General features: G+C 59.2%; 429 protein-coding genes, 6 tRNA genes, 1 pseudogene and 1 riboswitch (2 of these 437 cut by a window edge). Of the genes and pseudogenes, 246 read left to right on the top strand and 190 right to left on the bottom strand.

The window, feature by feature from the left end; all coding sequences use genetic code 11:
* From J7399_RS02430 to J7399_RS02395, 8 genes and pseudogenes are all read left to right on the top strand, one after another.
* Positions 1-2486 carry the 3' portion of a monovalent cation/H+ antiporter subunit A gene (locus J7399_RS02430; RefSeq protein ID WP_209083938.1) on the top strand. The gene continues 394 nt to the left of window position 1, outside the view, so only the last 2486 of its 2880 coding nucleotides appear in the window; its start codon lies off the left edge, out of view; the stop codon is at positions 2484-2486.
* A 1-nt stretch (position 2487) separates the two neighbouring features.
* Positions 2488-2799, top strand: a pseudogene (locus J7399_RS02425) (Na+/H+ antiporter subunit C); the annotation flags it as partial.
* Between the two features lie 125 nt (positions 2800-2924).
* A complete protein-coding gene (locus J7399_RS02420) occupies positions 2925-4469 on the top strand; it encodes a monovalent cation/H+ antiporter subunit D (RefSeq protein ID WP_209083937.1) in 1545 nt (514 codons plus the stop codon).
* On the top strand, positions 4466-4957 hold the full coding sequence (locus J7399_RS02415) for a Na+/H+ antiporter subunit E (RefSeq protein WP_209077888.1): 492 nt from the start codon (positions 4466-4468) through the stop codon (positions 4955-4957). Before J7399_RS02420 ends, J7399_RS02415 begins: the two co-directional genes overlap by 4 nt.
* A complete protein-coding gene (locus tag J7399_RS02410; RefSeq protein WP_209061172.1) occupies positions 4954-5223 on the top strand; it encodes a K+/H+ antiporter subunit F in 270 nt (89 codons plus the stop codon). Before J7399_RS02415 ends, J7399_RS02410 begins: the two co-directional genes overlap by 4 nt.
* Positions 5224-5235: 12 nt before the next feature.
* A complete protein-coding gene (locus J7399_RS02405; protein ID WP_209061170.1) occupies positions 5236-5604 on the top strand; it encodes a Na+/H+ antiporter subunit G in 369 nt (122 codons plus the stop codon).
* A gap of 196 nt (positions 5605-5800) precedes the next feature.
* Positions 5801-6937, top strand: a complete 1137-nt coding sequence (locus J7399_RS02400; RefSeq protein WP_209061168.1) for an efflux RND transporter periplasmic adaptor subunit — start codon at positions 5801-5803, stop codon at positions 6935-6937.
* A gap of 3 nt (positions 6938-6940) precedes the next feature.
* Positions 6941-10078: a multidrug efflux RND transporter permease subunit gene (locus J7399_RS02395; RefSeq protein WP_209083936.1), complete on the top strand. Its 3138-nt coding sequence runs from the start codon at positions 6941-6943 to the stop codon at positions 10076-10078.
* A gap of 75 nt (positions 10079-10153) precedes the next feature.
* On the opposite strand, the gene J7399_RS02390 is transcribed toward J7399_RS02395, so the two are convergent.
* The 9 genes from J7399_RS02390 to fabI all read right to left on the bottom strand — a co-directional run bounded on the left by J7399_RS02390 (position 10154) and on the right by fabI (position 22012).
* Entirely contained in the window at positions 10154-11527 is a 1374-nt protein-coding gene (locus J7399_RS02390) for a multicopper oxidase family protein (RefSeq protein ID WP_209083935.1), read from the bottom strand.
* Positions 11528-11707: 180 nt separating this feature from the next.
* On the bottom strand, positions 11708-13669 hold the full coding sequence (locus tag J7399_RS02385; protein WP_209083934.1) for a bifunctional 2',3'-cyclic-nucleotide 2'-phosphodiesterase/3'-nucleotidase: 1962 nt from the start codon (positions 13667-13669) through the stop codon (positions 11708-11710).
* Between the two features lie 567 nt (positions 13670-14236).
* Positions 14237-15748, bottom strand: coding sequence for an anthranilate synthase component I (gene trpE / locus J7399_RS02380; RefSeq protein WP_209083932.1), 1512 nt, complete (start codon positions 15746-15748; stop codon positions 14237-14239).
* Positions 15749-15762: 14 nt separating this feature from the next.
* Positions 15763-17604: a peptidylprolyl isomerase gene (locus J7399_RS02375; protein WP_209083930.1), complete on the bottom strand. Its 1842-nt coding sequence runs from the start codon at positions 17602-17604 to the stop codon at positions 15763-15765.
* 132 nt (positions 17605-17736) lie between these two features.
* Positions 17737-18912 carry an aminotransferase gene (locus J7399_RS02370; RefSeq protein WP_209083928.1) on the bottom strand — a complete coding sequence of 392 codons (1176 nt, stop codon included), beginning with the start codon at positions 18910-18912 and terminating at the stop codon, positions 17737-17739.
* Between the two features lie 311 nt (positions 18913-19223).
* A complete protein-coding gene (gene gpt / locus J7399_RS02365) occupies positions 19224-19742 on the bottom strand; it encodes a xanthine phosphoribosyltransferase (RefSeq protein WP_209077897.1) in 519 nt (172 codons plus the stop codon).
* A 79-nt stretch (positions 19743-19821) separates the two neighbouring features.
* Positions 19822-20583, bottom strand: coding sequence for a murein L,D-transpeptidase family protein (locus J7399_RS02360; RefSeq protein ID WP_209077898.1), 762 nt, complete (start codon positions 20581-20583; stop codon positions 19822-19824).
* The gene (locus tag J7399_RS02355; protein ID WP_209083926.1) at positions 20583-21197 is read right to left on the bottom strand and encodes a LysE family transporter; all 615 of its coding nucleotides are present in this window, start codon (positions 21195-21197) and stop codon (positions 20583-20585) included. The genes J7399_RS02360 and J7399_RS02355 overlap by 1 nt, the downstream gene beginning before the upstream one ends.
* Positions 21194-22012 (bottom strand): enoyl-ACP reductase FabI, encoded by an 819-nt coding sequence (fabI, locus tag J7399_RS02350; protein WP_209083924.1) that lies wholly within the window; start codon positions 22010-22012, stop codon positions 21194-21196. Before fabI ends, J7399_RS02355 begins: the two co-directional genes overlap by 4 nt.
* A gap of 126 nt (positions 22013-22138) precedes the next feature.
* Between fabI and pdxH the strand changes: the two genes are divergently transcribed.
* The 5 genes from pdxH to J7399_RS02325 all read left to right on the top strand — a co-directional run bounded on the left by pdxH (position 22139) and on the right by J7399_RS02325 (position 24555).
* Positions 22139-22744: a pyridoxamine 5'-phosphate oxidase gene (gene pdxH, locus J7399_RS02345; protein WP_209077900.1), complete on the top strand. Its 606-nt coding sequence runs from the start codon at positions 22139-22141 to the stop codon at positions 22742-22744.
* 97 nt (positions 22745-22841) lie between these two features.
* Positions 22842-23399, top strand: a complete 558-nt coding sequence (locus J7399_RS02340) for a cold shock domain-containing protein (protein ID WP_209062042.1) — start codon at positions 22842-22844, stop codon at positions 23397-23399.
* Between the two features lie 59 nt (positions 23400-23458).
* Positions 23459-23893, top strand: a complete 435-nt coding sequence (locus J7399_RS02335) for a DUF192 domain-containing protein (RefSeq protein ID WP_209084757.1) — start codon at positions 23459-23461, stop codon at positions 23891-23893.
* Positions 23894-23938: 45 nt separating this feature from the next.
* A tRNA-Pro gene (locus J7399_RS02330) sits at positions 23939-24015 on the top strand.
* A 162-nt stretch (positions 24016-24177) separates the two neighbouring features.
* Entirely contained in the window at positions 24178-24555 is a 378-nt protein-coding gene (locus J7399_RS02325) for a hypothetical protein (RefSeq protein ID WP_209083922.1), read from the top strand.
* Positions 24556-24776: 221 nt separating this feature from the next.
* Here J7399_RS02325 and J7399_RS02320 read toward each other — a convergent pair whose 3' ends face one another.
* Together J7399_RS02320 and J7399_RS02315 are read right to left on the bottom strand one after the other, a co-directional pair.
* Positions 24777-25595, bottom strand: coding sequence for a DUF2189 domain-containing protein (locus tag J7399_RS02320; protein WP_209083920.1), 819 nt, complete (start codon positions 25593-25595; stop codon positions 24777-24779).
* Between the two features lie 211 nt (positions 25596-25806).
* Positions 25807-26013 (bottom strand): cold-shock protein, encoded by a 207-nt coding sequence (locus J7399_RS02315; RefSeq protein ID WP_209061130.1) that lies wholly within the window; start codon positions 26011-26013, stop codon positions 25807-25809.
* A gap of 400 nt (positions 26014-26413) precedes the next feature.
* On the opposite strand from J7399_RS02315, the gene J7399_RS02310 reads away from it, so the two are divergent.
* Positions 26414-27736 (top strand): NAD(P)-dependent oxidoreductase, encoded by a 1323-nt coding sequence (locus J7399_RS02310; protein WP_209083918.1) that lies wholly within the window; start codon positions 26414-26416, stop codon positions 27734-27736.
* 17 nt (positions 27737-27753) lie between these two features.
* Positions 27754-29058: an NAD-dependent dihydropyrimidine dehydrogenase subunit PreA gene (gene preA, locus J7399_RS02305; RefSeq protein WP_209083916.1), complete on the top strand. Its 1305-nt coding sequence runs from the start codon at positions 27754-27756 to the stop codon at positions 29056-29058.
* A 94-nt stretch (positions 29059-29152) separates the two neighbouring features.
* Here preA and J7399_RS02300 read toward each other — a convergent pair whose 3' ends face one another.
* Positions 29153-29770, bottom strand: coding sequence for a TetR family transcriptional regulator C-terminal domain-containing protein (locus J7399_RS02300; protein ID WP_209077908.1), 618 nt, complete (start codon positions 29768-29770; stop codon positions 29153-29155).
* Positions 29771-29857: 87 nt separating this feature from the next.
* On the bottom strand, positions 29858-30493 hold the full coding sequence (locus J7399_RS02295; RefSeq protein ID WP_209083914.1) for a TetR/AcrR family transcriptional regulator: 636 nt from the start codon (positions 30491-30493) through the stop codon (positions 29858-29860).
* 155 nt (positions 30494-30648) lie between these two features.
* On the opposite strand from J7399_RS02295, the gene J7399_RS02290 reads away from it, so the two are divergent.
* Both J7399_RS02290 and hydA read left to right on the top strand, forming a co-directional pair.
* Positions 30649-31899: a Zn-dependent hydrolase gene (locus J7399_RS02290; protein WP_209083911.1), complete on the top strand. Its 1251-nt coding sequence runs from the start codon at positions 30649-30651 to the stop codon at positions 31897-31899.
* A 198-nt stretch (positions 31900-32097) separates the two neighbouring features.
* The gene (hydA, locus tag J7399_RS02285; RefSeq protein WP_209083910.1) at positions 32098-33555 is read left to right on the top strand and encodes a dihydropyrimidinase; all 1458 of its coding nucleotides are present in this window, start codon (positions 32098-32100) and stop codon (positions 33553-33555) included.
* Positions 33556-33560: 5 nt separating this feature from the next.
* Here hydA and J7399_RS02280 read toward each other — a convergent pair whose 3' ends face one another.
* Entirely contained in the window at positions 33561-33977 is a 417-nt protein-coding gene (locus J7399_RS02280; RefSeq protein WP_247742699.1) for a cupin domain-containing protein, read from the bottom strand.
* A gap of 32 nt (positions 33978-34009) precedes the next feature.
* Between J7399_RS02280 and J7399_RS02275 the strand changes: the two genes are divergently transcribed.
* From J7399_RS02275 to J7399_RS02255, 5 genes are read left to right on the top strand one after another with little or no spacing between them, the layout of a single operon-like run.
* Positions 34010-34813 carry an ABC transporter ATP-binding protein gene (locus J7399_RS02275; protein WP_247742698.1) on the top strand — a complete coding sequence of 268 codons (804 nt, stop codon included), beginning with the start codon at positions 34010-34012 and terminating at the stop codon, positions 34811-34813.
* Entirely contained in the window at positions 34806-35237 is a 432-nt protein-coding gene (locus J7399_RS02270; RefSeq protein ID WP_209083908.1) for a GNAT family N-acetyltransferase, read from the top strand. The genes J7399_RS02275 and J7399_RS02270 overlap by 8 nt, the downstream gene beginning before the upstream one ends.
* Positions 35234-36166: an ABC transporter permease subunit gene (locus tag J7399_RS02265; RefSeq protein WP_209083906.1), complete on the top strand. Its 933-nt coding sequence runs from the start codon at positions 35234-35236 to the stop codon at positions 36164-36166. Before J7399_RS02270 ends, J7399_RS02265 begins: the two co-directional genes overlap by 4 nt.
* On the top strand, positions 36163-37008 hold the full coding sequence (locus J7399_RS02260) for an ABC transporter permease (protein WP_209077914.1): 846 nt from the start codon (positions 36163-36165) through the stop codon (positions 37006-37008). The genes J7399_RS02265 and J7399_RS02260 overlap by 4 nt, the downstream gene beginning before the upstream one ends.
* Positions 37009-37046: 38 nt before the next feature.
* A complete protein-coding gene (locus J7399_RS02255) occupies positions 37047-38036 on the top strand; it encodes an ABC transporter substrate-binding protein (RefSeq protein WP_209083904.1) in 990 nt (329 codons plus the stop codon).
* A gap of 56 nt (positions 38037-38092) precedes the next feature.
* On the opposite strand, the gene J7399_RS02250 is transcribed toward J7399_RS02255, so the two are convergent.
* Entirely contained in the window at positions 38093-39250 is a 1158-nt protein-coding gene (locus tag J7399_RS02250) for a geranylgeranyl reductase family protein (protein ID WP_209083902.1), read from the bottom strand.
* Positions 39251-39333: 83 nt separating this feature from the next.
* Between J7399_RS02250 and J7399_RS02245 the strand changes: the two genes are divergently transcribed.
* Complete coding sequence (locus J7399_RS02245; protein WP_209077916.1) at positions 39334-39741, top strand: acyl-CoA thioesterase; 408 nt, start codon at positions 39334-39336, stop codon at positions 39739-39741.
* A 121-nt stretch (positions 39742-39862) separates the two neighbouring features.
* Entirely contained in the window at positions 39863-40306 is a 444-nt protein-coding gene (locus J7399_RS02240; protein ID WP_209083900.1) for a BrnA antitoxin family protein, read from the top strand.
* 12 nt (positions 40307-40318) lie between these two features.
* Here J7399_RS02240 and J7399_RS02235 read toward each other — a convergent pair whose 3' ends face one another.
* Positions 40319-40534 (bottom strand): hypothetical protein, encoded by a 216-nt coding sequence (locus tag J7399_RS02235; RefSeq protein ID WP_209061097.1) that lies wholly within the window; start codon positions 40532-40534, stop codon positions 40319-40321.
* 116 nt (positions 40535-40650) lie between these two features.
* Positions 40651-41070 carry a hypothetical protein gene (locus J7399_RS02230; protein WP_209083899.1) on the bottom strand — a complete coding sequence of 140 codons (420 nt, stop codon included), beginning with the start codon at positions 41068-41070 and terminating at the stop codon, positions 40651-40653.
* 189 nt (positions 41071-41259) lie between these two features.
* Between J7399_RS02230 and J7399_RS02225 the strand changes: the two genes are divergently transcribed.
* A complete protein-coding gene (locus tag J7399_RS02225) occupies positions 41260-41739 on the top strand; it encodes a transposase (RefSeq protein WP_209083898.1) in 480 nt (159 codons plus the stop codon).
* 168 nt (positions 41740-41907) lie between these two features.
* Here the strand turns inward: J7399_RS02225 and ettA are convergent, their stop codons facing one another.
* The 3 genes from ettA to J7399_RS02210 form a co-directional block, all read right to left on the bottom strand.
* Positions 41908-43575 (bottom strand): energy-dependent translational throttle protein EttA, encoded by a 1668-nt coding sequence (gene ettA, locus J7399_RS02220; protein WP_209083897.1) that lies wholly within the window; start codon positions 43573-43575, stop codon positions 41908-41910.
* A gap of 73 nt (positions 43576-43648) precedes the next feature.
* A complete protein-coding gene (locus J7399_RS02215) occupies positions 43649-45028 on the bottom strand; it encodes a P-loop NTPase fold protein (protein WP_209083896.1) in 1380 nt (459 codons plus the stop codon).
* A 112-nt stretch (positions 45029-45140) separates the two neighbouring features.
* On the bottom strand, positions 45141-45542 hold the full coding sequence (locus tag J7399_RS02210; RefSeq protein ID WP_209083895.1) for a hypothetical protein: 402 nt from the start codon (positions 45540-45542) through the stop codon (positions 45141-45143).
* A 138-nt stretch (positions 45543-45680) separates the two neighbouring features.
* On the opposite strand from J7399_RS02210, the gene J7399_RS02205 reads away from it, so the two are divergent.
* Positions 45681-46286 (top strand): nicotinate-nucleotide adenylyltransferase, encoded by a 606-nt coding sequence (locus tag J7399_RS02205; RefSeq protein WP_209083894.1) that lies wholly within the window; start codon positions 45681-45683, stop codon positions 46284-46286.
* Positions 46287-46538: 252 nt separating this feature from the next.
* Positions 46539-48317, top strand: a complete 1779-nt coding sequence (locus J7399_RS02200; RefSeq protein WP_209083893.1) for a methyl-accepting chemotaxis protein — start codon at positions 46539-46541, stop codon at positions 48315-48317.
* A gap of 282 nt (positions 48318-48599) precedes the next feature.
* Here J7399_RS02200 and J7399_RS02195 read toward each other — a convergent pair whose 3' ends face one another.
* Together J7399_RS02195 and J7399_RS02190 are read right to left on the bottom strand one after the other, a co-directional pair.
* Positions 48600-49349 carry a family 16 glycosylhydrolase gene (locus tag J7399_RS02195; RefSeq protein WP_209083891.1) on the bottom strand — a complete coding sequence of 250 codons (750 nt, stop codon included), beginning with the start codon at positions 49347-49349 and terminating at the stop codon, positions 48600-48602.
* Between the two features lie 434 nt (positions 49350-49783).
* Positions 49784-50308 carry an OmpA family protein gene (locus J7399_RS02190; RefSeq protein ID WP_209083890.1) on the bottom strand — a complete coding sequence of 175 codons (525 nt, stop codon included), beginning with the start codon at positions 50306-50308 and terminating at the stop codon, positions 49784-49786.
* A 156-nt stretch (positions 50309-50464) separates the two neighbouring features.
* Here J7399_RS02190 and J7399_RS02185 point away from each other — a divergent pair, with 156 nt between their 5' ends.
* From J7399_RS02185 to J7399_RS02165, 5 genes are all read left to right on the top strand, one after another.
* Positions 50465-51604, top strand: a complete 1140-nt coding sequence (locus J7399_RS02185; protein WP_209083889.1) for an acyltransferase — start codon at positions 50465-50467, stop codon at positions 51602-51604.
* Positions 51605-51618: 14 nt separating this feature from the next.
* Positions 51619-53130 (top strand): sugar phosphate nucleotidyltransferase, encoded by a 1512-nt coding sequence (locus tag J7399_RS02180; protein ID WP_209083888.1) that lies wholly within the window; start codon positions 51619-51621, stop codon positions 53128-53130.
* Positions 53130-53942 carry a hypothetical protein gene (locus J7399_RS02175; RefSeq protein ID WP_209083887.1) on the top strand — a complete coding sequence of 271 codons (813 nt, stop codon included), beginning with the start codon at positions 53130-53132 and terminating at the stop codon, positions 53940-53942. Before J7399_RS02180 ends, J7399_RS02175 begins: the two co-directional genes overlap by 1 nt.
* 79 nt (positions 53943-54021) lie before the next feature.
* Entirely contained in the window at positions 54022-55848 is a 1827-nt protein-coding gene (locus J7399_RS02170) for a cellulose synthase catalytic subunit (protein ID WP_209083886.1), read from the top strand.
* The gene (locus J7399_RS02165) at positions 55823-57139 is read left to right on the top strand and encodes a DUF3131 domain-containing protein (RefSeq protein ID WP_209083885.1); all 1317 of its coding nucleotides are present in this window, start codon (positions 55823-55825) and stop codon (positions 57137-57139) included. Before J7399_RS02170 ends, J7399_RS02165 begins: the two co-directional genes overlap by 26 nt.
* 201 nt (positions 57140-57340) lie before the next feature.
* On the opposite strand, the gene J7399_RS02160 is transcribed toward J7399_RS02165, so the two are convergent.
* Both J7399_RS02160 and J7399_RS02155 read right to left on the bottom strand, forming a co-directional pair.
* Positions 57341-58570, bottom strand: coding sequence for a hypothetical protein (locus J7399_RS02160; protein ID WP_209083884.1), 1230 nt, complete (start codon positions 58568-58570; stop codon positions 57341-57343).
* Positions 58551-60533: an ATP-binding cassette domain-containing protein gene (locus J7399_RS02155; protein WP_209083883.1), complete on the bottom strand. Its 1983-nt coding sequence runs from the start codon at positions 60531-60533 to the stop codon at positions 58551-58553. Before J7399_RS02155 ends, J7399_RS02160 begins: the two co-directional genes overlap by 20 nt.
* Before the next feature lie 182 nt (positions 60534-60715).
* Between J7399_RS02155 and J7399_RS02150 the strand changes: the two genes are divergently transcribed.
* Positions 60716-62404: a DUF3131 domain-containing protein gene (locus J7399_RS02150; RefSeq protein WP_209083881.1), complete on the top strand. Its 1689-nt coding sequence runs from the start codon at positions 60716-60718 to the stop codon at positions 62402-62404.
* Complete coding sequence (locus tag J7399_RS02145) at positions 62404-64002, top strand: hypothetical protein (protein WP_209083879.1); 1599 nt, start codon at positions 62404-62406, stop codon at positions 64000-64002. Before J7399_RS02150 ends, J7399_RS02145 begins: the two co-directional genes overlap by 1 nt.
* Here the strand turns inward: J7399_RS02145 and J7399_RS02140 are convergent.
* Entirely contained in the window at positions 63999-65294 is a 1296-nt protein-coding gene (locus J7399_RS02140; protein ID WP_209083877.1) for a flavin-dependent oxidoreductase, read from the bottom strand. The genes J7399_RS02145 and J7399_RS02140 overlap by 4 nt on opposite strands.
* Positions 65295-65420: 126 nt before the next feature.
* Between J7399_RS02140 and modA the strand changes: the two genes are divergently transcribed.
* From modA to modC, 3 genes are read left to right on the top strand one after another with little or no spacing between them, the layout of a single operon-like run.
* Positions 65421-66209, top strand: a complete 789-nt coding sequence (gene modA, locus J7399_RS02135; RefSeq protein WP_209083876.1) for a molybdate ABC transporter substrate-binding protein — start codon at positions 65421-65423, stop codon at positions 66207-66209.
* Positions 66206-66901 carry a molybdate ABC transporter permease subunit gene (gene modB, locus J7399_RS02130; protein WP_209083874.1) on the top strand — a complete coding sequence of 232 codons (696 nt, stop codon included), beginning with the start codon at positions 66206-66208 and terminating at the stop codon, positions 66899-66901. The genes modA and modB overlap by 4 nt, the downstream gene beginning before the upstream one ends.
* Positions 66898-67983, top strand: a complete 1086-nt coding sequence (gene modC / locus J7399_RS02125; RefSeq protein WP_209083872.1) for a molybdenum ABC transporter ATP-binding protein — start codon at positions 66898-66900, stop codon at positions 67981-67983. Before modB ends, modC begins: the two co-directional genes overlap by 4 nt.
* 157 nt (positions 67984-68140) lie before the next feature.
* Here modC and J7399_RS02120 read toward each other — a convergent pair whose 3' ends face one another.
* Positions 68141-68572 carry a DUF1489 domain-containing protein gene (locus tag J7399_RS02120; protein ID WP_209083870.1) on the bottom strand — a complete coding sequence of 144 codons (432 nt, stop codon included), beginning with the start codon at positions 68570-68572 and terminating at the stop codon, positions 68141-68143.
* A 179-nt stretch (positions 68573-68751) separates the two neighbouring features.
* Between J7399_RS02120 and J7399_RS02115 the strand changes: the two genes are divergently transcribed.
* Positions 68752-71034 carry an adenosylcobalamin-dependent ribonucleoside-diphosphate reductase gene (locus J7399_RS02115; protein ID WP_209083867.1) on the top strand — a complete coding sequence of 761 codons (2283 nt, stop codon included), beginning with the start codon at positions 68752-68754 and terminating at the stop codon, positions 71032-71034.
* 117 nt (positions 71035-71151) lie between these two features.
* Here J7399_RS02115 and J7399_RS02110 read toward each other — a convergent pair whose 3' ends face one another.
* The 3 genes from J7399_RS02110 to J7399_RS02100 form a co-directional block, all read right to left on the bottom strand.
* A complete protein-coding gene (locus J7399_RS02110) occupies positions 71152-76941 on the bottom strand; it encodes an Ig-like domain-containing protein (protein ID WP_209083865.1) in 5790 nt (1929 codons plus the stop codon).
* Between the two features lie 400 nt (positions 76942-77341).
* A complete protein-coding gene (locus J7399_RS02105) occupies positions 77342-77710 on the bottom strand; it encodes a hypothetical protein (RefSeq protein WP_209061042.1) in 369 nt (122 codons plus the stop codon).
* A gap of 111 nt (positions 77711-77821) precedes the next feature.
* Entirely contained in the window at positions 77822-78778 is a 957-nt protein-coding gene (locus J7399_RS02100) for an AraC family transcriptional regulator (RefSeq protein ID WP_209083863.1), read from the bottom strand.
* A 138-nt stretch (positions 78779-78916) separates the two neighbouring features.
* Between J7399_RS02100 and J7399_RS02095 the strand changes: the two genes are divergently transcribed.
* Both J7399_RS02095 and J7399_RS02090 read left to right on the top strand, forming a co-directional pair.
* Positions 78917-79441, top strand: a complete 525-nt coding sequence (locus tag J7399_RS02095; RefSeq protein ID WP_209083862.1) for a DUF4142 domain-containing protein — start codon at positions 78917-78919, stop codon at positions 79439-79441.
* Positions 79441-79788 carry a cupredoxin domain-containing protein gene (locus J7399_RS02090; protein WP_209083860.1) on the top strand — a complete coding sequence of 116 codons (348 nt, stop codon included), beginning with the start codon at positions 79441-79443 and terminating at the stop codon, positions 79786-79788. The genes J7399_RS02095 and J7399_RS02090 overlap by 1 nt, the downstream gene beginning before the upstream one ends.
* A 91-nt stretch (positions 79789-79879) precedes the next feature.
* Here the strand turns inward: J7399_RS02090 and J7399_RS02085 are convergent, their stop codons facing one another.
* The 3 genes from J7399_RS02085 to J7399_RS02075 are packed head-to-tail and all read right to left on the bottom strand — an operon-like array spanning position 79880 to position 83410.
* Complete coding sequence (locus J7399_RS02085; protein ID WP_209083859.1) at positions 79880-82066, bottom strand: molybdopterin cofactor-binding domain-containing protein; 2187 nt, start codon at positions 82064-82066, stop codon at positions 79880-79882.
* 4 nt (positions 82067-82070) lie between these two features.
* Positions 82071-82535, bottom strand: a complete 465-nt coding sequence (locus J7399_RS02080; protein WP_209083858.1) for a (2Fe-2S)-binding protein — start codon at positions 82533-82535, stop codon at positions 82071-82073.
* A 29-nt stretch (positions 82536-82564) separates the two neighbouring features.
* Complete coding sequence (locus tag J7399_RS02075) at positions 82565-83410, bottom strand: SDR family NAD(P)-dependent oxidoreductase (protein ID WP_209083857.1); 846 nt, start codon at positions 83408-83410, stop codon at positions 82565-82567.
* A 220-nt stretch (positions 83411-83630) separates the two neighbouring features.
* On the opposite strand from J7399_RS02075, the gene J7399_RS02070 reads away from it, so the two are divergent.
* On the top strand, positions 83631-84521 hold the full coding sequence (locus tag J7399_RS02070; protein WP_209083856.1) for an AraC family transcriptional regulator: 891 nt from the start codon (positions 83631-83633) through the stop codon (positions 84519-84521).
* 128 nt (positions 84522-84649) lie between these two features.
* Complete coding sequence (locus J7399_RS02065) at positions 84650-87085, top strand: FAD-dependent oxidoreductase (RefSeq protein ID WP_209083855.1); 2436 nt, start codon at positions 84650-84652, stop codon at positions 87083-87085.
* A gap of 4 nt (positions 87086-87089) precedes the next feature.
* On the opposite strand, the gene J7399_RS02060 is transcribed toward J7399_RS02065, so the two are convergent.
* The 5 genes from J7399_RS02060 to J7399_RS02040 form a co-directional block, all read right to left on the bottom strand.
* On the bottom strand, positions 87090-88748 hold the full coding sequence (locus J7399_RS02060; protein ID WP_209083854.1) for a S41 family peptidase: 1659 nt from the start codon (positions 88746-88748) through the stop codon (positions 87090-87092).
* The gene (locus J7399_RS02055) at positions 88748-90154 is read right to left on the bottom strand and encodes a SagB family peptide dehydrogenase (protein ID WP_209083853.1); all 1407 of its coding nucleotides are present in this window, start codon (positions 90152-90154) and stop codon (positions 88748-88750) included. Before J7399_RS02055 ends, J7399_RS02060 begins: the two co-directional genes overlap by 1 nt.
* A 14-nt stretch (positions 90155-90168) precedes the next feature.
* Complete coding sequence (locus J7399_RS02050; protein ID WP_209083851.1) at positions 90169-92415, bottom strand: TOMM precursor leader peptide-binding protein; 2247 nt, start codon at positions 92413-92415, stop codon at positions 90169-90171.
* 103 nt (positions 92416-92518) lie between these two features.
* Positions 92519-94432 carry a thiocillin family RiPP gene (locus J7399_RS02045; RefSeq protein WP_209083849.1) on the bottom strand — a complete coding sequence of 638 codons (1914 nt, stop codon included), beginning with the start codon at positions 94430-94432 and terminating at the stop codon, positions 92519-92521.
* Between the two features lie 417 nt (positions 94433-94849).
* On the bottom strand, positions 94850-97192 hold the full coding sequence (locus J7399_RS02040) for an ankyrin repeat domain-containing protein (protein WP_209083847.1): 2343 nt from the start codon (positions 97190-97192) through the stop codon (positions 94850-94852).
* A 1068-nt stretch (positions 97193-98260) separates the two neighbouring features.
* On the opposite strand from J7399_RS02040, the gene J7399_RS02035 reads away from it, so the two are divergent.
* From J7399_RS02035 to J7399_RS02020, 4 genes are all read left to right on the top strand, one after another.
* The gene (locus tag J7399_RS02035) at positions 98261-99712 is read left to right on the top strand and encodes a coniferyl aldehyde dehydrogenase (RefSeq protein WP_209083845.1); all 1452 of its coding nucleotides are present in this window, start codon (positions 98261-98263) and stop codon (positions 99710-99712) included.
* Between the two features lie 167 nt (positions 99713-99879).
* The gene (locus tag J7399_RS02030; RefSeq protein WP_209083843.1) at positions 99880-101091 is read left to right on the top strand and encodes an iron-containing alcohol dehydrogenase; all 1212 of its coding nucleotides are present in this window, start codon (positions 99880-99882) and stop codon (positions 101089-101091) included.
* 31 nt (positions 101092-101122) lie between these two features.
* Positions 101123-101437 (top strand): hypothetical protein, encoded by a 315-nt coding sequence (locus tag J7399_RS02025; RefSeq protein ID WP_209083841.1) that lies wholly within the window; start codon positions 101123-101125, stop codon positions 101435-101437.
* A gap of 113 nt (positions 101438-101550) precedes the next feature.
* On the top strand, positions 101551-101949 hold the full coding sequence (locus J7399_RS02020) for a tautomerase family protein (protein ID WP_209083839.1): 399 nt from the start codon (positions 101551-101553) through the stop codon (positions 101947-101949).
* A 98-nt stretch (positions 101950-102047) separates the two neighbouring features.
* Here the strand turns inward: J7399_RS02020 and J7399_RS02015 are convergent, their stop codons facing one another.
* On the bottom strand, positions 102048-103079 hold the full coding sequence (locus tag J7399_RS02015) for an AraC family transcriptional regulator (protein WP_209083838.1): 1032 nt from the start codon (positions 103077-103079) through the stop codon (positions 102048-102050).
* A 623-nt stretch (positions 103080-103702) separates the two neighbouring features.
* Here J7399_RS02015 and J7399_RS02010 point away from each other — a divergent pair.
* From J7399_RS02010 to J7399_RS02000, 3 genes are all read left to right on the top strand, one after another.
* Positions 103703-105982 (top strand): DUF262 domain-containing protein, encoded by a 2280-nt coding sequence (locus J7399_RS02010; protein WP_209083837.1) that lies wholly within the window; start codon positions 103703-103705, stop codon positions 105980-105982.
* Positions 105983-106014: 32 nt separating this feature from the next.
* The gene (locus J7399_RS02005) at positions 106015-107949 is read left to right on the top strand and encodes a DUF4209 domain-containing protein (protein ID WP_209083836.1); all 1935 of its coding nucleotides are present in this window, start codon (positions 106015-106017) and stop codon (positions 107947-107949) included.
* 271 nt (positions 107950-108220) lie between these two features.
* Complete coding sequence (locus J7399_RS02000) at positions 108221-108829, top strand: recombinase family protein (RefSeq protein WP_209083835.1); 609 nt, start codon at positions 108221-108223, stop codon at positions 108827-108829.
* Positions 108830-108857: 28 nt separating this feature from the next.
* Here J7399_RS02000 and J7399_RS01995 read toward each other — a convergent pair whose 3' ends face one another.
* Both J7399_RS01995 and J7399_RS01990 read right to left on the bottom strand, forming a co-directional pair.
* Positions 108858-109760: a helix-turn-helix transcriptional regulator gene (locus tag J7399_RS01995; RefSeq protein WP_209083834.1), complete on the bottom strand. Its 903-nt coding sequence runs from the start codon at positions 109758-109760 to the stop codon at positions 108858-108860.
* Positions 109761-110303: 543 nt separating this feature from the next.
* Positions 110304-113333, bottom strand: coding sequence for a hypothetical protein (locus tag J7399_RS01990; RefSeq protein WP_209083833.1), 3030 nt, complete (start codon positions 113331-113333; stop codon positions 110304-110306).
* Positions 113334-113474: 141 nt separating this feature from the next.
* Here J7399_RS01990 and J7399_RS01985 point away from each other — a divergent pair, with 141 nt between their 5' ends.
* Entirely contained in the window at positions 113475-113699 is a 225-nt protein-coding gene (locus J7399_RS01985) for a hypothetical protein (RefSeq protein WP_209083832.1), read from the top strand.
* 2 nt (positions 113700-113701) lie between these two features.
* Here J7399_RS01985 and J7399_RS01980 read toward each other — a convergent pair whose 3' ends face one another.
* The gene (locus J7399_RS01980; RefSeq protein ID WP_209083831.1) at positions 113702-114001 is read right to left on the bottom strand and encodes a hypothetical protein; all 300 of its coding nucleotides are present in this window, start codon (positions 113999-114001) and stop codon (positions 113702-113704) included.
* 5 nt (positions 114002-114006) lie between these two features.
* Entirely contained in the window at positions 114007-114303 is a 297-nt protein-coding gene (locus J7399_RS01975; protein WP_209083830.1) for a hypothetical protein, read from the bottom strand.
* 352 nt (positions 114304-114655) lie between these two features.
* Between J7399_RS01975 and J7399_RS01970 the strand changes: the two genes are divergently transcribed.
* From J7399_RS01970 to J7399_RS01940, 7 genes are all read left to right on the top strand, one after another.
* Complete coding sequence (locus tag J7399_RS01970; protein WP_209083829.1) at positions 114656-115072, top strand: helix-turn-helix transcriptional regulator; 417 nt, start codon at positions 114656-114658, stop codon at positions 115070-115072.
* A complete protein-coding gene (locus J7399_RS01965) occupies positions 115069-116577 on the top strand; it encodes a type I restriction-modification system subunit M (RefSeq protein WP_209083828.1) in 1509 nt (502 codons plus the stop codon). Before J7399_RS01970 ends, J7399_RS01965 begins: the two co-directional genes overlap by 4 nt.
* On the top strand, positions 116567-117793 hold the full coding sequence (locus tag J7399_RS01960; RefSeq protein ID WP_209083827.1) for a restriction endonuclease subunit S: 1227 nt from the start codon (positions 116567-116569) through the stop codon (positions 117791-117793). The genes J7399_RS01965 and J7399_RS01960 overlap by 11 nt, the downstream gene beginning before the upstream one ends.
* A gap of 136 nt (positions 117794-117929) precedes the next feature.
* The gene (locus tag J7399_RS01955) at positions 117930-118256 is read left to right on the top strand and encodes a type II toxin-antitoxin system PrlF family antitoxin (RefSeq protein ID WP_209083825.1); all 327 of its coding nucleotides are present in this window, start codon (positions 117930-117932) and stop codon (positions 118254-118256) included.
* Positions 118253-118759, top strand: coding sequence for a type II toxin-antitoxin system YhaV family toxin (locus J7399_RS01950; RefSeq protein WP_209083824.1), 507 nt, complete (start codon positions 118253-118255; stop codon positions 118757-118759). Before J7399_RS01955 ends, J7399_RS01950 begins: the two co-directional genes overlap by 4 nt.
* A gap of 73 nt (positions 118760-118832) precedes the next feature.
* A complete protein-coding gene (locus tag J7399_RS01945) occupies positions 118833-122111 on the top strand; it encodes an HsdR family type I site-specific deoxyribonuclease (RefSeq protein ID WP_209083823.1) in 3279 nt (1092 codons plus the stop codon).
* Positions 122099-122839, top strand: coding sequence for a SprT family zinc-dependent metalloprotease (locus J7399_RS01940; protein WP_348539420.1), 741 nt, complete (start codon positions 122099-122101; stop codon positions 122837-122839). Before J7399_RS01945 ends, J7399_RS01940 begins: the two co-directional genes overlap by 13 nt.
* 198 nt (positions 122840-123037) lie before the next feature.
* Here the strand turns inward: J7399_RS01940 and J7399_RS01935 are convergent, their stop codons facing one another.
* Entirely contained in the window at positions 123038-124441 is a 1404-nt protein-coding gene (locus tag J7399_RS01935; protein ID WP_209083822.1) for a DUF6538 domain-containing protein, read from the bottom strand.
* 110 nt (positions 124442-124551) lie between these two features.
* A tRNA-Gln gene (locus J7399_RS01930) sits at positions 124552-124626 on the bottom strand.
* Between the two features lie 222 nt (positions 124627-124848).
* Here J7399_RS01930 and J7399_RS01925 point away from each other — a divergent pair.
* On the top strand, positions 124849-126078 hold the full coding sequence (locus J7399_RS01925) for an acyl-CoA dehydrogenase family protein (protein WP_209083821.1): 1230 nt from the start codon (positions 124849-124851) through the stop codon (positions 126076-126078).
* A 204-nt stretch (positions 126079-126282) separates the two neighbouring features.
* Here the strand turns inward: J7399_RS01925 and J7399_RS01920 are convergent, their stop codons facing one another.
* The 3 genes from J7399_RS01920 to carB all read right to left on the bottom strand — a co-directional run bounded on the left by J7399_RS01920 (position 126283) and on the right by carB (position 132055).
* Positions 126283-127251, bottom strand: a complete 969-nt coding sequence (locus J7399_RS01920) for a hypothetical protein (RefSeq protein ID WP_209083819.1) — start codon at positions 127249-127251, stop codon at positions 126283-126285.
* 83 nt (positions 127252-127334) lie between these two features.
* A complete protein-coding gene (locus J7399_RS01915) occupies positions 127335-128588 on the bottom strand; it encodes an Hsp70 family protein (protein ID WP_209083817.1) in 1254 nt (417 codons plus the stop codon).
* 125 nt (positions 128589-128713) lie between these two features.
* Positions 128714-132055, bottom strand: coding sequence for a carbamoyl-phosphate synthase large subunit (gene carB / locus J7399_RS01910; RefSeq protein WP_209083815.1), 3342 nt, complete (start codon positions 132053-132055; stop codon positions 128714-128716).
* A 199-nt stretch (positions 132056-132254) separates the two neighbouring features.
* Here carB and J7399_RS01905 point away from each other — a divergent pair, with 199 nt between their 5' ends.
* The 5 genes from J7399_RS01905 (at position 132255) to J7399_RS01885 (ending at position 137542) form a co-directional block, all read left to right on the top strand.
* Positions 132255-133382, top strand: coding sequence for an aminodeoxychorismate synthase component I (locus J7399_RS01905; RefSeq protein ID WP_209060977.1), 1128 nt, complete (start codon positions 132255-132257; stop codon positions 133380-133382).
* Positions 133337-133981, top strand: coding sequence for an aminotransferase class IV family protein (locus tag J7399_RS01900; protein WP_348539419.1), 645 nt, complete (start codon positions 133337-133339; stop codon positions 133979-133981). The genes J7399_RS01905 and J7399_RS01900 overlap by 46 nt, the downstream gene beginning before the upstream one ends.
* Positions 133982-134084: 103 nt before the next feature.
* Positions 134085-134732, top strand: coding sequence for a CPBP family intramembrane glutamic endopeptidase (locus tag J7399_RS01895; protein WP_247742697.1), 648 nt, complete (start codon positions 134085-134087; stop codon positions 134730-134732).
* 92 nt (positions 134733-134824) lie between these two features.
* Entirely contained in the window at positions 134825-136681 is a 1857-nt protein-coding gene (aspS, locus tag J7399_RS01890; protein WP_209060975.1) for an aspartate--tRNA ligase, read from the top strand.
* 144 nt (positions 136682-136825) lie between these two features.
* Positions 136826-137542 (top strand): GNAT family protein, encoded by a 717-nt coding sequence (locus J7399_RS01885; RefSeq protein WP_209083810.1) that lies wholly within the window; start codon positions 136826-136828, stop codon positions 137540-137542.
* Positions 137543-137629: 87 nt separating this feature from the next.
* Here the strand turns inward: J7399_RS01885 and J7399_RS01880 are convergent, their stop codons facing one another.
* Positions 137630-138358, bottom strand: a complete 729-nt coding sequence (locus J7399_RS01880) for a response regulator (protein WP_209083808.1) — start codon at positions 138356-138358, stop codon at positions 137630-137632.
* Between the two features lie 173 nt (positions 138359-138531).
* Here J7399_RS01880 and mce point away from each other — a divergent pair, with 173 nt between their 5' ends.
* Both mce and J7399_RS01870 read left to right on the top strand, forming a co-directional pair.
* Entirely contained in the window at positions 138532-138936 is a 405-nt protein-coding gene (gene mce / locus J7399_RS01875) for a methylmalonyl-CoA epimerase (protein WP_209083807.1), read from the top strand.
* A gap of 65 nt (positions 138937-139001) precedes the next feature.
* Complete coding sequence (locus J7399_RS01870; RefSeq protein ID WP_209060969.1) at positions 139002-139307, top strand: DUF1467 family protein; 306 nt, start codon at positions 139002-139004, stop codon at positions 139305-139307.
* Here the strand turns inward: J7399_RS01870 and J7399_RS01865 are convergent.
* From J7399_RS01865 to J7399_RS01855, 3 genes are read right to left on the bottom strand one after another with little or no spacing between them, the layout of a single operon-like run.
* Entirely contained in the window at positions 139252-139962 is a 711-nt protein-coding gene (locus tag J7399_RS01865) for an EI24 domain-containing protein (protein WP_209084753.1), read from the bottom strand. The genes J7399_RS01870 and J7399_RS01865 overlap by 56 nt on opposite strands.
* On the bottom strand, positions 139959-140537 hold the full coding sequence (locus tag J7399_RS01860) for a nitroreductase (protein ID WP_209083804.1): 579 nt from the start codon (positions 140535-140537) through the stop codon (positions 139959-139961). Before J7399_RS01860 ends, J7399_RS01865 begins: the two co-directional genes overlap by 4 nt.
* A gap of 51 nt (positions 140538-140588) precedes the next feature.
* Entirely contained in the window at positions 140589-141716 is a 1128-nt protein-coding gene (locus J7399_RS01855; protein ID WP_209083802.1) for a class II histone deacetylase, read from the bottom strand.
* A gap of 99 nt (positions 141717-141815) precedes the next feature.
* On the opposite strand from J7399_RS01855, the gene J7399_RS01850 reads away from it, so the two are divergent.
* On the top strand, positions 141816-142067 hold the full coding sequence (locus tag J7399_RS01850) for a DUF167 domain-containing protein (RefSeq protein WP_209083801.1): 252 nt from the start codon (positions 141816-141818) through the stop codon (positions 142065-142067).
* A 1-nt stretch (position 142068) separates the two neighbouring features.
* Here the strand turns inward: J7399_RS01850 and J7399_RS01845 are convergent, their stop codons facing one another.
* Positions 142069-142314 carry a hypothetical protein gene (locus J7399_RS01845; protein ID WP_209060962.1) on the bottom strand — a complete coding sequence of 82 codons (246 nt, stop codon included), beginning with the start codon at positions 142312-142314 and terminating at the stop codon, positions 142069-142071.
* A gap of 133 nt (positions 142315-142447) precedes the next feature.
* On the opposite strand from J7399_RS01845, the gene J7399_RS01840 reads away from it, so the two are divergent.
* The 4 genes from J7399_RS01840 (at position 142448) to J7399_RS01825 (ending at position 144144) form a co-directional block, all read left to right on the top strand.
* On the top strand, positions 142448-143188 hold the full coding sequence (locus tag J7399_RS01840; RefSeq protein WP_247742696.1) for a M48 family metallopeptidase: 741 nt from the start codon (positions 142448-142450) through the stop codon (positions 143186-143188).
* A gap of 3 nt (positions 143189-143191) precedes the next feature.
* Entirely contained in the window at positions 143192-143548 is a 357-nt protein-coding gene (locus tag J7399_RS01835) for a YigZ family protein (RefSeq protein WP_209083800.1), read from the top strand.
* A gap of 72 nt (positions 143549-143620) precedes the next feature.
* Positions 143621-143881, top strand: a complete 261-nt coding sequence (locus J7399_RS01830) for a DUF6455 family protein (RefSeq protein ID WP_209083799.1) — start codon at positions 143621-143623, stop codon at positions 143879-143881.
* Positions 143881-144144 (top strand): DUF6455 family protein, encoded by a 264-nt coding sequence (locus J7399_RS01825; protein WP_209060953.1) that lies wholly within the window; start codon positions 143881-143883, stop codon positions 144142-144144. The genes J7399_RS01830 and J7399_RS01825 overlap by 1 nt, the downstream gene beginning before the upstream one ends.
* Here J7399_RS01825 and J7399_RS01820 read toward each other — a convergent pair.
* A complete protein-coding gene (locus J7399_RS01820; RefSeq protein WP_209083798.1) occupies positions 144141-144509 on the bottom strand; it encodes a DUF393 domain-containing protein in 369 nt (122 codons plus the stop codon). The genes J7399_RS01825 and J7399_RS01820 overlap by 4 nt on opposite strands.
* A 44-nt stretch (positions 144510-144553) precedes the next feature.
* Positions 144554-145942 (bottom strand): 30S ribosomal protein S12 methylthiotransferase RimO, encoded by a 1389-nt coding sequence (gene rimO, locus J7399_RS01815; protein ID WP_209060948.1) that lies wholly within the window; start codon positions 145940-145942, stop codon positions 144554-144556.
* A 238-nt stretch (positions 145943-146180) separates the two neighbouring features.
* On the opposite strand from rimO, the gene J7399_RS01810 reads away from it, so the two are divergent.
* From J7399_RS01810 to J7399_RS01800, 3 genes are all read left to right on the top strand, one after another.
* On the top strand, positions 146181-148115 hold the full coding sequence (locus tag J7399_RS01810) for an AsmA family protein (RefSeq protein WP_209083797.1): 1935 nt from the start codon (positions 146181-146183) through the stop codon (positions 148113-148115).
* 5 nt (positions 148116-148120) lie between these two features.
* On the top strand, positions 148121-149338 hold the full coding sequence (locus tag J7399_RS01805; protein ID WP_348539418.1) for a multidrug effflux MFS transporter: 1218 nt from the start codon (positions 148121-148123) through the stop codon (positions 149336-149338).
* Between the two features lie 194 nt (positions 149339-149532).
* Positions 149533-150354, top strand: a complete 822-nt coding sequence (locus tag J7399_RS01800; RefSeq protein WP_209083796.1) for a prephenate dehydrogenase/arogenate dehydrogenase family protein — start codon at positions 149533-149535, stop codon at positions 150352-150354.
* 191 nt (positions 150355-150545) lie between these two features.
* Here the strand turns inward: J7399_RS01800 and J7399_RS01795 are convergent, their stop codons facing one another.
* Positions 150546-151142 (bottom strand): GcrA family cell cycle regulator, encoded by a 597-nt coding sequence (locus J7399_RS01795; protein WP_209083794.1) that lies wholly within the window; start codon positions 151140-151142, stop codon positions 150546-150548.
* Positions 151143-151311: 169 nt separating this feature from the next.
* Here J7399_RS01795 and J7399_RS01790 point away from each other — a divergent pair, with 169 nt between their 5' ends.
* Positions 151312-152124, top strand: a complete 813-nt coding sequence (locus J7399_RS01790; RefSeq protein WP_247742695.1) for an ABC transporter permease — start codon at positions 151312-151314, stop codon at positions 152122-152124.
* A gap of 83 nt (positions 152125-152207) precedes the next feature.
* On the opposite strand, the gene J7399_RS01785 is transcribed toward J7399_RS01790, so the two are convergent.
* Both J7399_RS01785 and gap read right to left on the bottom strand, forming a co-directional pair.
* Positions 152208-152351: a hypothetical protein gene (locus J7399_RS01785; RefSeq protein ID WP_209060938.1), complete on the bottom strand. Its 144-nt coding sequence runs from the start codon at positions 152349-152351 to the stop codon at positions 152208-152210.
* An 84-nt stretch (positions 152352-152435) separates the two neighbouring features.
* Positions 152436-153434, bottom strand: coding sequence for a type I glyceraldehyde-3-phosphate dehydrogenase (gene gap / locus J7399_RS01780; protein ID WP_209060937.1), 999 nt, complete (start codon positions 153432-153434; stop codon positions 152436-152438).
* A 416-nt stretch (positions 153435-153850) separates the two neighbouring features.
* On the opposite strand from gap, the gene J7399_RS01775 reads away from it, so the two are divergent.
* Positions 153851-154309, top strand: a complete 459-nt coding sequence (locus tag J7399_RS01775; RefSeq protein ID WP_209083792.1) for a (2Fe-2S)-binding protein — start codon at positions 153851-153853, stop codon at positions 154307-154309.
* A gap of 3 nt (positions 154310-154312) precedes the next feature.
* A complete protein-coding gene (locus J7399_RS01770; RefSeq protein ID WP_209083790.1) occupies positions 154313-156556 on the top strand; it encodes a molybdopterin cofactor-binding domain-containing protein in 2244 nt (747 codons plus the stop codon).
* Positions 156557-156612: 56 nt separating this feature from the next.
* On the opposite strand, the gene J7399_RS01765 is transcribed toward J7399_RS01770, so the two are convergent.
* Positions 156613-157377: an enoyl-CoA hydratase-related protein gene (locus J7399_RS01765; protein ID WP_209083788.1), complete on the bottom strand. Its 765-nt coding sequence runs from the start codon at positions 157375-157377 to the stop codon at positions 156613-156615.
* A 196-nt stretch (positions 157378-157573) separates the two neighbouring features.
* Between J7399_RS01765 and J7399_RS01760 the strand changes: the two genes are divergently transcribed.
* Positions 157574-157963, top strand: a complete 390-nt coding sequence (locus tag J7399_RS01760) for a response regulator (protein ID WP_209083787.1) — start codon at positions 157574-157576, stop codon at positions 157961-157963.
* A 9-nt stretch (positions 157964-157972) separates the two neighbouring features.
* Here J7399_RS01760 and J7399_RS01755 read toward each other — a convergent pair whose 3' ends face one another.
* The 3 genes from J7399_RS01755 to J7399_RS01745 all read right to left on the bottom strand — a co-directional run bounded on the left by J7399_RS01755 (position 157973) and on the right by J7399_RS01745 (position 160288).
* Positions 157973-158311 carry an Hpt domain-containing protein gene (locus tag J7399_RS01755; protein ID WP_209060930.1) on the bottom strand — a complete coding sequence of 113 codons (339 nt, stop codon included), beginning with the start codon at positions 158309-158311 and terminating at the stop codon, positions 157973-157975.
* A 10-nt stretch (positions 158312-158321) separates the two neighbouring features.
* Positions 158322-159797, bottom strand: coding sequence for a HAMP domain-containing sensor histidine kinase (locus tag J7399_RS01750; RefSeq protein WP_209083786.1), 1476 nt, complete (start codon positions 159795-159797; stop codon positions 158322-158324).
* Positions 159798-159907: 110 nt separating this feature from the next.
* Positions 159908-160288, bottom strand: a complete 381-nt coding sequence (locus tag J7399_RS01745; RefSeq protein WP_209078004.1) for a hypothetical protein — start codon at positions 160286-160288, stop codon at positions 159908-159910.
* A 561-nt stretch (positions 160289-160849) separates the two neighbouring features.
* Here J7399_RS01745 and J7399_RS01740 point away from each other — a divergent pair.
* A complete protein-coding gene (locus J7399_RS01740; RefSeq protein ID WP_209060927.1) occupies positions 160850-161440 on the top strand; it encodes an acyl-homoserine-lactone synthase in 591 nt (196 codons plus the stop codon).
* 4 nt (positions 161441-161444) lie between these two features.
* Here J7399_RS01740 and J7399_RS01735 read toward each other — a convergent pair whose 3' ends face one another.
* Both J7399_RS01735 and J7399_RS01730 read right to left on the bottom strand, forming a co-directional pair.
* On the bottom strand, positions 161445-162524 hold the full coding sequence (locus J7399_RS01735; RefSeq protein WP_209083785.1) for a response regulator: 1080 nt from the start codon (positions 162522-162524) through the stop codon (positions 161445-161447).
* 269 nt (positions 162525-162793) lie between these two features.
* Positions 162794-163657 carry a MurR/RpiR family transcriptional regulator gene (locus J7399_RS01730; protein WP_247742694.1) on the bottom strand — a complete coding sequence of 288 codons (864 nt, stop codon included), beginning with the start codon at positions 163655-163657 and terminating at the stop codon, positions 162794-162796.
* A 130-nt stretch (positions 163658-163787) separates the two neighbouring features.
* Between J7399_RS01730 and J7399_RS01725 the strand changes: the two genes are divergently transcribed.
* The 7 genes from J7399_RS01725 (at position 163788) to J7399_RS01695 (ending at position 171618) form a co-directional block, all read left to right on the top strand.
* Entirely contained in the window at positions 163788-164552 is a 765-nt protein-coding gene (locus J7399_RS01725; RefSeq protein ID WP_209060917.1) for an N-formylglutamate amidohydrolase, read from the top strand.
* On the top strand, positions 164553-165149 hold the full coding sequence (locus J7399_RS01720; RefSeq protein WP_209083783.1) for a TRAP transporter small permease subunit: 597 nt from the start codon (positions 164553-164555) through the stop codon (positions 165147-165149). It begins immediately after the preceding gene.
* Complete coding sequence (locus tag J7399_RS01715; RefSeq protein ID WP_209060912.1) at positions 165149-166471, top strand: TRAP transporter large permease subunit; 1323 nt, start codon at positions 165149-165151, stop codon at positions 166469-166471. Before J7399_RS01720 ends, J7399_RS01715 begins: the two co-directional genes overlap by 1 nt.
* A 52-nt stretch (positions 166472-166523) precedes the next feature.
* Entirely contained in the window at positions 166524-167558 is a 1035-nt protein-coding gene (locus tag J7399_RS01710) for a TRAP transporter substrate-binding protein (protein WP_209083782.1), read from the top strand.
* Between the two features lie 75 nt (positions 167559-167633).
* On the top strand, positions 167634-168998 hold the full coding sequence (locus J7399_RS01705) for a glutamine synthetase family protein (RefSeq protein WP_209078009.1): 1365 nt from the start codon (positions 167634-167636) through the stop codon (positions 168996-168998).
* A 95-nt stretch (positions 168999-169093) separates the two neighbouring features.
* The gene (locus J7399_RS01700) at positions 169094-170476 is read left to right on the top strand and encodes an aldehyde dehydrogenase family protein (protein ID WP_209083780.1); all 1383 of its coding nucleotides are present in this window, start codon (positions 169094-169096) and stop codon (positions 170474-170476) included.
* Positions 170473-171618 (top strand): iron-containing alcohol dehydrogenase, encoded by a 1146-nt coding sequence (locus J7399_RS01695; RefSeq protein WP_209083779.1) that lies wholly within the window; start codon positions 170473-170475, stop codon positions 171616-171618. Before J7399_RS01700 ends, J7399_RS01695 begins: the two co-directional genes overlap by 4 nt.
* Here J7399_RS01695 and cobF read toward each other — a convergent pair.
* Genes cobF through cbiE form a run of 6 tightly spaced genes read right to left on the bottom strand, consistent with a single transcriptional unit; the run spans position 171615 to position 176753 of the window.
* Positions 171615-172370 (bottom strand): precorrin-6A synthase (deacetylating), encoded by a 756-nt coding sequence (gene cobF, locus J7399_RS01690; RefSeq protein ID WP_209083778.1) that lies wholly within the window; start codon positions 172368-172370, stop codon positions 171615-171617. The two genes, J7399_RS01695 and cobF, sit on opposite strands and share 4 nt — an antisense overlap.
* Positions 172367-173089, bottom strand: a complete 723-nt coding sequence (gene cobA, locus J7399_RS01685) for a uroporphyrinogen-III C-methyltransferase (protein WP_209083777.1) — start codon at positions 173087-173089, stop codon at positions 172367-172369. The genes cobF and cobA overlap by 4 nt, the downstream gene beginning before the upstream one ends.
* Complete coding sequence (locus J7399_RS01680) at positions 173086-174402, bottom strand: cobyrinate a,c-diamide synthase (RefSeq protein WP_209083776.1); 1317 nt, start codon at positions 174400-174402, stop codon at positions 173086-173088. The genes cobA and J7399_RS01680 overlap by 4 nt, the downstream gene beginning before the upstream one ends.
* A 1-nt stretch (position 174403) precedes the next feature.
* Positions 174404-175198 carry a precorrin-4 C(11)-methyltransferase gene (gene cobM / locus J7399_RS01675; protein WP_209083775.1) on the bottom strand — a complete coding sequence of 265 codons (795 nt, stop codon included), beginning with the start codon at positions 175196-175198 and terminating at the stop codon, positions 174404-174406.
* Complete coding sequence (locus tag J7399_RS01670) at positions 175195-175560, bottom strand: cobalamin biosynthesis protein (protein ID WP_209083774.1); 366 nt, start codon at positions 175558-175560, stop codon at positions 175195-175197. The genes cobM and J7399_RS01670 overlap by 4 nt, the downstream gene beginning before the upstream one ends.
* Positions 175557-176753 carry a precorrin-6y C5,15-methyltransferase (decarboxylating) subunit CbiE gene (gene cbiE / locus J7399_RS01665; RefSeq protein ID WP_209083773.1) on the bottom strand — a complete coding sequence of 399 codons (1197 nt, stop codon included), beginning with the start codon at positions 176751-176753 and terminating at the stop codon, positions 175557-175559. The genes J7399_RS01670 and cbiE overlap by 4 nt, the downstream gene beginning before the upstream one ends.
* Between cbiE and J7399_RS01660 the strand changes: the two genes are divergently transcribed.
* Positions 176752-177486, top strand: a complete 735-nt coding sequence (locus J7399_RS01660; protein WP_209083771.1) for a cobalt-precorrin-6A reductase — start codon at positions 176752-176754, stop codon at positions 177484-177486. The two genes, cbiE and J7399_RS01660, sit on opposite strands and share 2 nt — an antisense overlap.
* Positions 177487-177594: 108 nt before the next feature.
* Here the strand turns inward: J7399_RS01660 and cobJ are convergent, their stop codons facing one another.
* Genes cobJ through J7399_RS01625 form a run of 7 tightly spaced genes read right to left on the bottom strand, consistent with a single transcriptional unit; the run spans position 177595 to position 185617 of the window.
* Positions 177595-178359, bottom strand: coding sequence for a precorrin-3B C(17)-methyltransferase (gene cobJ, locus J7399_RS01655; RefSeq protein ID WP_209083769.1), 765 nt, complete (start codon positions 178357-178359; stop codon positions 177595-177597).
* Positions 178356-179087 carry a precorrin-2 C(20)-methyltransferase gene (gene cobI, locus J7399_RS01650; protein WP_209083767.1) on the bottom strand — a complete coding sequence of 244 codons (732 nt, stop codon included), beginning with the start codon at positions 179085-179087 and terminating at the stop codon, positions 178356-178358. Before cobI ends, cobJ begins: the two co-directional genes overlap by 4 nt.
* A complete protein-coding gene (locus tag J7399_RS01645; RefSeq protein ID WP_209083765.1) occupies positions 179084-179713 on the bottom strand; it encodes a precorrin-8X methylmutase in 630 nt (209 codons plus the stop codon). Before J7399_RS01645 ends, cobI begins: the two co-directional genes overlap by 4 nt.
* A complete protein-coding gene (locus J7399_RS01640; protein ID WP_247742693.1) occupies positions 179713-180846 on the bottom strand; it encodes a cobalamin biosynthesis protein CobG in 1134 nt (377 codons plus the stop codon). Before J7399_RS01640 ends, J7399_RS01645 begins: the two co-directional genes overlap by 1 nt.
* On the bottom strand, positions 180843-184133 hold the full coding sequence (gene cobN / locus J7399_RS01635) for a cobaltochelatase subunit CobN (RefSeq protein WP_209083763.1): 3291 nt from the start codon (positions 184131-184133) through the stop codon (positions 180843-180845). The genes J7399_RS01640 and cobN overlap by 4 nt, the downstream gene beginning before the upstream one ends.
* A gap of 6 nt (positions 184134-184139) precedes the next feature.
* Positions 184140-185237, bottom strand: coding sequence for a cobalamin biosynthesis protein CobW (cobW, locus tag J7399_RS01630; RefSeq protein ID WP_209083762.1), 1098 nt, complete (start codon positions 185235-185237; stop codon positions 184140-184142).
* The gene (locus J7399_RS01625; RefSeq protein WP_209060876.1) at positions 185234-185617 is read right to left on the bottom strand and encodes a DUF1636 domain-containing protein; all 384 of its coding nucleotides are present in this window, start codon (positions 185615-185617) and stop codon (positions 185234-185236) included. The genes cobW and J7399_RS01625 overlap by 4 nt, the downstream gene beginning before the upstream one ends.
* 76 nt (positions 185618-185693) lie before the next feature.
* A riboswitch (cobalamin riboswitch) is annotated at positions 185694-185911 on the bottom strand.
* Positions 185912-185952: 41 nt separating this feature from the next.
* Here J7399_RS01625 and cobO point away from each other — a divergent pair.
* The 4 genes from cobO to J7399_RS01605 are packed head-to-tail and all read left to right on the top strand — an operon-like array spanning position 185953 to position 188713.
* Positions 185953-186570, top strand: a complete 618-nt coding sequence (gene cobO, locus J7399_RS01620; protein ID WP_209083760.1) for a cob(I)yrinic acid a,c-diamide adenosyltransferase — start codon at positions 185953-185955, stop codon at positions 186568-186570.
* Positions 186570-186920: a Lin0512 family protein gene (locus J7399_RS01615; RefSeq protein WP_209083758.1), complete on the top strand. Its 351-nt coding sequence runs from the start codon at positions 186570-186572 to the stop codon at positions 186918-186920. Before cobO ends, J7399_RS01615 begins: the two co-directional genes overlap by 1 nt.
* Entirely contained in the window at positions 186917-187261 is a 345-nt protein-coding gene (locus J7399_RS01610) for a Lin0512 family protein (RefSeq protein ID WP_209060871.1), read from the top strand. Before J7399_RS01615 ends, J7399_RS01610 begins: the two co-directional genes overlap by 4 nt.
* 3 nt (positions 187262-187264) lie before the next feature.
* Positions 187265-188713, top strand: coding sequence for a cobyric acid synthase (locus tag J7399_RS01605; protein WP_209083756.1), 1449 nt, complete (start codon positions 187265-187267; stop codon positions 188711-188713).
* Positions 188714-188759: 46 nt separating this feature from the next.
* On the opposite strand, the gene J7399_RS01600 is transcribed toward J7399_RS01605, so the two are convergent.
* Entirely contained in the window at positions 188760-189737 is a 978-nt protein-coding gene (locus tag J7399_RS01600) for a GlxA family transcriptional regulator (RefSeq protein ID WP_209083755.1), read from the bottom strand.
* 74 nt (positions 189738-189811) lie between these two features.
* On the opposite strand from J7399_RS01600, the gene J7399_RS01595 reads away from it, so the two are divergent.
* A complete protein-coding gene (locus tag J7399_RS01595; RefSeq protein WP_209083754.1) occupies positions 189812-190723 on the top strand; it encodes a 3-keto-5-aminohexanoate cleavage protein in 912 nt (303 codons plus the stop codon).
* 220 nt (positions 190724-190943) lie between these two features.
* Here the strand turns inward: J7399_RS01595 and J7399_RS01590 are convergent, their stop codons facing one another.
* Entirely contained in the window at positions 190944-191408 is a 465-nt protein-coding gene (locus J7399_RS01590) for a DUF1203 domain-containing protein (RefSeq protein ID WP_209083753.1), read from the bottom strand.
* A 77-nt stretch (positions 191409-191485) separates the two neighbouring features.
* On the opposite strand from J7399_RS01590, the gene J7399_RS01585 reads away from it, so the two are divergent.
* The 3 genes from J7399_RS01585 to J7399_RS01575 are packed head-to-tail and all read left to right on the top strand — an operon-like array spanning position 191486 to position 193979.
* On the top strand, positions 191486-191704 hold the full coding sequence (locus tag J7399_RS01585; protein ID WP_209083752.1) for a hypothetical protein: 219 nt from the start codon (positions 191486-191488) through the stop codon (positions 191702-191704).
* A 41-nt stretch (positions 191705-191745) separates the two neighbouring features.
* The gene (locus tag J7399_RS01580) at positions 191746-193221 is read left to right on the top strand and encodes a carnitine 3-dehydrogenase (RefSeq protein ID WP_209083751.1); all 1476 of its coding nucleotides are present in this window, start codon (positions 191746-191748) and stop codon (positions 193219-193221) included.
* Entirely contained in the window at positions 193218-193979 is a 762-nt protein-coding gene (locus J7399_RS01575) for an SDR family NAD(P)-dependent oxidoreductase (RefSeq protein WP_209083750.1), read from the top strand. Before J7399_RS01580 ends, J7399_RS01575 begins: the two co-directional genes overlap by 4 nt.
* A 69-nt stretch (positions 193980-194048) precedes the next feature.
* Here the strand turns inward: J7399_RS01575 and J7399_RS01570 are convergent, their stop codons facing one another.
* Positions 194049-194906, bottom strand: coding sequence for a helix-turn-helix transcriptional regulator (locus J7399_RS01570; protein ID WP_209083749.1), 858 nt, complete (start codon positions 194904-194906; stop codon positions 194049-194051).
* Between the two features lie 130 nt (positions 194907-195036).
* Between J7399_RS01570 and J7399_RS01565 the strand changes: the two genes are divergently transcribed.
* The 3 genes from J7399_RS01565 to J7399_RS01555 all read left to right on the top strand — a co-directional run bounded on the left by J7399_RS01565 (position 195037) and on the right by J7399_RS01555 (position 197118).
* Complete coding sequence (locus J7399_RS01565) at positions 195037-195243, top strand: DUF2061 domain-containing protein (protein WP_209083748.1); 207 nt, start codon at positions 195037-195039, stop codon at positions 195241-195243.
* Complete coding sequence (locus tag J7399_RS01560; protein ID WP_348539417.1) at positions 195236-196153, top strand: fatty acid desaturase; 918 nt, start codon at positions 195236-195238, stop codon at positions 196151-196153. Before J7399_RS01565 ends, J7399_RS01560 begins: the two co-directional genes overlap by 8 nt.
* A 62-nt stretch (positions 196154-196215) precedes the next feature.
* Complete coding sequence (locus J7399_RS01555; RefSeq protein ID WP_209083744.1) at positions 196216-197118, top strand: DMT family transporter; 903 nt, start codon at positions 196216-196218, stop codon at positions 197116-197118.
* A gap of 2 nt (positions 197119-197120) precedes the next feature.
* On the opposite strand, the gene J7399_RS01550 is transcribed toward J7399_RS01555, so the two are convergent.
* The gene (locus tag J7399_RS01550) at positions 197121-197816 is read right to left on the bottom strand and encodes an NUDIX domain-containing protein (protein WP_209083742.1); all 696 of its coding nucleotides are present in this window, start codon (positions 197814-197816) and stop codon (positions 197121-197123) included.
* Positions 197817-197859: 43 nt separating this feature from the next.
* Positions 197860-198237 carry a DUF983 domain-containing protein gene (locus J7399_RS01545; RefSeq protein WP_209060847.1) on the bottom strand — a complete coding sequence of 126 codons (378 nt, stop codon included), beginning with the start codon at positions 198235-198237 and terminating at the stop codon, positions 197860-197862.
* A 252-nt stretch (positions 198238-198489) separates the two neighbouring features.
* Between J7399_RS01545 and J7399_RS01540 the strand changes: the two genes are divergently transcribed.
* From J7399_RS01540 to J7399_RS01525, 4 genes are all read left to right on the top strand, one after another.
* Positions 198490-199089 (top strand): EF-hand domain-containing protein, encoded by a 600-nt coding sequence (locus J7399_RS01540; protein WP_209083740.1) that lies wholly within the window; start codon positions 198490-198492, stop codon positions 199087-199089.
* Positions 199090-199223: 134 nt separating this feature from the next.
* Entirely contained in the window at positions 199224-199808 is a 585-nt protein-coding gene (locus tag J7399_RS01535) for an RNA polymerase sigma factor (RefSeq protein WP_209083738.1), read from the top strand.
* Positions 199801-200220 carry a hypothetical protein gene (locus J7399_RS01530; protein WP_209083737.1) on the top strand — a complete coding sequence of 140 codons (420 nt, stop codon included), beginning with the start codon at positions 199801-199803 and terminating at the stop codon, positions 200218-200220. The genes J7399_RS01535 and J7399_RS01530 overlap by 8 nt, the downstream gene beginning before the upstream one ends.
* The gene (locus tag J7399_RS01525) at positions 200217-200765 is read left to right on the top strand and encodes a periplasmic heavy metal sensor (protein ID WP_209083735.1); all 549 of its coding nucleotides are present in this window, start codon (positions 200217-200219) and stop codon (positions 200763-200765) included. The genes J7399_RS01530 and J7399_RS01525 overlap by 4 nt, the downstream gene beginning before the upstream one ends.
* A gap of 121 nt (positions 200766-200886) precedes the next feature.
* On the opposite strand, the gene J7399_RS01520 is transcribed toward J7399_RS01525, so the two are convergent.
* Positions 200887-202320, bottom strand: coding sequence for a diguanylate cyclase (locus J7399_RS01520; RefSeq protein ID WP_209083733.1), 1434 nt, complete (start codon positions 202318-202320; stop codon positions 200887-200889).
* 84 nt (positions 202321-202404) lie between these two features.
* On the opposite strand from J7399_RS01520, the gene J7399_RS01515 reads away from it, so the two are divergent.
* From J7399_RS01515 to J7399_RS01490, 6 genes are all read left to right on the top strand, one after another.
* Positions 202405-202689 (top strand): DUF3572 domain-containing protein, encoded by a 285-nt coding sequence (locus J7399_RS01515; protein WP_209060839.1) that lies wholly within the window; start codon positions 202405-202407, stop codon positions 202687-202689.
* Between the two features lie 91 nt (positions 202690-202780).
* Positions 202781-203470 (top strand): HAD family hydrolase, encoded by a 690-nt coding sequence (locus J7399_RS01510; protein WP_209083732.1) that lies wholly within the window; start codon positions 202781-202783, stop codon positions 203468-203470.
* A 191-nt stretch (positions 203471-203661) separates the two neighbouring features.
* The gene (locus J7399_RS01505; RefSeq protein ID WP_209083731.1) at positions 203662-205224 is read left to right on the top strand and encodes a trimethylamine methyltransferase family protein; all 1563 of its coding nucleotides are present in this window, start codon (positions 203662-203664) and stop codon (positions 205222-205224) included.
* A gap of 129 nt (positions 205225-205353) precedes the next feature.
* Complete coding sequence (locus J7399_RS01500; RefSeq protein WP_209083730.1) at positions 205354-207105, top strand: DUF4153 domain-containing protein; 1752 nt, start codon at positions 205354-205356, stop codon at positions 207103-207105.
* A 68-nt stretch (positions 207106-207173) separates the two neighbouring features.
* Positions 207174-207761, top strand: a complete 588-nt coding sequence (locus J7399_RS01495) for a heme NO-binding domain-containing protein (protein ID WP_209060831.1) — start codon at positions 207174-207176, stop codon at positions 207759-207761.
* The gene (locus J7399_RS01490; protein ID WP_348539416.1) at positions 207758-208774 is read left to right on the top strand and encodes a diguanylate cyclase; all 1017 of its coding nucleotides are present in this window, start codon (positions 207758-207760) and stop codon (positions 208772-208774) included. The genes J7399_RS01495 and J7399_RS01490 overlap by 4 nt, the downstream gene beginning before the upstream one ends.
* A 154-nt stretch (positions 208775-208928) precedes the next feature.
* Here J7399_RS01490 and J7399_RS01485 read toward each other — a convergent pair whose 3' ends face one another.
* Positions 208929-209834, bottom strand: coding sequence for a LysR family transcriptional regulator (locus tag J7399_RS01485; protein ID WP_209060829.1), 906 nt, complete (start codon positions 209832-209834; stop codon positions 208929-208931).
* 165 nt (positions 209835-209999) lie between these two features.
* On the opposite strand from J7399_RS01485, the gene xdhA reads away from it, so the two are divergent.
* Genes xdhA through guaD (J7399_RS01465) form a run of 4 tightly spaced genes read left to right on the top strand, consistent with a single transcriptional unit; the run spans position 210000 to position 215956 of the window.
* Positions 210000-211463, top strand: a complete 1464-nt coding sequence (gene xdhA / locus J7399_RS01480) for a xanthine dehydrogenase small subunit (protein WP_209083729.1) — start codon at positions 210000-210002, stop codon at positions 211461-211463.
* A 10-nt stretch (positions 211464-211473) separates the two neighbouring features.
* Complete coding sequence (xdhB, locus tag J7399_RS01475; protein WP_209083728.1) at positions 211474-213786, top strand: xanthine dehydrogenase molybdopterin binding subunit; 2313 nt, start codon at positions 211474-211476, stop codon at positions 213784-213786.
* Positions 213783-214625, top strand: a complete 843-nt coding sequence (gene xdhC / locus J7399_RS01470; RefSeq protein ID WP_209083727.1) for a xanthine dehydrogenase accessory protein XdhC — start codon at positions 213783-213785, stop codon at positions 214623-214625. The genes xdhB and xdhC overlap by 4 nt, the downstream gene beginning before the upstream one ends.
* A gap of 23 nt (positions 214626-214648) precedes the next feature.
* Positions 214649-215956, top strand: a complete 1308-nt coding sequence (gene guaD, locus J7399_RS01465) for a guanine deaminase (RefSeq protein WP_209083726.1) — start codon at positions 214649-214651, stop codon at positions 215954-215956.
* Here guaD (J7399_RS01465) and J7399_RS01460 read toward each other — a convergent pair.
* Together J7399_RS01460 and J7399_RS01455 are read right to left on the bottom strand one after the other, a co-directional pair.
* Positions 215938-216321 carry a DUF1801 domain-containing protein gene (locus J7399_RS01460; protein ID WP_209083724.1) on the bottom strand — a complete coding sequence of 128 codons (384 nt, stop codon included), beginning with the start codon at positions 216319-216321 and terminating at the stop codon, positions 215938-215940. The genes guaD (J7399_RS01465) and J7399_RS01460 overlap by 19 nt on opposite strands.
* Before the next feature lie 2 nt (positions 216322-216323).
* A complete protein-coding gene (locus J7399_RS01455; protein ID WP_247742692.1) occupies positions 216324-217406 on the bottom strand; it encodes an alcohol dehydrogenase family protein in 1083 nt (360 codons plus the stop codon).
* A 205-nt stretch (positions 217407-217611) separates the two neighbouring features.
* Between J7399_RS01455 and J7399_RS01450 the strand changes: the two genes are divergently transcribed.
* The 16 genes from J7399_RS01450 (at position 217612) to J7399_RS01375 (ending at position 236997) form a co-directional block, all read left to right on the top strand.
* A complete protein-coding gene (locus J7399_RS01450) occupies positions 217612-219906 on the top strand; it encodes a bifunctional salicylyl-CoA 5-hydroxylase/oxidoreductase (RefSeq protein ID WP_209083722.1) in 2295 nt (764 codons plus the stop codon).
* Positions 219903-220661, top strand: a complete 759-nt coding sequence (locus tag J7399_RS01445; protein ID WP_209078054.1) for an SDR family NAD(P)-dependent oxidoreductase — start codon at positions 219903-219905, stop codon at positions 220659-220661. Before J7399_RS01450 ends, J7399_RS01445 begins: the two co-directional genes overlap by 4 nt.
* Entirely contained in the window at positions 220658-221107 is a 450-nt protein-coding gene (locus tag J7399_RS01440) for a MarR family transcriptional regulator (protein WP_209083720.1), read from the top strand. The genes J7399_RS01445 and J7399_RS01440 overlap by 4 nt, the downstream gene beginning before the upstream one ends.
* Positions 221108-221110: 3 nt before the next feature.
* Positions 221111-221911, top strand: a complete 801-nt coding sequence (locus J7399_RS01435) for an enoyl-CoA hydratase family protein (RefSeq protein ID WP_209083718.1) — start codon at positions 221111-221113, stop codon at positions 221909-221911.
* Between the two features lie 110 nt (positions 221912-222021).
* Entirely contained in the window at positions 222022-223182 is a 1161-nt protein-coding gene (locus tag J7399_RS01430) for an acyl-CoA dehydrogenase family protein (protein ID WP_209083716.1), read from the top strand.
* 2 nt (positions 223183-223184) lie between these two features.
* The gene (locus J7399_RS01425; RefSeq protein WP_209083714.1) at positions 223185-224801 is read left to right on the top strand and encodes an AMP-binding protein; all 1617 of its coding nucleotides are present in this window, start codon (positions 223185-223187) and stop codon (positions 224799-224801) included.
* Positions 224798-225637 carry a tryptophan 2,3-dioxygenase gene (gene kynA, locus J7399_RS01420; protein ID WP_209083712.1) on the top strand — a complete coding sequence of 280 codons (840 nt, stop codon included), beginning with the start codon at positions 224798-224800 and terminating at the stop codon, positions 225635-225637. The genes J7399_RS01425 and kynA overlap by 4 nt, the downstream gene beginning before the upstream one ends.
* A complete protein-coding gene (kynU, locus tag J7399_RS01415) occupies positions 225634-226833 on the top strand; it encodes a kynureninase (RefSeq protein WP_209083710.1) in 1200 nt (399 codons plus the stop codon). Before kynA ends, kynU begins: the two co-directional genes overlap by 4 nt.
* Before the next feature lie 9 nt (positions 226834-226842).
* A complete protein-coding gene (locus tag J7399_RS01410; RefSeq protein ID WP_209083708.1) occupies positions 226843-227244 on the top strand; it encodes a RidA family protein in 402 nt (133 codons plus the stop codon).
* 86 nt (positions 227245-227330) lie between these two features.
* A tRNA-Gly gene (locus J7399_RS01405) sits at positions 227331-227404 on the top strand.
* 164 nt (positions 227405-227568) lie between these two features.
* A complete protein-coding gene (locus tag J7399_RS01400) occupies positions 227569-229362 on the top strand; it encodes an ABC transporter transmembrane domain-containing protein (protein WP_209083706.1) in 1794 nt (597 codons plus the stop codon).
* Between the two features lie 226 nt (positions 229363-229588).
* Positions 229589-231484 (top strand): acyl-CoA synthetase, encoded by a 1896-nt coding sequence (locus J7399_RS01395; RefSeq protein WP_209083704.1) that lies wholly within the window; start codon positions 229589-229591, stop codon positions 231482-231484.
* 112 nt (positions 231485-231596) lie between these two features.
* A complete protein-coding gene (gene speB / locus J7399_RS01390; RefSeq protein WP_209083703.1) occupies positions 231597-232556 on the top strand; it encodes an agmatinase in 960 nt (319 codons plus the stop codon).
* Positions 232557-232829: 273 nt separating this feature from the next.
* Positions 232830-235205 carry a PAS domain S-box protein gene (locus tag J7399_RS01385; protein ID WP_209083702.1) on the top strand — a complete coding sequence of 792 codons (2376 nt, stop codon included), beginning with the start codon at positions 232830-232832 and terminating at the stop codon, positions 235203-235205.
* Positions 235206-235379: 174 nt separating this feature from the next.
* Positions 235380-236423: an aldo/keto reductase gene (locus J7399_RS01380; RefSeq protein ID WP_209083701.1), complete on the top strand. Its 1044-nt coding sequence runs from the start codon at positions 235380-235382 to the stop codon at positions 236421-236423.
* Positions 236424-236499: 76 nt separating this feature from the next.
* Complete coding sequence (locus J7399_RS01375) at positions 236500-236997, top strand: hypothetical protein (RefSeq protein ID WP_209083700.1); 498 nt, start codon at positions 236500-236502, stop codon at positions 236995-236997.
* A gap of 39 nt (positions 236998-237036) precedes the next feature.
* Here the strand turns inward: J7399_RS01375 and J7399_RS01370 are convergent, their stop codons facing one another.
* From J7399_RS01370 to J7399_RS01360, 3 genes are read right to left on the bottom strand one after another with little or no spacing between them, the layout of a single operon-like run.
* The gene (locus J7399_RS01370) at positions 237037-237609 is read right to left on the bottom strand and encodes a TadE/TadG family type IV pilus assembly protein (RefSeq protein WP_209078068.1); all 573 of its coding nucleotides are present in this window, start codon (positions 237607-237609) and stop codon (positions 237037-237039) included.
* Between the two features lie 3 nt (positions 237610-237612).
* On the bottom strand, positions 237613-238149 hold the full coding sequence (locus J7399_RS01365) for a TadE/TadG family type IV pilus assembly protein (RefSeq protein ID WP_209060773.1): 537 nt from the start codon (positions 238147-238149) through the stop codon (positions 237613-237615).
* Positions 238146-239993, bottom strand: coding sequence for a pilus assembly protein TadG-related protein (locus J7399_RS01360; RefSeq protein WP_247742691.1), 1848 nt, complete (start codon positions 239991-239993; stop codon positions 238146-238148). Before J7399_RS01360 ends, J7399_RS01365 begins: the two co-directional genes overlap by 4 nt.
* Positions 239994-240320: 327 nt before the next feature.
* On the opposite strand from J7399_RS01360, the gene J7399_RS01355 reads away from it, so the two are divergent.
* The 18 genes from J7399_RS01355 to ribD all read left to right on the top strand — a co-directional run bounded on the left by J7399_RS01355 (position 240321) and on the right by ribD (position 257817).
* Positions 240321-241751, top strand: coding sequence for a Glu/Leu/Phe/Val dehydrogenase (locus tag J7399_RS01355; RefSeq protein WP_209060771.1), 1431 nt, complete (start codon positions 240321-240323; stop codon positions 241749-241751).
* 4 nt (positions 241752-241755) lie between these two features.
* Positions 241756-242352, top strand: a complete 597-nt coding sequence (locus J7399_RS01350; protein ID WP_209083699.1) for a DUF6151 family protein — start codon at positions 241756-241758, stop codon at positions 242350-242352.
* Positions 242353-242507: 155 nt separating this feature from the next.
* Positions 242508-243401, top strand: a complete 894-nt coding sequence (locus J7399_RS01345) for a hypothetical protein (RefSeq protein WP_209083698.1) — start codon at positions 242508-242510, stop codon at positions 243399-243401.
* Between the two features lie 153 nt (positions 243402-243554).
* A complete protein-coding gene (locus J7399_RS01340; RefSeq protein WP_209083696.1) occupies positions 243555-244811 on the top strand; it encodes a sarcosine oxidase subunit beta family protein in 1257 nt (418 codons plus the stop codon).
* Positions 244812-244850: 39 nt separating this feature from the next.
* The gene (locus J7399_RS01335) at positions 244851-245396 is read left to right on the top strand and encodes a hypothetical protein (protein WP_209083694.1); all 546 of its coding nucleotides are present in this window, start codon (positions 244851-244853) and stop codon (positions 245394-245396) included.
* A complete protein-coding gene (locus J7399_RS01330; protein WP_209083692.1) occupies positions 245393-245680 on the top strand; it encodes a sarcosine oxidase subunit delta in 288 nt (95 codons plus the stop codon). Before J7399_RS01335 ends, J7399_RS01330 begins: the two co-directional genes overlap by 4 nt.
* Positions 245677-248604: a sarcosine oxidase subunit alpha family protein gene (locus J7399_RS01325; RefSeq protein ID WP_209083690.1), complete on the top strand. Its 2928-nt coding sequence runs from the start codon at positions 245677-245679 to the stop codon at positions 248602-248604. The genes J7399_RS01330 and J7399_RS01325 overlap by 4 nt, the downstream gene beginning before the upstream one ends.
* Positions 248597-249142 (top strand): sarcosine oxidase subunit gamma, encoded by a 546-nt coding sequence (locus tag J7399_RS01320; protein ID WP_209083688.1) that lies wholly within the window; start codon positions 248597-248599, stop codon positions 249140-249142. Before J7399_RS01325 ends, J7399_RS01320 begins: the two co-directional genes overlap by 8 nt.
* A 35-nt stretch (positions 249143-249177) precedes the next feature.
* The gene (locus J7399_RS01315; protein WP_209083686.1) at positions 249178-249525 is read left to right on the top strand and encodes a hypothetical protein; all 348 of its coding nucleotides are present in this window, start codon (positions 249178-249180) and stop codon (positions 249523-249525) included.
* Between the two features lie 25 nt (positions 249526-249550).
* A complete protein-coding gene (gene dnaG / locus J7399_RS01310) occupies positions 249551-251524 on the top strand; it encodes a DNA primase (RefSeq protein WP_209060746.1) in 1974 nt (657 codons plus the stop codon).
* A 141-nt stretch (positions 251525-251665) separates the two neighbouring features.
* The gene (gene rpoD, locus J7399_RS01305; RefSeq protein ID WP_209078078.1) at positions 251666-253654 is read left to right on the top strand and encodes an RNA polymerase sigma factor RpoD; all 1989 of its coding nucleotides are present in this window, start codon (positions 251666-251668) and stop codon (positions 253652-253654) included.
* A 3-nt stretch (positions 253655-253657) separates the two neighbouring features.
* Positions 253658-253936, top strand: coding sequence for an HlyU family transcriptional regulator (locus J7399_RS01300; protein ID WP_209060742.1), 279 nt, complete (start codon positions 253658-253660; stop codon positions 253934-253936).
* Between the two features lie 154 nt (positions 253937-254090).
* Positions 254091-254510 (top strand): hypothetical protein, encoded by a 420-nt coding sequence (locus J7399_RS01295; RefSeq protein ID WP_209083684.1) that lies wholly within the window; start codon positions 254091-254093, stop codon positions 254508-254510.
* 139 nt (positions 254511-254649) lie between these two features.
* Positions 254650-255060 carry a hypothetical protein gene (locus J7399_RS01290; protein WP_209083683.1) on the top strand — a complete coding sequence of 137 codons (411 nt, stop codon included), beginning with the start codon at positions 254650-254652 and terminating at the stop codon, positions 255058-255060.
* Positions 255061-255109: 49 nt separating this feature from the next.
* Positions 255110-255520: a hypothetical protein gene (locus J7399_RS01285; RefSeq protein WP_209083681.1), complete on the top strand. Its 411-nt coding sequence runs from the start codon at positions 255110-255112 to the stop codon at positions 255518-255520.
* Positions 255521-255571: 51 nt separating this feature from the next.
* The gene (locus tag J7399_RS01280) at positions 255572-256000 is read left to right on the top strand and encodes a secondary thiamine-phosphate synthase enzyme YjbQ (protein WP_209083679.1); all 429 of its coding nucleotides are present in this window, start codon (positions 255572-255574) and stop codon (positions 255998-256000) included.
* Positions 256001-256228: 228 nt separating this feature from the next.
* The gene (nrdR, locus tag J7399_RS01275; RefSeq protein WP_058240424.1) at positions 256229-256696 is read left to right on the top strand and encodes a transcriptional regulator NrdR; all 468 of its coding nucleotides are present in this window, start codon (positions 256229-256231) and stop codon (positions 256694-256696) included.
* Positions 256696-257817, top strand: coding sequence for a bifunctional diaminohydroxyphosphoribosylaminopyrimidine deaminase/5-amino-6-(5-phosphoribosylamino)uracil reductase RibD (ribD, locus tag J7399_RS01270; RefSeq protein WP_348539438.1), 1122 nt, complete (start codon positions 256696-256698; stop codon positions 257815-257817). Before nrdR ends, ribD begins: the two co-directional genes overlap by 1 nt.
* A gap of 13 nt (positions 257818-257830) precedes the next feature.
* On the opposite strand, the gene J7399_RS01265 is transcribed toward ribD, so the two are convergent.
* The 3 genes from J7399_RS01265 to J7399_RS01255 all read right to left on the bottom strand — a co-directional run bounded on the left by J7399_RS01265 (position 257831) and on the right by J7399_RS01255 (position 262377).
* Positions 257831-259843: a capsular polysaccharide biosynthesis protein gene (locus J7399_RS01265; RefSeq protein WP_209083677.1), complete on the bottom strand. Its 2013-nt coding sequence runs from the start codon at positions 259841-259843 to the stop codon at positions 257831-257833.
* Between the two features lie 2 nt (positions 259844-259845).
* The gene (locus J7399_RS01260) at positions 259846-260949 is read right to left on the bottom strand and encodes a polysaccharide biosynthesis/export family protein (protein ID WP_209062011.1); all 1104 of its coding nucleotides are present in this window, start codon (positions 260947-260949) and stop codon (positions 259846-259848) included.
* Between the two features lie 132 nt (positions 260950-261081).
* Positions 261082-262377, bottom strand: a complete 1296-nt coding sequence (locus tag J7399_RS01255; protein ID WP_209083675.1) for a capsular biosynthesis protein — start codon at positions 262375-262377, stop codon at positions 261082-261084.
* A gap of 179 nt (positions 262378-262556) precedes the next feature.
* On the opposite strand from J7399_RS01255, the gene J7399_RS01250 reads away from it, so the two are divergent.
* Positions 262557-263147 carry a riboflavin synthase gene (locus tag J7399_RS01250; RefSeq protein ID WP_209083673.1) on the top strand — a complete coding sequence of 197 codons (591 nt, stop codon included), beginning with the start codon at positions 262557-262559 and terminating at the stop codon, positions 263145-263147.
* A 128-nt stretch (positions 263148-263275) separates the two neighbouring features.
* On the opposite strand, the gene J7399_RS01245 is transcribed toward J7399_RS01250, so the two are convergent.
* Positions 263276-264328 (bottom strand): proline racemase family protein, encoded by a 1053-nt coding sequence (locus tag J7399_RS01245; protein WP_209083671.1) that lies wholly within the window; start codon positions 264326-264328, stop codon positions 263276-263278.
* Between the two features lie 240 nt (positions 264329-264568).
* Here J7399_RS01245 and ribB point away from each other — a divergent pair, with 240 nt between their 5' ends.
* The 4 genes from ribB (at position 264569) to J7399_RS01225 (ending at position 267219) form a co-directional block, all read left to right on the top strand.
* Entirely contained in the window at positions 264569-265690 is a 1122-nt protein-coding gene (ribB, locus tag J7399_RS01240) for a 3,4-dihydroxy-2-butanone-4-phosphate synthase (RefSeq protein ID WP_209060725.1), read from the top strand.
* Positions 265691-265694: 4 nt separating this feature from the next.
* Positions 265695-266246 carry a 6,7-dimethyl-8-ribityllumazine synthase gene (locus J7399_RS01235; protein WP_209060723.1) on the top strand — a complete coding sequence of 184 codons (552 nt, stop codon included), beginning with the start codon at positions 265695-265697 and terminating at the stop codon, positions 266244-266246.
* A complete protein-coding gene (nusB, locus tag J7399_RS01230) occupies positions 266243-266713 on the top strand; it encodes a transcription antitermination factor NusB (protein WP_209060722.1) in 471 nt (156 codons plus the stop codon). The genes J7399_RS01235 and nusB overlap by 4 nt, the downstream gene beginning before the upstream one ends.
* 176 nt (positions 266714-266889) lie before the next feature.
* Positions 266890-267219 carry a hypothetical protein gene (locus J7399_RS01225; RefSeq protein ID WP_209083670.1) on the top strand — a complete coding sequence of 110 codons (330 nt, stop codon included), beginning with the start codon at positions 266890-266892 and terminating at the stop codon, positions 267217-267219.
* Positions 267220-267277: 58 nt separating this feature from the next.
* On the opposite strand, the gene J7399_RS01220 is transcribed toward J7399_RS01225, so the two are convergent.
* Both J7399_RS01220 and J7399_RS01215 read right to left on the bottom strand, forming a co-directional pair.
* A complete protein-coding gene (locus J7399_RS01220) occupies positions 267278-267715 on the bottom strand; it encodes an SRPBCC domain-containing protein (protein WP_209083669.1) in 438 nt (145 codons plus the stop codon).
* Entirely contained in the window at positions 267690-268046 is a 357-nt protein-coding gene (locus tag J7399_RS01215; protein WP_209083668.1) for a metalloregulator ArsR/SmtB family transcription factor, read from the bottom strand. Before J7399_RS01215 ends, J7399_RS01220 begins: the two co-directional genes overlap by 26 nt.
* Positions 268047-268197: 151 nt before the next feature.
* On the opposite strand from J7399_RS01215, the gene J7399_RS01210 reads away from it, so the two are divergent.
* From J7399_RS01210 to J7399_RS01200, 3 genes are all read left to right on the top strand, one after another.
* The gene (locus J7399_RS01210; protein WP_209083667.1) at positions 268198-268986 is read left to right on the top strand and encodes an ATP-grasp domain-containing protein; all 789 of its coding nucleotides are present in this window, start codon (positions 268198-268200) and stop codon (positions 268984-268986) included.
* 271 nt (positions 268987-269257) lie between these two features.
* Complete coding sequence (locus tag J7399_RS01205; protein WP_209083666.1) at positions 269258-269722, top strand: MmcB family DNA repair protein; 465 nt, start codon at positions 269258-269260, stop codon at positions 269720-269722.
* Positions 269723-269763: 41 nt separating this feature from the next.
* Complete coding sequence (locus J7399_RS01200) at positions 269764-269949, top strand: hypothetical protein (protein ID WP_209083665.1); 186 nt, start codon at positions 269764-269766, stop codon at positions 269947-269949.
* Positions 269950-270039: 90 nt separating this feature from the next.
* Here J7399_RS01200 and J7399_RS01195 read toward each other — a convergent pair whose 3' ends face one another.
* Positions 270040-270225, bottom strand: coding sequence for a DUF6324 family protein (locus tag J7399_RS01195; RefSeq protein WP_209083663.1), 186 nt, complete (start codon positions 270223-270225; stop codon positions 270040-270042).
* Positions 270226-270406: 181 nt separating this feature from the next.
* On the opposite strand from J7399_RS01195, the gene J7399_RS01190 reads away from it, so the two are divergent.
* Complete coding sequence (locus tag J7399_RS01190; protein ID WP_348539415.1) at positions 270407-270895, top strand: GNAT family N-acetyltransferase; 489 nt, start codon at positions 270407-270409, stop codon at positions 270893-270895.
* 45 nt (positions 270896-270940) lie between these two features.
* A tRNA-His gene (locus tag J7399_RS01185) sits at positions 270941-271017 on the top strand.
* Positions 271018-271108: 91 nt separating this feature from the next.
* Here the strand turns inward: J7399_RS01185 and J7399_RS01180 are convergent.
* On the bottom strand, positions 271109-271435 hold the full coding sequence (locus J7399_RS01180) for a DUF6476 family protein (RefSeq protein ID WP_209083661.1): 327 nt from the start codon (positions 271433-271435) through the stop codon (positions 271109-271111).
* On the opposite strand from J7399_RS01180, the gene J7399_RS01175 reads away from it, so the two are divergent.
* The 3 genes from J7399_RS01175 to J7399_RS01165 all read left to right on the top strand — a co-directional run bounded on the left by J7399_RS01175 (position 271434) and on the right by J7399_RS01165 (position 274684).
* Positions 271434-272462, top strand: a complete 1029-nt coding sequence (locus J7399_RS01175) for an RluA family pseudouridine synthase (RefSeq protein ID WP_209083660.1) — start codon at positions 271434-271436, stop codon at positions 272460-272462. The two genes, J7399_RS01180 and J7399_RS01175, sit on opposite strands and share 2 nt — an antisense overlap.
* A 190-nt stretch (positions 272463-272652) precedes the next feature.
* A complete protein-coding gene (gene rpoH, locus J7399_RS01170) occupies positions 272653-273549 on the top strand; it encodes an RNA polymerase sigma factor RpoH (RefSeq protein ID WP_209083659.1) in 897 nt (298 codons plus the stop codon).
* A gap of 166 nt (positions 273550-273715) precedes the next feature.
* Positions 273716-274684, top strand: a complete 969-nt coding sequence (locus tag J7399_RS01165; protein ID WP_209083658.1) for a Gfo/Idh/MocA family oxidoreductase — start codon at positions 273716-273718, stop codon at positions 274682-274684.
* Between the two features lie 82 nt (positions 274685-274766).
* Here the strand turns inward: J7399_RS01165 and J7399_RS01160 are convergent, their stop codons facing one another.
* The 3 genes from J7399_RS01160 to prfA all read right to left on the bottom strand — a co-directional run bounded on the left by J7399_RS01160 (position 274767) and on the right by prfA (position 277492).
* The gene (locus J7399_RS01160; protein ID WP_209062007.1) at positions 274767-275387 is read right to left on the bottom strand and encodes a DUF4167 domain-containing protein; all 621 of its coding nucleotides are present in this window, start codon (positions 275385-275387) and stop codon (positions 274767-274769) included.
* A 219-nt stretch (positions 275388-275606) separates the two neighbouring features.
* A complete protein-coding gene (prmC, locus tag J7399_RS01155) occupies positions 275607-276446 on the bottom strand; it encodes a peptide chain release factor N(5)-glutamine methyltransferase (protein WP_348539414.1) in 840 nt (279 codons plus the stop codon).
* Positions 276443-277492 (bottom strand): peptide chain release factor 1, encoded by a 1050-nt coding sequence (gene prfA, locus J7399_RS01150; RefSeq protein WP_209083657.1) that lies wholly within the window; start codon positions 277490-277492, stop codon positions 276443-276445. The genes prmC and prfA overlap by 4 nt, the downstream gene beginning before the upstream one ends.
* Before the next feature lie 83 nt (positions 277493-277575).
* On the opposite strand from prfA, the gene J7399_RS01145 reads away from it, so the two are divergent.
* The gene (locus tag J7399_RS01145) at positions 277576-277866 is read left to right on the top strand and encodes a hypothetical protein (protein ID WP_247742751.1); all 291 of its coding nucleotides are present in this window, start codon (positions 277576-277578) and stop codon (positions 277864-277866) included.
* Here the strand turns inward: J7399_RS01145 and J7399_RS01140 are convergent.
* From J7399_RS01140 to J7399_RS01130, 3 genes are all read right to left on the bottom strand, one after another.
* Positions 277786-278193 (bottom strand): DUF1499 domain-containing protein, encoded by a 408-nt coding sequence (locus tag J7399_RS01140; RefSeq protein WP_209083656.1) that lies wholly within the window; start codon positions 278191-278193, stop codon positions 277786-277788. The two genes, J7399_RS01145 and J7399_RS01140, sit on opposite strands and share 81 nt — an antisense overlap.
* A 115-nt stretch (positions 278194-278308) precedes the next feature.
* Complete coding sequence (speB, locus tag J7399_RS01135; protein ID WP_209083654.1) at positions 278309-279274, bottom strand: agmatinase; 966 nt, start codon at positions 279272-279274, stop codon at positions 278309-278311.
* A 114-nt stretch (positions 279275-279388) separates the two neighbouring features.
* Complete coding sequence (locus J7399_RS01130; protein WP_209083652.1) at positions 279389-280549, bottom strand: M20 aminoacylase family protein; 1161 nt, start codon at positions 280547-280549, stop codon at positions 279389-279391.
* A gap of 63 nt (positions 280550-280612) precedes the next feature.
* Between J7399_RS01130 and mazG the strand changes: the two genes are divergently transcribed.
* Together mazG and J7399_RS01120 are read left to right on the top strand one after the other, a co-directional pair.
* Positions 280613-281443: a nucleoside triphosphate pyrophosphohydrolase gene (gene mazG / locus J7399_RS01125; protein WP_209083650.1), complete on the top strand. Its 831-nt coding sequence runs from the start codon at positions 280613-280615 to the stop codon at positions 281441-281443.
* A gap of 182 nt (positions 281444-281625) precedes the next feature.
* Positions 281626-282639 (top strand): Fe(3+) ABC transporter substrate-binding protein, encoded by a 1014-nt coding sequence (locus J7399_RS01120; protein WP_209060686.1) that lies wholly within the window; start codon positions 281626-281628, stop codon positions 282637-282639.
* 76 nt (positions 282640-282715) lie between these two features.
* Here the strand turns inward: J7399_RS01120 and J7399_RS01115 are convergent, their stop codons facing one another.
* The gene (locus tag J7399_RS01115) at positions 282716-283903 is read right to left on the bottom strand and encodes a membrane dipeptidase (protein WP_209083649.1); all 1188 of its coding nucleotides are present in this window, start codon (positions 283901-283903) and stop codon (positions 282716-282718) included.
* A 138-nt stretch (positions 283904-284041) separates the two neighbouring features.
* On the opposite strand from J7399_RS01115, the gene J7399_RS01110 reads away from it, so the two are divergent.
* The 4 genes from J7399_RS01110 to J7399_RS01095 all read left to right on the top strand — a co-directional run bounded on the left by J7399_RS01110 (position 284042) and on the right by J7399_RS01095 (position 285714).
* On the top strand, positions 284042-284311 hold the full coding sequence (locus tag J7399_RS01110; protein ID WP_209060680.1) for a DksA/TraR family C4-type zinc finger protein: 270 nt from the start codon (positions 284042-284044) through the stop codon (positions 284309-284311).
* A gap of 7 nt (positions 284312-284318) precedes the next feature.
* Positions 284319-284804 (top strand): NAD(P)H-dependent oxidoreductase, encoded by a 486-nt coding sequence (locus J7399_RS01105; protein WP_209084737.1) that lies wholly within the window; start codon positions 284319-284321, stop codon positions 284802-284804.
* 103 nt (positions 284805-284907) lie between these two features.
* A complete protein-coding gene (locus J7399_RS01100; protein ID WP_209083647.1) occupies positions 284908-285369 on the top strand; it encodes a hypothetical protein in 462 nt (153 codons plus the stop codon).
* A gap of 24 nt (positions 285370-285393) precedes the next feature.
* Entirely contained in the window at positions 285394-285714 is a 321-nt protein-coding gene (locus J7399_RS01095) for a hypothetical protein (RefSeq protein WP_209060677.1), read from the top strand.
* A gap of 306 nt (positions 285715-286020) precedes the next feature.
* Here the strand turns inward: J7399_RS01095 and J7399_RS01090 are convergent, their stop codons facing one another.
* The 3 genes from J7399_RS01090 to J7399_RS01080 form a co-directional block, all read right to left on the bottom strand.
* Positions 286021-287838 carry a M3 family oligoendopeptidase gene (locus tag J7399_RS01090; RefSeq protein WP_209083645.1) on the bottom strand — a complete coding sequence of 606 codons (1818 nt, stop codon included), beginning with the start codon at positions 287836-287838 and terminating at the stop codon, positions 286021-286023.
* Positions 287839-288027: 189 nt separating this feature from the next.
* Positions 288028-288978 (bottom strand): alpha/beta hydrolase, encoded by a 951-nt coding sequence (locus J7399_RS01085; protein WP_209083643.1) that lies wholly within the window; start codon positions 288976-288978, stop codon positions 288028-288030.
* Complete coding sequence (locus J7399_RS01080) at positions 288978-289268, bottom strand: SCP2 sterol-binding domain-containing protein (protein WP_209060674.1); 291 nt, start codon at positions 289266-289268, stop codon at positions 288978-288980. The genes J7399_RS01085 and J7399_RS01080 overlap by 1 nt, the downstream gene beginning before the upstream one ends.
* A gap of 124 nt (positions 289269-289392) precedes the next feature.
* Here J7399_RS01080 and J7399_RS01075 point away from each other — a divergent pair, with 124 nt between their 5' ends.
* The 6 genes from J7399_RS01075 to J7399_RS01050 all read left to right on the top strand — a co-directional run bounded on the left by J7399_RS01075 (position 289393) and on the right by J7399_RS01050 (position 295338).
* A complete protein-coding gene (locus J7399_RS01075) occupies positions 289393-289953 on the top strand; it encodes a tetratricopeptide repeat protein (RefSeq protein WP_247738642.1) in 561 nt (186 codons plus the stop codon).
* Positions 289954-289992: 39 nt separating this feature from the next.
* On the top strand, positions 289993-292869 hold the full coding sequence (locus J7399_RS01070) for a helicase-related protein (protein WP_209083642.1): 2877 nt from the start codon (positions 289993-289995) through the stop codon (positions 292867-292869).
* 3 nt (positions 292870-292872) lie between these two features.
* Positions 292873-293250 (top strand): RNA-binding S4 domain-containing protein, encoded by a 378-nt coding sequence (locus J7399_RS01065; RefSeq protein ID WP_209083641.1) that lies wholly within the window; start codon positions 292873-292875, stop codon positions 293248-293250.
* 53 nt (positions 293251-293303) lie between these two features.
* A complete protein-coding gene (gene fdxA / locus J7399_RS01060; RefSeq protein WP_209060666.1) occupies positions 293304-293642 on the top strand; it encodes a ferredoxin FdxA in 339 nt (112 codons plus the stop codon).
* A 299-nt stretch (positions 293643-293941) separates the two neighbouring features.
* Positions 293942-294451 (top strand): CarD family transcriptional regulator, encoded by a 510-nt coding sequence (locus J7399_RS01055; protein ID WP_209060663.1) that lies wholly within the window; start codon positions 293942-293944, stop codon positions 294449-294451.
* A gap of 116 nt (positions 294452-294567) precedes the next feature.
* Positions 294568-295338 (top strand): potassium channel family protein, encoded by a 771-nt coding sequence (locus tag J7399_RS01050; RefSeq protein ID WP_209083640.1) that lies wholly within the window; start codon positions 294568-294570, stop codon positions 295336-295338.
* Positions 295339-295549: 211 nt separating this feature from the next.
* Here the strand turns inward: J7399_RS01050 and cobS are convergent, their stop codons facing one another.
* A complete protein-coding gene (cobS, locus tag J7399_RS01045) occupies positions 295550-296323 on the bottom strand; it encodes an adenosylcobinamide-GDP ribazoletransferase (protein ID WP_209083639.1) in 774 nt (257 codons plus the stop codon).
* A gap of 82 nt (positions 296324-296405) precedes the next feature.
* On the opposite strand from cobS, the gene cobT reads away from it, so the two are divergent.
* Entirely contained in the window at positions 296406-297416 is a 1011-nt protein-coding gene (gene cobT, locus J7399_RS01040; protein ID WP_209083638.1) for a nicotinate-nucleotide--dimethylbenzimidazole phosphoribosyltransferase, read from the top strand.
* Between the two features lie 15 nt (positions 297417-297431).
* Here cobT and J7399_RS01035 read toward each other — a convergent pair whose 3' ends face one another.
* Entirely contained in the window at positions 297432-299315 is a 1884-nt protein-coding gene (locus tag J7399_RS01035) for a cation:proton antiporter (RefSeq protein WP_209078113.1), read from the bottom strand.
* Positions 299316-299343: 28 nt separating this feature from the next.
* On the bottom strand, positions 299344-299799 hold the full coding sequence (locus J7399_RS01030; RefSeq protein WP_209083637.1) for an Lrp/AsnC family transcriptional regulator: 456 nt from the start codon (positions 299797-299799) through the stop codon (positions 299344-299346).
* 158 nt (positions 299800-299957) lie between these two features.
* Here J7399_RS01030 and hppD point away from each other — a divergent pair, with 158 nt between their 5' ends.
* Positions 299958-301055, top strand: a complete 1098-nt coding sequence (hppD, locus tag J7399_RS01025; RefSeq protein WP_209083636.1) for a 4-hydroxyphenylpyruvate dioxygenase — start codon at positions 299958-299960, stop codon at positions 301053-301055.
* Between the two features lie 112 nt (positions 301056-301167).
* Here hppD and J7399_RS01020 read toward each other — a convergent pair whose 3' ends face one another.
* The 4 genes from J7399_RS01020 to J7399_RS01005 form a co-directional block, all read right to left on the bottom strand.
* Positions 301168-303693 carry a hypothetical protein gene (locus tag J7399_RS01020; protein WP_209083634.1) on the bottom strand — a complete coding sequence of 842 codons (2526 nt, stop codon included), beginning with the start codon at positions 303691-303693 and terminating at the stop codon, positions 301168-301170.
* A gap of 213 nt (positions 303694-303906) precedes the next feature.
* Positions 303907-305199, bottom strand: a complete 1293-nt coding sequence (locus tag J7399_RS01015) for an O-acetylhomoserine aminocarboxypropyltransferase/cysteine synthase family protein (protein WP_209060646.1) — start codon at positions 305197-305199, stop codon at positions 303907-303909.
* Between the two features lie 215 nt (positions 305200-305414).
* Positions 305415-306419 carry a hypothetical protein gene (locus J7399_RS01010; RefSeq protein ID WP_209083632.1) on the bottom strand — a complete coding sequence of 335 codons (1005 nt, stop codon included), beginning with the start codon at positions 306417-306419 and terminating at the stop codon, positions 305415-305417.
* 99 nt (positions 306420-306518) lie between these two features.
* The gene (locus J7399_RS01005) at positions 306519-307130 is read right to left on the bottom strand and encodes a TetR/AcrR family transcriptional regulator (protein ID WP_247742690.1); all 612 of its coding nucleotides are present in this window, start codon (positions 307128-307130) and stop codon (positions 306519-306521) included.
* A 120-nt stretch (positions 307131-307250) separates the two neighbouring features.
* Here J7399_RS01005 and J7399_RS01000 point away from each other — a divergent pair, with 120 nt between their 5' ends.
* The 4 genes from J7399_RS01000 to J7399_RS00985 are packed head-to-tail and all read left to right on the top strand — an operon-like array spanning position 307251 to position 311207.
* Complete coding sequence (locus tag J7399_RS01000; RefSeq protein ID WP_209083630.1) at positions 307251-308570, top strand: NAD(P)-binding domain-containing protein; 1320 nt, start codon at positions 307251-307253, stop codon at positions 308568-308570.
* Positions 308567-309475 carry a bile acid:sodium symporter gene (locus J7399_RS00995; protein WP_209083628.1) on the top strand — a complete coding sequence of 303 codons (909 nt, stop codon included), beginning with the start codon at positions 308567-308569 and terminating at the stop codon, positions 309473-309475. Before J7399_RS01000 ends, J7399_RS00995 begins: the two co-directional genes overlap by 4 nt.
* The gene (locus tag J7399_RS00990) at positions 309472-310410 is read left to right on the top strand and encodes an SDR family oxidoreductase (RefSeq protein WP_209083626.1); all 939 of its coding nucleotides are present in this window, start codon (positions 309472-309474) and stop codon (positions 310408-310410) included. Before J7399_RS00995 ends, J7399_RS00990 begins: the two co-directional genes overlap by 4 nt.
* Positions 310407-311207 carry an SDR family NAD(P)-dependent oxidoreductase gene (locus tag J7399_RS00985; protein WP_209083624.1) on the top strand — a complete coding sequence of 267 codons (801 nt, stop codon included), beginning with the start codon at positions 310407-310409 and terminating at the stop codon, positions 311205-311207. The genes J7399_RS00990 and J7399_RS00985 overlap by 4 nt, the downstream gene beginning before the upstream one ends.
* 141 nt (positions 311208-311348) lie before the next feature.
* On the opposite strand, the gene J7399_RS00980 is transcribed toward J7399_RS00985, so the two are convergent.
* A tRNA-Tyr gene (locus tag J7399_RS00980) sits at positions 311349-311432 on the bottom strand.
* Positions 311433-311572: 140 nt separating this feature from the next.
* On the opposite strand from J7399_RS00980, the gene rlmB reads away from it, so the two are divergent.
* The 3 genes from rlmB (at position 311573) to J7399_RS00965 (ending at position 313667) form a co-directional block, all read left to right on the top strand.
* Entirely contained in the window at positions 311573-312364 is a 792-nt protein-coding gene (rlmB, locus tag J7399_RS00975) for a 23S rRNA (guanosine(2251)-2'-O)-methyltransferase RlmB (RefSeq protein WP_209083621.1), read from the top strand.
* Between the two features lie 112 nt (positions 312365-312476).
* Complete coding sequence (locus tag J7399_RS20900) at positions 312477-312818, top strand: hypothetical protein (RefSeq protein WP_348539437.1); 342 nt, start codon at positions 312477-312479, stop codon at positions 312816-312818.
* Between the two features lie 381 nt (positions 312819-313199).
* The gene (locus J7399_RS00965; RefSeq protein WP_209060610.1) at positions 313200-313667 is read left to right on the top strand and encodes a CoA-binding protein; all 468 of its coding nucleotides are present in this window, start codon (positions 313200-313202) and stop codon (positions 313665-313667) included.
* Between the two features lie 21 nt (positions 313668-313688).
* Here J7399_RS00965 and J7399_RS00960 read toward each other — a convergent pair whose 3' ends face one another.
* The 4 genes from J7399_RS00960 to hisF form a co-directional block, all read right to left on the bottom strand.
* Positions 313689-315431, bottom strand: coding sequence for an ATP-binding protein (locus tag J7399_RS00960; RefSeq protein ID WP_209083619.1), 1743 nt, complete (start codon positions 315429-315431; stop codon positions 313689-313691).
* A 98-nt stretch (positions 315432-315529) separates the two neighbouring features.
* The gene (locus tag J7399_RS00955) at positions 315530-316069 is read right to left on the bottom strand and encodes a hypothetical protein (RefSeq protein WP_209083616.1); all 540 of its coding nucleotides are present in this window, start codon (positions 316067-316069) and stop codon (positions 315530-315532) included.
* Between the two features lie 67 nt (positions 316070-316136).
* Positions 316137-316454 carry a phosphoribosyl-ATP diphosphatase gene (locus tag J7399_RS00950; RefSeq protein ID WP_209083613.1) on the bottom strand — a complete coding sequence of 106 codons (318 nt, stop codon included), beginning with the start codon at positions 316452-316454 and terminating at the stop codon, positions 316137-316139.
* Positions 316451-317248, bottom strand: coding sequence for an imidazole glycerol phosphate synthase subunit HisF (gene hisF, locus J7399_RS00945; protein WP_209078136.1), 798 nt, complete (start codon positions 317246-317248; stop codon positions 316451-316453). Before hisF ends, J7399_RS00950 begins: the two co-directional genes overlap by 4 nt.
* Before the next feature lie 143 nt (positions 317249-317391).
* Here hisF and J7399_RS00940 point away from each other — a divergent pair, with 143 nt between their 5' ends.
* The gene (locus tag J7399_RS00940) at positions 317392-317838 is read left to right on the top strand and encodes a DUF302 domain-containing protein (RefSeq protein ID WP_209083611.1); all 447 of its coding nucleotides are present in this window, start codon (positions 317392-317394) and stop codon (positions 317836-317838) included.
* A gap of 21 nt (positions 317839-317859) precedes the next feature.
* On the opposite strand, the gene J7399_RS00935 is transcribed toward J7399_RS00940, so the two are convergent.
* From J7399_RS00935 to hisA, 3 genes are all read right to left on the bottom strand, one after another.
* On the bottom strand, positions 317860-318336 hold the full coding sequence (locus tag J7399_RS00935; protein WP_209083610.1) for a DUF2867 domain-containing protein: 477 nt from the start codon (positions 318334-318336) through the stop codon (positions 317860-317862).
* A gap of 72 nt (positions 318337-318408) precedes the next feature.
* Positions 318409-318711, bottom strand: coding sequence for a hypothetical protein (locus tag J7399_RS00930; RefSeq protein ID WP_209083609.1), 303 nt, complete (start codon positions 318709-318711; stop codon positions 318409-318411).
* Positions 318708-319430, bottom strand: a complete 723-nt coding sequence (gene hisA, locus J7399_RS00925) for a 1-(5-phosphoribosyl)-5-[(5-phosphoribosylamino)methylideneamino]imidazole-4-carboxamide isomerase (protein WP_209083608.1) — start codon at positions 319428-319430, stop codon at positions 318708-318710. Before hisA ends, J7399_RS00930 begins: the two co-directional genes overlap by 4 nt.
* 167 nt (positions 319431-319597) lie before the next feature.
* On the opposite strand from hisA, the gene J7399_RS00920 reads away from it, so the two are divergent.
* Positions 319598-319990: a DUF2147 domain-containing protein gene (locus J7399_RS00920; RefSeq protein ID WP_209078140.1), complete on the top strand. Its 393-nt coding sequence runs from the start codon at positions 319598-319600 to the stop codon at positions 319988-319990.
* Positions 319991-320056: 66 nt separating this feature from the next.
* Here the strand turns inward: J7399_RS00920 and J7399_RS00915 are convergent, their stop codons facing one another.
* Complete coding sequence (locus J7399_RS00915) at positions 320057-320593, bottom strand: peroxiredoxin-like family protein (RefSeq protein WP_209078141.1); 537 nt, start codon at positions 320591-320593, stop codon at positions 320057-320059.
* A gap of 122 nt (positions 320594-320715) precedes the next feature.
* Here J7399_RS00915 and J7399_RS00910 point away from each other — a divergent pair, with 122 nt between their 5' ends.
* A complete protein-coding gene (locus tag J7399_RS00910; RefSeq protein WP_247742689.1) occupies positions 320716-321420 on the top strand; it encodes an AraC family transcriptional regulator in 705 nt (234 codons plus the stop codon).
* Positions 321421-321515: 95 nt separating this feature from the next.
* On the opposite strand, the gene hisH is transcribed toward J7399_RS00910, so the two are convergent.
* Together hisH and hisB are read right to left on the bottom strand one after the other, a co-directional pair.
* Positions 321516-322154, bottom strand: coding sequence for an imidazole glycerol phosphate synthase subunit HisH (hisH, locus tag J7399_RS00905; RefSeq protein ID WP_209083606.1), 639 nt, complete (start codon positions 322152-322154; stop codon positions 321516-321518).
* Positions 322155-322203: 49 nt separating this feature from the next.
* The gene (hisB, locus tag J7399_RS00900; protein ID WP_209083604.1) at positions 322204-322791 is read right to left on the bottom strand and encodes an imidazoleglycerol-phosphate dehydratase HisB; all 588 of its coding nucleotides are present in this window, start codon (positions 322789-322791) and stop codon (positions 322204-322206) included.
* Between the two features lie 135 nt (positions 322792-322926).
* Between hisB and J7399_RS00895 the strand changes: the two genes are divergently transcribed.
* Both J7399_RS00895 and J7399_RS00890 read left to right on the top strand, forming a co-directional pair.
* Entirely contained in the window at positions 322927-323166 is a 240-nt protein-coding gene (locus tag J7399_RS00895; RefSeq protein WP_209060590.1) for an Lrp/AsnC ligand binding domain-containing protein, read from the top strand.
* 95 nt (positions 323167-323261) lie between these two features.
* Positions 323262-323618, top strand: a complete 357-nt coding sequence (locus J7399_RS00890) for a hypothetical protein (RefSeq protein WP_209083603.1) — start codon at positions 323262-323264, stop codon at positions 323616-323618.
* On the opposite strand, the gene guaD (J7399_RS00885) is transcribed toward J7399_RS00890, so the two are convergent.
* Positions 323619-324986, bottom strand: a complete 1368-nt coding sequence (guaD, locus tag J7399_RS00885; RefSeq protein WP_247742688.1) for a guanine deaminase — start codon at positions 324984-324986, stop codon at positions 323619-323621. It lies immediately after the preceding gene.
* A 218-nt stretch (positions 324987-325204) separates the two neighbouring features.
* Here guaD (J7399_RS00885) and mgtE point away from each other — a divergent pair, with 218 nt between their 5' ends.
* Together mgtE and J7399_RS00875 are read left to right on the top strand one after the other, a co-directional pair.
* Positions 325205-326605, top strand: coding sequence for a magnesium transporter (mgtE, locus tag J7399_RS00880; protein WP_209083602.1), 1401 nt, complete (start codon positions 325205-325207; stop codon positions 326603-326605).
* A gap of 22 nt (positions 326606-326627) precedes the next feature.
* Positions 326628-327188, top strand: a complete 561-nt coding sequence (locus J7399_RS00875; RefSeq protein ID WP_209062000.1) for a 5-formyltetrahydrofolate cyclo-ligase — start codon at positions 326628-326630, stop codon at positions 327186-327188.
* A 73-nt stretch (positions 327189-327261) separates the two neighbouring features.
* Here the strand turns inward: J7399_RS00875 and J7399_RS00870 are convergent, their stop codons facing one another.
* The gene (locus J7399_RS00870; protein WP_209083601.1) at positions 327262-327498 is read right to left on the bottom strand and encodes a DUF333 domain-containing protein; all 237 of its coding nucleotides are present in this window, start codon (positions 327496-327498) and stop codon (positions 327262-327264) included.
* Between the two features lie 195 nt (positions 327499-327693).
* On the opposite strand from J7399_RS00870, the gene J7399_RS00865 reads away from it, so the two are divergent.
* The 4 genes from J7399_RS00865 to J7399_RS00850 all read left to right on the top strand — a co-directional run bounded on the left by J7399_RS00865 (position 327694) and on the right by J7399_RS00850 (position 332700).
* Positions 327694-328881 (top strand): hypothetical protein, encoded by a 1188-nt coding sequence (locus J7399_RS00865; RefSeq protein WP_209083600.1) that lies wholly within the window; start codon positions 327694-327696, stop codon positions 328879-328881.
* A 115-nt stretch (positions 328882-328996) separates the two neighbouring features.
* A complete protein-coding gene (locus J7399_RS00860) occupies positions 328997-329815 on the top strand; it encodes a TIGR00282 family metallophosphoesterase (RefSeq protein ID WP_209078147.1) in 819 nt (272 codons plus the stop codon).
* A gap of 15 nt (positions 329816-329830) precedes the next feature.
* Positions 329831-330709 carry a DMT family transporter gene (locus J7399_RS00855; RefSeq protein ID WP_209083599.1) on the top strand — a complete coding sequence of 293 codons (879 nt, stop codon included), beginning with the start codon at positions 329831-329833 and terminating at the stop codon, positions 330707-330709.
* Between the two features lie 212 nt (positions 330710-330921).
* Positions 330922-332700 carry an SLC13 family permease gene (locus tag J7399_RS00850; protein ID WP_209078149.1) on the top strand — a complete coding sequence of 593 codons (1779 nt, stop codon included), beginning with the start codon at positions 330922-330924 and terminating at the stop codon, positions 332698-332700.
* A 229-nt stretch (positions 332701-332929) separates the two neighbouring features.
* On the opposite strand, the gene lpdA is transcribed toward J7399_RS00850, so the two are convergent.
* From lpdA to puuE, 6 genes are all read right to left on the bottom strand, one after another.
* Positions 332930-334660, bottom strand: a complete 1731-nt coding sequence (gene lpdA / locus J7399_RS00845; protein ID WP_209083598.1) for a dihydrolipoyl dehydrogenase — start codon at positions 334658-334660, stop codon at positions 332930-332932.
* Positions 334661-334674: 14 nt separating this feature from the next.
* Entirely contained in the window at positions 334675-335931 is a 1257-nt protein-coding gene (aceF, locus tag J7399_RS00840) for a dihydrolipoyllysine-residue acetyltransferase (protein WP_209083597.1), read from the bottom strand.
* Between the two features lie 24 nt (positions 335932-335955).
* Positions 335956-338610: a pyruvate dehydrogenase (acetyl-transferring), homodimeric type gene (aceE, locus tag J7399_RS00835; RefSeq protein ID WP_209083596.1), complete on the bottom strand. Its 2655-nt coding sequence runs from the start codon at positions 338608-338610 to the stop codon at positions 335956-335958.
* Between the two features lie 195 nt (positions 338611-338805).
* Entirely contained in the window at positions 338806-340146 is a 1341-nt protein-coding gene (locus J7399_RS00830; protein WP_209083595.1) for a nucleobase:cation symporter-2 family protein, read from the bottom strand.
* 66 nt (positions 340147-340212) lie between these two features.
* Complete coding sequence (locus tag J7399_RS00825; protein WP_209083594.1) at positions 340213-340725, bottom strand: ureidoglycolate lyase; 513 nt, start codon at positions 340723-340725, stop codon at positions 340213-340215.
* The gene (gene puuE / locus J7399_RS00820) at positions 340722-342137 is read right to left on the bottom strand and encodes an allantoinase PuuE (RefSeq protein ID WP_209083593.1); all 1416 of its coding nucleotides are present in this window, start codon (positions 342135-342137) and stop codon (positions 340722-340724) included. Before puuE ends, J7399_RS00825 begins: the two co-directional genes overlap by 4 nt.
* 154 nt (positions 342138-342291) lie before the next feature.
* Between puuE and uraH the strand changes: the two genes are divergently transcribed.
* Entirely contained in the window at positions 342292-342648 is a 357-nt protein-coding gene (gene uraH, locus J7399_RS00815) for a hydroxyisourate hydrolase (RefSeq protein WP_209078156.1), read from the top strand.
* On the opposite strand, the gene J7399_RS00810 is transcribed toward uraH, so the two are convergent.
* Complete coding sequence (locus tag J7399_RS00810; RefSeq protein ID WP_209060562.1) at positions 342645-343571, bottom strand: LysR family transcriptional regulator; 927 nt, start codon at positions 343569-343571, stop codon at positions 342645-342647. The genes uraH and J7399_RS00810 overlap by 4 nt on opposite strands.
* Positions 343572-343831: 260 nt before the next feature.
* Between J7399_RS00810 and gph the strand changes: the two genes are divergently transcribed.
* Together gph and J7399_RS21155 are read left to right on the top strand one after the other, a co-directional pair.
* The gene (gene gph / locus J7399_RS00805; RefSeq protein ID WP_209084733.1) at positions 343832-344485 is read left to right on the top strand and encodes a phosphoglycolate phosphatase; all 654 of its coding nucleotides are present in this window, start codon (positions 343832-343834) and stop codon (positions 344483-344485) included.
* Positions 344486-344588: 103 nt separating this feature from the next.
* Positions 344589-345167: a PA14 domain-containing protein gene (locus tag J7399_RS21155; protein WP_209083592.1), complete on the top strand. Its 579-nt coding sequence runs from the start codon at positions 344589-344591 to the stop codon at positions 345165-345167.
* A gap of 130 nt (positions 345168-345297) precedes the next feature.
* Here the strand turns inward: J7399_RS21155 and J7399_RS00795 are convergent, their stop codons facing one another.
* The 5 genes from J7399_RS00795 to parE all read right to left on the bottom strand — a co-directional run bounded on the left by J7399_RS00795 (position 345298) and on the right by parE (position 350403).
* The gene (locus J7399_RS00795) at positions 345298-345972 is read right to left on the bottom strand and encodes a hypothetical protein (RefSeq protein WP_209083591.1); all 675 of its coding nucleotides are present in this window, start codon (positions 345970-345972) and stop codon (positions 345298-345300) included.
* Positions 345973-346029: 57 nt separating this feature from the next.
* Positions 346030-346776 carry a hypothetical protein gene (locus tag J7399_RS00790; protein ID WP_209083590.1) on the bottom strand — a complete coding sequence of 249 codons (747 nt, stop codon included), beginning with the start codon at positions 346774-346776 and terminating at the stop codon, positions 346030-346032.
* Positions 346777-346849: 73 nt separating this feature from the next.
* Positions 346850-347173 carry a hypothetical protein gene (locus tag J7399_RS00785; RefSeq protein ID WP_209083588.1) on the bottom strand — a complete coding sequence of 108 codons (324 nt, stop codon included), beginning with the start codon at positions 347171-347173 and terminating at the stop codon, positions 346850-346852.
* 290 nt (positions 347174-347463) lie between these two features.
* Entirely contained in the window at positions 347464-348435 is a 972-nt protein-coding gene (locus J7399_RS00780) for a DUF3578 domain-containing protein (protein ID WP_209083586.1), read from the bottom strand.
* A 9-nt stretch (positions 348436-348444) separates the two neighbouring features.
* Positions 348445-350403 carry a DNA topoisomerase IV subunit B gene (gene parE, locus J7399_RS00775; protein ID WP_209078165.1) on the bottom strand — a complete coding sequence of 653 codons (1959 nt, stop codon included), beginning with the start codon at positions 350401-350403 and terminating at the stop codon, positions 348445-348447.
* Between the two features lie 178 nt (positions 350404-350581).
* Here parE and J7399_RS00770 point away from each other — a divergent pair, with 178 nt between their 5' ends.
* Positions 350582-351151: a hypothetical protein gene (locus tag J7399_RS00770; protein ID WP_209083584.1), complete on the top strand. Its 570-nt coding sequence runs from the start codon at positions 350582-350584 to the stop codon at positions 351149-351151.
* A gap of 62 nt (positions 351152-351213) precedes the next feature.
* Here the strand turns inward: J7399_RS00770 and J7399_RS00765 are convergent, their stop codons facing one another.
* Positions 351214-351987 carry a transporter substrate-binding domain-containing protein gene (locus J7399_RS00765; protein ID WP_209083582.1) on the bottom strand — a complete coding sequence of 258 codons (774 nt, stop codon included), beginning with the start codon at positions 351985-351987 and terminating at the stop codon, positions 351214-351216.
* A gap of 360 nt (positions 351988-352347) precedes the next feature.
* On the opposite strand from J7399_RS00765, the gene ppk2 reads away from it, so the two are divergent.
* Positions 352348-353367 (top strand): polyphosphate kinase 2, encoded by a 1020-nt coding sequence (gene ppk2 / locus J7399_RS00760; RefSeq protein WP_209078168.1) that lies wholly within the window; start codon positions 352348-352350, stop codon positions 353365-353367.
* Between the two features lie 3 nt (positions 353368-353370).
* On the opposite strand, the gene J7399_RS00755 is transcribed toward ppk2, so the two are convergent.
* Positions 353371-354015, bottom strand: coding sequence for a DUF2461 domain-containing protein (locus J7399_RS00755; RefSeq protein WP_209083581.1), 645 nt, complete (start codon positions 354013-354015; stop codon positions 353371-353373).
* 108 nt (positions 354016-354123) lie between these two features.
* Here J7399_RS00755 and J7399_RS00750 point away from each other — a divergent pair, with 108 nt between their 5' ends.
* The gene (locus J7399_RS00750) at positions 354124-355518 is read left to right on the top strand and encodes an MATE family efflux transporter (RefSeq protein ID WP_209060539.1); all 1395 of its coding nucleotides are present in this window, start codon (positions 354124-354126) and stop codon (positions 355516-355518) included.
* 132 nt (positions 355519-355650) lie between these two features.
* On the opposite strand, the gene J7399_RS00745 is transcribed toward J7399_RS00750, so the two are convergent.
* Together J7399_RS00745 and J7399_RS00740 are read right to left on the bottom strand one after the other, a co-directional pair.
* Positions 355651-356055 (bottom strand): hypothetical protein, encoded by a 405-nt coding sequence (locus J7399_RS00745; protein ID WP_209083580.1) that lies wholly within the window; start codon positions 356053-356055, stop codon positions 355651-355653.
* Between the two features lie 34 nt (positions 356056-356089).
* A complete protein-coding gene (locus tag J7399_RS00740) occupies positions 356090-357292 on the bottom strand; it encodes a pyridoxal phosphate-dependent aminotransferase (protein ID WP_209083579.1) in 1203 nt (400 codons plus the stop codon).
* Positions 357293-357378: 86 nt separating this feature from the next.
* Between J7399_RS00740 and J7399_RS00735 the strand changes: the two genes are divergently transcribed.
* The 3 genes from J7399_RS00735 to J7399_RS00725 all read left to right on the top strand — a co-directional run bounded on the left by J7399_RS00735 (position 357379) and on the right by J7399_RS00725 (position 358680).
* On the top strand, positions 357379-357780 hold the full coding sequence (locus J7399_RS00735) for a helix-turn-helix transcriptional regulator (RefSeq protein ID WP_247742686.1): 402 nt from the start codon (positions 357379-357381) through the stop codon (positions 357778-357780).
* A gap of 15 nt (positions 357781-357795) precedes the next feature.
* Positions 357796-358092: a succinate dehydrogenase assembly factor 2 gene (locus tag J7399_RS00730; protein ID WP_209084728.1), complete on the top strand. Its 297-nt coding sequence runs from the start codon at positions 357796-357798 to the stop codon at positions 358090-358092.
* Between the two features lie 90 nt (positions 358093-358182).
* Positions 358183-358680, top strand: a complete 498-nt coding sequence (locus J7399_RS00725) for a winged helix DNA-binding protein (RefSeq protein ID WP_209060533.1) — start codon at positions 358183-358185, stop codon at positions 358678-358680.
* A 133-nt stretch (positions 358681-358813) separates the two neighbouring features.
* On the opposite strand, the gene J7399_RS00720 is transcribed toward J7399_RS00725, so the two are convergent.
* Positions 358814-359476: a DUF1194 domain-containing protein gene (locus J7399_RS00720; RefSeq protein WP_247742685.1), complete on the bottom strand. Its 663-nt coding sequence runs from the start codon at positions 359474-359476 to the stop codon at positions 358814-358816.
* 71 nt (positions 359477-359547) lie between these two features.
* Positions 359548-359976 (bottom strand): VOC family protein, encoded by a 429-nt coding sequence (locus J7399_RS00715; RefSeq protein ID WP_209083574.1) that lies wholly within the window; start codon positions 359974-359976, stop codon positions 359548-359550.
* A 264-nt stretch (positions 359977-360240) separates the two neighbouring features.
* Here J7399_RS00715 and J7399_RS00710 point away from each other — a divergent pair, with 264 nt between their 5' ends.
* Complete coding sequence (locus J7399_RS00710) at positions 360241-361020, top strand: thymidylate synthase (protein ID WP_209083573.1); 780 nt, start codon at positions 360241-360243, stop codon at positions 361018-361020.
* Between the two features lie 3 nt (positions 361021-361023).
* Positions 361024-361518: a dihydrofolate reductase gene (locus J7399_RS00705; RefSeq protein WP_209083571.1), complete on the top strand. Its 495-nt coding sequence runs from the start codon at positions 361024-361026 to the stop codon at positions 361516-361518.
* 482 nt (positions 361519-362000) lie between these two features.
* On the opposite strand, the gene J7399_RS00700 is transcribed toward J7399_RS00705, so the two are convergent.
* Positions 362001-362207, bottom strand: coding sequence for a cold-shock protein (locus J7399_RS00700; protein WP_058240518.1), 207 nt, complete (start codon positions 362205-362207; stop codon positions 362001-362003).
* 208 nt (positions 362208-362415) lie between these two features.
* Between J7399_RS00700 and J7399_RS00695 the strand changes: the two genes are divergently transcribed.
* Positions 362416-362730: an ArsC/Spx/MgsR family protein gene (locus J7399_RS00695; RefSeq protein WP_209083570.1), complete on the top strand. Its 315-nt coding sequence runs from the start codon at positions 362416-362418 to the stop codon at positions 362728-362730.
* A gap of 147 nt (positions 362731-362877) precedes the next feature.
* Here J7399_RS00695 and J7399_RS00690 read toward each other — a convergent pair whose 3' ends face one another.
* From J7399_RS00690 to thrS, 5 genes are all read right to left on the bottom strand, one after another.
* Positions 362878-363402, bottom strand: a complete 525-nt coding sequence (locus J7399_RS00690; protein WP_209060522.1) for a DoxX family protein — start codon at positions 363400-363402, stop codon at positions 362878-362880.
* A gap of 12 nt (positions 363403-363414) precedes the next feature.
* Positions 363415-364167, bottom strand: coding sequence for a DNA-binding domain-containing protein (locus J7399_RS00685; RefSeq protein WP_209078179.1), 753 nt, complete (start codon positions 364165-364167; stop codon positions 363415-363417).
* Complete coding sequence (locus J7399_RS00680; RefSeq protein WP_209083569.1) at positions 364164-365033, bottom strand: DUF692 domain-containing protein; 870 nt, start codon at positions 365031-365033, stop codon at positions 364164-364166. Before J7399_RS00680 ends, J7399_RS00685 begins: the two co-directional genes overlap by 4 nt.
* 280 nt (positions 365034-365313) lie before the next feature.
* Positions 365314-365619: a DUF2282 domain-containing protein gene (locus J7399_RS00675; protein ID WP_209060517.1), complete on the bottom strand. Its 306-nt coding sequence runs from the start codon at positions 365617-365619 to the stop codon at positions 365314-365316.
* Between the two features lie 443 nt (positions 365620-366062).
* On the bottom strand, positions 366063-368012 hold the full coding sequence (gene thrS / locus J7399_RS00670) for a threonine--tRNA ligase (RefSeq protein WP_209083568.1): 1950 nt from the start codon (positions 368010-368012) through the stop codon (positions 366063-366065).
* 155 nt (positions 368013-368167) lie between these two features.
* Between thrS and J7399_RS00665 the strand changes: the two genes are divergently transcribed.
* From J7399_RS00665 to J7399_RS00650, 4 genes are all read left to right on the top strand, one after another.
* Entirely contained in the window at positions 368168-368926 is a 759-nt protein-coding gene (locus J7399_RS00665) for an alpha/beta hydrolase (RefSeq protein WP_209083567.1), read from the top strand.
* A 218-nt stretch (positions 368927-369144) separates the two neighbouring features.
* Positions 369145-369906: an alpha/beta fold hydrolase gene (locus J7399_RS00660; RefSeq protein ID WP_348539413.1), complete on the top strand. Its 762-nt coding sequence runs from the start codon at positions 369145-369147 to the stop codon at positions 369904-369906.
* 24 nt (positions 369907-369930) lie between these two features.
* Positions 369931-370359 carry a VOC family protein gene (locus J7399_RS00655; protein ID WP_209084727.1) on the top strand — a complete coding sequence of 143 codons (429 nt, stop codon included), beginning with the start codon at positions 369931-369933 and terminating at the stop codon, positions 370357-370359.
* A gap of 65 nt (positions 370360-370424) precedes the next feature.
* Positions 370425-371135: an alpha/beta hydrolase gene (locus tag J7399_RS00650; RefSeq protein ID WP_209083564.1), complete on the top strand. Its 711-nt coding sequence runs from the start codon at positions 370425-370427 to the stop codon at positions 371133-371135.
* Here J7399_RS00650 and J7399_RS00645 read toward each other — a convergent pair whose 3' ends face one another.
* The 12 genes from J7399_RS00645 to J7399_RS00590 form a co-directional block, all read right to left on the bottom strand.
* The gene (locus tag J7399_RS00645) at positions 371136-372134 is read right to left on the bottom strand and encodes an LLM class flavin-dependent oxidoreductase (RefSeq protein ID WP_209083562.1); all 999 of its coding nucleotides are present in this window, start codon (positions 372132-372134) and stop codon (positions 371136-371138) included. It abuts the gene before it with no gap.
* Between the two features lie 135 nt (positions 372135-372269).
* Entirely contained in the window at positions 372270-373487 is a 1218-nt protein-coding gene (locus J7399_RS00640; protein WP_209083560.1) for an aminotransferase class I/II-fold pyridoxal phosphate-dependent enzyme, read from the bottom strand.
* 121 nt (positions 373488-373608) lie between these two features.
* Positions 373609-374919 (bottom strand): FAD-binding oxidoreductase, encoded by a 1311-nt coding sequence (locus J7399_RS00635; RefSeq protein WP_209083559.1) that lies wholly within the window; start codon positions 374917-374919, stop codon positions 373609-373611.
* Positions 374920-374990: 71 nt separating this feature from the next.
* Positions 374991-376349, bottom strand: a complete 1359-nt coding sequence (locus J7399_RS00630; RefSeq protein WP_209060498.1) for a glutamine synthetase family protein — start codon at positions 376347-376349, stop codon at positions 374991-374993.
* Positions 376346-377029, bottom strand: a complete 684-nt coding sequence (locus tag J7399_RS00625) for a type 1 glutamine amidotransferase (RefSeq protein ID WP_209083558.1) — start codon at positions 377027-377029, stop codon at positions 376346-376348. Before J7399_RS00625 ends, J7399_RS00630 begins: the two co-directional genes overlap by 4 nt.
* Positions 377030-377087: 58 nt before the next feature.
* On the bottom strand, positions 377088-378404 hold the full coding sequence (locus J7399_RS00620; protein ID WP_209083557.1) for a glutamine synthetase family protein: 1317 nt from the start codon (positions 378402-378404) through the stop codon (positions 377088-377090).
* 184 nt (positions 378405-378588) lie between these two features.
* Positions 378589-379395: an ABC transporter permease subunit gene (locus tag J7399_RS00615; protein ID WP_209060492.1), complete on the bottom strand. Its 807-nt coding sequence runs from the start codon at positions 379393-379395 to the stop codon at positions 378589-378591.
* Positions 379392-380282, bottom strand: coding sequence for an ABC transporter permease subunit (locus tag J7399_RS00610; RefSeq protein WP_209061992.1), 891 nt, complete (start codon positions 380280-380282; stop codon positions 379392-379394). The genes J7399_RS00615 and J7399_RS00610 overlap by 4 nt, the downstream gene beginning before the upstream one ends.
* A 109-nt stretch (positions 380283-380391) precedes the next feature.
* The gene (locus J7399_RS00605) at positions 380392-381099 is read right to left on the bottom strand and encodes a transporter substrate-binding domain-containing protein (protein ID WP_209060491.1); all 708 of its coding nucleotides are present in this window, start codon (positions 381097-381099) and stop codon (positions 380392-380394) included.
* Between the two features lie 25 nt (positions 381100-381124).
* Entirely contained in the window at positions 381125-381898 is a 774-nt protein-coding gene (locus tag J7399_RS00600) for an ATP-binding cassette domain-containing protein (RefSeq protein WP_209060488.1), read from the bottom strand.
* A 128-nt stretch (positions 381899-382026) separates the two neighbouring features.
* Entirely contained in the window at positions 382027-382773 is a 747-nt protein-coding gene (locus J7399_RS00595; RefSeq protein WP_209083556.1) for a PhnD/SsuA/transferrin family substrate-binding protein, read from the bottom strand.
* Positions 382770-383210, bottom strand: coding sequence for a TerB family tellurite resistance protein (locus J7399_RS00590; RefSeq protein ID WP_209083555.1), 441 nt, complete (start codon positions 383208-383210; stop codon positions 382770-382772). The genes J7399_RS00595 and J7399_RS00590 overlap by 4 nt, the downstream gene beginning before the upstream one ends.
* Positions 383211-383409: 199 nt before the next feature.
* Between J7399_RS00590 and J7399_RS00585 the strand changes: the two genes are divergently transcribed.
* From J7399_RS00585 to J7399_RS00565, 5 genes are all read left to right on the top strand, one after another.
* Complete coding sequence (locus J7399_RS00585; protein ID WP_209083554.1) at positions 383410-385200, top strand: ATP-binding protein; 1791 nt, start codon at positions 383410-383412, stop codon at positions 385198-385200.
* Positions 385201-385213: 13 nt separating this feature from the next.
* A complete protein-coding gene (locus J7399_RS00580; RefSeq protein WP_209083553.1) occupies positions 385214-386554 on the top strand; it encodes a sigma-54 dependent transcriptional regulator in 1341 nt (446 codons plus the stop codon).
* A gap of 230 nt (positions 386555-386784) precedes the next feature.
* The gene (locus J7399_RS00575; protein ID WP_209083552.1) at positions 386785-387801 is read left to right on the top strand and encodes a C4-dicarboxylate TRAP transporter substrate-binding protein; all 1017 of its coding nucleotides are present in this window, start codon (positions 386785-386787) and stop codon (positions 387799-387801) included.
* Between the two features lie 81 nt (positions 387802-387882).
* Positions 387883-388518 carry a TRAP transporter small permease gene (locus tag J7399_RS00570; protein ID WP_209083551.1) on the top strand — a complete coding sequence of 212 codons (636 nt, stop codon included), beginning with the start codon at positions 387883-387885 and terminating at the stop codon, positions 388516-388518.
* Positions 388511-389938, top strand: coding sequence for a TRAP transporter large permease (locus J7399_RS00565; protein ID WP_209083550.1), 1428 nt, complete (start codon positions 388511-388513; stop codon positions 389936-389938). The genes J7399_RS00570 and J7399_RS00565 overlap by 8 nt, the downstream gene beginning before the upstream one ends.
* A gap of 124 nt (positions 389939-390062) precedes the next feature.
* Here the strand turns inward: J7399_RS00565 and J7399_RS00560 are convergent, their stop codons facing one another.
* From J7399_RS00560 to guaA, 8 genes are all read right to left on the bottom strand, one after another.
* Positions 390063-390485 (bottom strand): TerB family tellurite resistance protein, encoded by a 423-nt coding sequence (locus tag J7399_RS00560; protein WP_209060476.1) that lies wholly within the window; start codon positions 390483-390485, stop codon positions 390063-390065.
* Entirely contained in the window at positions 390482-390775 is a 294-nt protein-coding gene (locus J7399_RS00555) for a DUF1330 domain-containing protein (RefSeq protein WP_209060475.1), read from the bottom strand. Before J7399_RS00555 ends, J7399_RS00560 begins: the two co-directional genes overlap by 4 nt.
* Before the next feature lie 75 nt (positions 390776-390850).
* Positions 390851-391777 carry a DMT family transporter gene (locus J7399_RS00550; protein WP_209083549.1) on the bottom strand — a complete coding sequence of 309 codons (927 nt, stop codon included), beginning with the start codon at positions 391775-391777 and terminating at the stop codon, positions 390851-390853.
* A gap of 106 nt (positions 391778-391883) precedes the next feature.
* Entirely contained in the window at positions 391884-393011 is a 1128-nt protein-coding gene (locus J7399_RS00545; protein WP_209078202.1) for an outer membrane protein transport protein, read from the bottom strand.
* A gap of 111 nt (positions 393012-393122) precedes the next feature.
* Entirely contained in the window at positions 393123-393995 is an 873-nt protein-coding gene (locus J7399_RS00540) for a DMT family transporter (protein WP_209083548.1), read from the bottom strand.
* Positions 393992-394282, bottom strand: coding sequence for a putative quinol monooxygenase (locus tag J7399_RS00535; protein ID WP_247742684.1), 291 nt, complete (start codon positions 394280-394282; stop codon positions 393992-393994). The genes J7399_RS00540 and J7399_RS00535 overlap by 4 nt, the downstream gene beginning before the upstream one ends.
* Positions 394283-394289: 7 nt before the next feature.
* Entirely contained in the window at positions 394290-394643 is a 354-nt protein-coding gene (locus J7399_RS00530; RefSeq protein WP_209083546.1) for a hypothetical protein, read from the bottom strand.
* Between the two features lie 129 nt (positions 394644-394772).
* Entirely contained in the window at positions 394773-396332 is a 1560-nt protein-coding gene (gene guaA, locus J7399_RS00525) for a glutamine-hydrolyzing GMP synthase (protein ID WP_209083544.1), read from the bottom strand.
* A gap of 168 nt (positions 396333-396500) precedes the next feature.
* Between guaA and J7399_RS00520 the strand changes: the two genes are divergently transcribed.
* Together J7399_RS00520 and J7399_RS00515 are read left to right on the top strand one after the other, a co-directional pair.
* The gene (locus J7399_RS00520) at positions 396501-397238 is read left to right on the top strand and encodes an MgtC/SapB family protein (protein WP_247742683.1); all 738 of its coding nucleotides are present in this window, start codon (positions 396501-396503) and stop codon (positions 397236-397238) included.
* A gap of 172 nt (positions 397239-397410) precedes the next feature.
* Positions 397411-398961, top strand: a complete 1551-nt coding sequence (locus J7399_RS00515) for a trimethylamine methyltransferase family protein (protein WP_209078207.1) — start codon at positions 397411-397413, stop codon at positions 398959-398961.
* 6 nt (positions 398962-398967) lie between these two features.
* Here J7399_RS00515 and J7399_RS00510 read toward each other — a convergent pair whose 3' ends face one another.
* Positions 398968-399258 carry a DUF6477 family protein gene (locus tag J7399_RS00510; RefSeq protein WP_209083542.1) on the bottom strand — a complete coding sequence of 97 codons (291 nt, stop codon included), beginning with the start codon at positions 399256-399258 and terminating at the stop codon, positions 398968-398970.
* Positions 399259-399499: 241 nt separating this feature from the next.
* On the opposite strand from J7399_RS00510, the gene J7399_RS00505 reads away from it, so the two are divergent.
* Positions 399500-400582 carry a DUF6456 domain-containing protein gene (locus tag J7399_RS00505; RefSeq protein WP_209083541.1) on the top strand — a complete coding sequence of 361 codons (1083 nt, stop codon included), beginning with the start codon at positions 399500-399502 and terminating at the stop codon, positions 400580-400582.
* Between the two features lie 90 nt (positions 400583-400672).
* On the opposite strand, the gene J7399_RS00500 is transcribed toward J7399_RS00505, so the two are convergent.
* Positions 400673-401221: a peroxiredoxin gene (locus J7399_RS00500; RefSeq protein ID WP_209083540.1), complete on the bottom strand. Its 549-nt coding sequence runs from the start codon at positions 401219-401221 to the stop codon at positions 400673-400675.
* A gap of 219 nt (positions 401222-401440) precedes the next feature.
* Here J7399_RS00500 and lipA point away from each other — a divergent pair, with 219 nt between their 5' ends.
* Positions 401441-402391 carry a lipoyl synthase gene (lipA, locus tag J7399_RS00495; RefSeq protein ID WP_209083539.1) on the top strand — a complete coding sequence of 317 codons (951 nt, stop codon included), beginning with the start codon at positions 401441-401443 and terminating at the stop codon, positions 402389-402391.
* Between the two features lie 127 nt (positions 402392-402518).
* Here the strand turns inward: lipA and J7399_RS00490 are convergent, their stop codons facing one another.
* The 3 genes from J7399_RS00490 to soxR all read right to left on the bottom strand — a co-directional run bounded on the left by J7399_RS00490 (position 402519) and on the right by soxR (position 406246).
* Positions 402519-404057 carry a trimethylamine methyltransferase family protein gene (locus tag J7399_RS00490; protein WP_209083538.1) on the bottom strand — a complete coding sequence of 513 codons (1539 nt, stop codon included), beginning with the start codon at positions 404055-404057 and terminating at the stop codon, positions 402519-402521.
* 276 nt (positions 404058-404333) lie between these two features.
* Positions 404334-405521 (bottom strand): aminotransferase class I/II-fold pyridoxal phosphate-dependent enzyme, encoded by a 1188-nt coding sequence (locus J7399_RS00485; protein WP_209083537.1) that lies wholly within the window; start codon positions 405519-405521, stop codon positions 404334-404336.
* 245 nt (positions 405522-405766) lie between these two features.
* Positions 405767-406246, bottom strand: a complete 480-nt coding sequence (gene soxR, locus J7399_RS00480) for a redox-sensitive transcriptional activator SoxR (RefSeq protein ID WP_209083536.1) — start codon at positions 406244-406246, stop codon at positions 405767-405769.
* Between the two features lie 97 nt (positions 406247-406343).
* Between soxR and J7399_RS00475 the strand changes: the two genes are divergently transcribed.
* Together J7399_RS00475 and J7399_RS00470 are read left to right on the top strand one after the other, a co-directional pair.
* On the top strand, positions 406344-406718 hold the full coding sequence (locus tag J7399_RS00475) for a VOC family protein (protein WP_209083534.1): 375 nt from the start codon (positions 406344-406346) through the stop codon (positions 406716-406718).
* Positions 406711-407679 (top strand): DMT family transporter, encoded by a 969-nt coding sequence (locus tag J7399_RS00470; RefSeq protein ID WP_209083532.1) that lies wholly within the window; start codon positions 406711-406713, stop codon positions 407677-407679. Before J7399_RS00475 ends, J7399_RS00470 begins: the two co-directional genes overlap by 8 nt.
* 71 nt (positions 407680-407750) lie before the next feature.
* Here J7399_RS00470 and J7399_RS00465 read toward each other — a convergent pair whose 3' ends face one another.
* A complete protein-coding gene (locus J7399_RS00465; protein ID WP_209083530.1) occupies positions 407751-408098 on the bottom strand; it encodes an MmcQ/YjbR family DNA-binding protein in 348 nt (115 codons plus the stop codon).
* A 224-nt stretch (positions 408099-408322) separates the two neighbouring features.
* On the opposite strand from J7399_RS00465, the gene cysS reads away from it, so the two are divergent.
* The 3 genes from cysS to J7399_RS00450 all read left to right on the top strand — a co-directional run bounded on the left by cysS (position 408323) and on the right by J7399_RS00450 (position 412247).
* Entirely contained in the window at positions 408323-409711 is a 1389-nt protein-coding gene (gene cysS, locus J7399_RS00460) for a cysteine--tRNA ligase (RefSeq protein WP_209083528.1), read from the top strand.
* 81 nt (positions 409712-409792) lie between these two features.
* Positions 409793-411424: a citramalate synthase gene (gene cimA, locus J7399_RS00455; RefSeq protein ID WP_209083526.1), complete on the top strand. Its 1632-nt coding sequence runs from the start codon at positions 409793-409795 to the stop codon at positions 411422-411424.
* Positions 411425-411464: 40 nt separating this feature from the next.
* A complete protein-coding gene (locus J7399_RS00450; RefSeq protein WP_209083524.1) occupies positions 411465-412247 on the top strand; it encodes a squalene/phytoene synthase family protein in 783 nt (260 codons plus the stop codon).
* Between the two features lie 72 nt (positions 412248-412319).
* Here J7399_RS00450 and J7399_RS00445 read toward each other — a convergent pair whose 3' ends face one another.
* Entirely contained in the window at positions 412320-413534 is a 1215-nt protein-coding gene (locus J7399_RS00445; protein WP_209083522.1) for an MFS transporter, read from the bottom strand.
* A 213-nt stretch (positions 413535-413747) separates the two neighbouring features.
* On the opposite strand from J7399_RS00445, the gene J7399_RS00440 reads away from it, so the two are divergent.
* Positions 413748-414380, top strand: a complete 633-nt coding sequence (locus J7399_RS00440) for a DNA-3-methyladenine glycosylase 2 family protein (protein ID WP_209083520.1) — start codon at positions 413748-413750, stop codon at positions 414378-414380.
* Here the strand turns inward: J7399_RS00440 and J7399_RS00435 are convergent.
* The 3 genes from J7399_RS00435 to J7399_RS00425 all read right to left on the bottom strand — a co-directional run bounded on the left by J7399_RS00435 (position 414377) and on the right by J7399_RS00425 (position 416944).
* Complete coding sequence (locus J7399_RS00435; RefSeq protein WP_209083518.1) at positions 414377-415033, bottom strand: RNA methyltransferase; 657 nt, start codon at positions 415031-415033, stop codon at positions 414377-414379. The two genes, J7399_RS00440 and J7399_RS00435, sit on opposite strands and share 4 nt — an antisense overlap.
* A gap of 126 nt (positions 415034-415159) precedes the next feature.
* Positions 415160-416566 carry a type I glutamate--ammonia ligase gene (glnA, locus tag J7399_RS00430; RefSeq protein WP_209060426.1) on the bottom strand — a complete coding sequence of 469 codons (1407 nt, stop codon included), beginning with the start codon at positions 416564-416566 and terminating at the stop codon, positions 415160-415162.
* A 39-nt stretch (positions 416567-416605) separates the two neighbouring features.
* Entirely contained in the window at positions 416606-416944 is a 339-nt protein-coding gene (locus J7399_RS00425) for a P-II family nitrogen regulator (RefSeq protein WP_209078223.1), read from the bottom strand.
* Positions 416945-417119: 175 nt separating this feature from the next.
* On the opposite strand from J7399_RS00425, the gene J7399_RS00420 reads away from it, so the two are divergent.
* The 8 genes from J7399_RS00420 to J7399_RS21065 all read left to right on the top strand — a co-directional run bounded on the left by J7399_RS00420 (position 417120) and on the right by J7399_RS21065 (position 425283).
* Complete coding sequence (locus tag J7399_RS00420) at positions 417120-418799, top strand: NAD(P)H-hydrate dehydratase (protein ID WP_209083516.1); 1680 nt, start codon at positions 417120-417122, stop codon at positions 418797-418799.
* A gap of 104 nt (positions 418800-418903) precedes the next feature.
* Positions 418904-419959 carry a Hint domain-containing protein gene (locus J7399_RS00415; protein WP_209083514.1) on the top strand — a complete coding sequence of 352 codons (1056 nt, stop codon included), beginning with the start codon at positions 418904-418906 and terminating at the stop codon, positions 419957-419959.
* Between the two features lie 72 nt (positions 419960-420031).
* A tRNA-Leu gene (locus tag J7399_RS00410) sits at positions 420032-420116 on the top strand.
* Positions 420117-420222: 106 nt separating this feature from the next.
* Positions 420223-421014, top strand: coding sequence for a hypothetical protein (locus tag J7399_RS00405; RefSeq protein ID WP_209083513.1), 792 nt, complete (start codon positions 420223-420225; stop codon positions 421012-421014).
* A gap of 303 nt (positions 421015-421317) precedes the next feature.
* Positions 421318-422310, top strand: coding sequence for a tRNA dihydrouridine(20/20a) synthase DusA (gene dusA / locus J7399_RS00400; RefSeq protein ID WP_209083512.1), 993 nt, complete (start codon positions 421318-421320; stop codon positions 422308-422310).
* A 129-nt stretch (positions 422311-422439) separates the two neighbouring features.
* Complete coding sequence (locus J7399_RS00395) at positions 422440-423267, top strand: sulfite exporter TauE/SafE family protein (protein WP_209083511.1); 828 nt, start codon at positions 422440-422442, stop codon at positions 423265-423267.
* A complete protein-coding gene (locus J7399_RS00390; RefSeq protein WP_209083510.1) occupies positions 423261-424052 on the top strand; it encodes a hypothetical protein in 792 nt (263 codons plus the stop codon). Before J7399_RS00395 ends, J7399_RS00390 begins: the two co-directional genes overlap by 7 nt.
* Before the next feature lie 166 nt (positions 424053-424218).
* Entirely contained in the window at positions 424219-425283 is a 1065-nt protein-coding gene (locus J7399_RS21065) for a calcium-binding protein (protein ID WP_209083509.1), read from the top strand.
* Positions 425284-425343: 60 nt separating this feature from the next.
* Here J7399_RS21065 and J7399_RS00380 read toward each other — a convergent pair whose 3' ends face one another.
* From J7399_RS00380 to ccmI, 3 genes are read right to left on the bottom strand one after another with little or no spacing between them, the layout of a single operon-like run.
* Entirely contained in the window at positions 425344-425577 is a 234-nt protein-coding gene (locus J7399_RS00380) for a DUF1289 domain-containing protein (RefSeq protein ID WP_209060405.1), read from the bottom strand.
* Positions 425574-426059: a Holliday junction resolvase RuvX gene (gene ruvX, locus J7399_RS00375; RefSeq protein ID WP_209083508.1), complete on the bottom strand. Its 486-nt coding sequence runs from the start codon at positions 426057-426059 to the stop codon at positions 425574-425576. The genes J7399_RS00380 and ruvX overlap by 4 nt, the downstream gene beginning before the upstream one ends.
* Entirely contained in the window at positions 426056-427285 is a 1230-nt protein-coding gene (gene ccmI, locus J7399_RS00370) for a c-type cytochrome biogenesis protein CcmI (RefSeq protein ID WP_209083507.1), read from the bottom strand. The genes ruvX and ccmI overlap by 4 nt, the downstream gene beginning before the upstream one ends.
* Before the next feature lie 178 nt (positions 427286-427463).
* Between ccmI and J7399_RS00365 the strand changes: the two genes are divergently transcribed.
* The 4 genes from J7399_RS00365 (at position 427464) to J7399_RS00350 (ending at position 432697) form a co-directional block, all read left to right on the top strand.
* A complete protein-coding gene (locus tag J7399_RS00365; protein WP_209060402.1) occupies positions 427464-428711 on the top strand; it encodes a sarcosine oxidase subunit beta family protein in 1248 nt (415 codons plus the stop codon).
* A gap of 15 nt (positions 428712-428726) precedes the next feature.
* Positions 428727-429056, top strand: coding sequence for a sarcosine oxidase subunit delta (locus tag J7399_RS00360; protein ID WP_209060400.1), 330 nt, complete (start codon positions 428727-428729; stop codon positions 429054-429056).
* A gap of 67 nt (positions 429057-429123) precedes the next feature.
* Positions 429124-432138 (top strand): sarcosine oxidase subunit alpha family protein, encoded by a 3015-nt coding sequence (locus tag J7399_RS00355; RefSeq protein ID WP_209083506.1) that lies wholly within the window; start codon positions 429124-429126, stop codon positions 432136-432138.
* A complete protein-coding gene (locus tag J7399_RS00350) occupies positions 432131-432697 on the top strand; it encodes a sarcosine oxidase subunit gamma family protein (protein WP_209078249.1) in 567 nt (188 codons plus the stop codon). Before J7399_RS00355 ends, J7399_RS00350 begins: the two co-directional genes overlap by 8 nt.
* A 97-nt stretch (positions 432698-432794) precedes the next feature.
* Here the strand turns inward: J7399_RS00350 and J7399_RS00345 are convergent, their stop codons facing one another.
* Positions 432795-433253: a hypothetical protein gene (locus J7399_RS00345; RefSeq protein ID WP_209083505.1), complete on the bottom strand. Its 459-nt coding sequence runs from the start codon at positions 433251-433253 to the stop codon at positions 432795-432797.
* A gap of 244 nt (positions 433254-433497) precedes the next feature.
* Between J7399_RS00345 and J7399_RS00340 the strand changes: the two genes are divergently transcribed.
* The 4 genes from J7399_RS00340 to J7399_RS00325 all read left to right on the top strand — a co-directional run bounded on the left by J7399_RS00340 (position 433498) and on the right by J7399_RS00325 (position 435874).
* On the top strand, positions 433498-434097 hold the full coding sequence (locus tag J7399_RS00340; RefSeq protein ID WP_209060393.1) for a superoxide dismutase: 600 nt from the start codon (positions 433498-433500) through the stop codon (positions 434095-434097).
* A gap of 4 nt (positions 434098-434101) precedes the next feature.
* Complete coding sequence (locus J7399_RS00335; protein WP_209083504.1) at positions 434102-434809, top strand: metallophosphoesterase; 708 nt, start codon at positions 434102-434104, stop codon at positions 434807-434809.
* Complete coding sequence (locus J7399_RS00330) at positions 434810-434986, top strand: metallophosphoesterase (protein WP_209083503.1); 177 nt, start codon at positions 434810-434812, stop codon at positions 434984-434986.
* Positions 434987-435112: 126 nt separating this feature from the next.
* Positions 435113-435874 (top strand): siderophore-interacting protein, encoded by a 762-nt coding sequence (locus J7399_RS00325; protein WP_209083502.1) that lies wholly within the window; start codon positions 435113-435115, stop codon positions 435872-435874.
* A gap of 3 nt (positions 435875-435877) precedes the next feature.
* Here J7399_RS00325 and J7399_RS00320 read toward each other — a convergent pair whose 3' ends face one another.
* Positions 435878-436429: a TIGR00730 family Rossman fold protein gene (locus tag J7399_RS00320; RefSeq protein WP_209083500.1), complete on the bottom strand. Its 552-nt coding sequence runs from the start codon at positions 436427-436429 to the stop codon at positions 435878-435880.
* A gap of 99 nt (positions 436430-436528) precedes the next feature.
* Between J7399_RS00320 and J7399_RS00315 the strand changes: the two genes are divergently transcribed.
* Together J7399_RS00315 and J7399_RS00310 are read left to right on the top strand one after the other, a co-directional pair.
* Complete coding sequence (locus tag J7399_RS00315) at positions 436529-438301, top strand: LysM peptidoglycan-binding domain-containing protein (protein ID WP_209083499.1); 1773 nt, start codon at positions 436529-436531, stop codon at positions 438299-438301.
* Positions 438302-438385: 84 nt separating this feature from the next.
* Complete coding sequence (locus tag J7399_RS00310) at positions 438386-440206, top strand: ABC transporter ATP-binding protein/permease (protein ID WP_209083497.1); 1821 nt, start codon at positions 438386-438388, stop codon at positions 440204-440206.
* A 54-nt stretch (positions 440207-440260) separates the two neighbouring features.
* On the opposite strand, the gene J7399_RS00305 is transcribed toward J7399_RS00310, so the two are convergent.
* The 3 genes from J7399_RS00305 to J7399_RS00295 form a co-directional block, all read right to left on the bottom strand.
* Entirely contained in the window at positions 440261-440551 is a 291-nt protein-coding gene (locus J7399_RS00305) for a DUF1294 domain-containing protein (RefSeq protein ID WP_209083495.1), read from the bottom strand.
* A gap of 157 nt (positions 440552-440708) precedes the next feature.
* Positions 440709-444569: an efflux RND transporter permease subunit gene (locus J7399_RS00300; protein ID WP_209083494.1), complete on the bottom strand. Its 3861-nt coding sequence runs from the start codon at positions 444567-444569 to the stop codon at positions 440709-440711.
* Positions 444569-445852: an efflux RND transporter periplasmic adaptor subunit gene (locus tag J7399_RS00295; RefSeq protein WP_209083493.1), complete on the bottom strand. Its 1284-nt coding sequence runs from the start codon at positions 445850-445852 to the stop codon at positions 444569-444571. Before J7399_RS00295 ends, J7399_RS00300 begins: the two co-directional genes overlap by 1 nt.
* 225 nt (positions 445853-446077) lie before the next feature.
* On the opposite strand from J7399_RS00295, the gene J7399_RS00290 reads away from it, so the two are divergent.
* The 4 genes from J7399_RS00290 to J7399_RS00275 all read left to right on the top strand — a co-directional run bounded on the left by J7399_RS00290 (position 446078) and on the right by J7399_RS00275 (position 450858).
* On the top strand, positions 446078-446758 hold the full coding sequence (locus J7399_RS00290; protein WP_209083492.1) for a hypothetical protein: 681 nt from the start codon (positions 446078-446080) through the stop codon (positions 446756-446758).
* 40 nt (positions 446759-446798) lie between these two features.
* Positions 446799-448100: a PQQ-binding-like beta-propeller repeat protein gene (locus J7399_RS00285; protein ID WP_348539412.1), complete on the top strand. Its 1302-nt coding sequence runs from the start codon at positions 446799-446801 to the stop codon at positions 448098-448100.
* Between the two features lie 48 nt (positions 448101-448148).
* Entirely contained in the window at positions 448149-449639 is a 1491-nt protein-coding gene (der, locus tag J7399_RS00280) for a ribosome biogenesis GTPase Der (RefSeq protein ID WP_209083491.1), read from the top strand.
* 235 nt (positions 449640-449874) lie between these two features.
* Positions 449875-450858, top strand: coding sequence for a fatty acid desaturase (locus tag J7399_RS00275; RefSeq protein ID WP_209083490.1), 984 nt, complete (start codon positions 449875-449877; stop codon positions 450856-450858).
* A 136-nt stretch (positions 450859-450994) separates the two neighbouring features.
* On the opposite strand, the gene serS is transcribed toward J7399_RS00275, so the two are convergent.
* Entirely contained in the window at positions 450995-452287 is a 1293-nt protein-coding gene (serS, locus tag J7399_RS00270; RefSeq protein ID WP_209083489.1) for a serine--tRNA ligase, read from the bottom strand.
* 77 nt (positions 452288-452364) lie between these two features.
* Positions 452365-453852, bottom strand: coding sequence for a pentapeptide repeat-containing protein (locus J7399_RS00265; RefSeq protein WP_209083487.1), 1488 nt, complete (start codon positions 453850-453852; stop codon positions 452365-452367).
* Between the two features lie 210 nt (positions 453853-454062).
* Between J7399_RS00265 and yajC the strand changes: the two genes are divergently transcribed.
* Both yajC and secD read left to right on the top strand, forming a co-directional pair.
* Positions 454063-454347, top strand: coding sequence for a preprotein translocase subunit YajC (gene yajC, locus J7399_RS00260; RefSeq protein WP_209060364.1), 285 nt, complete (start codon positions 454063-454065; stop codon positions 454345-454347).
* 42 nt (positions 454348-454389) lie between these two features.
* Positions 454390-455006, top strand: partial view of a protein translocase subunit SecD gene (secD, locus tag J7399_RS20875; RefSeq protein WP_247742682.1) — the start only. It continues 1045 nt past the right edge of the window; only the first 617 of its 1662 coding nucleotides appear in the window; the start codon lies at positions 454390-454392; the stop codon falls past the right edge of the window.

Here is a 455006-nt window from a genome sequence, read left to right as displayed (position 1 = left end):
ACATCCTGCTTTTGCTGGTGTTCTGGGAGCTGACGAGCCTCTCTTCCTTCTTGCTCATCGGGTATTGGAAACATCTGCCCGAAGGTCGTCAGGGTGCGCGCATGGCGCTCACCGTGACCGGGGCAGGCGGGCTGGCGATGATTGGCGGCATGCTGATCCTTGGAAATATTGCGGGCAGCTTCAATCTCACCGACATTCTGGCGCAGGGGGATGCGATCAAAGCGAGCGAATGGTATATGCCCGCTCTGATCCTGATCCTGATCGGTGCGTTTACCAAGTCAGCCCAGTTCCCGTTCCACTTCTGGCTGCCACACGCGATGGCCGCGCCAACGCCGGTCTCGGCATATCTGCACAGTGCGACGATGGTGAAGGCCGGTGTGTTCCTGATGGCGCGCATGTGGCCAGTGCTGGCAGGAACCGAGGCCTGGTTCTACATTGTGGCGACAACGGGTTTGATCACCATGGTACTTGGCGCGCTGATCGCACTCTTCAAAGACGATCTGAAGGCGCTTCTGGCGTTTTCAACCGTGAGCCATCTTGGCCTATTGACCATGCTTTTGGGTTTTGGCACCAAAGCTGCCGCGATTGCGGCGGTGTTTCACATCATCAACCATCTGACCTTCAAAGCCGCACTGTTTATGACAGCGGGGATCGTGGACCATGAGGCTCATACCCGCGACATCAAGCGTTTGGGTGGCTTGGCAAAGCTGATGCCGATCACCGCAGTTATTGGCACCATCACCGCACTCTCTATGGCGGGGCTGATCCCTCTGAATGGCTTCATCTCCAAAGAGATGATGCTAGAGGAAGCGGCGCACACGAAGTGGTTTGAGAACCCTTGGCTTGTCCCTGTGCTGGCAACGGTTGGGGCTTGCCTGTCGGTGGTCTATTCCTTCCGATTTGTCTTTCACGTGTTTGGCGGGCCGGTGCGGGATGACTATCCTGCGAAACCACATGATCCGCCTTTCGGGCTTTATGCCTCACCAGCTTTGTTGACGATTTTGGTGGTGGCGCTTGGGCTGATGCCACATCTTGCCGAACCACTGGTGACCGTGGCGGCCAATGCGGTCACGGACTATGAAACCCATCCGCATCTGAAGCTCTGGCACGGCGTGACACCTGCGCTTTATATGTCGGCCATTGCCTTTGTGGTTGGGGCTATCCTGCTCTACCTGCATGGCGGCTTGGAGCGGATCTGGAACGCGATGCCACGGCCTGAGGCGAAGGTGATATTTGACCGGCTGCTGGCGGGCGCTGTCCGGTTTGCCCAAGTGATTGTCTTCAGCATGCACAATGGCGCCATGAGCCGCTATCTGGCGATCATGGTCGTGGTGACCATTGGACTGGGGTACCACGCCTTTGCCACTGGGGGCATGCTACCGCCGACGCGTGACATGCTGCCTGTGCCACCTCTGGTGTTTGTCGCCTGGGCTGGCTTGGTCGTGGCGACCTTCCTCGTGGTCACTCAACACCATAACCGCTTCCGGGCTCTGGTGTTTATCTCGGTCATCGGTCTGTCGATTTCGTCCGGCTTCGTCTACCTCTCCGCACCTGATCTGGCGCTGACGCAGATTTCGGTGGAGACGGTGACCATCCTTCTTTTGTTGCTGGCACTCTACTTCCTGCCCAAGGAGACCCCGCGTGAAAGCAGCGCGGCGCGCAAACTGCGCGACGGTGCCATTGCGATCACCGGCGGTCTGGCAGTCGCCGCGCTTGCGATGGTTTATCTGACCCGCGATTTCAGCTCGATCTCGGCCTATCATCTGGCCAACTCCTATAAGGGAGGCGGCGGCACCAATGTGGTGAACGTGATCCTTGTGGATTTCCGGGGGTATGACACCTATGGCGAGATCATCGTGCTGGGGATCGCCGGTCTGACGATCTACGCGCTGATGGACTCCCTGCTGCGGGGGCCAGCCGCCAAAAAGCTGCGCGACCGCGTGTTTGCACCGGACCGGTCGCGGGATCGTCACCCGCTGATGATGGTGGTGGCCACACGGGCGATGCTGCCGATTGCGATGATGGTCGGGATCTATATCTTCCTGCGGGGACACAACCAGCCTGGTGGCGGCTTTATCGCCGGGCTTGTGATCTCTATTGCGCTTTTAATGCAGTATATGGCCTCAGGCTTTGCCTGGGCGCAAATGCGGCAGCGCACGGAATACCACACATTGATTGGCTGGGGTGTTCTGATTGCCGGTTTGACCGGTGCGGGAGCGTGGCTTGCGGGCAAACCCTTCCTGACAAGCGCATACGGCTATTTGCATTTCCCACCGATTGAGGAATTTGAATGGGCCACCGCCATTGCCTTTGACCTTGGGGTGTTCCTCGCGGTGCTCGGCGCGGTGATGCTGATGCTCTACAGCCTGTCGCGGATTGCGCGCTTTGCCGGTGAGACGGTGAACATCAACCCGATGGACCACGACCCATCCGCAGCACGGGTGGCCGAAAAAGCAGACCAAGAATCCGCAAAGGGAGGGCAGTGACATGGAGATGATCGTGGCCAGCACCATTGGTGTTTTGACCGCAGGCGGGATCTATTTGATTTTGCGCCTTCGCGCCTTTCCCGTGATCCTTGGCATTTCGCTGCTGTCTTACGCGGTGAATATCTTCCTGTTCTCAACGGGCCGCTTGGCAACCAACGCGCCGCCCATCCTCAACAAATACGGGGATGCAACTTATACCGATCCGCTGCCTCAAGCGCTGGTGCTGACCGCCATTGTGATCAGCTTTGGTATGACAGCGGTTTTGGTGATGATTGCCCTTGGAGCTTACTTGGAAGCGGACAGCGACGAAATGGCGCTGATCGACGAGGAGGCCCCGCCGGATGCCGAGTTTGAGGTGGAAGCTGCGGCTGCAGAGGCCGCTGCCAAGTCCAGTGCATTGGACCTGTCTGACGAGGAAGAACTAAAAGGGTTGGGCGTATGAACCACTGGATTATTGCGCCGGTCATCCTCCCTGCGTTGCTGGCCCCGATCATTGCGTTTGTGATGCGGCATGACATCTTGCTGGCGCGTAGTTTTTCCGCTGCCGGTGCGCTGGCGCTGTTGCTGATCTCCATCGGGTTGACGGTGTTGGCCGCTGGCGGCGACACGCATGTCTACTATCTTGGCGATTGGCCCGCGCCATTTGGCATTGTGCTTGTGCTCGATCAACTGTCCGCCCTGATGGTGCTGCTGACCAGCATTCTGGCGGTCTGTGTGCTGGGTCATATGATGGCCACTGGCCGGGATCAGCGCGGTCGGCATTTCCATGCGCTGTTTCAGTTCCAGCTCATGGGCGTGTGTGGCGCTTTTTTGACAGGGGATGCCTTCAACCTCTTTGTGTTCTTTGAGGTTCTATTGATCGCCTCCTATGGGTTGATGATCCACGGCGGCGGGCGCGTGCGTTTGCGTGCGGGGCTGCAGTATGTGGTGATGAACCTTGCTGGCTCAACCCTGTTCCTCTTTGCTTTGGGCGCGCTTTATGCCGCGACTGGCACGCTGAACCTCGCCGACCTTGCGGTCAAAGTGCGCGAAATGCCCATCGAGGAAGCGGCCCTGCTGCGGGTTGCCGCCGTGCTGCTGCTCATGGTTTTTGCCATCAAAGCCGCGCTCTTTCCGGTGCATTTCTGGCTTCCGGGCACCTATTCGAACGCGCCTGCACCCGTGGCGGCGCTGTTTGCGATTATGACCAAAGTGGGCGCCTATGCGATTATCCGCATGTACACGCTGGTGTTCGGCCCTGACGTGGCCGCCACACAAGAGCTGATTACAAACCTGCTGGTGATCGCTGCGACGCTGACACTGGCAGTGGGCGCGATCGGCGCACTGGCGGCCAAGCGCTTCATGCCGATGCTGTCCTTTGCGGTTATCGGCTCCATGGGGACGCTGACCTTTGCCATCGCGGGCATGACCCCGGAGGCCACCACCGCTGCGCTTTACTATCTGGTGCATTCAACCTTTTCCGCAGCTGCGTTGTTCCTATTGGCAGATCTGGTGATCCGACGGCGCGGCAATGATGCGTTGTCGCCGCAGTTCGCCACAGAGCGGCACGGGCTGTTCTCTGCCCTGTTCTTTGCAGGGGCCATCGCGATGACGGGCATGCCGCCGCTCAGCGGGTTCTTCGGGAAACTGCTGGTTCTGGATGCGGTGCGCGAGGCGCCTTGGATGACGGTGGCCTGGGTCGCGATCTTGGCCGGATCGCTGGTGACCATCGTTGGTTTTGCCCGCGCAGGCAGCACGCTATTCTGGAAAGCGCGCCAACCAAAGGAAGGTGATGTGGCCCTTCATATGGCGGTGAGAAGCGACCAGTCTCCGCTCAATGCGCAGAAACTCACCTCGATCTTTGTGATGCTACTGATGATGGGGCTGCTGGTCGCCACCTCTGGACGGGTTGCAACCTATCTGGAGGGCGCGGCATCGCAACTCTATGACGTGAACGGATATGTCGAAGCGGTGCTTCAGCCAAGTGAGGAGGTGCTGAAATGATGCGCAGACTGCTCCCCCACCCATTTTTCAGCCTGACGCTGGCCATCGTTTGGCTGATGCTGGTGAACAAGGTCACGGTGGGCAACTTGATCCTTGGCGGCTTCTTTGGCGTCGTGGTGCCAATCATCACCGCGCCTTATTGGCCGGGGCGCCCGGACATCCGCAAACCGTTCCATGTGACAGCCTATTTCGCCGTGGTGCTGTGGGACATTGTGGTGGCCAACTTTCAGGTGGCCTTCATCATTCTGTTCAAACGCGACAAAGACATTCATTCGCGCTGGGTCTGCGTGCCGCTGGATATGACCTCACCAGAGGCGATCACGGTTCTGGCTGGTACAATCACCATGACCCCGGGCACTGTATCCGCGATGCTGAGCGCGGACAGCAGCAGCCTGCTGGTGCATTGCCTTCACACGGATGATCCAGACGCGGTGCGCGACCACATCAAACACCGCTATGAGCGTCGACTGAAGGAGATTTTCCGATGATCACAGCTGCGCTTTATTTCGCCTTTACCTGCTTTGGTCTGGGGCTGCTGCTTTGCCTCTGGCGCGTTGCACGTGGGCCGTCCGCGGCGGATCGCATCCTCGCGCTGGATACGATGGTGATCAACATGATCGCGGTCCTGATCCTTTACGGCATTCTGCGCGGAACCGCGATCTACTATGAGGCAGCGATGCTTGTGGCAATGGTTGGCTTTGTCTCCACCGTGGCCTACTGTCGCTTCGTGCTGCGCGGCGATATTATTGAGTGAGGAGAGAGCGAGATGTTGGCTGAAATTCTGGTATCCTTTTTCCTCGTTCTGGCAGGCTTCTTTGGTCTGGTGGGCAGCTTCGGTCTGATCAAACTGCGAGACAGCATGCAGCGGCTACATGCGCCCACAAAGGCGACGACATTGGGGGTGGGCGGTGTGCTCGTGGCCTCGATGCTCTACTTCCTTTTGGTGAAAGGGCAGGTGTCCTTTCATGAGCTGTTGATCACGCTCTTCCTGTTCATCACAGCCCCGGTGGCGGCGCATTTTGTGGCGAAAGCCTATATTCAAGCATCCTTGAAACCCGAAGATTTGCCGGATTGCGACGGTGAATATGGTTGGGCGTTGTTTGATGATCCGCCCAGTGCCTTTGATCAGGACTGATATAGGCGCTCAGGCCATTCCCGGATGAAAGCAAGCGTGCAAGCTCTTTTGCACGCTTATTTTTTGCCGAACTCAACGGAACTCTTTTGAAAACCTTGCCCCTCGCGCAGGGGCGTGTTTCTATTGTTCGAATTCTGTTTCGATCAGCGTGCAACTGTAAATAGCGCTGCTCGCAATATCATTTTGGGAATATCACATGACCTTTCTACAGTTTTTGCGCACGGCATCCGTGGCTTTGCCGATGACTCTGGCTGCTTCTGCAACATTTGCGCAGGACGCCCCGGCCCCGAAAGTGGCCGTCGCGGCAGCCTACATTGAAGAGTTGGCAGATCAGGCGATTTTCATCGGCAAAGGGGAAGCGGTCGACAAGGTGGATCTGGTCGCGCGGGTCAGCGGCTTTGTCGACAAGATCCACGTGCGCGACGGCGATGAGGTCGCAGCTGGTGATCTCTTGTTTGAGATCGAGCCGGAGGTCTATCAGGCGGCTTTGACAGCGCGGCAGGCGGATTTGGCGCAAGCTGAAGCGAATTTGCGCCTGTCTGAGGTTGAGCTTGTCCGGAAAACCGAACTGTTTGAGCGCGATGTGGGCACAGAAGCAGATCGTGACGTGGCGCTGGCCAACAATGAGGTGGCCAAAGCGCAGGTAGCGATTGCAAAGGCCGCGATTGAGCAGGCGCAGCTGGATGTGGATTACACCAAGGTTCACGCCCCGTTTGAAGGCCGTGTTGGCCGTGTGGCCGTCAGCGTGGGCGAATTGGTTGGTTCGGGGTCAGTGCCACTGATCAACATTGTGCGCACCGCGCCGATTTATGCGGAATTCTCTTTGACGGAGAAGCAACTGGTCAGCGTGATGGAGCGCCACGACGCTGAGGTCGCTGAGCTGGCGGATGAGGGCAAGGCACCGGATGTGTTTGCCATTCTGCCAAATGGTGACGAGTTGGACGAGGTCGGCCGGATTGTCTTTGCCGACAACCGGATTGACCCAACCACCGGCACCATCACTCTGCGGGCGAAGTTTGAGAACCAGCGCGGGCTGTTGCTTGACGGAGCCTTCCTCAATCTGCGCATTGCCAGCGCGGAACCTTCAAAGGTTCTGATGATCCCGCAAGCCGCTGTGCAGCGTGATCAACGCGGAGATTTTGTGTTGGTTGTTGGCCAACAGAAGACAGTTGAGCAGCGCTATCTCACGTTGGGACGTCAGGTCGAGGCTGCGGTTGTTGTCGAAGACGGAATGCGTGAAGGCGAAACCGTGATTGTCGAAGGTCTGCAGCGCGTGCGCCCCGGTGTCGAGGTCGATGCGGTTCTGGCGGGCCAGCCGACAGAGGAGCAATAAGCCGTGTTTTCAACGATCTTTATTAAGCGCCCCAAAATGGCGTTTGTGATCTCATTGGTCCTCACAATCATGGGGGCCATTGGGTATAGCGCGCTGCCGGTTGAACAGTTTCCCGACATCACTCCGCCGGTTGTGAATGTCTCGGCCAACTACACCGGCGCAAACTCCGAAACTGTGGAAAACACGGTTGCTGCGCCGATTGAGGCGCAGGTGAACGGTGTGGATGACATGATCTACATGTCCTCAGACAGCACCGACACCGGGTCTTACAACCTGGCGATCACCTTTGAGGTGGGCACCGATCCAGACATTGCCTCTGTGAACGTGCAAAACCGCGTGGCGCAGGCCACATCTCAGTTGCCGACCGAAGTGACAGACAGCGGCGTCGTGACCCAGAAATCCTCCACCAACATGCTGTTGATTGTGACGCTGAACTCACCCAACGGCACCTATGACGAGGTGTTTCTGTCCAACTATGCCTCCATCAACATTCGCGACGCGCTGGCCCGTGTGAAAGGTGTTGGCCGTGCAGATGTGATGACCAACTTTGAATATGCGATGCGGATGTGGATGGATCCAGACCGTATGGCAAGCCTTGGCCTGACACCTGCCGATCTGGTAGCGGCCATTCGCGAGCAGAACCTTGAGGTCTCCGCCGGTCAAATCGGCACGCCGCCGATCAGATCCGGGCAGCAGTTTCAATATACTATCAAATCCAAGGGCCGCCTGACCACGGTGAAGGAGTTTGAGGACATTGTGCTGCGCACCGGCGATGCTGGCAGCATCGTGCGCATCAAAGATGTGGCGGAAGTGGAGCTTGGGTCCAGCAACTACAACGCATCGGGCCGTGCAGACGGCAACCCGGCAACCGTTCTGGCGGTCTATCAGGCGCCGGGCGAAAACGCACTGGCGGTGGCAGAGAAGGTGATTTCCGAAATGGATCGCCTGTCACGCGCCTTCCCAGATGATGTGACCTATGAGATCCCCTACGACAGTACGCTGTTTGTGGAACAGTCCCTCAATGATGTGGTCTCCACGCTGATCCTCACCTTCATTCTTGTAATCTCCGTGGTGTTCATCTTCCTTGGCAACTTTCGGGCCACAATGATCCCTGCGATTGCCATCCCGGTGTCGCTGATTGGGGCTTTTGCCTTCCTTCTAGCCTTTGGCATGTCGCTCAACACGATTTCGCTGTTTGCACTGGTGCTGGCAATCGGGATCGTGGTGGACGACGCCATTGTGGTGGTTGAAAACGTCGAACGCCTCATCGCTGAGGAAGGGCTGCCCGCAGCAGAAGCCACCCGCAAAGCCATGGGGCAGATCACCGGGCCGGTGATTGCCACCACGCTGGTGTTGCTGGCGGTGTTTGTGCCGGTGACCTTCATGCCCGGCATCACAGGACGCCTCTACACGCAGTTTGCTGTCACGATCTCTGTGGCCGTGGTGATCTCGTCAATCAACGCGTTGACGCTCTCTCCAGCGCTTTGTGCGCTGATCTTGAAGCCACGCAATCCGGAAGGACCCAAAGGGCTGCTGAAAGTCTTTGAGAGCGGTGTGGACGGCGCGCGCAACGGCTATGTCGGCATCGTGCGGCGGCTGGTGCGTATCCCGCTGATTGCAGTGGCGATCCTTGTGGCACTGGGCCTGAGCTCTGGCACATTGATGAAGTCGTTGCCTGCCGGGTTTATCCCGCTGGAAGACAACGGCACCTTGTTTGTGGATGTTCAGTTGCCGGATGCGGCGTCGCTCGAACGCACAGAGAATGTGGCCTCTCGTCTCAATGAAAAGCTCATGGCGATCCCCGGCGTTGTTGGCTCTGTTCAGGTGAACGGCTTCAGCCTGCTGACCGGTTCTGGCTCCAATGGGGCGATGATCATTCTGAACCTCGCGCCCTGGGATGATCGCCAGACCGACGAGCTGAGTGCGGATGGGATTTTGCAGAAAGTCTACGGCATCGCAAATCAGGAGATCGCGGCAAGCGTGATCGCATTCAACCCACCGCCGATTTCCGGCCTCGGCCTGAGTGCGGGGGTGGAGATGAAGGTGCAGCAGACCGGTGGTGGCACTGCGCAGGATCTGGCCTCTGCGGTTGGCTCTCTGGTCTATGCCGCCAACCAACGCGATGAAATGGCGCAAAGCTATTCAACGTTCCGCGCCAATGTGCCTAAAGTCTATGTCGATCTGGACCGTGAAAAAGCCAAATCGCTGAACGTGGCGATCTCTGATGTGTTCATGACACTGCAGGGCTACATGGGGTCGATTTATGTGAATGACTTCAACCTCTTTGGCCGCGTCTACCGCGTAATGATTCAGGCGGATGGCGACTATCGCTCGCAGGTCGAAGACATCAATTCGCTCTATGTGCGCTCGCAAACCGGAGACATGGTGCCGATGGGCACGCTGGTCACGGTTAGAAACGAGCTCGGGCCGGTGGCGCTGAACCGCTACAACATGTTCCGGGCGGCCACTGTGACGGGCGTGCCAAAGGAAGGTCTGTCGACCGGCGACGCGATCCGTGTGCTGGAAGAAGAGGCCAAGACGGCACTGCCGCCGGGGTATTCCTATGAATGGACCGGTACGGCGCAGCAGCAGCAATCGTCTGGTGGTCTGGTGATCCTGATCCTCATTATGGCGGTGGTGTTTGGGTATCTCTTCCTTGTGGCCCAATACGAGAGCTGGACGATGCCGGTGGGTATTCTGCTCTCGGTCACGGTCGCCCTGTTTGGGGCTTTGGCTGCGGTGGCGGTCTCCGGTGGAGATGTGAACCTCTACACCCAGATCGGGATGATCATGCTGATTGGTATGGCCTCCAAAAACGCGATTCTGATTGTGGAGTTCGCCATGGAGCGGCGTGCCGCAGGGCTGACCATCAGGGAGGCGGCGATTGAAGCGGCCAGCCAGCGTTTCCGTGCGGTGATGATGACGGCACTGTCGTTCTTGCTGGGCGTTGTGCCTCTGCTTGCCGCGAGCGGGGCCGGGGCAGCGAGCCAGAAAGCCATCGGTGTGGCGGTCTTTGGCGGGATGCTGGCGGCCACGGTGATTGGCGTGGTGATCGTGCCGATCCTTTATGTGCTGCTGCAGGGCATGCGCGAATGGATCAAGGGGATTGGCAAGAAAAACGCGCCAAGCGAAACCGCGTAAAATCCTCAGATGGCAAGACCAAAGGGCCGGAGTTTCTCTGGCCCTTTTCTTTGGTTTATGCGGCTTCCGCGCGCTTCAGATGATGTGAAACCAGGTCTTCATGCCCGCGGCCTGATGTGAAAGCATGTGGCAGTGAAACAGCCATTTCCCCGGCGTTTCAGCGACAAAGGCGATTTCGCAAGTTTCACGGGGCTGCACCAGAAGCGTGTCTTTGTGCGGACCAAAGCCGCCGTCGGGCAAGACCTCTTGGAAATGGGTGCCGTGCAGGTGCATCGCGTGGGCAAAGGCGGTTTCGTTCACGATGGGGATGCGTATGAGCTCCCCTTGCCGCAGCTCCGCAAGAGGGGCTGTGGGCATGCCCACAACGCCGTTAAACGCCCAAACCTTGCCTTGCTGCACCAAGTCGCGGGTGGACATCTCCTTACCCTGCCAGGTGGCGCTTTCCATGCGGCCCATTGCACCGCCGGACATGACCAGTGGGATCTCGCGCGCACCTGAGAGATCTGTCAGGTAATGCATTGGATTGGCTGGCAAGGGCTGGATGGGTGGTCTGGGATCTGATCTGCGGCCTGAGAGGGGAATGTCGTGCAGCAGGTATCCTGTGTCACGCTCGACAAAGACAATTTGAAGGGCCTGTGCCTCAGATGAGGTGATGTCCACAATCACGTCTGCGCGCTCTGCGGGGCCAAACACCAGCGTATCCAGATCTTCGGGTGTGTGCAGAGGCATGCCGTCTCTTGCCACCACTTTTCCGACAGCGCCCTTGACCGCGATGCTCATGATCCGGTCGGTGGCGACATTGACAAACCTCAGCCGCACACGCGCGTTTTCCGCCACCGAGGCGGGCGACGGTGTGAGGTGGGCATGCACATAATTTCCCATGCGGCCAGCGTGGGTCCAATCATGCACGGCGCCGAAATCTTCGGTGATCTGCGCGGTTTCGTCGAGCCGCCAGTCGTCCAGAACCACCACGATGTCATGGTCCACATCGAGCGGGATTTGCTCTTCAACAACAATCACGCCGTAGAGGCCGCGCGCGACCTGCACGGTGGAGTGATTGTGGGAGTGATACCAATAGGTTCCGGCGTCTTTCAGCGGGAAGGCGTAGTCATAGGTTTCGCCAGTTTGTACCGCTTGTTGCGTGAAACCCGGCACGCCATCCATGGCATTTGGGAGGCGCAAACCATGCCAGTGAATAGAGGTCGGCTCAGGCAGGCTGTTGCGCAGTGTTTGCTGCAGTGTGTCTCCCTGCTTAAAACGCAGAAGCGGGCCAGGGACAGTGCCGTCAAACCCCCAAACCCGCGTTTCCGGATAGTCACCAAATTCAGCGTCGATCAATTGCACCGCAGCGGCCTTGGCTTCGAGTACATTGAACGAGGCTTGCGCGATGGTAGGAGCGATGTAGAGCGCCGCTGTGGTTTTCAGGAAGTGCCGTCTCGTGAGTGTCATCGTCCGCTCCGCTGTTTGGGTGGGGCCGGTTCAGGCGTGTTTCAATCAGACTACGTGAAAGCGGGCCTTTGGGGCCACAAAAAGGGCTGTGAGCTTGTGAGCGCTGCGGTTGGGGCGATGGCGGGTAAAGAGAAGGGCCGGGGATTTCTCCGGCCCTTCGTGTTGGTATGGGTAATTTGCTTAGAGCTGGATGCGGAAGCGGGCGAAGCCGTCTGGGCCTTCGCCGGCGGGCTCAATAGAGACCCCTTCGACGCTGTCGCTGTACTCGGCAGCTTTCGGCCCTGTGTCAAACAGCACTGAAGTGTCAGGCAGGGGCGCGAAGGTCCAGTTGGCATCGGCGCGGGGGCTGATGGTGCCTTTTTCCACGATGTAGCGCACGATCACGTCGCGGTTGGTGTCTGGGCCTTCAAACACGATGGTGTCGCCCATCGCACCGGGGAATTTGCCGCCACCGCCCGCGCGGTAGTTGTTGGTGGCGATGATGAATTCCGCATTCATATCAACCGGTTTGCCGTCAAACATCAGATTCACGATGCGGTTGGCATCGGCGTTGATCAGCGCGCCTTTGGGATCAAACTTTGAGGGTTGGGACAGGTCGATTTGATAGGTGACGCCGTCCATCACATCAAAGTTGTAGGAGGGGAAATCCGGGTTCAGAAGCACCTGATCGGCTTTGCCCGGCTCAACCTGATTGAAGATCCCTGCAGAGCGTTCGAGCCAATCTTTGACTTCCTGACCAGTCACTTTCACCGCGCGGGCGGTGTTGGGATAGAGGTAGAGGTCGGAGACGTTTTTGATCGCCACATCGCCTTTGGCCACGTCTGTGTAATACTCCGGGCCACCGCGGCCGCCAGCCTTGAAGGGTGCGGCGGCGGAGAGGATGGGAAGGCCCTCATATTCGGTGCCTTTCATCATCTGCTCGATATACCAGAGCTGCGCGATGGAGACGATTTGCACCGAGGGATCATCGGCCACGAGCGCGAAGTAGCTGTGTAGCGGGGCATCGGTTTTGCCAACGGCGCGACGCACATAGGCGAGCGTTTCGTCATGCTCTTTTTGTACGGATTTCAATACGTTCTGCTGACTTTCCACCAGCGCGGTGATGGAGCGATCCTCGTTGCGCTTTGAGATCGGGCGGGCCTCGGTGCTGTGGCTGACGATGCGCCAGGAGCTGCCGTCGCGCTCCAGCATGAGGTCGATCAGGCCGAGGTGGGAGCCCCAGAAACCACCCATGGCGGCTGGCTTGCCCATGAGGGTGCCAGAGGCGACGTCGACGCCTGCCATGCCTTCATAGGCGGAGGAGGGGAAGACGCGGTGGTGGTGGCCGGTGAGCACGGCGTCGATGCCATCAACAGCGGCCAGAGGGACGGAGGCGTTTTCCATGCCGTCAGAATGGTCGGCCGCGCCGATGCCGGAGTGGCTGAGGGCGATGATGATGTCGGCACCTTCTTCTTTCATTTGTGGAACAAAGGCTTGCGCGGTTTCAACGATGTCGCGTGCCTGCACATTGCCCTCAAGATGACGGCGATCCCAGTTCATGACTTGGGGTGGTGTGAAGCCGATGACGCCGACTTTGATCTGGTGTTTTTCTCCTGCGCCATCAGTGAGCTCGCGCTCCAGAATGGCGTAGGGTTTGAAGAGGGTTTTGTCCTCCCGAGGGCTGGCACCTTGCTCCAAGGAGATGTTGGACAGCACGGTTTCAAAACCTGCTCCGGCAATGGATTTCATAAGGAAATCAATGCCGTAATTGAACTCATGGTTGCCGATTGTGGCGGCGTCAAAACCCACGGCGTTCATGGCGGTTATGATGGGGTGGCTGTCGCCTTCTTTCATGCCACGTTCATAGGCGATGTAGTCGCCCATGGGGTTGCCCTGCAGGAAATCGCCGTTGTCGATCAGGAGCGAATTGGTGGCCTCGTCGCGGATCTCTTTGATCAGGGAGGCGGTGCGGGCAAGGCCGACTGTGTCGCGCGGTTTGTCGGCGTAGTAGTCATAAGGGAAGACATGCACATGCAGATCGGTGGTTTCCATGATCCGCAGATGTGCTTGATTTGTTGAGGCTTTTGCCGAGAACGGATGCAGCGCGATGAAGCCTGCGGTGGCACCGAGGAAATGACGGCGGGACAGGGTGAATTGAGACATGGGACCCTCGCTGTTGGAAATGAATGAGGCCCGCCGGTTGGAAGTGAAGGCGGGTTTGGAAGGCAATCAATGGGATGACTGTAACAGCAATTTGACCGGGTGGATAAACTTCTGCGACGGCGGCGGATGTCCGCGCGCTAACACTTAAATTTGCGGCGGATTCCACGTCGGTATCGCGTCGGTAATGCGGCTGTATTGCGGAGGTGCGATTTTCAGGCGACGCGGATTAACGCGGCGTGCGGTGCAACGGGGGCCGCAGGCAACAAAAATGCGCCATGTGGGGAGGAGTTAAAAATGGACTTGTTGCGGGTGCTGAGCGCCGCCAAAGGCTGTCAAAACCCGCGAAATGATCCCCATGGTAGGGCGCGTGTTGGGCGGTGCGTTGTGAGAGAGCGCGGTCCCATGAAACAACAAGGCTTGCCTCCGGTCAAAGAGGCCAGCCCCCGACACTGGGTGGGGGTGAAGCCCCCTCCCTTGGGGAGGGTCGGGGGCTGGTCGGCTTCGCCGTCCGTGCAAGGGTGGCGACCACGTGCTTCTGGTTTTCAGAAGGACGCTTTACAGTCTAGCTCACGTATTGCCGTTGCCGGTGAAGCGCGCGGCGTCTGCGGCGGCGCGGCGGATGGCGTTGGATTTGTGGACGGTCTCCATGTATTCGGCCTCCGGGTCGCTGTCATAAACAACGCCGCCACCGGCCTGAATGTAGAGCTTTTCGTCTTTCACAATCGCGGTGCGCAGGGCGATACAGATGTCCATGTCGCCGCCGGAGCTGAAGTAGCCCACGCCGCCGCCATAGATGCCGCGTTTTTCCGGCTCCAGCTCGTCGATGATTTCCATGGCGCGCACTTTGGGCGCACCGGAAACAGTGCCCGCCGGCATGCCAGCAAAGAAGGCATCCAGCGCGTCTTTGTCGTCCGCCAGTTCACCCACGACGTTGGAGACAATGTGCATCACGTGGCTATACCGCTCGATGATGAATTTCTCGGTGGGGCGCACGGTGCCGACCTTGGCCACGCGGCCGGTGTCGTTGCGGCCCAGATCGAGCAGCATGAGGTGCTCGGCCAGCTCTTTCTTGTCGGCCAGCAGATCTTCCTCGAGCGCCTTGTCCTCTTCGGGCGTTGCGCCACGGGGGCGGGTGCCTGCGATCGGGCGGATGGTGACTTCGTCGCCAAAGACCCGCACGAGGATTTCCGGGCTCGCGCCGACCACCTGAAAACCACCGAAGTTGAAGTAGAACATGAACGGCGAGGGGTTGGTGCGGCGCAGCGAACGGTAGAGCGCGAAGGGGGGCTGTGGGAAATCCTGTGTCCAGCGCTGCGCCGGGACCACCTGAAAGATGTCGCCTGCGCGGATGTAGTCTTTGGCCTTCTCCACGGCGGCCATATAGCCTTCCTTGGTGAAGTTGGAGGTGGGCGGGGCCACCTCGCGGGCTTCGCCCAGATCGCGTGCGGCCTGCGGCATGGCGCGTTCCAGATCGCGCACAGCATCCATCACACGCTCGGCGGCTTGCGCATAGGCGGCTTTGGCGGATTGGCCTTCGCTGGCCCATGCGGGGGAGACCACGGTGACCTCGCCTTTCACACCATCCAGCACGGCGACCACGGAGGGGCGCAGCATGCAGGCGTCGGGCAGGCCAAGCGGATCAGGGTTGATGTTGGGCAGGTGCTCGACCAGCCGGATCATATCGTAGCCGAGATAGCCAAACAGACCGGCGGAGGCCTGTGGCAGGTCTTCGGGCAGGTCGATGCGGCTTTCCTCAATGAGGGCGCGCAGGTTGGTGAGCGGGTCACCCTCCTGCGGGGCAAAGCCATCGGGATCAAACCGCGCGCTGCGGTTGATGCGGCTTTCGGTGCCGTGGCATTGCCAGATCAGATCGGGTTTCATGCCGATGATGGAATAGCGCCCGCGCACTTCGCCGCCCGTGACCGACTCCAGCATAAAGGCGTCTTTATGCGCGCCGGTGAGTTTCAGCATCAGGGACACTGGGGTGTCCAGATCGGCGGCAAGCCGGGTGTAGACAACTTGATTTTTGCCCGCCTCATAGGCGGCGGCAAACTCGTCAAAGCTCGGGGTCAGGTCCACCTTGGCGGCCTTTCTTATTGGAACTGCGCGTGCACTGCGTTGAGTGCCTGCTGATTGATTTCTGCCGGATACATCGCCTGCAGCGCTTCGGCATAGGCCTGGAACATGTCCTGAGACACGCCGCTGGCCAGCTGCTCGGTGATGCGCGCTTTGAGGGTGGCGATTTCCGGATCAGAGGTGTCTGGCATGGTGACGGCGTTCAGGCGCACGAGGATCACGCCGTTGGCGCTTTCCAGCACGCGCAGCTCGCCGGGCTCCATCTCAAAGACATCGTTGAGGAAGGTCGCCGGGGTGCCGGGAATGAAGCCGCCGCGATCCATGCCGGTTTCCTCAACAGCGGTGAAGCCGAAGGAGGCAAATTCGGTGCCTTCAGACAGGCGTGGCATCAGACGCTCCACCAGCGCGTTCAGCGCCTCGGCAGTGCGTTCGGCGACAACCGCAGCAGCGGCTTCGTCTTTCACATCTGCCAGCGGGGCCGGGTGGGCCTCGGTTTCGCCCTCAAGACGCAGGGCGTAGATGCCGCCGTCCTCAAGCACTTCGACCTGTGGGAAGTCGCTGTCGGTCACGGCCGCAGCGGTGGCGCGGAAGCCTTCATAGCCTGCGAGCGGGTGGTCAACAGCGGCGTGCCAGTCAACTGAGCCAAGCTGCATGTCGGTTTCATCGGCCACCTCTTCGAGGGTGGCACCACCGGCCAGCAGGTCGTCGATGTCGCTGATTTGGGCGTCGATCAGGCGGCGGGCGCGGTCGGCGGCGAGCTCATCGCGGAGCACGGCGCTGGCCTCTTCAAAGCTGGTGCTTTGGGCGGGCAGGATGCCGTTGACGCGGAACAAGGCGGGGCCGAGGTCTGACTGCACCGGACCGGCGATGCCGCCTGCCGGGGTCAGGAACACGGCTTCGCCTGCGGCGCTGAGTTCGGCTTTGGTCACGTCGCCCAGATCCACATCGGCAAGCTGAAGGCCGCGGCCTTCGACCAGCGCCTCAAAGGTGGTGGTGCCTGCGGTGATCTCTGCCAGGGCGGCTTCGGCGGCGGCCTGATCGCCAAACGCCAGACGCTCCACCAGACGGCGCTCCGGGCGGTTGAACTCGGCGTCGCGCTCTTCATAGAGCGCCTGCAGCGCGGTTTCGTCGATCTCGACCTGATCGATGATCATGTCCGGGCTGAGCCAAGCATAGGTGATCTGACGGGTGGCCGGGACCATGAAGCTGTCCTGATTGGCGTCATAATAGGCGGCGATGTCGGCGTCTGCGGGTGTTTCGACCGGGCGGGTCAGGTTGTCGCCGGTGAGCTGCGCCCATGTGAAGTCGCGCTCTTCGGCGATGTAGGTGATGACCGCATCGGCGTAGGCGTCAGACATGTTGAGGCCGGAGACAATCGCGCCTTGCAGCAGGCTGCGGGCGGTGTCTTCGCGCACGCTGTCTTCGAATTCGGACTCGCTCATGCCGGCCTGATCGATGGCGAAGGTGTAGGCGTCGCGGTCAAAGGAGCCGTCAAGGCCCTGGAAGGCAGGGATGTTGAGCAGTTCGTCGCGCAGGTTTTCGTCGCCGATGGAGAGGCCGAGGCGGTCGTTTTCCGCATCCAGCGAGCGGGTGGTGGCGAGGCGGGAGAGCACGAGGCGGTCGATGCCGAAGGCCTGCGCCTGCACAAATGGCAGGGACTGGCCGGTCTGGGCCTCAAGCGCGCGCAGCTCTTCCTGCAGGGCGCGGGCGTAGTCATCGACAGAGATGTCTTTGTCGCCCACGGAGCCGACAGAATGTACGGTGCCCGTCAGGCTGGTTGCGCCAAAGCCACCCAAGCCCAGAATGAGCAGGCCCATGAGAATCCAGACCGCTGTTTTAGAGGTTTTGCTCTGCGCCATGTCGGTTGTCCGCCCTGTGATCGTTCAAGTTTCTGAGGGCAAGGTCTACGCGGTTGGGGCAGGGGGGGCAAGCCGCTTTGGCCTGCCCTTTGGCTCTGCCCCACAACGCTGTGAGCGCGCTGTGCGGGCGGCTCAGTAGGACACGGCTGCGAGGCGGTCAAAGAGCACGCCAATTTCGGCGCGGTTCACGTTGGCAAAGGCGATGCGCAGGGTGCGTGCACCGGCGGGATCACCCTCGGGCATGAACATGGTGCCGGGCAGGGTCAGGATGGCGTGATCGCGCACCAGATTTTGCGCCAGTTGATCGCTTGGCATGTCAAACGGATGGGCAAAATGGGCAAAATACGCGCCTGCGCCCTGCAAAACCCAGCCTTTTTTTGTGAGTTTGGGCAGGTTGTCTTCGATCGCGGCGCGGCGGTCGAGGATCTCAAGGCGCTCGCCTGCCAGCCAGTCGGTGAGGTTCTGCATGCCCCAGAGGGCGGCGTGTTGGCCAAGCTGGTTGGGGCAGATGGTGACGGTGTCCAGAAACTTCTCCGCTTCTGCCAAAAGCGCCGCGCTGCTGATCATCGCGCCGACGCGGTGGCCGGTGAGGCGGTAGGCCTTGGAGAAGGAATAGAGGTGGATCAGCGTGTCCGGCCACTCCGGATCGGAAAAGAGATCATGGGGCGCGCCGTCGCGGGAATCAAAATCGCGGTAGGTTTCATCCACGATCAGACGCAGCCCGTGGGCTTTGGCGAGATCATACATGGCGCGCACCAGATCGGCGGAATATTCCACCCCGCCCGGATTGTTGGGGGTCACAAGCGCAATGGCGCGGGTGCGCGGGGTGATCAGGGCGGCGGCGGCCTCTGCTGTGGGCAACAGATCATCGCCGGTATTGAGCGGCACTGCCGTCACGCCCTGCATATCGAGCCACATTTTGTGGTTGAAATACCAGGGGGTTGGCAGGATCACCTCATCCCCTTCACCAGCGATGGCGGCAAGGGCCGCGCTGAAGGCCTGATTGCAGCCTGAGGTGATGGCAACCTGATCTGCCGCTATAGGCGCGCCGTAAGCGCTGCTCCATTGGGAGGCCACTTCGCTGCGCAATTCAGGCAGGCCGAGCACGGGGCCGTAAAGATGCGCCTCCGGCACGTTGATTGCGGTGTCGGCAATGTGGCGGCGCAGAGCCTCAGGTGGCGGGGCCACCGGGGCGGCCTGACTGACATTGATGAGCGGCTTTTCATCCGTGAAGGCCACACCCTCAAGCCAGCGCCGGGCCTCCATCACGGGAGGAGCAAAAGTGGCGGTGGTGCGGGAGACGGTCATGGCGGCATCCTGAGATCAGAGGTGGGGCCAACCAAGGGGCGCAGAGCGCGGAGGTCAGCGGCTTTCCCCGCAGAAAAGCCGCCAATTCAAAGATGTGCAAGCAGATGTTTGCTCGAGTGTCGTATCGGGAAGGGGCCAGCCCCTTCTTGGCTGCGCCAATTCATCCCCGGAGTATTTTTGGCAGAATGAAAGGGGTTTCCTCTTGCCGAAAATATCTCGGGGGTGAACCGCGTCTTGGAATGTGTCCAGTGGACACATTCAGCGGTGAACGGGCGGAGCCCTCAAAAACTCCCCAAGCGCGACAGGCGTGATCAGTCTGTGCCGCGATAAGGCTCGACGTATTGCAGCGCCATATCCCACGGGAAGAAGATCCATGTGTCCTGGCTCACGCCGGTGATGAAGGTGTCGACCTGCGGCTCGCCCTGTGGCTTGGCGTAAACGGTGGCAAAATGCGCCTTGGGGTAGGTCTCGCGCACCAACTCAAGGGTTTTGCCGGAATCCACCAGATCGTCGATGATCAGCACACCTTCGCCGTCGCCCATCAGCTCGGCATCCGGCGCTTTCAGGATCTGCGCTTCGCGGCGCTGATCGGCTTTGCCGCCGCCGGAGTGGTAGGATTTCACGGAAATCGTGTCGACCACGCGGATGTCGAGTTCGCGCGCCACGATCATCGCTGGTGCCATGCCGCCGCGGGTGATCGCGACAATCGCGCGCCATGCGCCGTCATCGGGGCCTTTGCCGTCCAGACGCCATGCCAATGCCCGGCTGTCGCGGTGGATTTGATCCCAGCTGATGTGGAAGCCTTTTTCGTGTGGCAGACGCTCGCTCATGGTGGACTCACCCCTTTGTCGCAGATTTCGGGTCTTCTAGCAGAAGCGCTTTGTTGCGCAAACTGTTTGATGGTGCGGGCTATGGCGTGACGACATAGCCGCCATTTTGCACGGAGATGCGCGGCGGTTGCCCGGTTTGGGCAAAGGCGTGGTAGGCGGGGGCGAGGCTTTGCCAGTAGTCATGCCAGCGGTGATCACTGGCTGCCTGCATACGCGCCTTGGTGGGGCGGAAGGGAAAGGCATGCACCGGCACAAAGGCTTGTCCGCCGTTCAAAGCGGCCTCCACGGTGACGTAGATTTCCTCGATCATCGGATCGGTCATGGCGTAGCAGCCGATGGAAACACAGTCGCCGTGCACCATGAGATAGCTGCCGGTGCGCCCCTGTGCGCGGTCATAGGTGTTGGGGAAGCCGAGGTTGAAGGAGAGGTGAAATCGGCTGTTCGGGTTGAGCGCGGCTTTGCCCACGCGGTAGAACCCTTCCGGCGATTGCCGGTCACCTTCCTTGAGCTTGGGGCCAAGCGCGCCGGAGTGGTTGCAGATCGGGTAGGTTTTAAAGAGCTGATAGGGGCCGCTGTCTGATTGCAGCCAGAGTTCGAGCTCTTGCTCTTCTTTGAAGATGCGAATGTAGCTGGGCGCGCCCAGATGGCTGCCAGCCTCGGCCATGGCTGCAGCGAGGCGCGGCGTCTGGTAGCGGCGGATTTCGGAAATGCCGGAGCGGGGGGAGCGCAGATCCGGTTGACTGCCTGGCACAGGAAGCAGTGAGAGGATCTGGGGTTTGAAGTGTAGGGCAAGCAGCGCAAGCGCGCTGCATGCCACAAAGATTGCAAGCAGGCGGCGCATCAGAGCGCTGCGATTTTCACGCCCAGGGCTGCGAGAAGCCCGCCAAAGATACGGTCGATCCAGTGTTTCAGGCCGACATAGACCTCGCGGGTTTTGCGCAGGGAGAACAGGCGCGCCACCACGGTATTCCAGAGAAATTCGCCAAGGAAGATGCAGATCAGCAGGAGCACCAGAGCCGGGGTGGTGGTGCCCGCAGGCACGGTGCCCACAAAGACCGCGCCAAAGAAGACTGCAGGCTTTGGGTTGGCAAGCTGGGTCCAGATGCCAAGACGGAAGGCTGACCAGAGCGTGGGCAGGGCGGCTGCGTCTTCGGTGTCCTCCAGAGGCACATCTGCAGCACGCCACATCTTGATGGCGGTCCAGATCAGGAAGGCGGCGCCACCGATTTTCAGGGCGGTCAGCAGGAAGGGGGCGTATTCAAACAGAAGTGCCAGACCAAAGAGCGCGGCGCTTGCCCAGAAGAACGCGCCAAGGCCAATGCCTGCGGCCAGCGCGGCACCGGTTTTCAGACCGTCGCGCAGACCGACGCGGGCAGCCATGAGAACAGCGGGGCCGGGGCTGATGGCGGCCATGAGGCAGAGCGAGATGGTCGCGATAAAGGCCGTCAGGCTCATTTGCGGCCCACCACTGCGTCGATGTCAGGGGCATCAACGGCCTTCATGCCAACCACATGATAGCCCGCATCCACGTGCAGGTTTTCACCGGTGACGCCGCTGCCCAGATCTGACAGCAGATAGAGCGCGGAGTTGCCCACATCCTCAATGGAGACATTGCGGCGCAGGGGCGAGTTGAGCTCGTTCCATTTCAGGATATAGCGGAAATCGCCAATGCCGGAGGCCGCGAGGGTTTTGATGGGCCCGGCGGAGATCGCGTTTACGCGGATGCCGTCTTTGCCAAGGTCTTCTGCGAGGTACTTCACCGAGGCTTCCAGTGCGGCTTTGGCCACGCCCATGACGTTGTAGTGCGGCATGACCTGCTCGGCACCGTAATAGGTCAGCGTCAGGGCAGAGCCGCCCTCCTTCATGAGCTTCTCGGCGCGTTGCATCACCGAGGTGAAGGAGTAGACCGAGATGTCCATTGTCATCAGGAAGTTGTCTTTGGAGGTGTCGACATAGCGGCCGCGCAGCTCGTTTTTGTCCGAAAAGCCGATGGCATGCACGATGAAGTCGAGCTTGCCCCAATTGGCCTCGATCTCGGCAAAGGCGGTATCAATGGAGGCCGCATCAGAGACGTCACAATCGATCAGCGTGTCCACGCCCAGCTGTTCCGCCAGAGGGGCCACACGTTTTTTGAACGCGTCCCCCATGTAGGAAAAGGCCAGTTCCGCGCCCGCGTCGGCGCAGGCTTTGGCAATGCCCCAAGCGATGGATTTGTCGTTGGCCAGGCCCATTATCAGGCCACGTTTGCCCGCCATGAGGTGATTTGACATACCGCACTCCCAGTCCCAATTCGTTATTGCTGACCTTTAGGCGATTGCCCATGGTGCATCAAGAGCTTCACAAAGCATCTAATCGGCACCATATGCGGTGTGGCCCAAGGCGAGCGGAGAGGGAATATGACTGATCGTACCGGGATATTTGCGGGGGATGACCCGTTTGAGATTGCGCGGTCCTGGCTGAAAGAGGCCGAGAAGAGCGAGCCCAATGATCCGAATGCGATTGCGCTGTCGACGGTGGACGCCAGCGGGATGCCCAATGCGCGTATGGTGCTGCTCAAAGACATCGAGGATGCGGCTTTTGTGTTTTACACAAATTACGGCAGTGCCAAGGCGCAGGAAATCGACAGCGCGGGGGCGGCGGCCTTTGTGATGCACTGGAAATCCCTGCGCCGTCAGATTCGGGTCCGAGGACACGTATCGCGCGAAGAGGGGCCTCAGGCGGATGCCTACTTTGAGTCGCGCAGTTTGAAGAGCCGGCTGGGGGCCTGGGCCTCAAATCAATCCCAACCGCTCAATTCTCGCGCAGAATTGATGGCAAAAGTGGCAAAAGTGACCGCAACCCATGGTCCAAGCCCCAAGCGCCCTGATTTTTGGGGTGGTTACCGCATCATACCGACCGAAATCGAGTTTTGGGCGGATGGGGCGTTTCGTCTGCATGATCGCTTCCGCTGGACCCGTGAAGCTCCTGAAAAACAGTGGGAAATTGCCCGTCTCAACCCGTGATGAATTTTTGCCGCATCTGGCAAGCGCATGAAATGCAAGATATTTTTGAGCTTGCCGATTTGGTCCTGATGCAGCAATGATGAACCTCATCATGGGGATGATACAAACTAAGGTTGAGGCATTGAGTACTCTAGAGAAAGACACCACACGTATCTTTGGCGTGGTGAAATGGTTCGATCCGGTAAAAGGATTCGGCTTTATCGTATCTGACGATGGTGGTCCGGATATTTTGCTTCATGCGAACGTTCTGCGCAATTTTGGTCAAAGCTCTGTCGCCGACAATTCGGTGATCGAAGTTTCGATTCAGGTCACCAACCGCGGCGCACAGGCCGTTGAGGTGCATAAGATCGAAGCCCCCGAAACCGAAACCCCCGTTGCCCTGGCAGATTTCGAAGGCATGGACCTGAGCGAGATTCGCTCCACGCCTCTGGAGCCGGCACGTGTGAAATGGTTCGACAAGGGCAAGGGCTTTGGGTTCGCCAATGTTTTTGGCAATTCTGAAGACATCTTTCTTCATATCGAGGTGCTGCGCCGCTCCGGCCTGGCAGACCTCCAGCCAGGTGAAGCCTTGGCGTTGCGGGTGATCGACGGTAAACGTGGTCGCATGGCAACCGAGGTATTGGCGTGGGAAAACGCAGCGTTAGAGCTCTCCTAAGACCAACTGGCGCCGGACGTAGGGTCGGCGCCGTTTTGATTGCATTGGCAGTGGCTGGCATGATGCCAGTGCGGGCCGATGCACAAAGTGCCTGTCGAGAAGACACCCTTTGGCTGAAAGGGGACTGGGGACAGGCGCGATTCTCCGTAGAAGTGGCAGATACGTTTGATGAACGTGCGGTGGGGCTGATGAATCGCCGCGCCATGCCTGCGAGTGCGGGCATGATATTCATTTATGAGCAGACCGGCCCGGTGGCGTTCTGGATGAAGAACACGCTGATTCCTCTCGATATGCTGTTTGCGGATGAGACAGGTGTCATTCAGCACATCCATCACGAGGCGATTCCTCTGGATGAGACCCCGATTCCGGGTGGAGAGGCCATTCGTTACGTCTTGGAAATCAATGGCGGAATGGCAAAATCCCTAGGAATTACAAAGGGAAGCGTCATGCGGCACCCAAATTTTTTACAAGAAATCGCAAAGTGGCGTTGTTAGGGGTTTTCATTCCCGAACAGTGGGGGTAAACGGTGCTCCACGGTCCGGGGCGTAGCGCAGTCTGGTAGCGCACCTGTTTTGGGTACAGGGGGTCGCAAGTTCGAATCTTGCCGTCCCGACCATGTTTCCTCTGAGAGGAAAAGAAAAAAGGCGTCACCTTCGGGTGGCGCCTTTTTCTGTTTGAGGCCTGTGGGGACCGTGCCGTCTGTGACCCGCAATCCCGGGCGCGAAGCCTGATTTTGCCGCCCCTTGAACGGCAGGGCGCTTTGCCTAAGCTCCGGCGCATGAGTTTTTTAGAGATTTTGCCCGCGCTTTATTTTGCCGCCTGTCTGGCGGTGATCGGATTTCAATTTGCGCTGCTCTTTGGAGCGCCTTGGGGGCGGATCACACAGGGTGGTCAGCATGAGGGCGCTTTGCCTTTGTCCGGGCGGATTGCGGCGGCGGTCTCTGTGGTGATTCTGCTGGGGATGGCGGTGGCCATCGCCTCCGCTGCGGGTTGGCGGCCTAATTGGCCGATCTGGACAAGCTGGGTCGCACTGGGCGTGCAAGGGCTCTCCTGTCTGGCCAATTGGATCACACCGTCCGCACCAGAGCGGCGATTGTGGGGGCCGATCACCTCGGTGATGCTGGGGATGGCCGCAGTGATTGTGTGGGTGCAGTAAAACCCGCCAGATTTCACCTGTTGAGCATCAGAGCCGCCCCCAATCCCCCGAGGGCAACGGCGCTGAGACGATCCAGAGGCCGCTTGATGGCGCGGTAGCCGTCGCGCACCTTCTGGCGGCTGTGACGCTTAGCGCGCCGTGCTGGCGGTGGACGCGGCGGCGTAAGGAGATCAAGCCGCACAGCGGCTGGCCGATGTTGTGAGCTGCGCGCGCGGCGAGGCTCAGCTGCCCCCAGGTGGCACGGCGCGTTGGTAAAGGTGCCATGTGGTGTGGCCCAAGATCGGCAGGGTGACGATCAGGCCGAGAAAGGCTGGAAGCAGCGATAGCAGCATGGTGACAGAGATGATGGCCGCCCATATGAGCATGACAAGCGGATTTTCCGTGACTGTGCGCACAGACGTGAGCATGGCGGTGACAAAATTGGTCTCACGATCCAGCAGCATGGGCATGGCCACCACGGTGACAGCAAAGAGCGCGGCAGAGAGGCCCGCGCCGACACAGGTGCCCACCGCCAGAAAGGTCCAGCCCTCGGGCGTGAAGAAGACCGTTGTCAAAAAGCCATTGAGGTCTGAAAACGAAGCGTTTTTGAGGATGATCGCCAGCCACAGCCGCACCTGATAGACCCAAACCCAGAAGATGAAGAGGGTGACAAAAGCCATCCATCCCATCTCGCGTTTGCGCTGATGGGCCATGACGGTGAGGATGTCGGACCAGCCGAAGGGTTCACCCTTTTGCCGGCGGCGTGAGATCTCATAGAGGCCCGCGGCTGCGAAAGGCGCGACCAGCGGGAAGCCGACGATGGCGGGGATGATGAGCCAGATCTGGTTGAGCCAGAGCAGGCACCAGACCATCAGCAGGCCAAAGACCACATAAAACAGCCCGAAGAAGCCGCTGAGCGCCGGGTGGGCACAAAAATCGGCGTATCCAGCTTTGAGCGCGGCGGTGATGTCGGCTGCGGTCACCTTGTTGACTTTGAGCACGCTCTGCGGGCGCGGTGCCAGATTGCCCGGCGGGGTGGGGCCTGCGGTTTTGGACGTCATGACACACTCCTCCCAAAGCTTGCCTCTGTGCCGGGTGATCTGGGGGCCGCTCCGGCAGTGGCGCGCTGATCCTCCCCATCGCGCGCCTATAGGAAGAGTGTGCATGAGGGGGGCGTTTGGGGCAAGGGTTGGGGGACCGCACTCTCCCCCATCCCCAAAAACAAAAAAGGCGCTGCGGATGCAGCGCCTTTTTCACCATAAGGTGGCAGCCTTAGAGCAGTGCCAGATCTACGGCGCTTTCGCGGCCGTCGCGGCCTGCGCGCAGCTCGTAGCTGACTTTCTGATTGTCAGCCAAACCGGTCAGCCCGGAACGCTCTACTGCAGAAATGTGCACGAACACATCTTTGCCGCCTTCGTCCGGTGCAATGAAGCCGAAGCCTTTGGTGGTGTTGAACCATTTGACGGTGCCTGTGGCCATCGTCGTCTCTCCTGATCTTATGCTGTCCACGGAATGCAACAGCGCGGCTTGGTCACATGATCGAATGACTGAGCCAGATAGCGGAGCAGAAGGTCGAAGATGAAAACTTAGCACGTCCATCTGAAGGGGGTATCGCCGTATTGCAAGGATTTTCGTGTAACAAGCCAATGAAAACAGGGTCTTTTTAGTGATATTTTGCCGCCTGTCGGCATCTTTGCGCTCAAAAGCAGGAAAATTTCCCTCATTGGTTGTAGGTCTGTATTTTGGGCGGCTGCGTAAAAAATGCACAAGCGCTGGGGAGGTGCTGCATAAATTTGACCGCTCGGTAAAAAATGATTGATTGATAAAAAAGCCTGTGCCAGCCTGATTGCGTAGCCAAATAGGTGTCTGGGGAGGTTTTATGTCCAACACACTGTTCAGCAACGGCATCCAAGCAGGGCGTTTGAACTCTGCGGAATTGGCCGAAAATTTTGGGGATTTGCACCCCCGGTTTGACGATCACGAGGCGCTTGTCGCGGCGGATCGCTGTTATTTCTGTCACGACGCGCCCTGCATGACGGCCTGTCCGACAGACATCGATATTCCACTGTTCATTCGCCAGATTGCCACCGGCACGCCGGAAGCGGCGGCGAAGACGATTTTGGATCAGAACATTCTGGGCGGCATGTGCGCCCGTGTGTGCCCGACCGAGACACTCTGTGAGCAGGTCTGTGTGCGCGAGACAGCGGAAGGCAACCCGGTGGAGATCGGCCGCCTGCAGCGGTATGCGACAGATGTGCTTGTGGATGCAGGTGTGCATCCGTTTGAGCGCGCAGCCTCCACAGGTAAGAAAGTGGCGGTTGTGGGCGCGGGGCCGGCGGGTCTGTCCGCGGCGCACCGTCTCGCGATGCATGGCCATGACGTGACCGTTTATGATGCGCGCAACAAAGCGGGTGGTCTGAACGAGTTTGGCATCGCGGCCTATAAGTCTGTCGACAGCTTTGCGGAGCGCGAAGTGGACTGGCTGCTGAAAATCGGTGGCATCACCGTTGAGACTGGCAAGAAGCTGGGCGAGGGGCTGTCGCTGGAGGGTCTGAAAGCCGAGTTTGACGCGGTGTTCCTTGGCATTGGTCTGGGCGGCGTGAACGCGCTGGGTGTGGATGGCGAAGACAAAGACGGCGTGGATGATGCGGTCGACTTCATCGCGGAGCTGCGTCAGGCCAAAGATCTCACGCAGATGGAGATCGGGCGTGATGTTGTGGTGATCGGCGGCGGGATGACGGCGGTGGATGCCGCTGTGCAGGCCAAGCTGCTGGGTGCGCTGAACGTGAGCCTTGTTTATCGTCGCGGCAAAGACCGTATGAACGCCTCGGAATTTGAGCAGGATCTGGCGGCCTCCAAAGGTGTGCGGATCATCACCAATGCCTCGCCAAAAGCGGTGATCGGCAATGGTGCGGTGCGCGAGATCGAGTTTGAGTATACCGACAATGATCTGAAACCGACCGGGCAGAGCGTGCGTCTGGTGGCGGATCAGGTGTTCAAGGCGATTGGTCAGACACTGGAAGGTGAGGGCCTGCCAGCGCTGGAACGTGGTAAGATCAAGGTAGATGACGCTGGCCGCACATCGGTTGATGGCATCTGGGCGGGTGGTGACTGCGCCACCGGCGGCGATGATCTGACCGTGACCGCCGTTGCCGAAGGCCGTGACGCGGCCGAAGACATTCACGCCGCATTGTCGGCGTAAGGTAGGAGATAAGCGATATGGCCAATCTCGAAAGTGACTTTGTCGGGATCAAATCCCCAAACCCGTTCTGGCTCGCCTCTGCGCCGCCGACGGATAAGGAATACAACGTGCGCCGCGCCTTTGAAGCGGGCTGGGGTGGCGTTGTCTGGAAAACTCTGGGGGCGGAAGGTCCGCCGGTGGTGAACGTGAACGGCCCGCGCTACGGCGCGATCCACGGTGCGGACCGTCGTTTGCTGGGGCTCAACAACATTGAGCTGATCACAGACCGCCCGTTGGAGGTGAACCTGGAGGAAATGACGCGGGTGAAGCGGGACTATCCCGATCACGCGCTGATCGCCTCGGTGATGGTGCCCTGTGAGGAAGATGCGTGGAAGCGCATCCTGCCGATGATCGCGGAAACCGGCTGTGACGGGTTTGAGCTGAACTTCGGCTGTCCGCATGGCATGGCAGAGCGCGGTATGGGCTCCGCTGTGGGGCAGGTGCCGGAGTACATCGAAATGGTGGCGCGCTGGTGTAAAGAAGCCACCGACCTCCCGGTGATTGTGAAGCTGACGCCAAACATCACCAATGTGCTCTATCCTGCGGAAGCGGCGCTGCGCGGCGGGGCGGATGCGGTGAGCCTGATCAACACGATCAACTCCATCACCTCTGTGAACCTTGATGCGATGAGCCCGGAGCCGATGATTGACGGCAAAGGCACCCACGGCGGCTATTGCGGCCCTGCGGTGAAGCCGATTGCGCTCAACATGGTGGCGGAGATTGCGCGAAACCCAGAGACGGCGAAACTGCCGATTTCCGGCATCGGTGGCGTGACCACATGGCGCGATGCAGCAGAGTTCATGGCGCTGGGCGCGGGCAACGTGCAGGTTTGTACGGCGGCGATGACCTATGGCTTCAAGATTGTTCAGGAAATGATCTCTGGTCTGTCCCAGTGGATGGGTGAGAAGGGCTATACTTCCACCGCAGATTTTGTCGGCATGGCGACGCCAAATGTCACCGACTGGCAATATCTGAACCTCAATCACGTGACCAAAGCGGTGATCAATCAGGACGATTGTATCAAATGTGGTCGCTGCTATGCGGCTTGTGAAGACACCAGCCACCAAGCGATCGAGATGTCCGAGGACCGCGTATTCACCGTGAAGGATGATGAATGCGTGGCCTGTAACCTCTGCGTCAACGTGTGTCCGGTGGAGAACTGTATCACCATGCGCACGCTGGAGCCGGGTGAGATGGATGAGCGTACCAATACGCCGGTTGCTGCGGAATATGGCAACTGGACCAGCCATCCGAACAACCCGACTGCGACGGCTGCTGAGTAAGGCGTCACGACCATATTAAAAAGAAGCGCCGCTGCAGGAGATGCAGCGGCGTTTTGCGTTTGGTGTGAAGGATTTGCGCGGGCGGCGTGCGGCCTCAGACCGAGAGGAGTTTGCGAAACATCTGGTCGAGGAAAGCGTCTGCGCCGTCGAGCACATTGGTTTCGCCTTCGGTCAGCACCCGCACCTGCGCGTCAAAATCGGCGTAGTGCTGCGTGGTGGCCCAGATCGAAAACAGCAGATGGCGCGGCTCGACCTGAGCCAGACGGCCCTCTGCCACCCATTTGCGGATCAGGGCGGTTTTGCTGTCAAAAAGCGGTTTCAGACCGGTTTGCAGATGCGGCGCCATGCGCGGCGCGCCTTGCAGGATTTCATTGGCAAAGAGGCGGCTTTCGCGCGGGAACTCGCGGCTCATTTCCAGCTTGCGGTGCACGTAGCTCATGATCTCTTCGAGCGGGTCACCATCGGCGTCCATATCCTCGAGCGGATCGAGCCAGGTTTCCATCAGCTGGTTGAGCAGGGTGACATGAATGTCCTCTTTGCCGCTGAAATAATAGAGAATATTGGGCTTTGACAGACCGGCCTCATCGGCAATCAGATCGAGCGTTGCGCCGCGGTAACCGTGGCTGGAGAACACTTCGAGCGCGGCATCGAGGATGCGTTTGCGATTGCGTTGTTGGATGCGGCTGGGTTTGCGCGTTTGGGCCTCAGGCATTCGTGATGTTCCATTGCTCTTTGCAAGTGAGGCTACTGGAGGGCGCAGGCGCGGTCCAGTAGGGCAAAGGTTTTGCTGTGCGATTGGTCAGGAAATGGTGCCGATACCGCGCAAAATGATGGCTTTTATGGTGTCTTTTGCCTCTTCCCATTGCGCGTCCGAGAGCGGCGCGCCGTGGTTGAGGGTTTCGATCTGATGGCCGAAGTCGGCGTAATGCTGGGTTGTGGCCCAGAGCATATAGAGCAGCTGGCGCGGATCAATCGGCTGCATGCGCCCCTCGGCAATCCAGCGCTCGATCACCTTGATTCTGCCGTTGGTCCAGTCGGTGAGCGTGGTTTCCAGATAATCCTGAATGACCGGCGCGCCGTGCATCACTTCGCTGGCCCAGACCTTGGAGCCGTCCGGGTGGCGTCGCGAGATTTCCATCTTGGCATCAATATAAGCGCCGATGCCGTCTTCGGGCCCTTCGGCGTTGTCAAAGGAATCGGCTGCCTGAAGCCAGATTTCAAAGATGTTCTGAACCACCTGCCGATAGAGTAACTCCTTGGTAGGAAAGTAATAATGCAGGTTTGCCTTGGGCAGACCGGCCACATCGGCAATCAGCTGCATGGTGGCGCCGCCAAAACCCGCCTCGGCAAAGACTTTTTCTGCTGCTGATAAAATCAGCGTTTCCGCCTCTTTGCGACGCAGTTTTTTGCTGTTGGTTGTACGTGTGGAGGTCATGAATGGGGCCTTGAGAAATTTCTTGACCGAATGGTCAGGCTGTGGTGCTCTGAAATTGACCATACGGTCAGGATGGCCGTGAAAGCAAGAGCCCCGCCAGTGAGGGACCGACCCGGAAGGGTCAGGAACCCGGGCCGAAAATAGGGAGTGAAATCATGAGTGCACCCGGTGAAAACCTGAAGGTGAATGGCGACCGTCTTTGGGACAGTCTGATGGAAATGGCCAAGATTGGCCCCGGTGTGGCCGGCGGCAACAACCGCCAGACGCTGACCGATGAGGACGCCGAAGGGCGCGCGCTATTCCAGACATGGTGTGAGGATGTGGGCTGCACCATGGGGCTTGATGCCATGGGCAATATGTTTGCCACATATCCGGGCACGGATCCTGAGGCACTGCCGGTCTATGTGGGCAGCCACCTTGATACCCAGCCCACGGGCGGCAAATATGACGGTGTGCTTGGGGTGCTGGGCGGTCTGGAGCTGCTGCGCACGATGAAGGACCTTGGCATCAAGACCAAACACCCGATTGTTGTGACCAACTGGACCAATGAGGAAGGCACGCGGTTTGCGCCGGCGATGCTGTCCTCTGGTGTGTTTGCGGGCGTTCACACCCAGGATTGGGCTTACGACCGAGAAGATGCGGAAGGCAAGAAATTCGGCGATGAGCTGGCGCGGATTGGCTGGCGTGGCGATGAGGAAGTGGGCGCGCGCAAGATGCACGCGATGTTTGAGCTGCACATCGAGCAGGGGCCTATTCTGGAAGCAGAAGGCAAGGACATCGGGGTTGTCACCCATGGTCAGGGCCTGAGCTGGACCCAGGTGACCATCGAAGGCAAAGACGCGCACACCGGCTCCACCCCGATGCCGATGCGCAAGAACGCGGGCCTAGGCATGGCGCGGATCTTGGACAAGGTGGATGAGATCGCCTTTTCCCACGCACCTCATGCGGTGGGCGCGGCGGGTCATATCGATGTCTACCCGAACTCGCGCAATGTGATCCCCGGCAAGGTGGTCTTTACCGTGGATTTCCGCAGCCCTGAGCTCTCGGTGATCGAGGACATGGAAGCCCGCCTGAAGGTGGAAGGTCAGAAGATTGCCGATGACATGGGCCTCACGATCTCCTTTGAGAAGGTGGGCGGCTTTGATCCGGTGAAGTTTGATGAGGGCTGCGTGACAGCTGTGCGCAATGCGGCGGAGCGGCTGGGCTATAGCCACACCAATATCATTTCCGGCGCGGGCCATGATGCCTGCTGGATCAATCAGGTGGCACCAACAGCCATGGTGATGTGCCCCTGTGTGGATGGTCTGAGCCACAATGAGGCCGAAGAGATTTCCAAAGATTGGGCTGCAGCGGGCGCGGATGTGTTGTTGCATGCGGTGCTCGAGACCGCGGAGATCGTGGAATAAACACGGAAGTGCCGGGGGCGCTGTCTCCGGCCACCAAAAATGTGCGGGGGCACTCTCCGCGCAGTGATTTGAGTGGGGGCCAGTTCCCACACACAGAATAGATGGGGGCCAGCCCCCACGCCCCCGGGATATTTCCCGCAAGAGGAAGCCGGGGGGGAATTGAGCGCATCATGCGCGGGTTATTCAGGGAGTGAAGACATGGCGACGAAAGTCATCAAAAACGGCACCGTTGTGACGGCGGATCTGTCTTATGAGGCGGATGTTCTGATCGAGAACGGCCAGATCATCGAGATTGGCAAAGGCCTCAAAGGCGACGAAGAGCTGGATGCGACCGGCTGTTACGTGATGCCGGGCGGGATTGACCCGCATGTGCATTTGGAAATGCCGTTTATGGGCACCTATTCCAGCGATGATTTTGAGAGCGGCACGCGCGCCGGTCTGGCAGGCGGCACCACCATGGTGGTGGATTTCTGTCTGCCCAATCAGGGCGAGAGCTTGCTGGATGCGATCAAGCGCTGGGACAATAAATCCACCCGCGCGAACTGTGACTACTCTTTCCACATGGCGGTGACCTGGTGGGGCGAGCAGGTCTTCAACGATATGAAGACCGTGATCGAGCAGCGCGGCATCAACACGTTTAAGCACTTCCTCGCCTATAAAGGCGCGTTGATGGTGAATGACGATGAGCTGTTTGCCTCTTTCAACCGCCTCGCGGAGCTTGGCGGGATTGCCATGGTGCATGCCGAAAACGGCGATGTGGTGGCGGAGATGACCGCCAAGCTGCTGGCCGAAGGTAATGTGGGGCCGGAAGGCCATGCCTATTCGCGCCCAACACAGGTTGAAGGCGAAGCCACCAACCGCGCGATCATGATTGCCGATATGGCCGGTGTGCCGCTTTATGTGGTGCACACCTCCTGTGAAGAGGCGCATGAGGCCATCCGGCGCGCGCGGATGCAGGGCAAGCGTGTTTGGGGCGAGCCGCTGATCCAGCACCTGACGCTGGATGAGAGCGAATATTTCAACCCGGATTGGGATCACGCCGCACGCCGGGTGATGTCGCCTCCGTTCCGCAACCAAAAGCATCAGGACAGCCTCTGGGCCGGTCTGCAATCGGGTAGCTTGAGTGTGGTGGCCACCGATCACTGCGCCTTCACCACCGAGCAGAAACGCTATGGCGTTGGCGATTTCTCCAAGATCCCGAACGGCACCGGCGGGCTTGAGGACCGGATGCCGATGCTCTGGACACATGGCGTGGAAACCGGCCGTCTGACGCCCAATGAGTTTGTCGCCGTAACTTCCACCAATATTGCGAAAATCCTGAACTGTTACCCCAAGAAAGGCGCGGTTCTGGTTGGGGCGGATGCGGACCTTGTGGTCTGGGATCCGGCCAAGACCAAGACGATTTCCGCAAGCAGCCAGCAGAGCGCGATCGATTACAACGTGTTTGAAGGGCAAGAGGTCAAAGGCCTGCCGCGCTTCACCCTGACACGGGGCCATGTGGCGGTGCATGACGGCGAGATCCGCACGCAGGAAGGCCATGGCAAGTTTGTGGAGCGTGAAGCGAACACCACGGTCAACAAGGCGCTGAGCACGTGGAAAGAACTGAGCGCGCCGCGCCCGGTGGAGCGCAGCGGCATTCCGGCCACGGGTGTGTGATGCGCTTAAGCGGGCACCAGATTCTCAAGCTCGGGCAGGAGGCGCACGCTTTCCTGTTCGTGCGGGTCGGTGCGCGCGATGATGGCCACAGCTTCCACCGTGCCGGTGTTGATCGGCAGGTGGGGCACGCCCGCAGGGATATAGACCAGATCGCCCGGATCGGTTTCCATATAGTGTTCAAGCTTTTCGCCCCAGTACATCGCGGCAGAGCCTTCCATCACATAGATCGCCGTTTCATGGCTTTCATGCAGATGGGCTTTGGCGCGACCGCCGGGCGGGATGCGCAGGATGTGCATGCAGATGCCCTGAGCACCGGTGGTTTCGCGGGCAATGCCCTCAAAATAGCTGAACCCCTGTTTGCCGGCATAAGTGCCGCCTGGGCGCAGCTTTTGGCATTTGGTGGGCATGGAAGAAGATGTCATGGGGGCGTGCTCCCGAAAAAGGCAATAATGATATGACTATGACAGATGGGGAGAACGGTGTGTCAACCGTGATCAGCGCCAAGAACCTGAGCCTGACCTTTGAGACCAACGATGGTCCGGTGCATGCGCTCAAGGATGTGAACCTTGATATCAAGAAGGGGGACTTTGTCTCCTTCATCGGGCCTTCGGGCTGCGGGAAGACCACGTTTCTGCGCTGTATGGCCGATCTGGAACAGCCCACGGCGGGGGAGATCACCGTCAACGGGGTGAGCCCTGAAGAAGCGCGCAAGAGCCGCGCCTATGGCTATGTGTTCCAGCATGCGGGGCTTTATCCGTGGCGCACCATTGGCGGCAACATTCGCCTGCCGTTGGAGATCATGGGCGTGGACAAGGCCGAGCAGGACAAATCCGTGAAAGAGGTGCTGGAGCTGGTGCATCTGGAGGGCTTTGAGAAGAAGTTCCCCTGGCAGCTCTCCGGCGGGATGCAGCAGCGGGCCAGCATTGCGCGCGCGCTGGCGTTTCACGCCGATATCCTGCTGATGGATGAGCCCTTTGGCGCGTTGGATGAGATTGTGCGTGACCACCTAAATGAGCAGCTTTTGGAGCTGTGGGCGCGCACCAATAAGACCATTGGCTTTGTCACCCACTCCATTCCTGAGGCGGTGTATCTGTCGACCAAGATTGTGGTGATGAGCCCGCGTCCGGGCCGTATTCACGATGTGATCGAGAGCACGCTGCCAAAAGAGCGGCCGCTGGATATTCGCGACAGTCAGGAGTTCATCGACATTTCGCATCGCGTGCGGGATGGCCTGCGGGCGGGGCATGAAAATGACTGAGCTGCACATCAGACGGGCGACGCCTGAGGATGTCGGGGCGATGGCGCAGATTGTCTGTGACTGGGAGGCCGCGACGGAGTGGATGAACTCGCCTTACGGGCCGGAGGAGATTTCCGGGTTTATCCGTGAGGCCATGCCGGAGCGAGAGATGTGGGTCGCGGGGGAACCGATTGAGGGCTATCTCTCCTATGATCCCAAAGCCACCCGCGTCGGTGGTCTCTATTGCCGCAAGAGCGGGCAGGGGCTGGGCAAGGCTCTGATGGACAAGGTTAAAGAAGGGCGGGATTTCCTCTGGCTCACCACCCATGAGCCAAACCTGAAAGCGCAGAAATTCTATAAGCGTGAGGGGTTCGTGGAAGTGAGCCGCCATGATGCGGAGCCGCCAAACACGGTGCGTGAAGTGCGGATGGAGTGGCAGCGATGAGAAATCTACTCCCGATTTTGACCGTACTGGCCGCGATTGTGGGCATCTGGTGGTTGGCGGTGGCGCCGATGAATGTGCGCCCGGCGCTGGATATTGCCGAACGGGGCGGCGCGGTTGTGGTGCCGGAAGGCTCGGTAGAACGCCGTGATGTGTCGGTTTTCAAGCTGATGCTCGACAACCCGTCGCTGGTCGCTGCGGGCTATGATCTGAAACGGCCACGGCTGCCGACACCGGCGCAGGTGGGCGAGGAGCTGTGGAAGACCACTGGCGCGATGGTGGCCAAAGGGCGGACCTGGTCCAAACGCTCGCTGATCTATCATGCCTGGGTGACGCTACAGTCCACCCTGTGGGGGTTCCTGCTGGGCACCACCGTGGGCATTCTGGGCGCTGTGGCGATTGTGTACAGCCGTGTGGTGGATATGAGCGTGATGCCTTGGGCGATCATCAGCCAGACCGTGCCGATTGTGGCGCTGGCCCCGATGATCATCGTGGTCTCCAATCAGGTGGGCATCGAGGGACGCGGCGTACCCAAGGCGATCATCTCGGCTTACCTGTGCTTCTTCCCGGTGCTGGTGTCCATGGTGAAGGGCTTGCGCTCTCCGACAGGCGAGCAGCTGGATCTCTTAAAAACCTATAACACCAGTGGGTTGCAGAGCTTTCTGAAACTGCGTCTTCCGGCAAGTGTGCCTTATCTTTTCACCGCGCTGAAGGTTGGCATCGCCGCCGCCTTGGTGGGTACGATTGTGGGCGAGCTGCCAACAGGGGCGATCAGCGGGCTGGGTGCGCGTATCCTGATCGGCGATCAGTTTGGCACGCCGCTGGCGATCTGGTCGGCGCTGGTCTGTGCCGCTGTGCTGGCCGGTATTCTGGTCACTCTGATTGACGTCACCCAGCGGGTCACGCTGCGCAAGATGGGGTTCAACTCATGATCTGGATTGTTGCAATGCTGGTGTTTTGGGCGGCTGCCTGGCGCACCAATGTTTGGCTCGCAAACTCGGCTTATGCGGATATGACAGCGGTGCGCATCTCGGTGCCGGTGCTGTTTGGGATCACCATTCTGGTGCTCTGGGAATGCCTTGTGCGCGGCTTTGGGGTCAGTCAGGTGATCCTGCCGCCTCCCAGTCAGGTGATGGTGGTGTTTGCCCAATCCACAGACCTGTTGTGGGTGGATTTTGTGCAGACCGTTGTGAAAGGCGCGTTGCGCGGCTTTCTGATGGGGGCGGCGGCGGCCTTTGTTGCGGCGCTGCTGATTGACCGCAGTGCGTTTCTGACCCGCGGGTTGCTGCCGATCGGCAACTTTGTCGCCGCTTTGCCGATTGTTGGCGTGGCACCCATTCTGGTGAACTGGTTCGGGTTTGACTGGCACTCCAAAGCGGCCGTTGTGGTGGTGATGGTGTTCTTCCCCATTCTGGTGAACACGGTGCAGGGGCTGCGCGCCACGGATGCGATGCAGCGCGATCTGATGCGCACCTATGCGGCGGGTTATTTCCAGACGTTGCTGAAGCTGCGTATTCCTGCCGCACTGCCTTTCATTTTCAATGGGTTGAAGATTGCCACAACCCTTGCTTTGATCGGTGCCATTGTTGCGGAGTATTTTGGTTCGCCCACGCGGGGCATGGGGTTTCGTATCTCGACCGGCGTTGGCAGTCTTTCAATAGATTTGGTCTGGGCTGAGATTTTTGTCTCAGCGCTTGTGGGCAGCGCCTTTTACGGGGTTGTCGCATGGATCGAAAAACGGGTGACCTTCTGGCACCCATCACAAAGAGGTTGAACAACAACCCAAATGATATTCAACAAGGAGAAACTTGCATGAAACTCTCAACTTCCTCTCTCACGGCTGCGGCCTTTTCCCTGCTAGGGAGCGCTGCACTGGCGGCAGATGATGTGACCCTTCAGCTGAAATGGGTGACCCAGGCGCAGTTTGCGGGCTACTACGTGGCGCTGGAAAATGGTTTCTATTCTGAAGAAGATCTGAATGTGACCATCAAACCCGGTGGCCCGGATATTGCGCCGACACAGGTGCTGGCCGGTGGCGGCGCGGACGTGACCGTGGAGTGGATGCCTGCGGCGCTGGCGGCCCGTGAAAAAGGCCTGCCGATGGTGAACATCGCGCAGCCGTTCAAATCCTCAGGCATGATGCTGACCTGCCGCAAGGATGCGGGTGTGGCGACCACCGATGACTTTGCCGGCAAGACGCTGGGCGTTTGGTTCTTTGGCAACGAGTTCCCCTTCCTGAGCTGGATGTCGCAGCTGGAACTGAGCACCGATGGCGGCGACGCCGGTGTGGAAGTGCTCAAGCAGGGCTTTAACGTGGATCCGATCCTGAACGGTCAGGCGGCCTGTGTGTCCACCATGACCTACAACGAATACTGGCAGGTGATTGATGCGGGTCTGACCCCGGACGATCTGACCACCTTCAAATACGAAGATCAGGGTGTGGCGACGCTGGAAGACGGGCTTTATGCGCTGGAAGAAAACCTCGCCGATCCGGCCTTTGAGGACAAGATGGTGCGTTTTGTGCGCGCGTCCATGAAGGGCTGGAAGTGGGCCGAGGAGAATCCTGAAGACGCGGCGATGATCGTGCTGGAGTATGACGAAACCGGTGCACAGACCGAAGAGCATCAGGTGCGGATGATGGGCGAGATTGCCAAGCTGACCGCTGGTTCCAACGGCGCACTTGATCCGGCAGATTATGAGCGCACGGTGGCAAGCCTGATGTCCGGTGGCTCTGATCCGGTGATCACTGCGACCCCAGAAGGCGCATGGACCCACTCCATCACCGACAAAGCGCTGAAGTGATTGATTTCAGGGCGTTGTGAATGAGGAAGGCCGGGGAAACCCGGCCTTTTTTGCGTTTAGCGGCTGGGGCGTAGAGCCGTAAGCAGGTATTTCGGCAGACGCAGCAGCAGACGACGGGCGAGCTCGGGGTATTCCACCTGACCGGCCAGCAGCTGCATATACATCATCCGCATGGTGCCGGAGCGGCGGAAGCTGGCCATCAGTGTCTTCTGCCAGCGCGGGCCAAAGATCACATGGCGCAGGGCACGGGCGATGCGCAGGTTGCGGTGCATGTCCTTGAGCGCTTTTTGATAGCGAGCCAGCGCAGTCTCCGGTGCCTGTGCCGCAAGAGCGTCGCAAGCTGCCTGTGCGGCGAGTTGGCCGCTTTTCATGGCGAAAGCGATGCCCTCACCGGTGATCGGATCCACCAGCCCGGCTGCGTCTCCGGCCAGCAGCACAGAGGCGCGCCCGGGGTGGGGGCGGAAATCGCCAAAAGGCAGGTGGTGGCCTTTGACCTTCGCGGCATCAGTCGGCAAGCTCAAGGTGGTGAGATAGGCGGCCATCTGCGCCTTCATATCCGGGTTCTCAGCCCTCAGGCCGCCAATGCCCACGGTGGTGGAACCCTGTTTGGGGAAGGACCAGCCATAGCCCCATTGGGCGGCGGCAAAATCAATGCGCAGGGGCTGGGTTTGCGGGTCTTGCAGCGCCAGCGGAGCCTCGATTTCAAGCCCAAAGCCGATGGTTTTGGTGTCAAATGCTGCGCCAAAGAGGTGTTTGGCGACAATCGAGCTGACCCCATCCGCGCCGATCAGCACGCGGCAGGTGAGCGTGTCGCCATCGCGGAAGGTCACGGAGCTGTCGGTGAGCGTCGCCACAGGACGGCCGGTGAAATCCTCTGCGCCCGCGGCCAGCGCATGGCCAAACATCTGCGCGTCAATGTCCAACCTCATGGTCAGATGCAGGGGCGGGATGTCTTCGAGCTTGGCCAGCTCTGCGCCCTGATACCAAAGCGCGCAGTTGTGGCGGGTGACCGCTTGGGACAGGTCAGGGTCTTGCCCGAAAATCTCGCGGAAATAGCTGCGGCTGCGCTCTGTGAAGAGGCCGCCACAGAGTTTGCTGCGTGGAAAACGCGACTTGTCCACCAAGGCCACCCGCAAGCCTTGTCCGGCAGCCCAAGCGGCCGCCGCACTGCCTGCCGGACCGGCACCAATGATGATGATGTCAAACTCTGTCATGCTTTATCCCTCGGTTTGCTTCTATCAGCTTTTCCCTCCGAGGCCAGACGGATACGGTGGCGCAGCAAGTGAAAGGACCAGCCATGACCGAAGAGAAACAGCCCGCAGGCGAAGCGACATTGCGGGTGCTGGCGATGCCGGCGGATGTGAATGTGAACGGGGACATCTTTGGCGGCTGGGTGTTAAGCCAGATGGACATCGCGAGCGGGATCATCGCGGCGCAGCGCGCCAAGGGCCGTGTGACCACGGTGGCGGTGGATGCGATGAAATTTATCCGGCCGGTCGGGGTGGGGGATATCCTCTGTGTCTGGGCCTGGGTCGAGCGGGTTGGGCGCAGCTCTATGGCGATCAAGATCGAAGCCTGGGCGGTGCGCCACCGGCAGGGGATTTCGGAAAAGGTGACCGAGGCGGTCTTTACCTATGTGGCGATTGACGAGGATGGCAATCCGCGGCCGGTGCCTGAGGAGGAGACGCCTTGGCCGGGTGCCTGAGCGGCGCTTCAGTTTAAGAGATGGGCATTTTCCGCCTGAAGGCGGGTGGCAACGGGCGGCGCGCGGTGGATTGGCCGCGCGTTAAAGGCTTGGCGCTGACATGGGCGCAAAGGAGAGCGCCATGTCAGAAGAGATCCGCCCGCCACATCGGCCCAGCCGCCGCGCCGCCCAGAACGCGGTGATCAAAGGCACCAAGGCACAGCGACAGGCGCGGGCGGCATTGGGGCGGAACCTCTTGATGCTGACCACGGAAAGCTGGGTCACCTCAGCGCTGCGGGAAGCGGTGCCGGAGGCGTGGCATCATCTGGAGCAGGATCTGGAGGTGCAGGAGCGCAAGGAGAAGGTGACGCTGTACCTCGATAAATCCGTGGCGCGGTTCTATCGGGCGATGGGCAAAGGCTATCAGGCGCGCATCAATCGACTTCTGGCGACCTGGGCGCAGATGAAGATCGCCGAAGAGCTGCATATCGATGCGGCGATGGACGAGCAAAGCGGCCGTGCAGAGGCGGCGCAGGGCTTGCTGCTGGGGCCGCAGTCAGGTGAGGCCGAAACGAACGCGCCGTGAGTGGTGGCGAGATCAGGCTTTGTGCAGCGTGATCTCTTCGCGTTCGTCTTCGGAGCGGCGCAGGGCGCAGGCCAGATAGGTCAGGGCAAACACCGCCAGCGGAAAGCCCAGAGAGAAGCCGAAATAGGTGGCGATCCCCGTCCAGACACCGGCTCCCAGCACAAACACCTGGATCAGGCCAATAATGAAACCTGCGATACTTCCGGGGATGAAAACTGCGAGTGCCATGGGGTGTCCTATCACGGTGTGCCTCGTCATTGTGTCGGTTAAATAGGGCGGAAGTAGGGCCTGGCAAGGGCTTTGATTTTTCCGGTCGGCGCAAATTTGCCCAAGTTTTGGGAACGTCAGATTTTCCTTATTTTACGCAATGGGTTGGCGGATGAGCGGATTGTTGCAGCCCAGGTGTCGATCAGAGTGGCGGCGGCTGCGGTCAGGGTTGCGGCGCTAAAAAGGCCGGTGGCGATCCAGCCAAAATGCCAGAGCTGGCCGGCAAGCTGGTCTTCGGCATAAGAGGCCGCAAACTGGAGCTGACCGTATTTTGCCGCCCCAAAGGCAAGCGCTGTGGCGAGCAGGAAAGCGATGGACAGCGGGAGTGTGTTGAGGCGTAGGCCCGCCAGTGTGGCCAGCAAGAGACCAAGGGGCGCGCCGATCAGCAGGGTCTGCTGGCTCCACCACGGATGGGCGCCGAGCGGGCGGGCCACATCGACGAGGATGAGCACGGCCATGAGGAGGGCGGCGGCGAGGGCAGGGATCAGGTGGCGCATGGTGTGTCTCCGATGTTGGATAGGAGATGGGGATGCGCGGGGATGCGGGGAAGGGTTGTTACAGAGGGATGGCGGGGGCGTGATGGGGTGTGTTTGTGGTTGCACGCGGGTGGTGCGCAGCGAGTGCGCACCCTACGGGCGATATTCGTAAGTAGGGTTTGGTTAACCAAGATTGGGCAGACTTATGGGATGTCTTGTTATGTACGGCCCAGGGTTCCGGGCGCGACGATTTTCTTTACGGTGAATATCGCCCAACGTGGTGGCGACCTGTTGGTGCGCCATGTTGAGGCCTTGCGCGACGCGGTGCGGCGCACGCGGTCTGAGCGGCTGTTTTACATTGATGCCTGGGTGGTTTTGCCCGACCACATGCATGCGGTCTGGACTTTGCCGCCGGGGGACAGCGACTACGCAACGCGGTGGCGGGTGATCAAAGCGCGGTTTTCACGACATGTGCCCAAAGGCAGGCTACGCCCAAGCCATATCGCGCGCCGGGAGCGCGGGGTGTGGCAGCGGCGGTTCTGGGAGCATCATGTGCGGGATGAAGAGAGCTATGCCGCTGCGGTGCGCTATTGCCATCTGAACCCGGTGAAACATGGGGTTGTGGCGCGGGCCGAAGAGTGGCCGTTTTCGTCGGTGCATCGAGAGATTGCATGTGGGCGGTGGGGGTAGGGTGCGCGGTCGCCGCGCACCTTTGTTGTGAGGTGTTGGGGGCGCAGAGGACGTTGGGGCGGTGGTGCGCAGAGACTGCACACCCTACGGGGATTGCCCGTGGGGGCGAACGAAAACACCCGCGCGGGGGCGCGGGTGTTTTGATTTTAAAGGAAACGCGAACGCGCGTTAGCGCGTGAATTTCTTGTGCTTCAGGCGCTTGGGTTCCAGGGCGTCTGGACCGAGGCGGCGTTTTTTGTCTTCTTCGTAGTCCTCGAAGTTGCCTTCGAACCATTCCACATGAGCGTCGCCTTCAAAGGCCAAGATGTGGGTACAGATCCGGTCGAGGAAGAAGCGGTCGTGGGAGATGACCACGGCGCAGCCGGCGAAATCCACAAGTGCGTCTTCGAGCGCGCGGAGGGTTTCGACGTCCAGATCGTTGGTGGGTTCGTCGAGCAGCAGCACGTTGCCGCCTTCTTTCAAAAGACGCGCCATGTGCACGCGGTTGCGCTCACCACCGGACAGCAGGTTCAGCGGTTTCTGCTGATCGCCGCCCTTGAAGTTGAACGAGGAGCAATAGGCGCGGGAGTTGACCTGCGCGTCGCCCAGCTCGATGATCTCGGCGCCGCCGGAGATGGCTTCCCAAACGGTGTCTTTGTCGTTCAGATCATCGCGGGACTGGTCCACATAGCTGAGCTTGACGGTGTCGCCATATTCCACGGTGCCCTCGTCAGGCTGTTCCTGACCGGTGAGCATCTTGAAGAGCGTGGATTTACCGGCGCCGTTGGGGCCGATCACGCCAACAATGCCGCCCGGCGGCAGGGAGAATTCGAGGTTTTCAATGAGCTGCTTGTCGCCAAAGTGCTTGGACAGCCCGTTGACCTCGATGACCTTGGAGCCAAGGCGCGGGCCGTTTGGAATGACGATCTGCGCGCGGGTGATTTTCTCGCGCTCAGACTGGCTGGCCAGATCGTTATAGGCGGCGATACGCGCTTTGGATTTGGCCTGACGGGCTTTCTGGCCCTGACGCATCCACTCAAGTTCGCGCTCAAGCGTTTTCTGCTTGGATTTGTCTTCGCGGGCTTCCTGCTCCAGACGTTTGGCTTTCTGCTCCAGCCACGCGGAGTAGTTGCCTTCGTAAGGGATGCCGCGGCCGCGGTCGAGCTCGAGGATCCAGCCGGTGATGTCATCCAGGAAGTAGCGGTCGTGGGTGACGCAGAGGATGGTGCCTTTGTAGTCGATCAGGTGCTGCTGCAGCCAGGCGATGGTTTCCGCATCGAGGTGGTTGGTTGGTTCGTCCAAGAGCAGCATGTCGGGCGCTTCGAGCAGCAGTTTGCAGAGCGCGACACGGCGTTTCTCACCACCGGAGAGGTCGGCGATATTGGCGTCATCGGGCGGGCAGCGCAGGGCCTCCATGGAGATGTCAACCTGGCTGTCCAGATCCCAGAGGTTTTCGCTGTCGATGGCGTCCTGAAGGACGGTCATTTCCTCCATCAGCTCGTCGGTGTAGTTCTCCGCCATTTCGATGGCGATGGCGTTGAACCGATCAACCTTGTCTTTCTTTTCCTTCACACCCAGCATGACGTTTTCACGCACGGTCAGGCTTTCATCCAGCTGCGGCTCCTGTGGCAGATAGCCCACTTTGGCACCCTCGGCGGACCACGCCTCACCGGTGAAGTCTTTGTCGAGACCCGCCATGATCTTCATCAGGGTGGATTTACCGGCGCCGTTGACGCCGACCACACCGATTTTCACGCCCGGAAGGAAGGACAGGTGGATGTTTTCAAAACACTTTTTACCACCGGGGTAGGTCTTGGACACACCCTGCATGTGGTAGACATATTGATAAGATGCCATGGGAGCCGACTCCGTTCGCCAAAATCTCGTTAGAGCGTGTGATAGCGGAGGGCGGGGGCGGGGGCAATGGAGGTTAGAGATCCGGGAGCGAGAAGCCAGAGAGGCAATTTTCAAAGATCTCTGGAAGTAAATTGCGTCGCATGTGTTTGTTGTTGTTATCTAGTGCAAAACTCTGCATGAATATATGCGCTTCACTGTCAATATCTTTGTCTGGGTCTTGCGACAGCTCTATTACCCAAAACACCCAGCTAGCAGGGTCATTCGAAGGCAAAGATCGCCAACTACGGTCATCGTAACCGAATATGCGTTGGACTGCCCTCTTTTCAGCCACCCCCAGAAGGAGTGCATCTTGGAGCTTTGGGTCGATTATTGAAAGCACAATTAGTATTGCAAGGGCCATGTATTGGTGTTCATGCCTCAAGGTGGAGCTATCTATAACACAATTCGCAAGTGCGCCGATGCGTTCTAAGTCTCTAGGAGTGGGCATGCTCTCCGCGGGCATATTCCTGATGAGCAGAACGATGCGGTCGTGTATCCAATCCCGATCCTGCCCAAGTTGACTGACGACTTCCTCATAATATCGCGGCGCGCTGTTTGCGTCTGAAACAGAGGTCAATTTTGGAAGTTGGAGGCGGATAGAATAGAATTTCTGGAGGTATCTCTCGGCATTGTTTTCAGTGCCGTGCCGCGCTTTGACGCTATTCGCGAGTTCCTTCAAGTTGGTCCCCAGCACAAAGTGGACCCCATCCACATTGAAGAAATGCTTGACTGTTTCCAATACCGAGAGTGCGTAGTCGGGGCGACAGCGGTCTAATTCGTCGATGACGATGACCAGCTTTTGAGCTGGCGATCCTTGCTCATCTGGGGCAGTAAGCTGGACAAGCGCGCTCCGGAAAGCTTCCATTGCGGCGCGTTTGCCGTCTTCTTTTTTCCAAAAGTCATCCAGCGATTTGGCGATGTCGCCGCCTTCCTCTGAGAGCTTGTCGCCAATGTCATTGAGAGCGCCATCTTCGTCTCCGGTCAAAGAGATTGCCTTGCCCACAAGTGCAGCGGTGCCGAGCCGGAGCGCGGCTTTGCCTAAAAAGGGCGCGGCGTTCTTTGCGATGCGCCATGCTTTTGCGGATTTGCTTTCTGGGTCACGTTCGATGCGCTCCGAGATTGCGCTGGTCAATGCAATCAGTGGATCGTCCAAATAGTCGTGCTGAAACGCATCGAAGTAGACTGTCTGTGTTTTGTCACCATGATGCTTAAGATGCTCGCCGACCCAGCATTTCAGGAACACCGATTTGCCGGAACCCCACGCACCGTCCAGCGCGATGACCAGCGGGTCGTCTATGCGCTCGACAAGATCGGAAAGTTTTTCTCCGGTTGCTTCGCGGCCAAGCTTATCGTGCCCTTTAAAGCCGTCTTTGTAGAGGTCGATCTTTGGTTCGGGAATGTAGAGGCGCGCCATGGGGAAATCCTTGGGGTAATCGCCTTATACGTGCGTTTGAATTTCCCAATTGTCCAGCGCTATCCGCGTAGGCTGTTCAGGTTTTTAGGGCGACGCTCTGGCACAGCGGCCTCTACTCAAACTCCACCAGCCGTTTGCTCTCGCCACCGCTCACGTAAAAATACTCGGTCAGCGTGCGGCCGTCGGGCAGGCGTTCGTGCTCAACGGAGAGGCGCTCTGTGCCGTCAAAACGGGCGGCGGGGCCTGCGGGGCAGGTGGTGCGGAAGTTTTTCAGGGTAAAGCCGCTCTTGCGGTGGGTCTTGGTGGCCAGCGCAAAGGGGCCGATCTTGCCGCCACAGCTTTTTTGAACAAAGGCGATCACCTGTTTCACGCTGTAGCCCTCATGCAGCATCACGCCGCGCACGTCTGGTGACTGCGTGGTGATCGTGTAGCCCACAAATTTCTTGTCCTGCGCCAGCGCCGGGGGGGCGGCGGCCAGAAGGGTGAGCGCGGCTAGGGCGGCTTTGGGTGTCATGCTGTGCCTCAGTTTTTTCGCCGACGTTAGAGGCTGTGCGCGGCCAGCGCAATACGGGGCGCTTCACGGAGGCGACAGGGGCGCGCGGGTGCGCCGGGCGGGCTTGACAGCCGGGGCGGGAAAAGGTCAGGAGGCGGGGTGCCTTACGGATTGCCATATGTCGCGCGCGGCCAGCGCATTGGCCTGCTGGGGGGATCGTTTGATCCGCCGCATGCGGGGCATGTGCATATCACGCTGGAGGCGATGAAACGCTTTGGGCTGGATCAGGTTTGGTGGCTGGTGAGCCCGGGAAACCCCTTGAAGGCGCGCGGCCCGGCGGGGCTTGGGCGGCGTTTGCTGGCGGCGCGGGCGCTGATGCAGCATCCGCGGGTGCTTGTGAGTGATTTTGAGACGCAGGCGGGCACGCGCTACACAGCTGAAACCATTGCGAGATTGCAGCAGGCCGTGCCGCAGGCGCAGTTTGTCTGGCTGATGGGCGCGGATAATCTGGCGCAGTTTCATCGCTGGAAAGACTGGCAGGAGATCATGGCGCGGGTGCCGGTGGGCGTGCTGGCGCGGCCCGGAGACCGGATTGAAGCGCGCACTGCCAAGGCGGCGCAGGTGTTTCGCAAGGCGCGCCTGAAGCCGCGTGAAAACCGGCTGTTGAGTCGTTCAGCGGCGCCGGCCTGGGGCTTTGCCAATGTGCCGATGCGCGCGATCAGCTCCACTGAACTGCGCAAAAATGGTGCTTGGCCAGAGGCTTAGGCGTTAGTTCAAAACTCATCTTTCTGCCCGAGCGCCTGTAAGCAACTGTTAACGCAACTTTCCTACGGTGAGCGCAACAGGACAGGGCTGTCTTGTGCTCAAAACCGTCTGATCCCTTGGTGCGCAAAAGCGCCGTGGCGCGCAGATGAGTGCGGTCACTCACCCGCCAAAAAGGCACAGATGCCCCCCTGAGACTATGGCAATGACCTCTCTGGCAGAGGCAAACTGGGGGCCGCTTAGCGGATCGAGGCAATGGCCTATTTGGTAAACTTTCTGACGCGTCTGCTCGACCGTTTCTTGGGATTTTCGATCATGGGGCGGCTGCTGCTGCCCATTGTCGGCTGTATCGTGGTTTTCTTCACCAGCTCCACCGTGTGGTGGATGAATTTGCAAACCAGCACCTTGCAGCACGCGTTTGAAAGCGAAGTGGTGATGGCGCAGACCTTTGTTGCGCCACCTGTGGCTGCGGCAGTTTGGGATTTCAACACCGATGGCGCGGAAGGCGCAATCGCGGGCATCGTTGAGATCGAAGATGCGATGTTTGCCAAAGTCTTTGTCGATGGTGAGATCTTTGCGGAGGTCGCCTTGGACGGGGCGGACACTTCCGGCTGGGACGAGGGCGTTGCCGAGGTTCTGGCGCTGGAAGCAGAAAGCGCCCGCCTGTCTGTTGGGGACGTTGAATACATCAAATTCCCGGTGCACCACAGCGATGGCACGCTGGTGGGTGAAATGGTGATGGGCTTTGACCAAAGCCGAGTCGTGGCCGTTGTGAATCAGCTCTACATGCAGTCGCTGGTTGTGGGGCTCGCCATGGTGCTGGTGATGGCCTTTATCGTTTACATCATCGCAGCCAGTGTGACCTTGCCGCTGGGTGGCATCATCGAGCGCATCGACAGCCTGCGGGAAGGCGATACCGAGGGCGAGGTGCCCAGTGATTGGCGCAAAGATGAGCTGGGCCGTTTGGCGCGCGCGGTGGTGGAATTTGTGCAGACCATCAAGGCGAACAAGACCCTGGAAGAGCAATCCCGCAACACCGCACGGGAGCAGACCGAGGTGGTTGGCGAGCTGGCGGATGGTCTGAACCATCTGGCGCAGGGCCTGCTGAGCCACCGGATCACGGCGGAAGTTGGCGAAGATTATGAAATGCTGCGCGCGGATTTCAACAAAACCGCGGAAGCGCTGGATGATGTGATTGGCCGGGTTCTGGCAACGATCTCCCAGATCGAGGAAGAGACCGGCTCGATGGCGGAGGGCACGCACAACCTCTCCAAACGCACGGAGAGCCAGGCGGCGACGCTTGAGGAAACCGCGGCGGCGATCAGTCAGATCACCGAGAGCGTGCAGAATGCCACCAACCAGACCAAATCGGTTGAGGCCACGGTGCATGCCACGAAGGCCGAAGCGCTGCGCGGCGGGGATATTGTGAAACGTGCGGTTGGCGCGATGCAGGACATCGAGGATTCCGCAGGCAAGATCTCTGAAATCAACCGCGTGATCGAAGACATCTCCTTCCAGACCAACCTTCTGGCGTTGAACGCCGGCGTGGAGGCAGCGCGTGCTGGCGACAGCGGCCGTGGCTTTGCGGTTGTGGCCTCCGAGGTGCGCTCATTGGCGCTGCGCTCGGCCACAAGTGCGAATGAAATCAAGGAGCTGATCGACAACTCCACCGACAAGGTGCAGGTTGGCGTGGATCTCGTGGATGCGGCCGGTAAGGCGATTGAAGAGATCATCAAGAAGATCGAGGACGTGAGCAAACTGGCGGTGCAGATTGCCGAAGGCTCGCGCGATCAGTCCACCGCGATCACCGAGATCAACTCCGGTGTGATGGATCTGGATCGGGTGACCCAGCAGAACGCCAGCCTTGTGGAGCGTTCCAGTGCGCAGGGCCGGGCGCTGCAGGCGGCGGCCGGGGAATTGGCCGAGCTGGTTGCGAGCTTCCGCCCGTCGTCGCTTGAGGCGCAGCAGGACGCGTCTGAAACGGACGATTGGGACGAAGATGAGAGCGACCTGAGCTTCCGCCAGTCCGCCTGATCGTCCCAAAAATCAAAGACCGGAACGCGCCCATGTGTTCCGGTCTTTTTTTGCTCATTGCAGACAATTTCAAACAAATTAACCTCTCTGGACGACTCTTATGGTAGCCTGGATTCGCGAGAGTCTTTTGGCCCCAAGGGGATGGGAGCGACGTCATGAGTAAGTCAGTTCAACACTTCTTTGCATTGGTTCTGCTGTCTGTGGTCGTGCTGAGTGCGACCAGTTGGTTGGGGGTTTGACCTCACCCACGTGCTTTACGGAAAAGCGCCCTTTTAAAAGGGTTTAGCGCATGGCTTTGAGGTTGCTGCGGCCTGTGTGAGCGCTGGGCATCTGTGCCAGAGGGATAAACCGGATGCCGGTCACAAAGGCGGACGCCGTGGTGTGCGCCTTCGCCTCACCGGCCCAATCTTTCAGGCTTTTGTCGACAGCCCAGAGATTTGCAAAAAGGTAGCCAGCGACCTGCGGCAGCGGGGCCTCCTCTGCGGTGACCTCCAGCAACAGATGATTCCCCGCGAACCACCGCAACCGGTCTGGATGCCACTCAAAGGCATAGCGCGCTGCGCGCTCCGCCGCATCAAAGCCCAGTGGCACTTTGCGGTCATGGAGTTGGCCGTCCACAAACCACGCGAGATTGATGGTTGTGGTGTCCTTTCCTAGAAATTCGATGTCGATTTCGTCGTGGCGCGCGCCGTAGTAGGGGCCGGTGTAGGTGAAGAAACCGGTCACGACACCGTCGCCCTTGGCTGGCCGGATGGTGGCCTCATAGCGCCCGTAGTGGCTGAGGGTTTTGTGGCGGATGGAGCCGCCGGAAAAGCGGTTTTCGCGGGCTACTTGCGGCGTCAGCATCAGGTGAAGCCCTTTGTCAAAGGCGACATTCGCGCGGGACCAATCGGTGTCAAACATCGGATGTGAAAAGGCATAGTGCGCCACTTGCCAGTCGGGCGGCGCGGCGGCCTCAAAGCGGGCCTGAAACCCTTTGGCTATGACGCCCAGTGGCTCAGCGGCGTTTAGCGAGGTGGAGGCCAGCGACATCAGCAAGGCACTAAGCGAAACAGGCGAGCATCTGGCCCTGCGAGCCTGCAGAGGAGGCGCGAGGTTCGATGAGGCAGCATATGCGCCGCTGAGATGCGGTGCGGCTTTGAACCACTCATACAGTTGCCCCCAGATCTGCACCCCGTCTCCACCGCGCATTAAGGTTAATAATCATTAACCTTAGTATATCCGAGGGGGTGCCGGTGCTCGGCAAGGGGAATTGATAATTATGGTTAATTTGAGGGGTGGCAGATCAAAGACGCGGTCGCGCAGCGTGTGCGATCGCAGCCGAAGGTTTAAGTCCGTGGCTGTGGTTGCCGTGTCAGCTTTCTGGTGGTCAAATTGGGGGTGAGCTACCTCGCGCTGCCTATGGCGACAGCGAGCAAGGGCAGGGGAATATCACGGGTGAAACGTTTGACCCACCTGCATGCGCCCTAGGGGCATGTTTTGGCACGGATTTCCACGCGCCGGTTCAGAGGGGAACTCCCCGGAAGGCTGTCCAGCGGTTGGCTTTCCCCCATTGAAATGACCTCTTTGATCCGGTTGCCATCCGCCATGGAGGCTCTAAGGGACGCGGCCACCACCTCTGCGCGTTTGAGGGCCAAGGTCTGATTGGCGTTTGCGCCGCCGCTGGTGTCAGAATGGCCGATCAGGCGCAGACAGGCGGTTTGCATCGGCGCCGCATTGAGGACCGCGGCCAAGGCGGCCAATTGCAGGCGGGCGTCACCATCCAGCGCGGTGCCACCCTTTGCAAAGAAAATATGGCTCTCAAGAATGTCCGCTGACAGCTCTGTTGTTACAACGCGCTGCGGCTGCGCATCGGGCGCATCGGCGCATTGATCCGCTCGCACACCATATTCCCGCATGATTTGTGCGCAAATCTCTGACTCACTCATCGCCAGAACAGGTGAGCAAAACCCAATCGCCGCCAACAGGCAGACATAACCAAACAACCGCATAACGAGCACTCCTTGAATAAATTGTCCCGCCAAGTCGTTGAATTTTTGTAAATCCTCGAAATAGGTGCCGCGCGCGCTGAAATTACATATGTTTATGTTTTGTTCACGCCTCTTGGGCAGTATGGACCCTGTTGTTTGTTTGTATGGGTGCGCTGCATGGTTGCAGAAGGTCAATTGGCCAACCGGCACACGTGGATTGACGCGATGCGTCTCTTTGCCGGGCTTTCAATGGTTGGATTACATGTCACAGCGGATGCCCATGGGCAGCCGTTTCCGGATGCGACGCCGTCAGAACGGGTGGCGCCGATGTTGATCCGTGCGGTGCTCTATACGGCGCGCACAGAGCTTTTTCTGATGATCTCGATCTTCCTGCTGTTGATGGCGCTTGAGCGCCGTCCGCGCGGCTATGGTGCCACCATAAAGGAACAGGCGCGTAGGTTGCTGGTGCCGTTCGTTTTCTGGACTGTGTTCTTTGCGTTTTTTGGGCTGATCAAAGCTGACGCGCTGGGGTATTTTTCGCCCGAATGGGCGGAGCTTGCGGCCTGGCAAAGCTGGGTTGGTTTTCTGCTGCTCGGCAATGTGAAGTATCACATGCATTTCATCCCAACGCTGTTTGCGCTTTTGCTGTTTTACCCAGCCTACCGCGCGGCCGAGAAAGCACCAATTTTTGGCCTGTTCGCAGTGGTGTTTCTATTGATGAAACAGGTGCTTGACCCGGTGATCTTCAAGATGTTCTGGGGTGCGGACATCCTGCCTTACGTCGTGCGACTGGCCAAAGTGGCGACCTATACCGGCTATGGGCTTGCGGCGGCCGCGATTTTGGGGCTCTGGCGGCGGTCCGAAGCGCCTGAGCGCGAGGGGTGGCTTGGGCCGGTGCTGCTTTTTGCTCCGGGGCTTTTTACGTTCAAACTGGTGGCAATTTCCGATGTGATCGCCACGGGGCAATGGGATTTTGCCTATGCGCCGGGCTTTTGGGCCGACTATCTGATGCCGATTGCGCTGTTGTTTATCTGTATGTGCCTGGGGCACAGGGCTTGGCCAGGCTGGATCTCCAATGTCGCGAAATACACCTTTGGCATCTACCTGTGTCACCCGATCTTTCTCGACATCGCAGAAGTCGCATTGAAAGACAGCCACCTGCCACCCATCGCGTTGATCGGGTTGGAATTCCTGTGGACCTTGCCGATGACTCTTGGGTTTGTCTGGCTGCTTGGCCGCTCCCGATGGCTGGGATGGACCATTGGTCTGGGTCGATTTCCCCAAATCTCGCGTGCTGCGCGCTCACAACCGATTTGATCAAGGAGGCAAACATGCTCACCACAAGCGAAGACCTTGGCATGATTTCCGTGATGAAAGTGGCCACAAGCCGTTTGACCTCGGCCGATTTTGCCGCCCTGCGAAAGGCACAGATGGCGGCGGAAGAGCGCGGGCGTTTTGCCCATCTGGTGGATCTGAGCGGGGTGCGCCGGGCCGCTGTCTCTGGCCTCGCAGCGCTCTTGGAGTTTCAGAGCGCGGCCAAATCCAACGGCAGCATTGCCTTTTTCGGCGCGCAACCCGCGGTGAAAGCCGAGATCAACAAGCTTGGCATTGCGCCACTTCTGAGCCTGTTTGACACGCGCAAGGAGGTCTTGGCCCATCCCGCGTTTCGTGCCTGCCAATTGGCCGGTGTCAAATCGGTGCTGCTTGTTGCGGGCGCTGGCAGCCGGATGGCGCCGATTTCACATGACACGCCAAAACCGCTGGTGGACCTGCTTGGGCAGCCGGTGATTGAACATGTGATGCGGCATTTGGAAAGCTTTGGCCTGCGGGATTTCATACTCAACCCGGGTCATCTGGGGCCGCAGTTTCACACCCGTTTCAAAACCACCGCCCACCGCAGCATCCAGTTTTTTAACGAAGGGCAGTTTGTCAATCAGCGCTGGCAGCCTGCGCCCTTGGGCTCTGCCGGCACGCTTTTGGCGTTGCAGGCGCAATGCGCTGCTTTTGAAGAGGATTTCTTTGTTTTCTGCGGGGATGCGCTCATCAATATTGATCTTGCAGAGATGATGGCGCAGCACCGCGCCAGTGGAGCGGAGGTCACGGTGGCGGCCAAGTTTGTGCCGCATGAAGAGGTGCAGAAATACGGGATCATTGAAGCGGATGGGCGCGGGCGCATCACGCATTTTGTGGAAAAGCCTGCGCCGGAACAAACGCAATCGCGGCTGGCAAGCACTGGCATCTATGTCATGAAACCCAGTGCGCTGCGCCATCTCAGCTCCCGTTTTACCTTACCTGATGCGTCTATGCAGGGGCTTGATATCGCGCAGCATCTTTTGCCGAAAATCTTGAAGTCGGGTACAGCGCTGCAGGTGTATGAGGCCCCATTTGACTGGGTCGATATCGGCTGCCCCAAGGACTATTTCGCCGCGCTTTCCAAAGCGTTGCGCGGCTTGATCGCGGGCGTCTCTCCTGAGGCTCAAGAGGTGCGGCGACATGTCTGGCTGGCGCCGGGGGCGGAGCTCTCTGCGCGCGCCGTGGTGGTGGGGCCTTGTTATATCGGCCCCGGTGCAAAGGTGTCGGCAGGCGCGAAACTTGACGGGCCCACGGTGGTCGGCGCGGGCGCCAGGGTCGCGCCCCGTGCGCTGGTGCAGCGCTCGATCCTGATGCCGAACACAGCCGTCGCTCCGGGGACCTGGCTCAGCGACGTGATTGTTTCGGCGGATTGGGCCATCGACCACCGCTTTGCAGATGGCGGCACAACAAGCGCCGCGCCGATGGAAGGGGTTACCCACGCCGAAGTCGCGCAAGCCCCTGTCGGCTTGCCGCGTGTCGGGAGCTTGTGATGAGACTGTGGTTCGGTTCGATCCTACGCGCCGCAGTGCTCAGCTGTCTCTTGTGGGGCGCATTTGCGCAGCCCGCCAGCGCGCAGACAGGCCTAGGTGCGCCCAATCCCGCGCTTACGCAGGATCGGTTCTGGCTGTTGTGGGAGCGGGTCAAATTTGCCGGACGCCATTGTCCGGACGGTGCGCAATGCGTTGAACTCAAAAGCTATTCCAGCCGCCCCCTGACCACCAACAACACCGGCTTCATTTACCGGTTGTTCGGATTGCAAGGTGGCCTGCACAAAGCTGCCGAGCTGCCAAAAGATCACGCAGAAGCCCCCAACATATGTCGCAAAAATAAGATCGAGGCGGCGCTTGGATTTGATCCCATGGCCTTGCCCAAATCTGAGAAGGGCGAGGTTTTGCGCGGCGTTGACGCGCTGCATCTTGATTTGACCGGGCTGAAAGCCCCCCCCGGGTTTTCGTCAGATTTCGGGCCGTCGCTGCATAAGACGTTTGTGCGCAAGCTGCAGGCCGCGGGGATAGAGGTGGTCGACAAAGACGCGCTTCCTTCGCTGGACGGGCAGCCCACACTGAACCTCTATTTCTCGTTTTCTGATCCGGAGGACCTGTGTGACTACCAATACTCGGTGTTTGCCTCCCTTTCTCAGGATGTTCTGCTGACCCGCGATCCGCGCATCAAGGTGGCGGCTGGCGTCTGGTCCTTTTCCACAGGCTCCTCCGCGCGTGATCACAGCGGCAATGAACGGGATGCCATTTTGCGCGTGGCAGAGGCCTTTGTGCGCGACCATCAGAAGGTCAATGGCCGCTGAGCCCCAAGAGACGATGTGCAAAGCGGTATACAGTCGCTTGTGCCACAAAAAATGATCCAAGTGAAGGTGTAAGGCCCTGATGACGCGCCCGTATTTCACAGCTTATGAGACGCGCAAACCGCCAGTGTTTGCCCCGATGTCCGCCCGCCAGCGCGCGATCTGGCATTTTTTGGCAGGCTGCGCTGTCGCCGCCGGAGCCTATTATCTGCAGTGGCGCTGGAGCGCGTCTTTGAACGCGGATGCGCTGGGGTTCTCAGTGCTGGTGGTCGGGGCCGAAACACTGTTTTTTCTGGGAACCCTTATGTTTTATTTTGATTTTTGGGACGAAGGGGACACGCTCGCTAGGCCCTATGATAGCGCAGCGTTTGAGGCGGCATCAGGTGCTTCCGCGCCGCAAAGCGTCGATATCTTTATCACGACCTATGATGAGGATGTGGCCGTTGTGGCCCCATCGATATCGGATGCAAAGGCGGTTATCGCGCCCGAGGATATGCGCGTGCAGATCTGGTTGCTGGACGATGGGGATCGCGCGGACATGGCGCAATTGGCCAAGCATCACGGCATCGGGCATTTTGCGCGAAGCGAAAACCTGGGTTTCAAAGCTGGCAATCTGCGCAATGGGCTGCTGCGGACGTCGGGCGACTTTGTGGTCATCTGCGATGCGGATACGCGGCTGTTGCCGACCTTTCTTCAAAACACGCTGGGCTATTTTTCTGATCCGCAGATCGCCTGGGTGCAGACGCCCCACTGGTTTTATGATGTGCCGCCGGGGGAGAGCTGGTCTGACTGGATTGTCAGGCACATCGGAGGCACCCCTGCACATCGCTTGGTCAGGCTGGCCGCAGCTGTGCTGACCTGGCTCACCGGGCGCGGCCGGATTGGGGCAGACCCTTTCCTCGCAGATCCCACCGTGTTTTTTGACGTCATTCAACGCCGGCGCAACCGGAACAACGCCGCATTTTGTTGTGGGGCGGCCTCAATCCACCGGCGCGAAGCGGTGTTTGCCGGGGCGATAAAGCGCAAATCGGCTGCGGTGGGGCGGTTGCAAACTCGTTTGACGCAGCCCGTGGCGACCTGCCTGCGCGCGCTGCCATTGCAGCCATACCGGTTTCACGTGTCAGAGGATCTTTATACATCGATCCTGCTGCATGAGGATGCGGCGGCGGGATGGAAAAGCGTTTACCACCCGCAGGTTGAGGCGCGGATGTTGTCGCCCATGAGCTTGACTGCCTGGGCCGCGCAGCGCCTGAAATATGCGGGCGGCACATTTGACATAGCGGCGCATGACAACCCGATTTTTCGGCGTGGCCTGAGCTGGCGTCAGAAGCTGCACTACGGTGCGACCTTTTGGTCCTATCTCAATGTCCTCTGGGCGCCGGTACTCCTGCTTGCACCAGTGGTTTCCCTGACCACAGCTGTGACGCCGGTGAAAGCTTATTCGCTGGACTTTTTTATGCATTTCCTGCCCGCGGTGGTGCTGGGGGAGCTCGCGATGCTGGCGGCCTGCAAAGGGTACCCTGTCGGGCCCGGGCGGGTGCTTGGCGTTGCCGCGCTGCCTGTGCATTGGCATGCGTTTATTTGCGTGCTGCGCGGGCAAAAGCCGCGATTTGCACCTACACCCAAATTGCCGCTTGTTGGCGGCGGGCTGCGGCATGTTTTGCCCCATCTCGTGCTGCTTGCTCTTATGAGCGTGGCCGCTGCTGTTGGTATTGTGCGCACCGCGCTTGGTCACACGGACTTTAGCGCGCCGCTCTTGTGGGTCAACCTGTTTTGGCTTGGGGTCAATATGACGCTGATTGCGCGGCTGGTGCCGATGGCCTGGTGGACCCCGCCAGCGGCGCGCCACACCGAAGAAACGCAGACAGAACCGGAGGCCGCCCATGGCGCATGTCAGCTTGCAACCTGAGAAGACCCGCAATTCCAACCGCATGAGCTGGGCCTTTGTGGTCGGGCTCTTGGCCACGGCGGGGCTTGCGGTTGGGACCGATGGCTGGGGGCAGGTGATGCGTCAAAACACGCTCGCCACACTGTCCGAGGAGCTGCGCCATGTGCCGCAGCCGGCCCGCGGGTTGACCGCACAGGATTGGCAGGATGCTGAAACCGCCTGGCGGTATTTCCAAGCCAATTTCCGTGCAGAAACCGGATTTGTCGATGCGGTTGACGGCCACCCCAATGCGACGATGTGGGATCAGGGGTCCCATTTGCTGGCGTTGATGGCGGCAGAGGGGCTTGGGCTGCTGTCACGGCAGGATTTCCTGACGCGCAGCGAGGCCTTGATGGCGGGGCTTGAGCGATTGCCGCTATTTGAGGGCCGTTTGCCCAACAAGGCGTATGACACGCGCAGCCTGGTGATGGTGGATTACGCCAATACCCCGGTGGCGGAGGGCGTCGGTTGGTCGGCGCTGGATGTGGCGCGCATGTTGATGGCCCTGCGGGTGTTTGAAATCAGCGAGCCGTCCTATGGACCGCGCATTCGGGCGCTGCTGGCGCAATGGGATTTGAGCGCGATGACGGTTGATGGGCGGCTTTGGGGCGCCACCCGCGAAGATGGGGTGACGCAATACACGCAGGAGGGGCGCATCGGTTATGAGCAATATGGCGCGCGCGCCGCGGCGCTTTGGGGGTTGGATGTGCTTGAAGCCAGCACAGCCCGCCCGATCCTGGCCTGGGAAACGGTCAGCGGGGTGGAGGTTGCGGCGGACAGGCGGCGCGCAACCAGCTTTGGCGCGATCACACCGGTTCTGAGTGAACCCTATCTTTTGCAAGCGTTCGAGGTCGGGCTGAACAGTGAATCACGCCTGCTGGCGAGTCGGGTCTATGCCGCTCAGGAAGCGCGCCATGCGCAGACAGGGGCGGCGACGATGGTGTCAGAAGATCACATCGATCAGGAACCACATTTTCTTTATGGCGCGGTTTATGGCAACGGGCAGGATTGGGCCGTGGTTGCAGAAGACGGCAGCCTGCATGACGATCTGCGCACCGTGAGCCTGAAGGCGACCATTGGCTGGGATGCGCTTTATGGCACGGCTTACACGGAGAACCTGCGGGAAGAGTTGTCGGATCTGGCCGGGCCAACGGGCTGGATGGCGGGCCGATATGAGGCTGATGGGCGCGTCAACACTGCTTTGACGCTGAACACCAATGCGGTGGTTCTGGAAGCGCTTCACTATAAGCACAAAGGCCCCCTGCTGCGCTGATGGCAGCGGGTGGGGGGCTATGGTTGGCGTCTAGGCTGACAAAAGGCCCCGACTTGAGGGGGAGCATACCCACATAGCGGGGGGGGCGCAGCTTTGCGCGGCGCAAGATATAGCTGGTGTGAAGGCGGTTGGCACGCAGGCGTGATCTCTCGAGCTGTGCTACGGTGATCAGAGGTTTGCTGTGGCTTTTGCTCCTGCCCGTCAGAAACTCTGAAGGATTGTCTTTGCCGATCCAGACAGAATGTCAGTGAATGAGCGCTCTGGCACTGTCACCTCGATCGCGGCATGGGTGCCAGCGGGCAGATCTTCCAATGTGCTTTGAAGCAAGTGGTCGGTTTCCTGCGGGCGCAGTTCCAGCTCCACCTGTGCCAGCGTTGCGGCGTCTTTCGCGGGCGTGATCTGCTTGATCTGACCTGATATCTGCGCCTGGAGTTTCCCCATGTCCAGCAGACGGACGGGCAGGTGGTCGCCCGCTTTCAACTGAGCAGCCTGTTCTTCCGGGAGCGTGATTGCCGCATGAAACACCTTGTTTTGCGGCTGGTGAATTTGCGCGAGCGTCAGCGCGGTGTCTGAGGCCGTTTCCGGTGACAGCTGTCGCAGACGCAGAAGCTGGCCGGTGCCAGGGGAAATTAGCCAAGGCGCGTCGATAAGGGCGGACAGCGCGGTCAGCTCCGCCTCGATTGTCAGCGCGTCCTGTTCCAGGCGCTGCACCTCATTTAAAACAGTTTTTCTTTGGGTTTCCTGCAGGAGGGCCAGATCAAACTCCAATTCACGAATGGAGGCCTCAAGCGCTTCTTTCTCAATCGCGGCGCGCAGTTTGAGCACGCTCTGTGCCGACGGTTTGGCCAGGGCTGCGCGGGCCAGCAGCTCCTGCACGGCTAAGGCACTTTTGCGGCGCAGGCTATCGCGGCGCTGTTGCAGCTTGTCACGGGTCAGCCGGTTGAGGCGATGGGTGTTGTGACACCGCGCCAAGTTGCTTTCCTTACGCAGATCCAGGGGAAGATCAGCCTCCGCTGAAAGCGCATCGGTGGAATTGGCGGGTGCTTCGGAGGCGGGCGTGCCGGTATTTTCCTGAAGCAAGCACCAGCGGTGCTGCCGGTTCAGGGCCAGTTGATTTGAGAGCTCTATGCTATGCTGGACCATTGCGTCCCGATCATACCGGGCAAGTTTCTGCCCTTTGGAGACGTCATCGCCATCTTGGGCCAGTACGGATTGCAGGACGGCGCCCGCGGGCAGCACCACGGGGAGCGTGCGCGCCTGGCTGACAAAGGTGCCGGAGTAGCGCTGTGTTGGCGTGATGGTGATGTGCTGGGAGAGGGACCAGGCACTGACCCCGAGCAGGGCGCAAGAGGCCGTGGCCCAGCCCAGCCAGACCAGCGGCATCCGGTGAAAACGGCGCGGCGGTTTGAGATCAACGCTGACGGGGCGCATCATGGCTCACCTTGCGAGAGGACAGCAGTCGTGGATCATAGGTTTTGATCGCCACAAGCAGGATGCCGCCGCCATCAGAGGCGCTGCTTTCCACATCAAGCGAGTCGCGCATGATCTTGGCCAGCGGGGACAGGCGCTCCCCGTCCACCGAGGTGTCTGCGGCGGTTTTGGCTTTCTGGATCGCACCAGAAGAAAGCGCGAGGCGGCTGTCGATCATCCGGATCTGGCATTTGCCGACAAAATGCTTGAATTCAAAGGATAAGCTGTCTGCCTCTGTTTGTGTCTCAATCCCGGATTGGCAGGCCAGACTGAGCATTTCATTGGCCACCATACAGACAGCGCGGCGGTTGGCCTCGTCCCCCTCGCGGCGGAAATGGCTGCAGATCCAGCCATCCAGCGCCTCTTCGCTTTCAAGGCTGCGCGGGGTGACAAAGCGGTGCCAACCGGAGGCCTGCCTTTCGCGGATGTCTGAGGTGGCGGCAAATTCGATGATCCGCCCGTTTTGCATCATCAAGAGTTGGTCACATTGTTCCAGCAATTGCCGGTTTTCGGTGATCATCAGCGTGATGTGGCCCAGACGTGCATCAGATTTGAGGCGCTGTCCCAAGGCCACCAACAGGCTTTCGCTGGCGCCGTCTTCGGGGCGGTCGAGTAGATAGAGGCTGGGCCGCAGCGCCAGTGCGCGCGCAAGTGCCAGCGCTTTTTGTTCGGTGCAAGAAAGCTGCGTGACGTCGCTGGCGTTTTGGATGCGATCCACAGTATCGGCGGTGAAGACCAGATTTTGCAGTGCTTTTCGCGCGCGCTGCAACTGCAAATCGCCGATAAAGCAGCTGAGATTGTTGGCGCCGCCGCCAGGCACCGAAAGCGGCATTGGCCCCACCAAGGCAGAGGATAGGGCGCGGGCTTCGGCATGACGCGTCCAAAGCTCTGCGCCCTGCAACGCGACGTGGCCTTCCACCAAAAGCCCATCAAGATCATGGGGGGCATGCAGGGCGCGCAGCAGCAGGGATTTGCCGGAAAAACTGTCCCCAGACAGGCCGATGATCGTGCCCGGCTCTGCGCGGAAAGAGGCATCGGACAAAAGGGGCGTGCCGTCCGGCGTGCGCACAGAGAGATGGCTGACGATCAACGCTGTGTCGTCTCCTTCAGCGTCTGCGGAATACGGCGCAGGCAGTTGGCGCACCTCGGCCGCACGGTGCTGCAACTCCGGATCGGCGCGGGATATCTGGCGGAAGAAGGCGGTGAAAGCGTCGGCTGACCAGCAGGTTACGAGGGCGATGGTGGCGATGGCCGCGACGTTGAGCACATCTTGGGCCACAAGCCAGGAGGCCATGGCAAAGCCACCGATCAGGCCGCACAACGCGAGCGCGCTTTGTGTGGCGTCCAGAAAGGCGCTGTCTCCCCGCGCGGCATTGGCGAGATCAACCGCGCGCTGATCGCGCCCGGACAGAAAGGCGACGGCCTCCTGCGGCAGAAATTCCCACATCGGCTCAGAGCGCATTTTTTGCGCAACGACCCCGCAGAACAGCCAGCTGAGCGCGGCAGTGAGCACAAAAGGCACCGCCAAATAGGGGGAGAATACAGCAAAGATGGCACAGGCAAACAGCCCGACAACCGCCCGCCCGGTCACCGCATGGCGCAGCCGCATATAGCGGTATCCGGCCAAGGCGCGATTGTGGCCCACTTCAAAGATGATCATCCCCAAAAGTGGCACGACAGCCCCCACGGCCAGCAGGGCCGCCAGAAGTGTCTGCCCGTTCAACGCAACCTGCTCATAAAAGAACACCACAAAAATCGCGACCGAGAGCAAACACAGGCCGCTGCCCAGAGAAAACAGGATGGAGATCGCCGTGGCCCACATCGGGGTGGCGCGATCCTGAAAAGGCACCGGCTGCGCATCGGTGGGGCCAGCAGACCGTCTGGACGCTTCCAGAGCGTTTTGAGGGGGAGACATATCGGACATAACCAAGGAAACCTTCACAACACGCCTTTGTTTTAGCGCGCAGAAGTTAACAAAAGCATTGCATGGTAAGGTGTTTTCAATTTTATGTTCTTATTTTGTTCAAATTGGTAATTGGCGGTGTTGGTTGCCAATTGTTAATAGCTTTGTCGTTTCATGGTTGCATTCCGTTTGGAGTGTGTTTGATGAAGAGTGCTGTTGGTTCTGGCAAGCGGTCGCCGCTACGGGGCGTTGTTATATTCTTTGCTGCCGTGCTTGTGCTGAGCGGGGCCGGATATTCGGTTGGCCTATCTGCGCGCAAGGTGTTTCTGGCGCAGGAAGAAGAGATCATTCCGATCATCGCCGGCGGTGAGCTGGATGACATTCCTGCGCTGATGCGGGGGAATTTGCCAAGCGTGACAAGCAGCATGCTCACGGATGTGCCACGTCGCACAAAACCGCCCCGAATGTGTGAAATGCCCGCGGATTATTTTGACACTTTGGAGCGCGGCCTGAGCGTGCCGCATGGTTATGACAAGCACAACGCATATGTGCGTAAGTATCGGGCAAGGCGTGGTTTTCTAAATGAACGGGAGCTGCGGGCGGCGCGCGTTGCCTGGCACTATTTTGAGAAATTCACGCAGGAGTCCACGGGGCTTGCAAATTCGGTGGGCAACTACCCTTCCACCACGCTTTGGGACACGGCCTCTTACATGGCGGGGTTGGTGTCTGCCTATGAGCTGTGCCTGATTGAGAAGCCGGAGTTTGACCGCCGGATCACCCAGCTTCTGACAACGGTGAAGGGGCTCGAGCTGTTTCGTAAAGAACTGCCCAATAAAGTGTATCACACCAAGACCGGCGCGAAGGTGGATTATACGAATAAACCGGGGGAAATCGGGTTTTCCGCTTTGGATATCGGGCGGTTTCTTGTGTGGCTGCGTATTTGCAAGAATCGCTATCCTTATTTGGCAAATACAATTGATTCCGTATTGCTGAAATGGGATTTTCGTAATGCCATTGACTCTGAAGGGTTAATGTTTGGCGCTTATATCGATAAAGAAACCGATGAGACCGTTTATGCCCAAGAAGGGCGCCTTGGCTATGAGGAATATGCGGCCAAGGGATTTGCGCTCTGGGGGTTTCAGCCGCGTCTGGCCCATCGGGCGGAGCCGTTCCTGACAGCCTCGATTTTTGGCATTCAGGTGCCCTATGACGGGCGGGATCCGCGGGTGTTTCATTCCCAAAACTATGTGGTGACGGAATCCTATCTACAGGACGGGCTGGAGCTGGGGTTTGACATGCCCCATGACGACAGCAGCCCGGAATGGGTGCACACGGATGGCTGGCGGGCGGAGTTTGCCGACCGGATTTATCAGGTGCAGGAAAACCGCTGGCGGCAGACCGGGTTTATGACGGCGCGTTCTGAGCACAATGTCAAAGGCCCGCCGTATTTCACCTATGATACCATCTTCTCGGATGGCTACCCATGGAACACGGTGACGCCGCGCGGCGACTATGTGCCGGATCACTCCGCCGTGGCCGCCAAGGCGGCGCTGGGCCTCTGGGCTTTGTGGGAAACCGAATATACCGATGTGCTCTATGAGGCGATCATCGAGCTCTATGATCCGGAAAACGGCATGTATGAAGGGCTTTATGAGCGTGGGCAGGGCCGTGTGGCGATCTATACCGCCAACAACAATGGCATCATTCTCACCTCCCTGCTGCACAAGGTGCAGGGCACCATTCTGACCCCGTACACCGGCGACACCGAGGTCTGGTACACCGCGTTCCGCGATCAGGATATCCGGCTGTTACGAAACTATCCGGATCCTCCACAGAAAGACGACTGGCTCCCGGCGCTGCGTCATTCCGTTCAAGAGAAGGCTGATTACTGATGCGATATTTTGTTCAAACCCTCGCCGCAGCGGCTGGCGCTGCGCTCTTCGCAGCCACATCAGTGGGAGCACAGACGGTTGGCGTGCCCGAGCGTGTAGAGGAGGCCTTTGCCTCGGAAAATGCGATTTTGGACACCTCCATTCCCTTTGCCATTGGCGCGCGGGAGGCGCGGCAGGCTTTGCGCGGGGCGTTCGGCTGGCCAAGCTTTCAGGAAGGCTTGGTGGAGGGGGTCTATTTCCGGTTTGATCCGGATGGCTATGCTCGCTTTGCGCCCACGCCCCGACTGGATGTGGATGTTTTTGAGGTGATTTGCCGCCCGCGCACCTATGCCTGTGCGGCGCGAAAAGAGGGGCTTGAGGCTTTCCTGACGGATCGCGGGCAGCTGCAGGTCAAGCTTGAGAACGCGCTGGCCGGGGACCAGTTCTTTGTTTCAGAAGGGGTGTCTGAAATTCAGGTGCCGGAGCGGATTTTGCAGCCCTTGGATGTCCCGCTTGAGTTGCTTTTGGGATCGGGCGGCGAGCTGATTGTACGCCGCGGGGGATCTGAGGTGTCGCGTGTGTCACTCAAAGGGTTTTCGGCGGTCACCGCCTATCTGCGCTGGATCGCGGCGCGGCAGGATTATTCTGTTTTGCCAAGGGGCTGGCCGGTGCCAAATGCCGACGGGGCAGGGGGCGCGGGATCGATGACACAACCTGCCGCCTGGAACTCGCCCATGCCGCAGCCACAGGTGCTTGCGCCTGAATATGCCAGTGCGCTTGCCGCCGGGATTGCCCCTGCGACCACGGCGAGCCCGGTGACGTTGGCGGCGCCCAACGCCACGGCCCAGCCGCAAGCCGCGTCTGCGCCGATGGCCGACACGGTCAGCGGGCAAGAGCTGCGCACGGAGCTTGAAACGCTCAAACAGATCATTTTGCAGGCGCAGCTTGGGCGGGCAGCAGAGGTGCCTGATACGAGCCCCGCACCGGCATTCCCGTCGCAGGCTGCGATGCCCGTGAGTGGGGCAGGGGGCATGCAAGCAGAGCCCAGTCTGGCGCAACTGCTTGCGGCGGTTGAGGGGTTGCAGATCCAATTGGATGGGCTGCAACAAGAGCCGTCTCCACCGGTCGCTGAGGGGGCTCCTGGTACTGGCGAGCCGGTCTCTTCAGTGCTGAGCGCGCAGCCTGAGGTGATGCCGCAAAGTCCCGCTGCGCAGCCTCAGTCTGACCAGCGGGCGGATACAGTGAAGAAGCTGGATTATCTGATTTCCGACTTGGGACTGGATCCACAAGCCGCGCTGCGGGTGCTGCAGATGGCGGCCAAAGACACAGTCCAAGGCGTGGGAGCGCATCCGACCACTCCGGTTGCTGCAGAAACACTCAGCAGCCCTGCGCCACTTGCGCCGGAGCCTATTGCCAAACCGGTGCTCTACCAGAATGAGCTTGTGGATCAGATACTTGCCGAGCTTGAAACGGATATGATGGCCGCAACAGGTGGTGGCGAACCTGCAGAGCCAACCGTCAGTCAGGTGACTGTAGAGGACTACATTTTGCTTTCGCGCTACTTCAAATCAGCGGTTCTGCCGGAACTTGAAGCCATGGCCGCACAGCAAAACCCCTAGAGGGAGCGCAGTGACGCGGAGCGCGACAGGATGGGCTGTGAGGCATTGAGGGCATCGCGCTCAAATCCGGCGGCTGTTTGATAGGTGCGCATAAAATCGGTGCGTTCTTTGGGAGAGATCACTGCGTCAATGTCATCAAATTGCCCACCGCATAGCTGGGCGATATGTTTGAGGAGGCCAAAGGGGCCGTCTGCGCGGTTGCGCAAAACCAGCTTGGCCACGGGATCACAAAGTTTGTTGTTGTAGTCGGCAAGCGCGGCGGGTGTAACACCCAGATCGCACAGGCTTTTGCCAAGCTCGCGCGCGTCGATGATGGCCTGTGTCGCCCCGTTAGAGCCGGTCGGATACATCGCGTGGGCCGCATCGCCCAAAAGTGCCACGCGATTTTGGTGCCAATACGGCAAAGGATTGCGATCTATCATCGGGTTCTCAAAGGCTGTAGGCGTGGCAGAGATCAGAGCCGGGACATCCAGCCAATCATATTTCCAGTCTGTAAAATGCCCCAAAAATTGCGCCGGGGGCACTGGCGAAAACCAGCTATCCTTGGGCCAGTCCGCATCGCCATCAAGGGTGATTTCAGCGATCCAATTGATCTCGGCCAGCCCGGTTTTCGCATCTGCTGGTGAGATCGGATAGAGCACAACCCGTTTGTCATGCGTCCCCAGCCCGATGAAGGATGCTTTTGTACGTAAGGGCTTTGATAGACTCGTGCCTCGCCACATGAGAACACCGCCCCATTGAACGCCACCGTCGTCGGGGTGCATTTGCGCGCGGACCTTGGAATGGATGCCGTCAGCACCGATCAAAAGCTCAGCTTTGGTTTCGCCCGTAAGGCCGCTGCGGGTCTTCCAATGGGCCGTAACGTCTTCTTCTGATTGGGAATATCCGAGCACTTGGCGATCTGTGATCAAGGCGTCAGGCCCTACCTTGGCCAGAAAGGCGTCGCGCAGCATCATATGAAACCATCCGCGATGCACCGCGTATTGCGGCCAATGGTAACCCGCAGCCTCGCCGCGAGGTTCGCTGTAAATATCTTTGCCGTTCAGACCTACCAAAGCCCATTCGGTGATGGGCAGGCCAATGGCGTCAAGATCGCGCCGTGTAAAGCCGAGCTCAAGCAGTTCGCGCATGGCGTTGGGTTGCAGATTGATGCCAACGCCCAGCGGGCGGATCGTCTCCACCGCTTCGAGAACCACCACCGGCTGGCCGATCTGGTGCAGGGTCAAGGCGGTGACCAGCCCGCCGATGCCGCCGCCGGCGGTGACAATTGGTAGATCAGAGGCTGTTGGCATGGCGCTTCCCGATTGTTTGCGCCACAGTAGCAGCGGGGCGGTGTCTGACAAATCCCAAAGACCTTGCCTTGTGGGGGGCGCATTCGGTATCCCCATGAAAAGACGGTGAATTGTCAATGGAACCCCATGTGGCGTAACGCTCTTCTTTCTGGTGTCAAACACGCTGCCTGCGCGGCGATGCTGGCGCTTGCGCCTGCCGGCGCGCAGGCCGGAGAGGTCTCTGTCTTTGCGGCCGCCAGTTTGGCGGAGGTCTTGAACGACCTGGGGAATGCCTTTGAAGCGGCGAGCGGGCATGAGGTGGTTTTGACGTTGGCGGGGTCTTCGGCGCTGGCGCGGCAGATTGAGTATGGGGCGCCTGCGGATGTGTTTGTCTCCGCCAATGCGGCTTGGGTGACGCATTTGGAGGATCGCTCTGTTTTGATGCAAGGGCAGACAAAAACCTTATTTGGCAATGACTTGGCTTTGGTTGTTGCGGCGGATGATCCGGCCGCGCCTGTAGAGTTCTCTGACGTCGACTTTGACGCTTTGCTGGCGGACGGGCGGTTGGCGATGGCCTTGGTGGAGGCTGTGCCTGCGGGGGTCTATGGGCGACAAGTGCTTGAAAACATGGGGCTTTGGCGGGATGTGGCACCGAAGGTGGCGCAGGTGGATAATGTGCGCTCGGCCCTTGCGCTGGTGGCGCTGGGCGAGGCGCGGGCCGGGGTAGTCTATGTGACGGATGCTTTGGCGGAGGAGCGGGTCCGCGTTTTGTCGGCCTTTCCGTCGGAATTACATGATCCGATTGTGTATCCTGCGACTGTTGTGGCCGGGCAGGATCGTCCTGAAGTGATTGAATTTATGGAGTTTTGGCAAGGCGAAGCTGCGAAGGCCGCCTTTGTCGAGCGGGGCTTTCGGGTGCTGGAGGGCGGTGAGTGACAGAGTGGCTGGGGCCAGAGGAGTGGGCTGCGGTGGCGCTGTCGCTGAAAGTGGCGTTTTGGGCCACGTTGGGCGCGCTGATCCCCGGTGTTTTTGTAGCCTATACGCTGGCGCGCTGGCAGTTTTACGGCAAGCAATTGCTCAATGTTTTTGTACACTTACCGCTTGTCCTCCCGCCTGTTGCGACAGGGTATTTGTTGCTTGTGACCTTTGGCACCCAAGGGGCCTTGGGCGCAGCACTGAAAGAGGTTGGGATCGTCTTTGCCTTCCGTTGGACCGGCGCGGCGCTGGCCGCGGCAGTTATGGCGTTTCCGTTACTGGTGCGTTCGATCCGGCTGTCGATTGAGGCGGTGGACCCGAAATTGGAGCAGGCCGCCGCCACTTTGGGCGCAAGCCGCTTTTGGGTGTTCATAACCGTGACGTTGCCGCTGATTTTACCGGGCATATTGGCCGGGATGGTGCTGGCCTTTGCCAAGGCCATGGGCGAGTTCGGCGCGACCATCACCTTTGTCTCCAATATCCCCGGACAAACCCGCACCGTGCCTTCGGCAATCTATGCGTTCCTGCAGGTGCCGGGCGGGGAAACGGCGGCGATCCGGCTCGTTATTGTGGCCATTGTGGTGGCCATGGGCGCTTTGATCCTGTCGGAAGTTCTGGCGCGGCGGATTGCGCGGAAAGTGGGGCAAGCATGAGCCTATCCGTCGAGATAAAACAGCGCTTTCAAGGGTTTGACCTTGATGTGCAGTTTGAGGCCCCACCGGGTTTGACGGTGCTGTTTGGCAGCTCAGGCTCGGGCAAAACATCGGTGATCAATGCGGTGGCAGGGCTGAGCCGCCCAAGCCATGCGCGCATCATAGCTGCCGGACGCAGGCTGGTGGACAGCGATACAGGCCTGTGGACCCCGCCACACAAACGCGCCGTGGGTTACGTCTTTCAAGAGGGGCGTTTGTTTCCGCATCTGAATGTTCGCAGCAATCTGCTCTACGGGGCGGGCTATGCCAAAGAGCGGGCCGAGGTGGCGGGCTTTGATCAGGTGGTGGAGATCCTTGGGATCGGGTCACTTTTGGAGCGGCGTCCTGCGGCGCTTTCAGGAGGGGAAAAACAGCGGGTGGCGATTGGTCGGGCGCTGTTGGCGCGCCCTGAGATGATCCTCGCTGATGAGCCGCTGGCCGCTTTGGATGAGCCGCGCAAAGCGGAGATCCTGCCGTATTTTGAAAGGCTGCGCGACGAATTTTCGTTGCCAATTCTTTATGTTAGCCACTCAATTGCGGAGGTTGCGCGGCTGGCGACAACGGTGGTTGCGATGGAGCAGGGGCGCGTTGTGCGGGTTGGCCCTGCGGCGGAGGTGCTGTCTGATCCCAGCTTTACGCCGTTGGGTGTGCGGGCCGTGGGGGCGGTGCTGGAAGCGGAGGTTGCGGCCCATCATGCGGACGGGTTGACGGAACTCAGCGCCAATGGGGTGCCATTGATGTTGCCGAAAGTGGCGCATCCGGTGGGGCATTCGGTGCGCGTGCGGGTTGCCGCGCATGATGTGATCCTGTCGCGAGAGGAACCTAAGGGATTGTCCGCGCTCAATATTATCGCGGGAACCGTGCAATCGGTGCGGGCCGGAGGCGGGCCGGGGGCCATTGTCTCGGTAGACACAAAAGCCGGTCGTGTGCTGGCGCGCATCACCCGCCGCTCTGCCGAGGCGCTGGCGTTGCGCGAAGGTGTTGCGTGCTATGCGGTGATCAAGTCGGTCTCGGTCGCGCCACAGGACATTGGCACGCGGTAGCGCAGTTTTTTCGGGTTTTGAGTCGCTTTGTTAACGCGGACCCCCTGACCGAAAAGCGCCTTCGGTATCGCGTCGGTATCCCTACGGTATTGCGTCGGTGTTAAAAGGCGTCACACAGCCAGAGCGAGTGGTTAACGCAGCGTACGGCAACCGCGCCCTAGAGCACGCCGATTTCGGCCAAAGCGCGGTTTAAGTCGTCAGGCAGCACGTCGTCGTTTTCGCGGCCTTCCGGCAGATCGGCGGGGGCGTCTTCGGGCTTCAGGTAGCGCCAGCCCTGAAACGGGCGCTTGAGTGCGGCCTGCGTGAGGTGGACCTGCGGGTCCAGCACAATGGCGCAGCGGCGGATGCCGTCTGATCCAATCACTTCGTCCAGCCGTATGATCTTTTGGCGGCACTGGATCGACCCTTTGATCACCCAATAGATTGAGCCGCCGTTGAGAATTTCAGCCTCCCGTTTAGGCCACATGCGGGTGACGTGACGGGGCAGCCCATCGGGAAAACGACGGGCATTTGCCTCTTGCCAAGCGGCCAGAGTTTCGGGAGTTTCCGACCCGACGGACAGTTTTACAAGATGGACTGATTTATCCACAGCTTTCCCACAGGGTTATGCACGGAGCCTACAGTATATAGTGGGTTCATTAACCTTCAACCCCAAAATCATGTGGCTTTTCTTTGCTTGGGACACTATTTGCCCGTTGCCACCATACACGGGTTTGTTATAGGTTAAGAAACCCTGAACATCATAGCAGAACAGTCGAGGACGCCACGATGAGCCGTTTCGCCGCCCCTATTGCCGAGCAAATCTGGGATATGAAGTATCGTTTCAAAGAGGCGGATGGCACGCCGATTGATTTGTCGGTGGAGGACAGCTGGCGGCGGATCGCGCGCGACCTTGCGCGCGTGGAAAAAGACCCGGCCAAGTGGGAAGACAAATTTTACGCTGCGCTGGAAGACTTTAAGTATCTGCCAGCGGGCCGCATCACCGCAGGTGCAGGCACCGCGCGTCAGGTGACACTGTTCAACTGCTTTGTGATGGGCACGGTTCCTGACAGCATGTCCGGCATCTTTGACATGCTCAAAGAGGCGGCGCTGACCATGCAGCAGGGCGGCGGCATCGGCTATGATTTCTCCACCATTCGTCCGCGCGGCGCGGATGTGAAAGGTGTGGCGGCGGATGCCTCTGGCCCGCTGTCGTTCATGGATGTTTGGGATGCGATGTGCCGCACCATCATGAGCGCGGGCAGCCGCCGTGGCGCGATGATGGCGACCATGCGCTGTGACCACCCTGATATCGAGCATTTCATCACCGCGAAGTCCGATCCGGCGCGTCTGCGGATGTTCAACATGTCCGTGCTGGTGACCGATGCGTTTATGGAAGCGGTGAAGGCGGATGGCCCCTGGGAGCTGGTCTTCAAAGACCGCGTGTATCACACGGTTCAGGCGCGTGATCTGTGGAACAAGATCATGCAGAGCACCTATGATTATGCCGAGCCGGGCGTGATTTTCATTGACCGCATCAACCAGCGTAACAACCTGAGCTATGTGGAAGAGATCGCGGCGACCAACCCGTGTGGGGAGCAGCCGCTGCCGCCTTATGGCGCGTGCCTGCTGGGGTCGATCAACCTCGCGCGTCTGGTGACCGATCCGTTTGAGGCGGCGGCTGAGCTGAATGAGGCGGCGCTGACCGAGCTGGTGGCGACCGCTGTGCGGATGATGGACAATGTGGTGGATGCCTCCAAGTTCCCGCTGGAGCAGCAGGCGCAGGAAGCCCAAGCCAAGCGCCGTATTGGCCTTGGCGTGACCGGTCTGGCCGATGCGCTGTTGATGCTGGGTCTGAAATACGGCACCGAAGAAGCCGCAGCCCAGACCGAAGCCTGGATGAAAGCGATTGCGCGGGCGTCCTATCTGGCCTCTGTGGATCTAGCAAAAGAGAAGGGGGCCTTCCCGCTCTTTGACAAAGAGAAATACCTCGCTGGCGGCATGGTGCAGGATCTGGATGAGGACGTGAAAGCGGCGATTGCAGAGCATGGCATCCGCAACGCACTGCTGACCTCGATTGCGCCGACCGGCACCATCAGCCTTTATGCGGGCAACGTGAGCTCGGGCATCGAGCCGGTGTTTGCCTATGCCTACACACGTAAAGTGCTGCAGAAAGACGGCTCCCGTACCGAGGAAGAAGTTGTTGATTATGCTGTGCAATTGTGGCGCGACAAGTTTGGCGACAAGGAACTGCCGGACTACTTCGTGAACGCGCAAACTCTGGAGCCAGCGGCGCATGTGCGCATGCAGGCGGCGGCGCAGAAGTGGATCGACAGCTCGATTTCCAAGACCATCAACTGCCCCGAAGACATCAGCTTTGATGCGTTCAAAGACGTCTATATGCAGGCCTGGGACACCGGCTGTAAGGGCTGCACCACGTATCGTCCGAACGATGTGACCGGCTCGGTTTTGACCGTGTCAGAAAGCGATGAGAAGGCGCCGGGCGAACAGCCTGCTGATCACGTGGCCGACAGCGGTGAAGTGATCTATATGAGCGAGCCGCTGGAGCGTCCGCAGAGCCTTGAAGGCGCGACCTATAAGCTCAAGTGGCCCGACAGTGAGCACGCGATTTACCTGACCGTGAATGATGTGATCATCAACGGCCACCGCCGCCCGTTTGAGGTGTTCATCAACTCCAAAAACATGGAGCACTACGCCTGGACTCTGGCGCTGACCCGGATGATTTCGGCGGTGTTCCGTCGCGGTGGCGATGTCTCCTTTGTGGTTGAAGAGCTCAAAGCGGTGTTTGACCCACGCGGCGGCGCCTGGATGGAAGGCAAATACATCCCCTCCATTCTCGCAGCCATCGGCGGCGTGCTGGAGCGCCACATGATTGCAATCGGCTTCATCGAAGGCGAAGGCATGGGGCTGAAATCCGACCCGAAGGCCGAGGTTGTGGCGGTGGGCGAAGCCCCACGCGGCAAAGCCTGCCCAAGCTGCGGAGACTTCTCGCTGCAGATGGTGGAAGGCTGCATGACCTGCACCAGCTGCGGCTACAGCAAGTGCGGGTGAGGTCGCTGGGGTAGAGGCTTCATCGCCCCCGTGATCCCAAAGTTTAAGGCGGCGCGTATTGCGCCGCCTTTCTTTTTGCCTATTCGATTTTCCCGTTCAGAGACAGAAGCATGTCAGTTAGACAAAATCAAAATTGTAGATCTCAAAGTTGTCGATTTCCCCATCCAGATAGGATCTGAGAAGTGTGGCGCTGTCATTGGCGCTGCGGACCTGGCTGGCACCCAGAGTGAAGGGTTCGTTGTTGTTCATCAGACCCACCGGATCGTCATTGAGGATCGGCTCCTCGTTGAAACCGAGGAACACAAAGTCATCGCCGTTTCTCTCAAACAGGGTCATGCCGTTCACGTCGCTGACCTGATAGACCAGCGTGAAGGCCTCACCCGCGGTCACGGTTCCGGCAGCCGTTTCAATGAGATAGCTCTCTGTGGCGCTTTGATGCCGGATCAGGATCGAACCGTCGCCATCCACCAGCGCTGTCAGGTGGTCACCGTTGTCAAACCCGCGAGAATCGCGCGAGAAGAGCGCCTGCCAGGAGGCGTCGTTCACATTGGTTCCGCTGTCCGTTCCATCCAGCGCGTCAATCGTAAAGGTGATCTGGATCTGGGCGGTTTTGACCAGATAGGGCGCGATATTGGCAATTTCGACGTAGTCGTTGACGCCGTCCAGTTGCACCGCTCCCATTTCAACCTGCACCCCGCGCTGCAGCAGTGCTGTATTGGCATTGGCAGATCCGTCAAACCCCGGCAGGTTTTCATCGTTAAACAGCCATTGGCCGAGCATGGACGCCGGGGGTGGGGCCTGGGTCACATCGATTGTCACAGTGGCAGTGTCGCTGCCGCCATTGCCGTCTGAGACGCGGTAAACAAAGCTGTCCTGACCAAAGAAGTTGTCATCAGGCACATAGGTGAACCGCCCGTCGGACTGCAGGACAAGAACGCCGTTGCTGACATCGGTTTCAAGGCCGACCGACAGCGGGTCATCCTCCGCGTCACTGTCAGCACCCGCGCCATTGTCCTCAAGCACGTTGCCCTGCACGGATTGGTCTTCCTCTGTTTCAAAGCTGTCGTCTGCAGCCACAGGTGCCGTGTTGAGCGCGGCGAGACCGTCAAATATTTCAAACCGGTCAATGGCGCCTTCAAAGAAGTTCAGCAACGGATCAGCAGTGTTATCGCCACTGATCACTTGGCTAGCGCCTAAGGTCCAGGGCTCTTCATTGCCGATCAGGCCCACCGGATCGCCCCTTGTCACCGGGTCGGTGTTGGTCGCAACCAAGCTTGGGGTCGCGCCGTCGACGCCGACCAGAAGCTGCAAGCCTTCAGTGGGATCAAAGATATAGGCGATGGAAGCGGCGACGCCCGCAGTGATCGTGCCTGCTTCGGTTTGCAGATAATAGCTTTGTGACCCGCTTTGATGGCGGACAAGTAGAGAGCCATCACCGTCCACCAGCGCGGTGATGTGCCCGCCTCCGTCAAATCCGCTGGAGTCGCGGGAAAAGAGCGTCTGATAGCTGGTGTCTTTGATGCGGCGGCCGCTGTCTTCCCCGTCCAATGCGCTGACGGTGAAGTCCATTTCTATCCGGCCGGAAGTGAGGGTTTCATAAGGCAGAATACTCTCGATTTCCACGTAGTCGCCAATACCATCCAACAAAGCCGCGCCAGCAGGGGCGGATACGTCATCGCGCAATTGTGCCGTGTTGTTGTTGACGGTGCTGTCCAGGCCCTCGTTGCTTGGGTCATCAAACAGCCAGCGCCCGATTGATCCCCCGCCAGAAGAGGGTGGCTGGACGGTGACCGTGACGGTTGCGGTGTCTGTGCCGCTGTTGCCGTCGTCGATGGTGTAGGTGAAGCTGTCTGATCCGCTGAAGCCGTCATTGGGGGTGTAGCGGATGGTGCCGTCGCTGTTGATCTCGGTTGTGCCGTTGGGGGCGTCGCCCACCTCGGAGATGGTCAGCGTGTCACCCTCCACATCGCTGTCGTTGTCGAGCACGGCGATGTCGATGGCGGCGGCTGCGCCGGTGCTGGCGCTGTCATCTGCGGCCACAGGCGCATCATTCACGCCGGTCACGGAGATGGTGACGGTGGCGGTGTCTGTGCCGCCATTGCCGTCTGAGACGGTGTAGGAGAAGCTGTCGGTGGTGCTGTCGCCCACGCCAAGGCTTTCAAAGGCGCCGTTTGGATCATAGTCAAAGGTGCCGTCGCCGTTGTTGGTGACCGCGCCGAGAGTGCCTGTGGTGTCAAGCGCGCTCACGGTGAGTGTATCACCATCCACATCGGCGTCATTGCCCAGCACGGAGGCGGTGACAAAGCCCGTGTCCTCATTGGTCTCAAACCCGGCCCCGCTGTCATCATTTGCGGTCGGCTGATCGTTGGCGCCGGTGATGGTGAGGGTTGCGGTGTTGGCGGTGCTGTCGCTGCCGTCGGAGACGTCATAGGCGACGGTGACCTCAAAGCTCTCATCTTGGGCGAGGTCTTCGAACTGGCCGTCATCCAGGGTGAGCTTGCCGCTGTCCGGATCAAGGCTGGTGCCGAGCACGCGGCCGTCTTCGGTGGTGATCAGGACATTCTCCACCGACAGCGGATCACCATTGGGATCGGAAACAAAGGTCGGGTCGAGCAGATCGACCATGCGGCCGGTCTCGTCCTCGCCAAAGCCGGCGGTGATCGCGGCGACCTGCGGCGGCTGCTGGGGATCGGGGGCGACGGTGACCGTGACGGTTGCTGTGTCTGTGCCGCCGTTGCCGTCGTCTATGGTGTAGGTGAAGCTGTCTGATCCGCTAAAGCCGTCATCTGGGGTGTAGCGGATGGTGCCGTCGCTGTTGATCTCGGTTGTGCCGTTGGGGGCGTCGCCCACCTCGGAGATGGTCAGCGTGTCACCCTCCACATCGCTGTCGTTGTCGCGCACGGCGATGTCGATGGCGGCGGCTGCGCCGGTGCTGGCGCTGTCATCTGCGGCCACCGGCGCATCATTCACGCCGGTCACGGAGATGATGACGGTGGCGGTATCTGTGCCGCCATTGCCGTCTGAGACAGTGTAGGCGAAGCTGTCGGTGGTGCTGTCGCCCACGCCAAGGCTTTCAAAGGCGCCGTTTGGATCATAGTCAAAGGTGCCGTCGCCGTTATCGGTGACCGCGCCCTGGGTGCCTGTGGTGTCAAGCCCGCTCACGGTGAGCGTATCACCATCCACATCGGCGTCATTGCCCAGCACGGAGGCGGTGACAAAGCCCGTGTCCTCATTGGTCTCAAACCCGGCCCCGCTGTCATCATTTGCGGTCGGCGCCAGATTCGCATCTCCAAAGACAATGTCGTCCAAGATGATGCCATCCCCGTCGCCGCCCGCATTCAGAACCACGATCCGCGCTATCGGGACGTCAGAGGAGAGGCCGCAGAAAATGCGATTGTTGGCGCCAGAGCCGATGATCCCATCAGACGCCTGTGTAACGGTGTCTTCAAACAGCACTATTCCTGATGCGGACAAAAACTGGATGGTGGTCGGTGTGGTCGGATCGTTGTTGCTTGCGCCCAGATTGCCAATCCAAAGCCCTGCGACTTCGGCAGGTTCGTCAAACACGATTTCGAAATTGTCATCACCGTTGTCAAAGCCGATGGCGCTGGAGGAGGTCTGGAAGATTGAGGCGGAAATGCCGTTGGGCGCTGAGTTGACGTTTATGCTTCCGGTCACCAGTCCGAGAGATGTCGGGTCGATCACGTTGATGTCGCGCGCAACAATGGTCACCCCATCAAACTCGGTTCCGCTCAGGGTGTCCTGCGCATTAAACTCATCAAAGGTGAGCGTCGTTGCGTTGCCGATGTTCATTTGGAATTCGGCAAAGTCGCGGAATGCTTGCTGGTCTCCAACCTCGACGGACACAGTGGCGGTGTCGGTGCCGCCGTTGCCGTCTGACACGGTGTAAGTGAAGCTGTCGGTCCCCGTGAAACCGTCATTGGGAGTATAACGAATGGTGCCGTCTGGAGTGAGTTCGGTGGTGCCATTGCTGGCGTTGCCGACCTCAGAGACGGTCAGTGCGTCACCATCAATGTCTGCGTCATTGCCCAGCACATCAAGTTCGACCGCTGCGCCTGTGCCGGTTTGGGCGGTGTCGTTTGCAGCAAGCGGGTCATCGTTTGCTCCTGTGATGGTGATGGTGGCGGAGTTGCCAACTGAGTCACCGCCATCGGTCACATCGTAAGACACGGAAATGTCAAACGTTTCTCCCTGCGCGAGATCCTCAAACTGCCCGTCGCCCAGCACCAGCAAGCCGGTTTCCGGATTGACGCTGTTGCCGACGGTGCGCCCATCCTCCGTAGTGATCTGAACATTCTCCACGTCCAGATCGTCGCCATTGGGATCAGAGACAAAAGCCGGGTTGAGTAAATCTACCAGACGCCCTGCCTCGTCCTCACCAAAACTCGCGGTGATCGGTGCGGCGACAGGGGGCTCCGGTGGGGGCGGCCCGTTTTCAATGATTGTCGCCGTCCCGACGGTCCCCGCGTTTCCGCTGGCGAGATCAGCGGTTGGCGTGATGTCCAATGTGAAGGTTTCATCCAGTTCGTCGATCAGATCCGCCACAATCGGCACACTCACAAAGGCGCGGGTTTGGCCTTCGGTGAAGGAAATCACGCCGTTTTGTGGGGCGTAGTCCGCATTCGCTGTGGCCGTGTCAGCATTGGTCTGAAACGCGAAGCTCAGATCTTTGTCGGCCGGGCGTGACAAGGAGATATCAAACACCGCAATAGCGCCGCCCGGAAGGTTTTCGATGACCTCAGGAGAAGACACAAACAGCGCGAGGTTGTTGCCGGTGCCGTCGTCATCGAGGATCCAGCCTGTGGTGCGGATCACCGGCGCGTCGCCTGCGAGCGCGGCGCCGCTGGGGTCAAAGAGCTCGAGCACCACGGCTTCATCGGTCTCATCCACCGCATCCGCATCGATGCGGTAGCTGATGGTTTTGGAGGTCTCGCCGGGAGCAAAGGTGAGGGTGTTTTCCAGGGAGCCGTAGGCATCGGTCTGCCCGGTGCTGGAGCCGCTGGAGCCAACCCCGCCGGTGCCCGCCAACAGGCGGAAATCCACGGTGACCTCATCAGCAGAGGGCCCGTCCAGAGAGACAGTCCAGCTCAGGAAGTTGGGGTCCACGCCGGAGGTGGCTTCAAAATTGGAGGCCGCGCTGACGTTGATGGTGGGGGCGCTGCCGCCCGCATCATCGTCAAAGATCTCCGCAGACCCGAGGGAGACATTGGCCACCGGGGCGGGCTTGGTGAAGTCCAGGGTGAAGAGCTCGGATGGCTCGATCTTGGTGTCGCCAAAGACCGGCACGGTGACCGAGGCGGAGGTCTGCCCGGCGGCAAAGGTGAGGGTGCCGGAGGTGGCGGCGTAATCCTCACCGGCCAGGGCGGAGCCGTCGATTGTGGTGTAATCAACGGTGAAGCTTTCCGGCGCCGGGCGCGACAGGGAGATGTCAAAGGAGGCTTGCGTCTGGCCGCTGTCCCCTTCGAGCACCACCGGGCGAGAGACAAACAGCGCGAGGTTGTTGCCGGTGCCGTCGTCATCGAGGATCCAGCCTGTGGTGCGGATCACCGGCGCGTCGCCTGCGAACGCGGCGCCGCTGGGGTCAAAGAGCTCGAGCACCACGGCTTCATCGGTCTCATCCACCGCATCCGCATCGATGCGGTAGCTGATGGTTTTGGAGGTCTCGCCGGGGGCAAATGTGAGGGTGTTTTCCAGGGAGCCGTAGGCATCGGTCTGCCCGGTGCTGGAGCCGCTGGAGCCGACCCCGCCGGTGCCCGCCAGCAGGCGGAAATCCACGGTGACCTCATCAGCAGAGGGCCCGTCCAGGGAGACAGTCCAATTGAGAAAATTAGGATCAACACCAGATGTTTCCTCAAGGTTGGAAACAGCTTCAACCGAAATAAACATTTCGAAATACCCTGAAATACAAATTAACCAAAACTAAGCTGAAGGTTGTGGTCAGGTTGCCGTATCGTCAAGGGGGTGTTTTTTGTTGGGTGGGTAGCTGTTTGATTTTAATGAAATATTAATAAATGACCAAGAGGCCCGACTAATTGAATGGCAGTCAAATGCTGAAAATACAGGCGAATTCGTTGAGCGGCTTTTGATGAATGGCAATAGTTTCAATAGGTAAGGGTGTTTTCTTTTTGAGAATCACATTGCCTGTTTCCATCAAATTGCTCTCTCTCAGTGTTTTCTTTTCTCCAATTCGAAAATTGCAGAATTAACCAATTCGTTAAAGCAAAAAGAGCCGCAGGTTCTCTGCGGCCCTTTGTGTGGACGGTCTGCTTTAACCCGTCTGCAAATCTCAGGCGGTTGCGGTTTGCTCGTCGGATTGATGCAGGCCGACCACCAGCAGCACGGTCAGGCCGAGGACGGTGTAGTACCAGAACTCAAGGCCGGTGAAGCCCAGCAGCATGGGGGCGGCGACAAAGACCACGCCGACAAGGCCGTCGACGGCGAGGTGGACGCTGTAGGGCAGCACGCGGATGAGGCCGAGGTGGTGGTCGGTCAGAACGGTCAGAACAAAGGCGGCGATGCCGGTCAGGACCGAAAGCCAGAAGGCCAGCGGGGCGGTCTCGCCCAAGCCAAACAGAAACGGCATGGCGATCAGGCCGAAGGCCACAGGGTAGTCGAGATATGCATGGATGTTTTTGGTGATGAAGCGTGGAAACATGGGTATGTCTTTCTCTCTTTTTGGCGCTGATCATCAGCGGCGATAGGGAGAGGTTAGATGCAGGTTTCAGCTTCATGAATGCTCGGAAGTTCGTCTGTATGTGCAGATCGTTCAAACATGCGAATGATCTGCTCTTTCCGTCCGGCGGAACTCGGCCGGGGTGACGCCGATCTCTTTTTTGAAGGCGCGGGTGAAGGCTGAGTCCGAGGCATAGCCTGCGCTTTCGGCCGCGTCGGTCAGTGAGGCGTCGCCCTGTTTGAGCACGTTTTTGGCAATTTCCATGCGCCAGCCGGTGACATACTCCATGGGCGGCATCTGCATCTGCTCGCGAAATTGCACGGCAAAGCCGGTGCGGGACATGCCTGCGGCATGGGCGAGTGTCTCGACGGTCCAACTGTCTGCGGGGGCTTTGTGGAAGGCATCCAGCGCCTTGCTCAGATGTTTGTCGGAAAAGCCTCCCAGCGCGGAGTCCTGTGCGGCATCGCTTTCAAGATAGCTGCGCACAGCCTGCGCCAAAATGGCCTCCGACATTTTGAGGGCAATCAGATCGCCGCCCATCTTGTGTCCGCCGGCTTCCTCGCCGATTACCCGCAGGGTGGCCTCCATGAACCGCCCGGCGGTTTCGCCATAGTTGGTGAGGTGAATGTAGGGGGGCAGCCGCTCCATCAGGATGTGGCGGGATTTGGGATCAAAGGCGAAGTGGCCGCAGATCAGCTGGGTCTCGCTTTGCGGCTCCTCGCCGCCGTAGACCAGAACGCCCGATCCATCAAAGCCGGAGCGCTCCAGCACCGTATCGAGCGGCATGACCGTGTGCTCGGGATCGTGCCCGCAGTAGAGATCATGTGATGCGCCATGGGGGATGATGACCAGATCCCCCTGATTGAGGGCGATGGGCTCCGCGACACCGTTGACCCGCACGAGACAGGCGCCGCGATGGGCAAAGTGAAACCGGGCCACGTTTTCATAGCTTGGCACGGCCACGCCCCAGGGCTTGGTGAAGGACGTGCGGAAGTAGAGCGTTCCGCGCATGGAGAGTTTGTTGAGGATGTCACTGAGCAGATCAAGCATGTGTCCACCATAGAGGTGCCAGCGCTTCTGTACAGACAACTGAACGATCTGCATGAAACTTAGGACGTTCAAGCATATATCGCGCAGCTTGCTTCCGATTACTCCTGTTTTATCGCAACACCCTATGGAGTTCTCAAGATGAAGAAACTGATTTCCGCACTCGCCGTGGCTCTGGCCATGACTGGGGTTCAAGCCGCTGCGCAGGACGTTGCCGAGATGAGCGACCTGGAATATGCGCATATTGCCTATACGGCGGACAACATCGACATTCGCTATGCTCATCTGGCGCTGGCGCTGTCGACCAACCCTGAGATCCACGAATTTGCAAACACCATGATCCGCGACCATACGGCGGTGAACGAAGCCGCGCTGGGGCTGCTGGATAAGCTTGGTGCAACGGCGCAGGACAATGCCTTCAGCCAGACATTGAATGCCAATGCCGAAGAGATCATCGCCGGCTTTGTGAAGCTGCGCGGGGCTGAATTTGATGCGGCTTATGCGGCCAATGAGCTTGCCTACCACAAGGCGGTGAACGAGCTGGTGGAGAACACCATGATCCCCAATATCGACAATGCCGAGGTGAAGGCGCTGTTTGAGCAGGGGCTTGAGATTTTCAAGGCGCATGAGGTGCATGCGGAGATGATGGTGAAGGCGCTGCAGTGATGGGACGTGCGTTGTCACGCCGCGCCTTGATGGGAGGAGCGGTCGCGTCAGCGGCCGCTCTGACGTTTCTCCGTGCCAAGACCACGGCGGCCAAACCCATGATCCATGAGGTGCGGATCACCTCCTTTACCTTTGAGCCGGAGCATCTGGAGGTGTCGATGGGCGACATCATCCGCTGGACCAACGAAGATTTGGCACCGCATACGGCAACCGCGCTGGAGTTTGGCTGGGACACCGCCGAAATTGAGAAAGGCGCATCCGCGGAAGTGACCGTGACGGAGGGGATGGAGACCGCCTATTTCTGCGTCTTTCATCCGCATATGACCGGAACGCTTTCAATTTCCTGATCCGCTGCCAAGGCGCTGGTCTGAGGCGCAAAAGAAAACCCGCGCCGAAGGAAGGCTCCGGCGCGGGTTTGTATTTCGTTTCAGACCCCTATCAGGCGAAGTAGACGCCGGATTCTGCCATTGGCAGCTCTGCGATCAGCTGGCTGTCCTCAGTCAGAGCGGCAATCGCGTTGGCCAGCGCCGGTGCGGAGGGCGGGGTGCCCGGCTCACCAATGCCGGTGGGCGCTTCGGCTGAGGCGATGATGTGGGTTTCAATCGCCTTGATGTCGGAAATCCGCAGGGGCTCGTAATCCGGGAAGTTGGATTGCTCCACCGCGCCGCCATCCAGCGTGATCTGGTCGCGCATGGCGTGGCCGATGCCGTAGCCGATGCCGCCTTCGATCTGCGCGCGCACGGTGTCCGGGTTGACGGCGATGCCGCAATCCACGGCGGCGGTGACTTTCTCGATCACGATGCCGTCGTCGTTGTTGCCCGAAATTTCCACCACTTCTGCCACGTAGGAGCCGAAGGATTTGTGCACGGCGATGCCCTGGGTGCGACCGGCAGGAGCATTGCCCCAGCCCGCTTTTTCCGCAGCCAGTTTCAGCACCGCCGCCTTGCGGGCAGCGTCGCCTTCACCGGTCAGATAGGACAGGCGGAAGTCGACCGGATCCTGACCGGCGGCTTTCGCTGCCAGATCCATCATCACTTCCATCACATAGGCCGTGTGGGTGTGGCCCACGGAGCGCCACCACAGAACGCTGGTCGCCTTTTGGGTGTCGGTCAGGCCGACAAACTGGCCGGGGATGGTGTAGGGGCTGTCTGCCACGCCCTCAACCGAGGAGTGGTCGATGCCGTCATGCACCAGCGCCGCTTCAAAGGCGGTGCCTTTGATGACCGACTGACCCGCGATCTGGTGATCCCAGCCCACAATTGTCCCGGCATCGTCCAGACCCACGCGCACCTTGTGGCCGAAGGCCGGACGGTAGTAGCCGCTGCGGATGTCGTCTTCGCGGTCCCAAACCAGTTTCACCGGGCGGGAGCGATCGGTCATCACAAACGACAGGCCTGCTTCGACCTGATAGTCGGCATCAGGGGTTGCGCGACGGCCAAAGGAGCCACCGGCCAGCATGCTGTTGATCTCGATCTGCTCAGGCGGCAGTTGGAAGATCTGCTGATAGGCCATGTGGGTGCCTGTCGGCATCTGTGCGCCGTCATGCAGCACGATCTTGCCCTCAGCCGTCTGCTCGATGGTGCAGTTCAGCGGCTCCATCGGGGCATGGGCCAGAAGCGGGAAGTAGAAGGTTTTCTCTACCACTGTGGCCGCACCATCAACGGCGGCTTGCACCGCAGAGCGTTCGGCTTTGTTGACGTTGTAGGTTGGCTCAGCATTGAGCGCCGCCATGATCTCGTCTTTGATTTCCGCAGAGGAGCGGCTCTCAGCGGCGGAATTGTCCCACTCCACCTCAATGGCGTTGCGGGCCTGCATGGCCGCCCAGGTGTTTTCGGCATAGACCGCGACACCGTGTTTGGTGGGCAGGGCCTGCGCCATGATGAAGCCTTTGACGTCTTTGGCTGCGCTGTCATCAAAGCTTGCCACAACACCGCCTTTTTGCGGGGTGCGTTTGATCATCACAACCATCTGGTTGTCCAGATGCACGTCCATAGCGAATTGGGCCTGACCGTTGACCTTGATCGGGCTGTCCAGACGGCGGGTCGCGTCATTGCCGATGAGCTTCCACTCAGAAGCGTCGCGCAGGCGTGGCTCTGCGGGCACGTCCATTTCGGCAGCAGCGGCGACAAAATCGCCCATGGAGGCGGAGTTGCCACCACCGGTCACCATGCCATCCACGATGTCCAGAGCGGCGGCATCCACACCCCATTCTTTGGCGGCGGCGGAGATCAGCATCTCGCGCGCAGCCGCACCGGCATTGCGGTACTGCATCCAGGAGTTGGCCATGGCGGTGGAGCCGCCGGTGCCCTGGAAGGGGCCGAACAGCAGGTTGTTGTAGACCTGCGGATCAGAGGGCGCGAATTCATAGGTGATCTGATCCATGGTCACGCCAAGCTCTTCGGCGATCAGGGTGGTCAGACCGGTGGCCGGGCCTTGGCCAAATTCGACGTGTTTGATGAGCGCGATTGCGCGGCCATCGGCGCCGATTTTCACAAACGGGTTGAGCGCCGCGTCCGCAGAGCTGGAAGCGGCCATAACGCCTTTTGCATTGGCACCGATGTAAAGTGCTGCGCCTGCGGCGGCGGCGGATTTCAGAAAGCCGCGACGAGAAAGATGAGCAGTCATTGTCTTATGCCTCCAGAATTTCGGCTGCACGCTGCACACCGGCGCGGATGCGCGGGTAGGTGGCACAGCGGCAGGCGTTGCCATACATGTAATCGTCGATCTCTTCGGCGGTGGGCTTGGCGTTTTCGCGCAGAAGGCCCACGGCGTTCATGATCTGGCCGGATTGGCAGTAGCCGCATTGCACAACGTCAAGTTCCAGCCATGCCTGCTGCACAGCCGCGCCAACTTTGTCTTCTTCCATCTTTTCGATGGTGGTGATTTCGGCGTCTTCCACATCTTCGATGTAGGTCTGGCAGGAGCGCACAGGCTCGCCGTTCATGTGCACGGTGCAGGCGCCGCAGGAGGCCACGCCGCAGCCAAATTTGGTGCCGGTCAGTTTCAGCTCATCGCGGATCACCCACAGCAGCGGAGTGCCCGGTTCGGCTTCGACCTCATGGGTCTTGCCGTTCAATTTCAGTGAGATTGCCATAGCTATCAGGTCTCCCTCTGGCTCAGTTATCAGTCTTTTGGTTGTTCAAACTCTGCAAATAGCTCTGCATAGTCCGGGTGCCACCGCGACAGGGCGGGGCGGTTTTCAAGGATGTCCCCCAAGGCCCAGGTCACGCGGCGCATGTCGCGTGCATGGGATACGTCGTTGTCCGGGCAAAGGATGTAAAAATCCCCTACCGTCATGCGCGTTATCAAATGATCTACGGTTTGCTCAGATGTCCAAGCGCCGGCCGGTTTTTCGGGGATATGGCGCGAAATCATGCCGGTGTAGGTGAAGCCGGGCACAAACAGATGGGCAGAAATCGGCGCACCGGCTTCGCGCAGCTCATGGGCGAGGCTTTCGGTGGCAACTTTCACGCCCGCCTTGGAGACGTTGTAGGCAGGGTTGCCCGGTGGTGTGGTGATGCCCTGTTTGGAGCCTGTGTTGATCACAACAGCGGGGCGGTTTGCGGCCACCATGCGGGGCAGGAAGGCCTGCACGCCGTTGATCACCCCAAAGAGGTTGACCTCCAGCGTTTTGCGCCAGGCCTCGGCGTGATCCCAACTGCTGCTTGGCAGGCCGATGCCTGCGTTGTTCATCAAGACAGCCACGTCGCCGAGCGCAAAGGCCGCGTCTGCAAGGGCCTGCACGGCGGTTGCATCGCTCACGTCTGTGGGCAGGGTGGTGACCTCGGCGCCTTCGGCTAGCAGATCGCCGATGGCTTCCGCCGCCTGAGAGAGCGCCTCGCCCGGCAGGTCCGCCAACAGCACGCTCAGGCCATCCCGCGCAAAGCGCTCCGCAGCGGCGAAGCCGACGCCGCTTGCGCCACCGGTGACAACGGCCCAGCCGCCTGCCTGAAGTGCGTCTTGATACATGGTGTCTCTCGTTCCTGCGTCAGAGCTGCGATAAAAGGCGCTGAAGTGGCATGAGTTTCGTGAGCGGGAAAAGTGATGTTCGCGCTCACAAGATAGCACAGGGCGGGGCAAAGAGGTTGCCTGTTTCTCCAAATGATCTGCCTAATCCTCCAGAGCGGCGGCTTTTGTGTATTTTTCTGCAGCGTGACAGCCCTATATTTGTGGGGCAAAGGAGGCCCCGATGATCACAAAAGATTTTGTGCAGGACGTTTTTGACCATGTGGCGGAACAGGGCGCATTGGGCGTTGGCTGTGTCACCGGGGTGGACGGGCTGTTTGCCTTTGCGGACCCGAATGTGAGCGATTGTACGCCGGGATTTTATGAGCCGATCATGTGTCTGGTGTTGCAGGGCACCAAGGAAGCGCAGATTGGCGGGCGGGTGATCCGCTACACCGCGGGGGACACGCTGGTGGTCAGCCATGCGGTGCATGTGGAGTCTGCGGTGATACAGGCCAGTGCCGAGGCGCCTTATGTGGCGCTGGCACTGAAGCTCGATCTGGCGCTGGCGCGCAGTCTTTATGATGAGATTGGCGGGATCGGGGAACCGAGCAAAGAGCTGCATTCGATGAATGTGGACAAGGGCGATGCGGCGCTGGTGGATGCGGTGGTCCGGCTTTATCAGCTGTCGCGTGATCCGGTCGAGGCGCGGGCATTGGCGCCACTGGTGCTGAAAGAAATCCACTTCCGCCTGCTGCGGGCCCGGCATGGCGCGATGCTGCGCCAGCTGTTGCGCCATGAAAGCGCGGCGAGCCGGATTTCCAAGACCATTGCCTATATCCGCGCAAACTTCAAAACCCAGATCCCGGTGGCGGATCTGGCGGCGGAATCCGGCATGAGCGCATCGGCGTTTCATGAGCATTTCAAGGCCGTTACCTCGACCACGCCGCTGCAATACCAAAAAGAGCTGCGCCTGATGGAGGCGCGGCGTCTGCTGTCGATCGGCAGCCTGACAGTGGCGGCGACCGCTTATGACGTGGGCTATGAAAGCCCGACACAGTTTAGCCGCGAATACTCCCGCAAGTTTGGCATCTCCCCAAGTGATCAGCGCAGTTCAGCAGCGGTGGCGGTCTGAGGCGGCTTTCAGCGGCCACAGGTCTTTGAAAAACCTGAAAAACACGCAGTTCGTGTCGGAAAAGCGCTTGCGTTGGCGGTTTTGCTTTCCCACTCTCCACGTAGAGGTTGAGGAGAGGGAACCACAGGATGAAGACGCGGACCAAGGTTGTTGTGATTGGGGGCGGCATTGCGGGCTGCTCGACGCTCTATCACCTCACGCAAGAGGGCTGGAGCGATGTGATGCTTCTGGAGCGCGATGAGCTGACCTCCGGCACCACATGGCACTCTGCCGCGCAGGTCACCAACTTTGGCATGACGCAGACCATGGTCGGCCTGAAGAGCCATTCGATACGGCTTTATCAGGAGCTGGCCAATGATCCTGAGTATCCGATCAACTATCACCATGGTGACGGTGGCATTCGGCTGGCCAACACTGAGGCGCAGATGGAGGGCTATCGTCATTTTGCCTCCATGGCGCGGGGGATGGATGTGGATTTTGAGGTGATTGACGCGGAGGAATGCGCGCGGCGGCATCCGCTGATTTCCACAGACAACCTGCTGGGCGGGCTTTGGGACCCGATGGATGGGGACATCGATCCGGCGCAGCTCTGTCAGGCGCTGGCGCGGCGGGCGCGGCTTGCGGGGGCGGAGGTGCATAGGCACACGCCGGTAACCGCGCTGCGGCAGCTCAAGGATGACACTTGGGAGGTGGAGACCCCCAAAGGCACGATCCACGCCGATATTGTGGTGAACGCCTGCGGCTACCGCGTGAATGAGGTGGGCGCGATGATGGGGGTGCATCATCCGGTGGCCTCTATGGAGCACCAGTATTTCCTGTCCGAGGAGATCCCGGCCATTCGGGATGCGGGGCACCGGATGCCGCTGCTGCGCTGTCCGATCAGCGATTATTATTGCCGTCAGGAAAAGAACGGCCTGTTGCTCGGGTTTTATGAGCAGGACTGCAAGACCTGGGGCATGGATGGGATTGATCCGAATTTCACCAACGCTCTGTGCCCGGATGATCTCGACCGTGTGACGGACGTGTTGGAGGGCGCCTTTGCGCGGATGCCTGCGCTTATGGAGGCGGGGATCCATACGGTGATCAACGGGCCGATCACCTATACGATTGATGGCGCGCCGCTGGTGGGGCCGATCCCGGGCAAGCGCAACGCCTATTGCATCATTGGCCTGCGGGCCGGGCTGGGCGAGGGCGGTGGCCATGGCTGGCTGCTGGCACAGCAGATCGTGCATGGAGAAGCCTGCTATGACACCTGGGTGATTGATCCGCGCCGGTTCACGGGCCATGGCAATGTGGAGCTGACCGCGCTGAAGGCGATTGAGGATTACCAGAACGAGTTCCGCTTTCACTTCCCCCATGAGCATCGCCCGGCGGGACGGCCGATCAAGACCACGCCTTTGACGCCGGTGCTGGCCGCAGAGGGGGCAGAATTTGGCGTGGTGAATGGCTGGGAGCGGATGGACTACATCAAGCCGACGTCGGATTTTGAGGAAAGCCACAGCTTCGGGTTTACCGAGGTTGAGCCGGTTGTGGCCAAGGAGGTGGCGGCTGTGGCGAGCAGCGTCGGCCTGACAGAGGTGAGCGGGTTCAACAGGTTTGAGATCACCGGCACGGATGCGCAGAGCTTTCTGGACCGGATGATCTGTGGCCGCCTGCCGCGCAAAGAGGGGCGTGTCGGGCTGGGCTATCTGCTGAACGAGAAGGGCATGCTGAAGAGTGAGGCAACGGTGGCCAATCTCCCTGCGAGCGCCACGGGGCCTGCGCGGATTTGGTATGGCTCTGCTGCGGCGGCGGAGTATCACGATATGGACTGGTTACGCAGCCATATCGGGGCTGATGAGGATGTGCAGATCCGTTCGCTGACCAATGATTTCACCATCCTTGTGCTGGCAGGGCCCAAGGCGCGGGACGTGCTTGCGGCGGCGGCGCGCGGCGATTGGTCAGCGGAAGGCTTCCCCTGGTTGTCCGTGCGCGAGACATTTGTGGGCATCGCGCGAGCGGTGGTGATGTCTGTGAGCTTTTCCGGGGAGTTGGCCTATGAACTTCATGTGCCCAACAACCAGCTTTATGCGGCCTATCTGGCGTTGCGGAAAGCGGGCGGGGCGCATGGGTTGACCCTGTTTGGCAGTCGCGCGGTGGAGGCGATGCGGCTTGAGAAAGGCTATCTGCATTGGAAGGCGGAGATCCTTACTGAGTTTGATCCTTTTGAGGCCGGTCTGGCGCGGTTTGTGACTTTGGACAAAGGCGCGTTTGTGGGGCGTGACGCCTTGGTGGCGCGACAGGTGGAGGGGCGGCAGCGGCGGCTGGTCACGCTGAAGATCGACACAGATGCGTTGCCTGCCCATGGCGGTGCGTCACTGATGGCCGAAGGCAAAGTTGTTGGCACTGTCACCTCTGGCGCTTGGGGGCACCGCGTGGGGATGAACCTTGCCATGGCCTATGTGCTGCCGGAGCTGGCGAAGGTTGGCACGCGGATGCAGGCGGACCTTTGCGGTGGGCTTTACGACGCCGAAGTGATCACGCCGTCGCCCTATGATCCGGAGCTGACCAAGGTGCGCAGTTGAGGCGTCAGCCGTTGTTTTTGAGCACATCAACGGCGCGCAGCAAAAGATCCTGATTGCCGGAGACAATGTCGCGCCGTGTGGTGAGATGCAGAAAATCAGGGCGTGCGCCGAGGCCTTCAAGCGGTAGGCCGTCATTGTCGCCCACCCGCAGCGCACGGCGCACGGCGATATTGGCCTCCACACCGGCAGCAAGCGGCGGCATTGGTGATGCGCCTGCGGCCTGCGCGAAGCGGTCGATCTGATCAAGTGACCAGACATTGGCCCCGCCCGCGCCTGTGGTGGGGTCAAGGCCGATAATTTTGCCGATCTTGTTGTCCTCAAACCCGGCGGCAAAATAATCGGTGGTGGAGTAGCTGAGTGCGTCGATGATGGCGACAACGGGGCCGGTGTAGCTGCCTTCCAAGCCCTGCCAATGGGCGTCTTCGACGAGCTGGAAGCCCTGCGAAAACATCTGGCCGGTCTCAAGCACCATGTCGAGTGAGCGTTTCCAGCGGTGGAAAAACTCTGCGCCGCCTGAGAGTTTGCGGGTCGCGGGCGTGGCGAGGAAGGTGTTGCGGCTGAAGCTGACAGGTTTGTCGGTGAGCAGGCGCAGGAGCGCTTCGCCTGCTGGGATGGTGCCGCCGGGGTTGGCACGCACATCCACGATCAGACCGGATTGCGGCATTTGCGCCAGGATGTTGGCCATATTCTCCACAAAGGCGCGGATGTTGTTTGTGTGAAACGAAAAAATCCGCAGCACACCGTAGCTCTCCCCGCCGGGCAGGGTGAGGATGGAGGGGCGAATGCCGGGGGCGGCCTGCGTAGCCCCCTGCAGCTCATCCACGCGCAGGCCGGTGTCTGCGGCGGTGAGGCCCAGCACCTGACTGCGGGCGCGCAGCGGGCGGGAGAAGAGCGCCTGAAGCCCCTGGTTGATCACATCGGTGCCTGCGTCGAGCCCGAGCAGGGGCGCGGCACCTTCGGCGGCCTCTTCTGCCACGCCGCCTTGTGCGCCCGTACCCCCAGCAGGCGCGCTTGGGGCGATGACCACTTGCCACTGAAAGGTGGAGTTGCGCTGTGCGCCGGTGCCGTCGATGAATGTGAGCGTGACCCAATCCTCATCAGGCGGTTGGGCATAGGCCATGGGGCGCAGGGTGAGTGCGCGCAGGGCCAGTGCGATGCGCGCCCAAGGGTTGGAGCCATTGGTCTGCCAGGAGAAATTCTCGATGAACGTGCGGATCGGGACGCCGTTCCAATGGGTGATCTCGACCCCGATGTTGAAGTGGGGATCATCCGGCGCATTGATCAACTTGGTGACAATCAGCTTGCGCCGCTGATCCTCATAACAGCTCTCCAGCACAAAGGGCAGGAAGGCGATCATCTGGTTCCAAGGGGCGGGCATGCGCACGGTGGTGTGGCGGTCCCGCAGGCTGGTGAAGATGCTCAGCAGACGGCGGAAGAAAGCGTGGGAAGAGAAATAGGCGTCGGCATCATCGGCGAGCAGTTCGAGCTCGCGCACGGGGTTGATCGCCATGGAGCCGACCTTTTGTGGCAGATGCACGTAGTAGTCGCCCAAAACCTCGCGCAGGCGGTTGGCGATGTCGCGGCGCTCATCGGCGGGGATGGGCGTGTCCTGATTGCGGACGGCCCAGAGGGCAAGGGGCGGATTGTCAGAGGGTTGTGGCATCAGGCGTCTCCCGGACCGGACAGGGCAAACTCGCCGATAGAGCCTTCCACATGAGGATCCTGACCGGTGAGCTGGGCAAAAAGCGCGGCGTTGCCAAGGCCGAGGCCGCAGGGGGAGAGGCCCATGGCGGTGGCGGCGAGGTAGAAGGCCATATAGGCCGCGCCGGTGGTTTTGAGCTGTGTGGCGTAGGCCATGCCGGAATATTTCCACTGCATGCGCTGAAAGCGGCTGCCAAAGGTCAGCACCGCATCGGGGGCAGAGGTCATGGCCATGGCGGTGAGCGCATCATTGGCCAGCGCAGCACAGGAGGCATCCCAGTCGCGCAATAAGAGGAGCTCGTGGCTGGCCGCTGCATAAAAGTAGAACCCGGGGCGCAGGCCCGCGACGTTTTGTGCGGTGATGTAGATTTCAGACTCATAGGCGCCGCCACCGGAAGGATAGGGGCGGGAGGTAAAGCTGCCGAGGTCGGTTTCAAAATGTGAGCGGATGCGGGCGGTGCGGTAGAGAAAGATGCCGAGTTCCATCAGCGTCAGAGCGCGACGCATGCGCGGGCGGCGCGAGCTGCGCAGCTCCATCGCTTGTGTCAGCGGCAGGTCGGTGGCTGAAAGCGCGGCCAGATCCGCTGCCATCAGCGGAACGCGGCCAAGGTTTTCCGGCTCCGGATGTAGGGCAGGCTGGGCGTAGATGTCGTCTTTGAACTGGAAGGTTGCGCCGATGGGATCATGGGTGAACCCCATGCGGGAGCGGGCGTGAAAGGCGAGGTCTTGCGGCTCCCACTGGCGCAGAGTGTCGTTGTGATCCTCCGCCAGTTTGCCGTCCTCCTCCACCGCGCCAATGATGCCCGCGACAGACAGCATGGCGCAGATGGTGTCGCGCTGGCCGGTCGGGATACGCCCCTGAGAGAGGCCTGCGGCGGTTGCGCCTTCTGTGAAGAGGGCGAGGAGTTTGGAGCCGGTGACGGTGTCGGTGCGCAGGCTGGCACGATAACCTGAGAGCGGGCGCTCCAGGATCAGAGTGTCGCCCTCGCGCCGGATGTTTGTGAAACGCGACAGCCGGTAGGGGGCCTCCGGATCCGGTTCCGGCTGCAGCGGTGGAAGCACATATTGCTGGATCGGCCAGATGGTGATGACGGCCTCGTCGCGCTCCTCTGAGCCGTAGCGCAGACATCCCATTGCGCCGAGGGTCAGGAGCGCGCTTTGCAGCACGTCCTCGGCCATGGATTGACCTGCCTCGCGCGCCTCTATGCTGGCCTTGGCGATGGCTGCTGTTGGCGTGCCATCCGGATCTGACAGCAGCGCGCGCAGGGTCTCCACAAAGTCGGGGGCATTCACCGAGTGCGGCGTGAGCGCGGTGTCCAGCAGCGTTGCTACGTCTTGATCCTGAGGGGGATCTATCCAGAGGTGCATGGCGGCCTCCTTTCTCAGAGGAACATCGCAATGGGGTTGAGCTGTTCCTCGGTCAAAGCGCGCTCCATCCGGCCCATTTTGACCGGCACGTCATAAAGACGACCGGGGGCGTAGCGCGCCCAGAAATGGCGCAGGCCGGGGGCGAAGACACGCACCACCGGGAGGCCAATATCGGCGCGGGTTTGGTTGATCACGAGGACCTCATGGCCCGCATTTTCGACACGCGAGATGGCGCCTCGCAGCGTGTCGGTGATGCGGGGGGCGGAGATCTGTGGATAGTCTGCGAGCTTGCGCGCTGTGCCGGTCGGCACGAGGTAGGGCTGGTTTTCATAGGTGGCGGTTTGCCACCAGTTCAGGCTGTCGGGATCGTCAAAGGCATAATGCGTGCGCCCGTCCACGCCGACGCTGAGCACGGCGGGCATGAACTGGTTCATTTCGGTGAGCGCGCGCAGGATGCCGACGCGGGCGTCCAGATGTGCACCAAAGCCCATGACGATGTCCTCTGTCGGCCCGCCGACGCGGCGGTTGATGGCGACAAAGGACGGGATGCCAAGATCGGTGGTGATGTCGAGCACGTGGAACTCGCGCTTGTGCTGGGCGTAAAAAGCGCGGTTCTCAGCCACAAACGCATCATCGAGACCGGTAAGATCGACCTCGGCCATGGGCAGGCGGTTGTACCACCAGATGGCCACGGAATCCCGCTCAACAAGCTCCATCAGCCCTTGCAGAAAGGCGTCCTCGTAGCTGGATCCAGCCGCCGCGCCGTTGCTGTCAGCCCAAGAGGTGAAGCGGTTGTTGGGCGCGGGGTAGGAGTAAAACAGCAGGGAGGTGGGCAGGTATTTCATGCGCTCCTCGGTGACGGACCAGACCGGGGTCCAGTCGACCACCTCATCTGCGGTTTGCTTTTCCGGCACGATCTGGAACTGGCTGCCGCGGGCGTTCCATTCCGCGCGATCCTGATACTGCTTGTCGGAATAAAGCATCAGATCATTGGGGTGCAGCGCACTGTCGCCAAGCATTTCAAGGGAGGCAGGCACGCGCAGTTCCTCCCCGCGATACTTGCCGGAGTAGCGCTCCAGCGCCTCACAGAGCGCGGAGGTGCGGGCCTGCTGATCGGTGCGTCCTTTGCCGGAGGACACCGAGCGCAGGTTCTGTTTGAGACCCCAGAGGCCATTGGGTTTGACCGCCAGATTGTTGCCCGCAGAATAGGTGCGCAGCGGGGTGACGCCATTGTAGGGCGAGGGCGTGAGCTCTTTGATGACGCCGGTGAGCGGGCTGATGTGGATCGCGTATCTTTCAAAGGTCTGCGCGGCACTGGCGGCGCGTTCGCCATTCTCGACCCCATCGGCGGCGTCGCGGTCCTCAAACTGTTGCGGAGCGCCGCCCACCAATCCGAGGCTGGGGGTGCCGCAACAAGCACATTGCGGACGTTTGAGCAGGCGGTGCGGTTTGCGCTCCAGCGTGAGCGGCATAAGCTGGTTGAGCACGCCTGCAACTTCGGGGTTCTGACCGGACACGATGTAGCGCATCAGCTGGGTCGTGGCCGAGGCAAGCGCTTGTGCATAAAAGGCATCTGACTGCACCACAGGGCGCGGAGGCGCGCCTTTGATGGCCATGCGGCCCGCGAGCATCACCTCGACATCGCGGTTTTCCAGAAGGCGGCTTTCAAGACATTCCCAACATCCTGTTGTGCCAGGGATGAAGAGCGGCCCGACAAGCGGCGTCAGCCCCCAGGGGCGCACCAGAAGCCAGGGCTGGCCACTGGCCTGAAGCCGCGCGTTGAGCGGGCGCAGGGTTTCGTCGAGGTAGTCTTCGACCACAACAAGCGTGATGCGTCCGGCCTCCTGATCCACGGAAAGGCCTACGGATTGCGCCCAGGCGATGGCATTGGCCTGCTCGCTGGCATTGGGGGCCACAACCGTGACCGGGAATTGCGCGAGCTGTGCGCGGGCGGCCTGACTGTTCATGCCAAGGGACGACCAGAAAAGCGCTTCCTCGGGGCTGGCTTCAGGGTCGGCTTCGCGCAGATGGCCGGCATGTGTGAGATAATCCAGCGCGGCGTAGACTTCCTCAGGCGTGGCAATGGAGGCGAGCAGGGCGGCAATGTCCTCGCGGCTGTTGTGCCCGTTCAGAAGCGGAAGTAGATGGGAGAGGATATGCCCCTCAAGCGCAAAACTGTCGGAATCTGAGAGCAGTACATGGCCTTCGCCATAGACGGTATAGGCTTGATAATTTTCCTTCAGAATTGGGCGGATGAGCATGAGAGACCTCAAGGATTGTGGGCAAAGCGCTGAAATAAAATGAGAGCGTGGCATCGCCCGCGAAATGCGTGCGGGCGATGCAGAGGACTAAACCGGGGCGGGCTTAGCCGTAGGGGTAGGTGGCCACAGTGGCGCCACAGCCGTAGCTGGCCGCGCCGCCCATTGGTTGCAGCTCCATCGCCGAGCGCAGCGTGGAGACAGTTGCGCGGCTCATGGCGGCGGGGTTGAGCTCCATGGTGAGCGAGTCCCCGGCGCAGCCGTAGCAGGCGGCGCTGCCCACGGTGCCTGCAGTGCCACCAAAGGAGCCAGCGCTGCCGATGGTGCCTGCGCTGCCCCAGCAACCGCCCATCATCGGATCCTGCAGATCCCCCATATCCGCGACACAGCCGCAATAGGTGGCAAAAGACCCCATGGTGGCTCCGGACAGACGGGTTGAGCTGATGTCAGCCATATTGGCCTTGAAGGTCCCTTGAGCGGTGGCCGTGGTCATCGTTGTTGGCTGACATGGGCCAAAGGGGATCATGTTGGCGCGCTCGGTCTGCAGATCGGCGACAATGCCTGCGGACCCATAGGTGCCCACGGTGCCTGCGCTGCCTGCTGTGCCGCCGACGGAGCCAAGGCATCCGACGGTGCCGAAGGTGCCATTGCAGCCGCCTGCCATGGGCTCTGCGGAAAGGGGCGCAGGTTGCGAGACCAGCGAGCCGATGGTTTTCAGCGACGCGGTGGTCTGTTGCGTGGCAACGGTTGGCTTGATTGACGCTTGCGTGAGGCGAGAGGCCACGGTTTGCAGCGTCGCTATGGTTGGTTTGACCGACGCGATGGTGGGCTGTGTCACCATGCTGCCGGTGCAGGGATCCACGGGGGTGAGCTTGGCGCTATCCCCAGCACTGCCGTAGCAGGCTCCCGTGCCGACGGTGCCAGCGGTGCCGCCAAAGGTGCCTGCGCTGCCGATGGTGCCGGCGCTGCCCCAGCAGCCGCCCATCATCGGATCGCCATAGGTGCTGCCGGAGAGGCGGGTGGAGGAAATGGGGGGCGGCTGGCTCACCAGACTGGCCTGTGATTGCAAAGAGGCGATGGTGGGCTTGATCGTCGCGTCGGTTGGCTGCGTCGGGATACAGGGCTGTGTGGGCACGCAGGGCTTTGTCAGGATGCAAGGCGGCTGGCTTGGCAATGTGGGAATGCACGGCTGGGTGGGTTGCGTAGGGACGCAAGGTTGCGTGGGTTGTGTTGGAATGCAGGGCTGTGTTGGTCTCGTGGCGACAGTGGGTTGCGTTGGGACGCAGGGGCGGCTGACCAGCGAGCCAATGGTGGGTTTGATGCTTGCGATGGTTGGCTGGGTTTGAATTGTCGGCTGGGTCGGCTTTGTGAAGGCGGTGGCGGCGGGGCCTTCGGGATCGGGTATCCCGGCTGAGCCATAAGAGCCGACAGTGGCCGCGGAGCCCGCCGTGCCGCCAATGGATCCAAGTGAGCCAGCGGTTCCGAAGGAGCCCACGCAACCGCCCATATAGGTGGCCGTGGTGCCTGATTGATCGGTGTACATTTGGGGTCCTCCTTGAAAATCACTTTGGTCTGAACTGTCTTGAGATGCGTTGCCCTGATCCGGGCTTTCGGCGGTATCGACGGCGGTTTGTTGGCAATGGCTCGCTTGGTCAGCGGGGGCGGTGGCATAGGTGCCGTAGGAATAGCCGTAGGCCACCATGCCCTGCGCCGCCTGTTCCTGCGCTTTGAGATTGAGTGCACCGGTGACCATGCGCTGGGCATCCGGCAGGGCGGGGACAAGATCTTTGTCCATGTCGACGCCGGAGATGTCCTCAATGCCGATGTCTTTGAAGGCGGAAGCCAGATCCGCGAAGGCGCTTTGGGCGTAATTGGCGTCCTGTGAGGCGGTGGAAATGATTTGCGCCCAGGCGAGCTGTATATCGGGCGCAGGTCGGGATGTATCGGGGGGTGGGGTCTCTGCACCCTCGGCGGATTCAGCGGAGTCGCCTTTGGGTGATGAGTCTGGTTTCTTGGCCATCTCAACTCCATCAATTTGAAATTTGAAATTTGCGGCGCCCGTATTGGTGAAATTGAATGGGTATTCAGGCGCGGTATTTTTGGAATGCTCTTTTTATATCACTTTATGGTGATGTGCATAAGTCAGATATCCACGACTTTGCGTGGATTTGAGGTCTGTTAATTTTAACTGATACACGTAATTGGATATTCTTGATTTGGTTTATAATGTTGATTTTATGTATTTATTTTAAGTTTCAATTGCCGATTTTGGTGTGGGTTGTTTTGTCTAAAAACTTTTGAATAAAGTCCGCATCGGCATTAATTTGCGTTGTGTGGGCTTATTTGGGCGATAATTCGCGCAGTATCGGGCGCTTTGGCGTGTCCATAAAAAAGAGCCCCGCCTTTTGCGGAGCTCTTTGTTTTGAATGTGCGATTTTTATTTGGGGGCGTTTTTACCGCGTTTCTTTCTCAGTTGCGCGATTTTTTTGCGTTCCCATTCTGCGCCGTGGCTTTCCACATGTTCTTGCGCAATTTGCAGAGCGCCCAGCCCCTTGCGGTTGCGGAAGAAAAAGTCGATGCCCAATTCGGCAAGCTCTTCCATATGGCGGATCAGAGCGGCTGGTTTGATCTCCTGATCTTCGGCGATCAGATGCGCGACGGTTTCGCCGAGGCCTGTGCGCCAGTTGATGTCGAAGCCTTTTTCCAGCAGCACCTGAATGAGCGCCATGCGGCGGGATTTGCCCATGGAGGCCACATGCAGCGCATTGTGGTTGTCCGCGTTGCGGGCGTCCTTGTTGGCACCAAGATCACAGAGCTCGACCAAGGCCTCTTTCTTCTCGGCTTTGGCTGCGAGGTGCAGGGGCGTGTTGTTGTTTGGATCGGTCACATTCACGCGCGCGCCGAGCTTCACAAGGGCACGGATGTTGGAAGCGTGGCCGGAGGCGGCGGCATAGTGCAGCGGGGTGAGGCCGTTGCTGTCGATCTCATTGACCTCAGCGCCCATGCCCACCAGCGCCTTGATGGCTTTGGTGCCTTCAGAGCGGCTTGAGCCGGCAGCCAGATGCAGCGGGGTGACGCCTTCGCGGTCTTTGGCAACAGGGCTGAGGCCCATGTCGTAAAGCGCGTTGATGCCCGGCATGTTCTTGGCTTCGGCAGCAGAGTGCATAGCGGTGCGTCCGCGATCATCCTCGGCCTCGATTTCCGCACCCAGCAGGCTGAGGATATCCAGCTTTTTCTTGGCCAGCGGAGAGCGCGCGGCGTAGTGGAATGCGCCTTCGCCGATTTCGGAGGTGGCGTTGACGTCCACGCCTTCCTCGATCACCTTCTCAAAGATCTCAAGGTCGGAGCAGCGTGCGGAGGAGTGAATCAGGCCTTCGCCAAACCGGTTCAGGGTCTTGGTGTTTGCGCCAAGCTGGGAGAGGGTGGCAAAGGATTTGCGGCCCAGAGCCTCCATGGTGGAGTTGATAGGGGTTTCTCCCTGCTTGTTCTCCATCTCCAGATCGGCGCCAAACTCATGCAGCTTTTTGATCACCTCGATATGGCCGAATTTGGCCGCGAAGTGCAGCGGGGTTTCTTCGAACTCGTTCTTGCAGTTCACGTTGACGCCGCTTTCCAGCAGGGTCTGCAGAATTTCCATGCGCCCCCAGCGTGCCGCATCATGCAGCAGGCTGGTGCCGTAGCTGCGATGTTTGGAGAGATCCGCGCCCAGTTTTTCAAGCGCGCGGAAGGAGGCGGGGTTTTCGGCGTTGATGGTGAGGAAGATCGGGGTTTCCTGACGGCCGTTGGTGGCCTCAAGATCTGCGCCGAGGCTTTGCAGTTTGCGCATGGCGACAAGCTGGCTGGCGGCAGAAGCCGCGTGCAGTGCGGTGTTGCCCTTGTTGTCGCGGTCCTCAAGGCCAATGCCGAGGCCCACCAGGCGGTCAAACAGGCGCACATCGCCCAGAGCCGCAGCCTTGTGCAGGATGGTGCCGCCATCAAAGCGGCGGGCATCCGCTTTGGCGCCCATTTTGATCAGCGCGTCAAAGATCTGTCCGCCGTCACGCGACGAGACATAAAAGAGCGGGGTTTCACCGCGGTTGTCGGTCACTTCGAGATCGGCACCGGCGGCGATGAGGGCCTCAACTGTGTGGAGCTGACCCGATGTGACGGCCATATGCATTGGTGTCATGCCGCTGTCGCCGGGGGAGGCGAGGTCCAGCCCGAAGGCTGCGAGCTTGGTGATCGCGGCCACGTTGCCTGCGCGGGCGGCCACATGCATGGGGGTCAGTTTCTGCGGGCTTGGCAGGATGAAGTTGAACCCGAAGCCGACGAGACGATCGAGTTTGGCCTCGGGGGCATCAGAGCGCACCGCGCCTTCGAGCGCTTGGAAGAAGATCATGTGGCTGCGATCATCAAAGGCCAGCGCGGCTTTGATCACATGGGTCATGGTGGCAAGGCTGCCGTAGCGGGCCGCCCATGTGACGGCGGAGGCCTCAGCTGTCAGTGCGAGGTCGATGCGCGCGCCACTGTCGATCAGGAAGGCAAACACATCGGGGCGCTGCAGGGTGGCGGCAAAGAGCAGGGGGCTTGTGCCGTAAGCACCCTGAAAGTTTACACCGCTGCCGACACGGGCATTTTCACGCACGGTGGCAAAGTCGTCGGTGGCAATGGAGATCATCAGTTCCGAGATGTCGCCATCGCGCAGAAGATCGGCAACCAGGCCGCTGGGGTCATCTGCCGGAATCGTCTTAATAAGGGCAAAGATGTCTTCGGCTGTTTCAGCCTTCACGCGTTGATCCAATTTTCGGCTCCCATCGGTTGATGGCTTATTCGAGTAGAGGCTAGAAGTTGACGGTTTCTGAAAATCAAACAGAGGTTCTATAAAATGCCGGGTATCTGGCGCGTGGTGACTTTGCGGGACTGGGCTTGAGAGCGGCGTAGCAGTCTTTTGAGGGGCTCCATACGCGCTGTGAAACGGATTTTCGGGGGCGTTTTGGCCGAATTTTCCAGAAAAATAGCGCGGTGCTGGAAAAACTAGGCCAAAATTACACCTTTGATGGCCGAATTTATCAGAGTTTCATAAAAACAAACACTTATGCGGAAAACTGCTTAGAATTTTAGGCGTCAGTTGCGCAGGAAACGCCCTGGCCTAAGGGGTGCTCTTCACATTTTTGAGAGCGCTGGCCGGAACTGTCAGCGAGTTGTCCGGCGCGAACATGTTGGCGTGAAGGTAAGTCACCCATATTGGCCTCACAAGGCGGGCCGCAGGGTTCGTCAAAGCTGAAACACCAAGCCCGAAACCACAGAGCTTTAGGAGGATGCGATGACTGAGTTCACAGTGACCACACCGTCGAATTTGCGCGCTGCCGTTTGCCCGAAGCCTGCGATGTCGAGGTTGGCCAGTTCTCTTGTTTTCCAGTTGCGACGGGACGCCTTACTCTAAGCCGCAACTGAAATCCCCGGTCGTCTGCGTAACCCCCTCTCCCTCCTCCCCCCCCCCCAACGCAGATGATCGGGGCCCCTATTTTCAAAGACCACCACTCACCCAAAACCGCGCCGGTCGCGTGCTGCCTGTCTGGCTGAAATTGCCAATACCACCACTCACACTCTCTCAGACACAGGCAGCCAACGACCGGCGAAAGGCGTGCAGATGATGCGCGCGACAACAGATTTTGCGGGGCAGGTATAATGTATCCGGCGGCCAAGCGGGGACTGATCAGGCCAGACTATCGTCAAAGGTGTGTCCGAAAGTGTCAGGGGGTTGTCCGGCGACGACATTTGGAAAACGCTTGCGATGGTGCATTAAGGTGGGGAGCGAAAGCACTTAGCTTTGCAATACCAATCTACCTCAGCGCCTTAGGAGGATGCGATGAACGCAAAAGACGTTATGGAAACCGACAGCATAGGAACAACCCTGCGTGCGTCTCTGGAAAAAATCCGCGCAGCCTATACCCGCTCTCCGGCACCGACACGGGAAGAGCGCAAGGACCGCCTGAACCGGTTGCACAAAGCTGTCATCGAATACAAAGACCGCCTCGTGGCCGCGGTGGACAAAGACTTTGACGGGCGCGCGCCGGCAGAGACCATGTTGGCGGAAATCCTGCCTGTTCTGGAAGGTATTCACTATAACAAGAAGAACCTTCGCAAGTGGATGCGCCAATCCCGTCGCGATGTGCCATTGACGCTGTTGGGTGCCAAAACCAAGGTGCATTATCAGCCACTGGGCGTTGTGGGCATTGTGGTGCCGTGGAACTTCCCGATTTTCCTTGGTCTCTCTCCATTGGTTGGGGCCCTCGCGGCTGGCAACCGGGCGATGATCAAGACCTCGGAGTTCGCCCCAGAAACAGGCAAAGTTCTCACTGAAATGGTGAATAAGCATTTCTCTGAAGAGGAAGTGGTTGTTGTCGGTGGCGGTGTGGAAGTTGCCACAGAGTTCACAAGACTGCCGTTTGACCACCTTGTTTTCACCGGCTCCACGCAGGTTGGCAAGATCGTGATGCGCGCGGCTGCCGAGAACCTCACCCCGGTGACGTTGGAACTGGGTGGCAAATCGCCTGCGATCATTCACGACAGCTTCCCCGTGGAAGAAGCGGCCAAACGGATCGCGTTTGGCAAAGGTCTGAACGCGGGTCAGATTTGTGTGGCGCCAGACTATATTATGGTGCCGCGCAGCAAGGTGAACGCCTTTGTGGAGGCCTTCAGCGAGGCGATTGCGAAGCACTACCCAACGCTGGCTTCCAACACGGATTATACCTCCATCATCACCGAGCGTCAGCGCGACCGGCTGGTGGACAATATCCGCGACGCCGAAGAAAAAGGCGCGACCATCAAGGTGATCAACCCAAGCAACGACAGCTTTGAAGGCACCCGCAAGTTGCCGATGCATGTGATCACAGACGTGTCTGACGATATGCGTGTGATGCAGGAAGAGATCTTTGGTCCGCTGTTGCCGGTGGTCGCTTACGACACGCTCGATGAGGCCATTGAGTATGTGAACGACCGGGACCGTCCGCTGGCGCTCTATTACTTTGACTGGGACAATGCGCGTGGCGAAAAGATCCTTAACGAGACCCACTCGGGCGGCGTGTGCATCAACGAAGTGGTCACGCATGTAGGGGTGGATGACATGCCCTTTGGTGGGGTCGGCCCATCTGGGATGGGACACTACCACGGCAAAGAGGGATTCCTGAACTTTTCAAAGGCCAAGGGTGTCGTGCGCAAAGGGCGCTTCAACGCCACAGCTTTGGTTGCTGCACCATGGAACAACAAGTTCTTCAACATCATGGTCAAATTCCAGCTGTGGCGCTTCAAAAAGCCCTAAGCTGATCAGGCTCAGGCCTCTGGGATCATCTGAACATTGCGCTTCCTCCCCGCACAGATGATCCCGCATAGACCACACCGAAGCGCGTCGTGCGCGCGCTTCGGCTCTTTACCTCTCCCAGCGCCTTTGAAGACGGCTGGGCCCATGCCTTTCTCCGAGATTGACAGATGATGAGCTCCCCGATCACCTATGCCCTGCGCGCGCTATCCACGTTTTTCCCGCCACAAAAGCCGCTGATTTTCTCAGGGCAGGGGGCTGTGTTGAAGCTGGCGGATTTGATGGTGATCAGCGGGCAGAAACGCCCTTTGCTGGTGACCGATGGTTTCTTGCTGAAGAACGGGATGCTGGATGAGCTGATCGCCTTTCTCGAAGAGGCGGGCTGCACGGTCACGGTGTTTGATGGCATCATCCCTAACCCGACCTTTGCGGTTGTGGAGGCCGGATTGGCCGCAAGCCGCGCGGGGCAATGTGATGCGGTTTTTGCGGTGGGCGGCGGCTCTGCCACTGATGCGGCCAAAGTGATTGCGGCGGCCAGCACCAGCAAGACGACATTGGCGCAGCTGACCGGCATTTTGAAGGTGAAACAGCCACCACTGCCGTTTTATGTGGCGCCCACAACCTCTGGTACCGGCTCTGAGGTGACCAGCGCGGCGGTGATTTCGGACACGGAGACCCACAAGAAGACGTTTTTCGTGGACCCCAAATATATTCCCATCGCAACCGCGTTTGACACGGGCCTGCTGAAATCTCTGCCCGGTCCGATGACGGCTGCGACCGGAATGGATGCGCTGACCCATGCGATTGAGGCCTATACCTCGCGCTACCGCTTTGCTGACACAGACCGGGATGCCGCCATGGCGATCAAGCTGATCGTCAAATTCCTGCCGGTGGCCTATGAGAACGGGGCGGATGAACATGCCCGGGAAATGGTCGCGCTGGGTTCCTTTCTGGCGGGCTATGCCTTCAGCAAGGCGAGCCTTGGCTATGTGCATGCGATTTCCCACCAGATCAGCGCGCATTACAACACGCCGCATGGGCTCGCGAATGCCATCCTGCTGCCGCGGGTGCTGCGGTTCAACAAGACCGCCTCAGCGCAGAGATATGGCAAGCTGGAGCGGATGCTGAGCGGCACTGAGACGGATGCTTTTGCGCCCGAACAGGTGGATCAGTTCATCGCTCGTGTTGATGCGCTGGCGGAGCGTGTGGGCATCCCTGTGAACCTGAAAGATGTGCAGCCTGCGGATTTTGACGCCATTGCAAAAGAGGCGCTGGTGGAAGCGCGCAGCTCTTATGCGGTGCCGCGTGTGATGCGCAAGGCGGATGTGGTTGCGATCCTGAAGTCTGTGGAAAGCGGCGGCCGGTCGGTGCGTTTTGTGTGAAGGTATCTGCCTTCAAATGAGGAATTGATAAATGATTTCAATCATGTGTGTGGTTCAGGAAGGGCAGATCTCAACAGAGGTTCAATACGCCCTAAGAGCAGCCATCAGCGCATTCACGCAGCGCGCCTTTGCTGCGGCAGCAGATATCGACTGGATCGTGGTGCCAAAGGGTAGCGGGTTTACCGCCGCTGCGCCCTCCACTGCGATGGTTGCGTCCATGCACGCAAACCGCAGCCTGAAACGCGGCGAGCGCACGGCGCTGCTGCGGGAGTTGGGAGAGATCTGCATGGAGCGGACCGGGTTGTCGCCCAATGAGGTTGTGACCTCAATTCGCGACCCGCAATAGACCGAGATTTACGCCCCCTTTGGGAGGGGCACATTTTAAACTAGGATAGGGCCGCGCATTGGGGGCCGGAAACACAAGCCCTCTTCGGATCGCGCTTTGGGAAGGAAGATGAAATGCCTCTCTATATGTGCAATGCCGTTCACGGTGTCATTTCAGCACACGCCAAAAAGCGCATCGCAGAAGACATTACGGACATTCACTGCGATGTCACCGGCGCGCCGCGCGAGTTTGTGCATGCGTTCTTTTTTGAGGATGCGCCACAGCTGGCGATTGATGGGAAAGCCGTGTTTCTGTTTGCCAGCATTCGCGAAGGGCATAGTGAGGCGCAGAAGGCCGCGCTTGTGAGCCGGATCACCGCGTCGATCCATGCCCATGTCGGGATCGATATGAACCAGATTGTCATGGACATCACGGATGTGCCGGCAAGCTGGTTCATGGAAGGCGGAGAGATTCTGCCGGAACCGGGAGAGGAAGGCGACTGGATCAAGCGGCGTCATCCGGTTGGGGTCTGATCGCGGCAGGATGGCTTTCTCATAAAAACCAATAAGCCCCGCAGGTGAACGACCAAACGGGGCTTTTTCATATGTCATGAAGTGTGTGTGCGCCTCTGTCAGGCGACGCGCGGCACGTTGGAGCGGCGCACCTCGCCCGGTGTCTGGCCAAACTTCTTGGAGAAGGCGCGGGCAAAGCTTGCAGGCTCAGAATAGCCCACGCGCCAGGCCACGGTCTCCACGTTCAGACCCGCCGTTTGCAGCAGCTCGTGCGCCAGTGCCATGCGCACATCGGCATAAAGTTCGCGGAAGCTGGTGCCTTCTTCGGTGAGGCGGCGGCGCAGGGTGCGCTCTGTCACGGTGAGCCGCTCTGAGATCTCCTCGATCTTATGATCGCTGGAGATATTGTCCATAATCGCGTCGCGCACTTTCTGCGACCAGGGCGGCAGGATGTCTGCCGCGTTCTGGGAGAGGGCTTCGCATTGCTCCAGACAGAAGCGCAGCGAGACCGGATCGGATTTTGCCAGCGGCTGATCCAGCAGGGCTGACGGGAACGACAACGCATAGGCGGGCTGGCCGGTCTGAACCGGCAGATTGCTGATCATGGAGAGATCCAGGCCATAGCTTGCCTCGGGCTCAGGGGTTTCGATCGTAAACCCGACCTGACCCGGCGCCAGCAGGATTTCCTGAATGAAGTTGACCGAAATGGCGCACTGGCGCTCCAGAATGAACCGCTGTGCGGTGTCGGGGATGCCATCCATGTTGATGGTCAGCTGCGCGCGCTCGCCAAATTCCTCAAGCCTGTAGTCGGCAATCGAGGAGGAGAGGTTGATGTAGTCAAGCGAGGTCTCAATGGCAGAGCGCAAGGTGGGACTGGTGAGAATCGCAAAACCCCAAATGCCAAAGGCATGCACATGCATGTCGCGCCCGACAATCCAGCCAAGGCCCACGCTGCGTGGCGCAAGCCGCATGAAGTTCATGATGATCTGCAGCTCTTGCTCGGTGTTGTGCAGGGCTTGCGGATCGGACACCTCGTCCTGGCTGATGCCGGAACCTTCCAGACAGGCATCCACATCGACGCCAAGCTTTTCGGCGTGCTCGCAAATGACCTTCAGAATGGTCGCGGATCGAGTGTTGGCTCTGACTATCATGAGACCGAAAATAGAGGCTTGTCCGAAAAAATCAAACTCCCCTGAGTGTAAAACTCATGTGATGAAATTCACCATGAGGCGTGGGGGATGGGCAGCTTTACAGGCGATGGGGGTAGGGGTGAGCATGGCATGCGTTGTCGTGCGAGAGGCAGGGCGCAGAGGGCGCGAGTCAAATGCAGGCGATATCCAACCTGTGTTGGCTGTGTGCTGTATCATGATCTCAGAGAAAAGTGGCTGGGGTGGTAGGAAACCCACGCCGGGTAACGTTTTCCCTTATATTTATAGCGTTTACCGTGGGGTGCCACACGTCGCAACACCCAATTGTGTGACAATTCCAAGTGACGGGAAGCAGGTTGCTAAAAACGCCGGAATCGGACCCAAGGATTGAGTAAAGCTCGCACGCAGCAGCGGTGCACTTATCAAGCTTGGTTAAAATTGCTGCCACCGCGCGATACACTTACCTAATAGGCGTCTTCTGTCACAGTATCGTTGCGGGGAAAAGCATCTGTCTCCATCAGCAGATGTTTCAAACGGTTGATGCGAAACACTTGTTGGTTCAACTATCCTGATGCACTAGGTTGATGCTGAAAATTTCATTACACAACTTTCAAGGGCGCAGAACTTTGTCGCAAACAACTCAGCGGTTTTCGAGTGAAACCCCGCCAATTCATCATCTGATTCAAGAAATCGACATGGGGGTGTTAGGGCTTCCAGACCTCCAGCGACCTTTTGTGTGGAAGCGATCCCGCATCCGCGATCTTTTTGACTCCCTATATCAGGGTTTTCCCGCCGGATATTTTCTGTTTTGGAACACAAAAAAGCACGTGGACAGTCACTCGATCGGCATCGGCACCACTGACCGTGAAGACCAAAAGATGATAGTGGACGGTCAACAGCGATTGACCAGCCTCTACGCGGTGATGAAAGGCAAACCGATCATCAACGAAAACAACGAAGAGCAACTGATCAGGATCGCGTTCAACCCACTTACCGAAGAGTTCACAGTCGCGAATGCGTCGTCGGACAACAACCCTGCCTTCATATCGAACATCTCAGAAATATGGTCCTCCGGGCGGGGAACCTACGACTTCATCACCGCGTTCATTCAGGCGCTGGAAGGCCACCAGGAGGTAACGTCGGAACAACGCTCGGAAATAGCGTCCAACATTCAGCAACTTGAAAACATCAAGAACTACCAATTTTCGGTGCTGGTGCTGTCGGCTGACCTTGATGTCGATGTCGTCGCTGAGATTTTCCAGAGAATTAACTCCGGCGGCATCCCACTGAATTCAGCAGACTTCATCCTGACCCTTATGTCGGTTTTTTGGGTGGACGGTCGTCACACCCTTGAAGATTTTTCCCGGAAGGCAAAAGTACCCTCCGCCGATCAAAGTGGATCACCCTACAACGTGTTTCTAGCCCCTGCGCCAGATCAACTACTGCGGGTTGCCGTTGGGTTGGGCTTAAAACGTGGGGTGCTCCAGAACGCCTACCAGGACCTTAGGGGGCGGGACCCAAAGGATCGAGTGGTAAAGGAAGACCTGCGAGAAGCACGGTTTAATGACCTCAAACAGGCTCAAGGTAAAGTCCTCGCGTTGTCCGACTGGCATGAGTACATCACCTGCGTAAAAGCCGCCGGGTTCCGCTCCAAGTCGATGCTTACCTCGGCCAACAACTTTCTTTATGGCTATCTTCTCTACCTGATCGGAAAGCACGAGTTCGGCGTCGATCATCGGGCTCTTCGCAATGTGATGAGCCGCTGGTTCTTCATGAGTGCATTAACCGGGCGTTATACCGGGAGTCCGGAAACAGTGCTGGAAGCCGACCTCCGGCGATTGGAACAGACGGAACAAACTCCTGCTGGCTTTGTCGGTCAGTTAGACACTTTGATCACCAACCAGTTGACGGATGACTACTGGAGGGTTTCGCTACCCGAGCAGTTGGACAGTTCCAGCGGATACAGCCCCTATCTCTTCGGCTATCACGCCGCCCTCAACTTACTGGGAGCAACCGCACTGTTTTCCAAGGTTCGAATCAGCGATCTGCTTGACCCAGCCGTATCCGGTTCCAGAGCCCCAGTTGAACGCCATCACTTGTTTCCCAAAGCGTATCTTCGGAAGCTAGGATACACCGGGACCTACCGTTTAAACCAGATCGCCAACTATGCCTTCGTGGAGTGGGCCGATAACATCAAGATATCTGATACCGCCCCGTCGGAGTATTTTCCTCAGTTGTTCGAAGGGTTGACCGATCAGGAAAAATCTAATGCTTCCTACTGGCATGCACTGCCAGACAACTGGCAGGACATGGAATATTGGGACTTCATCGCCCAGCGGCGCAAGCTGATTGCAGCGGTGATCCGCGACGGGTTCCGAGTTCTTACCGGCGACGTGCAACCCTTTACGGGCACAATGTCTGAACCCTCAGTGTCAGAGCTTCTGCACGACATGGAAACACTGAAGATTGAGTTCAAGGCAACGGCCCGGTTGCCAAAGACTTCCGATGTTCCGGAGAAGGTCATCAACGAGGGAATCATCAAGACTGTTGCCGCCTTCATGAACACAACTGGGGGAACCCTCGGGATAGGGATATCCGACGACGGCGACATCCTCGGTATCCAGGCCGACCTTGAGTACAAGCGCCAGGACCTCGACGGATACCAGAATTGGCTGTCTACATTACTTATGACCACAATAGGTCAGGCTCCGGTTGCCAAGCATGTCGGTATCCGCTTCGAGACTGTCGAGGATCACGTGGTGTGCCTGATCGATGTATTGCCATCCACAGCGCCGGTTTTTGCAAACACGGTCAAAGGGAAGGAAGTGTTTTATGTTCGCGTCGGGAACACAACACGGATTCTGACCGGACCGGACATGATGGACTACATAAAGCATCGTTTCTGAACTGTTCGATTAAAAATTCCTGAGGCCATGGAATGAAAAACTCCGAAGATCAAACACAGTCGGAACTGGCAGCGCCCCAGGATGGGGAGCCACAAGTCCCAACCCCGGGCGTGGATTTTGTCGTGGAGCTAGATCGGTTACGTGATATCGACATCAACTCCCGGTTGACGGGCGCGAACAGTGTGGATTGCCACGACATCAACCAGATTTTCTCAGATATGCTCAACAATGCCGAGCCAAAAGACCAACCACCTCTTCAACTGCTAGCAGGACTCACGAACTACCATGTTGATCCTGATCACCGCACAGAACCGTTCAGACCGATGTTCATTTTTGGTGATAGTAGGTCGTTGGTTCCGCGCGACCTGTTACCAGAGCAAATCGATCTTCTTGCCGAAATTGCAACGGAGATTTCCAACGCGGGCTTAAGAGCGCGATTGGCTGATGTAACTTGGTTTGTTCAGCGGAAGCGGCACAACATGGCTGAAGCGGCTATCTCCGCCTATTGCGACGCCGTGGAGCAGGTGCAGAGTGGAGTGTCCGTTTTTGCTTTTGGCGATGTTTCTCCTTGGGGCGTGCATGCCAAAAGTATGTTGGTTCGAGCGGCTCGGATATCTCATGCAACTCGATGGAAGCATCAGGCTTCGAAAAGGTTACAGGAACTGATTAAATCCTTGGTCGGCGCTGCACACAAGGACGGCAAAGTAAGTGATTTCGTACGGATTGCAGATGTCGATATTGATCACGGTATCACACCGGTGGTGGAGATCGCTGCACGAGCCGAGGGATTGGTTTCTGCCGATGAAATACAAGCCAACCCTGACCGCAAAATTGACCTTTGGAAGACAGCCGCCCGATGCCATAAGCGCAATCGGGATGAAGCCAACCACAACAGATGCATGATCGAAGTTGCTGAATGCCATGTTCAGAAGGCCGAGTTGGCCGACTCCCCCATGTTGATCTCCGCCTTTCTGAACGATGCTGTCCAGATTCTCCGCAACTACCCCGGAACAAAAGACCGCCGAGATGAACTCACTAGAAGGCTCCGCGAGGTTCAGCCTTCTATCAAGGATGAAATGGGGTCATTCTCTACTGAGATCGATTTGTCAGAGATTGTTGAGCACTCCGTTGCTTCGGTTCGTGGCCACTCTTGGCCTAGCGCATTTCTTTCGCTAGCACTTTGTGATCATCCTCCCGAACCCGATGCTATCCGCCACGAAGCGTCAAAGCACGCCGAGGAGTTTCCTTTGCAGGGCATCATGCCGATGCAGGTTCATGATTTCCAGGGGAGGGTCGTGTTCCGATCTCCTGGGCTTACCGGTGACGCCGAAGAGGCGGAACAGCACTATCGTTATCTGATGTCCTTTCATCGAGGAAACGCCCGGCAGGTAGTGGTCGCCGGTGCAATCGAACCCATCCGAAGAGTGATTTCAGAAGACCACTTCGTGTCCGCCGACATTGTACAAGAAATGATTAAAGACAGCCCGTTTATTCCTCCCGGGCACGGTTACATCTTCGCACGAGCCATCAGTCAGTTCCTTGGTGGCGAAGATGTGGAAGCCGCATCTCTATTGGTGCCTCAGTTGGAGAACTCACTACGAACCATACTGTCACATCGTGGGATCGACACAACGACTACCGACGAGAATGGAATTCAAACTGAAGCGTCATTGCCCATGCTGCTAAATCCCGCCAATCCGTGGAGGGAGCGGTTGGAAGAAATCCTCCCGGAGCGATACACCCACGAGATCGATCTTCTTTTCAGCTTCCCAGGAGGACCATCTCTACGAAATCAGATTGCACATGGTAAGGTGCATGTCGGAGGGTTCTGGGACCACAACATGGTCTATGCTTGTTGGCTAATTATACACTTGGCAGTTCTACCCTTAGCAAGACGCTGGGGAGATGTTGAAGAAACCTATGTTCGAGTTACCGGTCTCGCTAAACCTGACGACAACGCTTCTTGAAAAAGGTGGTTTCCAAGACCTCACAAGTTTCGAGAGTCTTCCGCGAAACCGACGAGACGTCGTTTTCTTATAGTTCCTTCTCAATAGGTGTCTCGCCGACGAGATTTGTCCGATGGGTTTCGAAATCGTCTAAGTGCGACACAAGTCCCACATGGGACGTCCCCAACAAGACGTGATCCGTTTGTGCCTATCGAGTATCAAAATTGCCGAATCATTAACCTATTGATACAGTATCAGTGGTTCATAAAGTTAGTGATACAGGAGGGATATTATGGAGAAGTGGGGCTACGTGCGGGTGTCTGTGAACCGCGTTGAACAAGCAGCAGGTTGGGATGACCAGATCAAAACACTAAAGGCGCAGGGCTGCACTCGACTGTACTATGAGGAAGCTTCCACCCGTGGTGAACGCCCCGAATTCCAGCGCATGATAAAAGACGCGTGTCAGGCCGCCAAAGGAGGTCATCGGGTGTGTCTCGTTGCGGCTAAGATGGATCGTGCTTTCCGTGATTTGGCTGCTGCGGACGAAGCAATTACTCGCCCCTCCAACTCGGATGTGATTTGGTTGTTGCCTGACCTTTCGCCGCATCCACTAGACCCTCATGATCCTACGCAAATGCTATTGGTGCGAATGATGGGGGCAGTTGCGCAATTCGAACGTGACCGTTTGGCTGAACGCCGAGCATATGGGATTGCCCGTGCAAAGAAGGAAGGAAAGTACCGAGGTCGAAAACCCACCGCTCGCGCCAAGACACCTGAAGTGCTTAAACTCAAAGAGCGGGGCTTCCGTCCTGATGAAATCGCCAAGCAGCTAAATCTTGGGCGGGCGTCCGTGTTTCGTATCTTGAGAGATCACCGTGAGAAGTCCACTTCAGCTTTGTAGCAGTGGAATGCACACTCTGCGCCGCACTCTAGTCAGATGATCCGATGTGTTGAACTTCGCACGCGCCGGACCACCCACGCTGCAACCAGACAGCCGCCAACTGGAATCCAGAAGCAGGCCACTCAACAGGGGTGGGCACGTAAATGATCTTGCGCATTGCGAACCCAGCTTTCCGGATATCCCTTACGCGAGCTTTCGTCGAGAAATGCGTGAGTGGAGCCAGAAAGGCGACATTGTCAGAAACACGCATTGCGTGTTCAAGAAAGGCCCGGAACTTCGACCAAGGCGGGTTCGTAATCACCCAATCGACTTTTTGCTCCCATGCGAAGAAATCGACTCCACATTCGAGTTCACACCAACAAGCGTCAACATGCGCAGGAAACTGATCAAAGAATGCACCATCACCCTTGCTAGGGTCCAGAATGCGTCCGAACAAAGAAAACTGCGATAGAATTTCGGCAGCAAGCTGTCTTGGCGTATAAACCTTGTCAGCTTGGGCGTTATCTTTTGCTGGGATCAGTCGCCTTTTACCGTCGGCTCGTTTGCTGCAAACTTCGTTTCTTACCTGCGTGACATCAAGATACTTTTGCAAAGTATCCATCCGTCCGCTGGTGCGTGCTTCAAGGGAAATCACCTTAGGTTGAGTTACAATAAGACGCTTCGCCAAATGACGTTGGGATACTCTCTGCTGATTACGGTGCGACGCCAACACGTGACCTAGATTTTCAACTAAACGATCATTGGTCCAGAGCGAGGTTTCCAAAGCGTGGAGGACCCTCAACTTAGACTTGACAGAAGCGCGTCCTTTTTCAACGGATCGTACTGCCGGGCGCGAAACGCCAGCGCGTTCTGCCAACCCTGAAACTGTCAGGTTACGGGCCTTCCGAGTTGCCGCAATTTGGTCTGCGACGCGATAAAGCTTTTTTGCCATTTGTGCGGAAAGATTCTTTGATCGTCTTTGGGCCTTTTGTCTCAAAGATGTCAGAGAAATCAATCACGTTGTTTTCAAGCTCTTCGCCTTCCCTCAGCAATGCAGCTGCCTTGAGGCTGATCCGTTCGATGAGCGGCCACGACCGGGGGTTTTCTTTGTTTGACATGTCTTTTTCCTCCACACGTATTTATGAATTTCGGCGAAGGTATGGTCTCAGTTGCAGCGTGCGCATGGCGGTTTTCTGACAGAAGCCAATTGAACTTGCGCTTGCAGCTGCCCGATCAAAGATCGTGGGTTTCTCTTGCTCAACCTGCTGCGCCGCCAGATGGTGGTGAGAGGGGGAGAAAAAGTCGGTTGCTAATAAGAGTTCTATTAGGTCACGACTTTTTACTCTCTGCTTTCAGATATAAGGAATTCTGACGGGACACAGTCCCGTCTGTATTTCTCAGTTTTCAATGACACGTTTCCTCGTGGCCCAAGGGCCACGATCAGACACCAGAAGGCTGGTTCGCTTGCGAACCTGATCTGCTGGGGGCTGCAAAGCTAGTGAACAAGATAGGCTGGATAACGTCCTGATGAAAAGAAATCAGCACCTCCAAGACACTGATACAGTGTCGGAGAAACGACGATCTCATGGTCATATGGCGTGTCGGGGTTGCGCCGCAGCCCTCGGTTACGGCCAACCGCCTGATTCAGCCGGTCGCGGTAGAATTCTCTGTAGACATCCTCGATGCCAAATTTCTGCGCGATCACATTCAGCCTACAATATTCGTCTTTGGCGAAAAAGGTCAGCACGGTACAAATGTTGGCCTCCTGCAGATCATTGCGCCCACGGGCACTGACGTGGGTGCTTACAGATGAACCGTGATCACTTGACATATCAGTGATTACAAAGTCCTTATCGCCACGGAGTCGGTCCCGTACAAGTTCGTCAATATTGGCCTTTGAAGCTCGTCTATCACGGCGCAGACGAATACTGTCCGATGTGGTGAACTCGTCACGATCTAACCTGTGCACACGAATATCCGGGACCCAGTGGGTGCGATCTGACTTGTTGATACGATGTGCGACCTGAGCAACGAGCGCTTCCGTCGTGGTGAACAGAACCCTTGCGCGTTGTGTGGTCCACCAATTTCTTGCTTTGACGTAGTAGGTGCTACCGTTTGTGCTACGGTACATGGCGTCGTCAGAGTTGTTGATCCCGAACGGGTTGGCGTCAAAGTCTACACGAACCTCGTCGTCCAGCGTGAAACCGATATCAATGATGCGACAGAGTTCGTGAAACCCCAGTGCCTTGCTCGCGTCCGATCCGTGCTCTGAGAAAATTTGGTAGCGCTGCGACTGATTCACTTTTGACCAATCCGCACCTGAACGGACTTTGACCAACTGACGGAACTCTTCTGCGGTCGTCACATCCTTCGCGCTTGCGACATCGACCAGATCATTGAGAGACACTTCGTCATGAATGACACGATAGAGCCTGAACTGCAGAGCAAGGTCGCGCCATTGCCCAGAATCTTGGAGTGCAGTGTGATCAAAGTCGGGGTGCAGCCACGCTTTTGAAACGGAAGGTTGGTTGAAGTTCTGGGCCATGTCGTGGCTTGTGAAAAGGATGACACTTGTTGAATATTGAAACCCGCAGATGGTGTTACCGTTTTTACCGGGTACTTTCCAACTTGCGTCCCTCAGCTCAGATAGCGCGTTGAAGACGGCTGATTGCTGTGAAGCGACAGCTTCCACCTGTGAATTGAAGCCCATGCGCAGCGCCTGTGCATGGGAGATTGAGTCGATCTTGTGCTGAGCACAGTGTCGCTTATAATGTTCTGAAAACGAGCGGATCAGCACGGGCGCTGGCAGATCAATGGATGCATGATCCGTTTGCTGACGCCACCATTCAAGGTAAGCTTCATAGTGCTCCTCGGCCTGTTTATAAGAGGAGGCGCAAACGACTTGAAAACCATTGTCGGGGGCTACCAATCCTTTCCCAGAAAAATGATTTGTTAGCATGTCGTCCAGCCTGAACTTCCCTGCGTCGCGAATGGCCGCTGTGGTCTTGCCACCGCCCTCGGCGCTCACAATCATGTTTCGTGGAAAACTCTCAGACGCAGCCCAAGCCAAGATCGACATTGCAGACCGGTAGTGTTTCGGTGCGGTGCTGAGCAGGCAATTCGCAAACAGTTGCGTGGTGGGGGCGAATCGCTTTCTGCCTTGCCGCTGTCTGTTTGCAATCGAATTACCGTTCTTCGCATCGATCTCTGCCTGAAGCTCAATCAGCAGTTCACCCAATGTGAATGAGGTGTCCGGCAAGGGCTTGTGCTTTTCGCCAGCGGGACAGTCTCGTCCTCGCCACAGCATGGATCGATAGTCTTCCTCAATGAAGGAACTTGGGTTTTGATCCGCCGGGCTGTTGTAGAACCAGACAGTCAGGCCATTGGTCTCCTCCGTGATAGTGGCAGGCTTTGGATACTCAGCGCCCCACCCCTCGCGCAGATAGGCTGTCAACGCCGGAAGTAGTTCATCAACATATAGAGGAGCGCAACGTCGGTCTGAGGAGGACTTAGACACCTGTGCAACGGGCATTGCGTTGGCTTCAGTCGCGCTAAGGAAATACCCCTGCGCCCCTTTAGCGGATGTTTTGCGCATCCGTTCTTCAAGCACGACCTGCGGGATCAGATCACCGCCTTTGAAGCCCTGAGCATTCCCAGTTTCCGCGACGCGCAGCCCCCATGGCAATCGTCTTTTCTGGTGGAGATATCGAAGGCTCTGGTCGAACTTGCCCTCGATGCCTGTAGCTTCCCGAATGGTCGATTCCAAATTGTCCCAGCAGGTAGAGTAATAGTCCCAGATCACACTCGGGTCGATATCACCTTGCCAATGGTCACGAAGCTGCGCCTCGGCATTCTTACCGTTCCGTTCGGCTAAAATCTCGGTTACACGGCGGCTCAAATGGCTGCTCGCAAACAGCAGGTGGATATGAAGAGATTTGTTGCCTGACCACACGACAGTGTAGCCTCGGTAGTCGCGATAATGTTGCGCAAGGTGCTGATCGAGCTTGTCCAGCAGTGTTTGACCCGTTGCGTCTTTCAACCAAATCCAATCACATTGATCTTGCAATGGAGTTTCGTCAGCTTCGAACGTAAACACAAAAAATGGGGCCACCGCACAGCGTTCTTTCGGCCTTTGCCAGGTCGCATCATCATACCGAAATGCGGGCTGAAGTATCGGATTGCTGAACAGAGAAAATGCAAGCTGTGCAGGCTCATCTTTGTTCAGTAGATGAACCGCATGTGCGCTACCGTGATGGGAGAAGTTGGAAGTCTTGTCCTCGTGCATGGGGACGTGGAGATTGAGGTCGTCCAGCATCAAATACGGCTCGATCCATTGCTTCCATAGATCAGTGCGCTTCTCCGGCATTGCGCATCGGCTGATGAAACGTTTTTGATACGCTGGCGAAATGCCCAGTTTCACGGCTGGCGATTTCAGAAACTCTGCGTAATCATAAAGCCGTTCTTCGTGATTTTCTGATGCTGTTGATCCGGTTGTGTTGCTGTCTTTAAATTTGTTACTGCTCATTATCTCTTCCTATAAATATTGCTGGCCACTCGTCAGACTTTTGACGGCCAGCTTTCTTATGTAGGAGAAAACCTCCAAAAAACCGCATATTTCTGCAGGTCAATGTTGGGTCCTATCCGCTGGTTCGCATGCGTAGTCAGAATGACTGATATCTTTGCCGCCATTCGTCCGACTGGCCTAAATATCGTTGGGGGACCAACGATGAGAAAGAAGATCACAGTGCGTAACGTTGACGAAGAGGCCATCGACATGTTGGCAGAACTTCGCGAAGAAGAGCGGCGTTTCGCCGGTGCAATCGTGAGCGATGCAATCCGTGAATATTGGGGTGCGACCTTTGAAGAAGCCCTTGATGAGCCAAATAGATGATTTCAGCGATCAATCAAGTGCATGGCTTCATCAAGTTCAGCGCCTAGCCCGAGGAACCCGGATCGCCCACCTCTGGTCCAGATGATCAGCAGTGGGGCTATGCGCCGCTCGACCCACCGGTACTGCTGTTCTGGCAGCATCTGTGACCACCGGTGGCGGAACCAGATCAATTCGGATGTGGGGGGCAGCCGGGAGAATGCGGCATTGATGGCTGTGACCATCGCCATGGCATTAGTGGGTGGCGGTGCCGGTGTGGCGCAGTCCACTAGAAGGTGCGCGGTGCGTTCAAATATGCGCAGCATGTATCTCAGCTTGCAGGTCCCGCAGCAACAGATCGCGCTTTGGCTTCAATCTCTTCCACCAACGCAGGGTTCGCAGCCCTCCAAGCCAGATAAGCCACATATCCCCGCCGGTTTGTCTTCGCCCGCTGTTCTGTAGTCATGGCTGCAAACGCCGCTGCGTCCACGTCGGGCAGGAAGGACAGCTTCGTGTCCACGTACAAAGCCGAGCAAGTTTCGACCTCAGTTCGCGTCAGGACGCGCTCCTCTGCTGCGACAGAACAGACAAAATAGGCAGTGATGAGGGCAAGGGTTTCAGGGGTCATTCGGCGGGTTCACTCCTTGGGTTATTAGTATCGACAACAAGAAGATCACTCAGTCCGACAAGCCCGTCGGTTGCCTCTATAATGGCTAAGATCGTCCGGCGGTGAGGGAGTACTCGCCCTTTGCGGATGCGGTAGACGGTTGCTGGATCAACGCCAATTCGAGCAGCAAACTCGGGGCCGGAAACTGAGCGTGTTTTGAGATAATCATCCAAAGTCATTGCAATATCGAATATTCGGATATTGCATGATTTGCAACAAGTGGACGAGATTTTTATGAACGTACTGATGCAGCTTTCGATATCGTGCATTTTATGCAATGAAGTGAGGACCACTCCATTGACTGAGGCCCAATTTGCTGCACGACCTTCTCAAACAAGCCAGAAAAGACGCCGGACTGACGATGGTTCAGGTGGCAGAGAAGGTGGGGATGTCCCAAAGCACGATCAGCCGGATCGAGTCCGGTGTGGGCAATATCACCGAGGTGCAATTGTCCGATCTGTGCGCGGTGTACGGTGTGTCTCCCAGCCAGCTTCGGGATGATGCAGTGGTGCGTTCCATATCCGAAACTGACCTGAACCGGGTCGGGGCAGTAATCGAATTTGTTGAGGGGGTAATTCACGAGGAAGGAATTCGCCCCTCGCCTCAGGTTGTCCGCGACACCATCCTTGCCATCTTCCGCCAAGAAAACGATCTTGCGTGGGAGACAGGTGCCACATTTGATCCGGGCCGGTACAGCGAACTCGTATCCATTCTGCTGAGAAATAAATGACCCCTATTACCCAGACCGAAATCAACAAGGCCGCTTGGGGGGCTTGTGACACCTTCCGGGGTGTGGTCGATCCGTCGATCTACAAAGACTACGTGCTGACCATGCTGTTCCTGAAGTACGTCAGTGACGTGTGGAAGGACCACAAGGCAGGCTACGAAGCACAGTATCCCGACAAGCCGGAACTGGTCGCCGCGATGATGCAGCAGGAAAGCTTTGTACTGCCCGAACAGGCCAGCTTTGACGCCCTGCATGCCCGTCGTCATGAGGCAGGTAACGGGGAGCGTATCGACAAGGCCCTGCATGCCGTCGAAGAGGCCAACGGGGATAAGCTGCGGGATGTGTTTCAGGACATCAGCTTCAACTCCAACAAGCTGGGTGATGAAGAGCAGAAGAACGACATCCTGCGCCACCTGATGGAAGACTTTGCGAAGTCCGCACTGGACCTGCGTCCATCCGGTGTTGGCAACCTCGACATCATCGGTGGGGCCTATGAATACCTGATCTCCCGTTTCGCCGCGACGGCGGGCAAGAAGGCTGGGGAGTTCTACACTCCGGCGGAAGTCTCCGAACTGATGGCCCGTCTGGTAGAGCCACGGGAAGGCGATGACATCTGCGATCCGACCTGCGGGTCGGCATCATTGTTGATGAAATGTGGCCGCCAAATCCGAGAGGCCACCGGCACCAAACGCTATGCGCTTTATGGGCAAGAAGCCATCGGCTCCACATGGGCGCTGGCCAAGATGAACCTGTTCCTGCATGGCGAGACCAACCACCAGATCGAATGGGGCGACACCATCCGCAACCCGAAACTGCGGACATCTGATGACATGCTGTGCCACTTTGATGTGGTGGTCGCCAATCCACCGTTCAGCTTGGATAAATGGGGTACGGAGGCCGCCGAGGTTGACACCTTCGCCCGGTTCCGCCGGGGTATCCCGCCCAAGACCAAGGGCGACTATGCCTTTATCCTCCACATGATCGAAACGCTGAAACCGCGCACCGGGCGTATGGCGGTGGTGGTGCCGCACGGCGTGCTGTTCCGGGGATCATCCGAGGGCAAAATCCGCCAGAAGCTGATCGAGGAAAATCTGCTCGATGCGGTGATCGGTTTGCCGGAAAAGCTGTTCTTTGGCACCGGCATCCCGGCGGCGATCCTGCTGTTCCGCAAATCCAAAGCGGACGATTCGGTGCTGTTTGTCGATGCATCGCGGGAATTCGAGGCTGGCACCAACCAGAACGCCCTGACACCGGCGCATCTGGACAAGATCGCCGCGACGGTCAGCGCACGGGAGACGGTGGACAAATACGCCTATCGCGCCACACGGGCCGAGATCGAGGAAAACGATTTCAACCTCAACATCCCCCGCTATGTGGACACGTTCGAAGAAGAGGCAGAAATCGACCTGATGGCGGTGCGTAAGCAGCGTCAGGCGCTGAAGACCGAGATGGGTGAGTTGGAAAACCGCATGGAAGCTTACCTGAAGGAGTTGGGCTATGGTGCCTAACGGGTGGAACCGAATTCAGATTGGTGAAGTATGCTCAGCAATCGTTGATTGCGTGAATAAGACCGCGCCAGTGGTTGAAGGCCCGACGCCCTACCGAATGATTAGGACAACCAATGTTCGCAACAACCGTGTTGATACCGAGAATGTTCGGTTTGTGACTGAAGAGACGTTCCGAATTTGGACACGCCGAGGTGAGCTAACCGATGGGGACATAATTCTGACCCGGGAAGCTCCTGTAGGTGAAGTTGGCCAATTGAAGAATGCTTCCGGAGTTTTCCTCGGCCAACGCACGATGGTGTACAGGGCTGACCCTAGCCGAATGGACCAGCAGTTCTTGTTTCAAGCGATGATCAGTCCGGGTTTGAAGCGTCAATATGAAGCTGACAGTGCGGGTGGGACTGTTGCGCATATTCGAGTGCCGGACTGTTCGAAGTTTTTGATAAATGTGCCCCCAATCGCCGAGCAAAAGAAGATCGCCGAAATTCTTTCCACATGGGACCGGGCGATTGAGGTGGCCGAGGCGCAGCTAGACTGCGCCCGCACCCAAAAACGCGCCCTCATGCAACACCTCCTAACAGGCCGCCGCCGGTTTCCTGAGTTCGAAGGGCAGGAGTGGAAAGAGGTGCGGTTGGGCGAGGTTGCGTCGGTGATCGTGTCTAACGTGGACAAGAAGTCGAAAGATGGAGAAACACCGGTTCGCCTTTGCAATTACACGGATGTCTACAAACGCGAGTTTATCGAGCCAAGCCAAGTGTTCATGTCGGCAACTGCATCCGCTGCGCAGATAAAGAAATTTGGGTTGCGAACCGGTGATGTCGTGATCACCAAAGACTCCGAGACTGCCGACGATATCGCAATGCCGACGTATATCGCGGAATCTGCTGCCGATCTCGTCTGCGGTTATCATCTTGCAATAGTTCGACCATGTTCGAAGGTCGACGGTCAGTTCTTGAAGTATTTCTTTGAGTTGCCTCACACTCGCTACTACTTCGGAACAAGGGCAAATGGAGCGATACGCTTTGGCCTGACCATTGACGGTATCAAGGGGGCCAAACTTCGTTTGCCTCCATATGAAGAGCAGGAACGGATTGCGTCGGTTTTGAAATCCAGTGAAGTCGAAATCAGCGCTTTGGTTGATAGCATCACCAAACTCCGCACAGAAAAGAAGGCCCTGATGCAGCAACTGCTGACGGGCAAGCGACGGGTCTCGGTCTGATCTGCGATCCCGCAACTTGGCGGGGGTTTTCGCAATAATATTGATTTGGTAATGCGTTTGCATTACATATTGTGGGGCGCAACAGGTTGCAGGCTGCAGCAGGGGATGCGCGGCCCTATGGTATTGGAGAGTTTTCATGACTGCTTTGGCGCTGGAGCAATCGAAACTGACAGATCGCTATCAAACCACCGTGCCTACCGGGGTGCGGCGGCAATTGAACCTGCAAAAAGGGGATCGCATCGCATACAAGACCGAAGCGTCGGGCCGCGTCTACATCGAAGCCGCACATGAGGTCGAGGATGATCCGGCCTTGGGGTCGTTTCTGGATTTTCTGCAGGCTGATATCGCGGCGCACCCGGAGCGTCTGCAAGCTTTTGACGGCGCATTGCTGGAGCGCATGCGGGCACTGGTGGGCGATGTTGAGGTCGATCTGGATGCCCCTTTGTCACCGGATGATGAATGACTGTTACGCCGATTGCTCCGCTGGTCGTCAACGGCTGGTCGATCTTTGCCCATCCGCTGTTTCTGGATCAGCTAGAGTCTCTGATTTCTGAGGTTGAGGCGCGCAAATCCAAAGACCCGAAGACCTATAGCTCAAAAAACTGCAGCAAACGGCTGGCTGCGATCCTGAAGCTGATCAGCACGGTTGTGCCAGCCGATCCTGCCTCCCCCACGTTCCGGCAGGGCGGAACACTGGGCGATGAGCGCAAACACTGGTTCCGAGCCAAGTTCTTTCAACAGTTCCGCCTGTTCTTTCGTTTCAACATGAAGGACAAAATCATCGTCTTTGCTTGGGTCAATGACGAGGACACCAAGCGTGCCTATGGCAGCAAGACGGATGCTTATGCCACGTTCCGCTCGATGCTGGAGGATGGCAATCCCCCGGATAGCTATGATGATTTGTTGATCGAAGCTCAGACGGCAACGGACCGCTTTCAGAAGGCTTTGGCGGATGCGGAGACATAGGGGCGTATTGCCCTTCCTTGCATTTCACGCATAGGGTGAACGCAATTCAGACAGCACATTTCCGGACTATCCCATGCGTGACATTCCTGATACTCGCGAAGAGGCTGCCGCCAAGCTGCCAGCTCTGCATGTGATGATGGTGATGGGGTGGCAGTATCTGTCCCCTGCCGATGCTCTAGCGCTGCGCGGCTCGGAACGGGCGGTCTTGTTGGTGGATGTGCTGCGGGCACGGCTGGCACGGCACCGGTTTGAGTTCAAAGGCAAACGCCATCCGCTGTCCACCAGTGCGATAGATGCGGTGATCCGCGAAATCTCTGCCACACATCTGGGTGAAGGGCTGATCCCTGCGAACAAAGCGATCTACATCCATCTGACTAAAGGCATCACAGTGACCGAGTTTGTGGAGGGTCAGAAGACATCCGTCACCGTGCCGCTGGTGGACTGGGCCAATGTGGATGCCAATGATTTCCACGTCACCGAAGAGCTATCGGTTGAACGCCCGGCGGGGCTGGGCAAGTACCGTCCGGATATCGTCGGCTATGTAAATGGCATCCCGCTGACCGTGATTGAGGCCAAACGCCCGGTGTCGTCGTCCAAAGACAAGGCCATGGTCGAAGAAGGCATCAGCCAGCACCTGCGCAACCAGAAGGGTGGTGGCATTCAGGACCTCTATGCCTATTCGCAACTTCTGCTGTCGATCTCTGGTTCCGATGCTCGCTATGCTACCACGGCGACACCCAAGAAGTTCTGGTCCATATGGCGGGAGGAAGGTTTCACCGAGGCCGAGATGACCGAGGTGCGCAACACCAGCCTTTCAGAGGCCCAGACAGGCGCTTTGTTTGCCGATAGGTCACAAAGTGATCGTCTGGGCTATGAGGCCCTCCACAGCGCCCCTGTGGCGCTCACAGAACAAGACCGGATGGTCATCGGCCTGCTGTACCCGGACCGACTGCTGGATATGGTGCAACGGTTCATTTTCTTCGATCAGAAGATCGGCAAGATCGTTGCACGGTATCAGCAGGTGCAGGGCACGAAGTCGATTGTAGATCAGGTGTCCAAACGGAAACCGGATGGCAGCCGTGAAGGTGGGGTTATTTGGCATACAACTGGCTCCGGAAAATCCAATTTGATGGTGCTGCTGACCAAAGCCTTGCTGCTTGATCCCGCACTGGCGGATTTTCGGATCATCATCGTGACCGACCGGGTTGATCTGGAGAAGCAACTGGCGGGCACGTTCCTAACCGGCGGTGCCTTTGGTTCGGCTATCGCGACCAAGAAAGAGGGCGAAACGGCCAAAGCGCGATCTGGTGAAGACCTTGCTAAGCGCATCGGACAGGGCAATGATCGGATCATCTTCACCCTGCTGCAAAAGTTCAATTCGGCCACCAAACGGCCCGAATGCCACAACCCATCCGACAAGCTGATCGTGCTGGTGGATGAAGGTCACCGATCCCAAGGCGGCGAAAACCACGAACGTATGCGCAAGGCCCTGCCCAACGCAGCCTTTGTAGCCTTCACTGGTACGCCGCTGCTGAAGGATGACAAGACACGCAACAAGTTCGGTCCGATCCTGCATGCCTACACTATGCAGAATGCGGTTGAGGACGGGGCGGTCACGCCACTGGTATACGAAGAACGCAGGCCGGTGGTTGATATCAACGAAAAGGCCATTGATGCGTGGTTTGACAAGATCACGGCGGCACTGAGTGACAAGCAAAAATCTGACCTGAAACGGAAGTACTCAACCCGAGGGCAAATTTACGGCGCAGCCAACCGGATCGACCTGATCGCTTGGGATATTGCCGAGCATTTTAACACCAACTTCAAGTCTCTGGACTTGGGGTTGAAAGGGCAATTGGCCACCGACAGCAAGTTGTCCGCGATACGGTTCAAGGAAGCCCTCGATGCGACTGGGTTGGTGACCAGCGCCATAGTGATTTCGGCACCGGATACCCGTGAAGGGCATGAGGACACAGATGAGGCCAAACTCCCCGAAGTGCAGGCGTGGTGGAAAGCCAATGTCGGTAAGGATGAAGAGGCTTATCTGACCAAAGTTATCGACGGGTTTGGGACCGATGGCGATCCGGACATCCTGATAGTCGTGGACAAGCTGCTCACTGGATTCGATGAGCCGAAGAATGCGGTTTTGTACATCGACAAACATCTGAAGAGCCACAATCTGCTTCAGGCCATCGCCCGGGTGAACCGGCTCCATGAGGCCAAACAGTTCGGTTATCTGGTCGACTACCGTGGCATCCTTGCGGAACTGGATTCCTCGATCAAAGACTATCAGGACCTCGCCGCACAGACGCAGGCCGGGTATGATATCGATGATTTGGCGGGCACGATTGCCAATGTCTCAACTGAATACAAACGCCTGCCTGTGCTGCATGACGCCCTGTGGGCGATCTTTAAGGATGTGAAGAACAAAGCTGACTTGCACCAGTATCGACAGGTGATGATGCCATCGTTCCGCGAAGATGACAGCGGCATAACCGTGGATGACCATCAGAAAATCCGTGAGGATTTCTATGACGCACTTACCGATTTCGGCATGTGCCTGAAACTGGCCCTATCATCGCGTACATTCTTTGAAGATGCGTCGTTTGATGAGGCGACCATCGCCAAGTACAAACGTGATCTGAAGTTCTTCGCCGATATCCGAGTGCAGGCGAAACAGGACGCGCAGGAAACGGTGGATTTCAGTGTCTACGAAGACCAAATTCGCAGTCTGGTGGACAAGCAGGTGGTGGGCGAAGACATCATCGATCCCGAGGGTGTGGTCCTCGTCGGAGCGCTGGGAAATGACGGCGATCCGGAAGACTGGTCTGAAGAAAAGACCCGGGCCGAAGCGGATGTTATCAAGACGCGGCTGAGAAAAACCATTGAGCAAGACCTGATCGATGATCCCCATGCGCAGAAGGTGTTCTCAAAACTTTTGAAGGAAGCCATCGCCGATGCGGAGGCGCTGTTTGATCATCCGGGCAAGCAGTATGTGCTGTTCAAAGACCTTGAAAAACTTGTCGCCAAACGGGCCACACCGGGTGTTCCAGACCGTTTTGCGGATCGCCCACGTGCACAGGCGTATTACGGCGCTTTCTTGGATCAACTCGGGTCTGCTGCCGGGGATCACACTGAAGATGCTTTTGTGACCGAGGCTGAATGGATCGACGCCACCGTTAACAATGCGGTGGTGACGCATTCGATCAACCCTGCCAATATTGAAGCCGAAATCCGGCAAAAGATGCTGCCCCGGTATTTCGATTTCTTCGGTGGACTGGACAGCGCTAAGGAGATGGCGGAAAGAGTGATCGCAATTATGCGTGCGGGGGCAACAAAGTGGAAAAGCTGATGGGTGAGACCGCCATCATCTATGGCGACCAGCGTATTCCCTATGTGGTCAATGTGGATGACAAGCGAACGACCCGTGTGGCTATCCATGTCGAACCCGATGGCAAAGTCATAGTGGATGCCCCACCGGGATTCAGTTCAACAGACATTCAAAAAGCGGTGCAGAAACGTGCGCGTTGGATCGTGTCGCATGTCGAGGACGCGCGGACCCGTTTTGCCCATGTGCGTCCTCGGGAGTACGTGTCTGGCGAACAGGTTCTCTACCTTGGTCGCCGATATGTACTTAAGGTGCTTCCAACGACAGACAAACCTCGGACGGTCCGGCTGAAGGGCAACCGACTAGAAGTGGAAACCCGTGCGGCCACATCCGAAGACGTGCGTAGCAAGGTGCGTGCATGGCTCCGAGTCAAAGCACGGGATTACTTCGCCAAACGTATCGCTGAAGCATCCCAGCGCTTGCCATGGGTCGATGAAATGCCGCCGTTCCGATTGCTGGAAATGAACAAACAGTGGGGCAGTTGTTCGGCGTATGGTCAGGTCATCTTGAACCCGCATCTCGTGAAGGCCCCTCGGGAGTGTATCGAGTACGTCGTGCTGCACGAACTGGCTCATCTCAAACACCATGACCACGGACCGGAATTCTGGCAGCTTCTGGATGCACATAGCCCACAGTGGCGGCGGTCGAAAGGGGTGCTGGACGCAATGGTGGAGTTATTGGCCAACGACTAACAGGTTCCACGCTGGCGTGAACGAAAAATACTTCCACAAGCTTCGGCGAGAGATGCTCTACACACTCTAATTCTTAGTGGGTGAATGCTCCATCCGGCCTAGCCAGTCGTTGGGCGCGATGTCGGCGGACTATGTATCACTCGACTCGTTTCTACTAATCCATTTTCCCACCTAGGATATTTGAAATCTCGCTACTGTTCATAGAGGCATCTTCCTTAGCCCTTCTTCCCAAAGCCGATCTGCATCAAATCGAACCGTTTTGATGTAAGTCGCAGTGGCAGGATCGGACGTGGCGTGACCACACATTGCATTCAGAATCCCCTCCGAGACTCGCCCGAATCCCGCCGTCTTGAAGCTATGACGCAGGGAGTGAGTGCCTAACTTTTCGGGGTCGGTGATATAAGGTTTCTTTCTCGCCCATCGAAGAAAAGCTTTGCTGATGTGCTTTGCACGTTCTTTCTTACTCGAATGATTTAGGTCCTGAAAAAGCCATGCGTCCTCACCATGCTTCTCTTTGATGGAGTTAACAAAATCTAACAAGCCCAGAGCGATCAACTCAGGATGTAGCGGCATGTGCCGACGTGACGCCTCGCGCTTAACAGACTGCGCTTGTTCTCGATTTGTCACTTTGACAAAGTGGGTGCCTTTGGCGGTAACTTGAATATCTGAGACTCTAATCTGGGCGGTTTCTCCAAGACGGAGACCTGTCCATCGCATGATATGCGCCATCCAGCGGCGTGTTGTTTGTCCCTTCACAAAGTTCTCTTCGAAGTCTCCTTCGGGATCGAACAAACGTCTTATTTCTTCTGCAGTGAATGGCCGTCTGCCATCGTCTTCTTCAGAGTCTTGTTTGACTGTGGGTTTTGCGTCGATGAATCCTTTCACAGGAGAGCGCCATCCCTTCACACCTTCGAAAATTGCTGTCCGATCATGCGCATGATTTAGAATGCTCTGAATCGCGATCAAGTACTTGTTGACGCTTGGCGTGCCGATCCGTTTTGAATCGTTTTCGTCGGCCCATTTGATTTGCTCTTGCACACTCATTTTGAGTACTTTCGGGCGGCGCGTGTACGGCATTTTCACAAGTGCAAATTTGAATTGTTCTATGTCCGAGCGTGTGATTAGGCGCACGTCCTTGTCACCGACCACTTCGACAAAGCGTCTGACACCTACATTGTAGTCTTTGAGCGACGCTTCAGCTAAGCATTTCTCCTGTATAACTCGATCCTTCACCACAGACAGACACTTTGCAAGATCATGGGCAATGGTCTGATCCTGCTGTGCGCTGGGCGTTGGTGCAGGTGGTGCGCCGAACGGATAAACGAACCCGCCAACTGTCATCGCCATTGGCTTAGGCAAATCAGGATCAAGTTTAAGCAGATAACTGCCCTTGGCTGGGCCACCCATGGCGGCGCGTGCTTCAGCTATCATCCGGTCTTTGTCTGCCGCATGCTGTCTGGCTAACTTTATGGCCTCTTGTCGATCCTTGGTCTTGAGCGAATAGCGCCATTGGTCTTTGCCAAGATGTGCGCGAAGGTCATCCGGCACCCGCATGTTGAAATGATACATTTTACCACGCTTCAATAAAAAGTCTGCGGCCATATACACGCCCTCCTAGTCGTGCCACACAAGCGGATGTGTGACAGTTGTGTGTGACAAAACCAACCCTGAGGGCTGACAACCACCTGATTTTCAAGGGAAAACGTGAAGGTTGGCTGGGGTGGTAGGATTCGAACCTACGGTGCGCGGTACCAAAAACCGGTGCCTTACCACTTGGCTACACCCCAACTGTGTGGCGGTATTTACTTAGAGCGGCTGGGAGGTGCAAGACCCGAAATGAGCTTTTTGGCGAAAAATTTGCCACTCGGTACAAAAAATTTTCGCGAAAGAATGCGCACCCAATAAACACTGGGTTTTTGAAGACCTCGCGTCATTTCGCAGCGCCTGTCGTGGACAAAGGGGGAGGCGCGACGACATGGTGGGGCAAAGCGATAGAGAGGAGAGAGCCAATGTTCCTGGGAATGCGGCCGGAGAATGAGGCCCTGTTGGCGCAGGTCAAAGAGATGATCCGTGATGAGGTCATACCTTTGGAGGAGGAGTACCATGCGGAGATCGGCAAAGAGGACCGCTGGGCCTATACCGCGCGGCAGGCGGAGATTCTGGAAGGGTTAAAAGCCAAGGCCAAAGAGCGTGGACTGTGGAATTTCTGGCTGACGGATTCGGACAAGGGATTCGGGCTCTCCACCGTGGAATATGCGTTTTTTGCCGAGGAGATGGGCAAGACGCCGCTGGGGGCGGAGGTGTTCAACTGCTCCGCACCGGATACCGGCAATATGGAAGTGTTTGAGCGCTATGGCACGGAGGCCATGAAAGACAGGTGGCTGAAGCCGCTGCTTAATGGGGAGATTCGCTCTGCTTATTTGATGACAGAGCCGGATGTGGCGAGTTCGGATGCCACCAATGTGTCCATGTCCTGTGTGCGCGATGGCGATGATTATGTGCTCAACGGTGAGAAATACTGGGCTTCTGGTGCCGGAGATCCGCGCTGTAAGGTCTATATCGTGATGGTGAAAACCGGGGGCGAGGAGCTTCCTGTGCATAAGCGGCAGTCGATGATTGTGGTGCCTGCGGGCACCGAGGGCATCGAGATTCTGCGCCCGATGATGGTCTATGGGCAGGATGATGCACCGCACGGGCATATGCACATCAAATTCACCAATGTGCGCGTGCCGGCGGAGAATCTGCTGCTGGGCGAAGGTCGGGGCTTTGAGATCGCGCAGGGGCGGCTTGGGCCTGGGCGCATTCACCACTGCATGCGTGCGATCGGGCAGGCAGAGGTGGCGCTGGAGCGTATGTGTAAACGCGCGCTGAGCCGGGAAGCCTTTGGCAAGCCGCTGGCGCATCTGGGGGCGAACTACGACATCATCGCCGAGTGCCGGATGGAGATCGAGCAGGCGCGGCTGCTGTGTCTGAAAACTGCATGGATGATGGATCAGGGGGATGCCCGGGCTGCTGCGCCCTGGATCAGTCAGATTAAGGTGGTGGCCCCGAATGTGGCGCTGAAGGTGATTGATGAAGCGGTGCAGATGCACGGCGGCACCGGGATTTCACAGGACACCCCGCTGGCGCAGGCCTGGACACATGTGCGCACATTGCGGCTGGCTGACGGGCCGGATGCGGTGCACCGCCGTCAGGTGGCGCGCAAGGAGTTGCGTCAGTACACGCAGGAAAAGGTCTGACACCACGTTTCTGTATCAGACCTGCGGTTGCATGACGGCGGTGTTTGATCGGAGGGAATTTGGAAGGCGCGGCCCGGGAGGCTGCGCCTTTTTCATTGGGTTACGGGTGTTTGGGGAGGGGGCGGTGCTGATTGGGGGCCAGCCCCCAAGCCCCCAGGTTATTTGACGAATGAGAAGCATGCATTGCGATGATCTCGTACCGACTCAGAATGGGGAGGCGTTGGGATCAAAGAGCAGGAGGGCTTCGGCTTCTGTGTGGGGCGCGCGCATTTGGGGCGTTTCCAGATGGGTCATAAAAAGCCGGGTCACCGGGACGTGCTGTGAAAGCAGGGCGCTGTGGGCTTTGGTGGCACCGTCTTTCAAAAAGCGCTGGGCAACCGCGAGGCTGAAGGTGGCAGACACAAAGCCGGTGTTGCGCGGGGCGGTGAGAGGGCTGTCTGAGTAGATGGTGCGGTACAGAAGCACTTGGGACGTGCCGAGATGTGTGAAAGCGGCGCGCAGGTAAGCAAGACGGGCGAGGATGTGGCGCATGCGATGTGGGAGCGCTTTGTCGCCGGAGAGCTCCTCAGTATCGCGCAGGATGCGGCCGTCATAGGGGCAAAGGCCAAGCTCTGCCAGTGCGAGGCGGTGGGCCTTGATGGTTTCGCCCGCGTGGGGATTGCTGACGTATCGGGTGGCGATGTCTTGTTCCAGCGAAAGGACGTTATGATGGCGGAGCCAGTTGCTCAGCGCCTTGGGGTTGGTGAAGGCCGAGAAGTTTTCGGGCGTTGCTGTGGAGTCCGCGAGGTGGCCACTGGCGGACAGCCAGTCGCTGGCTTCTGCGGTGAGGCGTTGCAGCCGGATTTCGGTGGCCGCGCGCCTGGCTGTGTCAATCGGGATGTGCAGCGGCTGATTGAGGCGGGTGCATGCGGCTTCGAGTTCGTTGATCTGAGCCTGCGGCAGCTGGGGGGAGGTTGGCGCGCAGAGGAATTTCTCGGCCTGCCAAAGCGGAAAGGTCCAGCGCGCGCCGGAGTCCTCGAAGGCGCGCACCTCCACCGTGAAGCTTGCGATGTCCGCGCGGACGCTGATGAGCCGAACGGGCGTGCGGCGCGGGTCACGCATCCAGAGGGGCGTGCCGGGGCGGAGCATGGCGAGATGGGCGACCGATGCGTCTGATGGCGGGGCGCTGGGCATATGGCCAGCTTTGGCGCTTTCGCGCTTAGGTCAAGAGCTTACTGGGAGGGGGAGGCTGGCGTGTCGGTTTTGCTAAGCCCTGTTCAGCCGCGCAATTCTGTGGCCCGCGCCAACCCGTCTGCCACGGCGGTGAAGACCTCGGCAAAGGTGTGCTCTGCGTCCGGAAACACGGTCTTCATAGTGCCAGACACCACGGTCAGGAGGCTTGAGCCGCCAACGTAAATCACGCGGTCGATGTCTGCTGGAGTGCAATTCGCCATAGCGAGGGTGTCTTCAGCGGCCACGTGCAGCTGTTTGGCGTGATCGGACAGGAGCGCGGTGAGAATTTCGCCGCTCACCGGCTGCTCAAGACCGCGCTCGATTTCTGAGAGGCTGATCTTGGCATTGGCGTCGCCGTTGTTGGCGGCGATTTTGCCGCGTTCGACATCAAAGGCCAGCTCATGGCCGAGCTCATCGCGCAGCACGGTTTCAAGGCGGGTGAGCTTTTCCGGTTCTTCCGCCTGGCGCAGCATATCCTCCACGGTGCGGCGGGTGCGGGCGTTGTAGAGGAAGGGGATTTTCTCCCAGGTGGCGAGATCGTGGAAGATTGCGTTGGGAGCTGGAAGCGTGCCTTTGCCAAAGGTGTCGCGCAGGGGCGAGCCTTTGCCCAGCAGCGGCATGACATGGTGAAAGCTCAGCGCGCGGTCAAAGTCGGTGCCGCCGATGCGGATGCCGTGGTTGGCGAGGATTTCCACACCGGTGTCGGTGGTGCGGAATACAGAGAAATCCGAGGTGCCGCCGCCGATGTCGACAATCAGGCCGGTTTCACCGCGATGTTCGTGCGCGCCGCAGGCAATTGCTGCGGCTTCGGGTTCAGAGAGGAAAGTGACCTCGGAAAACCCGGCGGCGAGGTAGCAGGCGCGCAGGTCGTCTTCGGCCTGTTGCTCGCGCGGGTCATCGTTGCCGTGAAAGACCACCGGGCGGCCGGAGATGGCGTGGGTGAAGCTGTGGCCGGTCTGGGCTTCGGCCTGATGTTTGATGTGGCGCAGGAAGCGGGCGATGATCTCCACAAAGGTCACGCGCTCGTTCAGGATCTGGCGCTTTTCATGCATGAGCGTGGTGCCGAGCACCCGCTTGAGCGCGCGCATGAAGCGGCCTTCTTCGCCCTCAAGGAGCGCATCATTGGCGGGCTGGCCCAGAAGTGTGGCGCGGCTGTCGTAGTCAAAGAAGAAGGTGGTGGGCAGGGTGGTCTGACCGACCCCAAAGGTGATGAGGTGCGGGGTACCCTCCACCATCAGCCCCGCGGCGGAGTTTGAGGTGCCAAAGTCGATGCCCAAAGTGTGTGGTTTGGTGCTCATGGTCCGGTCTCCGCTCGGCAGGGAAAGGCGCGGGTTTTAGGGAGCGGGCAAGCGCCTGTCAAGGCAAAGAAAAAGGGCAGCCAAATAGCCGCCCTTCTGGAGAATGTTTGAGGTGCAGGCGCTGCTCACCCTTGCAGCGAACGCACTTCCAGGTCGCCTTCTTCGCGGGCTTTCATGGCCCGTGCTGCTGCGTTGGAGGCGGCGGCGGTGGTGAAGTAGGGGATCTTGTCAAACAGCGCCACGGAGCGGATCTCGCGGCTGTCGTTGACGGCTTGTGCGCCTTCGGTGGTGTTCATCACCAGAGAGATGTCGCCGTCTTTGAGGTGGTCCACGATGTTTGGACGGCCCTCATAGACTTTGTTCACCTTGGTGCAATCTACGCCTTGTTCGCTCAGCCATGTGGCGGTGCCTGCGGTGGCCACCACAGAGAAGCCCAGTTCGATCAGGATGTTGGCCGCCTCGACCATGGCGTCGGTCTTGTCATCGTCTTTGACCGAGATGAAGGCCTTGCCGGAGGTGGGCAGCTCCATGCCTGCGCCGAGCTGTGCCTTCAGGAAGGCGCGTGCAAAGCTGCGGTCCCAGCCCATGACTTCGCCGGTGGAGCGCATTTCCGGGCCGAGGATGGTGTCGACGCCCGGGAAGCGGGCAAATGGCAGCACGGCCTCTTTCACGGAGAACCAAGGCATGTTCGGGTCCGCCAGCGTCATTTGATCCGCAATCGGCTGATCCTTGGTGGCGTCGAGTTCCACGTAAGGGGCACGTTTGGGGAAGTCCGCGAGTTTTTCACCTGCCATGATGCGCGCAGCGATGGAAGCAATCGCGCTGTCGGTGGATTTCGCGACAAACGGCACGGTGCGGGAGGCACGTGGGTTCACCTCGATGAGGTAGATTTCGCCGTCTTTCACAGCGAACTGTACGTTCATCAGGCCAACCACGTTGAGGGCCAGCGCAAGGGCGCGGGTCTGACGCTCGATTTCCGCGATGGTCTCTTTGGAGAGCGAGTAGGGCGGCAGCGAGCAGGCGGAGTCGCCGGAGTGAACGCCGGCTTCTTCGATGTGCTGCATGATGCCGGAGATATGCACGTCTTTGCCGTCACAAAGCGCGTCCACGTCCAGCTCGGTTGCGCCGGAGAGGTAGCTGTCGAGCAGAACAGGGCTGTCGCCAGAGACCACAACCGCCTCAGCGATGTAGCGCTCCAGCTGGCCCATATCGCGCACGATTTCCATGGCGCGGCCACCCAGAACGTAGGAGGGGCGGATCACCAGCGGGAAGCCGATTTCATCTGCAATCGCAAGCGCTTCGGCGTCGGTGGAGGCGATGCCGTTCTTCGGCTGTTTCAGCTTCAGCTCATTGACCAGCGCCTGGAACCGCTCGCGGTCTTCGGCAAGGTCGATGGCGTCCGGCGTGGTGCCTAAGATCGGGATGCCTTCTTCTTCGAGCGCGTTTGCCAGCTTCAGCGGGGTCTGGCCGCCGAACTGTACGATCACGCCGTGCAGAGTGCCGTTTTCCTGCTCAACGCGCAGGATTTCCATCACGTGTTCAAAGGTGAGCGGCTCAAAATACAGACGATCAGAGGTGTCATAGTCGGTGGACACGGTCTCTGGGTTGCAATTGATCATGATGGTTTCATAGCCCTGCTCGGTCAGCGCGTAGCAGGCGTGACAGCAGCAGTAGTCAAACTCGATGCCCTGACCGATGCGGTTCGGACCACCACCAAGGATCACAACTTTCTTGCGCTCCGACGGGCGCGCCTCACATTCCACTTCGCCCATCATTGGGGTTTCGTAGGTGGAGTACATGTAAGGGGTCTGTGCCTCAAACTCGGCGGCGCAGGTGTCGATGCGCTTGAACACGGCGGTCACGCCGAGGTTCTGACGGGCGCGGCGCACGTTGTCTTCATCGCGGCCAGAGAGTTTTGCGAGACGTGCGTCGGTGAAGCCGAGCATTTTAAGCACGCGCAGCTCTTTTTCGGTGACCGGTAGGCCGTTTTTGCGCACGTCCTCTTCGGCGTCCACGATTTCGCGGATGCGATCGAGGAACCATGGGTCAAACATGGTGACGCCGTGGATCTCATGGTTGGTCAGACCGTGGCGCATAGCTTGCGCGATGGTGCGCAGGCGATCCGGGGTGGCGACGCTGATCGCTTTGATCACCGCGGCTTTGCCTTCGGCACTGTCATCCGCGCCTTCGATTTCGACCTCATCAAAGCCGGTCAGGCCGCTTTCCATGGAAGCCAGTGCTTTTTGCATGGATTCGTGGATGGTGCGGCCAATGGACATGGTTTCGCCCACGGATTTCATCGCGGTGGTCAGATGCGGCTCGGAGCCCGGGAATTTCTCGAAAGCGAATTTCGGGATCTTGGTGACGACATAGTCGATGGTTGGCTCAAAGGACGCAGGTGTCACTTTGGTGATGTCGTTGTCGAGCTCATCCAGCGTGTAGCCCACCGCCAGCTTCGCTGCGATCTTGGCAATCGGGAAGCCGGTCGCTTTGGAGGCCAGTGCCGAAGAGCGGGACACACGTGGGTTCATTTCGATCACAACCATGCGGCCATCGGCTGGGTTTACCGCCCATTGCACGTTGGAGCCGCCGGTTTCCACGCCGATCTCGCGCAGCACGTTGATCGAGTGGTTGCGCATGATCTGGTATTCTTTGTCCGTCAGCGTGAGCGCAGGGGCCACAGTGATGGAGTCGCCCGTGTGCACGCCCATCGGGTCGACGTTTTCGATGGCGCAGACGATGATGGCGTTGTCCGCTTTGTCGCGCACCACTTCCATCTCGTATTCTTTCCAGCCCAGCAGGCTTTCATCCACGAGGATCTGGTTCACCGGGGAGGCGTCCATGCCGGTGCGGCAGAAGTGGATGTAGTCTTCGCGGTTGTAAGCCACTCCGCCGCCGGTGCCGCCAAGCGTGAAGGCCGGGCGGATGATGGCAGGCAGGCCGATGCTTTCCAGCTCTTCCAGTGCAAGGCGGATGCCTTCGTCCAGATCAGCGGAGCCGTCTTCTTTCTTAGGTGCGGTCACGATGGAGGCACGTGGGTTTTCGATGCCCAGACGGTCCATGGCTTCGCGGAAGAGTTTGCGATCTTCGGCCATTTCGATGGCGTCGCGTTTTGCGCCGATCATCTCGACGCCGAATTTGTCGAGCACACCCATTTCTTCAAGCGCAAGCGAGGTGTTGAGGCCGGTCTGACCGCCCATGGTGGGCAGGAGCGCGTCGGGGCGCTCTTTCTCGATGATCTTGGCGACAACTTCCGGCGTGATCGGCTCGATGTAGGTGGCATCCGCCAGACCGGGGTCGGTCATGATGGTTGCCGGGTTGGAGTTCACCAGAATAACGCGGTAGCCCTCTTCGCGCAGCGCTTTACACGCTTGCGCCCCCGAGTAGTCAAATTCGCAGGCCTGACCAATCACAATGGGGCCGGCCCCGATGATCATGATCGAGGAGATGTCGGTTCTTTTTGGCATGATAAACCTCGGGCTAGAAGGGCGTGGTGGGAGACGCCGAATGCGCAAATTGTCGTGGGTTATACGCATCAGGCGGCAACGTGCAAGAGGGATCACCGGGGGAGCGGGATTTTGTCATGATCTGCCGCTTTCACCACTGTCATTTGCCAAAATGCGCCGTATATGACCAAAAGACAACTTTCGCCGACAGGGGATACAGGTGCAGATTCGCTTTGATCACGGGCCAAACGGGCATGCGACGCTGTTTGATGCGGCGGAGCATGTGATTTCGGTGACGGAGCCACATGAGGTGGATCTGGCCTTTGATGTGCTGAGACAGGCGCAGGCGGCAGGGTTCTGGCTTGCAGGATATGTGAGCTATGAGCTTGGCTATGTGCTGGAGTCACGTCTGCGCCGGATGCTGCCCAAGGCGCGGCGACTGCCTTTGATGCAGTTTGGTGTGTTTCGCGCGCCAACGGCGGCCAAGGCGCTTTCCACAGATGCGCGGTTTGATTTGGGCGCATTTGCGCCGCGCTGGAGTGCGGCCACCTACCGTGCGGCGTTTGACCGGGTGCATGGCTACATCGGTGCTGGCGATATCTATCAGGCGAATCTGACGTTTCCGATGGATGCAGCTGTGTCCGGGGATGCCGAGGCGCTTTATGCCGCGCTCGCGGCGCGTCAGCCGGTTGGGCATGGGGCGCTGATCAAACAGGCGGGTCTGCCGACAATTCTGTCGCGTTCGCCGGAGCTGTTTTTCCGCACCGATGCGGCGGGCCGGATTGAGACACGCCCGATGAAGGGCACGCAGCCCCGCAGTGAAGACGCGGCAGAGGATGCACGTCGTAAGGCGTGGCTGGCGCAGGACGAGAAGAACCGCGCCGAGAACCTGATGATCGTGGATCTTTTGCGCAATGACATCAGCCGTGTGGCGCAGCCGGGCAGCGTGAAGGTGCCGCAGCTTTTTGAGGTGGAGAGCTATGCGACCGTGCATCAGATGACCTCCACCGTTGAGGCGCAGTTGCAGGAAGACGCGCAGCTTGCCGATATTTTGCAGGCGCTGTTCCCTTGCGGATCAATCACCGGCGCACCAAAGCTGCGCTCGATGGAGATTCTGCGTAATCTGGAGCCGTGGCCCCGTGAGATCTACTGTGGTGCAATTGGCTGGGCAGCGCCGGACGGCAGCTCTGAGTTCAGCGTGGCGATCCGCACGATGCTGCTTGAAGGCGGGCAAGCTGTGTTGAACGTGGGCGGCGGTGTTGTCTGGGACAGCAAGGCGCCTGATGAATATGAGGAAGCGCTGTGGAAAGCCCGCTTTGCCAAGACGTTCCAGCCGGAACCCGCCTGATTGAGACCTTTCGCTTTGTGCCGGGGGCGGGCGTGGCGCGGCTGCACCTGCATCTGGCGCGGCTGAAACACTCGGCGCAGGCGCTGGGCTTTGCCTTTTCTGAAACAGATGTTCTGCGCGCGGTTGAGGCTCTGGAGGCGACCACCGATTTGCGCTGCCGTCTGACATTGGGTGCGGCCGGGGATGTGGAGATCACCACCGCAGAGATGCCGGCGGCGGCGACAAAGCCTTGGGTGTGCCGGATACATCCGGACCGTTTGTCCTCCGCGGATCAGCTTTTGCAGCACAAGACCACGCGGCGTGCGTTTTATGATGCAGCGCGGGCGGAGTTGCCTGAGGGTGTGCAGGAGTGGCTGTTTTTCAATGAGCGCGGCGAGCTGTGTGAGGGCACCATCACCAATCTGGTGTTGACCATGGAGGACGGTGTTCGGCTGACGCCGCCGGTTGCGTCGGGTTGTTTGCCGGGCGTGTATCGGCAGAGTTTGATTGAGGCGGGGGCGCTGCGCGAAGCGGTGCTGAGTGAGGCGGATTTGTTCTCGGCGCAAGCGCTGCATCTGACAAATGCGCTGCGCGGGGAAATCCCGGCGGTGGTCAAATAGGCGCGGGCCTGAGGCTTGCGGCGGCGATGCCAGCCCTCATGCTGTCTTGAAATTGAAACATGCGCGCGCAACTCTCCGGACAAAACCAATTGAGGACAGCAGTTTGCCCGTACAAAACACCAACCGGCTTTGGGCCGAGTTTCTGATCCTGTTTGTTCTTGCGCCGGTGCTGATTGCCACGTTGCTGCCGGCCACGGTGATGTTCTCCGCGCTTTTTGCGCTCACCGCGCTTGGGATCCTTCTATTGCATCTGACGCCGGGCTTTCGCTGGCGGGCGCTGCGCGAGGGGATGGCGGAAATCAAGCTGCGGCAGATGCTGATCTATACGGCCCTGATGTTTGCGGCCTGTTTTGCGGTGACGATGCTGTTTGCACCGGAGGCCTTGTTCTTTCTCATGAGGAACGAGCCGCAATTGATGGTGGTGATCCTGATCTTCTATCCTTTTGTGTCCGCACTGCCGCAAGAGCTGGTGTTTCGCCCGCTGTTCTTTCGCCGCTATAAAGCGATCCTGCCAAACGGTTGGGCAGCGATCTGGCTGAATGCGGGGCTCTTTGCGCTGGCGCATCTGATGTATTGGAGCTGGGTCGTGGCCATCATGACCTTTGTGGGCGGGGTGATTTTTGCCCATGCCTACAAAGAGCGTGCCTCTTTTCCTCTGGCGGTGCTGATGCATGCGATTGCGGGCAACATCATCTTTCTCATGGGGCTGGGTGTGTTTTTCTACTCCGGCAACGTTGTGCGGCCGTTTTAGCGCCATTTCGCGCGGCGCGGACCTTGACTTTATGGCCTCAAAAAGGTGTATCGGCGCGAACATTGTTTTTCACCCTGAAAGAGGGGCCGCACATGCACGCCTATCGCAGCCATACCTGCGCCGACCTGAACAAATCCAACGTGGGCGAGACCGTCCGCCTGTCTGGCTGGGTGCACCGCATCCGTGACCACGGCGGTATTCTGTTTGTCGACCTGCGCGATCACTTTGGCATCACGCAGGTGCTTTGCGATCCGGACAGCCCGGTTTTCTCTCAAATGGAGAAGGTGCGCAGCGAGTGGTGTATCCGCATTGATGGCAACGTCAAAGCGCGTGACGCAGACCTGATCAACGACAAGATCCCGACCGGTGAGGTTGAGGTGTTTGTGCGCGATCTGGAGATCCTCGGCGCGGCAGACGAGCTGCCTTTGATGGTGTTTGGCGATCAGGAGTATCCTGAGGAGACCCGCCTGAAATACCGCTTCCTCGACCTGCGTCGTGAGCAGATGCAGCAAAACATGGTGCTGCGCTCTGATGTGGTTTCCTCCATGCGCAAGCGCATGTGGGACAAGGGCTTCCGCGAGTATCAGACCCCGATCATTACAGCGTCTTCGCCAGAAGGTGCGCGCGACTTCCTCGTGCCGTCCCGTCTGCATCCGGGCAAGTTCTACGCGCTGCCGCAGGCGCCACAGCAGTTCAAACAGCTGATGATGGTTGCGGGCTTTGATAAGTATTTCCAGATCGCGCCGTGCTTCCGTGACGAAGACCCGCGCGCTGACCGCTCCCCGACCGACTTCTACCAGCTCGACATGGAGATGTCCTTTGTGGAGCAGCAGGACGTCTTTGACACCATCGCGCCTGTTCTGGCCGGTGTGTTTGAAGAGTTCGGCGGTGGCCGCAAGGTGGACGCGCCAGAGAGCTGGCCGCAGATCCCTTATGCGGAAGCGGCGCTGAAATACGGCTCTGACAAGCCTGACCTGCGCAACCCGATTGAGATGCAGGTGGTATCCGAGCACTTCGCAGGCTCCGGCTTTGCGATCTTTGCCAAACTGCTGGAGCAGGAAGGCACCGAAGTGCGCGCCATTCCGGCGCCAACCGGTGGTGGCCGCAAGTTCTGTGACCGTATGAACAAATTTGCCCAAGGCGAAGGCCTGCCGGGCATGGGCTATATCTTCTGGCGCGACAAGACTGCAGACAGCGTGGCGCAGGAGCTGGGCATTTCGGTGAAAGAGGCGCAAGCCAAGCTGAAATCTGGCGAAGTGGAAGGTGGCATGGAAGCCGCTGGCCCGCTGGCCAAGAACATCGGCCCTGAGCGCACCGAGGCGATCCGCCAGCAGCTGGGTCTGGGCGTGGGCGACGCGGCCTTCTTCCTCGGCGGTAAGCCAAAGGCCTTTGAAAAGATTGCGGGCCGTGCGCGTGACGTGATTGGCAAAGAGCTGGGTCTGATCGACGAAGATCGCTTTGCATTTGCTTGGATCGTGGACTTCCCGATCTATGAAGCAGACGAAGAGACCGGCAAGATCGACTTTGAACACAACCCGTTCTCCATGCCGCAGGGCGGTCTGGATGCGCTGAACGGCGATCCGCTGGCGGTCAAAGGCTATCAGTACGATCTGGCGTGTAACGGCTATGAGCTGGTTTCTGGTGCGATCCGGAACCACCAGCCGGAAATCATGCTGAAGGCGTTTGAGATTGCCGGTTACGGCGAAGAGGAAGTGAAAGAGCGCTTTGGTGCGCTTTACAAAGCCTTCTCCTACGGCGCACCACCCCACGGTGGTTGTGCGGCTGGTGTGGACCGCATCGTGATGTTGCTGGCAGATCAGCAGAACATCCGCGAAGTCATGATGTTCCCGATGAACCAGCGCGCCGAAGATCTGATGATGAACGCGCCCAACGATCCTTCCAGCGATCAGCTTATGGAGCTGGGTCTGCGGGTGATCCCGCAGGAGTGATCCGCGCTATAGACTTGCAAAGGGCCGCTTTCACGAAGGTGAGGGCGGCCTTTTCTTTTGTGGCCTCAGTCGTCTGGCATGTGAACAAAGGCTTGGCCAAGTCTGGGCGCTGTGCCACTACTTCGGGAAACGAAGGAATGCCAAATGACTGAGCCAAGACCTGTTGGATTCGCCGTGCCGGATTGGCAGGCGCCACCCCGCCCAACAGGGGCAGTCTTGGAGGGGCGTTATGTGCGGCTGGAGCCGTTGAATGCGGAGGCGCATGCGGCGTTACTGTATCGGTCCTATCAGTCTGATGACTGGGTTTGGGATTACATGCCGTATGGGCCGTTTCATTCCTCAGCCCAGTATCATCGCTGGGTGCGGGAGACGGTCGCGAACCCCGATCATTTCTTCTATGCGATCTACAGCAAAGCGGATCGGACGTTCACAGGTGTTGCCTCTTATCTGCGGATCGCACCGGAAGCGGGGTCCATTGAGGTGGGCAATATCAACTTCGCACCAATGATGCAGGGCACGCCTGCGGCGACGGAGGCGATGTTTCTGATGATGCAATGGGCCTTTGAGGCCGGATATCGACGGTATGTATGGAAATGTGACGCGCTGAATGCGCCTTCGCGGCGCGCAGCGCAGCGGCTGGGTTTCAGCTATGAAGGCGTGTTTCGTCAGGCGCTGGTCTACAAAGGGCGCAACCGGGACACCGCGTGGTTTGCCGCCATCGATCAGGAATGGCCCGCGCTTAAGGCGACGTTTGATGTCTGGCTCTCTCCGAGCAACTTTGATGCGGCAGGGCAGCAGAAAGAGCGTCTGAGCGATTTGACGCGATTGGTGCGTGCGAGCGGAGATCCGACGCTGGGCTAACCTCCCAGATCGTCTGGGCAGGGCATTGTCGCAGTGACGCTTTCATGCCCCGCTGGCGTTTTGGGTTTAACGCGAGGTGGCGGGAGATCAGATGGTGGCGGTTTGCGCCAGCCGGTCCTGCACCACGCCGGTGAGATGGGCCACATCTGCGGTTGGCATTTGACCCGCCTTGCGGGCACGCTCCACCGCTTGCACGGCGCTCAGCAGGGATGCATCCTCCGAGCTGCGCGCGATGCCGCCCAGGAATTGCGCCACATAGTCCACCACACCGTCCTTGAGAGCCTGTTCGGGCGTTTCCTGAAGGGTGTCAGCCGCGTGCATCAAATCATCGCGCAGCGCGACCGGATCGGGCTGGATGGCCTCATTGTCAGCGATGCGCGCGATGGTGGGGCGGTAGCCTTCGGTCAGTCGAGACAGGATGGCCTGCTGGAAAGAGGACAGGCTGCCGTAAGGTTTGGCGATAAATCCGTCTGCACCTGCAGCCAATGCGCTGTCTTCGGCAAAATCATCGCCCGATGTCCCCAGGATCAGCTCGACCCGTGGGGAGGCATGGTGCAGTTCTTCGATCAGTTCCGCGCCAGAACCGTCCGGCAGGCCCATATCCACGATGATCACCGTGGGCAGATGGATTTGCAGGTGGCGGCGGGCGGAAGTCAGGCAGTCTGCGCGGCGGATGCGGGCGCCGGAGCGGACACACATGAGCCGCAGAGCATCAGAAGCGAAGCGGCTGTCTTCGACCACAAGCACGGTCATACCCAGAAGCGGCCGCGCGGCTGATGGCGAGGTCAATGGGGAGAATGGGGACTGGTCATTCATGGCTGAAATCCTCAACGAAGCAAACTAACTGAAACATTCACATGGACTCAGGCTAGCCAGCACATGACTAACGAAGCGTTAATCGCCACCGCGACGCCCTGCCGCTTGCGCGCGCGCGATGCAAATCCCATAACAGCGGTGAGCGGGACCAAAGCGATCCATGGAGGACAAAAATGATTGGACGACTGAACCACGTGGCGATTGCTGTGCCCGATTTGGAGGCTGCGAGCGCGCAATACCGTGATGCGCTTGGGGCCAAGGTGGGCGCGCCGCAGGACGAACCGGATCACGGGGTGACGGTGGTGTTCATCGAGCTGCCAAACACCAAGATCGAACTGCTTTATCCGCTGGGAGAAGACAGTCCTATCAATGGCTTCCTTGATAAGAACCCGTCAGGCGGCATTCACCACGTTTGCTATGAGGTTGATGATATTCTGGCGGCGCGTGACCATCTGAAAGAGACAGGCGCGCGGGTTCTGGGCAGCGGAGAGCCCAAGATCGGGGCGCATGGCAAGCCGGTGCTGTTTTTGCACCCGAAGGACTTCAACGGCTGCCTTGTCGAGCTTGAACAGGTCTGATCAAACCACATATTTGGGTAGGAAAGCGGGCAGTTTTGCCCGCTGACTTTTTGGAGGAGCACACAATGGGGATCACCTCAGCCATCGTTTTATACGCGGTCATCTGGTTTATGACCTTTCTGATTGTGATCCCGATTCGCCTGCAAACTCAGGGGGATTTGGGCGATGTGGTGCCCGGCACCCACGCGGGAGCACCGGAGCATCATTATCTGAAGGCCAAAGCTAAGATCACCACCCTTGTGTCGGCGGTGATCTGGGCAATTGCGTTCTGGATCATCACATCCGGTATGATCACCGTGCGTGATCTCGATATGTTCAACCGGATGGGGGATGCGCCCGTCTCGGCTCCAGTTGATGGAACAGATGGGTAAACGTCGCAGCCCCCAGGATTGGGATCAGCAGGTTCACCAGCGGGATTGAGAGCGGCATCGCCATCAAGATCCCTGCAAGCCAGATTGTGCCGCCATGTTTGCGGCGCAGTTTCTTCGCTTCCGCCCGGCCCACGCGGCGCATGGCGGTGAGCTGAAAATATTCACGCCCCAGCAGGAAGCCGTTCAAAGCCCAGAAGATAAACAGGGCAAACGGCGTGAAGATCGCATAGACGATCAGCGCCAGCAGGTTCGCGGCGATCAGCACGCCGAGAAAGTTCACCGAATCCTTCAGCCCTTCGCCAAAGGACACCGCAGGCACATCAGGCAGGTGGGGGTAATGGCGATCTTCGACCGCATCTGCCACCTCATCCAGAAACAGGGATGTGATGGCCGAAGCGACCGGCACCATCAGAAAGACCGACAGAAAGATCATCAGGAACAGGGAAGCGGCGGTGAAAAGATCGCCGACCCAGGAAATATTGCCCAGAAGTTCCTGCACCCAAGCGGCAGCGCCCAGCCAGTTCAAAAACATCAGGAACAGCGTGTAAACCGCGATGAGCAGGGCAAATGTCAGGCCAATACCTTTAAAGAGCACCCGGCGAAAACGCGGGTCTCCCAATTGGCCGAGGGTTTTGCCAAAGGATGAGAGGATCAATCCAACAGCCATGTGACCTTTGTCTCCATATTGGGGCGGGGGCGCTCTGGGGGCGCGACTTTTTCGGTGCCGATGTGGATGAAGCCTGCGACCTTTTCATGGGGCGTGAGGCCAAGGCCTTTTTCCACAAAATCACGATCATGGCTGGCCCAGCCGGAAAGCCAGTTGGCGCCCCAACCGGCAGCCAGAGATGCATTCAGAAGTTGCAGACACACGCAGGCGGCGGAGTAAGACTGCTCAATCGCCGGGACTTTCTCGCTCAGCACGGGGGATTCAATCACCGCGACTGCGAGATCTGCCTTGGCGAATTGATCCTGACCCTTGGTGATCTTGTCAGGTTCGATGCCCAATGCAGTGCCGCGTTCGGGGATGAGATCCGCCAATTTTTGCAAGGCTTTGCGTTCCAAAACGATGAGACGCCAAGGCTCCAGTTTGCCGTGATCCGGGCTGCGCAAAGCGGCCTCCAGCAAGGGTTCCAGTTCAGCGCGTGATGGCGCAGGGCCGACCAGCGTTTTGGCGGGGCGTGAGCGGCGGCTGAGCAGAAAATCCAGCGCGGCTTGGTTTGGTTGTGGCATGTCCTCTCCCTTGGGAGTTGAGTAGGTATGTTGGCGTGGTCCGGTCTGTTTTCAACCGGGCGGGCTTGCGAATGTGGCGGCCATCTCATCAATGAGCGTGGCAAAGAAGGCCTCAACCCGGGCGTTGGGCTGGCGGATTTCAAGTGAGGCCGCCATCGGGTCTTCGGCGCGGATGTCAGAGCCGGCAAGCTCTTCGATCACCGCATGGCTGCAGAATGGCACATAGGCCTCAGAATAGCCGCCCTCATGTACCAGCACGAGTTTGCCTTCACACAGCGTTTCGCCGGCGGCCATGACCTGTTTCGTCATCTGGCGGAAAGTGTCCGCGGTGGCGAGCATGCGGGAGAGCGGATCAAAGGCGGCGGCGTCAAAGCCGCAGGCCACGATGATGATGTCGGGATTAAAGCTGTGCAGCGCAGGGACAACGATCTGCTGCATGGCATGAAGGTAGCTGTTGTGGCCCGCGCCGGGCGGCAGGGGCACGTTGATGTTGGTGCCAAGGCCCGCACCTTTGCCGCGATCTGCCACGTCGCCGGTGTCGAGCGGGTAGTTCTTTTCCTGATGCAGCGAGATGGTGAGCACATCGCTGCGCTCATAATAGATGGCCTCGGTGCCATTGCCGTGGTGCACATCCCAGTCGAGCACGGCGACGCGCTGGGCAAGCCCCTGCGCCTGTGCGGCTTCAATGGCGACGGCGATATTTGCGAGCAGGCAGAAACCATTGGGCCAGTCCGGCAAACAGTGGTGACCGGGGGGGCGCGACAGGGCGTAGGCGTTTTGCAGCTCGCCTGCGGCAACGGCGCGGACGGCTTCGCTGGCGAGCCCTGCGGAGAGCGCTGCGATCTCATAGCCGCCCTTGCCAAAAGGCGTGCGCAAACCAATTTCACCACCGCCTGCATCAGAGACCGATTTGAACTTGCCAAGGAAGTCACCGGGATGCACGCGGGCCAGCATTTCTGTGGTAGCCGCGGGAGCGCTGCGCACCTCAAGGTCTGCGGTTAAGCCTGTGACATCCATGAGGTTTTTGAGGCGGCGTTTGGTCTCAGGGCTTTCAGGAAGCCCACCTGCAGCAAGCGGTTGCACAAGATCGCCAACGGGCAGGGTCAGCGCGTAGTTGCCACCTGCATGCCAGAAGCACTTTTCATCAAAAAAGAACCCGGTTTTGTTGCGTGCGGCCATTAAGCTTCCCCCGTTGCATTGCGAGGGCTACCCTATGCGGGGCATTTATGGAATGTAAATCATTGTTCGCCCAACGGTTTTGCATCGGAGATCGAGAGAATGGCAAAGGCCCCTGAGATGTCCCTCACGCCGGGTGCGGAAGTCGCGGTGCGCGTCACACCAAAAGCTTCGCGCAACGCGGTGGTGCAGGATGGCGATGTGTTGCGGGTCTATGTCACGGTTGTGCCGGAGGGTGGCAAAGCCAACGCTGCCGTTGCCAAATTGCTGGCAAAGACCATGGGCGTTGCCAAATCCCGGCTGACCCTTGTGCGCGGGCAGACCTCACGCGAAAAGGTCTTCCGGTTGGACTAGGTCATGTTTTGTCGGGGTCTCGCTTGAGCATGTAAACACCCTCAGGCAAGTCCAGCGCGGCGGTTAGATCCTGCACCTGTGCTGTGGAAAGCGTGATTTTCTGCATGCTGTCGGTGCGCGGATCATATTGTTCGATGGTGACGCATTCTTCAAACATGTGGATCACCACATCTTCGCCCAGAGGGGCGGCGCCTTCATCGACAAGCGTGACAACGGTGGAGTCAAATTCGTGCTCGATGCTGAACATATTGTGAGCCTAGCGCATCGGGGACCGGGTGCAAGCATTTCCCTCTGGTCTCGGCCACAGCGGAGGCGTAAATTCGGGAAGACGACATATTTGTGAGCGCCTTAGACGATTGGGGCGCTGGGAAGGACGACGGATGCAGGGGCTGAAATCTGGACAAAGACCGTGGCGTGCGATGGTGTTGGCCACTGCGGCAGGGGCGGCGTTGACGGCCTGTGAGGTCACAACCACAACAGCGCCGCAACAGCGCAGCGCGCCGCAGCCCAAGGCCCCGAAAATCAGCGTGTCTCAGGCCGAGGCGCGGCTTGCGCCGATCATTGCGCAGATGGAACCTGTGGCTGAGCGGGAGTGCCGTGCAAGAGCGCCACGCGGCACCGATTGCGACTACAAAATCTCTGTCGATCCGCGCACCGATATTCCGGCCAATGCCTTTCAGACCGTTGATAAGAACGGCCGCCCGCTGATCATTTTTACCGCGCCGTTGATCGCGGAGACGCGCAACCAGCATGAGCTCGCCTTTGTGATGGGCCATGAGGCGGCACACCATATTGCGGGGCATTTGACCCGCTCACAGGCGGATGCGCTGACGGGGGCCGCATTGGGCGCCATTCTGGTGGGTCTGGCTGGGGGTAGCGCAAGCTCTGTGGACGCGGCGGCAAACCTCGGTGCCTCTGTTGGCTCACGGTCGTTCTCCAAAGAATATGAGCTGGAAGCGGACAGCCTTGGAACCGTTTTGACCAAGAAAGCGGGATATGATCCGCTGATCGGCGTGGGCTTTTTTGAGCGCACACCGGATCCGGGCAACCAGTTTCTGGGCACGCACCCGCCCAACGCCTCACGTGTGGCGATTGTGAAGCGCACGGCGGCGGGTCTGTAAGCCATGTTGCAACTGACCAATGTGGTCACCGACCGGGGCAGCAAATATGCGGTGTCCGGCGGCGCGGTGACGGATCGCGCGGCGGCGGATCGGTTTCTCAAAGATCTGAAGCGAAACAAGAAATTCGCCAAAGCCACCCACAACACCTGGGCGGCGCTGTTGAGTGACGGCACGCCACTGAAAGGCGATGACGGCGAAAGCGGTGCGGGATTGGTGATTTTGCGAATGCTGGAGCGCGAGGGGATCACGGATCATATCGTGGTTGTCACGCGCTGGTATGGCGGTGTGAAACTGGGCGGAGACCGTTTTCGTCGGGTGCAGGATTGCGTGAACGCCTATCTGGATGCGCAAAAAAGCTGAGATTGATGCACATCAAGGGACCATACGGCGAAGCCTGTTAGCTTGTTTGCAAGCGAAACAGGAGTTTTTCGTATGGATCGGCTGGAAAAGATCAAACGCCACGCGGCTTTGTTTGACGATATGGCGTCCCACGTTGGGGTGGATTTGCAGGAGGCCGCGATCAAAGGTACGTTGAGACCTGATGAGATCTCAGACGCGGTGGTCCGTTGCTCGGGATGCTTGCAACCCGCGCGCTGTGCGCTGCGCATGAAATCGGCTGAGGCTCAGGATGATGGCGCGCCGATCTATTGTCGCAATGCCGAGCTGCTAAAGCGCTTGGAGGCGCAGGTCTGATGGGCGTTGTTGTGCCTTTGGGCGATCCGGCGACGCATTTCTGGCTGACCCGGAGCATGGGCCGCAAGATGGGTGTCTCCCTCAGCGAAATGATGGCTGAGGGGCGTTTGAGTGTGCAGGAGTACACAGGGATGGTCACGCGCTGCCGAACCTGTGCGCATGTGGCTGAGTGTCAATCCTGGTTGGGGGAAGCAGGGCAGCATAAGACACCGCCAGAGTTCTGCTGCCACGCCGCGCTGATGGCGCGTTTGGCACCACATTAAGCCTTCAGGCTGCGCCTGAGATGCTTGCGGTAGAGCCAGGGCGCAAGGATACGTTCATAAATCCCGTTAGACATCTGCCAAATGCCCGGCAGTCGCACAATTTTGGCCATCCAACGGTAGCGCAGCATTTCTGACCAGAGCGCGACAAAGGCGGCGACACCGACGTATAGCTCGCCTGCTTTCACAACGTGCAGACGCCGTGCGGCGGTGTCCGGGTCGATCTTCCAATCTGACAGCGCGTCTGAGTTCAGATCGTCATAGGCCACGTTAAGGCCGCGCGCCTTTGTGTAGGCGCGGTAGTGGCAGATTTCAGCGTTGCAGATCGGGCAGTCCGCGTTGAAAAGGACCCGCGTTTCGTCGCTCATGGGCGCTCCGGTTTTGTGGAGCGCCTGAGAGGACTGCACGATGGTCAGCTTTGCTTCAGGCAACCCCAGAGGTCGTATTCCCCGGCTTCATCCACCTCCACCGTGACAATCTGCCCGACAGAAAGACCTTCGGTGCCTTCGTCAATGAACAGGTTGCCGTCGATTTCCGGGGCGTCGGCTTTGGTGCGGCAGGTGGCGATGCCATCTGCGTCAATGTCATCTACGATCACATCCATCACCTGGCCCACTTTTGCCGCGAGTTTGGCCTCAGAAATCGCCTGGGCCTTCTCCATGAAGCGTTCCCAGCGTTCTTGCTTCAGCTCCGGTGCGACATGATCAGGCAGATCGTTGGAGCGGGCGCCGTCTACATTTTCATATTGGAAGCAGCCGACGCGATCGAGCTGTGCCTCATCCATCCAGTCCAGCAGATGCTGGAACTCTTCTTCGGTTTCGCCGGGGTAGCCGACAATAAAGGTGGAGCGCAGGGTGATGTCCGGGCAGATGTCACGCCATGCGGCGATCTCAGTCAGGGTTTTGGAGGTATGCGCGGGCCGCGCCATGCGTTTGAGCGTGTCCGGGTGGCTGTGTTGGAACGGGATGTCCAAATAGGGCAGGATCAGACCGTCCGCCATCAGCGGGATCAGCTCGCGCACATGCGGGTAGGGGTAGACGTAGTGCAGGCGCACCCAAGCGTCCAATTGGCCCAATTCGCGCGCCAGATCGGTGATATGGCTGCGCACCTCGCGGTCTTTCCACGGGTGGGTCGAATACTTGCGATCAAGGCCGTAGGCGGAGGTGTCCTGAGAAATCACGAGCAGCTCGTTCACGCCATTTTCGACCAGTTTTTCCGCTTCGCGCAGCACTGCGTGCACCGGACGGGAGGCCAGTTTTCCACGCATGTCCGGGATGATGCAGAACTTGCACTTGTGGTTACAACCCTCTGAAATCTTGAGGTAACTGTAGTGGCGCGGCGTCAGGGAGACGTTCTTGGCAGGCAGTAGGTCGATGAACGGATCGGGGCTGGGTGGCACGGCACCATGCACGGCATCAAGCACCTGCTCATATTGGTGGGGACCGGTCACCGCGAGCACTTTGGGGTGCGTGCCGGTGATATACTCCGGCTCAGCGCCAAGACAGCCGGTCACGATGACCTTGCCGTTTTCCTGAATGGCCTCTCCAATCGCCTCAAGGCTCTCGGCCTTTGCGCTGTCCAGAAAACCGCAGGTGTTGACGATCACCGCGTCAGCGCCGGAATAGTCGGGCGAAATGCCGTACCCTTCGGCCCGCAGGCGCGTCAGGATGCGCTCGCTGTCGACCAGCGCTTTGGGGCAGCCAAGCGACACCATCCCGATGGTGGGCTGGCCGGGACGTGCGTCCCCGGTGAGGGTTGCGCGGGCGAGGTCGGGGCGGAGATCGGGCGGATTGCTGGACATGGCGTGCATATAGGGCAGCGCCGCGGGTTTGGCAAAGGGAGATCGGGCGCAGCTCAGCGGCAGAAAGCTCAGGCGATCTTGGGGGATTGGGAACTTGGAAGCGTCCGCGCCTGACATCTGTGTCGCGCTTTTCGCACGCTGGTTTGAAGAAATTTGGGTCTGTCGCGCAGGAAGGGCCGTTGCTTGCCTGTTTTTCGCGCTCTAGGCTGGTTGCAGAGCAGTAGGGAGAGGTCTTCTGATGAAGGTGATCCGAGGGATTTTGGCGGCGGTGGTTCTGTTGGCGGTTGCTGCGGTGGTGCTGGTGGTGGCGTTGCCGGGCGAGAAAATCGCCAAATTGGCGGCAGATCAGGTGAAAGCGCAGACCGGACGGGAGCTGGCGTTTGAGGGCGAGGTTGGCATCAGCTGGTTTCCGGTGCTTGGCGTGCGCACGGAGGCCGTGACATTTGCCAATGCCGATTGGTCTGAGCAAGGGCCGATGTTTCAAGCCGATAGCGCTGTGATCGGCGTGGATGTGATGGCCGCAATTGGCGGGGACATTCGTATCAAGACCGTGGAGCTTGTGGCTCCAGATGTGATTTTGGAAGTGGCGCAAGATGGGCGCGCGAACTGGGAATTGGACGCGGGTAGGGGCGCTGCGAGCGCTGAGCCAACGGAGCCAGTAGCGCAAGCGCCGTCTTCTGAGACCTCAAGCGCGCTCAGCCGGATCACGCTGGAGCGTCTGGTTCTGAGTGAGGCGCGCGTGCGCTATGTGGAAAATGGTGCGTTGGTTCAGGATATTGCCGGGCTGGCCCTTGAGCTGCGTTGGCCTGAGGTGACTGAACCTGCACAGCTTTCTGTGCGCGCGGCACCTTTCGGAGAGGAGATTGCTGCTGAAGCGACGGTGACCGACCCGCTGCGGCTTTTGCAGGGGGGTAACACCCGTGTTTCACTCGCATTGGACGCGGCTGGAGGGCGCGCGGGCTTTGAAGGTCAGTTTGGTCTGGCACCGGAAGCCAGCGGGCGGCTGGAGGTTGAGGCAAGCGACGGGGCTGCCTTTCTGGCGGCTCTGGGAGCGGGGGGCATTGACGGGCCGTTGGCGGCCTCAGGTGATGTGACGCTGACCCGAGAGCGGCTGTTTTCGCTGCGCGGCGGGAGCCTTGAGGCGCTGGGCAATGCGCTGACCCTGCAAGCGGATGCGGACCTGAACGGCGTGCGCCCCAAAGTGGCGGCGCAGGTGGCCACAAGGCGGCTGCAACTGGCCAGCAGCGCGCAACCGGCAGAGACAACCTCTGCTGGCGGGGGCGCAGAGACCGGCGGGTGGTCGAAGGATCCGATTGATGCAAGTGCGCTGAACTTTGTGGATGGCACAATCAGCTTTGCGGCGGAAGAAATGGACCTTGGCGGGATCGCGCTTGGTAAAACTCGTGCGACGGTGGAGATCGAAAACGCGCGTGCGGTGGCAACGATCAACGAAATGGCCGCATTTGGTGGCACGGTGCAGGGTACCTTTGTGGCCAACAACCGCAATGGTCTTTCGGTGCGCGGTGATCTGACGGCGGCCCAGATCGGGCTGAAACCGTTTTTGTCTGCGACTGCGGATATTGACAGGTTCACCGGGTCGGCGGATGCGCGGGGCACGTTTTTGAGCTCTGGCAACACTCTGGACGCGCTGATGAATGCCATGAGCGGGGAGGGAAATCTCTCTGTCGGGCGGGGCACCATCGACGGGATTGATCTGGACCGTCTGCTGCGCGGGGATGTGACCGGCGGCACCACGGTGTTTGACAATATGGCGGCGAGTTGGACGATTGCAGAAGGCGTGCTCAGCAATCAGGACTTGGTCATGGGGCTGCCGCGATTGGCGGCGACAGGGGCAGGCACGGTTGGGCTTGGGCTGCAGACGATTGATTATCTGTTCACCCCACAGGTGCGCGGCCAAGATGGGCCTGCGTTGATGGTGCCGGTGAAAATCCGGGGCAGCTGGCACAATCCAAGCATTGTGCCGGATCTCGAAGCCGCCATCAAAAGCGGGTTTCAAGCGGATTTGGATGCCATTGAGGACAGTGTGAAAGAGGCTGTGCAAGGTGAGCTTGGGCTGCAGGCCGAAGAGGGACAATCCACCGAGGATGCGCTGAAGGACAAGCTGGAGAATGAAGCCAAGAAAGGCCTGCTGAACCTTCTGGGTGGGAACTGACGCGGGTGACGGATGATCCGGGGCGGAGCCCGCCACATCTGAACACACTGGTGCTGCTGACCGCCATGTCGGTGCTGTCGCTCAATATGTTCCTGCCCTCCATGGCGGCCATCGCCGCGGAATTTGACGTGGACTACGCGGTTGCCAACCTCTCGCTCGGGGGATTCCTGGCCATCACCGTGATTCTGCAGGTGGTGATCGGGCCGCTGTCAGATCGCTACGGGCGCCGGCCGGTGATGCTGTGGGGGCTGGCGATCTTTACCTTCGGGTCGGCGGGGTGCCTGTGGGCGGCAAGCATCGAAGGGTTTCTCTTCTGGCGGATGTTGCAGACCGCGGGGGTGGTCGGCATCGCGCTGAGCCGGGCGGTGGTGCGCGATATGCACGGGCCGCAGGAGGCCGCCAGCAAGTTGGGCTATATCTCTATGGCCATGGCCATTGCGCCGATGTTGGGGCCAACGGTCGGCGGACTGCTGCATGAGAGTTTTGGTTGGCGCGCGAGCTTCGTGGTCTATCTGGTCATGGGATTTGGATTGCTCGCGTTGTGCTGGCGTGATCTGGGCGAGACCAACACCGACCGCGCTGCCACCATGGGCGAGCAGTTTGCCACCTATCCCGCGCTGCTGAAATCCCGGCGCTTCTGGGGCTATGCCCTCTGCAGCGGCTTTTCTGTGGGAGCGTTTTACGTGCATATCACCGGCTCCGTTTTGGTCGGGGCCGAGGTGTTTGGTCTTAGTCCTTCTTCTGTTGGAATGTCGGTTGGCGCGATTGCGATCGGGTTTTCCTTTGGCTCATACCTGTCAGGAAAACTGGCGCAGCGTTTGCCATTGTGGATCCTCATTCTCTCCGGTCGGGTGGTTGGTCTGTTTGGTCTGCTGCTGGGGCTAGCGATTGTTCTGGCCGGATTTGTGCATCCGGTAACCTTCACCAGCGCGGTGATATTTGTGGGCATAGGCAATGGCTTAACCCTGCCATCGACCAACAGCGGTGCGATGTCGGTGCGCCCGAAACTGGCGGGCAGCGCTTCTGGGCTGTCTGGCGCCATGAGCGTGGCAATCGGTGCGGTGATGACCAGCGTGACAGGCGCTGTGCTGACCCCGCAGAATGGCGTTTTGTTGCTCTATGGGCTGATGATCGGCTGTGTGGCGATTTCGCTGCTATGCGCGATTTACGTGCGTTGGCTTGATATCAAAGAGCCGCTTGAGGAGACCTCAGAAGCGGCTTGACCGGGCAATTTCCCTGTGGCACGAAGCAGACATGAACACTGAAGGCATCTTTTTTGGCATCTATTATCCCCTGACCACATAGTGGCGGGGTCTTTAGCATTTTCATCCGCCGCGTTTGCCGGGGATGAAGCCAAAAAACCTTCCAACACATGAGACCCCGGACAGGCGTGGCCCGATAGACAAGGGGTCCGGTCATGGGACATGAACTCAAACTTTTAGATGGCGCCAAACTGGGCGCAAAGGCGCAGCTCCGTGTGGGGCTGGTGGGCTTTGGCGGTTTTGGCCGGTTGGTGGCGCGTGAGCTGGCTGGGCAATGTGCGCTGACGATCTGTGATCCGGCGTACAGCCGCGCCGCGCTGCCGGATGGGCGGCGGCTGGCGCTGCAGGGGCTGGCGGAGGTGGCCCAGTGTGATGTGGTGATCCTGGCGGTGCCGGTGGCGCGTATGGCGCATGTGTGCCGGGCGCTGGCCCCGCATCTGAAACCGGGCACGGTGGTGATGGATGTGGGCTCCGTCAAAGTGGCTCCCATGGCGGATATGCAGGCGCATCTGCCGCCGCATGTGGAGATTTTAGGAACCCATCCGCTGTTTGGACCGCAAAGTGCGAAGGAGAGCGTGAAAGGGCGGAAGATCGCGCTGTGTCCGGTGCGTGGCACCCGCTGGCGTCGGATAGCCGCTTTTCTGCGCCAACGGGGTTTGAATGTGATCGTGACCACAGCAGAGGATCATGACCGCGAGCTGGCGATGGTGCAGGGGCTGACGCACCTGATCGGCAAGGTGATGACGGATCTCGGGCCGCTGCCAGAGCGCCTGACCACGGCGAGCTTTGATCTGCTGCGGGAAGCTGTGGGCATGGTGCAGGATGATCCGCCTACGGTTCTGCACGCGATTGAGGTTGCCAATCCCTATGCCAAGGAGGTGCGCGCGGCGTTCTTCCAAAAGGCCGAAGTTCTGCGCGATCAATTTGAACAGGCGACCCTTCTTGTTCAGGGACAGAGCGTGTCACCTGCGGCGTAAACCGCAACAACAGCGACCATGGCGCAAACCCCGATGCGAAAGGTCCGCGCATCCAGAGATTTAAGTTCTTTGGATGCGTTTTGATGCATGGTTCCGGAGGCCGGGCGGCTTTAACGCTAGGGAGCGCTCAAAAAGAAAAGCCCCGGCGATAGGGATCGACGGGGCTGTTACTTGTTTGATTGTGAGGCGCTTTAGCGTTTGCGGTCGCGGCGCGAGCTCATCGGCTGGAAGGCGACGCCAACATGGGCCTCACAGTAAGGTTTACCGGCTTGCACAGGCAGGCCGCAGAACCAGAAATCCTCCGTCGCCGGATCGCCGACAGGCCATTTGCAGGTGCGCTCGGTCAGCTCCATCAGAGAGAGCTTCTTGGCGGTTTTCTCCACCTCATTGACCTTGGCCAGCGCCTCCGGGCTGATTTCATTGGCGGACGGCTGCGGCGGCAGCGGCTGACCTGCGGGGATGATGGCCTTGCGCAGCGGCTGTGGCGGACGCGCGGCAACCGCAGGCTCGGTCTTGGGTTCCGGCTTTGCCTCTTCGGCCTTGGGCTCTGCCTTTGGCTTTGGCGCGGCCTTGGGTTTGGGCGCTGCCTTTGGCTTGGCCTCCGCCTTCGGTTTGCTCTCGGCTTTCGCGGTGCTGCTGGTGGTGCGGTTGGACAGCCCCAGACGATGGACTTTGCCAATCACGGCATTGCGGGTCACGCCGCCGAGCTCCTTGGCAATCTGGCTGGCCGATTGGCCTTCGCCCCACATTTTTTTCAACAGCTCTACGCGCTCGTCGGTCCAGGACATTCGTCACTTCCTCAGCTAAAAAGCGGCCCGCCTAAGGCCGCCTCTGCATTTCTTGGTCAGGGGCCTATTCTAGCCACCCCAGCCCGAGTTACAAGGCGAAGAATCACTTCGCGCCCGGACAATCGCGGACAATGGCGCAGCAGGCACAACTCAGTGAGGGCAGAGAGACATGGCAAAGAGCGATCAACCGTTGCAAATGGGTGTGCGCCGCTTTGGGCGCGTAAATTGGCTGGGGCTGCAGACCCTCGCGCAGCGGGAGATTCTGCGGTTTATGTCCGTCTGGACGCAGACCCTTCTGGCGCCTCTGGTGACCGCGGGTTTGTTCCTGCTGATTTTCTCCATCGCGATCGGACCCAGCCGCAGCGATGTGATGGGCGTGCCGTTTCTGACCTTTCTGATCCCCGGTATCATGATGATGACGGTGATCCAGAATGCGTTTGCCAATACCTCCTCCTCAATCGTGATCTCCAAGGTGCAGGGCAATATTGTTGACACGCTGATGCCGCCGCTGGCTCCGCTGGAAATGGTGCTTGGCTATCTGGCTGGCGCGGTGGCACGCGGTCTGTTTGTGGCGGTAGCCATGAGCGTCGTTGTGGGGCTGGTTCTGGGGCAGGGGGTTGCACACCCGCTTTGGGCGTTGCTGTTTGTTGCGCTTGGCGGCGCGATGATGGGCGCCGTTGGCATCGTGGCTGGCATTTTTGCGCAGAAGTTCGATCAGATGGCGGCGATCACAAACTTCATTGTGACCCCCTTGGCCTTTCTTTCCGGCACATTCTATTCCGTTGAGGCCTTGCCGCCCGTGCTGCAGAGCTTCACCCGCGTGAACCCGATCTTCTATCTGATTGATGGCACTCGTTATGGCGTGATCGGGGTCTCTGATGGCGCGCCGGTGCTGGGGCTGGTGGTTGTGGCAACGGTCACCACGGCGCTCTGCACCATTGCGTGGTGGATGCTCAAAACCGGCTATCGGCTCAAGAGCTGACCGGCGTCAAATAATTGAAATTGCTTGGGGGGCTGTTTTCGCAAACGAGAGCGGCCCTCTCTCTTTGCGCTAAGCGGTTCCGACTAGCGCCAGAAGGCGACCCATTCGATCAGTTCAAAGAACTTCTTGGCCAAAAGCAGTGAAGCGGCGCTGTCGTTAAACAGCATGTCCAAACCCAAACCCGTCAGAAAGAGTAAGACGAGAAAAACAGCGATGGGATTGGTCATGAAGCACTGCGCCCCCGGATGATTTTGGTCAGAGCAGATATGCCTGACCCCATCCGAGGGCGCAAGATTTAGTATGGGTTTGGGTTAGATGCGGCCCATTTTGGCTGCAACATCCGCCATACGTGCGGAGAAGCCCCATTCGTTGTCATACCATGCCAGCACGCGCACAAGACGGCCGCCGAGCACTTTGGTTTGCTCAGCTGCGAAGGTTGCGCTTTCTGTGGTGTGGTTGAAATCAACCGAAACCAGCGGCAATTCGGAGTAACCCAGAACGCCTTTCATTTCACCGGCAGCGGCTTCGGCCATCACGGCGTTCACATCTTCGGCGGTGACGTCTTTGGATGCGGTGAAGGTCAGATCCACGGCAGACACATTCGGGGTTGGCACGCGGATTGCAGACCCATCAAGCTTGCCTTTGAGTTCAGGCAGCACTTCACCCAGCGCTTTGGCGGCACCAGTGGAGGTCGGGATCATGGACATACCAGCGGCACGGGCGCGGTAGAGATCGTTGTGGCGGCGGTCCAGGGTTGGCTGGTCGCCGGTGTAGGCGTGGATCGTGGTCATGATGCCGCTTTCAATGCCGAAAGCGTTGTTCAGGACTTTGGCCACAGGCGCCAGACAGTTGGTGGTGCAGGAGCCGTTGGAGATCATGTTGTCGTTGGCTTCGAGCTGATGATCGTTCACACCAAAGACGATGGTCTTCTGCACGTTTTTCGCTGGGGCAGAGATCAGCACTTTCTTGGCGCCGCGCTCGAGGTGCTTTTTGGCTTTCTCACCGTCGTTGAAGTTGCCGGTGCATTCCAGAACGATGTCCACACCGTCCCAGTCCAGCTCGTCCATGTCATAGGTTGAGTACATGCGCATCGGGCCCATGCCCACATCCATGGTGCCGTTGCCAGCCACAACTTCGTTGCGGAAGCGGCCGTGTACGGAGTCATAACGGATCAGGTGAGCTGCGGTGTCCAGCGGGCCGGTGGCATTCACTTTGACAACGCGCACATCTTCGCGCGCTTCCTCTGCGATGTGCATCAAAGTGCAACGTCCAATACGGCCAAAACCATTGATGCCGACGGTAACAGTCATGAGGCGCTCCTGTAGCTGCGCGGATAAATAGGGATTGGGTATTGCTATAGTCGCCACGCTGTCTTTGCGGAAGTTGAAATACCGTGAATTATGAGTGTGTTAGCGATAAACTGCACCGATGCCGCTATCGGTTGCGGTATCGGTGCCGCTCACGGTATCGCTAACATTCTCGGGCTGTTCGTAAAGAGTTGGTTAACAAGGTGAGGGCTGGCGCAATTCTCCGGTTGTGCCGAATCAGCAAGTTGCAACGGGCGCACGCAGGCCCGTTGGCTACCCGCGAGAAGTCGGTTGGATGAGGGCATCACAGGTGATTGACCCAGCGTCTTTGAGATTTGGCACGATCTGCGAGTGATTTTTTACGAAGCTGCGTTATCTGGAGGCTAACGCGAACGGTTCCAACGAACGGGAGACAGCTTATGCAATTGATCGTGGATGGAAAAAAACACGACGTGGATGTCGAAGACGATATGCCGCTTCTGTGGGTGCTCAGAGATGAGCTGAACATCAAAGGTGTGAAATACGGCTGCGGCGTTGCCGCATGTGGGGCCTGCACTGTGCATATTGATGGGGTTGCGGTGCGCTCCTGCCAGACGCCTGTGGCGGATGTGGATGGCGAAGTGACCACGATCAACGGTCTGGGACAGCCCGGTGCCTTGCATGCGGTGCAAGAAGCCTGGGTGGAGCATCAGGTGGCGCAATGTGGCTACTGCCAGTCGGGGCAGATCATGCAGGCGGCCTCGCTGTTGTCTGATATCCCGAACCCGACGGATGAGGACATTGATGACGCCATGAGCGGCAATCTGTGCCGCTGTGGCACCTATCCGCGTATCCGTGCAGCGGTGAAAACCGCAGCCTCCAAACTGCAGGAGGTGTAAGCCATGGGAACTGTTGGAAAGATCGCCCGCCGTTCGTTTTTGCTTGGCGCCGCCGCTGTTGTCGGCGGGGTGGCCTTTGGCGTCTACCGTGTGAAGACACCCTATGAAAACCCTCTGAAAGAAGGGCTGGCGGACGGGGCCGCGACCTTCAATCCGTGGGTGATCATCGACAGCGAGAAAGTCACGCTGATCGGGCCACACGGGGACAAGGGGCAGGGGATTGCCCATGTGCAAGCGGCGTTGATTGCCGAAGAGCTGGACATCGAGTTGGATCAGGTCGAGACCAGTTTTGGCAAGCCTGACAAGGCTTATTGGAACCGGGCGCTTTCAGCTGATGGCGTGCCGTTTCAATCGGGTGACACAAGTTTTGTCGCAGAAAGTGCGCGGACAGTGATGTCAGGGTTTGCCAAGCTGTTGGGCTTGCAGATCACGGGCGGCTCCAGCGGGGTGCCCGATAGCTATGTGAAGCTGCGCGAAGCGGGGGCGATTGCGCGCGAAACGCTCAAGCTGGCGGCGTCCAACGTCGGCGGGGTGCCTGTAGCGCAGCTGAAGACGGCCAATGGTGCGGTGCAGCTGCCGGACGGGAGTGCGCTGAAATACACCGAGCTGGCCGCTGAGGCGGCAAAGCTTGAGCCGGTGATGGACATCAAGCTGCGTGACCCAAGCGAATGGCGTTTGCTGGGCAAACCCATGCAGCGGCTGGACATTCTGGCGAAGTCTACCGGGACTTTGGAATATGGCATCGATGTTGAGGTCGAAGGCGCTGTGCATGCCACTGTGGTTTGCAACCCGCGCAAGGGCGGTGGCCTGAAGAGCTATGACGCAAGCGCCGCCAAAGAGATGCGCGGCGTTCAGAAGATTGTTGAGGTTACCGGTGGTGTCGCGGTTGTGGCCGACAACACTTGGCGTGCCATTCAGGCCGCGCAAGCCATTGATTTTGATTGGTATGAAGCGCCTTATCCAGCGCGGCAGGATGATCATTGGCATATGGTCGCTGAGTCCTTTAGCGGCGACCGGCTCGACAAGGTTTGGCGTGATGAAGGCGACGTCTATGAGGCCAAGAAAGCGCACGGCAAGGCTTTGGACGTGGAATATCGCGTGCCCTATGTGGCGCATCAGCCGTTGGAGCCGCTGAACGCCACGGTTTTGGTGGAAGATGACAAAGTGACGGTTTGGACCGGGCACCAAGTGCAGATCATGTTGCAACAGCAGGTGGCTGCGATCACCGGGCATGAGCCCGCTCAGGTGGATTTGACCAACTGCTACATGGGCGGCAGCTTTGGCCACAGGTTGGAGCTGGAACATGTCAAAATGGCTGCGGAGATCGCCAATAAAATGCGGGGCACGCCGGTCAAGTTGACCTACAGCCGCGAAGAAGACTTTGCCCATGACTTTACACGCCACATTGGGATGGCACGGGCCTCTGGCGCGGTGAAAAACGGCCAAGTCGTGGCTGCAGATTTGCAGATCGCCATGCCTTCGGTGGTGGCCTCGCAGATGGGGCGGTTGGGCATGAGCATTCCGGGGCCGGACACGCAAATCGCCGCCGGGGCCTGGGATGCACCCTACAGCTTTGACAACTACCGGATGCGGGCCTATCGCGTGCCGGAGTTGGCCCCCACATCGAGCTGGCGTTCGGTTGGGGCCTCCGCAGGTGGCTTCTTCTTTGACTGCATGCTGGATGAATTGATCCATGAAGCGGGGGCTGATCCGCTGAAGGAGCGCATTCGTTTGATCAACAACCCAGTGGCGCGCAAGGTTCTGGAAACCGTTGGTGAGATGTCCAACTGGGGCAGCCCGCTGGCTGAGGGCAAAGGTCGAGGCGTCGCCTTTGTAGAGAGTTTTGGCGTGCCAACCGCCGAGGTGATTGAGGTGACAAACACTGAGGATGGGATCACCATCGACAAAGTTTGGGTGGCCGCGGATGTTGGCCGTGTGCTCGATCCGGTGAACTTTGAAAACCTCGTGCAGGGTGGTGTAGTCTTTGCGCTTGGTCACGCGATCAACAGTGAAATCACCTATGACGACGGGATGGTGGAGCAAGCCAACTATTGGGATGCGGAAGGCATGCGGATGTATCAATGTCCGGAGATCTTTGTGAAAGGTCTTGAGAACGGGGAGAAAATCCGTGGCGTGGGGGAGCCTCCGGTGCCGCCTGCAGCGCCTGCGCTGGCCAATGCGATCTTTGCCGCGACGGGGCAACGCATTCGGGAGCTGCCGCTCTACCATCACATTGATTTTGTGTGATCGGAACGATCTGAAACAAATGAACCCGCCGAAGCGCTCGGCGGGTTTTTCCTTTGTCAGTCGGGGATGAACCGGGGAGGCCGCTTCTCAAAGAAAGCAGCGCGCCCTTCTTTGGCATTGTCGCTGCCGAGCAGGCGTGGCTGCTCATCGCGCTCATAATCGATGGCGCTGTCCAGTCTTCCGGAGCTGAATGCTTTGATCGCACGCAGAGCTTCCGGCCCAAGAGTTTCCACGTGCTGTGCCAGGCTGAGCGCCGCCTTAAGGGTGTCTCTATCCTCCACCATGTCATCTGCCATGCCCCAACTGAGCGCCGTGGGAGCATCAACAGGACGGGCATAGAGCATCACCTGACGCGCGCGCGCCTGGCCGATGCGGGCGGGCAGGGACGCGAGCAGGCCGTAATCCGGCATCAGACCGATCTTTGGGAAGGCCGAGAGGAAACGGGCCGATTTTGCGGCAATCACCGTGTCACACATCATCGCAAGAGACAGGCCAGCGCCAGCGGCCCAGCCTTCGACGGCGGCGATCACCGGAACAGACGCGCCGGTGATTTGATTGGCCAGCCGTTTGACCTGTTCAAAGTTGATCCGCTTCTGCCGCATCGGAGCATCCATCGCTGCGATATCGCCGCCTGAGCAGAAATGGCCACCGGCCCCCGTGAGGATGACCGCGCGGATGCTTGTGTCGGTCTCAATCTCTTCGAGAGCCTCCGACAAAGCAGCGCGCAAAGGCGCCCCGATCGGATTGCGCCGGGCCGGATCATTGAGGGTCAGCACCATTGCGCTGCCGATGCGCTCTTTCAAAATGGGGGGCGTTGCCATGACATCTCCTGTGCGGACGCGAATGCTCACAGGCTGCGGTAAAATTGGGCATCGCTCAAGTCGGGCGCTCATTGGCTACGCCGCGTCATGAATTGGATGCTGTCATCAGGCAAAACTGTGGAGGCTTTTCTCAAAGCGGTTCAGCGGATAGGGTAGCCAGCGTGGTGATGGTAATGGGGTATTGGGGTGGCTGCGGATGACGGAGCTTCGCAAAATTCTACATGTCGAGGATGATCCCGATATTCGGGAGATTACACTTCTCGCGTTGGTGGAACTCGGAGGGTTTGAGGTGCTGCAATGTGCCAGCGGCGAAGATGCGCTTGCACAGGCGGTGGCTTTTGCGCCCGATTTGATGGTGCTTGATGTGATGATGCCGGGCCTGAGTGGTGTGGAAACGCTGGCGGCGATGCGTGCTTTGCCGGAGCTTGCGCAGACCCCAGCGGTGTTCATGACATCAAAAGACATCGCCTCCAAAGATGAAGACGAGATCCGGGAGGACGCGATTGGTGCCATTCAAAAGCCGTTTGACCCGGTAGCGTTGCCAGATCAGCTGCGCCAGCTGATCGCAGCGCAACAGATCCGCTGAGTAGCCTCCTCAGGCGGTTGCAATCACCTCGCCCAGCTCCTCGCTGAGAATGTCCGTGGCGACCAGAATGCTTTCGAGTTCGTGGGGTGTCGGGAGCCTGAGGCGCACGGGCTCAAGCAATTGTTCCACCTCTTCCGCCAGATCGCCGAGTTTTCTGAGGCCGTAGGTGCCGCTGATGCCGGCGAGTTTGTGTGTTGCGAGATAAAGCTCTTCAAGTGTTTTGGGGGACGCGCCGTGTTCCAGCAGTGTGGCGGTGAGATCTTCGATTTCCGCTTCCCGCGCGGGCAGGCCAGAGAGAAAACGACGGCGCAATCCGGCAAACTTCCTTTGATATTTGGACGGAAACATGGTTGTGGTCTCAGGCGTCTTGCTGTGCAGGGGATTGGGGGAGTTCAATGCTGATGTCCTGCTCTGTGTCGCAAAGCGGGAAGATCGCAAAGAAGCGGCTGCCTTCGCCCAATGTGCTTTCAAAGTCGATGGCGGCGCCATGGTCTTCGATGATCTGCTGGGCGATGGAGAGACCAAGCCCGGAGCCGTCAAATTTGCGGCTGTCAGACGTGTCCACCTGTTGGAATTTGTCAAAAATCAGGTGGCTGCTTTCTGGCGGAACCCCGATGCCGTAGTCGCGCACCTCCAGTATGGCGCACCCGCCTTCCAGACGAGCGCCAAGCTCAATATAGCCGCCGGAATGGGAGAACTTCACGGCGTTAGACAACAGGTTGTCGAGCACCTGCATCAGGCGCTCGTTGTCCCCGCGCACGGTGAGAGGCTGAGGCGGCGGCGCTGTGCGCACCACAATTTCAAACTGATCCGCGTAAGGCGTTATGGATTGTGCCGCGTCATGTATCAGCTGGCCCAGATCAACTGGGGCGAAATGGTAGACCATCTTGCGCGCTTCCATTTTCTGGATGTCGAGCAGATCGTTGATCAGCTTGCTGAGGCGCTTGCTGTTCTTATGCGCGATCTCAAGCATGCGGCTGGCGCTGTCTGGATTTTTGGCCAGATCGGTTTCACGCAACAGAGTGAGGGAACCGGTGATGGAGGTCAGAGGGGTGCGCAGCTCGTGGCTGACTACCGAAACAAATTGGGATTTGAGCTCATAGCCTTCGCGTGCCTTGTCCCGCTCTGCGCGCAGCTCATCCATCTGGTCCAGCGTGCGTTGATACATGCGCAGAAAGATCGTGGAGCACTCCAGCACGAAATAGAGCACAAACAGGGCGGTCGCAAAGTGGAGCCAGAGCTTGGAGTCAAAGGACGCACCTTGGGCCAGGATGTCTGACACGGGGATGTAGATAAATATCACACCGTAAGTGATCAGCCGAAGGCCCAGAATTTGCGTCAGCTGGTGATTGTTCACGGCGGCAAAAAGACCGGCGGCGAACAGGAAGAACAGCGACATAAAGTGCTGGCCGGGGCCTTCGAGGCGCGCCAGCAGCAGAATGAAGGTGGCGATTGAGGCGGCGGAAAGCGCGTTTGATAGTGATAAACCACGGAGCAGGCGCTGGCTGTGGCGCAAAGAATGATCCGTGCGGTTGATCACCTTGTAGCAGATCGAGTTGTCAAACAGATCGGTGGCCTGAATGAACAGGTAGCAAAACGCAGCAAGGCTCCAGGAGAAATAGAAGCCACAGAGAAAACCAGCACCGGCGTAGATGCCTTGGCGCTGCCAGAAGAGGGTGATGCCGCCAAGCGCAAAATCGTGAATTTCCTGATGCAGGCGGCGGGTGTCTTCAACCTGATGGGCCGCGATGGGAAACAAACCGCGCAAAGGTTTGCCAAACAGGCGGGTCATTCGTGTGGATCGCGCCGTCTTTTCAGGTTGTTCAATGTGCATTCTGCAACATCCAAGTGAGAGTGACCGACGCGGTGCGTTCAATCTGTTTGGCGCGATGCCCCAAGCATCTGTAGGATGCGCAATCTTGGGGGGGCAGCGGCCACGCGGGTTTAATGAGCAGGGGCGCTGTGATCGGTTTTGAAGACGCGACCGTTGTGTTGAAGCTCCATCTCTGGGCGGGAGATTTCAAAATCGAGCAATTCGAACGTCGTGTCGATATGGCCTCTGTGATGGGGCACGTAGCCGGATTGATCAAAGGTGCCGGTGGCTTCGATCACGTCCCCGGGGGAGACAGTGGTGCGGAACCGCTCGATAAGTGCCTTGTCGCGTACAGTGAAGCTCACGCGGCGCGGGTAGCGAAATCCGGGGGCGTCGGACTCGGTGGCAGTTTGTGCGGAGATGTCGACCATAAGCTTTGGCTCCGGCTCAGAGAGCAGCAGCGTATGCGCGATTTCACCTTTGATGTGAAAATTCAAAAAATAGGTCTGCATGGCATCCTCCGAACTGACGGCCCCTTGGGTGGGGTGTTTGCCGAATCTCACTTTGGAAAGCGGCATTTTGATGGTCTTGCCGGGGAGAATTTACGAAGTCATTTCTGGTCCCCACCTATCCTGTAAATCGGACCAAAAGCTTTACGAATGGTAAATTTAATACATAAAATTGCATTAAAATTAGAAAAACTGTGTTCACATTACAGAAACACTCAACAAACTTCACCTAGTGAACTTTTTCACTAGATGTTTAACTAAATTTGTGCCTCAATCGTGCTATGGGTGTTTGGGAGAGCGCTTTTTCTAGGTGGTAAACTCTGGTGGGTTATGGGTTAAGTCACTATTTTGTATGGATATAGTTCGTTTTTCTGTTCCGAACTTTTTTCTGCCGTACTCTTTGTCTAAGCGCGAACTTTCTACCTATGGGTGATGCGATGATTGGTCGGTTGCGTGTGTTTTGCATCCGAAAATCGGCGTTGTTGTGAGTGAATACAATTTTTTAGGATTTGTCAGTGTACACGGTTGGGAAGGGGCAAAGAGGTATCCGGAGAGAGAATGGATATGCTGACGACGACCCTCTCGTTCGAGAACATGCACAAGCATGGCGAACTGATGGTCAACCTACTAAGGGCTCGCAAACAGTCCTTCATTGTACAGAATAAATGGGACCTGCCAGAAGTGGCGGGTATGGAATACGATCAGTACGACACGCCAGCAAGCAGCTGGATTGCGGTTCATGAAGGTGAGCGTGTGCTTGCCGGGGTGCGTTTGACACCCACCACCGCAAGATGTGGCATGTACTCTTATATGGTGCGGGACGCGCAGAAGGGCATGTTGGAGTCAATCCCCAGCAACCTGCTGTTTGACGAAGCGCCCATTGATCCGAGAGTATTTGACGCAAGCCGGGTTTTTGTGGCGCGGGATGTGCCAGCTGAGCAGCGCATGGAAGTGCAGACGCAGCTGATGCAAAAGCTGATCACCACAGCACGATCCATGGATGCCAAGCATGTTCTGGGTCTGGTGCCCGCAGTTTGGCCGCGTTGGATCAGACGACTTGGTCTGGTGGCAGAAGCGGCAGGGCCGATCATGCTGGTGGACGGGCTTCCGGTGCAGGTTGCGCGTATGGATCTGTCAAACACCCACCGCCACTGAGGCGTTAGCTGAAAGCGGCTGCTGCGGGGCGCGTGTCGATGTCTTCACGCAAAGCGTCTTGGAGCAGATGCTCATAAGCGCGGCGTTCCATTTCGGTCTGGAACCCGCTGCCAGGATGATGGCGCATTGTCTTGCGCAAATATGCAAAGCTGCTGCGCTGGCTTGTGGCCCGTATTTCCGCATTGGCGACAGCACGCTGCAAAGCCAAAACCGCGCCTGCCCGTGTTAGGGTGCGCAGGGTTTGTGGCTCTCCCACCGTTGTTTTACTCATCAAACCATCAATCTGCGTCGACGGAACGTAGCTTAGACGCTCGTTGAGCGCGGCTTCGACGTGCGTGTTTTCAAAGGATCGGGTGCGCGGGGCAACGCAAAGGAAAACGCCATTGCCGCGATAGGTCGCGATTGCGTCATTGTCCGCCACCACCGACATCAGTTCGCTGGAGACATCCGTGAGCATGCGCCGAAAGGCGACAGGCGAGAGCGCGGTATAGGCGCTTTGAATGGTGTCGACCTTAACCGCAAAAGCCATACTGCGCAGCAGCGTGGAGCGGGGCAAGCCCATCAGGTGGTTTTCAAAGGCGACATATCCAACCATCTGCGTCACGCCGGTGAGTTCAATGGGCTCTTTGAGGCTGTGGGTGGTTGTTTCCAGAAGATCCCGCTTCAAGGCCGCCATTTCGCTGGCGGTCTCTGTGATGCGGTGCTGTTCGGAGACAATGCGGTGCGCCAGAGATATACGGCTGAAAAGCTCCAGGAAATCAAAAGGTTTGGTGACAAAATCTGTGGCGCCCGCAGCGAAGGCCGCATCGATGTATTTCTTCTGAGACATTGCGGTCAGCATGATGATGGGCGTGCGTGCATAGCTTTTGGTCTTGCGGATTTTGCCTGCCAGCGTGATGCCATCGATCACGGGCATCTGGATGTCGAGCAGGAAACAGTCAAAGGGCACTTTGGCTTTGGCAATCGCGCGGATGGCCTCGGGGCCCGAAGGCACCGTGACGATGGTGTGATCGGTTTTGGTCGCGACGGCCTCCGCCAGAAGCGCGCAAATGCTCTCGTCGTCATCGACGGCCAATATCTTCATGTCTCAGCCCTTTCTGTGGCTGCCTGTCTGATAAAGCGTGAAACGCAAACCAACAGCGCCGACGCGGCTTCTGCCCACCGGCCTTGATCAGACAGTGCAAAGCAAATGCGTCCAGAAAGGGGCGAAAGCTTGACTTGATTCGAAAAAATTAAGGATTTGTTAGGAAGTCTATCCGTTCAAAATCATAAGCTTAGGCGCATCTGCGGATGTTTGAGGCCCTCGTTTGCCTTAACTTCCACCTTGGGGTGAAGCTGGTGGCAGGCGCTCGCTCAAACAAATTTCCGGAAGATCTTTGTCTGATCGAACATGTCTTCCAGTGTGCGCATGCGTTGTTCGGTCCGGCCCCAGGAGGCTTCCTGCACGGCGGCGATCAAGGTTTCGGATAAGAGCATCATGGCAATTGTGGAGTCCCAGGCCGATGGGGCTTCGATCCGGCAATTCAGCGAAATCTCCGCGTATTGGCTGATCGGGCTTTGCCATTGGTCGGTGATAAGAACCACGCGCGCGCCCTGCGCCTTTGCGATTTCGGCAAGCCGCAAGGTGGAGTTCTCATAGCGCCGGATGTCATAGATCAACACAACATCGCCTTCGGCAATGTCCAGCAGGTCGTGCGGCCATGCGTTTGAGGTGGACCGGATATGGCGCACACGCGCGCGAATGACCTGCATGTGAAGGTGTAGATATTCGCTGAGCGCGTGGGTGATGCGCCCGCCAGTAATATAGAGCGCAGCGCTTTCGTCGGCGAGCAGCGCGGCCAGCGCGTCAAACTGTGCAGGATCAACGCTTGCAAGAGTTTGGCGGATATTGCCGATCACGGCCTCGGTGAAACGGTTGAGAAGGTGCTCTTCGGGTGCGCTTTGCGCCCAGCTTTCATGTTTGGCAATGGGGTTGGAAAAGCGCGCTTCCACTTCCTGCCGCAAAGTGTCCTGAAATTCGGGAAACCCGGAATACCCGAGTTTTTGCACCATACGTGCCACCGTTGGTGTGGAAACCGACGCCTTCTCAGCAAGTCGCGTGATCGAGCCCATGCCGGACATAGGATAGTTTTCCAGAATCACGCCTGCGAGCTGCCGCTCTGCGCGCGTAAGGCTTTCATAAACCTTGTTAATCTTTTCCTGCGCGGTGTCTGCCAAGGGGGTGCCCCATCTCTCTGCTGTTTCTGTAAGCATAGTTTCAGAGTTTTTTCTAAAGAAGAAGAATTTTCAGAATAATTATTGACAGAAGACAAGCTCCTGAAGAAGTTTGTTCACAAAGGGGGCACCAATGACTTTAGAAGATGACGAAGTGGTACATGTTGAAGGGCCGGTCACGCCCGGTGATGTGCTGTTTGTCTGTGAGCACGCTTCCAATCATTTCCCCGATTGCTTTGGCACACTTGGGCTGAGCGATGACGTGCGCGAGAGCCATGTGGCTTGGGATCCGGGGGCGCTAGCGCTGACACGGCTGCTGGCGCAGCGCTTTGGCAGCACCTTGGTGGCCGGTGGCGTGTCGCGCCTGTTGTACGACTGCAATCGCCCGCCCGAAGCGGAGAGCGCGATCCCCCAGCGCAGTGAGGTTTTTGACATTCCCGGCAATGTTGATCTGTCAGCGGATGCGCGGGACGCGCGTGTGCAGCAGATCTATGTACCATTTCGGGCTGGGGTGGAGCAGGTCCTGGTTTTGATGGAACCCAAGGCGTTGGTCACCGTGCATTCGTTTACGCCAGTTTATCACGGCGCACCGCGCGCGGTGGAGATTGGCGTGTTGCACGACCGGGACACACGACTCGCGGATGGAATGCTGGAGGCGCTTTCGGACTCTGAGCATGATGTGCAGCGCAATGCGCCTTATGGGCCGGAAGATGGCGTGACCCACTCTCTGCAGCTTTATGGCCTGAAAAATAAGGTGGCAAATGTGATGCTTGAGGTGCGCAACGATCTTCTGCGCACTGAGGCGCAGATTGCGCATATGGCCGATGTGATCGAAGGCGCGCTGCGTGCAGGCCTTCACACACTCGCTGACAACTCTACGACGGAAGAGGGGCTGTAAATGCCAAAGCTTGTGCGGCTCTACATTCGCGGCATCGACGGATTTAACCGCCGGATCGGGCGGTTCATCATGTACGGGATTTTCGTCATGATGGCGATTTTGCTGTGGTCCTCCTTCTCAAAGACTTTTGCGACGCCTTCGCTCTGGACGCTGGAAATGGCCCAGTTTGCCATGGTGACCTACTACATTCTGGGCGGGCCATATTCGATGCAGCTTGGATCGAACGTGCGGATGGACCTGTTTTACGGGGAATGGACGTTGCGCCAGCGCGCCACGGTGGATGCGATGACCGTGTTCTTCCTGATGTTTTATATCTTGATCCTCATTCATGGGGCGGTGGGGTCCAGCGCCTATTCTCTGGGGCACTTTGGCGTCGAGCCTTATGCGTTTTATCGCGATCTGGTCTGGGCCTATGTCACCGGTGGCAAAGAGGCGGCCAGTGAAATCATCGGCTATATCGAGCGCAGTCCGACTGCGTGGCGGCCGGTTCTCTGGCCAATCAAGCTGATCATGCTTTTTGGCTTTATTCTGATGTTCTTACAGGCGGTTTCTGAACTGTTCAAAGACATCGCGCGGATGCGTGGAGTTGACTACTGATGTCTTATGAAATGATCGCCATTCTGATGTTCTCGACCATGATGCTGATGCTCATGACGGGGCAGAGGGTCTTTGGGGCCATTGGCTTTGTGGGTGTTCTGGCAGCGGTGCTGCTGTGGGGCACGGGGGGCAGTGATATTGGTTTCTCCGCCGCGATGAAGCTGATGAAATGGTATCCGCTGCTGACGTTGCCGATGTTCATTTTCATGGGCTATGTGCTGAGTGAATCCAAGATCGCCGACGATCTCTACAAGATGTTCCATGTCTGGATGGGGCCGGTGCGGGGCGGTCTGGCGATTGGCACGATCCTGCTGATGGTGCTGATCTCGGCGATGAACGGTCTGAGCGTTGCGGGTATGGCGATTGGGGCGACCATTGCGCTGCCGGAGCTGCTCAAACGCGGTTATGACAAACGTATGGTGACCGGGGTTATTCAGGCAGGATCAAGCCTTGGCATTCTGGTGCCGCCTTCTGTGGTGCTCGTACTTTATGCCATGATTGCGCGCCAGCCGGTGGGGCAGCTGTGGTTGGCCGGTGTGTTCCCAGGCCTGATGATGGCGGCGATGTTCATCCTCTACGTGGTGATCCGCTGCCGTATTCAGCCGGAGCTTGGCCCGGCCTTGCCTGAGGCGGATCGTGATATTTCGCGCGCAGAAAAGCTGCGCCTACTGCGGGCCGGTCTGCTGCCAATCGTGATCTTCGCCACCATGATGGTGCCTTTTGTGAACGGTTGGACATCGCTGGTGGAAAGTTCGGCGATTGGTGCGATCACAGCCTTTGTGGCCGCCGTGCTGAAGGGGCGTATGACACGGGAAGTGTTTGAAACCTCTGTGCGCAGCACGCTTGGCATTTCCTGCATGTTCATGTGGATCATTCTCGCCGCACTGGGCTTTGGTGCGGTGTTTGACGGGCTGGGCGCGGTGAAAGCCATCGACAATCTGTTCACCGAGCAACTGGGGCTTGATCCCTGGATGATCCTGATCCTGATGCAGCTGAGCTTCATCCTGATGGGCACATTTCTGGACGACACAGCGATGCTGGTCATCGTGGCGCCGCTTTATGTGCCACTGGTGAAGGCGCTTGGCTTTGATCTGATCTGGTACGGCGTGCTTTATACGATCACCACACAGATCGCCTATATGACACCGCCATTCGGCTATAACCTGTTCCTCATGCGGGCCATGGCACCAAGCGAAGTCACCCTGCGCGACATCTATCGCAGCATCGTGCCCTTCGTGTTTGTCATGGTTCTGGCACTCACATTGGTGATGATCTTCCCACAGATCGCGCTGTGGCTGCCGGAATATGTCTACGGAAAATAAAAAATCTACAGAGCGCCGAAAACGGGGCCAGATTCAACAAGGAGAGTAAGAGATGACGACAAGACGTAAGTTTCTTCAAGCCGCTGGCGCTGGCGCAGTTGCGGCACCGTTGGCGACACCGGCGATTGCGCAAAGCACCATCAAATGGCGCATGCAGACCTATGCCGGCCCCGCGCTGGCAGCACATGTGATCGATCCGGCGATTGAGATGTTCAACAAGATTGCGGGCGACCGTATGCAGATTGAACTCATCTACGCTGACCAACTTGTGCCGACAGGTGAGCTGTTCCGTGCCATGCAGCGCGGCACCATTGATGCGGTGCAGTCTGACGATGACTCCATGGCGTCGCCGACTGAGGTGACCGTGTTTGGCGGCTACTTCCCGTTTGCCTCCCGCTACAGCCTCGATGTGCCTGTGCTGTTCAATCAGTACGGCCTGAACGAGATCTGGGACGAAGAGTATTCCAAAGTGGGTGTGAAGCACATCAGCGCCGGTGCATGGGATCCTTGCCACTTTGCCACCAAAGATCCGATCAACTCCCTGGCTGATCTGAAAGGCAAGCGCATCTTCACCTTCCCAACCGCGGGCCGCTTCCTCAGCCAATTCGGCGTGGTGCCTGTGACCCTGCCTTGGGAAGACATCGAAGTGGCTGTGCAGACCGGCGAGCTTGACGGCATCGCATGGTCGGGCATCACGGAGGACTACACCGTGGGTTGGGCCGATGTGACCAACTATTTCCTGACCAACAACATTTCCGGCGCATGGGCGGGCAGCTTCTTTGCCAACCAAGACCGGTGGAATGAGCTGCCAGAAGATCTGCAGACCTTGTTCCGCGTTTGCTGTGACCAGTCTCACTACTATCGTCAGTGGTGGTATTGGGGCGGCGAGGCCAACCTGCGTGTGAACGGCACCAAGATGCAGCTGACCTCTATTCCGGATGAAGAATGGGCACAGGTGGAAACCGCAGCTGTGAAATTCTGGGATGAGATCGCAGCGGAAAGCCCAACCAAGGCAAAAGTTGTGGAGATCTTCCGCAAGTACAACGCAGACATGCAGGCGGCGGGTCGTCCGTACCGTTACGGCTAAGTCTTTCGGCATTAACATCTTTCGAAGCCCCGTCGGTTGATGGGGCTTCGGCACTCAACAAAGAAGGCGCATTTGATGTCTGGCAATCTGACCCTTGATGAGCTGCGTGGCCTGAGCGCGAGCGGCGAAATTGACACTGTTCTGGCCTGTATCGTGGATATGCAGGGTCGCTTGATGGGCAAGCGGTTTGTGGCGCAGCACTTTGTGGACAGCGCGTGGGAAGAGACCCATTGCTGCAACTACTTGCTGGCGACCGATTTGGAGATGCACACGGTGGAAGGCTATGCCGCAACCAGCTGGGCGGCAGGCTACGGCGACTATCTGATGAAGCCGGACCTGAGCACATTGCGCCGGGCGGCGTGGCTGGACGGCACTGCGCTGGTGATCTGTGACGTGATGGATCACCACGGCCACCACGACATTGCGCATTCCCCGCGTGCGATGCTGAAGAAACAGATCGCACGGCTTGCGGAGATGGGTTTTGAAGCGGTGTCGGCAACCGAACTTGAGTTCTTCATTTTTGAGCAGAGCTTTGAGGAACTGGGCAAGACGGGCTATCGCGACCTGACCCCGATCAGCGCTTATAATGAGGATTATCACATCCTTCAGACAACCAAGGAAGAAGGCGTGATGCGCGCGCTGCGCAATGGGCTTTATGCCTCGGGCATTCCTGTGGAAGGGTCCAAGGGGGAGGCGGAAACCGGGCAGGAAGAGCTCAATATCCGTTACGGCAGCGCCATGGACGCGGCCGAAAACCATACGATTTCAAAACATGCGGCCAAGGAGATTGGCTGGCAGCAGGGCCATGCGGTGTCCTTCCTGCCGAAGTGGCACCATGACAAAGTGGGCAGCGCGAGCCATGTGCACCAGTCGCTTTGGACCAAAGGCGGCGTGCCTGCGTTTTATGATGCGGACAAAGATCTGGGCATGTCCGACCTGGCGCGAAACTATCTGGGCGGCCTGCTGAAATACGCCAATGACATCACCGTTTTCCTTGCGCCTTATGTGAACAGCTACAAGCGCTTCCAGAAGGGCAGTTTCGCGCCGACCGCCAAGGTCTGGTCGGTGGACAACCGCACGGCGGCTTTCCGGTTGTGCGGCGATGGCAGCAAGGCTGTGCGCGTGGAATGCCGGGTGCCGGGGGCGGATATGAACCCCTATCTGGCCATCGCGGCGTTGCTGGCAGCAGGCATCAAGGGCATCGAAGAGAAGCTTGATCCGGGCACGCCTTTGACCGGCGATGCTTATGAGGCGGGCAACAATGTGATCCCGACAAATCTGCGTGATGCAACCGAGGCGCTGCGCGGCTCCGACATGCTGCGTGAGGCTATGGGCAGCGAAGTGGTTGACCATTATGTGCGGATGGCGGAATGGGAGCAGGAAGCCTTTGACGCGGTGGTGACCGATTGGGAAATTGCGCGCGGGTTTGAACGGGCGTAAGCCGGAAGAGGTGAGGGGCCAGCCCCTCACACTCCCCGGGATATTTGACGAATGAGAAAGCGGGGCGATGTGCCCCTTATGGATGGAGTGTTGCCATGAGCGGCATGTTGACATGTATCTCTCCGATCGATGGGTCGGTTTTTGCAGAAAGACCTATGCTGAGTGCTGATGAGGCCTTTGCTGCGGCCAAACGTGCAAAGGACGCCCAGAAAGCCTGGGCCGCGCGGCCTTTGCAGGAGCGGATTGATCTGGTGATGGCGGGTGTTGCCGCTGTGGGCGCGATGAATGATGAGATCGTGCAGGAGATTGCCAAGATGATGGGCCGCCCCGTGCGCTATGGCGGGGAGTTTGGCGGCTTTAACGAGCGCGCAAGCTATATGGCGGACATCGCGGCGGAGTCGCTTGCGGACATTCAGGTGGGCGAAGACGCGACGTTTAAGCGCTACATCAAGCGCCTGCCGCACGGCGTGGTGTTTGTGGTTGCGCCATGGAACTACCCGTACATGACCGCGATCAACACGGTGGCACCTGCGCTGATTGCGGGCAATACCGTCGTGCTGAAACACGCGACGCAAACGCTTCTTGTGGGCGAGCGCATGGCGCAGGCGTTCCACAGCGCGGGTGTGCCGGAAGATGTGTTCCAGAATGTCTTCCTGAGCCATGACGTGACCAATGATCTGATTGCAGGCAATGCGTTTGATTTTGTGAACTTCACAGGCTCTGTCGGCGGTGGTCAGGCGATGGAGCGCGCCGCTGCGGGCACATTTACGGGCGTTGGCACCGAGCTTGGTGGCAAAGATCCGGGCTATGTCATGGAAGACGCGGATCTGGATGCGGCTGTGGACACGCTGATTGACGGGGCAATGTTCAATTCCGGGCAATGCTGCTGTGGCATCGAGCGGATCTATGTGCATGAGAGCCTGTATGATGCCTTTGTGGAAAAGGCCGTGGCGGTTGTGAACGGCTACAAGCTGGGCAACCCGCTGGAGGAAGAGACCACGATTGGCCCGATGGCCAATGTGCGTTTTGCTGATGAGGTGCGTGCGCAGATTGCGGAAGCTCTTGAAGCGGGTGCCACGGCGCATATTGAAACTTTTGCCGAGGATGATGGCGGGGCTTACCTCACGCCGCAGATCCTGACCGATGTGACCCATGAGATGCGCGTGATGCGTGATGAGAGCTTCGGCCCTGTTGTGGGCATCATGAAGGTCTCCTCTGACGAAGAAGCGATTGCCTTGATGAATGACAGCGAGTTTGGTCTGACCGCAAGCCTCTGGACCAAAGACGTCGCGCGCGCAGAGCGTGTGGGCAATGAGATCGAGACCGGCACTGTGTTCATGAACCGGGCGGATTACCTCGATCCGGGCCTGTGCTGGACCGGCTGTAAAAACACTGGACGTGGTGGAGGGCTCTCGGTGATTGGCTTCCAGAACCTCACACGTCCAAAATCCTACCATCTGAAAAAGGTGACATCATGACACTTGTTGGCAACTGGTCTTACCCGACTGCAGTGAAATTTGGCGTTGGTCGCATCAAGGAGCTGGCAGATGCCTGCGCGGCAACCGGCATGAAGAAGCCGCTTCTGGTGACGGACAAAGGTCTCGCGGATCTGCCGATCACCACGGCGACACTGGATCTTTTGGAAGCTGCCGGGCTTGGGCGGGCGATGTTCTCCGAAGTTGATCCGAACCCAAACGAGAAGAACCTTGAGGCGGGTCTTGAGGTCTACCGCGCCGGGGGGCACGACGGGGTGATCGCCTTTGGTGGCGGCTCGGGCCTTGATCTGGGCAAGATGGTGGCCTTTATGTCGGGCCAGACCCGACCGGTTTGGGATTTTGAGGACATTGGCGATTGGTGGACCCGTGCCGATCCTGACGGGATTTCGCCGATCATTGCTGTTCCAACCACAGCAGGTACTGGTTCCGAAGTGGGGCGTGCCAGCGTCATCACCAATTCTGTGAGCCATGAGAAGAAAATCATCTTCCACCCCAAGGTGCTGCCAGCCATCGTGATCTGTGATCCGGAGCTCACCGTGGGCATGCCGCAGTTCATCACCGCAGGCACCGGGCTTGATGCTTTTGCCCATTGTGTGGAGGCCTATTCTAGCCCGCATTATCATCCGATGAGCCAGGGCATCGCGCTGGAAGGCATGAAGCTGGTGATCGAGAACCTGCCGCGCGCTTATGCCGATGGTAAAGATCTGGAAGCGCGCGCGCATATGATGAGCGCGGCGATGATGGGGGCGACGGCATTCCAAAAAGGTCTTGGTGCGATCCACGCCATGAGCCACCCGGTGGGCGCGATGTTTAACACGCACCACGGCACCACAAATGCGGTCTGTATGCCGGCGGTTCTTGAGCTGAATGCGCCGGAGATTGCCGAGCGATTTGATCGCTCTGCCGGCTATCTGGGCGTTGAGGGCGGCTTTGATGGGTTCCGTGCCTTTGTACAGGGCTTCAACGACAGCTTTGCCATTCCGCGCAAGCTGTCTGACCTTGGCGTGAAAGCAGATGCCATCCCTGAGCTGGTCAAAGGCGCGCTGATTGATCCGAGCTGCGGTGGCAACCCGGTGGAACTGACTGAGGCGAACCTCACAGCGCTGTTTGAGGCGACGATTTAAGCCGCTTTGCGCAGCAGATAGATATCCATAATCCAACCAATCTGGGCCCGTGCATCTGCGCGGGCCTTGATGATTTTGGCGGAGACCTCTGCCAGCGGGCCTTCGATCAGGATTTGCTGATCCATGCCCACATAGCCGCCCCACCAGATGTGCAGATCTTCGGGGTCGAGATGCTGGAAAGAGCAGCTGCCGTCCAGCATCACGGCCACCGTGGGCACACATTCGGGCCAGCCGTCCTCGCGCAGCTTGCGCCCCGTGGTGATCTGGACCGGATCTCCCAAAGTGTTGAGCGGAATGGCGTGGGCGGCGGTCAGCATCTGCAGCGAGGTGATGCCGGGCACCACATTCACAGAGAGCGGAATGCCGCGTGCAATCAGGCGATCTGCGATGCGCAGGGTGCTGTCATAAAGCGACGGATCGCCCCAGACCATCAGCGCCACATGGCCGTCAGAGGGAGCATGCGTTGCGATAAGATCCTGCCAGATCGCAGCAAGTGCATCGTGCCAGGTGTTTACCCCGTCGAGATATTTTGGCGTGTCGGCGTCGCGCACCGGATAGTCAAATTCGACGATCGTGGGCGCAGTTGTCAGAAGCTCTGCGGCAATCATGCGGCGCAGATCGGCGAGTTCGGTTTTCTCATCGCCCTTGCGGGGCAGAAGAATGACATCCGCCGCCTCCAGCGTTTTGAGCGCCTGTCGCGTGAGGTGATCCGGGTTGCCTGAGCCAATGCCAACAAGAGACAGCGTGGTCATGCGGGATCTGCCAGTTCGCCAAAGAGGATGATGCCCGGTGCAGACGAAATCTCTTCCGCGAGCTGTTTGGCGAGCTCTTCCATCGTGGTGCGGGTGAGTGTCTGTTCCGGGTGGGACACGCTTTCAGCCAGGAGCGCAGGGCAGTCGCGGCGCAGGCCCGTGGAAAAGAGCTTTTCGGCCAGTTCCGGGAAAGTGCGCTTGGGCATGAACAGCACGGTGGTCGCACCGGGATCCGCCAACGCCTGAAGGTTGAGATCGCCGGGCAGGGCGCCTGCCACATCGTGACCGGTGACAAACTGCACGCGGCGGGCGACCAAACGGCGGGTCAGCGGGATGCCTGCGGCGGCGGCGGCGGCGCTGGCAGAGGTCACGCCGGGGATGATTTCAAAATCAATGCCAGCCTCTTTGAGCGCGGTGATCTCTTCTTCCAAACGGCCAAAAATACCGCTGTCGCCGGATTTTAAGCGCACCACATGGGCGCCGGATTGGGCGTAGTCCACCAAGAGCTGGCTGACGTGGTGTTGCTTGGGCGACGGGCGGCCTGCGCGTTTGCCCACGCCAACAAGATCCGCCTCTTTGTTGGCGTGTTCCAGAATGGGGCCTGCGGAGAGGTCGTCAAATAGTACCGCTTCCGCCTTTTGCAGGCGGTCCACCGCCTTCAGGGTGAGCAATTCGGGATCACCTGGGCCGGAGCTTACGAAACTGACAAAGCCGGTCATGTTGAGGCCTCTGCAATCAGGTGGAAGAAGGTGCCGGTGGTGTTGCCCTTGATGGAGCCGGTTTCCGGCACGGGGTTGCCGTCTGCATCGCCAACTTGGGCGAGCGGGGCATCTGGTTCTTCCAGAATGGTGGAATAGTGGAATTCATGGCCGCGTAGGCGTGCGCCGGTGTCAAAGCCCAGCATGGGGGCCTGCAAAGTTGCTTGGCGGTAGCCGAGGTGGAATTTGCGTTTCTCATAAGAGGTCACAAGCCCCAGAAGGCCGGCCATTTCGTGGCGGTTGCCATCTTTGTCAATCAGGGCTTGGCCCAGTGCCATGTAGCCGCCGCATTCGCCGTGCACCGGTTTGGTTTCAGCGTGTTTGCGCAGGCCTGCAAGGTAGGTCTGATTGGCGGCCAGCGTGCCTGCGTGCAGCTCGGGATAGCCGCCGGGTAGCCAGACCAGTTCGGCGCTGGCATCAGGGGCCTCATCAGCCAAGGGCGAGAAGGGCAGGATCTCTGCACCTGCGTTGCGCCAGCCGGTCAGAAGATGGGGATAGGTGAAGCTGAAGGCAGCATCCCGTGCCAGAGCGATACGTTGTGCCGGAGGTTTGGGCAGCTGTCCGGTGCGCGCGGGGCCTGCCTTGGCCGCTGCTTTGATGGCTTCCAAGTCAACGTGCTCGCGCAGGAAGGCGGCATAGCCGGTGATGGCTTCTTCCAGATCGGGATGTTCAATTGCCTGAATGAGGCCAAGGTGGCGCTCAGGCAGGGTAAGATCGCCACGCCGTGGCAGTACGCCAAGCACGTTGATGCCTGCTTGATCCATGCCCAGCCGCGCGAGACGTTCATGACGGGGGGAGGCGCAGCGGTTGAGGATCACCCCGGCAAAGGGCAGATCCGGGTTGTAGGTTCTGAACCCCAGCGCGGTGGCGGCCGCCGATTGCGCCTGACCACCCACGTCGATCACCAGAACCACAGGCCAGCCCATCATCAGCGCGGTTTCCGCTGAGCTGCCAAAGCCGTTTTCACCACGTGTGGCCACGCCGTCAAACAGGCCCATGGAGCCTTCGGCCACAATGATGTCCGCGCCTTGCGCCTGTTCTGAGATGCCACCGGCCAGAGCAGGGGGCATGGCCCATGTGTCCAGATTGAACGCTGGACGGCGGGCAGCGGCGTGGTGGAACGCCGGGTCGATGTAGTCCGGGCCGGATTTGAAGGGCTGCACGTTTAGGCCATCTTCGGCCAGCGCGCGCAGCAGCCCCAGCATTACGGTGGTTTTGCCGGTGCCAGAGGAGGGGGCGGAAATCAGGATGCCGGGGGGCATGGTGGTGGTCATGTCAGTCGTCTCCATGCTGCCAGCTCGACCACGGGCTGTCTGCGGTCTGCGGGCGATAACGGCGGTCATATTCGGTGGCGTAAAGGCAGCTCTCGTCAAAGCCTTCGCCTGCGAGGGCGGGGCCAACAAGGATCAACGCCGTGCGGGTGATGTTTTCGGTCACATCGGCCTTCAGGGAGGCGAGCGTCGTGCGGATGATCTGCTGGTCGGGCCAGCTTGCGCGGTAGACCACGGCCACCGGGCAACCTGCGCCATAGGCGGGGGTCAGATCAGCGATCACGTGATCGAGGTTGCCGATGGACAGATGGATCGCAAGGGTCGCGCCTGTGGCTGCGAAATTCTTGAGCGTTTCGCCTTCTGGCATGGAGGAGGCGCGCCCGGGGGTGCGGGTCAGCACCACGGATTGTGCCAGACCGGGCAGGGTGAGCTCGGTTTCCAGCGCGGCGGCGGCGGCGGCAAAGCTGGGCACGCCGGGGGTGACAGAGACAGGAATGCCCTCAGCGCGCAGGCGGCGCAGCTGTTCCCCCATGGCGGACCAGACAGAGAGATCGCCAGAGTGCAGACGGGCCACATCCTGACCCTTCTCATGGGCTGCTTTGCATTCGGCCACAATGGCATCCAGATCCAACGGCGCAGTGTTGATGATGCGCGCATCCTCGGGGCAGTGGGACAGGATTTCATCCGGCACAAGAGAGCCCGCATAGAGGCAAACCGGGCAAGAGGCGATCAGATCGCGACCCCGTAAGGTCAAGAGATCGGCCGCACCGGGGCCTGCACCGATAAAGTGAACGGTCATGAGGAGCTTCCTTCAGCAATGGCGCATGTGGCCATACGGTCTTCTGAGATGACGCGGGTTTGCAGCAATTTCGCGGATGCGCCAGCGGCCACCAACGCGCAGGCTTCTGCAACGGAGCCGGTGCCGCGTTTTTCGCGCACTTTTGTAGAATTGGTCACAGTGGTGGCCGCGTGCATATCCTGTGGGTCCACAGAGATCACGGGCAGAGAGAGGGCATCGGCAAAGGCCGCAAACACCTGCGTTTGCGCTTTGTCGTCCGGTGCGGCAATCGCCGACACACCTGCAGGCTGCGCGGCCAACCAGGCGGCCTGCAGGCTCTCAAGCGTGGCGGATTGTCGGAAGCCAAAACCGGCAACTCTCATTTTGTGACGCTCCATTGCACAATGGGATAGGCGGATTTCCAGCCGCGTTTTCGGCCCAAGGGGTTGGCATGTGCAAGCTCGATGCGCAAGAGGTCGCCGCCGTTTTGTGCCTGCCAATTGGCCAAAAGCACCTCGGCCTCCAGCGTTACGGCGTTGGCGACCAAACGCGCGCCTTCGGGCATTTGCTGCCAGACCGTTTGTAGCATTTCTTCGCTGATACCACCGCCAATGAAAATGGCATCCGGGGCATCCAGACCGGCCAGGGCCTCCGGTGCGGCGCCGGTCACGACCTTCAAGCGATCGGCTCCGAGGGAGGCAGCATTGGCTTTGATACGTTCGGCGCGGTCCGCGTTGATCTCCACACTGGTGGCGCGGGTGCGCGGGTGGGCCAACAGCCATTCGATCGCGATGGAGCCGGAGCCGCCGCCGATGTCCCAGAGATGTTCACCGGGCAGAGGGGCCAAGGCCGAAAGGGTCAGGGCGCGCACCGGGCGTTTGGTGATCTGACCGTCATTTTCAAAGAATGTATCCGCGCGGCCTGAGGCTGTGGTGAGAGCGGGGCCGCCCTGTGCCTCAATCGCGACGGACACGGGATGCGTGATGTCAGTGAAGGCCAGCTCCTGGGCGGCGGATTGGCGGATACGTTGGCGGGGGCCGCCGAGGGCTTCGAGTACGTGCAAAGTGCTTGCGCCAAAGCCGATGCCCGTGAGCCAAGCGGCAAAATCGGAAGCGGCGTCACCGTCGCGCAGGGTCACGATGGCGCGGGCGCCATTGGCCAGATGCGGGCGCAGGCGTGCAAAAGGTGCGGCATGCAAGCCCATGGTGATAGTGCTTTCCAGCGGCCAGCCAAGCGTGGCAGCGGCCAGTGACATGGTGGAGGGGGCGGGCAGGCTGCGCCATTCGCCGGGCTCCAGATGTTTGGTGAGGCTGCCGCCCGCGCCGTGCCAAAACGGATCGCCGGAGGCGAGCACAACGGTTTGACGGCCGCGGTTTTTCAGCAAGAGTGTGAGGCCATCCGCGTAAGGCACAGGCCATGTCACGGTCTCAGCGGTGATCTGTGGCAACAAAGACAGGTGGCGCGCCGCGCCCATGACAACTTCGGCATTTTCAAGCGCTTTGCGGCTTGCATGGGGAAGGCCATCTGGGCCATCTTCGCCAAGCCCGACGATGGTGAGCCAAGGATCAACTGACATGACAACCAAACTCCTTATTCTTGGCGGCACAACCGAGGCCAGTGCTTTGGCTCAAGCCGTGGCGCGCGCCGGTTTTGACGCGGTTTTCTCTTATGCGGGGCGTGTCGCCAAGCCCAAAGAGCAACCTTTGCCCACGCGGGTGGGGGGATTTGGCGGTGTTGACGGGCTGGCCACTTATCTGCGGGACAATAGCATCACCCATGTGATTGATGCGACACATCCTTTTGCCGCGCAGATGAGCTGGAATGCTTATCATGCCTGTGCGCAGGAAGGCGTGGCGCTGATCGCTCTGACCCGTCCGGCCTGGCAGGCGCAGGCGGGGGATGACTGGCACCATGTGGCGGATATTGAGGGGGCTGTGGCGGCGCTTGATGGGGCGGAAAAGCGGGTGTTGCTGGCGCTGGGCAAGCTCAATCTGCCTGCCTTTGCCACCCAGCCGCAGCATCATTATATCCTGCGCCTTGTGGATCAGCCGGAGACACCACCCGCCGTGCCACATCACACCGTGATTGTGGCGCGGGGGCCGTTTGATGTGCCCGGGGACCGCGCGCTTATGGAGCAGCATGGCGTCGAGGTGGTGGTTTGCAAAAACGCGGGGGGCATTGGCGCGGAGGCCAAGCTGCACGCGGCAAGGGTGTTGAATATTCCGGTGATCATGATTGACCGGCCTGAACTGCCGCCGAGGCCGGCGGTTGCCGCTTCCGAGGAGGTTTTGGCTTGGGTCAATAACTGAAGTTTGGCCCGGTGTAGACGGGCCGCGCCCGACCCTACCTACGGGAGAGCGCTTTGCTTCCTCCCAGGATCGGTCGCGGCCCTTTTGGCGAGGGGCCATGGCCGGCATTTAGCCAGCCACCGAGCGGGGCGTGTAGACAATCGGCGCGCCGTCGCGCGTGATGATGCGGGTCTGGCTGGAGCCAAGCAGCACCACCGTGCGCATGTCTGCCATATCCGGCGTGGTGTCCTGAAGTGGCACGATCTTGATGGTCTGATCCGGGCGCGACACATTGCGGGCAAAGATCATCGGGCGATTGTCACCACAGGCGTCTTTTAGGGTTTTAAGTGCCTTTTCAAAGCCTTCCGGGCGGGACTTGGAGCGCGGATTGTAGAAAGCCATGGCAAAATCCGCCTCTGCCGCCAGACGCAGGCGTTTGTCGATCAGCTCCCACGGCTTGAGGTTGTCGCTGAGGTTGATGGCGCAGAAGTCATGGCCAAGCGGCGCGCCACAAGCCGCAGAAGCGGCCAGCATTGCGGTGATGCCGGGCAGCACGCGGATGTCGAGATCGCGCCATGCGGCCTCGCCATGTTCCACCGCCTCAAACACCGCTGCGGCCATGGCAAACACACCGGGATCGCCGGAGGAGACCACAACCACACGTTTGCCCTCAGAGGCCATCTCCAGCGCATGGCGGGAGCGGTCGATTTCGACGCGGTTGTCTGACGGGTGCAGGGTCAGGTTCGGGTTGGCCGCCACACGCTCCACATAGGGGATATAGCCCACTGCGTCGGTGGCCTGGGCCAGCGCGGCCTGCACCTGTGGGGTCACCAGCGCTTCATCACCGGGGCCGATGCCGACGATCTGGACCCAGCCTTGTTCTGACGTGCTCATGGGCGGCGCCCCTGACCGTGTACAACGATGATGGAGAAATAGGGCGTCACGTCGTCTGTCATTTCAGAGAGTTTTGTCACCGTCTGTTTGGGCATGGTGGCGTATTGCACGATCCAGGCATCCTCATAGCGGCCTGCGGATTTGAGCGCGGCGATGACCTTCTCAAAATTGGTGCCGATTTTCATTACCACCAGCGAGTCTGTGCGAGAGATATAGTCGGTCAGCGTGTCTTGCGGCAGGGTGCCGGTGAGCACGGTTAATACGTCGTCACCCCATGTGATCGGGGCACCTGTGGCTGTCCATGCGCCGGACATGCCGGTGATGGCGGGGACGACTTTTACGGGCACGACTTTGCGCACACGCTCATAGATGTGCATGAAGGATCCGTAAAAGAACGGGTCGCCCTCACAAAGCACAACAACATCGTCGCCCGCCTGCGCAAGCCGGATCAGATGCTGGGTCACATCCTCGTAAAACTGCGACAGGATTTCATTGTAGCGCGGATCAGACAGTGGGATTTCGGTGGTGACCGGATATTCCATTGGAAATTCGATCACGCCCTCGGGCAGCAGCCCCTCGACAATCTGGCGGGCTTGTCCTTTGCGGCCAGCCTTGCGGAAGAAAGCAACATGTTTGGCACCGGTCAGAAGACGGTGCGCGCGTACGCTCATGAGGTCGGGATCGCCGGGGCCGAGGCCAACGCCGTGGATGGTACCCGTCTGTGTCATTCTTTGCGGCTCGCGATGGCATTGACCGCTGCCACGGTCATGGCGGAGCCGCCAAGGCGGCCTTCGACAATCATGCAGGGCACAGGTTGATCCGCCCAAAGCGCGTCTTTGCTTTCCATCGCGCCGACAAAGCCCACGGGGCAGCCGATGATGGCAGCGGGGCGGGGGCAGTCTGGATCTTCGAGCATGTTCAACAGATGAAACAGCGCGGTGGGGGCGTTGCCGATGGCCACAATGGCCCCACCCAGACGATCACGCCAATGTTCCAGCGCGGCCGCAGAGCGGGTGTTGCCCATCTCTTTGGCCAGATCATGGATGCCCTCGGCGTGCAGGGTGCAGATCACATCATTGTCCGCAGGCAGGCGCGGGCGGGTCACACCTTCGCTGACCATGCGCGCATCACAGAAGATCGGCGCGCCGTCTTCCATGGCTTTGCGGGCCGCAGCCACCATGCCGGGGGTGAATTTCACATGCTGTTCCAGACCAACCATGCCAGCGGCGTGGATCATGCGCACAACAACCTGTTCTTCGTCTGCGTCAAAGCCGTCTAGCGCTGCCTCGCGGCGAATGGTGGCAAAGCTTTCATCATAGATCGCCTGACCATTCTTTTCATATTCGTAAGGCATCAAAATTCTCCCAAGGCGGTGGTCAGCTGGTCCGGCGTGAGGCCGGTTTTTGTGGGCGCATCCCATGGACGGCCGTTTTTGACAAGATCAAATGCGCCGTTGTTGCCCACAAGCGTGGTGGCGCAGGGGCGCGGGCGGGCGCAGCCTTTGGCGCAGCCGGAGACATGCAGTGCGCCGCGCGCCGTGGCGGCCAAGGCGCGGGCAAGCGGGCGGGTCTCAACGGTGGAGGAGGTGCACAATGGCGCGCCGGGGCAGGCATCAATGCTCAGCAGAGGATCACTGAATTCGGTGATGAAATCGGCGGTTTCAACCGGTTCCACCCCTTCGAGCAGGAAAAGCCGCCAAGGGGTCACGCGCATCGCATCCGCCTGTGTTGCCTGCACCAATGCGGCCAGCGCGGAGGCTTCGATCTGGCCAAAGGCTGCGCCAAAGACGGTGCCAAGGGTGGTTGCGCCGGGGCGCAGAGATTGTGCAGGGGCGGTGGGCAAGGCGGCTTGCCAGTTGGCGGGCAGGGCGGTCATGGCCACATGCGCGGCCATGCGGCGGCGGCTTGGGCCATCGGTTTTGACAAACCACTGCGCCATGTCAATCAGCGCGTCCACTGCGGTGGCGGCGGTGACCGGACGTCCACGGGACGCGCCGTCTGCGCGCAGGATCAAAGTGCCCTCAGAGGTGCGCTCCAGACGGAAATCTGCTGAGTTCTGCGTAAACTGTGGTGCGCCGTCGATGTCGATGGCAAAGCCCATTTTGGCGGGCAGCTCGGGGAAATCGCCCAGACGTGCCACCAGCGCGTTTGCGATCTGATCGGTTTCGTCTCCGGCCTGCCAGAGCGGCGGGATCAGGATGTTGCGGCGGCTTTCCAGCTGGGGATCATCGGGCAGCAGGCCGAGATCTGCAAGACGCGCCAGAACGGCCTCGTGATCGGCTTCTGCCACGCCACGGATTTGCAGGTTGGCACGGCTGGTGAGATCAATCAGGCCGGAGCCAAACTCAAGTGCGGTGGCGCAAAGCCCGAACACCTGCGCCTGTGTGAGCCGCGCGAGCATCGGGCGCACGCGCACCACCAGACCGTCACCGGACATCATAGGCTTGTAGGCGCCGGGGCACCAGCCTTTGGCGCTGGGGCGGGTCATGCCAGACGTTCCAGCTCTGCGAGAATGGAGTTGCGGCGGGTGATCCAAAGACCGGCCTCATGCAGCGCGGCAAAGCGATCACGCATCGCGGCCAGCGCCTGTGGATTTTCTTTCTCTAGGAAGCTGACCACTTCCGCGTCGCCCAAAGTGGCGTCGTGGTAGGCATCAAACAGCTGTGGCGGCACCGCGCCTGCGAGGTTGGCAAAAGCGGCCATATGCTCCAGCGTGGCGGCGATTTCAGCCCCGCCCCGGAAGCTGTGGCGCATCATGCCAGCCAGCCACTCCGGGTTGGTGGCGCGGGCATGCACCACGCGTGCGATTTCCTCGGTGAGGCTGCGGGCGCGGGGATTTTCCGGGTTGGTGTTGTCCACATGATAGAGATTGGCGTTGCCGCCGGTGATCTTTTGCGCGGCGGCAAAGCCCGCCTCGTGGGTGGCATAATCGGACGCCAGCAGGAGGTCGGTTTCCGGCATGTCCTGCAAATGCACAAAGCTGTCAGCGGCGCCCACCAGCGCGCGAATGCCATCCGCGTCTTTGGTGATCTTATCGCCGTCAAAGGCATAAGAGGAGGCGTTGAGCCAGGCCTCGCCAGCAGCTTTGCGGCCTTCTTCCGAGTAGTTTTCGATGTCGTGGCCCATGCCAAGGCCGTAGCTGCCGGGCGCGGGGCCGTAGACCCTTGGCGCGGTGATGCGGCCCGCGAAGGGATTCCAATCGGCGGCTTCGTCGCGTTCTGCCAGAGCTTTGACCGCCTGACCAAAGAGGGTGCTCAGCGTTGGGAAGACATCGCGGAACAGGCCGGAGACACGCAGGGTGACGTCAATGCGGGGGCGGTCCAGCAGCGCGATGGGCAGGATTTCAACGCCGGAGACGCGCTCGCTGCCTTCGTCCCAAACAGGTTTTGCGCCCAAAAGGTGCAGCGCCATGGCAAATTCTTCGCCTGCGGTGCGCATGGTGGCGCTGCCCCAGAGATCGACGATCAGGTTTTTGGGATAGTCGCCATCTTCCTGAAGGTGGCGGCGCACCAGCTCCTCGGCCAGTTTCACGCCTTGGGCGTAGGCGGAGCGTGAGGGCACGGAACGCGGATCGGTGGTGAAAAGATTGCGGCCTGTGGGCAGCACGTCTTTGCGCCCTCGATACGGCGATCCGGAGGGGCCTGCCTCGATGCGTTTGCCAGCCAGCGCGCGGGTCAGGGATGCGCGTTCGGCATCAGCCGAGGCGCTGGCGTCAAACGCGCCTGCGATGGTGGGGGCGCGGCCAAACACATGCAGGCCGTCGCCAAATTGGCTTTCCTTGATGTCGCAGACAAAGGTGTCGATGCGGGTGATCGCCTCTGCCAGAGAGGTGGCGTCATCCAGCCCAAGTTCTGATTGCAAACCAAGCGCTTCGGCTTCGTCTTTGATGTCCGATTGCAGCCGGTCCCGCCGTTTGGGATCAAGGCCGTCAGCGTTGGAGAACTCGTCCAGCAGGGTTTCAAGCCGCGCAAACCGCTGTGGTGTGGCGCTGGCTTTCAGCGGGGGCGGCACGTGGCCAAGGGTGAGCGCGTTGATGCGACGCTTGGCCTGCGCCGCCTCGCCGGGGTCGTTCACGATAAACGGGTAGATCACTGGCACGTCGCCAATAAGCGCCTCGGGCCAGCAGGCCTCGGAGAGGGCCACGGATTTGCCGGGCAGCCATTCCAGTGTGCCATGGGCGCCGATGTGCAACAGCGCATCGGTGGCCTGAGTTTGACGGAGCCAGAGGTAGAAGGCCACGTAGGAATGGCGCGGAACGCGGGAGAGATCGTGGTATTCGTCTTCGCGGATCAGATCGGTGCCGCGTTCCGGCTGTAGCGCGATCAGGATATTGCCGCGTTTTGTAGCCTTGAAGGTGAACGCACCATCCGCAACGGTTGGATCATCCTCCGGTGCGCCCCAAGCCTCTGCGAGATCTGCCTGCAGCGTTTCTGGCAGGGAGGTCAGTGCAGTTTTGTAATCGGCCAGCGACCAAGAGATCGTTTCGCCGAGCAGTGCGTCTGCAAGAGGCGCTGCCTCGCCGTTTCCGGTGTCAAAGCCGTCATCGGCAAAATCAGACAGGATCGCCTCAACACTGGCAAGCGGGTCGAGCCCGACGGCGTGCGCCATGTTCCAGTCTTTGCCCGGATAGGTCGACAGCACACAGGCCAGGTGTTTGTCTGCATTGGATTTCTGTGCCAGCCGCACCCAACTTTCGACCTTATCCGCGATAGCGGTGATGCGGTCAGGCAACGGGCGGTGGGCAAAGCGGGAATATTCCAGCGCTGCGTCTTTTTTACCGGGCTCTTTGAAGGAGCTCACACCGGCAAAGAGGCGTCCGTCGACCTCTGGCAACACAACGTGCATGGCGAGATCGGAGGGGGCGAGGCCGCGTTCTGCCTCGGCCCAGGCTTTCTTGCGGGAGGTGGCCAGCGCCACCTGAAAGACTGGTGCCTCGGTGGCGTCCAGAGGCGAGGTGCCATCCGCGCCTTTGCCAGAAAAAGAGGTGGCGTTCACAATCGCGGCGGGTTTGAGATCGCGCAGGGTGTCGGCCAGCCAAGCGGCGGAGGCGGGCACCTTGAGGGAGGGGGCAAACAGGCCCACAACATCAAAGCCACGTCCGCGGAATTCTGCAAAAAGCGCTTCAATCGGCGCGGTGTCAGCGGCGCTGACGTAGGCGCGATAGAAGGTCAGGGCAATCAGCGGCTTTGTAGCGTCGCGCCCGGTGAGCGGGTCAGACAGGCCGGTCTCAGGCGTCCATCCGCCGTGATCCGGCAGCGCTTTGGAGCCCATGACCGGCTTTGCATAGAGCCCCGCGGCCAGTGCCAACTGCGCGAGCGCAGCTTGGGCGGCCACAGCGCCGCCGGTGTCACAGAGATGAGTCAGGCGGTGCAGGGTGGACACCGGCAGGGTAGAGACCTCATCTAGCCGTGCATCCGGCCGCCCATCAGCGGGCAGCACGGCAAGGGCGATGCCTTTTTCCGCAGCCAATGCCTGCACCTGCTGGATACCATATTGCCAGTAGGAAATGCCGCCAATCAGACGGATCAGGATGGCTTTGGCTCCAGACAGCGTCTGTTCGATGTAGGTGTCGACTGACAGCGGGTGTTTCAACGCTGTCAGATTGGCAAGGCGCAGCGTGGGCAGAGCGCCGTTGCTGCGATGCCAGCCTGCCGCGAAAGCCCCCAGATCGCTGTCAGAAAACGACAGCACCACAAGGTCAGCTGGTGACTGACCCAGATCCATTGGGGTTTCGGCCTCATCAAGACCGTGGCTTTCGCGAAAGACTACATGCATGGGCGTTTAGTCTACCAGAGCGGCGCGGATCGCATCCACATTTACGTCATCATGTTCCGCAATCACGACCATGCGGCCCTGACGGCCTTCCTCGGGCTTCCATGGGCGGTCAAACTGATGGCGCACGCGCGCGCCCACAGCCTGCACCAGCAGACGCATGGGTTTGCCTTCAACCGCGGCGTAGCCTTTGACGCGCAGGATGTTGAGATCTTTGGCCATTTTCTCGATCTTGGCAGCAAAAGCTGCGGGATCGGTTTGCTCTGGCACGTCAACAACAATGCTGTTGAACGCCTCATGGTTGTGATCGTGATGGTGGTCATGATGATGATCGTCATCGTGATGATGATCGTTACCATCATGAGCGTGGTGGTGATCTTCGTGGTGGGAGGGACGGGCCTCCAGATCGTCTTCTGCGGCGGCTTCCAGGCCAAGGATCACACGCGGGTCCACATCGCCTTCTGCCACTTCAACCACGGGCAGTGCGCGGGGTGCTTTTGACAGGACGATCTCTTTGGCTTTGGCGACACCTTCCGGGCCAGCCAGGTCAGGCTTTGTCAGCAGCACGATGTCGGCGCAGTTGATCTGATCCAAAAAGACCTCAGACAGAGGGGTTTCGTGATCCAAGCCTTCATCTGCTTCGCGCTGCGCATCCACGGCGGCCACATCGGTGGCAAAGCGGCCATCGGCCACAGCCTCTGCATCCGCCAGCGCGATCACACCATCGACAGTGATCTTGGAGCGGATGTCGGGCCAGTCAAACGCCTTCAACAGCGGCTTTGGCAGGGCCAGGCCGGAGGTTTCAATCAGAATGTGCTCTGGGCGCGGCTCAAGCTGCATAAGGGCTTCGATGGTGGGAATGAAATCATCCGCCACGGTGCAGCAGATGCAGCCGTTGGCCAGCTCCATGATGTTTTCGGCCGGGCAATCCGGGATGGCGCAGGATTTCAGGATCTCGCCGTCCACCCCCACATCGCCAAATTCATTGACGATCACCGCAAGGCGTTTGCCCTGTGGTTTGGTCATCAGGTTGCGCACCAGTGTCGTTTTGCCGGATCCCAGAAAGCCGGTGATGACGGTGACGGGGAGTTTCTCAAGAGTGCTCATTCGGGGATCTCCAGTGGGGGAATGCGGGCGATGCAGTTTTTGCGGAAATGGGTGGAGCGTTCGCGCCATGGAACCAGCCCGTCAGCGGTGGCGGCATATTTGCTCACGCCGTCCGCAACCAGTTCCGCGTCTTCTGCACCGGTGAAATTGCCATAGACATAGGTCCAGCGCTCATCGCCGCCACGCACGGTGATCGAGCAGCCAAAATCGCAGTTGGAAAAGCACTCAACACCTTTCACGGTCACGTTTTCCGGCAGGTCTGAGGCGGTGAGCGCATCAAACAATTGCGTGCCGGGGCGCGGCCCTTCGACGTCGGTTGGCTGGCCGGCACGGCAAGTGGTGCAGACAAGCAATTCGACTGGAGCATTTGCATCAGCCATCAGATCTGGTCCCTTTTCAGGGACGGGGCAAACACGGGACATCTATGGAGAGCCCGACACCGAAACACCCCGTCCGGTTTATGTCATTTGCGCTGGCAGGTCTCCCGGCTTGCGGATCTCAGAGCTTTGGCTCTGGTGGTCCTCCTGCCTTCCCGGATCTCTCCAGTGGCTGTGGCGGACCTCTCCGGTCACGGTCGCGGGGGCGGCTGCGCTTTGGGCCTTGACGTTGGACCCGTTTCACATTCCCTTTTCACCTGCTCAAATCGAGCAGAAACCAGCGACAACCCGAATGGGCAATGATTGCGGCTAAGTCAAGCGCGAACGGAGGGGCAGGAATGTCTGAAAACACGGATCAGAACGAACGCCACAAGGCCAAGATGGCCAAAATCAAAGCGGCGCGAGACAGGATGATGGCCACAAAGACCGAAGAAAAAGGTCTGATCATCGTGCACACCGGGCCGGGCAAAGGCAAAAGCTCCTCCGGATTTGGCATGATTATGCGCTGCATTGCACATGGCATGCCGGTGGCTGTGGTGCAGTTCATCAAAGGCGCGATGGCCACGGGGGAGCGGGCCTTTCTGGAAGAGCATTTCCCAGAAGAAGTGCAATTTCATGTGTCAGGGGAAGGGTTTACCTGGGAGACGCAGGACCGAGAGCGTGACATTGCCAAAGCAGAGGCTGGCTGGGAGCTGGCCAAGGAGCTGATCCGCAACCCGGAGAACCGCTTTGTGATGCTCGATGAAATCAACATCGCGCTGCGCAATGACTACCTCGATATCGACGATGTGGTCGATTTTCTGCTGAGCGAAAAGCCTGAGATGACTCACGTTCTTTTGACCGGCCGCAATGCCAAGCCGGAGCTGATTGAGGCCGCTGATCTGGTGACAGAGATGACTCTGCTGAAACATCCGTTCCGCGATGGCATCAAGGCGCAGGCGGGGGTGGAATTCTGATGGCGATCAAACGTCTGCTCACCGAATTTGGCATGGGCTCTTCGCTTAGACGTCAGGACTACACCGAGGCGGCGAGCCGCGCTGTGAAAGACGCGCTGTGGCACAATTCGATCAATCTGGCGGAGCTTTTCGGCAAAGACAAATCAGAGATGATCATCACCGTTGAGGTGGCAGTGCAGCAGCCAGACAAGATTGACACAGCAGTGATCGCGGCGATCTTCCCTTATGGGCAGGTCACGGTTGTGCCGATCAAAGGCGGGCTGGACGTGCCACGCACGGATGGTGGCAACCCGACGGTGATGGCCAATGTGGCGATCTCGGTGGCGTTGGACGTGGAGGTCGCGGCATGAGCGAGCAGCGTTTCATCATCGAAATGGGCATGGGCAACGATCAATACGGGCAGGACTATACCAAGGCCGCTGCCCGTGCGATTGAAGACGCGATCCGGCATTCTGCCATCCCGATGTTTGCCGCTTTAGGTAAAGATCCCAAAGAGATGCGGGTGCAAGTAACCGTGGGGGTGCAGGAGCCCGAGAAGGTCGATTGTGACGCTTTGGCAGAACGTTTGCCGCGAGGCCGTGCCGAAGTGAAAGCGGTCTTTGGCGGGATGAATGTGACCAATCCTGATGACGGAAACGTGCTGGTCATCGCCTCAGCGGCGGTGGAGGCCTTCCTCCCAAAACAGGGCTGAGCCATGGGCAAGGCGATTATGATACAAGGCACCGGCTCCAACGTCGGCAAGTCGATGCTGGTGGCGGGGTTGTGCCGGGCGGCGGCGCGGCGGGGGCTGTCTGTGGCACCGTTCAAGCCGCAGAATATGTCCAATAACGCGGCGGTGACCTCGGACGGGGGCGAGATCGGGCGGGCGCAGGCGTTGCAGGCTCTGGCCTGTGGCAAGGCGCTGACCGTGGATATGAATCCGGTGCTGTTGAAGCCGGAAACCGATGTCGGCTCGCAGGTGGTGGTGCAGGGCAAGCGGCTGACCACGGTGAAGGCGCGTGAATATGCCAAGCTTAAGCCGCAACTGCTTGAGGCGGTGCTTGAGAGCTTTAACCGTTTGAAATCGCAAAGTGATCTGCTGATTGTTGAGGGCGCGGGCAGCCCTGCGGAGGTCAATCTGCGGGCGGGAGACATCGCCAACATGGGCTTTGCGCAGGCCGCAGAGGTGCCTGTGGTGCTGGCCGGAGACATCGACCGGGGCGGCGTGATTGCGCAGGTTGTCGGGACGCAGGCGGTGATTTCCGAAGAGGACGCAGCGCTGGTTGTGGGCTTCTTGATTAACAAATTTCGCGGTGATCCGAGCTTATTTGATGATGGGTATGATCTGATAAAGGCAACGACCGGTTGGGACGGCTTTGGGGTGTTGCCCTATTTCGGGGAGGCGTGGAAATTGCCCGCCGAGGATGCGCTGGACATCAAGAATGCTGAGCGCGACGGCGGCTTGAACGTGGTCTGTCTGGGGTTGTCGCGGATTGCGAATTTTGACGATTTGGACCCGCTGGCGCAGGAGCCGGGCGTGTCGCTGACCATACTGCGGGCGGGGGAGCCGATTCCTGGCGATGCGGATGTGGTGATCATTCCGGGCAGCAAATCCACCCGGGGTGATCTGGCGTTTCTGCGCGAGCAGGGCTGGGATGTGGATCTGACGGCGCATGTGCGGCGCGGTGGCCATGTTCTTGGGATTTGTGGTGGATATCAGATGCTTGGCGTGGTTGTGAAGGACCCTGAGGGCATCGAAGGCCCGGCTGGAGAAACCGAAGGGCTTGGGCTTTTGGACGTCGCAACGGTGATGACACCGGACAAACGTCTGACGGAAACCGAAGCCGTGCATGTGGCCTCCGGCGAGGCGTTCCGGGGCTATGAAATCCACATTGGACGCACCGATGGGCCGGATCGGGCGCGGGCGTTTGCGCAGGTAGACGGGCGCGATGAAGGGGCGGTGTCTGCGGGTGGGCAGGTGTCGGGGAGCTATCTGCACGGCATGTTCCGCGATGATGGGTTCCGCCGGGCCTGGCTGACGGCGCTGGGCGCGCAGGTGGGCAATGAGGGCTATGACGTCACCGTGCAGGCGGTGCTGGATCGACTGGCAGATCACGTTGAAGCGCATCTGAATGTGGATGGCATCTTGGCGGCCGCGCGCTAGAAACTTCGATGCCTCCGGCGGGAGTATTTTTAGCAGAATGAAGGGCTTAGATCCGGCTGCGGCGCAGGTCGCGGACGGATTTGCCGTGGGCGTTTTTGAAGGCGCGGGCGAAGCTGGTGGGGCTGTTGAAACCTGTTGCGAGGGCGATGTCGCGCACCGGCAAGCGAGTGTCTGTGGCGAGGCGCAGGGCTTCTTCGAGGCGCAGATGCAGATATGTGGCCTGTGGGGAGCTGTTCAGATGCGCGGCAAAGCGCATCTCCAGCGTGCGGGTGGAGGTGCCGATGATCGAGGCAATGGCGGGGATGGAGAGCGGCGTGTCAAGCGCGCGGGCCATGACATCCAGCGCGCGGCCAACCTGCGGGTGCTGGCGCATCTGGCGCGGGGTTGAGGTGGGGCTTTGTGCCTGAGAAGGCATTGGGTCATAGAGAAAAGCACTGCCGACGCGGCGCGCGAGATCGGGGCTGAAACGGCTGGCAATCAGGTGCAGCATCATGTCGATGCAGGGGCTTGCGCCGCCCGAGGTGGCAATGCGTCCTGACAGGCAAAACCGGTCCTGAAGTGTTTTAACCTGCGGGAATTGTTGAGAGAATTTTTCGAGATCTTCCCAGTGGGTGGTGGCCTCATGACCATCCAAAAGCCCTGCGCGCGCGAGTAGCCATGGGCCGCCGTCGATGGCGGCGAGCGATGCGCCCGCATTGTAAATACGACGCAGCGAGGCGCGCAGGCGCGGGGTGGATTGTTCCTCCAGACGAAAGCCCGCCACCACAAACAAAAGATCACATTTGTCCAACTCAGACAGCGCGGGGCCGGTGATTTCAAGACCGCTGGTGAGGGCAGCAGGCGTGCCCTCTGCGGTGAAAAACTGCCATTTGAAGAGCGTTTTTCCGGCGCGGCGGTTGGCGGCGCGCATGGGGTCTACGGTGGCGGCAAAGCTCAGCGTGTTGCACTCATCCAGCACCAGAATGGCGGTGTTGAGCGGCGCGGGGTTGGGGTGAAAAACGCCAATTTTTGCGGATTCAGTCATATAATTTTCGTAAAGTGAAAAGTGTTGCGCCGCAAGAGCAGTACGGTTGGGCAAGGAGCAAGAAAGGAATCGCCATGCCGCTGCAAATGAATCGTGAGGTTTTTATCACTTGTGCCGTGACCGGATCGGGTGGGACGCAGGATCGCAGCCCGCATGTGCCGCGCAGCCCGAAGCAGATTGCCGACAGCGCGATTGCGGCGGCCAAGGCGGGCGCGGCGGTGGTGCATTGCCATGTGCGTGATCCGGAAACCGGCGTGCCAAGCCGTGATCTGGGGCTCTATCGCGAGGTGACGGACCGCGTTCGCGACAGCGAGGTGGATATGGTGTTGAACCTGACCGCAGGCATGGGCGGCGATATTGTGTTTGGCGGTGTGGAAACGCCACTGCCCACCGTGGCGGGCACCGATATGGTGGGGGCCACCGAGCGGGTGGCGCATGTGGCGGAATGTCTGCCGGAGATCTGCACATTGGATTGCGGCACGATGAACTTTGCCGAGGCCGATTATGTGATGACCAACACGCCGGGCATGCTGACGGCGATGGGAAAAATGATGACAGATCTGGGGGTTAAGCCCGAGATTGAAGCCTTTGACACTGGGCATCTGTGGTATGCCAAACAGCTTGTGAAAGATGGCGTGCTGGAGCCCAATGCGCTTGTGCAGCTCTGCATGGGGGTGCCGTGGGGCGCGCCGGATGACCTCAACACCTTTATGGCGATGGTCAACAATGTGCCGGATGAGTGGACGTTTAGCGCGTTTTCTCTGGGGCGCAATCAGATGGCCTATGTCGCGGCTGCGGTGCTGGCAGGCGGCAATGTGCGCGTGGGGCTGGAGGACAACCTGTGGCTCGACAAAGGGGTGCTGGCGGAAAACTGGCAGCTTGTGGAGCGCGCGGGCACGATCATTGAGAACATGGGCGCGCGGGTGATTGGCCCCGCGGAAGTGCGCGAAAAGCTTGGCTTGGTGAAACGCGCGCCGAAGGGCTGAGGCCTTGCGGGAGGGCGGCGCAACAGCTGCGCGCGGCGGGGTAAGCTTTGCAGGTTTTTGGGCCCACCGCGCGCTGTTTGGCCAAAAACACAACACGTCGGTATCGCGTCGGTATCCCTACGGTATTGCGTCGGCGCCAAAAACGGCCCCTGAGTCGGCGGTGCAATGGTTAAGAAAGGCTGTTGCGCGGCCTTTTTTGCGCGCGGCAGAGCGACGGGTTTCAGGCGGGTTTGATCCGGCACAGGAAGCAGTTGTTGGAGGCGCTGCGCACATCGACAAAAGCGATGTCTTCGCGCGCAAGCAACGTGGCGGCATAGGTGCTGATCTCTGCCGTCGGGGTGACTTGGCCGGTGCCGTAGACAATGCGCTCCTCCGCGCTGTAGCCGCGCACAATATAGGTGGGCGCGCTCAGGATCGCCGGAAGGTCGACGCTTGGCGGCGTGCCTGCGCAGCTCTCACAGAGATAGATTGGGCCGGTTTCGGTGAAGGCATTCTGCCCTTCAAAGGGGCGGTGCGCCAGCGTGAGGAACGGCTGCCCAGCGGCGGTTTCTGTCAGACAGGCGCGGCAGGGAAAACCGGGGCCGTCACAAATCGCACGCTCCACGGGGTTGCCGTAGGCGTCGATGCCGCTCGCGCGAATTGCGGACACCTCGGCGGCGGGCAGCGGATGAAAATGAACAGACATAGGCTGTCTCCTTTTTTGAGGGAGACTAAAGCGCGCACAGAGGTGCAGCGACCCGTATCATGCGGAAAGGACAGGGGATGGAATTGAAGGTGGGAGCGGCTTTGGCAATCTTGCTGACCTGCGCGGGGTGCGGTGCCAAAGAGGGGCAGCCTCTCCAATCCGAAATCGACAGAGAGATTGAAGGCGCACATGCGGTGGCGGTTGTGTGTGAAAACATCGCTGCGGATTTTCGAGCGGGAGAAGCTTCCAAGAATGAGCTTTGCAGTGGTTACGACGAAAACGGTTGGCCGATCTGAGACCTCCAGATGGCGGGGCTTGGAAAAGAAGGATGGATAGAATGACAAAGACAGCAGCGATTATTGGCGGCGGGGTGATTGGCGGCGGATGGGCGGCGCGGTTTCTGCTCAATGGCTGGGACGTGCGGGTGTTTGACCCGGACCCGGAGGCGGAGCGCAAGATTGGCGAGGTGATTGCCAATGCGCGCGTGAGCCTGCCGGGGCTGAGCGACACGGCGTTGCCAGATGAAGGCGTGCTGAGTTTTCATGAAGCCATGTCAGAGACTGTGAAAGGCGCCGTTTGGATTCAGGAGAGCGTGCCGGAGCGGCTGGAGCTGAAGCGGAAGGTCTATCAGACGCTGCAGGAGCATTGCGACGAGGATGCCATCATTGGCAGTTCCACCAGTGGCTTTAAACCGAGCGAATTGCAGGGCTGCGCGACGCGGCCTGCGCAGATTGTGGTGACCCATCCGTTTAACCCGGTCTATCTGATGCCGCTGGTTGAAGTGGTGCCCACCGAGAAGAACCCGCCAGAGATGGTGGCGCGGGTCAAAGAGATCCTGACCGGGGTGGGGATGTTCCCGCTGCATGTGCGCAAGGAGATTGATGCCCATATTGCGGACCGTTTTCTGGAGGCGGTGTGGCGTGAGGCGCTTTGGCTGGTGAAAGACGGGATTGCCACCACCGAAGAGATTGATGAGGCGATCCGCATGGGCTTTGGCATTCGCTGGGCGCAGATGGGGCTGTTTGACACCTATCGCGTGGCGGGTGGCGAGGCCGGGATGAAGCATTTCATGGCGCAGTTTGGCCCTGCGCTGGAATGGCCCTGGACCAAGCTGATGGATGTGCCGGAGTTCACCGAGGAGCTGGTGGATCTGATTGCGGGGCAGTCTGACGCACAATCCGGCCATATGAGCATTCGCGAGATGGAGCGCATTCGTGACAACAATCTGGTGGCGATGATGCGGGCCTTGAAGGCGCAGGATTTTGCCTCCGGTGCGGTGCTGAACCAGCATGACGCCAAGCTCTCTGCCGAGGCGGGCATGGTGCGCAAAGCCAGCGAGATTGTAGACCCAAGCCAGCCGTTTGTAACGGTGCGCCGGGCGGTGCCGATCGACTGGCTGGATTACAACGGGCATATGACCGAGAGCCGCTATCTGCATGCTTTTGCCGATGCGACTGACCGGTTGATGGAGATCATTGGCTGTGATCAGGCCTATATCGCCACGGGCGGGAGCTTTTTCACCGCCGAGACTCATATCCGGCACATTGACGAGACCCATCTGGGCAGCGTGATCGAGGTGCGTACCCGCGTGCTGATGGGCGAAGGCAAGAAGATGCACGTTTGGCATGAGATGTATGCGGGTGAGAGACTTCTGGCGACGGGGGAGCATATCCTGATCCATGTGAGCCTTGAGACCCGGCGGCCAGCGCCGTTTAGCGAAGAGATCGCCGCCAATCTGAAGATGATCTGTGACGCGCAGGCGGATCTGCCTGCTCCAGAAGGCGCCGGGCGCTATGTGGGGCAGCCGCGATGAGCAGGCGGGTTCTGATCACGGCGGGCGGCTCTGGCATTGGGCGCGCCATGGCGGAGGATTTTGCGCGCGACGGTTGGCAGGTCTGGGTGGCGGATCTGGATGGTGCGGCTTTGGCTGATGTGCCTGAGAGCTGGCGCAGCACGCAGCTTGATGTGACCGATGAGGCCGGTGTGGCAGCGCTCTTTGCTGAAGTGCAGGCCGCGTGGGGCGGGCTCGATGCGCTCTGCGCAAATGCCGGAGTTGCCGGGCCGACTGCGGCTGTGGAAGATATAAAACTGCAGGACTGGCAGGCCTGCGTGGCGGTCAATCTGGAAGGCGCGTTTCTGGCGGCGAAATACGCCGCGCCGATGATGAAGGCGGCGGGGCAGGGCGCGATTGTGGTGACGAGCTCTACGGCGGGGCAATACGGCTATCCGTATCGCGCGCCTTATGCGGCCGCCAAATGGGCGGTGATCGGGCTGACCAAAACGCTCGCGATGGAGCTGGGCGGCTATGGCGTGCGGGCCAATGTGATCTGCCCCGGCGCGGTGGAGGGGCCGCGCATGGAGGGGGTGCTGGCGCGGGAGGCGGCGGCCAAGGGCATGAGCCGCGATGCCGTTTATGAGGGCTATGCCAGTGGCACGGCGTTGGGGGCCTTTGTGGAAGCGGGCGATGTGGCGGATATGGCGGTGTTTCTTTGTTCAGAGAAATCGCGGATGATCAGCGGGCAGGTGATCGCCGTGGACGGGTTTACCGTGAATCCGGATCCGAAGGTTTAGGGGCTTTGCCCCTGCCACCGCAAGCGGTGGCGACCCCAGGATATTTTCCGAATGAGAAGCCTGGGCGGGTTACAGACTGGCCTTGAGGCTTTCCAGATGGGCGGGGATGTCGCGGGCGCTGATGTCGGCCTGACGCACCAGATTGTCAAAATGCTCGGTGAAGGAGGTCACGCGCTCTGTGTCGCGAAAGGCGAGGTAGTTGCGGCCCAAATAGAGCACGGCGAGCAGGGGGCCGAAGACGGTGATCGGGCTGGAGTAGAGGCGGCGGGCGTCAAAGAGGTAGAGGCGCAGGCGCGGGTAGAGCTGTTCTGTGAGGGTTGCGAAATGGGCGAGCTGCCGAGCGCGGATGTCGGCGGGCAGGCCGCGATAATAGCCCTCGCCACGGGCAAAGGATTCCATATCGTGGCGCGGCAGGGCGATTTCATAATCCGATTGTGAGGCGCGCATCAGATCCAGCCGGTCGCGGGAGGCATTTATGGCCTGTTCAGCGGTGCGGCCCAGATGGGGCGAGTATTCCCAGTTCAGCATCTCATCGGTTTTGAGCATGTCAGGCAGCGCCGCGGGGACGTGGCGGATCTTGTAGCCTGCGGCTTCTTGGTGCCAGGCGAAGATCTGTTCATCCACCAGCGCGCGGGGGGCCTTGGTGACGGTGAGGGCGTTGGCGAGAATATCGGCGGTGTTTTCCGGACGGTCGGTGAGCGAGAGCAGCCAGTCGGCGGAGACCCCAAGCGCCGCCGCGCATTCGCCTATAACCTGCGCATTGGGCAGCCGCGCGCCCTCGTCTTTGAGGAGCTGGCTGATGGTGGAGCGGTCCACGCCAATGCTGCGCGCGAGCGCGGCCTGAGACATGGCGCTGGTCTGCATGGCTGCGGCGAGGCGCTGGCGGAAGCGGTCGGCGCGGAGCCGTTTGTCGATATTTTCGGTCATATGGTGATTAATATCACCTATGACGATTTTTGTTAATCATATTCGGAATTCTGAAACACCCCGCGGCGCGATAGCTCTGGTTGTGCTCACAAAACCGTGAGCGGAACGATGACGAAGAAAAGGCGCGGCGATGGAAACTCCCAAACGCTCGATTGTGAAAGCGGTGATCTGGAACGTGATTGGGCTGATGTCCATGGCCATGGTGGGGCTTTGGGCGACGGGCTCTTTGGCGATGGGCGGCAAGATGGCGGCGATCAACACCGCCATCGGCTTGAGCTGTTATGTGATCTATGAGCGGGTCTGGGCGCGGGTGTCCTGGGGGCGCGTTCGTGGATAGGGCGCAGCCCAAGAAAGCGCAGGTGCGGGTGGAATGGCCCACCCTTGGATTGCTTTCTTTGTGTTATGCGCTGTTTGCGCTGGGCACGGTCTGGGGCGCGGCGCTGTGGCTGCCTTTGGGCATGGGGCTGACGGTTGTGGCGATGGCGCTGCACAGTTCGCTCAGCCATGAGGTTCTGCACGGACATCCGTTTGAAAACAAAGTGTTGAATGCCGTTTTAGTGTTTCCCGCGCTGGGGCTGTTTGTGCCGTATCTGCGGTTTCGCGACACCCATCTGGCGCATCATTTGGACAGCCGTCTGACCGATCCATATGACGATCCGGAGAGCAATTACCTCTATCAAGAGGACTGGGCGGCGCTGCCCAAATGGCGTCAGCGGGTGCTGAATTGGAATAATACGCTCGCCGGGAGGCTGTTGGTTGGACCGCTGGTGGGGCAGATCTGTTTCATGGCTGCAGATTGGCGAGCGGTGCGCGCAGGGGACATGGCGGTGTTGCGCGGCTGGCTGTGGCATGGGCCTGCGGTGGCAGTTGTGCTCTGGTGGTTGGCGGCTGTTGGGCAGATGCAGGGGTGGGCGTTTGGGTGCTGTGCCTATGGGGCAATGGCGATTTTGAAGATCCGCACCTTTCTGGAGCATCAGGCGCATGAGCGCGCGCGGGGCCGCACGGTGATCATTGAGGATCGCGGGCCTTTGTCCTGGGTCTTTCTCAACAACAATCTGCATGTGGTGCATCATATGCATCCCAAAGTGGCCTGGTATCAGCTGCCCAAACTGTTTCGCAGCCATCGGGCGCGTTATCTGTCGCGCAACGACGGTTATTATTTTGCCTCCTACAGCGAGGTGTTCCGGCGCTATTTCTGGCAGAGCAAAGACCCGGTGGCGCATCCGCTGTGGCGCAAAGGCGGGTGAGACCTGCCGCGGGTGGCTATTCCACAGTGACAACAGCGTCTTAGGTGTGCATCAAGAGCGTCATGGAACTTTGGATCATTGCCTCCGTCGCCGCAGCCGCCTTTCAGACCGTGCGCTTTATGCTGCAAAAACACCTCGCGCAGGTGAAGCTCTCTGCCGCTGGGGCCACATTTGCGCGGTTTGTGTATTCCGCGCCGATTGCCGCGACCATTCTGCTGACGCTTGTCGCCTTGGGGCAGGTGAAGCTGCCTGCGTTGTCCTGGGCCTTCTGGGGATATGGCATTGTGGGCGGCGCGGCGCAGATCACCGCGACCGTGTGTACGGTGATGTTGTTTGGGCGGCGCAATTTTGCGGTGGGCATGGCTTTCATTAAAACCGAGGTGCTGCTGACGGTGCTGATTGGCATTCTGGTGCTGGGCGAGGCGGTCTCTGCTCTTGGGATGGCGGCGATCTTCATCGGTTTGGCCGGGGTTTTGGTGCTGTCGGGGCCGATTGAGGCCAACCAACAGGGCTGGCGGCGGTTTCTTAGCCCCTCGGCGGCGCTGGGCCTTTTGGCCGGAGCGCTCTTTGGCGTGTCGGCGGTCTGTTACCGCGGAGCCTCTTTGCAGGTGGCGCTGGATGCGCCGATGCAGCGGGCGCTGGTGACTTTGGCGGCGGTGACGGCGATGCAGATGGCAGGCATGTGGGTCTGGCTGAAGCTGCGCGAGCCCGGCGAGGTGGCCAAGGTGCTGGGCGCCTGGCGCAGTGCGGGCTTCATCGGGCTGACCAGCATGGGCGGAACCTTCTGCTGGTTCACGGCCTTCACGCTGCAAAACGCGGCCTATGTGAAAACCGTTGGGCAGATCGAGCTGGTGTTTGGCATTCTGGGCACGGTGCTGATCTTCCGTGAGACGATCAGCCGGCGGGAATACCTTGGTATGGCGCTTTTGGCGGCGTCGATTGTGGGGCTGATCCTGCTGGCCTAGGCTCAGCGATCTTGTTCGTGGCCGTAGATCCTGAGAAAGAGGCTGGATTCATCGTTGTTTTTGAAGAAGGGCACGGCGGCGGGTGGGTTGCGGTCGGTCACGCGTGCCTCGATTTCGGCGAGCACAACCTCGGTGATGAAGGGCAGGTCAAAGGCGCGCACGTCTTTGAGCGGGATCCATTGGAGGTGGGACAGCTCTTCGCAGGCGGCAGAGAAATCATCCAGATCGGTAGCGATTTCATCGGCGTCCAGAAGGAAGAAGCGCGCATCAAAGCGGCGCGGGCGACCTGGAGGCGTGATGGCGCGGAAGACAAATTGCAGCGCTTCGGCGGTGGGGACATGACCGGTTGCGGCAAAGCTTTCCCAATCCGGCGCTGGCGGCTCTGACCAGCTGCCTTTCTGCCCGAGGATCAGCCCGGTTTCTTCCCACAGCTCGCGAATGGCGGCCACGCAGAGCGCATGAGACAGATCGTGCGCGCTGTCTTCGCGCAGACGGTCAGCGCAGAAATCAGGTATCTGCGTGGCAAGGGCGATGTCCGCATCACCCGCGTCCACCGCGCCGCCGGGAAAGACCACCTTGTTGGGCATGAAGGCCGCTTTGGCGCCGCGCTGACCCATGAGAATGCGGGGATCGGTGTCCCGATCCCGCAGAACGATGACCGTTGCGGCGTCTCGAATGGCGGTTTTGTCGATCGTCATGCCCGTATGCTCCCCTCAGCTTGAGGGGTCTTGGGACGGATCACTAAAACCCGTGCATGCGGCGCGCCCATTGAAACGCGACCACGCCCCCCTTCAGTCGAGGAAGAAGGTAGAGCGAGAGCGCGACGCAGCCAACCGCAAAAATTGTAAAGAGGATAAGAGGTTCTGGTCGCCAGTGCACAAAGGCCACGTGCAGGAGCGGGGCCATGAGGTGGCCGACGATCAGAATGGTCAGATAGGCGGGGCCATCATCTGCGCGGTGGTGATGCAGCTCTTGTTTGCAGACCGGGCAATGGTCGCGCACCTTCAGATAGCCCTTCAGCATAGGGCCATTGCCACAATTTGGGCATTTGCGGCGCCAGCCGCGCATCAGGGCAGGTTTCAAAGGTCTGTCTTCCAATGCTGCCGTTGTCTCGCTCATCACATGTCCTCGCGTTCGATCCGGTCAAAATGATGTAGCGGGCGAGCAGATTAAAGAGGTCAAAATGCCTTGCGGCGGGATGTCGCAAAGGAAGGGCTTGCCGGCGGTACTTGCGAGGGCTGGGAAAGGCCAAAGAAGGGCGCGCGCAAAAAAATCGAAAAAGTTGCGACGGAATGGTGGGGGCGGCGCGTTCTATCTGCACCAAACAGGCAATGAGCCACATTGGACGATGCCTAAAGAGGAGAGATCGAGATGCAAAGCAAACTGATGATCGGCGCGGTTGTGATCGTAGCACTGGGTGTGACGGCGGTTGGGGCCTCTGCCAAAGAGGGCGGCAAGGAGCGCAATCATCGCGGCTATCACATGCCCGCTTTTGAAATGCTGGACACCGATGGCGACGGTGTGGTGACCCGCGCGGAGCTTGAGGCACAGGCGCAGGCGCGTTTTGACGGGGTGGATGCCAATGATGATGATCTGATCTCCCGCGATGAGATGCGGGCCCATGCGGAGGCGTCGGGCAATGCGCGCATGGCCAAAGGTGTGGACCGTATGTTTGATCGGCTGGATGCCAATGAGGACGGTCAGCTCTCTGCAGAAGAGATGAAACCGAAAGGCGACCGGATCGGCAAGATGCTGGAGCGGCTGGACAGCGACGCGGATGGCCAGATCAGCAAGGCGGAATATGACGCCATGAAGGAAAAGCACGCAAACAAGCGCGCAGAGCGTAAGGCCAAGATGTTCAAGGCACTTGATACCGACGGTGACGGCAGCATCAGTCAGGAAGAATGGGACGCGGCCAAGGAAGCGCGCGGCACAGTCAAACAGGGTGAGGCAGCGACGCAGAACAACTGATCCGGCCGAGCTGACCGGGGCGGTGGGAGATGTCCCCTCTGACCGTCCCGTCCTGAGCCTGCTGCGCATCGCTTATCCGGCCTTATCACCGGAGCGATTGCGCAGCATCGGCGCAGCGGGTAGCCCTTGAGACGATGACGATGCCTTACGATCAACAGGACGAGATGCCCGATGACGCTTTGTTGGTGTTATATGCCAACGGAGACGGTGCTGCGGCGCGCAGCCTGACGCTGCGGCTGACGCCGCGGGCGTTTGCGCAGGCGTTTCGCATGCTGGGGGATCGGGCCGAGGCCGAAGATGTGGCGCAGGAGGCGATGATCCGCCTGTTCAAACAAGCGCCGGATTGGCGCCAGGGCGAGGCCAAAGTGACCACATGGCTGTATCGTGTGGTGGCCAACCTCTGCACCGACCGGCTGCGCAAGACGCGGGGCGTGGCGCTGGACGCTGTGCCGGAGCCGGAAGATGACGCCAAATCGGCGGCGCAGCAGATGCAGGATCAGGCGCGCAATGATGCTTTGCAAGCCGCGCTCAACAGCCTGCCGGAGCGGCAGCGTCTGGCGGTGGTGTTGCGTCACATAGAAGGGTTGGGCAATCCTGAGATTGCCGAGATCATGGAGATCAGCGTAGAGGCGGTGGAAAGCCTGACCTCGCGCGGAAAACGGGCGCTGGCAAAGGCACTGGCCGGTCAGCGCGAAGCACTGGGGTATACAGATGGCTGATAAGTTTGATGACAAGATGTTTGACGACGACATGCTTGAGGATCTGTTTGCCTCTGCCAAGAGCGATGTGCGGGCAGAGCCGTCGCCCGACCTGATGGTGCGGGTGCTGGAGAGTGCCCAGACGCTTCAGGCAGAACAGCAGGCGGCACAACAAGCCGCACAGGTTGCTTCCCAAAGCCCAAGCCGCGAAGAGGGCGGCTGGTGGCGGGCGCTGTTGCAGGCGCTGGGCGGATGGCCTTCGCTCAGCGGGGTGGCTGTGGCAGGGCTGGCCGGGGTGTGGATTGGTGTTTCTTCAGGCACGGCCCTGATGCAGAACACTTTGGGCCTCGATCTCTATGGGGAAGTTGCGCAAACTTACCTTTCTGATCTGGATGTGAGCTACGCCCTGACCCTGGGCGTGGAGGAAGAATGATGACACAAGACACTGGTGCAAATGGCGCAACCGATGGGCAGCCGCCAAAGGGCAAAAAGCGCCGCGCGCTGCGGGTGCTGTTGATCGGGTCGGTGACCCTCAATGTGCTGATCATCGGGTTGGTCGGCGGCGCGATCTTCAGTTTCAAGCGTCACGACGGCCCCCCGGTGGCCGGGGACCGGTTCACCGCGCCCTTTGTGCGGGCGATGAGCTTTGAGGACAAACGCGCCGTGGGGCGGGAGATCCGCCGCAGCTACCGCTCCGCCTCAGTGGATCGGCAAGCTGATCAGGCGCGCTATCTTGAGGCGCTGAGCTTGTTGCGGCAGAGCCCGTTTGACGGCGAAGCGCTGAAGGCCACCGTGGTGGCGCTGGATGAGGCGGGGGTGAACCGGCGGACACTGGCGCGGGAGAGCTTTCTGAAGCGGATCAGCGATATGAGCGATGCGGAGCGCGCCGCGTATGCCGATCGTCTGGAAGAAGAGCTGAAACATGGCCGCAAAGGCAAACACGGCGATGGCCACAAGGACGGCAAGCACAAAAACTGACCTTGTGGGGCAGGCGGCTCAGGTCTGAGAAAGGCGAGCTGGCCTGTCTGAAAAGAAGGTGCCCGAGGGCAGAGAGGCGCTTTGTTTTTGAAGCGCTTTTTTGTTGGCGTAGGCGGCTGTGTCAGGCTGCGGAGCAGGACAGGGTGACCTTGTCCCGTCCTTCGGCTTTCGCGCCGTAAAGCGCCTGATCCGCGCGATCCAGCAGAGCAGAGGCAATGCCGTCATGGGCGGCAAGGCGCAGGTGTTGTGTGGATTTGCAATCCGGTGATTTGGCCTTGATCAGGTCGCTGCCCATGGCCACACCAATGCTGACGGTCACGGGGATCTGAATGTCGCGGCCGCGCAGGTAGACAGGTTCGCTGCGCACCACATCACACAGGCGCTGAGCGACCTGCTCGGCGGCGGTCACATCCTCAACCGGCACCACAATCATGAACTCTTCGCCCCCCATGCGCGCAATCAGATCCGCCTGTGACAGGCAGCGGCGCATCCGGCGGGCGATCTCGGCCAGAACGATGTCGCCAGCGGCGTGGCCATAACGGTCGTTGACCTCTTTGAAGTGGTCCAAATCGGCCAGCATCACGGCAAAATCGCCGCGCTGACTGTGGGCGCGCTGCGCCAGTTTGGTGAGATGGGGCATCGCATAGCGGCGGTTGAACAGGCCGGTCAGCGGATCGGTGACAGCGGCGGTGAGGCCATCCTCAACGCGTTTGCGCAGCCGGTCGGTCAGGCGCTTGCGGGCAATCATCGCATCGAGCCGCAGGGCGGCCTCTTCGGCATCAAAGCCGTCGATCAGCACATCATTGGCGCCCAGATCAAGCGCGTTGATGCGGGCGGTGTCATCTTCGGCGTCCAGCACCACAAGCACAGCGGCCTGACGGGTGGTGGCGCGGGCGCGCACCTCTGCCAGAAGGCGCAGGGACTCATCAGGCGTTGCGGTGCGCAGGGAGATCACGATGGCGTCCGGCGCGGCAAACTGTGACATGTCCTGCGCGATCTGGGAGATCTGTTGCTGACGCAGGCCGTAGGGCACGCAGGCTTGCAGTTGCGCATTCCACAGCAGCCCTTCGGCGGCGTTCCAGGAGGCGATCAGCACCTGCGCCGGACCTTCAAAGCCTGACACCTGCTCTGCAAGGCCGGGGATCTGGCCCGCCTGTTCGCGCAGGCGCAACTCTTCATAAGAGCTGCGGGCGCGGATGATGCTGCGGATGCGCGCCAGAAGCGCATCGGTGCTGACGGACATGTCAAAGGCGTCGTCGGCACCGGCGTGCAGGGCGTCGATACGGTCCATGCGGGTGCCTTCGGTGTTGGCGATCAACACGGGCAGATGGGCAAAAGCCGGGTTCTCTTTAACGAGTTTGCAAAGTTTCAGCGCGCTCATGTCCACGAGGTCACCGCCCAGAACCAGCAGGTCCGGTGTTTCTGCGTGGAGCAGATCCAAAGCTTCCCCTGCGCTGGCGGCCTGCTCAACACGAGCAAAAACACCAGTCAGTTTGACTTTTAACAAGATGCGGTTCGCCGAGATACTGTCGACGATCAAGACATGAGCTGCCATAAGAAAACCTGAAAACTGTGAAAAACGGGACCTGTTCATTTTGGCTTATCATTGGTTAACAAACTCTTTCGAAAGTGGGAGCAAATGAGAGTTTCTCAAGAAGTGGCGGAAACCGTTGCTATTAAGGCTTTAGGCTGGTTGGTGACCCAAGATGAAGTGGTCGGAGTCTTCATGGGGGCTACTGGTGCCTCGGTTAACGACCTGCGCGAGCGGGCAGGTGATTCTGATTTCCTGGGGTCTGTGCTGGAGTTCTTAACGATGGATGACGCCTGGGTGGTCTCATTTTGTGATGCCAATGATCTCCCCTATGACGTGCCGTTGATGGCGGCGAATCTTCTTTTGGGTGAGTCTCGGGCCCATTGGACCTGAACATATCACGCCTCTTGCGCGCAGAGGCCGCACCGGTGCAGGGTGCGCGGGTGAGGCGCTTGGCGCGGGGCTAAGGAATAAAGGCGATAGGATGCGGGTAGACGGGCTTCTGTTTGATAAAGACGGCACGCTGTTTGATTTTGGTGCGACGTGGAACGGCTGGGCAGCGCGGATGATCACGCGCTTTGCCGATGGGGATGCGGAGCTGGCGGCGCAGATCGCAGGTGCGCTGCAGTTTGACCTGAGTGCGGAGGCCTTTCTGCCGGAGAGCTTTGTGATTGCGGGCACCAACCGCGAGGCGGCTGAGGCTGTGGCCAGCGTGGTGCCGGGCGGTGATGTGGACGCGATTGAGCACACGTTGATGCTTGAGGCGGCAGAGGCCTCGCTTGCACCGGCGGTGCCGCTTGGGCCGTTGATGGACGGGTTTATCGCGCAGGGTCTCAAGCTTGGCGTGATGACCAATGACACGGAATTTGGCGCGCGGGCGCATCTGCAGGAAGCCGGGGTTGTGGATCGTTTCAACTTCATCGCCGGGTTTGACAGCGGCTTTGGGGCGAAACCTGATCCGGACCCGCTGCTGGCCTTTGCCCGGCATGTGGCGCTTGATCCGGCGCGGGTGGCGATGGTTGGAGACAGCAGCCATGATCTGTTGGCCGGCCGGCGGGCAGGCATGCAGACCGTGGCCGTGCTGACCGGCGTGGCAGAAGAGGCCGAGCTCGCTCCGCTGGCGGATGTGGTGCTGCCCAACATTGGCCATTTGCCGGAGTGGCTGGGCGCCTGATCTGACCGGCAGACACGCCCAAGTGAGAGCTTAAGAAGGCCCCGCACCAAGAGGTGGCGGGGTTTTCTTTTGGGCTGCGCTCGGTCCTCAAGGCGCTGGCGGAGTTCAAAAGCGACAGGTTTTGTCGAAAAAGCGCAGGAATCTCGGGCGCGTCAGCGTTTCCTGAAAAGGACGCGGAGAAGGAGAGCGCCATGTCTGAAGCAGAAGAGACATCCCGCAGAGGCAAACGCAGCGGCGGACGGGCCGCGCGGCGCGGGCGTTCGGTTGGTCTGGAACAGACGCCATGGCGCTTGCCGGTCAACACGGATCGGCCGACGGAGCCTTTGCCAGAGGACGGGGTGGCGCGCCTTCATGATGGGGCGATGCGTATCCTTGAGGAAATTGGCATTCAGTTCTTCAACGGCGAAGCGCTCCAGATCCTGAAAGAGGCAGGCTGTCGCGTGGTGGAGGACCGCGTGTTCATGGACCGCAGCTTTGTCATGGAGATGGTGGCCAAGGCGCCGCGCAGCTGGACCCTGACCCCGCGCAACCCGGATCGGCAATTGGTGATGGGGGAAGGGCACATTCTGTTTGGCAATGTGTCGAGTCCGCCAAACTACTGGGATCTGGAGCTGGGCCGCAAAGTGCCGGGCACGCGGGCGCAATGTGCGGACCTGCTGCGGCTGACGCAGTTTTTCAACTGTATCCATTTCTCTGGTGGCTATCCGGTGGAGCCGCAGGACATCCATGCCTCTGTGCGCCATCTGGATGTGCTGTTTGACACGCTGACCCTGACCGACAAGGCGGTGCACACCTATTCGCTGGGGGCGGAGCGGGTGGAAGATGCCATGGAGATGGTGCGGATTGCCGCGGGATTGAGCCATGAGGCCTTTGAAGCGCGGCCCCATATCTTCACCAACATCAACTCCACCTCGCCGCTGAAACATGATGAGCCGATGATCGATGGCTGGATGCGGCTGGCGCGGCGCAATCAGGCGCTGGTGGTCACGCCTTTCACGCTGGCGGGGGCGATGGCACCGGTCACCATGGCGGGCGCTGTGGCGCAATCGCTGGCGGAGGCCTTGAGCGCGGTAGCTCTGGCGCAGTACATCCGCCCCGGTGTGGCCTGCGCGATTGGCACCTTTACCTCAAATGTGGACATGAAATCCGGCGCGCCCGCCTTTGGCACGCCAGAATATATGCGCGCCACCCAGATGACCGGTCAGATGGCGCGGTTCTACGGTCTGCCGATGCGCGCCAGCGGCGTCTGCGCGGCCAATGTGCCGGACGGTCAGGCCATGTGGGAGACCTCCAACAGCCTGTGGAGTGCTGTGCAGTCGGGCACCAATATGGTCTATCACGCCGCCGGATGGCTGGAGGGCGGGCTGATCGCCAGCCCTGAGAAGTTCATCATGGATTGCGAAGTGGTGCAGATGATCCAGCGTTATCTGGAGCCGGATATCTGGGCCACGGGAGAGGCGGAGGTTGCGCTGGAGGCGATCCGCGAGGTGGGCTCTGACGGGCATTTCTTCGGGATCGATCACACGCAGGAGCGCTACACCACCGCGTTTTATCAGCCCTTTGCTTCGGACTGGCGCAACTTTGAAGCCTTTCAGGCGGCGGGCGGCACATGGACCGCCGAACGCGCCCATCACATCTTCAAGGACGTGCTGAGCCAATATGAGGAACCGCCCATGGACGCGGCAATCCGCGAGGAATTGGCCGAATTTGTTGAACGACGCAAAGCCGAAGGCGGCGCGCCCACAGATTTCTGAGACGTGGCACACAGTGGGGTTGCGGCGGGGTGGCGGCAGGTCGCCTCACTTCAAGGTAAGCTTATCAAGACGTTGTTTTTTATCGCCAACCCGATATAGAGAGTCCGCAAGTTTGGTTGGAGGTAGGCCATGCACAAGCGGGAAGGCTACGCGGCCGCAGGGCGTGCGGAAATGGCTGGTGTGGGCGGTTTGGCTGGATTGGCCATCTGGGCGCTGATTGAAAAAGCGCATGAGATTGTCAGCCATCCACTGGCTTATCTTGCCCTGACGGGATTTGTTTCCGGCTTTTTTGCAGTGCTGATGGGGCTGAGCGGCCCGCATCGCATTGTCCGTGCTGCTTTGCCAGCACTTGGTCTCTCTGCGCTGGCGGCGGCCCTGCTGACATGGTCTGGGCTGCGCTTTGACACACTGGACGCTTTTGGCGCAGCGCAGCATCCCATCATCGCCTGGGCGCTGTTTCTTCTGATTGGCACGCCCTTTGCCGCCGCGACGCTGCGGGATCGTCATAGCCTGCGGGATTATGGCCATCTGTTTGATGTGAGCTGGGGCATTCTTGTGCGCTATTCGGCGGCCTGGCTGTTTGTCGGGCTGATCTGGGCGGTGATCTTCTTGAGCAATGCGCTGTTGGAGATTGTGGGTCTCACCATCATTGAGGATCTCCTGGACATTGAGGGCGCGGCCTTTGTGATCTCCGGCGCGGCGCTGGGCGTTGGCCTTTCCGTGGTGCATGAGCTGCGCGACTATATTTCGCCGTTTCTGGTGATGCGTCTGCTGCGCCTTCTGGTGCCGGTGGTGCTGGTGGTGGTGCTGGTGTTTGTGGGCGCGGCTTTGATGCAGGCGCCGGGCGATCTGTTTGGCAATTTGAGCCGCGCCACAACCTTGCTTGCGGTGGCGCTGGCCATGATCACGCTGATCAGCGTGGCGCTGGACCGCAGCGATGTGGATGCGGTGCAAACACCGTTGATGCGGGCTGCGACCTCGGCCTTGGCGTTGTTGTTGCCGGTTTTGACCGGGCTGGCGGGCTACGCGCTGTGGCTGCGCGTGGCGCAATACGGCTGGACACCGGCGCGGCTAGCGGCGGCCTGTACGGTGCTGGTGGTGGGGCTGCATGCGGTGAGCTATGCGGTGGCCGTGGTGCTGCGCGGCGCGTGGATGGCGCGTATCCGTCAGGCCAATATCACCATCGCGGTGGGCGTGCTGTTGCTGCTGGCGCTTTGGCAGACGCCGGTGCTGAATGTGGAGCGCATTTCGACCCAATCTCAGCTGGCGCGTATCGTTGCAGATAAGGTGACGCCGCAGGATGCGGCTCTTTGGGAGATGCAGGCGGAATGGGGCCATGCGGGGCAGGCCGGATTGGCTGCTTTGAGCGCGGATTTTGCCGCCGGTAAACCCGAGTGGCAGGCCGCCGTGGAGGCGGCGCAGTCGGCGGAGAGCTCTTGGGAATATGCGCAGGGCTTTCATGGTAATGCGCGAGTTGCACCTGCAGAAAGATTTGCCGCCAATCTGACGGTGTTGCCGCCGGAAGCGGTGGTGACCGCGCGGGATATGAGCGATATTGCGCTCTATCGTTTGGAAGATTGGGCGGATATTTGCGAAAGCGCGCCGGATCCCGGATGCGTTTTGCTGTTTGGCGATTTCCATCCTACACACGCTGGGCGTGTAGGGATCCTGTTTTTGCCAGTGGCAGCACGCAAAGTTGACGTATTTAGCGTGTATGAGGTCGGGAGATCGCTCGCTGTGGGAGAAAAAATCGCCAGATCAGAAGGTGATCGGGTGACCCTCAGACAACTGAGGGATATACTGGATGGAAAGTTTGAGGTGGCTCCGAGCAGTCGTCAATCGCTGTGGATCGGTGATATGGAGCTTACACCAGAGTTTTAGTTTTGGGCGCGTTGGGGAAATCTTAACACCGCTCTGATCTTATGGGTCTTGGTAAGAAAGGTGAATGCATGCACGGCTTGATCAACAGAGCGATTCAGTGCTTTGTCCGCGACAGCTATGGTCAGCCGCGGTGGGTTGAGGTGTGCCGGCTTGCCGATGTGGACACCACCGATTTTGAAGCCATGCTGCACTACGAAGACAGCGTGACCGAAGACCTGATCAAAGCCGCGTCAGAGGTTATTGGTGCGCCGCTTGAAACGGTGCTTGAGGACATTGGCACCTATCTTGTGACCCACCCGAATGTCGAAGCGCTCAGGCGATTGTTACGCTTTGGCGGCGTGGATTTTGTGGATTTTCTGCATTCGCTGGATGATTTGCCGGAACGCGCGAGATTGGCGGTGGATGACCTTATTCTGCCGAGTATGGAACTTCGTGAGCATTCATCGGAATGCTATAGCCTGACCTGTCGACACCCTCAGCTGGGGTTTGGCCATGTGATGATTGGCATTTTGCGCACCATGGCGGATGACTATGGCGCGCTGGTGTTTCTGGAGCACAAGGGCGCGGAGCAGGATGCCGAGGTGGTCGATATCACACTGGTTGTGAATGCCTTTGCCAGTGGGCGTGAGTTTGAGTTGGGGGCGCGTGCCCAGTGAGCGAATTGGACCAGATCTGTGAGATGACGCAAATGCTGGACGTGATGTGTCCGATGCATGTGCAGCTCGACAAAGAGGGGCGCATCACCCATGCGGGCCCCACGCTGACCAAGATTTTCCCGGATCAGGCGCTGATCGGCGCGGGCTTCTTTGACGTTTTTGAACTGAACCGCCCACATGCCATCACATCCATGTCGCGCCTGATGGCCTCGGCGGGTGAGAAACTGCACCTCAAGAAACGCTCTGATCCGCCGACCGGACTAAAAGGCGTGCTGATGCACGACGGCAAAGGTGGTGCGGTTGTGAACCTGAGTTTCGGGATTTCGATCCTGGATGCGGTGCGCGACTATGATCTGAATGCGGCGGATTTTGCGGCCACCGATCTGACAATTGAGATGCTCTATCTGGTGGAGGCCAAATCCGCCGCCATGGAGGCCAGCCGCAAGCTCAACCAGCGCCTGCAGGGCGCCAAGGTTGCCGCGGAAGAACAGGCCTACACCGATACGCTGACCGGGCTGAAAAACCGCCGCGCGCTGGATCTGATCCTGCCGCGTCTGGTGGAAGAGCGTAAGCCCTTTGGCCTGCTGCATGTGGATCTGGACTTCTTCAAAGAGGTCAATGACACCAAAGGCCACGCGGCGGGCGATGTGGTGCTGCAGCATGTGGCGCGGGTGCTTGTGGAAAGCAGCCGTGATGCGGATGTGGTTGCCCGTGTGGGCGGCGATGAATTTGTGCTGGTGATCAAGGGCAACACCGATGAGGAGGTGTTGGGCCGGATTTCTGAGCGGATCATCAAAGAGGTCGAGGCACCGGTGCCCTATAAGGACGCGGTGTGCGAGGTTTCTGCGAGCGTGGGGATTTCGATCTACACCGGCACGGCGGACACCAGCGTTGAAGAGCTGATGGATGATGCGGATACGGCGCTTTATGCCTCCAAGCACGATGGGCGCGCGACCTTCACGCTTTATCGGCCGGAGCTGCGCGAAAACGGCCCGCTGGCGGTGGGATCCTGATCTGCGCGCCTGAGCAGCGCTGAAATGCCGAGATGACGGCCCCGCGTGTTGCGGGGCTTTTTCATTTGGGGGCGCACCCAGCCTGCGCTTAAAGATAAGGTTGCCAGAGTCTTAAGAAGAAGAGTTCAACCTCATTTTCCTGCTGAAAAAGGTTCTATAGCTGGGCGATGCGGTTGCGGCTTTCGGTGGCGATGTAATCGACAAACAGGCGCACTTTCGGATCTTGCAGCTTGCGGTGCGGATAGAGGCAACCAAAAGATGCAGGCAGTGGCGGGGTGTCAGGCAACACCTCAACCAGCGCGCCGCTGGCCAGATCGGCGGAGACGTCAAAGCGCGGTTTGTTGGCAATCCCGGCCCCTTCAAGCGCCCATTGGGTGAGCACATCCCCGTCATCCGCGTCAAACCGGCCTTTGGCTTCGATTTTCTGCGGGCCTGCTTCGGTTTGCAGGGTCCAGAAATATTCCGGCGACCGCGGGAAGCGCAGCAAGAGGCAGTTGTGATTGGCGAGAAGATCTTCGGGGGTTTGCGGGGTTCCGGCGCGGGCGAGATAGTCCGGAGAGGCCACAAGCACGCGCTCACAATCGGCGATTTTGCGCAGCTTAAGATTGCTGTCTTTCAGCTCGCCAAGGACAAAGGCCACATCCAGACCGTCCTCAAACATGTCCACCGTGCGATCGGACAGGCGCAGGCGCACGTCCACATGCGGGTGCTGTTCAGTGAAGGCGGGGATGAGCGGCGCAATGATGCGGCGACCCACGCCCAAGGGCGCGGTGACCCGGATGGTGCCACGCGGATTGTCGGAGAACCCGGCCACCACCGCTTCGGCTTCCTCCAAGGTGGTGATCACTTTGCGGGCGTGTTCATAAAACACCTTGCCGACCTCAGTGGGCGAGAGGTTTCGGGTGGTGCGGTTGAACAAACGCACGCCCAAACGGGTCTCCAGCTCCTTCACCCGGTTTGAGGCCACGGCCGGGGTCAGCCGCAAATCCCGCCCACCAGAGGTGATCGAGCCAAGCTCCACAACACGCACAAAGACTCTCAGGCTTTCAAGATACGGCATTTCTCGCTCCATATGTGGCTGAGGGACAGTTTACTGCCGGAATGGCGGGTGATTTTCAACAAATCATTGAAATAGATTTTCCAAAACCCTCGTTTCATTGAAGACGAAAGAGCAGATAGAGTAGTTTGTGGCCACCTAAGTGCCGACTCCCAGCAAGAGGTCAGGATGCAGCACCGCAGCGAAATACGCTTTTTACTCAACGGCCGTGAGGTCTCTCTTTCCGATGTGGGAGCGGACGACACGCTTCTGGATTTTTTGCGGATTGATCAACGCCTTACGGGCAGCAAAGAAGGCTGTGCGGAGGGCGATTGTGGCGCCTGCACCGTGATGGTCGGGCGGCTGACACCGCAGGGGCTGCATTATGAGACAGTGAATGCCTGTATTCGCTTTCTGGCGACTCTGGATGGCTGTCACGTGGTGACCATTGAATATCTTGGCGGCCCCAATGGGCGTTTGTCGCCGGTTCAGCAGGCGATGGTGGAGCATCACGGCAGCCAATGTGGCTTCTGCACACCGGGGATTGTGATGTCGCTTTACGCGCTGTGGATGGCCTATGAGCACCCAACCGTGAAGCAGGTTGAAACCGCGCTGCAGGGCAATCTGTGCCGCTGCACCGGCTATGCGCCGATCATTCGCGCTGCGCAGGCGGTGACGGAATATGGCACAGCATCTGCCGAACATCTGGCCTCTGAGCGCGAGTCGGTGGCCGCAAAACTGAGCGGGCTGAAAGACGGCGCGCGGGTGGAAGTGGCCAAAGGCGAGAGTCGCGCAATCCTGCCTGCGGATGTGGATGATCTGGCCGCGGTTCTGGAAGCCGAGCCGGAGGCGACTATTGTGGCGGGCTCCACCGATGTGGGGCTTTGGGTGACCAAGTTTCTGAAACGCATTTCGCCTGCGGTTTTCATCGGCCAGCTTGACGGGCTGAAAGAAATTGCAGTGACCGACGATGCGGTGACATTTGGCGCCGGGGTGACCTACACCGAGGCGCAGGATGTGATTGCGCAGCATTATCCGCATCTGGTGGATTATTGGGATCGCATTGCCGGCTGGCAGGTGCGCAATATGGGCACGATCGGCGGCAATATCGCCAACGGCAGCCCGATTGGCGACACGCCGCCTGTGCTGATTGCGCTTGGTGCGTCGATCACCCTGCGCAAAGGCGATGTACGGCGGGTGCTGCCGTTGGAAGAATTCTTCGTTGCCTATGGCAAGCAGGACCGCGCTGCCGGTGAGTTTGTGGAGAGCATCACCATTCCGCGCCTGTCAGCAGAGAGTGCTGGGGCGCATCATGCGGCCTATAAGATTTCCAAGCGACGCGAGGAAGATATCTCCTCCGTGGCGGTCGGGATGAATGTTGCCGTTGAAAATGGTATCATCACCCAAACGGTGCTGGCTTTTGGCGGCATGGCGGCCACGCCCAAACGAGCAGCGGCGGCAGAGGCGGCTTTGGTTGGCCAGCCCTGGAGCGAGGCCAGCCTTCTGGCGGCGGCAGCGAAACTGCCGGAGGATTTCCAACCGCTCAGCGATATGCGCGCAACAGCGGATTACCGGATGAAAGTGGCACAGAACCTGTTCCGCCGGTTCTGGCTGGAACAGCAGGGCGAAGATGCCCGTCTGGCGAGCGCGTGAGGAGAGAATGATGAAACAGAATGTCTCTATCCGTGGTTCGGCGCACACCGACCTTATTCATGACAGCGCGATCAAACATGTCTCCGGCGGGGCGGATTACTGTGATGATATCGCCGAGCCGGTGGGCACTTTGCACGCCTATTTTGGCACGGCAAAAGTGGCCCATGCGAAGATCGTTTCGATGGATGTGAGCGCGGTGCGCGCGGCCCCCGGGGTGGTGGATGTGCTGACCGCTGAGGATGTGCCGGGCGTGAATGATGTGAGCCCCACGGGGCGGCATGATGAGCCGCTCTTTGCCACCGAGAAGGTCGAGTTCTGGGGGCAGGTGCTCTTTGCCGTGGTGGCCGAAAGCCGCGACATTGCCCGCCGCGCGGTGGAGCTGGCGCAGATCGAGTATGCGCCGCTGGATCACGTGATTGAAGCGGATGAGGCGGTGACCAAGGGCTATCCGCATGTGACCGATCCGATGACCCTGCAGCGCGGGGATGTGGCTGAGGGGCAGGCCAATGCGGCCCATCGCATCGCCGGGCAGATGCGCATTGGCGGGCAGGATCACATGTATCTGGAAGGGCATATTGCCTTTGCCATGCCGGGTGAGGATGACGATGTGATCGTGCATTCCTCCACCCAGCACCCCAGTGAGGCACAGCATATGGTGGCACATGTTCTGGGCGTGCCCAACAATGCGGTGGTGGTGAATGTGCGGCGCATGGGCGGCGGGTTTGGCGGCAAGGAAAGCCAGATGAACCAGTTTGCCGCCGTGGCGGCGCTGGCCGCAAAGAAGTGGAACCGCGCGGTGAAAATCCGCCCTGACCGCGATCAGGATATGGAGAGCACCGGCAAGCGCCATGATTTTGTCGTCGACTATGACGTGGCCTTTGATGATGTGGGCCGGATTGAGGCGGTGGACAATGTCTTTGCTGCGCGCTGTGGCTGGACCTCTGATCTCTCTGGTCCGGTGACGGATCGGGCGCTGTTTCATGCGGATAACGCCTATTTCTATCCGCATGTGAAGCTGCAGAGCCGCCCGATGAAGACCAACACGGTCTCCAACACCGCCTTTCGCGGCTTTGGCGGGCCGCAGGGAGTTGTTGCTGCGGAACGGATGATCGAGGAGATTGCCTATAAGCTTGGCAAAGACCCGCTGGAGGTGCGCAAGGCGAATTTCTACGGCACCACGGATCGCAATGTGACGCCTTATCACCAGACGGTTGAAGACAATGTCATGCCGCGGCTGGTGGAGGAACTGGAGCAGAGTTCGGATTATCAGGCGCGTCGCGCAGCGGTGCTCGCGCATAACGCCAAAGGTGGGATTATCCGCAAAGGCATCTCGCTGACGCCGGTGAAATTCGGGATCAGCTTTACCGCCACCTGGTACAATCAGGCCGGCGCGCTGGTGCATATCTACAATGATGGCTCCATCATGCTGAACCATGGTGGCACAGAGATGGGCCAAGGGCTGAACACCAAGATTGCACAGGTGGTGGCTGAGGCGTTTCAGGTGGATATTGATCACATCAAGATCACCAAAACCACCACGGAGAAAGTGCCCAATACCTCCGCCACGGCGGCGAGCTCCGGCACCGATCTGAATGGTATGGCGGCGCTGAACGCTTGTGATCAGATCAAGGAGCGGCTGATCCGCTGGGCCTGTGATCAATTCGGTGTGGATGCACTGCTTGTGAAGTTTGCGCCTAATGAGGTGCATGTGGGCGATCAGGTGTTCACCTTTGGCGAGTTTATCAAACAGGCCTATATGGCGCGGGTGCAGCTTTGGGCGGCGGGGTTCTACAAAACGCCAAAGATCCATTGGGATCGCGAAAAGGGGCAGGGGCGTCCGTTCTATTACTATGCATACGGTGCGGCAGTGGCCGAGGTTTCGGTGGATACGTTGACCGGCGAGTATACGGTGGATCGTGCCGATGTGCTGCATGATGTGGGCAAGTCGCTGAACCCTGTTCTGGACAAGGGACAGGTTGAGGGCGCCTTTGTGCAGGGCATGGGCTGGCTCACCACCGAGGAGCTTTGGTGGGACCAGAAGGGCCAGCTGAAGACCCACGCGCCAAGCACATATAAGATCCCGCTGGCCGGGGACCTTCCGCGCGAGTTCAACGTCAATCTGGCCGATTGGTCGGAAAACCGCGAGTTGACCATCAAACGCTCCAAAGCGGTGGGCGAGCCGCCGTTTATGTTGCCGATCTGTGTGTTTGAAGCCTTGGGCATGGCGGTGGCCTCGGTCGCGGACTACGCTGAATGTCCACGTCTGGATGCACCGGCCACGCCCGAGCGTGTGCTGATGGCGGTGGAGCGGATGCGCGGATGAAAGCGGCTGACCTCATAGCATTTCTGGACCGCGAACCCGCGGTGATGCGGGTGGAGATCACCCGTGTGCGGGGCAGCTCGCCCCGCGAAGAAGGCGCTGTGATGTTTGTCGCGCCCCACGCCATGACCGGCACTATTGGGGGCGGACAGCTTGAATACATGGCGCTGGATGAGGCGCGCAAACTGCTGCGCCTTGGCACGGAGTCCGGCCACATGGATGTGCCGCTGGGGCCGGAGATCGGCCAGTGCTGCGGCGGGCGTGTGGAGCTGACATTGACAAGGATGGACGCGGCTGCGCGGGAAGAGGCAGTGGCGGAAGTCACACGCTCTGAGGCGGCGCTGCCCCATGTCTATGTCTTTGGCGCGGGCCATGTGGGCCGTGCCTTGGCGGATCAGTTTCAGCATTTGCCCGTGCGTTGCCTGCTGGTGGACAGCCGCGCAGAGGAGCTTGACATGGCAGGCGCTTCTGTTGAGAAGCGCCTGACCGCATTGCCGGAAGCCGAGGTGCGCAGCGCGCCTCAAGGTAGTGCGTTCATCGTCCTGACGCATGATCACGCTTTGGATTTTCTGCTGACATCTGAAGCGCTTGCAAAAGGAAACGCATGTTGGGTGGGGATGATCGGGTCCGCCACCAAACGTGCAAAATTTGAGAGTTTTGCCCGCACGCACTGTGAGGGGCAAAGCACGGAAACACTGAATTGCCCCATCGGGATGGTCCCGGGGGTGCGCGGTAGCCGCGACAAGCGGCCGTCCGTGATTGCAGCCCTCGTTGTGGCAGATGTGATCGCGGCATTGACCTCTGAACCTGCCGCAGAACCGGTTGTCTCACCCACCATGTGAGGCGGCCTTAGAGAGGTCAAAGAATGGTGCAAAAACTGTTGCGCGGACGCGTGTTGAACTTTGTGGCAGAGCCGCAGTGGCCCGAAGATGTGGCGAGCTTTCAATATCTTGAGGATGGCGCGATCCTGATTTCGGATGGCCGGATCATCGCCATGGGCGCGCACGTCGATGTGGTGGCCAAGGCGCAGGGTGCGGAGGTGGTGGATCACCGTCCGCATCTGCTGATGCCGGGGTTCATTGATATGCATCTGCATTTCCCGCAGGTGCAGGTAATTGCCAGCTGGGGCTCACAGCTGCTGGATTGGCTGAACAACTACACATTCCCCGCCGAGTTGGGCTTTGCGGATGCCAACCATGCTGCGCGGATGGCGGCGGCGTTTTGTGATCAGCTGACCGGTCATGGCACCACAACCGCGATGGCGTTTTGTTCCGTGCATGAAACCTCTGCTGAGGCTTTCTTTGCCGAGGCCGCACGGCGCGACATGTGCATGATCGGCGGCAAAACCATGATGGACCGCAATGCGCCAGAGGGCCTGATGGACAGCGCGCAGGAGGGCTATGACGCGACCAAGCGGCTGATTGCCAAATGGCATGGTCGGGGCCGCGCGCGCTATGCCATCACGCCACGGTTTGCGATCACCTCGACCCCTGAACAGCTGGAAATGTCTGGCGCGCTGGTGGCGGAGCATCCGGACTGTTTTGTGCAGACGCATCTGAGCGAAAACAAAGCTGAGATCGCCTTCACAAAGGAGCTCTATCCGGAGGCGCGGGACTATCTGGATGTCTATCAGCGGGCCGGTTTGGTGACCGATAAGCTGTTTCTGGGCCATGCGATCCATCTGGAGCCGCGCGAGATCGATGCGCTGGCAGAGACCGGGGCGCATCCGGTGTTTTGCCCAACCTCCAACCTGTTTCTCGGCTCCGGCCTGTTTGATCAGGCAGGGCTGAAGGCGCGGGGCATTCAGAGCGGGATCGCCACTGATATTGGCGCGGGCACAAGCTACTCGATGCTGCAGACGTTGAATGAGGGCTACAAGGTGCTGCAACTTCAGGGGCAGGCGCTGCATCCTTATCAGGCGTTTCACTGGATCACGCGCGGCAATGCGCAGACGCTTGGCATGGCGGATGAGATTGGCACGCTTGAGGTGGGCAGTGCGGCGGATGTTGTGGTGCTCGATGCGCGTGCGACCTCTGCCATGGCGCTGCGGATGGAGGCTGCCGAAACGCTCGCTGAGGAGCTGTTTGTTCTGATGATGATGGGCGATGACCGCGCGGTGGCACAGACCTATGTGGCCGGTGCGGCGCAGAAGGCTCAAGGTTTGGCTGCGTGATAGGTGAAGGCCATGACGGCCATCTGGTGCAGGGCATCTTCAGGCAAGCTTGACGCAAGCGGGAGATGCACGGCGCGGGTGCCGTCATAGGTGAAGCGCGCGGCATACATATGACGCCAGCTTTCCACCAGAGTGGTCTGACAATGCACAAGAAAAGCGCAATGGTCCGGGGATTTCTCGGACCAGGACAAGCGCACGGGGGTGCCCAGCTTACGGGGCGGCGCAAAGCTGGGCTGCCCCCATTTCAGGCTTTCGCTGAGCGTGATGTTTTTCGCCTTTGCCGCGCCATGCAGCACCGCGCGCACCGTTGAGAGCTGGGCGCTTGGGGCTTCGGGGAGCGCGGCGAAATAGGCGTCAACAGACATGCTCAGGGCGTGACCACGATATTGCCGGTGTGCTCTTTCGCGATGAAGGCAGATTGCGCCGCTTTGAGCTCTGAGAGCGGGTAGGTGGCGGCAAGCGCGGGCTTGATTTCGCCGGCCTCAATGTAGCGGATCAGGTTGGGCATGACCTCCAGATCGATCACGGTGGAGCCGGTGAACGTGAGGTCGCGCAAATACATAGTGCGCAGGTCCAGATCCACCATCGGCCCGGCAATGGCGCCAGAGCAGGTGTAGCGCCCGCCGCGATCCAGAATGTCGATAAGCTTGGGCCAGTAGGGGCCGCCCACAACATCCGCGACCACGGTGATTTTCTCAGCGCCCAAAGCGGCGCGCAGGTTGTCTGGCGCGCGGTGCAGGATGCGGTCGGGGCCAAGTTCGGCAACAGCGGCGTGTTTGGCTTCGCTGGCCATGGCGATCACCCGCGCGCCGCGCCGTTTGGCCAATTGGATGAGCGCGCCGCCAACGCCACCGGATGCGCCGGGCACAAGCACCGTGTCAGCGGCCGTGACCTGCGCGCGGGTCAACATGCCTTCGGCGGTGGAGTAGGAGCAGGAGAAGGTAGCAAGCTCGGCATCTGAGAGGTCCGAAACCACTTTGAGCGCATTGCGCGCGGGCAGGACGCAATATTCTGCAAAGCCGCCATCAATCTCGGAACCTACATAGCCGGTTTTGGTTTTGTCGGTGAGATCCTCCGGGTCGCGCACCCAGCAATCGGTGATGATGCGCTCGCCAATGCGCGAAGCGGCGACACCATCGCCCACAGCCACCACTTCGCCGCAGATGTCTGCGCCTTGGATGCGGGGGAAGGCGAGCGGTTTGCCACCCCAGCTGGGGTCTTCGCCGTCAGGTGTTTCCTCGGTGGCACCTGACGTCGCGCCGGTGACCGCCTTTGAGTACCAGCCCGCGCGGGTGTTCACATCGGTGTTGTTCATGCCGCAGGCCCGCACGCGCACAAGCACTTCGCCAGCGCCCGGCTGTGGTACGGGCCAGTTGGTGCGCCATTCATATTTGTCCATATCTCCGTGGCCGGTGAGGATCATGGCGGACATTGTTGCGGGCAGGGTCATGGCGTGTCCTTTGCGTTTTGGGACTTTGATCGAACCATGGGCCTGCGCGCCGTGCAATGGATTTTCGGCAGCGGGGGCTTGGAAACCCCACGCAGGAGAAATCTTTAAGTTTGAAATTTCAAGCTTGAAGTAAATTTCGATTCACCCTAGCCTGAGTGTGTGACGGGGCGTTTGGGCCTCGCGAAAGACGCATCAGGAGGGGTGTATGCGTATTGCGTGTTTGGGCGGCGGTCCCGCCGGGCTGTACTTTGCCATTTCCATGAAGCTGCGCGACCCGTCGCATGAGATCACGGTGTTTGAGCGCAATCGCGCCAATGACACCTTTGGCTGGGGCGTGGTGCTGTCAGATGACGCGCTGGAGAACCTCTCCCAAAATGATCCCAAAAGCGCGCAGATGATCCGCGATCACTTTGCCTATTGGGACGACATAGCGGTGGTGCATGACGGGGTGCGGACGGTCTCTGGCGGGCATGGGTTTGCCGGGATTGGCCGGCGGCAGATGCTGATCCTGCTGCAGGATCGTGCAAGGGAGCTTGGGGTTGAGCTGCGCTTTGAGGCGGAGTTTGACGATGTCGAGGCGATCCGCGCAGAGTATGATCTGGTGGTGGGCTGTGATGGGCTGAACAGCCGGGTGCGGGAGGCCTATGCCGAACACTTCAAGCCGGAGATCGACGTGCGGGCCTGCAGGTTTGTCTGGCTCGGCACGCATCAGAAATTTGACGACGCCTTCACCTTCATCTTTGAGAAAACCGCGCATGGCTGGATCTGGGCGCATGTCTATCAGTTTGATGATGACACAGCGACCTTCATCGTGGAGTGCGGGCAGGAGACCTGGGACAGCTTCGGGTTTGAAGGCATGTCCAAAGAAGAGATTGTGGAGACCTGCCGTGTGGTCTTTGCCGATCACCTCGGTGGACATGATCTGATGAGCAATGCCGCGCATTTGCGGGGCTCGGCGGTGTTCATGAACTTCCCGCGTGTGCTCTGTGAGACCTGGCATCATGAGAATGTGGTTCTGTTGGGCGATGCCTCAGCCACGGCGCATTTCTCTATTGGGTCCGGCACAAGGCTGGCCTTTGACAGTGCGATTGCGCTGGCGGAGTTTTTGCACAGCGAGCCGACCATGGCAGCGGCGTTTGAGCGCTACCAAGATGAGCGGCGGCTGGATGTGTTGCGGCTGCAATCGGCGGCGCGCAATTCGCTGGAATGGTTTGAGGAGGTTGAGCGCTATCTGGATCTCGATCCGGTGCAGTTCAACTATGCGCTGCTGACGCGCAGTCAGCGGATCAGCCATGAAAACCTGCGTCTGCGCGATGCAGATTGGCTTGAAAGTGCGGAGGCTTGGTTTCAGGCGCAGGCGGGCGTTTCAAAAGATGCCCCTGTGCGGGCACCGATGTTTGCGCCTTATAAATTGCGCGAGATGGACCTGCAAAACCGCATCGTGGTGTCGCCGATGGCGCAATATAAAGCGGTTGAGGGCTGCCCGACGGATTGGCATCTGATCCACTATAGCGAACGCGCCAAAGGCGGGGCGGGGCTGGTCTTTACCGAGATGACCTGCGTGAGTGCAGAGGGGCGGATCACGCCGGGCTGTCCGGGGCTTTACGCACCGGAGCATGAGGCCGCCTGGGCGCGGCTGACGGATTTTGTGCATCAGGAGACGAGGGCGAAGATCTGTTGCCAGATTGGCCATTCGGGGCGCAAAGGCTCCACCCAAGTGGGCTGGGAAGAGATGGATGCGCCTTTGGGAAGCGGCAATTGGGAGCTGATCTCTGCCTCAGCGATCCCGTGGAGCGGGCAGAATGCGGTGCCACGCGAAGCGACGCGGGCAGATATGGACATGATCCGCGATCAGTTTGTGGCTGCGGCGCAGATGGCGGAGCGCGCGGGCTTTGACATGATCGAGCTGCATGCGGCCCATGGCTATCTTCTGTCGAGCTTCATCTCTCCGGTGAGCAATCAGCGCAAAGACGATTATGGCGGCAGTTTTGAGAACCGGCTGCGCTATCCTCTGGAGGTGTTCACGGCGATGCGGGCGGTCTGGCCTGCGGAAAAGCCGATGTCAGTGCGGATTTCGGCCAATGACTGGCTTGGTGAGGATGGGGTGACACCGCAGGAGGCGGTGGAGATTGCCAAGGCGTTCAAAGCGGCGGGGGCCGACATCATTGATGTGAGTGCGGGGCAGACCAGCACCGAGGCCAAACCCGTCTATGGGCGCATGTTCCAGACGCCGTTCTCGGATCGCATCCGCAATGAGGCAGCGATCGCGACCATGGCGGTGGGCAATATCTATGAGGCCGATCACGCGAACTCCATTCTGATGGCTGGGCGCGCTGATCTGGTGGCGGTTGGACGCCCGCATCTGGCCGATCCTTACTGGACGCTGCATGAGGCCGCGCGGATCGGGGATCGGCAGGCAAACTGGCCGCTGCCCTATGAGGCAGGGCGCGATCAGGCCTGGCGGCTGGCCGACCGCGAAGCGGAGATGATCCGGGTATGAGTGTTGAGGGCAAACATGTGGTGGTCACGGGCGGTGGCACCGGCGTCGGCGCGGCGATTGCCGAAGCGATGGCGCACGCCGGTGCAAGGGTCACCGTTGTGGGCAGACGCGAAGGGCCACTGCGCGAGGTGGCCGGCAGACACCGGTTCATTGGCTGGAAAGTGGCGGATGTGACCGACGCCGCCGCGTTGGGCACAGCAATGTCTGAGGCGCGTGCGTTGTCCGGACCCGTCGCGGTAGCCGTGGCCAATGCGGGAGCGGCAGACAGCGTGCCTTTTGCCAAGATGCAGCCCGATCAGATGCGGGGCATGTTGGAGGTGAACCTGCTGGGTGTGATGAACAGCTGGCAGGCGGCGCTGGGCGATATGCAGAGCGCGGGCTGGGGGCGGCTGATTGCGGTGGCCTCCACCGCGGGGCTGAAAGGCTACCCCTATGTGAGTGGCTATTGCGCGGCGAAACACGGGGTTGTGGGGCTGACCCGCGCTGCGGCGCTGGAGATGGCGGAGAGCGGGATCACCGTGAATGCGATCTGCCCCGGGTTTGTGGACACACCGATGCTGGACCGCTCTGTTGCCAAAATCATGGAGAAGACCGGGATGGACGTGGACAAAGCGCGCGCGAGCCTTATGCGGGGCAATCCGCAGAAGCGGTTTATTGAGGTAGATGAGGTGGCGGGTGCGGCGCTGTGGCTCTGCAGTGAGGCCGCGCGTTCGGTCAATGGGACGGCGATGAGCCTGTCGGGAGGCGAGATATGAGTGAGCTGAGCAAAGCGCGTCTGCGGTTGTGGCTGAAGCTGCTGAAGGCCTCGGGCATGATTGAGGATGAGGTGCGCCGCCGTCTGCGCCGGGAGTTTGACAGCACCCTGCCGCGCTTTGATGTGATGAGCGTTCTCGCGCGTTTTTCTGAAGGGAAAAAGATGAGCGAGATCAGCGATTTGCTGCGCGTTTCTAATGGCAATGTCACGGGCATTGTCGACAAGCTTTCTGAGGAAGGTCTGGCGCAGCGGGTGGCGGTGCCGGGGGATCGCCGTGCCTCCAAAGTGAAGCTGACCGAGAAAGGCATCGCGGCCTTTGCCGAGCATGCGGACACCCATGAAGGCTGGATTGACGAGATGTTGGGCGGGCTTAACGCGGAGGATGTGGACGGCATGGCCACGCGGCTTGAGCGACTGATTGAGACTTTGGAAGACAGGGAGATCTGAGCGATGCGCACAGATGTGGAGCATTTTCTTTGCACGGTTGTGGATGGCATTTCGACGGTGCAGCTGAACCGGCCGGAGCGGAAAAACCCGCTGACCTTTGACAGCTATGCCGAGCTGCGCGACTGGTTTCGCGATCTGGCCTATGATGATGAGGTGAAGGCGGTGGTCTTTGCCCCCAATGGCGGCAATTTCAGCTCTGGCGGCGATGTGCATGAGATCATCGGGCCGCTCACAGAGATGAACATGAAAGAGCTGCTGGCCTTCACCCGCATGACCGGTGATCTGGTCAAGGCGATGGTGAACTGCGGCAAGCCGATCATTGCGGCGGTGGATGGCGTGTGCGCCGGGGCCGGGGCGATCATTGCCATGGCGAGCGATCTGCGCATCGGCACACCGGAGGCCAAGACCGCGTTTCTGTTCAACCGTGTCGGGCTTGCGGGCTGTGACATGGGCGCCTGTGCGATCCTGCCGCGGATCATCGGGCAGGGCCGCGCGGCAGAGCTGCTGTATATGGGCCGTGCCATGACGGCTGAGGAAGGCGAGCGCTGGGGCTTTTTTAATCGGCTGGTGGCCGCAGAAGAGCTCTACGCCACAGCACAGACCATGGCGCAGCGGATCGCAGCGGGGCCGGGTTTTGCCAATATGATGACCAAGACGATGCTGGCGCAGGAATGGGTCATGTCGATTGAGCAGGCGATCGAGGCGGAGGCGCAGGCGCAAGCGATTTGCATGCAGGGGCAGGACTTTCGGCGGGCGTATGAGGCTTTTGTAGCCAAGGAACGGCCGGTGTTTGTGGGGGATTGAGCTGCGCGCAGGCTTAATTGGGGGCTGGCGCTCACAGACAAGTTTAAATGGGGGCCAGCCCCCATACCCCCGGGATACTTGGGGCAAGAGGAAGCAAAGGAGGCTTTGACTTGGCGGATCAGACGTTTTTGGGCTGGCCTTTCTTTGAGGAGGCCCATCGCGCGCGGGCGCATGAGGTGGAGGCCTGGGCGGCTGAGGCGCTTGGGGCTGTGGATCATGGCGATGTGGATAAGAGCTGTCGTGATCTGGTGGCGCGGATGGGGCAGGCGGGTTTGCTGAACGCCACGGCGTCCATGGATGGCGTGCTCGATGTGCGCAGCCTCTGCCTGAGCCGGGAAATTCTGGCGCGGCATGACGGTCTGGCGGATTTCGCCTTTGCCATGCAGGGGCTGGGGACCGGCGCGATTTCGCTGTTTGGCACGGAGGCGCAGAAAGCGGCGTGGCTGCCGAAAACACGCGCGGGGGCGGCGATTGCGGCCTTTGCGCTGACGGAGCCGCAGTCGGGGTCGGATGTGGCCAACAGCACGATGACGGCAACGCGTGAGGGGGAATGGTTTGTTCTCAATGGCGAGAAGACCTGGATCTCCAATGGCGGGATTGCCGATGTCTACACCGTGTTTGCCCGCACCGGAGAAGGCGCGGGCGCCAAGGGGCTGAGCGCCTTTGTGGTGCCAGCGGACACGCCGGGGCTGTCGGTGGTGGCGCGGCTTGAAACCATTGCACCGCATCCGCTTGCGACCCTGCGTTTTGACAATTGCCGCGTTCCGGCAGAGGCCTTGATTGGCGTGCCGGGGCAGGGATTTCGCATCGCGATGTCGGTGCTGGATGTGTTCCGCTCCACCGTTGCCGCGGCTGCGCTGGGCTTTGCGCGGCGGGCGCTGGATGAGGCTTTGGCGCGGGTGCAGGTGCGCAAGGTGCAGGGCGCGCCGCTGAGTGAATTGCAGATGGTGCAGGGCCATATTGCGGATATGGCGTTGGACGTGGATGCCGCTGCCTTGCTGATTTACCGCGCGGCCTGGACCAAAGACAGCGGCGCCCCGCGGGTGACACGAGAGGCCGCCATGGCCAAGCTCTTTGCCACCGATCACGCGCAGCAGGTGATCGACAAGGCGGTGCAGCTGTTTGGCGGGGATGGTGTGAAATCCGGCGAGGTGGTCGAGCGGCTTTATCGCGAGATCCGCGCGCTACGGATTTATGAAGGGGCCAGCGATGTGCAGCGTGTGGTGATCGCGCGTCAGACATTGGCGGCGCATGCGGCAGGAGGTGTTTGAACATGTTGGGACCATCGGCACATCAGGACACATTCACGCGGGACAACCTGCCGGATGAAGCGCTCTGGCCCGAACTTCTACTGGCGGGATTTGACTATCCGGAACAGCTCAATGCGGGCTGGGAGCTGACCGATGGGATGGTGGCCAAAGGGTTTGGTGATCACACCGCGCTGATCGGGAACGGACGCCGGCGGACCTATAAGGAGCTGACCGACTGGACCAACCGGCTGGCGCATGTGCTGGTCGAAGATCTGGGAGTGAAACCCGGCAATCGGGTGCTGATCCGCTCTGCCAACAATCCGGCCATGGTGGCCTGCTGGCTGGCGGCGACCAAAGCGGGGGCGGTGGTGGTGAACACCATGCCGATGCTGCGCGCGGTGGAGCTGACCAAATATGTGCAGACCGCAGAGATCAGCCACGCGATTTGCGACACGCGCCTGTTGGAAGAGATGGAGGCCTGTGCCGCTGAGTGTGACGGGCTGCAGGTGATCGGCTTTGACGGCACCGCCAATCATGATGCGGAGCTGGACCGGCTGGCGCTGGAAAAACCTGTGATGTTTGAAACGGTTGCCACCAGCGCGGATGATGTGGCGCTGATCGGGTTTACCTCCGGCAGCACGGGGCAGCCCAAAGGCACGATGCATTTTCACCGCGATCTGATGATCATTGCGGATGGCTATGCCCGTGAGGTGTTGGATGTGCAGCCAAGCGACGTGTTTGTTGGCTCGCCACCGCTGGCCTTTACCTTTGGGCTGGGCGGGTTGGCGATTTTCCCACTGCGTTTTGGGGCGGCGGCAACGCTTCTGGAGCAGGCGACGCCGCCCAATATGATCGAGATCATCGAGACCTATAAGGCGACGGTGTGTTTCACCGCGCCGACGGCCTATCGCGCGATGCTTGCGGCCATGGAGGAAGGCGCGGATCTCTCTAGCCTGCGCGCCGCGGTGAGTGCGGGGGAGACCTTGCCTGCGCCGGTCTATGACGCCTGGATGGAGAAGACCGGCAAGCCGATGCTGGATGGCATCGGGGCGACGGAATTGCTGCATATCTTCCTCTCCAACCGCTTTGACGATCATCGCCCGGCCTGCACCGGCAAGCCTGTGACCGGCTATGAGGCGAAGGTGATTGGGCCTGATGGCGCGACGCTGCCACGTGGCGAGGTTGGTCGGCTGGCGGTGCGCGGGCCAACCGGCTGCCGCTATCTGCGCGGGGACCGGCAGGCGGACTATGTGCGGGATGGTTGGAACATCACCGGCGATGCGTTTTGGCAGGATGAGGATGGCTATTTCCATTTTGCCGCGCGCAATGACGATATGATCATCTCCTCGGGCTACAATATCGCCGGGCCGGAGGTGGAGGCCGCTTTGCTTGGCCATGAGGCCGTGGCGGAATGTGCGGTGATTGGCGTGGCCGATGAGGCGCGCGGCGAGATCGTGCAGGCGCATGTTGTGCTGGCGGAAGGTTTTGCCGGGGATGCGGCTTTGGCCGAGGCGCTGCAGACCCATGTGAAGGCGGCAATTGCGCCTTACAAATATCCGCGCTCTGTGGTGTTCACCAAGGCGCTGCCCAAGACAGAAACCGGAAAAATTCAACGGTTCAGACTGAAAGAAAACACATGACACCAAAGGCTTACGATCCGGCAACGGATGGGGCGAAAATGGGATTTGCGGATGCGATGTCCTATGGGGACTATCTGCATCTGGATGGCATTCTGAGCCAGCAGCATCCCCAAAGCGACGCGCATGACGAGATGCTGTTTATCATTCAGCATCAGACCAGCGAGCTGTGGATGAAGCTTGCCTTGCATGAGCTTAGTGCCGCGCGGGAGGCGCTGCGGGCACGCGATCTCGCGCCGATGTTCAAGATGCTAGCGCGGGTCAGCCGGATTTTTGAACAGCTCAATTCGGCCTGGGATGTGCTGCGCACCATGACACCGGCGGATTACACCACGTTTCGCGAGGCGCTGGGGCCGTCCTCCGGGTTTCAGAGCCATCAATACCGGCTGATCGAATATGTGCTGGGCAACCGCAATCCGAATATGGTGAAACCCCATGCGCATGTGCCGGAGGCCAAAGCTGTGCTGGAGGCCGAGCTGGCGCAGCCGAGTTTTTATGACGAGGTGATCCGCTTTCTGTTTGAGGAACTGGATGGCGATGCCGCCAAGATGCCTGCGCCGCAACTGACCCAGCCGCATCAGGCCGAGGCAGAGGTGCAGGCGCGCTGGAAGATCGTTTATGAGGATGTGGACACCCACTGGCGGCTTTATGAGCTGGGTGAGAAACTGGTTGATCTGGAAGACTATTTTCGCCGATGGAGATTCAATCATGTTACGACCGTTGAGCGTGTGATTGGGTTCAAACGCGGCACGGGTGGCACCTCGGGCGTGCAGTATCTGCGCAGGATGCTGGATGTGGAGCTGTTCCCGGAACTTTGGCATCTGCGCGGAGACTTATGACGATGGGCGTTTCGCTTCCCCGAAAAGAGCTTTTTGATGTGCCTGAGGGCGTGATCTATTTGGATGGCAACTCGCTCGGCGTTTTGCCAAAGGGGGCCGCCGAACGGGCGCAGAAGACCATCACCGAGGAGTGGGGCGCACAGCTCATTCGGGCATGGAATTCGGCGGGCTGGATGGCCTTGCCGCAAGTGGTCGGGGATCAGATCGCCGGGCTGATCGGTGCGCCGGAAGGCTCTGTTGCCACCGGTGACACCCTGTCGATCAAAGTCTATCAGGCGCTGGCGGCGGCGCTGAAGATGCGGCCTGAGCGCAAGGTCATTTTGAGCGACATCGGCAACTTCCCCTCAGACCTTTATATGGCTGAAGGGCTGATCAAGACGCTGGATCAGGGCTACACGCTGCGCACGCCTGCGCCGGACGAGGTTATGGACGCGATCACCGAGGAGGTGGCCGTGGTCATGCTGACGCAGGTGGATTACCGCTCTGGCCGGATGCATGACATGGCGGCGATCACCAAGCGCGCGCATGAGGTTGGCGCGGTGATGATCTGGGATCTGGCGCATTCCGCCGGAGCCGTGCCGGTGGACATTGCGGCATCCGGTGCAGAGTTCGCCGTGGGCTGCAGCTATAAATACCTGAATGGCGGGCCGGGCGCGCCTGCGTTTATCTATGTGCGCCCTGATATTGTCGACAGCATTGCGCCCGCGCTGTCCGGCTGGCTGGGTCATGATGCGCCCTTTGCCATGGAGCTGAACTACCGCCCCGCTAGCGCGACAGAGCGGATGCGGGTGGGCACACCGCCGATTTTGCAGCTAGCCGTGCTGCAGGAAGCGTTAAAGGCCTGGGAAGGCGTGGATATGGCGGATTTGCGCGCGGCGTCTGTGCGTCTGTCTGAGCTGTTCATCTCTGAGGTGGAAGCGCGCTGTCCGGAGCTGACATTGGCCAGCCCGCGGGAGGCGACGCTGCGCGGCTCGCAGGTGTCTTTTGCCTTTGAGCACGGCTATCCGGCGATGCAGGCGTTGATTGATCGTGGGGTGATCGGGGACTTTCGCGCGCCCAACATTATGCGGTTTGGCTTCACGCCGCTTTATCTGGATGAGGCAGACATCATCGCCGCAGCTGAAGTGCTTGAAGATGTGATGTCTAACCAACTGTGGAAAAGTGAAAAATATCAAACGCGGTCGCGTGTGACCTGAGGGGGAAGGATGGCGTTAAAGGAGATACATCCGGAAGGCTGGGCCCCGGCGCTGGGCTATGCCAATGGCATGCTGGCAGAGGATGGCACGCTGCACATCGGAGGCCAGATTGGCTGGAACAGTCAGAAGGTCTTTGAATATCACGATTTCATTGGCCAGATGACGCAGATCTTGAGAAACATTCGCGCCGTTGTGGAGGCGGCGGGCGGTGCGCCAAGTGACATCGCGCGGCTCACCTGGTTTGTGAAGAGCAAGGCAGAGTATATGGCGCATCAAAAAGAGATCGGGGCCGCTTATCGTTCCGTGATGGGGCGCCATTTCCCGGCCATGTCACTGGTTGTTGTGGCGGATCTGCTGGAGGATGAGGCGCTGTTAGAGATCGAGGCCACGGCGCATATCGCGCAGGGCTGAGACAAAAAATCTGCGATAAATTTCGATTGGATGGGGGAAGTCTCTTGACCTCCCCAAATCGCTGAAATACATCAACCGGACCTCGGGCGGGTATGGTGAAATGGTATCATAAGAGCCTTCCAAGCTTAAGGTGCGGGTTCGATTCCCGCTACCCGCTCCAAGGTCAATCTCCCTCAGATAAAACACACTCCAAACCACCCGTCGGTGGGCCGCTTTGCCGTGTTTCTAGGGGTGCTATTGTCGCGGTAGCGGTTTTGACCGCTTGACCCTTGGGCGCTCCTTGGTCACTAACGCTTAACACCTCAGCCAGAGTAAGGGCGACAGATGGCAAGACGGCCACAAGCCGCGGAAACTGACCAGGACCGCGCAAAAAGCAAGAACATTGGCGCGCTGCGCGGGTTGGGCCCGTTTTTGCGCCCCTATCGTGTGCTGGCGTTTCTGGCGCTCTGTGCGCTGTCGCTGACGGCCTCGGTCTCGCTCATGCTGCCGGTGGCGGTGCGCCGCGTGGTGGACAATTTTGGCACCGAAAGCGATGCGCTTTTGGACAAGTATTTCCTCGCCGCTCTGGGCTTTGCGTCGTTGCTCGCTGTGGGCACGGCGCTGCGCTATCTGCTGGTGACGCGCCTTGGCGAGCTGGTGGTGACCGACATCCGCAAGGCGGTGTTTGCCCGCGTGATCGGCATGAGCCCGGCGTTTTATGAGAACGTGATGACCGGCGAAGTGCTGAGCCGCATCACCACGGACACAACCGTTATTCAGTCGGTGATCGGCTCCTCGGTGTCCATCGCGCTGCGCAATATGCTGTTGTTCCTCGGTGGTCTGGTGCTGATGCTTTACACCTCCACCAAGCTCACATTGATGGTGCTTTTGGTGGTGCCGATGGTCATTGTGCCGATCCTCGTTTTGGGGCGGCGCCTGCGCAAGCTGAGCCGTGAGAACCAGGACTGGATCGCGGAGAGCTCCGGCAATGCCTCTGAGGCGTTGCTGTCGGTGCAGACCGTGCAGGCCTTCACCCATGAAGCCCAATCTCGTGACGCTTTTGACCGGGTGACCAACCTGTCGCTGGCAGCGGCGATGCGGCGGATCAACACCCGTGCGCTGCTGACCATGATCGTGATCTTTCTGATCTTCACCGGCGTTGTGATCGTGCTCTGGATGGGCGCACGTGACGTGCGGGCCGGAGGCATGAGCGTCGGTGTGCTGGTGCAGTTTGTGATCTATTCCGTGATGGTGGCGGGCGCAGTGGGCGCGCTTTCTGAAATCTGGAGCGAGTTGCAGCGTGCGGCGGGGGCGACGGAACGTCTGGTGGAGCTGCTGTTTGCGCAGGACAGCGTGAATGACCCTGAACAGCCCAAAGCGCTGGCCGCGCCGGTGCGCGGGGAGATCACTTTTGACAATGTCTCTTTCCAATATCCCTCCCGTCCGAATGTCTCAGCCCTTGATGGGGTTGATCTGACCATTGCTCCGGGCGAGACGGTGGCGTTGGTTGGCCCGTCTGGGGCCGGTAAGACCACGATCATTCAGATGATCCAGCGGTTTTATGACCCCAAAGAGGGACAGGTGACGCTTGACGGTATGCCGCTGGCTGAGCTGCAACGGGATCAGTTCCGCCAGCACATGGCGCTGGTGCCGCAGGATCCGGTGATATTCGCTAATAGCGCGCGGGAAAACATCCGCTTTGGCCGCCCTGATGCCACCGATGCTGAGGTGGAAGCCGCTGCCGAGGCGGCTGCGGCGCATGACTTCATCACAGCACTGCCTGAGGGCTATGACAGCCAGCTTGGCGAGCGTGGCGTGATGATTTCCGGTGGTCAGAAACAGCGCATCGCCATTGCGCGTGCCATTCTGCGTGATGCGCCTGTGCTGCTGCTGGATGAGGCAACATCGGCGCTGGATGCGGAAAGCGAGCGTTTGGTGCAGGCGGCGGTGGATGAGCTGGCACAGAGCCGGACCACCATCATCGTGGCCCACCGTCTGGCAACCGTGAAGAAAGCTGATCGGATCATCGTGATGGAAGAGGGGCGCATTGTGGCGCAGGGACGCCATGATGATCTGGTGGCTGAAGGCGGTCTTTATGCCAAACTTGCGAGGCTTCAATTTACGGCCGGTGCAGCGTAGGCTGCATGCATGAGGCTGCGCCGCAAGGACTAACTCCGAAAAGTAGTTTGGTGGTGCTGTTCCAGTCGTATAGGGAGATCATGACGTAACGTTTCGGTTGCGGTTTACCTTACGTTCAACTGGCCTCATTGCGGGTGCTGAGTGTTTTTGTTGAGATCGCGAGGAAGGACCGCCACATGTGTGGGGCATGTGTGGCAAAACCCACAACAGGGGGGAGACAAGTACTATGAGCTTTGAGTCTTTGGCTGATCTGAAGGCAATTGAACAAGAACAGGCGTGGGAAGACCGCGACTTGCCAGTCACCATCTTTGAGATGCTGACGCGAACAAAGGATAAGTTCCCAAACCGCCCTGCAGTAAGCTATCAGATCTTCTCTGGTTCCAAAGACAAAGCTGAGACGCTGACCTGGGCTGAACTGCACGCTAAGACGGCACAGGCGGCCAATATGTTCCGCGATCTGGGCGTCGGCGAAAAAGACACCGTGGCCTATGTGCTGCCCAACTGTAACGAGACACTGATTACGTTGCTGGGCGGTATGGTTGCCGGGATCGCAAACCCGATCAACCCGCTGCTGGAGCCAGAGCAGATCTCTGCGATCCTGCGCGAAACGGACGCCAAGGTTGTGGTGACGCTCAAAGGCTTCCCAAAGACCGATGTGGCTCAGAAAGTGGCCGAGGCCGTGCGCCACGCGCCGCATGTGCACACGGTTCTGGAAATTGATCTGGTCAAATATCTGACCCCGCCAAAGTCGTGGATTGTGCCTTTGATCCGTCCGAAGGTGAGCGGCCCGCACCATGCGGATTTCAAAGACTTCAACAAGGAACTCGCTAAACACAACACCACGCTGGACTTTGAAGACAGCAAGGTGGATCGCGTGGGCGCCTATTTCCACACTGGGGGCACCACTGGCATGCCCAAAGTGGCGCAGCACCTCTATTCCGGGATGGTCTACAATGGCTGGCTGGGCCATCGTCTGCTCTTCACCGAAAAAGACAACATCATGTGCCCGCTGCCGCTGTTCCATGTGTTTGCGGTGCATGTGATCATGCAGGCCGCCATCAGCTCTGGTGCGCATGTGGTCTTCCCGACGCCGCAGGGCTATCGCGGGGAAGGGGTGTTTGACAACTTCTGGAAGCTGATCGAGCGTTGGAAGATTTCCTTCATCATCACAGTGCCGACCGCCGTTTCCGCGCTGATGCAGCGCCCGGTGGATGCGGATATCTCATCTGTGAAAACCGCTTTCTCCGGTTCTGCGCCGATGCCGATGGAATTGTTCAAACGGTTTGAAAGCACCTGCGGTGTGGACATCGTGGAAGGCTATGGCCTGACCGAAGCGACCTGTCTGGTCTCTTGTAACCCTCCAACAGGGAATAAAAAGGTCGGCTCTGTAGGTGTGCCGTTCCCGTATACGGATGTGCGTATCATCAAGAACACGCCGGAAGGCCCTTTGGATTGCGAAACCGATGAGGTCGGCGAGATTTGTATCTCCAATCCGGGTGTCTTTGCGGGGAACACCTATACGGAAGCCGATAAGAACGCCGACCTGTATCATCATGAAAAATATCTGCGCACGGGCGACTTGGGTCGGATTGACAAAGACGGCTATCTCTGGATCACCGGACGCGCCAAGGATCTGATCATCCGCGGCGGTCACAACATCGACCCGGCAGAGATCGAAGAGGCGCTGCTGGCGCACCATGACGTGGCCTTTGCGGGCGCGATTGGTCAGCCGGATGCCCATGCCGGTGAGGTGCCTTGCGTTTATGTGGAGCTGATTGAGGGGGCGAGCGTGACCAAGGACGCTCTGATGGAACATGCCAAGGTGCATGTGCACGAGCGCGCCGCCCACCCGAAATATGTGGAGATCATGCCGGAGCTGCCCAAGACGGCGGTGGGCAAGATCTTTAAGCCGGACCTGCGCAAGGCGGCGATCACCCGCGTCTATGATGCGGCGCTGACCAAAGCCGGCGTGCCTGCACATATCGACCACGTGATTGACGACAAAAAGCGCGGTCTGATCGCTCAAGTGAAGCGCACCGGAGACGCCTCTGACGAAGATGTCAGCAAAGTGCTCGGTGATTTCATCAACGCCTGGGAATGGCTGGGCGAAGACGCAGCATAACGGCTGAGTTTCTTGAAAAATCAAAAGGGTGCGGCGCGGGCTGCACCCTTTTTCTTTACGCCGCGGGCAAAAGCGGTCACGCTCCGGTGTAACAAGACAGAGGGAGCGGCAGATGGCGGGACACGGGTATGAGAGCGGGCGGCTGGATTTGCCGTTTGTGGGGATTTCGACCTTTGGTAAGCGGCCTTATGTCGCCGATTGGGACGCGCTGGACGCGGATGTGGCCATCCTTGGTGCGCCGTTTGATTTTGGCACGCAATGGCGCAGCGGCGCGCGGTTTGGCCCGCGTGCGGTGCGGGAGGCCTCGACGCTGTTCAGCTTTGGCCACGCGGGAGCTTATGACCATGAGGAAGACGAGACCTATCTGCCAGCCAGCGTACGGATCGTCGACATGGGCGATGCGGACATCGTGCACACTGACACGTTCAAAAGCCATGCCAATATCGAAGCTGGGGTCCGCGCCGCTCTGAAGGCGGGGGCGCTGCCCGTAACCATCGGCGGGGATCACTCGATCAACATCCCCTGCATCAATGCCTTTGACGATCAGGGCGATATTCATGTGCTGCAGATTGATGCGCATCTGGATTTTGTGGACGAACGCCACGGGGTGCGCTTTGGCCACGGCAACCCGATGCGGCGCGCAGCGGAGAAACCTTATGTGACCGGGCTGACCCAAGTGGGCATTCGCAACGTGAGCTCCACCGCCAAGGAGGGTTATGCCGATGCGCGGGCCATGGGCAGCTCGATCCTGAGCGTGCGTCAGGCGCGCAGGCTCGGGCCGGAAGGCACCATAGCGCAGATCCCTGAGGGCGCGCGGGTTTACGTGACGATTGATATCGATGCGTTTTGCCCCTCCATTGCGCCGGGCACAGGCACGCCGAGCCATGGCGGTTTTCTCTACTATGACGTGCTTGAGATGTTGCAGGTGCTGGCCAAACGCCATGAGGTGGTGGGCATCGATCTGGTGGAAGTGGCCCCGGACTACGACCAGAGCGGATCGACTGCGATCTTGGCAGCACAGGTGCTGTTGAACCTGTTGGGATTCGTGTTTGCAGCGCGTGATCAGGGTTGAATTGCAGTGGTCAAAGCGCGGGCCTTGAGGTTATGTAGCCCAAGGAAATATACTTATATATTATAGCTGAGCGCCGTTAGCGCTATACGATTTTACGCGCGCTTAGCGGGTTTTTGACGGGGCGCAGCGCGCGTCGGAAATCAGGCCGATTACCGCCTAAAAAATTATCTAAGAGTCACATTAAACTATTTTCTTCCTCTCTTGATTGTCCTATGTGCGCCGCCCTGCGGATCGGCTTAGTGCGCCGGATTATTTGGCGAGGAGACACAATCAATGGAAGACTTCATTGCAAAGCAGAGCGACACTGCGGTTCTCGTTCAAATGCAAAAAGTCCAAATGCAGGCGATGGAGCAGGCCACGGGTGTTGGCTACTGGTGTCTTGACCTGCAGCGAGAGGCGCTCTGGTGGAGCGAGAAGACCAAGCAGATCCATGAGGTGGCCCCGGATTTTGAGCCGGATCTGAGCAAGGCGATTGAGTTTTATGTGCCGGAGTATCGTGAGGGGGTGCAGAAGGCGCTTGATCTCGTGCTGTCGGCAGGGACGCCCTGGAATGGGACGCTGCAGATCGTCACCGCGCGGAACCGCAAACTGTGGGTTCAGGCGGTCTGTGCGCCGGTCTTTTCCGGGGACAAGGTGATCGCGATTGCCGGGTCATTCAGAGAGATATCTGAAGAACAGGAAGGTACTGAAGCGCCCCGGCATCTGAGCTCGCCGCAGGGGATGTCTGTTTTGGAGCTGCAGCACGCTAGCAGAGCGCTCAATGAGGCGGCGATTGTCGCCACGGCGGATCGGCGGGGCCGGATCACAAGTGTGAACCAGAAGCTGCTCGATATTTCGGGGTATTCCGAAGAGGAGCTGATCGGGGCGGACCACCGCGTTCTGAATTCGGGCGAACATGACAAAGACTTCTTTGTCGATCTTTGGAAGACCATTTCCAAAGGGCAGATCTGGCGCGGCGAGATTTGCAACCGACGCAAAGACGGGCGGCTCTATTGGGTGGACACGCTGATCTATCCGATCCGCGGCGAAGACGACAAAGTGGAGAAATACCTCTCGATCCGCTTTGACGTGACCGAGCGTGTGGAAGCCTCCAAGCTGGTGTCAAACTTCTTTGACGTTTCCATGGCGCCGCATTGTATCTTTGATCAGTCGGGGCGGATTCAGCAGGTGAACCATGCTTTCTGTCAGCTGGTGCACATGAATGAGAAAGAGCTGATCGGGCGGGATATTCTGGAGTTTGTGCAGCCCGAAGATCACGGTGAGGTGCCCAATTTTGAGCAGTCCCCTCCTGACCCGCATGTACCAAATCCGGCACGACTGAGGCTGATCGACGGGCATGGCAATGTGCGCCACACCGAGTGGCAGAGCCGCGTATATGGAACGCTGATTATCGCCTCAGGCCACGATCTGACCGCAGAGGTGGAGCGGCGTGAGGCGCTGGATGAGGCCAAACGCTCTGCCGAAGAAGCGAGCTTCTCCAAATCGGCGTTTCTGGCAAACATCAGCCATGAAATCAGAACACCGTTAAATGCGATTGTCGGTGTTGCAGATGGGTTGCTGGATAAACCGGGCCTGTCTGATGAGGACAAGAAACTCATCCAGATGATTTTTGACAGCGGAAAGGTGCTGGAGCGTCAGATGTCGGACATTCTGGATTTCTCAAAGATCGAAGCGGGCAAAAGCGAGCTGCTGAACCATCCGTTCTCGCCGGAGGACATGCTGCAGCGCGCGGTGGCCCCCCATGCGGAGGCGGCGCAGGCCAAAGGTGTGGCCTTTCATGTGGATATTGACCCGCAGGCCAGCATTCCGGTTTTGGGAGACGATATGCGCGTGCGTCAGATCGTGTCCAATCTGGCGTCAAATGCGGTCAAGTTCACGTCCAAGGGGGCGATCACGACGCGCCTGCGTTGTGTGGCGGATTGCGAAACCGCCTCTTTGCAGATCACCCTGAAAGACACCGGCGTGGGTTTTCCGACGCGCACCGAAACGGATGAGTTTGACCGGTTTGACCAAAAGGGCCGGAACAGCACCGAGGGCTACTCCGGCACCGGACTTGGCCTTTCGATAAGCTCCTCTCTTGCGCGCCAGATGGGTGGCCGCCTGTCGGTGGTGTCTGCGCCTGGAGAAGGCAGTGCCTTCCTTGTGGAGCTGCCGCTGCGGCGGGCACAGCCAGCGGAACCCAAGTTGGTCGCATCAGCGCCAGCCAAGAAATTCGCCGGCAGTCTGAAAGGGCGCAGGGTTCTGATTGCCGAGGACATCAAGGCGAACCAGAAAATCGTCGCGCTGCTGTTGAAGGTCACAGGCTGTGAGACGGCCTTTGCGAACAACGGCAAAGAGGCGGTGGCGCTGTATCACTCCTGGAAGCCCGATGTGGTTTTGATGGATATGATGATGCCAGAGATGAACGGCCTTGAGGCGACACGGGAAATCCGGGTGCAGGAGAGAATACGCCGCCTGCCGCGCATGCCGATCCTGATGCTGTCGGCCAATGCCATGCGCGAACATATCCAGCAGGCCGAGGATGCGGGTTGCGACGCGCATATTTCCAAGCCGGTGAATAAGAAGGCGTTGATTACTGCCATTCTGGAACGGGTCGAGGGTGAGGGCGGCGACGCGTCAATGGTGCAGCAAGGCAGCATCAGCGCCTAAGGGCGCGCAGCGCAGCAGAGTAGTAGCAGAACATGAGAGCACTTGCGGCAGGACGCGCGGCGTCTTTGCGCGTCCCTGCCTGTGCGCTTTGCAGGAGCAGAAAGCGTGGGCCCCTTGAAACCCGCGCGCCAAGGCTTAATGTCGCGCCAACGCGATTTCCAACAGGATCCCCCCATGAAAATGAACCCGCTTGGCCGGACGGGCCGCTCTGTTTCTGAATATTGCCTTGGCACAATGACCTTTGGCACCCAGACCGACGAGGCTGACGCCCATGCGCAGATGGATATGGCGCTGGACCATGGCATCAACTTCATCGACGCGGCTGAGCTTTATCCGGTGAACCCGATCAGCGCGGAGACACAGGGGCGCACCGAGGAAATTCTCGGCACATGGTTTGCGAAGACCGGACGCCGGGAGGCCTGGGTGCTGGCCACCAAACACGGCGGGGCAGGGGTGAAGCACATCCGCGATGGTGCGCCGATCACCGGCGCGTCGGTGCGCACGGCGGTGGAAGGATCGCTCAAGCGGCTGCAAACTGAGCATATCGACCTCTATCAGCTGCATTGGCCCAACCGTGGCTCTTATATGTTCCGCCAGAACTGGGAATATGATCCGTCCGCCCAGAACAAGGCCGAGACGTTGGCAAACATGGAGGAGGTGCTGGACGCGCTGCAGGCGGAGGTCGACCGCGGCACCATCGGGGCCTTTGGTCTCTCCAATGAAAGCGCCTGGGGCACCGCGCAGTGGCTGCGGTTTTCCGAGGAGAAAGGCACCCCGCGTGTGGCTTCGATCCAGAATGAATACTCGCTGCTGTGCCGGATGTTTGACACTGATCTGGCGGAGCTGTGCCTGAACGAAGATGTGGGGCTGCTGGCGTTTTCCCCTCTGGCGACCGGTTTGCTGACTGGGAAGTATCAGAACGGCCAGACACCGGAAGGATCGCGCAAGGCGATCAACGGAGATCTGGGCGGGCGCGTGAGCCCGCGGGTGTTTGATGCGGTGCAGGCTTATCTGGATATTGCGGCCAAACATGGGCTTGATCCGGTGCATATGGCGCTGGCCTTTACGGTGCAGCGCCCGTTCATGTGCTCCTCTATTTTTGGGGCCACCACGCTGCCGCAGCTGGAGCATCTGCTCAAAAGCGCGGAGGTGACGCTGAGCGATGAGGTTCTGGCAGAGATCAACGCGGCCAACCGCGCGCACCCGATGCCCTACTAACCACTAAATTTGAAACGCAGACCCCGGCGCTCAAGTTTTTCGGGGTCTGCGTTTCTGACAAAGGATGACTGAGAAGATGCTTCCTCAAACTGATGAAACCGAAGTGCTGGCCACAATCCGAGCCTCCGGCCCGCGCCGGGTGTTTGGCATTGGCACATTGGCCCTGTTGGGTGGTTTGCTTGTGTATTTGGCGCTGGCCACGTCGCCAGCGCTGATCTGGCAGGTCTTCCTGCTGGTCTTGGGCGTGCTGTCTTTGTGGCTCGCGGAGAGCACACGGCGCGCAACAGAGAACACCATTCAGCTCACCCGCGCAGGGATGGCGACCGACAGTGGCGAGGTGATTGCGCCTCTGAACGATATTGCGGCGGTGAAGCGCGGGATGTTTGATCTGAAACCATCCAACGGGTTCACGGTGGTGCTGAAAACATCGCGCACCCGCCGTTGGCAGCCGGGCCTGTGGTGGGCATTGGGCAAGCGCGTTGGCATCGGCGGTGTCACCCCCGGCTCCGAAGCCAAATCGATGGCGCAAATTTTGGAAGCGCTGCTGGTGGAAAAAGGCGGCTCAGAGATCTGAGCCGCCTTTCAAATTGTTTTGCACTGAACTGCCTGTGGATCAGGCGCCGTTCCAGGCGAGGTTCGCCACGAAGCGGGGGCGAGTGAACACAAAGGTGTTCATCGGGAAGCCGTCCCAATCATCGCCCCACCAGCGCTTCATGATCACCGGCGGTGCGTAGGTGCCAAAGGTTTGCACCACAATCAGGCTTTCCCCCGGCACCAGCGTTGGCAGGTTCTCACCAAGCTCGGGCAGATCCGCATCGGTCAGGGTGCGTGACGGCAAGGTGCTGTGCGACCACTCCAGATCGTGGGCGTTGGTGTTTGAGTCCCAAGACACGAGGCTCACTGTCATCTCCTGCTCGCCACGCAGAGTGGAGATTTCTTCAAACAGGGTGTGCACACCGTCAATGTAGCTGGAGTCCACTGCGGCGGTTTCCCGTGACAGCATGTCAGACACCGCAAAGGCGGCTTTTTCCGTGGTGGAGCGTGCGCGGTAAGCGTCAAACAGCACGGCCATGGCCATCAGAGCGAGGAACAGGGCCGGCCACATGATCACGGTCTCCACCGCGACACTGCCGCGCGTGTCTTTGCGAAAATCTCGGATGAGCTGGAAAACAGATGGAATATTCATGGCTTAACGAGGCTCCTGAACAAAGGCGTTCATGACAACAAGCGCGTAATCACCGGCGTCATCTTTGTGCAGCGCCGATCCGATCATCGACGTTGGGAAGATAGGTGTGACCTTGGCGCAGGCGCGCAGCACCATCAGATCGTTTTCAGCGCCGTCCTCAAACCGGGTGACCGGTTGGGTGGCTTCGGAACGATCGGTGCAGATGGTGTTTTCATCCATCGACACATAGTTGCGCGGATCACGGGTCACCATTTCCAGTTTCATGTTGCTTTCGCAGTTTGGAATGATGGAGGCCCGTTCACAGACCTGTGCAACCAGTTCGTCATGGCTTGGGGTGAACCCGGTGGAGAGGCGGATGTCACGCACCGCCATATCCAGAGAGCGCTCCAGATAGGAGTAGCGCAGGGTCATCAGGCCAAGCTCCACTGAGGAGAGGAACAGACCGATGAAGAAGGGCACCATGATGACAAATTCAATTGTGGTGCTGCCGTCTTCGTCGCGACGGAACGCGCGGGGCAGATTTGCAAGTCTCCGGATCATTGGGTCAACCTCAACTGGCGAATAGATGTTGCGATGGTTGCGAAGGCATTGCGGATTTCCAGACCGTTCACATCAAAGTAGTGGCTGTCGGAGCTGGCGCAGTCTTTCAGCACGGCCTGACCGTTTGACGGGGCTTCAAAGCCGATGGTGAAGACGATGATGCCCGCATCTTTGGCCGCCTGACAGACTTCGCGTGTCCGCGCATCTTTCTGGGACGTTTTGAAGGAGCTGCGCACACCGTAGTGCCAGTCGTTGTAGGCCGCGTTGGAGCCCATGAAGGGGCGGTACAGATACTCGGCAATCCAGCGGCTGGTGGTGTAAGACCAGAGGTCAGGATATGTGATGACTTCTGCAGAACCCGGCTCGTTCACGGTAACTGTCGTGGTGACCTGGCGATAGCGGCGGCAAGAACCGTTCCAGTAGTATGATCTGCATTCCCAGCTGGTTTCGGTCTTGTCATAGACACCTTCACCGTAAGCCCAGTTCTTCCACTCATAGGTCGAGGGCCAGTAGAACAGCGGCTCTGAGGTGATGCCGTCGTAGTCCTGGTCGTTCACATCCTGGCCAACATAGACGGAGTAGAAGTCCTCCTGTTCGTTGTACCAGACATTGGACTCGCCTGAGCGGTAGTCGTCTCTGATATAGTACTGGCTGGTGTTCTGACCGTCGGTCATAAGAACCACCACTTTCAGGGACTCGTTGGTCCCGTATTCATAAGGGCGATCTGCGAAACCACTGGAGATGTGGCTACCTTCGATCAGGTTGGCCGCAATCGGTTCAAAGGACGGATCCACCAGCGCGGTACCCCATTTCATGCCAACGTCGATAGAGGTGTTGCCGCGGGCGGTGAGAGCCGAGATGTAGTTTTTCAGCGTGGTGCGGTCGCTTTCCAGCACAATGGCTTCACGGCCGCTGTCAAACTCACAGACGGGCAAGCTGTTCACCGGTGTCGGCGTCGCATCGCGGTTGTCATAGCGATACCACGGGTCAAAGTGCATGGTGCGCTGGTACGTGGCCGTCGGCGAGATTTCTGTATTGGCAAAGTCGCCGCTGGTGAAGTTCACGCAGTTGGAATAGGCGTTTTCACCCGTGGTGTTCAGCTCCGCCATGACTTCGTCAGGAATGGACACCTGCGTTGCGTAGGGCACGATGGAAACAGACAATGTGCCGTCTTCGGTGTTGTCATCCATGGTGTCGATGAACTCTTGGGCCGCGATCTTGAGGTTGGTCAAGCGGTTGTTGCTGTTCATCGAACCGGACACATCGAGAACCATAGAGATTTCGATGTTGCCGATGCTTTCGATCGCGGTGCCGGTCGCAGAAACGGTGATTTTGCCGATATCCTGCGTGCTGCTGGTCGCGTCGGTAAGCTGATCAGCGGAGCCCTCTCCGGCCGACGAGCCGCTGGCTTCGCCGTCGCCTTTCCAGGCCCGTTTGAAGCGCGCGCCAACCTGGCTGTTGCGCAGGACCGTGGGCACGGTGGCGGAGGCGCTGACCTTGCGGTGGTTCAGCGTGATCTCTGAAGATGTCGAAACACTGTCATATTCGACGCCGGATTTGTCAAAGTAGTCTTCTACCACCGCATCGGGCGCGCGTTCCTGATCCATGTCGGCGGCCGCCAGAACGGCGCGGTCCAGCGTGTGCTGCAGGCGCGTGCGTTTCATTTCTGCCAACATGATGTCGGCGCCCAGGCCGCCAATCATCACCATCATGATGACCAGCACAACGGCGAATCCGACCATCACGCCGTCTTCCTCTTTGCGGAAACGGGTGATTATCCCCAGATTTCCGGCACTTGGACCGGGACTTTTGGTGCGCCGTTTGCGGACTGTAAACTGTTTCATATTACTCACCTCGTATCGACGCATCAAAATGGAGTTCCCACCGGAGTCGCGGTTTGCGCCAAGGATCTTATCCAAGCAGATTGGGGCGGAATTGGGGCCTAAACGGGTGGTTAATGCGGCCTTGAGGCAGGTTTTTTTGTTTTTCAGTAAGGGTTTGGATACAGTCTTTGATTTGACCGGTGTTCTGTTTCCGAACTGAAAACATCCCTGACACGCAACTGTGACATGGATTCCTCTATCGTCACGGGCCGACTTATCGCCTAACTCTTGATTAAGTCGATTGGTGTGACGGTGAGTCGCAGTCGTTTGCTTGTCGGGAGGAAAAAGATGAGCACAATTCAAGAACCGAGTTTTCGGGAAAGTGTCGACCTGATGTTCAACAGAGCGGTGGCTCTGATGGACCTTCCGCCCGGGCTGGAAGAAAAGATCCGGGTCTGCAACGCGACCTATACGGTGCGGTTTGGTGTCCGCCTGCGCGGGCAGATCCAGACGTTTACCGGCTACCGGTCGGTTCACAGCGAGCATATGGAACCCGTTAAAGGCGGTATCCGCTTTGCGATGGGTGTGAACCAGGATGAGGTTGAGGCGCTGGCAGCGCTGATGACCTATAAATGCGCGCTGGTGGAAGCGCCGTTTGGCGGCTCCAAGGGCGGCCTGCGGATTGATCCGCGCAAATATGACGAACATGAGCTGGAGCAGATCACGCGCCGTTTTGCCTATGAGCTGGCCAAGCGCGACCTGATCCATCCCTCGCAGAACGTTCCGGCGCCAGATATGGGCACCGGGGAGCGCGAGATGGCCTGGATGGCGGACCAATATGCCCGCATGAACACCACGGACATCAACGCGCGCGCCTGTGTGACCGGTAAACCGCTCAACGCTGGCGGCATCTCCGGCCGGGTCGAGGCTACAGGACGTGGCGTGCAATATGCGCTGCGCGAGTTCTTCCGTGATCCGCTTGACGTGAAGAAAGCCGGTATGACCGGATCTCTGGATGGCAAGCGCGTGATTGTGCAGGGGCTTGGCAACGTGGGCTATCACGCCGCCAAATTCCTGAGCGAGGAAGATGGCGCCAAGATCATTGGCATCATCGAGCGCGACGGCGCTTTGCACAATCCGGATGGCATTGATGTGGATGCGGTGCAGCAGTGGCTGTCCAAGCACGGCGGTGTGTCCGGCTTCCCGGATGCGAGCTATACCCAGAACGGCGCGGCGATCCTTGAGGAAGACTGTGACATTCTGGTGCCTGCGGCGCTGGAAGGGGTCATCAACCTTGAGAACGCAGCCAATATCAAGGCTCCGCTGATCATCGAGGCCGCCAACGGTCCGATCACCGCGGGGGCAGATGACATTCTGCGCAAAAAGGGTACTGTGATCATTCCGGATATGTATGCCAACGCCGGTGGTGTGACTGTGTCCTACTTTGAGTGGGTCAAAAACCTGAGCCACATCCGCTTTGGCCGGATGCAGCGCCGTCAGGAAGAAGCACGTCACCAGCTGGTGGTGGATGAGCTGGAACAGATCAGCGCCGCGCTGGGCGGTCAGTATAAGCTCACCGATGGCTTCAAGCAGAAGTATCTGCGCGGGGCGGGCGAGCTGGAGCTGGTACGCTCTGGTCTGGATGACACCATGCGGATTGCCTATCAGTCTATGCGGGATGTCTGGCATTCCCGTGATGACGTGGAAGATCTGCGCACCGCCGCCTATCTTGTCTCGATCGAGAAAGTGGCCGCCAGCTACCGCGCGAAGGGTCTCTGAGCGCATGGCGCCCGTCGATCTGGATATCGGGTGCCGCTGCGGCCGGTTTGGTGCCGTGCTCAAAGATGTGAGCCCGCGTATGGGCTCACATGTGCAATGTCACTGCACGGACTGCCAAACCGCCGCGCGCGTGCTGGGCGCAGAAGAACAGTTGTTGCCGCGCGGCGGCAGCGACATTTTCCAGACCACCCCTGCGCATTTGCAGATCACCAAGGGGGAAGAGCATCTGGCCTGCTTGCGGCTGTCGCCCAAAGGTCTGATGCGCTGGTACGCGGGGTGTTGTGACACGCCGTTGTTCAATTGCCTGCCGCACACCAAGCTGGCCTTTGTCGGGATCTGGGTTCCGGCGATGCAGGGCGCTGAGGTTGCCAAGGCCATTGGCAAGGTGATTGCGGTTGTGCGCACGCAGGATGCGCCGATGGGCGCGGAGCGGTTGCGCGACTACGGGTTCAACCGTGCGGGGTTTCAGGTGCTGGCCCGCCACTTCAGCGCTTTGATGCGGGGGCAGGTGAAGCAGACGCCGCTGTTTGACACCGCCGGTGCGCCGGTGGTGACACCCCGTGTGCTGACCAAAGAAGAGCGGAAATCCGCCACGCCTTAGGGGGGCTCGTAAGGCCGCGCCCCTGTGTTCACGCAGGATTTATCACTTTTATTAATATTTTAGCGATACTGTGCTATCCTAAGCCCAGCAGACTGATCTTTCGTACTGAACCATGCGTAGAGCCTCTAAAGGGCTTATGGAGACTGTGACCTGAAATGATCCGAGCATCATGCACCATTGCCGTTTTGGCCTGTTTGGCGTCTCAGACGTTTGCGCAGGGCAATGAGGCCGCGCCGGAAGGTTGGGTGTTTCAGCTTGAAAGTGCTTATCTCTCACAAGGCGACTCTGATCTGTCCTCCGGCAGCGCGTTTTCGGCGGAGCGGGGATATCTGCGGCTTGGGTCGTTCAACCGGCGCTCCGACGGGTTGAGCGTTGGCCTGTCAGCAACGCTTGGGCAGACCGATTATGACTTTGACACAGCGGCCCCCTGGGGGCGCATCCGGGAGAACAGCCTGTCGCTGACCTTTGCGGGCCGCAACCGCAATGGCATGAACTGGTTTGTGGCGCCAACGCTGCGGGAGCGCGCAGAAACCGGTGCGGGATCAGATGACGGCGTGACGGCAGGGGCCTTTGCCGGTGTGAGCTGGTCCTTGAATGACCGGCTGACGATTGGCCCTGCCATCGGCGCCTTTGAGGGCGTGGGCAGTGAGGATGTCGATGTCTTTCCTGCGCTGCTGCTTGACTGGCAGATCTCTGACCGGTTCAGTCTTACGACCGGGCCGACGCTTGGGGCCTCGCAGGGTCCGGGGCTGTCTTTGCGCTATGCGCTGGATGACGACTGGGGGGTGACGCTTTCGGCACGGCGGGAGAGCAATCGCTTTGCGCTGTCAGATCGCGGTGCGACACCCGGTGGCGCGGGCGAAGACACAAGCGTGCCGGTGGTGGTGAGCCTCAACTACAAGCCACGCCCTTCGATGAACTTTGCGGTCTTTGCCGGAGCGGAATTTGACGGGCAGTTGGAGGTGGAAAATGCCACCGGCACCACGGTGCGCAAAGAGAGCTATGACACTGCGCCATTGCTGGGCATTGCTGTGTCGCTGGCGTTCTGAAACGTCGCAGTAAGGACATCCTTGATTGCAATCAAAAATCTTGCGCCGCATGGTACGCTCATGCGGGCTGAGGATGTGTGCGCAGAGACACGTCTTGGCTTGTAGCGGCGGTATTGTGCGCCAGAGAGATGTGACGAAACAGGGGGGCGGATCATGCGGTTTTCAGGGCTGAAAGTGCTCGCGGAAGGTTTGCGCGGCAATAAGGGCTGGCAGGCCCATTGGCAGGATGCAGAGCCCAAGCCGGAATATGATCTGGTGATCATCGGTGGTGGTGGGCATGGGCTTTCCACTGCCTACTACCTCGCCAAAAACCATGGGCTGACCAATGTTGCAGTGCTTGAGAAAGGCTATCTCGGTGGTGGCAATGTGGGGCGCAACACCACGATTGTGCGCGCGAACTACTTCCTGCAGGGCAACAGCGAGTTTTACTCCCATTCCCTGAAGCTCTGGGAAGGGCTGGAAGAAGATCTGAACTACAATGTGATGCATTCCCAGCGCGGGCTGATCAATCTGTTCCACAGTGATGGGCAGCGCGATGCCTTTGTGCGGCGCGGCAATATGATGGTCAACCAGGGCGATGATGCGATCCTGCTGGACCGTGAAGGCGTGCGCAAACATCTGCCTTATCTGGATTTCAAACAGGCGCGGTTCCCGATCTACGGCGGGCTGTACCATCCGCGCGGCGGTACCGCGCGCCACGATGCGGTGGCCTGGGGCTATGCACGGGGCGCATCAGACCGGGGTGTCGATCTGGTGCAGAATTGCGAAGTGACCGGCATTGATATCGAAGGTGGCGTTGTCAAAGGTGTGCAGACCACGCGCGGCGCGATCCGCGCCAAGAAGGTGGGGATCATTGTGGCGGGACGCTCTGGTCAGGTGGCGGCGATGGCGGGGCGGCGTCTGCCGGTGGAAAGCCATGTGCTGCAGGCCTTTGTGACCGAAGGGCTGAAACCGGTGATCAACCATGTGATCAGCTTTGGCATGGGGCATTTCTATATCAGCCAGTCTGACAAAGGCGGTTTGGTCTTTGGTGGGGATCTCGATTTTTACGCCTCTTATGCGGCGCGCGGCAATCTGCCGATGAAAGAGCATGTCATGGAGGCGGGGATGACGCTGATGCCGATGATCGGCAAAGCCAAGGTGCTGCGCAGTTGGGGCGGGATCATGGATATGACGCCGGATGGCTCTCCGATCATCGACAAGATGGAGGGCATCGAGGGGCTCTATATCGACTGCGGCTGGAACTACGGCGGCTTTAAGGCGGTGCCGGCCTCGGGCTGGTGCATGGCGCATCTGATGGCCACGGATCAGCACCATGAGGTGGCGGCAAAGTTCCGACTCGATCGCTTCCGCACCGGGGTTGGGATCATGGATGAAGAGGGCACAGGCTCTCAGCACAATTTGCACTGAAATATTTTGAGACTGAGGGGGGCAGCAATGAAGACTGCAATGAAAAAGATGGCTCTGACCGCTGCGCTTTTGGCTGGACCTGCATTGGCGGATGGGCTGCCTGAGGGCTGCTATGTGCGGGACTATTCAGACGCGCATCTGGCATCGCAACCCCAGCAGGTTGTGGATTGGATGCAGCTTTGGGTTTACCAAAATCAGTTTGAAAACAAATCTGCCATGATGCAGGTCGGGTTTGCCGCGCAAGGCCATGTGGCAGGCACACGCCATGCGGGGCGGGTGCTGGATCAATCGGCATTGTGCTATGAGTTTGAAGGTGGTCCGACCTGCGTGGTCGATTGTGACGGAGGCCGATTCCAAGTCGTACGGGACACGGGCGACGCCATCACCATTCAGACAAATTACTTTATGGTTGGCCAAACCGGCAGCTGTGGTGGCGCGGTAGATTTGGCGGAGAAACCAGACCAAGCGGTCAAATACAAACTCTACCGGGCAGATGCGCGCCAATGTGCGGGCGTACGTGCCCTTCTGGTGCGTGATGGGGTGCCGCCGCAAGAGGGCCCAGGCGATACGGGGGACAGCAAATGAGATTGACATGTCCAGTGTGCGGCGCGCGTGACCGGCGCGAGTTTTACTATATGGGGGACGCGGTGGCGCTCCAGCGGCCTTCGCCGGAGGCCAGCGATGAGGTGTGGGATGACTATCTGCACAACCGTGACAACCCAGCGGGGGAGACCCGCGATCTGTGGCAGCATGAGGCGGGCTGTGGGGCGTGGCTTGTGGTACGGCGCAACACCCTCACCCATGAGATCTACGATGTGACGCTGGCCCGCGACGCCAAACAGGCGCTCCAAGAGGAGGCGGAAGCATGAGGATTGCGGGCAAGGGGCAGATCAACCGCGACAAACCGGTCACCTTCCAGTTTGACGGCGCACCGGTCAGTGGCTTTGAGGGCGACACCGTGGCCTCGGCGCTTTTGGCCAATGATATCAAGCTGGTGGCGCGCTCTTTTAAATATCACCGGCCGCGCGGGATTATGGGGGCAGGCTCTGAGGAGGCCAATGCGCTGGTCACCTTGGGGCGTGGCTCCCGGCAGGAGCCCAATCTGCGCGCCACAATGATCCCGGCGCGGCAGGGTCTGGAGATTTTCAGCCAGAACCGTTGGCCGACACTTGGGATGGATCTGCTCTCCGTCAATGATCTGGCGGCACCGTTTCTGGGCGCGGGGTTCTACTACAAGACCTTCATGTGGCCACGCGCCTTTTGGGAGCGGCTCTATGAGCCGATGATCCGTCGCGCGGCGGGGCTTGGCGCGCTGAGTGGGCGGAACTGTGAAGAGCGCTATGAGAAAGCCTATGCGTTCTGCGATGTGCTGGTGATTGGCGCCGGGCCTGCGGGGTTGATGGCGGCGCTGACCGCAGGGCGCGCGGGGGCCGATGTGATCCTTGCAGATGAAGATATGCGCATGGGCGGGCGGCTCAACGGTGAGGACGAAGAGGTCGGCGGCATGCCGGGCGCAGATTGGGCTGCAGAGGCGGTGGCGGAGCTGGCGGCGATGCCCAATGTGCGGCTGATGACACGCACCACGGTGACGGGGGCTTATGACCAAGGCACATACGGCGCGTTGGAGCGGATCGTAGATGGTCCTGCGCGTAGCGACAAACCCCGCGAATGTTTCTGGCGGATCGTGGCCAAAGGCGCCGTGCTCTGTGCCGGAGCGATTGAGCGGCCCATCGCCTTTCGCAACAACGACCGCCCCGGCATTATGGGCGCGGCGGCGGTGCGCACCTATCTGCACCGCTATGGCGTGGCGCCGGGCAAGGCCATCACCCTCTTCACCAACAACGACAATGGCCACCGCACCGCGCGCGATCTGATCCGGGCCGGGGCACATGTGGCGGCGGTGCTGGATACGCGCCATGATGGGCCGGAGGGCGAGGGCTATCGCGTGATCCCGGGGGCTGAGGTCTGCAACGCGGGCGGTCGGCGAGCGCTGGAAAGCATCACCTATCGCACGGTGAGCGGTGAGGAGAAAATTCGTACCGATTGTCTGGCGGTGTCCGGCGGCTGGAACCCGACGCTGCATCTGACCTGTCATATGAACGGGCGGCCGGAATGGAGCCGACAGATCGAGAGCTTTGTGCCGGTGCCCGGCGCAATCCCGGGATTGCGCACCGCGGGGGCCTGTCAGGGCACATTCTCGACCCATGGTGCGCTGACAGAAGGCGCGGCAGCGGCGCGCGATGTGCTGGCAGAGCTGGGGCTTGATGCCTCTGAGGTGGCAACACCGGAGGCAGAAGATGCCCCCTACGCGCTGAAGGCCCATTGGGCCGTCGCAGGCAGCGGACGCGCCTGGCTTGATTTTCAGAACGATGTGACGGTGAAGGATGTGAAACAGGCGGCGAAGGAGAATTTCCAGTCTGTTGAGCATATGAAGCGCTACACAACGCAGGGTATGGCACCGGATCAGGGCAAAAACTCCAACATCGGCGCACTTGCCATTCTGGCGGATGTGACCGGGCGGGGCATTCCCGAAACCGGAACCACCACCTATCGTCCGCCGTTCGTGCCGGTGACGATTGCCGCCATGGGCGCAGGGGCGCAGGGCAAAGGCTTTGCGCCGGAGCGTTTCACCACCAGCCATGCGGCCAGCATCGCGGCCAAGGCGCTGATGATTGAGGCGGGGCTTTGGTACCGCCCAAGCTATTTCCCAACCGCCGGAGAGGTGAAGTGGCGCGAAAGCTGCGATCGCGAGGTCACCATGGTGCGCAACGCGGTGGGCATCTGTGATGTCTCCACATTGGGCAAGATCGACGTGCAAGGCCCTGATGCAGCTGCGTTTTTGGATTTTGTTTACACCAACACCATGAGCACATTGAAGCCGGGGTGCGTGCGCTATGGGCTGATGCTGCGCGAAGACGGCACGGTGATGGACGACGGCACCTGCGCGCGCATGGGGGAAAACCACTATGTGATCACCACCACGACCGCAGCTGCGGGCACGGTGATGCGCCATCTGGAATATGTGCACCAATGTCTGCGGCCGGAGCTGGATCTCGCGATGATCAGCACCACAGAGCAATGGGCGCAGTTTGCGGTGGCCGGACCAAAGGCGCGCGCGCTGCTGAATGAGGTGCTGGATGCGCCGTTGGAGGAGAGCGATTTCCCCTTCATGGCCTGCGGTTCCGTTCAGATTGGCGGGGTTGATGCGCGCCTGTTCCGCATCTCTTTCAGCGGGGAGCATGCCTATGAAATCGCCGTACCAGCGCGCTATGGTGCCAGCTTGTTTGACGCGCTCCTGACCCAAGCCGAGGCGCTGGGCGGCGGGGCTTATGGCATGGAAGCGCTGAACGTGCTGCGCATCGAAAAGGGCTTTATCACCCATGCGGAAATTCACGGGCGGGTCACGGCCTTTGACATCGGCATGGAGCGCATGGTGAGCCAGAAGAAAGACTGCATCGGCAAAACCATGAGCGAACGGCCCGGGCTTTGGGGCGAGGAGCGTGAACAGCTGGTTGGCCTGATGCCGGTGGGGTCGGTGAAGCAGTTGACGGCGGGGGCGCATCTGTTTGCGCCTGAGGCGGAGCCTGTGCGGCAAAACGAGCAGGGCTACACCACCTCGGTGGGCTATTCGCCGACGCTGGAAAGCTTCCTTGGATTGGCGTTTTTGCGCAATGGGCGCGCGCGTCATGGTGAGGAGGTGATGATGGTGGATCATCTGCGGGGCGTCACGGCGCGCTGTAAGGTCTGCGATCCGGTGTTTTTTGATGCTGATGGAGGGCGGTTGCGTGATTGAATTGAAAGCAAAATCCGCCTGTGAAGGCCTGCTGCCCAAACGGGTTGGCGACATGCGCATTGAAGAGGTTGAGGCAGGCCAAATCACCTCGATTGCGCCACTGGCAGGGCAGGCGGCAGCGGTTGATGAGGCGCTTATGGCGACCCACAAGCTGAGCTTTCCCAAACCCAACCGCAGCACGGGACGGGCTGGCGAGCGGCTGATCTGGAGCGGGCGCGGGCAGGCCTTTCTGATGGGGCCTGCGCTGGCGGCAGATCTGAGCGGGCTCGCGGCGGTGACAGATCAGAGCGATGCTTGGGCGGTTGTGAGGCTGGAAGGAGAGCAGGGTGCCGATGTGCTGGCGCGGCTTGTCCCGGTGGACCTGCGACCCCAGAGCTTTAAGCGCGGGCACACTGTGCGCACGCTTTTGGGGCATATGACCGTGTCGATCACGCGGGTCGGCGACAGCAGCTTTCAGATCATGGCGTTCCGCTCGATGGCCAAAACCCTTGTTCACGAGCTCATAACAGCGATGGAAAGCTTGGGAGCACGGGGGTAATCTCACCGGATCAGAAGTGATTCAGGAGAGTGGGGATGGTCCGGTATATTTTGGCGTTTGCGGCGTTGGGCCCGATGATGGGAACAGCGGCCTTTGCGGCAGACAACAAAGAAGAGGTCTGCGGTTATCAGGGCGCGGTGATGACAGCCATTCAGGAGGCCCGTCTGAACCGCGTGAAAGAGCGCGACCTGCAGGAGCATCTGAAGGCCAACAACCCGAGCTGGCCTGAGAGCTACAATGTGGCGATCCCGCAATTTGCCCCGATTGTGTATGAGGCGAAGCGGCGCGATCTCAAAAAGATCGATTTGGGCGCACAGATTGAGCAGCAGTGTCTGGACAATTGGGATCAGATACAGGAATTGCAGAAGTCCGTTTCCAACTGACCCTCTGTCTGATGTGATCTGACCCATGTCTTTGCCACCCGGATTCCTCGATGAACTGCGCAGCCGCACCTCCATCACGCAAGTGGTGGGGCGCAAGGTTATGTGGGATCAGCGCAAATCCAATCAGGGCAAGGGTGACATGTGGGCGCCGTGCCCGTTTCACCATGAAAAAACGGCGTCTTTTCATGTGGATGACCGCAAAGGCTATTACTATTGCTTTGGCTGTCACGCCAAGGGTGACGCACTGAAGTTTGTCACCGAGACGGAAAATGTCAGCTTCATGGAAGCGGTGGAAATTCTGGCCGAAGAGGCCGGGATGCAGATGCCCAAACGCGATCCTCAGGCCCAGCAAAAGGCGGATCGGCGCACGCAGCTTGCTGAGGTCATGGAGATGGCCACACAGCATTTCCGGCTGATGCTCAACACCGGAGCGGGCGGCGCGGCGCGGGCCTATCTCGATGGGCGCGGGCTGTCTCAGGAGGCGCGCGACCGGTTTGGCATCGGTTTTGCGCCGGAGGGCTGGCAGGGGCTGTGGGATCATCTGACCGGCAAAGGCGTCGCGCCGGATCTGATCCTTGGTGCCGGGCTTGCCAAACCCTCGACCAAGGGCGGCAAGCCTTATGACACCTTCCGCAATCGGATCATGTTTCCCATTCGGGATGCGCGCGGCAAATGCATCGCCTTTGGCGGTCGCGCGATGGACCCCAATGACAATGCCAAATATCTGAACTCGCCTGAAACCGAGCTGTTTGACAAGGGGCGCAGCCTCTACAATCACGGCCCCGCGCGTGAGGCCGCCGGCAAAGGGCAGGCGCTGATTGTGGCGGAAGGCTACATGGATGTGATCGCGCTCAGTGAGGCAGGGTTTGGCGCGTCTGTCGCGCCGCTTGGCACCGCAGTGACCGAGAACCAGCTGCAGCTTTTGTGGCGCATTTCAGATGAGCCGATCATTGCGTTGGATGGCGACAAGGCAGGGCTGCGTGCCGCGATGCGGGTGATTGATCTGGCGCTGCCGCTGCTGGAGGCCGGCAAGAGCCTGCGGTTCGCGATCATGCCTGAGGGGCAGGATCCGGATGATCTGATCCGCGCCAAAGGGGCGAGCGCGGTGCAGAAGGTGCTGGATGGGGCCATGCCCATGGTCAACCTGCTGTGGCAGCGCGAGATTGAGGGCAAGATTTTTGACAGCCCGGAGCGGAAGGCGGCGCTCGACAAGACACTGCGTGAAAAGATCAAACTGATCCAGGACCCGTCAATCCGCAGCCACTATGGCGATGCGATCAAAGAGCTGCGCTTTCAGCTCTTCCGGCCCCAGCGCGGCGGCGGGGCAGGTGGTGGCAAGCGTGGCGGCTTTCAGCGCGGGCGCTGGAACGCGCAACCGACGGTACAGGCGCGCACCAAAGTCTCGATGCTGGCCGCCAGCGAAGGTGCGGTGGAACAGCGGGTGCGCGAGGCCGTGGTGCTGGCGGTGGCCCTGATGACACCTGAGATGCTGGATGATTTCGAATATGAAATCGAGAGCATGGATTGTTTGGATCAGGACAACGCCCGGATGCGCGATGCGCTGATGCAATTTGCCAACACGCCGGACCCGCGGGCCAATATTGAGGGATATCTTGGGCCGGAGGCGGTTGAAAACCTGCTGCGCCAACCCCATGTGGCGATTACCCCTGCAGTTCTTCGTGCTGGCGACACAGCGCTTGCGCGCAAAACCTTGAGAGAAGAACTCAACAAGTTGAAAGCTGAACGTGGCTTACGGCAGGAGATCGCAGAGGCGGAAGAAGAAGCGCATTCTTTGACAGATGAAACTGTAACGTGGCGATTGGGACAGGCCGCAGAGGACAGCAACAAGGCCAAAATCTCAAGTCAGGACGAAGAAGGCGGCGATTATGCGGTCGGAGCCAACGGGGCGCCGATCGACAGAGAGGAACGCGCGGCGCTGGATGCGCTGGCTGAAAACATTGATTTTTCACGGGGCGGGAAGCCACCTCGACGCGGATAATTTCCGCGCGAGTCGGGTGTCGATTCTACCTTGTGAGCAACAGATGAAGAAAACGGGCTTTGTGGGGTTGCGAATCACCCCGTGTAACGGTTGATTCGACGCTAGCGAATCACCTTCAGCCCGAACTTGCAGGAGCACTTAATGGCCGCCAAGGACACCGACGACCAGAAGCCCGCCGATCAGGACGCCGAAATCTCGCTCGATATGAGCCAGGCCGCCGTCAAGAAGATGATCGCCGAGGCCCGGGAGAAGGGCTACATCACCTACGATCAGCTGAACCAAGTTCTGCCGCCCGATCAGGTGAGCTCTGAGCAGATCGAAGACGTGATGTCGATGCTGTCTGAAATGGGCATCAACATCATCGAGGATGAGGAAGCCGAAGAAGAAGAGGCGAAATCCACCGCTGTTGTGGACACCTCTTCGGCCAACCGTGGCGTGGCCCTTGCCAGTGGCGGAAACGAAAAGCTCGACCGCACGGACGACCCTGTCCGCATGTACCTGCGCGAGATGGGCTCTGTTGAACTGCTGAGCCGCGAAGGTGAGATCGCGATTGCCAAGCGTATCGAAGCTGGCCGCAACACGATGATCGCCGGGCTGTGCGAAAGCCCGCTGACCTTCCAAGCGATCACCATCTGGCGCGACGAACTTCTGTCCGAAGACATTCTGCTGCGCGATGTGATCGATCTGGAAACCACCTTTGGCAACCAGATGGGTGACGATGACGACGAGGACGATGCTGCGCCTGTCGCTGAAGCCGCCAATGTGACCACCGCGCCGAAACAGGAAGCGGAGCAGGAGCTGGATGCGGACGGCAACCCGATTGCCAAAGACGATGATGATGACGAGGACGAACAGGCCAACATGTCGCTTGCGGCGATGGAAGCGGCCCTGAAGCCTCGCGTGCTGGAAACGCTGGACATCATCGCCCGTGACTTTGCCCAACTGAGCGACATGCAGGATGCGCGTATCTCCGCGACCCTGAACGAAGACGGCTCTTTCTCTGATGCGGACGAAGACACCTATCAGAAACTGCGTTCGGAAATCGTGCTGCTGGTGAACGAGCTTCACCTGCACAACAACCGTATTGAAGCGCTGATTGACCAGCTCTATGGCATCAACCGCCGTGTAATGCAGATCGACAGCTCGATGGTGAAGCTGGCCGACCAGGCGCGCATCAACCGCCGCGAGTTCATTGAAGCCTACCGTGGCCGTGAGCTGGATCCGACATGGCTTGAGGACATGTCTGAAAAGTCCGGCCGTGGCTGGCAGATGTTCATGGAGCGCTCCTCTGACAAGGTGATGGAGCTGCGCAACGACATGGCTCAGGTGGGCCAGTATGTTGGTCTGGATATCTCCGAATTCCGCCGCATCGTTCAGCAGGTGCAAAAAGGTGAGAAAGAGGCGCGTCAGGCCAAGAAAGAGATGGTCGAGGCAAACCTGCGTCTGGTGATCTCGATTGCCAAGAAATACACCAACCGTGGCCTGCAGTTCCTTGACCTCATTCAGGAAGGCAACATCGGCCTGATGAAGGCGGTGGACAAGTTTGAATACCGCCGCGGCTATAAGTTCTCGACTTACGCCACATGGTGGATCCGCCAGGCGATTACCCGCTCCATCGCGGATCAGGCGCGCACCATCCGTATTCCGGTGCATATGATCGAAACGATCAACAAGCTGGTGCGGACCTCCCGTCAGATGCTGCACGAGATTGGCCGCGAGCCAACCCCGGAGGAACTGGCCGAGAAGCTGCAGATGCCGCTTGAGAAGGTCCGCAAGGTGATGAAGATCGCCAAGGAGCCGATCTCTCTGGAAACCCCGATCGGGGATGAGGAAGACAGCCAACTGGGTGATTTCATCGAGGACAAGAATGCCGTGCTGCCGCTGGACAGCGCCATTCAGGAGAACCTCAAAGAGACCACAACCCGCGTGCTGGCAAGCCTCACCCCACGTGAGGAACGTGTTCTGCGGATGCGCTTTGGTATCGGCATGAACACCGACCACACGCTGGAAGAAGTGGGGCAGCAGTTTAGCGTTACCCGCGAGCGTATCCGTCAGATCGAGGCAAAGGCGCTGCGCAAGCTGAAGCACCCGAGCCGCTCGCGCAAACTGCGCTCCTTCCTGGATCAGTAAGCCGTGTCGTTCTGGAAGACCCTGTTTGGCGGCGGTGGTGGGGCAAAGCCCGAAGAGCCGCCGCAACAGGTGGACTACAAAGGATTTGCGATCACGCCGCTGCCAATTGAAGAGGGCGGTCAGTACCGGATCTCTGCGCGCATCGACAAAACGGTGAATGGCGAAGCCAAGACGCACACGCTTATTCGAGCCGATGTGATCCGGGACCTCAATGAGGCGAAAGAGGCGTCTGTCAATAAGGCCAAGCAGATGATCGATCAGATGGGGGATCACCTGTTCTGACGATCTGTCTTTGATCTTTGCGATTTTGTTCAATGAAGACTGAAAAAAATGATGTGACCGTCGGTGTTTGCCGGCGGTCTTTCAAGTTTTGGGGTTAACAACTAGATTGAAAGTGTCTGCCACAGAGGGTGGGCGTTGCACGTAGAGTTCGAAAATGAAACGTTTTTCTTTGGCTATGGTGGCTGCTTTGGCGGCATGTGAAGCAACAACGACCAGCAGCGATGGTGGTTTTGTGGTTTCCAACGGAGCCCGGGTTTATTCGGTGAACCAGGATGTGTTTGAGGTGACCGCGCGTCCGGGTAATGAGATCAACCAGTTCTGGTGCGGAGCGGGTGAATATGCCAGTCGTGTCTTGGGAGCTCCTGCGAATGCGCGCATTTATGTTGTTGGTGAGGCCGGCCCGGGCACCGTGGTCGACTCGCCTAATGCGATGCAGTTCTCGCTCCTGCCACCGGGGCAAGCCAGTGGCGCGACCGGACGTCAGAGCACCTGGGGGCCTGATCTCGGCGAGGATGAATTTGTTGGCGATGCGCGCTATCGCTGTGTCCGCCGAGTGGATTTCTTTTCAAATTAACCCTGGACAGAGCTTGGGGCCAGTTTGATTTGCCTGACAGTTTTGCAAGCACGCCTTCGGGGGGCGCCGCCAAAATAGACCTTGATGCACGTCATGCTTGCGCTAAGACGGGACTTAAGCTGCTCGAAAGGATGCTGGTATGGTAAAACGCTTTTTGGTGTCACTGATAATTTTGGCTGGATGTGCCGAATTGGGTGACGGTGGCTTTGTGACCGCTGGCGGCACACGCGTGAATCCGGTGAATGGGGATGTGTTTGAAGTCATCGCACGCCCCGGCAACGAGAAGAACCAACTCTGGTGCGGGGCCGGTGAATATGCCCACCGCGCGCTCGGTGCGCCGTCCAACGCCAAAGTCTATGTTGTCGGCGGCGCAGGGCAAGCGGTGACAATGAAGGCGCCGACTGCGGCGCAATTTTCGCTTAAGCCTGCCGCCCAGGTGGAGGGCGCTACCGGTCGCGACACCCGATGGGGGCCGAGGCTGGGCCAATCCCGATTTGTGGGAGATGCGCGTGGACGTTGTAACCGCACGCAGTTTGATGTTTCCTTCTAAAGGATGTGTCGTTTGAGAACGGCCCAAGCAGTGTGCGAAGGTGTGTGTGATGCGTGGTTTTAAGTTTGTGCTGCCGCTGGCGCTGATGGCCTGCGAACGCACTGGATCCAGCGCTTTTGTCACCCGCAATGGCGTGCGGGTGAATCCGGTCAATGAAGCCGTGTTTGAGGTGCTGGCGCGCCCGGCCGGGCGGGCGTCAGATTTTTGGTGCGGGGCTGGCAATTACGCGCGGCGTGCGCTGGATGCCCCTGACACGGCGCTGGTTTATGTGGTCGGTGGGGCAGGGCCGGGCGTCACTGCGAAATCACCGGATGCGGCTCAGTTTTCGCTCACACCACCTGCGCGGACAGAAGGCGCCACTGGACGCGCGGCCTCTTGGGGGCCAGAGCTTGGCGCCTCAGCGACTGTTGGGCGTGCCCGCCGGAGCTGCCGAGATCTGGCAACAAGCTCAGATGATTGAAGTTTGCCCGTGGGCGGGGCAATCTGCGTGTCACGCATAAGAGAGCTGAACATGCCGCAAACTGAATTTCAGATCACAACCCGTGGCCCGGGACTTTATGAATTTACCCGCGATGTAACGCGCTGGGTTGCGGCGCTTGGGGCTGGGGCAGAACAAGGTATTCTTACGCTTTTTGTGCGCCACACCTCCTGTAGCCTGCTCATACAGGAAAACGCCGATCCTGAAGTGCAGAGCGATCTGCAGGCGTTTTTTTACCGCCTTGTGCCGCCGACCAGCGATCCGTCGATGTCATACCTGACCCATACCTATGAGGGGCCGGATGATATGCCCGCGCATATCAAAGCAGCGATGATGCCGGTGTCGCTGTCCATTCCTGTGAGCGGCGGGGTGCCTGCGTTGGGCACCTGGCAGGGGATCTATCTCTTTGAACATAGAAATGCGCCGCACAGCAGACGTGTGACGGCGCATTTCAGTGCATGATTGGATCAGCTCTCTTGCCTCAGGTCTCTGTATAACACAGTGACGTAAGAGATGCAGCGGGAAAGAAAAAAGCCTTTTCCCCCTATGGCCGATATTGGGGCGCGCTTTTGCCTCTACCCAAAGAATTGTAGCTCCCCTATAGTAGCTGTGGATAAGTTGAAAAAACGCCCTAGCGTCGGGACATGGCGCAAAGGTGAGGCCCAAAGCAGCTGATACAAGGGGAAGTCTATGCGCTGTCCGTTTTGTGGAAATATCGACACTCAGGTGAAGGATTCACGCCCAGCGGAGGACCATGTGTCAATCCGTCGGCGTCGCTTTTGCCCGGCTTGCGGGGGTCGGTTCACCACCTATGAGCGGGTGCAGCTGCGCGATCTGGTTGTGGTGAAATCCAATGGCCGCCGCGAAGATTTTGATCGTGACAAGTTGGAGCGCTCGATTCGCATCTCCATGCAGAAACGTCCGGTCGAGCCAGAGCGCATTGATCAGATGATTTCCGGCATTGTGCGGCGTCTGGAGAGCATGGGGGAGACGGATATCCCCTCCAAAACCATTGGCGAAATTGTCATGGAAGCGCTCGCCCGGATCGACACGGTGGCCTATGTGCGCTTTGCCAGCGTCTATAAGAACTTCCAGGCCGCTGACGACTTTGATAAATTTGTAAGCGAACTGCGTCCCGATCCTGCTCCTGAGGAATAATTGTGACTGATCGCCGTTACATGGCGCTGGCCCTGAGTCTGGGTCGGCGCGGTCAAGGTGTGTGCTGGCCCAACCCTGCGGTGGGCTGTGTCATTGTGAAGGATGGGCGCGTTGTGGGCCGGGGCTGGACCCAGCCCGGTGGTCGCCCCCATGCGGAGCCTGTCGCGCTGGCGCAGGCGGGCGAGGCGGCCCGTGGCGCGACGGTCTATGTCACGCTTGAGCCGTGCTCCCATCATGGTCAGACCCCACCCTGTGCCGAGGCACTGATTAAGGCGGGCGTGGCGCGGGTGGTGATTGCTGTGGAAGACAGCGATGCGCGTGTCTCTGGCCGTGGGATTGCCATGCTGCGGGAGGCGGGGATCGAGATCACCATGGGCGTGCTGGCGGATGAGGCGGCGCGCGATCTGCAGGGCTTTTTCCTCAAGACAGATTTGGGGCGTCCGTTCCTGACGCTGAAGCTTGCCACAACGCTGGATGGGCGCATTGCCACCGCATCAGGGGAGAGCAAGTGGATCACCGGCGCTGAAAGCCGTCGTGCCGTGCATGGGATGCGGATGCGCCATGATGCGGTGATGGTCGGCGGCGGCACTGCGCGGGCGGATGATCCTTCGCTCACGGTGCGGGATCTTGGCGTCTCACGCCAGCCTGTACGCGTGGTGGTGTCGCGCCGTCTGGACCTGCCGTTGATGAGCACCTTGGCCCGCACGGCCAAAGATATTCCGGTTTGGATTGCCCATGGCGAGGACGCTGATCCCGCGCTGATGCAGACTTGGCGCGATATTGGCGCGGAACTTCTGCCTTGCGCGCTTGAAGGCGTGCAGCTGTCGCCAACGGCGGTGCTTCAGGCATTGGGCAAGCGCGGCATCACGCGGGTGTTCTGTGAAGGCGGCGGCGCGCTGGCGGGCTCGTTGCTGGCCGCGGATATGGTGGATGAGTTGATCACCTTCTCAGCAGGCGCGGTGATCGGCGCTGAGGGGCACCCGGCGATTGGGGCCATGGGGCTGGCACGGCTCGCGGAGGCCCCGCGCTTTGATCTGGTGTCCCACCGTGCTGTGGGCCATGACATGATGTGCACCTGGCACCGTGTCGAGGCGCAGCGCAACCCGCGCTACAATCTCTGAGACTTTCTGCCTCTTAACGCCGCCAAAGCGCCTGATAGCTGGCAAACCGTCCCTGCAGTTTTGACAGCAGCCGATTGCCCAAACCCGGATGCGGGATGTCTCCGCTTGAGAGGCGCAGCAATGCGGTTTCAGCGGTACAAGGCAGGCCGCTGACCGGATCGCGATAGCGCGGATAGTCGATCAGCGCTGCATGAACCAGCGCTTCAAGGCTCGGCTCTGCGCGGCGGCGGGCAGGGGGGCTGCCCAGATCGGTGGTAAGGTCCCATCCGGCATAGAACGGATTGCCGAGGGTGGTGACCTTGCAGCCACGCAGGAGCGCCTCAAAGCCGGAGAGGGAGGTCATGGTCCAGACCTCCTGCACATTGTCCAGAAGATAGGCCATATCCGCGTGATCGAGCACCATATCAGCAAGGGCGGCGGCCTCTTCAGGGTCCACACGCCCCGCGCGCAAGCCGGCCTCCACATCCGGGTGGGGTTTGAACAGGATCTTTGCCTCCGGATGGGCCTCGCGCGCGGCGCGCAACAGGTCGAGATTGCTGCGCACCTCGCCATTTGCCCCCTTGAGAATGGAGGCGTCATCTTCGACCTGTCCGGGCACCAGAATGCGATGGCCTTCGGGCAGATTGGGCTGGACGCCGCCCAGATTGTATTTGCTCACTTGCGCGGTGCGGACCCGCTTGATCAGCGCCCGCGCGCGGCGCTCCTGATCCGGGCGCAGGGTTTCCCGCGCCGCAATCAGGCGCTCAAGGCGGCTTTCCTGCGTGGGATCGTAGTAGATGCCCAGATCATCACAGACCAACGAGAGTGGTGGCACCAGTTCAGCACCCAGCCCGCGGGAGCGCAGAAACCCGTCTTCCAGCCGCACCGCGCCCTCCGGCCCCTCCTTGCTGGCCCAGACCATATCACGGGCCTCTGAGGAACTGCGCTCAAACACCATGGCTTTGTGCTGGCCAAAGAAGCGTTGCAGCGGTTTGCGTTTCCAAAGGCGCATGGCGTGGCCGTTCCAGCCCTGTCGGTCCTCCCGCCACGCGCGGGTTTGCGCGGCGAGCTGTTCCAGCGTGTCTTCCAGCTCGCAGAGTTCATCTGTGCAGGGATTGTACCATGTGGGATAGAGGATCATGGCCGCCGCAAAGAGCTGCGCACGGGTCAGGCGGCGCTGGCGGCGATAGAGCGGAAACTCATCGTCGGACAGATCCCAACCGGCGTAGAACGGCTGGCCAAAGACGCGCGGCTTGTGGCCTGCGAGGATGGCTTCAAAACCCATCTGAGAAGACACGGTATAAACCGCAATCGCGCCATCCAGCAGGGACCACGGGCTATGGGCCCCGTCACAGAGGCTGACCCGGTCGGTGATGTGATCCTGACCGTAATATCCCGCCCGCGCGCCTTGTTTGGTTTCCGGATGGGTTTTGATCAGGATGCGCGCGCCGGGGTTTTCCTCCTGCGCAAGAATAAGCATCTCCTGAAAGCGCGCCTGATCGGCACCGCTGGCCACCACAGCCGCGTCATCCCGTGTCTGATCGATAATCAGCACATATCCGGGATCCGGGGGGCGCAGGGTGTCATCTACGGCGGCGTATTTGGTGAGATGGCTTTCTTTCAGGCGGGCGATCGCGCCCCGCGCGCGGTCCAGCAGAACGGTGTCATCCAGAGGATGGTGTTTGAGCAGCTTTTCCAGATCAGACGGTTCGGAAGGGTCAAAGTGCGGGACTGTCTCATCAATCAACAGGCCCATGGGCGGCTCTTTGGCGATGCGCCCGGGAAAGAGGGAGCGCAGGAAGGCATCCTCGACATAAAGACAAGGCGCTCCGGTGCGTTCCGCCATGGCAAGGCCACGGTGGGCGGTTGGGCTGTTGCCCCAGATCGCGATGAGGTCGGCCTCAGTAGGGCGGCCCAGATGCAGGCTGTAGCCCGCTAGGCTCAGAATGCGGCGCAGGCGCTTTTGAAAGAAAAACCCACCGTTGAATGCAAAAAGCCGCCGGGGTGCACTGCTCCCGGCGGCTTCGTTTTCATATGTGTTGCGCACAGTTAGCCGCCTAGGCTGCCAAGGCTGCTGAGCGTGTCAGCCGAAGACAGGGTGCCTGTGATCGCGGAGATGGTTTTGTCCCAAGTGGTGATCGGCGCTTCGGTCACATAAAGCGTGTCGCCGTCGCGGATGACAAAATCCCGTGCCATGAACATGCCGTTGGGCTTGGTCAGATCCAGCACATAGACCATGCGCTGCGCACCGTTCAGATCCTGACGGCCCAGCACGCTGTTGGCGATCACGTCTTCTTCGTTGCGGAAGACAAAGACGCCGGTTGGGTCACTGTTGGTCGGGGTGAGCCCGCCAACCTGCGCCAGCGCTTCGATGGCGGAAAGGTCCTTGGAGAAGAAGTTCACGCGGCTTTGTGTGCCGGTGGCGCCCAGAGCCGTGAAGGCGCGGGTGTCTTCTTCGACCAGAATGCGATCTCCGCCGCGCAGGGCGATATCAAGGCTTGGATCATCATAAAGATCCTGGAACCAGATCTGCCCGCTGGCGCTGCCGCGCAGGATGGTGATCTGGGCAATTTCGGGCACGATGGTCACACCGCCGGCCTGCGCCAGCATGGTGGACAGCGTGCGGGTTGGGCGCTCGATCGGGTAAACACCCTGCGCGCCTACAGCGCCCACGAGGGAGACGGTGGCACCATCACCTGCGGCGCGGCGCACTTCGACCTGCGGATCCGGGGTCTGCTCTTCGAGCTTGGATGAGATGATGCGGCGGATGCCCTCAGGCGTGTTGCCCGCAGCGCGGATGCGACCGGCGTAGGGCACAAAGATGAAGCCTGCGCCATCGACCTGCACCTCTTCGAGGATCGCCGCGACCTGACCCTCAGGGCCCAGCAGCGGTTTGTCGACGTTTTCCCAGATTGTCAGCGCCAGCACATCGCCGGGGCGGATGGTGTCAGAGCCAAGCCGGTCTGCGTTCTGGAAGCTGTCAGAGAATCCCAGTGCGGGAACAATCGCGGTTGCGCGGGACACACGGTCATTGACCTCAACGATGAAGGCGTCACCCTCACGCTGTACGGAACCGGCGAAGATTTCTTTCTTGTTTGGGCCGGACCGTGGCACCAAACTGCAAGAAGCCACAAGCGCCGCGACCGCGACCATTGTGGCGCATTTCCCCATACGGGTAGCAAAGACTTTCACTGCTCGGTCTCCTCGACCTTATATTTTTCTGCCTCAGGTTTTTCCGACAACTTATCGAAATAGAAACCAAAAATCCAGCGCTAGACTTAGTGGTTACTTCGTCACCAGCCGCAACTGTTGCCGCGGTGCCGCTGTGCCGGAGGCGAGCGCATTGTAGGGATCGTCCGGAGAAAGCATCATATCGACGACCTGTCTGAGCAGTTGCCGACGTGCGCGGGCAGAGTAAAATCCGCCGGGCACCTGACTCGTTTCCAGCAGGTAGCGGCGGTAGGTTTTATAGGCGCGGTTGTCCGGGCGGCTGGCACCGGCGAAGAACTCGGTCAGAGGTTGTTTGCTGACAAACTCGGGCTGGTCATAGACCGCGCTGCCAAAGGCTTTGAGCGGAATGCCGCGCCAGAGCACCTGCTGCGCGGCTGTTGAATTCACGGTGACGGCAGAGCGCGCATCATTGAGCAGTTGGGCAAGTTTGCCGCCGCGCACATAATGTACGCGGTCCTCAACATTGTGCAGCCGGGCAAGTTTGCGAATCTCCCGCCGCAGCGGCACGCGGCCGTCCTCAAGCGGGTGCGCCTTGAACACCAGATGATGGTGCTGCGGCGCGCCAGCGGCAAAATTCTCAATCACCAGCGACAGGAAGTCTGTCATGCTGTCAAACGGGGAGTGCGACTGAAAGCTGCTGTCGTGTTCCAGCTGCAGCAACGCGAGGTGGTAGGGGAAGCCGCCAAAGCGGATGCGCAGCGTGGCGATGCGGCGCTCCAGCGCGTGGGCGGGCATCATCAGAAGGCGCTGAAGATAGAGGCGGAATTCCCGCGTGACCGGCAGAGCCCGATGCGGGCGGAAGTTGCGGTAACGCTGGTTCGTGAACATCACAAACCAATGATAGAGTGCGCCATAAAATACGTGCTGACGGGTGTCGCCCCAATGGGCCGGGGGCAGCGGTGCCTCCATATCCGACAGCTCCAGCGCGCGCTCCATCTCGGGGATCGTCATGTCCATCAGGCGCGAGTTGCCGTTGGAGCCGCCACGCTCATAGGTCACCCAATAGGGGCGCAGATAGCCCTCTTCAAAGACATGCACCTGCACGCCGGCGCGTTTGGCAATCTCCACCGCACGGGCATGGATGGGACGGGTGTCCCCATAAAGCACAATATCGGTGATGCCCTTGTCCGCCAGAAGGCTCTCAAAGGTATCCGGCCAGTTTTCCAGCGTGTCGCGGTAGGGAATGTAGCTTTTGCGGGCGGGCCAGAAGGCATGATCCCCGGCGTTGAAGCCGACACGCCAGACCCGCGCACCGGACCGGCGCAGCATCCGCCCAAGCGCCGCAAAAAACGGGCCGTGCGGTCCCTGTAAGAACAGGAAAGTCCTATCTGTGCCGGTGGTATTCTTCATAGTCGCCAACCCTATACGCCGGAATTTAAGCAAATGTTACCCTTTCCGCGTGGCAAAATTATGGTCCAGAGGGGGCTGCTTCTGGCTCTGTTGGCCGTCCTAACGCCTACCATGGCTTGTCTTGGCGCGCGCTGCGGCTTAGGTCTAACGCAAATCACCGGATTGTATTGGAGCGGCTCGTGTTTACCGGAATCATCACCGACGTTGGCAAAATTGCGGAATTGGAACAGCGGGGCGATCTGCGCGCGCGCATCAGCACGGCCTATGACACCGGCAGCATCGAAATGGGCGCGTCTATTGCAAGCGACGGTGTGTGCCTGACAGTCATCGCCATGGGCGAAGGCTGGTATGATGTGGAGATCAGCGGTGAAACCGTTTCCAAGACCAATCTGGCGGCATGGGAAACCGGGCGCCGTGTGAACCTTGAGCGCGCGCTGAAAGTGGGGGACGAGCTTGGCGGGCATATCGTGTCTGGCCATGTGGACGGTGTGGCCAAGATCGTGAAGATGACCGATGAAGGCGACAGCACGCGGTTCACCTTTGAAGCGCCTGAAGCTTTGGCGAAGTTCATTGCCCCGAAAGGCTCTGTGGCGCTCAATGGCACCTCGCTGACCGTGAATGAGGTCGATGGCTGCACATTTGGCGTGAATATCATTCCGCACACCAAAGAGGTCACCACCTGGGGCGACGCGAAAGAGGGGGATCTGATCAACCTCGAAATCGACACGCTGGCACGCTATGTGGCGCGGCTGTCTGAGATGGGTGGCTGAGGCCTGATTCCGTCACTCCGACAGATATAGCCTGCGGTTGTCGTGCTTGATTGTCGGGGCTGCACAGTTTGAGGCGTCGCAAGGCTGCGGCGCCTTTTCTTTTGCGCGTGAGCCTCAGAGCCGCTGCCTCACCACATATCGCCAACGGTAAAGCCGTTGGGGAACGGATCACTGGGGTCCAGCGTGTAGTTTGCGGTGCCGTAGATCCAGCCCTGGCCAGACAGGCTTGGCACGATGGCTTTGTAAGGACCAACCGTGGTTTCGCGCAGAAAACGCCCGGTGAAGGTGGTGCCCAGCGGGCCCGCATTCACATAGTCCTGACCCACAGCCAGCTGGCCGCGCGCATGCATCACCGCCATCTTTGCGCAGGTGCCCGTGCCACAGGGGGAGCGGTCCAGAATACCGCTGGCCGCTTCGGGCCGCGCGGGATCAAACGGGCCGGTGGAAATGGTGATGGCCCCGCGCCCGTGGGTTGTCGGATCAATCGGTGGCCCCCAGAGATTGGTGATAGTTGGGCCGGTGATCGCGGAGTTTTCCGGATGCTCAACGGGGAGCTGCTCTGCAGTGGCGTGCCGAATGGCTTCGCTGACGCGCAGGATTTCCCCGCCATTGTCGCCGGAGAGATCCACACCCAGTTTCGCCGCCTCCGCCAAAACAAAAAACATGCCGCCCCAGGCCACATCCACGGTGACCGTGCCAAGGCCTGACACTTCGACCTTTGCATCCAGATGCACGGCAAAGGCCGGCACGTTTTCAAAGCTGACGGAGGTGACTTTGCCATCCTTGCAGGTGGCGGTGACTTTGATGAGGCCTGCGGGGGCTTCCAAGGTCAGCTCGGTCACAGGCTCCACCATCGGCAGGATGCCGGTTTCCAGAAGTACGGTGACCACGCAGATTGTATTGGAGCCGGACATCGGCGGGTATTCCTGCTGCTCCATGATGATGAACCCCATGTCGGCGTCTGGATGGCAGGGTGGCACGATCACATTGCAGCAGAGGCCCGGGTTGCCGCGCGGCTCGCGCAGCATCTTGAGGCGGATATCGTCGTGATGGGCCTGCATATAGCTCATGCGCTCAAACACGGTGTTGCCGGGAAAATGCGGTACGCCGCCGGTGATGACGCGCCCGGGCTCGCCTTCGGCATGGGCTTCAACAGCGGTGATCAGTCGGTTTATGCGCATGGTCTGTCCTCTTCTTAAGGGAGAGCCTATGCGTAAACCGGGGCAGGGGGCCAGCCCCCTCACTTGCGCAAAGCGCAAGCACACCCCCGGGATATTTGAAGAATGAGAAGCTGTTGGGAGGCTTTCTTGGGCAAGCTCTGGGTACAAAGGAGGGCGATTTTGCACCCGGGGTGGCCGTTCCTGCACTTTCATTCAGAGCACGCATGGTCTATCTGGGCGGCAACAGTGCGGAGATGACAGATGTCTTTTGAACAGCCCGGCCCCGTTGAGCAAAGCCTGCGTGATGCGATCAGCCCGATTGAGGAGATCATTGCAGAGGCGCGCAATGGCAAGATGTATATCCTTGTGGACCATGAGGATCGTGAAAACGAAGGGGATCTGATCATCCCGGCCGAATTCGCCGATGCGGCGGCGGTCAACTTCATGGCCACCCATGGGCGCGGGCTGATCTGCCTTCCCATGACCGCTGAGCGGATTGACACTCTGGGCCTGCCGATGATGGCGGTGAACAACTCCTCGCGTCACGAGACCGCTTTCACCGTATCCATCGAGGCGCGTGAGGGGGTGAGCACCGGGATTTCCGCCGCAGACCGCGCGTTGACCATTGCCACTGCGATCAATGAGCAGAACACCATGGCGGCGATTGCCACGCCGGGGCATGTCTTCCCGCTGCGGGCTAAGCGTGGCGGTGTGCTGGTGCGCGCCGGTCACACCGAAGCCTCGGTGGATATTTCGCGCCTCGCAGGCTGTCACCCCAGCGCGGTGATATGTGAGATTATGAACGAAGACGGCACCATGTCCCGCCTGCCGGAACTGGTGGAATTTGCCAAAAAGCACGACCTGAAGATCGGCACGATCAGCGACCTGATTGCCTATCGTTCACGTGTGGACAATGAGGTGGTGGAAACCTCGCGCGAGACCGTGACCTCGGAATATGGCGGCGATTGGGAGATGCGCATCTTCACCGATCAGATCCATGGCATCGAGCATGTGGTGATGATCAAGGGCGATATCACCACACCAGAGCCGGTTCTGTCGCGCACCCATGCGCTGCATGAGGCGGGAGATGTGCTGGGCCTTGGGCCAAAATCGGTCAACGAGCTGCCCACCGCCATGCGCAAGATTGCCGAGGAAGGCCGCGGTGTGGTCTGCCTGTTCCGCGAAGTGCGCCACAGCCTTTACGCCGATGAAGACGAAGGCCCGCGCATTGTGAAACGCACAGGACTTGGCGCGCAGATCCTCTCCAACCTCGGTTGTAAAGAGCTGATCCTGCTGACCGATAGCCCGGAAACCAAATACCTCGGACTGGACGCCTATGGGCTGTCCATCGTGGGCACACGCCCCATTCTCTCGGAAGGATAAGACCATGGCAGGCGCAGAAAAACACTACATCATGCCGCGCGCAGAGTTCGACAAGCCGGTCAAGCTCGCCATCGTGATGTCACCTTACTACAAAGACATCGCCGACAATATGCTGGCGGGCGCTGTGGCGGAGATTGAGGCCGCAGGCGGCACCTATGAGGTGGTCGAAGTGCCCGGCGCGCTAGAGATCCCAACCGCGATTGGCATTGCCGAGCGCATGAGCAACTTTGATGGCTATGTGGCGCTGGGCTGTGTGATCCGGGGCGAGACCACGCATTATGAAACTGTCTGTAACGACAGCAGCCGCGCAATCCAGCTTCTGGGGCTGCAGGGGCTGTGCATCGGCAACGGCATCCTGACGGTGGAGAACCGCAAGCAGGCCGAGGTGCGCGCCGATCCGGAAGATCAGAACAAAGGTGGCGGTGCGGCCGCTGCGGCCTTGCATCTTGTGGCGTTGAGCCGTAAGTGGGGCGCTCAGCGCAAGGGAGTCGGCTTTTTGCCCGACACCGAAGAACTCAAGATCGCTGGTCAACTCAAGGACAATCCAACGGCATGACCCTTTCAGGTAACCAGAAACGCAAAATGAAATCCGCCTCCCGGCTCTATGCGGTGCAGGCGCTGTTTCAGATGGAAAGCTCACACCAGACCGTAGATCAGGTGCGGGTGGAGTTTCTGGACCACCGGTTTGGCGCCGAGGTGGATGATGGCACTGACATGATCGAGGGAGATGCGGAGCTGTTCCGCAAAACCCTTGAGGATGCGGTGAACTATCAGGCGCCAATTGACCAGATGACCGACCGCGCGCTGGTGGCAAAATGGCCGATTGATCGGATCGACCCAACCCTGCGCGCGCTGTTCCGTGCGGCGGGTGCGGAGATCCTGCAAAGTGAGACCCCACCCAAGGTGGTGATCACCGAATATGTTGGCATTGCTGCGGCCTTCTTCCCGGACGGCAAGGAATCCCGCTTTGTGAATGCGGTGCTGGATCACATGGCGCGTGAGGCCAAACCGGAGGCGTTCTAAGCGCCTCCTTGCTTTCTCCAACTCATTAATCGGCTGTTAACCTTCGCGCGCCAAGGTGATCCGCGACGCGCGCGGTGGCGTATGCTGTGTGACGTGTCGTCGGACAAATATGTCGCGCCGGATTGGCTTGCCGTTTCTGACAGGCTGTCGTTTAATGAGCGAAAGGAGGCACTGCCATGCCAAAGCTTATCTCTCTTTACATTCGTCAGGTCGCGATTGGGTTTGCCTTGTCCGCCGTGTTTGTCGGGATGCTGATGTATTTCAACGTGGCCAACCTCTGGCATCTGGTGAGCAGCAGCTCTGAAGGCGCGATTGCGCTGGTGGTGATGTGGGTGCTGAATGGCATCGTGTTCGCCGGCGTGCAGTTCGGTATCGCCATCATGCGGCTGAAAGACGACGATCAGCCCGGTGGCGGCAAGCGCCAGATGATGCCGGTGATGCTGGCAGAGCCGGTGCCGGTCAAAGTGGATCGCCGCACACCTCAGCAGCGCCAGATCCGCCGCTGATCTCAGGCCACAGTAAATCGCAGCGAAGCGCCCCTCCAAGGGCGCTTTTTTGTTGGGATCACTGCATGTCGTGAAGGTTGAGCAGGAAGCCGTGCCAGCCTTTGTCGAGCGCCAAGACGAGGCCAAAGCCGTCCACATCCTTGGGCAGGCCAGAGTGGGTGAGCGTAAGGCGCGTGCCACCGGGGGCGTCCTTCAGCTCCCATTCCACGGTGCTCATCTGGCCCTCCATAGGCCCCACGGTGAAATCCCATTTCATGTAATCATGCGGTTTGGCTTCGATCACTTTGCCCCAGCACATGCGGTCGCCGTCTTTCTGGGAACGCAGCGTGTAGTCTTCTCCAACCGTGAGATCCGCATCGGAAGGGTGGAACCATTTGCCCAGCAGCTCCGCTTTGGTGAGAAACGCCCAAACACGGGCCTTGGGCACCGCGAGGAAGACGGATTTGCGAATGGTCGTGTCTTGGGAAAGTTCAGCCATTGTGCTGTCCAGCGTCATTGTCAGTCTCCTTTTGGATCTCGGTTTCGACGGCAGTTTTGAGTGCGGTGAGACGCACGTCCCAGAATTGGTCAAACCACCCCAGCCAGTCCAAAGCAGGTTTGAGCGCCAAAGGATTGAGCGCGTTCACTTTTTCGCGCCCGCGCGGGGTCACTGTGATCAACCCGCCGTCTGAGAGCACAACAAGGTGCTTCTTCACCGCAGCACGGGTCATGTCGAAGTGGTCAGAGACTTCTGCGATGGTCATCGGGGTGTCCCCCAACATGCGCAGAATATCGCGACGGGTGGGGTCACCCAAAGCGCGGAAGACTGGTTGGAGGGGATCAGGCATGGGAATCTCTAATAGTGATACTATTTGGTGTCATAAATATGTGATACCTTTTGGTATTGTGTCAAGCTTGAGTTGCATCGCCCGCTGTAATGGATATCGTCCGCAAGCAGAAAAAAACGGCGCATAGCGCACGCCATTTGAGAGAAAATTGATGCAGTGGTTGCTTCAAGACTTTGAAGACACAGAGAAGTTGGGCGAAGTTTTGCTCGCGATGGGACGCGACATTAGCTGGCACAAAATAGTGCCGTTTGTTGGCGACCTTACACCTGCGCCGTTGATCAAAGATCCGCGCTCTGTCGTCATGTTTGGCGCTTATAGCATGTGGAAATACGCCGAAGCACAGGGCTTGCAACCGGGCGTCATTCGAATTGCTCCCTTCTTGGATCAAGAAGTGTGGCATCCATTCTTGTTAAACGGACCTGAGGCTCGGGTGATGCGCTTTGCGGATTGCCCCGCTTTCTTGTGCGATCCGGCGCAGTACTGGTTTTTGCGGCCTGTTGAGGACAGCAAAGAGATTCCCGGACGCGTTATGCAGGCTGGAGAAATTGCGCAGCTGGCGCAGCGGGTTTCCAACCTTCCAGAAGAGCAACTTCCAATCGGTTCACTGCGACCGGATACAAATGTCATGTTCTCCGCGCCAAAGGAGATTGATACAGAGTGGCGTCTTTGGATCGTTGATGATCAGTTGGTGACGTATTCCCGTTACAAACAAGCGGGTCGTGTGGACTATGTGCACGACATCACAGAGGAGGCTCTACGTTTCGGGCGCGAGATGGCACAGAAAAATGCGGGTTATGCATCCGCCTATGTCATGGATGTCTGCCAAATTGGCGACATACACCATATCATCGAAACAAATAGCATAAACGCGGCAGGATTTTATGCGGCAGACTTAACCAAGCTCGTTCACGCTATCGAGGCCCTTTTCACAGAGGCTTAAAGTGGCGGGCCCGCAAACGCAGCCGTGGGGTTATCTCATTCCCGAGGACCTGTATATACAGGTGGGCGCCAGGTAACCAGGCCAGGACCAGGACAGAGCCAGCTCCCTCGGAATTGCTTAAGGCCACCGGAATGCAACCGTATCACGAGAAGGGCAGCACCCGCCGCTGACCTATCTATGCCCGCACCCCAGCAAAGACAAGGGGTGGCCCGCCTGTGTTCCTTCAAATCAGAGCTTGAAATTTTGTTCTCTATATGTTCACGCTGTGAGCATGGAAGAGAATTTGCAACCCGGACAGCGCCTCGCGCGTGGTGTCAGCCGCCATCTGCGCAGCCATGGCTTTGTCTCTGTTGAGGAATTTGTGCCCGCCCGCGGTCTGCGCGTGGATGTGATGGCCTTGGGGCCCAAAGGGGAGCTTTGGGTGATTGAGTGCAAATCCAGCCGCGAAGATTTTCAGACCGACAAGAAATGGCAGGGCTACCTTGAGTGGGGCGACCGCTATTTCTGGGCGGTGGACACGGATTTCCCCACCGAGCTTTTGCCGGAGGGCACGGGGCTGATCTTTGCAGATGCCTATGATGCGGAGATCATTCGCATGGGGCCGGAAGGGAAACTGGCTCCGGCGCGGCGTAAAAAGATGATCCAGAAATTTGCCATGGATGCGGCGCGGCGCCTGCAACGCTATCGCGATCCCAAGCTTTCGGCCTTGCCGGAGGAGGTGGAGGAAGGGGCCTGATATGTCCGCAACCAGCATTTCAGAAGAGGAGAAGCAGAGCCATGATGGTGAAGTTTTACTACCCGGACGGGGATTGGTGTTACCGCGCGTTGCACACGGTGCATGCAGTATTTCACAACCCCGAAGGCGCGCTTATCGCGCGTGCAGAGCGCGGCGACCGAAATGGGTTTTATGAGTTTGAGATCAAAGCCTTTGAACTCAAAGGCCCGGGAGAGATCCTGAGCTGAGCGCGCCTGAAACCGCCCAGGCTTCTCATTCTTCAAATATCCCAGGGTGGCCCCCGCCTGCGGGGGCAGGGGCAGCGCCCCTAACCAGCCTCACTTAACCTGACGCGCCGTGGCTGCGGCTGTGCGAATCTCTTCGGCGATTTCTTCGGCTTCCTCAGGGTCAAAATCCATCGGGATCTCCAAGCCACCGGCTTCGATATAGATGCGCACAAAACCCTGATCGGTGGGGCCGATTTGCATGTTGGCTTCGATGTTGCTTTCGGTGTTGATGCCCATGGCGATCTCCTTGGGGTCAGTCTGATGGTCGGTCTTGGGGGTTTCATGTTGTGCCGATTGCGGTAGCGTGAACTTGCGCCAAAGGCAAGCTGTGCGCGGATCTGGCGGTTTGGTGCGCAGTGCGGTGGAGAGGCTGATGGTGGAGAGGTCGGCTGTGGAGAGGTTGAAGGGGGGCAGGGCAGTGGATGACGGAATCATCTTCCGGAAATTTGCGGCGCAGGATCTGGACTGGCTGGTGGAAAGCCACGCCACGCTTTATGCGCGCGAAGAAGGGTTTGACGACAGCTTTGGTCCCCTCGTGGCAGACATCGCCCGCGGATTTCTTGTCTACCATGAGATCGGCAAAGAATCAGGTTGGATTGCTGAGCACGACGGGCACCGGCTGGGATGTATTTTCTGTGTGCGCGCGGAGCGGGAGGGATTCGCCAAGCTGCGCCTGTTTCTGGTGCTGCCGGAGGCGCGTGGCTTTGGCTTGGGGCAACGGCTTTTGGACACCTGCATGGGGTTTGCGCGGGGTGTCGGCTATGAGGGCATGACGCTCTGGACCCACAAAAGCCATGAGGCAGCCTGCGCTTTATATGCCAAAAACGGCTGGCGCTGTGTGGCGGAGCGACCGGTGCACAGCTTTGGATGCGATCTTGTCGAACAAACCTGGGAAATCGTGTTTTAGGTGCTTGCATCCCCCGAATGGTATCTGTAAACCGCCCCTCACAGTGCCGCCTTAGCTCAGTAGGTTAGAGCGCTGGATTGTGGATCCAGAGGTCCCCCGTTCGAGCCGGGGAGGCGGTACCATCAAAAAGCTCTCAGCTGTTATTGCTGAGAGCTTTTTTGTTTTTGGGCGTTCTTTGGGCTGTCAGGACAGCATGGTTTGGGCTCTGAGCGTCTAGTCTTCGCTGACAGACGCGCCAAAGGCCCCTGCGGACAGCGCGATCTCCTGGCGCAATGCACCTGTGATGCGGTCGTGAATCAAAATGCGGTTGTCGGTGGTCACAATGGCCACCCAGCCGTCTCCCATAGTGACCGCCTGCGCCTCTGCACCGCCGTCCAGCGTGAGGTTTTCCGGCAGGATCGGCCCATCGTCACGGAAGCGCATGACAATCAGCGCAACCACCGTTACAAGCCCCACCATCATCACCACAGTCAGGCCCGTGACCAGTAGGCGCAGAAAGCGCAGGTTTGTTGGCTCAATTGGTTCCGGAGACTCTTCCATGGCGGAAACCCTTGTAGAATTTGTGATCGCGGAAGACCCGCCCAAGCGTTTTGATAAGGCGCTTTCGCGTGATGTGCCAGTGGAAGCCAGCCTGAGCCGCACCCGGCTTGCCAAACTCATCGCTGAGGGCGGCGTGGCGCTCAATGGGGTTGCCGTGACCGACCCAAAGCACAAGGTGGCAGAGGGCGATGCGGTTGTCATCACCGTGCCTGTGGCTGAGGACAGCCACATCGGGCCAGAGGACATCCCGCTTGAGGTGATCTGGGAAGATGATGATCTCATTGTGATCAACAAACCTGCGGGCATGGTGGTGCATCCGGCACCGGGCACGCCCAATGGCACCTTGGTGAATGCGCTGCTGCATCATTGCGGCGACACGCTTTCCGGCGTGGGCGGCATGAAGCGCCCCGGTATTGTGCACCGCATCGACAAGGAAACCAGCGGCCTCTTGGTGGTGGCCAAGACCGACGCGGCCCATCAGGGGCTGGCGGCGCAGTTTGAGGCTCATACCGTGGAGCGCTATTACCGCGCGGTGTGCTACGGGGTGCCGGATGCCAATGATCCACGCCTGCGTGGTGTGCGCGGCGTGAATTTTGAATCCGGAAACATCATGAAAATCACCACCCATCTGGCGCGTCACAAGACAGACCGACAGCGTCAGGCGGTGTTGTTTGAAGGTGGTCGCCATGCGGTCACGCGGGTGCGGATCGTGCAGCCTTTTGGCAATCCGGCGGTGGCCTGTCTGGTGGAATGCTGGCTTGAGACCGGCCGCACCCACCAGATCCGCGTGCATATGGCCCACGCCGGCCATGGGCTGATCGGGGATCCGGTCTATGGCGGGCGTCGCAAGCTGGCCGAAAAGGCAATCGGCGTCAAAGGCGCAGCCGCCGCGCGGAGTTTTGACCGTCAGGCGCTGCACGCCGCTGTTCTGGGCTTTGAGCACCCCGTGACAGGGGAGATGCTGCGATTTGAAGCGCCCTTGCCTGAGGATATGGCGCAGTTGATTGAGGATCTCGGTGGGGTTTGAGCGACATTTTTCGCCAGCCATGCGTTTGAAACAAAGCGCAAATGCATGTGAAACACTGGTCTAAAGCTGGTGTGGTCGCGTAGTAAACCCTACTCTGAGAGTCAGAAATTCACATCTGCCTATTGAAACACGCATTTGGCGACCTAGATCAATGTTAAGCAGATAAACATACGATTGGGAGGCAAGACTTATGGCAAATTATGCAAACCTGCCCGCACCGACACCAGAGGGCGGTCTGAACCGTTACTTGCAGGAAATTCGCAAATTCCCGCTCCTTGAGCCGGAAGAAGAATACATGCTGGCCAAGCGCTGGGTTGAGGAACAGGACGCGACAGCGGCCCATAAAATGGTGACCTCGCACCTGCGTCTGGCGGCCAAGATCGCCATGGGCTATCGCGGCTACGGCCTGCCTCAGGCTGAGGTGATCTCTGAGGCCAATGTGGGCCTGATGCAGGCGGTCAAGAAGTTTGATCCGGAAAAAGGCTTCCGTCTGGCGACCTATGCCATGTGGTGGATCCGTGCGAGCATCCAGGAATATGTGCTGCGCAGCTGGTCTATGGTGAAGCTTGGCACCACCAGCGCGCAGAAGAAGCTGTTCTTCAACCTGCGTAAGGCCAAGGCCCGTATCGGCGCGCTGGAAGAAGGCGATCTTCGTCCTGAAAACGTGGAGCGCATCGCCAATGATCTCGGGGTGACCGAAGAAGAGGTGATCTCGATGAACCGGCGTCTGTCGGGCGGGGATGCCTCCCTGAACGCACAGGTCGGCTCCGAGGGCGAAGGCACCATGGAGTGGCAGGACTGGCTGGAAGATGAAACCGCGGATCAGGCGGCGGATTATGAGGCCAAGGACGAGCTGGCAGCCCGCCGTGAGCTGTTGGTTGAAGCGATGGATGTGCTGAATGACCGCGAGAAGGACATTCTCACCCAGCGCCGTCTGGCGGATAAAGCGGTGACGCTTGAGGATCTGAGCGGGCAATATGACGTGAGCCGCGAACGCATCCGCCAAATCGAAGTGCGCGCCTTTGAAAAACTGCAAAAGCGCATGCGCGAGCTGGCCTCCAGCCGCGGGATGCTGGCAGCGAACTAAGCGCAGCCGTACCACACAGATCAGAGCGCCGGTCCTTTCAGGATCGGCGTTTTTCATTGCGGCCTACCTTGGCTCATGGATCTGTGATCTCACAGATGATGCGGGCGGTTGCCTCTAGGGAAAGCGGAGACTAGGCTCTGCACGATCAGAGGGAGGGAGCGCTAACATGTCTGACAAAACCATTCGATGGGGTATTCTTGGGGCGGCAAATTTTGCCCTCAATCACATGGGGCCGGCGATCCATGCCGCCAAAGGCGCACAGCTGGCGGCGGTGGCGAGCTCCAGCGCGGAGAAAGTTGCCGCTTTTGAGGCTTTTGCGCCGGGGCTGCGTCACCACACAAGCTATGAGGCACTGCTCGCCGATCCGGAGATTGATGCGGTCTACATCCCGCTGCCCAACCATTTGCATGTGGAATGGGCGATCAAGACGCTTGAGGCCGGTAAGGCGGTGCTCTGCGAAAAGCCGATTGGCATGGATGTGGCAGAGATCGACCGTCTGATCGCCGCGCGGGACAAGGCCGGTATTCTGGCGGCAGAGGCCTTCATGATTGTGCATCACCCGCAGTGGCAGCGCGCCAAGGCACTGCTGGAGGAGGGGGCCATAGGCACGCTGCGCCATGTGAATGCGGTGTTTTCCTATTTCAATGATGATCCTGCCAACATCCGCAATCAGGCTGATATCGGCGGCGGCGGCTTGCGCGACATCGGCTGTTACGTGCTGGGCGGCGCGCGTTTTGTCACCGGAGAGGAGCCGGTCTCGCTGGATCACACGCGGGTGCAGATGGAAAACGGCATCGACCTCTTTGCCGATATGAGCTTCACTTTCCCCAGCTTCACCTATCAGGGCTACACCGCCATCCGCATGGCTCCGCGTCAGGAAGTGCATTTTCATGGCGACGCCGGGGTGATGAGCCTGACGTGTCCTTTCAATGCCGCCGTGTTTGATCAGGCGGAGCTGGTGCTGTCACGGCCCGATCAAAGCCGCCGCGTGGAGCGGTTCCCCGGTGTGAACCACTATGTGCTGCAGGTGGAGGCCTTTGGGCATGCGCTGCGGACAGGTGAGGCTTACCTTTGGCCGCTGGAGCAGGCCCGTGGCACGCAGGCCATGGTGGACCAGGTGCTTGCCACCGCTTAAGCGCAGCCACGCCTTTCAAATGAAAAAGCCCTCGGGGGAGGATCTCCACCGAGGGCTTTTGAATGTGTTTAGCAGAGTTGGCTTATTCGGCCGCGTCGTTGCTTTCCGCTTCTGGCGCAGGGGCTTCCGCCGGGGCGTCTTCTGCCGCTGGGGCAGGGGCCTTCTTGCGCGGCGCGCGCTTGCGTGGCGCTTTCTTGGGCGCAGGCTTTGGCGCTTCCGGCTGCGTTTCCGGTGTTTCTACCAGAGCGCTTTCTTCGGCCACATCCACGATCAGATCAGGCTGTTCGGCCTCAGACGGGTCCACCGTTGGCATCGCTTCGTCCGCCTGCGGCTGGGCTTTGCCCTCGCCACCGTTGGCCTCACGTTCCTGGCGTTCCATACGTTCGCGGCGCTCGCGATCACGCTCTGCCTGGCGCTCACGGTTCTGGCGTTCTTGCTCTTCGCGGCGCGCCTCTTGCTCGCGCTGCGCTTCATTCAGCATGCGCTGGTAATGCTCTGCGTGCTGCTGGAAGTTCTCCGTCGCAACACGGTCATTGGAAAGCTGGCTGTCGCGGGCCAGCTGGTTGTATTTGTCGATCACCTGTTGTGGGGTGCCGCGTACTTTTCCTTCCGGGCCGGAACTGTCAAACACACGGTTGACGATATTGCCGGAGGGACGGTTGCGGTTTGACTTATTCCGCGAACGTGACTTCGAAGATCTCATGTTTTCAGCAATCCAGCCTTGGTCCATGGCGGTCGCTCATCCCGTTTCACGCCTCGTGCGCTCTGTCTTCCGGGGGGCGACAATTTGTGGCTTGGTGTCCGATCGGGACGGCCCTGAAAATAGGGCATCCAGCAAAAGGACACGAACTTGATATGGCGCATTTGGTTCTCACACAAGAGGTTTTCTGTCTAGAATGCGCTCAATTGCAAAAATATCTCGTTATGTTGGGTGTTTTTGCCCGATCACCACGCGGTCACGCCCATCCAGATCCGGCAGCACAGCGACGTTTTGCAAACCGGCCTCCTCAAAAAGCGCGGTCACATCCGGCCCCTGCTGCCAGCCGATTTCCACCATCAGCCAACCCGCGGGCGCAAGATGGTCTGGCGCGCCTTTGGTGATGGCGCGGTAGGCGGTGAGCCCGTCTGCTTCATCTGTCAATGCTATGCGCGGCTCATAAGACAGCTCCGGCGCGAGGGCGTCCATTTCAACCAATGCGATATAAGGCGGGTTGGACACGATGAGGTCAAAGCTGCCCTCAACGGCGGCAAACCAATTGCTTTCCGTCAGCGTCAGCCGATCAGCAACGCCAATCGCATCCGCGTTCTGGCGTGCGACCGCGAGCGCGTCGGCGGAGACATCTGTGGCGGTGCCGTGCGCGTCGGGCCGCTCTGCCAACAGGGAAATCGCGATGGCACCGGTGCCTGTGCCGAGATCGAGCACGGATTTGAAGGGGCGCTTTAACGCCTCAAGCACCAGGGTCTCGGTTTCCGGGCGCGGGTCAAGGGTGGCCGCAGTGACCGCAAAGCTGTGATTGAAGAAGGCCCGTTTGCCCAGAATATGCGACAAAGGCTCGCGCGACAGGCGGCGGGCGACAAGGCCGAGCAGGGCGGTTTGCTGCGCCAGCGTCGCTTCGCTGCGCGCTTCAAGCGTGAGCCGGTCGGCAGGAATGTCGACCGCTTTGGCCACCAGAAACCGCGCATCACGTGCGGCGCTGTCTATGGCGCCTGCGGTGAGAGAGTTCTGCGCCTGTTTGATCAGGTCAGTGATGGTCAGGCTCACCCTTCCATCTCCGCCAGTGCCGCCGCCTGTGCGTCTGCGGTGAGCGCGTCGATGGTTTCATCCAGATCGCCCTGCATCACCTGATCCAGCTTATAAAGCGTGAGGTTGATGCGGTGGTCGGTCATGCGGCCCTGCGGGAAGTTGTAGGTGCGGATGCGTTCTGAGCGGTCACCCGAGCCCACCTGGCCAGCCCGATCAGCGGCACGCTCATCAGCAATGCGCTGGCGCTCCAGATCAAACAGGCGGGTTTTCAGAACCTGCATGGCAATCTCACGGTTGCGGTGCTGGGATTTCTCCGAGCTGGTCACGATGATGCCAGTGGGCAGGTGGGTGATCCGCACAGCCGAGTCGGTGGTGTTCACGTGCTGACCGCCGGAGCCTGAGGAGCGCATGGTGTCGATGCGGATGTCACTGGCGTCGATATGAATGTCCACGTCTTCGGCTTCCGGCAGCACGGCGACAGTGGCTGCCGAGGTATGGATGCGCCCGCCGCTTTCGGTGGTGGGCACTCGCTGCACGCGGTGCACGCCGGATTCAAACTTCATCCGAGCAAAGACGTTTTCGCCTTTGATATGGGCAACCACTTCCTTGATGCCGCCAAGTTCGGTGGCGTTTTCCTCAAGGATTTCAAGCTTCCAGCCGCGCGCTTCGGCATAGCGCTGATACATGCGCAGCAGGTCGCCTGCAAAAAGCGCGGCCTCATCGCCGCCGGTGCCAGGGCGGATTTCCAGAATGGCCGGGCGGGCGTCTGCTGCGTCTTTGGGCAAAAGCGCGAGCTGCAGGGCGTGTTCTGCCTCGGGCACAGCCGCACGCAGCTCTGGCAGCTCTTCTTCGGCAAGCGCTTTCATATCGGGATCGCCGAGCATCTCTTCGGCTTCCTCAATGTCGGAAAGCAGGCGCTGATACGCTGCGATCTGCTCCACCACGGGCTTGAGATCGGCATATTCCTTGGCCAGCGCAGCAATGTCGCCGCCGCCTTCGGCCATCTGCGCCTCAAGGAACTCAAAACGCTGGGTGATCTGATGTAGTCGCTCTATCGGAACCATGTCGCTAAGTGGGACAATCTCGGGGTTTGGTCAAGGGCCGCCTTTTGGTGTAGCATGGCCTTATGAGACGGTTGTTTGTGGTGATGATGCTCTTTGCGCCCCCCGCCATGGCGGATGGGATGATCAACGGCGTGCCGGTGGATTGCTATTGCACCGACAAACAGGGGCAGCGGATCGAGCTTGGCGAAACCATCTGTTTGCAGGTCGATGGGCGCATGTTTATGGCGCAATGTCAGATGTCGCTGAATGTGCCGATGTGGCGCGAAATCTCGCCCGGGTGCCTCAGCTCCAACCTATCCCCGTTGCCCCAGAGCCGCGATCCAAGCCTCGATGCGTTTGGCATTCACACCGAAGTCCTTTTTCCCAAATCGTGAGCGCGCGTTGATCTTGAGCGTGTCACCGACCTGTTGGGCGGTGGTGTAATCCGGATAAGACAGCAGCTTGGAGCGGGTCACATAGGTGATCATGCCGTCCTCAAGCGCGCCAGCGAGCACCGTTGTGCGCGGTGTGCTCAGCGCAATCTCGTTCAAACGGGTGAGGCCGTCGGGGCCGGTGTCAACAATCCGGCGGGCGCTGTTCTCGCCGTCGCTGTTTTGATCAAATTGCGTCGCCACATGCCATTTTGCCGGATCACTCGGCGCCAAACGCACATAGACCGCCAGAAGCGCCACCACCGCAAAAAATACCCAGATATAGCTCATCGTCGGTCTCCTGTGAGAGGTGGTTTTTTGTTTGCGGGCAAGGTCTTCGCCCGCGTCCTTCATGATACGCTGCCGCCTCTGTTGTGGATCAGCATCAAAGCAGATGCGGGGCGCGTCAAGCTTTCCGCCGCGTCCACCCCCACAGACAGATCAGTTCGAGCGCCACATGGGCCCCAGCAACGGCGGTTGCGCCGGTGGTGTCAAACGGCGGAGACACCTCAACCACATCGCCGCCCACCATATTGATGCCGGCAATATCGCGCAGGATGATGCTGGCCTGACCGCTGGACAGACCACCCCAGACCGGAGTGCCGGTGCCGGGCGCAAAGGCGGGATCAAGCCCGTCGATGTCAAAGGTCAGATAGGTCGGGTGGTCGCCCAGAATGCCTTTGATCTTCTCCGCCACTGCCACAGGGCCATTCACATGCACTTCGCGCGCATCAATGATGTTGAAGCCAAGCGTGTCCGGGTTCTCGGTGCGGATCCCCACCTGAACCGAGCGCGAGGGATCCACAAGCCCGTCTTTCACCGCTTTGTAAAGCATGGTGCCATGGTCGATCCGGTTCGGCTCATCATCGGCCCAAGTGTCTGTGTGGGCGTCAAATTGCAAAAGGCTCATGGGGCCGAACTTTTCGGCATAGGCCTTCAGGATCGGGTAGGTGATGTAGTGATCCCCACCCAGCGCAATGCTGGCGGTGTCGGTCTCCAGAATGCTGCGGATGTGACTGGTCAGCGCGTCGGGGAACTCCATCACCCGCGCATAGTCAAAGGCCAGATCGCCATAGTCCACGATGCTGAGTTCGGTCATCGGGTCATAGCCCCAGCCATAGGGCGGATCAAAGGCCTGAATGGCGCTGGCTTCGCGGATGGCGCGCGGGCCAAGGCGGGTGCCGGGGCGGTTGGTCACCGCCATGTCAAACGGCACGCCCGTCACAGCGATGTCGACACCTGTCAGATCTTTGGAGTAGCGGCGGCGCAGAAAGGACGTGGCCCCCCCAAAGGTGTTTTCAAAGCTCAATCCGTGCGGCGCTTTGCGCGTGAAGGCATTGTCGACCTGGGTTTTGGCATCTTCGAGCGCCATGGGGAGTCCTCATCTGAAAATTTGATCAAATTTCGTCTGTAGACACAAAAAGGTCAAGCCCTCCCGATTGCGGAAGGGCTTGTTGTGAGGCTGCTGCCTAAAATCTGGGGTGGATCAGCGCGGCTGTGCCGTTTCCACGAGCTTGGCAAAGAAAGACGCGCCAATCGGGCTGATCTCGTCGTTGAAGTCAAAGGCCGGGTGGTGCAACCCGGCGCCTTCGCCCGCACCAAGGAAGAGATAAGCCCCGGGGCGCGCTTCCAGCATGTAGGAGAAATCTTCCGCACCCATTTCCATCCACTGCTCAGCATCCACATTGGCCTCCCCGGCGATCTCGCGGGCGACGTCAGCGGCAAAATGGGTCTGCTTGGGGTGGTTGATGGTGGCTGGGTAATCCACATCCAGCTCCAGCGTCGCGTCCAGCCCGTAAGCGGCTGCGGTGCCTTTTGAAATCTCCTCAAGGCGGCGGTGGATCATCGCCTGCACATCCTTGTCAAAGGTGCGGATGGTGCCATTGATGAAGCCGCCATCGGGGATCACATTGTTGGCGCTGCCCGCATGGATCTGCGTCACCGAGACCACTGCCTGCTGGCGGGTGTCGTGGTTACGGCTGACAATGGTCTGGATCGCATTGACCATGGCCACTGCAGCCACCACCGGATCAACCGTGTCCTGCGGGTAGGCCCCATGGCCGCCCTTGCCCTGAATGTGGATGGTGAAGGTATCCACTGCCGCCATGATCGGCCCCGGCGTGGTATGAAAGCTGCCCAGAGGCTGGCCCGGCACATTGTGCAGCGCATAGACCTCTTTGACATCAAAGCGTTCCATCACGCCTTCCTGCACCATGATGTTGCCGCCGCCGCCTTCTTCCTCGGCAGGTTGGAAGATCAACGCCACACGGCCAGAGAAATTGCGGGTCTCGGCAAGGTATTTGGCCGCCCCGAGCAGCATGGTGGTGTGCCCGTCATGACCACAGGCGTGCATTTTGCCTGCGACCGTGCTGGCGTATTCTGCGCCGGTGATTTCATCCATGGGCAAGGCGTCCATATCTGCGCGCAGACCAATGGTCTCGCCGTCGCCTTCACCATTGATGATCGCGACCACGCCGGTTTTGGCGATGCCTCCGTGGATTTCATCCACGCCAAACTCTTTCAGACGCTCCACCACAAAGGCCGCCGTTTCCACGCAGTCAAATTCCAACTCCGGGTGGGCGTGCAGGTGATGCCGCCATGTTTTCATCTCTTCCGCGTAATCTGCGATGCGATTCACGATTGGCATGTCTGGACTCCCCTCCATCAATTCGCTCAGATGCCTCCAAACCAAAGACTGGAGCGTAGCGCAATGGCCGAAGACCCCCTTATCCTTGATCCCAATGGCGGCATGCCGCGCCTTTTGGAGATTATGCGCCGTTTGCGGGATCCGGACCATGGCTGCCCTTGGGATATCGAGCAGGATTTCGCCACCATCGCGCCTTACACCATTGAGGAGGCCTATGAGGTGGCCGATGCGATTGAGCGTGAGGCCTGGGATGAGCTGAAAGGCGAGTTGGGCGATCTGCTGTTTCAATCGGTGTTTCACGCCCAGATGGCGGCTGAGAAGGGGCTTTTCACCTTTGATCAGGTGGCAGACACCATGTCTGACAAGATGGTCGCGCGGCATCCGCATGTCTTTGGCGATGAAAGCCGCGACAAATCCGCCGAGCAGCAGACCCGCGATTGGGAGACCGTGAAGGCGGCGGAGCGTGCCGGAAAGGCGCAGGAGGGCACGCTGGATGGTGTGGCTCTGGGCCTGCCTGCCTTGCTGCGCGCCGTGAAGCTGCAAAAACGCGCCGCACGTGTGGGATTTGACTGGCCGGATACCGAGCAAGTGGTTGATAAGATTGTGGAAGAGGCCGGTGAGCTTGCCGAGGCACGTGACCGGTTGACCCAAGATGAGATTGAGGAGGAGTTTGGCGACCTTCTCTTTGTGATGGCCAATCTCGCGCGGCATCTCAAGATTGATCCCGAAGCCGCCCTGCGCGCCACAAACGCCAAATTTGTGCGGCGTTTTGAAGGGGTTGAGGCCAAGCTCGCGGCCCAAGGCAAACGTCCGGAGCAGAGCGATCTGGTCGAGATGGATGCGCTCTGGGATGCGGTCAAGGCCGAAGAGAAAGCGGCCAAAGGGCAGGGGTAAAACCCGCGTCTGAGCGGGCGACTTGCCCCTGAAACCTGCGCCAAACAGGGGCGCAGGATTTGGCGCTGCGACGCCTCCGTTCACGCAAATATCAAACCTGAATAATTTGTTCAGGTATTGACCTGACTGAAAAACTCAAATTTAACGCAGCCCATCGAAACCATGACACCGTGAGGGATGACATGACCAAAGCGCTTTCCACCTCCATTTTTGCTTTTGCCGCAGCGGCCGTGGCTGCGCCGGCGATGGCTGATGAAGTCAACGTCTACTCCTACCGTCAGCCAGAGCTGATCAAGCCGCTGACCGATGCCTTTACCGAAGAAACCGGCATCAAGGTGAATGTGGCCTACCTCAAAAAAGGCATGGTGGAGCGTCTGCAGGCAGAGGGGGATCGCTCCCCTGCCGATCTGGTGCTGACCGTTGATATCTCCCGCCTGAACGCGGTGGTTGAGGCCGGTGTAACTCAGCCTGTGATCAGCGATGTGATCGCCGCCAATGTGCCGGAAGCTTACCGTGATCCGGAAGGCCACTGGTTTGGCCTGACCACCCGCGCACGGATTGTCTACGCTTCCAAAGACCGCGTCGCAGAGGGCGAAGTCACCACCTATGAGGATCTCGCAGACCCGAAATGGGAAGGCCGCATCTGCACCCGTTCCGGCACCCATGCCTATAACGTCGCTCTGACCTCCGCTGTGATCGAGCATCACGGCGAAGCCGAAGCCAAAACCTGGCTGGAAGGCGTGAAAAACAACCTCGCGCGCAAGCCGCAGGGCAACGACCGCGCGCAGGTCAAGGCGATCTGGGCCGGCGAATGTGACCTCGCTGTGGGCAACACCTACTACATGGGCAAAATGCTCAAAGACACAGAGCAGCAGGCTTGGGCCGACAGCGTGAACATCGTCTTCCCGACCTTTGAAGACGGCGGCACCCACGTGAACATCTCCGGCATTGCGCTGACCAAAGCTGCGCCCAACAAGGAAAACGCCATCAAGATGATGGAATTCCTGACCGGCTCCAAAGCACAGGAAGTCTATGCCTCCGCCAACTTCGAATACCCGATTGCACCGGGCATGGAAGCGGACCCATTGGTGCAGAGCTGGGGCGAATTCACGGCTGACGATGTGAACCTGATGACCCTCGCCGGTCACCGCGCCGAGGCGCTCAAGCTGGTTGAAGAAGTCGATTTTGACGGCTGAGGCCACGCGATAGCGCGATAGAATGCCAAAGGGCGGCCCCGAGAGGCCGCCCTTTTTTGTTGCGCTACAGCCTCTATCAGCCCAACCGTGCCTTGAGCACCCGCAGCATATTCTCTCCCATAACCTTGCGGATTTGCGCTTCGCTCAGACCTACCTCAATCAGCGCGTGGGTCAGCGCGACGAGCTGGGATGTGTCAAAGGCTGTGGCGACCGAGCCGTCATAATCGGAGCCCAGCGACACGTGGTCTTCCCCAAGCAGGTCCACCGCCGCTTTCACGGTTTTGGCAACCCCGGCAGGGCTGTCATCGCAGGTCACATCTGCCCAGTAGCCGATCCCCACAACGCCGCCGCCATCTGCTGCGCCATTGGCCACGATCGCCTGCATCAGCGCGTCTTCGTAGTTCCGTTTCACGGGGCAATTTCCGTAGATACCGGTGTGGCTGACGATCAGGGGAATGTCGGTCAACGCGATGACCTCTTCTGCCACCTTCGGGCTGGAGTGGGCGAGATCAAGCACCAGATTGCGCTCTGTGATGGCGCTGACCACCTCGCGGCCAAAGTCGGTCAGCCCTTTGTTGCCAATCCCGTGCAGGGAGCCACCCAGCGCGTTGTCAAAGAAGTGCTGCAGACCAATCACGCGGTAGCCTTCGTCCTGCAGTCTTTGCAGGTTGGCGATGTCGCCCTCCAAAGGGTGCGCCCCTTCGATGCCCAGCATACCGCCAACAACGGTCTGCCCCGCGTCGCGGTCCGCAAGCAGCGCGTCGATGTCGGCGCTGCTGCGCAGAATGCGCAATTGCCCGCCGGAGTCTGCCTCGGCCTTTTGCAGGCGCTCCGCCTGATAGACCGCGCGCTCAAAGATAGAATCCCAGGTGCGCGCAGGCCAGAGTTGTCCAACCGCCAACAGGGTGATGTTGTCGCGCGCATCTGCGGAGTTTTCCTCATAGTTCTGCCCGGCCGGAGATTTGGTCACAGCGGTGAACACCTGCAGCGCCACATTGCCCTCAATCAGACGGGGCAGGTCCACATGGCCGCGATCCGCGCGGTCCAGAACATCGCGTTTCCAAAGCAGCGTGTCAGCATGCCAGTCACCAATGACAAGGTCACCGTGCAATCTGCGCGCCACATCACTGACCGGAAAACCGCCCTCGCTGGTGATCGCGTTGCGGGATCTTTCCACATGCCCCGGCGCCACGATCAAAAACGCAGCCACCGCCACAGCCAAAGTCAAAAGCAGCCTACCCAACCATTTGCCGAATGTGCGCATATGTTCTCCCCCGATGCACCCTTGCCTTGTGCAGAGCCTAGGCCCGAAAGGGGGCATTCTCAAAGCTTTACGTCGGGGCGGGGCGTTGCTCCTTGCCGGTGGTGTGCTTAGATTGGGGGAAGGGCAAAGGAGGATCACATGGCTGGTGGTTGGGCAAAAGATGGCGCGGTGAGCGAACAGATCGAGGCCAGCATCAACGATGAGCTGGCCCGTCTTCAGGCGCAGCGTCAACCGGTGGGTGAGAGCCTCAGGTTCTGCGCGGAATGCGAAGAGGAAATCCCCGAAGCGCGTCGCCTTGCGCGGCCGGGTGTGAAGCTCTGCATTGAATGTCAGCAGGAGCGCGATAGCGCCTATCAGGCCCGTGGCGGAATCAACCGGCGCGGCTCCAAAGACAGCCAGTTGAAGTGAGACCCCTCTGATGAGCTTGCTGATTGTCTACCACTCCCGCACCGGCGGCAGTCGTCAGATGGCCGAAGCCGCCTTTGCTGCCGCGCAGGTGGAGGGCGCAGCGCGTTTGCTGCGGGCAGAAGACGCCCAGCCGGAAGATCTGTTGGCCGCAACGGGCTATCTCTTCTGCGCACCGGAAAACCTCGCAACGCTCTCGGGCGCGATGAAAGAGTTCTTTGATCGGTGCTATTATCCCGTTCTGGGGCAGATTGAGGGGCGGCCTTATGCGCAGATGATTTGTGCCGGATCAGACGGCGCAGGTGCTGCGCGGCAACTGGCACGCATCGCCACGGGTTGGCGGCTCAAGGAGGTGCAGCCCGCGCTGATTGTCTGCACCCATGCGCAGACACCGGAGGCGATCCTGGCTGAGAAAACTCTTTCCGAGGCGGAGCTTGCCCCCTGCGGTGACCTTGGCGCCGCGCTTTCTGCGGGGCTGGCGCTTGGGGTGTTCTGAGGCGCGAGACTGTTTGCGGCTCGGCATCGCTTTGCTGATGCAGATTTGGTGAAACGCGCGCGGCAGTGTACCATGTCCCTTATTTGTTTTTGGGATTTTGGGTATGTTTATGTTGTATTTCCCCAAAAAGGCCGCGCTCTTTGCGCTTGCCTTACTTCTCGCCGCTTGCACCAACTACGCTGATTATTCGCTGCAAGCCTACACCTACGCCACCGAGGCCAAGGCCAAAACGCTCAAACTGGTGAGCAAAGCCAACGGCAGTTACAGCGCCAACCGGGCGGCTGCTGAGGCGTTGCTGCTGGATATGGACGTGGCCTATGAGTTTGCCAACGGCATTGAGAACAACGAAGAAGCCGCTGATATCTGGGATAAATTGCGTGATCCCGATGGCAATCTGGTGGGCGGTTTTCTCACCGCTTGGCGCACAGAGTTCCCCGGCGGCGTGAGTGCAGACAGTGCATTCATCCATGAGTTCAAAAAGAACATCACCTTCAGCTTTGATCGCCTGATCTGTTTGGAAGCGAACAAAGGCCAAGCCACCGCTTGTGCTGACATCGAACAGTAACGCCCGCGGGCAAGGAGAGAGATCATGGACACAGACGCGATATTAGACGCGATCCAGGACGGATTGGCGGACCTGGTCAAAAATGCGGCCAAGACCTTTGCCAATGAGGCAGAGCGGGATTTGAAAGCCTTTGTGAAAGAGTCCGAGGAAGACATCCGCCGCTATGCAAAGCTCTTTGCGGAAGGCAAGCTCTCGGAATTTGAGCTGAAGTTCCTGATGAAGATGAAAGCCGACAACGCAGAGCTCTTGGCAATATCCGCCAAGGGCATCGCGCGGGCGCGGGTCAAACACCTGATGAACAGCATGAAAGACCTGATTGTCAGCACGATTTTGGCGGCGGTCTAGATCATCGTCCAACAAATCTGCTACGACTATTGTCAGTCGCAAAGACCGGCCCCCGACCCTGGGTGGGGGTGAAGCCCCCTCCCTTGGGGGAGGGTCGGGGGCTGGTCGGCTTCGCCTCCTGCGCTTTGGTGGCAACCAAGCGTTTCAGATTTTCAGGACGATGTTTTTAAACGAAAAAACCGGAGCAGGGGCTCCGGTTTCTCAGCGTGATTTAGGGATGCACCCCATTGAGTGTTGGGGCTCCGCCCGTTCGAAGCTCAAACCGTCCACTGGAGCGAATGCCGGGGCAAAGCCCCGGTCAGTTGCTCACTCCATCGCTTCCAGTTCGTCGATCATGGACGAAATCATCGACAGGCCCTTGTCCCAGAATTTCGGATCAGAGGCGTCCAGACCGAAAGGCGCCAGCAGCTCTTTGTGGTGTTTGGAGCCACCTGCCTTGAGCATGTCAAAATACTTGTCCTCAAAACCTGCGTCCCCTTCCGCGTAAACCGCATAGAGCGCGTTTACGAGGCCGTCACCAAAGGCGTAGGCGTAGACATAGAACGGCGAATGCACGAAGTGCGGGATATAGGCCCAGAAGGTCTCGTAGCCTTCCATGAAGTCAAAGGCTTCGCCGAGGCTTTCCGCCTGCACCGACATCCAGATCGCGTTGATGTCTTCCGGGGTCAGCTCGCTTTCACGGCGGGCGGCGTGCAATTTGCATTCAAAGTCATAGAAGGCAATCTGGCGCACAACCGTGTTGATCATGTCCTCAACCTTGCCCGCCAGCAGGATCTTGCGCTGCTCTTGGGTTTCGGCCGTATCAAGCATCGCGCGGAAAGTCAGCATTTCGCCAAAGACAGAGGCGGTTTCTGCCAGTGTCAGCGGGGTGGAGGAGAGCATTTCGCCCTGTTCTGCCGCCAACACCTGATGCACGCCATGACCCAGCTCATGCGCAAGCGTCATCACGTCGCGCGGTTTGCCTAGATAGTTCAGCATCACATAGGGATGCACGCTGGTCACGGTGGGATGCGCAAAAGCACCCGGTGCCTTGCCTGGCTTCACGCCTGCATCAATCCAGCCTTTGGTGAAGAACGGCTCTGCAATTTCACCCATGCGCGGATCAAAGGCGTTATAGGCATCCATCACGGTTTTCTGCGCGGTGGCCCAATCCACGGTGGAGGGATCTTCCATCGGCAGCGGCGCGTTGCGGTCCCAGACCTGCATGCGGTCCAGCCCCAGCCATTTGCGCTTCAGCTCATAGTAGCGGTGGGACAGTTTGGGGTAGGCGGCCACAACCGCATCGCGCAGCGCTTCAACCACTTCGGGTTCCACATCATTGGAAAGGTGGCGGCCAGTCTGCGCGCTTGGCATATTGCGCCAACGGTCGAGCACTTCTTTTTCCTTGGCGGCGGTGTTGTGCACGCGGGAGAAGATCTTGATGTTGTCGTTGAAAACCCGCGCCAGCTCATGGGCAGCGGCTTCCCGCTTTTCACGATCCGGATCGGTCAGGAAGTTCAGCGTGCCTTCGATGTTGTACTCTTCGCCAAGCACGTCAAAGGTCAGCCCCGCAATTGTTTCGTCAAACAGGCGCTCCCAGGCGTCGCCGACCACGCCGAGATCGTGCAGGAACTTCTCCAGCTCGTCAGACAGCTGGTGCGGCTTCATTGCGCGAATGCGGCGGAAGACCGGCTCATAGCGCGCCAGCTCTTGGTTTTCTGCACAGGCTGCGGCCAGTGTGTCATCTTCGATGCGGTTGAGTTCCAGCGTAAAGAACACCAGAGGCGTGGAGAAATTGGTCAGCTTCTCCTGCATATTCGCCATAAACTGCGCGCGTTCTGCATCGGTGGTCAGCTGATAGTAGCGCAGCCCTGCATAAGACATGATGCGGCCGGAGATCTGAGAAATCTTCTCGTTGCGCTGCACACAGGTGAGCAGGTCCGCCGCAGAAAGCCCGGCAAGCTTGCCCTCATAATCGGCGGCAAAGGCGGCACATTCGCCCTCAAGCCACTCCAGATCCGCGATCAGCTCCGGCGCGTCGTCCCCCGCGTAAAGATCGCTCAGATCCCATTCGGGCAGATCGCCGAATTCTTGCGTGCCAGAAGACGCATTGGCATCGCGGACGGGAAACGGAAGGTTCAGCATGAAAGCACCCTGTGTTGTGAATAACTGATGTCGCTCAGATAGGCAGAGCGGCGGGGGAGGTTCAAGGGGCAGCAGCGATGGGCGCGCGTTTACGACGTTCGCAAAGAGAGAGGGGCCAGCCCCTCTGTCACAGCGAGCTGTGCCATTCACCCCGGGATATTTTGCGAATGAGAAAAGGCTGGCTGGCGCTTAGCTGTGTTCGGCAAAGAAGGCGGCGCAGTCATCAAAGATGCGATTGCGGCTTTCTGGCACTTCCATCAACACCTCGTGTTCTCCGGCAGGCACGATATCCAGCGTGCCGTTGGGCCAGCGGCGCATGCGGTCGTGAATGGCGCTGGTGTCCACGATCTGCTCATCCGCTCCAAGGAAGGTGAGGCAAGGCGTGTCTGGAGAGGCCTTTTTTTCAAGCTTGCGGCATTCCACCAGCGCCTCATAGACCCAGCGTAGGCTGGGGCCGGCCAGTGAGAGGTCAGGATGATCCGTCATCTGACGTTGCATATAGGCGTACATGCCCGCGTCTTTGGTCAAAGCGTTGCCGTCAAAATCCTGATCCAGCACATAGGTTGTGTCGCTGGTGCCCGGTGAAATCATCTGGTCAAAGCCAAAGACTTTGGAAAGCGCGCTGGTGACCCAGGCGGTTGGGCGCATGGTGGGGGAAAGATGAATGCCCCACATCGGCCCAGAGAAGACCGCGGAGTTCACCGGCAAGCCGTCATAGATCGCGCGCAGCCCGATGCAGCCACCCATGGAGTGGCCGACCAGATGGTAGGGTTTGGGAAGATCCAGCGTCTCGACAGCCGCCATCACGGCGGCGACGTCGCGCTGAAAATCATCAAAGTGACCGACATATCCGGCGATCGGATTTTTGATCAGTCGATCAGCCAAACCCTGACCGCGCCAGTCAATGGCGATCATTTCATAACCGCGCGCGCCAAAATCTGCGGCCGCGCGGCCATATTTTTCCACATATTCGGTGCGGCCCGGAAACAGCAGCACTGTGCCCTTGGTCGGGCCAGCGGCCGCTTCGCGCTGCCAATGGGCAAAGCGCAAGCGCACCCCGTCTTCCGCCTTGACCCAATAGGCATGTGCCTCAGAGCCTTCGGCAACGTCATGATAAAAGGGGGCGCGCTGCAAACTCATCAGGATAAAACGCCGCCCAGTTTCATGGCGGCACCCATGTCGCCATCAATCGCCAGCTTGCCGGACATGAAAGCGGCGGTTGGGTTCAGCTCACCTTCGAGGATGGCCTGGAATGTTTCCACATCCGCGGTCATGGTCACATCAGCGTCTTCGTCGCCTGCGCGCACGCCGTCTGCGTCGATGATGATGGCGCCTTCGCCTTCGATGGCAAATTTGGCGGAGCCGTCAAAGCTCTCACCGCCGAGTTTTTCGGTCAGGGCGGTCACTGCGGCAGTTACGATATCGCTCATCTGCTTGATCCTTCACTTTGTTGTGCACATCTTGGGAATCACATGTGCAAGGGCTACAATAATTTACGTTATGGTCAACTTACCGAGTCGTCTCAAACTTATCGTCGCGGCAATTCCTATCGCAATGGGGATTTTGCAACCCGTGATTGCCGCAGGACCGGCACAGGCGCAGGACGCGGCTGAAAGCGCTGCCGAACAGGCGGCGGATACGCAGGATGTGGGCGCTCTGCTGGCTGCCTTGGCCGATGCCGATCCCGGTGAGGCAGACCGTCTGGCGGGACAAATTCGCCACATCTGGGACGCCTCGGGTTCTGCCAGCGCGGATTATCTGTTGCGCCGCACCCGCAAAGCCATCGAGGTGGAGGATCTGCAGGCGGCTCTGGCCCATGCGACAGCCCTGACAGATCATGCGCCGGAATTCGCCCAGGGCTGGGCCGAGCGCGCGCGCACCTTCTATGCGCTGGATCTTTACGGGCCTGCGATCAGCGATCTGGAGCATGTTCTGGCTCTAAATCCGCAGCATTTTGATGCGATCATGGGGCTGGCGGTGATGCTGGATCAGATGGGCAAGCCGGAAGACGCCTATGAAGCCTATCTGCAGGTCAAGGCTATACATCCCCATCAGGCAGGCCTAACAGAGGCCTTGGAGCGACTCGAGCCGCAGGTGCGCGGTAAATCGCTTTAAGCAAGATCAGACGACCACGACCAAGAGCTAGGCAAAGATATGGCCGCAGATCGGCGGATCACCGCAGTGTTGGGTCCCACCAACACGGGCAAGACGCATTATGCGATCGAGCGCATGTTGGGCTATCGCACAGGCGTGATTGGCTTGCCTCTGCGCCTTCTGGCACGAGAGGTCTATGACCGGATCGTGGCCGCGCGCGGGCCCTCTGTGGTGGCGCTGGTCACCGGCGAAGAACGCATCGTGCCGCCGCGCGCCCAATATTGGGTGGCCACGGTTGAGGCGATGCCGGAAGGTCTTGGTGCGGATTTTGTGGCGATAGACGAAATCCAGCTTTGCGCCGATCCCGAGCGCGGGCATGTCTTTACCGACCGGCTGCTGCGGATGCGCGGCACGCAGGAAACCCTGTTTCTGGGCAGCGACACCATGCGCGGCACCATTGCGGAGCTGGTGCCTGAGGCGCAGTTCATGCGCCGTGAGCGTATGTCCACACTCAGCTATTCCGGCAGCCGCAAGATCAGCCGGATGCAGCCGCGCTCTGCGATTGTTGGGTTTTCCGTGGATAGCGTCTATGCCATTGCCGAGCTGATCCGCCGTCAGAAAGGCGGGGCGGCTGTTGTGATGGGCGCGCTCAGCCCGCGCACGCGCAACGCGCAGGTGGCGCTCTATCAGAACGGCGATGTGGATTATCTGGTGGCGACCGATGCCATCGGCATGGGCCTCAATCTCGATATTGACCATGTGGCTTTTGCATCCACCACCAAATTTGACGGCCGTCGTATGCGCCCTTTGGCGCCAAACGAGCTTGCGCAGATTGCCGGACGGGCAGGGCGGGGCATGAGCCACGGCACCTTTGGGGTGACCGGTGAAGCGCCACCTCTGGACGAAGGCGTGGCTGAGGCGATCATGGATCACCGCTTCACCCCGGTGCAGAAACTCAACTGGCGCAACGCGCGGCTGGAGTTTGGCAAGGTGGACGCGCTGATCCGCTCGCTCGAAGAAGCGCCGGATGATCCGCTTTTGATGAAAGCGCGGGAGGCCGATGATCTCCGGGCGCTGAAAACGGTGGCGGCAGAGGCCGAAATTCAGGCCCGCGCCAGCGACGGCAAATCCGTGCGCCTGCTGTGGGACGTCTGCCGCATTCCGGATTTCCGCGGCATCAGCCACGCCGAACACGCTCAGATGATCGAGCGAATCTTCGGTTTCCTGCATGAGAGCGGACGGGTGCCGGATGACTGGATGGCGCGACAGGTCAAACGGCTTGATCGCACCGATGGCGACATTGACGCACTGTCAAAACGATTGGCGTTTATACGGACGTGGACTTATGTCGCACAGCGCAATAACTGGGTGAGTGATGAAAATCATTGGCGTGGCGAAACGCGCGCGGTAGAAGATCGCCTGTCGGATGCTTTACACGAGCGTTTGACGCAGAGATTTGTGGATCGGCGCACGTCAGTGCTTTTGCGCCGGCTCAAGCAGAAGGAGGCCCTTTTGGCCGAAGTGAATGACAAGGGTGAGGTGACCGTCGAAGGAGAATTCGTCGGTCGTCTTGAAGGGTTCCGTTTCATCGCGGACAAAGAAGCCAGCGGGCAGGAAGCCAAGACGCTGAAACAGGCGAGCTTGCAAGCCCTCGCGCCGCAGTTCCATCTGCGCGCGGACCGCTTCTATAACGCGCCGGATACGGAAATCGACTTCACCGAGCAGGGTGGCCTCATGTGGGGCGAACAGGCTGTCGGTAAGTTGGTGGCCGGTGACGATCCGCTCAAGCCCGGTATTTCCGTGTTTGTGGATGACGAGGCCGGTGCCGAGGTTGCTCAGAAGGTTGAGCGCCGCCTGCAGCACTTCATCGATCGCAAGATCGCCGCGCTGTTTGAACCGCTGTTGAACCTCAGCCGCGACGAAGAGCTGACAGGCCTGGCCCGTGGCTTTGCCTTCCGCATGGTCGAAGCGCTGGGCATCATCCCGCGCGGTGACGTGGCCACCGAAGTCAAAGAGCTGGATCAGGACGCCCGTGGCGCGCTGCGCAAGCACGGCATCCGCTTTGGTCAGTTCACCATCTTCATGCCGCTGCTGCTGAAGCCTGCGCCAACCCGTCTGCGTTTGGTGCTGTGGTCCTTGGCGCAAGGCCTGCAGGAGTTCCCCGAAGCACCGCCTCCGGGTCTCGTGACCGTGCCATCGGGCACCAGCCTGCCGCGTGGCTATCACGCCATGGCGGGCTACCGCGCCGCTGGTGAACGCGCGATCCGTATCGATATGCTGGAGCGTCTGGCAGATATGCTGCGCGCGGAAGACAGCCGTGGCGGCTTTGAAGCCAAGGCTGACATGCTGTCGATCACCGGCATGACGCTGGAGCAGTTTGCCGACCTTATGCAGGGTCTGGGCTATGCTGCCGAGAAAGGCGAGCGTGAAAAGGTGAAGGCCGCGCCAGAAGCTGCGCCAGCAGCCGAAGCTGACGCCAGCGAAGCACCGGCAGAGGAAGCCGCCGCTGAGGTACCTGCGGAAGCGCCTACCGAAGACGCAGCCGGTGAGGCTGCCGCTGAAGTGGCCGTTGCGGACGCGCCGGAAGCGGAAGCCGCGGCTGCAGAGGCGCCTGCGCAAGACGCTGAGACTGCCGCTGATGCGGAAGCACAAGCGCCTGAGGTGGAAGTGTTTTACACCTTCACCTGGGCCGGTCGTCAAGGTGGCAACCGTGGTGGTCAGCGTCGCGGTGGCAACGCTCAAGGCGGCAACAAGCGCCGCAACGACACGCAGGGCGGAGACAAACCGCGCGGCAAAGGTGGCAAGCCAAAAGGCAAAGGCCCACGTCGCGACAATGGCCCCAAACAGTTCCAATCCCGTCCTCCCAAAAAGGAGAAGGCGATTGATCCGGACAACCCCTTTGCCGCAGCGCTTATGGGGCTGAAGTCCAAGGACTGACGCGTGAGCGGGCCGTCCCCAAAACTGCGGGTCGACAAATGGCTCTGGCAGGCGCGGTTCTTTAAGACCCGCAGCCTGTCGGCCAAACTTGTCACCGGCGGGCATCTGCGGGTGAACGGCCAGAAAGTTGCCAAGGCGAGCCACGCGGTGAGCATTGGTGACGTGCTGACCTTCCCACAGGCGCGGCGTGTGCGTGTGGTGAAGGTGGCAGCGCTTGGGGAACGGCGTGGCCCGGCACCTGAGGCGCAAACATTATACGAAGATCTGACCCCGGAAGAGAAACCTGTTCCAAAGGCACCGGGTTCAGACGGAAAAGGGCGTCCCACCAAGAAGGATCGCCGCAATCTCGATCTTATGATATCTTCCCGCCTTGAAGATTAAGTCGTGCTGATTTAGTCAGGCACGTGATCTGACGATAAGTGAGCTAACCCAAAATGACCTATGTTGTGACCGACAATTGCATCGCATGCAAATATACGGACTGCGTAGAGGTATGCCCGGTAGATTGTTTTTACGAAGGTGAGAACACGCTGGTGATCCACCCGGACGAATGCATCGACTGTGGTGTGTGCGAACCGGAATGCCCGGCGGACGCCATCCGTCCGGACACGGAGCCGGATATGGAAAAATGGGTTGAGTTCAACCGCAAGTATTCTGAAATCTGGCCAGTGATTATCACCAAGAAAGATCCGCTGCCCGGTCACGAAGAAAAAGACGGCGAGACCGGCAAATTGGAGAAATATTTCTCCGAAGCACCGGGCGAAGGCGGTTAAGCTATCGGTGTCGAGGCGATTCGCTCTGCCCTGTGCATATCGGGATTGCCGCTCCGGCCTAAAAAAGAGCGTAACGCTCTGAAGACGCTACGCAAAACACCTTTTTAAGCGGGCTGCGCTTTAAAGGGTCCATTTTTTGTGTTATATATCCTTCACAGAGGACATAACTGCCTGAGAGCCATCCCCGCATTTGCTGAGGGTGGCTTTTTCTACCAGAGGACATTCCGTATCGGGAAAGCGCCTTTCCCGAGCGAAATTTTTTGTCTGGCAGGACTGGGGGCCCACAAAGGAAGCACTGCATGAGCAAAGCCAAGAAGAACGAGTTCAGCCCGAACGACTATGTTGTTTATCCCGCACATGGTGTTGGGCAGATCATTTCCATCGAAGAGCAGGAAGTTGCAGGCATGCAGCTGGAGCTTTTCGTGATCTCGTTTGAGAAAGACAAGATGACCCTGCGGGTTCCGACCAACAAAGCCACCCATTTTGGCATGCGCGGTCTGAGCTCCCCTGACGTGATTGATCAGGCGATGAAGACCCTGAAGGGCAAGGCCAAGGTCAAACGCGCCATGTGGTCGCGCCGCGCGCAGGAATACGAACAGAAGATCAACTCCGGTGATCTGATCGCCATTGCCGAGGTGGTGCGCGACCTGCACCGCACCGATGATCAGCGCGAGCAGAGCTATTCTGAGCGTCAGCTTTATGAAGCCGCGCTGGAGCGTCTGACCCGCGAAGTGGCCGCTGTGGCCGGTGGTGATGAAGTCGCCGCAGCCAAGCAGGTCGACGACGTATTGGTGTCGCGCGCCGCATAAGGCCAGCGCCCATATCTTTCAGAAAAAGACTGCACTCTGGTGCGGTCTTTTTTATTTTTATACAGGGTCTTGCCTGTGATACCTGATCTTAGGTTCCGCCAGTCTGGGAGACAGAGATGCGCGATCTGAAAAAGTTTCTGACCGGACTTTATACGGCGCATACGCCGGGGGCGGTGCGGTTTCGCTACGGGCTGGTCATCTTTGACGCGCTCACGGTGCTGTTCTTTTTCCTGACCGTGAACTTTGAATATGGCTTTGCACTGACGGTGCTCAGCCGGGTGGCGGGGGCGGCGATTCTGCTGGAGCTTCTGGCGCGGCTCTGGGTGTCGGAAGACCGCTGGTTTCTGCTCACACGCATCTACACGCTGGCCGACATCGTGGTGATCGCCAGCCTGTTTCTCGATCTCTTTGTGGCCGGAAATCTCGCCTTCCTTTGGGTGCTGCGCGGTCTGCGCCTGATCCAGTCCTATCACCTGCTTTATGACCTGCGCCGGGGCAGCGGCTGGTTTCGCAAACATGAAGACGCCATGGCGGCGGGCATCAACCTCTTTGTCTTTGTGATGCTGGCGGCGGCGACCACGCGGGCGTTCTTCATTGATGAAACCGTGACCGACACGCCCTATGTCGACGCGCTTTATTTCACGGTGGCCACGCTCTCAACCACGGGCTACGGCGACATCACGCTTGCCACGCCGCTGGGAAAGCTCTTCTCCGTCTTTGTGATGGTTGTCGGGGTGACCCTGTTTGTGCGGCTCGCGCAGGCGATTTTTCAGCCCGAGAAGGTCAATTTCACCTGCCAGACCTGTGGTCTGATGCGTCATGACCCGGATGCCATCCACTGCAAACACTGCGGCAGCATCGTGCACATCAAGACGCGCGGGGCCTAGAGCCTCGTCCTGACAATCGGCAACGGCTGCATCCAGTCGCATAGACCAGCACTCGACCCTGGGTGGGGGTGTAGCCCCCTCCCTTGGGGAGGGTCGGGGGCTGGTCGGCTTCGCCTTCCGCGCAATGGTCGCAATCGTGCGACCAAGATTACCAGAAGGGCACTCTAGGCAGCCCCGCATAAGGCCTGCCAAATCTCTCTAGCTGGGTCGGTTAAACCGGCCAGTCAAACTGCGCGGCAGCCACCAATGTGAACAGCAGCGCAATTTCGGTGATCTGCTGTGTCGCGCCCAGAACATCGCCGGTTTGCCCGCCGATCTTGACCTTGGCGGTTGCGGAACAGAGCGCCGCCATCACAAAGGCCACGCCCCCCATCACCACGCCGGGAATACCGGCGCAGCCAAAGGCCACCACCGTAGCAAGCGCAAATCCGGTGATCGCACCACCGCGCGGCGCGCGGCCCTGAGAATGGCTCAGCCCGCTTGCGCGCGCATGGGGCAGGGCGGTCATCACCAGCACCATGGTGCTGCGCGAGAGCATGGCAATCGCCAACAGCCCAAAGAGCCAGACATCCGCCTCCAGCAACAGCGTCACCGCGCCCCAGCGCGCGGCAATCGACAGGCAGAGCGCAATCACGCCGTAGGCGCCGATGCGGCTGTCTTTCATGATTTCCAACCGACGTGCCGGATCCCAGCCGCCCCAGAAACCATCTGCTGTGTCCGCCAGGCCGTCTTCATGCATCGCGCCGCTCATCACGATCATCGCGGTGAGCCAGATGATCGCCGCCAGCACAGGGGGCAGGCCAATCAGCAGCGCGGCAGCTGTTGGCAGCGCGGCCAGAAGCGCGAGCACAGCGCCGGCCAGCCCGTAGGCCCATGCGGCGCGGGCGCCCCGGCTGAAATCGGCGCGCACCGGCAATCGCGTCAGAAGTGCAATCGCGGTGTTGATATCGCGGGGGCGAAAGGGTGACGTGTCGGTAGCAGGCATGTCTGCGTCTTTTCCTGTATTGCCGGGGGCTGGCAATGAGCTAAACAGTGCTGACGATAAGAATTCAACAGGAGCCCCGCCGATGTCCGCAGAATTTTCCACTCTCGCCGCGTTTCAATCGCTTTTGGCGGAGGCCCCCGGCGTGGATCAGCAAGCCATGGGCGAAGCTGAGGCCCGAAATGGCCAGCTGACCAAGCCGCCCGGCGCGCTTGGACGCCTTGAGGATATGGCGATTTGGTATGCGGGCTGGCGCGGCAATCCACGCCCCTCCATCGAGGCACCGCAGGTGATCATCTTTGCGGGCAACCATGGCGTGACCGCGCGGGGCGTGTCTGCGTTCCCAGCGGAAGTGACCGAACAGATGGTGCTGAACTTTCAGCATGGCGGCGCTGCCATCAACCAATTGAGCCGTGCCGCCGGTGCCGATCTGGACGTGATCGCGCTGGATCTGGACACACCTACGGCAGACTTCACTCAAGGCCCCGCCATGAGCGAAGCCGAGGTGGTGGCCGCGCTGCAAGCAGGTTGGTCTGCGGTCAAAGAGGGTGCCGATCTGCTGGTTGTGGGTGAAATGGGTATTGGCAACACCACCAGTGGCGCGGCGATTTCCCACGCGCTCTTTGGTGGCACCTCTGAGGATTGGGTGGGCCGCGGCACCGGTGTCGATGACGCAGGTCTGGCCAACAAAGCCCGTGTGGTGCGTGAAGGCGTGGCCGCAAATGGCACACCCAAAGGTCTTGAGGCGTTGCGCTGCCTTGGCGGGCGCGAATTGGCAGGCATGGTCGGCGCGATTGCGCGCGCGCGCAGCCTGCGCATTCCGGTGATCCTGGATGGCTTTATTGCCTCTGCCGCCGCTGCCACGCTGGCGGACGCCCAAGACGGCGCATTGGATCACGTGATCTCAGGTCACGTCAGCGCCGAGGCGGCCCATGGCGCGGTGCTTGCACAGCTCGGCAAAGAGCCGATCCTGAGCCTCAACATGCGTCTGGGCGAAGGCTCCGGCGCGGCGGTGGCCATCAACATCCTGAAAGCGGCAGTGGCCTGCCACTCGGGCATGGCCACCTTTGCTGAAGCGGGTGTGACAGACGGCTGATCCCGCGCCCCCTGATCAGGCTTCCTCGCTTGGCTTCTCCTGAAGCTGCGCGAGAAGCACCGCCTCAAGTTCGCTTTCCAACTCTTTGGCACGCTTGATATATTCGGCGTTCTGCGCGCTTGGCACACCTTCGCGCCAGACCTGCGCAAGCTCCTGCACCGCATAGCGGTCGTGTTTGTAAAACGCCTGTTCCGCGCGGGCGGCCTCATATTCGCTGAGGCCAATGTTTTCCAGCACATAACGGCCTGCGCGTAGCGAGCTGTCAAACATCTCCCGCACAATGTCATTCGCCCCGGCATTATAGAGCTGATAGACCGTGCCGCGGTTGTTGGCGCGCGCGATGATGTGCAGATCAGGGCGTTCGCGCCGCGCGTAATGCGTGAGCTTGATGGCCGCTGCCGGATCATCCAGCGCCACCACCAGCACACTTGCCTCTTTTAGCCCGGCGGCATGCAGCATCTCAGGGCGGGTCGGGTCACCAAAGAACCCTTTGACACCAAAATGGCGCATGGTTTCGATGGTCTGAATGTTGTGATCCAGCACAACCGTCTCAAAGCCCGAGGCGCGGACAAGACGGTTTACGATCTGCCCAAACCGGCCAATGCCAGCGATGATCACCGGCCCGGTGCGGTCAATCGTGTCAGGCTCCTGCCGCTCTTCTTCCTTGTCGCCAAACCGTTTGGATATCTGATCGTAAAGGATGAACAGCAGCGGCGTGATCAGCATGCTCAACGCCACAATCAGCAACAAACGCTCCGCCAGCGCAGGCGGCAGCACATTTTGCCCCATGGCGGTGGTGATCAGCACAAAGCCAAATTCCCCCGCCTGCGCCAGCCCAAGTGTGAAAAGCCAAAGCGCACGGTGACGCAGGCCAAAGGCGCGGCCGATGCCATAGAGCACCATGGCTTTCAGCGCCATCACCGCAAGCGTCAGCCCGAGGATGTCACCGGGCGCGGCAATGAACACATCCAGATCAATCTGCGCGCCGACCGTGATGAAGAACAGCCCAAGCAGTAGGCCCTTGAAGGGGGCAATGTCGCTCTCCAGCTCGTGCCGGAACTCGGAGTTGGCAAGCAGCACGCCTGCGAGAAAGGTGCCAAGCGCGGGGGACAGCCCAACCAGATGCATGAGAAAGGCAATGCCGACCACAATCAGCAGGGCCAGCGCCGTGTACATCTCCGGCAGATGCGCAGCATGGATAAAGCGGAACACGGGCCGGGTCAGGTAGCGCCCGCCAATGACAATGGCCGCCACCACGCCCAGCGTCACCAGCGCGATGCCCCAGCCGGGGAGACCATCCACAAGAGACAGCCCATGCGCGGCGTCTTCATGGCCATGCGCGCCCACCGAAATAGAGCCATCCGCCATCACCTGCGGCACCGCGGCACCCGCCAGCAGCGGCAGGATGATGAGCATCGGGATCACCGCGATGTCCTGCGTCAGAAGCACCGCAAAGGTCGATCGCCCGCCGCCTGTCTGCATCAGGCCCTTTTCCGTCAGGGTTTGCAGCACAATCGCTGTGGAGGAGAGAGCAAAGATCATGCCGCAGGCAATCGCCACATTGATGGGCCGGTCCAGCGCCACGGCAAGGGCAAACACGGCCAGCCCGGTAAGCCCCACCTGCAATCCGCCCAAACCCACAAGCTTGTCACGCATCGCCCAAAGCGCGCGCGGGTCCAGCTCAAGCCCGATGATAAACAGCATCATGACCACGCCGAACTCGGCATAATGCAACAGCTCATCCGCCTCATGGGTGCCCACCAGCCCGAAAATCGGGCCAATGAGAATGCCCGCAGCGAGATAGCCCAGCACCGATCCCAGCCCCAGACGCGCGGAAATCGGCACGGCAATCACCGTGGTCATCAGAAATATAGTGGCTGTGTAGAGGGCTTCTTCCATTCTGGTCGTCCGGGCCTTTCTGCTTGGGTTAGGTTGGCAACGGGGCGTCACGTTTGAGCTGATCCATCACGATCTGGCTTTGCACACGGCTCACTGCGGGATGCGGTAACAACACTTCGTGTATCAAACGGTTAAGCGCTGTCAGGTCTTCGCAATAGGCACGCAAAAGATAGTCCGCATCGCCGGTCAATGTCCAAGCGCTGACAATTTCGGGGCGGGTGCTGATCAGCGTGGCAAAGCTCTGCGATTGCTCCGGCCCATGGGTGCCGAGCTGCACCTGCACAAAGGCCTGCACCGACAGCCCAAGATGGCCCGCACTCAGCCGCGCGATATAGCCCTCAATATAGCCTTCTGCCTCCAGCCGCTGACGTCGCCGCCCGGCCTGGCTTGGCGACAGGTTCAGGATGTCGCCCAGCTCCTGCGCGGTGAGATGGGCGTCGCGCTGCAACGCGGTGAGCAGGCGCATGTCTGTGTCATCAAGCATATGCGGAATTCTTGCATGGATTTTGGTGTCTAAGAAGATTCTACGCGCTGAATGTAAATATTGCACGTCACTTTGCGGTGTTTGCGCGGCACTTGCGCCTTATTTTTGAATGTGAACAGGCAAATGCCATTTTGGCTTACCAAAGGAGGAGACGCACCATGGGCCCATTCCCCCACGATGCACCGCGCGCAGAGATTTCCGATTACAACCCGGCAGGCACCGACGGATTTGAATTTGTCGAATTCGCCCACCCCGAGCCGCAGGAGCTGCGCGCGCTCTTTGCCAAAATGGGCTACACCCATGTGGCCAACCACAAGACCAAGGCGATTGAGCTGTGGCAGCAGGGGGATGTGACCTACATCCTCAACATGGAGCCCGGCAGCTTTGCTGCGCGCTTTGTCGAAGAGCACGGCCCCTGTGCCCCGTCTATGGGCTGGCGTGTTGTCGATGCGCAGCAGGCCTACGAACATGCGGTTTCCAAGGGTGCAGAGCCTTATGACGCGGATGACAAGACCCTGAACTGGCCTGCGATCAAAGGCATCGGCGGCTCGCTGATCTATTTCACCGACCAGTATTATGACAGCTCGCCCTTCAACGAAGAATTCGACTGGCTGGTGACTTCCAAGCCTGAGGGGGATGGCTTCTTCTACCTCGATCACCTCACCCACAACGTCTTCAAAGGCAACATGGACAAGTGGTTCAAATTCTACGGCGATCTCTTCAACTTCCGCGAAATCCGCTTCTTTGACATCGAGGGCAAGTTCACAGGCCTGTTCTCCCGCGCGCTCACATCGCCCTGCGGAAAGATCCGCATCCCGATCAACGAGGACCGCGGCGAAACCGGCCAGATCGTGAGCTATCTGAAGAAATACAACGGCGAAGGCATTCAGCACATCGCGGTGGGCAGCGACGACATCTACGCCTCCACCGATGCGATTGCCGAAAAAGGCATCAAGTTCATGCCGGGGCCAAATGATGCCTATTATGAGCTGTCAAAAACCCGCGTGGCGGATCACGAAGAGCCGCTCGACCGTATGAAAAAGCATGGCATCCTGATTGACGGCGAAGGTGTGGTGAACGGTGGTGAGACCAAGATCCTGCTGCAGATCTTCTCCAAAACCGTGATCGGCCCGATCTTCTTTGAGTTCATCCAGCGCAAGGGCGACGATGGCTTTGGCGAGGGCAACTTCAAAGCGCTGTTTGAATCCATCGAACAGGAGCAGATCAACAACGGGGAAATTCAGGCGGCTGAATAACAACCGCCGCCACGAGATCCGGCAAAGTCCGGGAGGGAGGGGAGCGCCGTTCCGCAGATATGCGGGCGGCGCTTTTTCCTTTTGCGCTTCCGCGCCGCACTGTCAGAAGGGTTCAGCCGTCTTTCGGCATCTTCAGAACGAGGTTGCGGCCACTTTTGACATAGCGCAGCTCATCTTCGCCAATCGCCGCCACTTTGCCGCCGTCGATCCGGTCCCCCACCTGCACCTTCTTGTAGCGCCCGCTTGGCAGACGCACCAAGGCGCGGCGGTTTGACGAGGTGCCATAAACCCCGATCAGGCTGGTTTTTCTTAGGTTGATTGCGTTGTTGATGGTGGCCTGACGCGCCACAGAGGCGGTCGATGGAATGGTTGGCACCACAGTTGCGGCGGGCGGCGCGGCGGCAACCGGCGTCGCTGTTTCCGCCTCATTCTGCGTTGCGCGCGCGGCCAGCTGCGCAATATTGGCAGGTTTCTGGCGTGGGCGCAGGGAGGCTGTCACCGCGAATTGGGTCGGGGCGCGATCCGCGACACCCACGTCTTGCGCGCTTTCTGGGCGCAACTGCGGGCGAATGCTGGCGAGTTCTGCGCGCGACAGACCGCCAAACGTGGCGCGCTCGTTCTGCTCCAGCAGATCACTTGGCCGTAGTTTCGGCCGAACGCTCGCCAGCCGCGCATCGCTTTGCAGGCGCAGGGCATCTGCCACGATGATCCGTTTGGGATAGGCCGCAGGCACCACCGGAGGACGCCCGGCATAAACCATCACACCTTCGGCATTCAGCGCGCCTTCACGTGTGGCCACCACCAGACCGCGCGCGTCCACATCAAAAGCCACGCTGGCGGCCAGCGGATTGACCTGTGTCGGCAGCACCTCATCTGTGGTCAGGGCGTCCACACCCGGCAGCGCCACCGCGTCCAAGCCAAATGTCAGCCGATCAATGGAGGCCACATAGATCGAGTCGCTGCTGTCTTCGGTCAGCGCGGCCAATGGCTCCGGCGCCAGCTGCCAAATACCTGTCACCGCATAACGCGCCTCAGCCTCTTCAGGTGTCAGCGCCGGGGCCTGCGCGACGGTGGTGGCCGCTTCGCCGCCGTCCTCAACGCTCTCTGCCAGCTCTTTTGGCGCAAGGTCTTCAGGGGGCAGGGGCTCCAGCAGCGCGGTTTGCGTGCCATTTGTCCCATCAGGTGTCAGCCCGTCCGGAACCGTGATCGCAATCACCTCTTCCGCCGCAGGCAGCGCATCAGCGTCAGTCGCGTCTTCGGCCAAAACCGGCGTGTCTTCAGGCTCACCGCTTTCAGACGACGGTGCTGTCGCAACCTCAACCGCCTGTTCGCGACCGATCAGCCCCGCAATGCCGTTTTCCAGAAACAACGAGGCCCAGAGCGCCACAAGCCCCATAAACACAAGCAACAGCGTGGTCAGGATCAGCCCGAGATGGCGTGGCTTGCCGCCCACTTCGCCTCTGCGTGCGCCAAACATCGTAAGGTTCTGTTGGTCTGCATTTGCCGGTTTGGAGGCCTGTTTTTTGTTGCGGCGCGGCTTGGGATCATTTCGCGGCGTCTTTGGCGCTGGGCCGGCCACTTTGGTCTTGTTGCGCGCGCTGGCGAAGGTGCTGGTGTCGCCACCGCTGTCTGCATCGCGCATCAGATCAGGGGCATCCTCCTCACCGCGTTCTGCAGTCAGCCCGGCGACCGCTTTGGCCGGATCAAACCGGATGGCGGTTGCATCGCTGTCGCGGGGTACGGGGATGCTGGGGGCATTGGTGCCGGTCACATCGCGGGTGGCACCGCCCAAGGCGCGTTTGGGCGCGGCGTCCGGCGCATCCCGATGCGCGCGAACAGAGGCAAAACCTGCCGGAGTCTCAGGGGTGGTCGCTGAGGCTGAGGCGCTTTCGTCAGTGTCCTGATCTGTGGCCACATCATCGGGTGCAGAGACCTCAACTTCCGCTGGTGCCTCCACAGCCACCTCGGCTGGCGCTTCAATAACAGGCTCCTCGGGCGCGGCTTCAGGCAGCTCTGGCTCAGCTTCCACCTCGATATCTTCCGGGAGGCTCTCAGGGGCAGCGCTCTCGGGCACTGGCGCCTCGGCGACAGGCAGGGGGCCGGATCCGACCACCTCTATCGCGCTGCGATCAGCCACCAGCTGCAGGCCCGCGCGCTGTGCCGCGTCAGTCAGGCCAAAATCCGGTGCTCCGGCAAAGCTCCCCGCAGGCGGGATCGCCGTGAAACACACCGGATTGAAATCATGCTCCGTGGCAAAAGCCTCCGCCTCGGCCAGGGTCTCGCGCGCCACAGCTGCCACTTGCGGCGTGTCCCCTTGCAGCGACACATCAAACATCAGCTGATCGGCACGGTAAGGCGTGGCGCTCTCCAGCACCTCTTCGGTCTGCATCCGGCGGCGGCTCTCGCTCATCTCACCGGCAGGCAGGTCCAGATATTTGATCTGGTCATTGGGCAGCACCAGCATCGTCTGAAACCCCACGCCGCCCAAAGCGGTCGCCATCTCGCGCAGCTCGGCAAGTTTGGCGGTGAGATCGTCAGACTCCAGCGACACCTCCCCCAGAAGATGCCAGCCGCCTTGAACGCGGGTGAGGAGGCTAATGCCTTGATAAGACAGGGTGAGCGCAAGATCCGGAGTCATGGAACAGCCCTAACATGGTGATGTGCAGGATGCCCGTGTTCCTGCGGAATTGCCGAATTTATAGCAAGTTATCGCCGAAGGGGAAGCAAACACTTGGTGTGATCCGCCCCTTGATGCCTGCCAATTGAGCCAAAGTTCCATCGCCATAGAAAAAACGCCCCGGCGGGTTTGCGCGAGGCGTTTTGAAAAGCTGTCGTCAGAAAGGGCGCAGGCTTAGCCATGCGCCTTTCTCAGTGCCTGGTCGAGATCGGCGATCAGGTCTGCCGCCGCCTCGATGCCAATGGAAATCCGCACCACATTTGGCCCTGCTCCGGCCGCTTCCTGCTGCTCTGGTGTCAGCTGGCGGTGCGTGGTGGAGGCCGAGTGGATCACAAGGCTGCGCGCATCGCCGAGGTTGGCCACATGAGAGAAAATCTCAAGGTTCTCTACAAATTTCACGCAGGCCGCATAGCCGCCCTTGAGCGCCACGGTGAACAGGCCGCCAGCGCCTTTCGGGCAAATCCGCTCCACACGATCGTGGTAAGGCGAGCTCTCAAGCCCCGCGTAGGTCACATAATCCACCAGCTCATGGGTCTCGAGCCAGCCCGCGATTTCCTTGGCGTTTTGCACATGGCGCTCCATGCGCAGGCTGAGGGTTTCAATGCCCATCAGCGTGTAATGCGCGGCCTGCGGGTTCATGGTCATGCCCAGATCACGCAGCCCCACCGCAATGCCGTGGAAGGTGAAGGCCAGCGGGCCAAAGGTCTCGTGGAACTTCAGCCCGTGATAAGCCGGCTCCGGCTGGCTCATGGAGGGGAATTTGTCGCTGGCGGACCAGTCAAACTTGCCGCTGTCCACAATGCAGCCACCGGTAACGGTGCCGTTGCCGGTCAGATATTTGGTGGTGGAATGCACAACCAATGTGGCGCCAAGGCTGATCGGGTTACAGAGGTACGGCGTGGCCGAGGTGTTGTCGACGATCAGCGGTACACCTGCCTCATCCGCGATTGCCGCGAGCGCTTCGATGTCGCTGATATAGCCGCCAGGGTTGGCCACAGATTCACAAAACACCGCGCGGGTATTCTCATCCACCGCGGCTTTCACCGCGTCCAGATCATCGGTGTCGACAAATTTCGCGGACCAGCCAAAGCGTTTGATGGTCTGGCTGAACTGCGTGACTGTGCCGCCGTAAAGCCGGTTGGAAGCCACCACATTGCAGCCCGGCTGCATCAGCGGGAACAGCGCCATGATCTGGGCCGCGTGACCAGAGGAACAGCAAACCGCCCCGACACCGCCCTCAAGCGTGGCAATGCGCTCTTGCAGAACCGCCACGGTCGGGTTGGTCAGGCGCGAGTAGATATAGCCCACTTCCTGCAGGTTGAAGAGCGCCGCCGCGTGTTCTGCATCGCGAAACACATAGGCAGTGGACTGATAAATCGGTGTCTGGCGTGCGCCGGTCGCCGGATCCGGCCGCGCGCCCGCATGAATTTGCAATGTGTCAAAACCGTAGGTGGGTCCGTCGGTCATGTTGTCTCTCCCTAACTTTCTTGGCGACAAGTGTTAGGGGGCGCCGCGCTGTCGTGCAACCGAACAAGTCGCAACTTCGTGATGAAGGCCGCTCAAGGCCGGACAGAAAACCGCCATGCAAGGCCGAAGCCGCCCGCTTTCCTGCGAAGGGGATGTTTCTAAAACTGGCGCTCACGCGCGCATACCGTAACAGGTAGCCCTTGTCTGCGTCTGTCTCAGCGCAGCCAATATCCGTTCTTTTTCAGCGTGTTACGTATGGCTTGTTCACGTCGCGGCAGATGTTCACGATCAAACAGCGCCCGCGCCTTATGCCCGCGCTTTTGATAGATCATCCGCTTGAAGGGCTCATATTGTTTCAGCACCTTCTTGATCCGGTTGGGGGCGGCAATTTCCTCCAGCGCTGTGACCACATGATCGGCCTCCCGCGCATAAAGCAGTGGCATCAGCCGGTAGTGACAGCTCACCGATCCATCAAGCAGCCCCTCAGGCAGCGCATCCCGCCCGCCGCCAAGCCCATGGATCACCAGCGGCAGCGCAATCTGATCGAGCCAGGGGCGTAATGTCTGGGAGGCCAGCGCGTCCGGTGGGTCGTTCTGAATGCTGGTGGCATAGTCCAGAAAGCGCGCGCCAAACATCTTGGGGCATTTGTAGTAGAAGAACCCGGCGTTGAAATAGAGATAGCGCCGCCAGTACTCATCGGGCTGGCTCAGATCGAGGGAGCTTTCAAAGTCGAGCCCGAAGCGGTCATAAAGCGCTTTCCAGATCCCGTTGTAGCCCGGCCCATAGAGCGGCGGCTCCGGCCATGTGCCCTCCACCCGCAGACTTGCGGAGGGGCGCTCAAAATCGAACGGCACTTTGGTGATGTCATCAAGGATCAGCGTGTCACTGTCAAAGAAGACAAAGGGTTCCCCTTCAGGCAGCGCACTCAGCAGCTCGATCTTATTGCCATAAGGATAGTCCTCGCCAAAGGCGCGGCTTTCAAACGGCAGGATTTCTGCCTCCAGCTCTTCTAGCAACTCACGCACCTGCGGGTTGCCGATGCGCACGTCTTTTTCCCATCGCGGCCCGGGCTGCGGCTCAGCCACAAACAGGCGGCCTGCAAAATTGGGGGACTTGGCGCGCAGCGAGGCCGCAAACAGCGCCGCCTCATATTGCAAGCGCCCGTTCTGCCCCACAACAACGATGTTGAAGCTCTGTGATTTCAAAGGCTTTTTTGCCATCTGCTCTGCTGCTCTGCGCGATTGTTTTTGCAACTATAGGCCTGCAGGCAGAGTTGCAAAAGCGCACATTCGATTTTTTTGCAAACGCGGTCTTTCCGGTCACCGTGCCTGCGCTGCACTGGCCTCTATGCCCGCCGCGCAGAAGGTCACCAGCTCACTCAGGCGGCTTTGGGCATCTTTACGGCTGTCGCCAAGTGCTTCCATCCGCCATTGCGCGGTCAAAAGTGCCAGCATTCCGGCAACGGAATAGACAAATCCGGTGGCCACCGCGGCCCGGGCCTGAGGTGGGTAGAGCGCTGCGATTTCTTCCACAAACTGCATGGCGGTGGGGTCAAAACACACCGACGCCAGCTCTTGCCAGCGCGTGTCAGAGGAAACAATAGCCACCAGCCGCGCATAGGCCAGCCACTGTGCATCGCCGCAGTCTGCCCGGGACAGATAGGGCTCAAAATAGCATGTGAGCGCGGCGTTGAGTGTGAACCCGCCTTGGGATTTGCAGGCCGCAAGCGCCTCGGTCCGTGCGGCGTTCAGGATGTCGGCACGGCGCGCCACCACCCGCCAGAACAGCTCTTCTTTGCTGCCGCCATGGTGGTTCACCAGCGCGCCCTGAACCCCGGCCTCAGCGGCGATATCGCGAATCGATGCCGCATCGTAACCGTGGCGCGAGAACACCCTTTCCGCTGCGTCAAAGATCCGTGTCCGGGTCTCCAATGCCTTCTTGGAAGGGGCCCTTTGTCTTTGTTTTTCTTGTAGGAAATCACGGCTCATAAAAACAGCTTGCCTTATATTTAACGACCGTTCAACTTAAATAACGTTCTCAAGGAGACCGGAATGTCAGAAACGCGCGAAAAATTCGCCCTCGTCGGGGCGGGGCCGATGGGTTTGGCCATGGCCAAGGTGCTGCGCGCGCAGGGCATCGCGTTTGATGGCTTTGAGCTGCACTCTGATGTGGGCGGGCTGTGGGACATCGAGGGGCCGCGCTCGACCATGTATGAAAGCGCACATCTGATCTCCTCAAAGACCATGACGGAGTTCGCGGATTTTCCCATGGATGCGGAGGTGGCGGAGTACCCGTCTCACCGCGAGATGGCCCGCTATTTTCGCGACTTCGCAGAGCATTTTGATCTGCGCCGCCATTTTCGGTTTGGGGCGGAGATCACAGAGTTAGCGCCGGAAGGGGACAACGGCGCGGGCTGGCGTGTCATTTGGCGACAGGGAGGGCAAACGCATAGCGCCGTCTATGCGGGCGTTTTGATCGCAAATGGCACGCTCAGTACCCCTAATATGCCCAAGTTTCCGGGGCAGTTTGACGGCGAGCTGCTGCATGCCGCCGCCTATCGCCATCCGGAGCAATTTGCCGGCAAACGCGTGCTGGTGGTGGGGGCAGGCAACTCGGGCTGCGACATCGCGGTGGATGCGGTGCATCACGCGCAGAGCTGCGATCTGTCGATGCGGCGCGGCTATTATTTCGTGCCCAAATATGTCTTTGGCAAACCGGCTGACACCATGGGCGGCGCGATCAAGCTGCCGATGTGGCTCAAACGTCGGGTCGATGGGCTGATCCTCAAGTGGTTTGTCGGCAATCCTCAGAAGTATGGCTTCCCCAAGCCCGACTACAAACTTTACGAAAGCCATCCAGTGGTGAATTCGCTGGTGCTCTATCACGCGGGCCACGGCGATCTGACCATCCGCGCGGATATTGCCGATATTTCCGGGAAAACGGTGACTTTCACGGACGGCGGGCAAGCCGACTATGATATGATCCTTGCTGCAACCGGCTACAAACTCGACTATCCGTTCATCGACCAAAAACTGCTCAACTGGCAAAAAGATGCACCACATCTCTATCTGAACGCCATGCATCCTGAGCGCGATGACCTCTTTGTGCTGGGCATGGTGGAGGCCACAGGGCTTGGCTGGCAGGGGCGGCACGAGCAGGCGGAAATGGTCGCGAGATACCTACGCGGGCTGAGAAGCGGCAGTGCTGCGGCGAAAAAACTCCAGCGTGAGAAGCGGTCCGGCTTCACGCGCGCAACCGGTGGAATGTCTTACCTCGAACTGCCGCGCATGGCCTACTACGTTGACAAGGCCACATACCGTGGCGCTGTGACGCGCTGGATCAAAGCGCTAGAGGCGGAGCAACCCAAATGACTGAGGCCAGTCTGGATGCGGTTGTGCTGAACTTCAGCGCAACCTCATTGACCGTGCTTAATGCGGTTCTGGCGGTGGTGATGTTTGCCATTGCCATCGACCTGACACCTGCCGATTTCCGCCGGCTGGTCCAGGCACCGCGCGCCTTGGTCACGGGATTGGTGTCGCAATTTCTGCTGCTGCCTGCCGTGACCTTTGTGCTGGTCTTGCTCACCCAACCGCGGCCCTCCATCGCCTTGGGCCTGATGCTGGTGGCGGCATGTCCGGGCGGCAATATCTCCAACTACATCACCCATCGCGCGGGCGGAAACGCGGCCCTTTCCGTGTCCATGACCGCATTTGCCACCGTCGGCGCCATCCTGATGACGCCGCTCAACATCGCGTTCTGGGGCGCGCTTTATGCGCCAACGCGCGCGATCTTGCAGGCCACGCAGATTGATCCGGTGTCGGTCGCGATCACGGTGGGGCTGATGTTGATCCTGCCTCTGGTGCTTGGTGTGTCGCTCAACAGCGCGCGCCCCGAGCTGACAGCCCGTCTGCGCCGCCCGCTGCAAAATGTGGCCATGGCCATTTTCATCGCCTTCATCGTTTTGGCGCTGATTTCCAACTGGGACTACTTTTTGCAATTTGCGACCGCTGTGGCGGCGCTGGTGCTCCTGCACAACGCTTTGGCGCTGATCACCGGCTTCAGCATCGCCAGCGCGATGGGGCTTTCCGCCTATGACCGGCGCGCGGTCACCATCGAAACCGGTATTCAGAACTCAGGCCTCGGCCTGATCCTTATTTTTGGCTTTTTCGGCGGGCTTGGCGGCATGGCCGTGGTGGCTGCGTTTTGGGGGATTTGGCATGCGATTACCGGCCTCGGTTTGGCCATGATCATGAACCGGACAGAGGCTGCACGATGACCCGTATCCTGATAACCGGGGCCGCTGGCATGGTTGGCTCAGCCCTTCTGGCGGAGCTCGCCAGAACCAGCCATGAGGTCATCGCCTGTGACGTGCAAGCCCCCGAAGAGCTGCCCGCCAATGCGCGGTTTCATCCCATGGATGTCACCACCGATGCCCCGCTGCGGGTGATTGCACGCTATCAGCCGGATGTGATTGTGCATCTGGCCTCCGTTGTGACGCCCCCCAAAGACAGCACGCGGGATATGGCCTACGCCGTGGATGTGGTCGGGACCCGCTCCGTGGTCACCGCAGCCCTTGCGGCTGGCACCAAGCGTCTGGTGATCACCTCCTCAGGCGCCGCTTACGGCTATCACGCCGACAACCCTGTGCCGCTGCACGAAAGTGATGACATCCGGGGCAATGCGGAATTTGCCTACGCCCATCACAAACGACTGGTCGAAGAATTTCTGGCCGAGGTGCGCCACAACGCGCCATTCCTCGAACAGGTTGTGCTGCGGGTCGGCACGGTGCTCGGGCGTCGCACCGACAATCAGATCACCGATCTCTTCCACAAACCGCGCCTTCTGGCGGTGCAGGGCAGTGACAGCCCCTTTGTCTTTGTCTGGAACCGCGATCTCGCTCGTATCCTGCTGCGCGCGGCCACGGATGGCCCCGCAGGCATATATAATGTCGCTGGCGACGGCGCGCTCAGCGTGGATGATCTCTCCGATGTGATGGGCAAGCCCGTGTTGCGACTTCCCGCCTGGCTGCTGCGCACCGCGCTCGCCGTGGCGCGCCCGCTTGGTCTGTCGCAATATGGCCCGGAACAGGTCAGCTTCCTGCAATACCGCCCCGTGCTCTCCAACACCGCTTTGAAACGAGATTTTGGCTACACACCGGAGAAATCCAGCCGCGAGGTGTTTGAATTCTGGCATCGGAACCAGCGCTCATGAGCGAGCCGCGGGGAGGAGGGCGCAAAACCGCCGTGATCTCCGGTGGCGGTGGAGGGCTTGGTTCTGCCCTGTCAAAACAGCTGCAAGAGCAGGGTTGGCAGGTGGTGCTGCTTGATCGTGAGGTCAGCGACCTGCAGATCTCAAACACGCAATTGCCGATGAAATGTGATCTCACCGATCCCGCGCAGCTTGCCGCCTGTTGTGAGAAAATTCTGGCCTGCTTTGAACGTATTGACCTGCTGGTCTATGCGGCGGGCGTCACCACGATTGGACCGGTGGCCAAACTCTCAGACCCCGCGCACCGGCATCTCTTTGAGGTCAACTATTTCGCCGCCGTCGCTATGGCGCAGGCGTTTCAGAATGCCCTGCGCCAAAGTCAGGGCGCTCACCTTGTGCTCACCTCAGTGGCAGGTTTTGCCCCGCTCTACCAACGCGCGGCCTATGCCGCCTCCAAACACGCCATGGCCGGTTTTTTTGGCTCTCTCAGGGCGGAGGAAAAAGCCTTTGGCGTGCGGGTCTGTGTCGCCGCCCCGTCTTTTGTCGCAACCAACCCACAGGGCGGCACCGATGCGCTCGGCATCTCACCGCCGGGCAGTGCAGCTGACGCGGTAGACGCCATGACGCCGGAACAGGCCGCCACCGCAATTCTGCGCGGGTTTCGCCAAGGCAGAGATTTTGTGGCGGTGGGCCGCGTGTCCAAACTCGCCCATATGCTCAACCGCGTTTCGCCAGCCTTCTATCAATGGCTCATGGCGCGCACGATCAAAGGCGAAACGGGCGAGGCGACGGATCGCTGAGCGTGAAGCGCTAGATGAGCGCTAAATGTCTTAAGGGGCGACTGCTCAGTGCGAAGAGGCCACCAAAGGTCTCAATAACGACGGCGATATGGCATCCCGCCACATCCAAAATGTGCTCTAAGTCACTGATAAGATGGAAAGTGGTGGGCGACCTTGGAATCGAACCAAGCGTGCGTCTCCGCGAGGGAGTTACAGTCCCCTGCCACACCTTGCGGCCTGTCGCCCACTCTCCTGAGGCGCGCTGGCCTCGTTGGTGTGAGGGGGTGATTACTGTGATGCGCGGGGGGCGTCAACCAGAAAAGTGGTTGCGTGAGGCGCTTCTTTTGCCCATTGGTGAAACCCTCTTATTTTGAAGGTGCAGAGCGATGAAAAAACCCAAGTGGGTCGTGGAAAAAGAACAGGCCAAGCGCAAAGAGGCGTCAGAAACCGTCTGGTTGTTCGGTTTGCACGCGGTGCGGGACGCACTGGCGAATCCCGCGCGGGAAAAATTGCGCCTGATCGTGACCAAAAATGCGGCGGATAAATTGGCTGAGGCCATCGCCGCTTCCGGCATCACGCCCGAAGTGGTGGATCCGCGCAAATTCAAAGCCCCGATTGATCCGCAATCGGTGCATCAGGGCGCCGCGCTTGAGGTGAAACCGCTCAACTGGGGCCGCCTTTCCGATGTGGCGATTGCGTCTGATGACCGTCCGCAGCGGCTGATTCTGCTTGATCGGGTGACCGACCCCCATAATGTGGGCGCGATCCTGCGCTCTGCCGAAGTGTTTGGCGCACTGGCCGTGATTGGCACGCGCCATCATTCCGCGCCGGAAACAGGTGCGCTGGCAAAAACCGCCAGCGGGGCGCTGGAACGCCAGCCGTATCTGCGTGAGCGCAATCTGGCGGACACCATCACGGCCCTGCAGAACATGGGGTATCTGGTGCTGGGCATGGATGGCGAAGCGGAGCACACCATTGAGCATGCGCTTGAGGGCAAACGCGACATGCCCATCGCGCTGGTTCTGGGTGCAGAAGGCCCGGGCCTGCGGCAGAAAACCAAAGAGACCGTGGACCAACTGGTGAAAATCAATTTTGCCGGGGCTTTTGGCTCGCTCAATGTCTCAAATGCTGCGGCAGTCGCGCTTTATGCCTCACTGCCGCAAAGCGCACAAAGCTGAGCGCGGCGCGATGCCTCTTCCTCTTGCCAAAAATATCCCCGCCGGAGGCTCCCAAGGGCGCGGCGCAGTGCTTAGGTAGAGGCAGAAACGCCAGAACGCGGAGGAGGGGCTCATCGCACACGCATCCAAAATCGCCACTTGCTGTTATTGCGGCACCCGCGCCGCCCTAGTGCTGCGCGGCGAGGCCCGGCATGAGCTCGCCTGTTCCAATTGCGGCGCGCCTCTGCATGATCTCAAACACCTGCGCGTGAGCGCGGTGCAGGAGGCAGCGCCCAGAAGCAAAGACAAGGGCGAGAAGCGGCGTAAAGCCAAATCGCCCGACTATGCTGCCTACAGCGCAAAATCGGCCAGCAAGCCGCCAAAGAATAAGAAACGCCCAAAGCGCAAAAAGAAATCCACGGTGGGTTGGTTTTTGAAAGAGGCGTTTGATGTGATTGAAGACATCTTTGATTGAGCCGTTGGCGCGGCTTACCGCATCGCCGCGCCAGCTTCTGCATCTGAAGATAGGCCGCTGTTTCAGGCCCCAAAACCGCTCCGCTAACCAGCTCAATAAGCGCAATTGTAAAGGTTTTGGTAACGCTATCTTCACATGAATCTGATCATCTCTTCACATCCAGTTCTGCGATCTTATGTAGAGTAACAGGAAACACAGCCATCGGAGCCGCTGTGTTTCGCTTCACTGTCCCTCGTTCCGAACCTGCGCCCAAGGTCCCCCCTTGGGCGTTTTTTTGTCTGACATCCGGATGTGCCTGCGCCCATGTGCTTTAGATGTGCTTTAAGCGCGGCGTTGCGAATAAGCGTTTTAAGTCTCACACAGGTGCTCTAGCCTGCCTCCATGAGCGACACAGACGATTTTCTCCGCAAGATTCTCAAACGCAGCAAGGTGATCGCCGTTGTAGGCGTCTCCATGAATACGGTGCGGCCCAGCTACTATGTGGCGCGGTATCTGTCGCTGAAAGGCTATCGGGTCATTCCGGTCAATCCGGGCCATGCGGGCAAAACGCTCTTTGGGGAAACCGTGGTGGCTGATTTGTCCGAAATTTCCGCGCCTGTGGATATGGTGGATATCTTTCGCCGCTCAGAAGCGGTGCCGCCAATTGTCGATCAGGCGCTTACCCATTTGCCCGCGCTCAAAACGATCTGGATGCAGATCGGTGTGGAACATGCCGAAGCGGCGGCCAAGGCAGAGGCGCAGGGGATTGATGTCATTCAAAACCGCTGTCCCAAGATCGAATATCAGCGCCTCTTTGGAGAGCTGCGCATGGGCGGTTTTGCCACCGGTGTGATTTCGTCCAAGCTTTAGCCTTTGAAACGGGGGCTGTGATCAGGCTGCGCTGACGTCCGTATTGCTGCGGTCCAACAGACGGGCCATGACTTTCACCAGCTCATCTTTGCGATAAGGTTTGCCCAGACAGGCATTCATACCCGCCTTCAGATAGGCGTTGGTCTGTTCGGGCAGGATGTTGGCTGATAGCGCCACAATCGGCGTGCGCTGGTTGGGGCCGGGGCCGCTGCGCAGGATCGCTGCCGCTTCCATACCGTCCATATCCAGAAGCTGGATGTCCATCAGGATCAGATCGTAGTGCCGCGTCGCGCAGAGCTGCAGGGCAGGGTGGCCATCATCGACCACATCCATGGTGATCTGCATGCTCTGCAGAAACCGACGCACGATCAGCTGGTTGGTCTTGTTGTCTTCCACCACCAGTACATGGGTGCCGGCAAAATCAGTGGCGGACGGCTCACCTGCGTCACCCACAGGGAGCGCAGACTGGCTCTCCCGTGTATCTGCTTCGATCAGCGGGAAGGTGAACCAGAAGGTGCTGCCTAGCAACGGGGTGCTGTTCACACCAATCCGGCCGCCCAGCAGCTCCACCAGCTCTTTGCAGATCGCAAGCCCCAACCCCGTGCCACCAAACTCGCGGCTGGTGGCGGTGCTGGCTTGCTCAAATTTGTTGAACACCCGGGTCTGGGCCTCCTCGGTGAGGCCAATGCCCCGGTCTGTAACAGAGACCCTGACAAAATCCCCATCCCGGATCATCTCGCAGCGAATGTCGCCCTCTTTGGAGAATTTGATCGCATTGCTCAGCAGATTGGTGATCACCTGATTGAGCCGCACCGGATCCCCGCGCAGGCAGCTTGGCAGGCGCGGGTCCTGATAGACTTTGAGCTCAAGGCCCGCCGCCGTGGCCGCCGCCTGCTGAGACTGAACCGCCGTGGTCAAAAGCGCATCGCGCGCAAAGGGGATCTGCTCAATGGTGATGCCATCCGCCGCGATCTTGGAATAATCCAGCACACCGTTGATCAGCCCCATCAGGTTCCGTCCGGAGCTGCGCCCTATCTGCACCAGCTCTTTCTGTTCCGGGGTCAAATCCGTTTCGTCGAGCAGCTGAAGAACGCCACTTAACCCATTGAGAGGGGTGCGGATTTCATGGCTCATCTTGGCCAGAAACTCAGATTTTTGTGCATCTGCCAGCTGCGCCTCATCGCGCAGCTCTTTGAGGTGGACCTCTTTTTTGTTCACCTCGGTGAAGTACATCGACAGCCCGGCCATCAACGTGCAGAGCGCTGCGGTCATCGCCAATGTGCCTTCTACAGGGAAGGCATCAAACACAATTGAAAGCACCAGAAAATTTGCCACCATCAGTGCCGTTGCAATGCGCGCGCTGAAACGTCCCACAAGGATGAGCAGGATAATGGGCGGCCCGATCAGAAACAGCTCCCGCCGCCAGATGTCAGAGCGATCCGCGATCAGCAGGTATTCCATATGGACCCAGAAGATCGCCACCAGCACAAAGGCAGCCAGACGCAGGTTATGGGTCCTGTGCCAGATCGCGGGCACGGTAAAATAGGTCAGGCAAAACAAGTTGGAGATCAGGACCCCATGATCCGGCAGCGTGTCAGAGATATAGTAGACCGGAATGCTGTGCAGCAGGCCGATTGTCCCTACAATCAGGGAAAAGACACAGACCAAGCGTGTCCGGGCGTGGTCGAAATTGTCGTCGACCGCCATCTCCGGCCAAAAGTAGGCAAGGAATGCGCTGGAAATCGCCTTGAGTGGTTTGGTCATGCTCAATCGTACTCGTGATCACTGCCGCTGTAACCCAGCAAGCGTTAAAGCCTGCTGAATACATATAGCGGAACTCTGTTCCAAAATGCGTGAATTATCTATCTCAGGCCCTTGGCAGCAAAGACTTTGTTGCGTTCTTCCCAGACGTAACGCTCATCTTCCAAAACCGGCGCCCAATATAGGTATCCGCCGTACCGCCAGGGGTCGAGCACGATGCCCTCGCGCATGTTGTCGCCCTTAGCACTCACAATGACAGTACTGTGTTCGATGCGAATATTATCATGATTGGCGATGGCGCGGTGCAGCGTCAGACTTTGCAGGTCTTCCTGACGCAGGCGCGCCTCAAGGTCATCGGCCCAGTGCCAGCACAGCCCACGCGGCCTAAGCCCTTGATTGACCTTGGTGTTGTGGATCAGTGGGCCGTCGGTGACGTTATAGACCACGCGCAGCTCCAGCGGGTATTCATAGGCGATACGCGCCACGCGGTTTGCCTCATCGATGTCCACATCAGCATCAAGCGCGAGGATTTCCTGTGCCAGCTCTGCGGGATTCGGCCTCAAGGCCTCTTGGGGCACGCCACATGCTGTCAGAAACAGGGCCGCAATAAGCCCCCAAATCACCAATCCCAAACGTGTCATACCGCCTGCCTCAAATACCAGTTGGCCACCTATAGGAACCCTCCGGACTTGGCAATTGCGGCCCGTATCACGCTTTGGTGCGCGCCGCTTTTTCGGCAATGCCGCTCATGCCTTGCCGCCGCGCCAGCTCCGCCAGCACATCGTCCAGCGTCACATCGCGCGCCTCCAGCATCACCAGCAGGTGAAACAGCACATCCGCCGCCTCATAGGTCAGCTTTTCGCGATCCCCTTTCACGGCTTCAATCACCGCTTCAATGGCCTCTTCGCCAAATTTCTCGGCGCATTTCTCCGGACCCTTGGCCAACAGCTTGGCTGTCCAGCTGCTGTCCGGGTCCGCTTTGGCGCGCTCGGTAATGGTGGCCGCAAGATCGTTCAGAACACTCATGTCAGCCTCATCGGGATACCGGCGTCATGCATATATTGCTTGGCTTCCTGCACGGTGTATTCGCCAAAGTGGAAAATCGATGCGGCCAGCACTGCACTTGCGCCGCCTTTGGTCACGCCTTCCACCAGATGGTCCAGATTGCCGACGCCGCCCGACGCAATCACCGGCACGTTGACCGCATCGCTGATGGCTTTGGTCAGCGGCAGGTTGAAGCCCGCCTTGGTGCCGTCACGGTCCATCGAGGTCAGCAGGATTTCCCCGGCGCCTTTGGCCACCACCAGCTTGGCAAATTCCACCGCGTCAATCGGGTTGCCATCCTGATCCAGCGCGGCTTTGCGGCCACCATGGGTGAAGATGCCCCATTTGTTGGGCACGCCGTTCTCATCATGGCCAATGGTCTTGGCATCAATTGCACACACAATGCACTGGCTGCCAAATTGCGCTGAGGCTTCGGCGATCACATCCGGGTTAGCCACGGCTGCGGAGTTAAAACTCACCTTATCCGCTCCCGCCAGCAACAGCCGCCGCACATCGGCCACGGTGCGCACGCCGCCACCCACGGTCAGCGGCACAAAGCATTGCTCGGCACAGCGCTGCACCATGTCGATCATCACGCCCCGGTTGTCATGGGTCGCATGGATGTCCAGAAAGCAGATTTCATCCGCGCCAGCGGCGTCATAGGCGCGCGCGGCCTCCACCGGATCCCCCGCATCGCGCAGGCCAACAAAGTTCACACCTTTGACCACGCGGCCATCAGCGACATCCAGACAGGGAATGATGCGGGTTTTTAGCATTGGACACCTCTTTGCGCCCTCATACCCGCTTATCTGCGGGACGCCAAGAGCGCGGTTTTTCCGCTTATCGAGAAAACGTGATTGGCAAATCGCGCTATGATGTCGTGACTGATCCCACGATCTCATTTTTGGAGCAGATCACCATGAAAAATATTCTCATTGCAGGAGCCATTGCCTTGTCTTCCACCCTTCCGGCCCAAGCGGAGCTTTTGTCTGTCCCGTCCAACAAATCGGTCGCACAGACCGTTGATGCGCTGGCCGCCGCCGTGGAAAACGCCGGTGCCAAAGTCTTTGCGCGTGTGGATCACGCAGGCGCCGCCGCCAATGTGGGCGCAGAGCTGTCTGATGCGGAGCTGCTGATTTTTGGCAATCCGAAGATTGGCACTCCCGCCATGCAGGCAGACATCAAGGCCGGGTTGTTCCTGCCGCTCAAAGTGCTGGCCTATCAGGACGCACAAGGGCAGGTCCACCTGACCTATGAGGACCCGGCGCAGATGTTCGCGGGTCTGGATATTGCCGAGGATGCCGCCTTTATCGCCACAATGCGCGGCGCTCTGGCCAAACTGACCGCCGCAGCGGCGGGCGAGTAACGTCTCTTGGGGCAGCGGGCGTCAGCCCGCGACCCGACGAAGCGCATCGCGTATGATCAGCACGTGAAAAGGCATGATCGTCGCCAGATACAGGCGGCCTGTCAGGTTGTGGCGATGCACCCATGTTGACAGATAGATATGCTCTCCGGTGCTGTAGATCGACACACGGAAATCCAGATGGTGATCGTTGAACCCGGCGATCACCTCCTGATCTGTCTGCGCTTCAATCGGGAAAATGCCAACGTGATCTACGCCCGCATGGGCGTCCTCTACATCTGATGCACCTTTGAGGCCCAGCGGTGCCACGAGCTTATTGCGCAGCGCCACCAACACCTGCGCCCAGTCTGGAAAACGCGTGACTTCATCCGCCGCCACACGTGCGGGCAGAGCGCATTTTGCGCGGTAACAATCCAGAAAATCGCCCTCTGTCACGCGGCTCTGCAGCAGACTGTCCGCTGGCAGCTGCGCTGCGTTGACTTTGGTGAATGCGCCCAACATTTTGCAGCTCCTTCTTGTCGCCTCACCTCAAAATCTGGGAGTGCGGGAGCTTTGAAGCCAGAGGACCAATCGTCACGCCTTGGGGGCTGCGCGGCGTCTCAGGTCGGCGGCAATCATCAGGATCAGGGCCAGCATGGCCACAAATCCGATCGGCAGCGTCAGCACAACAAGCCCCGCTTTGGAGTAGGCCGCGTTAAGCTGGCTGGCGATATTGACGCCATCCACCCAGCAGCCGTTCTGCTGGAGCGCCAGCCCAAAGTCACAGCCGTGTTTTTCCGCCGTGCTTTGGGCCCAATAGACATATGCCGCCGGGATCAGGGAGAGGGCCAATATCAGGCCCAGCCCCCCATAGGTGATCCGGCGGCGCAGGCTCATGCCTTCAGGACTTTCAGCGCCTCAGCCAGATCAATCGCCCCGTCATAGAGCGCCCGGCCCGAAATCGCCCCGTTCAGCGCGGCATCACAGTCCTTAAGCGCCTGCAGGTCTTCCAGAGAGCTCACACCACCAGAGGCAATCACAGGGATCGAAACAGCCTGCGCAAGCGCCGCGGTGGCCTCCACATTGGGGCCTTTCATTGCGCCATCGCGCATGATGTCGGTGTAGATGATCGCCGCCACACCTGCGTCCTCAAAGGACTTGGCCAGATCGGTGACTATCACGTCGGTCTCTTCCGCCCAGCCCTTGGTCGCCACTTTGCCGTTGCGCGCATCAATGCCTACAGCCACTTTGCCGGGGAACTCCTTGGCCGCTTCGCGCACCAGATCGGGGTTCTCAACCGCCACGGTGCCGAGGATCACGCGGCTCAGGCCTTTGTCGATCCAGCGCGCGATGGTGGCCATATCGCGGATACCGCCGCCCAGCTGGGCCGGCACATTGGTCTGCTTCAGGATCTCTTCTACCGGCGCGGCATTCACCGGCTCACCGGCAAAAGCGCCGTTCAGATCCACCAGATGCAGCCATTCACAGCCCGCGTTGACAAACTCCATCGCCTGCGCGGCGGGGTTTTCATTGAACACGGTCTCTTTGTCCATGTCGCCATGCAGCAGGCGCACGGCATTGCCGTCTTTGAGGTCGATGGCCGGGTAGAGGATCATAATCGGGCCCTGTTTTGTCTGAGTGATTGTTGGCCAAGCGTGTGGCACGGTCTTGCTCAAATTGCAACGCGGCTGGGCTTGGTCAATACCGCCGCGTGACCCAAAGTCAGTGTTGATCGGAATCGCCCGCTCGCGCAGTCTTTGCCCAACATGCATGGGAGGAAACTATGAAAAAAACTTTTTTGGCAGCGGCCATGGCGATTTCAGCCGCGACAGCAGCCTTTGCAGAGCCTGTCGCAGGCACTTGGAAAACCCAACCCGGTGACACTGGCGGCTACCTGCACGTGAAAATTGCACCCTGCGGCAATGCTGTTTGCGGAAATATTGACAAGGCCTTTGACGCCAGCGGCCAAGCCATTGCCAACTATGAACATCAGGGCAAAAAGATGCTCTGGGACATGAGCGCAGATGGTGGTGGGGCCTATTCTGGAGGCAAAATCTGGGCGCCGGATGCGGACAAAACTTACAAGTCCAAAATGACACTCAAAGGCAATACGCTCACTGTCAAAGGCTGTGTGGCCATTATCTGCCGCGGCCAAGACTGGACGCGTATCAATTGATCTTGGCTGAACCAGTTAGAGAAAGGCGCAGAGCGATCTGCGCCTTTTTTGTTTGCGGCTCAGGCTTTAGAGCGCACCTGTGTATTCGCCACGCGCCGGATAGTTGTTGGCAATCGCAAAATCCAACGCCCCCACCAGTTCTGAAAAATGCGGCCGCACAAAGGGCATGGTCTGCACAGAGCCGTAATAAAGCGCCTGCTCAGGGCTCACCATAAACAGCCCGGGCTCGGAAAACAGGGCCGGTTCTTCAATCCCGATCGACGTCTTGCCACGCGAGGTGGAGATGTAGAGGCCCCATTCCTTGGCCTTGGTCAGCGGCAGATCATATGCAAACCGCAACCCCTTGGCGTCAATTTTCTGGACCATCTCCGCCGCGCGCTCTTCACCATCGCTGCTGACCGCCACACAGGTCACCCCGCGCTCGGCAAAAGCATCAACTAGCTTTTCCAGCTCTTTCAGATAGTTGGCGCAAATAGGGCAATGCAGACCACGATAAAAACACACCACAGTGCCACGCTCTGAGCCTTCACTGGCCAGATCAAATGTGCCGCCGCCCACAAGCGGCAATGTCAGGTCGGGGGTCTTCTGGCGGGGAATGAGCATGAGGAACTCCTGATAATGGTTAAAAAAACGGCATGCTTGCGTTATTGCAGTATTCTGGGCACATTAAATCCGAATAATCGTGCTGAAAATCCGAGGTGCCCTTGGACCGTTTAACCACATTAATGGATAAATTTCACCTAACGGTGCGCAGCGCCCCGCTTGCGCGCGCCAATCTGCTGGTCTTTGGCGATGACGACGGGGCGCCGCTCGACGTGGTGTTCTGGCCGCGGGGGCGCAAGGGACAGGTCGCGGACACGGCCGCGATCTTTGCCGCTGAGGTCGATTGGATGGGGCGCTCAAATCCGCTGATGGCGTCTTTGCCGGAAACGCTGCGCTATGATCTGCGCGATGAAGGGGACAGCCGCGCGCTGGTGCGGCTGATGGCCGAGGAAACCGCAGGCAACCGCTGCGGCGCACAATCGGTGGTCAACCGGCTCGGTGAGGCATTGATGGTGCGGCTGCTGCGCGATCAGATTGCCAAAGGCAGTACCGAGGCCGGATTGCTTGCCGGGCTGGCCGACCCGCGCCTGTCCCGCGCCATTGTGGCGATGCATGATCAGCCCAGCCACCTCTGGAGTAACGCGGATCTCGCCGCGCAGGCCGGGCTTTCCCTGTCGCGCTTCTCAGAGCTCTTTGCCGCCACGGTCGGGGAAACCCCGATGGGCTATTTGCGCCGCTGGCGTTTGATTCTGGCCCATCAGGACATTCTGCGCGGCGATCGTGTGGATGCCGTGGCGCGCCGCTATGCCTATGCCAGCCCGGAGAGCTTCACCCGCGCCTTTCGCAAAGCCCATGGCGCAGCGCCATCTTCCTTGCGCGCCGCCTGAAGTCTCTTGGGCCCCAAGGCTTCTCATTCTTAAAAATATCCCGGGGTCGCCACCGCTTGCGGTGGCAGGGGCAGCGCCCCTGTCCAAAGCGCAGCTTAAGGCGCCCACTTCAGGAAGTTGCCAATCATCCGCAATCCGATGTCCTGGCTTTTCTCCGGATGGAACTGCATGCCCACCTTCGTGTCGCGCCCAATGATCGCGGTCACGTCGCCCCCATAGTCCACATGCGCCAGACGTTCTTCTGCCTTGGTCACATGGAATTGGTAGGAGTGCACAAAATAGGTGTGGTCGCCGCTCTTGATCCCATCGAGCAGCGCATGCGGGTGGTCAATCACCAGATTGTTCCAACCCATATGCGGCACTTTCAGGGTACTGTCGGTGGGTGTGATGCGTTTCACATCGCCTTCAATCCAGCCCAGTCCTTCGGTCAGCTCATATTCATGGCCCCGGCTGGCCATCAATTGCATCCCGACACAGATGCCCAGAAACGGACGGCCCTTGGTTTCGACCGCTTCCACCATGGCGTCATAGATGCCCTTGTGCCCGCGCAGCTCTGCGGCACAGGCGGGAAAGGCTCCGTCACCGGGCAGCACCAGACGGTCCGCCTTGGCCACCACCTCGGCGTCAGAGGTCACCACAACCTCGCCGCCATCCACCTCCGTCGCCATGCGCTGAAAGGCTTTCTCGGCGGAGTGCAGATTGCCGGATTCATAGTCGATGATCGCTGTCAGCATAAGCGGATCCTCTGAAAGTCTTGACTGTTCTCAAACGTAGGGTGCGCTCTCAGAGCGCACCTTTGGTCGAAGGAATGGCATCCGCCTTGCGCGGGTCCACCTCAACCGCTTCACGCAGCGCGCGCGCCACCGCTTTGAAGGCGGCTTCGGCAATGTGGTGGCTGTTGAACCCGTGGATCTGATCCACATGCAGGGTGATGCCGCCATGGGTCGCAAACCCTTGGAAAAACTCACGCACCAGCTCTGTGTCAAAGGTGCCGATCTTCTGGGTCGGCATCTCAAGGTTCCAGATCAGATATGGCCGTGCGGAGAGATCCAGCGAGGCGCGCACCTGCGCATCATCCATCGGCAGGTGACAGGTGGCGTAGCGGCGGATGCCTTTCTTGTCACCCAAAGCCTGCGTCAGCGCCTGACCCAGCGTGATGCCCACATCCTCAACAGTGTGGTGGTCATCAATGTGATAGTCACCCTCGGCGCGGATCGTCATGTCAATCAGGCTGTGGCGCGACAGCTGGTCCAGCATATGGTCAAAAAAGCCCACACCGGTTTTGTTGTCATAGGTGCCGCTGCCATCCAGATTGATGTCCACGGTGATTTTGGTTTCCGCGGTGGCGCGGGTCACGCTTGCCTTGCGCATGGGAGACGTCCTTCGCTCTCTGTATTGCCGCGCCCTTATAGGGGCGGGCAGGGGGCAGGCCAAGGGGGCGGATTTTCAGATTGTGAGGCAGGTGGCATTTGTGCCAGTTTGAGGCCAAATCAAATGAGGGCCTTCATGACCACCTGCGTCTTTATCCAGATCCGCTGCAAACCCGGCACCACCTACCGCGTCGCCGAAGAGATTGCGCTGAAGGAAATCCATTCCGAGCTGCACTCCACCAGCGGCGACTATGACCTTTTGATGAAGCTCTACATTCCCGAAGGCGAAGACGTGGGCAAATTCATCAACAGCCACATGCTCGACATCCCCAATATCGAGCGCACGCTCACGACGCTGACATTCAAGGCGTTTTAGTATTTCCAAAGATAACGCACGGTTCGCGCGATAGGTATTGCAACCTTGAATTGTGTTTTATATGTTCCGAGCTTGCAAATTTTTGGAGAAAATACATGGATCTCTTTGAGGCTGGCGTTCAGTACAATGACTTGAAAGGAACGGTTGCAGCCGATCGTTCGGATGTCGAAAGGCTACGCGACTTTGCTGCTGCAATCGAACCGATTGAGGAAGGTGAAGTAATAGTCGCGCAACGACTTTCTATCGGTGAAAATCACGGTCGTGAGGTATCGACCGTGGGGGTGGTCATCTATCTGGCGAGTGGGCCGATTACTTCCACTGAATTGAAGCAGGTACGCTCGATTGAGTTCGAAATGCCAATCTCTGAGTTCTTCAAGTACTTTAAACGTTTTGATCTGGTTATGGTGAACAAGGGGCTAGACTTGTCTAGCACAGAAGTTCTCACCTCCTAGTCAGTGTTTGGTTCTCGCGCGCTCAGTGGCATCGATATAGGATAGCTGGGCGCGCTGTTGTGATCCGCCAATCCAGGTTGCCGCAATGGCGCGGTCATCTCCCATCATGATCGTCGGGAAGAGCGCTTCCCAGAGATCCTCTGCCCGCGCGGCGCGTTGGGCAATCTCTGGTGTGCTGGCGAGGTTCAGCACCACAAGGTCCGCCTCCATCCCCGCAGCCAAATTGCCGATCTGATCTTCCATGTGCAGGGTCTGTGCAGAGCCTTGGGTGGCCAGCCACATCAGCTCGGCGGCATGCAGCGGGTGGTGGCGCAGCTGTGCCACCTCATAAGCCGTCGCCATGGTGCGCAGCATCGAAAAGCTCGACCCGCCGCCGGTGTCGGAGGCCAGCCCGATCTTCTGCCCTTGGGCCATCAGCCCTTTGAGGTCAAACAGCCCCGAGCCAATAAACGTGTTGGAGGTCGGGCAATGGATCAAACCCGCGCCAACCTCGCGGAGCCGGTCTTTCTCACGCTGCTCAAGGTGGATCGCATGGCCATAAAGCCCGCGCGCGCCCAGCAGGCCAAACTGCTCATAGGTATCAAGGTAATCCCGCGCCTCAGGAAACAGCTCCCGCACCCAGGCGATCTCATCGGTCTGCTCGCTCAGGTGGGTCTGCATCAGGCAATCGGGATGTTCTCCCCAGAGCGCGCCAAGTGCCTCCAACTGATCTGGCGTGGAGGTTGGCGAAAACCGTGGCGTGATCGCATAGCGGATCCGCTCCACACCGTGCCACCTCTCAATGAGCGCCTTGCTGTCGTCATAAGCGCTCTGCGGCGTGTCGCGCAGCCCGTCAGGCGCATTGCGGTCCATACAGGTCTTGCCCGCCACAACCCGCTGACCCCGGCGCTGGGCCTCGCTGAAAAACGCCTCCACCGATGCCGGATGGATGGTGCCATAGCTCGCCATGGTGGTGACCCCATGCCGGGCGGTCAGATCCAGATAGGTCTTGGCGATCTCATCCGCATAGGCGCGATCCTTGAACCGCATCTCTTCAGGGAAGGTGTAGCTATTCAGCCAATCAATCAGCCGCTTGCCCCAGCTCGCGATGATCCCGGTCTGGGGGTAATGCACATGGGCATCCACAAAGCCTGCACAGATCAGCTGATCTCCATAGTCCACTACCTGCGCCTCCGGATGGGCGGCTTTCAGCTCGGCGCCATCCCCAACCGCGGCGATCTTGCCATCCCTGATCAAAACGCCCCCATGGGTCAGGTGCCGCACCGCGCTCTCAATTGGCGTTTCAAACGGGCTGGCGGCAAAAGACAGGGTCTGACCAAGCAGCAAAACAGGAGGGGGCATCACGGCAAACTCCGCAGTATCGGGCATCATTTGATCACGGGGCGCAGGCCGCTGTCAGCGCGGGCCTTTTTTGGCGTCAAAACCGTCGCATCCCATTGAGTTCTCTCCCTGCTTTAAACTATGGTCCGGGCCAAGTCCAAGCCTCGTCCGCGCCTCGCCGGAGGGCCGGGCGGATCAGAGCAAACGCCCCGCAGCCACCGATGAAATTCGTGGCGCTCAAGCGGCAGAACGAGAGAGCAGGTGTCATGACCCAAGCCATCGATCAGACCGCCGAGATTGCCGCTGAGACCGAAGAGCAGGACGACTACACCCTGAGCCCGAAACTGGTGGCCGGTGTGCTCTACGCCATTGAGGCGGGCGACCGCGCCACGCTGCTGGATCTGATGGAGCCGCTGCACGCGGCGGACATCGCCGACCTTCTGGAACAGATCAACGCCTTTGACCGCCGCCGCCTTGTGCAGCTCTACGGGGCGGAGTTTGACGGGGAGATCCTCTCCGAACTGGATGAGGGTCTGCGCGAGGATGTGATGAACGTCCTGCGCCCGGATGTTCTGGCCGAAGCGGTGCGCGATCTGGAAAGCGATGACATCGTGGATCTGGTCGAGGATCTGGATGAGCCCCAGCAGGAAGCCATTCTTGATCAGCTTGAGGATGCCGACCGTGTCGCGGTGGAACAGGCGCTCAGCTATCCGGAGAACACCGCTGGCCGTCTGATGCAGCGCGAGACCGTGTTTGCCCCGGAGCACTGGAGTGTGGGGGAGACCATCGACTTCCTGCGCAACGCCGAAGAGCTGCCGGAACAGTTTTATCATGTGATCCTTGTTGACCCGCGCATGAAGCCCGTGGGCAATGTCACGCTGGGCAAGCTCATGTCGGCGCGCCGTGAGGTGCTGATGGCGACATTGGTGGAAGAAGTCTTTCAGGTCATCCCGATCACACAGGACGAAGAAGACGTCGCCTATGCCTTCAACCAGTATCACCTGATCTCCGCCCCTGTGGTGGATGAGGACGAGCGTCTGGTGGGGGTGATCACCATTGATGACGCCATGGGGGTGCTGGATGAGGAACACGAGGAAGACATCCTGCGCCTTGCCGGTGTGAGCGATGAATCCAGCCTCTCAGACACGATTTTCAACGCCGCCAAAGGCCGTGCCACTTGGCTGTTTGTGAACCTGCTCACCGCCATTCTGGCCTCAGGCGTGATCAACCTCTTTGCTGATACGGTGGATCAGATGGTGGCCCTTGCGGTGCTGATGCCGATTGTCGCCTCCATGGGCGGCAATGCTGGCACCCAGACCATGACGGTGACTGTGCGCGCGCTCGCCACCAAAGACCTCACCGCACAAAACGCCATGCGCGTGATCTGGCGGGAACTCTCTGTGGGGGCGCTCAATGGGGCGCTCTTTGGTTTCATCATGGCGCTGGTGGCAGGCGCCTGGTTTGGCGTGCCGATGCTGGCGGTGGTGATTGGCGTGGCCATGCTGCTTACCCAGATTGCCGCCGCGCTGGGCGGCATCCTGATCCCCATGGCGCTCGACCGTATGAACATCGACCCGGCTCTGGCCTCCGGCCCCTTTGTCACCACGGTGACAGATGTTGTCGGCTTCTTCCTTTTCCTCGGGCTCGCCGCCCAGGTCCTTTTGTGAGTGACTGACCATGCCCCCTGAAATGACATTGAACGATCAGAAAGCGGCCGCCCGCAAAGCCGCATTTGCCCGCCGCAAGGAGGCCTTTGCCATGGCAGGCCCCGGTCAGGCCGGGCATCTCTCTGAAGTGCTCGCAGGCCATCGTGGTGTGCCGCTTGCAGGCTATATGCCGATCCGCACAGAGATTTCGCCGCTGGCCGCCATGGCAGAGGCCGCGGCCCATGGCCCGGTCGGGGTGCCTGTCATTCAGGGCGAAGCCATGCCGCTCAAATTCTCCCGTTGGGAGCCTGATGCGCCGCTGCGCGATGGACCGTTTGGGGCCAAGGTGCCAGAGGTGGATGATTATTTTGAGCCGGAAATCGTGATCGTCCCGCTGGTGGGTTTTGATCTCAAGGGTGGGCGTCTGGGCTATGGTGGCGGTTTTTATGACCGCACGCTGGAGCTTTTGCGCAGCCGCCGCGCCACATTGGCAATCGGCTTCGCCTTTGAAGAGCAAATGGCAGAGGCCCTGCCGCTGGAAGCCACCGATCAGCCACTGGATATGGTGATCACCCAAAGCCGGGTGATCGAGTTTTCTCGCTGATCAGGCACCGCCCGTCACACTAAATTGCACGCGCTGGGCGATGTGACCGTAAGGATCAGGGTGCCCGTTTAAATCAGGTCGCCTGCGTGCGGAAGTATTCCCAGGCATCCACCGCCTGACCGCTTGGCAGGATGCAATAGCCCACGGCATTGCCCTCCGCATCTTGGCGGATCTCATACTGGTTGCCTTTGTCCACACAGAGCGTCGCCGCCGGATTGGCCAGATTGGTGGGATCATTGGGGTAAGGCTCGGTGCAGCCCGCAAGGGCGAGGGCACCAGCGGCGGCAGTCAGGGCTAGGATGGGTTTCATAATTCACCTGTGGTTGGAATGACTTGCCCCAAGATACCGCGTCAGGCGCATAGGGCAAGATTGGATGTGGTCTGCGTGGCCTGGCGCTGTTGTCGCTGGCAAATTGTGGCTTGCGCAGTCTTTCCGCAGTTCGCGCCAAATTCAGCCATAATTGGTTGTGATTAGTCTCCATACACGCATAGCGAGTTTGGAACTATGATCAAAGATCTGGCGCAGGCCCTTCAAGTTGTCCTTGTGTTTGACAATACACGACAGTTCAAGCGCCAGTTCAAAGCGCTTGAGCGCCTCATTCCACGCCTGCAGGACGCGCTGAAGGACTATGGCCCCTGGACCAGCTTGAAAGGCTACAACTCGCCTCATCATCTGGGGCTGGCCACGGATCAGGTGAACGTCACACTGGAGCGGTTTGACAAGCCACTGCCGCAGGATGGGTTCTCCTCGGTGTTGTCCAACGCGCTAACAGCGGCGCTGCGCCCTGATCTGTTTCAGGCGGTCAAACAGCATAAGCGGGCCATCCTGATTGAGGTCGCTCCGGGCTCTGTGCCCGGCTTTGCCGCTGCACTGGCCAACAGCGGCGCGGACAGTGACTTCATTGCCAGTCTCGGTCCTATGTTGGGGGATGTTGCCAACACCGACAACTTTGAGCGCCGGTTGCTCATTGCCCAGACCGTTGCCACGGCCCTGATTGGCGAAATGATGCCCTCTGCGGTGCATTGGTGTCAGTCCCACCAGCTGCTGGACGGGGCCACATTTGTGAAACTGGCCTCCGTCGGCTTTAATCCCGTGCTCTATGTCGCGCCCTTTCCCTTTGGGGCTGGGGCAGGGCCTGACGGCACACAGAAGGTCGGCCTGCGCGCCCTCGGGTCACAGTATTTTCTGGGAAAAGAGGTGATCTTTGCCCCGGACGCCACTGAACCGCAGCAGCTGTTTCAAAACCATCAGCATATTCTGGAGTTCCTGACCTATTGCCGCGCGCTGGGGCGCATTTTGGGAGATATGGAAACCTTCAGCACTGACGCGCCGGGGGCTGATGTGATCGAGGTGCGCCACAATGCAGACAACCCGCAGTTTCCCAACGGCTACATAGAGTTGCGCAGACGGTTGCCCGACGCGCCCAAGCCCCGCAGCGTGGTGACCACACAAATGCTGAGCGAACAACAGCTCAGCGCGGCGGTGCGCGGTGACCGCAACGCCCTGCCGAAAAGTACGCAGCAACCGGCAGAGGTCGGCCCCCAAAGCCTGCGCAGCAAGCTCCGGTTCCTCTATGCCACCCTGCGTTATCACAGGGTTGGCCGCCTGCTTGCTGGGCTTGTGTTTCTCTACATCCTCTTCACCCAATTCCCCGCGCCAGAGTTTCTGGTCGCCTATGTGGAGGGCCGGTGACTGGGCCGCTGATTGGTGCGCTGATTGTGTGCGGGGCCACAGGATGCGCAGGAATGCGCGCCGGTGGTGGTTCCTCCCTTGAGGTGAGCCGCGATCAGGGATAGGACCATCCCCCATGAAAATGCTCTTTCTAGGTGATGTGATGGGCCGCGCCGGGCGCGCGGCTGTGGTGGAACGCCTTCCCAAGCTGCGGGAAGACTGGCGGCTCGATTTTGTCGTGGTGAACGGCGAAAATGCCTCCAACGGCATGGGGCTGTCTGGCGCGCACGCCAAGGCGCTGCTCGATGCCGGGGCCGATTGCCTCACGCTTGGCGATCACGCCTTTGACCAGAAAGACATGCTGCAGTTCATCCAGTCAGAGCCGCGCATCATCCGCCCGCTGAACTACGCCCGTGGCGATGTGCCGGGCAAAGGCTTCCGCGTGTTTGAAGCGCGCGGCGGGCGCAAGGTGCTGGTCACCCAGGCGCTGGGGCAGGTCTTTATGAAGCAGCCTTATTCCGATCCGTTTTCCGCGGTGGATCAAGTGCTTCGCGCCCATCCGCGCGGCGGCATGGTGCAGGCCGCCATCGTCGATATGCATTGCGAGGCCACTTCTGAGAAGATGGGCATGGGGCATTACTGCGATGGCCGCGTGAGCCTTGTGGTGGGCACGCACACCCATGTGCCAACGGCAGACACCCAGATCCTGCCCAAAGGCACGGCCTTTCAGGCGGATGCGGGCATGTGCGGCGACTACAACTCTGTCATTGGCATGGAAAAAGAAGAGCCCATGCGCCGCTTTGTCACCGGCATGCCCAAGGCGCGGTTCACACCTGCGCTGGGGGAGGCGACGCTCTCAGGGGTTTATGTGGAAACCGACGACCGCACCGGCGCCGCCACCCGCATCGAGATGGTGCGTCAGGGCGGCAGGCTCAGCCAGTCCGGCCCAAGCTGACGCCTTTAGTAGCCCATGTCGCCCCTGCAGTTTAGCGCAATCCTGCTGGCCATTGGCACCGGTTGGGGGCTCACACAGCCGCTGGCAAAAATCGCGGTGTCTGAGGGGTATCAACCGCTTGGCCTGATCTTCTGGCAAATGCTGATCGGCGCGGTGTTTCTGTTTGTGTTGCGGCTGCTCACCGGCAAATCCGTCGCCCTGCCGCGCGACAAGCTCTGGTTCTTCCTGCTGATCGCTGCGCTTGGAACATTGATTCCCAACAGCTTTTCCTACCGCGCGGCGGCGGAACTGCCCTCCGGTGTCATGTCCATTGTGATCTCGCTGGTGCCGATAGTCGCCTTTCCCATGGCGCTTCTCTTTGGGGTGGACAGGTTCAACTGGCCACGCCTGATTGGCTTGCTCGCAGGGCTAGCGGGCGTGGTGATCCTGTCAGAACCCGCCGCGTTGCCGGATCCCGCTATGGCATTCTGGTTGCCCATCGCGGTGATTGCCCCGGTCTGTTACGCGCTGGAAGGCAATGTGGTGGCCAAATGGGGCATGCAGGGGCTGGGCGCTGGTCATGTGCTTTATGGGGCAAGCGTGGTGGGCACCATACTGGCCTTGCCGCTGGCGCTGGCGTCTGGTCAATTCATTGATCCGCGCACCGAGTGGAACGCGCCGGAGTTTGCGCTGGTGCTGTCGTCAATCATTCACGCCTCTGTCTACACCGCCTATGTCTGGCTGGTGTCCCGCGCAGGCGCAGTCTTTGCGGCGCAGGTCTCCTATGTGGTGACCGGCACGGGCGTGCTCTGGGCGATGCTCCTGCTGTCTGAGCGCTACTCGCTCTGGGTTTGGGCAGCACTGGCGCTGATCCTGACCGGTATGACCCTTGTGCGTCCGCGACAGTCTTCCTGATCTGCAGAGGAGGGGGCGTTGCCCCCATCGCGGCCAGGCCGCGATCCCCCCAGAGTATTTTGGGCAGAATGAAGAGCGCTATGAAGCGTGGAACGCCATGACGTTGCTGTCAGACTGAGCAAAGCGCTCTATTCCTGCTGATTGGAAACGAAAACCGCTTGCCCGGCATCGGCGCCATGATAAAACTTGCCCGCTGATAAGGGCTGAGCACTATGGATCTTTTTGCGTTTTCTCAAACCACACAGGCGGTCTTGGCTCTGCTGACGGTGGCCAGCATGTTTGTGCTGTTCCTCAAGGAAGTCTACCCCACAGAGGTGGTTGCCATTGGTGGCGTGGCGGTTCTGCTGTTCCTTGGCGTGCTGCCTTATGAGGCCGCCTTGGGCGTGCTCTCCAACCCCGCACCATGGACAATTGCCGCAATGTTCATTGTCATGGGCGCTTTGGTGCGCACGGGGGCCTTATCAACCTTCACGCAGCTTGCGGACGGGCAGGCCAAAAGAAACCCCGCGCTGGCGATTGTGATGCTTTTGGGTTTTGTGATCGTTGCCTCGGCCTTTGTGTCCAACACACCGGTGGTGGTGGTGATGATCCCGGTCTTCACCCAGCTTGCGCGCACATTGGGAACTTCGGCCTCTAAGTTGCTGATCCCGCTCAGTTATGCCGCGATCATGGGCGGGACATTGACCCTGATTGGCACCTCCACCAACCTGCTGGTGGACGGCGTGGCCCGCGATCAGGGGCTGGAGCCGTTCTCGATTTTTGAGGTCACACCGCTGGGCCTGATCATTGTGGCTTGGGGGATGCTCTATCTTTATGTCATCGGCCGCCGCCTGCTGCCGGAGCGCGCAAGCATGGCGGACCTGCTGTCCAACCGCAGCCAGATGAAATTCTTCACCGAGGCAGTGATCCCGCCGGAAAGCAACCTTGTGGGCCGGGAGGTCACCGGGGTGCAGCTTTTCAAGCGCGACGGCGTGCGCCTGATCGACGTGATCCGCGGGGACACCTCCCTGCGCCGCAACCTCAAAGAGGTGACCCTGCAGGTTGGCGACCGCGTGGTGCTGCGCACCAAGATGACCGAGCTTCTGAGCCTGCAGCGCAACAAATCGCTCAAACGACTGGATCAGGTGGGGGCGGTGGAAACCACCACGGTTGAGGCGCTGATCACACCGGGCTGCCGCATGGTGGGCCGCCGCCTTGGCTCCCTGCGTCTGCGTCGCCGCTATGGGGTCTATCCGCTGGCGGTGCATCGCCGGAACCAGAACATCGGCCAACAGCTCGACCAGCTTGTGGTGCGGGTGGGCGACACGCTCCTGCTGGAAGGCGCGCCGGAAGACATCCAGCGCCTGTCGGCGGATATGGATATGGTGGATGTGTCCCAGCCCTCAGAGCGGGAATACCGCCGGGGCCACGCGCCGATCGCCTTGGGCGCCATGGCGGGTGTGGTGGTGCTGGCAGGCTTTGGTCTTGCACCGATCCTGCTGCTCTCTCTGCTGGCGGTGGCTGTTGTTCTGCTGACCCGCTGCATCGATGCGGATGAGGCCTTTTCCTTTGTGGATGGCCGGCTCCTGTCGCTCATCTTTGCCATGCTGGCGATTGGGGCGGCCTTGTCCTCCTCAGGGGCGGTCTCTCTGATTGTCACCAGCCTTGCCCCGGCGCTTGAGAATCTGCCGCCCTTCCTGCTGGTCTGGGCGATCTACTTGCTGACCTCTGTGCTGACCGAGCTTGTCTCTAACAACGCTGTGGCGGTGGTGGTCACCCCCATCGCGGTGGGCCTGGCACAGGCCATCGGGGTGGATCCGCGCCCACTGGTGGTGGCGGTGATGATCGCGGCCTCTGCAAGCTTTGCCACGCCAATCGGCTATCAGACCAACATGCTGGTGTTCGGTCCGGGTGGCTACAAGTTCACCGATTTCATGCGCGTGGGCATTCCGTTGAACCTGTCGATCGGGCTGTTGGCCTCCCTGTTGATCCCGGTCTTCTGGCCGCTCTAAGGGCAGGGCGGCCGCGTGTTGCGCAGTGAGGTCTCTATGGCGGAGGCGACGTACGCTCTGTTAAGCTCTCGCCATACGTGCATTCCGCACATCAACACCGACGCAATACCTTAGGGATACCGACGCGATACCGAACCGCCTTTTTGGCGCAGTGAGTCGGATTAACCTTTCCCAAAAGAAAAAGCGCGCCCTCAAGGAAGGCGCGCTTTGGCAGAAAACAGGGGTTTTCTTATTTCTTTTTGCGGGGCGGCATCAGATCGGTGATCGTGCCCTCAAACATTTCCGCCGCGAAATTCACCGTCTCACTCAGGGTTGGGTGGGGGTGAATCGTGTGGCCCAGATCAACCGCATCCGCACCCATTTCGATGGCCAGCGCCACCTCCGCGATCAGGTCACCAGCGTTGGGCCCAACGATCCCCGCGCCAATCACGCGCTCGGATTCTTCGTCGAAAATCAACTTGGTAAGGCCTTCGGAGCGGCCAAGGCTGAGGGAACGACCAGACGCTGCCCATGGGAACACACCCTTGCCAACCTTCAGCCCTTCGGCCTTGGCTTGGGTCTCTGTGACGCCCACCCAGGCAACCTCAGGATCGGTGTAGGCCACCGACGGGATCACCCGCGCATCAAAGTAGCGTTTGTGCCCTGCGGCCACCTCTGCAGCGACTTTGCCTTCATGCACAGCCTTGTGGGCGAGCATCGGCTGGCCAACCACATCGCCAATGGCAAAAATGTGAGGCACTCCAGTGCGTTGCTGGCTGTCGACCGCGATAAAGCCGCGCTCATCCACAGCCACACCAGCCGCAGCGGCATTGATTTTTGCGCCATTCGGACGGCGGCCCACCGCAACAAGAACTTTGTCAAAGGTACCAACCACTTCGCCCTTAGGGCCTTCCATGGTGACCTCAAGACCAGCGTCCGTTGCATTAACCGCAGTGACTTTGGTCTTGGTTAGGATCGCCTCATAGCGCCCCTCAATCCGCTTGTGCAGCGGTTTGACCACATCTTTGTCAGCCCCGGGAATGATCTGATCCATGAACTCGACAATTGTCACTTTGGAGCCAAGCGCATCGTACACCGTGGCCATTTCCAGACCGATGATGCCGCCACCCAGCACCAGAAGGCGCTCTGGCACGTCTTCCAGCTCCAGCGCGCCGGTGCTATCGATCACGCGGGGATCGTCATGCGGGATGAAGGGCAGGGTGACCGGCTCAGAGCCTGCTGCGATCACACATTGATCAAAGCTGACGGTGGATTTTGCGCCGTCGTTGTCCACTTCGATCATATTGGGGCCGGTGAAAGTGCCAAAGCCGTTCACAACCTGCACCTTGCGGGCTTTGGCCAATCCAGAAAGACCGCCAGTCAATTGATTGACAACACTTTCTTTCCAGCCGCGCAGCTTGTCGAGATCGACCTCAGGCTTGGCAAAGCTGATGCCGTGATCGCCCATTTCCTCTGCTTCGGTGATCACTTTCGCCGAGTGCAGGAGCGCCTTGGACGGGATACAGCCCACGTTGAGGCAGACACCACCAAGCGAGCTGTCTTTCTCAATCAGCACAACTTTCTTGCCAAGGTCTGCCGCGCGGAAGGCTGCCGTGTAACCACCGGGGCCAGAGCCCAGCACAACCACCTCGGCATGCACATCACCGGCACCTGTTGCGGTGCCAGTTGCGGCCACGGCTTGTGGTGCAGCAGGCGCTGCCGGAGCTGTCGCTTTGGGCGCCTCTTCTGCGCCCTCGGCGTCCAAAACGATGATCAGGCTGCCCTCAGAGACATTGTCGCCTTCGGCCACTTTGATCTCTTGCACCACACCTGCGGCGGGGGAAGGCACTTCCATGGTGGCCTTGTCGCTTTCCAGCTCGATCAGCGGATCCTCTGCGGCGACGGTGTCGCCAACAGAAACCAGAATGGAAACCACAGGAACTTCGGAAAAGTCACCAATATCAGGTACTTTGACGTCCATAATGAAGTCCTCCCTTAGAGCATCAGGCGACGCACGTCGCCCATCAGGTGCTTCAGCGTGGCGCAGAAGCGCGCCGCCAGAGCACCGTCAATCGCACGGTGGTCATAGCTCAGAGACAGCGGCTGCATGAGGCGCGGCTCAAACTCTTCACCGTTCCAGACCGGCGCCATTTTGGAGCGGGTCAGGCCGAGGATCGCAACTTCAGGCGCGTTCACAATCGGGGTGAAAGACGTGCCGCCAATGCCGCCGAGGCTGGAGATGGTGAAGGTCGCGCCGGACATGTCGTCGCCCTTCAGCTTGCCTTCACGCGCCTTGGCAGAAAGCTCCATCAGGTCTTTGGAGATTTCGATGATGCCTTTGCGATCCGCATCTTTGATCACCGGAACCACCAGACCATTGGGCGTGTCCGCCGCAAAGCCGATGTTGTAGAAATCCTTCTTGATCAGCTTGTCCCCATCCGGATGCAGCGAGGAATTGACTTCCCAATGCTGCTTCAGCGCAGAGACAGACGCCTTGATAACAAAGGACAAAAGCGTGACGCGGTAGCCGTCTTGCTTGGCCTGGGCATCCAGCTCACGGCGGTAGCCGTCCAGCTCAGAGATGTCGGCTTCTTCGTTGTGGGTGACATGCGGAATGTTGAGCCAGCTGCGGTGCAGGGCCGGGCCAGAGATCTTTTTGATCCGGGGCATGTCGACATCTTCGGTGGGACCGAATTTGGAGAAATCCACCGCTGGGATCGGCGGGATGCCCATGCCGCCCTGTGCTGCACCAGCAGGCGCTGCCGCTGTTGTGGTGGACTTCAGGAAGGCGGTGACGTCTTCGCGCAGGATGCGGCCTTTGCGGCCTGTGCCGTTGACCTTGGCCAGATCCACATCCAGCTGACGCGCAAAGGCACGCACAGACGGGGACGCATGTGCTTTGCCAAATCCAGCGTCGGTTACAGCTGCCGGAGCAGGTGCCGCTGGCGCAGGTGCAGCAGCAGGTGCCGCCGCCGGGGCGGCCTCAGCTTTGGGAGCCGGTGCTGCGTCTGCGGCCTCTTCTGCTTCCAGAAGCAGAACCAGTGAACCTTCGGAGACGTTGTCCCCTTCGGCCACTTTGATCTCAAGCACCTTGCCCGCAGCCGGGGAGGGCACTTCCATAGTGGCCTTGTCGCTTTCGATTTCGATCAGGGGATCTTCTGCCGCGATCACATCGCCTGCGCTGACCAAGACGGAAACCACTGGAACTTCAGTGAAATCACCGATGTCGGGAACTTTGACTTCAATTGCCATGTTTAAAATCTCCTCTCTTCCCGATCACACCAGGCGCGGGTTCGGCTTGGCGCCGTCGATGTCATATTTGGCCAATGCGGCCTCAAGGTCTTTCTTGGTCACAGCGCCTTCGCGGAACAGATCCACCATGGCGGCTGCGGCGATGTGGTTGGCATCCACCTCAAAGAAGCGGCGCAGGTTCACACGGCTGTCAGAGCGGCCAAAGCCGTCTGTACCCAGAACCGTATAGCGGCCCGGCACACATGTGCGGATCTGCTCTGCGTAGTTCTTCATGTAGTCTGTCGCGGCGATCACCGGACCTTTTGCTTTGGCAAGTTGCTCCGCAACAAAGGACACTTTTGGTTCCGCCAGCGGGTTCAGGCGGTTGTGGCGGGCCACATCCTGACAATCCCGTGCCAGCTCGTTGAAGCTCGTGGCAGACCAGATTTCAGCGGTGACGCCAAAGTCTTCCTTGAGCATGTCTGCGGCCTTCATAGCCTGCACCAGAATGGTGCCGGAGCCCATCAGCGTAACGTGCTTCTTGGTTGGCTTTTTGACTTCCTGGAAGCGGTAGAGGCCTTTGATGATCTCGTCTTCCACACCCATAGGCATGTCCGGGTGGGCGTAGTTTTCGTTCATCAAGGTCAGGTAGAAGAACACATCTTCCTGATTTTCATACATTCTCTTGAGGCCATGCTGCACGATCACAGCAACTTCGTGCTGGAAGGTCGGGTCATAGCTGACGCAGTTTGGAATAGTGCCCGCGAGGATATGGCTATGGCCGTCCTCATGCTGCAGCCCTTCGCCATTCAGCGTGGTGCGCCCTGCGGTGCCGCCCAGCATAAAGCCGCGCGCCCGGCTGTCGCCTGCCGCCCAAGCCAGATCGCCGATCCGCTGGAAGCCAAACATGGAGTAGTAGATGAAGAAAGGGATCATCGGCACGCCATGGTTGGAATAGGAGGTTGCTGCCGCAATCCAATCCGCCATGGCGCCCGCTTCGTTGATGCCTTCCTGCAGAACCTGACCGGAGGTCGATTCCTTGTAGTACATCATCTGATCTGCATCTTCGGGCGTGTAGTTCTGCCCTTCGGGGTTATAGATCCCCACCGAGCGGAACAGGCCTTCCATCCCGAATGTGCGGCTTTCGTCCGGCACGATTGGCACAACGTTTTTGCCGATCTGCTTGTCACGAAGGAGCGTGGTCAGAATACGGACAAAGGCCATGGTGGTAGAAATTTCACGCTCGCCGGTGCCTTTCAGCTGCGCGGCAAATTTGTCGAGCGCGGGGATTTCCATCTTGGGTGATTGGCTCTCACGCTTTGGGAACTCCCCGCCAAGCGCTTTGCGGCGGTCAGCCAGATAGGCTTTCTGCGCGTTGTTGAGCTTCACAAATGGCGCTTTGGGCAGATCTTCGTCGCTCACTGGGATCTCAAAGCGATCCCGGAAGGCACGCAGTTGATCTTCGGCCATTTTCTTTTGCTGGTGGGTCGTGTTCTGCCCTTCGCCAGCGCTGCCCATGCCGTAGCCTTTGACGGTCTTGATCAGCAGGCAGGTTGGCATGCCCTTGGTGTCGGTTGCCCGCTTGAACGCAGTGTAGACTTTCTGCGGATCATGGCCGCCGCGACGCAAAGCCCAGATTTGCTCGTCTGTCCAGTCTTTGACCAGTTCCGCGGTCTCCGGATATTTGCCGAAGAAGTGCTCACGAATGTAGGCACCATCTTTGGATTTGAAGGTCTGGTAGTCGCCATCAACGGTTTCATCCATCAACTGGCGCAGCTTACCGGAGGTGTCTTTTTCCAGCAATTCGTCCCAGCCTTTGCCCCAGAGCAGCTTGATGACATTCCAGCCCGCGCCGCGGAAGTCGCCTTCCAGTTCCTGCACGATCTTGTGGTTGCCGCGCACCGGGCCATCAAGCCGTTGCAGGTTACAGTTTACGACGAAAATCAGATTATCGAGGCCTTCGCGCACGGCAAGGTCGATGGCGCCACGGCTTTCCGGTTCGTCCATTTCCCCGTCACCAAGGAAGCACCAGACCTTGCGGTCTGCCATGTCGATGAGGCCGCGGTTGTGCATGTATTTCATGAACCGCGCCTGGTAGATCGCCATCAGCGGACCAAGGCCCATGGAAACCGTTGGGAACTGCCAATAGTCGGGCATCAGCCATGGGTGCGGATAGGAAGAAAGACCTTTGCCGTTCACCTCGGAGCGGAAGTTCTCAAGCTGCTCCTCTGTCAGGCGACCTTCCATGAAGGAACGCGCATAGATGCCAGGGATCACGTGACCTTGGAAGAACACAAGGTCGCCGCCGTGGATCGCAGATTTGCTGCGCCAAAAATGGTTTAACCCTATATCATACATCACCGCGGAGGAGGCGAAGGAAGCGATGTGACCGCCATACTCGCTGCTCTCTTTGTTGCGGCGCACCACGGTCGCCATGGCATTCCAGCGGTTGATGGTGCGGATGCGCCATTCCATATCGAGATCGCCAGGGAATTCTTCCTGATCATCCGCCGGGATGGTGTTCTGGTATGGGGTGGTTGCCGAGAAAGGCAGTGTCGCACCGGCCGCACGGGCCTGTTGCACCGCTTTGTCCAGCAGGTAATGGGCTCTGTCTGGGCCGTCCCGCGCAATCACGTCTTCGATTGCATCTTGCCATTCTTGGGACTCGATTGGGTCGATGTCAGAAATCTCGTTCGCCATGCGGCGTCTCCTCCACTGAAATCCGCGTTTCAGACATTATAGTTTAACATTAAACAATCAAGCTAGTGGGGCGGTTGCATGGCTCCCATGCGCTCAGATCATGTCTGATACGGGGTATGGCGGAAGCGTTAAAGACGGTGAGCAGACAAAGAAAAAGGGGCGCGAACGCCCCTTTTAGATCGGATTTGCAGAAGCTTAGCTGTCTTCTTGCGGCAGCACGAGGTTGAGCACAATGGCGCAAAGCGCTGTGGGCGCCACTGCGGATGTCATCAGCGTTTTCACAACGCCCGGCAGATATTGCACGGCGGTTGGCACAAGGTTGAGCCCTAGGCCTGCCGCTAGAGAGACCGCTATGATCACCATATTGCGGCGGTTCATGTTCACCTCTGTCAGCACGTTCAGACCTGCGGAGGCAACCATGCCAAACATCACGATCACGCCGCCACCCAGCACCGGTAGCGGCATAGAAGCGATGACCGCACCAATCTTGGGCAGCAAGCCACAGACGATCAGAACGATACCGCCAATGGTGACCACATGGCGGCTCATCACACCTGTCATGCCGACAATGCCAACGTTTTGGCTAAAGGATGTGTTGGGCAGACCGCCAAACACGCCTGCAACTGCTGTGCCAAGACCATCTGCGTAGGTCGCGCCCTGAATCTCTGCATCAGTCGCGTCACGGCCAGCGCCTGCTTTCGCGGTTGCAGAGGCGTCGCCCACAGTTTCAATCGCGGACACGATGGAAACCAAGGTGACCGCGATGACCGCGCCAAGACTGAATTCAAACCCGTAAGGGAGAGGTGTGATGCCTGTCACCCAAGAGGCTTTGCCGACGGCTGCGAAGTTTACCATGCCGAGTGCAAAAGCCAGAACGTAGCCTGCCAGAAGGCCCACCAGGATCGCGGCATTAGACAGGACGCCTTTGGTGTAGAACTTAAGCACCAAAGCGACGATCACGACGGTTAGGGCCACGGACCAGTGCTTCAGCGAGCCGAAGCTTTCGGCTTCCATTTGAAAGCTCGCCGCGCCACCTGCAGCATATTTGATGGCCACGGGGATAAGGTAGAGGCCGATTGCAAGGATCACCAGACCTGTCACCAACGGCGGGAAGAGCCAGCGCAGTTTGCCGATCACGGATCCAAGCGCAAAGTGGATAACGCCGCCAATGATACAGGCGGTTAGCGCAACGCTCAGACCTTGGGTCGCGGCGACACCGGCAAGAACGCCCACAAAGGCGAAGCTGGTGCCTTGCATGATAGGCAAGCGCGCGCCAATGGGACCAATCCCAACAGTTTGAAACAGTGTGGCGATGCCTGCAAAAAGCATGGCCATCTGAATGAGATAGACCTGTTCCGGCCCACCAAAGGCCAGACCAGCCGCACCGGCGACGATGATTGAAGGGGTCACGTTGGAGGCGAACATCGCCAAGACGTGCTGAAAGCCAAGCGGAATTGCCTGGCCTAAAGGTGGCGTGACATTGGGGTCGGCATACTGCCCCAATGTCTGCGTTGTGGTAGCTGTGCTATCAGCCATTTTTGCTTCTCCTGTCGGTCGTTACGCCCTGCCACTTCTGATATTGAGCGGCTTGAGGCAAGAGGGTCAGGTGAGGCCTGACCGGGGGATTTGGTCGGCCACCACGCGATACGGGGTATCGAACCAAAACTCTTCTAGGTTGGCGGTGTCTCCAATGCGATCTACCACGGCAAACAAGCCGGGTGCGCTCAGAGGGGTCAGCACTCCGTGCCATATGTTGCGATGAAAGTTGATGCCCTGGCCGGGTGTCGTGAGGAAAGCTTGGGGCACATCGGGGGTGCCGCCTAAATCTTTGGCAACAATCACCAAAAACGCATGTTCCGTCATCGGAATGAAAGCCTGTGAGCCCTCTGGGTGCCGCTCGACCATGTCCAATGTGTAAGGCAGCGTGCGCGGCGTGGCATTAAACAGCGAGATGCCCGCGCGCCCCATTGGCCCAAAATCCATTTGCGCCAAGTCGTGATGCCGACCGCACATGCCTTGATTGATGATCTTATCAGGAGCGTCCCGCAGCGTGATGACATCACCAAATGGCGCGAAGGCTTCTTCGGTCAGAGGGAGGGCATCGATATCGGTCAAGGCAGCAAATCCTGCAGGCGGAACTCGGCAATCCGCTCGACCTGTCGGCAGGCTTCTGCAAATTCGGTTGTGCTGTCGTTGCCGATCCGTCGCTCAAAGGCGGCCATGATGGAGGGTTTGTCGTGATCGCGCACCGCGATGATAAAGGGAAACCCATGCTTCGCCACATAGTCTGTGTTGAGTTGCGTGAAACGTGCGCGCTCGTCGTCGGTCAGCATGTCCAAACCTGCGCCGGCCTGCTCTGAGGTGCTTTCAGCGGTCAAACGGCCTGCCGCCGCGAGTTTGCCAGCCAGATCTGGGTGCGCCTGAAGCACTTTGAGGCGGGCTTCTTTCGGAGCGCGCCGGAAAGCGCGGCAAAGCACATTGTGCACCCCGGCAGCGCAGTCGTGCGCCGGACCAAGCTCCAAATCATGCGCTTGCTCTGCAACCCATGGGGAGTGCTCAAAGATGCCGCCGTAGCTTTCCACAAAGCGGGCTTTGTCCATCATGCTTGGGCGCTCGATCCGCTGATGCGGGTGATGGGTTTGCCAATGCTCGGCGATGTCGATCCGCCGCGGTGTCCAAACCCCTTCAAAGCTCTGGATGTAATCCACAAACTGCTCGAGCGCCGCGAGTTTGCCCGGTCGCCCGACCAAGCGGCAATGCAGCCCGATGGAAAGCATCTTGGGCGCGCCGTCGGTGCCCTCGGCGTAGAGTGTTTCAAAGGCATCTTTGAGGTATGTGTAGAAGTCCTGCCCAGTCACCCAGCCCGGTGCCGTGGCAAAGCGCATGTCATTGGCCTCAAGCGTGTAGGGAATGATCAGCTGATCACGCTCCTCCAGCTCTAGCCAATAGGGCAGATCGTCGTCGTAGGCGTCTGAGATATAGTCAAAGCCACCTTCCTCAGCGACGAGCTGCACCGTGTTCTCAGAGCACCGGCCTGTGTACCAGCCGCGCGGGCGTTCGCCGACCACCTCGGTGTGCAGGCGGATCGCTTCCGCAATCGCGGCGCGCTCTTCATCCGCTGCCATATCTTTGTGCTCGACCCACTTGAGGCCGTGGCTGGCGATCTCCCAACCGGCGCTCTTCATGGCAGCAACCTGTTCGGGGCTGCGGGCGAGTGCGGTGGCGACACCGTAAATTGTGACGGGAATATCCGCGCCGGTGAAAAGGCGATGGAGACGCCAGAAGCCGGCACGCGCGCCATATTCGTAGATCGACTCCATGTTCCAGTGGCGTTGCCCGAGCCATTGCGCGGCGCCTGGGATGTCTGACAGGAATGCCTCAGAGGCGGCGTCCCCATGCAGAACACAGTTTTCGCCGCCTTCTTCATAGTTCAGCACAAATTGTACGGCGATTTTGGCATCATTCGGCCAAGCGGCGCGGGGTGGGTTTTGGCCATAGCCCCGCATGTTCCGGACGTAACGAGTCACGTTGTCGGCTCCCTCACATTTTTGTCATTATGTTCTAACCCGTGCAAATGCCCAAGACTTTCTCTTTATTCATGAAAGTGTTGTTGGCACTCTGGCTTTGCTTGGCAGAGCATCATCGGCGATAGACGATGCACAAGAAATGTGAGGGAATTTTATGGCTGGCTATCTGACAACCCATATTCTGGACACGGCGCGGGGCGTTCCGGCAAAAGGTATTCGTATTTCGCTGTATCGCGTCAGCGGCAATTCACACCGCAAAATTGCAGAGACGGTCACCAATGATGATGGCCGCACAGATGCTCCAATCTTGCCAGAAGGCGATTTTAAAACAGGTACTTACGAGCTGATCTTTCATTGCGGTGACTACCTGCGCGAGACCGGTCAGGCGGGAGATGATCCGCTCTTTTTGGATGAGGTTCCGATCCGCTTTGGCATGGCTGATGCAGAGGCGCACTACCATGTGCCGCTATTGCTGTCCCCATTTGGGTATTCCACCTATCGCGGCAGTTAACCTTCTGAAACCGAAAGGTTTCCGGAGAGCGCAGCTTGCACGCGTGGGGTCATGAACTCGATCAAAAGCCGTGTTTTGGGATCTTGGTGACGGCGGTGTGTGTAAAGCAGCGCCATCTGGATCGGTATCGGGGGCGTATCTTGCAGGACGGGCACCAGAGCGCCTGAGTTCAGATGTTCCGCGATCTCAAACACCGGCTTGAGGGTGATGCCAAAGCCCTCAAGCGCCCAGTCCGTGAGGACATCCCCATCATCTGACTCAAACGGCCCTTTCACTGCAAAACGCTGTGTTCCGTTCGACGTTTCCAGAGGCCATTGGAATTCCGGCGCGCCGGGGTAGCGCAGGTTTAGGCAATCATGCGTTCCATCCGTAAGGGCCTCAGGCGTCTCCGGTGTGCCACGTTGTGCGAGGTAGCTCGGGGATGCACAAAGCACACGCGGGCAATCCGCAATCTTTCGAATGCGCAGAGTGCTGTCTTCTGGCACACCTAAGAAAAAGGCGACATCCAAGCCTTCTGCGGTTAGGTCCAGCTTCCGGTCGGACAGGCGCAGCCTCAGGTCGACCAGTGGATATTCTTTTTTGAATTCTGGAACCAAGGGCGCGATCAGTCGTCGACCAACCCCCAACGGGGCGGCTATGTGAAGCAACCCACGTGGGCTTTGCGTGATGGAGTTCACTGCGGCTTCGGCGTCTTCTATCGCTTCCAGAACCTTGCATGCGCCATCATAGAAAGTGTTGCCCTGCTCAGTTGGATTGAGCTGCCGCGTTGTGCGGTGAAAGAGACGTACGCTAAGATATTCTTCCAATTGAGAAATCCGAGAGGATGCCACGGCCGCAGATATCCGTTGATCGCGTGCAGCGGCGGACATGCTGCCCAGTTCATAGACACGTACAAAGGTTCGGATGTTGTCGATGTAGGACATGGATCTTCAGGATTTTCTTGAAATAGGTCAGCTTTCTTCATGTTAGTGAAGAAAGCCCGAATGCACCAGCATATCGCGGCGACAGATTTGCAGAAACCTCTCGCCAGATCGGTTCAGGGCTGAATGAATGCCCTCTGGCAACAAGTTGGGGGCTAGTTCTCTGTTGTCATCACGGCACGTAGGTAGAGCACCCCATGCGCTTGCCTTTGTTCTCAAAGATTGTTTCTGTGCGCCGAAAGTTTTGGGGAGCAATAAAGATGATCAAGGCAGTGGTATTCGATTTGGACGGCACTCTGGTGGACAGCGCGCCGGATATTCAGGCCTCGGTCAACCTGATGCTCACCGAAGAAGGTTTTGAACCTCTCGACCTCGCAACGACAATTTCGTTTGTGGGCAATGGTTTGCCCAAGCTTGTTGAGCGTGTGATGGCCGCGCGGGGCATGCCGGTGGAAGAGTTTGATCGCGTACACGCGCGGGTATTGGCAATCTACAATGCATCAAATTCCGACAAGACCGTCGTGTATGACGGTGTTTTGGACGTACTGCGGTTGCTCAAGGAAAATGGAGTGTTTCTCGCCGTATGTACCAACAAACCGGAAGAGCCCGCGCGGCATGTGTTGGTCGGGTTGGGTCTTGATGGCTTTTTTGATGTCGTTATCGGTGGGGATACTTTGCCAGTGCGCAAGCCTGATCCTCAGCCGCTGTATGAGGCGATGGGCAGCTTCTCCGCCGCTGAGGTTCTCTATGTGGGCGACAGCGAGGTGGATGCCGGAACCGCAGAGAATGCGGGTGTGAGATTTGCCTTGTTTACGGAAGGCTACCGCAAGTCTTCGGTCGAGGAAATCGCGCATGATGTGCGGTTTTCGCATTGGAACGACTTCCTGCGTGCGGCGGAGCTGAGTGCCATCGCCTGACGCGCGGCAGGTTCCGTATTCTGTCGCTGAACTGTGACTTGCCCCACAGGTGCCAAAGATTCTAGGCTGCGATAGAAGAATGCGACACCAGGGAGGTTGCACAGTGAAGTCTTTTATTTTCAGTGCGTTGGCGGCAGTTTCTGTTATGTTTGCCAGCGCGCTTTCTGCGCAGGTGATTGAGTTGACACCTGCAGATCCACAACCCAAAGGTCTCAAGACCGGGCTTGCAGTTGTCTATGCGGTTAATGACCGGAGTGTGCGCAACCTGCATCCGGCGCAGCGCCGGATTGAGCGCTTTGGTGAGTCGGGAACGCCGCTGCCGGGTTTGAATTTTCCAGACAAGGGCAAGGGCGCGCCGGTGATGACGTCAGGCCGTGCAGAGTTGGTTGGCGCAGAGGTGACCGGCTACATCAAATTTCCGTCGGCCGGGGTTTATGGTGTTGAATTTTATACAAATGATGGCGCTCAGATCTGGATCAGCGGACAGACCGTGGGCAAGATTGACGGTATCACCGCCTGTGCCAGCGCAGGACGGCCGCAGGTGAATGTGCCTAAGGCAGGCTGGTATGACATTAAGGTGTTGTATTTCCAGAAAGAAGGAACGGCCTGCTTTGAAAGCGAGTGGACACCGCCCGGCGGCAAGCGCCAACTGATCCCGGACAGCGCCTTCGGATATAAATAGGCGCAATAACACAGAAGGGGGCCTTGGCCTCCTTTTTTGTGCGCAGGTCCACATTTGTATCGCGTCGGTATTGCGGCTGTAACGCGGTGGTATCACGGCTGTGGATCGTAAGTGCAAATAACGACGTGGTTTAGCGGCAAATGCCTTCGAGTTCCGCCCCTTCCCAAGGCAGGATCACGGACTCCAGACGGGGCAGGTCATCGACAGGGAAGTGATCATCCAGCAGGGAGCGAAGGCGCGCGGTGCGGGGGGCTTCCGGATCCAGGATCGCGCAGCAAAGGTACTCTTCGACCACAGAGGCCTGCTGTTCATAGCCATAATCCAGGAAGGTCTCCGCCGAGGCGGTTTCAAACTGATAGGGATCTACGCCGCGTTTGTGCTCGCTCGCGGCGCGGCGGGGTGAATATCCGGTGACGTCGCGGTTTTGCCATTGCCAGACGTGGGTCATTTCGTGGGCAAAGAAAAGCGCGGCGCTCATGTGCACTTTCTCGGGGTAGTCCGGCAGATAGTTCGGGACAGACCAGTCCTCGGTGGTGAAGAGGCGGTTGAAGAGCACCACACCCGCGGGGGAGGCGGTGATGACCTCTTCTTTGGGTTCGGGGTTGATGCGCTCCCGACAGGCAAGGCGCGGGCGCTTTTTGTATTCAAAGGTGGCCACACCCAGAGGCACATCGCGGGTGATACGCACGCGGCTGGTGTCCAGCCCGTCGCCATGCACATCGCGCGCAAAGGCGGTCTCTGTCTCCGTGAGGGGACGGGTGCAGGAAATCAGCGTCAGGGAGAGAAGGCAAAGCAGGCGGCGCATGAAAGAAGAGTAGCAAAGGCCACAGATCGGACAAGGCGCAAATCGATCACGTCGCGGTCAGATCAGCCCGTCGATGGTGCGGCCCAGCCGGAAGGGCGCGGCAAAGGCCACGAGACAGATGGCGACAAATTGCAGAATCAGAAGAGCGCGGCCTGATTGCAGCACCTCCCAGGCCTCGCGCAGGGCGCTGACATCTTCGATCAGCGCGTCATAGGTCAGCGCCAGAACGCGGTAGTCGGCAGCGATTTCCGGACGTGTGGGGGCGATGTCTTTGAGGGCCATAACCGTGGGCACATCGCGGGTGTCAAAAGCGAGAAACTCCGCCTCTTCCAGTTGGGCGGCGGCCTGCTCCATAGTGTCCATGTCGTCGCGATCTTTGAACAGCAGGGTGAAGCCTTCGAGCGGTGCGCGGCGCTCAGTCACGGAGACAAAGAGTGGAAGTGCAGTGTTGCTGGCGGAACTGGCGGAAAGATATTCGACTTTCTCGCAGAGCTTTTGCAGCTCGTCTTCGGACACATCGTTGCAATAGCGCAGGCGGAAGCGGGCGGCGTCCGTGTCAAAGTCGCGCGACGCGGTGTAGGCGACGGTGACCTGTCGGTTCAGTGCGGTGCTGTCCTCTTGATAGATGCCCACAGCTATGGCGACCACAGCGCCCAAACCGCCAAGCGCCACCCAGATCACATCGGCCAATTCCCATGCCTTTGAGCGATGCGCAAATTTGAACAGCAACAGCGCGCCGACACTGCCGATCATAAAGAAAAGGAGGATCAGAGGCAGTTGATAGATGTGAATGAAGTCAGCCATGGGGCGAGCATAGCGAGTTCCCGTTGAAACAGGGTTCACAGGTGGGTCAGGGGTGTTTCAATACCTGATTGGCTTATTTCGGGGTGGGCACAAGGCGCCCACCCGTGCGGCATTCCTGAAAGTGGTAGCTGTAAAATTCCTGATCCTGCGCGCGGCCTTCAGACGCGCCAAGAGTCGCGCCGATCATGCCAAAAGCCTCGGCCTGTTTGCGGTCGCGCGTGCCGATGTAGCCGAGACCTTGGCCAAGATTGGTGCCGGTGCGGCTGCCTTGCTCAGTGCCGCGCATGCCGGTGGCGGCGCGGGCGTATTGGTCACAGAAGATCTCGGTGCGGGGTTCATTCTGCGGCCATTGATAGAGGTTTGAGGTCTGTGATTTGGGTGCCGCGGGTTGGGACAAGTGATTGTTTTGATAGCGTTCGCTGTCCGCGCGTGCTTGGGCGAGGGCCGAGGTGGGGAGCAGGAGGGCGAAGAGGAGGATCAGGCGCATGGGGCGGAGTGTGGCAGTGCCACCGGGCGGGGGCAAGCCGTAGGGTGCGCATTTATGCGCACCGGTTTGGGGGTGTTTGTGGGGGCGGTGCGCAGTGAATGCGCACCCTACGCGGGAATGCAGAGCATTCCGCCGCGTCCGACCGTCCCCCATGGGAGGGCGCATTCCGCACCCACCCTCGGGTCAGGCGCGGCGAAAGCTTACCAGTCAAGTTGACTAGCGTGAACGAACCGAATGCTTTGCTTAAGAGCTTCCAAATCGGAAGCGTCGCTTTGCTTATGAATAACCCGATGGCATGTTGGACACAATACTAGAAAATCCTCGGGCAATTTGTATCGACGTGTTTCACCTTCCGCGAGTTCTCTTATGGGCTTCGCATGGTGGACATCCAGTGGAGTGTTTTTTAAAAGGCCACTAAAATTGTAATGGACCTGAGGGTTTAGCCCGCAACCTTCACAAATGGCCCCACGTGCTTTCAATACTTTGATGCGTACATTTTTCGCGCGCTCGATGCGTCTCGACAAAATGTACTTTCTTGTTTCTTCGATGTCGGTCGAGCCGGCTTCTTCCATCATTGACTCAACAGGAGTGCGGCCACCTCGATCAACGAGTGCTCGATATGCCTCCAACATGTTTTCCAAGTCGTTGTAGAAACCGTCAGCATCGATTGAATTAGCGTTGTAAACGCGCCCAAAGGCATGACCAGCTTGGTAACCTGCCGGAAGTTTCGCGTCGGTTCCTAGATATATTGGAGCAATGTCGAATTTATTGGCATAGTCGGCAACTCTGTCAGTCATTTCAAAGGCTCTCCGAGCGAGGATTTTTCTGCCTCGTTCGTTTTCACCAAATTCTTCATATACTTCTGTCGTTCCCTGGTTCAGGGACAGTACAATTTCCTCAGTCTGTGGATTTATGAGGTAAACTACATAGAACCCGCGTGTAGCTGTGTCGGTAATTATCGGGTCAAAGAATGCTAGCCAGGGCACTGATGCCCATTGCGACTGACCAACACTAGCTTTCAGTTCTAGATCGTAAGGAAGGAAAATCGTTCTTTTCCTCGCCTCAACAGCGAGATCATGCCTTATGAAGTCCGCAAATTCGCTTCCAGCAAACCTTTTTGCGCGTTCAAATACATACTCTTTGGCTAAACGCGCCAAGTATTCATGAAGCATAACTAGCGCTCAAACATCCAGCTCCTCCACAAACCGCGCGTTTTCCTGAATGTACTGGAAGCGCTTCTCTGGCTTTTTGCCCATCAGATCGCCGACCAGCGCGTCGGTTTCGCCGGGTTCGTCCTCATCAATCGTCACGCGGATCAGCTTGCGGGAATTTGGGTCCATCGTGGTCTCTTTGAGGTCCTTGGCGTCCATTTCACCAAGACCCTTAAAGCGGCTAACGTCAATTTTGCCTTTGCCACCAAGACCTTTGGCGAGCCATTCGTCTTTTTCCGCTTCGTCCACGCAGTAGACACGTTTTGCGCCCTGGGTGAGACGGAAGAGCGGCGGGCAGGCCATGTAGAGATGGCCCGCGTCAATCATTGGGCGCATTTGGGTATAAAAGAATGTCATCAGCAGCGCGGCGATGTGGGCGCCGTCAACATCTGCGTCGGTCATGATGATGATCTTGTCATAACGCAGATCGTCGACGTTGAATTTGGTGCCAAGCCCGACGCCAAGCGCCTGGGTCAGGTCGTTGATTTCCTGGTTGGTGCCGATCTTGGAGCTGGCCGCGCCAAGCACGTTGAGGATCTTACCACGCAGGGGCAGCAGAGCCTGTTTCTTGCGGTCGCGCGCCATTTTGGCAGAGCCGCCCGCGGAGTCACCCTCAACGATGAAGAGCTCGGTGCCCTCGCGGTTGGTGGCGGAACAATCCACCAGCTTGCCCGGCAGGCGGAGCTTTTTGGTGGCAGTTTTGCGGGCGGTTTCTTTCTCCTGACGGCGACGAAGACGCTCTTCGGCACGCAGCACGAGGAAATCAAGGATTGCGCCAGCGGATTTGGTGTCGGCAGCGAGCCAGTTGTCAAAGTGGTCGCGCACGGCGTTTTCCACCAGACGCTGAGCCTCAACCGTGGCGAGGCGGTCTTTGGTCTGGCCGACAAATTCCGGCTCGCGGATGAAACAGGAGACCAGCGCGCAGCCGCCGGTGATCAGATCGTCACGGGTGATCTGGGCGGCCTTTTTGTTGTTCACCAGCTCGCCGTAGGCCTTGATGCCCTTGAGCACGGCGGCCCAGAAGCCAGACACATGCGTGCCGCCTTCAGGTGTGGGGACGGTGTTACAGTAGGACTGGATGAAGCCGTCGCGGCTTGGGGTCCAGTTGATGGCCCATTCGACCTTGCCCGGGGTGTTGAAACGCTCCTGAAAATCCACGGTGCCCGCAAAGGGCTGTTCGGCGTAGGTGGTGGCGCCGTTCATGGTTTCTTTGAGATAGTCAGACAGGCCGCCGGGGAAGTGGAAGGTGGCCTCTGTTGGGGTTTCACCGTCATCAATTGCGGTTTTCCAGCGGATTTCGACGCCAGAGAAGAGATAGGCCTTGGAGCGGATCGATTTGAAGAGGCGTGCCGGTTTGAAGCGGTGGGAGCCAAAGATCTGTTCATCGGCGTGGAAGGTCACCGTGGTGCCGCGGCGGTTGGGGGCTGCGCCGACTTTCTCGACCTTGCCCTGTGGAATGCCGCGGGAGAAGCGTTGCTCATAGAGCTCTTTGTTGCGCGCAACCTGCACAACCATCAAATCCGAAAGCGCGTTCACAACCGAGGCACCCACGCCGTGCAGACCGCCCGAGGTCTGATAGGCTTTGCCCGAAAATTTGCCGCCCGCGTGCAATGTGCACAGGATCACCTCAAGCGCGGATTTGTCCGGAAACTTGGGGTGGGGATCCACAGGGATGCCGCGCCCGTTGTCACGCACAGTCAGGGAATAATCCTCATGCAGCTCTACCTCGATGCGGTTGGCGTGCCCCGCCACCGCTTCGTCCATGGAGTTGTCGAGGATTTCGGCGACCATGTGGTGCAGCGCGCGCTCATCCGTGCCGCCGATATACATGCCCGGACGTTTGCGGACAGGTTCAAGCCCCTCAAGGACTTCAATCGAGGAGGCGTCATAATCGGTCGGCTGGGCTTCGGCCAGAAGGTCGTTGGGCATTCGCGGGCTGCTCTTGTTCATGTTGCTTGGCAGGCATTATGGCAGGAGCGCGCGGCAGGGGGAAGAGGAAGAACGCGCAGATGCGCCATCAGAGTTGCTCTCTCTATGGTCACGGAAAATTCTATGGCTCGGATCCGCGCGGATGCCTATCTTTGAGACATCTGAGGGAGAGCCGGTAATGTGGCGCAGCATCTTGTTTTTCATTCTGGTTGCGACAGGGGCTGCGGCGCAGGAAAGGCCGCAGGGGTTGCTTTGGAACAAGACGGGCCTGCCGGCCACAATCCCATTGCAGGTCAAGACAACAGCGGAGGCGGATTATGTGCTGCGGCTGCGGGCCTATGAAACCGGGGAGATGGCGCTGGCTGCCTATATACGCGGCGGAGAGTTCTTCCGCGTCTTGGTGCCGCCCGGGTTTTATGAGCTGGTGTTTGCCTCAGGGCGCGATTGGCAGGGCGAGCCGGAGCTGTTCGGGCCTGAGACACGAGAGTTCCGGTTGGATCCGCCGCTGATTTTCAACAGCACGGCAACGCGTCGGGAAGGCTACCTGATTGATTTGCAGGATCAGGAGGCGATTACGATCCGCCTGTTGGCGACATGTGATCGACGTGCATTGGACCCTGACAGCTTGCGTGCGACGCGCGATCCGGAAGATCGGGTGATTGGGAGGCCACAGACCTTTGATAGGCCGGAACGCCCGGACAAAATCCCCTTTGCCCGCTACGAGGTGCAGCGCCGGTTCTGTGATTAAAATGCGCAGGAGGTAGGGAGCGCCTTAAGCATGCGCAGGGCGCTCGCCGTACCTACAACAGACTACATAGAGAGGTAGTTGTTGCCCAATGTGTCACGATATTTGTCGACCCATTTGGCGTTGATGGTGGTGATGGTTCCGTCCGCCTCAAGCTCTGCAAAGCAGCGATCAAAATCGGCGGCCAGCGCGGCATCGCGGAAATTCATCGCATAATTGGACGGCTCGAAAATGGCGCGGAACTCAAGCGGTTGGGATGCGTCAATGCCCGCGCTGGAGCCTGCGTCCCGCAGAGAGGCGGTATAGGCCGCAAACAGCATGCCATCGCCCAGAATGCCATCCACGCGCCCGCCAAAGAGCATCTTGGATTGAGTTTCCTGATCGGTCATCTCCCGATAGGAGGCGAAGGTGTCGGAGGCCTCTGCAAGTCCGGGCAGGATGTTGGACGCGCCTTGGAACGCGGCAACGCTGAGACCTGCAAGATCGCTGAGCGCGCCATAGTCGCTGCCGGAACCGGCCAGGAAGGACACGCCGTTCTGATAGGCAATATAAGCTGCGCCTTGGGTTCCTTCCATTGGCATCCCCACGGGTACGGTCATCACAGCGTCCCCCTTGCCCGCCTCAAATGAGGCCCAGTGGCGTGTGAACGGCTGCACCTCAAAAGCCACTTCGTGACCGCAGTGGCCCATCACAGCGGTCACGATCTCTGCTTCGCGGCCTGTGCCGTCAGCGTAGACCATCGGTGGCAGATCGGCTGCCATGATGGTGAGTGTGTCAGCAAAGACGGGCGCGGTAAGTGTGAGGGATGTTGTGGCCAAAGCGGCGGCAAAAAGTTTCATGATCTTGGGGTCCTCTTAAGTGTGAGGAGAGCCTAGGGGCGCGAATCTTAATGGAAAGCTACTGGCTGCGACACTTGTCTCGCCTTTTCAATGGCTTTCGCTTCCTTCTTCGCGTTGTTTTGTGGTGGATTTTATATGGATTTGATAGGCCGATATCTGAGAGCTTCAATCTTCCAGTGAGGGGGCGATCGGCGCACTCCTCCGATAGAGGCTAGTCCTCCCAGTTGTCGACATGGTTAAGGCGCAGAGATCAGTGCAATAAGTTCACTGACTATTTCTCTGGAAATTGACGTGAGTCAAAGCGCGAAATTGCAACCTTTGCTATATGTCTGTCGAATTTATCAGGACAGGGATTAGCTTATGGAAAAACAACTTGAACAGCGTGTTGTTGAAGAGGAACTGGTGCTGGACGTCGCTGCGGAACCTTCTGAAATTGCAGAGGCTCCAAAGGTAGAGAGCGAATCCGAGGCCGTGCAAGTTGTCGAGGAAGCTGCGGCTCCGGCGGCACCTGCCGTTGCCAATAAGGAGTCCGTGGATGAGATGCGCCGCGCCTTTGAACGTGGCGAGTATCCTTATCCGAAAAAAATGTCGCGTCGTGCTTATGAGACGCAAAAGGCTAAGCTGCAGTCCGAGCTGCTGAAAGTTCAGCTCTGGGCGCAGGAGACCGGCCAGAAGTTTGTGATGCTTTTTGAGGGGCGCGATGCGGCAGGTAAGGGCGGCACCATCAAGCGGTTTACCGAGCACCTCAACCCGCGGACTGCGCGCGTTGTTGCGTTGAACAAGCCCACAGATCAAGAACGCGGCCAATGGTATTTCCAACGCTATATCGAGCACCTGCCAACTGCCGGTGAAATCGTGCTCTATGACCGCAGCTGGTACAATCGCGCTGGTGTTGAGCGGGTGATGGGCTTCTGTGAACCCGGTGAATATCTGGAATTCATGCGCCAAACCCCTGATCTGGAGCGGATGCTGGTGCGGTCGGGCATTCGGCTTTACAAATATTGGTTCTCGGTCACCCAAGATGAACAGAAGCGCCGCTTTGAAAGCCGTGAAACCGATCCGCTCAAACAGTGGAAGCTCAGCCCGATTGACAAGGCGTCGCTGAACAAATGGGAAGACTACACAGAAGCCAAAGAGGCGATGTTCTTCTATACCGACACGGCTGATGCGCCTTGGACCGTGATCAAATCTAACGACAAGAAGCGGGCGCGTCTGAACTGTATGCGTCACTTTCTGAGCACACTGGACTATCCGGGCAAGGATCCGAAGATTGCGCAGCCCGCTGATCCGCTGATTGCGAACACCGCAAGTCATGTGATCCACAACTCAGATCATATTCTGGGTACGGCGTTGCATCCCGACAGTCGTAAGGACCGCTGAGGCTCAGATCTCAGACAGGATCCGGTTGAGTGGATCAAATGTGTGAAATGCGGAGGCGATCTCGGAAACGAGGTCGCCTTTTGATGCTTCTTCCTCCGTCACCTCAAACCACATGGCCAGGCCTTTGCGGCGCAACAGGGCTTCCTGAGGGTGATCTTTTCCATAAGGTGCAGGCACACGCTTGAGCGCAGGCTCGTCCAGGCGCGCGCCCCATCCCCGCAGACGATCCACCTCTGCGGCGATCTCCTCTCCTTTGGGGCCGTCCACAGCTGCACGCCAGCGGGTCATCATGTCTTTGTCAAATCCCATGATGCCAGCACCGGCGGAGATGTAGTCCTGTCCGATGCCAAAGAACCAACTGGTTGGCGCCGTGGACCAGGACATGTGCAGATGCAGGTGATAAGGCGTCTTGTCCTTAGAGAAGCGGACATCGCGATTGGGGCGAAACAGCTTTGTGTTGGGCACGTGCCCCGTCTGTTTTTGTAAATGGGCGGCGACCTTATCCAGCAATTCAAGCGCGGGCGCTTTGAGCGCTTTGTCATAGGTCTCCTTGTGGGCCAGGAACCAGTCACGAGTGTTGTTTTCGGCCAGCTCACTAAAGAACTGTCGGGCGTCTGAAATGAGGCCGTCTAACGCTGCTGTGGACATTTGCTGCTCCAATGCGGATCACATGTATTGATGGTGTCAGAGCCGCGTGAAGCGATCAACTGCAACACGCAGCTTGCTCTGCACAAACAACGGGCATATGGCTGAGTGATGAGCGAGACAACCAGAACTTCTGTAAAATCTTCCATGGCCACGCGGGATCACATCCGTGCCCTTGCGCGCTTGGGCTTGCCGCTGATTGGCGGCCATGTTGCGCAATTTGCCATCGGTCTGACCGACACAATCATGTTGGGCTGGTACTCGGTTGAGGCGCTGGCTTCGGTTGTTCTCGGACACACGTTTTTCTTCGTAATTTTTATCCTCGGGTCAGGCTTTGCCATTGCGGTGATGCCGCTGGTGGCTGAGGCCGACGCTGAAGGCAATGAGGCTGCGCTGCGTCGCATCACGCGCATGGGGCTTTGGCTGTCTGTTACCTACGGGCTGGTGGTTCTGCCGCTCTTTTTCCTGTCCGGTGCGTTGCTGCTGGGATTGCAGCAGGGGCCGGAGGTGGCCGATTTGGCGCAGGCCTACTTGCGTATCGCCGGATTTGGACTGATGCCCGCGTTGCTGGTGATGGTGCTTAAATCGTATCTGGCAGCGCTGGAGCACACGCGCGTGGTGTTTTGGGTCACGGTTGTTGCGGTGCCTGTGAACGCGCTTGTCAACTATGGCCTGATTTTTGGCAATTGGGGACTTCCGGAGCTTGGCGTGCGCGGGGCGGCGATTGCCTCAATCATCGTGCAGTTTGTCTCGCTGCTTGGCGTGATCCTTTATGCGGTGCGCGCTCTGCCGCAGCATGAGCTGTTTGCCCGCATCTGGCGCCCGGATTGGGATGTGTTTGCGCAGGTCTTTAAGTTGGGGCTGCCGATTGGCCTCACCAACCTGGCAGAGGTCGGGCTGTTTTCCGCCTCTTCTGTCATGATGGGCTGGCTTGGCACTGTGGCGCTCGCGGCCCACGGCATCGCGCTGCAGCTCGCAAGCCTTGCCTTCATGTTGCATTTGGGCTTGTCAAACGCCGCCACCGTGCGCGTTGGCAATGCGATGGGCCGCAAAGACGCGGATCATATGGCGCGAGGGGCACTGGTGGCGATTGTCATGTCGCTTGCGGTCTCCCTTATTACGGTCGCCGTCTTTCTAGCGTTCCCACAGCAGCTTCTGGGGATGTTCATTGACCCAGAAGAGCCTCAGCGCGTGGCGATCCTCGCGACAGGCGTGAGCCTGCTCTATGTGGCCGCGCTCTTTCAGGTCGTGGATGGCGCGCAGGTCATGGCGCTGGGTCTTTTGCGCGGTGTGCAGGACACGCGCGGCCCCATGGTGATCGCCGCGATCAGCTACTGGTTGCTGGGGGTCACCTGTGCCTATGTTCTTGGCTTTAAGGCTGAGCTGGGCGGCGTGGGCGTTTGGTTGGGTTTGGTTCTGGGCCTGACGGCTGCTGCGGTGTTGCTGATGTATCGTTTCTGGCGCACCGATCTCAGCCGTCTGCGAGAAAAGTTCGCCCAGGCTTGAAGCCGGCACCGGCCATGCTTCTCATTCGTGAAATATCCCGGGGTGGCCACATCGGAGATGTGGCAGGGGCAGCGCCCCTAAAAACTGAAGCTTCCAAAGGACTGGGCGCTCATTGAGAAGAGGGCAGTCGTTCTACTTGCCCTTGAGCAAGCGGTCGGCTTTTTTGCGCACCAGTACCGAGCGTAGATCATGCATGGTCAGCAAAAGCGTGTCGGTGATCTCTTCTAGCTGCTCAGGCGTGGCCTTGGATTGCGCCCATTGGGTGGTCAGGTTCAAATGATCCACGGTGCGCAGGATGTCGTCGATGTCGCGCTCCGCAAGCAAGGCACGACGCTCTTCCATCCAAGCCCCAATCGCGGCTTTGTCTTCTTTGGAAAGTGTGCGTTCTCCGTGGGGTTTGACCTCTCCATTCCGGATGTTGAGAACGGCGATCTGATCCATCTCGATCCGACGATGGCGGTTTTCCGTGTCCACACGAAACACCGCCGCGCCGTTTTCGCGCACGCGAAAATAATAGTCTGGAAGATCGCCGCTCATCTGTCCCCTCCGGATGCCCCCGGTTGTCCGGTTTTTATGTCAGAGAAGCACAGAACGCCTGAATGCGCTGGCAGGCTTTGGTCAGTGCCTCGTCAGATGTAGCGTAGCTGACGCGGAAGTTTGGCGAAAGCCCGAAGGCAGCCCCAAACACCACAGCAACGTCTGCCTCTTCAAGCAGGGCGTTGGCGAAGGCTTCGTCGTTTTCAATCACGGTGCCCTTTGGCGTGGTTTTGCCAATTAACCCGGCAATCGACGGATAGACGTAGAATGCTCCCTCTGGAGTGGCGCAGGAAATCCCTTCGATCTCGCTCAGCATGGAGATCACCAGATCACGGCGACGTTTGAAGGCCTCATTGTTGGGAGCCAGAAAGTCCTGCGTGCCGTTCAGCGCTTCCACAGCGGCCCATTGGCTGACGGAGCAGGGGTTTGATGTGCTCTGGCTTTGGATTTTGCGCATTGCGGCGATGAGCTCCACGGGGCCTGCAGCATAGCCGATACGCCAGCCGGTCATGGCATAGGCTTTGGACACGCCATTGCAGGTCAGGGTGCGCTCATAAAGCCCCGGCTCAACCTGCGCCGGGGTGCAGAATTCAAACCCGTCATAAGCAAGATGCTCATACATATCGTCGCTCATCACCCAGACGTGGGGATGGCGCATCAGCACATCGGTGAGTTCCTTGAGCTCCTGTCGCGAGTAGCCCGCGCCGGTCGGGTTGGAGGGCGAGTTGAAGATGAACCACTTGGTTTTTGGCGTGATCGCGGCTTCCAGCTGATCTGCTGTCAGTTTGAAATTGGTCTGCAGCGATGTTTCAGCCACCACAGGTGTGCCCCCCGCGAGCAGCACCATATCGGGATAGCTGACCCAATAAGGCGCAGGGATGATCACCTCATCGCCAGGGTTCAGCGTTGCCATCAGCGCATTATAGAGCGTCTGTTTGCCGCCGGTGCCGACGGAGACCTGCGCGGGTGTGTATTCCAGCCCGTGATCCCGCATCATTTTGGCGCAGACCGCCTGCTTCAGCTCCGGGATCCCATCAGGCGCGGTATATTTGGTTTTTCCCGCCGCGATGGCCGCAACAGCGGCATCCTTGATGTTTTGCGGGGTGTCAAAATCCGGCTCACCCGCGCTCAGGCCAGTAACGTCACGTCCGGCGGCCTTCAATTCTGCGGTCTTTGCTGTCATAGCGATGGTCGGGGACGGTTTGACACGCGATAGGGTCTCAGACAGGAAAGACATGGCTTGGCCTCTTTTTGTAATCTCTGGTCCCATGTCTTAGGGTGCCCACCAAGGCCATTCAAGGTCGAAGCGCTAAGGAGTAAGCTATGCCACAAGATCAACTGGAAGTGATGCCTGAAGACGACTGGTATGGTGAGGAGGTTGCCACCTTCGGCGATCGCCTTGCAGCCGCCAGAGAGGCTGGAGGCCTGAAGCGCGGCGAGTTTGCCAAACGTCTTGGCGTCAAGAAGTCGACCATCGCGGCCTGGGAAGACGATCTCGGGGAACCACGCGCCAATCGCCTGTCGATGATGGCCGGATTGCTGAATGTTTCGGTCGGCTGGTTGCTGACCGGTGAGGGCGACGGCGTTGACATGAGCGAGGAGGGCGAGAGCCCGGAAGCAGATCTGCTTGCCATTCTGAAAGAGATCCGCGATATCCGCGCGCGCATGAAAAATGATCTGGATCGTCTGGCACGGCTTGAGAAAACGCTGCGCAAAAAGATCTGAGCAAAAGGTGTGATGATGTCTGACGCCCCCAAAGAGGCCGCAAATTCCGGCGAGGAAACATATGAGAATCGTCTCAAGCGCATGAAAATGCGCTCCATGCGGCGGGGCATCAAAGAGATGGACATCATCCTTGAGCGGTTTGCAGATGAGAATCTGGCGCAGATGGATACCGCTGCGCTGGATCTCTATGACGCTCTGCTCTGTGAGAATGACCAGGATTTATATCAATGGGTTACGGGGCAAAAACCGACGCCTGAACCCTTCAAAGCCCTTGTTTCTCGCATTGCGACCACCATCAGCGGCGCAAATTGACGCGAATTTGTCATGTCTTTTGGGCGGTTTAACCTCTTGTTGGGCTTTTTCCGTCACTCTGGCTGCTAGATAAGCTGACGGAGACTAAGAATGAGCTTTCATTCATCGATGCCTAGCGGGACAGAACAGAGCTTTATGGCCGACTATCTGGACTCGCTGGCGCTTGTAGAGCGGTTGCACCGGCTGTTGCTGGATGTGATCAAGGACGAATTTGAGCGTGTGGGCGTGATTGAGATCAACGCTGTGCAGGCATTGCTGCTGTTCAACATTGGCGACAATGAGGTGACAGCCGGCGAACTCAAAAGCCGCGGGTACTATCAGGGCTCAAACGTGAGTTACAACCTGAAGAAACTCGTTGATGCAGGCTATATGCATCACCAGCGTTGCGAGATTGACCGCCGTTCGGTGCGTGTGCGCCTGACCGAAAAGGGCCGTGAAATCCGCGATGTGATCTCTGCGCTGTTTGCGCGCCATGCAGAAGGTCTGCAATCCAAAGGTGTGCTGGGCGATGATGGCATCGAACAGATCACCCACGCGCTGCGTCGTGTGGAACGCTATTGGACGGATCAGATCCGCTACATCTACTGACATAGCCGGCAGCCCCAGAACGGGGACTCCGTAGCTTTTTGCGCGCCTGCCCCAGAATGGGGCGCGGCGTGCGTTTGCATTTGTGCGCCAAATTTTCATAAAGACTGAGCTGCAACCATTTGAAAAACAACTGTTAGTTTGATTTTTTAGTTGGGCGGGGCCCGGCTTGACCGATCACAGTAACAGACAGCTCGCGCGACAGCTTACGGCGCATAGCGTTTTCAAAATCTTCAAAACCCTTGGCCGTTTCCACAAAGGCATCAGGCCCCTTGATCAGCTCACGGCGATAGTAATCTGTCATATCTCCGGGACGGGCCGCAAAATCGGCCGCTTTGACGCCAAATGTCTCAATCGCCAGTGCGTTTACGATCACCCCGTCCAGCGGAAAGGCCGCATAGGCCTGTTTGGGTGTGAAACCATCGTTGTTTTCCCCATCTCCGCTCACGTCCAACACTTGAACATCGCACGCGGGTGCCTGGCGGAAGAGCGTGGCGGCATGGCCGACCGCATGGCCAAGGGCTGTAGGAAATTCCGAAGTGCCACGTTTGGAAAGTCCAAGTTTGGCGGCGCTTTCGTTGAGGATCTGGCGGGTTTCGATCAGGGTCCAGTCCAGCAGGGTTTTCTGCTTGTGACGGCCACTCCATTCATAAACCGCAAGAGCCGCTGGGCGTGCATCGCTTAGGAAACCGGATTGGATTTCAGGAGCGGTCAGAGCGGCAGCGAGGCCGAGACGCTGAAGCGCGTCTTCATCGCCGTCCACGGAGGAGCTCACATCCAGTGCCAGCAAAAGCGCCATGCGGCAGTCCGAAGCGAGGGTGGGGGTGGCCGCAAGAGTCACCCCGATTGCGGCGATATGCGCCGCCGCTCTTACCAATGACCGGTGCTTTCCATGCTGGCCCATGGTTCAGCCGGTGCGAGCGCTTCGCCCTGTTGCAGCAACTCGATGGAGATGTTGTCCGGTGAGCGAACAAAAGCCATGCGCCCGTCGCGGGGCGGACGGTTGATCACCACGCCATTGTCCGCCAGATGCTGGCACATTTCGTAGATATTGCCGACCTCATAGGCGAGATGCCCGAAGTGGCGGCTGTCAGAGGGCAGGCCGTCATCACCATCCCAGTTGTAGGTGAGCTCCAATGGGGCGTCATGGTCGCCGTCAGCGGCCAGATAGACCAAAGTAAAGCGGCCCTGTTCGCTGTCATAGCGCTTGATCTGTTTCAGACCAAAGAGCGCGTAAAAAGCCATGGAAGCTTCCAGATCAGAGACACGCACCATGGTGTGCAGATATTTCACATACATATGGGATTCCTTTGAATGGGGTTTGGAGATATTGAACACGCAACCGTCTGGATTGGCCAGCCTGTTTGCAGTCGGGCGGCAATCACGGATGCGGGAAGTGGTGCGCCGAAATTGCCTGTGGATGGATCAATCCTCGCGGTTTCCAGCTTAGGACCCACAAGATATAGTTCAAAGAACGCGACAATTGTGAGTCGTTGCTCCAAATGGGTGCCGGTGCAGATGGCGTTCCAGATGGGGTGACTCTGAGGAGAAACGAGGCAGGCCGTGCAGCAATATCATGATGCATTGAAGACCATTTTGGAGTTTGGCGAAGACACGGGCGACCGGACAGGCACGGGCACGTGTTCTTATTTCGGGATGCAGATGCGCTATCGCCTCGCAGATGGCTTTCCTTTGGTGACCACAAAGAAGCTCTACTTGCGTGGGATCATTCATGAATTGCTGTGGTTTCTCGCTGGCGACACCAACATCAAGTACTTGCAAGACAATCGGGTCACCATTTGGGACGAATGGGCCGATGAAAACGGGGATCTCGGGCCGGTTTATGGCAAGCAGTGGCGCGATTTTGGCGGCGTAGATCAGATTGAAACGCTGGTTGAGATGATCAAAACCTCGCCTGACAGCCGCCGTCTGATCGTTTCGGCCTGGAACCCGCAGGATGTGCCCGATATGGCGCTGCCGCCGTGCCACACTATGTGGCAAGTGCGGGTGCTGAATGGCAAATTGCACCTGCAACTATACCAACGCTCTGCTGACATGTTCTTGGGCGTACCGTTCAACATCGCCTCCTATGCGCTGCTGCAGCATATGCTGGCGCATGTGACCGGCTATGAAGTTGGGGATTTTGTGCATTCCATCGGTGATGCCCACATCTATTCCAACCACATGGAGCAAGTAAATCTGCAGCTGACACGCACACCAAAGGTGCTGCCGAAACTGGTGATTAAGCGGGATGTAAAGTCGATCTTTGACTTTACCTTCGAGGATTTTGAAATTGTTGGATATGAGCCGGATGCGGCCATATCCGCACCAGTGGCGGTATAAACTATGATCACACTTGTTGTTGCACGCGCCCAAAACGGGGCGATTGGGCGGGATGGGGACATCCCCTGGCGCATCCCGCAGGATTTTAAACTGTTTCAGCGCGAGACCACCGGAGGCGCCCTGATTATGGGACGCAACACCTGGGACAGTCTGCCGGTAAAACCGCTGTCAAATCGGTTGAATATTGTGGTGTCCTCACAGCCGGATGCGGCGGACATTGTGGTGCCCTCGATTGATACTGCTGTCGAATATGCCACAGCGCAGGGCTACGATCGGATTTACGGGATTGGCGGCGCGGGCATTTACAAGGAAATGCTCACTGTCGCGCATCGCCTGTTGATCACAGATGTCGATGCCGAGATTGACGACGCAGACACCTTCTTTCCGGAGTTTGATCCTGCGAAGTGGCAGCTCATCACAAGCAGACCGCTTGAGGGCGCTACTCCAAGCTGCACCGTGCGTGAGTATTTGCGTGTTTCTGAAACTGCCACAGGGTGAGTGACTGGTTTTTAAAACACAGTGGCGCGCGTCTGCGAATTTGACAGTTTTCAAACGCGTGCAGTAGCTTAGCCAAAGCTATTTATGTTTCTGACAACAATTGGAGCCTGTGTTTTATGAAAAGCCTTTCGCTTGCCACTGGAGTTGCATTGATGTTTGCCGCGCCGCTTTCGGCACAGAGCTGGAGCAGTAATGCTCCGGTCATTGGGCCGGTCAATCAGCCTGAAGGGGTGCTGATCCATCCCTATACGACCCATACAAATTACTGCCCAAGTGGGCTTCAGCCAGTGACATTGGGTGGCGTGATTTGTTGTGGTACGCCCAACACCACCGAGCGTTTTGTAAATGCGAGCACGGGCCACAGGGGCTACAGAGCATCAAGCTGTCCACCTGGTGCGAAGGGCTGTTCATAACAGTTTTTTGAGGAAGGGCTTTGCGCGCGGAGCGCAGGGCGGATGGGGCGCTAATGGCGCCCCAATCCATTAAAGCAGTTTGAGTTCGCCCGCCATGTCGCGGCCGTCCCGTCCTTGCGTCATTTCAAATTCAACTTTCTGGTTGTCGGACAGACCTTTAAGTCCAGACCGTTCGACAACGGAAATATGGACAAAGACATCTTTGCCGCCTTCTTCAGGTTCGATGAACCCGAAGCCTTTGGTGGTGTTGAACCACTTTACGGTACCGCGTGGCATACCGTTCTCCTCTTTATTCACTTTTAGTCAATTACGGCAAAATGCCGGGGCAACAGAAATCCCAAATTCCGAGTGCACGATTACGGAAGATTGAAACAAATGCGCCTGCCTGAGGATTGCATGGTGATGACAAAAATCAAGCAAAACCAACGTGAAACCCGAAATGAACTGGATTATACGGTCATTATGGCCATGCAAAGAGGGTGACATGACAACTGTCTACGGTTTGAAAAATTGCGATACCTGTCGTAAGGCAATGAAAACATTGGGGGATGTTGCCTTTGTCGATGTTCGTCAGGATGGGGTTCCTGATGTGGTGTTAGAAATAGCACACACACAATTTAAAGATGATATAGTGAATAAGAGATCGACCACATGGAGAAATTTGAGCGAAGACGAACGCTCAGAAGATCCGATTGCGCTTTTGAAAGCGCATCCCACCCTGATGAAACGTCCGCTTATAGAGCGCGGCGGAAGCTATTACCTCGGTTGGGGAAAAGACGTGCAGGCCGAACTTAGCTAAGGGCGCGAATATCGAGCTCAATTTCTCTCGGTGCCTTAGTCTTTTCAGTCGGGACAAATTGAGTTTCGTTAGGGTGCCAGAGCAGATCAAAAAAGCCCGCGATTGTCTCGCGGGCTTTTGTTTTTTGTATGTAAGTGGCCGCCCGGATCAGTCTCTGGAAGGCTTGCGGAACAGGGCGTCAATCGAGATTGGGCCAGCGCCTTTGAAGACCAGCACCACAAAGAGCAGGATCCACATCACACGCTGGTCGATCAGACCCTGAGCGCTGTCAAACAGACCGCCAAGGGCAACACCGTGGCCCGTCACGTCCACCAGCGTTTGAACAATGATGAAGCCGATCATGCCAGCTGCGGCGAGGCGGGTCAGCAGACCAAAAACGATAAGCAGAGGCAGAACAAACTCAGCAATCGTGCCAGCAAGGATCACAATGCGCTGTAAGAAGTTCATTTGAGTGACGTCCCAGAGCACGGCTTCGGCTGCTTTTGGGAAAATCTGCCCGAATGCACCGGAAGACGGGGAGAAGATCGAACCGTCGATCTTCAGCATTGCCGAGTTCCAGAAATAGAAGAACAGCACTGCCAGAAAGCTCAGGCGGGCTAGCGTGGGAACGAGCCAATCCAGACGGTCAAGCCGGTCAAGAAGGTCGGTGTATTGGTCCAGTATACGTGTCATGCGATCCTCGGATTAGGATGGTAAATCAATAGAAATCAGGGCGTTGCCCGTTAGGAGTAGGCCGAGCGTGGCGCTCAGGTCAAATTCAGCCACTTCGTCGGTTGCGACAGCAGCCGCGGCGCCCAGTGTGCCGCCCGCGGTGAGCGCGGTGATAAATTCATAGGCTCCGGGTGCCAAAGCGTGGGGGACCGGATCATATTCAGGGCGCAGGATGATAACATCCTGGCCTCCGGCTTCAGGCTTTGGGCCATCTTGCATATTGAATGCCCAAATGGCGTGGATCGGCCAGGGAGAGCGCAGGAGTTTCACCGAGGGGGCGAAGGTCATTACCAGTTCGGTGAGGCGCTCAGGCGGGAGGGCCGCTAGGGCTTCGGGGTTCACCGCTTCTGCGTCCGCTGCGTGGTAGGAGCGGCGCATCGCCATCTCAAGGCGTGCGACATCTGCGAGGTAGCCGAGATGTGCCAGAGGCTCAAAGCCCGCAAGAAAATCCGGAAAGTCTTCGCCATAATGCATCATCATCGGCGAGGACGGTGGCGATTGGCGCAGAAACACGCCTGCAATCGCATTGAAGTTCTCACTGCCAATGAGTTTGGCGATGGTCGGAAAACCGGTGGCAAGCGCTTCTGTCAGAGAGACGGCCACATTGTTGCGATAGACGTCAAACCGCCGCCCGGCAGGCTGACCTTTGGCATCGGACAGGCCTTCAGGCCGCGCGCGTCCGCCATCAAAGATCGCGCCGCGAAATTCGTTCTGGGAGACGTTCATGCCGCAACACCGGTGGTAAGCTTGGCAAGGGCTGCATCTGCGCGCAGCGCTTCGTCATGCAGGATCGGCCATTCGGGCACATCGGTGTCCCACTCGATCAGGATCGGTTTGGGGCCAGACAAGGAAAGGGTGTGGTCAAGCAGCGCCCATACAGGATCAACAATAGGTGCGCCGTGGCTGTCAATCAGCAGTGGCTTGCCGTGATCATCTTCGTCTTCATCATGGCCGCCGAGGTGAATTTCACCGGCCATGTCGAGCGGATAATCTGCAATGTAGGCGCGGGGATCGTAGTCCAGGTTGGTTGCGGACACAAAAACGTTGTTCACATCCAGCAGCAATCCACATCCTGTGCGCTTGGCAACTTCCCGCAGAAAATCAGGTTCCGACCAGGTGCTTTCATCGAACGCCAAATAGCTGGACGGGTTCTCCAGCATCATCTGGCGATTGATGGTGTCTTGCAGCTGGTTGATGTGGTCGCACACGCGCTGGAGCGTGGCGTCGGTGTAGGGCAAGGGCAACAGATCGTTCAAAAACGCGCCATCATGGGTGCTCCAAGCCAAATGTTCAGAAAAAACGGTTGGGTTTAGCCAGTCAACAAGGTGCTTGAGGCGCGCAAGGTGGTCGGCGTCAAGTGCGCCTTCGCCACCGATTGACAAACCAACGCCATGGACGGAAATCGGAAAACGCTCAGACAACTGGCGGAGTTGCGCGATGGGGCGACCGCCATCTCCCATATAGTTCTCAGCGTGAATTTCGAGCCAGCCCACGGTGCCGGGATCTTGGATCAGATCGGCGTAGTGCTGCGGCTTGTAGCCGACGCCGGGGCGGTTGGGCAATTTGCGGGGCGTTTGTTGTGCGTCAAACATCGCGTCACCTTGTTCTTGTGGCAGGTGTTGGGGGCAGGTTCTTTTGGAGTGGTGGCTTTTGGGCTCTGTAGAATTTCACTGGGTAATTTCACTGGCGGCTGGCGCAGAAATTTTCAAATAAGAATGCCTGGCATGATGCGCCATCGTGCTTGATCCTTTATACCACGCTGGGCTGCTGAGTGCTGCCCGTTGAGCGTAGTATGACAGTTCTTGGTCCCTTGCGCCAATATGGCAGGGGAAATGCGAAGCCCCATGTGGGGCGGGGCTTCGCAAGAAGGCCTTAGCTCTTCGGCAGGTCGCGATCCAGCGCTTCCAGGGAGCCGACACGTGGGGTGCCGTCTGCCAGTGCTGGCAGTTCCATGTCTACGCAGGTGCCTGCGTCAACCAGTTTCCAGGCGTTGCCCTGGTAATCAACGGTGGAGGTGCCTGCGCAGGTGGTGCCAGGACCGGCGGCGCAGTCATTGGCGCCTGCCAGAGACACACCGTAGCATTTCTCTTTGCCTGCGGCGGATGCGGTGGTTGCGTGCGCGGTCAGGGCTGCTGCGACGGCGCCGGCAACGGCGAGAGTTTTTACGGTTGTGGACATTGTATCTCTTCCCTCTTGATACAGTTAAATTCGGCCAGACGCGGCGTTTGCGCCTTAGCATGACTACAACATAGGTCGCCGCGCAGGTCACTTACCAATCACACGACTGTGTGCCACGGCGATGTTATCTCATGTAACACTGTGGTCGGGAAGCTGGCAAAGATCTGCAACTGTTGGTGAATCTCTTGTGAATGCTGGGGGACTTTCCGGGTAAAACTGCGGGGATTTTGGCGCTTGCGCAGGGTTTCGCCGACCAGCAGTTGCGAGGTCTCGCCGAAAATCACTGGCAATTGTTACAATTTTCGGTGGCAGGCAAAGCCTTACGACCTCCAAAATAGTGCAATGGCTTGCAAATGTTTCAGCTTTTGTCGCCTTGGACTGCGCCTTAAATGAAAAATGCGGCGCTCAGAGCGCCGCATTTAAGAACTTGTCGTGTGGAGCAATCAGTGCATGTCGGGCGGGGTTGCTTCGACCGACAGCTGCGCCACGATTTCATCCAAGCTTTGCACCTTGCTTTGTTTCTCACCCAGGCGGCGGGTGGATACGGTGCGCTCTTCGACTTCTTTTTTCCCGATGGCCAAAATCACCGGAACCTTGCCGACGGAGTGCTCGCGAACTTTGTAGTTGATCTTCTCGTTGCGCAGGTCAGCTTCTGCCCGCACGCCAGCGGCTTTGAGCGCCTCGACAACTTCTAGGCAATAGTCATCCGCATCAGATACAATCGCCGCCACAACCACCTGACGCGGTGCAAGCCAGAACGGCAGTTTGCCAGCGTGCTCTTCGATCAGAATACCGATGAAGCGTTCAAAGGAGCCCAGAGTTGCGCGGTGCAGCATGATGGGGCGGTGCTTCTCACCGTCCGCACCAATATAGGTCGCATCAAGACGTTCCGGCAGGTTGGGGTCCACCTGAAGGGTGCCGCACTGCCAGTTCCGGCCGATGGCATCGGTCAGGGTGAATTCCAGCTTCGGGCCATAAAATGCGCCTTCGCCTTCCAGGATCTCAAACTCGTGGCCAGCCGCGTTGCAGGCATCGCCAAGCGCCTTTTCAGCGTAGTCCCAGCTTTCGTCAGAGCCGATACGCTTTTCCGGGCGGGTGGAGAGCTTGATGGTCCAGTTGTCAAAGCCGAGATCGGAATAGACCTCTGACAGGAAGTCGATGAACTTCTTGGTTTCCGAAGTGATCTCATCCTCAGCACAGAAGATGTGGCCATCGTCCTGCGTAAAGCCGCGCACACGCATGATCCCGTGCAGAGCACCGGAAGGCTCGTAACGCGCACAGGAGCCGAATTCAGCAATCCGCAAAGGCAGATCGCGGTAGGATTTCAGACCCTGATTAAAGATCTGCACGTGGCAGGGGCAGTTCATCGGCTTCAGCGCGTTCACGGCCTTTTCTCGGGCATGATCCTCGTCCACTTCGACGATGAACATGTTTTCCTGATACTTGTCCCAGTGACCGGAGGCTTCCCAGAGCTTACGGTCCACCACTTGCGGGGTGTTCACCTCGACATAGCCACCGCGTTTTTGCTTGCGGCGCATGTAGTCTTGCAGCTCGGTGTAAACGGTCCAACCATTTGGGTGCCAGAAGATCTGTCCGGGCGCCTCTTCCTGCATATGGAACAGGTTCATCTCGCGGCCCAAGCGGCGGTGGTCGCGTTTTTCAGCCTCTTCCAGCATGTGCAGGTGGGCTTTGAGGTCTTCTTTGTTTTTGAAGGCCACGCCGTAGATACGCTGCAGCATTGCGCGATCAGAATCGCCGCGCCAATAGGCACCGGCCACGCTCATCAGTTTGAACGCATCTGCGGGGATCTGGCCTGTATGCTGCAGGTGCGGGCCGCGGCAGAGATCCTGCCAGTGGCCGTGCCAATACATACGCAGGGGCTCGTCACCGGGGATGGCCTCGATCAGCTCCACTTTATAAGGCTCGTTGTTGGCCTGATAATGTTTGATCGCTCGCTCGCGTTCCCAGACCTCTGTGGTCACAGGCTCGCGCTTGTTGATGATCTCTTTCATCTTCTTTTCGATGAGGCCGAGATCTTCGGGGGTGAACGGCTCTTCACGGTCAAAGTCATAGTACCAGCCGTGCTCGATCACCGGGCCGATGGTGACCTTTACATCGGGCCAGATTTCTTGAACCGCGCGCGCCATGACGTGTGCGCAGTCGTGGCGGATCAGTTCGAGCGCTTCGGCGTCGCTGTCTTTGATGGTGTTGATTGCGATGCTGGCATCGGCCTCAATCGGCCATTGCAGATCCCAGTGTTTGCCATCCACAGTGGCAGAGATCGCTTTTTTGCCAAGCGAGGTGGAGATGGAGCTTGCGACTTCGGCAGGGGTCACACCTGCTGCGAAAGAACGCGCGTTACCATCAGGAAATGTAAGGGAAATATCAGCCATTGGCGTCTAGCTCCTCGTCAGTTTGGCGCCCACGGAACGCCCGGTTGCGGGTATATGGTTCGTCGCTTAAATGAACCGTGCTGCCCCCCAAGTCAAGCGGGGTTAACAGTTGCGACTTGCACCGATAAAATTTGAAAAATCTTAAGAGGATCCCCATGAGCGCCACCCAGTTCTTTGACAGCCCGCAAGGCCGCCGCATTGCTTATCACAAAACTGATGGAGCGGGGCCGACCGTCGTTTTTCTTGGAGGGCTGAAATCGGATATGGAAGGCACCAAGGCGGTGCATCTGGAGGCTTGGGCCAAAGCGCGCGGACAGAGCTTTCTGCGATTTGACTATTCCGGTCATGGGGAAAGCAGTGGCACCTTTGAAGAGGGCTGCATCGGTGATTGGCACGAGGATACTTTGGCCACGCTGGATGCGCTCACCGAAGGGCCGCTTGTCATTGTCGGCTCTTCTATGGGCGGGTGGCAAGCGCTGTTGGCGGCCAAATCCATTCCGGCGCGCATTCAAGGTCTGGTGACCATCGCCGCAGCGCCGGATTTTACCGAAGACAGCTATTGGGCGGGCTTTTCCGATGAACAGAAAGCAGAGCTTGACCGCGAAGGACAAGTGGCGCTGCCTTCGGACTATATGGAGCCTTATATCATCACCAAACGCATGATCGAAGACGGGCGGACCCGACTTGTGCTGCGCGATCAGCTGTCGCTGCCATTCCCGGTGCGCTTTCTGCAAGGCACAGAGGATACGGCGGTAAGCTCTGAAGTGGCCTATCGATTGCTGGACCACGCTGAGGGGGAGGACATCCAGCTGTTGATGGTGAAGGGCAAAGATCACCGCTTTTCGGATGATGAGTGTCTGAGGTTGATCGAAACCAAAGTGGAAGAGGTGCTTGCGGCACCAGTTCAGAACTGATGCGCGCCTTTGGGAGGATTTTGGGGCGTGTGCTACTCGGGGTGATCCTGCTTGGTGCGGCGCTGTATGTTTTGGGCCCCTATGAGAAGGTTTCTTTAGCGCCGAGTGCCTCTGCCAGCGACATTGGCGCAGATGTGGATGTTCATTTTGCTGGCCGCGAAGCTGCGTTTGATGATCTCACGCCCGGCGTGGCGAAACGTGTGGTTTGGCACAGGGAAGTGGGCCAACGCACGCCTCTGTCGATACTATACGTACACGGATTTTCAGCGACCTCAGAAGAAATTCGTCCAGTGCCGGATCTTGTTGCTGCAGCCCTTGGCGCCAATCTGGTTTACACACGCTTGCAAGGGCATGGCCGTGACGGTGCCGCGCTGAATGAAGCTACAGTGCAAGGCTGGGCCGATGACCTTTCTGAGGCGCTAGAGGTGGCCCGGCGTGTTGGTGATGAAGTGGTGGTGATTTCCACCTCGACCGGTAGCACATTGGTCGCAGGCATGGCCGATCAAAATGCGACCATGAGGGGTGTCAAAGGATTGATCTTTGTGTCGCCGAATTTTGGCATCAATAATCCTGCGGCAGCTCTGCTTACCTGGCCTGTGGCACGCTATTGGGTATCGCTGGTGGCGGGGGCAGAGCGCTCTTTTGAACCCAGTAATGAGGCGCATGACACTTATTGGACAACGCGTTACCCAACAACTGCTGTGTTGCAAATGGCCGCCTTGGTGAAAGACGTCTTTGCTATGGACCATTCCAAGAGTACTCTGCCAGCGCTGTTTTGGTTTTCAGAGGATGACAAAGTGGTGGACGCGAGCAAGACAAAAGAGGTCGCCGCTCGCTGGGGCGGTGTAGCAACTCTCGCAATCCAGAATCTGGGGCCAGATGCAGATCCGGGCGCGCATGTGATTGCCGGAGATATTATGTCGCCTGGAGAGACGCAGAAGGCTGTGGAAGGTTTCGTGAATTTTATCAAAAGTTTATAGGGTGCAGCTATGACCAAGGTACAAATGGAACCGCGGGTGAGTTTGATCACACTGGCTGTGAAAGACATTGCGACATCGGCGGCGTTCTATGAGGCGCTTGGCTGGGAGCGGGAGCCGGGGAATGAAGGCGTGGTGGCCTTCAGTCTGCTAGGGCAGACCCTTGGTCTCTATTCCAGAGCCGGATTGGCTGAAGATCTGGGCATCCCTGAGGAAGCGATCGGTGGCTTCTCAGGCATAACGCTGGCGCATAATGTGCGCACAACGGGAGAGGTCGCCCCTCTGCTTGCGGCGGCCGAAGAGGCCGGCGGGCGCATTTTGAGACCGGCAGGGGAGGTCTTCTGGGGCGGGTACATCGGATATTTTGCCGATCTGGACGGACATATCTGGGAGGTGGCCCACAATCCGTTCTCTGAGCTCTCCAAAGAAGGTGCTTTCCGCTGGGGTGGCTATTGACCGCTTGACCTAGGCGGGCGCTATGGCACAGTTGCGCACAACAAAAAGAAGAACAGGGGGCAGTTATGCAAGAGCCGATTGTGCTGTTGCCGGGAATGATGTGCGATGCACGTTTGTTTGCGCATCAGGTAACGGATTTGTCCAAAGATCATGCGGTGATGGTTGCACCGGTCAGCCAAGGGGAGCGGATCAGCGAGATTGCTTCTGCTTTGCTTCCGATCCTGCCGCCAAAGTTTGCACTGGCCGGTCTGAGCATGGGCGGGATTGTCGCAATGGACATCCTGCGCAAAGCGCCGGAGCGGGTGACCCGTATCGCCTTGATGGACACCAATCCTCTGGCGGAATCTCCAACCAGCGCAGCAGCATATGAGCCTTGGATTGTGGGCGCGCGGGCAGGGCGCCTTGATGAGGTGCTCAGCGATTTTATGCGGCCGGAATATCTCGCGCCTAGCGTCGCGCGCGCGGAGATCCTAAATCAAGTGCGCGACATGGGCATGGCACTTGGCCCGGAGGTGTTTGTGCGACAGGCGCGTGCATTGCAACGCCGCCGCGATCAGCAGAGCGTTTTGCGCAAATGCAAATGCCCCGCGTTGGTGCTGTGCGGCGAGCATGATGCGCTGACGCCGGTAAAGCGTCACAGTTTCATGGCCGAGCTGATCCCCTATGCCAAGCTTGAGGTGATCGCCGACGCCGGGCATCTGCCGGTTCTTGAGAACCCGGATGCGGTCACGGCCGCCTTGCGCACGTGGATGCGCCAGCCCTTTGTGCTGAAGTGATCAGGCTGCGAGGGGCGTCAGCTCTTGCATGACGTCCGCGGCTATTTTGAATGATTTCAGGCGGGATTCAGGATCGTGGATCATATTGGTGATGATCACCTCGTCCGGCTTATGAGGTGCGATCAGCTCCGAAATTTGGTGGCGAACCGTGTCATGTGCCCCCACAGCCGTGACACGCAAAGCGTGGTTGACCATATGCGCTTCCACACGGTTGGCGACCTGATTAAAGCTGTCCACAGGCGCGGGCAGCGGGCCGGGTCTGCCGCGGCGCAGGTTCAGGAACCCTTGCTGCATTGAGGTGCGCAACCGGATCGCCTCGGCGTCGGTTTCGGCGGCAAAGACATTCACCGCCATCATAAATCGCGGCTCTTGTGTGATTCCGGGCGTAAAACGGTGGCGATAGATCGCAGCCGCCTCTTCCAGGGCGTCAGGGGCAAAGTGGGAGGCAAAGGCGTAGGGCAGACCAAGCTGCGCGGCGAGTTGCGCGCCAAACAGGCTGGAGCCCAAAATCCACACCGGTACATGGGTGCCTGTACCGGGCACGGCTTTCACTGGTTGATCCGGCGTGGCCTCGCCGAGGAACCCCATCAGTTCAATCACATCCTGTGGGAATTGATCTGGTCCGTTCAGACCACGGCGCAAGGCGGCGGCGGTGTTGGGATCGGTGCCCGCGGCGCGGCCCAGACCGAGGTCAACACGGTTCGGGTAGAGCGTCGCCAATGTGCCAAATTGCTCGGCCACCTGAAGCGGGCTGTGGTTGGGCAGCATGATGCCGCCGGACCCAACGCGGATGGTCGAGGTCGCGGCGAGCACTTGGCCGATCAATACCGCAGTGGCAGAGGAGGCAATCCCGCCGGAATTGTGGTGTTCGGCCAACCAGAACCGCCCGTAGCCCCAGGTTTCAGCGTGTTGGGCAAGGCTGATTGTGTGCTGCAAGGCTTCCGCAACAGAGGCCCCTTCCGGGATGGGGGACAAATCAAGGAGTGAAAAAGCTGTCATTGGAGCGATCCGGCCTGAGGCATTGGGAAGGATATAGGTGCGGTTGTTGTGCGCGCCAATGGAAGCAAGGCTTTGGCCAAAAGAAAAGAGCGGACGTTGCGGCCCGCTCTTCGTTGTTCGCATCAAAAGGCGCGGTTACGTGCCATAGGCGCGCAGTTTGCCCATCACATCCTGCGCAGCACCGGTGAGTGCCTCCGCAATCACGTTGAGATCTTCTTTCTTCAGGCTCGCAGGTAGGCGGACGTCACAGGCTGACATCAGCATCGCGCGCGTTTTTGGCAGCTCGGGCATCTCGGGCATGAATTGCCAGTTCCAATACGCGCGTGCGTTGTCGGTCGACTGACCAAAGACCTGTACCTTCACGCCGCGGGCATTGGCGGCCTCTTGGAAGGCGAGGATCTCTTCGTTGTTCATACCTTCGAGATTGAACTGGATCGAATCCGGTGCGCGCTCCTCTGGGGCAAGCTTTTCAGGCACTTGCAGCCAAGGCGAGGCGTTCAAAAGACCGGCCACATAGTCGTGGTTTGCGCGGCCATCGCGCACGCGGCGGGCCACTTCGCCCAGCTGTGGGCGAATGATTGCGGCGGCCAGATTGGACAGGCGCAGGTTATAGAGCGGCAGTTGGTTCTGCCAGCGGCCAAAGGCTTCGGCCAGTTCGCCGGTGTTGTCCCCTTCGCGCGCTTTGTGTTTCTTCCAGTTGTGCTCATAGGCGCCGGACATGATCACAGCACGGGCGATCAGATCCGCGTCATCAGAGACCATGATCCCGCCTTCGCCGGAATTCACAAGCTTATAGGACTGGAAGGAAAAACAGCCGACGCGGCCAAGGGTGCCGATGTTGCGGCCATGCCATGTGGTGCCAAGGCTGTGGGCCGCATCTTCGACCACCGGGATATTGCGCGCCTCACACAGCGCCATGATCGCGTCCATATCAGAGGTGTGGCCGCGCATGTGGCTGATGATGACGGCAGAGATGCTGTCGTCGAGTTTTGCCTCAAAGTCAGCCAGGTCAATGCGATAGTTGTCGCCCACATCACACAGTACGGGGATGCAATCTGCGTGCACAACCGAAGAAGGCACAGCCGCAAAGGTGAAGCCGGGCAGGAGCACACGGGCGTCGCGCGGCAGATCAAGCGCCTTCAGCGACAGGAAAAGTGCGGCGGAACAGGAAGAGACCGCCAGTGCATATTTGCTGCCCAGCAGCTCGGCAAATTCCGCTTCCAGCAAAGAAACAGGGGCGTTCTCGGCAGCCGTGTAACGGAAGAGGTCGCCGGTTTGCAGAAGGCGCTCGATTTCCTCGCGTGCGGAATCCGGGATCGGCTCGGCGGCATATACATTGGGAGGCAATGTCATAGTTTTCAACTTTCTTAAGTTGGGTTTTCAAAAATATAAAACAATGCGCAGCGCCAAGCCAGCGAAATCACCCCGAGGGATGTGATGATTTCATGACATGTTGTCTCAGGGTGAAGAGGGATCAGATGCCGAGGCGGTCGCGCAGGGCGTACCAGGTCATCGCAAGCGCGAGCAGCGGGCTGCGCAGGTGCTGGCCGCCCGGGAATGGCAAGGCCGGCACGCGGGCCATGGTGTCAAACCCGTCGCTTTGCCCCGCCAGCGCCAGAGCGATCAGCTGGCCTGCGTGCGTGGCGGTGCCGACGCCATGTCCGCTATAGCCTGAAGCGGTAAGAATATTGGGTGCAAGACGGCGCAGGTAAGGCATACGCTTCATGGTGATTGCCAATGTACCGCCCCAGGCGTAGTCGATGCGTATGTCTTTGAGATGCGGGAAGATGTCCGTCATCGGTTTGCGCACAGTGGTGGCGATGTCCGCTGGGAACCGATAGCCATAGCTTTCGCCGCCACCAAAGAGCAGCCGCTTGTCGTGGCTGAGCCGGAAGTAGTTGATCACAAATTTGCTGTCGGCCACTGCGACGTCTTGGGCCAGCACGCGCGCCACATCAGCGCCCAACGGTTCTGTGGCGGCGATGAAATTGTTGATCGGCATGACGCGGCTTGCAACTTTGGGCTCAAGATCCCCGAGATATCCGTTACACGCCAGAACCAATTGATCTGCCGTGACTTTTCCATCTGAGGTATGGATGTCTAACTTCGTGCCACGTTCGACCTTTGTGACTTCACTGGTTTCATGGATCACTGCGCCTGCGGCCGCCGCAGCGCGCGCGAGGCCAAGCGCATAGGCCAGAGGATGCAGGTGTCCTGCGCCCATATCCAAGGATCCCCCGATATATTTGGGAGACGGGCACAGCGCTTGCATGGCGACGCGATCCAGCGGTGTAATGTCCGCGTAACCGTATTGTTCCTGCAGATGGGCTGTGTAGCTGTGTTCTTCGGCAACTTCCTTTGCGGAGAAACAGGCGTGGGCGATACCGGGTTTGTAGTGGCAAGCGATATCATGCTGTTGGATGCGGGATTTGACGAGGCTCTTGGCGTCCTCCGCCAAGGCCCAGAGCTTGGCTGCGTCCTCAGGCCCCATCAGTCTTTCCAGCCCGTCTTGCTCCATGCGCTGGCCGCTGCCGAGCTGACCGCCATTGCGCCCGGATGCCCCAAAGCCGACGCGGTGGGCCTCCAGCAGCACAACTCTGCGCCCAGCCTCGGCGAGATGCAGCGCGGTTGATAGGCCGGTGAAACCGCCTCCAATCACGCAGACATCTGCGCGGGTTTCCCCTTTTAAAGGCGAGAATGGGGGGAGTGGGGTGGCCGTGGCGGCGTACCAACTCTCGGGATATATGCCTTTGCGATCATTGGCGTAGAGCAGGTTCATCGACATGGTGTGTCTGTTTCCTCTTGCCTTAAATATCCCCACCGGAGGCAAAGCCGCCTGTTAGGCGGCTTTTAAAATCAAACGTTTAGCAGCAGGTGCTCACGCTCCCAGGGGGAGATCACGGCGAGGAATTCTTCGTATTCGGCCCGTTTAACAATGGAGTAGACGCGGGCAAATTCTGGACCGAGGACCTCGTGGAGGGCGGTGGCCTGATCGAAGAGATCGAGGGCGCCGCCGAGGATGCGGGGGATGGCTTCTTCGCCGTCATAGGCGTCGCCCTTGAATTGCTTGTCCGGGCGCTCCTGCTCGATCAACCCTAGGTAGCCGCAGGCGAGGGAGGCGGCGATGCCGAGATAGGGGTTGCAGTCCATGCCCGCGATGCGGTTTTCGACGCGGCGGGCCTGCGGGCTGGAGAGGGGCACGCGGATGCCGGTGGTGCGATTATCACGCGCCCATTCCAGATTGATCGGCGCCGCATGGTCGCGCACGTAGCGGCGATAGGAGTTCACATAAGGCGCAAGCACGGCAATGGCGGCGGGCAGGTGGTTCTGCATGCCCGCAATAAAGTGAAAAAACGCATCCGTGTCGCCGCCCTGAGGGCCGGAAAAGATGTTCTGGCCGGTCTCAATGTCGATCACAGAGTGGTGGATGTGCATCGCACTGCCGGGTTCATCGGCGATCGGCTTGGCCATAAAGGTGGCGTAGCAATCATGGCGCAGGGCCGCCTCGCGGATCAGACGCTTGAAGTAAAACACCTCATCCGCCAGCTTGACCGGATCGCCATGCACCATGTTGATTTCGAGCTGGCCCGCGCCGCCTTCCTGGGTGATGCCGTCGATCTCAAAGCCCTGCGCTTCGGCAAAGTCGTAGATGTCGTCAATCACCGGGCCGAATTCATCAACCGCTGTCATGGAGTAGGCCTGACGGGCGGCGGCGGGGCGGCCGGAGCGGCCCATCATCGGCTTGATGCTCTGCGCCGGATCGGTATTCCGCGCGACCAGAAAGAACTCCATTTCCGGTGCGACCACCGGCTCCCAGCCTTTAGCGCGGTAGAGATCTACCACGCGTTTCAATACGTTACGCGGGCTGAAGGGCACAGGGGTGCCGTCGGTGTTGTAGGCGTCGTGAATGACCTGAAGGGTCCAGTCGCCGGTCCATGGCGCGGCGGTGGCCGTGTTCCAGTCCGGCCGGAGGATCATGTCTTTCTCAATGAAGCCTTCCTCGCCCGCAGCCTCGCCCCAATCGCCCGTAATTGTTTGATAAAACACGGAATCCGGCAGGTGGAAATAGTCCTGACGGGCAAATTTGGTGGCGGGTACCGCCTTGCCGCGTGCAATGCCGGGAAGGTCAGAGATGATACATTCGACTTCGTCGAGCCGGTGGCCTTCAAGATAGGCACGTGCAGCATCTGGGGTTTTTGAAAGCCAGTCGGTCATCGGGGTCTCTCTTGGCGGAAGAAGTCAGCAAATTGGTCGGCAATGGTCTGGCTGGCGGTGGCCTCGTCAAGCTCGTCGATGGCGGCTTCGAGCACGTCGTCAGGCACCACTCCACGGCCACGGGTGTTGATCAGACCGTCCACAAAATCGGCTGAAAATTCAGGGTGTGCCTGAACCGTCAGAGCGCGGTCGCCGTAGAGTATGGCCGCGTGTTTGCAGAAGTCATTGGTGGCAATGGTCACAGCGCCGGGCGCAAGCTCGACCACCTGATCCTGATGCCAGGCATTGAGGGCAATTTCGGTGCCCGCGAAGTCATAGGTCTGGCGGCCAACAGCCCAGCCACCCTCAAATTTCTCGACTTTGCCGCCAAGCGCCTGTGCGATGATCTGATGGCCGAAACACACGCCAACCATCGGGATATTGAGCGTCACCGCTTCGCGGATGAAATCCTCCAGCGGGGGAATCCAATCGTGATCCTCATAGACGCCGTGCTTGGATCCAGTGATCAGCCAGCCGTCGCACTCTTCAACCGTTGCGGGAAATTCACCATCGACCACCTTGTAGCCTGCGAACTCAAAATCCTGTCCGGAGAGCAGTGTTTTGAACATCTCGATGTAGTTGCCGTAGTGGGGTGCGAGCTCATCGGGAGTGTGTCCGGTGAGCAAAATGCCGATTTTCATGGGTCACCAAATTTGATCAAATTTACCGTAGCGCCGCCATGGGCGTCGCGCAAGCCTGTCATACACGTTCCAGATAGGTTTGCCAGTGTTGCTCTGCGGGGATGTCGGCGAGCTTGCGCAGTTCCTGGCGCTTGGTCATCACCAGATTGCGGATCAGCTCGGCAGGCAGGCAGCGGGCGATGAAGGCATCGTGCTCAAAGAGGTCAATGGCCGTCTCCCAGCTTTCGGCCAGCTGCGGTTGCTCCTGCGCATAAGCGTTGCCGACAACTGGGGCTGGCGGTGTCATGCGCTCCGCGATCCCGGTAAGGGCGGCAGAGAGCACGGAGGCCAGCATGAGGAAAGGGTTCACATCCCCGCCTGCAACGCGATGTTCGATGCGGCGCGCAGCCGGTGGGCCGCCGGGAATGCGCAGCGCGGCGGTGCGGTTTTCATAGCCCCAGCAGACCGATGTGGGCGCATGGGCACCCGGCGCAAAGCGGTCATAAGAGGGGCCGTGGGGCGCGAAGATCAGGGTTGAGGCGCGCATGGCAGCCAGACAGCCCGCAACAGCAAAGCGCAGCAGGTTGGAGCCTTCGGAGGTGCCATCGTCAAACACATTTGCGCCTGTTTCATCCACCACGGAAAAATGGACATGCATGCCGTTGCCTGCATCATCCGCGTAGGGTTTGGCCATGAAAGTGGCGGCAACCCCATGTTTTCTGGCGGTTGCGCGGATCAGTTGCTTGATCAGCAAGGCATCCTGTGCTGCCTTCATGGCGGGCTGGTGGTTCAGCGTGATCTCAAACTGGCCGATGCCACCTTCGCAAGTCATGGTCTGCAGCGGGATGCCCATATCGGAGGCGGCCTGATAGAGATCGCTGAACAGCGCGTCAAAACTGTCGAGCTCATCCAGCGACAGGATTTCGCTGGCGTCGAGACGACGCCCGTCCCGTGGGCTGAGTGGCGGGCGCAGGGTTTTGCCGCTGTCATCCACCAGCGTGAATTCCATTTCGGTGGCGGCCATGACGGTCCAGCCGCGGGCGGCGTAGCGGTCCAGGACGTCGGCCAGCGCTGCCATGGGATCGCCCAGATACGGCGTGCCGTCCTCTTGCAGCATCTGCATCAGCGTCAGGGAAGAGGCGGTGGAGAGCCACGGCATGGGCACGGCGCCGCGCGTGCTGGGGGTCAGGATGCCGTCCTGATCGCCGCTTTCAAACACCAGCGGGCTGTCCTCGATGTCGCAGCCCCAGATGTCGAGATTGAGTGCGGAGATCGGCAGGCGTGCGCCGCCTTTGGAGAGCTTTGCCTGATGTTCCGAAGGGATGCGTTTGCCGCGCAATTGACCGTTCAGATCTACGGCGGCGATGCGAAGTGTCGGAGGGAGCGCGCTGTCCATGGAGTACCTGCTTGGATAATTTGATCAAATTATCTTTGCCGTTGCGCGGCTTGTCCAGCAATTTCTCGTGAAGTCGGTATCGCGTCGGTATTGCGGCTGTAACGCGACGGTGGAGAAAATACAGCAACGCCCGCCTTATAAGGGGCGGGCGCAACGTGATTTTTGCAAAGAGCGCGCGGGCGACTCAGCGGATGAGATTTGGCCGGATGCGCAGCTTAGGTGCCGCATTTTGAGGCAGATGCCGGTTCAGGCGGCGGTTCACAATTCCGAAGACCCAGATGATCACCAGAGTCAGGAGGATGAAATAGAGCGCCAGAATGGGGTAGGGCACGAAAGGGTTGTAGGTCTTATCTGCGAAGTAGTTTGCGTAATAGAGCGCATCGCCCTGTTGCCGCCATGCCGGGAAGCCTGAGAAGAACACCAGCGTTGTGGCATGGAACAGAAAGATCGCCTCGTTGGTGTAGGCCGGCCATGCCAGACGCATCATGGTCGGGAACATGATCCGGCGATAGCGATACCAGCCGGTGAAGCCATAGGCGTCTGCCGCCTCCACGTCACCTTTGGGGATCGAGCGCAATGCGCCGTAGAAGATCTCTGCTGAGTAGGCGGAGGTGTTCAGGAACAGCACGATCAGCGCGCCCAGTGCCGCAGAGGACAGCGGGTTGAAGATCGGCGAGAGGCCCTTGAGCGACAGGAACAGGAAGTAGGCAAAGAAGAACTGGATGAACAGCGGGCTGCCGCGGAAGAGGAAGATGAACCACTCCGCCGGTTTGCGGGCCAGTCGGCTGTCAGAGTTCTTGGCCACCGCCAGAAGGTTGGCAAAGAGGAAACCTGTGAGCACGGCCAGAACGCCGTAGTAGACGTTCCAGATCATGCCGGAGCCGATCAGGGTGAAATGCTCACAGAGGGTGAATTCGCTGCGCGGCAGCAGGCGCTCGCCATAGCCCAGAGAGCGGAAGGCATAGGCCTGAATGGTCTCGATACAGCTCATGCGGCGCTCCCTGCTTTGCGTTGGGCTTCGCCATCCAATGTGGCCTGGCCGTGGGAGAGGCGTTTGGTGAGGCGGCCCAGGGCGATTTCAGAGACCCGTGTGAACAGAAGGTAGAAGATCAGGAGCGCGAGGAAATACCACATGCGCCAGTCGCCATGGGGGTAGTCGGTGAAGCGGGCGGTTTTCGACGCGCCCAGATCACGCGCCCAGTAGACGATGTCTTCGACACCGAGCAGGAACAGCAGCGGGGTGGCCTTGATCAGCACCATCCAGAGGTTGGACAGGCCGGGCAGAGCGTAGATCCACATTTGCGGCAGCAGGATGCGCCAGAAGGTTTGGCGCGGGGTCATGCCATAGGCCTCTGCGGTTTCCAGCTGTGGGCGCGGCACGGCGTTCATCGCGCCAAAGAGCACATTGGCGGCAAAAGCACCAAAGACGATCGCAAAGGTGAAGACAGCAACCCAGAAGCCGTAGATCTCATGCACCCATTGCGGGGAGGTGCTGAGCGGCATTTTGGCGATGTCGCAGACCAGGAACTCGTTTCCTTGGCGGATCGGTTCGGACCAGTCCGGGCATTTCACCTTGTGGCGCAGCCATTCGATGCCCTGATCCAGAGCAATCACGAAGAAGAGGAAGAAGGCGATGTCCGGAACGCCACGCACGATGGCGATATAGGCTTTGCCAATCCAGCGCAGCAGGAAGAAGCGCGCGCGGGCAGCCATGGCGCCGCCAAGGCCAAAGGCCAGAGCGGTGGGCGCGGTCACGGCCAGCAGCAGGAGCACGGTGCCAAAAGAGGCGTAAAAGGCCATGTGCTTCCCGGTGGTGAGATAGCAGCTGAGCCAGGGCAGACTGTCTAGGACAGAGGGATCTGAGCAATAGGCAAAAATGGCTGGCCTCATTTGGTTTTTGCGCAGCACAGGCTAAAATCAGCCTCGGCGCCGGATTGGAAAAGGGGGGCAAGCCGCCCCCCTTCGTGTTTGTGGATCAGCGAAGGGCTTAGAATTTGCCTTCGATTTCCCATTTGTCGAGCATCGCGTTGAGCGTGCCGTCTGCCTTCATGGAGGCGATGGCCGCGTCAAACTTGCCGCGCAGCTCGTCATCAGACTCACGGAACGCCATGCCGATGCCGCCGCCGAGGTAGACGTCTTCGATGAAGGTCAGCTCGGTTTCAGCCACAAAAGGTGCCAGGAAGTCTTTGTCGGCCATCACGGCGTCGACTTCGCCTGCGTTCACAGCGGCGATGGTTTCGTCAGGTGTGTTGAATTCCACAAGCGTTGCACCAGTGGTGGCCACATGATCGGACTGAATGGTGCCGGTTTGGGCCGCAACAACAGCGGATTTCACATCTACGTCCGCAGAGAGAGCGGCGTAGGCGGAAGGCGACGGACGCGTGTAGCCCTGTGTGAAGTCCATGGTTTCTTCGCGCTCATCGGTGATGGACATGCCCGCGATGATGGCGTCGTAGTTGCCGGACTGCAGGTTCGGGATGATGCTATCCCAATCGTTGGTGACCCATTCACAGGTCAGCTCGGCACGTGCGCAGAGCTCGTCGCCCAGCTCACGCTCAAAACCGTCCACTTCACCAGAATCGTTGATGAAGTTGTATGGAGGGTAGGCGCCCTCGGTGCCGAGACGAACGGTGTCCGCCATGGCGAAACCTGCGGTCAACGCCAGTGCGGCGGTGCTCAGGATCAGTTTGTTCATAGTGTTGCTCCCTATGGTTGGTAAATTATGTGACGGTTGATGACAGGAACTGTTTCAACCGTTCTGATTTTGGATTGCCGAAAAGTTCATCCGGCGCACCTTCTTCTTCGATCAGGCCTTGATGCAAAAACACAACGTGATCAGAAACATCACGTGCCATCTTCATGTCGTGCGTCACGATCATCATAGTGCGGCCTTCTTCAGCCAGCGCCTTGATCACGCGCACCACTTCCTGTTCAAGCTCGGGATCAAGCGCCGATGTGGGCTCGTCAAACAGCAGCGCCTCAGGCTCCATCGCGAGTGCGCGGGCAATTGCGGCACGTTGCTGCTGGCCGCCTGAAAGCTGTGCGGGGTAGGCATCGTGTTTGTCGGCAATGCCCACCTTGTTGAGATACATATGGGCGGCTTCCTCAATCTCGTCGCGGTCGCGACCCAGCACGGTGATGGGCGCTTCCATCACGTTTTGCAGGATGGTCATGTGGGACCAGAGATTGAACTGCTGAAACACCATCGACAGGTTGGTGCGGATACGCAGCACCTGTTTGGGGTCGGCAGGCTGGCGCGCATGGCCATTGCCTTTCCAACTGACGGGTTCGCCTTTGAACAGGATGTCGCCCTGCTGGCTGTGCTCCAGAAGGTTGGCGCAGCGCAGGATGGTGGATTTGCCGGAGCCGGACGAGCCGATCAGAGACACCACGTCGCCGCGATGGGCGGTGATATCCACGCCTTTGATCACTTCGAGATTGGCGTAGGCTTTGTGCAGGTCGCGGATTTGCAGAACGGGCGTGGCTTCGCTCACAGTGTCCCCATCAGTATCGGGTTGATCTTGGTGCCCCAATAGGGATGAAAATTTACCTAATTGCAACTTTCAAAAGGGCGGTTGAGACGCCAAGGCTGACGTTTTGATCCCCCCAAATGACCAAATGGTCAGGGTTCGGGCGGATTTGGCACAGCCTCATAAGCGCTTTGGGGCATGTCCACCAGCCCCTTGAGGATCAATTCTGACCGCTCAGTGGGCGAAAGCGCTGTTATTGCTGCACTTAAGGCGGCCCGGATGGGCGCGGGATCGCGGTAAATTGCGGAGATATAGGGCAAAGCAGGCGTCGGCGCGGTGCGCTCTATCTCGACAAGATCACGGGCAAAGCCATCGTGATGTTGCATCAACATCCAGCTCACCACATCCAGAGCGGCAAAATCTGCGCTGCCTTCGGCCACCAATTGTGCGGAGCGGCGATGCGCACCGCTTTGAACACGCGGGCCGATTCGCAGGTTGCGGCTGTGAAAATGGCGCCAGGGCGCGGCCCAGCCCGATTGCGACAGCGGCTCGTTATAGGCCATGGTTGCCCCCTCAAGCGCCGCAAGGGGCTGGTCTGCCTGTGCAGCCGGATGGGATTTATGAACCACAATCACCGAATAATAGTGTCCGGCAGGCAGGTCCGGCAGACCATGGTCCGGCGCGCCGACCAGAGCGACTTTGCCAAGTAGCCGCGTGCGAAAGGGAAAGCCGCAGGTCTGGGCAAGCAACAGATCGGGGCTTTGCCAGAGCGCCCAGAGATCTTCAGGGGTGCTGCGCCGCGATGGCCCATCGCCATAGGCCTGCACAAAGAGGTGGCACAGCCGATCATGGGCCGCCGCGGTTTCCGGGCGGTCATACATCGGCAGGACAACACTCATCCCCGTGCGATCACACGTTGGCGGGCGCGGGCGCTTTCCACATCTGAGATGCCCAAGAGATTGGCCGCCAGCCGCAGCAGCGCGTCTTCGCGGCTGTCGCGCTCGCCATCGACCATCACCACCTGCCACATGGCCTCAATCACAGAGACCCGTTCTTCCAGTGGCACGGCGTCTTTGATGGCGCGGGTGAAGCGCACCGTGTCCGGGGCCTCGGACTCCAGCGTCTCGGCTTCTTTGCGCAACGAGGTGGCCTCAAACGGGGACAGGCCGTAGCGGCCGGCGATGATGCGCTCAATGCGCGCGGCCTCATCCGGATCATAGCTGCCGTCTGCGCGGGCAATGCGCACCAACAGCGCGCTCAGCGCCAGTCGGGCATCCATATCGGACAGGGGCTCAGGGGCGGGCGCCGTCAGGCGTTTCAGAAAATCTGCAAACATAGGCGAAGATGTAAGACCGTGCGGCGGGGGCGGCAAGTTCTGTTTCTCATTCGTCAAATATCCTGGGGTGGCCACCGCTTGCGGTGGCAGGGGCAAAGCCCCTGACCGGTCTGCGCCCCAAAATCCCGTTTGCAGTTTTCTCTGCATGCACTAGCGTGCCTGCCACTGTCTTTCAGCTGTCCCTCATGAGCCCAATACCATGGCCCGCCTGTCTCTGATCCTGTCTCTCATCGCGACGCTCTGCGTCGGCTTTGTGGTGCAACGCGTGGCGCTGGGGCTGTTTTTGTCAGAGGAGCTTGAAAAATCTGAAGGGCAGCTTTCGCTTTACCGCAGCACGGTTGTGGCGGAGCTGGAGCGGCACAGCCACCTGACCCATGTGCTGGCGCAGGACAGTTTTGTTTTGGACGCTTTGGCAGGTGAAGACACCGGCGCGCTCAATGCCCGGCTTGCGGATTTTGCCAGCAAGGCGGGCTTGGATGCGATTTATCTGATGGATGCCACGGGCGGCACCATCTCTGCCTCAAACCACAATACGCCGCGCTCCTTTGTTGGGCAAAGCTATGCGTTTCGGCCCTATTTTCAGGAGGCTTTGTCCGGCGGGCAGGGGCGGTTTTATGCGATTGGCACCACCACGGGGGAGCCGGGGTATTTCATAGCCGATCCGGTGCAGGGGTCTTCGGTGCTGGGTTCAGACGCGCAGGTGTCTGGTGTCATTGCGCTGAAGAAGAGCTTTGGCGATCTGGAAGAAAGCTGGGCCAATGCCGGGGAGCAGGTGATCCTTGCCAATCGGGACGGGGTTGTCCTTCTGGCGTCTGATCCGTCGTGGCGCTATCGCGCGCTGTCGCCTTTGAGCGCGGCACAGAAGGCTGAGATCGTCGCGGCGCGGCAGTTCCCCGGACAGGCGCTGGATCCGTTGGACTGGGTGCCGAAGGGCGAAAATCAGGCGGATATCGCGGGTGAGCTGCGGCTGCATCTGGTGGCACAGGATCTGCCGGATGGCTGGGAGCTGCATTATTTCGCCAGTGATGACCGGGCGGTGGCGCGGGCCTGGTTGGCGACGGCTGTGGTGGTTTTGCTGGCGGGATCGGCTTTGGTCCTGTTTCAGGTGCAGCGCGCGCGGCGGATCGGGCGGGCGCTTAGGCGGGCGGAGCAGGAGGAGGCGCAGCTGCGTCAGGCCAATGCGTTGCTGGCGGTGGAGATTTCAGAGCGCAAAGCCGCGCAGACCCAGCTTCAGGCGGCGCAAAAGGAGCTGTCACAAGCCAGCCGTCTGGCGGCACTGGGGCAGCTTTCCGCCTCTGTGACCCATGAGCTGGGGCAGCCGATTGCCGCCATGCGCAACCATCTCGCGGCGGCGGAGCTGAACCCGAAAGGGGCCGCGGGGCTGGGTGCGGATCTGGGCGGATTGGTGGCGCGCATGGAGGGCATCACACGGCAGCTCAAGTTCTTTGCCACCAGCGGCAAAGAAGGGTTTGAGGTGTTTGCGCTGCAATCTGCGATGGAGGCGGCGCTGACCCTTGTGGCCCCCAATCTGGAGGCGGGAGAGGTCACGGTCGCGCGGGATCTGGCAGAGGCGCCGATTTTGGTGCGCGGCAACCGGCTGCGGATTGAGCAGGTGATGACCAACATCCTGCGCAATGCCTGTGACGCCATGGAAGAGGAACCGCAGGCGGCGGTGCTGACAGTGCGGCTGTGGCAGGAGGACGGATTTGCGGTGTTTGAGGTCACAGACACGGGGCATGGGTTGGCGGCGGCGAACTTGCAGGATTTACAGGAACCTTTTGTTACCACAAGAGAAAGTGGGCGCGGCATGGGGCTTGGTCTGGCCATTTCCGCCACCATCGTGAAAGATCACGGTGGCCGGATGGAAGCGGAAGACCGCGTGCGCAAGGATGCCCCAGAGCACAGCGGTGGCGCGGTGTTTCGGGTGTCTCTGCCGCTTGCCGGGGCAGGCACCGGACTGACGGAAAGGGGCCCGCTTGCGGCGCAATGAAGGAGAGGCGCAGATGAACGACAGGCCGACATACAGCCTGCTGATTGTGGATGATGACAAGGCGATGCGGCATTCGCTGCTGGCCTTGATGGAGGCGGCGGGCTGGCAGGCTGAAGCGGTGGCGCGCGGCGAAAAGGCTTTGGAGCGGCTGGCAACATTTGCGCCGGATGTGATCCTTTCAGATGTGCGTATGCCGGGGATGACCGGGATGGAGCTGCTGGCCGCGCTGGATACCGAATTGTCCCCACCTTTGGTTCTGATTTCCGCCCATGGGGATATTCCCATGGCGGTGGAGGCGATGCAGGCCGGTGCCTACAGCTTTGTGGAGAAGCCTTATGAGCCGCGCCGTCTGCTGACCATTCTGACCCATGCGGCCGAACAGAGCCGGATGCGGGCCAGTAACCAGCGGCTCAAGGCGCGGCTTTATGAGTTGTCGGGACTGGATCGGGTGCTTTTGGGGCAAACGCAGGCCGTGGCCAATCTGCGCGAAGAGGTGCTGGACCTTGCGCCCATGGAGGGCGCGGTGCTGATCCAGGGCGAGACGGGGACCGGCAAGGAATTGGTGGCGCGGGCGCTGCATGATTTGGGGCCGCGCGCCGAGCAGCCGTTTCTCGCCATCAACTGCGCGGCGCTGAGCTCTGAGCGTTTTGAAGCGGAGATGTTTGGCACTGCTGAGGGCGGCAAAGGCCGTCTGCAGGCGGCGACCGGCGGGACGCTGTTTCTGGATGAGATCGGGGCCTGCCCACCCGCCGTTCAGGCAAAACTGCTGCGGGTGATCGAAGATCAGCAGGTGTTCCCCGTGGGGGCGGCCACGCCGGATGCGGTGGATCTGCGGATCATTTCAGCCACCAATGAAGACGTGGAACAAGCCGTTTCTGATGGCCGGCTTCGGCAGGATTTGCTGTTTCGGATCAATACCTTCGTGATGCAACTTCCACCGCTGCGTCAGCGGCGGGACGATGTGACCCTGCTGGCGGCGCATTTCCTTGATGACTATGCAAGGGTGCATGAGATCGTTGCGCCGGAGCTGGATCATGAGGATGTGGCCACGCTGATGGCGCATGACTGGCCGGGCAATGTGCGCGAGTTGCGCAACGTCTGTGCGCGCCGTGTGATGCAGGCGCGTCGGGGCGGGGGCACCATGGCGGCTGCCTTGACCCAGACGGGCGGGCTTGAGGATGTGCCGGAAACCCTGCGGGAGGCCGTTGCCGCCTTTGAGCGGGAGCTGATCGGCAAGGCCATCAAGGGGCATGAGGGCCGGATGGACGCCGCTGCGGAGGCGCTGGGAATCGGGCGGCGGACGCTGAACGAAAAGATTGTGAAGCTGGGTCTGAAGAAAGAGGCGCTGCTTTGACGGTATGAGCGCAAGGGCGCACAGCCTGAAAGTTTGCTGCGACGGATGCGCGCAATCTGGTGTTGAATGCGCGGCTTAAGGCGCTGAAACCTCAAAGAAATTGATGATTTTCTTGCCCTGCGGAAATCCGCAGGGCTGACGTCGTGTCCTGCGCAAAATCCTTCATTGGCAATCTGATGCGCGTTGCGGCATGCTTTGGACATAAGCACTTACGCAATCGGGAGGAAATCATGCGTAAATTGATGAGCCGGACCGCCGTGGCGGCCCTGTCTATGGCCTTTGTCACCGAAGCAATGGCCACCGAGTGGAATGTCTCTGTCTGGGGCAAGCGCCGCGCTTTCACCGAGCATGTTGAGAAGCTGGCGGAGCTGGTGAGCGAAAAAACCGGCGGCGAGTTCACTATGAACATCAGCTATGGCGGTCTGTCCAAGAACCGTGAAAACCTCGATGGGATCTCCATCGGCGCGTTTGAAATGGCGCAGTTCTGTGCGGGCTATCACCGTGACAAGAACCGTGTGATCACCGTTCTGGAGCTGCCGTTCCTTGGCGTGGCGAACCTGCAGGAAGAGATGGCGGTGTCTGCGGCTGTTTACGGCCACCCGGCCGCAGCGGAAGAGATGGAGCAGTGGAACGCGAAGCTGCTGATGACCTCGCCTATGCCGCAGTACAACCTTGTGGGCACCGGCGATCCACGCGACTCGCTGGCCGACTTTGACGGCATGCGTGTGCGTGCCACCGGCGGGCTGGGCAAAGCCTTTGAAGCCGTGGGCGGCGTGCCGACTTCTGTGACCGCGACCGAAGCCTATCAGGCGATGGAAAGCGGCGTGGTGGACACCGTGGCCTTTGCGCAGCACGCGCACCTGTCTTTCGGCACCATCAACCAAGCGGATTGGTGGACAGCCAACCTGAACCCCGGCACCGTGAACTGCCCGGTTGTGGTGAACATCGACGCCTATGAAGATCTGTCTGATGAGCATCGCGCGGCGCTGGACAGCTCTGTTCAGGAATCGCTGGATCACTATGTGGCGAACTACGGCACGCTTCTGGAGAAGTGGGACAGCGTTCTGGCAGAGAAGGGCGTGGCCAAGGTTGAGATCGACGATGCTGTGATCGCGGAGTTCCGCGCCAAAGCAGCAGACCCGATCCGTGATGCCTGGATCAAGGACATGGAAGCGCAGGGTATTCCTGGTCAAGAGCTCTATGATCTGGTTGTGAAAACTCTCGAAGATCATCGCGCAACCAACTGATAAAAATAATTAAAATTGCGGCCTCGGTGAGTTCCGGGGCCGTTTTGTATCTGACGTGTGTCAGGTAGAAGGGGGAAGGATATGGCCGGTGCCTCTGCCGTGCTTGAAGACAACAGTGTGCTCAGCAGACTGGATCGTCACCTGCTCAAGCTGGAACAGTTTTTTGCATTGCTGAGCGGCCTGGCCGTGTTCAGCCTGATGTTTTTGGCCGCCTATTCGGTGGGCGGGCGCAAGTTCTTTGCGTCGCCGCTGTCGGGATATGTGGATTATATCGAGGCGCTGATGCCGCTGATTGCGGTGATGGGGATCGCCTATGTGCAGCGTGATGGCAGCCACATCCGGATGGATATGGTGATTGGCAAACTCAAGGGCCGGGCGCTCTGGGGGGCGGAGCTGCTGTCTGTGATCCTGATCCTTGGGTTGATGATTGCCCTGACCATGGGCAGCTGGGCGCATTTTGAGCGCTCGTTTGATTGCGCGCGGCCGCTGTGTTCGCGCGACAGCTCGATTGATATTGGCCTGCCGATCTGGCCCTCAAAGCTGATTGTGCCGGGGGCATTTTCGGTGATGTGCCTGCGGCTGGCGCTGCAGGTCTGGGGCTATGGGCGCGCGTTTTTGCTGAACCTGCCAAGCCCGGTGGCGGTGCCGCTGGTGCAGTCGATCGAAGAACAGGCCCGTGCAGAGGTCGATCAGCTTGGGGATGCTGACAATGGATAACATTACGATTGGCCTGTGGGTCACGGGCGGGATGCTCCTGCTTGTGGTGCTGGGGATGCGGGTGGCCTTTGCGGCTGCGCTGGCTGGCTTTGTCGGGATCGTCTGGATTTTCTGGGCCAAGTCCGGCTATGCGCCGGAAAAACTGCTCTATTGGAATGAGCGTCGGGAGATCTGGGACGGGGCGTTGGGCAAATCCATCGCGATTGCCGGATCGGTGCCGCATTCCAAAGTGTCCTCACAGGCGCTGAGCCTCATTCCGACCTTTATTCTGATTGGCTATCTGGCCTATTACGCCAAGCTGACCACGGCGCTGTTTGATGCGGCCAAGAAGTGGATCGCCTGGGTGCCGGGTGGGCTGGCGGTGTCGACCGTGTTTGCGACCGCAGGCTTTGCGGCGGTGTCCGGGGCGTCGGTGGCGACAGCGGCGGTGTTTGCGCGGATTGCGATCCCGGAGATGCTCAAGGTGGGTTACAACAAGCAGTTCGCTGCGGGCGTTGTGGCGGCGGGGGGCACTTTGGCCTCGCTGATCCCGCCCTCTGCGATCCTTGTGATCTATGCGATCATTGTGGAGCAGGATGTGGGCAAGCTGTTGCTGGCGGGCTTTATCCCTGGTGCGTTCTCCGCATTGGTCTATGGTGCGATGATTGTGGGCATTGCCATGATTTTCAAAACCGTCGGCCCGCCGGTGAGTGGCTTCACTTGGCGTGAGCGATTTGCCGCGCTGCCGCCGGCTTTGCCGATTGTGGCGGTGGTGGTGATCATCATCTTCTTTGTCTACAACCCCTTTGGCGATGCCTGGGGCACACCGACAGAGGGCGGGGCCGTGGGGGCGTTTATCGTCTTCCTGCTGGCGCTGGTGCGCGGGATGCGCTGGCCGGAGCTGAAGTCTGCGCTTTTGGATACGGCCAAGCTGACGGTGATGATTTTCACCATCATCTGGGGGGTGCTGATCTATGTGCGCTTCCTCGGGTTTGCGGATCTGCCGGGGGCGTTTTCGGATTGGATCACAAGTCTTGAGATGTCGCCGTGGCTGATCTTGATCTGCATTCTGCTGGCCTATGCGGTGCTCGGCATGTTCATGGACGCGATTGGTATGCTGCTGCTGACATTGCCGGTAGTGTACCCTGCGGTGATGGCGCTGAACGGCGGTGAGGCCGTGGCGGCGGCGGACAGCACCTTTGGCATGAGCGGCACGATGTGTGCGATCTGGTTTGGCATTTTGGTGGTGAAAATGGCGGAATTCTGTCTGATCACCCCGCCGATTGGCCTCAACTGCTTTGTGGTGGCCGGGGTGCGCGATGATCTGTCTGTGCAGGATGTGTTCAAAGGTGTGACGCCGTTCTTCATCGCAGATGCCGTGACCATCGCGCTGTTGGTGGCCTTCCCGTCGATTGTGCTCTGGTTGCCAAGTTTGGCCTAACTCAGCCTGGCCTGAGTGCAGATATCCGGCCTGAGCTGCCGGGCCGGATATAAACAACAGAAAGGGCGTCGATCACATGAAGATCGGCGCCCTAAAATTTTAAGACCATTTGATTTAATTTAGATCACCCGACAGGGCTGTCTTCGGGTTTGATGCCGAGCATTGCCTCGATTTCATGCAGGCTGGCGTCTTCTTCGGGTGCGTGTTCGCCGTCAGCTTCGATCACCGAGACGAGCTTTTGCACCACTTCCAGACGATGCGGATAATCCACGGTTTCGCGGATCAGGGTGGCAAAGTCTGGTGTGCCGGGGGCGGCGTGTTCGAGCTTTTCGCAGGTGGCGCGCAGTTTGGCGGCCTCAATCGGGTTCAGATCGAAGGACGCGGCAAGGATCTTGTCGATCGCGCCGATTTCTTCCACGTCATAGTGGTTGTCTGATTTGGCCACCCGCACCAGCAACGCGCCAAGAGCGAGCTTCTCGTCAGGTTCGGGCAGAGGCGGGGTGTCTGGTGTTCCACGCAGGCGGTGGAGAAGCTGGTCCCAGATCATCCGTCGTAGCCCTCCACAATGACAATGTCGCCGGTGCTCACCGGGTCGCGCAGGGATTTGGCGTATTGGTAGTCTTCTGAGTGATAACAGGCCAGCGCCGCCTCATAGGAGGGAAACTCAATCACCACATTGCGGCTGCGTGCGCTGCCTTCGGGGTTTTCAAACTGCCCGCCGCGGATCAGGAAACGCGCGCCGTGATCCGCGAAGGGTTTGGCATTGGCCTCGATGTATTTCTTATAGCCTTCGGGGTCATCCACATCGACGCGCCCGATCCAATATCCTTTGGCCATTCTGCCCTCCCTGATCGCGGTATTTCTGAAGGTGAGCGTGCCAAGCGCGCACGGGAATGGCAAGTCAGGTTTGCATCAAATACCTGCGGGTTGTTTGCGCAAATACCGCCAGAGACGGCCATCCAGCACCAGAAGCCCCAGTGCCAGCAGGGCAAAGCCCGCAAATGCGCGTGGGTGCAGGGTTTCTCCCAGAAACAGGGTGCCAAGTAGGATCGCAAACGGCGGCACAAGCAGTGTGACCAGAAGCAGGTTGCCACTGCCTGCGGTGGCAAGCAGGCGGTAGTAGAGCAAATAGGCCGCAGCGGTGCCCAGAGCCGCACCATAGGCGATAGAGGCCCAGGTGGGTGCGAAGAGCGACAGGGTGATCGGACCTTCGACAAAATGCGCCAGCGGCAGCGACATCAGCGCAGAGCAGGTGAGCATGCCAGCGGCGGCCACTGTGGGTGAGCATCCGGCGAGATGTTTGCGCCCCCAGATACTCGCCAATCCATAAGACAGTGTGGCCAGAAGGGCGGCAATCTGCGCAATGGAACGGTGATCAAAATTGGTAAGGTGGGTTAGGCCAATAGCTGTGGCCACGCCGAGAAAACCAATAAAGACCCCAAGCGCCTTGGGGAGAGTGAGTGGTTCGTCCGGCAGAAAAAAGGCTGCGAGCAATACGCCGAAAAAGGCTGTCGCTGCGTTGAAAATCGACGTTAATCCACTTTCGATGGTGAGCTGGGCAAAGTTCAACAGGCTGAAAGGGATCAGATTGTTGAGCAGCCCCATGATGAGAAACGCCCCCCAAAGCCGCATGCTTTTGGGAACAGGCATTCCACGCAACAGGACAAGTGCCCAGAGAAACAACGCGGCCCACAAGGTCCGGTGCGCCACCAGTGTGATGGGACCGATCTCATAAAGGGCAATGCGGTTGGTGAAGAGAACGCCGCCCCAAAGTGCCGCGAGCAGGAACAGTTCGGCCCAAGATCGGGCAGAGAGCGTTTTTTGAACAGTGGTCGTCATGGGCGCACCTTACTGTGGGTACGTATGCACTGCACTCCGAAAGTTGCGCAAAAGAAAAGCCCCGCCGGAGGGCGGGGCTTTGTATTTGTAAGTCCGACTGATGGTATCAGAAGTGGTAGCCGATACGAATGCCTGCAACCACGGCCGAGTTGTCGTTAAACTGCAGGTCTGGTGCCGCGCCACTTTGCACCTGAACGTTCTGATCGCCGGGAATGACATACTCAAGACCACCAGAGAAAACCCAGTTTTTGTTGGTGTCGTATGTCGCCGCAATACCGATGCTCTTAGAACCGGTTGTCGGTGCCAGTGCCGTTGTGGACGGGCGTGTGCCAGAGCTTTCATAGCCAGCGACAAGCGCTAGGGACAAAGAGTCGTTGATCTGACGACCGACACCAAGACGATAGGTGTAGGTGTCATCCGCGAAGTTCACCCACTCGATGTCACCGGCAAGGCCGGAAGTTGTGAGGTTGAAACCTTCCCAGCCGACCCAGCGAACAGAACCGAACAGCAGGGTTTTGGGCGCGATGCCGGTTTGGAAATCCAAGTTCACACTTTCAGGGAATTCCACGGTGAAGTCCGTTGCTCTGGACGGTGCAAGTGTGCCTGCGCCGATAAGCTGTTCGATGTCGCCGTCAAAACCCACGTCGATGGCGGATGCGTATGTTAGTGCGACCCGCAACGCGATCTCTGGCTTTTCATAGGCAACACCCAGAACGCCACCCCAGTCGTAGTCGCTGTCTGCGTTAAGACGTCCGTCGCCGGACTCGATGATGCCGTTCACTGAGAGCGCGCGTGCACCACCGTGGATGCTAAACCCGTTGCCAAGATTGTATTGGGCCAAGAAAGTCAACGCGCGGCTGTCGATATCGGCCTGAGCATCAAAGGGTAGCGCTCCACCACTGCCCGCGTTGCTGAAAGGGCCGTCAGCGTAAAGCACATGCGCACCAAACGGCTGATCTGCAATGATGGCAGCTGACCATTTTTCGTTGAATTCGTGCTTGTAGCCGAAAGACAACTGATTGAAGCTTTGAGCAACATTATTTGCGTTGCCAAATGCGCCAGCAACCGCAGGTGTGCCAGTTACGTTTGGATTGATCCGGGCGAAGGTGAATTGTGCGTAGTCTCCCTCTTCGAACAGGATGTTGACGCCTTGTCCGGAACGGTCGATGCCGCCAGCGTAAGATGCTCCTCCAACCATCGCGAGTGCGGTGGCTCCCATAAGCATTTTTTTCATAAGATAGATGTCCCGTTTAGTCCCTGAGTTATTTTATTACTTGAGCAAAGCTATTCGCGCAGCTTTGCCCAAGTCAACTTAGCCAATTGGATAAAACTTCATTACTTTGCGTCACCTCGTCGCAGTAGTACTGCGGATCTGCGACAGTATGTTTAAGTAATTGCCCGCAAAAATTATGGTAGCCCCGACCAGAACCCATATGTCCAGTGGTTCACCATATAGTGTCATTCCTACAACAGCTATCAGCGGCAGCCGGATGAAGTCGATTGGCATGACTGCGGCGGCAGGGGCGAGGCTAAGCGCGGTGGTCAGGCAGAAGTGCGCAACCAGCCCGGCGCAGCTGATCAGGATGATCCAGGGGAGACTCTCCCATGACGGGAGTGCGATGTCGCCATCAAAGCCCGCAAACAGCAGGCCAAGACCCGCTTGCATGACCGTCAGATAAAACAGAATGCAGGTGATGGTTTCCGTGCGTGTGAGCTTACGGGTGAAGATCGCTGAAAGCGCGAAGCCGATGGCTGCGGTGGCGGCGGCGATCTGGCCTATGTCGACGGATTGCGGGGTCGGGCGTGCGACAATCAGAATGCCGATGAAGCCGATCAGCGCTGCCAAAAGACCGATGGGACGCAGGCGTTCTCCGAGCAGAAGCGGAGAGAGCAGAATGGCCCAGATGGGGGAGGTGAACTCCAGTGCAAAAACCTGTGCCAGGGGGATGGCGGTGATGGCGAAGAACCAGAGGTTTTGCCCGGCGAAATGGCTGATGTTGCGGATCAGATGCAGACCAAGATTGCGGCTGGTGACCTCTCGCAGGGTGCCCGCCATGGTTGCAACACCGACCACAAGAACGATGCCGATGAAGCTGCGGTACATCATGATCTCGAAGGTGTCGAGTTCCAGTGAGACGGCGCGACCGGCGATGGCCATGGAGGTGAAAGAGAGGATGGCGCCGCTCATCCAGATGGCGGCTTTGAGGGTGTCGTTCACGCGGGCACCTCGGTGATTTGGTAGTGGCGTGGGATGCCGGCGGTCACCGTGGCCCAGTCAGAGGCGCTTGCGCGGGCCTGATGGGCGTCAAAGGCGGCCTTATCCACGAAGAGTTCCAAGACAGTGTAGCGACCCGCAATGGCGGGATCTTGGGTTACTTCAAAGGACAGGCAACCCGGTTCTGCGCGGGTGAGCGCGATGTGTGCGGGCAATGCTGCTGCGACGGCCTCTTGGCGGTCTGAAGGGACATCAATGTGGCCGGTGAGGCGGATCATTGGGGCGGTCATAGGGGGCTCATTCCGCGATGGTACAGCAGCCGTGGGTCAGCTGTTCGTTGGTGAGAAGCACAAAAGAAAGCGGGAACTCTCCGCCTGAGGCTGCGCAGGCCGCTTCCTGCACAATGATGGTGGCCTGCGTGCCGGTGATGCTCAGTGCCCAAGCAGAGGGGAAGCCGTGGTGATCTTGCTTGAGTTTGACCGCGACCCCCTGGATGCGGCTGTCATCTCTGCCCCAGATTTGCACGGAGGGGCCTGCAATGCCGAGGAACATGTCGCCGGTCGTCCCTTCACAGGCCATTGGCGCGTTCTGCGCCATAGCGGTGAATGGGCAGAGCAAAGCGCTGGCGACAATTGCGGTTGTTAACTTCATAACCGTTCCTCCCTGCGAAGTTGTTGCGCAGCTTGGGCGGACATGGAAGTGGAAACTTGGTGAGGGCAAAAGAAAACGCCGCCCCGGGTAGGAGCGGCGTAGGCTATTGAAGACATGAGGCGGCGTGCCTCACTCCCACTCAATTGTGCCCGGAGGCTTCGACGTGATGTCGTAGGTGCAGCGGTTGATGCCTTTGACCTCGTTGATGATCCGTGTGGCGGTTTCGCCGAGGAACTCGTGGGTGAAAGGGTAGTAGTCCGCTGTCATGCCGTCCACCGAGGTCACTGCGCGCAGGGCACAGGCGTAGTCGTAGGTGCGGCCGTCGCCCATCACGCCAACGGTGCGCACTGGTAGGATGGCCACAAAGGCCTGCCAGATGTCATCATAGAGACCGTGCTTGCGGATCTGGTCGATATAGACCGCATCGGCCTCGCGCAGGATGTCGAGTTTTTCGCGGGTGATTTCGCCGGGGCAGCGGATGGCGAGGCCCGGCCCGGGGAAGGGGTGGCGGCCAATGAAGCTTTGCGGCAGGCCAAGTTCGCGGCCCAGAGCGCGGACTTCGTCTTTGAAGAGCTCGCGCAGCGGCTCCACCAGTTTTAGGCCCATTTTCTCTGGTAGGCCGCCCACATTGTGGTGGCTCTTGATGGTCACAGAAGGACCGCCGGAGAAGCTGACGCTTTCGATCACATCAGGATAGAGCGTGCCCTGAGCCAGGAACTCGGCGCCGTCGATGGTGTCGGCGTGTTTCTGGAACACGTCGATGAAGAGCTTGCCGATGATCTTGCGCTTGGTTTCCGGATCGGACTGGCCGTCGAGTTCACCAAGGAAGAGCTCCTGCTCGTCGGCGTGGATGAGCTGCATGTTGTAGTTGTCACGGAACATGGTGACAACTTCCTCGGCCTCGCCCTTGCGCAGCAGGCCGTGGTCGACAAACACACAGGTGAGCTGATCGCCGATGGCTTCGTGGATCAGGACCGCAGCAACGGAGCTGTCCACACCGCCGGACAGGCCACAGATGACTTTCTTGTCGCCAACCTGTGCGCGGATCGCCTCGATCATTTGCTCGCGGTAGGCGCCCATGGTCCAGTCGCCGGAGAAGCCAGCGATTTTCACGAAGTTCTCATAGAGTTTCGCGCCATTGGGTGTGTGGTGCACTTCGGGGTGGAACTGCACCGCGTAGAAATGGCGAGAGGTGTCCGCTGTGATCGCAAAAGGCGCGTTGGGCGAGGTGCCATAGACCTCAAAGCCCGGAGCGATTTCGCTCACGTGGTCGCCGTGGCTCATCCAGACCTGTTCGTCGCCTTCGGCAAACCAGCCATCCAGAATGTCGAGCTTGTTTTGCGGGGTCACATAGGCGCGGCCAAATTCGGCGGTGCCATGGCCGCTTTCCACTTTGCCGCCCAGCTGGGTCATCATGGTCTGCTGACCGTAGCAGATGCCAAGGATCGGCACGCCGTAGTCAAAGATCTCCTGTGGCGCGCGGGGGGAGCCTTCGCGGGTCACGCTGTCTGGGCCACCGGAGAAGATCACGGCCTTGGGCGCAAAGCTGCGCACGAAGTCCATATCGACGTTCTGGTAGGGATGGATTTCGCAATAGACATTGAGCTCGCGCAGGCGGCGGGCGATCAGCTGTGTCACCTGGCTGCCGAAGTCAATAATGAGGAGGCGGTCATGAGAAATATCGGACATGTGCGCCGCATAGGCTATGGCGGCGTTTCGCGCAAGTCCCTGTGCGCGTTGTCGCGCAGCCGGAGGGTCAGGGGCTGTGTGTTTTTGCATCTGTCTGCCCGTCTTTTGGCTTGCGTTACGTCTGTGCCTCGTGCTTCAACTCGAAAAACGTATATTGAAGGTATATACATGAGCGAGATGATTGATGCTGGGCTATTTGATGCCGCGCTGTTTGATGGCACCTTGCGTGTGGCTGCGCTGAATCTTGCGCTGGCGGTGTTCTGTGGGGCGCTGATCGGATCGGAGCGTCAGGTGCGCCAGCGTATGGCGGGTTTGCGCACCAATGCGTTGGTGGCGCTGGGGGCAGCGAGTTATGTGGTGTTTTCATCGCTCTTTCCTGATGAGGTAAGCCCGACCCGTGTGGCGGCGCAGGTTGTCTCTGGCATCGGTTTTCTGGGGGCAGGCATCATTTTTCGCCAAGGATTCACGGTGCATGGCCTCAACACCGCCGCGACGCTTTGGTGCTCGGCGGCAGTGGGCTTGATGGCAGGGGCAGGGGCACCGGCCTTTGCGGCATTGGCCACGGGGCTGGTGGTTTTTGTAAACCTCGGCCTGCGCCCATTGGTGAAATGGCTGAAGCGTAAGACCCGCGCCGGGGTGCCGCTCAATCAGGAATATGAGGTGCAGATCCAATATGCCACCCAAAACGACCGGCATGTGCGGGCCTTAGCGCTGAAGGCGCTGACGCAGATGGGCGTGATCGTTACGGAAATGGCGCGCAGTGACAGCGGCGGGGAGACCGCTGTGCTGGATGTGTTATTGACCATCGAGGAGCGCAGCAATTCGGAGGTCAGCACATTGCTGCGCCCGCTGATGCTGGATGAGCGGATTACCAAAGTGGCCTGGGAGGCGGGTGATGGAAATTAGGGGACTGGGCTGAGGATGCCGGGTTAAGATGGCAGGGGTTCAGCGCGCCAATCACAACCAAATTCGGGGCATCATGTCGCATTTTTGCGTCAAAGGCCGTTAATCAGCCGCTTGCGGGGGCGGGCACGGGCTACAAAAATGGAGACAGACCAAAAGCCTGTGAGGATGAGACATGGCAGAAGCAGCGACACGGCGGCGTGGACGTGGGGGCGGCGGAGCCGCACGGCGCGCAGAGCGTACCGGCGTAAAAATCGAAACCGCAAAGTTCATTGAGCGCAATATTCCGCTGTTTGAAGTGCTGAATGAAGAAGCGCTTCAGATCATTGAAACCAATGCTGACATCCTTCTTGAAGAAGTGGGCGTTAACTTTGTGAACAACAAAGCGGCGCTGGACATCTGGAAAGAAGCAGGCGCGGATGTGGATTACGACGCCGAGCGCGTGCGCATTCCACGCGGCATGGCGCGCGAGCTGTGCAAGACAGCGCCGTCCCGCATCACCCAACACGCACGCAACCCAGAGAAATCCGTCGAAATCGGTGGCAACACGCTGGTGTGTGCGCCGGTTTACGGCCCTCCCTTCGTGCGTGATGCAGAAGGCGGCCGTCGCTATGCGACCATGGCGGATTTTGAGAAATTCGTGAAGCTGGGCTATATGTCCAAGTGGCTGCACCACTCCGGCGGCACCGTATGTGAGCCAACCGATGTGGCGGTGAACAAGCGTCACCTCGACATGCTGCTGGCGCATATGACCCTGAGCGACAAGCCGTTCATGGGCTCTGTGACCGAGCCAAGCCGGGCGCAGGACAGCGTTGAAATGTGCGAAATCCTCTTTGGTAAGGAGTTTGTACAGGAAAACACCGTGATGACCTCGCTCATCAACATCAACTCCCCGATGACGTTTGACGACATCATGATGGGCGCGCTGGAAGTTTACGCAAAGAACAACCAGGCCTGCATCATTTCGCCGTTCATCGTGGGTGGTGCTATGGCACCTGTAAGCGTGGTTGGCACGCTGACGCAGGTTCTGGCCGAAGTGATGGCCGGTATCGCGTTCAGCCAGCTGATCCGCAAAGGGGCGCCGGTGATCTTCGGAGCCTTTGTGACCTCGATCGACATGAACTCCGGTGCGCCGACCTTCGGTACGCCTGAAGCCAGCCAGATCCTCTCTGGTGCGGGCCAGCTGGCGCGCCGTCTGGGCCTGCCGTTCCGCTCCGGTGGTGGTCTTTGTGGCTCCAAACTGCCTGACGCGCAGGCGGCCTATGAAACCGCACACACCCACAATGCGGCGCTGACCGGTGGTGTGAACTTCATGCTGCACAGCTGTGGTTGGCTGGAAGGTGGTCTGGTGTCGAGCTTTGAGAAGTTCGTGATGGACGCAGACCAGCTCGGCACCCTGCACAAGATGGCTGAAGGCGTGGCCTATGACGAGAACGCCCAAGCCATGGACGCGGTGCGCGAAGTGGGGCCGGGTGGTCACTATCTCGGCTGTGCCCACACGCAGGCAAACTTCAAATCCGCTTTCTGGCGCTCTGAGCTGCTGGACTACAAGCCGTTTGAAACCTGGGCCGATGAAGGGTCGCGCGACACCCAAGCGCTGGCCTCGGCGCGTGTGGAAGAGCTGCTGGGGGCCTATCAGCAACCGGCGCTTGATCCGGAGATCGAAGCCAAGCTGCGCGCCTATGTGGCCGAGAAGAAAGCCTCCATGCCGGACGCTTTTGTCTAAGATGTGTTAATTTTGGCGGGAGGCCTGCAACAACTGGGCCTCCCCCATCATGGCGATCAGCAGGTCGACATGTTCGATCAGGGAATAGGACGCGGCGCCGGTTTTCCTGGCTTCATTCAGGGCGCTTTCCAGCGCGATCAGGCGAGTGAGAGCCTCGCTGTGACGCGGATGCTCCCCACTTCCAAACAATCGTCTAAGATGTTGGTCTCGCACGTATTCTGTGCAACCGGCCCGTGCGGCGCGGATCAAAAGGCGTGGGCGGCGCAGCTCTGACAACCGGCGTAAAACATCCTGCATAGAATCAACCTTTCTCTGTGAATGCAGGCAGCAGATCACACCCTTTTCGGGTGTTGCGCGTGTTGGGAAACAGCGTGCGGGCGCGCATGTTGTCGTTCACGATTTGGAAACAATCCTAGCCAAGGGACGGTCGTCCAGCGCGACCTGCACGGCGTACTCAGGCTGTGTAAAACTGTTGGATAAGGCCGTGGATAACAACGGCAGGCAGTGTGACGTAAGTGACTTGGTAAGGAGAGTAAGAATGCCGAAAGATCAATTGATCCCCGAATTTCCGGATTGGGTGCCCAACAGTGTGGCGCGCTATGTGGCGCATACGGAACAGGGGGTCTCTATTCGGGCGCTGGCACGGCGGGATGGCTGCCATGCGTCCACCGTGCTGCGGCAGATCCGCAAACTGGAGACCATGCGGGAAGATCCGCTGGTGGATGCGGCCTTGGCGCGGCTGCGTGACGATCAGAAAAGCGGGATCGCCTCGCCTTTGCTGGCGGCGGATGCAGATGGGCAGGATCTGCCCGAGGAAGCGGTTCTGCGGCGCGAAGGGATGCGGGTGCTGCGGCGGTTGTGCGAGACCGGGGCGGTGCTGGCGGTGGCCAGTGACATGGAGAACGCTGTGGTGGTGCGTGACGGGGGCACGCGCACGGCGGTTGTCACGCGCCAGATCGCGCAGGCCATGGCGCTGAAAGACTGGATCTGTGCCACGCAGGTGGGGCGCATTTCGCGCTATGCCATCACACCGGCCGGGCGGGCGGCCCTTCGGGAGATGCTGGCAGAAGCAGAAAACTCGGCGCAGGGGTTTCTGGAGGCGCAGAGCGCCTTTGAGGGCGGTCTCTCGCGGTTTGGATCACGGCGCATTCACCATGGGGGGCGGGCGCGGCAGGTGCGGTTCAACCTGACGGAAAGCCCGCTGACTGCGCTGGCGCGGCGGCGCGGCAAAGACGGGGCGCGGTTTTTAAGCGAGGATCTGGTGGCCGCTGGGGAGCGGCTGCGGGAGGATTTTGAACTGGCGCAGATGGGGCCACGGGCGGGGCAGAATTGGGAGCGGTTTTTGAGCGGGCCGAGAGGGGCCAGCTATCAACCGGACGGGGATGTGGGGCACGGATCAGAGAGCGCGCGCCAACGTGTGGTGGATGCGCTGGGGGATTTGGGTGTCGGGCTGGGCGACATCGCGCTGCGCTGCTGCTGTTATCTGGAAGGGTTGGAGGCTGCGGAGAAGCGGTTGGGCTGGTCGGCCCGATCCGGCAAGATCGTGCTGCGGATCGCCCTGATGCGGCTCAGGGATTTCTATCAGGCCCACAAAGGCGGCGCGGGCGACTACATCGGCTAGCTGCCCGGGGAGAGACGCGGCAAGAGAGCGGCAAAAGAAAAGGGTCGGCGCGCCTGGCACCGACCCTCTGATTTGCCTCTGGCAAAGCGTTTACGCGGCAGTTTCCACGTTGGCTGCTTCCAGATACTTCAGCAGGTTTTCCGGAGCGCTCTCGCCATACGGGTCTTCGCCGTGGTTGTCTTCGAGACCTGGCTCTTCAAACCATGCCTCAACAACACCGTTGTTGATGATGGCAGCGTAGCGCCAGGAGCGCAGGCCGAAGCCGAGGTTGTCTTTGCGCACCAGCATGCCAACTTTGCGGGTGAATTCGCCGGAACCGTCAGGGATCACGTCGACGTTTTTCACGCCCTGAGCTTCGGCCCATTTGTTCATCACAAAGCTGTCGTTGACGGACATGCAGTAGATGTTGTCGATGCCGAGTTCCTGGAATTTGGCGAAGTTCTCTTCAAAACCAGGCAGTTGGTAGGTGGAGCAGGTCGGGGTGAACGCACCAGGAAGGGAGAACAGGATGACGCGCTTGCCTTTGAAGTAGTCATCGCTGGACATGTCCTGCCAGCGGAACGGGTTTGGGCCACCTACGGCTTCGTCACGCACGCGGGTTTTGAAGACAACATTGGGGACTTTTATGCCAACTTGCATCGATGTTTTCCTTAACAGATGTTTGATTTTCCGTGATCTATAATGATTCCAAATTGGGGTGCAATGCTGCAGTTGCGTAAGAGTCTATTGTTCTCCGAAATTAACCAAATAGTTGTGCATTCCGGCGTCAAATGCATAGCTGTCATGCACTTCTGGTAGTGGCTGCCAGATTGACATATGTTACATTCTGCAAACCCAGACGGTCGGGAGGACCCAGAATTGCGTGATCTGAAGCTGCCAGAGCAGCGCCACCCTGAGAAGGCGCACCGCAAGGACAATGCTCAGCCCAAAAAGCCCAAGTGGATTCGTGTGAAGGCGCCAACCGGCGAAGGCTATAACGCGACCAAGAAGATCATGCGGGAGAACAAGCTTGTCACCGTGTGTGAGGAAGCGGGTTGCCCGAATGCCGGGGAATGCTGGAGCCAGGGCCACGCCACCATGATGATCATGGGCGAGATTTGTACCCGCGGCTGTACCTTCTGCAACATTGCGACCGGCAAGCCTGACGGGCTGGATGCCTTTGAGCCGGGCCGGGTGGCCATGGCGGTGCAGAAGCTGGGGCTGAACCACGTGGTGATCACCTCGGTGGACCGTGATGATCTGGATGACGGCGGGGCGGAGCATTTTGCCCAGACGATCCGCGCGGTGCGGCATCGCTCGCCCAAGACCACCATTGAAATTCTGACGCCGGACTTCCTGAAAGCCAAGCCGGGTGCACTGGAAACCGTCGTGGAAGCCAAGCCGGATGTGTTCAACCACAATCTGGAAACCGTGCCGGGCCTCTATCTGGAGGTGCGTCCGGGCGCACGTTACTTCCACTCCCTGCGTTTGCTGCAGCGGGTGAAAGAGCTCGATCCGTCGATCTTCACCAAATCCGGCATCATGGTCGGGCTGGGCGAGAAGGAGCCAGAGGTCAAACAGGTGATGGATGACATGCGCGCCGCGGATGTCGATTTCCTGACCATTGGCCAATATCTGCAGCCAACACCCAAGCACCACGGTGTGGATCGCTTTGTGACCCCTGAGGAATTTGCAAGCTATGAGAAAGCCGCTTATGGCAAAGGCTTCCTGATGGTTTCGGCCACGCCGCTGACGCGCTCGTCTTACCACGCGGGGGATGATTTTGCCCGCCTGCGCGATGCGCGTGAGGCACAGCTGGCGAAAGTCTGAGCACAGGTAAGCAAGGGAGAGGGGGCTTTGCCCCCATCGCGTCAAAGCTGCGATTCCCCCAAGGATATTTAGGGCAAGAGGAAAGGCGCCGCGATCTGTCGGGCGCCTTTTGTTATTGGTCAGGGTGTTATTGCGGTAGGTGGATGTTGAAACGGGCGCGGATGGCCTGATCCAGCTCCGGGTCAAACCGCGCGGAAGCGGTGGTGGCGAGGATCTCCTCTTTGCGCTTGCGGGCGGTTTCGATCAGGTCCGGTTTGCCCACCTCAGACCATTCCTTGGGTGAGGTCCGGTCGCCAAAGGTTGGATAGACATGGTCTTTCTGCATACGCGACAGGGTGGCGTCTGTGCCCAGATAATGGCCGGGGCCACCCAGACAAACTTCGCGGATCTGCTCCAGCGCGAGGGTTTCCTCATCGACCTCAATGCCGCGCACACAGCGCAGGGCCTGACCGATCAGATCATCGCCCAAGATCAGGCTTTCATGGCAGAAGCCCAAAAGCGAGGCATGCATGCCAGCGGCCTCATAGACCATATTGAGGCCGGAGAGACCGGCCATGACATTGGAGCACATCTGTTCCCAGCCCGCCTGCATGTCGGGCAGTTTGGAATCGCTGGCCCCGGCCGCCGCGCCGCCGGGCAGGCCGTAGAATTTATGCATCTGAGCGCAGCCTGCTGAGAGCAGGGCCTGCTCGCCGGAGCCAACCGTCATGGCGCCGCTGCGCAGATCAAGGCCAAAGGGCCAAGTGCCAAAGATCGCCGGGTGGCCCGGCGCCAGCGCGTTGACATAGACGATGCCCGCGAGGCATTCCGCCGTGGCCTGCACAATGGCGCCCGCTACGGTGGACGGCGCGGTGGCCCCTGCCATGCCGGCAGAGAGCAGCAGCACAGGCATGCCGCCGCGAATGCAGGCTTCCATGACCTCGCAGCTTTCGGTGGCGAACTTCATCGGCGGCACCACAAAGCAGTTGGTGTTGCTGACAAAGGGGCGTGCCCGCCAGGCGTCTTCGCCGCCCGCGATCATATGCAGAAGCTCCAGCCCGTCGGCGACATAATCAGGCTCGGTGAAGTTGACACCGATGTGTTTCTTGGTGCCCGCACAGCAGGCGTAGATGGTGTTGTAGTCCAGCTCGCGGTTGTCGGTCACATCGCGCGCCACCATGGGGCGCTGCAGGAAGTGGATGTTTTCCAGCTGTTCGGCGATGCGGGCGGCGTCGTGCAGATCCTGCAGGGTGCTGTCGCGGTACTCTTTGCCGTCGATGTCGACCATATGCACAGCGGCACCGGCGGTGCCAAAATGCACGCGGTTGCCGGAGAGCTGGAGATCATATTGCGGGTCGCGGCCGCGCAAAGAGATGTCTTTACAAGCCTTTGCGAGCATGTCTTCGACCAAGGCGCGGGGGAAGCGCAAGCGGCCATCCTCGCCCAAAATTGCGCCCGCGGCGGTCATGATGTCGATGCCGCTTTGCGGGGCGTCCGCGAGACCGATCTGCTCAAGTGCATCCAGCGCGGTTTCGTGGATGCGCTGCATGTCGCGCTCAGTGAGCGGTTTGTACTGGCCGCCTTCCATACCGGGGCGAATGGGACGGATGTCTTGTGTCAGCGGTGCTGCGCGGGAAGCGCGACGGGCGGCGCGACCGCCGGACCGGCGGGGAGATGGTGCATTCATGTGTGGGTCTGTCCTGTAAGTGTTGTGAGAAAGTGCTTTCTGACAACGTCTTACGGGCGACCCCGTGCCGCGCGGCCGCGTTCGGCCCCGATGGTGCGGCTCACCAGTTTGATTTTGCTGCGCACGCCTTGCATTGGCTCCTCCCAATACAAGGCAGTTTGTGAGGCCAAAATCGTCGCGTCCCGTCCAAAAGCGACATTTGTCGCGAACAGGCGTTTCACAAAGATTTTAGCCGGGATTTTAGCCGGATGTCAGCGCGGTACCGGAGGCTGTTCTCTATGCAGGGACCTGCTCTGACAGCTTTTCAGCATGGGCCACGAGGGTGCGCAGCGCCGTTTCAAAGCGGTCGTCAGCAACGGTCATGGCTACGCGGATATGGCCGTGGGCGGATTGGCCGAAGCTCTCACCCGGCATGGTCGCGATGTGGTGGGTGTCGAGCAGCGAGTTGGCAAATTCTTCGCCCGACAGGCCCGTCGCGCGCACATCGAGCATGATATACATTGCGCCTTGAGCGGGGATCAGCCCCACTGTGTTTTGCTCGCCCAGAATGGCTTTGGCCAATTCGCGGCGGCGTTTGAAGGGGGCGGAGACCTCTTCTTCCAAAGGTACGCCCCTAGCCAGAGCAAAGACAGCGGCGTCCTGAATGAAGCCGGGCACACCGTAGGTGGTGTGGGTTGCGAGATTGATCAGATGGGTGATGGCCTCTTCCGGGCCGGCGATCCAGCCGATGCGGCTGCCGGTCATGGCGTGGCTCTTGGACATGGAACCGACCACCAGCGTGCGCTCGGCCATGCCGGGCAGGGCGCGGGGGCTGATATGATCGCCTTCCCAGACCTGCGTGTCATAGACCTCATCTGAAATCAGCCAGAGGTCATGGGTGATACAGACCTCTGCGATGCCTTCCAGTGTGTCGCGGCCGTAGACGGTACCGGTGGGGTTATTCGGGGTGTTGATCAACAGGGACGCCGCCCCTTTGGCGGCCTCGGCAGCGATCTCTTCGGGGCGGGGTTTAAAGGCGTTGTCCGCGTGGGTGCGGATTGGCACAGGCACCGCACCGACGCCGCGGATGGTGCCGGGGTAGGTGGCATAATAGGGATCGATATAGAGCGCACGCGCACCAGCGGAACAAGTTGCGGTATGCGCGGCAAAGAGCGCAGACTGACCGCCCGGTGTGATCAGGATGTTTTTGTAGCTGGTTGGCACGCCGGTGCGCTCCGACAGACGTGCCGCCACGGTTTCGCGCAGCTCCTGGGTGCCGGGCACCATGGCATAGCCGGTGTGACCGCCACGCGCGGATTGATCCATTGCAGCGAGGATGATCGGGTCGGTGCGGATGTCATGTTCACCGATGGTGAGCTCGGTAACATTCACGCCCTCAGCCACCATGCGGCGGGCTTTGTAAAACACATCCCAGCCGTCAGATCCGCCGCCGGTGATGTCTGTCAGACGTTCAGATAGTTTCATGTCGCGCTCCCCGAATAGTTGTTGCGCCTGTGGTGGCTGATGGACGGGCCGGAAGTCAAATTCAATGTGGTGATGGGGGGCATTTCCGCCATTTGTGGCGGCGCGATGCTGAGTGATAAGGCGGATTGGAGTGGCAAGTAACACATACGCCGCGTTCTGGGGTGTCGGGGTTGGAAGGGGCGCTGCCCCTGCCACATCTGCGATGTGGCCACCCCGGGATATTTTGCGAATGAGAAAGGCTGGCGCTAGAGGTCTGATGGGGTGTCGCCCATAAGGTAGCGCGGGCCGGTGCCGCGGGTGCGGGCGCGGTCTTCGGGGTTGTAGAGTTTGCAGTTGGACAGGCTGAGGCAGCCGCAGCCGATGCAGCCGTCAAGCCGGTCGCGCAGGGCGGTCATCTGGGCTATGCGCGCGTCCAGCGCGCGGCGGAATTGTTCGGAAATGGCCTGCCAGTCGGCTTTGGTAGGGGTGCGGTTTTCCGGCAGTGTCGCGAGGGCGGTGCGGATTTCGGAGATCGAAAAGCCCAGCGATTGGGAGATCATCACAAAGGAGAGGCGCCGGATGTCGGCGCGCTCATAACGGCGCTGGCCGGTGTCGGTGCGGTGGGGAAAGACGATGCCCTGCTCCTCATAGAAGCGGATGGCAGAGGGGGCGAGGCCGGTGCGCTCGGCGATCTGACCGATGGTCAAACCGGTGGGACGAAGGCGAATGGGGCGCGGCGTTTTCATCGGTGCATTGTTTTTAAATGGAAAAAACTTCTTGAGCTCAAGTTAACTTGAAGAATTAGCCTGTGTCCATCGATGATTTTGAGGAAGGACCAGAGAGATGAAACTTGAGCATGTGAACCTGACCGTCCGTGAACCGAAGGCGACCGCCGCCATTCTGTGTGATTTGTTTGACTGGCAGGTTCGTTGGGAAGGTGATTCCATCCATGGTGGCTACAGCGTGCATGTCGGGGAGGCAGAAAGCTATCTCGCGCTCTATGCGTCGCCCGTGGATATTCAAAATGCGGAAAGCAGCTACTACAGGGCTGGTGGGCTGAACCATGTGGGGATCGTGGTGCGTGATCTCGACCTGATTGAGGCACGGGTGAAGGCGGCAGGATTTGTGCCGACCAGCCATGCCGACTACGAGCCGGGAAAGCGGTTCTATTTCGATGGGCCGGACGAGATTGAATATGAGGTGGTGAGCTATGCCTGATGTACGCGGCGTGGGCCCGGTCGGCCTGTTGCTCTGGTGCGGCGCCCTGTTGGGCGTCGGCTTCCCTCTGAGCAAGATTTCTTTTGCGGCGGGTGTGTCGCCCATGGTCTGGGCCTTGCTGGTGTCGCTTGGTGCCAGTTTGAGCCTGTTGCCCGTGTTGGGGGTGCGCCGCCAGATGCAGCTGCCCAGAGGACAGATGCTGCGCTATGTGGTGATTTCAGGTCTGGTGAGCTTTGCCGGGATCAACCTGATGATCTTTGCGCTGGTGCCAAAGCTTGGCGCGGGGCAGGTCGGGATGATGTTTGCGCTTTCCCCCGTGGCGACACTTGCGCTGTCGGTGCTGTTTGGCATGAAAGCGCCCGGACGGCTAGGACTTTGGGGCATCGGATTTGGTTTGATCGGTGCGTTGATGGTGGCCTTTGGACGTGGCGGTGTGGATGGCACAATCCTGTGGTCCCTTGTGGGGCTGACCATTCCGCTGATCCTCGCGGCGGGCAATGTCTATCGCAGTCTTGACTGGCCTGAAGGGGCGCATCCGATGGCATTGGCGTTCTGGAGCCATGGGGTGGCGATCGTTGCGCTGCTGGCCGCGATGGTCTGGCGTGGCGAAGGCGTCGATTTGGGCCGTATTTCTGAAGTGCCCTGGGCCGCGACGGTTCAGGGGGTTGCCGCAGCGCTGACGTTTCCGGCCTACTTCCGGCTGCAAAAGCTGGGTGGCCCTGTGCTGTTGAGCCAGATCGGCTATGTGGCGGCTGCTGTGGGGCTGGTGATCGGTGTGCTTATGTTAGGTGAGCGGTATGGTGCGGTGAGCTGGGTTGGTGCCGGGGTCACAGCGGTGGGCATCGGCTTGACGGTGCTCGCCCAGACCGGTCGCAAGATCACTTTGACCCTTCCGCTGCCTCTGGGGCGGCAAACCCGCGCGCGGCTTGGAAATTGCTCTCAAACCTTGAGTGACACATAAGTTTCGCGCATCAATATGCTGTAAAATATAAATAAATGAGAGACCTTGGGTGAGGCAATCCCGGGTCTCTTTCACATTTCAAAGGGCGGCAAGCTGGCTTGCATCTTCTTTGTCAGACCTGATCGCACGATTGTGTAAGAGACGCGAATGCGATGATGAAGCTCTTCCTCATCTCCGTCCATTGGTAGGTGAATCCAGCTGCGATGAAAGTAAGGCGCTTTCACCCCAACACCCGCATCGATCAGCATTTGCGCTGTCTCAATGCTGTCGGTTTTCACGGAAACCCCGGTGTCAGCGCTGCCAATACAGGCAAACATCTTGCCGCCGACTTTCCAAGCGTCATGCCCGCCGCCAAAAGGATCGGCCAGCTCCGCACCCGGAAAGGTGGCACAAATCGAATTGATGGTTTCGCGGCTCATGGGGAGAGCATGAGCCGGGCCGGGCATCAGGTCAACAGCGCAAAAACCAGCCTTGACGCCATGGCATGTGCCGCCTAGGGTCGCGCTCATGAACCCTGTACGCACCATCATTATTTGCTGCTGCATTACCTGCTGACATCGTCACGCGGGCCGTTCTTCACTTTCAAAAATGAGACAGAATTGGTAAGCCCGCCACGCGAAACCCGTGTGCTGAGGAGCCACTTATGACTGAGATCCGAACCGAGATCACGCTGCACAACACTCTGAGCCGTAAGAAAGAGATTTTTACGCCAATCAATGCGGATGATGTGCGGATGTATGTCTGTGGGCCGACGGTTTATGACCGGGCGCATATTGGCAATGCACGCCCTGTTGTGGTGTTCGATGTGCTCTACCGGCTGTTGCGGGAGGTCTATGGCAAGGATGCCGTGACTTACGTGCGCAACTTCACGGATGTGGATGACAAGATCAACGCACGGGCGGCGGAAAGCGGGCGTGCGATTGGCGAGATCACAGCGGAAACCACACAATGGTATCTGGATGATATGGGCGCGCTTGGGGCGCTTGAGCCCAACCACATGCCGCGTGCCACGCAGTATATCGACCAGATGATCACCATGATCGAGAAGCTGATCGCGGATGGGTTTGCCTACGCCCATGACGGGCATGTGCTGTTCCGGGTGCGCAAATATGACGACTACGGCAAGCTGTCTGGCCGTTCGGTGGACGACATGATCGCGGGCGCGCGGGTTGAGGTGGCGAGCTACAAAGAAGATCCGATGGACTTTGTGCTCTGGAAACCCTCAAGCGCGGATCTGCCCGGGTGGGACAGCCCATGGGGGCGGGGGCGTCCGGGCTGGCACATTGAGTGCTCTGCCATGTCTTATGAAATTCTGGGTGCGTCTTTTGACATTCACGGGGGCGGCAATGATCTGATGTTCCCGCACCATGAGAATGAGATTGCGCAGAGCTGCTGTGCCAACAAAGGCGCGCCGATGGCGAATTACTGGCTGCACAATGAGATGCTGCAGGTGGAGGGCAAGAAGATGTCCAAGAGCCTTGGCAACTTCTTCACCGTGCGCGATCTGCTGGATGGGCATGATGGCAACCCCGGTGTGCCGGGGGAGGTTATCCGCTTTGTGTTCCTGTCTACCCACTATGGCAAGCCGATGGACTGGACCGCCAAGAAGGCGGCGGAGACCGAGGCGACGTTGCGCAAGTGGCGGACGCTGACGGCGGATGTTGCGCCTGCTGCGGAGGTTCCCGCCGAGGTGCTGCAGCCTGTGGCGGATGATCTGAACACCGCAGGCGCGATTGCGGCTTTGCACCAGTTTGCCAGTGCTGGTGATGCGGCCAAACTCTTGGCGGGGGCGCAGTTCCTTGGGCTGTTGACCGCAGAGATGGGCGCATGGGCGGAAGGCGTTGATCTGTCAGCCTATGAGACACTTTTGGCTGAGGCGCGGGCCAAGGCGATGGAGACCAAGGATTTCGCCGAGGTGGACCGGATCAAGACAGCGCTCACAGAGGCCGGTGTCGAGGTGCGCATGAGCAAGGCGGGTGTTGAACTACTTGCAGCGGCGGGCTTTGATGCAGCCAAGCTGGAAGCAATCTAGATGGCCACAGGCGGTCGGGCCTCAAACGGCCCGACTGAGATTATTGATACCAAGAAAAAGACGGGCCAGCGGGAGCGAGCAATGACTAAAGAACGCCTCTATCTCTACGACACCACATTGCGCGATGGGCAGCAGACGCAGGGTGTGCAGTTTTCGACCGATGAAAAGGCACAGATTGCGGCGGCGCTGGATACGCTGGGCATTGATTATATCGAAGGCGGCTGGCCCGGCGCGAACCCCACCGACAGCGCGTTTTTTGAAACCAAACCCAAGCTCGACGCGACCTTTACCGCCTTTGGCATGACCAAACGGGCGGGCATGTCGGCGGAGAATGACGATGTGCTGGCGGGTGTGCTGAATGCGGGCACGGAGGCGGTCTGTCTGGTCGGCAAGAGCCATGATTTCCACGTGACCAAGGCGCTGGGCATCACGCTGGAAGAGAACACCGAGAACATCTCCAAATCCATGGCCCATATGGTGGCGCGGGGACGGGAAGCGCTGTTTGATGCGGAGCATTTCTTTGATGGCTATAAGGCCAACCCGGCGTATGCGCTTGAGGCGGTGAAGGCGGCCTATGAAGCGGGTGCGCGCTGGGTGGTGTTGTGTGATACCAATGGCGGGGCCTTGCCGCGTGAGGTTTACGAGATCACCAAGGCGGTGATTGCGGCGGGCATTCCCGGCGATCATCTGGGCATTCACACCCATAATGACACCGAACACGCCGTGGCCAACTCGCTGGCGGCGGTGGATGCGGGCGCACGGCAAATACAAGGCACGCTGAACGGGTTGGGCGAGCGCTGTGGCAACGCCAACCTGACGACGCTGATCCCGACATTGCTGCTCAAAGAGCCCTATGCCAGCCAGTTTGCGATTGGCGTGTCCAAGGAGGCTTTGACCGGGCTGACGCGCACCAGCCGGATGCTCGATGACATTCTCAACCGCGTGCCGATGCGGCAGTCGGCTTATGTGGGGGCGAGTGCCTTTGCCCATAAGGCCGGGCTGCATGCCAGCGCGATCCTGAAAGATCCTAGCACCTATGAGCATATTGATCCGGCTGTGGTCGGCAATGCGCGCATCATTCCGATGTCCAATCAGGCGGGGCAGAGCAATCTGCGCAAACGGCTGAGCGACGCGGGGCTGGATGTGGAGAAGGGCGATCCGGCGCTGGGCGACATTCTCAACCGGATCAAACAGGCCGAGGCCAAAGGTTACAGCTATGATACCGCGCAGGCGAGCTTTGAGCTGCTGGCGCGCGATGCGTTGGGGCTGGGGGCGAGCTATTTTGACGTGGAGCGCTACCGCGTGATTTCAGAGCGCCGCCGCAATGCGCGTGGGGCGACGGTGGTGGAAAGCGAAGCGGTGGTGACCGTGCAGCTGCCCAATGGGGCCAAGACCACCAGCTATTTCAAAAACGATCACGCCGATGATCTGAGTGACGAAGGCCCGGTGAACGCGCTGTGGCAGGCGCTGAAGGCGGATCTTGGCCCGTATCAGGGTGTCATCGATGATGTGCGTCTGGTGGACTTCAAGGTGCGCATAACCAATGGCGGCACCGAGGCTGTGACCCGCGTGATCATAGACTTTGAGGATGACAAAGGGCGGCGCTGGGCCACGGTGGGGGTCTCTGCCAACATTGTGGATGCAAGCTTTGGCGCGCTTTTGGATGCGTTGAACTGGAAGCTTGCGCAGGATGGCACGCGGGTGGCGGTCTGATGCGGCTGCGCGCGCAGGTGAATGCTGAGGGGCAGCGGTGATGGCATCTGATGCGGCAGAGGATATCGCTGCCTGCGCCGCATTGGTGCAGAAGGCGGACCCCGATCGGTTTGCCGCGACCATGGCGGCCAAACCGGCGGCGCGGGAAAAGCTTTTGCCGATCTATGCATTTAACGTCGAGGTGGCGCGCGCGCCCTGGGTGACGCAGGAGAGCATGATTGCGGAGATGCGCCTGCAATGGTGGCGCGACGCTTTGGAGGAAATCAAAGCGGGCGGGATGGTGCGCCGTCATGAGGTGGTCACGCCTCTGGCACTGGTGCTGGATGGCGAAAGCTCGGCACTGCTGGATCAGCTGATCGAGGCGCGGCGCTGGGACATTTATCGTGATCCGTTTGAGGATGCGGCACATTTTGAGCGCTATCTGGAGCAGACCTCTGGCGGGTTGATGCAGGTGGCGGCGCAAGCGCTTGGGACCTGTGCACCAGAGGAGGCTCAGGCTGTCGGCTATGCGCTGGGGCTGGCCAATTGGCTCAAGGCGATCCCGGCGCTGGAAGAGGCCAAACGTGTGCCGCTGGTGGATGGACGCCCGGAGGCCGTGGCGGCGTTGGCAGAGGCTGGCCTCGCGCGGCTGAAGCGGGCGCGGACCAGTCGCAAAGCGGTGAGCGCGGCGGCGGGGCAGGCGTTTTTCGCAGCCTGGCAGGCAGAGGCGATCTTGCGTCAGGCGGCGCGGGAGCCGGAGCGCGTGGCCGCAGGGGCGCTTGGCATGAGCGAGTTTGGCAAACGTGCGGGCCTGATGTGGCGCGCCCTGTCGGGCCGCTGGTAAGACAAGTCAAACGCGGCGCCTGATGATACAACGTCGATTTTGAGTATTTTTGGCAGAATGAAGATGAGACGCTCAGGCGGTCTCTTCCTGTGGGCGCAGCACCAGCCATATCAAGGCACCACCGGCCAGCATCAGGAAAGGCGCCATCGCGAGGTTGACGCTGGTCCAGCCGGCAACGGCGCTGCCGCCGGAGCAGTTCATCAGACCGCCGGAGGCCAGTGAGGCCACGGTCACACCGCCAAAGACGATGAAGTCGTTCATGCCCTGCATGCGGCCGCGCTCGCTTGGCTCATGTGCGCCTGCCAGCATGGTGGTGGCCCCGATGAAGCCGAAGTTCCAGCCAAGGCCCAGCAGGATGAGCGCGATGAAGAAGTTCTCAAGCTCCACGCCCTGAAGCGCCACGGCACCGGCACCGGCAAGGATCAGCAGGCCAAGGGCGAGGATTTTCTCAACCCCAAAGCGCGCGATCAGGTGGCCGGTGAAGAACGACGGGGCAAACATCGCCAGCACGTGTGCGGTGACCACATCGGCGGCGTCGTTCTGTTCAAAGCCGCAACCCACCACAGCGAGGGGCGTGGAGGTCATCACGAGGTTCATCAGCGCATAGGACACCATGGCGCAGATCACGGCCACGGCGATGCGGGGGGTGGTGATCAGCTCCCAACGGCTGCGGCCCTTGGGAGCGTCCTTGGTCGGGGCTTCGGGTGTTGGGATGTCGATGAACAGAAAGAGCAGTGAGCCGACCACATTGAGGGCGATCACGCCGAAGTAGGTGCCCATGAAAGGCACGATCATCGCGTCGGAGGTGACTTTGACCAGCTGCGGGCCGACAATCGCGGAGAGCAGGCCCCCCGCCATGACATAGGAGATGGCTTTGGGGCGGAAGGCATCAGAAGCGGTATCAGCGGCAGCAAAGCGGTAAAAACCCTGCGCGGACATATAGATGCCGGTCATAAAGGATCCCAGCAGGAACACCGGAAAGGAGCTGAGATAAAGCCCGTAAGCACCGATGGCGCCACCGAGTGCGCCGCCTAATGCACCCAGCAGGAAACCCACGCGGCGGCCGTATTTCTGCATGATGTTGGAGATCGGCGTGGCCGAGAGCATGGAGCCCAGAACGATCAGCGAAATCGGCAGGGTCGCGAAACAGAGGTTGGACGCCAGCGATTGCCCCGCAAGGCCGCCAATGGTGAAGATCATCGGCATCTGGGCGCCAAGGAAGGCTTGTGCCAGAACCAGAATGAATACGGTACGGCGGGCGCGGGTGTCGTCTACTACAGTGCTCATGCGCCAAGCGTTAGCTTGTTCACTAGCTCAGGTCCAGCGTTGCGGCATCATTAACGCATCACGATATGTGAATGTGTTTATCTGTAAGTGTGATTGCGCAGGAAACGGGTTGCGATTGTTGTTGTGCCGGGTAGGCGGGCTGGCAGCGGTTTCAGGAGTTGAGTGGCGCGTGGTGTGCGCCTAAAGCTAAAGACGAGAAGAGGGAGGCGGGCGATGGCCGTGGGTCGGATTATCAAAACGGATGCCTGCGTGGCGGAAGGGGCCGCCTGGCTTGCGGCGCAGGATGCGCGGTTTGAACGCGCGCTGGCGCTGACCGGAGATCTGCCGCTGCGGCTGCGGCCGGACGGGTTTGATCAGCTGTTGAGCGCGATTGTCAGCCAACAGGTGAGCGTGGCCTCGGCGGCGGCGATCTGGGGGCGGATGCAGGAGGCGGGGCTGGTGACGCCTGAGGCCGTGATGGCTGCAAGCGAAGAGGATTTGAAGGGCGTGGGCTTGAGCCGCCAGAAGATGCGCTATGCGCGGGCCTTGGCGGCAGAGGGCATTGATTTTGACGCGCTGCGCGAAGCCCCCAATAAGGTGGTGTTCAAAACCTTGACCAAAGTGAGCGGCATTGGCATCTGGACGGCGGAAATCTATGCGATGTTTTCGCTGGGCCGCGCAGATGTGTTTGCGCCCGGCGATCTGGCCCTTCAGGAAAGTGCGCGGATGCTGTTTGACCTGCCGGAGCGCCCCAAGGAGCGGGCGCTGCGGGAGATGGCGGAGGCGTGGTCCCCCTGGCGCAGCGTGGCGGCGCGGCTGTTGTGGGCGTATTACCGGGTGGATAAGGGGCGCGAAGGGGTGCGTTAGACCTCTTTGAGCGGCAACTCCGTCGGCAGCGGTATCTCCCGCGCACCGCCTTTGTTCTTCTTTCGGTACTTGCTTTGATAGGCACGCCTTTGTTTTGTGACTTCATAAAGCACAATCCCCGAACTCGTTCCTAAATTCAGGCTCTCAATCATTCCAAACATCGGAATGGCCACGCATATGGAGCTTCGGCTAACCGCAAGGTCGCTTATTCCTTGGCTTTCGTTTCCGAACCAGACGGCCAGTTTATGGGGGGAGGTGAAATCTCCTTCGTGAAGATAAAGGCTCTTTTTGTCTTTGACGTGAGGCGATGTTGCAATTGACGTGAAACCGTTCTTTTCCAAATGGCTGAGACACTCTTCAGTGCTGGAAAAGCGTTTCGCAAAAGTCCATTTGATGGCCGAGACCGAAGATTTGGCGAGTGTTTTTTGTTCCCGCATGTCTTGCCAATTTTCAGGCAGGGCGTTGAAAGCATCGACGATATATAGCTTCTCGACCCCCATTGCATTCACGTTGCGAATGACCGTGCCGATATTGCGAATGTCGGTAGGGTTTTCGATCACGGCAATAAGGTTTTTGCACCGAAAGTCTTTGATCTCGTCTGCACGCAGGCGGGCCTTGGTTTTGGCTGTTTCGGATTTGATGTCTCGGGTCATTTTGGGAAACGCCTTACTGTCGCGGCAACTATTCTCTGTGAAGACTACATTGTCTACGCGTAAGTGTACGCCATGCAAAAAGGGCGCTCTGAAGAGCGCCCTTTCGTTTCACTGGCCCGATACAGCTTAGCAGCTGTAGTACATGCCGAATTCGACTGGGTGCGGGGTGTGCTCGTAGTGCTCCACCTCTTCCATCTTCAGCTCGATGTAGCCTTCGATCTGGTCTTTGGTGAACACGTCGCCTGCCAGCAGGAAGTCGTGATCTGCAGTCAGTGCTTCCAGAGCTTCGCGCAGGGAGCCACATACGGTCGGGATGCCAGCCAGTTCTTCAGCAGGCAGATCGTAGAGGTTCTTGTCCATGGCTTCGCCTGGATCGATCTTGTTCTTGATGCCGTCAAGGCCAGCCATCAGCAGCGCTGCGAAGCACAGGTATGGGTTGGCAGATGGATCTGGGAAGCGGGCTTCAACGCGCTTGGCTTTCGGGCTTTCGGTCCATGGGATACGGACACAGCCGGAGCGGTTGCGTGCGGAGTAGGCGCGCAGAACTGGTGCTTCAAAACCCGGGATCAGACGCTTGTAGGAGTTGGTCGATGGGTTGGTGAAGGCGTTCAGGGTTTTTGCGTGCTTCAGGATGCCGCCGATGAAGTACAGAGCTTCGTCAGACAGGTCCGCGTATTTGTCGCCTGCAAAGAGCGGCTTGCCGTCTTTCCAGATGGACATGTTCACGTGCATGCCGGTGCCGTTGTCGCCGTAGATCGGCTTTGGCATGAAGGTGGCGGATTTGCCGTAGGACGCGGCCACGTTGTGGATCACGTATTTGTACTTCTGCAGCTCGTCGGCTTGCTTGGTCAGGCTGTCAAAGATCAGCCCCAACTCGTGCTGACAGGACGCCACTTCGTGGTGGTGCTTGTCAGTTTTCATGCCCAGACGCTTCATGGTGGAGAGCATCTCGGAACGCAGGTCGTGGCTGTCGTCGGTTGGGTTTACCGGGAAGTAGCCGCCTTTGACACCAGGGCGGTGGCCCATGTTGCCCATTTCGTATTCGGTGTCGGTGTTCCAGGAGCCGTCGATCGCATCAACTTCGTAGGATACTTTGTTGATTTTGTTCTCAAAGCGAACGTCGTCGAACAGGAAGAATTCCGCTTCCGGGCCCATGTAAGCCACATCACCGATGCCGGAGGACTTCAGGTAAGCTTCGGCTTTTTCGGCGGTGCCGCGTGGGTCACGCTCGTAAGCTTCGCCGGTGTCAGGCTCAACGATGGAGCAGTGGATGCAGATGGTTTTCTCGGCATAGAACGGATCGACATACGCAGAGGTGGTGTCTGGGATCAGTTTCATGTCGGAGTTTTCGATGGATTTCCAGCCAGCGATGGAGGAGCCGTCAAACATGAAGCCTTCTTCGAGGAAGTCTTCGTCAACGAGATCCACGTCCACGGTCACGTGCTGCAGCTTGCCGCGTGTGTCGGTGAAACGGATGTCGACATAGGCCGCATCTTCGTCTTTGATCAGCTGGAGAACTGCGTCTGCGCTCATTCCCTTTGTCCTTCTGATTGCTTTAGAATTTAAGTGTGATTACAGCGCGTCCGGGCCGGACTCGCCGGTACGGATGCGAATGGCTTGCTCCACAGGGGAGACAAAGATCTTGCCGTCGCCGATCTTGTCGGTTTTGGCAGCGCCCACGATGGCCTCGATTGCGCCGTCCACCTGATCGGATTCAAGCACAACTTCGATTTTCACCTTGGGCAGAAAATCAACGACATATTCAGCGCCGCGATAGAGCTCTGTGTGACCCTTCTGGCGACCGAAGCCTTTGACTTCGACAACGCTCAGACCCTGGATGCCAAAATCCTGCAGTGCTTCTTTCACTTCATCAAGCTTGAACGGCTTGATGATGGCTTCGATCTTCTTCATGTGGAGGCTCCTCCTCAGGTGCGTTCTTGTCAGTTGACAGACCACTTTCGATGGGGGGTCACAATTGGATAGGGTAACACATTGTGAATGCGCCTATCGGAAACATGCTGTGTGATTAAAAAATAGGCAATAAGGCGCGCAAATAAGCGGAATAGAATCGCGGGATGCATCGAGAATGAGCGAAATTTTGACGGCTGCCCAAATGCGCGCCATTGAGCAAACCGCAATTGAGTCGGGCGAGGTCACCGGATTGGAGCTCATGGAGCGGGCCGGGCGGGGTGTTGTCGAAGCGATTTTTGAGCAGTGGCCGGCGTTGGGTGATGCTGGCGCTTTGCAGGACAAGCCGCTCCGAGAGAGTGGTTTGGAAGGCGGTCAGCCCCCATACGCAGGTTCTGATGGGGGGCAGCCCCCATACCCCCGGGATACTTCAGGAAGGAGAAAGGGGGCGGTGGTGCTTTGCGGGCCGGGCAACAATGGCGGGGACGGTTTTGTGGTGGCGCGGCTGTTGCATCAGCTTGGCTGGGAGCTGGAGGTGTTTCTTTATGGGGATGCAGAGAAATTACCGCCTGATGCACGTGAGAACTATGAGCGGTGGTTGGAGTTGGGGGCGGTCCGCACGCGCGCGATTGATCCGCCACCATTGGTGGATGATAGTGTGCACATCGAAGGTCCTTGTGACCTTGTTGTCGATGCGCTGTTTGGCACCGGGCTGACGCGACCGTTTAAATCAGTTTTTTCTATGTTCGCGGATCAGAATCTGCGCGAGGCCATGGCAGAGGCTGGTTGTAAGGTTGTGGCGGTCGATATTCCGACCGGCTTGTGCAGCGACAGCGGCGCTGTGTTGGGCACATGTATTCCGGCAGACCTTGTGGTGACCTTCCACCGCAAAAAGCTGGGACATGTTTTGAAGGATGGACCGGCCTTTTGCGGGGCTGTGACACTGAAAGACATTGGTTTGCTTGAAAGGCATGGCCATGTGATCCCCGCGGAACAGCGCGTGGGGGAGGTGACACAGCTGCCTGTTGATTTGGATAAACAGGCGCCGCACCATAAATTCTCTCACGGCCATGCGCTGATCCTCTCCGGTGGTTCCGGTAAAACCGGCGCAGCGCGGCTTGCGGCACGTGGGGCGTTGCGGATTGGTGCAGGGTTGGTGACACTTGGGGTGCCGCCAGCGGCGCAGCAGGAGGTGGCCTGTCAGATCACCGCGCTGATGTTGCAGCGGGTCGCGGATGGCGCGGCGCTGGCAGAGGTTCTGCAGGATGAAAGGCTCAATGCACTTTGTCTTGGCCCCGGATTGGGGCAGGAGCGCGCGCGGGATTTGGTGCCTGAGGCGTTAAAATCAAAGCGCGCAACTGTTCTGGATGCCGATGCGCTGAGCGCTTTTGCGGAGGAGCCAGAGCAGCTTTTTGAGATGTTGCATGAGAGTGTCGTGCTCACTCCGCATGGGGGCGAATTTGCGCGGCTGTTTCCGGATATTGCCGAGCGACTGGCAGCGCGGCCAACCAAAGGCCCGGCTTACTCCAAAGTGGATGCCACACGCGAAGCTGCGGCGCGGGCAGGATGCACGGTTTTGTTTAAGGGGCCGGATACGGTGATTGCCTCCCCCTATAGAATGTGTGGCGTGCACGCGGCGGTGTATGAGCGCAGCGCGCCTTGGTTGGCGACGGCAGGCTCCGGCGATGTGCTTGCGGGCTTCATCACAGGGCTGTTGGCGCGTGGATTTGCGCCTCAGTATGCGGCGGAAACGGCCGCCTGGCTGCATGTGGAATGTGCGCGGGTCTTTGGCCCCGGATTGATTGCGGAAGACTTGCCTGAGACCTTGCCTCAGGTGCTGCGCACAATGTTGAAATGAGGTGCTGCCGCGCGGTTTGAGGCTTTTGGGGCGCGATTCAGCAGTTATCAAGCTCTCTTTGTCATGCTGGGGCCACTCAGACTGACACAAGGCGCGCATGTACAATGGCACGGTACAGCTTTTGGGCGTTGGGGGAATCTCATGTTTCCCTCTCCGGCAACAGTATTTTGGACGGGATCACGCAGGGCGACGGCAGTCACCTTGTGGGGGAGACCATCACGCTGAATGACAACGCGTGGGAAGAGATCTTTGTCCGCGACGATGACGCCAATGTTGACGACAATGACAATTCGCAAGTGCTTGATGGAAATCAGAGTTTCGATGGTGTCACCTACGGCGACAATCTGCGACTTGAGGCGGAGTACGAATTTGTTGTGCAAGACCTCAGCACCGGGGAAACCTACCGTATCCTGTCGGTGAACTTCAACAATTCGCAGGTCAGCTTCAGCACCGTTGAAGGCTTGGCTTTTGTTGACAGCTTCCCGCCCATCGGTGTGCCGCTCAAGATTATCTCGGCCAAGGAAGGCCCCGGCGGCAATGCGCCGGTGCATGAGAGCGAACTGGCCGCGCCGCCGTGTTTCACCACTGGCACAAAGATTGTCGTGAAGGGCGGCGAAAAGGCGGTGGAAGCGCTGGAGGTCGGGGATGAGGTGCTGACGCGCGACAATGGGTTTCAGAAGGTGCGCTGGCTGGGGCAGGTGTCTTTTTCCGGTGCGGACCTTAAAAGCCATCCGCAATTTCGCCCGATCCGGATCAGGCAGGATGCCTTTGGTCCGGGGATGCCGCATCGTGACATGCTGGTGTCGCCGCAGCATCGTGTGCTGTTGCTGGGTTGGCGCGCGGAGCTCTGGTGCGGGGAGCGCGAGGTTCTGGCAGCGGCCACACATCTGGTGAATGACCGCACAGTCACGGTGGCCCATGATGTGCCTGCGGTGACCTATGTGCATGTGCAATTTGACCAGCATGAGATCCTCACCTCTGACGGGTTGGCCACGGAGAGCTTTAATCCCGGCCCGCAGTCGCTCAAGGCGCTGCCAAATGCCAGCCGGCGGGAGCTGTTTGCCTTGTTTCCCGAGCTGAAAACCGGCGCTTATGTCAGTGAAACAGCGCGTCCGGTGGCCCATCAGCGCGAGGCGCAAATCATCGCACAGGCGATTTAGAAAAAACCTACGCCGGGAGTGCGTTTTTCCTCTCGCATCCCGTTTCAAGCTTTGCTAAGACGCGCGGACCGTGCGGGTGTGGCGAAATTGGTAGACGCACCAGATTTAGGTTCTGGCGCCGCGAGGCGTGGGGGTTCAAGTCCCTCCACCCGCACCATTGGCTCAATGAAAGAGCCTTATTTTGCAGGTAAATCAGAGACTTCGACTTGTTGGCGCACACACAATGCGACACACATCGGAGACACATTTCAATGGCTCTGCACATGAAACTCAAATACATCGACATGGTGGGTAAAGATAAATCCACCCCGCGTTACCGCCGCAGAATACCGACTCGTATTCAGGCTGCTTTAGGCAGGGAGTGGTTTCAGGTTCATCTCCGCAATCAGTCGGGTGCTAAGATGATTGCCGAGTGGGAAACCATAGGCAGCGAATTTGATCGGCTGGTGGCCGAAACGACAAAGCGGATGAAAGGCGAAAACAACCGAAGCCCCGCGATGCTTTGGCGTGATGCCATCTTGAGAGCCGAGGGTCTGCTTGATGGGGTCCAAGGTCTCGACCGTGACGAAGCGCGCACCATTGTTGCCGAAGGCTTGGTCAAGCAAGGCGAAGACCTCCTTGTGGTTAGGGCTGTCTTGGCTCCGAGTTTGGAAGCGCCTGCGATCACGCTTTTGGATGCCCGTAACATCTACGCGGCAGAACGCGTTAAGGCCGACCCAGACAAGACCACACCGCTTGAACGTCATGTCTCCCGAATGGAACACGTTTTGGGCCCGCTAAAGGATATGCCTTTGGTCTCCCTCAAACGGGAACATGGACGCAATGTGCGCGGCTATCTCTGGAACACGTATCGCAAGAAGGATGGAAAGAAGCTCTCAGTTGATAGCGTCAGTCGAGAACTCTCTATCATGTCGGCTATCGCGTCGCTCGGTAGGAGGAGGATCTGGGAGCGCAGTGTCATAGGGTGCATACTTCGCGGGCGTCAGGTTGGGCTGGTGAATTGCGATGCAGATAGGGGGGTGAATTTGATAATGGGGTGTAAAGAGCCTGTCTAAATCGGCCATTTGGCTGCGTTGACGTCGGGGTGCAGTTATCACTGGGAGGGCGGCATTTTGCCCTTTCTACCTTGGGTGGTCGCCGTCCCGGACTGTGATTCGCGTGGGCAATTCGTGTGCGACGACGTCAGAAAGCGCGCTCAGATCAGCCTTGGTCGCAGTGATCCGAGCGCCTGCCTCTTTAAGCCGCAGAAGGATGTGCTAAATGAAGGGTCACCCGATTCATCATTGGGCTGCCTTTTGCGCCTCGATGCGCGTGACGGGGCAGCACCTCCAGACACAAAGCCGCAAGGAGCGTGTGTTTTGAAGCCAGATCTACACTCCGCCGCGCGCCTGTCCGTTGCCCCCATGATGGATTGGACGGATCGCCATTGTCGGTATCTGCACCGGCTGCTGTCCAAACATACGCTGCTTTATACCGAGATGGTCACTGCGCCGGCGTTGGTGCGGGGCGGGGCTGTGCATTTGCTGGATTTCAGTGAGGAAGAGCATCCGGTGGCGCTGCAGCTGGGTGGGTCGGACCCTGAGGAGCTGGCCAAAGCGGCCAAGCTGGCCGAGGCGCGGGGCTATGATGAGATCAACCTGAATTGCGGTTGCCCGAGTGATCGGGTGCAATCGGGCACCTTTGGCGCGGTTCTGATGCGCTCGCCTGAGCTTGTTGCCGATTGCATGAAGGCTATTCAGGATGCGGTGTCTGTTGAGGCGACGGTGAAATGCCGCATCGGGGTGGATGACCAGATCCCCGAAGAGGTGCTGCCGCATTTCATTGAAACCATGGCCAATGCCAGGGTGCGCCGCATTTCGGTGCATGCGCGCAAAGCCTGGTTGCAGGGGCTCAGTCCGAAAGAGAACCGCGACATTCCTCCGCTGGATTATCCGCTGGTGCATCGCATGAAGCAGGCCTTTCCGGAGCTACATTTCTCCATCAATGGCGGCATCGAAACCCTTGATCAGGCAGAGAAACATCTGGCGGACGGGTTGGATGGCGTGATGATCGGACGCTCTGCCTATCACACCCCGTCTGATGTGCTTTGTACTGCGGATCGGCGGATTTACGGCGCGGGGGCGGACAGTGATCCGGTCGCCGTGGTGCAGCAGATGCTGCCCTATATCGAAGCGCATCTGTCGCAAGGTGGCAAGCTGCATCAGCTCACCCGCCATATGCTGGGCCTATTCGCTGGTCGCCCCGGCGCGCGCGCCTGGCGGCGCTACCTGTCTGAAAACGCCACCGCAAAGACCGCCGGGCCGGACACCGTTCTGGCGGCCCTCAGCCATGTGACGCAATCCGCCGCCTAAGCGGGGCGTCTGTGAGTACGCGTTTGTGGTCCACGCAGATGACATTCCCGCCAGCGGCTTTTGCGCCGCTTGCAGGGGCCTGAAAATTCGGCTTTACCTTCGCGCGCGAACAAACCTGCGGAGCCGAAAATGTCCCAAGATCCAGCCCTTCTGTTGCAAATGCTTGTGCTTTTGCTTGCCATCGGCGCGCTTGCCGGGGTCCTTGCGGGACTGTTGGGCGTGGGCGGTGGCATCGTCCTGGTGCCTGCTTTCTTCTATGCGTTTTCCGCACTTGGCTATGACGGGCCGCAGCTGATGCAGATTTGTCTGGCGACCTCTCTGGCGACCATCATTGTGACATCGCTGCGCTCTGTGGCGAGCCACAACAAAAAAGGTGCCGTGGATTGGGAGATCCTGCGCGGTTGGGCGCCGGGCATTGCCGTTGGAGCCGTGATTGGCGTGCTGGTCGCGGCCAACCTGCGCTCGGTCACGCTGCAGGTTGTCTTTGGCGGTCTCGCGCTGGTGATTGGCGCCTATATGGGGCTGGGCAAAGCGCATTGGCGGCTGGGTCAGGTTATGCCCAAAGGGGCAGGGCGGCTTTCGCTGAGCCCGGCGGTCGGGTTCCTGTCGGTGCTGATGGGCATTGGCGGGGGCAGCTTTGGCGTGCCGCTGATGACGCTGTTTAATGTGCCGATCCATCGGGCTGTGGCCACGGCGGCCGGTTTTGGCGTCACCATTGCTGTGCCTGCGGTGATTGGTTTTCTGTTTATGGAGATCGATCCTGCGAGCCGTCCGCCGCTGACCATTGGGGCGGTCAATATGGTGGCGTTTTTCATCATCATTGCCATGACGCTCATCACCGCGCCGTTTGGGGTGAAGCTCGCGCACTCCATGGATCCCAAACCGCTCAAGCGCGTCTTTGCCGTGTTCCTGACGCTGGTGGCGCTGAACATGCTGCGAAAGGCTTTCGGATGGTAACCGATTTTGCCGCGCGCAGTTGGGCCAAGCTGCCGTACGATGCGGCGGTGCGCGACTGGGCGGCCTCCGCCTGGCAAGCCGGTCAGATTGCCAAAGATGCGCCGGAGCACGCGCTTTGGTGGGATTGCGAGAACACCTGGTTCATTGGTGTGGATGCGCTGCCAAATGATGCGGCGGGGGCGATTGGTGCAGGGCCAGCCCTGACCGGCGCGCCGGTGGAAAGCATTCTGGCGCTGTATGGCGAGGTTTTGCCGCTGCATCCGGGGCAGCTATCCATCACATATCCGGGCTACCCAAGACCGCGCATGGGCGAAAGTGAGGCGGGGTTTCGCTATCGCATCAAGCGGGACGCAGCCCATCTGGACGGGTTGCAAAAGGGCGAGGACGGCGGGCGTTACATTGCAGAGCCGCACGCCTGGATATTGGGTTTGCCGCTCACGGAGAATGTGGACACCGAAGCCCCTTTGGTGATCTGGGAAGGCAGCCACGAGATTATGCGCACGGCTTTGCTGGACGCGCTGGCGGCGCACCCGCAAGACAGGTGGCATGCGGTGGATTTGCAAGCGCCCTATCAGGCTGCGCGCAAACAGGTGTTTGAGACGTGCGCCCGGGTGAAGGTGATCGCCCAGCCGGGCGAGGCTATCCTGATGCACCGGCTATCTGTACATGGAGTCTCGGCATGGGAGAGTGAGCCGGAGGATCTCCCCTCGCGTGAATGTCGCGCCATTGCCTATTTTCGCCCGATACTGCCGGGCGGTGCGGTGGCCTGGCTTGCGAATACCTGAGGTTTTAGAGGTTGTTATCGGGTGATTTCGCGAACAGTTCGCCCTATGGGTGTGGATTGGATACGGCTGGGAAACGCTCGTTAACTAAGCATTTATTTTCCTAAAAATTGAGTTTAGGTTTCGTCTACATCTTTATGCGAGTACGATTTTTAGGGGCACTGAATCGATGGAATTACTGATTTTGCTGGGCCTTGTGGCTGCTGGCGGCGCTGCGGCCATGGTGGCTGACTCTGACGACGGTGATGATGACGAGTCGTTTGAGGAGCAGGAAGGCACCGACGAAGGTGATGAGCTGCTAGGTGGAGATGGTCCTGACCGCATAGATGGTGGGGCAGGTGATGACACAATTGTTGGCGCAGGCAGCGGCGATGAGCTTTCAGGCAGCGCGGACAATGACAACATCCGGGGCGGCCCTGGTGGGGATCGCATTTCTGGCGGTAATGGCGATGACGTGCTGCTCGGAGAGAATGGCAACGACACCATCCTAGCTGGCTGGGGCAATGATTCTATGGATGGCGGCAGTGGCTCTGATCGTCTCGAAGGCTCCAATGGCAATGACAGTATCGTTGGTGGCGACGACAACGACACGCTTCTGGGCGAAGACGGCAATGACACCCTGCTTGGCGGTTTCGGCAGCGATGTTTTGGATGGCGGCACTGGCAATGACAGCCTCAAAGGTGGCACCGACAATGATGAACTGAGCGGTGGCGATGATGAAGACACGCTGCATGGCGGTGATGGTGATGATACCCTTTTGGGTGGTGCAGATGATGATGCATTGATCGGCAATGGTGGCGCAGACCGTCTGGATGGGGGAGCTGGTGACGACGAACTGTTGGGTGTCGACCTTGATCGCAGCAACAGTGGTGTGTTTGTTGACGATAGTGGCGCGGATACGCTGGTAGGGGGTTCCGGCGACGATATCTTCGCCCTGGGCTCTGGGGATTCTGCTGAAGGTGGCTCTGGAAATGATGTCTTCATTACCGGCGAATGGGTCCGGGAAGATAACCTGCCCCAGATTTCTGACTTCTCGACTACCGAAGACCAACTTGTGATCTATATTCCGACTTCGGAAACCTCGGCCGCAGTTACGGTTACTCCGTCGACAGAGCTTGGGGATGGTTGGTTTACCGTGACCTATGACGGTCAGGACGTTGCTGAAGTGTTCGGGCGCGGGTTTAGCGCGGCCAACGTGGCCGTGATCAACAGCGTGCGTGCGCCTGCTTCATAAAACTCATTGTTAAACGGAGTTGTATAAATAAGGGCACGCTGAAGACGGGCGTGCCCCTTTTTACCGCTTCAGCCGTGCTGCCCGTCCGCCGCGGCGTTGTTTGAGCTGCGGGGCGCGTGTGGGCAGCTCCGCCATGATCGTGCCGCGTTCGTCTTGGGACATTTGCGACCAGCGGGTGATCTCGTCGATGGTGCGCAGACAGCCGGTGCAGATCCGGGCTTCCGGATGCACAACGCAGACTTGTATGCACGGGCTTTCAACCTCGTTGCGTTTCCAAACGCTGTCCTTGCTCACATCGTGCTCCCCAAGTGGTTTAGCCGGTCCAAGACCCCTTGCAGGATATAGGAGGCGGCCACGTGGTCGATCACCTCTGCGCGACGTTTACGTGACGTATCCGCCTCAAGGAGCGCCCGTTCTGCCGCCACGGTGGACAAGCGTTCGTCCCAGAAGCCAATGGGCACCGACACCAGCGGAGCGAGATTGCGGGCAAAGGCGCGGGTGGACTGGGCGCGGGGGCCTTCGGAGCCGTCCATGTTGCGTGGCAACCCAAGGATGATCCCGCCAATGGCGCGTTCATTGTGGAGGGTCACAAGCCGCTGTGCATCCACACCAAATTTTTTGCGCTTCACCGTCTCAATCGGTGTGGCCACGGTGCGCAGACCGTCGCTCACCGCCACACCGATGGTCTTGGTGCCCAAATCGAGCCCCATCAACGCTGTCATAGGCGCAAGATTGGGGGCGAGGTCTTCGATGGTTTCAAAGATGGTGGTGGTCATTGCAGCAACCCCGCACGTGCGGCACCGGCGCGCACAATTTCCAGTGCCTCCGGGACCGATACAAAAATCTGCTGCGCCTCGTTCCAGATCGCCTGCGCGCGCTCTGTTTCACCGAGCACCCCGTAAGAGCTGATCAGCTGCGCCCATTCCTGCGGAGTGCCGCCTTCGGTTGCCAGACGGTCTGACAGCTGCGCGACCATTCCCTGGATCATGACTTGGCGATCCTCCGCGCTTAGCTCTTCGGCGGCGGCAAGATCCTCGTCAGACGGGCCGACCGGGCCAGCGTGCGGAGCGGGGGGCATTTTGTAATCCACACCGGCATACCAGGCGAGCTCTGAGATGGTGTTGCGGATGGCGGGCACCCAAGGGGCGTCTGCCGGGCTTTGGCGCAGGACCTGATCCCAGAGACGGAAAGCGGCATCGGGGCGGCCGTTCTGCCACATCATCAGACCCAGATAGTAGCGGCCAAGGTTGTTCAGCGGGTCAATGCGCAGGGCGGCACGCAGGCTGGCTTCGGCTTCTGGTGAGACATAATTCTGAGCGCCTGCGATCAGCAGATTGGCATGCAGCACATAGTCACCAGCCGTCGCATTGTCGCCTTTTAACGCAATCACCTGCGCCTGTGCCTCATAAGCGGCCTTGTGGTTGCCCAAGGTGGATTCGTTGCGTGCCAGAAGCATTTGACCGCGCAGGTCATCCGGCTTTTCCGCCACAGCGGCGCGCAGTTTGGTCATCAGCTCGGCAAACTCAGGGTCAGGCGCGGGCAGGGGTACGGGCGTCTGCTCGGCTTCCATTTCCGCCTGAGAGGGGCGTGCCTTCATGTCCTCGGCCAGAGTTTCCAGCCGCACCTGCAGGGGCATGTCCCGGTGTCCGGGGGTGCCAAGCCAAATATAGAGACCAAAGCTGCTGGCCGCGACGATCAGCATCAGCACCGTCGCCATGGCTTTGGTGCCGCCGCCGTTCTTTTCTGCATCGTTTTCATGATTTTGCATCTGCGCGTCGGCGGCCAGAATGCGACGCGAAATCTCGGTGCGCATCCGCTCGGCATCCTCCGCGCCAATCACGCCACGCGCCAGATCGCGGTCCACTTCCTTGAGCTGGTCGCGATAGACACGCAGGTCATAGGCGGCGGGGTGCTCTTCGTCCTCACGGCGCCGCAAAAGCGCCAAAGCCAACATCGCAGCGGTGATCCCGGTCAGCGCAGCGGCAACAATCCAGAAAATCATGGGTACTCCATCAAGTTGGCTCCCATGTAGTGTCGCATAGGGGGCTGGAAAAGGGAAAATCACACATCTGACACCCCATGTCGCAACCAGTCCTCAAATGGGCGCTTTAATCTCGGACGACGCAGGTGCAAAAAGATCATATTCTCAGATAAGTTGCCTCATATCGGAATCACGCATCATGAGAAGATATTCAGCCTTTGCAATCGCCCGCGAAGCCGCCCGCTACCACACTGGCTGGGAACGGGCTTGGCGCTCGCCGGAACCCAAGAAGAAATATGATGTGATCATCGTTGGTGCCGGTGGGCACGGACTGGCCACCGCTTTCTATCTCGGCAAGAACTTCGGTATCACCAATGTGGCGATCATCGAGAAGGGCTGGCTGGGCGGCGGGAACACCGGTCGTAACACCACGATCATCCGCTCCAACTATCTGCAGGATCCTTCCGCAGCGCTCTATGAAAAAGCGCGTTCGCTTTATGAGACCATGTCTCAGGACCTGAACTACAACGTGATGTTCTCCCCACGCGGCGTGATCATGCTGGCGCAGACCGAGCATGAGGTGCGCGGCTATCAGCGGACCGCACATGCCAATGCGCTGCAGGGTGTGAAGACCGAGTTCATCGGCCCTGAGCGCGTGAAAGAGCTGGTGCCGATCATCAACATCGATGGCCCACGCTATCCGGTTCTGGGCGGTCTCTGGCAGGAACGCGGCGGCACCGGTCGTCACGATGCTGTGGCCTGGGGCTATGCCCGTGCCTGCTCTGACATGGGCATGGACATCATCCAGAAATGCGAAGTGACCGGCGTGCGCCAAGAGGGCGGCAAGGTCACCGGTGTGGACACCACCAAAGGTCCGATTGACTGTGACAAGCTTGGCCTTGTTGTGGCGGGCAACTCCGGTGCGCTGGCCAATATGGCGGGCTTCCGCCTGCCGATGGAATCTGTTGCGCTGCAGGCGCTGGTGTCTGAGCCGATCAAGCCATGCATGGATGTGGTTGTGATGGCCAACACCGTGCACGGCTATATGTCTCAGTCTGACAAGGGCGAGATGGTGATCGGCGGCGGCACGGACGGGTTCAACAACTACACCCAGCGCGGCAGCTTCCACCACATCGAGGAAACCGTGCGCGCGCTGTGCGAAACCTTCCCGATGGTCAGTCGCCTGAAGATGCTGCGCCAGTGGGGTGGCATCGTGGATGTGACCGGCGACCGTTCCCCTGTGATTGGCAAGACCCCGCTGGGCAACTGCTTCATCAACGCAGGTTGGGGCACCGGCGGCTTTAAAGCCATTCCGGGCGGCGGCTGGGCCACGGCTGAGCTGATTGCCAAAGGCGAGCCAGGTCCGCTCTCTGCGGAATTTGGTATGGAACGTTTCATCGAAGGCCGCTTCATCGACGAAAGCGTCGCGGCTGGCGTGGCACACTAAGGAGAGGGTGCAAATATGCTGACACTACAATGCCCCTATTGCGGCGTTCACGCCGAAGAGACCGAACTGCACGCCGAAGGCGAAGCGCATCTGAAGCGTTTTGGCCCCGGCTCGGCGGATGAGGACTTTGAAGGCTACCTCTTCATGCGCGAAAACCCGAAGGGTGTGCATTTTGAGCGCTGGCGTCATTCCAACGGCTGCGGCAAGTTCTTCCTTGCGGCCCGCTGCACCATGACACTTCAGGTCTTTGGCACCTATTCCGCGCAGACGCTGGAGCCGCCACAAGACATCAAAGACAAGATCACCGCGACCTACCCGGGTTGGAGCTGGCGCGAGTTCTCCTGATCTTCATCTTGCCGAAATACTCCCGTCGGAGGCATCTGACGGATCAACCCATGCAAAGGGCTGACATATGAGCACAAGACTTTCCACAGGTGGGCGCCTTCTCAATCGCTCCAAACAGGTGAAATTCACCTTCAACGGCAAGCAGATGACCGGCTATGCGGGTGATACGCTCGCTTCCGCGCTTCTGGCCAACGATCAGATGCTGATGGGCCGGTCGTTCAAATACCACCGTCCGCGTGGGGTTGTGGCCTCCGGTGCCGAAGAGCCCAACGCTCTGGTGAACCTCGGGCAGGGTGGCAAGTTTGAGCCAAACCAGCGCGCCACCACCACCGAGCTGTTTGACGGCCTGTCTGCGACCTCGCAGAACCACTGGCCCAGCCTTGAGATGGACATCGGCGTAGTGAACAACTACGCCGCGCGCTTCCTGCCGGCTGGTTTCTACTACAAGACCTTCATGGCGCCCGCAGCGGCTTGGAAACATGTGTTTGAGCCGATTGTGCGCCAGTCTGCCGGTCTTGGCAAAGCGCCAAAGGACCGCGACGCCGATCGCTATGAGCATTTCTATGCCTTCTTTGACGTGGTTGTTGTGGGCGGCGGTATCGCCGGTTTGCAGGCGGCCAAAGCAGCGGCTGACAGCGGTGCCAAGGTTCTGCTGATGGAGCAGACCGCCCATTGGGGTGGCCGCGCTGCGGTTGATGGCGGCACTGTGGATGGCCGCGATGTGGCAGACTACATCGACGCCACCGTGGCCGCGCTTGAGGCCATGGACAATGTCACCCTGCGCAACCGCATGATGGGGGCAGGGGTTTATGACCACGGCTACGTGCTGGGCTATGAGCGTCTGACCGACCACGCGCCGCTGACCGATGGCCCACGTCACCGCCTGTGGCGCATCCGCGCCAAGCAGATTGTCACCGCCACCGGTGCGATTGAGCGTCCGTTGTCTTTTGCAGGCAACGACATTCCCGGTGTGATGCTGGCCAGCGCGCTGCGCGACTATGTGGTGAACTTCGGCGTGTCCTCCGGCGACCGCACCGTGGTTGTCACCAACAATGACGACGCCTACCGCACCGCGATCGCGCTGAAGAAAGCCGGTCTGGATGTGCCTGCTGTGATCGACGCCCGCCCACTTGGCGGCGGCAAGCTGATGGATGAGGCCAAAGCGCTCGGCATCCGCGTTGAGATCGGTAAAGGCATTGCCAAGGTCAAAGGCGGCAAGCGCGTGGTGGGCGTTGCCATCTGCACGCAAGAAGGCGAAGGCGCTGCGCTGGAGGAGATCTCCTGTGACGCGGTGGCCATGTCTGGCGGCTGGTCTCCGGTGGTGCACCTCTGGTCCCACTGCGGCGGCAAGCTGATCTGGGATGAGACCCAAGCGCATTTCCGCCCCGACGCGGACCGCGCACCAACAAGCCATGACGGCAAGCCATTTGTCGCCACCGCAGGCAGCGCAAGCGGCCCGCTCGGCTTGGCCGAAATTCTGGAGAACGCCCATGCGGCCGGTGTGGCTGCTGCGGCAGCGACCGGTTTTGACGGCGGCGCGGCAGAAGCTCCCAAAGGGGAAACCACTGCAGAGGCTGCAATGCAGGCTGTGTGGCTGATGCCGCAGGGCGCTGGCCCGAAACTGCGCATGAAAGCCTGGCTGGATTACCAGAACGACGTGAAGGTTTCTGACGTGCGTCTGGCGGCTCAGGAAGGCTATGAAAGCGTGGAGCACACCAAGCGTTACACCACGCTGGGCATGGCGACCGATCAGGGTAAGTTGAGCAACATCAACGGTTTGGCGGTTCTTTCTGATGCGCTGAACCAGCCGATCCCGGCGACCGGCACCACCACCTTCCGCCCGCCTTACACGCCGATCTCCATGGGCGCGATTGCCGGTGAGGCACGTGACGAGGTGTTCCAGCCGATCCGCCGCACCACGATCCATGACTGGCATGAATCCAATGAGGCGTTCTTTGAGCCGGTGGGCCACTGGCGCCGCCCATACTGCTTCCCGCGCAAGGGCGAGACCCACGCGGATGCGGTGACCCGCGAGATCCGCCAGACACGGGCCTCCGTGGGCCTGCTGGATGCCTCCACGCTGGGTAAGATCATCGTCAAGGGTCCGGATGCGGGCAAATTCCTCGACATGCTCTACACCAACATGATGAGCACGCTGAAGCCGGGCAAATGCCGCTATGGTCTGATGTGTAACGAGAACGGCTTCCTGATTGATGACGGCGTTGTCGCCCGCATCGACGAGGACACCTATCTCTGCCACACCACCACCGGGGGCGCAGAGCGCATCCACGGCTGGATGGAAGACTGGCTGCAGTGCGAATGGTGGGACATGAAAGTCTTCACCGCCAATGTCACCGAGCAATATGCTCAGATCGCGGTTGTGGGCCCGAACGCCCGCAAGGTGATCGAAAAGCTTGGCGGCGATATGGATGTCTCCAAAGAAGGTCTGGCCTTCATGGAGTGGAAAGACGGCATGATCGGCGAGTTTGACGCCCGTGCTTACCGGATTTCCTTCTCTGGTGAGCTGTCCTACGAAATCGCCGTGCCAGCGAGCCAGGGCCGCGCCTTCTGGGATGCGCTTCTGGAGGCGGGCAAAGAGTTCAACATCATGCCTTATGGGACCGAAGCGCTGCATGTGATGCGGGCCGAAAAAGGCTTCATCATGATTGGGGACGAAACCGACGGCACTGTGATCCCGCAGGATCTCAACATGCAGTGGGCGATCTCCAAGAAGAAAGAGGACTTCCTCGGTAAACGTGCGCAGACGCGGGATCACATGGCCTCTGAGGATCGCTGGAAGCTGGCAGGCTTTGAAACCGTGGATGGCTCTGTCATTCCCGATGGCGCCTACATCGTGGGCACCGGCACCAATGCCAACAACCAGCGCAACGTGCAGGGTCGTGTCACCTCGACCTACTACTCGCCAACTCTGGATCGCGGCATCGCTATGGGCCTGATCCACGGGGGTATGAAGCGCCTTGGCGATGTGGTTGAGTTCAACAAAGTGGACGGCACCACCGTTCAGGCCAAAGTGGTCGATCCGGTGTTCTATGACAAAGATGGGGAGAAGCAGAATGTCTAAGGCTGTGAGCGCCCTGCAAGGGGCATCGTTTGAGGGCTTTGCAAAAGTCGAGGAAACCGGCCTGCGTGGCATGATCACCCTGCGTGGTGATCTGGCAAGCGCGGAAATGGCGGCAGCGGTGAAAGCTGCCACCGGAGCCGACATGCCTGCGCTGCGCAAAGTGGTCACCGGGGACAAAGGCGCGGTCGCCTGGATGTCGCCGGATGAGCTGTTGGTGGTTGTGGACTATGCAACGGTCAACGACACTGTGGCTGTGCTGACAGAGGCGCTGTCTGGCGTGCATGCGCTGGTGGCCAATGTCTCTGACGCCCGTGCGGTTTATCGTGTGTCTGGTGAACACAGCCGTGATGTGCTGGCAAAGCTCGCACCGGTAGACTTTGGCAAAGACGCCTTTGGCGCGGGCGACATCCGCCGCTCCCGCTTTGCCCAGGTGCCGGCTGCGGTCTGGGGCAACGCCGATGGCAGCTTTGAAGTGATCTGCTTCCGCTCTGTTGCGCAATATGTCTTTGACCTGCTCAAAGTCTCCGCGGAGAAGGGCGGCGAGGTCGGGTTTCACTAAGCCATGCCTGGCCTCCACAGCCTAGGGGCGCGGCGGCTTACCTGAGAAAACGAGAGCACCGGCGCGATTGAGCTAGATCGCCCGGTGCTTTTTCGTTTCAGGCCTTGTGAAAATCGCAAACGCCGCTGCCGCGATAGGTGGTCTCGCTGCCACGCAGCGTGCCCGCGCGAATGGTGATTTTGCCGGTTTGGGTGTTGAGCGAGGCAACATAGTGCAATCGCACCATCCTATCGGTCATAACCGCGCCATTTGGGTTCACTTCCAGTTCAACAGGCAGCGTCCACCTGAGTTTGGCCCTGTTCTTTTTCCGGGTCACCTCAACAGGCGTCGCACGGCCGGCAAACCGCATGCCCACGCCATCCACCACAAACACATTGCCATTTCGGTGCATGGTGAAAGCATAGGCGGGCGCAATCCAATCCCCGCCTTTGTTGCCGAGTTTCATTTGGCAGTTGATCAGCATGGATGCCGTTGGCTGCTGTGTCGCCAAGACCGGCGCCGCACCAAAGATGAAGAGCGCGGCTGCGGCCGTGCAGCGCATGAAAGAGGTTGGCATTCAATATTCCTACTATAAGAGTCGGATTTTATATACACGCCTAAGGAGACCCATCCAACAGGCCAGTTGGCGGAAACCTTAAGGAAAGCGCCCCATCTGTGCCGCTCCGCGCTTTGGGACGCCTGCCGATGACACAAAACCGGCGCGGCAAATCAGGAAGTTTTCCGCTTTGCCCTTGACCTTACCTGCCATTCAGCCCCATCTGTCTTCACATAAAATTCGCGCAACAGAAGAGGATGCTGCAATGGCTTTCGAACTCCCCGATCTTCCTTACGCTCACGACGCTCTGGCCGACAAAGGCATGTCCGCTGAGACGCTGGAATTCCACCATGACCTGCACCACAAAGCTTATGTCGACAACGGCAACAAGCTGATCGCGGGCACCGAGTGGGACGGCAAAACGATGGAAGAGATCATCGTTGGCACCTATGACGCAAACGCAGTTGCGCAGAACGGCATTTTCAACAACATCTCCCAGCTGTGGAACCACAACCAGTTCTGGGAAATGATGGGCCCTGGCGCGTCCGCAATGCCGGGTGAGCTGGAAAAAGCTCTGGTTGAGAGCTTTGGCTCCGTTGAGGAGTTCAAATCCCAATTCGCCGCCGCAGGCGCTGGCCAGTTTGGCTCTGGCTGGGCGTGGCTCGTGAAAAACGCAGACGGCTCCCTGGCGGTGACCAAGACCGAAAACGGCGTGAATCCGCTCTGCTTCAACCAGACCGCTCTGCTGGGCTGTGACGTGTGGGAGCACTCCTACTACATCGACTACCGCAACAAGCGCCCGGCGTATCTGGACAACTTCCTGAACAACCTGGTGAATTGGGAAAACGTCGCATCCCGGATGTGATTGCGTGACCCTTAGAGGTTTCATCAAAGGCCTGCTGGGAGTGATCCTGGCAGGCTTTTTTGCGGCCACTTACGGCTTTTTTATTGAGCCTGCGTTGCGCATTCGGGTGAAGCGCTGGCGCATTCGCCGTGAAGACTGGACAGCAACACCGTTAAAAATCGCTATTCTGTCTGATCTTCATGTGGGCGAGCCTTTTGTCGGGCTCAAACGGGTGACCCGATTGGTCAAGCGCATCAATGCGTTGGATGCGGATCTGGTTCTGTTGCTGGGGGATTTTGCGGCGGGGCATCGTTTCATCACTGCCCCTGTCAAAATTCAAGAGGTTGCGCCGATCCTTGGCGATATCAGAGCCAAACATGGGGTGTTTGGTGTTTTGGGCAACCACGACTGGTGGGATGACCCGAGCGCGCAGAAGCGTGGAGGTGGCCCCAATCTTTATGCCGAAGCATTGAAAGAAAACGGAATACCTGTTCTCTCAAACCAAGCGATGGAGCTTGAGGGGGCGGGCATTTGGCTCGCCGGGCTGGAAGATCAGCTCGCGTTCTTGAAAGGCCATGGGCGCTTTGCTGGTCTGGATGATCTCCCTGGCACTTTGGCGCAGATCGAAGACGACGGTGCGCCGGTTGTGCTCATGGCGCATGAGCCGGATGTGTTTCCCAAAGTACCCTCACGTGTTGCTCTTACGCTCAGCGGGCACACACATGGCGGGTAAGTGCGATTGTTTGGTTGGTCGCCGATTGTTCCTTCGCGCTACGGCAACCGCTTTGCCTACGGGCATGTGAGGGAAGAAGGGCGGGATTTAGTGATTTCAGGCGGCATCGGCTGTTCGATTATGCCGGTGCGATTTGGTGTGGTGCCTGAAATCACGGTGATTGAGATATCTGCGTGAGGTGAGCGATTCGTCACATGCAAATGCAGACAAGCAATCTGTATTTGGGGTAAATTTATTTCTTGATAAAAACAATCAGATTATTAAGTCTGCGGTGTTGTGAAGATGTCAGATCAGGGGACCAACATGCCAAAACCGCCGCCCAGAAAACTTGAAGTGCTCCGCACCGAGCAGATCACACCAAATATGCTGCGCGTGACATTGGGCGGCACGGATTTGGCGGATTTCCCTGAAGGGCGGGAAGGGGGCTATATCAAACTGCTCTTCCCTGAGGCGCCTCACAGCACGCCGGAGCGGCCGGTGATGCGCACCTATTCCATTCGGGCTTTTGATGCGGCGCAAGGCACCTTGTCTGTGGATTTTGCGCTTCATGGCGACGCCGGAGGGGTGGCGACAGAGTGGGCGCAGGGGGCGCAGCCGGGGGATCAGATCATGATCGCCGGGCCGGGCAGCATTCGGATGGCCGATCCGGAGGCCGATTGGCATCTGCTGGCGGCGGATATGACGGGCATTCCTGCTTTGATGTGCAATCTGGATCGCCTGCCGGAGAGCGCCAGCGGATATGTCGTGGTGGAGATCACCTCTGAGGCTGACAAACAGGCGCTCTCACTTCCCGCTGGAATGGTGGTGCAGTGGATTGTGAACCCCACTCCGGATCAGACCAAAGGCCGCCTTGTAGAGGCCATCAAGGCGCACCCTTGGCGTGAGGGGCGGGTGAGCGTGTGGACGGCTTGTGAGTTTGACAGCATGCGCGCCCTGCGCAGTTATTACCGCACTGACCGCGGTGTCGACCGCGATCAGATTTATCTGTCCAGCTACTGGCGGGCAGGGCGGACCGAGGACCAGCACAAGATTGACAAGCAGGCCGACAGCAAAGCCGCCGCCTGAGACTTACGCTAGAGCAGTGTCGAGCATCGCCTGAAGCTCCGCCACATCGCTGGCGACCTGTACAAAGTCGCGCAGGGAGGCATCGGCAAAGCCTTGCGCGATCACATGATCCACAAGACCGATCAGCGGATCCCAGAAACCGTCGATGTTGAGTAAGACGATGGGCTTGGCGTGCAGTTTGAGCTGCCGCCAGGTGAGCACCTCAAAGAACTCATCGAGCGAGCCCGCGCCACCCGGCAAAACCACGATCGCATCACAATTCATAAACATGACTTTTTTGCGCTCATGCATGTTTTCGGTTACGATGAAATTGGTGAGGTCGGTCTTTCCCACCTCCCATTCCAGAAGGTGTGTCGGGATCACGCCGAAAGTCTCTGCACCGGATGCCTGCGCGGCGTTTGCCACGGCTCCCATCAAGCCCACATCCCCCGCGCCATAGACCAATCGCCAGTTCTTTTCGGCAAAGCTTGCGCCAAACTGTTCGGCGGCTGTCTGATAGGCCGCATCCCCGCCGGAACGTGAGCCGCAAAAGACACAGATCGAGCGCGTTGTCATGAAATTCTCCAATATGATCAATGCTGTTTTGACCACAAATAAAGCGGTTGCTAAGGTCTCTCAACCAAGATGGCGACAGAATTTGGGGGTTTGTCGGCGATGACTGAGAAAGCATCAGGGCTCAGCGGAAATATTGTCTGGGTGGCCGGAGTTGTGGTGGCGATGGGCGTGTCCGTCTATGCGCTGGTTGCGACCGGTGTGCTGGATGGCAGTGCGCTGGAAGAGGCCCCAGTCGTTGCCACCGAAGCGGCGCCTGCACCTCAAACAAACACGTCTGAAGCGGCTGCGCTTGCAGACACGGCTGCAGAGCCTGCGCCTTCGGATGGGCAAACTGTTGCTGAGAGCGAAACCGCGCCGAAGGCTGTTGAACAGACTGTGATCGCTGATGCGCCAGAACCAGAGGCCGCAGAAGCTCCAACAGCAGAAGCTCCAACAAACGACACTGCACAAACGGCTGCCGTACCGGTTGCCGAGGCGCCGACGTTTGATCTTGTGCGGGTGGATGCGGAGGGCAACACCGTGGTCGCTGGGGCGGCTGCGCCCAATGCGGTTTTGGCCATTCTTCTGGACGGGGTTGAAATCGCGACCTCTCCCGCTGACAGCGCCGGGCAATTTGCGGCCATACTGTCGATTGCGCCAAGTGATGCGCCGCGGGTTTTGTCTTTGGTCGAGCGGCGCGACGCGGGCGATGTGCATTCTGACGCGACGGTGATAGTGGCTCCTGTTCTGGCGGTTGCGGCACCTGTTCCGACGGCAACAGAAGATGCTGCGCCTGCCACCGATGTTGCGGCGGCTCAAGGGTCTGACACACCGGCCGCTGAGACCGAGCTGGTCGAGAGTGAGACCGCACAGACTGAAGCCGACGTGGCCGTGGCTGATGCGGCGACGGCTGAAACCGTTGAGACGGCAGAGCAGGCGGCACCTGTCGCCGCTGCCCCCAAAGCACCAGCGGTGATCGTCTCAGATTCCCAAGGGGTGCGCGTTTTGCATCCCGCAGCGCCGGCTGACACATCTGAGGAGGTGCTCGCGGCGGTCTCGATTGACTCGATCAGTTACACAGACACCGGCGCGGTGATGGTTTCCGGGCGCGGCGCTGCGGGGCTGTTTGTGCGGCTCTATCTGAACAACGCGCTTGCGGCCGAGGCGGCAGTGGACGCGCGCGGCATGTGGAGCAGCCAGTTGGCCGATGTGGCAGGTGGTCTTTATGAGATGCGCGCCGATGAGGTGGACAAGAGCGGTAAGGTGACCTCTCGTGTGCTGACGCCGTTTAAGCGCGAAACGCCTGAGACTGTGGCCCAAGCGCGGGCGCAGGCTGATGCCACTGCTGCCAATCAGAAGGCTGTGGCCGACGCCATGCCAGCGAATGAGGAAACCACCGCTGTGGCGCCCGCTGAAACAGTGGAAAGCGCCGCGCAACCTGTTGCGTCGGTGGAGCAGTCCGAGCCCGCGCAGGTGGCAGCAGCGCCTGAACCTGAAGAAACTGTAGAGACCGCAGCGGCCACCGAAACCGCGCCGGACACAGCTGAAAGCGCCGCACCAGATGTGACCACCGCACTTGAGGCGCCATCACCCGCGCCGGAAGCGGCAGCGCCAGACGTTGCGCAAGCAAGCGAAGAGGTGCCTGTTGCCAGTGCGGAGAGTGCCCCGGTTGTGACAACTGCCTCAACATCTGAGGCTGCACCATCGGCGGAGGCCACCAAGCCAGCGGTGCAGATTGTCACCGTACAGCCCGGTTCCTCGCTTTGGGCGATTGCGCGGGATCGCTACGGCGAAGGCCTGATGTATGTGCGCGTTTTTGAGGCCAACAAAGAGAAGATTCAGAACCCGGACCTTATCTATCCGGGGCAAGTCTTTGCGGTTCCTGAACAATAAGCATCTGAGACACGTTGCAGGGGTGGCATGTCCTGCTGCCAGTGATTAAGTTTGCCCGGCTCACCCACAAGCAAGGCAAGCAGCATGGCACAATGGCACACGGCCTCTGAAGAAGAACTGGCCCGTAACGAACAGCGCTCGGGCTGGCGCACCATTCGCAAGGTCGCCCCGCGTCTTTGGCCTGAGGATCAGCCTTGGGTGAAGCGTCGTGTGATTTTGGCGATGCTGATGCTGATGGCCTCCAAGATGGTCGCGGTCTATTCGCCCATGCTTTACAAAGCGGCGGTGGACGCGCTGGCCGGAGAGGGCGTGCCGCCGCTCGCATTGGGCGCGGTCGGGCTTACCGTGGCCTACGGCATGGCGCGCCTGATGACCAACGGCTTTCAGCAGCTTCGGGATGCCATCTTTGCCAAAGTGGCCCAACGCGCCTTGCGCCAACTGGCGCTGGAGACCTTTGAGCACATTCACCGCCTGTCGATGCGTTATCACATCACCCGCAAAACCGGTGGGCTGAGCCGCATCATCGAGCGCGGCGTGAAGGGCGTGGAATTTCTGCTGCGCTTCCTGTTGTTCTCCATCGGGCCCTTGGTGCTTGAGCTTCTGATGATCTCCGCGATCTTCTATTGGTTGTTTGACGCGCGCTATCTCGCGGTGGTGGGTGTGACCATTGCGATCTACATCTGGTTCACATTCAAGGTGACCGAATGGCGCGTGAAGCTGCGCCGCGAGATGAATGATCAGGACACCGACGCCAACCAGAAGGCCATCGACAGCCTGCTCAACTTTGAAACGGTGAAGTACTTTGGCGCAGAAAAGCGCGAGGCCGCGCGCTATGACAGTGCCATGGCGGGATATGAACAGGCAGCTCTAAAGACCTCATATTCCTTGGCTTTCTTGAATTTTGGTCAGTCGTTTCTTATCACCTCCGGTCTTGTGATTGTCATGGTTCTGGCCGCTGTTGGCGTGCAGAATGGTGACCTGACGGTGGGCGATTTTGTCATGGTCAACGCCTATATGATCCAGATCACCATGCCGCTGAATTTCCTTGGCACGGTCTACCGCGAAATTCGTCAGGCGCTGGTGGATATGGGCGAGATGTTTGATCTGCTGGAGCAGCCCTCCGAGGTGGCGGACAAGCCCGATGCCAAGCCGCTTGCGATTGGTGCTGGCAATATCCAGCTCGACAATATTGCCTTTGGCTATGAGCAGGAACGTCCCATTCTGAAAGGCGTGAGCCTGGATGTGCCGGGTGGTCAGACGGTTGCGATTGTGGGCGCCTCCGGCTCCGGGAAATCCACCATCGGGCGGTTGTTGTTCCGGTTCTATGACGTGCAGGGCGGTGCGCTGCGCATTGATGGGCAGGACGTACGAGATGTGGCCCAAGAAAGCCTGCATGATGCCATTGGTGTGGTGCCGCAGGACACGGTGCTGTTTAACGACACCATCCGCTACAACATTGCTTACGGGCGGGACGGCGCAACGGAAGACGAGATCATCGAAGCGGCCAAAGCTGCACAGATCCATGATTTCATCGCGGCTCTGCCGGAAGGCTATGACACGGCTGTGGGGGAGCGCGGGCTGAAACTTTCCGGCGGCGAAAAGCAGCGTGTCGGCATTGCCCGCACATTGCTGAAGAACCCGCCCATCCTGCTGCTCGATGAAGCCACATCGGCGCTCGACACAGAGACAGAGCAGGGCATCAAGGAAGCTCTGGCGCGTGCCGGGGAAGGCCGCACGGTGATCACCATTGCGCACCGGCTCTCAACCATTGCGGAGGCGGATCGCATTGTTGTCTTGGAGCAGGGCGAAGTGATTGAGCAGGGCACCCATGCCGCACTTCTGGACAAACAGGGCCGCTATGCGCAGCTTTGGGCCCGTCAGCTGGCGGATGAAGACGCGGCATAAAATGGGCGCTGTCCGGGCTTTCGCGCTTGGGCAGCGGTTTCAAATCAGCTGGTCTTAGGTGACGACATAGAGCAGCGCGCCAATGATCAACACCAACTGCAGCGCAACAATCCTGTTCAGTCGCGTGCAGAAAGGCTGTTTGCGGGTTTTGTGACGAAAGCGCTTTTGCGCCCATTTTGCGCCGGGGCTGCCGCCGATCAATGCCAGACACAAAAGGCGGCTTTCCGGCACACGCCAACTGCCTGATAGGGCGCGCCGTTTGTCCAAGTAGAAGGCCGCGATGCAGACCAAATTGATCAGGCAGAGATAAGCCGTGCTGGTGACGAGAATGCTTGAGGCGTTCATTGAAGTATTGCTTATAATATTTTTAAAATAATATTTAAATTCTGATTTTGACGCTGCCGCGTTTGCGCTTGGCTAGCCATGGGTTTAGGCGGGATTGTGATCTGCAAAAAGAAAAACGCGCCCGTGGGCGCGCTTTCTTTTTTAGGTGGTCTGAAGCTTACTCTGCCGCCTGAACACCGCTTGGATCAGGATCGTCGTTGGCGGCTTTCTTCTCGCCAACGCGCGGGGCCTCCACTTCGGGAGCGAGCGCTGCAGGATCCATCTTGTCTGCGTGGACCTCCTCGACCTCTGCGGTGAGGCCATCTTCGTCCCAGATGATCAGCGGGTGGCGCACTTTGCGGGCTTCGCGGCGTAGGGCCCAATCCTGACCGGCGCGCGAGGAGCGGCCAAAGGAGAGGCGTGCCAGAAGCCGCATCATCCAGCCAAAGTAGGTGCCTGCCCAGACCCGCAGAGCCAGCATGGACGGGGTGAAGATCAGCGTCAGCACCGTTGCGATGCCAAGGCCAAAGACCACCGCTGTTGCCAGTTGTTTCCACCACAGGGAGGTCGGGCTGTCGATTGAGTAGCCGCCATTGATGAAATCAAGGCTCAGGCCAAACATCATTGGCGCAAGGCCAGCCATGGTGGTGATGGTGGTCAGCAGAACCGGGCGGATGCGGCTTTGCGCGGTGCGCACAATCGCCTCAATCCGCGGCATGTATTGGGAATATTCCTGATAGGTGTCGATCAGAACGATATTGTTGTTCACCACAATCCCCGCCAGCGCCACGATGCCGGTGCCGGTCATGATGATGGAGAAGGTCTGATCCATCACCAACATACCGACAAGCACACCTGCCGTGGACAAAACCACCGCCAGAAGCACCAGCACGGAGTTGTAGAAGCTGTTGAACTGCGCCAGCAGGATCACGAACATCAAACCCAAGGCGGCGGAGAATGCACTGGTCAGGAAGGCGCCGGACTCTTCCTGCTCCTCCTGATCCCCGGTCCATTCCCAGCTCACGGAGCTGTCAAAGGGCGAGGTTTCCAGCCACTTGGTCAGCTCTGCGATGCGCTCGGTTGGTGTAACCGGCACTTTGCGAGCGTCGGCATCCAGCGCCGCTTGCACGTCGCTGACGGTTTGCGCGGCCAGAAGCGTGTGGATTTCATAGCGCTCGCCAGTTGCGGCAGTGACCACATCGCCGGTGGCAGACGCGCCTTCGGCCAGTTCGCGCACCAAGGCCTGTGCCACAGAGCTGTCCGCGTCTACGGTTTCCAGCTTGATCAGGCCAGTCTCAATATCCGCTTTCACGTCATAAAAGCGTTCCTGATCAATACGGCTGATCGAGGCGCGCTTTGGCACGGGGGTGCGGGTGATGAAGTTTGAAAGCGGGACAAGGCCTTCGTTGGTGCGCACCTTGATGCTGTCCAGGGTGGAGAGAACGCGGTCATTTTCAGGCAAACGCAGGCGGATTTCGATCTCCTCATCGCTGCTGTCCACGCGCATGGTGTCAAGCAGGATGCCGCGGGTGACAAGCTGCACCATCGCGCCGACCGTGGCCACATCCGCGCCGTAGCGGCCGGCTTTCTCCACATCCACGTCGATCTGCCAGTCGATGCCGGGCAGGGGCAGGGTGTCCTCCACCAGTGTCAGGCCCGGGGTGGCTTCAAACGTGTCGCGCGCAGCAAGCGCTGCGGCGTTCAGTCCGTCCCAGCCATCGCCGCGCAGGCGCAGGTGGATCGGTTTGCCGGAACCGGGGCCTTGCTCAATCGGTTTGGTCTCCACAAAGAAGCCCGGCAATGTAGCCAATTCTGCATTCAGCTCATCAAGCACCCGGTTGCCGCCATAGGCAGGGGCGGTGACTTCGCGCTCCAGAAGGCCAAAGAACCACTCTTCGCGCACGGTCGGGCGCTCTTCCCAGGCGATGATCTCAAACTGCACCTGACCTATTGTGTCCGGTGGGGTGTTTTCGCCACCACCCGGGCCGCCGGTGTCGAGCCCGCCTTCGCCCGCAAAGGAGAAGACATTGCGCACCGCCGGGTGGGCCATGATGATCTCCTCCGCGGCGCGCACCATCGCGTCTTTCTCCGGCAGGGAGAGGTTGCCACGGGCACGCACAAAGGCGGAGGCCTGCTCCGGCTCGGTTTCCACAAAGAACTCGACGCCGTTGTTGTTCTCACCAAAGTAGTTGAGCACGCTGACGACAGTGGCAATGACTGCGATGATAGAGATAATCGGCATGACCGGATTGCCGACAATAAAGCGGATCAGGTGGCCGAATGGGTTCAGGCGATAGCCGCTCTTCACCGAGCGGCGTTTGAATTGCAGCTCTGCCGCGCTGAGGGTGATCGAGGCGGCAAAGGCTGACACCACAAAGAGCACGCCTCCGACGAGCAGGGGCGCCATGCCGCTGCTGTCTGCGGGCATAAGATAGCCGGGGTTTAGCATCTGCATCACGCCGGAGAACATGCCCCAGAGCGCCACCGGCACTAGGGCGGCGCGCACGATCCATGGCAGGCGCGCGCGCAGAACATCTGAAGTGTGGGAGAACATGCGGCTCATCCGGCCTGAAATCCCGCCCACAACCGGCAGATAGATCAGGGCCACAAGCAGGGATGCGGAGAGCACGAAGATCATGGTCACGGGCAACATGCCCATAAATTCCCCGGGCACGCCGGGCCAGAACAGCATCGGCAGGAAGGCACAGAGCGTGGTCGCCGTGGAGCTGATGATCGGCCAGAACATTCGTTGGGCGGCCTCCACATAGGCATGCATCGGGCCGGTGCCTTCTTTGATGCGCTTATCGGCGTATTCCACGACCACAATCGCGCCGTCCACCAACATGCCCACCGCGAGGATCAGACCAAACATCACCATGTTTGAAATCGTCACGCCCATCAGCGCGAGGAAGGCAAAACACAGCAGGAAAGAGGCCGGAATGGCAAAGCCCACGAGCATCGCCGCGCGACTGCCAAGGGCGGCGAGGATCACAATCATCACCAGTGCAACAGCGGTCAGCACAGAGCCTTCCAGCTGGCGCACCATGGAGCCAACAGTGCGGCTCTGATCGTTTGAAGTGCCCACTTCGACAGCGGCTTTGAGCTCGTCAGGCCAGCTTTCCTGCGCCTCTGCCAGGGTCGCCTTGATCTGCTCCACCGTGTCGATAATGTTGTAGCCTTTGCCCTTCACAATCTGCAAAGCCACGGTCTTTTCACCGTCAAAACGCGCGGTGCCTGCGCGGTCTTCAAAGGTGAAGTTGATCTCCGCCAGATCGCCAAGCGTGATCACGCGGTCGCCGTTGGTTTTGACGGGCAGGGCGTAGATGTCCTGCACCCCGTCAAAGGAGGAGGGGATCTTTACTGAGAAGGTGCCTTGGGCGGTTTCCACCTCACCGGCGGCGATCAACTGGTTGTTGTTGCGCACCACATTGATCACTTCAACGGCGGTGATGTTGTAGCTTTCAAGGCGCAGCGGGTCGATCACCACTTCGACCATTTCATCCCGGTTGCCCGCAATCGGCGCTTCCAGTACCGCGTCAATCGCTTCAAACTCGTCCTGCAAGTCCTTGGCAAGGCGGGCCATTGTGCGTTCGGGCACGTCGCCGGTGAGGTTAACAATCACAATCGGGAACTCAGAGAAGTTGATCTCTGTGATGGTGTATTGCTCCGCCCCATCCGGGAAGTTGGCTTGCGCCGTGTTCATCGCATCACGGACATCGGCAATGGTGGCGCTCTTGTCCCAGCCAAACTCAAATTCCAGAAGCAGAGAGGCGTGGTTTTCCGACGCGATGCCGGTCATCTGGTCCAGACCGTCCAGATCAACCGCCTCGGTCTCCATCGGTTTGACCAGCAGGCTTTCGGCATCTTCGGCAGAAATCCCGGGGAAGCTCACTGAGACATAGAGGATCGGGATGTCGATATCCGGCTCACCTTCCTTGGGAAGGCTGGCATAAGAAAATGCCCCCACCACGAGTGAAATCGCGATGAAGGCAAGGATCATTCGGGCCCGTTCAGAGGCCCATGTGATGGCGCCGGTCATCAGTTCAGCTCCCGAATGGTTGGGGTCACCTGCACGCCGGTGGTGACAAATTCCTGACCAACGACGATCACATCCGCCATCTCCGGCAGGCCGCCAAGCCAGACACCCGAGGTGCTGTCGCGCAGGATTTCTGTTGCGGCAAAGAAGACCTTGTCGTTTTCATCAACCAGCCGCACGCCCAGCGTGCCTTCGTCGTTCAGGGTCAGTGCGGATTGCGGGAGGAGGTGTGCGGCGGCGCCATCTGCGGAGATCGCGATCTCTGCGGTCTGGCCGTCGCGGATGCTCAGATCGGGGTTGGGGACGGAGATTTCCACACGGAAGGTCCGGGTGGTTTCATCGGCGGAGCGTGAAACAAATGTCACCTGACCGGAGACCTCTTGGCCTGTGGTCAACCGTGCGCCCGCCAGCGCGCCCTCATAGACACGTGCAATCTCTGTCTCTGGCACAAAGCCGACGATCCGGATCGGGTCCAGACGCAGGACGGTGCCACAAAGGCTGCCCTGTTGCATCAGGCTGCCCAATTCGGCGGTTTTGCTCTCCAGAAGCCCATCAAACGGTGCCTTAATGGTCAGGCGCTCGATTTCCTTTTCTGCAGCGGCGACCAAGGCCATCGCCGATTCGATGCCTGCCTGGGTCGATTCAAGGCCGGAGGTTGCGGATTGCACCGCCGCCTCAGCAGCCCGCACACCTGCCGCCGCGCTGGCCACGCGGGTGGAGGAGGCAAAGCCGCCCTCAGAGAGTTTGCGCGCCGCGTTGTCGTTGATCAAGGCTTCCTCAAGCCGCGCCTCGGCCTCGATTTTCGCCGCCGCTGCGCTTGGGATTCGGGCTTTGGCCTCACTCAGCCGTGCGCGGGCTTCCGCGAGAACGGCTTCGCGCGTGCCCACATCGAGGCGGCAGAGCTGTTGGCCGGCAGTGACGTGCTCGCCGCGCCGCAGCGGTTCTGAGATCACCAGCCCACTGGTTTCTGCACGCACTTCGACCTCACGATCCGCTTCGGTTTGCCCTCTGAGGATCACGGCGCTGTCGATCTCGCGCGCCACACTTTGCAGAACCACCACGCGGATCAGATCCTCGGATGGTTCAGTATCGGTCGAAGCGGGAACGTCCGCATTATCAGCGGCTTGCGCTGTCGAACCTGCAGCGGCGTCGGTATCTGTTGGAACAGCTGTGGCGGTGTCTGCGGCATCGCCGCTGGCAAAGGCCAAAAGACGCTCGCGCTCAACCACGATCATGAAAAGAAAACCGGTGACCAAAATCGCAGTGAGGAACGGAATAAGTCGCATCTGCTGTTCCCTGTAGGTTTATTGGAGCGCGGAGCGCACAAAATAGTGAAGGTTATATTGGCGCTTCTGCATATAGAAACAACCTGTAGTACGCTATTTTGAACTCATCAGTTCAGAAAATGTCAACCTGATGAAAATTCAGTGATGATTTGCGCAAGCTCCGCCCAGCTCTTGGCACTTTGAAAACAAACCGATAAGACAGAGCGAACGAATAGGAGAGTAGGCGTGAGCAACACCGACAGTTTCATCGAAGAAGTCACCGAAGAAGTCCGTCGCGACCGCCTGTTTGGCCTGATGCGCCGCTATGGCTGGATCGCGGTTTTGCTGGTGATTGCAATCGTTGGTGCAGCTGCTGCTAATGAAGTGCGCAAAGGCAACGCCCGCGACGCGGCGCAAGATTCCGGCGACGCAATCATCAAAGCTGTGTCCTCAAGCGATACGCAAGCGCGTGTGGCTGCTCTGGCCGATCTGAAAACCGAGTCGCCTGATGCGCAGGTGGTCTCCGATATGTTGCTGGCCGCACATCAGCTTGAGCTTGGCGCAGGCACGGATGCGTCTGAGACATTGGAAGGCATCGCAACCAGCGGGTTGGATATGCCGGAAATCTACCGTCAGATTGCAGCCTTTAAGGCTGTGCTGGCTGAGGGCAAAGACACACCGGCGGCGGAGCGTCGTTTGGCACTCGAGAGCCTTGCCACACCGGGCGCACCATTGGCGCTCTTGGCGCGTGAGCAGCTTGCGCTTCTGACTTTGGAAGAAGGGGACGCGGAAGGTGCGATCACCCAGTTGCAGGATTTGATTCAGGACGCCGCAGTGACAGCAGGCTTGCGCAACCGCGCGGCTCAGTTAATTGTGGCTCTTGGCGGAACACCGGCTGAAACCAACGGACTGGTGGTTGGTCAGTAACCTGACCGCAAAAGACGATAACGGGGTGGGGGCCTGTTCAGTGACACGTAAGACTTTGATGCTGGCAGCGGTGGCCACTGCAGCGCTACTCACAGCCTGCGCCGAACCAGAAGTCATTCTGCCCGGTGCCCGCGAAGATCTGGTTGCACAGCCAGAGGTGCCAGAAAACCAGAGCCCGGCGATCAATTTGCCGTCTCAGGTGCAAAACGCAAGCTGGACCCACCGTATCGGCTCGCCCAAATATCGCACCGCCAATGCGGCGCTGTCCGCGCGTCCAACCGTGGCTTGGACGGCCTCTATCGGCAAAGGTGAGTCGCGCAAAACCCGCATCACCGCCGATCCGGTTGTGGCGGACGGGCGCATCTTCGCTGTGGATGCCGAGGCGACCATCAGCGCGACCTCAACCTCTGGTGAGACCCTGTGGAGCCGTGATCTGACCTCACCGCAGGACAAGACAGGGCAGGCGTCAACCGGCGGGCTGGCTTATGGCGATGGCAAAGTTTTTGTCACCACCGGGTTTGGCGCGTTGACCGCGCTCGATCCAGTAACTGGCGCCGTGCTTTGGGAGCAGAAACTTCAGGCGGTCGGCAGTGGCACACCTACCGTTTATGACGGACTGGTTTATGTGGTCTCCGGCGACGCCACCGGCTGGGCGCTGGAAACCGACACAGGCCGCGTGGCCTGGCAGCTCGTGTCGCTGCCCAACGTGCAGAACGTGCAAAGCCCTGCCGCACCTGCAGTAACAGATCGCCTCGTGCTCTTCCCTTATGGCTCCGGTGAAATTCAGGCGGCTTTCCGTCGCGGCGGTGTGTCGCGCTGGTCCGCAGGCCTGTCAGACGTGCGCCCGGGCCGCTCGGTCAACACGGTTGGCGATATTTCCAGTGATCCGGTTGTGGTCGGCAACACTGCCTATGTGGCCAACCATTCTGGCCGTATGGCGGCCTTTGACATGGAAACCGGCCAACGCAACTGGACCGCCGATCATGGCGCGCTCAGCCCGGTGTTCCCGGCTGGGGGATCGCTGTTTTTTGTGTCTGAGCGCAATGTGCTGTTGCGGATCAATGCGCGGGATGGCAGCCGGATCTGGGGCGTGCAATTGCCGCAGTTTGTGAAAGACAAGCCGCGCAAGCAATCGACGCTACACGTGCACTACGGCCCCATTCTTGCAGGTGGTCAACTGGTGGTGGCCTCCTCTGACGACAAGATCCGTTTCTACAATCCGCAGGACGGCGCCCTGACAAACACCGTTGATTTGCCCCATGGCGCAGCCACAAACCCGATTGTGGCGGGTGGCGTGCTCTATGTGGTGAATCGCAAAGGTGAATTGTACGCTTTCCGTTGACGCAATAATGGTATATCGGAGCGACTTCAGACGTTCCGGAGATCTGTCATGAGTTTCACGCTCGCCATTGTGGGCCGCCCAAACGTGGGCAAATCCACCCTGTTCAATCGCCTTGTCGGCAAAAAACTCGCGCTGGTGGATGACCAGCCGGGGGTGACGCGCGACTTGCGGGAAGGCGATGCCAAACTTGCCGATCTGCGGTTTACCGCGATTGATACGGCGGGTCTGGAAGATGCCACCGATGACAGTCTTGAAGGGCGCATGCGCCGCCTGACGGAACGCGCGGTGGATATGGCTGATATCTGCCTGTTCATGATTGATGCGCGGGCAGGGGTCACCCCTACCGATATGATCTTTGCGGAAATCCTGCGCAAACGCGCCGCCCACGTAATCCTTGCCGCCAACAAGGGCGAGGGTGCGGCTGCGGACTCTGGTGTGCTTGAAGCCTATTCCCTAGGCCTTGGCGAGCCGATCCGTCTGTCGGCAGAACATGGTGAGGGTCTCAACGATCTTTACACCCAGCTCATGCCGCTGGCGGATGAATTTGCCAAACGCGCCAAAGCGCTGGATGACGAAGTCGAGACCGATGTGGATCTCGACGAAGACGAAGCCGATGAAGAGCTCGATCCTGATGCGCTGCGGCCGTCTCAGATGCTCACCGAGCGTCGACCTTTGCAGATCGCCGTTGTGGGCCGTCCGAATGCCGGTAAATCCACGCTGATCAACAAGATCATTGGCGAAGACCGCCTGCTGACCGGCCCGGAAGCCGGGATCACCCGCGATGCCATTAGCCTGCGCACCACCTGGGACGAGACCCCGATGCGGATCTTTGACACCGCTGGGATGCGCAAAAAAGCCAAGGTCCAGGACAAGCTGGAAAAGCTCTCTGTGGGCGACGGTCTGCGCGCGGTAAAATTTGCCGAGGTTGTGGTGGTTCTGCTGGATGCGGCCATTCCGTTTGAGCAACAGGATCTGCGCATTGCAGACCTTGCGGAGCGCGAGGGGCGTGCGGTGATCGTTGCAGTCAACAAATGGGATGTGGAAGAGCACAAGCAGGAAAAGCTGCGCGACCTCAAAGAAGCCTTCAACCGTCTGCTGCCGCAATTGCGTGGCGCACCGCTCATCACAGTCTCGGCCAAAACCGGCCGTGGGCTGGAGCGCCTGCATGACGCTATTCTTGATGCCTATGACACATGGAACCGCCGTATTCCCACCGCCGCACTCAACCGCTGGCTCGTGGAAATGCTGCAACAGCACCCGCCACCCGCACCGCAGGGAAAGCGCATCAAGCTGCGTTATATGACCCAAGCCAAGACCCGCCCGCCGGGCTTTGTGGTGATGTGCTCCCACCCGGACAAGATTCCCGAGAGCTATTCTCGCTACCTTATCAATGGCTTGCGGGAGACTTTCGACATGCCCGGTACACCGATCCGCCTCACCATGCGCGGACAGGGCGACAAGAACCCCTACAAGGGCAAGAAAAAATCCACGCCTTCGCGCCTGCGCAAACATATCAAAGGGCGCGGCGCCCCGCACTGAGGGTGCAGATCGCAGAACTGATTTGAGGGTCGTCCATTGGGCGGCCTTTTTTGCTGAAATGACAGGCAAGGCCTTGCCACATCAGCAGCTTTTGGCGACCCCGCACGTTGCCGAAGGTCAATTTCGCGTTATAGTTGGTGAAGTTGAGCCAATTTCTGATTGGTCGCGTATTTGATACAAACCCAGGCCATTTTTCAGGCCAAGGCGGAAATTTATTTGAACAGAGGGGTTTGCGATGGACATTCGCGAGCGCTTGAAAGGCTATACAATACAGGATGACCGTATCGGCGCGGTCAGCTTCTTTGGCACCTTTGTTTTCTATTTTGCCACCCTGTATCTCGCCATTGCCAACCAGGGCACGTGGTACCTGCTGGTGCCGCTGATGGTGGTGAACGGACTCTCAGCGGTGCGGCTTTATGTGTTGCAGCATGACACCGGCCATGCCTCGCTGTTCAAAAGTCGCAAACACAATGACTGGGCCGGGGAGGCGCTGTCTGTGGTGACCTTCGCGCCCTATGCGGCGATGCGGCACAACCACAATATGCACCATTCGCACCTCGGCAATCTGGACCACCGCGATACCGGCGAAATCCACACGATGACCCTGCGCGAGTGGGAGGTGGCCGGGTTCTGGGAACGGCTCTACTACCGGCTTTACCGCAATCCTTTCGTGCTGATCCCGCTGGGCAGTCTTTACACCTATTTCATCCGCTACCGCTGGCCCAAAAGCGCCTTAAGCATGTGGCGCTCGGTGGTGCTGCACAATCTGGTAATCTTTATCTACATGGGCGTGATTGTCGCGCTGGCCGGATGGAACGGGCTGTTGATCTGGTTCCTCAGCGCGCTCTTTGGCGGCATGGTGGGCGTGTTTATGGTCTACCTGCAGCATAACTTTGAGGACACCTATTGGGACCGCCGCCCGGATCTGGACCCGCGGCTGGCGGCGTTGCAGGGTTCTTCGGCGCTCGATCTCGGCTGGTGGATGGATCTGGCCTCCGCCAACATCGCCTATCACGACATCCACCATTTCAACGCGCGCATCCCGCATTACAACCTGCGCAAATGCCATCAGATGATCCGCGATGAATATGGATTGCCAACGATCAAATGGCCGGAGGCGCTGCGCTCGTTTTCGCTGAAGCTTTGGGACGAAGAGGCGGAGCGTCTGGTGCCTTTCCCGAAGAAAGGCGCGACACAAAGCGCGGTGGCGGCCGAGTAGGCCGCATGTAGGGGAGGGGCCAGCCCCTCTTGCCCTCACGGGCAATTCACCCCGGGATATTTGACGAATGAGAAGAAAAAGCGCGGCCTCCGAGGAGGGTCGGGGCCGCGCTTAATTTTGTCTGTCTGGTCAGGCGTTAGGCCAGTTTGCCTTCTGCGGTCAGCACGGTTTTACCCCCCAGATAGGGTGCAAGCACCTCTGGCAGCACCACAGAACCGTCAGCCTGCTGGCCGTTTTCCAGAACCGCGATCAGGCAGCGGCCCACTGCGAGGCCGGAGCCGTTGAGTGTGTGGACATATTCCGGCTTGCCGCCATCGGCGGGGCGGAAACGGGCGTTCATGCGGCGGGCCTGAAAGGCGCCGGTGGTGGAGACAGAGCTGATCTCGCGGAAGGTGTCCTGACCCGGAATCCACGCCTCGATGTCGTAGGTGCGGCGCGCGCCAAAGCCCATGTCGCCGGTGCAGAGCACCACAGTGCGATAAGGCACACCGAGTTTTTCCAGCAGACCTTCGGCGCAGCGCAGCATGCGCTTTTGCTCGTCTTCGCTTTTGTCCGGATGGGTGATGGAGACCATCTCCACCTTTTCGAACTGGTGCTGGCGCAGCATGCCGGAGGTGTCCTTGCCCGCGCTGCCCGCTTCCGAGCGGAAACACAAGGTGTGGGCGGTCATGCGGATCGGAAGGGCGCTTTCTTCCAGAATGTCACCGGCGACCGAATAGGTCAGCGGCACCTCAGAGGTCGGCACCAGCCACCAGCCGTTGGTAGTCTGATAGCTGTCTTCGCCAAATTTCGGCAGTTTATCGGTGCCATACATGGCTTCGTCACGCACCAGAACCGGCGAGTTCACCTCGGTCAGTTCGTTTTCATCCACATGGGTGTCGATCATGAACTGTGCCAACGCGCGGTGAATGCGGGCCACCGCGCCTTTGAGCATCACAAAACGCGCGCCGGAGATTTTCGCCGCGGTTTCAAAATCCATCGCGGCGGCGACGCCTTTGATGTCGAAATGCTCCACAGGTGCAAAATCCAGTTCGCGCGGCGTGCCCCAGCGGTTCACCTCGACGTTGTCGTCCTCATCCGCACCCTCAGGCACGTCATCCGCCGGCAGGTTGGCAATGCGCGCCAGCGTGTCGGTCAGCTTGGCGTCAAGCTCCTTGGCTTCGTTCTGCATCGCCGCGACTTCGGATTTTTTCTCTCCGACAAGGGCGCGCAGCCGTTCAAACTCGGCCTCGTCCCCTTTGGCTTTGGCGGCACCAACCTCTTTGGCGGCGGCTTTCTGGGCGGCTTGGGCTGCTTCAGCGGCAGCAATCTTGGCGCGGCGCTCTTCATCAAGGGCCAGCACGGAGGAAGACATGGCCGCATCCCCACGGCGGGTCAGGGCGGCGTCAAAAGCGGCCGGGTTCTCGCGGATCGCTTTAATGTCATGCATCTCATGTGTCCTTTGATTGTATGTGATTCACAGTGCCGCCTATATGCCGGAGCGGCGGCGGGAGGGGAAGAGTTGTGTTAGTCGGGGATGTCGACGCCTTTTGACGCGGCAAAGGCGCGCCATTTTGAGTGGTAGGTGGAAAGGTCTAATTCTTCTCTTGGCCAGTGTCGCGGTCGCGCTATATCGTTCGGAAGCAGGGTGCTTCCATCTCCAAAAATGTCGTTAAGATGTTCTTCGATCTTTGGCACCATTGTAAGGTCAACAAATTTGAAAGAGGCGCCTTTGAAACAGGCATCTATCAGGTTCGTTGTACCGTCGACTACTGCGCTGCTGAGATTAGCCCCTGTCAGCCGCGCTTCTCTTAGGTTAGCCGATATTAAGTTCGCGCCTTCTAGGTTGGCACGAAGCAATGTCGCATCCCAGAGGGTTGCTTCCCTGAAGTCAGCACCCCACGCAATTGCGCCCTCTAGATCCGCTCGACCAAGATACACCCGCTGAAGGTCTGCACCCTCAAGATATGTTTCTTTCAAATTGGCTTCCCTTAGAATTGCACCCCGCAATTTTGCGCCGCCAAGGTAGGCATTTCGGAGGTCGGTGTCCCACATTATCGCTTCCTGCAAGTTGGCACCTCCGAGATTTATCCCTCGTAAATTAGCGCCTCCAAAGTCAACACCTTGTAAACTAGCATCACGAAAAATGCCGTTTTCAAAGTTCAATTGTGTGAGTTCCATCGCCCCAAGATTTGCTTTTCTGAGATCGATTTCTAGATTTTTGGTCTGTACATTCTCAATGGATTGCAATCGCCCTAACACCTGCACAGCAAATTCCATGTCAGATCGCTCTATCGTTAAACTACCTACCCATGCCTTTATGCGGTCAATGTCATCTGTTTCTGGTGATTCAGGCGCTGTATGTATTTTTGAGAGTTCTCGAACATATACGCTCAACAGCCGTGAGACCCTTGTCGCCTCTCGTGGTTCTTCGCGCACCAATCCCTCTAAGCGGTCTATTGCAGCGTTGCGACGAACGATGTCTTCTTCCCACAGAGTTTCCCAAGAGCGTGTGCCTGTTTTTTTAGAAATTTGCCGTTGAGCATGCAAATCCGCAGCGGCCTCGGCGATCTTTTCATTAAACAACCCCGCTGTCGCCGTTTCGGTTTGTTCTTTGTTCAGACGTAGGCGCTGCAACGTCACCGGCAAAATCACCACGGCTCCCAAGACTGTGGTCAACGCCGTAAGCTGCACCAGTTTGAACCGCCAATCCCATATTTCAGTCTGCTTCTTGCGATTGGGAATCTCATGCCAGATTACATCCCAGATCAGCCCAAACAGACCAGACGTGAGCAGAAGGAAAATCCCCAACCACAGGGTCGCTAGAAGAAGGAACACTCCGGGGTTGAGTTTTTCCAGACCTAAGCCGTGCATTATCTTTTCAAGCGGTGAGGTCGTTCTGTTTGCGGGAGGCGATAAAATTGCGAAGATCAGAAGCGTCAGAGCGGCGAAACCACCCGAAAAAGCAATGCCCCAGAACATCTGCTCAGAAATTGGTAGAGTCATTTCTTCCATGTTCAGACCTGCCGATTGTTTCAGGTGTCCTCAAAGTTTTGCCCCCCATCTGCCGATCCGTCCAGCCCCACATTTCGACCGCCATTTGGTTCGTGTGACTGGCTGCTCCGCATTTCCCATCATCTCGCCTTGCATGTGCCGCCAAGCCCACATAGGTTCCCTGCGACTTTGCGGGGCATCGCCTCGCCTGAATTTAGAGGACATAGACACATGCAAGAACTCGGCCAGTTTCTGCCGCTCATCCTGATCTTCGCGATCATGTATTTTCTGCTCATCCGCCCGCAGCAGAAGAAAGTTAAAGAGCATCAGGCCATGGTGGCTGGGGTGCGCCGTGGGGATCAGATCGTGACCCAGGGTGGCCTGATCGGCAAGGTGTCCAAGGTCAAGGACGACAATGAAGTTGAAGTCGAGCTGGCTGAAAACGTGAAAGTCCGTGTGGTGAAATCCACCATCGCGCAGGTGCTGGCGAAGACCGAAGCGGCCAAAGCCGAATAAACCCGCGCACTTATAAAAGACACGACCAACAGGGCTGCAAACATGCTGCAAATCGACCTTTGGAAACGGGTCCTGATCTGGCTCACCTGTGCGGTGGGCCTGCTCTTGGCCACGCCAAATGCCTTTTATCCGAAGGTTGAGGCCCATAATGACGCGCTCGCCGCTATGGAATTCGGCGAGATGAATGACGAGCTTGAGGAGGCGGTCGCGGCGTGGCCGTCGTTCATGCCAAGCCGTCTGGTGAACCTTGGTTTGGATTTGCGCGGTGGTGCGCATCTTCTGGCGGAAGTGAAGGTTCAGGACGTTTATGAAAGCCGCATGAAAGCGATGTGGCCCGAGGTGCGCGACCTGTTGCGCGGCGAGCGGGCCACCATCGGCACCATCCGTCTGCAGCCTTCGCCTGTGGATGAGCTGCGTGTGAAGATCTCCAAGCCTGAAGCCATTCAGGAAGCCGCCACGCTGGTGCGCGGCCTGTCGCGTCCGGTGACGTCGATCACCGGGGCCGGGGCCTCTGACATTGTGGTGCGCACCGATGGTGACACCATTGTTGTGACCCTTTCTGATGCGGAAAAGCTCGCCACAGACGAGCGCACCGTGCAGCAGGCGCTGGAAATCATCCGCCGCCGGATTGACGAGGTGGGCACACGTGAGCCGACCAT

The sequence above is a fragment of the Shimia sp. R9_1 genome, from assembly GCF_017743775.1.
Lineage (GTDB): Bacteria > Pseudomonadota > Alphaproteobacteria > Rhodobacterales > Rhodobacteraceae > Shimia.
This window is presented reverse-complemented; position numbering and strand designations above follow the sequence as displayed.

Bases quoted from the DNA above. Each gene is read 5' to 3' on its own strand.
- J7399_RS02420 (WP_209083937.1), top strand. From the start codon at position 2,925: ATGAACCACTGGATTATTGCGCCGGTCATCCTCCCTGCGTTGCTGGCC.
- J7399_RS02415 (WP_209077888.1), top strand. From the start codon at position 4,466: ATGATGCGCAGACTGCTCCCCCACCCATTTTTCAGCCTGACGCTGGCC.
- J7399_RS02410 (WP_209061172.1), top strand. From the start codon at position 4,954: ATGATCACAGCTGCGCTTTATTTCGCCTTTACCTGCTTTGGTCTGGGG.
- J7399_RS02405 (WP_209061170.1), top strand. From the start codon at position 5,236: ATGTTGGCTGAAATTCTGGTATCCTTTTTCCTCGTTCTGGCAGGCTTC.
- J7399_RS02400 (WP_209061168.1), top strand. From the start codon at position 5,801: ATGACCTTTCTACAGTTTTTGCGCACGGCATCCGTGGCTTTGCCGATG.
- J7399_RS02390 (WP_209083935.1), bottom strand. From the start codon at position 11,527: ATGACACTCACGAGACGGCACTTCCTGAAAACCACAGCGGCGCTCTAC.
- J7399_RS02385 (WP_209083934.1), bottom strand. From the start codon at position 13,669: ATGTCTCAATTCACCCTGTCCCGCCGTCATTTCCTCGGTGCCACCGCA.
- J7399_RS02375 (WP_209083930.1), bottom strand. From the start codon at position 17,604: ATGGCGCAGAGCAAAACCTCTAAAACAGCGGTCTGGATTCTCATGGGC.
- J7399_RS02370 (WP_209083928.1), bottom strand. From the start codon at position 18,912: ATGACCGTCTCCCGCACCACCGCCACTTTTGCTCCTCCCGTGATGGAG.
- gpt (WP_209077897.1), bottom strand. From the start codon at position 19,742: ATGAGCGAGCGTCTGCCACACGAAAAAGGCTTCCACATCAGCTGGGAT.
- J7399_RS02360 (WP_209077898.1), bottom strand. From the start codon at position 20,583: ATGCGCCGCCTGCTTGCAATCTTTGTGGCATGCAGCGCGCTTGCGCTG.
- J7399_RS02355 (WP_209083926.1), bottom strand. From the start codon at position 21,197: ATGAGCCTGACGGCCTTTATCGCGACCATCTCGCTCTGCCTCATGGCC.
- fabI (WP_209083924.1), bottom strand. From the start codon at position 22,012: ATGTCAAATCACCTCATGGCGGGCAAACGTGGCCTGATAATGGGCCTG.
- pdxH (WP_209077900.1), top strand. From the start codon at position 22,139: ATGACTGATCGTACCGGGATATTTGCGGGGGATGACCCGTTTGAGATT.
- J7399_RS02340 (WP_209062042.1), top strand. From the start codon at position 22,842: ATGATACAAACTAAGGTTGAGGCATTGAGTACTCTAGAGAAAGACACC.
- J7399_RS02335 (WP_209084757.1), top strand. From the start codon at position 23,459: ATGATGCCAGTGCGGGCCGATGCACAAAGTGCCTGTCGAGAAGACACC.
- J7399_RS02325 (WP_209083922.1), top strand. From the start codon at position 24,178: ATGAGTTTTTTAGAGATTTTGCCCGCGCTTTATTTTGCCGCCTGTCTG.
- J7399_RS02320 (WP_209083920.1), bottom strand. From the start codon at position 25,595: ATGACGTCCAAAACCGCAGGCCCCACCCCGCCGGGCAATCTGGCACCG.
- J7399_RS02315 (WP_209061130.1), bottom strand. From the start codon at position 26,013: ATGGCCACAGGCACCGTCAAATGGTTCAACACCACCAAAGGCTTCGGC.
- J7399_RS02310 (WP_209083918.1), top strand. From the start codon at position 26,414: ATGTCCAACACACTGTTCAGCAACGGCATCCAAGCAGGGCGTTTGAAC.
- preA (WP_209083916.1), top strand. From the start codon at position 27,754: ATGGCCAATCTCGAAAGTGACTTTGTCGGGATCAAATCCCCAAACCCG.
- J7399_RS02300 (WP_209077908.1), bottom strand. From the start codon at position 29,770: ATGCCTGAGGCCCAAACGCGCAAACCCAGCCGCATCCAACAACGCAAT.
- J7399_RS02295 (WP_209083914.1), bottom strand. From the start codon at position 30,493: ATGACCTCCACACGTACAACCAACAGCAAAAAACTGCGTCGCAAAGAG.
- J7399_RS02290 (WP_209083911.1), top strand. From the start codon at position 30,649: ATGAGTGCACCCGGTGAAAACCTGAAGGTGAATGGCGACCGTCTTTGG.
- hydA (WP_209083910.1), top strand. From the start codon at position 32,098: ATGGCGACGAAAGTCATCAAAAACGGCACCGTTGTGACGGCGGATCTG.
- J7399_RS02280 (WP_247742699.1), bottom strand. From the start codon at position 33,977: ATGACATCTTCTTCCATGCCCACCAAATGCCAAAAGCTGCGCCCAGGC.
- J7399_RS02275 (WP_247742698.1), top strand. From the start codon at position 34,010: ATGACTATGACAGATGGGGAGAACGGTGTGTCAACCGTGATCAGCGCC.
- J7399_RS02270 (WP_209083908.1), top strand. From the start codon at position 34,806: ATGACTGAGCTGCACATCAGACGGGCGACGCCTGAGGATGTCGGGGCG.
- J7399_RS02265 (WP_209083906.1), top strand. From the start codon at position 35,234: ATGAGAAATCTACTCCCGATTTTGACCGTACTGGCCGCGATTGTGGGC.
- J7399_RS02260 (WP_209077914.1), top strand. From the start codon at position 36,163: ATGATCTGGATTGTTGCAATGCTGGTGTTTTGGGCGGCTGCCTGGCGC.
- J7399_RS02255 (WP_209083904.1), top strand. From the start codon at position 37,047: ATGAAACTCTCAACTTCCTCTCTCACGGCTGCGGCCTTTTCCCTGCTA.
- J7399_RS02250 (WP_209083902.1), bottom strand. From the start codon at position 39,250: ATGACAGAGTTTGACATCATCATCATTGGTGCCGGTCCGGCAGGCAGT.
- J7399_RS02245 (WP_209077916.1), top strand. From the start codon at position 39,334: ATGACCGAAGAGAAACAGCCCGCAGGCGAAGCGACATTGCGGGTGCTG.
- J7399_RS02240 (WP_209083900.1), top strand. From the start codon at position 39,863: ATGTCAGAAGAGATCCGCCCGCCACATCGGCCCAGCCGCCGCGCCGCC.
- J7399_RS02235 (WP_209061097.1), bottom strand. From the start codon at position 40,534: ATGGCACTCGCAGTTTTCATCCCCGGAAGTATCGCAGGTTTCATTATT.
- J7399_RS02230 (WP_209083899.1), bottom strand. From the start codon at position 41,070: ATGCGCCACCTGATCCCTGCCCTCGCCGCCGCCCTCCTCATGGCCGTG.
- J7399_RS02225 (WP_209083898.1), top strand. From the start codon at position 41,260: ATGTCTTGTTATGTACGGCCCAGGGTTCCGGGCGCGACGATTTTCTTT.
- ettA (WP_209083897.1), bottom strand. From the start codon at position 43,575: ATGGCATCTTATCAATATGTCTACCACATGCAGGGTGTGTCCAAGACC.
- J7399_RS02215 (WP_209083896.1), bottom strand. From the start codon at position 45,028: ATGGCGCGCCTCTACATTCCCGAACCAAAGATCGACCTCTACAAAGAC.
- J7399_RS02210 (WP_209083895.1), bottom strand. From the start codon at position 45,542: ATGACACCCAAAGCCGCCCTAGCCGCGCTCACCCTTCTGGCCGCCGCC.
- J7399_RS02200 (WP_209083893.1), top strand. From the start codon at position 46,539: ATGGCCTATTTGGTAAACTTTCTGACGCGTCTGCTCGACCGTTTCTTG.
- J7399_RS02195 (WP_209083891.1), bottom strand. From the start codon at position 49,349: ATGTCGCTGGCCTCCACCTCGCTAAACGCCGCTGAGCCACTGGGCGTC.
- J7399_RS02190 (WP_209083890.1), bottom strand. From the start codon at position 50,308: ATGCGGTTGTTTGGTTATGTCTGCCTGTTGGCGGCGATTGGGTTTTGC.
- J7399_RS02185 (WP_209083889.1), top strand. From the start codon at position 50,465: ATGGTTGCAGAAGGTCAATTGGCCAACCGGCACACGTGGATTGACGCG.
- J7399_RS02180 (WP_209083888.1), top strand. From the start codon at position 51,619: ATGCTCACCACAAGCGAAGACCTTGGCATGATTTCCGTGATGAAAGTG.
- J7399_RS02175 (WP_209083887.1), top strand. From the start codon at position 53,130: ATGAGACTGTGGTTCGGTTCGATCCTACGCGCCGCAGTGCTCAGCTGT.
- J7399_RS02170 (WP_209083886.1), top strand. From the start codon at position 54,022: ATGACGCGCCCGTATTTCACAGCTTATGAGACGCGCAAACCGCCAGTG.
- J7399_RS02165 (WP_209083885.1), top strand. From the start codon at position 55,823: ATGGCGCATGTCAGCTTGCAACCTGAGAAGACCCGCAATTCCAACCGC.
- J7399_RS02160 (WP_209083884.1), bottom strand. From the start codon at position 58,570: ATGCGCCCCGTCAGCGTTGATCTCAAACCGCCGCGCCGTTTTCACCGG.
- J7399_RS02155 (WP_209083883.1), bottom strand. From the start codon at position 60,533: ATGTCCGATATGTCTCCCCCTCAAAACGCTCTGGAAGCGTCCAGACGG.
- J7399_RS02150 (WP_209083881.1), top strand. From the start codon at position 60,716: ATGAAGAGTGCTGTTGGTTCTGGCAAGCGGTCGCCGCTACGGGGCGTT.
- J7399_RS02145 (WP_209083879.1), top strand. From the start codon at position 62,404: ATGCGATATTTTGTTCAAACCCTCGCCGCAGCGGCTGGCGCTGCGCTC.
- J7399_RS02140 (WP_209083877.1), bottom strand. From the start codon at position 65,294: ATGCCAACAGCCTCTGATCTACCAATTGTCACCGCCGGCGGCGGCATC.
- modA (WP_209083876.1), top strand. From the start codon at position 65,421: ATGTGGCGTAACGCTCTTCTTTCTGGTGTCAAACACGCTGCCTGCGCG.
- modC (WP_209083872.1), top strand. From the start codon at position 66,898: ATGAGCCTATCCGTCGAGATAAAACAGCGCTTTCAAGGGTTTGACCTT.
- J7399_RS02115 (WP_209083867.1), top strand. From the start codon at position 68,752: ATGAGCCGTTTCGCCGCCCCTATTGCCGAGCAAATCTGGGATATGAAG.
- J7399_RS02110 (WP_209083865.1), bottom strand. From the start codon at position 76,941: ATGTTTATTTCGGTTGAAGCTGTTTCCAACCTTGAGGAAACATCTGGT.
- J7399_RS02105 (WP_209061042.1), bottom strand. From the start codon at position 77,710: ATGTTTCCACGCTTCATCACCAAAAACATCCATGCATATCTCGACTAC.
- J7399_RS02100 (WP_209083863.1), bottom strand. From the start codon at position 78,778: ATGCTTGATCTGCTCAGTGACATCCTCAACAAACTCTCCATGCGCGGA.
- J7399_RS02095 (WP_209083862.1), top strand. From the start codon at position 78,917: ATGAAGAAACTGATTTCCGCACTCGCCGTGGCTCTGGCCATGACTGGG.
- J7399_RS02090 (WP_209083860.1), top strand. From the start codon at position 79,441: ATGGGACGTGCGTTGTCACGCCGCGCCTTGATGGGAGGAGCGGTCGCG.
- J7399_RS02085 (WP_209083859.1), bottom strand. From the start codon at position 82,066: ATGACTGCTCATCTTTCTCGTCGCGGCTTTCTGAAATCCGCCGCCGCC.
- J7399_RS02080 (WP_209083858.1), bottom strand. From the start codon at position 82,535: ATGGCAATCTCACTGAAATTGAACGGCAAGACCCATGAGGTCGAAGCC.
- J7399_RS02075 (WP_209083857.1), bottom strand. From the start codon at position 83,410: ATGTATCAAGACGCACTTCAGGCAGGCGGCTGGGCCGTTGTCACCGGT.
- J7399_RS02070 (WP_209083856.1), top strand. From the start codon at position 83,631: ATGATCACAAAAGATTTTGTGCAGGACGTTTTTGACCATGTGGCGGAA.
- J7399_RS02065 (WP_209083855.1), top strand. From the start codon at position 84,650: ATGAAGACGCGGACCAAGGTTGTTGTGATTGGGGGCGGCATTGCGGGC.
- J7399_RS02060 (WP_209083854.1), bottom strand. From the start codon at position 88,748: ATGCCACAACCCTCTGACAATCCGCCCCTTGCCCTCTGGGCCGTCCGC.
- J7399_RS02055 (WP_209083853.1), bottom strand. From the start codon at position 90,154: ATGCACCTCTGGATAGATCCCCCTCAGGATCAAGACGTAGCAACGCTG.
- J7399_RS02050 (WP_209083851.1), bottom strand. From the start codon at position 92,415: ATGCTCATCCGCCCAATTCTGAAGGAAAATTATCAAGCCTATACCGTC.
- J7399_RS02045 (WP_209083849.1), bottom strand. From the start codon at position 94,432: ATGGCCAAGAAACCAGACTCATCACCCAAAGGCGACTCCGCTGAATCC.
- J7399_RS02035 (WP_209083845.1), top strand. From the start codon at position 98,261: ATGAACGCAAAAGACGTTATGGAAACCGACAGCATAGGAACAACCCTG.
- J7399_RS02030 (WP_209083843.1), top strand. From the start codon at position 99,880: ATGATGAGCTCCCCGATCACCTATGCCCTGCGCGCGCTATCCACGTTT.
- J7399_RS02025 (WP_209083841.1), top strand. From the start codon at position 101,123: ATGATTTCAATCATGTGTGTGGTTCAGGAAGGGCAGATCTCAACAGAG.
- J7399_RS02020 (WP_209083839.1), top strand. From the start codon at position 101,551: ATGCCTCTCTATATGTGCAATGCCGTTCACGGTGTCATTTCAGCACAC.
- J7399_RS02015 (WP_209083838.1), bottom strand. From the start codon at position 103,079: ATGATAGTCAGAGCCAACACTCGATCCGCGACCATTCTGAAGGTCATT.
- J7399_RS02005 (WP_209083836.1), top strand. From the start codon at position 106,015: ATGAAAAACTCCGAAGATCAAACACAGTCGGAACTGGCAGCGCCCCAG.
- J7399_RS02000 (WP_209083835.1), top strand. From the start codon at position 108,221: ATGGAGAAGTGGGGCTACGTGCGGGTGTCTGTGAACCGCGTTGAACAA.
- J7399_RS01995 (WP_209083834.1), bottom strand. From the start codon at position 109,760: ATGGCAAAAAAGCTTTATCGCGTCGCAGACCAAATTGCGGCAACTCGG.
- J7399_RS01990 (WP_209083833.1), bottom strand. From the start codon at position 113,333: ATGAGCAGTAACAAATTTAAAGACAGCAACACAACCGGATCAACAGCA.
- J7399_RS01985 (WP_209083832.1), top strand. From the start codon at position 113,475: ATGACTGATATCTTTGCCGCCATTCGTCCGACTGGCCTAAATATCGTT.
- J7399_RS01980 (WP_209083831.1), bottom strand. From the start codon at position 114,001: ATGCTGCGCATATTTGAACGCACCGCGCACCTTCTAGTGGACTGCGCC.
- J7399_RS01975 (WP_209083830.1), bottom strand. From the start codon at position 114,303: ATGACCCCTGAAACCCTTGCCCTCATCACTGCCTATTTTGTCTGTTCT.
- J7399_RS01965 (WP_209083828.1), top strand. From the start codon at position 115,069: ATGACCCCTATTACCCAGACCGAAATCAACAAGGCCGCTTGGGGGGCT.
- J7399_RS01960 (WP_209083827.1), top strand. From the start codon at position 116,567: ATGGTGCCTAACGGGTGGAACCGAATTCAGATTGGTGAAGTATGCTCA.
- J7399_RS01955 (WP_209083825.1), top strand. From the start codon at position 117,930: ATGACTGCTTTGGCGCTGGAGCAATCGAAACTGACAGATCGCTATCAA.
- J7399_RS01950 (WP_209083824.1), top strand. From the start codon at position 118,253: ATGACTGTTACGCCGATTGCTCCGCTGGTCGTCAACGGCTGGTCGATC.
- J7399_RS01945 (WP_209083823.1), top strand. From the start codon at position 118,833: ATGCGTGACATTCCTGATACTCGCGAAGAGGCTGCCGCCAAGCTGCCA.
- J7399_RS01935 (WP_209083822.1), bottom strand. From the start codon at position 124,441: ATGGCCGCAGACTTTTTATTGAAGCGTGGTAAAATGTATCATTTCAAC.
- J7399_RS01925 (WP_209083821.1), top strand. From the start codon at position 124,849: ATGTTCCTGGGAATGCGGCCGGAGAATGAGGCCCTGTTGGCGCAGGTC.
- J7399_RS01920 (WP_209083819.1), bottom strand. From the start codon at position 127,251: ATGCCCAGCGCCCCGCCATCAGACGCATCGGTCGCCCATCTCGCCATG.
- J7399_RS01915 (WP_209083817.1), bottom strand. From the start codon at position 128,588: ATGAGCACCAAACCACACACTTTGGGCATCGACTTTGGCACCTCAAAC.
- carB (WP_209083815.1), bottom strand. From the start codon at position 132,055: ATGCCAAAAAGAACCGACATCTCCTCGATCATGATCATCGGGGCCGGC.
- aspS (WP_209060975.1), top strand. From the start codon at position 134,825: ATGCACGCCTATCGCAGCCATACCTGCGCCGACCTGAACAAATCCAAC.
- J7399_RS01885 (WP_209083810.1), top strand. From the start codon at position 136,826: ATGACTGAGCCAAGACCTGTTGGATTCGCCGTGCCGGATTGGCAGGCG.
- J7399_RS01880 (WP_209083808.1), bottom strand. From the start codon at position 138,358: ATGAATGACCAGTCCCCATTCTCCCCATTGACCTCGCCATCAGCCGCG.
- mce (WP_209083807.1), top strand. From the start codon at position 138,532: ATGATTGGACGACTGAACCACGTGGCGATTGCTGTGCCCGATTTGGAG.
- J7399_RS01870 (WP_209060969.1), top strand. From the start codon at position 139,002: ATGGGGATCACCTCAGCCATCGTTTTATACGCGGTCATCTGGTTTATG.
- J7399_RS01860 (WP_209083804.1), bottom strand. From the start codon at position 140,537: ATGCCACAACCAAACCAAGCCGCGCTGGATTTTCTGCTCAGCCGCCGC.
- J7399_RS01855 (WP_209083802.1), bottom strand. From the start codon at position 141,716: ATGGCCGCACGCAACAAAACCGGGTTCTTTTTTGATGAAAAGTGCTTC.
- J7399_RS01850 (WP_209083801.1), top strand. From the start codon at position 141,816: ATGGCAAAGGCCCCTGAGATGTCCCTCACGCCGGGTGCGGAAGTCGCG.
- J7399_RS01845 (WP_209060962.1), bottom strand. From the start codon at position 142,314: ATGTTCAGCATCGAGCACGAATTTGACTCCACCGTTGTCACGCTTGTC.
- J7399_RS01840 (WP_247742696.1), top strand. From the start codon at position 142,448: ATGCAGGGGCTGAAATCTGGACAAAGACCGTGGCGTGCGATGGTGTTG.
- J7399_RS01835 (WP_209083800.1), top strand. From the start codon at position 143,192: ATGTTGCAACTGACCAATGTGGTCACCGACCGGGGCAGCAAATATGCG.
- J7399_RS01830 (WP_209083799.1), top strand. From the start codon at position 143,621: ATGGATCGGCTGGAAAAGATCAAACGCCACGCGGCTTTGTTTGACGAT.
- J7399_RS01825 (WP_209060953.1), top strand. From the start codon at position 143,881: ATGGGCGTTGTTGTGCCTTTGGGCGATCCGGCGACGCATTTCTGGCTG.
- J7399_RS01820 (WP_209083798.1), bottom strand. From the start codon at position 144,509: ATGAGCGACGAAACGCGGGTCCTTTTCAACGCGGACTGCCCGATCTGC.
- rimO (WP_209060948.1), bottom strand. From the start codon at position 145,942: ATGTCCAGCAATCCGCCCGATCTCCGCCCCGACCTCGCCCGCGCAACC.
- J7399_RS01810 (WP_209083797.1), top strand. From the start codon at position 146,181: ATGAAGGTGATCCGAGGGATTTTGGCGGCGGTGGTTCTGTTGGCGGTT.
- J7399_RS01800 (WP_209083796.1), top strand. From the start codon at position 149,533: ATGGGACATGAACTCAAACTTTTAGATGGCGCCAAACTGGGCGCAAAG.
- J7399_RS01795 (WP_209083794.1), bottom strand. From the start codon at position 151,142: ATGTCCTGGACCGACGAGCGCGTAGAGCTGTTGAAAAAAATGTGGGGC.
- J7399_RS01790 (WP_247742695.1), top strand. From the start codon at position 151,312: ATGGCAAAGAGCGATCAACCGTTGCAAATGGGTGTGCGCCGCTTTGGG.
- J7399_RS01785 (WP_209060938.1), bottom strand. From the start codon at position 152,351: ATGACCAATCCCATCGCTGTTTTTCTCGTCTTACTCTTTCTGACGGGT.
- gap (WP_209060937.1), bottom strand. From the start codon at position 153,434: ATGACTGTTACCGTCGGCATCAATGGTTTTGGCCGTATTGGACGTTGC.
- J7399_RS01775 (WP_209083792.1), top strand. From the start codon at position 153,851: ATGCAATTGATCGTGGATGGAAAAAAACACGACGTGGATGTCGAAGAC.
- J7399_RS01770 (WP_209083790.1), top strand. From the start codon at position 154,313: ATGGGAACTGTTGGAAAGATCGCCCGCCGTTCGTTTTTGCTTGGCGCC.
- J7399_RS01765 (WP_209083788.1), bottom strand. From the start codon at position 157,377: ATGGCAACGCCCCCCATTTTGAAAGAGCGCATCGGCAGCGCAATGGTG.
- J7399_RS01760 (WP_209083787.1), top strand. From the start codon at position 157,574: ATGACGGAGCTTCGCAAAATTCTACATGTCGAGGATGATCCCGATATT.
- J7399_RS01755 (WP_209060930.1), bottom strand. From the start codon at position 158,311: ATGTTTCCGTCCAAATATCAAAGGAAGTTTGCCGGATTGCGCCGTCGT.
- J7399_RS01750 (WP_209083786.1), bottom strand. From the start codon at position 159,797: ATGCACATTGAACAACCTGAAAAGACGGCGCGATCCACACGAATGACC.
- J7399_RS01745 (WP_209078004.1), bottom strand. From the start codon at position 160,288: ATGCAGACCTATTTTTTGAATTTTCACATCAAAGGTGAAATCGCGCAT.
- J7399_RS01740 (WP_209060927.1), top strand. From the start codon at position 160,850: ATGCTGACGACGACCCTCTCGTTCGAGAACATGCACAAGCATGGCGAA.
- J7399_RS01735 (WP_209083785.1), bottom strand. From the start codon at position 162,524: ATGAAGATATTGGCCGTCGATGACGACGAGAGCATTTGCGCGCTTCTG.
- J7399_RS01725 (WP_209060917.1), top strand. From the start codon at position 163,788: ATGACTTTAGAAGATGACGAAGTGGTACATGTTGAAGGGCCGGTCACG.
- J7399_RS01720 (WP_209083783.1), top strand. From the start codon at position 164,553: ATGCCAAAGCTTGTGCGGCTCTACATTCGCGGCATCGACGGATTTAAC.
- J7399_RS01715 (WP_209060912.1), top strand. From the start codon at position 165,149: ATGTCTTATGAAATGATCGCCATTCTGATGTTCTCGACCATGATGCTG.
- J7399_RS01710 (WP_209083782.1), top strand. From the start codon at position 166,524: ATGACGACAAGACGTAAGTTTCTTCAAGCCGCTGGCGCTGGCGCAGTT.
- J7399_RS01705 (WP_209078009.1), top strand. From the start codon at position 167,634: ATGTCTGGCAATCTGACCCTTGATGAGCTGCGTGGCCTGAGCGCGAGC.
- J7399_RS01700 (WP_209083780.1), top strand. From the start codon at position 169,094: ATGAGCGGCATGTTGACATGTATCTCTCCGATCGATGGGTCGGTTTTT.
- J7399_RS01695 (WP_209083779.1), top strand. From the start codon at position 170,473: ATGACACTTGTTGGCAACTGGTCTTACCCGACTGCAGTGAAATTTGGC.
- cobF (WP_209083778.1), bottom strand. From the start codon at position 172,370: ATGACCACGCTGTCTCTTGTTGGCATTGGCTCAGGCAACCCGGATCAC.
- cobA (WP_209083777.1), bottom strand. From the start codon at position 173,089: ATGACCGGCTTTGTCAGTTTCGTAAGCTCCGGCCCAGGTGATCCCGAA.
- J7399_RS01680 (WP_209083776.1), bottom strand. From the start codon at position 174,402: ATGACCACCACCATGCCCCCCGGCATCCTGATTTCCGCCCCCTCCTCT.
- cobM (WP_209083775.1), bottom strand. From the start codon at position 175,198: ATGACCGTTCACTTTATCGGTGCAGGCCCCGGTGCGGCCGATCTCTTG.
- J7399_RS01670 (WP_209083774.1), bottom strand. From the start codon at position 175,560: ATGAGAGTTGCCGGTTTTGGCTTCCGACAATCCGCCACGCTTGAGAGC.
- J7399_RS01660 (WP_209083771.1), top strand. From the start codon at position 176,752: ATGACAACCAAACTCCTTATTCTTGGCGGCACAACCGAGGCCAGTGCT.
- cbiE (WP_209083773.1), bottom strand. From the start codon at position 176,753: ATGTCAGTTGATCCTTGGCTCACCATCGTCGGGCTTGGCGAAGATGGC.
- cobJ (WP_209083769.1), bottom strand. From the start codon at position 178,359: ATGAGCACGTCAGAACAAGGCTGGGTCCAGATCGTCGGCATCGGCCCC.
- cobI (WP_209083767.1), bottom strand. From the start codon at position 179,087: ATGACACAGACGGGTACCATCCACGGCGTTGGCCTCGGCCCCGGCGAT.
- J7399_RS01645 (WP_209083765.1), bottom strand. From the start codon at position 179,713: ATGCCTTACGAATATGAAAAGAATGGTCAGGCGATCTATGATGAAAGC.
- J7399_RS01640 (WP_247742693.1), bottom strand. From the start codon at position 180,846: ATGACCCGCCCCAGCGCCAAAGGCTGGTGCCCCGGCGCCTACAAGCCT.
- cobN (WP_209083763.1), bottom strand. From the start codon at position 184,133: ATGCATGTAGTCTTTCGCGAAAGCCACGGTCTTGATGAGGCCGAAACC.
- cobW (WP_209083762.1), bottom strand. From the start codon at position 185,237: ATGAGCACTCTTGAGAAACTCCCCGTCACCGTCATCACCGGCTTTCTG.
- J7399_RS01625 (WP_209060876.1), bottom strand. From the start codon at position 185,617: ATGGCTGATGCAAATGCTCCAGTCGAATTGCTTGTCTGCACCACTTGC.
- cobO (WP_209083760.1), top strand. From the start codon at position 185,953: ATGTCTGAAAACACGGATCAGAACGAACGCCACAAGGCCAAGATGGCC.
- J7399_RS01615 (WP_209083758.1), top strand. From the start codon at position 186,570: ATGGCGATCAAACGTCTGCTCACCGAATTTGGCATGGGCTCTTCGCTT.
- J7399_RS01610 (WP_209060871.1), top strand. From the start codon at position 186,917: ATGAGCGAGCAGCGTTTCATCATCGAAATGGGCATGGGCAACGATCAA.
- J7399_RS01605 (WP_209083756.1), top strand. From the start codon at position 187,265: ATGGGCAAGGCGATTATGATACAAGGCACCGGCTCCAACGTCGGCAAG.
- J7399_RS01600 (WP_209083755.1), bottom strand. From the start codon at position 189,737: ATGACTGAATCCGCAAAAATTGGCGTTTTTCACCCCAACCCCGCGCCG.
- J7399_RS01595 (WP_209083754.1), top strand. From the start codon at position 189,812: ATGCCGCTGCAAATGAATCGTGAGGTTTTTATCACTTGTGCCGTGACC.
- J7399_RS01590 (WP_209083753.1), bottom strand. From the start codon at position 191,408: ATGTCTGTTCATTTTCATCCGCTGCCCGCCGCCGAGGTGTCCGCAATT.
- J7399_RS01585 (WP_209083752.1), top strand. From the start codon at position 191,486: ATGGAATTGAAGGTGGGAGCGGCTTTGGCAATCTTGCTGACCTGCGCG.
- J7399_RS01580 (WP_209083751.1), top strand. From the start codon at position 191,746: ATGACAAAGACAGCAGCGATTATTGGCGGCGGGGTGATTGGCGGCGGA.
- J7399_RS01575 (WP_209083750.1), top strand. From the start codon at position 193,218: ATGAGCAGGCGGGTTCTGATCACGGCGGGCGGCTCTGGCATTGGGCGC.
- J7399_RS01570 (WP_209083749.1), bottom strand. From the start codon at position 194,906: ATGACCGAAAATATCGACAAACGGCTCCGCGCCGACCGCTTCCGCCAG.
- J7399_RS01565 (WP_209083748.1), top strand. From the start codon at position 195,037: ATGGAAACTCCCAAACGCTCGATTGTGAAAGCGGTGATCTGGAACGTG.
- J7399_RS01555 (WP_209083744.1), top strand. From the start codon at position 196,216: ATGGAACTTTGGATCATTGCCTCCGTCGCCGCAGCCGCCTTTCAGACC.
- J7399_RS01550 (WP_209083742.1), bottom strand. From the start codon at position 197,816: ATGACGATCGACAAAACCGCCATTCGAGACGCCGCAACGGTCATCGTT.
- J7399_RS01545 (WP_209060847.1), bottom strand. From the start codon at position 198,237: ATGAGCGAGACAACGGCAGCATTGGAAGACAGACCTTTGAAACCTGCC.
- J7399_RS01540 (WP_209083740.1), top strand. From the start codon at position 198,490: ATGCAAAGCAAACTGATGATCGGCGCGGTTGTGATCGTAGCACTGGGT.
- J7399_RS01535 (WP_209083738.1), top strand. From the start codon at position 199,224: ATGACGATGCCTTACGATCAACAGGACGAGATGCCCGATGACGCTTTG.
- J7399_RS01530 (WP_209083737.1), top strand. From the start codon at position 199,801: ATGGCTGATAAGTTTGATGACAAGATGTTTGACGACGACATGCTTGAG.
- J7399_RS01525 (WP_209083735.1), top strand. From the start codon at position 200,217: ATGATGACACAAGACACTGGTGCAAATGGCGCAACCGATGGGCAGCCG.
- J7399_RS01520 (WP_209083733.1), bottom strand. From the start codon at position 202,320: ATGGCAGCTCATGTCTTGATCGTCGACAGTATCTCGGCGAACCGCATC.
- J7399_RS01515 (WP_209060839.1), top strand. From the start codon at position 202,405: ATGAGAGTTTCTCAAGAAGTGGCGGAAACCGTTGCTATTAAGGCTTTA.
- J7399_RS01510 (WP_209083732.1), top strand. From the start codon at position 202,781: ATGCGGGTAGACGGGCTTCTGTTTGATAAAGACGGCACGCTGTTTGAT.
- J7399_RS01505 (WP_209083731.1), top strand. From the start codon at position 203,662: ATGTCTGAAGCAGAAGAGACATCCCGCAGAGGCAAACGCAGCGGCGGA.
- J7399_RS01500 (WP_209083730.1), top strand. From the start codon at position 205,354: ATGCACAAGCGGGAAGGCTACGCGGCCGCAGGGCGTGCGGAAATGGCT.
- J7399_RS01495 (WP_209060831.1), top strand. From the start codon at position 207,174: ATGCACGGCTTGATCAACAGAGCGATTCAGTGCTTTGTCCGCGACAGC.
- J7399_RS01485 (WP_209060829.1), bottom strand. From the start codon at position 209,834: ATGCCGTATCTTGAAAGCCTGAGAGTCTTTGTGCGTGTTGTGGAGCTT.
- xdhA (WP_209083729.1), top strand. From the start codon at position 210,000: ATGCAGCACCGCAGCGAAATACGCTTTTTACTCAACGGCCGTGAGGTC.
- xdhB (WP_209083728.1), top strand. From the start codon at position 211,474: ATGAAACAGAATGTCTCTATCCGTGGTTCGGCGCACACCGACCTTATT.
- xdhC (WP_209083727.1), top strand. From the start codon at position 213,783: ATGAAAGCGGCTGACCTCATAGCATTTCTGGACCGCGAACCCGCGGTG.
- guaD (WP_209083726.1), top strand. From the start codon at position 214,649: ATGGTGCAAAAACTGTTGCGCGGACGCGTGTTGAACTTTGTGGCAGAG.
- J7399_RS01460 (WP_209083724.1), bottom strand. From the start codon at position 216,321: ATGTCTGTTGACGCCTATTTCGCCGCGCTCCCCGAAGCCCCAAGCGCC.
- J7399_RS01455 (WP_247742692.1), bottom strand. From the start codon at position 217,406: ATGACCCTGCCCGCAACAATGTCCGCCATGATCCTCACCGGCCACGGA.
- J7399_RS01450 (WP_209083722.1), top strand. From the start codon at position 217,612: ATGCGTATTGCGTGTTTGGGCGGCGGTCCCGCCGGGCTGTACTTTGCC.
- J7399_RS01445 (WP_209078054.1), top strand. From the start codon at position 219,903: ATGAGTGTTGAGGGCAAACATGTGGTGGTCACGGGCGGTGGCACCGGC.
- J7399_RS01440 (WP_209083720.1), top strand. From the start codon at position 220,658: ATGAGTGAGCTGAGCAAAGCGCGTCTGCGGTTGTGGCTGAAGCTGCTG.
- J7399_RS01435 (WP_209083718.1), top strand. From the start codon at position 221,111: ATGCGCACAGATGTGGAGCATTTTCTTTGCACGGTTGTGGATGGCATT.
- J7399_RS01425 (WP_209083714.1), top strand. From the start codon at position 223,185: ATGTTGGGACCATCGGCACATCAGGACACATTCACGCGGGACAACCTG.
- kynA (WP_209083712.1), top strand. From the start codon at position 224,798: ATGACACCAAAGGCTTACGATCCGGCAACGGATGGGGCGAAAATGGGA.
- kynU (WP_209083710.1), top strand. From the start codon at position 225,634: ATGACGATGGGCGTTTCGCTTCCCCGAAAAGAGCTTTTTGATGTGCCT.
- J7399_RS01410 (WP_209083708.1), top strand. From the start codon at position 226,843: ATGGCGTTAAAGGAGATACATCCGGAAGGCTGGGCCCCGGCGCTGGGC.
- J7399_RS01400 (WP_209083706.1), top strand. From the start codon at position 227,569: ATGGCAAGACGGCCACAAGCCGCGGAAACTGACCAGGACCGCGCAAAA.
- J7399_RS01395 (WP_209083704.1), top strand. From the start codon at position 229,589: ATGAGCTTTGAGTCTTTGGCTGATCTGAAGGCAATTGAACAAGAACAG.
- speB (WP_209083703.1), top strand. From the start codon at position 231,597: ATGGCGGGACACGGGTATGAGAGCGGGCGGCTGGATTTGCCGTTTGTG.
- J7399_RS01385 (WP_209083702.1), top strand. From the start codon at position 232,830: ATGGAAGACTTCATTGCAAAGCAGAGCGACACTGCGGTTCTCGTTCAA.
- J7399_RS01380 (WP_209083701.1), top strand. From the start codon at position 235,380: ATGAAAATGAACCCGCTTGGCCGGACGGGCCGCTCTGTTTCTGAATAT.
- J7399_RS01375 (WP_209083700.1), top strand. From the start codon at position 236,500: ATGCTTCCTCAAACTGATGAAACCGAAGTGCTGGCCACAATCCGAGCC.
- J7399_RS01370 (WP_209078068.1), bottom strand. From the start codon at position 237,609: ATGAATATTCCATCTGTTTTCCAGCTCATCCGAGATTTTCGCAAAGAC.
- J7399_RS01365 (WP_209060773.1), bottom strand. From the start codon at position 238,149: ATGATCCGGAGACTTGCAAATCTGCCCCGCGCGTTCCGTCGCGACGAA.
- J7399_RS01360 (WP_247742691.1), bottom strand. From the start codon at position 239,993: ATGAAACAGTTTACAGTCCGCAAACGGCGCACCAAAAGTCCCGGTCCA.
- J7399_RS01355 (WP_209060771.1), top strand. From the start codon at position 240,321: ATGAGCACAATTCAAGAACCGAGTTTTCGGGAAAGTGTCGACCTGATG.
- J7399_RS01350 (WP_209083699.1), top strand. From the start codon at position 241,756: ATGGCGCCCGTCGATCTGGATATCGGGTGCCGCTGCGGCCGGTTTGGT.
- J7399_RS01345 (WP_209083698.1), top strand. From the start codon at position 242,508: ATGATCCGAGCATCATGCACCATTGCCGTTTTGGCCTGTTTGGCGTCT.
- J7399_RS01340 (WP_209083696.1), top strand. From the start codon at position 243,555: ATGCGGTTTTCAGGGCTGAAAGTGCTCGCGGAAGGTTTGCGCGGCAAT.
- J7399_RS01335 (WP_209083694.1), top strand. From the start codon at position 244,851: ATGAAAAAGATGGCTCTGACCGCTGCGCTTTTGGCTGGACCTGCATTG.
- J7399_RS01330 (WP_209083692.1), top strand. From the start codon at position 245,393: ATGAGATTGACATGTCCAGTGTGCGGCGCGCGTGACCGGCGCGAGTTT.
- J7399_RS01325 (WP_209083690.1), top strand. From the start codon at position 245,677: ATGAGGATTGCGGGCAAGGGGCAGATCAACCGCGACAAACCGGTCACC.
- J7399_RS01315 (WP_209083686.1), top strand. From the start codon at position 249,178: ATGGTCCGGTATATTTTGGCGTTTGCGGCGTTGGGCCCGATGATGGGA.
- dnaG (WP_209060746.1), top strand. From the start codon at position 249,551: ATGTCTTTGCCACCCGGATTCCTCGATGAACTGCGCAGCCGCACCTCC.
- rpoD (WP_209078078.1), top strand. From the start codon at position 251,666: ATGGCCGCCAAGGACACCGACGACCAGAAGCCCGCCGATCAGGACGCC.
- J7399_RS01295 (WP_209083684.1), top strand. From the start codon at position 254,091: ATGAAACGTTTTTCTTTGGCTATGGTGGCTGCTTTGGCGGCATGTGAA.
- J7399_RS01290 (WP_209083683.1), top strand. From the start codon at position 254,650: ATGGTAAAACGCTTTTTGGTGTCACTGATAATTTTGGCTGGATGTGCC.
- J7399_RS01285 (WP_209083681.1), top strand. From the start codon at position 255,110: ATGCGTGGTTTTAAGTTTGTGCTGCCGCTGGCGCTGATGGCCTGCGAA.
- J7399_RS01280 (WP_209083679.1), top strand. From the start codon at position 255,572: ATGCCGCAAACTGAATTTCAGATCACAACCCGTGGCCCGGGACTTTAT.
- nrdR (WP_058240424.1), top strand. From the start codon at position 256,229: ATGCGCTGTCCGTTTTGTGGAAATATCGACACTCAGGTGAAGGATTCA.
- J7399_RS01260 (WP_209062011.1), bottom strand. From the start codon at position 260,949: ATGGTCGCGGTCGCGGCGCTTGTGGCTTCTTGCAGTTTGGTGCCACGG.
- J7399_RS01255 (WP_209083675.1), bottom strand. From the start codon at position 262,377: ATGAAGAATACCACCGGCACAGATAGGACTTTCCTGTTCTTACAGGGA.
- J7399_RS01245 (WP_209083671.1), bottom strand. From the start codon at position 264,328: ATGCGCATAAACCGACTGATCACCGCTGTTGAAGCCCATGCCGAAGGC.
- ribB (WP_209060725.1), top strand. From the start codon at position 264,569: ATGTCTTTTGAACAGCCCGGCCCCGTTGAGCAAAGCCTGCGTGATGCG.
- J7399_RS01235 (WP_209060723.1), top strand. From the start codon at position 265,695: ATGGCAGGCGCAGAAAAACACTACATCATGCCGCGCGCAGAGTTCGAC.
- nusB (WP_209060722.1), top strand. From the start codon at position 266,243: ATGACCCTTTCAGGTAACCAGAAACGCAAAATGAAATCCGCCTCCCGG.
- J7399_RS01225 (WP_209083670.1), top strand. From the start codon at position 266,890: ATGCCAAAGCTTATCTCTCTTTACATTCGTCAGGTCGCGATTGGGTTT.
- J7399_RS01220 (WP_209083669.1), bottom strand. From the start codon at position 267,715: ATGACGCTGGACAGCACAATGGCTGAACTTTCCCAAGACACGACCATT.
- J7399_RS01215 (WP_209083668.1), bottom strand. From the start codon at position 268,046: ATGCCTGATCCCCTCCAACCAGTCTTCCGCGCTTTGGGTGACCCCACC.
- J7399_RS01210 (WP_209083667.1), top strand. From the start codon at position 268,198: ATGCAGTGGTTGCTTCAAGACTTTGAAGACACAGAGAAGTTGGGCGAA.
- J7399_RS01205 (WP_209083666.1), top strand. From the start codon at position 269,258: ATGGAAGAGAATTTGCAACCCGGACAGCGCCTCGCGCGTGGTGTCAGC.
- J7399_RS01200 (WP_209083665.1), top strand. From the start codon at position 269,764: ATGATGGTGAAGTTTTACTACCCGGACGGGGATTGGTGTTACCGCGCG.
- J7399_RS01195 (WP_209083663.1), bottom strand. From the start codon at position 270,225: ATGGGCATCAACACCGAAAGCAACATCGAAGCCAACATGCAAATCGGC.
- J7399_RS01175 (WP_209083660.1), top strand. From the start codon at position 271,434: ATGGCGGAAACCCTTGTAGAATTTGTGATCGCGGAAGACCCGCCCAAG.
- J7399_RS01180 (WP_209083661.1), bottom strand. From the start codon at position 271,435: ATGGAAGAGTCTCCGGAACCAATTGAGCCAACAAACCTGCGCTTTCTG.
- rpoH (WP_209083659.1), top strand. From the start codon at position 272,653: ATGGCAAATTATGCAAACCTGCCCGCACCGACACCAGAGGGCGGTCTG.
- J7399_RS01165 (WP_209083658.1), top strand. From the start codon at position 273,716: ATGTCTGACAAAACCATTCGATGGGGTATTCTTGGGGCGGCAAATTTT.
- J7399_RS01160 (WP_209062007.1), bottom strand. From the start codon at position 275,387: ATGAGATCTTCGAAGTCACGTTCGCGGAATAAGTCAAACCGCAACCGT.
- prfA (WP_209083657.1), bottom strand. From the start codon at position 277,492: ATGGTTCCGATAGAGCGACTACATCAGATCACCCAGCGTTTTGAGTTC.
- J7399_RS01145 (WP_247742751.1), top strand. From the start codon at position 277,576: ATGATGCTCTTTGCGCCCCCCGCCATGGCGGATGGGATGATCAACGGC.
- J7399_RS01140 (WP_209083656.1), bottom strand. From the start codon at position 278,193: ATGAGCTATATCTGGGTATTTTTTGCGGTGGTGGCGCTTCTGGCGGTC.
- speB (WP_209083654.1), bottom strand. From the start codon at position 279,274: ATGGCGCTCGAAGATGCCAAAACCCAGGTCGACAATGCCTTCACGCGC.
- J7399_RS01130 (WP_209083652.1), bottom strand. From the start codon at position 280,549: ATGCCAATCGTGAATCGCATCGCAGATTACGCGGAAGAGATGAAAACA.
- mazG (WP_209083650.1), top strand. From the start codon at position 280,613: ATGGCCGAAGACCCCCTTATCCTTGATCCCAATGGCGGCATGCCGCGC.
- J7399_RS01120 (WP_209060686.1), top strand. From the start codon at position 281,626: ATGACCAAAGCGCTTTCCACCTCCATTTTTGCTTTTGCCGCAGCGGCC.
- J7399_RS01115 (WP_209083649.1), bottom strand. From the start codon at position 283,903: ATGCGCACATTCGGCAAATGGTTGGGTAGGCTGCTTTTGACTTTGGCT.
- J7399_RS01110 (WP_209060680.1), top strand. From the start codon at position 284,042: ATGGCTGGTGGTTGGGCAAAAGATGGCGCGGTGAGCGAACAGATCGAG.
- J7399_RS01100 (WP_209083647.1), top strand. From the start codon at position 284,908: ATGTTTATGTTGTATTTCCCCAAAAAGGCCGCGCTCTTTGCGCTTGCC.
- J7399_RS01095 (WP_209060677.1), top strand. From the start codon at position 285,394: ATGGACACAGACGCGATATTAGACGCGATCCAGGACGGATTGGCGGAC.
- J7399_RS01090 (WP_209083645.1), bottom strand. From the start codon at position 287,838: ATGCTGAACCTTCCGTTTCCCGTCCGCGATGCCAATGCGTCTTCTGGC.
- J7399_RS01085 (WP_209083643.1), bottom strand. From the start codon at position 288,978: ATGAGTTTGCAGCGCGCCCCCTTTTATCATGACGTTGCCGAAGGCTCT.
- J7399_RS01080 (WP_209060674.1), bottom strand. From the start codon at position 289,268: ATGAGCGATATCGTAACTGCCGCAGTGACCGCCCTGACCGAAAAACTC.
- J7399_RS01075 (WP_247738642.1), top strand. From the start codon at position 289,393: ATGGGGATTTTGCAACCCGTGATTGCCGCAGGACCGGCACAGGCGCAG.
- J7399_RS01070 (WP_209083642.1), top strand. From the start codon at position 289,993: ATGGCCGCAGATCGGCGGATCACCGCAGTGTTGGGTCCCACCAACACG.
- fdxA (WP_209060666.1), top strand. From the start codon at position 293,304: ATGACCTATGTTGTGACCGACAATTGCATCGCATGCAAATATACGGAC.
- J7399_RS01055 (WP_209060663.1), top strand. From the start codon at position 293,942: ATGAGCAAAGCCAAGAAGAACGAGTTCAGCCCGAACGACTATGTTGTT.
- J7399_RS01050 (WP_209083640.1), top strand. From the start codon at position 294,568: ATGCGCGATCTGAAAAAGTTTCTGACCGGACTTTATACGGCGCATACG.
- cobS (WP_209083639.1), bottom strand. From the start codon at position 296,323: ATGCCTGCTACCGACACGTCACCCTTTCGCCCCCGCGATATCAACACC.
- cobT (WP_209083638.1), top strand. From the start codon at position 296,406: ATGTCCGCAGAATTTTCCACTCTCGCCGCGTTTCAATCGCTTTTGGCG.
- J7399_RS01035 (WP_209078113.1), bottom strand. From the start codon at position 299,315: ATGGAAGAAGCCCTCTACACAGCCACTATATTTCTGATGACCACGGTG.
- J7399_RS01030 (WP_209083637.1), bottom strand. From the start codon at position 299,799: ATGCTTGATGACACAGACATGCGCCTGCTCACCGCGTTGCAGCGCGAC.
- hppD (WP_209083636.1), top strand. From the start codon at position 299,958: ATGGGCCCATTCCCCCACGATGCACCGCGCGCAGAGATTTCCGATTAC.
- J7399_RS01020 (WP_209083634.1), bottom strand. From the start codon at position 303,693: ATGACTCCGGATCTTGCGCTCACCCTGTCTTATCAAGGCATTAGCCTC.
- J7399_RS01015 (WP_209060646.1), bottom strand. From the start codon at position 305,199: ATGACCGACGGACCCACCTACGGTTTTGACACATTGCAAATTCATGCG.
- J7399_RS01010 (WP_209083632.1), bottom strand. From the start codon at position 306,419: ATGGCAAAAAAGCCTTTGAAATCACAGAGCTTCAACATCGTTGTTGTG.
- J7399_RS01000 (WP_209083630.1), top strand. From the start codon at position 307,251: ATGTCAGAAACGCGCGAAAAATTCGCCCTCGTCGGGGCGGGGCCGATG.
- J7399_RS00995 (WP_209083628.1), top strand. From the start codon at position 308,567: ATGACTGAGGCCAGTCTGGATGCGGTTGTGCTGAACTTCAGCGCAACC.
- J7399_RS00990 (WP_209083626.1), top strand. From the start codon at position 309,472: ATGACCCGTATCCTGATAACCGGGGCCGCTGGCATGGTTGGCTCAGCC.
- J7399_RS00985 (WP_209083624.1), top strand. From the start codon at position 310,407: ATGAGCGAGCCGCGGGGAGGAGGGCGCAAAACCGCCGTGATCTCCGGT.
- rlmB (WP_209083621.1), top strand. From the start codon at position 311,573: ATGAAAAAACCCAAGTGGGTCGTGGAAAAAGAACAGGCCAAGCGCAAA.
- J7399_RS00965 (WP_209060610.1), top strand. From the start codon at position 313,200: ATGAGCGACACAGACGATTTTCTCCGCAAGATTCTCAAACGCAGCAAG.
- J7399_RS00960 (WP_209083619.1), bottom strand. From the start codon at position 315,431: ATGACCAAACCACTCAAGGCGATTTCCAGCGCATTCCTTGCCTACTTT.
- J7399_RS00955 (WP_209083616.1), bottom strand. From the start codon at position 316,069: ATGACACGTTTGGGATTGGTGATTTGGGGGCTTATTGCGGCCCTGTTT.
- J7399_RS00950 (WP_209083613.1), bottom strand. From the start codon at position 316,454: ATGAGTGTTCTGAACGATCTTGCGGCCACCATTACCGAGCGCGCCAAA.
- hisF (WP_209078136.1), bottom strand. From the start codon at position 317,248: ATGCTAAAAACCCGCATCATTCCCTGTCTGGATGTCGCTGATGGCCGC.
- J7399_RS00940 (WP_209083611.1), top strand. From the start codon at position 317,392: ATGAAAAATATTCTCATTGCAGGAGCCATTGCCTTGTCTTCCACCCTT.
- J7399_RS00935 (WP_209083610.1), bottom strand. From the start codon at position 318,336: ATGTTGGGCGCATTCACCAAAGTCAACGCAGCGCAGCTGCCAGCGGAC.
- J7399_RS00930 (WP_209083609.1), bottom strand. From the start codon at position 318,711: ATGAGCCTGCGCCGCCGGATCACCTATGGGGGGCTGGGCCTGATATTG.
- hisA (WP_209083608.1), bottom strand. From the start codon at position 319,430: ATGATCCTCTACCCGGCCATCGACCTCAAAGACGGCAATGCCGTGCGC.
- J7399_RS00920 (WP_209078140.1), top strand. From the start codon at position 319,598: ATGAAAAAAACTTTTTTGGCAGCGGCCATGGCGATTTCAGCCGCGACA.
- J7399_RS00915 (WP_209078141.1), bottom strand. From the start codon at position 320,593: ATGCTCATTCCCCGCCAGAAGACCCCCGACCTGACATTGCCGCTTGTG.
- J7399_RS00910 (WP_247742689.1), top strand. From the start codon at position 320,716: ATGGATAAATTTCACCTAACGGTGCGCAGCGCCCCGCTTGCGCGCGCC.
- hisH (WP_209083606.1), bottom strand. From the start codon at position 322,154: ATGCTGACAGCGATCATCGACTATGAATCCGGCAATCTGCACTCCGCC.
- hisB (WP_209083604.1), bottom strand. From the start codon at position 322,791: ATGCGCAAGGCAAGCGTGACCCGCGCCACCGCGGAAACCAAAATCACC.
- J7399_RS00895 (WP_209060590.1), top strand. From the start codon at position 322,927: ATGACCACCTGCGTCTTTATCCAGATCCGCTGCAAACCCGGCACCACC.
- J7399_RS00890 (WP_209083603.1), top strand. From the start codon at position 323,262: ATGGATCTCTTTGAGGCTGGCGTTCAGTACAATGACTTGAAAGGAACG.
- guaD (WP_247742688.1), bottom strand. From the start codon at position 324,986: ATGCCCGATACTGCGGAGTTTGCCGTGATGCCCCCTCCTGTTTTGCTG.
- mgtE (WP_209083602.1), top strand. From the start codon at position 325,205: ATGACCCAAGCCATCGATCAGACCGCCGAGATTGCCGCTGAGACCGAA.
- J7399_RS00875 (WP_209062000.1), top strand. From the start codon at position 326,628: ATGACATTGAACGATCAGAAAGCGGCCGCCCGCAAAGCCGCATTTGCC.
- J7399_RS00870 (WP_209083601.1), bottom strand. From the start codon at position 327,498: ATGAAACCCATCCTAGCCCTGACTGCCGCCGCTGGTGCCCTCGCCCTT.
- J7399_RS00865 (WP_209083600.1), top strand. From the start codon at position 327,694: ATGATCAAAGATCTGGCGCAGGCCCTTCAAGTTGTCCTTGTGTTTGAC.
- J7399_RS00860 (WP_209078147.1), top strand. From the start codon at position 328,997: ATGAAAATGCTCTTTCTAGGTGATGTGATGGGCCGCGCCGGGCGCGCG.
- J7399_RS00855 (WP_209083599.1), top strand. From the start codon at position 329,831: ATGTCGCCCCTGCAGTTTAGCGCAATCCTGCTGGCCATTGGCACCGGT.
- J7399_RS00850 (WP_209078149.1), top strand. From the start codon at position 330,922: ATGGATCTTTTTGCGTTTTCTCAAACCACACAGGCGGTCTTGGCTCTG.
- lpdA (WP_209083598.1), bottom strand. From the start codon at position 334,660: ATGGACGTCAAAGTACCTGATATTGGTGACTTTTCCGAAGTTCCTGTG.
- aceF (WP_209083597.1), bottom strand. From the start codon at position 335,931: ATGGCAATTGAAGTCAAAGTTCCCGACATCGGTGATTTCACTGAAGTT.
- aceE (WP_209083596.1), bottom strand. From the start codon at position 338,610: ATGGCGAACGAGATTTCTGACATCGACCCAATCGAGTCCCAAGAATGG.
- J7399_RS00830 (WP_209083595.1), bottom strand. From the start codon at position 340,146: ATGGCTGATAGCACAGCTACCACAACGCAGACATTGGGGCAGTATGCC.
- uraH (WP_209078156.1), top strand. From the start codon at position 342,292: ATGGCTGGCTATCTGACAACCCATATTCTGGACACGGCGCGGGGCGTT.
- J7399_RS00810 (WP_209060562.1), bottom strand. From the start codon at position 343,571: ATGTCCTACATCGACAACATCCGAACCTTTGTACGTGTCTATGAACTG.
- J7399_RS00795 (WP_209083591.1), bottom strand. From the start codon at position 345,972: ATGCGCCGCCTGCTTTGCCTTCTCTCCCTGACGCTGATTTCCTGCACC.
- J7399_RS00790 (WP_209083590.1), bottom strand. From the start codon at position 346,776: ATGGCTGACTTCATTCACATCTATCAACTGCCTCTGATCCTCCTTTTC.
- J7399_RS00780 (WP_209083586.1), bottom strand. From the start codon at position 348,435: ATGCTTCATGAATACTTGGCGCGTTTAGCCAAAGAGTATGTATTTGAA.
- parE (WP_209078165.1), bottom strand. From the start codon at position 350,403: ATGCCCAACGACCTTCTGGCCGAAGCCCAGCCGACCGATTATGACGCC.
- J7399_RS00770 (WP_209083584.1), top strand. From the start codon at position 350,582: ATGTGGCGCAGCATCTTGTTTTTCATTCTGGTTGCGACAGGGGCTGCG.
- J7399_RS00765 (WP_209083582.1), bottom strand. From the start codon at position 351,987: ATGAAACTTTTTGCCGCCGCTTTGGCCACAACATCCCTCACACTTACC.
- ppk2 (WP_209078168.1), top strand. From the start codon at position 352,348: ATGGAAAAACAACTTGAACAGCGTGTTGTTGAAGAGGAACTGGTGCTG.
- J7399_RS00755 (WP_209083581.1), bottom strand. From the start codon at position 354,015: ATGTCCACAGCAGCGTTAGACGGCCTCATTTCAGACGCCCGACAGTTC.
- J7399_RS00750 (WP_209060539.1), top strand. From the start codon at position 354,124: ATGAGCGAGACAACCAGAACTTCTGTAAAATCTTCCATGGCCACGCGG.
- J7399_RS00745 (WP_209083580.1), bottom strand. From the start codon at position 356,055: ATGAGCGGCGATCTTCCAGACTATTATTTTCGCGTGCGCGAAAACGGC.
- J7399_RS00740 (WP_209083579.1), bottom strand. From the start codon at position 357,292: ATGTCTTTCCTGTCTGAGACCCTATCGCGTGTCAAACCGTCCCCGACC.
- J7399_RS00735 (WP_247742686.1), top strand. From the start codon at position 357,379: ATGCCACAAGATCAACTGGAAGTGATGCCTGAAGACGACTGGTATGGT.
- J7399_RS00730 (WP_209084728.1), top strand. From the start codon at position 357,796: ATGTCTGACGCCCCCAAAGAGGCCGCAAATTCCGGCGAGGAAACATAT.
- J7399_RS00725 (WP_209060533.1), top strand. From the start codon at position 358,183: ATGAGCTTTCATTCATCGATGCCTAGCGGGACAGAACAGAGCTTTATG.
- J7399_RS00720 (WP_247742685.1), bottom strand. From the start codon at position 359,476: ATGGCGCTTTTGCTGGCACTGGATGTGAGCTCCTCCGTGGACGGCGAT.
- J7399_RS00715 (WP_209083574.1), bottom strand. From the start codon at position 359,976: ATGTATGTGAAATATCTGCACACCATGGTGCGTGTCTCTGATCTGGAA.
- J7399_RS00705 (WP_209083571.1), top strand. From the start codon at position 361,024: ATGATCACACTTGTTGTTGCACGCGCCCAAAACGGGGCGATTGGGCGG.
- J7399_RS00700 (WP_058240518.1), bottom strand. From the start codon at position 362,207: ATGCCACGCGGTACCGTAAAGTGGTTCAACACCACCAAAGGCTTCGGG.
- J7399_RS00695 (WP_209083570.1), top strand. From the start codon at position 362,416: ATGACAACTGTCTACGGTTTGAAAAATTGCGATACCTGTCGTAAGGCA.
- J7399_RS00690 (WP_209060522.1), bottom strand. From the start codon at position 363,402: ATGACACGTATACTGGACCAATACACCGACCTTCTTGACCGGCTTGAC.
- J7399_RS00685 (WP_209078179.1), bottom strand. From the start codon at position 364,167: ATGAACGTCTCCCAGAACGAATTTCGCGGCGCGATCTTTGATGGCGGA.
- J7399_RS00680 (WP_209083569.1), bottom strand. From the start codon at position 365,033: ATGTTTGACGCACAACAAACGCCCCGCAAATTGCCCAACCGCCCCGGC.
- J7399_RS00675 (WP_209060517.1), bottom strand. From the start codon at position 365,619: ATGTCCACAACCGTAAAAACTCTCGCCGTTGCCGGCGCCGTCGCAGCA.
- thrS (WP_209083568.1), bottom strand. From the start codon at position 368,012: ATGGCTGATATTTCCCTTACATTTCCTGATGGTAACGCGCGTTCTTTC.
- J7399_RS00665 (WP_209083567.1), top strand. From the start codon at position 368,168: ATGAGCGCCACCCAGTTCTTTGACAGCCCGCAAGGCCGCCGCATTGCT.
- J7399_RS00655 (WP_209084727.1), top strand. From the start codon at position 369,931: ATGGAACCGCGGGTGAGTTTGATCACACTGGCTGTGAAAGACATTGCG.
- J7399_RS00650 (WP_209083564.1), top strand. From the start codon at position 370,425: ATGCAAGAGCCGATTGTGCTGTTGCCGGGAATGATGTGCGATGCACGT.
- J7399_RS00645 (WP_209083562.1), bottom strand. From the start codon at position 372,134: ATGACAGCTTTTTCACTCCTTGATTTGTCCCCCATCCCGGAAGGGGCC.
- J7399_RS00640 (WP_209083560.1), bottom strand. From the start codon at position 373,487: ATGACATTGCCTCCCAATGTATATGCCGCCGAGCCGATCCCGGATTCC.
- J7399_RS00635 (WP_209083559.1), bottom strand. From the start codon at position 374,919: ATGTCGATGAACCTGCTCTACGCCAATGATCGCAAAGGCATATATCCC.
- J7399_RS00630 (WP_209060498.1), bottom strand. From the start codon at position 376,349: ATGACCGACTGGCTTTCAAAAACCCCAGATGCTGCACGTGCCTATCTT.
- J7399_RS00625 (WP_209083558.1), bottom strand. From the start codon at position 377,029: ATGAAAATCGGCATTTTGCTCACCGGACACACTCCCGATGAGCTCGCA.
- J7399_RS00620 (WP_209083557.1), bottom strand. From the start codon at position 378,404: ATGGACAGCGCGCTCCCTCCGACACTTCGCATCGCCGCCGTAGATCTG.
- J7399_RS00615 (WP_209060492.1), bottom strand. From the start codon at position 379,395: ATGAGCTGTATCGAGACCATTCAGGCCTATGCCTTCCGCTCTCTGGGC.
- J7399_RS00605 (WP_209060491.1), bottom strand. From the start codon at position 381,099: ATGAACAAACTGATCCTGAGCACCGCCGCACTGGCGTTGACCGCAGGT.
- J7399_RS00595 (WP_209083556.1), bottom strand. From the start codon at position 382,773: ATGAGTGTTGTCCTGCCGATGTATGACCGCCCGGAAACCGCGGCGGCC.
- J7399_RS00590 (WP_209083555.1), bottom strand. From the start codon at position 383,210: ATGTTTGCAGATTTTCTGAAACGCCTGACGGCGCCCGCCCCTGAGCCC.
- J7399_RS00585 (WP_209083554.1), top strand. From the start codon at position 383,410: ATGGCCCGCCTGTCTCTGATCCTGTCTCTCATCGCGACGCTCTGCGTC.
- J7399_RS00580 (WP_209083553.1), top strand. From the start codon at position 385,214: ATGAACGACAGGCCGACATACAGCCTGCTGATTGTGGATGATGACAAG.
- J7399_RS00575 (WP_209083552.1), top strand. From the start codon at position 386,785: ATGCGTAAATTGATGAGCCGGACCGCCGTGGCGGCCCTGTCTATGGCC.
- J7399_RS00570 (WP_209083551.1), top strand. From the start codon at position 387,883: ATGGCCGGTGCCTCTGCCGTGCTTGAAGACAACAGTGTGCTCAGCAGA.
- J7399_RS00565 (WP_209083550.1), top strand. From the start codon at position 388,511: ATGGATAACATTACGATTGGCCTGTGGGTCACGGGCGGGATGCTCCTG.
- J7399_RS00560 (WP_209060476.1), bottom strand. From the start codon at position 390,485: ATGATCTGGGACCAGCTTCTCCACCGCCTGCGTGGAACACCAGACACC.
- J7399_RS00555 (WP_209060475.1), bottom strand. From the start codon at position 390,775: ATGGCCAAAGGATATTGGATCGGGCGCGTCGATGTGGATGACCCCGAA.
- J7399_RS00550 (WP_209083549.1), bottom strand. From the start codon at position 391,777: ATGACGACCACTGTTCAAAAAACGCTCTCTGCCCGATCTTGGGCCGAA.
- J7399_RS00545 (WP_209078202.1), bottom strand. From the start codon at position 393,011: ATGAAAAAAATGCTTATGGGAGCCACCGCACTCGCGATGGTTGGAGGA.
- J7399_RS00535 (WP_247742684.1), bottom strand. From the start codon at position 394,282: ATGACCGCCCCAATGATCCGCCTCACCGGCCACATTGATGTCCCTTCA.
- J7399_RS00530 (WP_209083546.1), bottom strand. From the start codon at position 394,643: ATGAAGTTAACAACCGCAATTGTCGCCAGCGCTTTGCTCTGCCCATTC.
- guaA (WP_209083544.1), bottom strand. From the start codon at position 396,332: ATGTCCGATATTTCTCATGACCGCCTCCTCATTATTGACTTCGGCAGC.
- J7399_RS00520 (WP_247742683.1), top strand. From the start codon at position 396,501: ATGAGCGAGATGATTGATGCTGGGCTATTTGATGCCGCGCTGTTTGAT.
- J7399_RS00515 (WP_209078207.1), top strand. From the start codon at position 397,411: ATGGCAGAAGCAGCGACACGGCGGCGTGGACGTGGGGGCGGCGGAGCC.
- J7399_RS00510 (WP_209083542.1), bottom strand. From the start codon at position 399,258: ATGCAGGATGTTTTACGCCGGTTGTCAGAGCTGCGCCGCCCACGCCTT.
- J7399_RS00505 (WP_209083541.1), top strand. From the start codon at position 399,500: ATGCCGAAAGATCAATTGATCCCCGAATTTCCGGATTGGGTGCCCAAC.
- J7399_RS00500 (WP_209083540.1), bottom strand. From the start codon at position 401,221: ATGCAAGTTGGCATAAAAGTCCCCAATGTTGTCTTCAAAACCCGCGTG.
- J7399_RS00490 (WP_209083538.1), bottom strand. From the start codon at position 404,057: ATGAATGCACCATCTCCCCGCCGGTCCGGCGGTCGCGCCGCCCGTCGC.
- J7399_RS00485 (WP_209083537.1), bottom strand. From the start codon at position 405,521: ATGAAACTATCTGAACGTCTGACAGACATCACCGGCGGCGGATCTGAC.
- soxR (WP_209083536.1), bottom strand. From the start codon at position 406,246: ATGAAAACGCCGCGCCCCATTCGCCTTCGTCCCACCGGTTTGACCATC.
- J7399_RS00475 (WP_209083534.1), top strand. From the start codon at position 406,344: ATGAAACTTGAGCATGTGAACCTGACCGTCCGTGAACCGAAGGCGACC.
- J7399_RS00470 (WP_209083532.1), top strand. From the start codon at position 406,711: ATGCCTGATGTACGCGGCGTGGGCCCGGTCGGCCTGTTGCTCTGGTGC.
- J7399_RS00465 (WP_209083530.1), bottom strand. From the start codon at position 408,098: ATGAGCCGCGAAACCATCAATTCGATTTGTGCCACCTTTCCGGGTGCG.
- cysS (WP_209083528.1), top strand. From the start codon at position 408,323: ATGACTGAGATCCGAACCGAGATCACGCTGCACAACACTCTGAGCCGT.
- cimA (WP_209083526.1), top strand. From the start codon at position 409,793: ATGACTAAAGAACGCCTCTATCTCTACGACACCACATTGCGCGATGGG.
- J7399_RS00450 (WP_209083524.1), top strand. From the start codon at position 411,465: ATGGCATCTGATGCGGCAGAGGATATCGCTGCCTGCGCCGCATTGGTG.
- J7399_RS00445 (WP_209083522.1), bottom strand. From the start codon at position 413,534: ATGAGCACTGTAGTAGACGACACCCGCGCCCGCCGTACCGTATTCATT.
- J7399_RS00440 (WP_209083520.1), top strand. From the start codon at position 413,748: ATGGCCGTGGGTCGGATTATCAAAACGGATGCCTGCGTGGCGGAAGGG.
- J7399_RS00435 (WP_209083518.1), bottom strand. From the start codon at position 415,033: ATGACCCGAGACATCAAATCCGAAACAGCCAAAACCAAGGCCCGCCTG.
- glnA (WP_209060426.1), bottom strand. From the start codon at position 416,566: ATGAGCGCAGACGCAGTTCTCCAGCTGATCAAAGACGAAGATGCGGCC.
- J7399_RS00425 (WP_209078223.1), bottom strand. From the start codon at position 416,944: ATGAAGAAGATCGAAGCCATCATCAAGCCGTTCAAGCTTGATGAAGTG.
- J7399_RS00420 (WP_209083516.1), top strand. From the start codon at position 417,120: ATGAGCGAAATTTTGACGGCTGCCCAAATGCGCGCCATTGAGCAAACC.
- J7399_RS00415 (WP_209083514.1), top strand. From the start codon at position 418,904: ATGGCACGGTACAGCTTTTGGGCGTTGGGGGAATCTCATGTTTCCCTC.
- J7399_RS00405 (WP_209083513.1), top strand. From the start codon at position 420,223: ATGAAACTCAAATACATCGACATGGTGGGTAAAGATAAATCCACCCCG.
- J7399_RS00395 (WP_209083511.1), top strand. From the start codon at position 422,440: ATGTCCCAAGATCCAGCCCTTCTGTTGCAAATGCTTGTGCTTTTGCTT.
- J7399_RS00390 (WP_209083510.1), top strand. From the start codon at position 423,261: ATGGTAACCGATTTTGCCGCGCGCAGTTGGGCCAAGCTGCCGTACGAT.
- J7399_RS21065 (WP_209083509.1), top strand. From the start codon at position 424,219: ATGGAATTACTGATTTTGCTGGGCCTTGTGGCTGCTGGCGGCGCTGCG.
- ruvX (WP_209083508.1), bottom strand. From the start codon at position 426,059: ATGACCACCACCATCTTTGAAACCATCGAAGACCTCGCCCCCAATCTT.
- ccmI (WP_209083507.1), bottom strand. From the start codon at position 427,285: ATGATTTTCTGGATTGTTGCCGCTGCGCTGACCGGGATCACCGCTGCG.
- J7399_RS00365 (WP_209060402.1), top strand. From the start codon at position 427,464: ATGAGAAGATATTCAGCCTTTGCAATCGCCCGCGAAGCCGCCCGCTAC.
- J7399_RS00360 (WP_209060400.1), top strand. From the start codon at position 428,727: ATGCTGACACTACAATGCCCCTATTGCGGCGTTCACGCCGAAGAGACC.
- J7399_RS00355 (WP_209083506.1), top strand. From the start codon at position 429,124: ATGAGCACAAGACTTTCCACAGGTGGGCGCCTTCTCAATCGCTCCAAA.
- J7399_RS00350 (WP_209078249.1), top strand. From the start codon at position 432,131: ATGTCTAAGGCTGTGAGCGCCCTGCAAGGGGCATCGTTTGAGGGCTTT.
- J7399_RS00345 (WP_209083505.1), bottom strand. From the start codon at position 433,253: ATGCCAACCTCTTTCATGCGCTGCACGGCCGCAGCCGCGCTCTTCATC.
- J7399_RS00340 (WP_209060393.1), top strand. From the start codon at position 433,498: ATGGCTTTCGAACTCCCCGATCTTCCTTACGCTCACGACGCTCTGGCC.
- J7399_RS00325 (WP_209083502.1), top strand. From the start codon at position 435,113: ATGCCAAAACCGCCGCCCAGAAAACTTGAAGTGCTCCGCACCGAGCAG.
- J7399_RS00320 (WP_209083500.1), bottom strand. From the start codon at position 436,429: ATGACAACGCGCTCGATCTGTGTCTTTTGCGGCTCACGTTCCGGCGGG.
- J7399_RS00315 (WP_209083499.1), top strand. From the start codon at position 436,529: ATGACTGAGAAAGCATCAGGGCTCAGCGGAAATATTGTCTGGGTGGCC.
- J7399_RS00310 (WP_209083497.1), top strand. From the start codon at position 438,386: ATGGCACAATGGCACACGGCCTCTGAAGAAGAACTGGCCCGTAACGAA.
- J7399_RS00305 (WP_209083495.1), bottom strand. From the start codon at position 440,551: ATGAACGCCTCAAGCATTCTCGTCACCAGCACGGCTTATCTCTGCCTG.
- J7399_RS00300 (WP_209083494.1), bottom strand. From the start codon at position 444,569: ATGACCGGCGCCATCACATGGGCCTCTGAACGGGCCCGAATGATCCTT.
- J7399_RS00295 (WP_209083493.1), bottom strand. From the start codon at position 445,852: ATGCGACTTATTCCGTTCCTCACTGCGATTTTGGTCACCGGTTTTCTT.
- der (WP_209083491.1), top strand. From the start codon at position 448,149: ATGAGTTTCACGCTCGCCATTGTGGGCCGCCCAAACGTGGGCAAATCC.
- J7399_RS00275 (WP_209083490.1), top strand. From the start codon at position 449,875: ATGGACATTCGCGAGCGCTTGAAAGGCTATACAATACAGGATGACCGT.
- serS (WP_209083489.1), bottom strand. From the start codon at position 452,287: ATGCATGACATTAAAGCGATCCGCGAGAACCCGGCCGCTTTTGACGCC.
- J7399_RS00265 (WP_209083487.1), bottom strand. From the start codon at position 453,852: ATGGAAGAAATGACTCTACCAATTTCTGAGCAGATGTTCTGGGGCATT.
- yajC (WP_209060364.1), top strand. From the start codon at position 454,063: ATGCAAGAACTCGGCCAGTTTCTGCCGCTCATCCTGATCTTCGCGATC.